A 386,807-nucleotide genomic window follows, 5' to 3' on the forward strand; every position below is an offset into this window, starting at 1 on the left:
TCCGCATCCATGCTTGCGCCATAGGAGCCGTAGCCGTACACCAGCAGTGGACTGGCGCCTTTACGGAAATGTTCATGACGGTAGACCAGCGAGACCGGGACTTCGACGCCGTCGCGGGCTTTAATCCACAAATGCTCGCTGCGATAATGGCTGGCATCAAACCCTTTGACTTCCTGCTGTTTTAGTACCCGCCGCTCGCCGGTATTCATATCCAGTTCAAATAGCGTATCCGGCGTCGTCATGGAGGAGTAGCCGTAGCGCAGACGAGCGGTTTCCGGCTCTGGATTATAGGCAAGCCAGGTCACATAGGCCGGATCGTCAAAGGCAATGCCCTGGGACTCTCTTGTTTTACGATTGATCTGCCGCAGGCTGGTCAGCCCCCGCTGGCGCTCTTCCACAACCAGCCAGTCGGTAAACAGAGTAAATCCTTCCAGCATCACTTCCTGACGCGGCGCGATCAGGGTCTCCCACTGCTGCTCATCGCGCAGGGTAGTGCGATAGAGACCGAAGTTTTTCCCTTCACGGTTGGATCGCAGATAAAAAGCGTGCTGATAGTGATCGAGGCTATATTCATGGTCTTTGCGCCGCGGTAGAAAACAGACCGGCTCGGCGTCGGTCATTTCCGCGTTAAGCAGCAGCACTTCGCTGGTGGTCGCGCTGGCCAGATAAATCACCACAAACTGCTGGGAAGTCGTCTTGTGTACGCTGACGTAAAATGTATCGTCCTGCTCTTCATACACCAGAACATCCGCACTGGCCGGTGTGCCCAGGCGATGGCGCCAGACCTGATACGGCAGCAGCGTGGTGGGATGCTTACGCACGTACCACAGGGTCTGCGAATCATTACTCCAGGCAAAATCAGGCGAGACGTTCTCAAGAACTTCCGCAAATTCATCGCCGTCGTTTAAAGGGTAGAAGCGCAGGCTATATTGCCGGCGGGAGAGATAGTCTTCCGCCACCGCCATCATGTTGTTGTCAGGAGAAACCCCTAACCCCCCGAGGGTGTAAAATTCGCTGCCGGCCGCGCGCTGGTTACCGTCAAGCAGGACCTCCCATTCATCCCACTCTTCTTTTACGACCGGCTGGCGTTGATAAATCGCATACTCGCAGCCAGGCTCATAGACCTGACGGTAACGATAGCCATTTTTGCTATAGGGGGCCGACACTTCGCGCTGCGGAATACGGTCGATAATCTCCTTGAGTACCCTGTCCTGCAGGCTACTTTGCGAAGACATCACTTTTTTACCGTACTCATTTTCCTGGCGCAGATAATCAAGCACTTCCGGCTGTGCGCGATCGTCATCGCGCAGCCAGTAGTAATTATCGATTCGCGTGTCGCCATGTAATGTCATGGCATGGGGGATCCGTTTCGCTTTTGGTGGCATCTGCTTATTCTTCTGCGGCTTGTATTGAGTACTAAAATTTTCAGGCTGCTTCACAGCAGCCTGAAGGGTGACGTGACTACACAATATATAAGGGTGGCAAAAGTCGCCAGCGATGCAAGCGAAACGTGCGGATTTAGAGCGTTACGGCCTGTTTTTGCGCCTGGATATCCCGTTCGATATCTTCACGCACTTCCTGCGGGAGCTTCAGCGCTTCGCCGAGGGCGTTCAGATAGCTGCGTTCCATAAAGTGGTCAATATCAATGACCGCGCAGCTGATATAGTAAACTTCCAGCGCCTCTTGCTCGCTGCTGATACCCTGCGCCAGGCTCTGCGGGTCGAGGGGCTGCGCCAGCGCCTGGTCAATTAACACACGCCCCTGCACGTCAACGTTCGCCGCGCGCAGCTGCGCTTCAATATTTGCCCGCTCGCGTTCGTCAATATGCCCATCGCTTTTAGCAGCGAAAACCAGCGCCATAATCAGCCTTTCGCTGCGGGCATCAAGTTCGGCTGGCGCGGAGGACGCCGCAGGTGCGGGCGTGGGCGCCGCCGATGTCTGCTGCCCGCTGGTACGCAATTTCTGCTGATATTTATTCCACAATACGCTGCCTGCAACCGCGCCGCCGCCGACCAGCAGCGCACCGGTGCCGTATTTGGCTAACAGCTTGCGCGATGATTTGCTGGCAACCAGCAGCCCGGCCAGGCCGCCAAGCGCGCCCGGCAGCAGGAAGTCTTTGCCGTGTGACCGATCGTCAGATGAAGAAGATTGCCCTTGCTGACCCAGCAAAGACTGCAGTTGATTAAGCCAGTTAGCCATACATTTCCTCGTTGCGCGATAAGCGATACCACCAGCCTAAACGACTCGGCGTCAGGAAACGTTATCGTCAGCTAAAGATGAGCAAATGTCGCGCCGGGCGCGCGGCGCGGGAGCCAACCGCCAGAACGAGTGTCGGCGGCAGCATGGCTCAGGCGGCTTTCGCTTTGCGCGGCCTGGCCGGTGCCGAGGCTGCCGATTCGACGACCTCTTCGGGTTTGTCACCCTCTTCTGCTTCTTCTGCGCGCGCGGCTGGCGCATCGGCGCTGCCCTCAGCTTCCGGCAGCTTACCGGAACGCAGAATATGGTTGAGGGTGTCTTTGCGCTCGGCAAGCCACATCGCCATGCTATCGCGCTGCTCTTCATCGAGCGTAAGCGGGCACTCAACCAGCCAGTCGTTCAGTACTTCCGCCAGATCGAGCATTTTGTCGTAAGCATCGGCCTCTTTTTTGCTGGCAAAAGACATTTTTTCCTCACCTTCACGAATCACTACATATTTAATTTCAACCGCCATGATGCAGCCTCTCAGCACTGTGTTTTTATACAGTATATCAAATTTCTTCCGCGAACTCAAATGATGCACATAAAGACATGCGCAAACGTTTTCGTTTATAATGCGGCGCATGTTTTTTTACTGCGGAAGAGAGTTATGACTGTATTAGGTACGGCGCTGCGCCCTGCGGCAACAAAGGTTATGCTGTTAGGTTCCGGCGAGCTGGGTAAAGAAGTGGCCATCGAATGCCAGCGTCTGGGAATTGAGACCATCGCCGTCGATCGTTACCCTGATGCGCCGGCCATGCAGGTCGCGCACCGCTCACACGTCATTAATATGCTGCACGGCGAAGCCTTACAAGCGCTGATTGAACTGGAAAAGCCTGACTTTATCGTGCCGGAAATCGAGGCCATCGCCACCGATACCCTGGTGGCGCTGGAACAGGCCGGGCAAAAAGTCGTCCCTACCGCGCGCGCGGCGAAGCTCACCATGAACCGTGAAGGGATCCGCCGCCTGGCCGCTGAGGAACTGAAGCTGCCGACCTCCGCCTACCGTTTTGCCGACAGCGAATCCACCTTCCGCGAGGCCGTCGCCGAGACAGGACTGCCGTGCATCGTCAAGCCGGTAATGAGCTCCTCGGGAAAGGGCCAGAGCTTTATTCGTACCCACGAACAGCTGGCTGAGGCCTGGCAGTATGCGCAGCAGGGCGGCCGTGCCGGGGCCGGTCGCGTTATCGTTGAAGGCGTGGTGAATTTTGATTTTGAAATTACCCTTCTCACCGTCAGCGCCGTGGACGGCGTGCACTTCTGCGCGCCGGTCGGCCACCGCCAGGAAGATGGCGACTATCGTGAATCCTGGCAGCCGCAGCAGATGAGCGCGCTGGCGCAGGAACGCGCGCAGGACATCGCCCGTCAGGTGGTGCTGGCGCTGGGCGGTTACGGCCTGTTCGGCGTTGAGCTATTCGTCTGCGGCGATGAGGTGATTTTTAGCGAAGTCTCGCCGCGCCCGCACGATACCGGTATGGTCACACTGATTTCGCAGGATTTATCCGAGTTCGCCCTGCACGTCCGCGCCTTTCTCGGCCTGCCGATTGGCGCGATTCGCCAGTACGGCCCGGCGGCCTCTGCGGTCATTCTGCCGCAGATGAGCAGCCAGAACGTCACCTTCAGCAACCTCCAGGCAGCGGTCGGCGCGGGTCTGCAGCTGCGTTTGTTCGGTAAGCCGGAAATTGACGGCTCACGTCGCCTGGGCGTAACGCTGGCGATAGCCGATAACGTCGAAGAAGCGGTTGCGCGGGCTAAAGCGGCGGCTTCAGCGGTCGTCGTCGAAGGATAAAAAAAGCCCGGTCGCATGGACTGCAGACCGGGCCTCGGGTAAGCGCGCGAAGATTACTTCGCGCCTTCTACCGCTTCACGAGCCAGTTTGGTGATACGGTCGTAATCACCGGCTTCCAGCGCATCCGCCGGAACCAGCCAGGAACCGCCGATGCACAGTACGCTGTTCAGCGCCAGATAATCGCGATAGTTTGCCGGAGAGATGCCGCCAGTCGGGCAGAAACGAATGTGCGCGAACGGGCCACCAATCGCCTGCAGCGCTTTCACGCCGCCGTTCGCTTCAGCCGGGAAGAATTTGAACTCTTTCAGGCCATACTGCATACCCAGCATCAGCTCGGATACGGTGCTGATCCCCGGGATCAGCGGAATGGTGCCTTCACCGGTCGCCGCTTTCAGCAGAGATTCGGTCAGGCCCGGGCTGATAGCAAACTGCGCGCCCGCTTCGGTCACTTCTTTCAACTGCTCAACGTTGGTGACGGTCCCGGCACCGACGATCGCTTCCGGGACTTCTTTGGCGATTGCGCGGATAGCGTCCATCGCACACTCGGTACGCAGGGTGACTTCCAGTACGCGTACGCCGCCTGCAACCAGCGCTTTCGCCATTGGCACAGCGTGTTCCAGCTTTTTCACCACGATTACCGGTACAACCGGGCCGGAGGTGAGGATTGCTTCTGCAGTTGTTTTCCAGTTTTTCATCAGATTTTCTCTCGCCAGATCTATAAATCGAATCGTCTTAAAAATTGATGCAGGTTGCGCCCTGTTCAGCTCCGGAGAGTTTCTCACGCAGCGCACCGAACATTTCCCGGCCGGTTCCCACACGCGAACCGCTCAGGTCAGGAATATGGGGCTGACGCGCGGCCAGCTCAGCGTCATCGACCATCAGCGTTAGCTCGCCCGTCTGACCATTGACGCGGATGATATCGCCATCGCGTACCTTCGCCAGCAGGCCACCATCGTACGCCTCAGGCGTCACGTGGATTGCCGATGGTACTTTGCCTGACGCGCCGGAGAGTCGACCATCGGTCACCAGCGCGATTTTGAAACGGCGGTCCAATAATACACCAAGTGGCGGCATAAGTTTATGTAATTCTGGCATGCCGTTCGCTTTTGGTCCCTGATGGCGGACGACAACCACGCAATCTTTGTCGAGCAGGCCCGCTTCAAAGGCAGGCAGCACATCATGCTGGCTCTCGAAGACGACCGCCGGGGCTTCTATAATCTGGTTTTCAACCGGCACGGCGGAGGTTTTCATGACCGCGCGGCCGAGATTGCCGCTCAGGACTTTGGTGCCGCCGTGGCGAGAGAACGGTTTGTCAAAGGTGGCGATAACCTGTTCGTCCAGCGGAGCGGTCGCCCCTTCGCGCCAGTCAAGTTCGCCGTTATTAAGCCAGGGCTCCAGGGTGTAGCGAGAGAGGCCGAAGCCGGCCACGGTGTGAACATCTTCATGCAGCAGTCCGCCTTTCAGCAGTTCGCGAACCAGCACCGGTACCCCGCCAGCCGCCTGGAAGTGGTTAATATCCGCCGGGCCGTTCGGGTAGAGACGCGCCAGCAGCGGCACCACGTCAGAGAGATCGGAGAAATCATCCCAATTGATGATGATCCCCGCCGCCCGCGCCATGGCCACCAGGTGCATGGTGTGGTTGGTGGAGCCGCCGGTTGCCAGCAGCGCGACAATCCCGTTAACCACTACTTTTTCATCAAACATTTTGCCCAGCGGCATCCACTCATTACCGTTGCCGGTCAGACGAGTCACCTGGCGGGCGGCGGCGGCGGTCAGCGCTTCGCGCAGCGGCGCATCGGGATGCACGAATGACGATCCGGGCAGCTGCATCCCCATAAACTCAACCACCATCTGGTTGGTATTGGCGGTGCCGTAGAAGGTGCAGGTGCCAGGCGCATGGTAAGACGCAGCTTCGGACTCCAGCAGCGCCATACGATCCACTTTGCCTTCCGCATACAGCTGGCGAATGCGCACTTTTTCTTTATTTGCCAGGCCACTGGCCATCGGACCGGAAGGAATAAAGATAGACGGCAGATGGCCGAAGGAGAGCGCAGCCATCGCCAGGCCGGGAACAATTTTATCGCAGACCCCGAGATAGAGCGCGCCGTCAAACATGTTGTGCGACAGACCAATCGCCGCGGACATGGCAATCACTTCGCGGCTGAGCAGCGACAGCTCCATTCCGTCCTGTCCCTGCGTAACGCCATCACACATCGCCGGAACGCCCCCTGCGACCTGGCCTACCGCGTTCGCGGAGTGCAGCGCTTTGCGAATAATCTCCGGATAGCGCTCATAGGGCTGGTGGGCGGAAAGCATATCGTTGTAGGAGGTGATGATAGCGATGTTATTGCGCAGCATGCTTTTCAACGAGGCTTTGTCATCCGCCTGGCAGGCGGCGAAACCGTGGGCCAGGTTACCGCATGCCAGCTGGGCGCGATGAACGGTGTCAGTTTTGGCCTGGTTAATCCGCGCGAGGTAGGCTTCGCGGGTAGCGCGCGAACGTTCGATGATGCGATTTGTTACCCGTAACATTTCAGAATTCATAAAGGCTCCTCAAATTTCATCTGTCCGGCCGCAGCGCTTTAGCGGTACTTTTTGGGACTCAAGGCACAAGTACTGGGGCTCAGGGGCAAAATATCTGCAGCCAGTGTAATAAAAAAAGCCCCGGGGGTGAATCCTCCGGGGCTTAAAAGATTAAAAATTACGCGACTTGCTGCGTCAGATCATGTTACCGGTAAAATAACCCTGACGGAGGAGCTGGCGATTACTCAAATTCATTCCACGAACGACCATCGCGGGTGATCATCGCCACGGAGGCAACCGGCCCCCAGGTGCCCGCCTGATAAGGTTTCGGCGAATCGCGATCGGCAGCCCAGGCTTCGGTGATAGAATCGACCCACTTCCACGCCTCTTCCACTTCGTCGCGACGGACGAACAGCGCCTGGATACCGCGCATGGTCTCCAGCAGCAGACGCTCATAGGCATCCGCCAGATGGGTTTGATTAAAGGTTTCTGAGTAGCTCAGATCCAGCTTGGTGATTTGCAGATTGTGCTTGTGGTCAAGGCCAGGAACTTTATTAAGTACCTGAATATCCACCCCTTCATCCGGCTGCAGACGAATGGTCAGCTTATTCTGCGGCAGCTCTTGCCAGGTCTCTTTGAACAGGTTCAGTTCCGGCGTTTTAAAGTACACCACAACTTCAGAACACTTGGTCGGCAGACGTTTACCGGTGCGCAGGTAGAACGGTACGCCCGCCCAGCGCCAGTTGTCGATATCGACGCGGATGGCCACGAAAGTTTCCGTATGGCTGGATTTATTCGCCCCCTCTTCTTCGAGGTAGCCAGGCACTTTTTTGCCCTGCGCGAAGCCGGCGGTGTACTGACCACGCACCGTTTTTTCACGCACGTTGGTGCGGTCGATGCGGCGCAGAGATTTCAGCACCTTCACTTTTTCATCGCGAATGCTGTCGGCGCTCAGATCCGACGGCGGGGACATGGCGATCATGCACAGGATCTGCAGCAGGTGGTTCTGGATCATGTCGCGCATCTGCCCGGCCTGATCGAAGTAGCCCCAGCGACCTTCAATGCCTACCTCTTCCGCTACGGTGATCTCAACGTGATCGATGGTGCGGCTATCCCAGTTATTGACGAACAGCGAGTTAGCAAAGCGCAGCGCCAGCAGGTTCAGCACCGTCTCTTTACCCAGATAATGGTCGATGCGATAGACCTGGCACTCCTCGAAGAACTCGCCCACCCGATCGTTAATCTCGCGGGACGTTTCAAGCGAGGTACCCAGCGGTTTTTCCATCACCACGCGGGCCGGCTTGGCGTTCAGCTTCGCTTCGCCCAGGCCTTTACAAATCGCGCCGAAGGTACTTGGCGGCATGGCGAAATAGTTGATCGTCACCCGCTCTTTCTGATCGAGCATTTTGCCCAGACGAGTAAACGCTTTGGTATCGTTGACATCCAGGTTACAAAAATCCAGACGCCCGCTCAGGGTCTCCCACAAACCTTCATCAATTTTCTCCTTCATGAAGGTTTCCATCGCTTCACGCACTACCTTGGTGTAAGCGTCTTTATCCCAGTCGGCACGCCCGACGCCGATGATGCGGGTGTCAGGGTGGATCTGGCCCGCTTTTTCAAGCTGATACAGGGAAGGCAGCAATTTACGTCGCGCCAGGTCACCCTTCGCGCCGAAAATGACCAGATCGCATGCCTGGGCCGTTTGCGTTACCGCCATGTCATTCTCCTTAGTTGATAGCCCGGTGCTTATGCCAGGCTATAGTTGTATTTGTAATTTTCTTTCACTGCATCGTACTGTGTTTACGAATTTCCCGAAACCCTCCGCTCCCGTTCCCGCGGCTAAATCGCACAGGGAGGAAAATATGGGCTGAGTTTTTGGGCATGCGGCTAGTATTGTTCGTTGTTTCGACCGATTATCAGTTAGTAAAATACGACTCTGATCATGTAATGAAAAAAAACAACATATTTTAAAGTCATTCCTCACCGTTTCCGACTACGGAGGGGTATATTCTTGCTAAAACGCCTGATGATTTCACCCATTAATGAAATCGTTTCCATTGATGAGCGCCTGATTACCCATGAATATGCTGGAAAAAATCCAGTCCCGACTGGAACACCTTAGCAAATCTGAACGCAAAGTGGCGGAAGTCATTCTTGCAACCCCCGCGCAGGCCATTCATTCAAGTATTGCTGCCCTGGCGCTGGAAGCCGGCGTCAGCGAGCCTACGGTCAACCGTTTCTGCCGCAGTCTGGAAACCCGCGGTTTCCCGGATTTCAAACTGCATCTGGCGCAAAGCCTGGCGCACGGTACCCTCTATGTTAACCGCAACGTCGATGAAGACGACAGCGTTGAGTCCTATACGGGTAAGATATTTGAATCGGCTATGGCCAGTTTAGATCAGGTCCATCATTCTCTCGATATGTCGGCGATCAACCGGGCAGTGGACCTTCTCACTCAGGCCAAGAAAATCGCCTTCTTCGGCCTGGGCTCATCGGCAGCCGTCGCCCACGATGCGATGAACAAATTTTTCCGCTTTAATGTGCCGGTGATTTATTCCGACGACATCGTCCTGCAACGCATGAGCTGTATGAACTGTAATGACGATGACGTGGTGGTGATTATTTCGCATACCGGCAGGACCAAAAGCCTGGTAGAGCTGGCGCAGCTGGCGCGCGAAAATGATGCGATGGTGATCGCCATTACTTCGCCGGGCACCCCGCTTTCCCGCGAGTCGACGCTGGCCATTACGCTGGATGTCCCGGAAGATACCGATATCTATATGCCAATGGTTTCCCGCTTAGCGCAGCTGACGGTGATTGACGTACTGGCAACCGGCTTTACCCTTCGTCGGGGAGCGAAATTCAGAGATAACTTGAAGAGGGTCAAGGAAGCGCTGAAGGAATCGCGCTTTGATAAAGAGCTCAGCTTACACAGTAATGACCAATAAAAGTAGAAACAAAGCAGTATCCTATTACAACGTCGGTAATGTTCCGGTATAGCGACTTTGCTCGCTGGCGCTACCGAATCCATGTTCACGCAACACCAAAGTTGTTTCAGTCAACGGAGTATTACATGTCCAGAAGGCTTCGCAGAACCAAAATCGTTACCACCTTAGGCCCGGCTACCGATCGCGATAACAACCTTGAAAAGGTTATCGCCGCAGGCGCTAACGTGGTACGTATGAACTTCTCTCACGGCACCGCGGAAGATCACCAGCTCCGTGCGGATAAAGTCCGTGAGATTGCGGCAAAACTGGGCCGTCATGTCGCTATTCTCGGTGACCTTCAGGGGCCGAAAATTCGCGTCTCTACCTTCAAAGAAGGCAAAATTTTCCTCAATATCGGTGATAAATTCCTGCTCGACGCGAACCTGGGTAAAGGCGAAGGCGATAAAGAAAAAGTCGGCATCGATTATAAAGGCCTGCCGGCTGACGTGGTTCCTGGCGATATCCTGCTGCTGGACGACGGGCGCGTGCAGCTGAAAGTCCTGGAAGTTCAGGGCATGAAAGTGTTCACCGAAGTCACCGTCGGCGGACCATTGTCTAACAACAAAGGTATCAACAAGCTGGGTGGTGGCCTCTCTGCCGAAGCGCTGACTGAAAAAGACAAAGCAGACATCATCACCGCCGCCAAAATCGGCGTCGACTATCTGGCCGTCTCCTTCCCGCGCTGCGGCGAAGACCTGAACTACGCGCGTCGTCTGGCGCGCGATGCGGGCTGCGATGCAAAAATCGTGGCCAAAGTAGAGCGTGCGGAAGCGGTATGCGATCAGGACGCGATGGATGACGTGATCCTGGCTTCCGACGTTGTCATGGTAGCCCGCGGCGACCTCGGCGTAGAAATTGGCGACCCGGAGCTGGTCGGCATCCAGAAAGCATTAATCCGCCGCGCTCGTCAGCTCAACCGCTCGGTCATTACCGCGACGCAGATGATGGAGTCGATGATCACCAACCCGATGCCAACCCGCGCGGAAGTGATGGACGTGGCGAACGCCGTGCTGGATGGTACCGACGCCGTCATGCTGTCTGCAGAAACCGCCGCGGGCCAGTATCCGTCTGAGACCGTTGCCGCGATGGCGCGCGTTTGCCTGGGCGCGGAAAAAATCCCCAGCCTCAACGTCTCCAAACACCGTCTGGACGTTCAGTTCGATAATGTTGAAGAAGCCATTGCGATGTCGGCTATGTACGCGGCGAACCACCTCAAGGGCGTCACCGCTATCATTACCATGACGGAATCCGGGCGTACCGCGCTGATGACTTCCCGTATCAGCTCCGGCCTGCCGATTTTCGCGCTGTCTCGCCACGAGCGTACGCTGAACCTGACTGCGCTGTATCGCGGTGTGACTCCGGTTTATTTCGATAGCGCAAGCGACGGCGTCGCCGCCGCGCACGATGCGGTAACGCTGCTGCGTGATAAAGGCTATCTGGTGACCGGTGACCTGGTTATCGTCACTCAGGGCGACGTAATGAGCACCATCGGCAGCACCAATACCACCCGTATTCTGACCGTCGAGTAATTTGCTGCGCCATAAAAAAACCTGCCGGCAGTTGTCGGCAGGTTTTTTTTTGCCCGCAGCGTCTACGCGGACTATTTCTTTTTCGGATACAGCTCTTTGCGCTTGTACGGTTCGATTTCGCCGGGTTTGCGCGTTTTGAGTAGTTTAAGGATCCACGTATACTGCTCGGTATGCGGCTTAACGAAAATCTCTACCTCTTCATTCATCCGTCGGGCAATGGTATTGTCGTCCGCTTCCAGCAGATCGTCCATCGGCGGGCGCACCAGCACCGTCAGGCGATGCGTTTCGCCATCGTAAACCGGGAACAGCGGGACAACCCGGGCGCGACATACTTTCATTAAACGACCAATTGCCGGGAGCGTCGCCTTGTAGGTGGCAAAGAAATCAACAAATTCACTGTGTTCGGCCCCGTGATCCTGATCCGGCAGATAGTAGCCCCAGTATCCCTGACGTACCGACTGAATGAAGGGTTTGATGCCGTCGTTGCGCGCGTGCATACGACCGCCGAAACGACGACGCACGGTATTCCAGACGTAATCGAATACCGGGTTGCCCTGGTTATGAAACATCGCCGCCATTTTTTGCCCGCCGGACGCCATCAGCATCGCCGGGATGTCCACTCCCCAGGCATGAGGAACCAGGAAGATCACTTTCTCGTTGTTGCGCTGCATCTCATCAATAATTTCTTTGCCCTGCCAGTCGACGCGGGAAAGAATCCGCTGCGGATCGCGTAGGCCTAACTCGGCCATCATCACCATCGCCTGCGGCGCGGAGGCATACATGGCATCAATTATTTCTTCACGTTCCTGCTCGCTTTTTTCCGGAAAGCAGTACAGCAGGTTAATTTGCGCCCGGCGGCGCGAACTCTTTGCCAGACGACCAACAAAACGCCCCAGTTTACCCAGGATCGGATCGCGGAAAGACGCGGGCGTCAGGGCAATGGCGCCGAAGGCAAAAACGCCGAACCACGCGCCCCAGTAGCGCGGCAGTAAAAAGGATTTTTCAAATTTTGGAATAAACTCAATATTATTTTTTTTCGTTTCCATGCCCAATCCGCAGAATTTCCGCTCAGTAAAGATAATGGGTTAGTTTAGCGATACGTGGAGTAACGTACAAAAGAAAAAGCCGGCGCGCAGAAGGCACCGGCTTTAACTGGCGTGAGGTTAATCAAACCGTAGCTGCGGAATCACCTGTTTGGCCTGCGCCAGGAAATCGGTACGGTCAGAACCGCTGAGCCCTTCCGTACGCGGCAGTTTCGCCGTCAGCGGGTTAACCGCTTGCTGGTTGATCCACACTTCATAATGCAGATGCGGACCGGTCGAACGGCCGGTATTGCCCGACAGCGCGATGCGATCGCCGCGTTTCACCTTCTGCCCGGGTTTGACCAGCAGCTTACGCAGGTGCATATAGCGGGTGGTATAGGTACGACCGTGGCGGACGGCAACGTAATAACCTGCCGCACCGCTACGTTTAGCCACTACCACTTCGCCATCGCCAACCGAGAGCACTGGGGTGCCCTGCGGCATCGCAAAATCGACGCCACGATGCGGAGCGACGCGGCCGGTGACCGGGTTCAGACGACGCGGGTTAAAGTTTGATGAGACGCGGAACTGGCGGGCGGTCGGGAAACGCAGGAAGCCCTTCGCAAGCCCTGTACCATTGCGATCGTAGAATTTGCCATCCTCAGCGCGGATCGCGTAATAGTCTTTGCCATCCGAACGCAGGCGTACGCCAAGCAGTTGGCTTTGCTCGCGCTTACCGTCCAGCATTTCACGCGACATCAGTACGGAAAACTCATCGCCTTTTTTCAGCTTACGGAAGTCCATCTGCCACTGCATGGCTTTGATCACCGCGCTAATTTCAGTGCTGGTCAGGCCGGCATCGCGAGCGCTGGCGACAAAGCTTCCGCCCACGGTACCTTTCAGTACGTTATTGACCCAGTCGCCTTTTTGCAGCTCGCTGCTCATTTTGAAACCGTTGGCCACCCGGTCGTAGGTACGGGTTTCGCGGCGCGACATCTCCCAGGTCAGGCTTTGTAAATCACCATCCGCCGTCAGCGTCCAGGAGAGCTGTTGGCCGATTTTCAGATTACGCAGCTCTTTATCCGCCGAGGAGAGCCGGGCGATATCGCCCATATCAATACCGTACTGATTAAGAATGCTGCTGAGCGTATCCCCGGTCGACACCACATATTCATGGCCGCCGGAATCGCTGTCCGCTTTATCATCCAGCTCATCCTGAGGGATGGCTTCTTCTTCCTGAGGCGCCTGATCGATAGGTTCCGAGGCCTCTGGCAGCAGAGAACGAATTTCGCTTTGTTCCAGCTCGATGGTTCTGGAGATGGGAGCCGTTTCGGGATGGTGGTAAATGTAGGGTCGCCAGACGGCGACCGCTAAGGTAAGAACGCTAAGCGACCCCAGCATAACGCGGTGAGGTCGCGGCAGATTGTTAAATGCCTGAGTGACAGCGCGGGCTATCTGTTGCACGTATTCACTTCCTCGTTATTCTCCTTTCAGGCAGCTTGAATACTGATTTGCCATCTGGCTCAGGAATTGCGGATAACTCTCTTTACCCAGCTTAATTCCGATTCCAAGTGGATCCAGGGTTCCCATGCGCACGGACGTCCCCCTGGCAACAGCTTCTATAACCGCTGGCCTGAACTGTGGCTCAGCAAAAACGCAAGTTGCTTTTTGCTCAACCAGCTGTGTTCTGATTTCGTGTAAACGCTGCGCACCAGGCTGGATTTCAGGGTTGACAGTAAAATGACCTAAGGAGGTCAAACCGTAGTGTTTTTCAAAGTAGCCGTAGGCGTCATGAAAAACGAAATACCCCTTCCCTTTCAGCGGTGCCAGCTCGGTCCCAACCTGCTTGTCGGTTGCGGCTAATTTTGCCTCAAAATCCTTCAGGTTGGCGTCAAGTTTGGCTCGACTCTGCGGCATAAGTTCCAATAATTTATCGTGGATTGCAACCGCCGAAAGGCGCGCTATCTCTGGGGAAAGCCATAGATGCATGTTATAGATGCCGTGATGGTGATCGTCGTCACTATTTTCCCCGGCGCCATGATCGTGACCGTGATGGTCATCGTCGTCGTCGACGCCTTTCATGAGTAACGGTTTCACGCCGTCAAGCTCGGCAATCGTCACCTTTTTGTTCGGCGCAATGCTTTGCGTTGACTTATCCATAAACGCCTCCATCTCTGGACCAATCCAGACCACTAAGTCTGCGTTCTGTAAGCGTTTTGCATCCGATGGACGCAGTGAATAATCATGCTCCGATGCCCCGTCAGGCAGCAGTACCTGGGTCTCTGTTACCCCATCAGCAATGGCTGATGCTATAAAGCCCAGCGGTTTAAGCGAGGTGACGACCGCGGCGCTTGCCAGCGGTGCATGAGCGAACAAAAAAGCGGCGCTAAGTCCAGCGCAAAGAAGCGTATTTTTATGTAACATAATGCGTCTAATCATCGTAATGAATGAGAAAGATGTGATATTATAACATTCACTGGCTTGTGCAACCTCTAATTTGATATGACAAATCTTGTAACTCTGGAAAACGTCGCGGTCGTCTATGGCCAAAGGCGCGTGCTGTCTGACATTTCGCTCACGCTTAAGCCGGGCAAAATTTTAACTCTGCTGGGCCCCAACGGCGCCGGTAAATCGACCCTCGTCAGAGTCGTTCTTGGGCTGGTAGCACCTACAGAAGGGGTTATCAAACGCGAGGGACATCTGCGGATAGGCTATGTCCCGCAAAAGCTGCACCTTGATGCCACGATGCCGCTCACCGTCAGCCGCTTTATGCTGTTGCGGCCAGGAACGCACAAGCGCGACATACTGCCGGCGCTGAAGCGCGTGCAGGCCGGTCATCTGATTGACGCGCCTATGCAAAAGCTTTCCGGCGGCGAGACTCAGCGGGTACTTCTGGCGCGCGCGCTGCTCAATCAACCGCAGCTGCTGGTGCTTGACGAGCCAACGCAGGGCGTTGACGTGAATGGTCAGGTGGCGCTGTACGATCTGATTAATCAGCTGCGCCAGGAGCTTGATTGTGCCGTGCTGATGGTTTCCCACGACCTGCACCTGGTGATGGCGAAAACCGATGAAGTACTGTGTCTCAATCAGCATATCTGCTGCTCCGGCGCGCCGGAAGTGGTCTCCATGCATCCGGAATTTATCTCAATGTTCGGCCAGCGCGGCGCGGAACAGCTGGGTATTTATCGCCATCATCATAATCACCGCCACGACCTGCAGGGGCGGATTGTACTGCGTCGGGGAAATGACCGTTAATGATTGAATTACTGCTTCCCGGCTGGCTGGCCGGGATAATGCTCGCCTGTGCGGCGGGTCCGCTGGGATCGTTTGTCGTCTGGCGCCGCATGTCCTACTTTGGCGATACCCTGGCCCATGCCTCTCTGCTCGGCGTCGCTTTTGGTTTGCTGCTGAACGTTAATCCTTTTTATGCGGTCATCGTGGTGACGTTGCTGCTGGCGGGCGGGCTGGTATGGCTGGAAAAACGTCCTCATCTGGCGGTAGATACGCTACTCGGTATCATGGCCCACAGCGCGCTGTCTTTGGGCCTGGTGGTAGTCAGTCTGATGTCGAACGTGCGCGTCGATCTGATGGCCTATCTGTTTGGCGACCTGTTGGCGGTTACGCCGGAGGATTTAATATCCATCGCGATTGGCGTAGCGATCGTACTGGCGATCCTGCTCTGGCAGTGGCGTAATCTGCTATCGATGACCATTAGTCCGGATCTGGCCTTCGTTGACGGCGTTAAGCTACAGAGGGTTACACTGCTGTTGATGCTGGTCACCGCGCTGACCATCGGCGTGGCGATGAAGTTCGTCGGGGCGCTGATCATTACGTCTTTGCTGATTATTCCCGCAGCCACGGCGCGTCGCTTTGCCCGTACGCCTGAACAAATGGCGGGTATTGCGGTAGGAATGGGGATGATTGCCGTCACCGGCGGACTGACCTTTTCAGCGTTTTACGACACGCCCGCCGGGCCTTCCGTGGTGCTGTGCGCTGCGGTGCTGTTTATCATCAGCATGAGCAAGAAGCCGGCCGCCTGACGCTTATGCGCCCGCCTCAACCGCCATCAAAACTCGGCAGATTGCTATAGGGTCACAGCTGTCTGCGGACTTTGTCGCCCGGCTGAGGCGTTCACCCCGCAAGCCGGGTCATCAACCGCAATACCGCTTCAACGATTTCCCCGGCTTGCGCTGCGCTTAGCCGGGCTACCGACCCTTGCGGTCTGTTGTTTTAAACACCGACAAGGATTAAGGCATTTCAGGTGGCGTAATGCCAAAGTGGGTCCAGGCCCGTACCGTCGCCATACGTCCGCGCGGGGTGCGTTGTAGAAAACCTTGCTGAATCAGATACGGTTCCAGCACGTCCTCGATGGTTTCACGCTCTTCACCTATTGCCGCCGCCAGGTTATCCAGCCCAACCGGCCCGCCAAAGAATTTATCGATGACCGCCAGCAGCAGCTTACGGTCCATATAGTCAAATCCTTCGGCATCCACGTTGAGCATATCCAGCGCCTGAGCGGCAATATCCTCTGAGATACGTCCATCGTAGCGGACTTCGGCAAAATCGCGCACCCTGCGCAGCAGGCGGTTAGCGATTCGCGGCGTACCGCGCGCGCGACGCGCAACTTCCAGCGCTCCCTCTTCGCTCATCTCCAGCCCCATATAGCGGGCGCTGCGGCTGACGATATGCTGCAGGTCAGGGATCTGGTAGAACTCCAGGCGCTGGACGATACCGAAGCGGTCGCGCAGCGGCGACGTCAGCGAGCCGGCGCGAGTGGTCGCGCCAATCAGGGTAAACGGCGGAAGATCGATTTTGATTGAACGCGCCGCAGGCCCTTCACCAATCATGATATCCAGCTGGTAATCTTCCATTGCCGGATACAGGACTTCTTCGACAACCGGTGAAAGGCGATGAATCTCGTCGATAAACAGAACGTCGTGTGGTTCAAGGTTGGTCAACATCGCCGCCAGATCGCCCGCTTTCTCCAGCACCGGGCCGGAGGTCGTGCGCAGGTTAACGCCCATTTCGTTAGCGACGATGTTCGCCAGCGTGGTTTTTCCCAGCCCTGGAGGACCAAAAATCAGCAGGTGATCGAGCGCGTCGCCGCGCAGTTTCGCCGCCTGGATAAAGATCTCCATTTGCGAACGGACGTGCGGCTGGCCTACATACTCTTCCAGCAGTTTGGGGCGGATTGCGCGGTCCGCCGCCTCTTCAAAGCCGCTGCTGTCTGCCGATACCAGCCTGTCTGCTTCTATCATCCCTTACCTCACAACGCGGCGCGGAGCGCTTCGCGAATTAGCGTTTCACTGTTGGCATCCGGACGCACGATTTTGCTGACCATCCGGCTGGCTTCCTGAGGTTTATAGCCCAGCGCCACCAGCGCAGCAACCGCTTCCTGTTCAGCATCATCGTCAGACGGCCCGGCCGGCGACGTCAGAACCAGATCGGCTGCCGGAGTGAACAGATCGCCATGCAGTCCTTTGAAGCGGTCTTTCATCTCGACAATCAGTCGTTCCGCGGTTTTCTTACCGATCCCCGGCAGTTTGACCAGCGCCGCCAGCTCTTCACGCTCAACGGCATTGACAAACTGCTGAGCGGACATGCCGGAAAGGATTGCCAGCGCCAGTTTTGGACCGACGCCGTTAGTTTTAATCAGCTCTTTAAACAGCGTGCGCTCCTGCTTGTTGTTAAAGCCATACAGCAGCTGCGCATCTTCACGGACGATAAAGTGGGTGAAAATGATCGCCTCTTTGCCCACGTCCGGCAGCTCATAGAAGCAGGTCATCGGCAGATGAACCTCATAGCCTACGCCTCCCGTTTCGAGTAAAACCAGCGGGGGTTGTTTTTCGAGAATAATGCCTCTGAGTCTGCCTATCACATGGAGCTCCTGGATTAAGGGCCGAAAGTCTAATGCGGTATCATAAAAAAAGGCTGGATAGATATCCAGATGAAAAACACGTAATTCCCGTACATCGGTGGGGCGCGAGCCTGGCTTGCGCTTTTATGCGCTCTTTTTCCCCCGCACAAGGTAGATGATGTAGTGAATGACGCGTCTTTGACGACCCGACCCAACGACTTTCTGATGGTGGAAAGTTTCGCTTATTCGATAACCGCTGTTGATGAACTTTAGCGCTTCTTGTTCATCCGGGGTTTCCAGCATCAGCCTGTGCCTGCGGTGATAAATCCGATAAAGCGTCTGCGCAGGCCACTGACGAGAAATGGCGTAACGCTTACGGTATAAAAATAGCGTCAAAGTAATAAAAGCCACGATAACCCAGATTGCTATCAGACCCGGGAGCCGGCTGACGTTAAAAAAGAGAGCGTCACACGGTTTGGCAATAGCGGGTTTTCCCTGCACGATATTCATACAAAGTCTGTCTGCGGGCGGAGACCAGGCCTTTGCAACGTGATAGAGGTAGGAGTGACCGCCTGACCGCCAGGTAATATCATACTCAAAGAGCGGGGAACAATCTTCGCGTCCGCGAAATGTGGTGCAGGCGTCGGCCAGGCGCCGCTCTGCGCTGCTGACGGTGCGGGTATTGACGACTGTGCCGAAAACCGTCGAACTCTGATGGTAATACTGATATTCGGTCAGTAAATAATATCCACTGACGATAATTAGCAGCATAAAAAAAAGAGATTTCACCACCCGGATTTTCATCATTCAACTGACTATCCAACGCTATGCCGAATAATCTGCATCCTTACTCTTTTTAGTTAACGATGTCAGTGAGGAAAGTAAAACGCCCCGGGCAACAAGCGCCGGGGCGGTGTAGATTAGCGGAGGCGTCCGCGCGCCAGGTTCAGGCGGCTTTCACTGATCTGAGCTGCGTTCTGGCTGACGTGGCAATGAGTGATGGCGATAGCTAAAGCATCCGCCGCATCCGCCTGTGGGTTGGCCGGAAGCTTGAGCAACGTGCGCACCATGTGCTGCACCTGGCTCTTTTCCGCGCTGCCAATCCCGACAACGGTCTGCTTCACCTGCCTGGCGGCGTACTCAAAGACCGGCAGATCCTGATTCGTCGCCGCGACGATGGCCACTCCGCGCGCCTGGCCGAGCTTCAGCGCCGAGTCGGCGTTTTTGGCCATAAAAACTTGTTCGATGGCGAAGTAGTCCGGCTGGAACTGGGTGATAATTTCCGTAACGCCGGCATAGATAAGCTTCAGGCGGGACGGTAAATCATCCACTTTCGTGCGTATACAGCCGCTGCCGAGGTAGCTCAGCTGGCGTCCAACCTGACGGATAACGCCATAACCAGTGACGCGCGACCCCGGGTCAATACCGAGAATAATAGCCATCACGCGCCCCCGGTCATAACTAACTCGTGAGACCCTAACGATTTCAGTTCACAGCCAGGCGGCCACGCAGCGCATCCCCGGGTGCGTAGATTCACTACGTGACCGGGGTAAGCGAGGAGCGCCAACACCGCTGTGGGCTGAAAGTGTACGGGTATCACAGGGTTGCGGCGACCTCATCAGAGATCTCGCCGTTATGATAAACTTCCTGCACGTCGTCGCAATCTTCCAGCATATCGATCAGACGCAGCAGTTTCGGCGCAGTTTCCGCGTCCATATCCGCTTTGGTTGACGGGATCATGGAGACTTCAGCGGCGTCCGCTTTCAGACCGGCAGCTTCCAGCGCATCGCGTACCGCACCCATCTCTTCCCAGGCGGTGTAGACGTCAATTGCGCCGTCGTCATAGGTCACCACGTCTTCCGCGCCCGCTTCCAGCGCCGCTTCCATGATCGCATCTTCATCGCCTTGCTCGAAGGAGATGACGCCTTTTTTGCTGAACAGGTAGGAAACGGAGCCGTCGGTGCCCAGGTTACCGCCGGTTTTGCTGAACGCGTGACGTACTTCAGCAACGGTACGGTTGCGGTTGTCGGACAGACATTCAACCATTACCGCCGTACCGCCAGGACCGTAACCTTCATAAATGATGGTTTCCATGTTCGCATCATCATCGCCGCCGACGCCGCGGGCAATAGCGCGGTTCAGGGTGTCACGGGTCATGTTGTTGCTCAGCGCTTTGTCAATCGCTGCGCGCAGACGCGGGTTTGAGCCCGCATCGCCGCCGCCAAGACGGGCCGCGGTGACCAGCTCGCGAATAATTTTCGTAAAGATCTTACCGCGTTTGGCATCCTGTGCCGCTTTGCGGTGTTTGGTGTTGGCCCATTTACTATGACCTGCCATAAAATAATATCTCCAAAAAAGCCTTTTCCCGGCGCCTTTTAGCCCTCAGGAGCACTGGCTGCGTTGTTTCACACCCATTACCTACGCAAGTAAGCTCCGGGTGATATCCCAACTGGCCGCCTTCCTGATAACTAAAATTCTGGGGGAAATTAGTTGGCGTTAATTACAAATTCTTCAATCGCCTGCCGGTTGCTCCAGGACTTGGTCAACGTGGCGGCTTCCGTCGCATCAACCCAGCGATAGTCCAGATGTTCCGTAAAGACAATCTGGCGTTCATGGGGGAGCGCAAGACGGAACCAAAACTCCGTATTGCGCTCAACGCCCGGCGCATAGCGATGACGTAAATGAGAAAATATCTCGAACTCTACCGTTCGCTGACAATCAACCAAAGCCAGCTGCTCGCAGGCAACGTCAATGGCGACCTCTTCCATTACTTCACGCGCGGCAGCTTGCGGCGCGGTTTCCCCCTCCTCCAGGCTGCCGGTAACCGACTGCCAGAAGGCGGGATCGTCGCGACGCTGCAACATCAGCACCCGCTTCGTATCTTCGGCATAAATCACCACCAGAACGGAAACGGGGAGCTTGAATGACATCTTACTTATTCTCCGGAGACTCTTTTGCCTCTTTCGCCACCACCTGAATACCGAGCTCGCTCAGCGATGCAGGATTCGCAAAGCTCGGGGCTTCGGTCATCAGGCAGGCCGCCGCCGTCGTTTTCGGGAAGGCGATAACGTCACGGATATTATCGGTGCCGGTCAGCAGCATGGTCAAACGGTCAAGGCCAAAAGCCAGACCCGCATGCGGTGGAGTACCGTATTTTAGCGCATCCAGCAGGAAGCCAAACTTCTCGCGCTGCTCCTGCTCGTTAATTCCCAGAATACCGAATACGGTCTGCTGCATCTCACCGCTGTGAATACGCACGGAACCGCCGCCAACTTCATAGCCGTTAATCACCATGTCGTAAGCGTTAGCTACCGCATCTTCCGGCGCGGCTTTTAGCTCTGCGGCGGTCATATCTTTCGGCGAGGTAAACGGATGGTGCATCGCGGTCAGGCCGCCTTCACCGTCGTCTTCAAACATCGGGAAGTCGATCACCCACAGCGGCGCCCATTTCTCTTCATCGGTCAGGTTCAGATCTTTACCCAGCTTCAGACGCAGCGCGCCCAGCGCATCGGCAACCACTTTTTTGTTATCCGCGCCGAAGAAGATCATATCGCCATCCTGCGCGCCGGTGCGCTCAAGGATCGCTTCAACGATGTCGGCGTTGAGGAATTTAGCCACCGGGCTGTTGATACCTTCAAGGCCTTTCGCCCGTTCGTTGACTTTAATGTATGCCAGACCTTTGGCGCCGTAGATTTGGACAAACTTACCGTATTCGTCGATTTGCTTACGGCTCAGCGCAGCGCCGCCAGGCACGCGCAGCGCGGCAACGCGGCCTTTGGCGTCGTTAGCCGGGCCCGCAAAGACGGCGAATTCCACCGCTTTCACCAGATCGGCGACGTCCACCAGCTCCATCGGGTTACGCAGGTCCGGTTTGTCAGAACCATAGCGGCGCTCGGCTTCGGCAAAGGTCATGATCGGAAAATCCCCCAGATCCACGCCCTTCACTTCCTGCCACAGATTACGCACCAGCGCTTCCATCACTTCGCGCACCTGCGGGGCGGTCATAAAGGAAGTCTCGACGTCGATCTGGGTGAATTCCGGCTGGCGGTCAGCGCGCAGATCTTCGTCGCGGAAGCATTTAACAATCTGATAGTAGCGGTCAAAACCGGACATCATCAGCAGCTGTTTAAACAGCTGCGGAGACTGCGGGAGCGCGTAGAATTTGCCTTTATGCACACGAGAAGGCACGAGATAGTCGCGCGCGCCTTCCGGGGTCGCTTTGGTCAGCATCGGGGTTTCGATATCGAGGAAACCGTGGTCGTCCATAAAACGGCGAACGAGGCTGGTAATCTTCGCGCGGGTTTTCAGGCGCTGCGCCATTTCCGGACGACGCAGGTCCAGGTAACGGTATTTCAGACGCGCTTCTTCGGTGTTGACGTGGTTGGAATCCAGCGGCAGCGCTTCAGCACGGTTGATGATCGTCAGGTCGGTTGCCAGCACTTCAATGGCGCCGGTGGCCATATCATTATTGACGTTCTTTTCGTCACGCGCGCGCACGGTACCGGTGACCTGAATGCAGAACTCATTACGCAGTTCGGAGGCCAGCTTTAATGCATCCGCGCGATCCGGATCGAAAAACACCTGCACGATGCCTTCGCGGTCGCGCATATCAATAAAGATAAGGCTACCAAGATCACGACGACGGTTGACCCAACCACACAGAGTCACTTGCTGCCCTACGTGGGACAGACCGAGCTGTCCGCAATATTCTGTACGCATGAGATATCCCTTAACTTAGCCGCAGGCGGATTGTTGCCTGCCTTGCAGGCGACGAGGTCGCAGCTTTAGCTGATGTCACTACTGAATGAAAAAAGGCGGCTATTATACTGGAAATTATGCCGCACGATAAGCCCGGCGCAGCGCGCAGCGTTGCTTTGCTGTGCGCTTAGTGCCTGCACTCACAAAAATTAACAAAAATTGTTACCCTTGGGCAGAATCGGCAACGGTATTGTAGCGACCTGACCACCTGGAGAAGATACGGGGATATTATGTTAGAACTCAATGCAAAAAACACCGCGCTGGTCATTATTGACCTGCAGGAAGGTATTTTACCGTTTGCCGGCGGCCCTCATCGTGCTGATGAAGTGGTTGAGCGGGCCGCGAAGCTGGCGAAAAAGTGTCGCCAGCAGGGCTCCCCCGTAGTGATGGTTCGCGTCGGCTGGTCAGCGGATTTCGCCGAAGCGCTGAAACAGCCGGTCGATGCCGAGGCTGGCGCCCATACGCTACCGGAAAACTGGTGGACCTACCCGCTCGCGCTGGAAAAACAGGAAAGCGATATCGAAGTTACTAAACGTCAGTGGGGCGCTTTTTACGGCACTGACCTCGAGCTGCAGCTTCGCCGTCGCGGCATCGACACCATCATTCTGTGCGGAATATCCACCAACATCGGCGTCGAATCCACGGCGCGCAACGCCTGGGAGCTGGGATTTAATCTGATTCTGGTTGAAGATGCCTGCAGCGCGGCGTCGGCCGAACAGCATCAGGGCAGCATGACGCACATCTTCCCGCGTATTGCTCGCGTGCGCAGTACCGAGGAGGTACTTGCCGCCTTATGATCTATATTGGGCTTCCCCAATGGGCGCACCCGAAGTGGGTGCGCCTGGGTATCACCAGCCTTGAAGAGTATGCCCGCCACTTTAATTGCGTGGAGGGCAACACCACCCTGTACGCGTTACCAAAAGCGGAGATTGTCAGCCGATGGTATGAACAGACCCACGACGATTTTCGCTTCTGCTTCAAGTTTCCGGCCACCATTTCGCACCAGGCGGCGCTGCGCAACTGCGACGACTTAAGCCAGGAGTTTTTTACTCGTCTGGCGCCGCTGTCTTCGCGCATCGGCCAATACTGGCTACAGCTGCCGGCGACGTTTGGCCCCCGAGACCTTCCCGCCCTCTGGCACTTTCTTGATAGTCTGCCGCGTGAATTCACCTACGGCGTCGAAGTAAGGCATGCGGAATTTTTCGCCAAGGGGGAAGCGGAGCAGCAGCTTAATCGCGGCTTGCATCAGCGAAACGTCAACCGCGTTATCCTCGATAGCCGCCCGGTTCACAGCGCCATCGCCCGCAGTCAGGCAATGATCGAAGCACAAAACAAAAAGCCCAAAGTCCCCGTCCATGCGCTGGTGACGGCCCGGCACCCTATGGTGCGCTTTATTGGCAGCGACGATATGGCGCAAAATCGCGAGCTTTTTAGCGTGTGGATAAGGACGCTGCCAAAATGGGCGCAAACCACAACGCCCTACCTGTTCCTCCACACACCGGATATCGCCCAGGCTCCGCAGCTGGTCGACATCCTGTGGAGCGATCTGCGCGCCGCCCTACCGGAAATAGGTGATGCGCCGTCAATTCCGCAGCAAACCTCTCTTTTCTGATATCCTGCTATCCTCAACTGAGCCACCGGATGGAATAAAAGGGAGTTTTGAGTATGGTCAGCGCGCTGTATGCGGTTTTAGGTGCGTTATTGCTAATAAAGTTTTCTTACGATGTCGTACGCCTGAGGACGCAATATCGCGTTGGCTACGGCGACGGTGGTTTTAGCGAGCTGCAGGTTGCTATTCGCGTGCACGGCAACGCGGTGGAATACGTTCCCATTGGCCTGATTCTGCTGCTGTTTATGGAAATGAACGGCGCGCAGACCTGGATGGTTCACGTCTGCGGTATTTTGCTGATTGTCGGGCGCCTGATGCACTCTTATGGTTTCCATCATCGCCTGTATCGCTGGCGCCGCTCTGGCATGAGCGCGACGTGGTGTTCATTGTTGCTGATGGTGCTGGCGAACTTCTGGTATATGCCCTGGGAGTTGGTTTTCTCCGTCCGTTAGCGCACAATACGCCGTTTTCGATTTTTCGGGTTTAACGTTATGTCTCACCGCGATACGCTTTTTTCCGCGCCGATTGCCAGTCTCGGCGACTGGACCTTTGATGAACGGGTTGCTGAAGTCTTCCCGGATATGATCCAGCGCTCTGTTCCCGGCTATTCCAACATTATTTCAATGATCGGCATGCTGGCGGAACGTTTCGTTCAGCCGGATACCCAGGTTTACGATCTCGGCTGCTCGCTTGGCGCAGCCACGCTGTCCGTGCGCCGCAACATTGCCCATGCCGGCTGTAAAATTATCGCCGTTGATAACTCACCGGCGATGGTCGAACGCTGCCGTCGCCATATTGACGCCTATAAAGCGCCGACGCCGGTCGAAGTTATTGAAGGCGATATCCGTCAAGTCACTATCGAAAATGCTTCGATGGTGGTGCTGAATTTCACCATTCAGTTTCTCGAGCCGGGCGAACGCCAGGCCATTCTTGATAAGGTTTATCAGGGGCTGAATCCGGGCGGTGCGTTGGTGCTGTCGGAAAAATTCAGCTTCGAGGATGACAACGTCGGCGAACTTCTGTTCAACATGCATCACGACTTCAAGCGCGCCAACGGCTACAGCGAGCTGGAAATCAGCCAGAAGCGCAGCATGCTGGAAAACGTCATGCTCACCGATTCCGTGGAAACCCACAAAGCCCGCCTGCGCAAGGCCGGTTTCGAACATGCCGAATTGTGGTTCCAGTGCTTTAACTTCGGATCGTTAATCGCCGTAAAATCCGGGGAACCGGCATGATTGATTTCAGCAACTTTTATCAATTGATTGCCAAAAGCCCGCTGTCACACTGGCTGGAGACGCTACCCGCTCAGGTCGCGGCCTGGCAACGTGAAGCGCTGCACGGCAAATACCGGGAGTGGGAACGGGCCGTCGAGTTTCTGCCCGAGTTTGCGCCCTACCGCCTCGACCTGCTGCATAGCGTCACCGCCGAGAGCGAAACGCCGCTCGGTGAAGGCCAGCGCCTGCGCCTTGAAAACCTGCTGAAGAATCTGATGCCCTGGCGTAAAGGGCCCTTCTCCCTTTACGGCGTGAATATCGATACCGAATGGCGTTCCGACTGGAAGTGGGAGCGCGTACTGCCGCACCTTTCCGACCTGACCGGACGGACTATTCTTGATGTCGGCTGCGGCAGCGGATATCACATGTGGCGGATGATTGGCGCCGGCGCTCATCTGGCGGTAGGCATCGATCCCACCCAACTGTTCCTTTGCCAGTTTGAAGCCGTACGTAAACTGCTGGGCAACGACCAGCGGGCGCATCTGCTGCCGCTGGGAATTGAACAGCTTCCGGCGCTGAACGCCTTTGATACCGTTTTTTCGATGGGCGTGCTGTACCATCGTCGTTCCCCGCTCGATCACCTTTGGCAGCTAAAAGATCAGCTGGTTCCCGGCGGCGAGCTGGTGCTGGAGACGCTGGTCGTTGAAGGCGACGAAAATACCGTGCTGGTGCCGGGCGATCGCTATGCGCAGATGCGCAACGTCTACTTTATTCCCTCTGCCGCCGCGCTGAAGCAGTGGCTGGAGAAGTGCGGATTTGTCGATGTACGCATCGTCGATGCGTGCGTGACCTCGACCGAAGAGCAGCGCCGCACCGAGTGGATGACCACCGAGTCGCTGGCCGACTTCCTCGATCCAGAGGACAGTAGCAAAACCCGCGAAGGCTATCCCGCCCCGCTGCGCGCGGTGATTATTGCCACCAAACCGGAAACGGAACAGTCTCTGGCAGCGAAAAAACGTGCCGACAAGCGGGCCGGTTGACGCGTTTTTAGCATAAAAAAAGGCCCCTGTTTAATGGGCAGGGGCCTGGTACGGGCAATCATCATATTGGGCGACATGATGTGCAGCAAAAAACGGTTTATCCCCGTCATACTTCAAGTTGCATGTGCGCTGGCTTTGTTACTCGGCTCATCCATGAGCCTCGCCCTTACGGGCCGCCGGGATACGGCGTTCAAATCTGTTCCAGACAGATTTGTCGCTCACCCCAGTCACTTACTTGAGTAAGCTCCTGGGGTTTCCCTGCGTCGCCGCCTTCTCGCAACTCGAATTATTTAGGGTTTTAATCTCTCTGTGCGGAAATAATCTTCTTCATTTCCGCTACCGCTTCGCCATTGACGGCGTAGCGTAAGTATTCATCAGCATCGGCATCCGTAGACATCGACAACCCGGGATTACGAAAGCGCATCGGGGACGGTAGCCACTGGCCTGCCGAGCTGTGGACCTCTTTTACCCCAGCCTGCAAAAACAGCGGCAGGTTGGCGGCACGCACTCCTGCGCCGGCCATAATAATAGGAGTGTCGCTTTGGGAAATAAGTTCCCTGATTAATGAAATTCCTTTTTCGGCTGATGGCTGCTGGCCCGAAGTCAGGATCCGCTGAACGCCGAGATCAGCCAGCTCAACGCTGGCCTGGCGCGGGTTGGCGCACATATCAAAGGCACGGTGAAAGGTGACGGCCATCATTCCCGCCGCCGCCATTATTTTTTTCATTCGCGCCCTATCTACCTGACCGTCGGCGTCCAGGATGCCGATCACCATGCCGGGAAAGCCGAGATCTCTCACCGCAGCCACATCATCAAGCATTGCGGCAAATTCGCCAGCGGTATAGCAAAAGTCACCGCCGCGCGGACGAATAATTGGATGAACGGGGATGGTCACCGACTCACGCACCGTTTTAAGGACGCCCGAGGAAGGCGTCAGCCCTCCCTCCTGCGGCGCGGCGCATAGCTCGATGCGGTCGGCGCCGCAGCGCTGGGCTTCCAGCGCGCACTCCATGCTGTAACAACAGACTTCCAGTAAGGTCATTCTTCTCTCCGTCGATATGGCAGACACGACAGAATGTCACGATTTCTTCCGACAGACGCCGCGTAGCTTCACACTGTTATCGTTCTGATTGTTCGCTGGCGACAATTTGCTCAATCGACCACGGGTGAAATTTGATCGTCACTTTGCCATCGGTAACCGCCAGAGTTGGATTCGGCAAGCGCTCATGCTCTCCTTTTGGCGCGCTGGTCTTTACAAAAATGCCCGGTTGGCTCAATCCATCATCGGAAAGCAGCGCCAGGGCGCGGGTATTGAGCGTTTCGGGCTCGCCAGGCAGAACGATTTCAATATGCTCCCAGCCTTCATGCGGATAGCGCTTTTCGCCCGGCCACGGCAGTTCAACAATGCTAAAACGCCAGTGCGCCACGACCACCGGCTCATCCAGCCTGAACAGGCAGATGGGGCGGCCGTTAATGACATTTTCCGACAGCAGCGTGCCGCATTGCTCAAAGCCGCGACGCCAGCGCTCCGCCGTGGCGTTCTGGTGACAGCGCAGGGAAATATGGTCGGCATCAAGTGGCGTAATATCGAGACCAAGCCGATGAGCAAGCGCGTTTAGCGCCTCGGTAAAGCGCGGCAGGTCCGCGGAAATATCGTTTAATTCATTAATCTGCTGCCAGTTCGCCATCGTAAGCCTCGGTACGCACTAAAAAGCGCTAATCTATCGCGTTTTCCGCAGCCGACCAACCGGCAATCGTCGGCGACGTCCGGCGAACGGCTATTCGTTGAGCGCGAGGCTAAGCAACCTCCGTGCGGTGCTGACGCGTGGGTGCAAATGCAGTATACTCCTGCCCTAATTTGTCCACATTCCCGCGCCGCCCCATCAGGGTGACGGCGTGTTAACGTAAGGTGTTTCGGTGAATATTCAGGCTCTTCTCTCAGAAAAAGTCAGTCAGGCCCTGATCGCAGCAGGCGCGTCTGCCGATTGCGAACCTCAGGTCCGCCAGTCAGCAAAAGTCCAGTTCGGCGACTATCAGGCCAACGGCGTGATGGCCGTTGCCAAAAAACTGGGCATGGCGCCGCGACAACTTGCAGAGCAGGTACTGTCTCATCTCGATCTGAGCGGGATTGCCAATAAGGTAGAGATCGCCGGCCCTGGCTTTATTAATATTTTCCTCGATCCGGCCTTCCTCGCGGAAAATGTCAGCAGCGCGCTGAAATCGGAACGTCTGGGCGTGGCTCAGCCGCCGGCACAAACCGTGGTGGTCGATTACTCTGCGCCGAACGTGGCGAAAGAGATGCACGTAGGCCACCTGCGCTCCACCATCATTGGCGATGCCGCGGTGCGTACGCTGGAGTTTCTCGGGCATAAAGTGATCCGCGCTAACCACGTGGGCGACTGGGGTACCCAGTTCGGCATGCTTATCGCGTACCTGGAAAAACAGCAGCAGGAGAACGCCGGTGAAATGGCGCTGGCCGACCTCGAAGGTTTCTATCGTGAAGCGAAAAAACACTACGATGAAGATGAAGCCTTCGCCGAGCGCGCGCGCAGCTACGTCGTTAAGCTGCAGGGCGGCGACGAATATTTCCGCGAAATGTGGCGCAAGCTGGTCGACATCACCATGTCGCAAAACCAGTTAACCTATAACCGCCTGAACGTCACCCTGACCCGCGATGATGTTATGGGCGAAAGCCTTTATAACCCGATGCTGCCGGGTATCGTGGCCGACCTGAAGGCCAAAGGGCTGGCGGTAGAAAGCGAAGGCGCGACGGTGGTATTCCTTGATGAGTACAAAAACAAGGAAGGTGAACCGATGGGCGTCATCATCCAGAAGAAGGATGGCGGCTACCTTTACACCACTACCGATATCGCCTGCGCAAAATACCGCTACGAGAATCTGCATGCGGATCGCGTGCTTTACTACATCGACTCTCGCCAGCATCAGCACCTGATGCAGGCGTGGACTATCGTACGTAAAGCCGGCTACGTGCCGGAGTCCGTACCGCTGGAGCACCACATGTTCGGCATGATGCTCGGCAAGGACGGCAAACCGTTCAAAACCCGCGCCGGCGGTACCGTGAAGCTCGCCGACCTGCTGGACGAAGCGCTGGAACGCGCCCGCCGTCTGGTGGCGGAGAAAAACCCGGATATGCCCGCCGATGAACTGGAAAAACTGGCGAACGCGGTCGGGATTGGCGCGGTTAAGTATGCCGACTTGTCAAAAAACCGCACCACTGACTATATCTTCGACTGGGATAACATGCTGGCCTTTGAGGGCAATACCGCGCCTTATATGCAGTATGCCTATACCCGCGTGCTCTCCGTGTTCCGCAAAGCGGATATTGATGAAAGCGCGCTGGTGGCGGCGCCGGTGGTCATCATCGAAGACCGCGAAGCCCAGCTGGCGGCCCGTCTGCTGCAGTTTGAAGAAACCCTTACGGTCGTTGCCCGTGAAGGCACGCCGCACGTTATGTGTTCTTACCTGTACGATCTGGCGGGTCTGTTCTCCGGTTTCTACGAGCACTGCCCGATCCTGAGCGCTGAAAGCGAAGAGACGCGCAACAGCCGCCTGAAACTGGCTCTGCTGACGGCGAAAACGCTGAAGCTGGGTCTTGATACCCTGGGTATCGAAACCGTAGAACGGATGTAATGTGTCGAAAGAACCCGGCTTAACGCCGGGTTTGCCGGGCGGCGGCTGACGCCACACCCGGCTGTTCTCACCTGATTCAAAAATACTTCCGCAGATACTCCGTCAGACACAGGATCGCCATCGCCTGGCCATACGGCATCGACGTCAGCGGGATGTCGCGATAAAAATCGAGATCCGACCCCATCCCGGTACCGAAGGACGTTTGCAGCAGTTCCCCTTGCGCAGAGATATTCGCCACAATGCCGCGAATCGCTTTTTCCGCAACCTCCGTATACGCCTGACTCACGTAGCGCTTGCGCACCGCCTTGAGGATCCCATACGCAAAACCGGCGGTCGCCGACGCTTCCAGATAGGAGTCAGGGTCATCAAGTAGCGTATGCCACAGGCCGCTATCGTCCTGACAGCGGGCCAGCGCAGCAATCTGCGTATCCAACACCTGCACCAGGTAACGTCGCACCGCGCTGTTTTCGGGTAAATCCACCAGCTCCAGGAAATCCGGGATCACGATCGTCAGCCAGCTATTGCCGCGCGCCCAGCGGGCGCGAGCGAAATTATGTCGCCCCTCGTAGTTCCAGCCGTGAAACCACAGACCGGACTCGCGGTCCATCAGATTCTGCACGTGCAGCAGAAACTGATACACCGCCTCCTCTACGTATTCGGGGCGATTAAGCAGCTTACCAATTTTCGCCAGCGGCAGAACGGTCATCATCAGCGTGTCGTCCCACATTTGCTGATGATTTTCTTCCGCCAGCGTGATGTGCTGCATGCCGCCAGACTCCGTGCGCGGCATCTCGTTCATCGCCCACTCGGCCCAGCTATCGAGCCAGGGCAGATACGCGGCGTTGCCCGTCTCTTCATAGCGATAAGCGAGGGTGAGAAACGGCGCCATGGTGTTGACGTTTTTGGTGGTCGCCCCCTCGGCAAAGCGATCGGCAAACCAGCTATCGATAATATCGCGCATTGCGGTATCGCCGGTCTGCTGGTAATACTGCCAGATGCCGTACAGGCCGACGCCGTGAGTCCACTCCCAGCCGTTCCACCCTTTCGTATCAATGATGCGCCCGTCGTCCAGCCGCAGTAAAAATTGCCCGCTTTCATCTTTAATGTTGACCAGATTTTGCGTGACCTTCTGAATCAGCGCCTGCAGTTCATTGCGGGCGATAAAGCGCTCAGGCTGGCGCAGTAGTGGGCTATGTTTGACAGGCCAAACTTTCATATCCTTAACCTCTGTTATATGTCGAATTCATGGCAGAACGCTGCTTCAGCGATGGCGCGGCGGGTTTATTACGATTCAGATAACCAATATTGTTGTTTCCCCACAGGGAGTCGTACGGCATCCCGGCCAGCATCTCGACTACTTCACGATCCTGGGCGCTGGCCAGTTCCGGCTGAGCGCGTCCGGATTCACGCATTTTGAGCGTTTCCGCACGCAGGACGCTGTGGGTTTGCAGATTGAGCTTAAAGCGCAGGGAAACGAGGAAGCCGCAGGCCAGCACCAGCAAAGTGCCGACGCTGAGGATCAGCAGAATGGTATGGCTCACTTCATAAGGCTGCGTTTTCTGCCCGGAGACAAAGCCGGACATCTGCATGATGATCCCTACCAGCATCACCGCCCCGGCCTGGGAAGCCTTACGCGTCAGAGTCATAATCCCGGCAAAGATGCCTTCGCGACGCTGGCCGGTGATCACTTCGTCCACGTCGGCAATATACGTATAGGTGTTCCACGGAACATAGTTGATGCCGCCGCGGCCCAGACCCGCCACTGCGGAAATCAGCAGCAGCAGCGAATAAACATCGCTGAGGCCAGCGTAGTACAGCACCGCGTAAGAGAGCGAACTCAGCCCGAACAGCACTACCACCATGCGGTACGATGGCGCCGGACCGAAGCGAATACACAGCGGGATCATCGCAATAACCGCAATAAACTGGAAGATCGCCATGGTCCCCAGCAGGTTGGAGGCCATTGAGGCTTCCTGCATCAGGACAAACACCACATAGTAAGTAAAGACCGCATTGAAGACATCCTGGGCGATATAGCCCCCCAGATACATCCCCAAATGCTGACGGAAAATTTTAATGCGCAGGGTCGAACTTAATTCAATAAACAGGCGATTAAGACTCTGAGACAAGCTCAGGTTCTGTTTCTCCTCTTCGGCGCGCAGCGCAGCCTCGGTCCACTCTTCACGCGGGCGCTCCCAGGTAAAGAACCAGACAAAAGTTAACATCATTGCGCACAGCACCGAGAACACCAGGCTGGCGTAGAAGAAAGAGACGGCGTTGTCTTTGCCGAAGATGGTCAGCAGAATGCCCGGCAGGAAAGAAGCCAGGATCGCCGACATCTGCGCCATAGAAATACGCGCGCCGGAGAATTTGGTTTTCTGTTTAAAATCGTCGGTCATTTCCGGCACCAGCGTTTCATACGGCACCAGAATCATGGTATAGACGATGTCAAACAGCAGATAGGTCAGCAGGTAGTACCAGAACCCCATATCCCCTACCCACATAATGGAGTAGCTAAACACGCAAGGGATGCCGAGCAGGATAAAAAACTTACGCCTGCCAAAACGTTTTCCCAGCCAGGTCGAGCCAAAGTTATCCGTCAGAAAGCCCATCAGCGGGCTGATTACCGCATCCAGAACTCTGGCAGTGGCAAAAATGAGCGTCGCCTCGATAGGCGAAAGTCCGCAAAAGGTGGTGTAGAAGTAGAGCAGCCAGGCTGCCGTGAGTGCAGTTGTTCCCGCACCAAGAAAATCGCCCGATCCATAGGCAAGGTAGTTAACCAAACCGATTTTACGTGTTTTCATCGCCGTAAATCCTGTGTCTTTTTTTTGAGAACTCCGAACCGCTTTTTGGCTCATTCCGCCAAAAGGGGGTTGATACATGGCTACAGTAAGAACATGGGAACGGCGTTACCTTTTCATTTTTGCCAGCCAAAAGCGTTCAATGGCAAAAACACAAAGAGTCGATGAACACGCTTCACTGATTTATAAAACAGCGTTTCTTTTAATACAAAAGATCGGACCAAAAACTGAGATATGGCCACCGAAACGGCGCGTCGTGGAATGAAATTTGGGCGATGTATTTCGCTGCGGATAAACCTTGCGAATGCTAAGGAATGGGAGTAAAGACAATAAGAAAAGGGTTGTTTCGCGTATATCAAGGAGGCTTGATGCCCTACTCACATCTGCTGGTCGCCGTGGCGCCAACCCCGGAAAGCCGGGTCCTCATTCAAAAAGCCGTCTCCATCGCACGTCCGGTCAATGCAAAAGTCAGCCTGATTACGCTGGCGACGGATCCGGAGCTGTATAATCAGTTTGCGGCGCCCATGATGGAAAACTTACGCGAAGTGATGCAGGAGGAGACGCGCGGATTTCTGGCCGAGCTGGCCCGCCACGCCGACTATCCTATAGAGAAAATGACCATCGCCAGCGGCGGAATTGCTCACCACGTGCAGGATTTTTGCCGACAGCATCGCGTTGACCTGGTGATTTGCGGTAACCACAACCAGAGTCTGTTTTCTCGCGCCACCTGTTCGGCAAAAGATATTGTTGGCAGTAGCGGCGTCGATGTGCTGCTGGTTTGTCTGGAAAAAGGCTAGCGCCGGGGAGGCGCTAACCGTCTTGGCCTCAGGCGAGTTTAGGGAAAGTGGCGACCTTGCGCTCTAAGTGGCTCTCCTCGCTCCCTGGCTCAATCTCCTTTAGATCGGCAATAAACCGCTCCTGCCAGCGATGAATATCGTTTTCCTTAATCACCGCCAGCATGGCCGAATGGCGGGCAATACGCTCGGCCAGAGGCATGGTTAATGCCTTATCCAGCGCCGCAGCGACCTCATCGCGATCGTAAGGATTAACGATTAAGGCCGTCGGGAGCTCGTTGGCCGCGCCGGCAAACTGCGACAGCACCAGCACGCCCGGATTTTGCGGGTCCTGCGCGGCAACATACTCTTTCGCCACCAGGTTCATACCATCGCGCAGCGGGGTAACCAGACCAACGTCGGAGTAGCGGAAGATTTTCATCAGCAGCTTGCGTTCAAAGTGCTGGTTAAGGTAGTAAAGCGGCGTCCAGCCCAGCTGGCCATACTGGCCATTGATACGGCCGGCTGCGTTTTCCAGCTGATGACGAATATCCTGATAGGCCTGAACGTCCCCGCGTGAAGTCGGCGCAATCTGGGTATAGCGAATCTTGCCGTGATGCTGCGGATAGTTCTCCAGCAGGGCTTCATAAGCAAGAAAACGCTCCGGCAGCCCTTTCGAATAGTCCAGCCGTTCAACGGAAAAGATATTTTGGACGCTTTTGAGCTCGCTCTTCAGCTGCGCCAGCTTCGGCGGCAGCGGCCCTTTAGCACTGCGCGCAATCTCTTCCGGATCGATACCGATCGGATAGACTTCGGTCTGGAAAGGTTTTCCCCAGGCCACATGCTTTTTGCCGTCGCGCGTCGTCAGGCGGGTTTGCATCGATACGCAATCCAGAAACGCCAGTCGGTCGCTTTCGGTCTGGAAACCCAATAAATCGTAATCGCAAAGCTGTTCAAGCAGTTCCGCATGCGGCGGTAACGCATTAAACACTTCCGGCGTCGGGAACGGAATATGCAAAAAGAAGCCGATACGATTATTGACGCCGCGCTGGCGCAGTTCGCTGGCCAACGGCAGCAGGTGGTAATCGTGGATCCAGACGATATCGTCAGGTTCAATCAGCGGCAGCAGTTTATCCGCCAGGGTCGCATTAACGCGCTGATAGCCCTCCCAGGCTTCACGCTGAAAATCAACCAGGTCAAGACGATAGTGGAATGCGGGCCATAAAACGGCATTGGAAAAGCGGTTGTAATATTCGTCGTGATCCTGCTCGCTAAGATTGAAAGAGGCCCAGGTGATATTGCCCTGAGTCACTTTTTTTAACGGCTGTTGGTCGTCACCGATTTCCCCACTCCAGCCGAACCACAAACCTCCGGCTGCTTTTAATGCCCCCATAATCCCCACGGCAAGGCCACCGGCGCTGGCCTTTTTGTCATCCGGCGGGGCAATACGATTAGATACTACGACTAAGCGACTCATAGCCATCTCTCCTGTCGGTTAGCGCATCTGGTTGTTGCCCATGATTCGCGATGTTACTAATCCAAAGATGGACGGCGGGCACGTCAGGCAAACGCCAACGCGCTTGCGTTTCGCCGCCGCCCACTTTGACCGATACGCCATTCAATTGATTCACGACGCTAAAACCAGCTTCATCGGTTAAGTCATCACCAACAAACACCGGCTTGCGTCCTTTGAATGGAGCTTCCTGCATAAAAGCGGCTATCGCTTCACCTTTATTCACTCCACGCGGTTTGATCTCCACCACGCACTTACCCGGCTGCAGGGCCAGAATGGGATGGCGCTGGACGATAGATTGCGCCAGCGCCAGCACCGCTTGCTGCTGCTCCGGCGCCTGTCGATAGTGCAAAGCAAAAGCCATCCCCTTACTTTCCAGTTCGCATCCCGGCAAAGCATCCAGTTCCGTCGTCAACTGCGCAGAGAGCGCCTTCAGAAGTGAATCCGGTAAAGAGACAATATGCGTTTTACCATTGATGTCACGGCGTTCAGCCCCGTGGACACCGGCAAGCGGTAGCCGGTAAGGACGGGTAAGCTCATCCAGCTCAACCATTGAGCGCCCTGAAATCAATGCCACCGCGCCGTTTTGCTGCTGCACAAGCTGGCGCAGCGACTGCAGAACATCGGCTGGAATGACCACCTGATCGGGATGGGGTTTGATACCGGCAAGGGTACCATCGAGGTCAAAGAAAAAAGCGTAGTTTCCGGTTAACGCAGGCGGTACATAAATCTGGTCAGCCACCCTGTTTCCTCCTTATCATGGCCAGCAACATGCTGGGTGTTAAATTATTGTAGCCATGTAAGTATAGACAGTGTGACCAGCATCGCCATTTTTGATAGTCATCGCCAGCGCAACGGGCGCTGGCGAGGGTTTAGGATTAAACTGAAAAGTTGGACGAATTAAACCGCACGCTTCGCTTTCTGTTTATAGCGGTCGAAGATCACCGCAGCCAGCAAAATCACGCCGCGCACAACGTACTGCGAGAACGGGGAAATGTTCAGCAGGTTCATCGCATTCTCCACCGTTCCCAGAATCAGGATCCCGGCTACCACGTAGGAGATCTTGCCGATCCCGCCCTTCAGCGATACGCCCCCGAGCACGCAGGCCGAAATGACAATCAGCTCATAGCCAATGGACGTCATCGGCTGACCACTGGTCATACGGGATGCCAGGATAATGCCCGCCGCCGCGGAAACCAGCCCTGAAAGGACGAAAATAATAATTTTTGTCCGCACAACCGGGACGCCGGCCAGACGAGCCGCTTCTTCATTACCCCCTATCGCCAGCGTGTTTCGGCCAAAGGTGGTTTTATTCAGCAGCAGACCGAATACAATCAGGCAGGCAACGGTTAACCAGATAGGCGCAGGCAGACCAAACCAGTTGGCGTAGCCGAGGGTAAAAAAGCGCTCATCTTCAATCCCTACCGCTTTACCGTCGGAGATGATATAGGCAAGACCGCGGACGATCTGCATCGTGGCGAGGGTGGTAATCAGAGCATTAATCTTTAAGCGGGCAATGACAAAACCGTTGACCAGGCCGCTCACTGCGCCAAGCAGCAGACCGGCGCCGATGCCAACCCACATGCTTTCAGTCAGATTAATCACCACCGCCGTGGTCACGCCAGCGCAGGCGATAACCGAGGCGACCGACAGATCGAAATCGCCGGACGCCAGGCAAAACAGCATCCCACAGGCGACCATTCCGGACATAGAAATAGCCAACCCCAGACCTTTCATATTAATAAACGAGGCAAAATTGGGCACAAAAATTACGCAGCCAATAAACAGCACCGCGAAAACAACCAGCATGCCGAACTGATCCCAGATACGGGAGAAACTAAAAGCCGACCGGGAAGTACCTGAAGTGGTAACTGATGACATCATAGACTCCTTACTCAGGCGACTGCCTGGCTCACTTTTGGCATGGCAAGGCTCAATGCCTGCTGTTCATTGGCATGTTCATGCAGCAGCTCTCCGGCAATCTCACCCTCGCGCATCACCACGATGCGATCGGCTACGCCGAGAACTTCCGGTAAATCGCTGGAGGCAAAGACCACCGCGACGCCCGATGCCGCTAATGCGTAAATAACGTTATAGATCTCATGCTTAGCGCCAACATCAATGCCGCGCGTGGGCTCGTCAAGCAGGATGACTTTCATTTCCTCCGACAGCCAGCGGCCGAGAATCGCCTTTTGCTGATTGCCACCGGAGAGATTCATAATCAGCTGCTCTGCGCCGGGCGTTTTGATATTCAACGATTTAATATGCTGGTCGGCGTTCTGCGCTTCCCAGGCATTATTGATGACGCAGCCCGCGAGAATGTGCTTGCGGCGGGCGCTGATATTGATGTTGTCGCGAACCGAGTGAACCGGAATAATCCCCTCTGCTTTGCGGTCTTCCGGGCAGAGCATCATCCCGGCCTGAATCGCCTGAGCCGGCTTGCGGATATCAATGGCCTCGCCGTCGATATAAACCTGACCGGCGGTTATTCTGCTGCCGCCGAACAGGCCTTTCATCAGTTCGCTGCGTCCGGCGCCAACCAGCCCAAACAGGCCGACGATTTCTCCGCTACGCACCGAAAGGCTAACGGGTTGCCGTACGCCAGGCGCCTTCACCCGATCGAGGCGCAAACGCTCTTTGCCATATTCACGGGGCTGCCAGCCGTAGATATCGCCCAGCTCGCGACCGACCATCGCCTGTACCAGAGCGTCGTGGTTAACCTCTTGCATATTGTCAAAGGTGCGCACGTAGCGACCATCTTTGAAGACCGTGATGGCGTCACTTAACGCAAAGATCTCTTCCATCCGGTGGGAAACGTAAATGATCACCCGCCCTTCCTGGCGCAGTTCGCGGATGACCCGAAACAGATTGTCGATTTCCCTGGCCGACAGTGAGCTGGTGGGCTCGTCAAAAGCGATGATTTTGGCGTTCCGCGCCAGCGCCTTGGCGATCTCCACCATCTGCCACTGGCCAATCGACAAATACTTCAACGGCGTTTCCGGGTCGATATCCAGCCCCAGATGCTGCAGCTGCAGGCCAGCTTCATAATTCAGCAGCGACCGATTCACAATCCCGCCCTTGTGCGGCAATTGGCCGAGGTAGATATTTTCCGCCACGGTCATTTCCGGGATCAGATGCAGCTCCTGATAGATAATCGCCACCCCGGCATTCAGCGCCTCGGTGGTGTGGGTAAAGGTCATCTGCTGGCCTTGGATCTGTAGGCTGCCGGCAGTGGGTACGTAGTTGCCGCTGAGGATTTTGAGCAACGTGGATTTCCCGGCGCCGTTTTCTCCCATCAGGGCGTGGACCTGTCCGGCATAGCAGTCAAAGCTAATATCGGACAGCGCTTTAACGCCCGGGAATGTCATGGTGATGCCGTGGAATGAGAGATAAGGGGTAGACTGTTGCATAACGACTCCGCTTTTCTGTACAGGGCCTCTCGCGCAAGGCAAGAGGCCCGCTCAACCGGCCTTACAGCCCTTTTTTAGCCAGCTCTTCTTTAAAATTGTCGCGGGTAATCAGCACCACGTCGGTCACCGCGGTGAATTTTGGCGGTTCGACATCTTTTGTCACCCAGTTATAAAGCATCTCGCTGGTTTTATAGCCGTGAATATCCGGGCTTGGCAGCAGAGAGCCGTAGAAACCGGTGGCCTGCGCTTTAGAGAGTTCGTTCACAGCATCAACACCGTTAATACCGATACCGATAACGTCAGGCGCTTTAAAGCCCTGGCCTTCGGTGGCGCGTACGCCGCCCAGAACGGTATTGTCGTTCATGCCGACGATCAGCCAGTGTTTGACGTTAGGATGCTGAACCAGCATAGAGTTGCCGGCATCAAAGGCGCCGGGAATGTCGTTAGATTTCGTTGGCACACGGTAGATTTGTTGCTCCGGGAAACCGGCTGATTTCAGGGCGTCCATCGATCCGGTAGTGCGACGACGGGCGGTGTCCAGCTCGTCGGAAGTGATGGCCATGACGGCGGTATCCTTCACGTCCCAGCCGCGTTTTTGCATCTCTTTATAGAGCTCCTGCCCCTGACGTGCGCCGATCTCACTGGCCGCCATCATCACCAGCGGTACGCTCTCCATCGGTTTGCCTTTGGCGTTAACGAACTGGTCATCGACGGTAATGACTTTCATATCATAGCCGCGCGCTTTGGCGACTATAGCCGCCCCGAGTTTGGGATCGGGCGTACAGATAACAAAGCCTTTGGCTCCGCTAGCCGCCAGGCTATCAATGGCGTTGAGGGTTTTCTCACCGTCGGGGACGGCAATTTTGATGACGTCGAAACCTAAATCTTTACCGGCCTTATCGGCAAATTTCCACTCTGTTTGAAACCATGGCTCTTCAGGCTGTTTGACCAGAAAACCCAGCTTAAGCGTCTCGGCCATAGCTGATTGTGACATAACTGCGGCGAGACCGATCGCCGCCAGCGCTTTAGTAAATTTGTGCATGGTAAACTCCAGCTTTAATTCGCTTTTATGTAGGGAAAATTAAGAGTTAATTTTTTTATCGGACGCAAAACAAGGCATTAGGAAAGTCTCAATCAAGACCGCCGTTGTTAAAATAGTATTAACCGGAAATTATTTCTCCATACGAGAGCGCAATCACATCGCGGAATTACAGTAATTGCGTACATAAAAACAGCGAAAAAAGACATAAAAAAAGCGCTAATTGTCAGACAATTAGCGCAGGCTGTAGCAATATTCTCTATATCATCAGCAGAGTTATCCTTGTCGATATTACCAGCGGCAATAAATATGCTCCGCATGATTGCGTACCGGCACCTCATCCCCCAATAAACGAGCGGCAACGGTAAAAGAAAAATCAAAAACATGGCCTAACCCTTTACCGCTGATCAAATTACCGTCTTCCACTACGGGTTGATCAACATACTCCCCGTCCGTCACGTTCTGCCATAACTCCCCCGAACAGACGTAGCGTCGCCCCCTGAGCAGCCCATTGCCGCCGAGAACCCTTGCGGCTGCCGAACAGATCGGACAGATCAGCATTCCTGCTTTATCGTGGGCCGTAATAAACGCTACGACGTCCTGGCTGGCGGCGAGGTTGACGCTTCCCTGCGGACCGCCGGGCAGAACCACCGCGTCGTACAGCATCCCTGCGCGTTCGGCTAAAGTGCTATCCGCAACCATTGGGATATCGTGGTAGCTCACCACCGCGCGCGATTCGGCGCAGGAGAGAAGCTCCACATCCAGATGCAGACGGCGGAGGATATCAACCACCACAATCGCCTCTCCCTCTTCAAAACCCGACGCCAGTAGCACCGCAACTTTTTTCATTTCAGTCTCCTTTCGTTAGCGTGGTAGTCATAAGCCTTTTACAAAAAAACATCTTTTTTTAAATTATCATCATCTTTTCAGTTACCCAGGCGAAAAGATGAACCAGTGCAGCCTTCGCTTTGATGACTCACGATATCACAAAAAGGAATTTTGAATCATTATTTTTAAAACGCAATTTCAATAAAAAATATTAGAGATACTACCTTTTAATCAGGAAGCCAATAAAAGAGGTGTTAAATCATAAAGTTAATATAAATAACAATGTACTACAGTAAGCGATTACTATTACATTTCCAGCCTGTATAAAGTTAAATCCAGATGTTGTAACATAATGTAAATAACCACCATTGAGAGTTTTCTTAATTCAGATATAGCGCTATTCTATCTTCGTTGAGACAAGAAATTTAATTCCATGGTTCGGGCTTAAGTTCTGAATAGAATTATTCTGAGCTTTTCATCTGTTGGTTTTAATTTCGCAAACTCTCTTGGTCACAATCGCGTCTGGATATGACGCAGGCGCTTCCCGCACAGTAAATAAGGATATTGTTATGGTCGTTCCAGGAATGGTGCAAAAGCTGAATAACCAATTGAATCTTGAGTTCCATACCTCCAACTTGTATCTGCAGTTAAGCGAGTGGTGTATTCAGCAGCGGTTGAACGGTACCGCCACTTTTCTGCGTAATCGAGCGCAATCCAGCATAACGCAGATGATGCGGGTCTTTGATTTTATGAAAAGTTCCGGCGCCTGGCCCGTGGTTAAAGCAGACGAAGCCTGCAGCGCGGAATGCGCCTCTCTTGAAGACCTGTTTAGCAAAACCGTTGCTGATTATCAGCAGCGCAGCAGCATGCTTTCCGGCCTGACGGCAGAGGCGAAGGCGCAAAGCGACGAATCCACCCTACGCTTCCTCGCGCTGCTGGCGAAAGAACAGCAGCTGGATGGCATGCTGCTGGAGACCATTCTGGATGAAGTCCGCTGCGCGGACCAGGCCGGGACCAGCGAACAGCAAACCGATCGTCACCTGCTTGAACTGGTCAGCCAACAGTACGCCAGCGTCATGTCGGCAAATACCGGAGCGCGCGATAAAGCGTAAAAAGAGGCGTGTTTCTGCCTTTAATGCCCTCATCGCCCCTCAGCGAACCAATCTTTTTCGGCGCTTCGGCGCCGTTTTTATTCCTGAAAAGCATTAAAAACTTTTAACCAGATCTCATTCCCGCTCAATCGGAGGAATTAGCAGGGTATTGGTGATCTGGATCACGTTTAAAACCCTGGGTTGATAATATAAAAACAGCGTTTCAAAAATTTAAAACACGGAGTTTATTTTAATGGCAAGATATACGGCTTCAGCCTCAAACGGGCTGCAGGGAAGACCGATTTTGTTACGCCATCAGTTAGCCTACGGCGGCGGAAATTTGCTGGGAAGCGGCGCACTGGCGATCAGCGGTGCCTGGCTGCTCTATTTTTATACAACCTTCTGTGGGCTGACGCTGATCGAAGCCTCCTTTATTTTCTCCGTCGCCAGCATTATCGACGCGATTAGTAACCCGCTGATGGGCTACCTCACCGATAACTTTGGCAAAACCCGGCTCGGTAAACGCTTTGGCCGCCGTCGCTTCTTTTTATTGATAGGCATTCCGCTAATGATGTTCTACCCGCTGCTGTGGGTAGAAGGTCTCGGTTTCTGGTACTACCTGTGCACCTACGTCGTCTTTGAAATCATTTATACCTCGATTATGGTCCCCTATGAAACATTGGCGACCGAAATGACTGATGATTTCTCACTGCGTTCGAAGCTCACCGGTTATAAAGCGATATTCGGCAAACTGGCTAACTTCCTCGCGGCATTTATCCCCGGGCAGTTCATCCTGCTTTATGGCAAAGAATCCGCCACCCCGTTTTTCCTTACCGGACTGACCTACGGTGTCATTCTTATCGTGGCCATCTCCTGTTTGTGGTACTGCAGCTGGGAACGACCGCGCGAAGAGGAAAAAAGCTCGGGGGATAAAAAGGGGCTACTCAATACGCTGCTTATGCTGGCCAAAGATATGCGCTCAACCTTTTATCTGCGCGTATTCCGTAAACACCTTGGTATGTATCTCTGCGGTTTCGGCGCCGAATGGCTGTTTGCGTCGATCTTCACTTACTTCGTCATCTTCGTGCTGCAACACGATCCGGCGATGGTGGCCGGGCTCAACAGCCTGAACTCAATTCTGCAGCTGGTATCAACGGCCCTGTTTATCGGCCTGTGCGTGAAGAAAGGCTTCAGTAAGCCGTATATTCTGGCGCTGAGCGTGGTCATCTTTGCCGTGCTGCTCTACACCTCGCTGTGGTTCTTCCACCTGCCTTCAAGTCTGGCCACCATCCTGATGTTTGGCATCACGGTGCTGTTCGGTCTCGGCACCGGCGGCGTCTACTACATTCCCTGGACTGTTTACACCTTTTTGGCTGATGTCGATGAAATTTACACCGGCCGCCGTCGCGAGGGGATCTATGCAGGCGCCATGACCTTCTCAGGTAAAATTTTGCGCTCGATTATCGTCTTTACAATGGGAGCTATCCTCAGCTTCTACGGGTTCCAGTCAAAGGCGCACACGCAGCCGGAAAGTGCGGTCACCGCGATTGCGGTGGTATTCTGTGCAGGGGTGATTTTACTGGCGCTGGCAGCCATCGTGTTCAGTAAACAGATGAAGCTCGATCGCAAGGCCCACCTGGTGGTGCTACAGGAAGTCGCGCGCATTAAAGCGGGAGGCAAAATTGCCGACATCGCGCCGGACGTTCGCCTTATCGTGGAAGATTTAGTTGGCCATCGTTATGAAGAGTGCTGGGGCAACAGCAAACTGTTCAAGAATGCGCAGGAGAACGTCATTCAAACCGCCGTGTCCCATTAATCAGCAATAACGCCCCGCTATCGCGTTGATGGCGGGGCTCACGCCGCTAGTGCGCTTCTTCCTGCGGGGTGAATTTCAGCTCAATCAGCGCGATGGCTTTTTGTACCGCCCGCAGCGTCACCGGGTCAGCCGAGGCCGGGTGGCTGGCAAAATCGATGGCTTTCAGCTGGGTAGTCATTTTTTCGCGCACCTCGACAGGGGCGATGATATCGATGACGTCGAGGATCTGCTTGATAACTAACTGGCAGGCAACAACGTCAGAGACCAGTTCGTCGTGTTCGGTAAGATGTTGAGACATTTTTCACTCCTTTTTTCAGGAGCGTAATAGTACCCTAATTCCTCGGATATAAAAAAACCTGCCGCAGCAGGTTTTTTTATCAGAACATAGCGCCAGGCGGTACGTCTTTAAAGGTTTTGCAGTAGTTTTCGAACATGCTCTTCAGAATTTTGCGCAGTTTCATGGTTGGCTCCATTTTTGTTATGCAGGTGTTAATATCTACACAGCTATAATATGACCTGTATCACAAAAATCAATCTCAACGTGCGATAAATCACGTTTTATTTACAAAATAAATTTAAACATTCAACAAAAGTGAGTTATTTCGGATAGTTAAGAGCTGCGGGCTCCAGGTGAATCCGGGATCGCTTAGCAATGGCAGCGATACAACGATGAGTACAAACATCTCTTCCAGGGACGACCGCTCTTTTTCAGCACCTGCTCTGCTGGTGGCTGGCGCGTTTTTTATGGAGTTCCTCGACGGCACAGTCATCGCCACCGCCCTGCCCGACATGGCGAAAGACTTCGGCGTAACGGCAGTGGATCTCAACATTGGAATTAGCGCCTACCTTATTACCCTTGCGGTGCTGATACCCGCCAGCGGCTGGATCGCCGATCGCTTCGGCGCGCGGAAAATCTTTAGCCTGGCGCTGGCGATTTTTACCCTCGCCTCGGTGTTTTGCGGGTTGTCGACCAATGTCGATGTGTTTGTCGCCATGCGTATTCTTCAGGGAATTGGCGGCGCGCTGATGGTGCCCGTGGGCCGCCTGGCGGTGTTGCGCACCACACCGAAGCATCAGCTGATTAAAGCGATTGCCACTCTGACCTGGCCGGCGCTGGTGGCGCCTATTATTGGCCCACCGTTGGGCGGATTTATCACCAGCTACGCCAGCTGGCACTGGATCTTCTTTATTAACGTGCCGCTTGGGCTTGTGGCGATTGCCCTGGCGCTGCGCATCATCCCGGATATTCGGGAAGAAGAGCGCCGCCCGTTCGATCTTTCCGGTTTTCTTGCGACCTCGGTGGCGATGGTTAGCCTGGTTGCCGCCATGGAGCTTCTCGGCGATCGTCAGCCTCTGGGCTGGCAGACCCTGGCGCTGCTGGTGTCAGGCCTGGGCTGCATGCTTTTCTCGTTACGGCACTTCCGCCGCGCTGAATGGCCGATGGTGCGCCTTGATGCGCTGGAGATCCCCACCTTCAGGGTCACCATGTACGGCGGTTCGCTGTTCCGCTCCTCCATCAGCGCCGTTCCGTTTCTGCTGCCGCTGCTTTTTCAGGTCGGCTTCGGCATGGATCCCTTCCACTCGGGGCTGCTGGTGCTGGCGGTGTTCGTCGGCAACTTCACCATCAAGCCCCTTACAACGCCGCTGATTCGCTGGCTGGGTTTTCGCCGTCTGCTGCTGATCAATGGCGCATTAAACGTATTATCGCTGCTGGCCTGCGCTTTTTTAACCCCGCATACGCCGGTTTGGCTCATCTTTGTAATTCTCTATCTCGGCGGGGTCTTCCGATCGATTCAATTTACCGGCATCAGCACCCTCGCTTTTGCCGATGTTCCTTCCGGACAAATGAGCTATGCCAATACGCTGTTCAGCACCGCATCCCAGCTGGCCGTTGGACTTGGGATAACGCTTGGAGCGATAGGTATTCGTATTGGGGAAGAGTTCAGTGAATGGCTTACGCTTTCTCACCTTCCGGGCATCAGCTTCCGCCTGTCGTTTATCTTTATTGCGCTGATTTGCCTGGTCGGCATGATTGATACTCTGCATCTGACAAAAGATGCGGGTAGCAGCGTGTCGAACAAAAAGAAATAGATAACGAAAAGGCCAGCAGCGCTGGCCTTGCATAGGATGTGTTAATCGATTAACCGATGATCTGGCGAACGAACGCTTCGATCTCTTTATCCTGGCAGTTCTCAAAGAAACACTGCTGGAAGCGAGGGCCGGAAACGGCAGTTTTCACCAGCTCCGGATCGATCGCACGCAGCGTATCCAGATAGTTTTCCTTAACCACCGCGGCTTTGACCGCGTTCAGGATGCCGGCGTTACGCACCTGAGGCTCTTTACGCTCCGGCGGATAGCCTTCGCCTTTGCGGCCGGTGAAGGCTTTTTCAAAGATAAAGCGTACGTTCAGCTCTGCACCCCAGCCAAATCCTTTCGCAAACGGCAGAGACAGCGCGTTACCGTTATTGATCTGCGCAAACAGGAAGGCGTCCGCAGGGTCGATGCAGTAGCCACAAACTACGCCCGGATGAATATTTAACGACATTAGCGCGCCCTGACCAGTGCCGCAGCCGGTAACCACAAAGTCGACCGCCTTCGAATTCAGCAGGATGCTGGCCATAATGCCCAGATGGATATAGGTCAGGTGATGGTCGTTTTCATCGCTCATCCCGACGTTGTAAACCGGGAAGCCCTTCTCGTCAGCAACGGCGTTTAATTCATTGAGGATGATGGCGTTTTTGTTCGCCTGGCTGTTTTCCATCATCAGTGCGATTTTCATGCTTTACTCTCCTGAATGCTGTGCGGGTTTTCCCGCGATAGTTCGTTAGCGTTGCTATGACAATACTACCTTACGAACATACTTTCAAATTTTATGAAAAGTTGTTTTATAAATTGCATCTCGCCTCACACTTTTGCCTTCCGTCCTGCCAGGACGCCGCCTCATCCTGAGGCAAGTCGCGTCATCTCAGGCCAGGTCTGTGTGCGGGGGATCGGATTAACACGGCGAAATTTGGCCCAACGGCGAAGTGAACGAAATAAGGAATTAAAACCATTCTCATTATTTTAAAAGTGCCAATGCGTGTTATTCCCATTTGCATTATTAATAAATGAATTTATTAATTTACTTTTTGCAAATAAATTAATAACAAATTATAGTGTGCGCACTAAAACTTATTTCTTTTTTCCCGGAGCAGCCAGATGCTAAAAACTGAAATGATCGATAAGCTTAATGCGCAGATGAATCTTGAACTTTATTCCTCTCTGCTTTATCAGCAAATGAGCGCCTGGTGTAGTTACCACAGCTTTGAAGGCGCGGCGGCGTTTCTTCGTCGCCACGCGCAGGAAGAGATGACCCATATGCAGCGCCTTTTCGATTACCTGACCGATACCGGTAGTCTGCCCTGCATCACGGCTATCGCGTCGCCGTTTGCTGAGTATGCCTCTCTTGACGAGCTATTCCGTGCGACCTACGAACATGAACAGTTAATTACGCAAAAAATTAATGAACTGGCACATGCGGCAATGACCAGTCAGGATTATCCGACGTTTAATTTCCTGCAGTGGTACGTTGCTGAACAGCACGAAGAAGAGAAGCTGTTTAAATCGGTTATTGATAAATTAACCCTCGCAGGTAAAAGCGGCGAAGGTCTGTACTTTATTGATAAAGAGCTGGCAACGCTCGACACGCAAAATTAATTAGGCCGGCAGCGAGGCTCCAGCGCCCGCTGCCGTATTAATGGCGGCAAATTTTACTTTCGTGCGTATTAAACCCTTCTTCAGCGGCAATAAACTTGCCTTTTTTCTGCAAAAACGCCACCAGTTCCGCCGCACTCAGATTTTCCGCCGAGCAGGTGTGAAATCGGGCTTCTTTACCGAAACGCGCGACGATCGCCGCTTCAAGCGTCGCCACGGTGTAAGTTTCGCCTGAGGCGATCATCATTTGCAGCACTTCGTGACCATGAATCGATGGCATATTCTCTCCCGTAAAGCCCGCAGAATATACCAGCCCGGGCGGCGAATTCTTGCGCCAGCGCAGCTTTGAAGCAAACCCTCTGCTACTGTAAAGTTTTTATTACAACGCCTGTAACCTTCATTTGACGAAGCGACTGATTTCACATACTCTGCGCGGCATAATGAATTGTGAATGCCGTAATGGATAGTGAAAAGCGTGAAGAACCGCACTCTGGGTAGTATTTTAATCGTCGCCGGCACCACCATCGGCGCAGGGATGTTAGCCATGCCGTTGGCATCGGCGGGCGTAGGTTTCGGCGTGTCGTTAGCTTTGCTGATAACGCTTTGGGCGCTAATGTGTTATACCGCTTTGCTGCTGCTGGAAGTCTATCAGCACGTGCCGGCCGACATGGGTCTGGGTTCGCTGGCGGCACGTTATCTGGGCCGATACGGGCAATGGGCAACCGGCTTTTGCATGCTGTTTCTGCTTTACGCGCTCACGGCAGCCTATATCAGCGGCGCCGGCGAACTGCTGGCCTCAAGCCTCAATCAGTGGCTGGACTGGACGCTGCCTCCTGCGGCAGGCGTTCTGATCTTTACCGCTATCGGTGGGACGGTCGTCTGCATCGGGACTTCGCTGGTCGATCTTTTTAACCGCTTTTTATTCAGCGCAAAGATTATTTTCCTCGCCATTATGCTTGCGCTTCTGCTGCCGCACATTCACCAGATAAACCTGCTGACTCTGCCGCTACAGCAGGGGCTGGCGCTGTCGGCCATTCCGGTGATTTTTACTTCCTTTGGTTTTCACGGCAGCATACCCAGTATTGTGAGCTACCTGGGCGGCGATATTCGCAAGCTGCGCCGGGTATTTATCATCGGAAGCTTTATTCCTCTGGTCGCCTATATTTTCTGGCAGCTGGCGACGCTGGGCAGCATTGACTCTCCTGCGTTTACCGCGCTGCTGGCGCAGAATGCCGGGCTCAATGGCCTGCTGGAGGCCATCCGTGAAGTGGTGGCATCGTCGCACGTTGAGCTGGCGGTCCATCTGTTCGCCGACCTGGCGCTGGCGACATCATTTCTCGGGGTGGCGCTTGGGTTGTTCGACTATCTGGCCGATCTGTTTCAACGCCAGAACAGCGCCGGTGGACGGCTACAGAGCGGTCTGATTACCTTTTTGCCTCCGCTGGCCTTCGCGCTATTTTATCCGCGTGGCTTCGTGATGGCGTTAGGCTATGCGGGCGTTGCGCTGGCCGTGCTCGCGCTCATGCTGCCTTCGCTGCTGGTAATGAAGAGCCGCCAACAGCACCCTGATGCCCCGTGGCGGGTCGCAGGCGGTTCAGCGGCGCTGTGGCTTGTCCTGCTCTGCGGGATCGCTATCGTAGTGATTCAGTTTGCGATAGTCGCAGGATTACTGCCGGCGGTGGGATAAAAAAGGGGCCAATTCGGCCCCTGATGTTATTTCGTTAAACAGCACTGCTTATATTTCTTACCGCTGCCGCACGGGCAAGGATCGTTGCGCCCAACCTTGCTCTCATTCCTGATGGGCTGCTGAACTTGTGCGGGCTGAGCGTGCTCAGTCCAGTAGTTGTAAAGCGCCAGGGCCGCAGGACGAATTCGCTCAACGCTGGCGATAAACTCTTCCGCGGATAGTTCATCCAGCGCCTCGAAGCGCTCTTCGGTACCGTGCAGAGCGATGGCGTCCAGCTCTGCCTGCAGCTCGGCAGGCAGACCTGACCAGTCGCTTAATCCCACGCCGCGCATATAGCCAAAGCACCACTCCTCAACAATGGTGAGCTCCTGCCCCTCCTCTTCCCGGCTGCCGAACATCGGTTCGAACTGATCGGGATAGTCGCTTAAACGCTCGGCAATATCGCTCATATGCTGCAGCGTCAGGTTGACGAAACGGTCTCGCTCGCGATCGTTGGCCCAGCGCGGCACATTATCCGCTCCGCCCCAGATAGCAATCAGCCACTGCGCGGGCTCAATCTCGGTCGGCCCGGAGAGTATGGCCGTCAGTAGGCCATCCAGTTCAGCAACATCCATGATGGTGCCTTCTACCGCGTATTTCGACAGGATATCATCCAGCCATTCCACTTCGCTTTCGTTCAGGGGTCCAGTTTTCATAAACAGGCTCATCGTCGTAAAAAATGGCGCTTACAGTAGCGGAAATAGCGAAAGAAAACTACCCGGCTACAGGAGCTTCAGCGTGCGAAGTGTTTCCGCAATTTCGCTAAAGGCATCCGACGAAAGCGGGAGCAGCGGTCGCGGTAAGCAATCCTCCCCGCACAGCCCGAGGATACTTGCCGCTGCGGCGGTCACTCGCAGGCTGCCACCATATTTACTGAATAACATCCACAGCGGCGCGAGCCTGGCGCTGATTGCCGTCGCCTGCTCAGCGTCCCCTCGCGCTGCCGCCGCGGTTAACTCTTTGGCGACCTGCGGGAAAAGGCCGCCGCACACCGAATACCAGACTTCGCAGCCGGCATTCAGGCCATCGGCCGCGCAGGCGTCCCCGCTAATGCCAATACTCACCCCTGCCGGTAGCTGGCGCCGCAGGCTCTGAATCCGGCGGACGGTTTCATTTTTCGCGGGGCCGGGGATTTTAATTGAGGCGATCCCGGGTAGCGCGGCGATCGCGCCTTTAAGTTCATCCGAAGTCGTCACATGCGTGGTAACGGGATTGTCGTAAACGCAGACGGGGACGGAGACCTGTTGGGTGACGGTCTGGTAAAAAGTCAAAATCTCCTCGTCTGTCAGGGGTTGATAAGCCATTACTGGCAGAAGCAGCGCGCTGGCGCCTGCCATCTGCGCGTCTTCAGCCAGACGGAGAACCTGATCGGTCCCCAGCGCCCCTATGCCGACCATCAACGGAATGGGTCCGGCATGCGATTTTACCTGGCGCACCACCTGCATTCTCTGCTCACGGCTAAGCCAGGCATAGCTTCCGGTGGAGCCAAGTACGCCGAGGGAATCGACCTCAGATTCGACGAGACGAGTGACAATTCGGGCAAATGCCGTTTCATCAACGCCATGTGGATGTAACGGAGTCAGAGGAAAAGCGCAGAGGCCAGTAAACATTTCATCCCCACTTATTGAGATAATGATTGAGTGCTGGCAGATAATAGCAACAGAAAAGTATTTTGTCCTATGACAAAATGTACCCGACGATCGCGAGGTAGCGCTGAAGCGGTTTTTCATAAGGGACAAAAACAAAAAAACCACCCGTAGGTGGTTTCACGACACTGCTTATTGCTTTGATTATTCTGCTTTATCCCAATGGTACCCGGAGCGGGACTTGAACCCGCACAGCGCGAACGCCGAGGGATTTTAAATCCCTTGTGTCTACCGATTCCACCATCCGGGCTCGGGATAGAAATTGGAGGCGCGTTCCGGAGTCGAACCGGACTAGACGGATTTGCAATCCGCTACATAACCGCTTTGCTAACGCGCCTTAATGCTTTAACACCCGCAACTGCCGATGTCTTAAACTGGAGCGGGAAACGAGACTCGAACTCGCGACCCCGACCTTGGCAAGGTCGTGCTCTACCAACTGAGCTATTCCCGCATCATCAAGCTAATTTGCTAATTAGTTGATTTTGTTATCGTCTGCCAGACTGTGCTGCCGTTCGATGCGATGCATTCTACTTACCTGGCGCAATGAGTCAACGATATTTTTCAAAACCTTGTGTTGTTTGCTGAAAATTGCGCCGAAACGATCACTGATCAAGCAAATCCCCGCGCGCGGCGTTCAGATATTGCAGCATCGACCACAGCGTCAGCACCGCCGCCACGAGGAATAGCCCAATCCCCGCCCATTCAACCCAGATATTTGGCCGCCACAGCATCCACACCAGCGCCGCCATCTGGGCCGTGGTTTTTACTTTACCAATCCATGATACCGCTACGCTGCTGCGCTTACCCAGTTCAGCCATCCACTCGCGCAGCGCGGAGATGATGATTTCGCGCGCGATCATCGTAGCGGCCGGTAACGTTACCCACCAGGTATGATAATGCTCGGCCACCAGCACCATCGCAATCGCCACCATGACTTTGTCCGCAACCGGATCGAGGAAAGCGCCGAAACGAGTGCTCTGATTCCAGCGACGCGCCAGGTAGCCATCAAACCAGTCGGTCACCGCCGCGATGAAGAAAATCAGGGCGCAGGCAAAAGGAGCCCAGCTAAACGGGAGATAAAACGCCAGTACAAAGAATGGAATAAGAATGACGCGAAACAGAGTAAGCAACGTAGGGATATTAAATTGCATGGTAACGGGTAACTATCTGTTGTAAGTAAAAATTAGCCCTATGTTGCTACAGAGCCCCTAATGTTTCAACGAGTAGAAGATCTTTTCTGCCAGACCGTGAGATATACCCGGTACTTTCGCAATCTCTTCGACGCTGGCCTTCTGCAGTCCCTGCAGACCACCCATATATTTCAGCAGCATCTGTCGGCGTTTTGGCCCCACCCCTTCGATGGTTTCCAGCGTGCTGGTGCTTTTTACTTTTGCCCGTTTTTTACGGTGGCCGGTAATGGCGTGATCGTGCGACTCGTCGCGAATATGCTGTATGACATGCAGCGCGGGGGAATCCGGCGGCAGGCTAAAGCCCTCGCCTTCCGGTTCGAAGAACAACGTCTCCAGGCCCGCTTTGCGATCGCTGCCTTTTGCCACGCCTAATAACAGCGGATGACTTTTATCCCACGGCACGTCCAGCTCGGCAAAGACCGTTTTCGCCTGGCCAAGCTGGCCTTTACCGCCGTCGATCAGGATGACATCGGGGATCTTACTCTCTTCTATTGCCTTGCCGTAGCGACGACGAAGTACCTGATTCATCGCCGCATAATCGTCCCCGGGCGTGATGCCAGTGATATTGTAGCGGCGATATTCCGCACGCAGCGGTCCGTTGCTATCGAAAACCACGCACGACGCGACGGTCTGTTCGCCCATCGTATGGCTGATATCAAAACATTCCATCCGATTAACGGCGGGGAGTTTGAGTAGCGTCGCGAGCGCCTGCAGGCGCTGAGTTATCGTTGAATGCTGAGAAAGCCTGGTGGTCAGCGCCGTCGCGGCGTTAGTCCGCGCCAGTTTCAGATAGCGGGCGCGATCGCCGCGAGGTTTGGTCTGTACGTTAACCCGGCGTCCGGCCAGTTCTGAGAGCGAATCCGCCAGCAGGGTTTTATCGCCGAGGTTGAAATCCAGCAGGATCTCGCTCGGCAGCGTCCGCATCTGGCTGCCCTGTAAATAGAACTGCCCGACAAACGTTTCCACCACTTCACCCAGTTCGGTACCATTCGGCACTTTGGGGAAATAGCTGCGGCTGCCAAGGACTTTCCCCTGGCGTATAAACAGCACGTGGACGCATGCCATTCCGGCATCAAACGACACGCCGATAACATCGAGATCGTCCCCGGTATTGGAGACGAACTGCTTCTCCGTTACCCGACGGACGGCTTGAATCTGGTCGCGGATCCGCGCAGCCTCTTCAAACTCCAGCGCCTGGCTGGCTTTTTCCATGCGGGTAATCAGCTGAGTCAGTACCTGATCGTCTTTACCCGCCAGGAACAGGCGTACGTAGTCGACCTGTTGGGCATACTCTTCCTCACTCACCAGCCCGGCAACGCATGGCCCGAGACAACGGCCAATTTGGTACTGCAGGCACGGCCGCGAGCGGTTGCGATAAACGCTGTTTTCGCACTGGCGGACAGGAAAGATCTTTTGCAGCAGCGCTAACGTCTCGCGAACGGCGTAGCCGTTGGGGAACGGACCGAAATATTCGCCTTTCGCATGCTTGGCTCCGCGATGCGTCGCCAGGCGGGGATGCGTATCGCCGCTAAGAAAAATAAAGGGGTAGGATTTATCATCGCGCAGCAGCACGTTATAGCGCGGCTGATAAAGCTTAATATAGTTATGCTCAAGCAGCAGCGCTTCCGTTTCGGTGTGGGTCACGGTAACGTCAATCTGGGCAATAAGCGCCACCAGCGCTTCGGTTTTACGCGAAGCCAGGTTGCTGCGAAAATAGCTGCTAAGCCGCTTTTTCAGATCTTTTGCTTTGCCTACATAGATAACAGTACCGCCAGCATCATACATACGATAGACGCCCGGCTGGCTGGTTACGGTTTTCAGGAAAGCTTTTGCATCAAAAACATCACTCACTGACTTGCTAACGACTCCGCATTGCAAAGGCCATGGCGAATTGCCAGGTGCGTCAGCTCCACATCGCCGTGAATGTTCAATTTACTGAACATGCGATAGCGGTAGCTGTTCACGGTCTTGGGACTCAGATTTAACTGCTCTGAGATCTCGTTGACCTTCTGACCTTTAGTAATCATTAGCATAATCTGCAATTCTCGCTCAGACAAACTGGCAAACGGCGATTCGGCCTTTTCCGGTTCAATCTGGCTGAGCGCCATCTGCTGAGCGATATCGGATGCGATATAACGCTGACCCGAAGCCACGCAGCGAATCGCATTGACTACCTCCTGCGGCGCAGCGCCTTTACTGAGGTAGCCAGCGGCGCCGGCCTGCATGACTTTCGCCGGCAGCGGATTTTCCGTATGCACGGTCAGCATAATCACTTTGGCATCAGCAACGGAACGGGCAATTTTTCGCGTAGCCTCAAGGCCGCCGATTCCCGGCATGTTCATATCCATCAGGACTACATCAACGGGATTTGCGCGGCACCATTTCACGGCATCCTCACCGCAGCAGGCCTCGCCGGCAACTTTAATCCCTTTTATATCTTCCAGAATGCGTCGTATCCCTGCGCGCACTAGTTCGTGGTCATCAACAAGAAGGACGTTGATCAAAGGAATATTCTCCAGAATTAGGGATAACGCCACTGATAGCTTATCTCCTACATATTACCGGGTTTTAGCGTAACTTTAAAAGTCAAAAAATGTCCTGGAAAAGATTTCTTAGGCAATTATGGAAATCTGCCTGCACACCTGCTGGAAAGCCATACTTAACATAGAGTTGCGAAACGGTTGTTTTTTAACATTCATCACACAGATTACGTAAAAACACAACACTCTGCGTAGATGAGAAATACGCGCCTGAATATGTAACAAATATTAACAGTGAAACGGCGTCATGGAAAAAATTAAGCTGCTTACATCTCATGATTACGTATTATTCAGCCAATTAAAACATTCACCATTCAAATGAGAGAACGAAAACCAAGCACTCCTTTTTTTTCCTTTGCTTGTGGTATACTGCGCCGCCTTCACTTTTAGACATGCGCATTTGCGCAGAAAGCAAACGAGGATATCGATGAGCACACCAGATTTTTCCACTGCGGAAAATAATCAAGAACTGGCACAGGAAGTTTCGTGCCTGAAAGCGATGATGACGCTGATGCTGCAGGCCATGGGTCAGGCGGATGCAGGCCGAGTGATTATTAAAATGGAAAAGCAAATTGCGCAGATGGAAGATGTGGCTCAGGCTGCCGTATTCTCCAGCACCGTTAAGCAAATTAAGCAGGCATATCGTCAGTAATGATTCACCGGCTGAAGGTATGACTAACAGCCGGTCTTAAGTCTGGCACGCAGAACAACCTATAAGATCAAATTAATCCCGTCGCTACCGCGTAGCAGGCAATTTGCGTTTTGTTTGGCGCATTGAATTTTCGCTGCATATTCTTCTGATGAAAATTGACGGTATTTTCTGAGATAGACAGAATCATTGCGACCTCAGCCGAGGTTTTGCCTTCCGCTGTCCATTTCAAAATCTCCAGTTCACGTCGACTAAATTTCATTTCCGGCGGCATAACCATTTCGTCCTCCAGCCGCAAGAGCGTCAGCAGACTCAGTTCGGTCAGGGTTCTTAAGCGCATCTCCAGTTCATCTTCCTCAAAGGGCCCCTGGCTGTGGCTGGTTCCTGAGACGGATAAGAATCCGTGTGCATGGTTAGGCAGCGTCAGGCACTGCGTTACCCCCTTGCGTAAGCCATGATCGCGCGCACCGTCCCATAATTCAGGGGTGTCGTGGAATAGCTTATCGTTCCAGGGTAGATGCCCGCGAAGGAAATTCTCCTTGCGCAGTACCGGGTCAATCGCGAAATAATTCTCGGCTTGATAATGCGACATCCAGGCCGGAGGATAGGTCGATTGCAGGGTTACCCTGGGGCGAGTGAAAGGCACGGGATGCCGTACGCAGAGCGCGAAGTAGTCATATTCCAGCGCTTGTGCCTGCTGCTGGAGTAGATGAAAAACTCCTTCGCCTGCAGAAGCTGACTGAAATTGTTGCAGCATTTCCCGCCGCCAGCTGAAAAAATCATTGTCCCTCATAACTGACCAAATAACTCCTGAGTGATAATCATTATTATAAATACATAAAACTAACACATAAACCCTGCTTATATGTATAAAATATGGTAGCCATCGCATTTATTAGATGGCGACTGGCAACAGCGCCTGATGAGTGAAAAGTATGCCCGCAGTTGTGGCACAAAACCTTGACAGATATATCGGCGTTGATTATGTCCTGAGGCTGGACTTTTAACTTTTACCGAAACTCGGTTAAGCGTCGTTTAGCAGGCCGCTCCCCTCAGCCTTAGCGGAAGCGGCCTGGGCACTGAGATTATTGCATCAGAAATTTTTCGAGGAACTGGCGGGTACGCGCCTGCTGAGGATTGGCAAAAAGAGATTTCGCGTCTCCCTGTTCAACGATACGCCCTTGATCCATAAAAATAGCGCGGTCCGCTACGTCGCGGGCAAAGCTCATCTCATGGGTAACGATAACCATCGTACGCTTCTCCTGCGCCAGCTGACGTATGGTGTTCAGCACCTCCCCCACCAGCTCGGGATCCAATGCCGAGGTTGGTTCATCAAACAGGATGACATCGGGGCGCATCGCCAGCGCGCGAGCAATTGCCACGCGCTGCTGCTGCCCGCCGGACAAACGACGCGGGTAGCTGTTTTCTTTACCGGTAAGCCCCACCTTGGCCAGCAGCTCACGCGCCCGGGCGATGGATTCATTTTTATCCTCCCCTTTGACGATCACCGGCCCTTCAATGATGTTCTCCATCACCGTACGGTGGGGAAAAAGATTAAAGTTCTGAAACACGAAGCCCACATGCTGACGCAAACGGCGGATGTCCGCTTTTTGCTGACCGAGGCTGCGCGCGGTATCGATGGTCACGTCGCCGACGCGAATGGTACCGTTTTCCGGCTGTTCCAGCAGATTAATACTGCGCAGCAGCGTGGTTTTCCCTGAACCACTGGGTCCGATAATCGCCACCACTTCGCCCTGTTGAACCTCAAGGTCGATACCGTGAAGCACCGTTTGGCCATGGAATTTTTTCACCAGGTTTTTTACTTCAATCGCACTCATTTTGGATCACGCTCCTGGCGGTTCAGCTGATTTTCAAAATAGTTTTGCAGCGTGGAAAGCACCGTCGCCATTACCCAGTAAATCAGCGAAGCAGCCAGGTACATGGTGAAAACTTCCAGCGTGCGCGAGGTGATTAGCTGAGCCTGGCGGAACAGCTCCGGCACCTGGATAGTCGCGGCCAAAGAAGTATCTTTGACCAGGCTGATAAAGCTGTTGGAAAGCGGCGGCAGCGCCACCCGCGCGGCCTGCGGAAGAATCGCGCGGCGCATCGCCTGCCAGCGCGTCATACCAATACTCGCCGCCGCCTCCCACTGCCCTTTATCAATGGAGGCAATCGCCGCGCGCAGCGTTTCTGCCGCGTAGGCCGCGGTGTTTAAAGACAGGCCAATCATCGCTGCGGGAATAGGATCCAACTCAATACCGAACTGCGGCAAGCCGTAATAGATCATAAACAGCTGCGCAATCAGCGGCGTTCCGCGAAAGATGGAAATATACATCCGCGCCAGCCATTTAATCGGCCAGACGGGTGACATGCGCATCAGCGCCAGGATAAACCCCAGCACCAGGCCAAAAAACATGCCGCCGATGCTGAGCTGTAGCGTAAATACCGCGCCCTTAAGCAAAAAAGGCGCGGAATCGATAACCAGTTGGATACTCTCTTGCATTCTATGTGTTCTGCATCAGATATGAGGATGATAGGCGAACAGCGCAGGCGCGCCGCCGGTATGAACAAACAGGATTGGGCCTTCATCCTTAAAGCGCTTCTGGCTGATACCGTCAATCAGTCCGGCCATTGCCTTTCCGGTATAGACCGGATCCAGCAGGATACCTTCCAGCTGCGCCAGCAGCTTGACCGCCGCCATTCCTTCGTCGTTCGGTATCCCGTAACCCGGCGCAAAGTAATCATCCCATAGCTGGATACCGGCCTTTGCTTCCAGCTCCAGGCTATTTGCCACCGCCTGCTGCAGCGCGGCGACTTTTGGCAGCTGGTCGGCTACTTTGCGCGATACCGTTACGCCGATAAGCTCGACATTTGGCATCAGCTGTTCAAGTCCCACCGCAAGACCGGCATGCGTACCGGCGCTGCCGGATGCGACGACCACGGAGGAAAGCTCAACCGACCCTTCGCACTGCTGGGCAATTTCCAGCGCGCTCTCCACATAGCCCAACGCGCCCAGCGCGTTCGAACCGCCCACCGGGATCACGTAGGGACGATAGCCCTGAGCTTCAATGCGGGTCGCCAGCTCTTCCAGCTGAGCATCAGGATCGGTCAGCGCGTCGCACATTTCGACCTGGGTATTGAACAGATCAAGCAGCAATCGGTTACCGTTAGTCAGATAGTTCTCAGCCCGGGTACCCATTGGGTTTTCCAGCAGCGCCACGCAGTGCAGGCCAAGTTTTGCCGCCACCGCTGCCGTCTGACGGACATGGTTCGACTGGATGGCTCCGGCGGTAATCAGCGTATCCGCACCTTCCCGCAGCGCATCAGCCGCGAGAAACTCAAGCTTGCGCAGCTTATTACCACCCATTGCAAGCGGGGTGACGTCATCACGCTTGATGAAGATTTCACGACCGAGATAATCGGAAAGGCGCGGCAGATATTCAAGCGGCGTCGGCGCGCCGATCAGCTCCAGACGCGGGAAAAGGGTTAAATTTTGCAGTGACATAAAACCTCCTGACTGAATTATCCTTAATTATGCACGCTGTGAGGCGCGAAATAAAAAAAGGCGCTATCAGGAGCGCCTTTTTTCACCGCCGACCGTTACTTCGTGACGTCAGCGCCAAACCATTTTTCCGATAGCGCCTTCAGGCTGCCATCTTTTTGCATCTCTGCAATGGCGCCATCAACCGCTTTCAGCAGGTCTTCGTTACCTTTACGCAGCGCGACGCCGGATTCCTGGCGGGAGAAGGCTTCACCAGTGACGGCAAGGGTATTGCCGGTTTTCTTCACCAGATCCAGCGCCGCCAGGCGGTCAACCAGGATGGCGTCGATACGGCCCACGCGCAGATCCTGATATTTCGTCGGATCATCATCATAAGTACGAATGTCGACGCCCTGGACGTTCTGACGCAGCCACTCTTCATAGTTGGTGCCCAGACCCACGCCGACTTTCTTACCTTTCAGGTCAGCGGCGGTTTTAATCACGCCCTCGTTCCCTTTTTTCACCAGCGCCTGAATCCCTGAAACAGTATAGGGCGTCGAGAAATCATATTTTTTCTTACGTTGATCGGAAATGGTGACCTGGTTTATCACGACATCGATACGTTTAGAATCCAGCGAAGCAAGCATGCCGTCCCACTTGGTGGGTTTAAGGTCAGCCTTTACACCCAGATGTTTCGCCAGTTCGTTGGCAAAATCCACCTCGAAACCGGTCAGCTTACCGTCATCTCCCTGATAGCTGAACGGCGGGTAAGTCCCTTCCAGACCCACGCGTAGAGTGCCACGCTCTTTGACCTGATTAAGCAGGTTTTCAGCCGCAAAGGTTTTTACGCTGACGCCAGCCATTAAAACGACGGCCATTGCGCCCATCAGCGCCTGACGACCCAGAAGTGCTAATTTCATTAGATACCCCTAACAGAGTGATATTTTGCTGCAGTGTAAGGCGTTTAGCCTCAGTCACCAACATCGATATGCTACATCTTATTCCGAATTATTATATATGGTGCCGTTTAGGGCATAGCGAAAACGTATCGAAAACATCTCCGTTTTGCTGGATATCTCTCATACTGCAATGGTCAGCTTGATGACGTCTGGAGCAAGGAAGATGAAAAACCCCACGTTACTGCAGTGCTTTCACTGGTACTACCCAACCGGCGGCGAATTATGGCGTGAAGTCGAAGCCCTCGCGCCAAACCTTAACGAAATCGGCATCAACATGGTTTGGTTGCCTCCTGCCTACAAGGGCGCCTCCGGCGGCTACTCTGTCGGCTATGATTGCTACGACCTGTTTGACCTCGGCGAGTTTGACCAAAAAGGTTCAGTCGCCACCAAATATGGCGATAAAGACCAGCTCCTCGCCGCAATCTCCGCGCTGCGCCAGCACGATATCGCCGTGCTGCTTGACGTTGTGGTTAACCACAAAATGGGGGCCGATGAAAAAGAGCCGGTACGCATTCAGCGCGTTGATCAAAACGATCGTACGCAAATCTCTGATGAGATTATTGAGTGCGAGGCCTGGACGCGTTACACCTTCCCCGCCCGCGCCGGTAAATACTCTGAATTCATCTGGGACTATAAGTGCTTCAGCGGGATCGATCATATAGAGAATCCTGATGAAGATGGCGTGTTTAAACTCGTCAATGACTACACCGGCGACGGATGGAACGATCAGGTCGATGATGAAATGGGCAACTTCGACTATCTGATGGGCGAAAATATCGATTTTCGCAATCGGGCGGTTACCGAGGAGATTAAATACTGGGCGCGCTGGGTAATGGAGCAGACCGGGTGCGATGGCTTCCGCCTTGATGCGGTTAAACATATCCCCGCCTGGTTTTATAAAGAGTGGATCGAACACGTCCAAGAGGTGGCGACAAAACCGCTGTTTATCGTCGCGGAATACTGGTCGCACGAAGTTGATAAGCTTCAGCAGTATATCGCCATGGTTGACGGCAAGACGATGCTGTTCGACGCCCCTCTGCAGATGAAATTTCATGAAGCTTCGCGGCAGGGTCGCGATTACGACATGAGCCAGATTTTCAGCGGCACGCTGGTTGAAGCCGACCCATTCCACGCCGTCACCCTGGTGACCAACCATGATACTCAGCCGCTGCAGGCGCTCGAGGCGCCGGTTGAGGCCTGGTTCAAGCCGCTGGCGTATGCGCTGATTCTGCTGCGTGAAAACGGCGTTCCCTCGGTCTTTTATGCCGATCTCTTCGGCGCCAGCTATGAAGATACCGGTGGCGATGGCGAGAGCTACGCTATTGAGATGCCGGTAATCGAACAACTACACGAACTGATCGACGCCCGCCAGCGTTTTGCCCACGGTGTACAAACGCTCTGGTTCGATCATCCGAACTGTATTGCCTTCAGCCGGAGCGGCACCGAGGATGATCCGGGCTGCGTGGTCGTACTATCCAACGGCGACGATGGGGAAAAAACGCTCCCTCTGGGCGAAAATTACCGCAATAAACGCTGGCGAGATTTTCTCGGCAACCGCGATGAGGTTATTGAAACCGACGATGAAGGAAACGGGACTTTCACCTGTAGTGGCGGCAGCGTAAGCGTGTGGGTGATTGAGGAAGCACTATAAAACTTCGCGGGCTGAGAAGGATTCAGCCCGCATCAAGCTTACCGTCCGCTTTTATCAGCCGACGCTTTTTTCCACGCCAGTTCACACTCCGGAGTGAGGCGATCCACCCGTTTAAGCGTCATACGATCGTAGCGCAGCGTATTGCCTTCACGCTCAAGCGGATAGACATCTAACGCGGAGGTAACGTTATAGATCACATCATCACGCTTCATTAATTTCCCCGGCAGGACGATCACCCGTTGCCACTGTCGACAGTCAAGCGTATCACCCTCTTTGGTCACGATAAGGCTCGCTATCGCGTCAGGACTCATCATTTCACTCTGCGGGCCTGCCGTTTGCCAGTATCCCTCCAGCCCTGCAGGCGCCGGCGCTTTAACAACATCGCTGTAGCTATCAACCTGCACGCACCCGGTCAGGGCTAGCAGCGCGCCAGCCAGTACCATCTTTTTCATCATTCATCCCACAAACCGATAAAAAAAGCATTGTGGCATTAAAGCGGTAAGCCTGCCACTCTTCCGGGATCGAGTACAGGCTAAGCAGAGTGCCCGCCTGCACCGCGTTATATGGCAAAAAATAGCCATGGAATGTTAAGTTATTCTCATCCATCCCATTAATGCCATTAATTCGAAGACGTTATTTTAACCACTCAATATAAGGATAATCCTATTTTAAAAAAGCGTAAAAATGGCAAACTTATATATGACGGGTATTTAATGTTTTTATTTCCTCCACATAGCCTTTTGTAGTCTTTACTTTGAGAATATTCCTGGCAAATTAGGGGCATATTAAGGAATAGTTCAGGCTGCCTAATGGTTCCACGGCAGCGGTCGTTTTAATTGCTAACAAAATGGACTTCATCGCGCTTGTCGGCGAGGGATAAATTATCGTTACGTGTTGATTGAGGATGGGTCATGTCAACGATTATCATGGATTTATGCAGCTTCACCCGGCTGGGATTAACCGGGTACCTGACAAGCAGGGGGGTAAAGAAGCGTGAGATCGCAGAAGTACAGAGTGCGTCAAACCTGAAGGCAATGTGTGAAGCCAGCCGCCCTGCCGTAGTATTTATCAATGAGGATTGTTTTATTCATCATGAAGAGAGCAACCAGCTTGTCCGACAAATCATCAGCCAGTATCCCGCCACGCTATTCATTATCTTTATGTCGCTGGCCAATATTCATTTCGACCATTACCTGCTGGTGCGCAAAAACTTACTCGTGTGCTCGAAATCGCTGACCGAAAAAGACCTTGATGACATTCTCGCCAACCGTCTTAAATATGAGAACTATCGTGCTGCCCGGATTAATATTCCCACGCTGACCTTAAGCCAGACCGAATCAAATATGCTTCAGATGTGGATGGCCGGACACGGAACCTCTCACATATCAGCGCAGATGAACATTAAGGCCAAGACCGTGTCCTCGCACAAGGGCAATATTAAAAAGAAGATTCAAACCCACAATAAACAGGTGATTTATCACATCGTCCGCCTGACCGAAAACATCACATCCGGAATTCACGTCAACCTGCGTTGAAAAACGCTGGCGGCCGCTGCCGCCAGTTCACTCGCGGCGAATCACTCTTCCCGCTCAACGAATATACCGTCAGGATGGCCGTGCTCGTTAAAAAACCAGATCCCCAGCGGATAATCCTCCAGCGAAACCAGATACATGACCCCTTCGCTAAACGACTCTATTGCCAGCACAACGCCCGACCGACGTGGGCCACCATCGGTCTTCACCGTGACACGATCGTTTACCTGCATAACTCATCTCCTCTATTTTTGAGCCAGTGTAGAACAAAACTGCCGATCGCGCAGTGTCCGGCCGGGCAACTGCTGTTTTTGTAGACCGTCTATACTTAAGGAGCCCTGTCTGAGTTAAGCGAGGTAGCCGAAATGAAAATCGCCAAAGAGCACAAAGGCACGGGAAGCGTTGATGTTGACGCCCTGCTGGCGGCGATTAATGAAATCAGCGAAAGTGAAGTCCAGCGAACGCAAGACGATCCTCATCACGTCAGCATTGATGGCCGGGGTTACCATACCTGGCGCGAGCTGGCCGAGGCCTTTGAACTCGATATCCATGACTTTAGCGTTACCGAAGCTAATCGCTGATCGTTGCGCGAAAAAAATCCCGACTCGCAGGAGTCGGGATGAAACTTGCTAATGCAAGAAGCACTTGAAAATTCGTTACACCAGGATATCCGATGCGCTACAAACATTACCCTCAATTATTTTGCATGACAACAAACATTCATGGAGTAAATTATTGAAAAATGGGGTCAAGAAAGCCGCCTGCGCTGGCAACGCTCGCCAGGCAAGGACTCTCGCTATTTATTCTTCCACGAACGTTTGCGCATCGCTCAATGTTTTTAAGAATAATCTCACTAAAATAGCCAAAACGGATGATTTAAATTCATTTTATTCACACGATAAATGATACATCACCCGTCCGCACATACCTGATTGCGCCCGTTTTGCTTGGCAAGATACAAACGATGATCGGCGACCGACTGCAGGTTCTCAAAGCTGTAGTCGCTGGAATCCTCACTGCAGCTCACTCCAAACGACGCGGTGATACGTAAAGAGGCGCTGTTGCCGAGTAAAATTTCACGACTATTGACCCGTATACGGATCCGTTCTGCAATGGCCGTCGCCTCTTTTAGTCTGGTATCAGGCAGGACGATGCAGAATTCTTCTCCACCAACCCTCCCTGCAAAATCGCCTTCGCGAATATGGCTGGCGATAGTACTGGCCACCAGCGTCAGCACGCGATCCCCCGCATGATGCCCGTACCGATCGTTAACGCTTTTAAAGTAATCAAGATCGAGTTGAATCACCGCCACTGGACGCTTCAGGCGTTCGCTCTGGCGAGCAGCTGCCGTGGCGCGTTCAAATAACGCCCCCCGATTTAACAGGCGGGTCAACGCATCATGCCATGCCTGCCATTCGAGGGAGGTCTGCAGCATACTCATATTGCGCACCATTCGCCGAATTACGAACCACGAGATCATCAACATCAGGGTGAACATTAACCACATCAGCATCAGGGCAATAGTGATGCTGCCAAAGTCGCCGCGTACCCCCTCCTGAATAGTGTGAATACGGATTAGCACCCCATCAAAATTGCGGATCTTCTCCCAGCTGATATAACGGGTAACCAGGCGAATCCCCCCCTGATTCTCACCAGCAAAAGCGCGCTTCAGCATCTCCTGTTCATGCGTAGACAGCAGCGTCAGCACGTTGCCCGGCGCAGAAGAAGCTATCAAATTAAGTTGATTATCATAAAGCTGATACTCGCCTTCCTCACCCGTCTTTATCGCATTGACCAGAAACGCCTTCATCTCCTGTACCGAGAAGTCCATCGCCAGGACACCGAGCCAGAAACGCTGGAAATCAAGCGGAATAGACGCCGTTATCACCGGTATTTCACGCGGCGATTCATCGCCGGAAAATGTTTGCCATACGATACCGCGAGCAGGGTTATTACGCTGCGTTTGGCGGGTAAACCAGGCATCGCTCGTAGCCTGGGAATAGAGCGCCAGCGCCTGCGTCGAATTTTTCAGCGGCTCAGTGGTGATAAAAAAGCCGCTGCGCGACACGTACAGCATACGCTTAGCGAAACCCCGGTTGTTATTGGCCAGGCGCAGCATATAACCGAGTTCAAGGGTAGCCATCAGCTCGTTCCCGGAAAAGGGAGTGTCGCGGGAAAGAAGTTCGTCGCCGTCGATAAAGGCATCGGCAACACCGTAGACCGGCAGCGTTCGTCGATTGTGAATCTCAACTGACCAGATCGGATCGTGTCGCTTCGCTAAATAACTCTCTTCGGCCTTGCGCAGCACGGCAAAATCTAACGGCGTCTCCAGCGCGGAATGCATGCCGTTACGAAAAAAAATCATTCTGTCGATATTAAATTGCAGCAGGCTGTCAAATTCATGTGCCACGTTTTCAAGGTTGTTGCGCTGGTTAGCGACGTAGGCTTCTTCCAGAACCTTGATCTCACGCCATATCAACAGCGTAGAGAAGCAGAAGACGATAAAAAAACAGAGGTTAACCACATATCCGGGGCTTAAAATCTGGCGCAGCTTTTTCACCCACATCAGCTTATCCATCGTTTTCTCGCAGCACGGTTAAAGAAGCAAACTTCATCCACGCTCCCTGTTGGTAAAATAATTCACAATATGAAAACGCCCGACGGATGCCGGGCGCTGATGGAGGGTCAGGTGCGGTTCAGCTTCCCTCCTCCTCCACGGATAAGTTCATCCTCACGAAATGCCTCGCGCTTTACGCCGTAACCGTCATACCAACGACATTCCACCATGCCGCTGGCGAATCCGGTAACGACCATGCGGGGGCCGCCGTTTTTGCGTCTCACTTCATCACTGACCAACAAGACCATTTTTGCCTCCGGTATCAGGAAGAAACAGATTTACCTTAGACGAAGGTGAACCACTTTGCATGATAGATAGCACATTTACTCCGTAGAACCGCGAAGAGCGGCTATCGCTTTCACCACGGCCAGCACGATGGCGCCAATAATGAATCCCAGCACCAGATTTGCAGCCGTTGGCAGCAGCGAGGCAATGACGCCATTCTGCCCCTGAGCCAGATTTTCAATGGCATGGTGCAGCGGCGTGAGACCGTGGACCACAATGCCGCCGCCGACCAGGAACATCGCCAGGGTGCCGACGATGGACAGCACCTTCATCAGACGAGGCGCAATCGCCAGCAAAGCTTTCCCCGTCCACTGCGCCAGCGCACTGCTTTTCTCCGCCAGCCAGTAGCCCATATCATCAAGCTTGACGATAACCCCCACCAGACCGTACACCCCCACCGTCACCAGCAGCGCAATGCCGGACAAAATCAGAATCTGATTTAATAACGGCGCTTCAGCTACAATCCCGAGGGTAATCGCGACAATTTCCGCAGACAGAATAAAATCTGTGCGCACCGCGCCTTTTACCTTATCTCGTTCAAACGCCATCGGGTCCTGATTGGCCAGGGCTTCAAGCCGCTGCTGGCGAACCTGCGGATCCTCTTTATGTTTACGCGCCTGCAGAGTGTGCACCACCTTCTCGACGCCTTCAAAGCACAAGAAGGCGCCACCCAGCATCAGCAGTGGCGTAATCGCCCACGGGATAAAAGCGCTAATCAACAGCGCCAGCGGCACCAGAATCACTTTATTGATCAATGAGCCTTTAGCTACGCCCCATACCACCGGCAATTCACGGTTGGCCCGCACGCCGGTTACCTGCTGAGCATTAAGCGATAAATCATCACCCAATACGCCTGCCGTTTTTTTTGCCGCCAGTTTCCCCATGACCGAAATATCATCGAGTAAAGTGGCAATATCATCCAATAAGGTTAATAGACTACTTCCCGCCAAAATTGCATTCCTTCATTTATGATTGTTCCTCATGAAGTATGAAGCAAAAGCGCTTTTTCGCCCACTGGCGTCCTTAGTCAACATAAATTTAACCGCGGCAGGCTAACTAAAGCGCTCGCCAGCACGATAGTTTTCACGTTTACTATACGTCTCCTTTCTATCTCTGCACCGTCGTGAGGAAGTATGTCTACCCGTCAGCTGTTGCCGCTCATCGGGGCGTTGTTTGCGCTGTATATCATCTGGGGTTCCACCTATTTCGCTATCGCCGTTGGCGTCGCCAGCTGGCCTCCGCTGATGATGGCTGGCGTGCGCTTTCTTTCCGCTGGCGCGGTGCTGCTCGCCTGGTTGCTGGCCACGGGCCATAAGCTCCCGTCGCGCAAACCGCTGCTCAACGCGGCGCTGATCGGCGTTTTGCTGCTGGCCGTAGGCAATGGTTTTGTGACGCTTGCCGAACACCAGCACGTCCCCTCAGGTATTGCGGCAGTCATGGTCGCGACGGTACCGTTGTTTACCCTATGTTTTAGCCGTTTTTTTGGTATAGCGACCCGCAAGCTTGAGTGGTTAGGGATCGCGATAGGTCTGGCAGGTATTGTTCTGCTTAATAGCGGCGGCAACCTGAACGGTAACCCCTGGGGAGCGCTGCTGATTCTGATCGGCTCGATGAGCTGGGCCTTTGGTTCGGTCTACGGTTCGCGGATTGAGCTCCCCACCGGTATGATGGCGGGCGCGGTTGAAATGCTGGCGGCAGGGATTGTGCTGATGATTGCCTCCGCGCTGAGCGGTGAAAAGTTAACTCAGATACCCTCATGGTCCGGCATTTTTGCCGTCGCCTATCTGGCTATCTTCGGATCGCTTATCGCCATCAACGCCTATATGTATTTAATTCGTAACGTGACGCCAGCCGTGGCGACCAGCTATGCCTACGTCAACCCGGTAGTCGCCGTCCTGCTGGGCACCGGTTTTGCCGGGGAAAGCTTATCTCCCGTAGAGTGGCTGGCGCTCGGCATCATAATTTTTGCGGTCATTCTGGTGACGCTCGGCAAATACCTGTTCCCGGTTCGTCGCGAAATTACGTCCTGTAAGGCGCAGAAGTAACGTCTATCAGACCTATGCCTTGAGTATCGATCTGCGCGCACCGATCGCCGCCGCAGATCCACTCTTCCAGTCGTTCGCCCAGCGCTTCGTCGTTAAGCTTCTTTCGCCCGCGCAGCGCGCATTCCCAGACCACCAGCACCCGCCATCCCTGCTCCACCAGTCGCCCGATATCCCGGCGATCGCGCGCCACGTTTTTGGCTATCTTGTCGAGCCAGAATTCGGTTCTCGTCGCGGGCACCTTAAACAGATAACAGTCGTGATGGTGCCAGAAGCAGCCGTGAGTAAAGATTACGCACTGATAGTCTGATACCACAAAATCCGGGCGGCCGGGGAGCGCGGCGTCCTGTACGGTAAAGGAAAAACCGGCACGCGCCAGCAGCCCCGCCAGCCGTTTCTCAATTGCCGTATCGCGGGTGCCGATCGCGCGCATGTTTTTACTACGGGTGGCTTTATCGTGAACGTCGGCCATGGTTAATCTCATATTTTAATCAGCGAGTTAGAGACTTATAGGTAAACTCGGTGAAGTAATCGTTGACGTTTTTCGACGCGCTGGCAGCCAGTTCTTCGTCACCATGACAGATATTACGCAGCATGGTGGCATTCAGCTGCGATGCTTTTACCAGCTCTTGCTGGTTGCTGGCGCTAAGCTGCGCAAACCAGAAACGACTAGAAAGCCCCTGTAGCGGAGAAAGGCACGGCTGGAGATATTCGTTCTCGGCGGCCAGGCCAATCAAGGCATAGGTTTGTTTCAACAGCGCGCCGAACTGCCGCATATGCGAAATATCGCTAATCGCCTCAAAAGATTCCGCCAGCAGCAGCATCTCTTTCTTCTGCTGGTGCGTGCCACGCCGGGTCGCAAGACGCACAGCGAACTCGCCTACACAGCGGCGTAGCTCCAGAACCTTGAGCTGTACTTCAACGGAAATCGCCGGAATAAATACGCCCTTATAGGGATAGATTTCCACCAGTCGGTCATTGGCCAGACGCTGTAACGCTTCCCTTACCGGGCTACGACCAAAGCCGGTCAGCTCCATGAGCTGCGCTTCAGACACCATCGAGCCTGGCGCAAGATCCTGAAAAATAATCATGCTTTCAATGGCTTCATAGGCCTGATTCATTTTATTGACGGGTGGATTCATTAGCGTTCTCCCTGCTGAATTGCAGCATTATCCGCGCAATACAGCAAAAATGAAAATCGAAAATTCTCAGTTAATTAAACAGTTACGACAAAACTTGTGATCGACATCGTATTTAGCCCAACAGATGATGGATGTTTTTTTCACGAAGTGCAAATCTAATAACCAACTAATATATCAGTTGTTGATTAAGTGACTAAGATATCGTCAACGCAGGATGCGTTCATCATGTGTTGCACACTAAAAGGAGAAAGTCGTGAATCTACATAACCAGGTCGCACTGGTGACGGGTGCGGGAAATATGAAAGGGATCGGCAAAGGTATTGCCTGCGCCCTTGCCGAAGCTGGCGCTGATATCGTCATCAACTACGTTGTGAATCCAGAAGAAGCAGAACAAGTTGCCGGCATTATCCGCGGACTCGGAAGGCGCGCCCTGCTTGTCCAGGCCGATATATCCAATCCTGAACAAGTACGCCAAATGTTTAATGATATCGATACTCACTTTGGACGCCTCGATATTCTGGTTAACAACGCCGGCGTATGCGTCTGGGAACCGTTCCTCGAAATCAGTAAACCGGCTTTTGACCATGCGGTGAATATCAATATTAAAGGAACCTATGACTGCGCCCGCCACGCAGCCCGCATGATGGTAAAAAAAAGGATCCGCGGGCGCATCATCAACGTTGCCTCAGGCCACGCGCGCCGTCCAATGGCGCTGATGGGAGTCTACGCTGCCACCAAAGCTGCTATCGATCAGATGAGTCAGTCGATGGCCTTCGAGCTGGCACGCTACGGCATCACGGTGAACCAGCTCTGGCCGGGGTTTGTCGATACTAATATCAACGATCCTAAACCTGAACTGGCCACGCGCGAGGGACGCAAGAAACTGCTGGCGACAATTCCTGTTGGTCAACCAGCAACCATCGAAGAGCTTGGCGCGGCTGCAGTGTATTTAGCCGGGGACAAAGGCGCGGTAGTTACCGGTGATTTTATTAAAATTGATGGCGGCCAGCATATCCGCTGTATTTAATCAGGAGAATGACGATGGAACACAAAAATACGATTCTGATTGCTGGCGGCAAGGCCGAACCCGAACTGCTATCCACCCTGGAAAATCTGTATTTACAGCAGGGTTGGGAGGTTTATTTTAGCCAGCAAACCGAATATGAAAAAATAAATCAGGCTATCAATACCATTATTATTGACGGGCGAAAGCTAAACGCTTTCATTTATATTTCTCCGCCGCCGCTTCGTGGCTCAATGCTGGACGACGATGATAATATTATTGCGAACACCATGAACGACGACCTGGAACGCGGACTATGGTGGGTACAAAGCGCCTGTAAAAAGATGGTGCAACAGGGGGTTGAGGGGCGCGTCGTCACGCTGGCGCACATCGCCGCGCTGGTGCCGACGGAGTATTATTCTTACGGTGCCGCCAGCCAGCTAGCGCTGATGAATACCTGCCGCTCCGGCATTCAGGAACTGGTATCCTATGGCATAAAAATCAACACCCTGTTTCGCGGTTTCACCAGAGAGGATCCGCAGCAAAAAACGTTCGTCGAGCAGCTCAGAGAGTTACATAAAGATGATGGTATTCCGCTGCTGGAATATACTGGCGCAATGGAGATAGCCAAAACCTGCGCGCTGTTAACCGATCCGCAAATTCACAGTTTTAATGGCGCGATGTTAACGCTTGACGGTGGTTTTTATGTCACCCGGAAAATACGTTACCTGGATCCCATCAGGGAGTGATAAACCTCAAATAATAATAAAAAATAATTATTACGAAAATTGTGCATTGTTTTTACCGCTAACCCTATATTAGTGAAAGGTATCTCTATGAATACGCAATTCCGTCGTGTCATTTTAGTTATGCTGACGCTGGCGATGGTTATTAACTACCTCGACCGTTCCGCGCTGGCTTACGCAATGCCCTTTATTACCAAAGACTTTCATCTAACGCCTGAGGAAAAAGGGATTATTTTTGGCAGTTTCTCTATTGGCTATGCGTTATTTAATTTTATCGGCGGAGTACTGGCCGATAAATTCGGCCCCAAGCGGGTATTTTGCTGGTCGATGTCCGTCTGGTCAATTATCTGCGGCCTGACAGCGGGCTGCTTTAACTTCTGGACCATGTTTATTGCCCGCGCCTTTTTCGGCGCCGGAGAAGGCCCCATCTCCACAACGGCCAATAAAGTGGTCAACAACTGGTTTCCGCTCAATGAGCGCGCACGCGCGGTCGGCATTAACCAGGCCGGCGGCCCGCTGGGCGGTGCCATTTCCGGCCCCGTAGTGGGCTTTCTGTGCCTGACGTTTAACTGGCGGATCTCATTTATCATTATTGCGTTTATCGGTATTACCTGGGCCATCATCTGGGCGCTGATCGCGACCGATAAGCCGCGTGATAACAAACGCGTTTCTGCGGCAGAAGCGCAGCTTATTGAAGGCGAAGAAGAAGACGTGGCTCCGCAGACCGCACCGGGAACGCCTGCCCCCTCCATGTGGAGCGCAATCCTCCAGCCCTCAATTCTGGCTACCGCCCTGTCGCTATTTTGCTTTAACTATGTCCTGTTTTTCTTTATGAACTGGTTCCCGACGTTTCTTGTTGATACTACCGGGATCAGCCTGAAAGACATGAGTCTGGTCGGCGTATTGCCCTGGGTTGCCGGAACGCTCGGCTACGTATCCGGCGGGTTCATTATCGACTTTATCTACCGTAAAACCGGCAAGCAGCTTTTCTCCCGTAAAGTAGTGCTAGTGACCTGCTTCGGCATCTGTTCTATCTGCGTAGGGCTAATCAGCCAGACGCAGACCGCCATGGGTGCTGTCACATTAATGACTATCGCCTTCGGCTTTATGCAAATCGCCGCCCCGGCCTACTGGACACTCATTCAGGACGCTGCGCCGAAAGAGTACGTTGGCAGCGCTGGCGGTCTGATGCATGGACTGGCCAATATCTCCGGCATCGTCGCACCAACCGTCACCGGCTTTATTGTTGGCTCCGGCTCCTATTCTGCCGCCTTTATTCTTGCGGGCTGCCTCGGCGTACTGGGTGCAACCGTAGTGGCTTTGTTCGTCAAAAAAGCCGCCCAGCGCGATGAGCATAAAGCCCTGGCCTGATCCCGGAGGAGAAGAGCGTGAAAATTATTGATTTTAAATCCGGGCTGTACCGCGTGCCGCTTACCGAAAACTGGGGGTCGTCGAACTACGCGTTCTCCAGTCTGGAATTTGTCGTGCTGTGGTTAAAAAGCGATACCGGGCATACGGGTACCGGCTGGACATTCAGCACGGGCATCGGCGGCAGTGCGTTTAAGAACCTGATTGACCATTATCTTGTCGCCAAAGTGATTGGCGAAGATCCGCTTAACGTCGAGCGACTGTGGAGCCGCATGTGGCTGGAGAGCCACGATATTGGCTCAGCGGGCATCACAACGCACGCTATCGCCGCAGTGGATATCGCGCTGTGGGATCTGATTGGCCAGCAGCTAAATCAGCCGCTCTACCGCCTGCTCGGCGGCTACCGGGAGTCGCTTCCCGGTTACGGCAGCGGTGTCAACCTGCATCTCTCGATTGATGCCCTGCTCGCACAGATGGAAGGGTTTCTGGCCGCGGGCTACCGTACGGTCAAAATGAAAATCGGTAGTGAGAACGTCGAAGACGATCTGGCGCGTCTGCTGGCGGTACGCAAATTTGTGGGACCCGCGATCAACATCGCCGTGGATGCCAACAAGAAGTGGTCTTCCGCCGATGCCGTGCGCCGAATGGCGGTACTCAAAAATGCCGGTGTGTACTGGCTGGAAGAGCCGCTACTCAGCGACGATATCAACGGCCACCGTTTGCTACGCCAGAAATGTCCGGTCCCCATAGCCGTGGGAGAAAGCCTGTACACCAAATACCAGTTCGCCCACTGGATTGGACAAGAAGCTTGCGACTACATCCAACCAGATGTTTATCGCGTGGGCGGGATTACTGAATTCGTGAAGATCGCAAAATTAGCCGAAAGCCACAACGTTCCCGTGATCCCGCATTTTGGTATGGAGCTTATCGCGCATCTGGGCTGCGGCTTGCCCAATATCCAGCTATTTGAGGGGCTAAAAGGCGCGAGCCTGAGCGAAATGGGCATTATCACGACGCCTTGCCCGGTAATGAACGGCACAATTCGCCCTGGTGAAAAGCCAGGACACGGCATTGAGTTCGACAGCCGGACGCTGGCGCGCTATGCCGTAAACGATACGCAGCTTCGGCAGCAAAATATTACTACCCGCACGGATGTCTGAACCAATGAGCCTGATTAAACAGCTGTTTACCCTGCCGGTACTGGAGACGTTAAGTCCCGGTATTACCCGGCGAAAAATGGATGAACTGGAGGTTGTGGTCATTCAGACGCCCTTCTGCAAGGCCGCAATTGCGCTTCAGGGCGCGCATTTATTGACCTGGAAACCATCCCGACAGGCATACCCCGTACTGTGGTTGAGTGACTGCACACCGTTTAAAATCGGCGTGCCCATTCGCGGCGGCGTGCCGGTATGCTGGCCGTGGTTTACCGATCTCGGCGGCGAACCGTTTCACGGCTTTGCCCGCATTTTACCGTGGCGACTGACGGCGCTTGATAACAACAAAACGTCGTTCGCGCTGACGTTGACGCTCAATGACACTCCACAAACACGACAGCTCTGGGATCACGCTTTTCAACTGGAGATGACGCTGACCTTCACCGCAGAGGTTTGCGAATTGCTGCTCACTGCCCACGGGAGTTTCAGCGCCACCGCAGCCCTACATAGCTACCTCTCAACGCCGGATATACGAGCGACGCAGATTTATGGCGTGGGCATGCAAGGCTACGACACGGTCGCCGGGGAACCCGTGCAGAATCTGCCGTCCCCCCTGTCGCTCAGCGGGGAATTTGGCACGATCTTCCCTCAGGCAAAAAAACAAACTGCACTTGTCACGCCCGCCAGAACCTTGACGCTTACCCATGTTAATAACAGCAACGTAGTGGTATGGAATCCCTGGCAGCAGCGGGCAGAACAGATAAGCGACATGTCGGACGATGGCTGGCAGAACTTTGTTTGTCTTGAAACGGCGGCTATCGACAGCCCCCTTGTCAGCACGCCTCAACATCCGGCGTCAATAGGCGTGCAGTTCGCGCTATCACATCATTAAGGACACTTTATGCGTATTACGAACATAGAAAGCTTTCTGGTCCGTTTGCCTTATACGCCAGCACTGACGCGCACTACCAACAAAGAGGGGCGCTTTAACGCCGCGCGGGCGCTGCATCCTACGCTGGATTCGCTGTTAGTGAAAGTCGAAACCGATACGGGCCTGACGGGCTGGGGAGAGGCGTTTGGCCACGCCTGTAACCCGGCCAGCATGGCATTGCTCAGCGGTCTCCTCGCCCCCTTCTTTACGGGGGAGGAATGCGCTGACCCGGCGGCGTTAATGCAGAGAGCGCATTACGCTTTTCACAGCTACGGTCGCGGCGGGGTGATGATGTATGCGCTTTCCGCGCTGGATATCGCCTTGTGGGATCTGCGCGCTAAAGCAGAGAACCTGCCGCTGTGGCAATTGCTCGGCGGTACCCGTGCGCAGGTGGAACTCTATCCCAGCCTGACCAGCTTCGATGGTGATGTCGCTAAATTAATGGATTGTATTAACCCTTTAATTCATAAGGGATACAGACATATAAAACTGCACGAACGAGATCCCCTGGCAATTGCTGAAGTCGCCAGGGCGCTGCCGGATAATATCACCCTGATGGTTGATACCAACTGCGCGTGGGATGTCCCGCAGGCGGAGCACATCCTGCCGCAGCTGCAGGCGGCTGGCGTCGCGTTTGTGGAAGAGCCCACCTTTCCGCCGGAAAATTTAAGCCAGCTCCGCTATCTGCGCCAGACAACGGGTGCGCACATTGCTGCGGGCGAAAATTTCAATAACAGTGAGGAGTTCGCGCTCAGTATGGCCTTAGACGCGGTTGATGTATTGCAACCGAGCGTAGCCAAAATTGGCGGTATTTCCGCCGTACTGGAGATTATCAAACGCGCGCGCGAGCATGAAAACGTCAGCCTGCTGCCGCACTGTTTTTACTACGGCCCTGGCCTGCTCGCCAGCGCTCACCTGCTCAGCGTGATGCCAGAGCCCGTTCCGCTGGAAGTGCCGTGGCTGATGTTCGAACAAACGCTGCATCCGTTTATGCGCTTCCAGCCGGTGATGAATCTGCCGAACGCGCCGGGTCTCGGTTTTAATCCGGATTTCGATGTGCTGGAACGGCATCTGGTTGCACAGGGATAATCAATGGATATCGTTATTTCAGACCGCCTGCTGGTAAAAACACCTGTACTTTGGTTCCGGGCAGATGATGACGCAGCCAGTGACAGGCCGCTTATCATTCTGTTTCATCGCTTCATGGCATCCAGAGAACTGGATGCCAATCTGGGATATATGCTGGCGCAGGCGGGCTACAGCGTGGTGTGTCCGCAGGCGATGATGCATAGCGCCAGGGATGATACTACGCTTCGCGACGCCTCTTTCTGGTCAATTTTACAGCACTCGTTAGAGACATTTCCCGCGCTGCTGGCCGCTTGCCAGCAGGAAAAGCTCGGTGATGTTTCACGACTGGGCGTAATGGGCACTTCGATGGGCGGTTTCGCTGTACTGGGGACGATGGCGCAGTATCCGGAAATTCAGGCCGGAGCAGCCTATATGGCAAGTGGTTATTTTACCGAGGCAATAAGCGAGATCCATCCCCCAACGGCCAGCGCGCTGGCAGCCTGCCTGCATGGGATTGCGCCTTATGACATTGCCGGGAAAGAAGAACGCCTGGCGCAGCGTCCGCTGTTTGTCTGGCACGGTCAGCAGGACACCGTTGTTGATGTTAAATATGCTGAACACCTCAGAGAGGCCATCGGCAGTGGCGACCTCACCTGTCTTATCGATCCGCTGTCGGGGCATAAAATCAACCAGCAATCGGTTGAGGCGGGCATCGATTTTTTCCACCGGGTTCTGCCGGTTTAGCAACATTAGCTCAGTACAGTCATGCCTGGAATCCCCGGGTCGCGGCGTAAAAGCCTTACCCGGGCTCCCCATCTACAGATAGCTGTGGCCCTGTTAAACGCAGCGCGAGCCAGGGAAAAAACCACGCCCGCAGACGAGTGGGAACCTGTAGCCCGGCTAAGCGCAGCGCGAGCCGGGAAAAATCACATATGACGGCCAGCTCAGTCAATCTCTTTATCTACATGCTGCACAATCAGATCCGCCACCCGCTGCGAGTTTTTCGCCGCCAGCGCATCCAGAATGCCTAAGTGTTCTTCATGCAGCACCTGAGTCTGCTCTGGAGTAAAACCATACTGTTTCCACGCCAGTACCCAAAGATGATGGATCTGTTCCTGCATGTTGATCAAAATAGGGTTACCGCCGAGCTGCGCCACTTTTTTCTCGAAGCTCAGATCCAGCGCGCTATCATCGTCATCACAATCCTGACGCGAAAACTTTTCCCGGTTAAACTCGATAAGCTCCCGCAGTTGATTAATCCCCGTTTTATTAGCGCGCCAGGCGTAGTCTTCAAAGATGGCTCGTTCAATAGAGGTCCGCGCCACGATAAGATTGCGCAGAAACTCTTTCGTTACCCCGCCTTCAATCAGCTTCGACAGGCTATGAGTATCGCTAAGCGACACCGCCGGTGGCTCGGTTAAGAAGGTTCCGCTCCCCACACGAGTCTCAATACGCCCGGAGGATTCAAGCACCTTCAGCGCCTGGCGCACCGACGTGCGACTGACGTTGAGCATCTCGGCAAGCTCGCGCTCCGAGGGCAGCCGCTCGCCGGGTTTGATCTGCTTACTGTCGAGCAGATTTGTAATGTGTTGAATGATCGTCTGAAAAACATCCGTGCGCTTAATAGGGATCATCGTAAATTTATTCTTGTCCGGCATACCGTTACCTCTTCCCAACGACGTTTCGCGCTTACAAGCGGTTATTTTCCCTGCGCGGCGTCGCCATCAATCACTGCAATCATAAATTGGATGGACCACTGTACCACTATTGACTGCCAGGTGCGCTATTTTTCCATCTTCATGGGCAAAAACGTCTAAAAATCCTCCGTTATGTGATCTTAATTACATTTCCCTTAAAAATTGGTTGGACAACCAACCCAAACAGAGGATATTTCGGATCGTAAAACCACAACCCGATAAAGGAATTCAAGATGTACAGAAGCAATTTCAAGCCGGGATCCACCCGCTGGGCAGTACGTCGTGCGCAATGGCGCAGCATGGGGATCCGCGAAGAAGACATGTATAAACCGAAGATCGCGATCATTAATACCTCTAACAAACTCTCCTGCTGCTATGTCCATCTGGATGAACTGTGCCGGATCGTCGAGCAGGCAATCCGCGATGCGGGCGGACTACCGTTTGAAGTGCGCACCGTCGCCCCCAGCGACTTCGTCACCAGCGCCGGGAAAAAAGCGCGTTATCTGATGCCGACCCGCGACCTGATGGTCAATGAAGTGGAATGCATGATGGAAGGCGCGGTGCTGGACGGGATGATCTGCCTCTCCTCCTGCGATAAAACCACGCCAGCGCATCTGATGTCGGCGGCGCGGCTGAATGTCCCTTCCCTGCTGCTGACCTGCGGTTATCAGGTGGGCGGCAAGTGTTCAAATGAAAAATTCGACGATCAGTTCTTCGATATTGATGACGTTTACGAGCAGGTTGGCGCGCTGGCAACAGGTGCCATCAGCGAAAAAGAACTGACCGACATGACCGATGTCGCAATCCAGTCGCCGGGCGTCTGCGCCGGTTTGGGTACCGCTAACTCCATGCATATCGTCGCCGAAGCATTAGGCATGACGCTGCCGGGCAACTCACCGATCTGGGCCAACGGTCGTAAGGTAAAAGAGTACGCCCAGGCCGCCGGGAAGCGGATCGTCGAACTCACTCAGCAACAGGTTTTGCCGCGCGACATCCTTACCGAAAAAGCGATTCAGAACGCAGTGATGACCGTGCTGGCGGTCGGCGGTTCAGTCAATACTGTTCGCCACCTTTCTGCGGTTGCCACCGAGGCGGAACTCCCCATCGATGTGGTCAGCCTGTATGAAAAATACGGAAAAGACATCAAGTTGCTGACCTCTGTTCGCCCTAACGGTCCCTTCCGCACTGAAGATCTGGAAGCGGCGGGCGGCACTACGGCGGTGATGAATCAGCTGCGCGACTTCCTCAATCTGGATGCACTAACGGTCACGCAAAAAACCGTCGGTGAAAACATTAAAGACGCGGTAGTAAAAAATCACGAGGTGATCCGCACGCTGGATAACCCGGTCAGCCAGCGCCCTGGCGTCGCCATCCTGCGCGGCAACCTCGCTCCGGACGGCGCGATTGTTAAGCTCTCCGCCGTACCGGGAGAGCTGGAACAATTTACCGGTCCAGCCAATATCTACGAAGGTGAAGACGAAGCCATTGAAGCGTTGAGCGAAGGGAAAATACAGAAAGGCGACGTGATTGTTCTGCGCAATATGGGTCCAGCTGGCGGCCCCGGTACGGTGTTTGCCTGTAGCTTTGTAGCAGCCCTCAACGGCGCGGGAATCGCGGCGCACGTAGCGGTGATCACCGATGGTGAACTCTCGGGCCTGAATCGCGGAATTATCGTTGGCCAACTAATGCCTGAAGCCGCCGCAGGCGGGCCCCTGGCGGTGATAGAACAAGGCGAAACCGTACATATCAACTTCACCGACCTCAGCATCAATATGGATGTTCCGCAGGAAGTGATTGATGCCCGTCTGGCGCAATGGCAGCCCAAACCTCTGCCGCTGGGCGGCGGAAGCGGCACCTATCTGTCGCAATATGCCCAACTGGTCCAGCCGATTGCGCAGGGCGCAGTGCTGGGGAAACGACGCATCCACGCGAAAAATATCGACTAATCATTAAATTATGAGGGTGACTGTCTCACCCTCATGACAGAGGAGGCACGTCATGCAAACCTGGCACGAAGTCGCCAACAAGATCCCCGTCACCTACGACGTTGATGTTCTGGTAGTGGGTGGTGGTCCAACCGGTGTTGCGGCAGCCACCGCCGCTGCGCGAGCTGGGGAAAATACCCTGCTGATTGAACGCTACGGTTTTTGCGGTGGTATGGCGACAGCGGGTATGTCGGGCGCGATTTGCGGCCTGTTTACCTCCGGCAAAGGCCCCCATAAGCAGCTGGTGCACGGTTTTGCCGGTGAATTTTACCAGCATCTGAAACACCGGGGTGCCGTCAGCGAACCGTTCCCGTTTGGCGAAACGCGGCTGGTCGTCCATGAGCCGCACACCTGGAAAGAGGTGGCCGACGATTTACTCTCCGACAGCGGCGCACGGGTGCTGTTCCACACCCTTGCCACTGACGTAGTAATGGATGGCAATCAGCTGCTCGGTGTGATTATTGAGAACAAAAGCGGACGCCAGTTAATAACCGCCCGCCGCTTTATCGATGCCTCCGGCGATGGCGATCTCTGCGTCAAAGCGGGCGTCCCGTACACCTGCGGGCGCAACGGTATGGTCCAGTATCCGACCATGGTGTTTCGTATGAGCAATGTCGATATCGAACGCGGCATTGGCCACCCGGTCGCCCAACTGGAGGCCTGGGTTGAAGCTGCGCAGGCACAGGGATATCACCTGCCGCGCAAGCATATCTATCTGCTGCCCTCACCTCGCCCCGACGAAGTGATGTGCAACGTCACCAGCATTTTGCGCGACGATGGCAGACCGATTGACGCCACCTGCGCAGAGGATCTGACGTTTGCCGAACTGAAGGGACGCAAACAGGTACGCGAATACGAGCGTTTCCTGCGCGCCTGGGTTCCTGGATTCGAGCAGGCGCGCCTGAACGATGTCGCGGCGCAAATTGGCATCCGCCAGAGTCGGACCATTGCAGGTCGCTACCGCCTGACCAACGACGATGTTTTCCAGGCGCGCAAAAGCGAACGCAAAGTTGCCAGCAGCGCCTGGTGCATCGAAGCACACGGCCAGGACGGCATCTTTATGTTCTACCTCGACAATGATTGGTACGACATTCCGTACGACACATTGGTGCCAGAAAACGTTCCCAACCTGATTACAGCAGGCCGTACGCTGAGCGCCGAGCATGAGGCGTTGGCCTCGGCCCGCGTCACCGCGCAATGCTTTTTGACGGGCTTCGCAGCCGGAACGGCCGCCTGGTTAAGCCATCGCGAAGGGTGCGCATTCGCAGATATCGATGTTGCGGAGCTGCGCAGCATTATTGAATACCAAACTTATTAAGGTGATACAGATGAAACCAGTTTTAGGCTTTATTGGTCTGGGCATTATGGGCAAACCGATGGTACGCAATCTGCTGAAAGCAGGTTACAGCGTCCATATTTACAGCATCGTGGCGCAGGATGTGGAAGAGATTGCCCGTGATGGCGCTATCGGTCAGGCATCCGCTCGTGCGGTCGCCGAAGCGGCAGATATCACCATCACCATGGTACCGAATACGCCGCAGGTGGAAGATGTCCTGTTCGGTGAAAATGGCCTGGCACCAGCGCTGCGTGAAGGTAAAGTCGTTATCGATATGAGCACCATCTCTTCGCTGGCGACAAAGCAATTTGCTGACACCATCAAGTCGCTGGGAGCACGAATGCTTGATGCCCCGGTAAGCGGCGGTGATAAAGGCGCGAAAGGCGGTACGCTGTCAATTATGGTGGGCGGCGAAACCGAAGTCTTTGAACGCTGTAAACCGGTACTCGAAGTGCTTGGCTGCCGCGTCACTCATGTCGGCGACAACGGCGCAGGCCAGGTGGTGAAATCCTGTAACCAGGTTCTGGCCGCCGCCACTATGGCTGCGCTGGGGGAATCGCTGGTGATGGGGGCAAAGGCTGGCGTCGATCCGGCCAAAATCGTCGAGGTGCTCTCCGCCGGATACGCCCGCTGTGGCGCGCTGGATATTCGCGGTAGCCTGCTGCTGGAGCGTAACTTCGAGCCCGGATTTATGACTCGTCTGCAGTACAAAGATCTCAATCTGGCAATGGAGCTCAGCCAGGGTATTGACTCCCCCATGCCAATCGCCAGCCTGGTGCGCGAATTATATAAAACCTGCATAGCGCAGGGCGTTGGCAACGAAGATCACTCCAACATCATAAAAGTGTTTGAGCAGCTCTCCGGCATCCAGGTCAAAGCAAGGAGCTAACATGCGTTTTCCCGATTTGAAACAACGGCTCCGCGACGGGCCGTTACACGGCTGCTTTGTTACCTTCCCTTCAGCAGCAATAACTGAATTTACCGCTGCCATCGGATTTGATTTTGTGCTTATCGATAACGAGCACGGCAATATGAACCCGGAAACGGTGGAAGATATGGTGCGCGCCTCTCATTGTCAGCAGGTGCCGTGCCTGGTGCGCGTCCCATACAACCGGGCTGAATATATGCGCAAAGCGCTGGATTTCGGCGCCGATGGCGTACAGGTACCGCTGGTCAATACTGTAGAAGATGCCCGCGCCGCCGCCCTGCCCACGCTGTTTCCCCCGCAGGGCGAACGCGGAGTTGCCTTCCTGCCGCGCGCAGCCAGCTACGGAATGTGCGCTGATAAAGCGCGTTATCTGGCTGAAGCCAACGCCTCGCGGATACTATCGGTACATATTGAAACAATAGAAGCGGTAGAAAACCTGGATGAGATCCTCGCCACCGGGCTGGCCGACGTCTACTTCATCGGGCCGGGGGATTTGGCCGTTTCGATGGGTTATGGACACGATCTCAACCATCCCGATGTGCTGGCAACCATAGAGCGCTGTATTCGCAAAATCGCCGCCAGCGGCAATATTGCCGGAACCTACGTGGGAACTCCGGAGCGCGCGGCTGAGGCGATAAGCTGGGGCGCTCATTATCTGGTGACTGCGCTCACCCCACATCTGGTGAGCGGCGCAAGACACTACTTACAAATAAAAAACCAATAACCACTCTCTACCCTACAAACTTTTCCGGCGTTAGCTGCCGGAACGGGAGAATGCACAATGAGCATTGCAGGCAAGAAAACGCACGCCCGATATTACATCTTATTTATGATAACCCTTGTCTTAACGCTGGCAACCGGGGATCGCGCCACGCTCTCCGTTGCCGGGCCGGAGATGCAAAAAGAGCTCGGTATTACCGCCGTTGAAATTGGTTATCTCTTCTCCGCGTTCAGTTGGGCGTACGTCATCAGTATGACGCCTGCGGGCTGGGTGGCCGATAAAGTTGGCTCCAAACGGGCCATGTTTCTCGGGATCCTGCTGTGGTCAGTGATGACAGTATTTATGGGACTAGTCAGCTACATCACTTTTGTTGTCCCGGCCCTGCTAATCCTGCGCTTCTTGCTCGGCGTATGCGAATCGCCAGTTGGCCCCTCAGCCGGTCGTATCATCGCGGCCTGGTTTCCCTCGCAAGAACGCGGCGTTGCCGGCGCCATCTTTAACAGCGCGCAGTACGCTTCACTGGCGATATTCACTCCGCTGATGGCCTGGCTATGCCACGCCTTCGGCTGGGATCACGTATTTATCGTCATGGGCGTCATCGGCATCATCATCGCTTTCTGCTGGTCTAAATTCTTTTACGTCCCGACCAGGCATCCAGGAATCAATAACGAAGAGATGGAGTACCTGAAGGAAGGCGGCGCACTGGTTGAACTGGACACCGTTGCAAGCGTAAAAGGCGAACGCAAGCGCGCAGGCTGGCAGGAGATCGGCCAGCTGTTCAAAAGCCGGATGCTGATCGGAATTTTCATCGGCCAGTACTGCATCTCCGCGATTACCTGGTTCTTTATGACCTGGTTCCCGATTTATCTGGTGAAAGAGCGCGGGATGTCAATTCTTCAGGCCGGTTTTATGGCCTCTGTCCCGGCAATTTGCGGGCTGGTGGGCGGCATTATGAGCGGTTTTTTCTCCGACTGGCTGCTGCGTAAAACCAACAATCTGAGCCTGGCACGTAAGGTCCCGATCACCATCGGTCTGACCATGAGCGCCAGTATGATCCTTTGCAACTACGTAGGTTCAGAAGCGCTGGTGATGTTCCTGATGAGCGCCGCGTTCTTCGGCAAAGGCTTTGGCTCCCTGGGCTGGGCGGTGGTCGCGGATACCGCGCCGAAAGAGATCATCGGTACCACCGGCGGCCTGTTCAACTCGCTGGGTAACATCGCGGGCATCGTCACGCCGGTGGTGATCGGCTACATCCTGCAAGAAACAGGCTCTTTCGCCAACGCGCTGGTCTTCGTTGGGACCCACGGGATTATCGCCGTCTGCAGCTACTGGTTCATCGTCGGTAAGATTGAGCGCCTGAAAATTGCTCCACGTGATGACGCTGCCTCCATGCAAAAACGTGAAGCCTGAAACCTAAATTCTTTCCGCCGGCAAGCGGGCAGAAACTAAAGAAATAAATAAGGAAGCAATGTTATGACAAAATCTCCGGTTATCCGTCTTGATGAAAAAGACAACGTCGTGGTCGCCCGGGTCGCCATCGCCTCCGGTACCCCGATCGCTGGCGAGAATATAACCACGCTGCAGGATGTTCCGCTGGGGCACAAGGTAGCAACAAGACTTATTAAAAAAGACGAACCGATCCTCAAGTACAACACGGTCATCGGCTTCGCGCCTGAGGACCTCCCGCCAGGCACATGGCTACATAGCCACAACATCGTGTTTGAAGATTTTCAGCGTGACTACGCCTTTAGTCGCGACTATCGCCCGGTACAAACCGTTCCGCCAGATCAGCGACGGACCTTCAACGGCTACGTGCGTGAAGATGGTCGAGTCGGGACGCGTAATATTCTCGGCGTGTTCGTGGTTGGAAACTGCGGCGCGACGGTGGCGCGTAAAATAGCCGCTCACTTTACTGAAGAACGCCTGCAAGCATGGCCAAACGTTGACAACGTCGTGCCCTATGTTCATGAACTGGGCTGCGGCATGGAGATGAGCGGGGAACCCATGGATCTACTGCGCCGCACATTAGCAGGTTATATCAACAACCCTAATACCGCTGGCGCGCTGGTTGTGGCGCTGGGCTGCGAGCGCAACAACATCCACGGTTTCTTTGAACAAATGGGTCTTGAAGAGTCTCCCATGCTGCGCAAACTGGTGATTCAGGATACCGGAGGAACGCGGAAAACCATTGATGAAGGTATCGCTATTATCGAATCCATGCTGCCGCAAGCTAATACAATCAAACGCCAGCCGGTCTCCGTTGAGCATCTGACCATCGGGCTACAGTGCGGTGGCTCCGACGGTTTCTCCGGGCTTTCCGCCAACCCGGCGCTGGGCGTGGCGATGGATCTACTGGTCGAACAAGGCGGAACCGCGATTCTCTCGGAAACCACTGAAATTTTCGGAGTTGAGCACACTCTCACCGCGCGCGCCGTCACCCCCGAAGTGGGACAAAAACTCGTCGACTGCATCAACTGGTGGCTGGAATATAATAAAGGACGCGATTGCCAGATCAACGGCCGGGTTAGCCCTGGCAATAACGCAGGCGGACTGGCAAACGTGCTAGAGAAATCACTGGGCGGGGCTAAAAAAGGCGGTAACTCTCCGCTAATGGAGGTGTACCGCTATGCGTATCCGGTAACGCAAAAAGGATTGGTCTTTATGGACACCCCCGGATATGACCCTGTTTCAGCTACTGGCCAGGTTGCTGGCGGGGCCAACATGATTGCCTTCACCACCGGGCGCGGCTCCTGCTTTGGCTCAATGCCCGCACCGACAGTTAAGCTTGCCAGCAACACTCCGATGTATCAGCGTATGACGGAAGATATGGATCTCAACTGTGGCGCGGTCATCGATGGCGACGCCACGCTGCGTCAGATGGGGGAGACGATCTTCGAAAAAATCATCGCCATTGCCTCCGGTGAGCAAAGTAAGAGTGAAGCGCTGGGATTAGGGGAAAACGAGTTTGTTCCCTGGCCGATTGGGGTACTGGCGTAAGAGTTTAACACTGATATACGGCATGGTTGAACCATGCCGTTCTGCTATCAATGGCTTTCGCTGAACTCAGCCGATTCACGCATGGCTACCGCTTTTTCGATTCGCGGTGCCAGCAGCTTCGCTACCGCAGCAAATACCGGCACCACGACCGAGTTGCCGAACTGGCGATAGGCCTGAGTGTCCGAGACCGGGATACGAAAACGATACCCCTGCGGCGTCTCAAAACCCATCAGACGCGCGCACTCCCGCGGCGTCAGCCTGCGCGGACGACGCAACTGATTCTCCGGGTCATCAAAATATTTTTCGCCTAATGGCCGATCCCAGCCGCGATCGATGAGGATTTCCGCGCCATCTTTGTAATAGCGGGCAGAGAGCGTGCGCGCCACGCTGTGCGGATTCGTTGGATCAACCAGCCCGTAGCCAAAACCGTTCCCTCGCTCCTGATGCTTACGCGCATAGCGATAGAGATACTTCCACAGCACCCTGGTGAGGATAAACTTGTCGTCAACCGTGGGTTCCAGCAGCTCGCCAAAAGTAGGTCTGCTGGCAGGATAGAGGTGGGCAATATCGCGCAGGGTAAAACCCTCATGGAGCTGGAGGTCGCGCCGGAAACCCACCAGCACAATCCGTTCCCGATGCTGAGGTAAAAAATGGCGTCCATCAATCACCTTAGGATCGTCCGCTCCGGTATGCGCCGCATCGGCAACCTCGTAACCCAGCTCATCGAGCGTTTGCATAATGATACGAAAGGTCCGCCCCTTGTCGTGGCTCTTCAGGTTTTTGACGTTCTCCAGCACAAAAATTGGCGGCTGGCGGGCGGTGATGATCCTTACCACGTCAAAGAACAGCGTTCCCTGGGTTTCACAGGCAAAACCATGAGCGCGTCCAAGGGCATTTTTCTTTGAGACGCCGGCCAGTGAAAAAGGCTGGCAGGGGAAGCCGGCCAGCAGTACGTCATGCTGCGGGATTGCCTGGCGTATATGCTGCGCGGCTTCTTCATCGCTCACCTCAGGGAGATGGCTCAGCGTGACGTCGCGGATATCTTCATTAAAGCGATGCTGCTCAGGATCGCAGTACCAGTTGGCTTTATAGGTGCGCACCGCATGTTTATTCCATTCGCTGGTAAACACGCATTGCCCGCCAATCGCCTCAAAACCGTGACGAATACCACCGATGCCGGCGAACAGGTCGACGAAGCGGAATCCATAGTGGGGATGATGCGCTGGAGGCTGCGGCAGGAGCGAACGAAGATGTGCCTGCTCCTGCGCGCTTATGCGCCCTGCCGCGCGCGATACCGTCGCAACGCGTTTGAGGATAGCCGGGCTCCAATGCTGCTCACCGACGGCAACCAGCTGCGCCACCAGCGTTTTAACGTCATAAATTGCCATTAGCTGGCGCAATAACGTCTGCGCGTCTTCTTCGGTATGCTCAACCTTAAAAGACGGGGGATTTTCCTTGGATAAATTTTGCGCCATAACCTCAACCAGCCCGACTATTTTTGCAGAGGTTACCATAAATAGCGCGGGCAGTTTTATGCTAGTGGATCAAAGCGCTGCAAAACCTTGTCATCAAGGGACATCGGGTCTCCGCGAAGTTCGGCGCTGAGCTTAGCCATATACTGAACCAGAAAGCGCGCATTGTGCAGCGCCATCGCCCTACCCTTTTCTGTCTGCATCGTTTCCGGTAAACGCAGCAGCTTGCACTGGAAGTGATCCAGCGCGTATTTTTTATCATCCAGTTCACGCCGATCGGCAAAGGGATCGTCGGCATCAAACAAGATATTGTTCAGCGCACCGGATACCGCGAATACGCGCGCCAGGCCAATCGCCCCCAAAGCCTCCAGCCGATCGGCATCCTGGACAATTTTCGCTTCTTCACTGCGGGGAGCCATCCCCGCGCTAAAACTATGCGCTTCGATGGCGTGCAGAACCGCCGCGTAGCGCTCCGGCGGAAAAGCGGGAAAATCTGACTGCAGGATAGTCAGCGTTTGTTCCGCAGCCATCGCCGAAGAGCGGCTACGCTCAGGATGGTTCTTCGCCAGGCTGACAATATCGTGAAAATAGCAGGCGGTGAGGATCACCAGCCGATCAGCATCACTCTCTTCGGCCAGCCGCTGCGCGGTGGCCCATACCCGGCGGAAGTGTGAAATATCGTGAGCGGCATCCCCTTGCGAGTGATGTTCACTTAGCCAGGCTTCAAATCGTTGCTGCCATTGATAAAGATCCATGCGCGCTCCTTTGAGATCAGGTCAGCAACGAGCATAGCAACTTTATTCGTGATGTTCATACATCTGCGGGTCAGGACGCGTATACCAGGCAATTGCGCCGAGAATAGCGCCGACAATGCCCAATACCAGAAATCCCAGCAGCGCGCCGATCCATTTCCCTGTCGTTGAGCCGAGCTCACCGTCAATCGTCGCGCCGGGTACGCTTTGGATCTGCCCGACAACCCACCAGTAACGCGCCATCGCCCACAGGAAATAGCCGCAAAAAGCGTAAAACGCCCATAGTGCCAGCTTCCCGCCAGGGCTTCTTTTCGCTTTCTCTTCCATTAATCTGTTCTCCATATATTCAACAACCAACATCACGGACTCAGTGAAAAATAGTGATATTCATCACATTATATAATAAAAATTCTTGCAAGGTAGCAGATCTTGCTGACCGGGACGCTCGAGTGCGCGAGTTCTGTTCAATATCAGGGGGCCGCCATATATACTTAATCAATTCGTTGCCGTTTGAAATAATACAAAATAATGATAAAAAATATATTCTCGCGGTCATTTTTGCCGGCATCAGCATTGCATTTACAATATTTAATTTTATTAAACCGCGTACATGAAAACGCCTTCTCGTTGCACGAAATTGCTCCTTGCGAGTCATTTAAATAATACATTAAATATATAAATACAAAAAAAACAATCATAGCCCTCACGCAACTTATTTGTAACAAGAATAATTCAACCAAAACACATAAGCTATTGTTATTGATAAGCATAAAAACAAAATATAAGTCATCACAAAATGATAGAATTTAAATATAATGAATATAACAGAAACATTTTGTAATATTAGATATAATTTACTTACATATTTCACTTAAAGAAAAATGAACTTAATCGCTAGTATCAAATAGTCAACCCGGAGGGAGTGACACAATTCATATTAATTATGATTAAAAGGGAATATATAATGAAAAGAAAAGTACTGGCAATTCTGGTTCCAGCTTTATTAGTCGCTGGCGCGGCTAATGCAGCAGAAATCTATAATAAGAACGGCAACAAACTCGATTTCTACGGCAAAATGGTTGGCGAGCACATCATGACCCATGATGGCGACAACAACAACTCCGACGATACCTCCTATGCGCGTTTCGGCATTAAAGGCGAAACTCAGATCAGCAGCGAACTGACCGGTTACGGCCAGTTTGAATACAATATCAAAGCAGACAAACCAGAAGGCCAGCAGGCTGATGATACCCGTCTGGCGTTTGCTGGTCTGAAATTCAGCGACTACGGCTCATTTGACTATGGTCGTAACTACGGCGTGGTTTATGACGCGGCAGGTTACACCGACATGCTGGTTGAATGGGGTGGCGATGGTCTGGTTTATACCGACAACTTTATGACCGGTCGTACCAACGGCGTAGCAACCTACCGCAACACCGATTTCTTCGGCATGGTAGATGGCCTGAACTTTGCTCTGCAGTATCAGGGTAAAAACAACGACACTGACCGCGCTAAAGCCAACGGCGACGGCTTCGGTTTCTCCGTTAACTATAACATCGACGGCTTCGGTTTCGTTGGCGCATACAGCAACTCTGACCGTACTGATGAACAGGCTGCGGACCGCAGAGGCGAAAACGCTGAAGTCTGGAGCCTCGCCACTAAATATGATGCTAATAACGTCTACGCATCTGTCATGTACGGTGAGTCCCATAACATGACTCACATGGAGTATGGTGGCTTTGCTAACAAGACTCAGAATATTGAAGCCGTTGTTCAGTATCAGTTTGACTTCGGCCTGCGTCCGTCCCTGGGCTACGTCTATGCCAAAGGCAAAGATCTGAACGGTAACCGTGATGCCGATATCATGAACTACGTTGAACTGGGTACCTGGTACTACTTCAACAAGAACTTCAACGTTTACACCGCATACAAATTCAACCTGGTGGATGACGAAGATTCTTATATCACTGGCGCATCAACTGACGATCAGTTCGCTGTAGGTATCACCTACCAGTTCTAAGATTGTTTAGTGCATTTATCTCAAGCCCGCCTCGTGCGGGTTTTTTGTTTTATAACGGCGAACCTCATCTGTAAACCGTTGGCATCGCGACGAGTCAAACACACAATGTTGCGATCTCTAACGATTGCCAGAGCAGTAAACCAGGAAGATGATGATTGTAGCCTTAAAAAGGCACGATACCATTTGTGACGGGAGTCGTTGAAAGGAAATCACGTAAGTGTTTGAATAGTGGCGGAGAGAGGGGGATTTGAACCCCCGGTAGAGTTGCCCCTACTCCGGTTTTCGAGACCGGTCCGTTCAGCCGCTCCGGCATCTCTCCGCTGTTGAGGTTGCTATAATGCCAGGTTCTTTGGCATTTTAATAGTTCCTGTCTCTTTAAATCAGTTCAAGTGACGACTTTGCGAGCAATATGATGTTTAAATGGCCCTGGAAAGTAGATGAAGAGTCCGGCAACGCGGAAATCCCCTGGGAAAAGGCGCTTGCCATCCCTGTGTTAGCCAACCTCTCCGACCATGAGCAGCAGCAGCTGGTGCAAATGGCTTCCCGCTTTTTGCAGCAAAAGCGTCTGGTTGCATTACAGGGGCTTGAGCTCACTCACCTGCAGAGCGCGCGTATTGCGCTACTGTTTTGCCTGCCGGTTCTCGAACTGGGGATCGAGTGGTTAGATGGTTTTCACGAGGTGCTCATCTACCCTGCTCCGTTCGTTGTCGACGACGAATGGGAAGATGATATCGGCCTGGTGCATAGCCAGCGAATCGTACAATCAGGGCAAAGCTGGCAACAAGGGCCGATCGTTCTCAACTGGTTGGATATTCAGGACTCCTTCGACGCTTCTGGCTTCAATCTGATTATCCATGAAGTGGCGCATAAGCTGGATACCCGCAATGGCGATCGCGCAAGCGGCGTCCCCTTCATTCCGCTACGCGAAGTCGCTGGCTGGGAACACGATCTCCATGCAGCAATGAACAATATTCAGGATGAGATCGATCTGGTCGGCGAAAGCGCCGCCAGTATTGACGCTTACGCGGCCAGCGACCCTGCCGAATGTTTTGCGGTGCTCTCTGAATACTTCTTCAGCGCCCCTGAGCTGTTTGCCCCACGCTTTCCCGCGCTTTGGCAGCGTTTCTGCCATTTCTATCGCCAGGATCCGCTGGAGAGATTACGCGAGAATAGCCCGCAGGAGGATGGCGATAGCCCGGCAGTACACTAAAACAACGACCTGCATTAAATTTAGCCAATTGAATCAGCAAGTTAAATTTAGTGTTGACACAAAAATACGAGACCAGTAGTATTCGCCTCGTTCACACGATTCCTCTGTAGTTCAGTCGGTAGAACGGCGGACTGTTAATCCGTATGTCACTGGTTCGAGTCCAGTCAGAGGAGCCAAATTCTAAAAAGCCTGCTTTCAAGCAGGCTTTTTGCTTTTCTGGCAATAACCCCGTCTTACTTCACCCTTTTGCTGCGCAATTTACCCTCTGCGTGCCAGCGCAGGGCGTCAACCACCAGCGTAAACGCCGTCGGAAGATGATTCCGGCCAGGATAATAAAGATAGTACCCCGGGAAAACCGGGCACCAGTCGGCCAGCAGCGGCACCAGTTGTCGGTTAGCGATATATTTCGCCGCCAGGTCGTGAGGAACATAGGCAATCCCTGCCCCGTCCAAAGCGGCCTGAATCATCAAAAAAGTATTATTAAAAACGGTTTGCCCTTCGACGCGAACGCTGGTTTTTTGGCTGCCCTTTGCAAACTCCCAGGCGTAAAGCGCGCCGTGGGTGGGCAAACGCAAATTGATGCAGTTGTGTGCCATCAGATCTTCAGGCCTTGCCACCGCCGCTTTGCCGGAAAGATAGCCGGGCGCGGCAACCACCGCCATCTGCACATCGGGCGTAATGCGCACCGCAATCATATCTTTGTCCACCTGATCGCCCATCCGCACGCCGGCATCGAAGCGCCCGGCGGCAATATCGGTCAGCTCATAGCCAACGCTGAACTCAATATGGATATCCGGATATCGATTTAATAATGGATGCAGGCGGGGCCACAGCACGGTGACAATGGCATGATCGTTGGCGGTGATGCGTACCGTGCCGGCGGGTTTATCCCGTGAAGCGCGCAGCGAAGCCAGTTCATTTTCTATTTCATTCAGCCGCGGCGCCAGTACGGCCAGCAGGCGATTTCCGGCATCGGTGGGCGACACGCTACGCGTGGTGCGGATTAACAACCGCACCCCCAGACGCTCTTCCAGACCCAGCAGCGTATGGCTCAATGCCGAGCGGGAAACCCCCAGCATTGCAGCCGCCCGGGTAAAACTTCGCTCCTGAGCTACGGTGACAAAGGCCTGCAGATCGTTGAGTTTTTCTTTGCTCATCATTGGTGAATTTTTTGCACCAGTGTATTCATATTTGACCATCTTATCATTTAATCAAACCTTCTCTACACTTTGTTCTGCCAGTCCAGATGGGCTGCTTAAACGCCCGAAACTGAAATGTGGAGACACCATGAACGAACAATTTGACGGTAACGGCATTTTTCCCAAAGGGGAGAAAAATGAGGCCTATGCGCAGTATTTTCAGGGCACCAGCTACCTGAATATGCTCTCCACGGAAGGGGTCAATATCGGTAACGTGGTCTTTGAGCCCGGCTGCCGTAACCACTGGCATATTCACCATAAAGGCGGGCAGATCCTGTTGGTGACGGGCGGACGCGGCTGGTATCAGGAGTGGAATCAACCGGCGCGAGAACTAACCGCGGGCGATGTTGTGAATATTCCCGCAGGCGTCAAGCATTGGCACGGCGCGGCCGCCGACAGCTGGTTTGCCCATATTGCCGTTGCCGTCCCTGCCGAAGGCGCATCTAACGAATGGCTGGAGCCGGTGACCGACGAAGCCTACCGCCAACTGCCTTAAGCAACGAAACTGTAGAGTTTGCCTATTCATGACTAAACTCTGCTGGTTCGCTCGGGTAAATTTCCTCCGCTAATTAAATAAAGCCTCAGCGCTATTCCAGGTTGGCGGCGCTACCACCGGCGTGGTAAGCGCGGCCAATAACAGCAGCAGTGGGATGCGCGCAAAGCTGGCGGCCTATCGTCACAACCCGGTAAGCCTAAGTTGGCGATGTGAATCGACAGATGATAGCGAATCTGCAGATTTGCGGGATTGAGCCCATGGTGAAATTGCCGGTTTTCGTAAGCCGGTTAAGTCGCCACCCGGCAGATGTGTGGCCTGAATAGATCAAACAGGTTTATCATCTCTGCTCAACAGCAGGCTGTTTTATCTGCAGTAACGCCTGGTTATTCTCGGTCCCGCTTATCGTCAGCAGCGCGCTTTGCAACGAGGCACTGAACATTGCCCCGTGCGACAGGCCGGGATAAGGCCACCAGCTGACCGCAACGCCATTTTTCCTGAGCCGGGAAACCGTCTGCTGAACTTTACTGCGCGTATCCACTGCCCCGGCGGAAGAACCGCGCTGCGTCGCAACCGCGCCCTCCATCAGGAATAAGGCGTTCCGATTAAACGCCTCACCTTTTGCCCCGGCCATTCTGTCTAACAGCACGGCTTGACCTCTTCCCAGAGAAGGACTGGCAGAGAAATAGAGCTGAAAGCGGGATGACGTCAGCCAGGCATCAATAACAAATAATCCACCGTAGGAGTGCCCCCAGATAGCCCGTCGCTGAGGGTTGATAGCGATCCCACGCTCAACTTTTTCCATAATGGTATCCTCTAAGAGACGGCGAAACGCCCCGCTACCGCCGCTTTTCCGCCGATCCCAGCGGTTATCGGCGGGATTCTCTTCGACTTTCGGCCGATAGTCATAGGCTCGGGCAGTTTGATCGAAGGGCAAATTCGTTTGATAGCCAATGGCCACAATGACGGGCGGCGCTTTTTGCGTCAGTTTTTCGAGCAGCGTGTCGGACAACCGGTCCATCACCGCGTTGCCGTCCAGGGCGTACACAACCGGATACCCCTGCGCGGGCGGCGCCGTATTCGGTATCGCCGTCCAGACCTTATAATGTCGTTCACCATCGGAGGAATCGAAGGTCGTGACGTTGAAATGATAATACGCGGAACCGCGGTCGGCGATATTCGGCCCCAGCGGGCTCATATCGGGTTTGGCGTAAGCGTTAAGTGCATACAAGGTGGTAACCAGCGCGGCGATAAAAATCCGCCCTTTCGGCGGATAAGCGAAACAAGAGTTGCGAAGCGACATCGGTTGATTTTTCCGGCACATTATCGTTATTGATAATGATTGCTAATATCAATCTCAATTGCAAGCTACGCGATTAGCCTCGCAGGCGCAGCGTTGTGCCTGCCCGGGATAGCCAGTCATCACATCATCGGGCCCCCGGACAGTCTTGTCATCCTGCTAAGGCGATAGCCGCCATTCGGGAATATCCCGGCTCGCGCCGCACTGAGCCGGGATACTTAAAGTGCCGCTTTCTGGTCAATATCAGGCCGTACGCCATCTCCGGGTCAGCGGCTTCTCGACTTCCACAATCAGGAACATCACAAAACCGATAATAAAAGTGATAACCCAGTAGCGGAACGGCAGCGCTTCGGTGCCAAACAGCATCTGCATAAATGGCGCATAGATAATCAGCAGCTGCAGCACCAGCAGCACGACGCTGACAATCCAGATCCCCCGGTTCGCCAGCAATCCTTTACTCAGCGAGAAGCCATCCGCCACGCGACAGTTGAGCATATAGAACCACTGAGCAGTAACCAGCGTCTGTAACAGCACCGTACGAATAAACTCAGGCGAATAGCCGCGCGGCTGTAGCCAGGCTTCAAGCACAAAGGCGCTGACGGCAATCATCGACCCGACAAAAATCACCCGCCAGATAGCAAAGCCGTCCATCACGTGCAGCTTAGGGTCGCGCGGCGGCCGGCGCATGATGTTCTTCTCACCTGCCTCAAAAGCGAGACCAAACGACAGCGTGGCGGAGGTCGCCATGTTCATCCACAGGATCAGCACTGGCGTCAGCGGAATTAAATTTCCCGCCAGTAGCGCAATAATAATCAACAGCCCCTGCGCGAGGTTGGTCGGCATAATAAAGAGGATGGTTTTTTTCAGGTTATCGTACACCCGGCGTCCTTCCCTGACGGCGCTGGCAATGGTGGCGAAGTTATCATCGGTCAGCACCATATCTGCGGCCTCTTTGGTCACTTCGGTGCCTTTAATCCCCATCGCAATACCGACATCGGCCTGCTTCAGCGCCGGGGCGTCGTTCACCCCGTCGCCGGTCATCCCGACCACCTCTTTTTTGCTTTGCAGCGCCTGCACCAGGCGGAATTTATCCTCCGGGCTGGTACGCGCAAAGATATCGAATTTCTGCGCGGCTTCGCTGAGCTGAATATCGTCCATCACCTCCAGCTCTCTGCCGGTAATGGCGTTTTCCGCATTGCCAATCCCCAGCATCTTGCCGATACTCATCGCGGTTTGCGGATGGTCGCCGGTGATCATCTTCACGCGGATCCCCGCCTGCAGGCAGTCGCCGATGGCCGTAATCGCCTCCGGCCGCGGCGGATCCATCATCCCGGCAATCCCGAGCAGAATGACGCCCTGCTGCAAATCCTGATGGGTGAGTTCCGTTTGACCGTCGGCGGCGGGTTTCCACGCTGCCGCCACCATCCGCAGCCCTTCCCGCGCATACTCTTCGATTTTGCCTTCCCAGTAAGGCTGGTCGAGCGGCTCCAGGCCATGGTCGGTTTGCTGATGCTGGCACAGGCGGAACAGGACATCGGGCGCGCCGGTAATCAAAATCATCTCTTCATCGCCGATGCGGTACAGCGTCGACATATATTTATACTGTGAATCGAAGGGGATTTTGCTGCGCAGCTCAGTGTTGAGCGCCGGGAGCGGGACTTTCGCCGCCAGCACTTTCAACGCCCCTTCGGTCGGGCCGCCGGTAATTTTCCACAGCCCACTTTCATCTTTAATAAGCTGACTGTCATTACACAGATCGATAGTGCGCAGATAACGTTCCAGCAGCGTGCCCGGCGCAACGGTTACCGGCGCAGGCTCATCGATCGGGTGAATATTCCCTATCGGCTCGTAGCTGTCGCCCTCCACCCGATAAACTTTATCGGCGGTTATCACGGCTTTCACCGTCATCTCGTTCATGGTTAGCGTGCCGGTTTTATCCGAGCAGATCACCGTCATGGCCCCGAGGGTTTCCACCGTAGGCAGCTTGCGGATAATCGCCTTCTGACGGGCCATGGTCTGCACGCCGAGCGAGAGAATAATGGAGATAATTGCCGGTAAACCTTCCGGTACCGACGCCACCGCGAGGCTAATCAACGACAGCATCAGCTCAGAAACCGGCATATCGCGGAACAGCAGGCTAAAGACAAACAGCGCGGCCATCATCACCAGGATGATGATAAAAATGGCTTTACCGAGCTTATCCATCTGCACCAGCAGCGGCGTTCGGTGTTTTTCGATATCCGACATCATCTGGTTGATATGACCCAGCTCGGTATCGCCGCCAGTGGCCACCACCAGGCCTTTTCCGCCGCCCGAACTCACCGTGGTGCCGGAAAACAGCAGATTGGTACGATCGCCAAGCGGCAGCTCGCCGCTAAGCGCCTCGGTGCTTTTCTCCACCACCGTCGATTCGCCGGTCAGAATCGCCTCTTCCACCCGCAGGTTATGCGCTTCGATAACCCGCAGGTCAGCAGGGATGCGATCGCCGGCGCGGATCACGACGATATCGCCGGGTACCAGAGCGGTTGTCGGGATCGTTTCATGGTTGCCCTGACGAACGACCACCGCTTCGCTGGAAAGCATGTTGCGAATGCTCTGAAGCGATTTTTCCGCGTTGCTCTCCTGAATATGGCCGATCAGGGCGTTAATCACCGCCACGCCCAGGATCACCAGGGTATCCACCCAGTGCCCCATGACCGCCGTCAGCAGCGCCGCCGCCAGCAGCACATAGATCAGCACATCGTTAAAATGCGCCAGAAAGCGCAGCCATGCCGGCTTTCCCGCTTTTTGCGGTAGCGCATTCTCGCCGTACTGCTGCAAGCGCGCTGCCGCTTCAGCACCGCTGATGCCGTCCGGGGTACTGTTGGTGCTGGTCAGGGTTTCTTCGACGGAGAGCTGATAGAACGGGCCGCCCGGTTTTTCTGTATTCATAGTTATCTCCTCACTCCTGTATCGGAAATCAGGACAGCCTCAGGCCGTCCTTAGCGCACCACAAAAACCGGAACATGGGCATAGCGAACGATCCCTGCCGCCTCCGACCCCAGCAGATGCGTCTGAATATTCGGGTTACGCGAGCCGATTATCACCACATCCGCCTTCAGCTCATCGGCCAGTTTGGTCACTTCGTCGCGAATGTTGCCGCTGCGAATGTGAATCTGAATATCGTTTTCCGCCAGCGTGAGTTTTTTAACCAGTTCAACCAGCTTTTCCTTAGAAGTATTCATCAGATAATCTTCCATTTTCCGTGCATCGGAAATAAAGCCGCGCGTCAGCACTGGAGAAAAAGCGGGAATCACGTGAAGAAGATGAATCTTTCCGGAGGAGCTTTGTGCTAGGAATTGGGCGTGGGACAAGGCCTTGTCCGCCAGACCGATTTCAAACACATCAACCGGCACGAGGATATTTTTATACATAGAGACAATCCTTTTATTACCTATAAAAAAGGTGGTGAAAACAGCCCAGGCACTGGCGCTGGTACTGAGGAGGAAATCTCAAGAACAAAATTTGCTGGACGTGTAGGTATAATTAAACGTAGCACACCACGGTTAACATGATTAACCCGCCAATTAATATATTGAAAAATATCACAGAGTCAGGCACAGCCAGACAATTCAACTGCCAACCCGGTAAAATCGTCGCCATCACCGTAATTTTTGCTCTTTTTAACATTTCTGTTTTACTGCGACTATCCTCATTATCAGTGGCTTGTTCACTTTCTGCCGCCCCACAATAATTATTATGATAAGAATTTACTTAGCTAAGCATTAGAGCTAAAGGAGGAACAATGTTCGGTTACAGTCTGTTTCGCCTGAGCCTGTTTATTGCCCTGGCAATAATCGCCTGTACGGCTACCGGGTTAATTACTTATTGGGTTGTTTCGGCCCTCGCTGAATAAACACAGCGATTGTGAATAATATGTAAAAGATAGCCTTTTACTTCGAGGGGAATACAGTGAACCGTTATTTTTCTCTCATCCCGCTTGTTATTTTAATAACAACGGCTTGCGATCGGAAAGCGCCAGAAATTACGCCGTTACCGCGGATGGTTAAGGTCGCTGAGGTGGTGGCTATCGGCGAGTCACAGCAGCGCGTATTCCCCGCCCGCATTGAGTCCGGAGACTCCACTGACCTCTCTTTCAAACGCGGCGGCCAGATTGAATCTCTTGATGTGCGCCAGGGAGCTAATGTGACTCAGGGGCAGACACTTGCCCGGCTTAACGCCCGGGAAGCGCAGCAGCGGGTGAATGAGCGGCAAACCGCCGCCACCCTCGCCCAGCGGCAATTCGATCGATTCCAGACCCTGGCCGGTCGTCAGGCGATTTCAAAAGCGGAAATGGATATCCAGCGAGCCAACCGCGACTCCGCTAATGCCGCGCTAAAAATAGCCCGGGAAGAGCTGTCGCAAACGACGCTAACCGCACCGTTCAGCGGCGTAGCCGCCAACGTTCCGGTACGTAACCATCAGGTGGTCGCCGCCGGACAGCCGATTGTCACCCTGACGCGAACCGATCTGCTCGACGTGGTGTTTAGCGTTCCGGAAAACCTCTTTACCGCGCTGGATATTCGCAACGCGCAGTACCGTCCGGTGGTTAAAATTAACGCCATGCCGGATCGCCAGTTTACCGCCGAATACAAAGAACATACCGGCAGCAGCGACATCAGCACGCTCACCTGGCAAATCATACTGACCATGCCGCGACCTGCCGACTTCCCCTCGGTCGGCGGCGTGAGCGGAACGGTGACGGTTAATCTGGCGAACCTGCCCGCCAGCGCCGGCAAAAATGCGGTCGTGGTGCCTGTCGAAGCGGTGTTTAATCCGGATAATCGCCCGCGCAACGAACCCCACGTGTGGGTGGTTCAGGGCAGCGGCGATCGGCTCCATCTGGAAGAGCGCAAAGTTGGCGTGGGTCAGATCACCTCACAGGGCGTGGTGATTACCGAAGGGCTCAGCGTCGGCGAACGCGTGGTGGCGGCGGGCGTCAGCGAATTACATGCGCAACAACCGGTTCGAATCTGGACGCGTGAACGAGGTTTGTAATGGATATCTCCCGCCAGTTTATTAACAATCCAATCCGCGTCTGGCTGACTATTTTACTGCTGGGCATCGGCGGGATCTTCGCTCTGCTGAACATCGGCCGGCTGGAAGATCCGGCGTTTACCATCAAAACCGCGGTGGTGGTTACCCATTATCCCGGCGCTTCAGCGCAGCAGGTGGAAGAAGAAGTCACCCTGCCGCTGGAGAACGCGCTGCAGCAGCTGCCCTATCTCGATAACGTCAGCTCCATTTCCTCTAACGGCCTGTCGCAAATTACCGTCAACATCGCCTCGCACTACCACTCCAGCGAGCTGCCGCAAATCTGGGATGAACTGCGCCGCCGGGTTGGCGACGCCGCTCGCCAGTTCCCGCCCGGCGTCGCTTCTCCGTTCGTGAATGACGATTTTGGCGATGTCTTTGGCTTCTTCTTCGCCCTCTCCGGCGAGAGCTTTACCAACCCTGAGCTGGTTCGCTATGCCGAGCAGCTGCGCCGTGAACTGGTGCTGGTGCCCGGCGTCGGTAAAGTCGCCATCGGCGGGGCGATCCCCCAGCAAATCAACATTGATATCTCATTGGCGAAAATGGCCGCCCGCGGGATTACGCTCAACCAGCTGGCGGCGATCCTCAGCCGGTTGAACGTCGTCTCTAACGCCGGAGAAATTAAATCCGGCAGCGAATCGATCCGCCTGCATCCCACGGGCGAGTTTGCCAACCTTGACGAGCTGGGCGATCTGTTAATCAGCCCGCACGGTTCGGGAACGGCGACGCGGCTGCGCGATATTGCCACGCTCTCGCGCGGGCTGAGCGAAACGCCCTCCAGCATTTACCACGCCAACGGTCGCCAGGCGGTCACCATGGGGGTGTCGTTTATCCCCGGGGTTAACGTGATTGATGTTGGCCGTGCGCTGCAAAACAAACTGGCGCAGATGTCGGCGGAAAAACCGGCCGGGATCAACATTGACCTGTTCTACGATCAGGCGGCGGAAGTCGCCCATTCGGTCAACGGTTTTATCACCAACTTTCTGATGGCGCTGGCGATTGTCGTTGGCGTACTACTGATCTTTATGGGCGTACGCAGCGGTATTATTATCGCCCTGTCGCTGGCGCTCAACGTACTCGGCACGCTGCTGATTATGTATCTGTGGGGGATCGAGCTGCAGCGTATTTCGCTGGGGGCATTGATTATCGCCCTGAGCATGCTGGTCGATAACGCTATCGTTATCGTCGAAGGCGTGCTGATCGCCCGCCAGCAGGGATCGACGCGACTTACGGCAATTAATTATGTGATTCGCCGTTCGGCCCTGCCGCTGCTGGGGGCCACGGTGATTGCGATTCTTGCCTTTGCGCCGATTGGGCTGTCGCAGGACTCGACCGGGGAATATTGTAAATCGCTGTTCCAGGTACTGCTGATTTCGCTCATGCTGAGCTGGTTCTCGGCGCTGACCATTACCCCGGTGCTCATTAAATGGTGGCTGTTTAAGCCTCAATCGCAGCCGGTGGCGCAGGCCGATACCAACCCGTACGGCGGACGTTTTTACCGCCTGTATCAGCTGACTCTGCAGGCCCTTCTGCTGCGCAAAACCGTCACCCTGACCGTCATGGCGGCGCTGCTGGCCGCCGCTATCTGGGGGTTTGGTTCGGTGCGACAAAACTTTTTCCCCTCTTCAAACACGCCCATTTTCTTTGTCGATCTCTGGCTTCCCTACGGTACCGATATTGCGACCACTGAAAAGATGACCAGCGATATTGAGACTGCCATTAACGGCCAGCCCGGAGTCGTCACCACCGTGGCTACCGTCGGCCAGGGCAGTATGCGGTTTATCCTGACCTACAGCGGGCAACGGCAGTACAGCAACTATGCGCAGATCATGGTGAGAATGGACGACCAGCGCAGCATTGCCGCCCTGACGCAGCATGTAGATCGCTATATTGCGCGTAACTATCCGCAGGTGAACGCCAGCACAAAACGCGTGATGTTCGGCCCTTCCGGCGACAGCGCCATCGAGGTGCGGATCAAAGGCCCCGACCCAGACAGACTACGCCTGATCGCCAGCCAGGTTGGCGATATCCTCTCCGCAGACCCGGCCACCGATGGCGTTCGCAACGACTGGCAAAACCGCAGCAAAGTTATCCGTCCCCAGTACTCCACCGCCCTTGGGCGCGAACTGGGCGTTGATAAACAGGATATCGATAACGCGCTGGAGATGAATTTCTCCGGCAGCCGCGCGGGACTGTACCGTGAGGGGGCCGACCTGCTGCCGGTGATAGTCCGCCCACCCGCCGCCGAGCGCCAGGATGCGAATCACTTAAATAACGTGCTGGTCTGGAGCCAAAGCCGCCAGCAGTATATTCCGCTCAGTAACGTGGTCAGCGGCTTTCACCTTGAATGGGAAGATCCGCTGATCCTGCGCCGCGACCGCAGCCGCGTGCTGACGGTGCAGACCGATCCCGACCCGCTCAGCAACCAGACCTCCGGGGATATCCTCTCCCGCGTGAAACCGCAGATCGATGCGCTGGTGCTGCCGCACGGCTACAGCATCGAGTGGGGTGGTGATGCGGAAAACTCCAGCGAGGCGCAGCAGGGACTGTTCACAACCCTGCCGCTGGGTTACCTGGTGATGTTTATCATCACCGTACTGATGTTCAGTTCGCTGAAAAATGCGATTGCCATCTGGCTGACCGTACCGCTGGCGCTGATTGGCGTAACGCCGGGCTTTTTAATCACCGGCATCCCCTTTGGTTTTATGGCGCTGATCGGTCTGCTCAGCCTGAGTGGAATGCTGATCCGTAACGGCATCGTGCTGGTTGAGGAGATTGAACAGCAGAAGCAGGAAAAAGAGCAGCAGGAGGCGATTATTTATGCCGCCACGTCGCGTTTACGCCCTATCCTGCTGACGGCATTTACCACCGTGCTTGGCCTGGCGCCTTTACTACTGGACGTTTTCTTCCAGAGCATGGCGGTTGTTATCATGTTTGGTCTGGGTTTTGCTACTATTCTGACGCTGCTGGTTCTGCCGGTAATTTACGCCTGTTTCCACAATAAGGACATGAAGCGACAACCATGAATAGTACCGGGTTAAATATTATCAAAACGCTGGGATGCATGACGGCGGTGACCTTCTTCACCATCTACAACACCTGGGATAGCTATGATTACGACTATCACTGGATCCTCGGGTTTTTGACGTTTATTTCGACTATCGCCACGCCGCTGTTTTTTGTGGTGGCCGGTTATCTCGACTCGCAGTCCCGCCACGATTCGCAGTGGCAAATGGGCAAAATCAAAAGCGTGGTTATCGTCTTTCTGTTCTGGATGACGGTGTACTATCTGTGGGAGCCTTATCAGCGCGGCTATCTTATCCAGCCGTGGTTTGTCTTTGCGTTTATCGTGATTTACACCTTTCACCCGGTCATCGAGTGGCTCAGCCAGCGGCGTAAACTGTTTTTTGCTGCAGTTTTCTCGCTGCTGCTGCTCTCGTATGGGTACGATCTTCTGTCCGCGCTGTACCCGGATATCCATGCGCTGAGCCTGGCGCCGCAGTATCGGCTATGGACATGGCTGCTGTTTTATCTGACCGGTCAGCTGTTCAGCGATCCGCTCGTCGCCGGCTGGCTCAGGCGCGAAAAAGTGGTTAAAGGGGCGATGATCGCCATCCCGTTTATTTATCTTTTCACCTGGTTTTACGAGCGCCATTTCTTTTTCGCCCTGTTTAAGGCCGACAGAAATGCCTTCATTCTTACCGGTTCACAAATTTATATTCTGGTCGTCGCGCTGGTGATTGCGGCCAACGGCGTTCGGTTTCGTAAAAACAGCGAGTTTAAAGAGGCCGTTCTCGCCACCATCAGCAAAACGATGACCGGCGTCTATATTCTCCACTACTCCGTTTTTCACCTGCTCACCGCCTTTATCCCGATTAACTCACTGGGTACCAAATTAATGCTGATTGTTCTCACGTTTATCACTTCGGTACTGATTTCAATGCTGGCGCTGTCAAATTCGGTGGTGAAAAAAGTGATTACTATTTGACGTTCGCCGATTCAGGCCATGACCGCCAGCGCATTTAAAAACCGTAGCGCAGCCAGGCAAACAGCACGTTGCCGTTATTATAGGTGCCGGGAATATAGGTGAACTGCACGCTCAGACGGCGATAGCTGGCGGAAAAAAGCGGCAAAATAATCGGCAGGGGTACGTAGTTGGCAAAGTCATCGCGGGCGGTGATCCCGGCGGTAACGCCAAGTCCCAGACGAAAATCGCGGCGACTATCAAGATACCACCCCTTCTCCCAGCCGTAGCCGATTATCGGCTGCCACTCGTTATGCGAATCCTTGAACATCATGGCGTAGAGAGAACTCCAGTTGCCCTCTGCGTTATATCTGGAAACGCCAAAACCCCCGCCCCACGGCATTTCATTATAGTTATCCGTTTTCTCTTTATCGTACATAAAGCGGTTATGCCAACTGAGAAACGGAAGATACAGATCGTAGTTTTGCGGCTCATTCCAGGTCTGCGAGACATCGTTTTTTAACCAGCTCCACCAGCCGCTGATGCGCTGCTCGCCATATATCTTCGTTTCAGCCTGTACCGAAAAGGCGAAAATAAACACAATTCCCCACGCTACCCGTAGACAACGTTGCATAGTTTTATCCTTAAAGAAAACCGCCCGGTGTTAATTCAGTTTGAGAACAAAAAACAGGCTTTGCAAATATCGGCCAAGAAATTTTGTGCGCTGGCTGGCGATAATGGCAAGTCCAGTTGCGGCCCCATTTCAGGACAGAGAGAGCCGCTGCGGTGATTTCATTTCCTTGCTGGTGGGATTATGATGACGCTAATTATCCTTTCTGTCCGCAGTGATTGAGAAATAGATGGATTTCATCAGCATTATTATGTCGGCGGGAAAAACCTCCGTCGATGTGGCCCTTTATACGCTGCTGCCAATCATGGTTGTCATGCTCATCGTCATGAAATATCTGGAAGTACGCGGGGTGCTGGATGTCATCGTGCGCTGGCTCGCGCCGCTGCTTAAGCCGTTCGGCTTAACCGGAATGAGCGCATTTGCGCTGATTCAGATGAATTTTGTCAGCTTTGCCGCCCCGCTGGCGACCCTCGCCATTATGGATAAACGCGGCGCCTCGGACCGGCAAATGGCCGCTACGCTGGCAATGCTGTTTGCCATGGGGCAAGGCAACGTATTCTATCCATTAACGCCCTTTGGCCTGCACTGGCTGGCCTCTATCGTTATCTCCATTGTCGGCGGACTGTGCGCCGCCGCGGTGACCTGGCATATCACCGGCCGCAGGCTATCGATGGTTGAAAACGCGCGGGCCGAAGCGCTGCCCGAGGCGGAACAGAACAGCCAGGGGATTATCGCCGTGATTAACAGCGCCGGCTCTGACGCGATTCGCCTGGCGCTCGGCGCGGTGCCCATGCTGATCCTGTCGCTGGCTATCGTCGGGTTTATGCAGGCGGCGGGCCTGATTGAGATGCTCCAGCGTCTGCTCCTGCCGCTGCTGCTGTGGCTGAACATCCCGGTTAACTTCGTGCTCCCGGCGCTGGTCAAATGCGTGGCTGGTGGGACGGCCTATTTCGGCGTGATCTCTGAACTCGTGCAGCAGGGAAAAGTGACCATCAGCCAGATCAACGCCTCGGCAGGTCTGTTAGTACAGACGTTTGACCTCCCGGGTATCGGTATCTTTCTGGGCGTCAGCTCGCGCTTCGTGCGCCTGTTCCGCTTCGCCGCCGCCGGCGCTATCGCCGGGATCGCCATCCGCACCGTGATGCACCTGACGCTAATCTGATGCCACCGGCTCCGGACGGAGGCAGGCAGCGACATCAGCCTGCTCGCTGCAGGCAATATGATGGTCAATTCTCACCATCATCCACGGGAAAAACGGGTTGGAGGTCACACGCATCAGCGTATCCAGCCCGACGCTCAGCGTCGAGGTTTCCCCACGCAAAGAGATCGTGCCGATGCTGATCCCGTAGCGATTTTTCTCCGCCGGTTCCCGGCCATAGAGCGAATCGGTCAGCGGGAACGGCACCGCCACGTGCGACAGCGAATACATATCCTGCGGCCAGGCAAGATGCAGCGGCGTCACGGTTTCGCTTCGCGTTCCGGCAAGCGTGGTGCGGGCCACCGTCTCGTAGGTGTCAGGGGCAGCGTTAGTAATCACCGTGGTGGCATAGGGCCGCGGTGCCGGCGGCAATAACGTATTCACCGCTGAATAGAGCGAGGGACGGAATAGCGCGCGTAGATTCGCCGCCTGGTTAATATCGAAAATCACCAGTTCGCTTCCGTTATCCGGCAGATAGCGATACAGCGACTCTACCACCGCCCGGGTGCTCACCGTGGAGTCCATCACCGACTGAAACGTTAACACCGGCGCCAGTTCGGAAAGCCGATGATTTTGCGCCTCCTGCACGATTTGCTGCTGCAGCGCCTGCGACAACAGCCATGACTGCCTTGCGGCCTTAACCGGGAACGAATTGTATTTATAGGGATTGAATTCCGGGACGATATTCAGCCATGCCGCGCGGGCAAAAGCCGGAAATACCGAGGGTAAACCGGCCAGTCCGGCAAAACGCGCAAAGGCGGTGACGCCAATCATCGGCGACAGCAGGATTATCTGCTGCGGCCGGCGCAGCGCTTTATCCTCCAGGCTATCGAGAGCGTATTTTAGCGCCAGCGCCCCGCCGTTGGAGTAGCCAACCACGTGCAGCGGCACGTTATCCCCGGCCAGGCGCGTCGCTTCGCGCACCGCAAGACGGGTTGTCGCTATCCACGCCTCGCGGTCCACGGCGGTGAGCGCGCCCGGAGCCGTACCGTGCCCGGGCAGCCGCGGGGCGACGGCGACAAATCCCTGCTGCTGATAGCGCTGCGCCAGATAATGCACGCTATAGGGAGAGTCCGTCAGGCCGTGCAGCAGCACCACCGCGCCGCGCGGTTTGCCCTGCGGCAGCAAAATAAAGGAGCGATTCCAGTCCGGATGAAACTTATCCGGATAGACCAGGCTTTGTGCGTAAAAACGGTTAATCGCCGTTTTTTCATCGTCGCTCAGCGCATCGGTAATGTGGCTTTTCATATCGCGGAAAATCGTCGCTTCCCGCGTCTGGTAGTCAGCAAAAGTGGCGTGGTCAATCTCGCTGGCGGTCATTTCATTCGCCGTCCAGGTGTGCCAGCGGTGCAGCGCCGGGCCGCGCTGCGATTCGTAAATGCGGCCAATAAAAAAGACCACCACCACCACCAGTAGACCAATGATGGCTTTTTTCGCCATCGAGACCATTCTTAAGCCCGACTTATTCAGCAGCCGGGTAAAACGCATCATTGCCATATTTCTGTCCGAATTATCTCTTTATCCACCGGGTGGGATTATTACCCGGAGCGCAGCAGATCCTGCGATTCTCTTTTTAAACATAGACTAAACCAACTGCCTGTTCTTATTGTCAGATGAGATGCAAACAGGAATTATCGCCGGGGGTAACCGGTCAGGAATTAACAAATGGAATGGTGGATTAAAAAACTACGCGAGGCCACAACGTCTACACATACCTGGGCGGTTCTGCAAAGCGGCCAGTTAACGATTGTGGCGGAACTGACTCCCTGCGCCCGGCGTCTACAGGAAGGCGATAAGCTGACGCCGTTGGCGGACGCGCTTTACTGCATTAATAACGATAAAACCCTCACCGTAAAGGTGCTCAACGCCACCCATTTTAGCGCCGATCGCTGGGCCGCTATCGTCAATGCCCCCACCGGTTAATGGATAGTATCCAGCTTCAACGGGTTCTAATCTCAGTACTTTCTTAGCTAAGCGGGGTAAATTGTCCGACGCCTGTTTCAGTCTGTGACATACTAAGCACAACGTCAGCAGAGCAGAAATAAGGAGTAGGTCATGAACCAGAAAGCCGCCAGGCTGACCCCAGAAGAAGCGCTCACACAACTCGAAGCGCTCTATGAAAAATCGGTCAATGCGCTGCGTAAAGCTATTGGCGAATATATTCACCATAATACGCTTCCCGATAATAGCGCCCGTGCGGAAGGACTGTTCGTTTACCCGGAGCTGTCGGTATCGTGGGACGGCTCGGAGCATAAAGCCTTAAAAACCCGGGCCTGGGGCCGTTTTACCCATACCGGCTGCTATACCACCACCATTACCAACCCTAAACTGTTTCGCGCCTATTTGCTGGAACAGCTCACCATGCTGTATCAGGATTACGATGCCTGCATTACCGTCGGGCTATCGCAGCATGAGATCCCCTATCCGTACGTGATTGATGGCTCCGAGCTAACGCTCGACCGTTCAATGAGCGCCGGCTTAACGCGTTTTTTCCCCACCACCGAGCTGTCGCAAATTGGCGATGAGACTGCCGATGGCCTGTTCCATTCCACGGAATACTATCCCCTGTCGCACTTCGACGCCCGCCGCGTCGATTTCTCGCTGGCGCGCCTGCGTCATTACACCGGCACGCCGGTTGAGCATTTCCAGCCGTATATGCTATTTACCAACTATACCCGCTACGTCGATGAGTTCGTGCGCTGGGGCTGTAGCCAAATTCTCGATCCCGATAGCCCCTATATCGCCCTCTCCTGCGCGGGCGGTATCTGGATAACGGCGGACACAGAGGCCCCGGAAGAGGCAATTTCCGATCTGGCGTGGAAAAAGCATCAGATGCCGGCCTGGCACCTGATCACTAAAGAGGGTCAGGGGATCACGCTGATTAACATTGGCGTAGGCCCGGCTAACGCTAAAAACATCTGCGACCATCTGGCGGTGCTGCGCCCGGACGTCTGGCTGATGATTGGCCACTGCGGCGGCCTGCGCGAAAGCCAGACGATTGGCGACTACGTGCTGGCTCACGCCTATCTGCGCGATGACCATGTGCTGGATGCGGTGCTACCGCCGGATATCCCTATTCCGAGCATCGCCGAAGTTCAGCGCGCGCTTTACGACGCCACCAAGCAGGTTAGCGGAATGCCCGGCGAAGAGGTTAAACAGCGGCTGCGTACCGGAACGGTGGTTACCACCGACGATCGTAACTGGGAACTGCGCTACTCGGCCTCGGCGCTGCGCTTTAACCTCAGCCGCGCGGTGGCTATCGATATGGAAAGCGCGACCATTGCCGCGCAGGGTTATCGCTTCCGCGTTCCCTACGGTACCCTGCTGTGCGTCTCCGATAAGCCGCTGCACGGTGAGATCAAGCTGCCGGGACAGGCTAACCGCTTCTATGAAGGGGCGATTTCCGAACATTTGCAGATTGGTATTCGGGCGATTGACCTGCTACGCGCCGAAGGCGACCATATGCATTCGCGCAAGCTGAGAACCTTCAACGAACCGCCGTTCCGTTAAGCGCATAGATAACACGAGCAGAATAAACTCAGTCCGGATGGCGTGACATATTTACGCGGCCACCCGCCGGACTGAGCGTTAGAGAAAGAGAGTCATTCGGACCAGGGGTTAATCACCATTACCCTTTCGCTATAAATTAAAACATTTATTTCTTTAGTGCTAACTATTTCTCTGACCGTAGCCACACTGCTTGTCTGAAAATATTATTGTGCTAACTTCCGCAATTAAAAACTGCCTCGCCGATTATAAAAGTAAATATTCCATTAACATATCTATATCAATTGCCGCATGGTCATAAAACGCACAATAGCAGACTGGGTAACACTTGAATTACGTCTCATAACCCCTTAAATTAATTAAAAAAAATTATATGTAACAAAACTGCCATACAGAACTGGCAGCGCTCAAAAGAGATCAAAATAATCAAAGAGTTATCTATAGCCGCTACTCTGCTATCGAATCATCATTTAATAGCGTCAGGTTACTTACAACAAATATCTTGTTACTCAACCACAACAGATAAAATTGCACATGTCGCCAATATGCAATCATGGATAAGCTTATCGGTCGCCATCAGCAATGTACTATTTTCGTAAAAGTATGGAAGACAGTTTTATGAAATTAACCATAGGGAATATCCGCCTGTTTATTTTAATGGCAACTATATTTTTCTGGACGGTCGCGATCGGGCTCGTTTCCCTTGTGGTATCCTGGTTTTAAAACCGTGTTCGAAGGCAAGGCCCCGGCGTTGCCACAATCGTGACTATGCAAGAGAAAGCAAAAAGCCCGCTTAAGTTTCCTTAAGCGGGCTTCTTAAATTTGGCTCCTCTGACTGGACTCGAACCAGTGACATACGGATTAACAGTCCGCCGTTCTACCGACTGAACTACAGAGGAATCGTTTGAACGAGGCGCATATTATCGATGACGCCCGATCTTGTCAAAGGCTGTTTGCACATTTCAAATCGTTTGCCGAAAAATCCTCCACTTTGCGCAAAAAGTAGCGTTTATCCGCTTATCACTCGCCTATTCAGCCTGCGCCTGATTCTCCTCTGCCTGCGCTTTGGTACGCGGATATTTCCACAGCCACCGCCCGCTGACCATTCGACAGTAAAACAAAACGCCGCGCACCGCCCAATCAAGCACCATCCCCAACCAGACGCCAATCACCCCCATACCCAGCACAATCCCCAGCGTGTAGCCTGCCACGACGCGACAGCCCCACATGCCGAGCATGGATACCCACATGGTGTAGCGCACGTCACGTGCGCCTTTAAAGGCGCACGGCAGCGTCCAGGCCATCGCCCAAATCGGCATAAAGAAGGCGTTGAGCCACAGCAGCTCTTTCACCACCACCTTGACATCCTCTTCGCTGGTATAGAACGAAGCGATCAGGCCGGCAAACGGCGCGGTTCCCCAGGCGATCAGCGTCAATACGATCGTCGATAGCCAGAAGACGTGCCACGCCTGACGTTCAGCCTGGCCGATCTGCCCTTTTCCGAGACGCCTGCCGGTAATAATTGTCGATGCGGAACCCAGGGCGTTCCCGGGCAGGTTAATCAGCGCAGCCACGGAGAAGGCGATAAAGTTGCCGGCAATCACGTTAGTCCCCATCCCGGCAACGAACATCTGAGTCAGCAGCTTGCCGCCGTTGAACAAAACCGATTCAATGCTGGCGGGAATACCAATGCCCATCACTTCCCAGATAATGGCGAAGTTGAACGGCTTAAAGTAGCTCTTCAGCGAAATGCGCAGCGCCGGGTTAAAGCCGATCATTAATACCCAGATAGTAGCCACCGCGCCAATATAGCGGGCGATGGTTAATCCCAGACCCGCGCCGACAAACCCCATGCCGGGCCACGAAAAAATGCCGTAAATCAGGATGCTGCTGATAATGATATTCAGAATATTCATCCCGCCGTTGATCAACAGCGGAATTTTAGTGGTTCCGGCTCCGCGCAGCGCACCGCTGCCGATCAGGGCGATTGCCGCTGCCGGATAGCTCAACACCGTTAGCTCAAGATAGGTCAGCGCCAGGCCTTTCACTTCTTCTGTCGCATCTCCGGCGACAAAATTAATAATTTCCGCGCCAAAAGCATGGATAACCGCCGCGAGAATAATCGAGAACAGGGTCATTATCGCCAGCGACTGTCGCGCTGCCGCCCTTGCCCGCCGCCGGTCACGCTTGCCCAGACTGAAGGCTACCACCACGGTCGTACCGAGATCGATGGCGGCAAAAAAAGACATGATCACCATGTTGAAGCTATCGGCCAGGCCAACGCCCGCCATCGCTTCTTTACCGAGCCAGCTGACCAAAAAAGTACTCAGCACGCCCATCAGCAACACGCAGGCGTTTTCCAGCAAAATCGGGACCGCAAGAGGACTGATTTCACGCCAGTAGAGGACGCGATAGGTCTTGCGTTTTTTAAACCAGGACGTGCGTTCGACGGACTGGCGTAATGCGGAGGTGACGTTCAAGGGAGACCTTAGTGAGAAAAGTTGAAACTACATTTCAAATGATGATAGAGAAAAGCTAATCCTGCAAAGCATTTTTCCCGATAGATTGTCGCTAATAACAACAATTTGTTGATGGATGCGCCAGTTGCGCGGCGGAAGGCGAATTGATGTTTGACAAAAGTTTTTTCGCCGCTAAGATACGACTCCACAACGATTCCTCTGTAGTTCAGTCGGTAGAACGGCGGACTGTTAATCCGTATGTCACTGGTTCGAGTCCAGTCAGAGGAGCCAAATTCCTGTTTTCAGCTATCCTTGCGAATCTTTTTCAGATATTGATTCAACAGGCTAGCATGGGAACACATCCCGGTGCATTTCTGGTTTTTTCTCCTCCGTGCCGGGAAATGCGGGCACTATCTTTGTTGCGCATAGCATGTCCCACTTCTCCCTTAACAACACGCCAATTGTCAGCCTGAAGCCTGCGAAGATTTTCACATAGCACGAACGTTATCTTCTGGTTAATCCTGACGGCAGATCTGCATCGAGTGGCCGTTCCGTGCTTGAGCACCTCAGATGCACCCGGTAGCGGGATCATTTCTCTGTACGCAAGAGCTGAATCGATCATTATCAGCAGGGGCAATCATTTACTCGGCTGTCTGTTTTGCGGGGGCAATGATGGAAGAGAACAAAATGCACCAGTTGCATACCTGCTACTTTCACATTTATTCATCGATATATTGAAAGTAAAGAAATATCTGCTACAGGTATTCGTCAAAACTCCTGTCCTCACCAGACGTAGTGCGAGAATACGCTAAACGAGAGGATACGATTGAAGGCTATTATGTGAAAAATAAAAACTGCGGCCATGATCCGAGCAATGGCCTGCTCCCATTATCGCCAGTATGCCAGACAGCTTTGATTTTATATTGACAGAAAACTATCCGCTCAAGCCTGTTTCGGGCACATCAACGCACGTTGCAATGAGACAAGGTTTTAGCAAACAAAATATTAACGATACGACTCAGCATTTTTTTACCATCTGCGGTAAAAATCTTTTCCTAGTATCGGAGTATCGGGTCCACTTTCACCATCGTCGCATAGCAACGTTTTAGCACAATTTCGATGCCATATATTCGATTCCATATTCGGCAAAGAGAATACCACGCCAGCGCTCCGTTTAACGCTTCATCACCATAAACTTTATTAATTTTCACTGGTATCTTCGAGTTTACCTTTAATATTCTCGTGTAATATATTGGCAGCCCTTGTACAAAGCTCAGCGAAAATAGCAATCTCTCCCTGCGACATGCAGGATGCCACCTGCTCAGCCATTATGCGCCTGCTGGACTCTGCAGAATTCAGGAATTCAATACCCTTTTCCGTAATCCTCGTCAGCATTTCTCGCTTGTCGCTTTCTGCCGACTCCTGCTCAACAAAGTGCTTATCTTTCAACATCCGCAGGATCTTGGACATTTTACTACGCGCAAATCCGAGCTTTTCACCAATTGCGCTTGGAGTCATCGGCTGGAACTGACGTAAAATATACAACGTATCGTATTGCGGCCAGTTAATACCATCAGGATTAATCAGCGATCGACGTGCAACAAGTACGCATTGCAAATTCCCTAAGGCATCTTCAAATTGACGATTCAATGATATTTCGCGCTCGGAACCACTAGCCACTTTTTTATTCATTTCCATACATTCTCCTGATGCCGTATACAATAAGTTAAGCTTACCATTTTACCATAACCCTTCAAGGAAGGAAAAGTTATCCTAACCTTCGCCCCCATTGATAACATAAGAATCATCCTGTTAATCCTGAAAGATATATTCTCTGTTCAAAACATCCTCATAATCTATTAATTCAGTTATCTTGCCATCATTCATTTCAATCACATTAACATATAACAAAGAGAACTGTTTCCCATCTGGCAGAGTATTCCCATGTAGTTTATATTCAACAATGACGACATCGGGATTATTCGTATAGTGGAATCGTTCATCCTCTATAGAGGTAAAGCGTAAGGGCGCAACGCCAAAGCCATTAGCATAGTGTAAGCGAATATTTTCACGGCCAACAATCACCTCTCTATTGCGACGGAAAGGCAACGACAAACGTCCATTAACAGAGAAAAGGGATGCCAGCTTATCCGATGACTTCTCCATCACTGCCGAAATATATTTATCAAATAGTGCTGGAACCATTGTATTATCCTCTTGATGAAATTGATAAACGTCTTGCTAGACAATTTCTTTCTGCCGCTGGAAATAAACAATCATACGTTTGAAAGTCTCCTCCGACAGTTCAGGAAAGCGCAAGCCCAGTTGTGTAATACGCTTAGTCGTCTCTGGATTACCATAGGCGTTATCGCCAGTATCCAACAAATTCTCTTTAAAGAGATGAATGACTCGCCGCACAGATGTCGGGGCAGGTACAAGAATATAAAGGTTTCGCCGAACAATGTATGATGGATTATGACCTGGATGGCTGGCTGGATCGCGATTACCACTGGCCTTTAGACGAATAAGATTAACGGGACAATACATCAGTATAATAATGGGCATGCATCACATTATTGCCAGTCTCTACTGGCTGTCCCGACCACCATTTCTCACTCCATCCGGCAATGTTTGCGCAACCACTCTGCGGTTAAAGAATGGCGACAGGCCAGCATCGATCCGGGTGTACCGCTAAACAATAATTCCCCCCCTGCTTGCCCGGCATAAGGTCCAATATCAATAATCCAGTCAGCCTGAGCGATCAACTCCATATTATGTTCAATAATAATGACGGTGTTTCCGCGCGCTACCAGTCGGTTAAATAGTTTCAACAGCGAGGCTACATCACTGGGATGAAGACCCGTGGTTGGCTCATCGAAAATATACATGTCACTATCATGATTTAATTGTGACGCTAACTTCAGCCGCTGGCATTCACCGCCTGAAAGATGATTTAACGATTCACCCAAGCGTAAATATCCCAACCCGACTTCGACCAGGCTACGAAAAATTGGCCTGAGCTGTGGCTCATTCAGGAAAAATTCGCCGGCATCATTAATCGACAGGGATAATACCTCAGCAATATTTTTTCCCTGATAACGATATTTCAGCGCTTGTGGGTTATAGCGCTGCCCCTGGCAGGCCTCACATGGCAACGTAACCGTATCCATAAATGCCAGATCGGTTTGTATTACCCCTAGCCCATTACATTCCGGACAGGCCCCTTTGGCATTAGCGCTAAACCACGACGCTGACACCTGGTTTTTTTCGGCAAACAGCGAACGGATCGTATCATATGCACCGCACCAGGAAGCAATATGCGATCGAATTGAGGTATGTATCGGTTTTTGATCGATAACGATCGCCTCCGGACATTGTGGCGCCAGGGCCCCCATAACGAATGAACTTTTGCCCGATCCGGCAACTCCCGTCACAGCGACCATAACGCTTAAAGGCACGTCTACCGATAAGTTATGCAGATTATGCAATGTGGCGTTTCTTACCGATATATAACCCTTGGCACATCTCGGTTTCTTATTTATCTCTGCCCGTGAAGAGAAATATCGACCCGTCAAGGTTTGGGATTGCTTAAGTGCCGACAGGTCGCCCTCAAAGACAATATTCCCGCCTTGCTTACCCGCTCCTGGCCCTAAATCAATAATATGCTCGGCTATCGCTATCATGTCCGGGTCGTGCTCCACCATCAGAATGGTATTGCCTTTGTCGCGTAGTTTTCCAATTAAAACATTCAATTTCACTATATCTGCTGGATGCAGGCCGGTACTGGGTTCATCAATTATATAAACGATCCCGGTCAGACTACTTCCCAGATGTCGGACCATTTTCAACCGCTGGGACTCACCGCCCGATAAGCTAGGGGTCGTACGGTTCAAATCCAGATATCCCAAGCCTACTGCACACATGGCATCCAACCTTTCCAGCAATGCTTCGATCAGCGGCCTGACTTCAGGATAATCGAGCTTTTCTACAAACAGCTTTAACTCTGTGACAGGCAGCGTTGCGCATTCGCCAATATTTTTCCCTCTAATCCGGCAGGAAAGTATTTCCTCGTTAAGCCTCATACCCTGACAAGAAGGGCAAACCTGCAAACTAACGACTCGCTGAAATTCCTCAGTTTTAGTATCTTTAGTTTCTTGTTTTAAATAACTTCGCGTAAAGCGCGTAATGACGCCTTCAAACTTTGCACTCTTAGGCCAACCGGCTAACGGCGCTTCAGGAGTGAGATTATCCGCATAAAGTAATAATTCTCGCTCCTCTTTTGAATAATCCGCGATTTTTTTATCGGCATCAAAAAGTCCTGAATAAACATAACGTTTCCAGCGCCATGAGCCTGGCGCAAAAGAAGGATAACGAATAGCTCCTTCATTTAACGACAGATTTGAATCAATCAGATGGTTGATATCAATAGTACTGGCAATGCCCAACCCGTCGCATGTCGCACACATCCCCGCAGGATGATTGAATGAAAAAACATTCGAATAACCTACGAAAGGTTCGCCGACACGAGAAAAGAGTAGCCGTAGTAGGGTATAAATATCTGATGCGGTGCCCACCGTCGAACGTGCGTTGCCACCAATACGTTTTTGGTCAATAATAATGGCCACCGACAGGTTTTCAATTTCATCGACTTCAGGATTACCATAATGTGGTAAGCGATGGCGAATAAAAGGTGGAAACGTGTCATTTAACTGTCGCTGAGATTCCGCCGCTATAGTTCCGAATACTAAAGAACTTTTTCCCGATCCGGAAACACCGGTAAAAACTGTTATTTTATTTTTAGGGACCTCTACATCAATATCTTGCAAATTATTTTGCCTTGCACCAATGATTTTTATAGCGTCATGGGTTTTCATCACACTATCCTTTTTTACCTGTCAATAACAATGCCATGATGGCAATTAAACAACATCCCGCGATAATCAGCGACATCGGCAGTAATGACAACGGGTCTCCAAATCCAAGCAGTGACGGGGTTATCGCAGCGATACCAAACTGAAAAGCCCCTAAAATAGCAGAACCCGTTCCCTTTAAGTGAGAGGATGCCGCCATGGCCATACTCGCGGCATTGCCAAATGTCAAAGCCATAGTAAACATCATCATTAACAGTAGTACCGCCGCGATCTCAAACTGGAAATGAGAAATATTGTCAACGATACAAAGCAATATAGATATCACCAGCGTGCTTATCACCCCCATGGTTATGAGGTTATCTTCACCAAATTTCATAACATAGCGAGCGCTGACTATACTACCAAACATCATTGCTCCGGCGTTGATAGAGAATATTACAGCGAACTTTCCTGAGGATAAATCGAACGTCGATTGATAGATAAATGGTGATGCTGATATATAAGCAAATAGCGCCCCAAACTGGATTGAAAAAATTAGAGTATAACCAATATATTTCTTATTGCTTAGCAACTCGATAAACTGACTGATAAACTCATTCAGATTGAAAGGTAATCGCTGATGACGGGGTAAGGTTTCGCTAATAAAATGACTACTGAGCAGAGTGGAAACTAATGATATTGTAGCCATAAAAACAAAAACCACCGGCCAGATAAACCATGCAGCCACTCCTCCAAGTAATGGTGCAATAACAGGGGCGATCCCCTGTATCGCTAGCACCAGATTAAAATATCGAGCGGCTTTAGTCCCCGGGCACAGATCAGAAATAATTGCTCGGGAAAGAACGATACCAGCCGCTCCTCCCAGTCCCTGAAAGAACCGTGTAACAATGAGCAGCTGAATGTTCGTAGATATAGCGCCAGCTAATGAAGCGATGGTTAATAGGGCCATCCCGCCCAGCAATAATTTACGTCTGCCGTAATGATCGGATAATGGTCCAATAAACAGCTGCCCAATACCTAAGCCCACCATAAAAGCGGTGATGCTAAGCTGAACTTTGTCAGGCGTCGTATGCAGATCGCTAGCGATAGCTGGAAATAAAGGCAAGTACATATCAGTGGATAATGCAGCAACGGCGCTAAGTAAACCGAGAACAATAACGACTTTACTGGAAAGCAAACCTCTACTTTCATCTCTGAACATCGTACTGACTGCCGATGCCTGAACTTCTTTCGGTCGCATGATGAGCGTAATCCTTTTACCATCTGTGGTCTGTAATAACTATACCACCAGTAAAAGTAATTGCAAAAAAGAAATCAAAACACATAGCTTAAAAATTTAAATCTAAAGAAAACAGCAAGTTAATAAAATCACTTTTTTCTATTTTAAAATTTAATTACCAATAAGACATATAGTGCGTGTTACACTCACTCAGATGTAAATTGTTGAAAGTCGCGAGATCAATAACTTTTTTCGTTATCAGGAGCGCTTTTGAGCAAGGAACAGATAACCACGACATAGTTCATAATGATCGAGGTCCTGGAGTGTCATACATCCGGAAGGGTAGCGCTGTGCGCAGCTGAAGGTGAAAGCTCACTTACGCGGAATAATGTTGCGGGAGCCGTCAGAAAAACACTCACCTTCACTGTTTACCAAAAAATGTCTCTTATCTCTCTTCTCCCTTTGCCGTTTGCTGACGCCAGGCGACAACCTCCTCACTAAGCCAGTCCTTAAAAAGCACAGCTTCGTTTTTCTTTTCTGCAACTTGCGATGAGACCAGCCAGTAAGGCCACGGATAAGGCGCGGCGAAAGGGGTAAGCTGTTCCAGCTCTCCTCGGGCAATAGCATCCTGGACTAAAGATCGGCGTTCCAGCGCAACACCTTTACCGAGCCGGACGGCCTCCAGCACCAGATTTGAGTCGTTTATGCATAGCCCGCCGGGCACAATCTCTCTTTCAAGCCCTGCCTTGATACACCAGGTTTTCCACGATTCCATGGAAAAGATAATCTTGCTCTGCGCTATCTCTGACGGCGTACGGGGTAGCTCACCGCCGTTATAAGATGGAGCAGCCACAACGATAAGCTCATCGGAGAAAAGATAATGACTCTCCGTGCCTTCCCAGTCCCCTTTTCCCATGCGGATGGCCAAATCTGCCCCTTCCTGCTGCAGATGAGTGACCGCCAGGTTTGCCTGTATTCGCAGCGTGATTTGAGGGTATTTCGCCCGAAACCGCTCAAGACGAGGCAAAAGCCAGTGGCCTCCAAAAGAGGGTACCACCGCTATCGTCAGCTCCTGTCTGCGGGGCTTTACCTGCACCAGTCGGGTGGCGTCCGCGATATGGTTCAGGGCCTCGCGTACCTGCAAGGCGTAGAGTCGTCCCTCTTCATTAATCTGCAGGCCGCGACCGTGACGAATAAACAGCTTTAAGCCGACCCTCTCCTCCAGCACTTTAATCTGCTGACTGATAGCTGAGTGCGTAACGTGTAGTTCTTTCGCCGCCAGCGTAACGCTGCCAAGACGAGCCACGGCTTCAAAACTACGTAAACTCGCAATCGGGGGAAAATCCGCCATGTTACTACTCCCTCACCGTGACGCTTAAAAGGTGACCCATAACCTGCCAGTAATACTAACCTAACCCGTAAGATACTGAAGATATTCGCCTGAATGAATTTACTGTACTGTCTTTTCATCGTCAGTAACGAAGCGTTAACCCCAGCATATTTCACCAGCACAGGAAAACAGGAATCATGAATAAGCTTATTGGCATGATGGACTCTCCTTATGTAAGGCGCGTGGCGATTTCTCTTGAACTTTACGGCGTCGAGTTTGAAAGCCATCCGCTGTCGGTATTCAGCAGCTTTGACGCGTTTTCGCAGATCAACCCTGCGGTCAAAGCGCCGACGTTGGTGCTGGATAACGGAATACGTCTGATGGATTCATCGCTGATACTGGACTATTTCGAAGCACAGGCTGCCAGGGAGCGAAAACTCCTGCCGATCGCTGCGGATGCGCTGGCAAGAGACCTGCAGGTACTGGGCTTTATGCTCGCCGCGGGTGAGAAGGCGGTGCAAAATGTGTATGAACATCATCTTCGCCCGACGGAAAAACAGCATCATCCGTGGATAGAGCGCATTACCCGTCAACTGCTAGCGGCCTGCAGGGAATGGAATACGCTACTGGAAGATCGTCCGATTGCCACGGACCCCGATCAGGTTGCCGTGACGAGTACGGTTATCTGGACCTTTATTCAGGCCAGGATCCCCGATATTGTTGATGCGCAAGAGTTTCGTCACATTCAGTCGCTTGCCGAATTATTTGAAAATCATGCTGCGTTTAAAAAACATCCCTATCGCTGAGATGAGTTAAAGCGGAATAATAAAGAGCGCTATTCACGACAACCGATGGCGCCCGAAAACCACGGGCGCGTTCTGTTGCTGCGAGTTTGCAGGAAAAGGCGACCAGCCGCTGCCGGCTTACAACGCTGAACGGCCAATCTCCACCGGCATACCGGAGCGGCGTTCAAGCGCTTGCCCGGCGCGATTCACATCAACGCCCTCGCCCTTCACAAAAGCCTGCATCGCCGGCGTGACGGGAAGCGGTACCTTGCGGTCCGATTCATACTCCGCGCGGTTTCGCGACAGCGGCTCATGAACTTCAACCCAGCGGCTACCGTCCGGCTCGGCGGTATATTTCACCGGCTGATCGATAATCTGCACCCGCGTGCCTACCGGAACGGTATCAAACAGGTACTTGATGTCGTCATTGCGCAAGCGAATGCAGCCCTGGCTCACCCGCAGGCCAATGCCGAAATTGGCGTTGGTGCCATGAATGGCGTACAGCCTGCCGATATAAATGGCGTACAGTCCCATCGGGTTATCCGGCCCGGCCGGCACAAATGCCGGCAGACTTTCGCCCCGGCTGGCATATTCCCGGCGAGTATTGGCGGTTGGCGTCCAGGTTGGCGCCTCCTGCTTACGCTCAACGGCGGTCACCCAGTTACGCGGGGTTTCGCGCCCTGCCTGGCCAATACCAATCGGCAGAACCTCGACCGTTGTGCCTTCAGGCGGATAGTAGTAAAGGCGCATTTCAGCAACGTTGATCACAATGCCGTTGCGAACCGTGGCGGGCAGGATAAGCTGCTGCGGCACCACCAGCGTGGTGCCCGATTTGGGCAGGAACACATCGACGCCCGGGTTGGCTTCCAGCATATTGCTCAGGCCCTGGCCGTACTGAGCGGCAAAGGCCTCAAGCGGCTGGGTATTGTTCTGCGGAATCGTGATGGTCAACGGGCTGCCTACCAGACGGCTTCCTTCCGGCGGCAGCGGGTAGCTCACCGCCAGAGCGCTCTGGCTGGTGAGAAGCATAATAAAAGAACAAAGCAGTTTCACGCGCCGCACAATTTCCCTTCCTCTGTGGCGATTATCGTGAATGAATTATAGCTTCGTTTGCTATGTCATATCTGATTTATCATCCTGCTAAATTTGATAATCGATCGCCGCCTCTTCCGGCTCCATCGCCTGGCGTTTAATCTCCTCCAGCGACAGGCCTGCATTACAGAGTTCAATAAAACGCCAGACGTAATTTCGCTGCAGCTGTCCGCGCTTCAGGCCCAGCCAGACGGTATTGGCATCGAACAGATGGCGGGTATCAAGACGCGTAAAGGTATCAGACTCCCGCTCATCTCCCGACTGTTCCGCCACCAGCCCCACGCCCAGCCCCAGCTCAACGTAGGTTTTGATGACGTCTGAGTCCTGTGCGCTCAATACGATATCCGGCATCAACCCTTTACGGTTAAAGGCTTCATCGATGCGTGAACGGCCGGTTATGCCCTGGCGATAGGTGATGAGCGGCCAACGGGCAATCGCCTCGAGGGTCAACGGCGTCACCTGGGTCAGCGGATGATCTTTAGGAACCAGCAGACTGTGGTGCCAGCGGAACCAGGGAAAAGCCACCAGCGTCGGATCGTTGCTCAGACGCTCGCTGGCGATACCAATATCCGCGCCGCCGTTGTGCAGCAGCGTTTCAATTTCCTGCGGCGTTCCCTGAACCAGTTCAAGACGGACATCAGAAAAGAGTTCACGGAAGGCTTTAATCACCGGCGGCAGGCTATAGCGCGCCTGGGTATGCGTAGTGGCGATGGTTAAGACGCCGGAGGCATCGTTGGTAAACAGGTCCGCCAGGCGACGAACGTTGCTGGCTTCATTGAGGATACGCTCGGCAATCGACAGCAACGCTTTGCCCGGCTCGGTCATCCCCAGCAGACGTTTGCCGCGGCGGATAAAAATCTCGATCCCCAGCTCTTCTTCCAGTTCACGAATATGGCGGCTAACGCCCGACTGCGATGTATAGAGCATATTGGCGACTTCCGTCAGGTTGTAATCCTGACGGGCCGCTTCACGAATAATTTTGAGCTGCTGGAAGTTCACCCTTTCCTCCGGGCTATCAGACATAACATATGCTCTATTGTTAAAGTCTGTTGTCCTTGCTAACAAATAATAAAAACCAGCAACTTATTCCATTCAGGAATATAGCTCAACTGACTAACTGTAATTCACGATTCTCCAGCGACGGGCGACTCACCAGCGACATCAGGATCTCCTTCACCGCCTGCGCCTGCGGCGACAGACTGCCGCGAGCCGACATATTGAGCGACAGCGACAGGCTCATTGACGGCGTGCTGATGCGCGCCATCCAGCCGTTGGCCGCGCTGCACAACGAACGGGCGGCGGACTCCGGCAGAACGGTGACGCCCATGCCGCTGGCAATGGCTGCCGTCAGGGTGGTAATGGATTCAATTTCACCGATAATTTTGGCCGATAAGCGACGCAGGGTGAAGGCTTCGGTCACCCTTGCGCGAACGGCGCTGTAATCGCGCGGCAAGAACAGATTCATCTCCGCGACCGCCGTCAGATCCACGCTCTGCCCCGGACAATCCCGGGTACCGACCAGGTAGAGATCTTCTTTTAGCAGCGGCTGGCTGATGATCCCGGCAACCGGGGAACGTTCATAAAGTACGGCCATATCCAGCTGACCGTCGATAAGCTTATCGTTGAGGAGGGTTCCGCTACTTTCCTGGAGATAGACCATCACTTCCGGCAGCTCGTTACGCACCGTTTGCAGCAGCGGCATAGTGATGGCCGAAGCCGCCGTGCCAGGCGCCAGGCCAATCGATACCTGGCCACTTAGCGTTTGACCGACATTATTTACCGCCAGCTGCGCCTGCTCGCACTGGCGCAGAATAGTACGGGCGTGGGTATACAAGATCTTGCCCGCTTCGGTCGGCGTGACGCCGCGTTTGGTGCGAATCAACAACTGCTGGTCCAGCTCGCCTTCCAGGGTCGCAACCTGCTGGCTCAGCGCCGGTTGTGCGATGTGCAAGACTTCAGCGGCCTGGGTCAGACTGCCGATATCGACGATTTTTACGAAATACTTCAGTCGTCTTAAGTTCATTTTGCCTCCTGTAAGGAACACCAGTACCAACACTGGCCGTTTAGATGCAGAAGGTTTTGCAATTTGCTTGCCAGCTTTTGGCCGGAGAGCTAAACGCCGCTGTAAGCCGCGTAATAAGGGATAGTGATAGCAAAGCGCGATTTTTTTGCCCGGTCAGCGGATTGCGGTATGCCCCATTAGGGGTATAAATGCACTGCAACGGTGCACGACGCGGCATGACGCAGAAAAAACGGGCACTCTGTTGAAATTGTCAGCAAACAAACGATCTTAGCCGATTCACCCTTTGACAAGGCGGAAGGGCATCGTTAATATGCGCCCCGTTCACACGATTCCTCTGTAGTTCAGTCGGTAGAACGGCGGACTGTTAATCCGTATGTCACTGGTTCGAGTCCAGTCAGAGGAGCCAGATTTAAGAAGCCTGCTTTTGAAGCAGGCTTTTTGCTTTCTGAGATATCTGACAGAGAAACGGCCTTCTTTAATATAAAAGCGCCTTAGCGCGGATCGCATACGAGGAGAGCGTCACTCCCCTGGTCACAACGCCATTATCTAAAAACCTTTATCTTCAATTGGTTACACAGATAAACGAAGGGGAATACAGACTTTGAACGATCCAGGCGTTTTTCATTCTTTGTATCTTGATATAGCGTCCTGAATCCGGATCGGGACTAAAAAAGACTTTTTGCATCATACCCTCGATCATGGTGTCGGCCTTTCTCTTAGAGACTGTGGTATTGGTTAGGTGATAAATATTATTCGCTTTCTTTTCATAGTTGAAATGGTACGCCCTTTCAACGTTGTACTTCACGTCATCGACTAGCACCTTCCCGGATACATCAAAATAGCCGGTATTATTTTCCCGCATAAGCAAGAAGGTTTTAAATTTTGCATCAAAGGCAAATGAAGTCGATTCAATTCTCAGGTTGGCTGAGCAATCAAAGTCGTCTTTGCGATAAAGATGCCCTACCAGCCAGAGAAAAATCAACCCTATCACCAACACCAGAAATAGAATGTAAATGCTTTTGGTCCTGATTTTATCCTGGTATTTCATAATCTGGCCTGTAATAGTTTTCACATGAATACCAATCACCTTTCTTAACTTTTGAGTTAATGCAGTGGGCTAAAAATACTCTTGCTTCAGAGGCTTTTAATACAGACTCTGATACATTAAAGTAAAAAACACTATTGCCTGAGCACAGCATTCCTTGTTTCTTAATAAGATTCTGAGCCAGGGCCATCATCTTTGGCTTCTGCCCTTGAGGTATTACGTTAAAAGTTCTGACCGGGCATGAATCGACGCTCCCCAGAAAATAGATTTCATCCTCGTCTGCGGCAAAGAGTGGGCGATACAGTTCGCCTTGAATGCTCAGAAAAAGCATGACTAACGCGCACAGCGCAAGTAGTGCATAGCGGGCCTTTTTAACCCCCCCGGCAGAATATGTCTCGCTCTCCTCATTTGAACCGATGCCCCGACCGACAACCGCCGCTTCTCCTTCGCTTTCGCCATTTACCGCGAGAGCAGGATAATCCATTCTTTCAATAACAATGGCTGCAGATATCATAAAACCCACCCGCGGAACGGTAACGATAATCTCCTCGGTGCAGCCCAGGTTTCTGAAAACGGCTCTCAGATCTGAAATATACTTATTGAGGCTATGACTGGACGTCCGCAGCCCATGTGCGTCCCACACTTTTTCAAGTATCTCATTCCTGTAAATCACATGCTCTCTGTGGTCTAAAAGGAACTTAAGCAGGCGACCGGTGGTTGCTGTTAGCGTGACGGATGCATCCTCATCCAGCCACATCAGTCCGTCATCACTTCTGAAATAGATCGTCCCTTGAATTTTGTACATCATAAACTAGCCTTACAAATTATCCTCAGCCGCACACCGTCCGCAAAACATCTGCATATATAGCATTTTGTGCTGTATATAACGGTATTTTACTTATAAACCAAATTATAGTTCCTAAAAATCGATAAAACAGAATACATATAACTAAAATAAATCACAATGGTACTATAGCTCTCATCGAAACCAGCGGCGCGCCGGGCTTATCAGTATTAACTGAACGCAGAAATAACCGTATCGAGTGAGTGGGGTTTCGTGAAATCTGAGCTGAAAATGCTCCGGAGGTGTAGAAAAGAGAAATTTAAAGGCTAATGGAATGATAACGTCGCGTAATTAATTTCATGACGTATGAAATTATCTACGATGATATTATCACCCTCATGATTAACGTTCTAAATTTAGCGGGAGAGGTCACTTCCCGAGTCTCTTGTCGGGATATTTTCAGTAATTAAAAAAAACCGGATACGCTAAAGATAAAAATCATCGCGTTTACTCAAGGAATATTCCCTAAGAAAATTCCAATACAAAGAATGTGACTATTGTTCAGGGTTTAACGATAAGTACACCCTATCATTTTTAATTTATAAAAATCTATTTTGTATGCAACACATAAAATTAAACACCAAACAAACAGCAAAAACTCGAATAATAAAACACAACAAACCTATATCTACAGCCGTTATCTCTTTTAGAGCATCGACCGCATGCCTCATTGAGGTGGGCAATGTTAGATTACTCTTAATTCGCTGAATGGTTTTATTAACGTTGAGTTAAAGGTCAACCCAAGGATGAGATCGCGTTCAGATATGACTCTATCAACTAATATTTTATCTAAGGATAAATATTTTACTCTGGGCCTGATTGAACTGCTTGGAGAAGAATTTATTGACAATTTCTTTTTGATTATAGATCTCGACTCTAACGATCTTACGGGTTCGGAGTGGATTTACTTCTCGAATAAGAACATTGTCGCCTTTGCATCCAGCGACCTGGCTTTTTATAAGTCCGAACTATTTGAAAAAATAACCGTACTTGATAAGAAAAGTAATACCCGAAGTATCCTGAATTTCTTTTTAAAGAAAGAGACCTCAGGAAATTACCATACTAAATTCCGGCTAAGTCTGCGTGAAAAGCAGATGTTAAGCATGTTAAGCAGAGGGGAAAGCAACCAGGAGATCGCAGAAGAGTTTGGCGTGAAACTTAAGACTATTTATACGCATCGCCGCAACCTGATGAATAAATTAGGCTGTAAAAACAGGATTACGTTTCAAAAATTATTTTTCAACAATAAATGTCTTTTCAAGTGAAGCATAGCTTCAGGATTATTCATAAACAGGAGTTTTACCATGAACAAATTAGCACTTATCGTTATTTCAGCATTGTCCCTGAGTTCTGCTGCGGCTCTGGCCGATACCGTTACGGTGAACGGCGGTACGGTGCATTTTAAAGGGGAAGTGGTTAATGCGGCCTGCGCAGTTGATGCCGGTTCTCTCGATCAAACCGTGCAGTTAGGCCAGGTGCGCTCAGCGAAACTTGCCACCGCGGGTAGCACCAGCTCTCCTGTTGGCTTCAACATCCAACTGAATGATTGCGATATCACCGTTTCCGAGAAGGCCGCGATCGCTTTTGCTGGCACGGCGATTAACAGTACAAACCCAACGGTACTGGCCCTGCAGGGTTCTGCCGCAGGCGGCGCGACTAACGTCGGCGTACAGATCCTTGACCGTACCGGCACCCCGCTGGCGCTGGATGGCGCGTCTTTCGGTGCACAAACCACGCTTAGCAATGGTACCAACGTCATCCCATTCCAGGCACGCTACTTTGCAACAGGCGTCGCGACTGCCGGTACCGCTAACGCGGACGCCACCTTTAAAGTGCAGTACGAGTAATTTCTTCATCAGGCAGGGAGGCACGTCGGGCCAGGAAGGCCCGTTATCCGAAAAAGACTGAGGGTAATAACGATGCAAAGGATGAAGTCAGGTCTGTTGATATTCCTGCTCCCGCCGCTGGCGCTGGCCGGTAACCAGTGGAACGTTATGCTGCCCGGCGGAAACATGCGCTTTCAGGGGATAGTTATTGCCGAGTCGTGCCGCGTTGAAGCGGGCGACCGCCAGATGACGGTCAACATGGGGCAGATCAGCAGCAATCGGTTTCATTCGGCCGGGGAAGACACTAACCCCGTCCCCTTCGATATCCACCTGCAGGAGTGCAGCACCGCCGTCAGCCAGCGCGTTGGCGTGGCGTTTTACGGCGTTGCCGATGGTAAAAACCCGGACGTGCTCTCGGTGGGCGAAGGACCGGGGATAGCGACCGGCGTGGGCGTTGCTCTGTTTGATAAAACCGGCAGCCAGATCCCGCTCAATGCGCCGCCAGGAAGCTGGTCGCCGCTGCACACCGGCCCGACCACCCTGCATTTTGTCGCTAAATATCGAGCCACCGGGAATCAGGTGACCGGGGGAGCGGCCAACGCTCAGGCATGGTTCTCCCTGACCTACCAGTAAACAGCGCCGGTAACAGGAAATAATTTTGAAAAAGAAAGAGATAAGCATGAAATACACACTGGCTACCCGGCGCGGGATGCGCGGTTTACTGGCGGCTCTATTACTGCTCGCCACCAGCGGTTTTAGCGCTCAGGCCCAGGCCGGCGTGGCGCTGGGAGCGACCCGCGTCATCTATCCTGCCGGGCAAAAGCAGGTTCAGCTGGCGGTCACCAACAACGACGAAAAGAGCACTTATTTGATTCAGTCATGGGTGGAGAATGCCGATGGCGCGAAGGACGGTCGCTTTGTCATCACCCCGCCGCTGTTCGCCATGCAGGGAAAAAAAGAGAATACCCTGCGCATCATTGATGCCACCAGCAACCAGCTGCCGCAGGATCGGGAAACGCTGTTCTGGATGAACGTCAAAGCGATCCCGTCGATGGATAAATCAAAGCTCAGCGAAAACACGCTACAGCTGGCGATCATCAGCCGCATCAAGCTCTATTACCGCCCGGCAAAGCTGGCGCTGCCGCCGGATCAGGCTGCCGAAAAGCTGAAGTTCCGCCGCGGCGCAGGCACGCTTACGCTGATCAACCCCACTCCCTACTACCTGACGGTCACCGAACTCAACGCCGGTACCCGGGTGCTGAAAAATGCGCTGGTTCCGCCGATGGGTGAAGCCAGCGTCAGCTTACCCGCCGATGCGGGTCGCGAGATTACATACCGGACGATTAACGACTACGGCGCGCTGACTCCGCGGATGCAGGGCGCTACCCAATAACTGACGGGAGACCCATTCTCCCGGAAATAAAAATAAGAACTGACAGCCGGGCGACTTTTACCGGAGGGACTATGTCACATCTGAAATATGGACTCGACCACCTGGGCTCCCGGCGTGTTACTCCAGGAGCTGCTCGCGCATTTGCGCAGATCCCCCTTGCCCTTTTGCTGGCCTCACCGGCTTTTTACGCGCAGGCAGAACTCTATTTCAACCCACGTTTTTTAGCGGACGATCCCGCTGCCGTGGCGGATCTGTCCGGTTTTGAAAAAGGCCAGGAGCTGCCGCCGGGTACCTACCGCGCGGATATCTACCTCAATGACGGGTATATGGCCACCCGCGATATTACCTTTAATGTTGATGAAAAAGGCCACGGACTGGCACCCTGCCTGACGCGCGGACAGTTGGCCAGCATGGGCGTCAACACGTCCGCCATTGCCGGTATCGATGTGATGGCGGCAGATGCCTGCGTACCGTTAACCGAAATGATCAAAGACGCCACCACCCGCTTTGATGCCGGGCAGCAGCGGCTGTACCTGACCGTACCCCAGGCGTTTATGGGCAACCGCGCCCGCGGCTATATTCCGCCCGAGCTCTGGGACCACGGGATCAACGCCGGGCTGCTGAACTACAACTTCACCGGCAACAACGTCCATAACGACATCGGCGGCAGCAGCAACTACGCGTACCTGAACCTGCAGAGCGGGCTGAATCTCGGCGCCTGGCGTCTGCGCGATAACACCACCTGGAGCTACAGCAGCAGCGGCAGTTCGTCGGCCAGTGAAAACAAGTGGCAGCACGTCAATACCTGGCTGGAGCGCGACATCACCGCGCTGCGCTCGCGTCTGACCCTGGGCGACAGCTACACCAACGGCGACGTCTTCGACGGCATTAACTTCCGCGGCGCGCAGCTCGCCTCCGATGACAACATGCTGCCGGACAGCCAGAAGGGGTTTGCCCCGGTTATCCACGGCATTGCCCGCGGCACCGCTCAGGTGTCGGTGAAGCAGAACGGCTATGAGATCTACCAGAGCACGGTGCCCCCCGGCCCGTTCACCATCAACGATCTCTACTCCGCCGGCAACGGCGGCGACCTGCAGGTGACCATCAAAGAGGCCGACGGCAGCAGCCAGGTCTTCACCGTCCCTTACTCGTCCGTGCCGGTGCTCCAGCGCGAGGGCCATACCCGCTATGCCGTCACCGCCGGGGAGTACCGCAGCGGCAGCAATCAGCAGGAAAAACCGAAGTTCTTCCAGGGAACTTTGCTGCACGGTCTCCCGGCGGGCTGGACCCTGTACGGCGGTACCCAGCTGGCGGACCGCTACCGCGCCTTTAACCTCGGCGTCGGCAAAAACATGGGGGAGCTGGGGGCGCTGTCGCTGGATATCACCCAGGCCAACGCCACCCTGCCCGATGACAGCGAGCATCAGGGGCAGTCGGTGCGTTTCCTCTATAACAAGTCGCTGACGGATACCGGCACCAACATTCAGCTGGTGGGCTACCGCTACTCGACGCGCGGCTATTTCAGCTTCGCCGACACCACCTACAACCGGATGAGCGGCTACAACGTCGAGACCCAGGACGGCGTGATTGAAGTGAAACCGAGGTTCACCGATTACTACAACCTCGCGTACAACAAGCGCGGCAGGGTACAGCTCAGCGTCACCCAGCAGCTGGGGCGTACCGCCACGCTCTACCTGAGCGGCAGTCACCAGACCTACTGGGGCACCGGTAAGGCCGACCAGCAGCTTCAGGCCGGGCTTAACGCCGCCGTCGACGATATCAACTGGACCCTGAGCTACAGCCTGACCAGAAACGCCTGGCAGCAGGGCCGCGACCAGATGCTGGCGCTTAACGTCAATATTCCGTTCAGCCACTGGATGCGCTCCGACAGCAAATCGGCGTGGCGGCACGCCAGCGCCAGCTACAGCATGTCCAACGATCTGAACGGCAGGACCACCAGCCTTGCCGGCCTGTACGGCACGCTGCTGGAGGACAACAACCTGAGCTACAGCGTACAGACCGGCTACGCCGGCGGCGGCGATGGCAACAGCGGCGGCACCGGATACGCGGCGCTGAACTACCGCGGCGGCTACGGTAACGCCAACGTCGGCTACAGCCGCAGCGACGGTATCAAACAGCTCTACTACGGCCTGAGCGGCGGCGTGCTGGCCCACGCTGACGGCGTCACCCTGAGCCAGCCGATGAACGACACGGTCGTGCTGATCAAAGCCCCGGGCGCCGACAATGTGAGGGTAGAAAACCAGACCGGGGTACAAACCGACTGGCGCGGCTACGCCGTTCTGCCCTACGCCACCGAATACCGGGAAAACCGGGTGGCGCTGGACACCAATAGCCTGGCCGATAACGTCGATTTGGACGATGCGGTAGCCAGCGTAGTACCGACCCACGGCGCAATTGTCCGCGCGGAATTTAAGGCGCACGTCGGGCTCAAGCTGCTGATGTCGCTCATCTATAACGGGAAGCAGGTTCCCTTCGGCGCGCTGGTGACCTCTGACGACAGCCAGGGCAGCAGTATCGTCGCCGATAACGGCCAGGTCTACCTGAGCGGGATGCCGCTGGCGGGCAAGGTGCGGGCGAAATGGGGCGAGGGTCCGAACACCAGCTGTGAGGCCAGCTACAGCCTGCCGCCGGAAAATCAGAACCAGACGCTGAGCCAGCTCTCCACGGAGTGCCGCTAAGGAAACCATGATGAGAAAAACCCTGTATCTGTTGAGCGCCCTCGTCTCGCTGGCGGCCAGCAACGCCGGCGCGGCGGACAGTACCATTACTATCAGCGGCTACGTTCGCGATAACGCCTGCGCCGTGGCGGGTGAATCAAAAGATTTTACCGTCGATCTGATGGATAACGCCGCAAAGCAATTCCATGCGGTTGGGGCAACCACGCCGCTGGTCCCCTTTCGTATTGTGCTGTCGCCCTGCGGTAGCTCGGTTACCGCGGTGAAGGTCGGCTTTGTTGGCGTTGCCGACAGCATCAATAGCGATCTATTAAAGCTCGACGGCGGGGCTTCGGCGGCGGCGGGGATGGGCGTGCAGATCCTTGACGCGCAGCAGACGATGCTGCCGCTCAACGCAGCCTCATCGGCCATTGCCTGGACCACGCTGACGCCCAGCCAGCCCAACACCCTGAACTTTTATGCCCGGCTAATGGCCACCCAGCTACCGGTCACCGCCGGGCACGTTAATGCAACCGCGACCTTCACGCTTGAATTTCAGTAACCGGAGGCTGAAATGAAATGGACTCATGCACCCTGGCTGCTGGCGGTAATGATGGCCTTCGCCAGCACCCCCCGCGCCGCCGACGTGACTATTACCGTTAACGGCAAAGTGGTGGCTAAACCCTGCACGGTCTCCACCGCTAACGCCACCGTCGATCTCGGCGATCTTTATACCTTTAGCCTGGTCTCCGCCGGCTCTTCCTCACCCTGGCACAGCGTGGCGCTTAACCTCAGCAACTGTCCGGTCGGCACCTCGCGGGTCACCGCCAGCTTTAGCGGCACGGCGGACGCCACCGGCTACTACAAAAACCAGGGTACCGCCGGCAACATCCAGCTTGAGCTGCAGGACAATGGCGGCACCACGCTGAACACCGGCGCGAGAAAAGAGGTCCAGGTGGATGACGCCACCCAGTCCGCCAGCTTCCCGCTACAGGTCAGAGCGCTAACGGTCAACGGCGGCGCTACCCAGGGAACGATTCAGGCGGTGATTAACGTCACCTATACCTACGCCTGAGCCAGGAGAACAGAGTAATGAAAAAGATAATCCCCCTGCTGATGACGCTGCTGCTGGCAGGCTGGTCGTTTAACGCCTGGTCTTTCGCCTGTAAAACCGCGGCGGGCGTGACCATTCCCATCGGCGGCGGCTCGGCGAACGTGTACGTAAACCTTGCGCCGGCGGTCAGCGTCGGGCAGAACCTGGTCGTGGATCTTTCGACACAGATTTTTTGTCATAACGATTTTCCGGAAACCATGACCGATTACGTGACGCTCCAGCGCGGATCGGCCTATGGCGGCGTGCTGTCGAGCTTTTCCGGTACCGTCAGGTATAACGGCACCAGCTACCCGTTCCCCACCACCAGCGAAACGGCGCGGATGACCTACAACTCGATAGTCGATAGACCCTGGCCTACCGTTCTCTATCTGACGCCCGTCAGCAGCGCAGGTGGGGTCGCCATTTCCGCCGGTTCGCTAATCGCTGTCCTGATCCTGCGCCAGACCAATAACAAGGATAACGACGACTTCCAGTTCGTGTGGAACATATACGCCAACAACGATGTCGTGGTGCCAACCGGCGGCTGCGACGTTTCTGCTCGCGATGTGACGGTGACGCTGCCGGAATATCCCGCTTCGGCCGCCATTCCGCTAACGGTTTACTGCGCGCAAAACCAGAACCTGGGCTACTACCTCTCCGGTACTACGGAGAACGCGGCCAATTCGATATTTACCAATACCGCATCGGCCTCTCCGGCCCTGGGGGTTGGCGTTCAGCTGACGCGCAACGGCAGCGTCGTTCCCGCGAATACCACTGTGTCGTTAGGCAACGTGGGAACCTCGGCGGTCAGCCTTGGCTTAACCGCCAACTATGCGCGCACCAGCGGACAGGTGACCGCGGGTAATGTGCAGTCAATTATCGGGGTGACTTTTGTTTACGAATAACCTCCCGGAGAGTGACGGCATCCTGTCGCCCTGTTCGCTGGTCACAGAGGGCCTGGTGCGGTTGATGGAAGACGGGGGCGCCCGGCCCGTGGTGTTAACCTCAGCGTCACCGACGCTGCCCCCTGACGTACGCCGTCTGGTGGTGTTTCTCCCTGAATCCCCTGTTCGGCTACTCTCAACCCTGAAGCGTGCCGCTATGCTGCTGGAACAGTCCGCAACGCCGCTACCGATGCTGTTTCTCAGCCGCAGCCCGGCCAGTTGGCTATGGTCCACCCTGCTACACCAGGTCGCAGAGCGGCGTCAGCTTTCCGCGGTGCGGGCGGCCGCCTCCGACCTCCCGGTCCCCTGTCTGGCGGCGCTACTGCGCGACGTCATACCCGAGGGATATCCTTCCCTTGAACAGCTGGCAGATGAAGAAGCGCGGGCATTGGGTAAGCGCCCTGCCGGGCTAACCCGACCGGAGCTGAACGCCATCCTCGGTTTGCTCTGCGGATACCGCGCCAGCGATCAGGCCAAACGCCGCGGCATCAGCCACAAGACGCTCTACAATCAAAGAACCGCAGGATTGAAAAAAATGGTGGAACACCACCCGCAGATGGCCGCCCGCTTTCCCGGCAGTCAGATAAGAGAACAGAAAAGCGAGCCCATCGCCGCCCTTTGCGCTTTCGAGCGTGAATTTGTCCATGCAATCCATAGCCGACAAATTTTCCCGGTTTTCCAGCCCATAACCGATGAACATCGTCAGCTAAGGGGGATGGAGATCCTTGTCCGCTGGCGCCGGAACGGCAGCGTTTTGTTTCCCGCTGATTTTTTACCGCAGCTACGCTCGGAATATGCGTGGCTGGTGCTCACTGCGTTTGTGCTGCAGGAAGCCGTGCAGAATATCAATCTGTACAGTGGTGAATTTTATTTCGCAGTGAATATTCCCGCGGCTGTCGCCAGCAATGAAAACCTGATCCGCATGATGGAAACCGCGCGCCAGCAGCTGCGTCAGCCGCAAATATCGCCGCGGCTGGTGCTGGAGCTTGCCGAAAATGCCGACCTCAGCCGCCACGGAAAAATAGCCGGAAATATGGCCCGGCTACAGCAGCGCGGCTTCCGAATTATGCTTGATGACTGCTTCTCGCAAAGCAGCGTGCTGTTCCCGGTGCGGGCGTTGACGTTCAACGCCTACAAGCTGGATATGGGCATCATCAATGATATGCAGCGCGATGCGCACGCCCTGGCGCTGATTAAAAGCCTCATCTACTACTGCCGGCTGATCGGCAGCCGCTGTATTGCCGAAGGCGTAGATAGCCTGGAGAAATTCAACAAACTGAAAGCGCTGGGAGTCGACCATTTTCAGGGAAACGCCATCTCGGCGCCGGTTGGCAGAGAAAACGTGGCGGAGATCATACAGCAACTCTCCGGCGAAGCGGAGTATCCGTCCGGCATCGCAGTGTAGGTAACCCCCGATGAAATACATCGGGCGTTAGCGGCACTTTAGCTCAGCTCCGGCCAGTAACCACGATTGGCCTCGATCAGTTCATCGAGAATAGCTTTCGCAACCGACGCGCTCGGAACCGTTTTGGACAAGGTCAACGCCTGCCAGAGCTTTTGGTAGCTTCCTTCAACCCAGGCGTCGACAACCAGTTTTTCCACCGCGACCTGCTGCTCCATCAGCCCCTTTTGAAACAGCGGTATTTTCCCCATCGCCAGCGGTTCGGGACCGTTAACGCCGACCAGGCAAGGCACTTCAACCATCGCGGTCTCGTCAAAATTCGCGATAGCGCCGTTGTTCTCTACAATCAACAGCATCCTTTCCTGGGTATTAAAGGCGATGGCGCAGGCGAGATCGACAATAAAGGTGGCATGCGCCCCGGCATGGAAATGCGCCGCTTTGGCGCTCCGCCGGGCGACAATGTCTTTCGCCATATCGAATACCTCTTTCTCTCTTCCGGCCATCACCTCATTCGCGCGCGTAAAGTTCGGGTCCGAGTGGGCTACCTCGTAGTCGGCATAAAAATAGTATTTTAGGTAGGTATTGGGCAACGTGTCGGTATCCAGCGCAAAGACGTCCTTCACCTTTTTGAAGGTCTCAATCCAGCTTGGCGCTTTGTGCTGAAAATCCTCTTTCGGACTGCAATACCCCAGCTCAGACACATGCTTTTTTAACGTCGGCATTAAATCATTACCGGCCTTATCGGTAATGCTGGTCCACCAACCGAAATGGTTGAGGCCGAAATAACGCACGTTCATCTCTTTACGTGATTTCAGACCAAGGATATCGGCGAATAATCCTTCAATTGCCACCGGCATATCGCAGATATTAATAATTTTAGCCGCTGGCCGTAATCGACGAGTGGCCTCGGCAACGATCGCCGCCGGATTGGAATAGTTAAGCATCCACGCGCCGGGGGAGTACGTTTCCATATAGTCAACCAGTTCAAGTACCCCGGCAATGGAACGCATACCATAAGCGATACCGCCAGGGCCACAGGTTTCCTGGCCAATCACGCCATGCTTAAGCGGTATTTTCTCGTCCTTTTCGCGCATCTCATAGAGGCCGACGCGAATATGGGCCATCACAAAATCAACGCCGGTAAAAGCTTCCTGCGGATCGGTGGTGTAGCTAAAAGCCACTTGCGGATAACGTTCAGCCACCAGAATCGCGCAGGCTTCACCGATCACGCGCTGGCGATCGTGATGATTATCATAGAGACGAATTTCGCTCAGCGGAAATCTGTCCATATTTTCCAGCAGCATCATAATAATCCCTGGAGTATAGGTACTGCCGCCGCCAGCTATCGTAACAACAAATTTATTTTGCATCTTCCACCTCATTATTCATGTACATCTAAATAGCGATCCACAGCATTACGGATTTTATTCACCCCTAAACCATAAATAACCTGAACGTGATTACCTTTGATAATGACGCTGGTACCGCCGCTGGTTTTCAGAATATGTTCCTGAATTAATGCCGGGTCCCGCACGTCAACCCGAAGTCGGGTAAAACAATTGCCGACAGAACACACATTGTCTTTCCCGCCAAGCCCCAGAATGACCTTTTCACCGGAAGCCTTAGCTGGGACGCTTGCGCTCGCCGCTCGGCTTAGCGCCTCATCCTGTTGTTCCTGGCCTGGCGTACGCATCCTGAAACGCAGAATCAGGAATTTACCGATAAAATACATCGTCGCTGTTTCCGCTAACCCCAGGGCGACAAAAACAGGCCAGCGCGTCAGATGGGCTCCCGCCGGTATGTTATAAACAATAAAATCGATAATGCCGTTGGTTGCGCAGACCCGAACATCGAGTAGCCACGCCAGCATCTGGAAAAAGCCATCCACTAACGAATAAACCAGCCATAACACCGGTGCGGTGAAGATAAATAAAAACTCAAAAGGTTCGGTTATCCCGACGAGGAAGGAGGTCACAATCAGCGGGATAAGCGTGACTTTCAACTTTTGTTTATTTTCAGGTTTCGCCGTCTTATAAAAGGCCAGGGCCATTCCGGCCGTGCCAAAAATTTTGACCATTCCATAGGTCAGGAATCGCGCCGAGTCGCTTAACGCTCCCCCGGTGTTACCGGCAATTTCAGCGAGAAAAATGGGCTTTGCCCCGACTATCGTCTGTCCATCAATTAACAGCTGTCCGCCAATAGAGGTAAAAACGAAGGGTGACCATATGAGATGATGTAAACCGGTCGGGATAAGAAAACGATTGAGAAAACCATACAGAAAAACGCCGGCGGCGCCGAAAGTTTTCATGACGCCGGTCAGCGCCGATATACCGTGTTCAACAATTGGCCAGAAATAGACCGTGGCGATGGCAAACACGCCGACCAGCGGGATCATTACGATCAGAACCAGCTTGCTGTTGCCATAAATTGAGAATGCGCCGCGAAACTCGATATCGATAAAGCGGTTATGAATGAAAGCCACCGCGCAGCCCAGAATGATGCCAAGAAACACGCCCATATCGATGACCTGGAAACCGAAAATAAAGGTTTGCCCGCTGCCGTAAAGCTGCGCGTTGCTGCTCCCCTCAACAAGCCGCCCGGTCAGAGTAAGCCAGCTATTATTGGCCGCCAGGTACATAAACCAGGTCATTGCGGCGACAAACGCGGCTTCCGCTTTGCGAGTTTTTGCCAGCCCGCTCGCCAGACCGAGGCAAAAGAAGAAGCCAAGATTGTTCATGATTGCCCAGAGCATACTGGAAGCATATTTCCCCAGCAGGAAAAGCGAGCTGTCTTCTGCCACCCATAATTTATTGGTGGTCATACTGAGCAACGCAATCAACAGACCCACAACCGGCAGATATAAAACCGGCCCAATCATCGCCCTGGAAAAATCTTGTAATTTTTTTACCCCGATCATCCTCTTCCCCTCTCCTGCTTATCGACTGCCAGCGCTCAGAACTTGCGAATCAGCCTATGCGCCAGAGGGGATTAATCAGAGGAGATAAAGCGTCATCTGTGATGAAAGTCATATATCTTCGGAAGTAATAGATATATAAATAAAAACAAATAACTAGATGACCAGTTTATGAATACCTTGCGAATAAAAATATTAAATATAAAAATCATATAGTTACATTTATTCCCCAACAATTCACTTCGCCATGAGACATCTATAAGTGATATACAAATCCATTGCCGAACGGCTGAAAAATCGCATCAACAGCGATGAGTTTGAAGTCGGAGATGCGTTACCGAGCGAGAAAGCGTTAGCCAGCGAGCTACAGGTATCAGTGATGACCATCCGCAAAGCGCTAACGCTGCTGGAAAGGGAAAAATTGATCGTCAAACGCCACGGCAGCGGTTCATACGTTGCGCGAAAGAGCAATTATCACGGCGGGGAGCTTGATGGGTTCAACTATCAGATGCATATCGTTGGCGAGACTAACTATCGCAACAAGGTCATCGAGTTCACTATGCTCGATGCGCCTCTGGCCATCGCACAACAGTTAAAAATTGAGCCCGGAGAAAAAGTCTATTATGTCAGGCGCATTCGGATGATTGATGACGTGCCCATTCTGATAGAAAACAGCTATATACCGGTAGCGATTTTCCCATGGCTTAGCATCGGAAATCTGGAAAGGTCAAAATTTAACTACTTTAAGAAGGAGTGCAACATCACCATTCTGGAAAGCCACCGTAGCTATTCCCCGGTTCTGGCCACCCGCGAATAAGCGGAACTCCTGCAGGTTGCGCAAAACAGCCTGCTGCTACGCGTGCAATCGATCAGCTATGCGCAGAATAATCTCATCGTCGATTTATCCGATATTTACCAAAATACCAATAAATACAATGTAAAATATATCACTCGCCGTTGAAGGATAGTTAAGCCCGGAGTTTCGGCTTCTCCAGCGGCGCGTCTCTCAGCCGTGATGCCCGCCAGCAGGTCTGCGGCAAGGTTGCGAAGCGGCAGCTGGCGGTTCGGCTCCGTTACGCTTACCAGCCGCAGACGTTAGTCTCTTCGTCGGACTCGTAGCCGCGCACGATATTAATCAGATCTTTTACCGCATCGGCAGCCGTCTGCGGATCCTGCAATTCAGCCAAAGTTGCAAATTCACTGTCGACCGACACGCCATTATTATTGTTGGTTACCGTTACGATAAATCCCTTATCCCCGGCGTTATCGACTGAGAGATCGGAAATAAGCTCAGCGATGGCCTGCGCTGCGATATCAGGCACGTACAGAGCCATGGGCTTAAGATACACTTTTTCTTTTTTATCTTTATTATTGCCGTTGATTACCGCTAACGCATAACCTTTATTTTCACTGTTCATATTATCCCTCGATAAGAATTTTAGGATCAACGTAAAAGTCGACGTTAAATACGGTGTCTTCCGTTAACGCCTCAATGCAGTGCCATTTTTCGGGTGGGAAAACGCCAAACTCCCCTTCAGCAATGGTCAGGGTTTCGACCGGATCCGGGCTGGTCTCATCAGCGTAGCCCAGATAGCGTATCGCGCCGCGCATCACCGACAGTCGTGGGTAGACGCCCTGCCGGGTGCCCGCGTCCAGATGCCGCTTCCAGATCGACGCTGGCGCCGTCTCTTTTGTCCACAGCGGGGTGCTACGGGTATGCACATAGTGGGTCGGGATGATGATTCGCTGCATGATTCTGCCTCTCTTTACGCCCGCGGCACGGGGCCGAAAACAGGAAAATATGTTGCATATCATATACCCCTTTTAATCACTGAGGGTATTATTTTTTATCAAAATCGTTTCCCCCCTCTATTTCTACCCATTAGGGATTAGACCACTTACTAAAATAAATACGGGCGAATTCAGCTACGCTAAAGTCGCCCGCAAATAAACACAAATGACTTATTTCCCTGCTGAAGTAAGCGGCCCCGGTTTACCGATCAAATAGCCCTGAACCAGATCACAACCTAATTTTCGTAACGACTTCAGCTGTTCTTCCGTTTCGACGCCTTCTGCCACAATTCGCATATGCAGGCTTTTACCCATGCTGATGATCAGGCGCACGATATCCAGATCGTCTTGCTGATGGGGTATATTAATAACAAATGATCGATCGATTTTTATCTTATCAAACGGGAAATAGCTTAAACGCGAGAGCGACGAATAGCCAGTACCAAAGTCGTCAATAGAGATCTGCACGCCAAGCTCACGCAGCTGACTCAGGATCTCTAACGAGCGGGTATTTTCATTAAATACGTCAGACTCGGTAATTTCCAAATCCAGCCGATACGGATCCAGCCCGGTTGTTCTTAAGATAGTTACCACGGTATCGGTCAGTGAACTGTTCATTAACTGAACCGGCGACACGTTAACCGACACCTTGAGCGGCGACGACCAGCTGGCGGCCGCTTCACAGGCGGTTTTCAATACCCACTCGCCTAACGCATTAATCAGGCCGATTTTCTCCGCCACCGGGATAAATTCCGTCGGCGGAACGCTGCCGCGTAGCGGATGAAACCATCGAACCAGCGCTTCATAGCCGTAGATTTCACCATTCATGGCATCGGCAATCGGCTGATAGTAAACCCTGAACTCCCCTCTCTCGAGCGCCTGCATCAGGTCATCTTCGAAAGATTTATTCTCCTGCTGGCGCTGAAGCATACCGGGGCGGAATATCTGGACGTAACCGGAGCCCTCTTTTTTCGCTTCATACAGCGCCAGGTCGGCGCATTTGTATAAATAGTCGGTGCGACTTTCTCCGTCAGAGATGACAATCCCGATACAGGCGCCGATCTGAATCTGCGAGTCGTAAATCTGATACGGCTGGCTAATCTTTTCCCGGATCACCGTTGCCCGCTCCAGCGCCATCTCTTCGCTAAGATCGTGGGTCACCAGAGCAAATTCGTCTCCCCCCAGTCGGTACAGCGTTTCTGACGTTTTACGAAAAAATGAGAGACGGCTGGCCAAATCCTGCAATAGCTTATCTCCGGCGTCATGACCCTGCGTGTCGTTGACGTCCTTGAAATTATCCAGATCGAACAACATAACCACCGCCGAGCCGTGATAGGGCCGCACCTGGTTAACCACCTCCTGCAGGCGTTGCCAGAAAGAGAGCCGGTTGGGCATCCCGGTCAGCGAATCATGATAGGCATCGTACTGCAGCCGACGGTTTTGCACCTGTAGCTTTTCTTTGGAAGCCTGCAGATCGGTAGCCAGTAATTTCATCCGCACGTGAGCGCGACGCAGGGTGTTATTCTGCTTCAGCATCAACATCCCGAGCGTGATACAGAGAATAATCAGCAGAATAGAAATGGCCGAATAGATGTAATAGAGGTTCTGTATTTTATCGTGGGTGAGATTAACCAGATTAAAATCCTGGGCGAGAGAGGTGGACGCGAGCGAGGTCAACGGCCCGTCCAGGGTGCTCATCTCTTGTAACATCAGCTTCAGCTGTGCTGTCGTCATGGTATCCAGCTGCTTATCCAGCCGGTCCAGAAGAGTAATCAGGCTGTCAACTATCGCCTTACGATGAGGATCTTTGCCGATAAACTTTCCCAAATCACCCTGCTGCAGCAGCGCAATCTGGCTCATCATGATTTCCAGACGCAGGCGCACCTCATCGTGGTCGCTTCCCTTTACCTCCAGCCCCATCGCACTCAGTCGCGCCTCAAGACGCATGTACTCGGAGACTATCTGGGAAACGGACCACGAATCAGTATAACGGGTTAATTTTTGCAGCTCACTTTGCCGCTCATGGACCAGATAAGTAATGTAACCGGTCACAATGAAGAGCGACAAAATAATGGCAGTGAGTATTCGATTCAAGATCAAACCCTTACTCAATTATAATCTTCGAAACCTGCCATGCCGAACGGGAATAATAAATCTGATTCTGCAATTCCGGGCTACTGTCGTAGGGATAAACAATAAATAAAGGCCCTTTATCACGAATGCGCATATATTCGCCGTTCATTTTTAAAGCCAAAATTACTGGAAATTTATGAAAGTCATCGATGGGAACAATGGTGGTGTAATCATTCAGCGCCAGCACCCGCGCCGACTTGCCTTTGGCACCGACTAAATCCATGAGTTTACTGAGGGAAACGCCGTCAAAGCGAACCTTTCCCGAATACCACGGGGTGGTTGTTACGATCGTTTCCATGCCCAGTTTTTCCAGTGCCGCCACATCAAAAACGGCGGTATCGCCCTCATTCGTATTAGTAATCAGGCCGGAAATAGTTAAAACGGGTTTACCCACGGGCGCCGGCAGTTTTTCTGCAAAAGCGGAAGGCAAAACCATGACACAAAATAAAGCTGCAAAAATTAAACGCATTTAACTCACCCTTCCGAAATTGGAGACTTGTTAATTATAAACCATTTAAGTCATTTCTTAAAAGGTGTCCTCAGCGGCTACAAAAATTTAAATTAAACACAATAAGCCAAGTCCTAAGCTCGCATTCCGAACGGCCCAGCCGGGCTGCACCCGGCCGGTCAGGCAAACGCTTAATGCCTTTAAACACGCAGAGCAGGTAAAAATCTTTTCACTTGCCCTTCTGCGCGGTAGTCTCAGGACAGGCGCGAATTCGGAAAGCGTCTCATTCCAATAATTAGAAACTTAGCAACAGACAGGACAGGTATGGAATCAACGTTAATTTCTCAGGGCTCCGGCAAGGAGGCATGTTCTCTCAACCGCGCCCGCAGAGCGGCCTGGGGCAGCTTCGCCGGGGCCGTGGTCGACTGGTACGACTTTCTTCTCTATGGCATCACCGCCGCGCTGGTATTTAACCGGGAGTTTTTCCCGCAAATCAGCCCGGCAATGGGTACCCTCGCCGCGTTTGCCACCTTCGGCGTCGGTTTCCTCTTTCGCCCGCTGGGCGGCATTATCTTCGGTCATTTCGGCGATCGCCTCGGGCGCAAACGCATGCTGATGATGACGGTGTGGATGATGGGGATCGCTACCGCCTGCATCGGTCTCCTGCCCTCGTTCAACCAGATAGGCTGGTGGGCGCCAGTTCTGCTGGTTCTGCTGCGCGCCGTACAGGGTTTTGCGGTGGGCGGAGAGTGGGGCGGCGCGGCGCTGCTGGCGGTTGAGAGCGCGCCGAAAAATAAGAAAGCGTTCTACAGCAGTGGCGTGCAGGTGGGTTATGGCGTCGGATTGCTGCTCTCAACGGGGCTGGTGTCGCTGATAAGCGCCTGTACCACCGATGCGCAGTTCCTTAGCTGGGGCTGGCGTCTGCCGTTCTTGTTTAGCGTCGTGCTGGTGCTGGCGGCGCTCTGGATCCGCAACGGCATGGCGGAATCTGCCGAATTTGAACAGCAGCAGCGCGAACAGCAGCAACAGCCGCAGAAAAAGCGTCTGCCGGTAGTAGAAGCGCTGTTCCGCCATCCGGGCGCGTTCTTAATGATTATCGGTCTGCGCCTGTGCGAACTGCTGACAATGTATATCGTCACCGCCTTCGCGCTTAACTACTCCACGCAGAATCTCGGCCTGCCGCGCGAGCTGTTTCTTAACATTGGCCTGCTTGTCGGGGCTATCAGCTGTCTGACGATCCCCTGCTTCGCCTGGCTGGCGGATCGCTTTGGCCGACGCCGCGTCTATATCACCGGAGCGCTGATCGGCACCCTCAGCGGTTTCCCGTTCTTTATGGCGCTCGAAAGCCAGTCATACTTCTGGATCCTGTTTTTCGCGCTCATGCTGGCGAATATTGCGCACGACATGGTGGTTTGCGTCCAGCAGCCGATGTTTACCGAAATGTTCGGCGCCAGCTATCGCTACAGCGGGGCCGGAGTGGGATATCAGGTCGCCAGCGTCGTCGGCGGCGGTTTTACGCCGTTTATTGCCGCCGCTCTGGTCACCCTATCCGGAGGCTCCTGGCATAGCGTTGCGATCTATTTGACCGTGGGTTGCCTGCTATCTGCCCTTACGGCGATGCTGATCAAACCTTGTCGCCACGGCGATGAACCGCTTTAAGGAGTTACCATGATTCAGGAGCCCTGCTGGCCGCAGCGCTTTCATCACCAGCAGCTGCCGCTTCACTACTGCGCCGATCCGACGCTTGCCGAGCAGCCGCTGTTTGACCGGGCACGCGACGGGGAAGCGGTGGCCCAGTTCTGGCAGGCCCCGCAGGGATTTGTGGTGCCGGGAAGCTATCGCAAATTTGCCGAACTCCCGGCGGTAAGCGAGCAGTTTGCCAGCCGGGGATGGCCGGTCTGGCAGCGCCGCTCCGGCGGCGGCCTGGTCCCGCAGGGGCCGGGAATTGTCAATCTCAGCCTGGCCTGGCCGGTTTATCACTCGCTGGGCGAAGCCGCAGAGCCGATTTATCTTTTCCTCTGCGGCCTGTTGCAGAGTACGCTTTCAACCTTTGGCGTAGCCAGCCACTTTCAGGCAGTCAGCGGTTCATTTTGCGATGGACGCTATAATCTGGCCTGCGGCGAAGGCGGGCAGGTGCGAAAAATAGCCGGCACGGCCCAGTACTGGCGCCCCATGCCGGCAGGACGGGGCCATGTGGTCCTCGCGCACGCGGTGATCCTGCTGGACGTCGAGCTGCAGGCTGCCCATCGGGCGGCCAATGATTTCGAAGCCCGGCTCGGCAGCGGACGGGTATACCGAGCCGAGAAAACCGTGACGCTTGCCGAACTTGTGACACAACCAGCCGATTTGCTCCCCCGCTTTCGCGAGGCGCTGGTGCAGGAGTTACAGAATATTAGCTGAAGGTCGTCTTCAGATAGCGGCTAAAGGTCTCTACTGCCCGCGATACGCGCGGCGCATAGGGGCGAATAACGTAGAGACTTTCCGCAAACACATCCACCGGCCGCCATTCCGGCAAGAGCTCCTGTACCAGCCCGCGGCCAATCGCCTCCCTGGCGCTAAAATCCGGCAGTAAGGCAATTCCCAGCCCCGCCAGCACCGCATCGCGCAGGGATTCGCTGTTATTGGTGGCAAATGGCCCCTGCACCTTCACGCTCACCCGCTCGTCGTCGCGCTCAAAGGTCCAGTGCGGGCTTTGCGGCCCGCGCGGGTAGGTCAGGCATTGATGCTGACGCAACGCGTCAGGCGAATCGGGGCGACCAAAGCGACGAATGTAGTCCGCCGAGGCGACCACCAGGGTTGCCGTACGGCATAGCGGCCAGGCTACGTGGGTCTCCGGCAGCAGCTCGCGACGACAGTGGCGAATGGCAATATCAAACCCTTCGCTGGCGAGCGACACCAGCCGATCGGTCACCTCCAGCTGCAGATGAAGCTGCGGGTGCTGATGCAGAAAAGGCGTGATGGCCGGAACCAGTTGCTGTCGAGAGAACGCCACCGGCGCGGTAAGGCGCAGCGTTCCGCGCAGCGGGCCGCCCTCATCATCGCAGGTGCCGGTAAAAATCTCGCGGATCTGCCCAAACGGTTCGTTTAGTTCCGCCACCAGCCGCTGGCCATCTTCGCTTAGGGTCACGCTGCGGGTGGTGCGGTGCACCAGCGTCTTGCCGGTGACTCGCTCCAGTTCGCTTATTTTCTGGCTAATGGCGGACTTGCTGACCGCCAGCTTTTCCGCGGCGCGAGTATAGCTTTTTTGCTCCTCCAGTACCGTCAGCCAGTACAGGTGGGTCCAGTAAATGTCCGGGCGGATTTCGCTCATCATGATTGTTCACAGAGAAAAACAATGAGTTCAAATATAGCGGTTTTTACCGACTTCAGCACGAGGTAGCATCTCTTTCACCGAGGTAAATCCGACAATAAGGACCATCTGCTATGCCATTACTGACGTTTGATATCATTGAAGGACGCAGCGAAAACGAGATCAAAACCCTGCTGGATGCGGCACATCGCGCCGTTGTGCAGGCGTTCAAGGTGCCAGAGCGTGACCGCTACCAGATTGTTCACGAAAACAAAGCTTACCATATGATTATTGAGGATACCGGGCTGGGGCTGACGCGAAGCCGGGACATAGTGGTGGTGAGGGTTTATACCAGCCCGCGCAGCGAAGCGCAGAAGCAGCTTTTTTATGCCACTCTGCAGGCTGAGCTTGAGGAGCACTGCGGTCTGAGCGGCGAGGATCTCATGATCTCGGTAATCAGCAACCACAAAGGGGACTGGAGTTTTGCTCACGGCGTAGCGCAGTATATTACCGGCGACCTTTAGCTCTGCCGACGATGCGACTGGCGCACGATGGGTTCCCCGGTGCGCCACGTCGCCGTCGGCCCTTCAGCAGCATCAATGAGCCGATTCAACGCCTCTTCCACCAGCCGCTCCCGTCGCTGATCGTAGGTCGTTAGCTGCCATTCCGGCGCCGCCGCCTCATCGATATTATCGAAACCGACAATACCCATCGTTAAATCGCGCTCGCGCAGCGCCTGAAGCGCGCCTATCGCCAGAATATCGTTTTCACAAAACAGGGCATCTACTCTTTCGCCTGCGGGCGTCGCGTCCAGATAGTCACTCATCGCCGCATATCCCCGGGTACGTAAATACTGGCCGGCAACCAGCAGAGTATCAAGCCGGCAGCCTGCCTGCTCCAGCGCCGCTTCGTATCCTTCCATCCTCATTAAATGGTGGGAAGCGGTATCCGGACCCTTCATATAGCCAAAAGTGCGATGCCCCTGCGCCAGTAGCAGTTCAGCAAGCTGCTTTCCGGCAAGCCGACCATCGATATTGACCACCTGGATTTCCGGATGATCGGTATTACGGCCAATCTGCACCAGCGGAACGCGATGAATTTCAGTGGCAATCGCGATAAGTTCCGGTGTCAGCACCGTGGCCATAAACAAGATACCGTCAACCTGGAGCTGGTAAGCCAGCGCCATCGCTGTGCGGGTATTTTCTTCGTCGGTGACGTTAATCACCAGCGCCATGTAGCCGCGATTCTGCAGCTGGCGAGTCACTTCGTTAAGCAGCAGCACCATGTTGGGATTGCGTAACTCGTCGACCGCCACGCCAATAATATGCGTTTGCTTTTGCGTCAGGCTACGCGCCAGTAAATTTGGTCGATATCCCAGAATATTAGCGGCTTTCATCACCTCTTCCCGGGTTTTGGGCTGGATGGAGGCCCCGGGGGTAAATGCCCGGGAAACCGTCCATTTGGAGACGCCAGCGAGTAATGCAACGTCGCTGGCGGTCGCTTTTTGTCGTTTTGGGGCGCTCATACTCGGTTTTAACGTTCCTGATAAAAAACATCCAATAGAACGTAAAATACAGCAAGATAGAATCCGCTCAACAAAAAACGCGCCGCGTTCTCCCGCCCCCCGGAGGGAAAACGCGGCCCGTTGTCACTGACTTAATGTGGCGTTGAGGGCATCAATCGACGTCCGTAGCCCTGCTTCAACGCTCATCGTCAGGTCCTCCATCTCCAGCGACACATAACCGTTATATCCGGTCATGCGCAGCACCGAGAAGAACTCTTTCCACCACTTCAAATCCTGTCCACAGCCAACCGCCACGTAGTTCCAGGTGCGGGTTTTGGTCTGCGTGACCGGCTGGTATTCCAGTAAGCCGTCGACATCCGCCAGCCCGCGTTCAATACGCGCGTCTTTACCGTGGACGTGATAAATCACCCCTTCAAGCTTACGGGCTGCGGCAATCGGGTCTGCCCCCATGGCGATCAGATGCGACGGATCGAGATTCATGCCGATTATGTCGCCAACCGCCTCACGCAGGCGCAGCAGCGTGCTCGGGTTGTAAACCAGCTGGCTGGGGAATTCCTCGAGAGCAATCTGTTCGATGCCGTGTTCAGCCGCATGGCGGGTAAAAGCCTGCCACCAGGGAATAGCAACCTCGTTCCACTGGTAATCGATCACGCCTGGCATATAGTCCGGCCAGGAAACCGTCGAGGTGATCCAGTTAGGTATTTTATCGTCCGGCCCGCCGCCCGGCAGGCCGCTCATCATGACAATCTTTTTCACCCCCAGCTTTGCCGCCAGCTCGACGGTACGATAGCTGCTGGCGGTATGCTTCTCGCCCAGCGCGCCGGGGGCCAGCGGGTTACCCGAACAGTTCAGCGCAACGATCTCCATTCCGCGCTTTTCCAGTTCTCCGCGAAACGCCGCCAGCGCTGCCGAAGAAGCCAGCAGTTCTTCAGTTTTAACATGTGGACAGGGCGACCAACCGCCTGCGGTCATCTCCACGCCCGTAATGCCGTACTGCTTGACGCGATCGAGCATTTCCGGGAACGCCAGGCCGGCGAGAACATCGGTACAGAGTGCCAGTTTCATATTCTATCCTTCTTAAATGAGTGTCCTTCGAGGATCTGCATAAACGCGTCTTTGCTGTCGGCGCTGGCCAGCAGCGTGGTTTTCACTTCGTCATCAAGCAGGTCTGCCAGATCCGCTATAACATCAATGTGTTCATTATTTTTTGCCGCCACGGCGACCACAAGGAAAGCCACTTTCCCCTCCCCCCAGCCCACGCCATCCGGGAACTGAAACAGCTGGAAACCGGTTTGCCGCACGAGGTCGATCCCCTCTTTGCTACAGTGGGGCATCGCCACTCCCGCCCCGAGCCAGGTAGAGAGCGCCTTTTCGCGATCCACCATCGATTCAAAAAAACCCTCGCTGACGTAGCCGCTGGCCTGCAGGGAATCCGCGGCAATACGCAGCGCCTTTTTCTTTGAATTCGCCCGACAGCCAATAAAAATATCTTCTGGTTTCAGCGTTAACATGCGCCTCTCCCTTCGTTAATGGGTCAGCGGTAGAGCGCCGGACACTCCGGCAGAGAGACCGCGTGCTTTTCGCCATCCTTCAGCGATGCCAGGCCAGCATCGCATACCATCGCCACGACAAATCCGTCCCACGATGATGGCCCGCTCATCTCCGCCCCCAGGTTTACCCGGTCAACGAAATTCTGCACCTCGCGATCGTAGGCGGTGGCGAAACGTTCCATACAGGTTTTGGGGATAGCACGGCTATAACCCTGTGCCGAACGGACGGTGGTGAGAGCCTGTTCGGTCAATGCGCTAATGGCATTTTCGCCAATCACTTCACAGCGAATGTCGTAACCATAATCGCAGTTAACAAACAGCTCATCATCAATACGTACGCCGGATTCGGTTTCAAAAATCACAATCAACGGATCCTGCAGATGCGCGCAGGCTCTGCGCGTTTTCTTCTGTGGTTTATCGACGCGTACCGAAACGATATTTTCGTTAAGCAGATAGCGGATAATATCGATCTCGTGGGTCGCCGAATCGTTAATCGCCATCTCCAGGGTGTAGCTTTCTGGCACGGAGGCGTTGCGATGTGCGCAATGGATGAGCAATATTTCCCCCAGTTCACCGCTATCCAGAGTCGCTTTAAGCTGGTTGTACCCTGGGTCGAAACGGCGCATAAAACCCAGCTGCAGCATACGTTTGCCGTAGGCCACTTCAGCATCAATAATCGCTTTGGCTTCATCCGCGGTTGGGGTCAGCGGCTTTTCGCAAAACACCGGTTTACCTGCCTTGATGGCCGCCAGAATTTGTTCTTTATGTACCGGACCAATAGAACAAATAAAGATCGCATCCACGTCGTCCGATTGAATCATTTCGACCGCATCGTAATAGGGTTGAGCGCCATATTCGCGGGCAATAGTGTCGGTAACATTACGATTGATATCGCAGACGGCGCTGACCCTGGCGTTCTGAATCACCGTCTGAAAACGCTGGAGATGATCGCGCCCAATCATACCTAAACCAATTAAACCGATATTAACTGTCATATATTCCTCCATGTCGCTAAATCAGAATCTGAATTTTTGTTCAATTTGTTCAAGGGTTAAGCCACGGGTTTCCGGCAGGAACTTCACCAGCAGAATCAGCATTATGACGTTGGTTACCGCGAAGAAACCGAAGGTCATTCCGCCGCCGTAGCTGTTGAGTAAAATCGGGAAAATAGACTGAATGATGAAGTCAAATATCCATAAACCGAATACCGCAAAACCCATACCCAGACCGCGCATCCGCAGCGGGTAAATTTCCGCAAGCATCAGCCAGAACACCGGTGCGATCCAACCCTGCATAAAGGTCAGAAACATCAGCATCAGGGCAAGGATGATGTAGCTGGCGCCGGTAAAGTTGGCGTGCAAGCCACTGACGCCATCAACGGTTTCCATATGGAAGAAGAGCTTGAACGAGAGACCAATCAACACCAGGCTAAGGGTGACGCCGATCTGTCCGGTAAAGAACATTTTCCGTCGGGAATGCCTGCCAATTAACAGCATCCCTAGTAGCGTGGCCAGAATAGACACGACGCCATTAGCCACGGCGCCGGTCACCGCCGCCGCATCGCCAAGTCCGGTGGCTTTCAGCACCGTCGGCGCGTAGTACATAATGGTATTCACGCCGGTTACGCGCGTTGCCAGCACAATCATCAGCCCGATCAAAATCAGCTGCAGCACCCATTTTTTCTTCAGCTCGTCAACAAATCGGCCATGGTTGATGCCAATCTGACTCACCTGCTGGATATCGCGGATCTCCTGCTCCACCTCTTCAGGCCGACGAATCGTTTTCAGCACCGCAACCGCTTTGTCTATTTGCCCCTTACGCACGAAGAAGCGCGGAGACTCCGGCATTACCAGCATTCCAATCCACAGCAGCGCGCCGGGCAGCGCCGGAATAGCCAGCATCAGCCGCCAGTTGTGCGACATGTCGGGATAGAAATTGACGATGGAAGCGTTGACGGAGTAAGCGAGAAATTGCCCGGTGACGATCATCAGTTCGTTGACCGTCACCAGCCGTTCACGCTGCGCGGGCCGCGCCAGCTCTGAAATATAAATCGGCACCGTCACTGACGCACAACCAACCGCCAGGCCGAGGATAAAGCGGGCGATTATCATCGACGACATATCCCACGCGACGGCGGTACCGAGGGCGCCAAAGATAAAAATCACCGCTACCCACAGAATATTTTTCCGCCGCCCCTGGCGGTCGGACAGCCAGCCGCCGCCAACGGAGCCGATTGCCGCGCCGAATAATAAAAACGATGTCACCAGCCCTTCCTGCAGAGGAGTGAGGCCAAGATCGTTCTTCATGAAAATCAGCGCGCCGGAAATAACCCCGGTGTCATAGCCAAAACACAGCCCACCAATGGTTGAGACGAGGGTTATTAATCTGATTTTCTTATCATTATCTGTTTTACGACTTTCAGTTATCACATGATCGGTCATTTTGTTGTCCTGTCAGGGATGAGCGTTCTATCGTTTTGTTTTTATGAATAAAAAGATCACATTGCCGATCCAGATACGGCAGGTTCTGGCATCAGGAATACATTTGCACCTTTTTGCACCCGGGTGCATTATTTAACAACTTGTTATACTCTCACGGATTAAAAAATCCATAACAAGTTATTTTGAAATATTCATTTCGTTAAGGGCGTCAACTTTTTGCTCATTGAATGGCCAATTTTGTCGATCGCAGTCACGATCCGCAGAGCTTGTCGCTTTCGGGGGGAGCAAAATGCGTGGTTCAGGCTAATGGCTGGGGAGGAAGGCTATACGAAGGGGAACCCGTGGATTAATCCGCGTTCCCCAGAGAGCCAGGGTCGTCAGGATCGCTGGGCGCTGGCGATACGCTGTCTGGCTTTTTGTTCAATATTTTCCAGCAGCTCCTGCACGTCGTCTTCATCAATGTCGAGAAACTGACCGTCCAGCAGGGCCACATGAATATCTTCGCGCGTCACGGATATGCCCAGCGGCACCGCCTCCGCTTTCGCCTTCACTTCCTCCGCCGCCAGCGGATGCGGGTAGCGCCGTCCGACCAGGTTATTAAAAACAATGGCCAGCATCGCCAGCATCAATGAGTTGAGTAACACCGGAGTCAGAACAAAGTGATAGCCTTCGCTCTGTATCCCCGCCCCGCCGAGGATCGCCGTTAACGCCACCGCGCCGCCCGGCGGATGCAGGCAGCGCAGGAAATACATGCCGGCGATCGCCAACCCTGCCGCCACGCCGCAGGCCAGGGCCAGGTTAGGGATGGCGATTCCCACGGTCACGCCAATCAGCGCTGAAAGGACATTACCGCCGACTATCGACCACGGTTGGGCCAGTGGACTGCTCGGCACGCCAAACAGCAACACCGCCGACGCGCCCATCGGGGCGATAAACCAGATATTGACCTCGCCTAATAGCCAGTGACTAAACATACTGGTGACCGCCAGCCCCGTCCCGGCGCCTATTGACGCCAGAACGATATGTTTTCTGGCGACCGGTAACGCGTGCGGCTTAAGGCGGCCAAGGAAAATGCGGATCCGTGAAAACAGCGATCCGGGTAAAACGCTTAACATTGTGCAGCTCGCTTACATCATATTAAGAACTTATGTTTCATTTTCTTTTTTTAACCTTGTTTTAACAACCACGCCTTTATCGTGGCTTTTCGTTATTCATTTTGTGAATGTAAAAAAGGCGCGCGCTACGCTAAAATCGCCCTCACGTCTGGGTATCAGTACTCTATGGATTGAAGGTCAAATACGTTGAATAACAAGATAAAATTAGAGAAAGAAATCGCATGGGCCAGCCAGAATATGCCGCGTACGCTGCGCCAGGTCGCCGCCCTGCCCGACCTCAGCCAGGTTCGTCTGGCCTGCTGTATGCACCTGGATATGAAAATGATCCCACTGGTGCAGGGAATTCTGGAAAAAGGGGCGAAGGTTTTCCTGACCACCTGTAACCCAACCACGGTGCAGGATGATGTGGTCGCCTGGCTGGTGGAGCGCGGCGCTGAGGCTTGCGCATGGCGTGATATGAGCGATGCCGACTGGCAGCAATCGTGGGAAAAAGCGATTGCCTGGCAGCCGACGCATCTGTGCGAAATGGGCGCGGATATAACAACCCTACTGCATCAGCGTGGGGAGTTCGGCAATGTTGTCGCCGGGCTTGAAGCGACAGGCTCTGGCGTTAGCCGCCTCGGCGATATTCGGCCCGGCTATCCGATTTTTAACTGGGATGATTTGCCGGTTAAGGAAGGTCTGCATAACCGTCATATGGTCGGCCTGACCGCGTGGCATACCTTCTTCCAGACGACCCACCTGACCCTGCATGAGAAAAAAGTAATGGTCATCGGCTATGGTCTGGTCGGCCAGGGGGTTGCGGCGGCGGCGAAGGCCTTCGGCGGCCAGGTCATGGTGGCGGAAATCGACCCGGCACGAAGATTACAGGCTGCCTACGACGGCTGGCACGTTGTTGAACTACAGGAGGCGATAGCTTCGGCGGACGTGGTGGCCACGGCTACCGGCGGCAAAAAAGTCGTTAACAGCCAGGCGCTTGATAAATGCAAAGATGGAGTGTTTATCCTCAACGTGGGTCACGTGGCGGAAGAGATTGATTGCGAGTACCTGCGCCAGTTCAGCCAGGAAGAGGTCATGCCCTATATCAACGCTTACCGGATGGGCCAGAAAACGATCTATCTGATGGCGAACGGTTCAATGCTCAACCTGACCGCGGGTTTTGGCGATAGCCTGAACGCCTTTGACGTCACCCTGGCGGTGATGGCCAGCGGCATCCAGCATATTGTGACCGACGGCATGACGGCGCCGGCAGACGTTTATCTGCTGCCGCAAAGCGTATGGCAAAAAGCGCTCTAAGCACATGCGCTGAGTAATTTTCCCGGAGGCGGCGCGCTGCGCCTGTCCGGGCTACCGGTCCGCAGACAGCGGTGAACTTGTAGCCCGGCTAAGCGCAGCGCCACCGGGAAGAAGCCACGCCGCTCCCTCACCTAAGCACATCCTCCGCAGGCGGCGCGAGCGCCTTGTCCGGGTTACCGGTCCGCAGACTGCTGTTAACCCGTAGCCCGGTCAGCGCAGCGCCACCGGGAAGAAAGCAAATCTTACAGCAGGGCCAGCAAAAATATGACTTCACCGAGCTCAATCGCCGCGCCTAAGGTGTCGCCGGTTTGCCCGCCCAGAGTACGCTTCAGCGCCTGGCCTAGCGCCCAGACCAGCACCAGCGTGATAAGCGCTGCGCGCAGACCGTTAACGCCGAGCAGCAGCGTCGCCAGCGCCAGAGCGATCCCCATGGCGATCAGCGTCTGTTGCAGCGAGATTTTACCGATAAACAGATTGCCCAGCCCCTCTTCGCGCACGTAGCGCTGACGGTACATCAGCAGCACCGCCATACCGCGGGCCACGGCGCAGGCGGCCGCCAGGGCGGCAACCGCAGACGTACCGCGCAGCGTGACCTCGCTGACCACCAGCACTTTTGCAATCAGCACAAAAATCAGCGCCAGCCCGCCGTGAGTGCCCAACCGACTGTCGCGCATAATCTCCAGCATCCGCTCGCGGCGGCGGGCAGAGAAAATGCCATCACAGGTATCCGCCAGCCCATCCAGATGGAAGCCGCCGGTCAACAGCGCCAGCGCCAGCACGCCGAGCAGCGCGGCAAGCGGGCCGCCGCACCAGGGCTGGAGCAGTATCACGACAACCCCCGCGATCGCCCCCAGCAGCAGGCCAACAAAGGGAAAAGTAACGATACTGCGTTGATATTGTTCAATTTCCAGCCCCTGAGACAAACGCGCCGGGACCGGCAGGCGGCTGATAAACGATAATGCGGCAAAAAATGACTTAATCATGGAAAGATGACTCCTGTCGTTAAACCTTGCGACCAGCGGTTATTCACCGCCGCCGCCGACCGTAACCTGACTTATCTGCGTAGCTGCTGCGTGGACGCTCTTCCAGCCGCCAGTGAGCCAGCCGGGTATCGCGGTGATGTTGAATGCGTGCAGCTATTTGGTTATCGGATATCCGGGAGGTAGCGATATAGATCGCCGAAACGAAAGAGTTGAGTAGAGATTGGGCATCACGGCGTAGGCCGCTAAGCGCGTCGCCGGTCATCAGTATCATCGCGGCGGCACCTGTTGCAGGGACAGCATGAGATAAAACCTTCCGATATCAATATGTTTACGGCGGAAGTATACCAAATTCCTGGGGAAAGGTTCAGCGTTACAGAGGCTGTTTTGCTAAGGAATGCGAGATGACGCAAGAGGAGGAATCACTCCGGCAGCGAGAGCCGCCGGAGCACGCAAACGAGATTACTCGGCAGATTTATCTTCTACTTTCGCTTCGCCCATTGCTTTCAGCTTTTTAGAGATATCGCGACGTTCTTTGGAGATCTCGGCGTTTTTAATGATGTAGTCGTCAACGCGATCTTCGTAATCGCTCTTCATGCTGGCAATGATGCCCTGGATAGCTTCAACGCTCATGCCCGGCTTGATGTAGTCGCTCAGGTTGTCCAGCAGCAGTACGCGCTTCTGGTTATCACGGATCTTTTTCTCAACGTCCTGAATTTCACGCTGCAGTTTATTCTTGCGACGATACAGGCGAACAAACTCCAGTACGTCCTGGAAAGAAGGCTTAGTTGTTTCCATTTTTACACCCCTAATATTTGAGATTCGGATTCGCTAAAGCGACTGCTACATAGGGCTAACATAACTGTTAGCAGCCGCTGATGACAATGTTTTTTCCTTTGCCTTTATCATAACCCTAAACGCTGCTGAATCGAAGCAAGCGATGGGCAAACCGCGCGTATCTGGTCTTTATTTACGCAACGCCCGGCAGATTAAATGCGACAGCAGCTCAAGCTGCCGCGCCAGTTCGATGGTTAGCCAGACATAACCATGGATTGGCGTTTCAGAGAAATTGTCGTCCTGCTGCTCTTTGATGAGCTGGCGCAGCTCGGCCACAATTTCGTTGAGCTTTTCATTGTTAGCAAGAATCGGCTGCGGATTGCCCTCATACAATGCATGGGCGATAGTCAGCAACGTCTGCTGGGTCATTTGCTGCGTTTCGCGCAGCGTATGGGCATTCAGCATAACAAAATGGCCGGGACGCGATGCCCAGTAGGCGTTGATTTGCAGCTCCAGCATGCACACCAGATTACGGCTAACAGTCTGGATCGCTTCAAAGATGGCCTTCTGGATATGCGTCTCTTTGCTGGCGGGCGTAATTAATCCGCGCATTTTGACCACATCGTTAAGCACCTTCTGCATATGCTTTTCCAGACGCGGACGCTCGACGAGGTTCGGCGAGAAACCCGCCTGATACAGACGGTTGAAGGCGGTGACGTAGCTGGCCATCTGGATGCGCCAGTGCAGGAAAGCCCGCTGCGGCCAGATACCGGTAAACAGCATAGCCAGCAGGGAGCCAAAGATAACGTCGCCGCTTCGCCATAGCGCGGTCGTCATATCGCCCGGCGGCGCGCCGACCACCACCGCCAGCGTGATGCCGATCAACAGCGCCTGGTAGGGCTTTTTACCCAACGCCAGCCAGCCGCAGAGGAACATCGCCACCGCGCACCACAGCAGCATAATGGGCAGAGAGATAAGTTCCAGCTTGAGCGCCACCAGCCCGAGCGCCGAGCCGAGGATCGTGCCGCCGATACGCTCAAACGCGCGCGGGACGACGTTTCCCCAGAAGGAGATAGGCCCCATCACCACCACCAGGGTGATGAGAGGCCAGGTACCTTCCGGCACGTTAAGCAGGCGCACCAGCACAAAGGTGAGCACAAAGGCCAATGCTATTCGCACGCCATGGACGATGCGGTAATGGCGATACAGCCGAATTTCAAATGGCTTAAGTGATTTATCCGCGCGCACAACCGACTCCGACACAACGAAAAGGGCAATTGTAACTGCTTTTTCGCCGCAAGCATCACGCGAATGTAAGAAACCTTGTCAATTAAAGGGATAAGTTCACTTCACTACGGGTTCAACCGCGATATACATATCAATGTCCCAGTAGCCGTCCTGGTTACCATCGTTAAGGTAGACTTCAAAACAGGGCTTCATCGCCATCTGATGCTCTGTGCTTTGCATCAGACTTTCGAAGAACTGATACCACGGAGTCGCAAAATCGAAATTCTCGACTCTGGCGCGGGCAACGGCATACTCGCCGCCGGCGATTTCGGTCATCATCACGCCTTCACTTCCTTCAGGGATCTGATAGTCTTCCGCCACCGTGACGGCGGTGTCGCAGCGCAGCTTTTCCGCCGGGACTTCGTCTGGATTGTCGTAGTAAACGGCCACCCACTCCTGCGCAGGAACCTGGCTGTTGTCGACCCACATCATCAGCTGTTCAAACCCCTGTTTAACCGTCTGTTCCCAGGGGCCGACCAGATGAAAACCGGCAATTTTCTTCTTGCCTACGGATTTAACGTTATAGTCCATGTTGCCTCCACTGTTGATAAAATACTGTATGTATATACATGTAATCTAACAGTACAATCACCCATAGTATGTGCGGCAATTCACAAATCCGCGCGGCAAGAAGATTAAAAAAACGCCCCCGGCGGGTTATAAACTGAACGGCAGTTCAATGCCGATGCTGGCCCCAACATCGTCGCTGGCGCTGTGGTTTGCATCGGTGTACCACATGGAGGTATTCAGGCGAACCGTCGGCATGACATCGCCGCTCCAGCCCAGCTGTATGCCCTTCAGCGTGTCGGCGTGCGGGAAGGCTTTATTGATTCGTTGGTTCTTCGGATTGACTTCCGCGTAGACCAGGCGCGCGCTCCAGCGCTGATTTTCTTCGGTGACCAGCTCCACCTTACCGGCATACAGGCGTCCATCGCCGCCCATCGCATCGCCCAGCGGGTAGCCCTGCTGATAGTAGCCATCTTTATAGATAAAGTGGTTATAGATATAGTTGGTGCGTCCCATATTCGAGCGGGTATCGTGGGCTTCCAGATACCAATTAACCGCATTGCTGTTCCACTGATGGTGCCCTTCCACGCCGCCAAGGTAGAGGTGCGCCGAGGGCAAGTATCCGGCTTCATCCTCGCCGATCATCTGGCCGTAAATGCTCACCGGCCAGCCCAAGGTTGGCGCCAGCTTCAGCTTGAAATCAAAACCGGCCAGCTGATTGCCGGGATCGTCGGCCGATTCACCGGTGTTATCATTGCCGGTCAGGCCGTCCCAGAAGCTGCTGAATGATGAAGGTCGCCCTTCGCCGCCCCACTGCATAACGCGCGAAGCGCCCAGTTCCAGCGAGGAGATGGGCGAAAACGTCAGGCGACCGCCGAAGATTTTGGTATGCGGTACGGCGGCGTACTGGTTCATCTGGCTGGCGGAAAGTTGATACTGCCAGGGGCCAATCCAGCTTAGCCATGAGGTTTCCGGCGCCCGCTGTTCTGCACGCTGCAGCAGAAAACCGGTCATGGGACGCGCGGCATCGGAGCGAATCAAACTCCCTTCATAACCCGGTCCCCACCACTGCGGGATTTGCCCGAACGCCAGCCACTGGTTCCACAGTTTTACCGCGCCGTATGCGCCGTTGGCGTTTACGCTGGAGCCGTTGTCGATGCGTTTGTCGCCTTCAACATTGCCCTGTAGATGCAGATCCCACCATTCACCGCTGTTGTTCAGGGCGAGAGAAAGCGACTGGTCAGCAGGATAAGACTGGGCAAACCCCTGCGGAGTTCCCGGCTTATCAGTGGAACTGTAACCGGTAACGCGCACGTCGGCTTTGAGCGCCCTTAAACGCTGATTTACCCGACTCAGAACCACCCGCTCGGCGGATGTTGTCGGATGGGCATTGGCCAGCGCACGATTAATCTCTTCTTCGCTCAACGGCCAGGTGGACAAACTTAAAGAGAGGGTTCCGCGGTCGGATAACCAGGTTAAATCATTGCGGAATTCGTTATCGGCCAGAACGAGGCCAGAGGCAAAACCAGAGGTGCTAAAAACGGCGAAAAGTCCCAGAGAAAGCGCACTACGCGCAAAGTATTTCATCTTCCCAGCTCCATTTTGGGCGCACAAGCGCCAGGGGATTTCCTGAATGGTGACCGGGTAAGGTAAGGGATGGACACTAAACAAAGCGCCAACCGAAGCAGCATAATAATCAAACAGCTACGAGATGCCGCTCCGGGCGGAGCGGCGGAGAAGTTACAGTTTTTGATGCAGATAATCGCTAAAGCGCGACAGCATGCCGCCCTTGCCGACGCTTTCCAGCGTCACCAGCGGCCAGTGGGCGACGACTTTATCGCCATCATAAAGCGAGATTTCACCGACCCGCTGGTGGGCGGCAATCGGCGCTTCCAGCACTTTTTTATCCAGCACATATTTCGCCTTAATGCGTGAGACTTCCGATTTCGGCAGCGCTAACCAGAAGTCCTGATCGGTCCCCAGCCTAATCTGCTCTTTATCGCCATACCAGATACGCTCAACGCCGACCTGCTTGCCGTCCTGCAGGACCTGGACGGTATCGAAGTTTTGCTGGCCCCAGTGCAGCAGCTTCGCCGCCTGCTGTTCACGCCCTTTCGGACTGTCGGCCCCCATGACTACCGCAATCAGCCGGCGCTGGCCGTCCACCGCGGAGGCAATCAGATTGAAGCCAGCGCCGGAGGTATGGCCGGTTTTCAGACCATCAACGTTCATAGTTTTATCCCACAGCAGACCATTGCGGTTCTGCTGGGTAATGCCGTTCCACGTCAGACTCTTCTGGCTGTACATATGATAAACGTCCGGCTCGCCGTGAATAATCGCCCGCGAGAGTACCGCCAGATCGTAGGCTGAGCTATGCTGCCCCGGCGCGTCGAGGCCGTGAACGGTTTCAAAATGGGTATCCTGTAAATGCAGTTTGTCCACATAGCTGTTCATCAGCGCGACAAACTGCGGCTGGCCGCCGGCAACATAATCCGCCAGCGCCACGCAGGCATCGTTGCCGGAGTCAACGATGAGCCCGCGGCTCAAGTCGCGTACGCTAACCCGATCGCCGGGCTTAAGAAACATCAGGGAAGATCCCTTAAAGACCGGATTGCCCTGCGCCCAGGCGTCTTTACCGACGGTGACGATGTCGTCAAAGGTGATGCGGTGGCTGTCGATGGCGCGATCGACCACATAGCCGGTCATCAGTTTGGTCAGGCTGGCGGGATTGCGCTGCTGATGCTCGTTACCGGCGGTAAGGACCTGGCCGGTGGTGTAATCCATCAGCACCCAGGAACCGGCCTGAATGGAAGGCGGCGTCACGTTGACGGGAAAATCATTGGCGGCAAATGCGCAAGAAACGCTCGCAGCGAGCAAAGATACAGCAATAAACAAACGGCCTTTCAACGGCATATCCTCTAAATTGACAGATTCGCCGTCCTTTTTACGGAACTTCTCGTTTCATATCAGGGTTTAATTGCAAGAAAATATGACACTGGCGGTGTCAGGTAAGGCCGATACCCTTCTGATGGCCCGGCAAATCGTTTACCATGATGGCTGCTCGCCACCAGGGATAATGAACAGATTATGCAAGATAGCGCCAACCAGCCCGGATTTTTGTTTCACGATTACGAGACCTTCGGCACCAGCCCTTCGCTCGACCGGCCGTCGCAGTTTGCCGCCATCCGTACCGATGAAGACCTGAATGTCGTCGGCGAACCTGAAGTGTTCTACTGCAGGCTCGCCGACGACTATCTGCCGCAGCCGCAGGCGGTAATGGTCACCGGGATAACGCCGCAGGAGGCCAATGCCAAAGGCGACAACGAAGCCGCGTTTGCCCGCCGCGTTCACGATCTGTTCACGGTGCCGAAAACCTGCATCGTCGGCTACAACAACGTGCGCTTCGATGATGAAGTCACGCGCAATATCTTCTATCGCAATTTTTACGATCCTTACGCCTGGAGCTGGCAGCATGACAACTCCCGCTGGGATCTACTGGACGTGATGCGCGCCTGCTATGCGCTGCGCCCCGAGGGGATCAACTGGCCGGAAAATGATGAGGGCTTACCGAGCTTCCGGCTGGAGCATCTGACCGTCGCTAACGGCATCGAACACAGCAACGCCCACGACGCGATGGCCGACGTTTACGCCACTATCGCGATGGCAAAGCTGGTGAAGACTCAGCAGCCGCGCCTGTTCGACTATCTTTACGCCCACCGCAACAAGCGCAAGCTGGCGACGCTGATTGACGTGCCGCAGATCAAGCCTCTGGTGCATGTTTCCGGTATGTTCGGCGCGGCGCGCGGCAACACCAGCCTGGTCGCCCCGCTGGCGTGGCACCCGGATAACCGTAACGCGGTGATTATGGTCGACCTGGCCGGTGATATCGCCCCTCTGCTGGATCTGGATGCCGATGCCCTGCGCGAACGGCTGTATACGCCGAAAAGCGAGTTGGGCGATCTGGCTGCGGTGCCGATCAAGCTGGTCCACCTCAATAAGTGTCCGGTGCTGGCGCAGCAAAATACCCTGCGCCCGCAGGATGCTGACCGATTGGGCATCAATATCCAGCGCTGTCTGGAGAACGTCCAGCGGCTGCGGGCTAATCCACAGGTGCGCGAGAAAGTGGTGGCGATTTATGCCGAAGCGGAGCCGTTTGTGCCGTCCGATAACGTCGATGCACAGCTGTATAACGGCTTTTTCAGCGATGCCGACCGCGCGGCGATGAAAATCATACTCGAGACGGAGCCGCGCAATCTGCCGGCGCTGGACATTACCTTTGCCGACAAGCGTATTGAGCGTCTACTGTTCAACTATCGCGCGCGCAATTACCCGGGCACGCTGGATGAAGCCGAGCAGCAGCGCTGGTTGGAGCACCGTCGCCAGGTGTTTACGCCAGAGTTTTTGCAGGCCTACGCCGATGAGCTACAGATGCTGTATCAGCAATATGCGGATGATAAAGAGAAGCTGGCGCAGCTGAAGGCGCTGTGGCAGTACGCGCAGGATATTGTTTGACTGGAAGAAATTCCCGGGTTGCGGCTAACGCCTTACCCGGGCTACCAACGGTGGCAGGACTCGTATCCCGGGTAAGACGCCTCGCGTCGCACCCGGGAACGTAGTTTAGCCTTTGGCGCGGCTGGCGATAATCGCCTCAGCCACGTTGCGCGGGGCTTCCGCGTAGTGGTGGAATTCCATGCTGTAGGTCGCCCGGCCCTGGGACATTGAACGCAGCGTGGTGGAATAGCCAAACATCTCGGCCAGCGGCACGTCGGCGCGAATAATCTGGCTGCCGAACCGCTCCTCCATTCCCTGCACCATCCCGCGCCGGGAAGAGAGATCGCCCATAATATTGCCGGCGTACTCTTCCGGGGTCTCCACTTCCACGTGCATCACCGGTTCAAGAATAACCGGGTCGGCCCTGCGCGCCCCTTCCTTGAAGCCGAATATTGCCGCCATCCGGAAAGCCATCTCCGAGGAGTCGACGTCGTGATACGAACCAAACGTCAGGATCGCCTTAATATCCACCACCGGATATCCCGCCAGCACGCCGGTGCCCATCGCTTCGCGCAGCCCTTTTTCGACTGAAGGGATATACTCGCGCGGCACCACGCCGCCTTTGGTCGCGTCCTCAAACACGAAACCGCTTCCCGGCGCCAGTGGTTCAAGGGTCAGCACCACGTGACCGTACTGCCCTTTACCGCCGGACTGGCGAACAAACTTGCCTTCCACCTCTTTGACCGTTTTGCGGATCGTCTCGCGATAGGTCACCTGCGGACGCCCGATGTTCGCCTCGACGCCAAACTCGCGCTTCATGCGGTCAACGATAATCTCCAGATGCAGTTCGCCCATCCCGGAAATGATCGTCTGGCCGGACTCCTCGTCAGTATGCAGACGAAACGACGGATCTTCCGCCGCCAACCGCTGCAGGGCGATACCCATTTTCTCCTGATCGGCTTTGGTTTTCGGTTCAATCGCCAGCGAAATCACCGGCTCCGGGAACTCCATCCGTTCAAGGGTAATCACCGCATCAGGGTCGCACAGCGTGTCGCCGGTGGTGACATCCTTCAGGCCGACGCAGGCGGCAATATCTCCGGCGTGCAGTTCGTCCACTTCATGGCGATCGTTGGCCTGCATCAGCACGATGCGGCCAATGCGCTCTTTCTTGCCTTTCACCGGATTCCACACCGCATCGCCTTTTTTCAGCGTCCCGGAATAGACGCGAATAAAGGTCAATTGGCCGACGTAGGGGTCGGTCATCAGTTTAAATGCCAGCGCCGAGAACGGTTCGTCGTCGCTCGGGTGACGTTCAGCGGGCTGCCCTTTCTCATCCACGCCCTGAATCGCCGGAATATCCAGCGGCGACGGCATCAGCTCAACCACCGCATCAAGCATCCGCTGCACGCCTTTGTTTTTAAACGCGCTGCCGCACAGCACTGCCTGGATTTCCCCCTTCACCGTGCGCTGACGCAGTCCGGCGACGATTTCCGCCTCGCTCAACTCGCCGGTTTCGAGATAGTTATCCATCAGTTCGTCGCTGGCTTCCGCCGCCGCCGAAACCATTTTTTCCCGCCACAACCGGGCGGTTTCCAGCAGTTCGTCGGGCACCGGCGCATAGCTGAAGGTCATTCCCTGGGTGGCGTCATCCCACAAAATGGCGCGCATTTTGATGAGATCCACCACGCCGGTGAAGTGCTCTTCGGCGCCCACCGGGATCACAATCGGTACCGGGTTCGCCTTCAGGCGATCGGTCATCATCTGCACCACGCGGAAAAAATCCGCGCCGGGTCGGTCCATCTTGTTGACGAAGGCCAGCCGCGGGACGTGGTATTTGTTCGCCTGGCGCCAGACGGTTTCCGACTGCGGCTGCACGCCGCCCACGGAGTCGTAAACCATGACCGCACCGTCCAGTACGCGCATAGAGCGCTCGACTTCAATGGTGAAATCCACGTGCCCAGGGGTATCGATGATATTAATCCGGTGTGGCTCAAAGCTGCGGTCCATGCCGGGCCAGAAGCAGCTCACCGCCGCGGACGTAATGGTGATCCCACGCTCCTGCTCCTGCGCCATCCAGTCGGTAGTTGCCGCGCCATCGTGTACTTCCCCCAGCTTGTGGCTCATCCCGGTGTAAAACAGGATGCGCTCGGTGGTGGTGGTTTTGCCGGCATCGATATGCGCGGAGATACCGATGTTGCGATAACGTTCGAGGGGGATGGGTCGGGGCATGATGCGTCCTTAGTCATTTTGACTGTCAGTCAGCGGCCGGAATGAGCCGCCGTTCATTTAACGGCTTTCATCATAGTACAACTGTACGAGTATATTCGAACTATTTTTGCTATCGTTACGATTGGTATGGCTGCGACGACGCGCGTGGCTTTAGAAAAAGAGTTTGGGTATATTACCGGCCAGCCGCCGATAACGGCTGCTGCTCGCGGATCTGCGCCGCCGCCGACACAGGAATATTATGATCGCCAATCACCCCGAACGTGAACAAATTCGCCTCGAAAATGTGCTTTTCGCCCTCGGTAACCCGCTGCGGCTTGAGATTATCCGGATCCTTGCCGACGGCAGCGAGCAGAGCTGTAACGCCCTGCGTCATGAAGATGTGGCGAAGTCGACCATGACTCACCACTGGCGCGTCTTGCGCGACAGCGGGGTGATCTGGCAGCGGCCTCAGGGGCGGGAGAATTTGATTTCGCTGCGCCGGGAAGATTTAGACGCGCGCTTTCCCGGCCTGCTGGATACGCTGCTTAAGGTGATGCAGCAGGAGAAGTAAATCGCCCACATTTCTGCTGAATCTCCCGGAGGCGATGCTGCGCATCTATCCGGGCTACCGCCCCGCAAAACCACACGAACTCGTGCCCGGGAATCCCGGATTGCGGCGTACACGCCTTACCCGGGCTACCAGACCGTGGGCAGCGGTGAATCTGTAGCCCGGCTAAGCGTAGCGCGAGCCGGGAAAATCGATATCCGCCAGAAACAAAAAAGCCGGAGGTTTCCCTCCGGCTTTCTCATCACCAAACGCGATCAGGCAACGTCTTCGTACTGCGGTACCGGGTTGCGGAAGCTTTTGGTCACGCAGGCCAGGTAGACCAGACCAATACCGCCCCAGATCAGGCCGAGAACCATGGAGCTCTCTTCCAGGTTGATCCACAGCGCGCCGACGGTCAGCGCGCCGCACACCGGCAGAACCAGATAGTTGAAGTGGTCTTTCAGCGTCTTGTTGCGTTTTTCACGGATCCAGAACTGTGAGATCACCGACAGGTTAACGAAGGTGAACGCCACCAGCGCACCGAAGTTAATCAGCGCCGTTGCCGTCACGAGGTCGAATTTAATCGCCAGCAGCGCAATCGCGCCAACCAGCAGTACGTTCCACGCCGGAGTCCGCCATTTCGGATGCACGTAACCAAAGAAACGCGTCGGGAACACGCCGTCGCGGCCCATCACGTACATCAGACGGGAAACGCCCGCATGCGCGGCCATGCCGGACGCCAGTACGGTGACGCTGGAGAAAATCAGCACGCCCCACTGGAAGGTTTTGCCCGCAACGTACAGCATGATTTCAGGCTGCGATGCGTCCGGATCCTTAAAGCGCGAGATATCCGGGAAGTACAGCTGCAGGAAGTAGGAAGCCCCGATAAAGATCAGGCCGCCAATCAGCGCCGTCAGGAAGATAGCCTTCGGGATCACGCGCTCTGCGTCTTTGGTTTCTTCAGACAGCGAAGAGATACCGTCGAAGCCGAGAAACGAGAAGCAGAGAATGGTCGCACCGGTAATCATCGGCACCACGTGCGCGCCTTCAGACCAGAACGGACGGGTGCTGGTCAGCGTGCCCGCGCCTTCGCCGTGCATAACGCCGTAGATAATCAGGCCAACAATCACCGCTACGATACCCATCTGCAGGATAACGATCAGGGTGTTGAAGTTCGCCACGGTCTTAATGCTGCGCAGGTTGGAGATGGTCATAAAGGCCACCAGCGCGACAACGAAGATCCACGACGGAATGGAAGGCACCAGCGCTTCAAAGTAAATTTTTGCCAGCAGAATGTTGATCATCGGCATGAACAGATAGTCCAGCAGCGATGACCAGCCAACCATAAAGCCAACGGCCGGGCTAATGGATTTCTGTGCGTAGGTATAAGCGGAACCCGCCGACGGAAAACGGCGAACCAGTTTACCGTAGCTCAGCGCCGTGAAGAGAATGGCGATCAGCGCGAAGGCGTAAGCCGTCGCAACGTGACCATCAGTCAATCCAGAGACGATACCAAACGTATCGAACAGCGTCATTGGCTGCATATAGGCAAGGCCCATCATTACAACCGGAATCAACGTAAGCGTTTTACGTAATTCCACGCGAGAGGTTTTTGGAGTAGCGTTATGCGACATAGTTATCCCCTTTTACGGTGAACGCCAGCGCGTAAGCAAAAAATTGCCCCATTTCTTTGTATTCCTCAGCGACAACCACTGTCGGTTTTTAGTAAATATCTATCCGGTACGAAGCCCGGCCTCTTGGTATTGAATGATGTGTCTTTCAACCAAAAAAATAACCGACACTTTAAAAAAGCGTCGGCCAGTTTCTGATTTTCAGGACGCGTATTTTGCAACAACTACTGGCACGATGACAAGATGTTGCAAGGCTTAATAATTACGGCTAATCTCTAACAGATTAATATTCATACGATTTTAGTATTATAGACCTGATGGATAGCACTATTTGCTAATATCTCTGCTCGCCACCACTCGCCCGCCAGACCACCGCCCTCTTCATGCCAGCCAATCCACGCGCGATTTACCGGCGCAACCATCCTGGTTTGAATTATTCGCAGCTCGCCGCGCGCTAATAAAGGCTGCACCTGAAATAGCGGCAAATAGCCCCATCCCAGCCCGGCGCAAAGCAGCGTCAGCTGGCCGGAAAGATCGAATACCGTCAGGCTGTCCTGATTTTCTGCCTGCGGCAACAAGCCGTAGTTGGCAATCGCGCGATAACGGCGCAAAGTGCGCCAGCTCAGCGGTTCGGTAATTTGCGCCAGCGGATGCTGGGGCGAAACGACAAATACCTGCGTCAGTTCACCGAGAAGCAGACAACCGTAGCCGCTTAGCGCCGGCGGGTCGCTCTGAACCCCGAGCAGCAGATCCGCCCGCCCTTCCGCCAGGGTCTGCCAGCCTGCTGCGAGGGTATCGCGGCGAAATTCCAGACGGGTGGCGTGATGCTGGCGATAAAACGCCGTTATCAGCGGCGCCAACAGGTGAAACGGGAAACCGCTATCAACGTTCAGCACCAGCCTGTCTTCCCAGCCCTGATGCAGCCTGACAGCCTGCTTTTCCAGCTCGCGGGCGGTATGCAGCACGTCGCGCCCTTTTTCCAGCAGCATCTGACCGGTACGGGTAAAGCGCGCCCGGTGGCCGCTGCGATCGAGTAGTTGAATATTGAGGTCGCTTTCCAGCTTATGAATGGTATAGCTCAGCGCGGAGGGTGTTTTATAGAGCTTTGCCGAGGCGGCGGCAAAACTGCCCTCTTTGTCGAGGGCATCAAGAATGACGAGCACATCCAGCAGTGGTTTCATCGCTACCCCCTTACGGTACGCGATTCACCGCTGGCGGATCACTCCATCGGCATCACCAGCGGGTCGGGGTATTGGTATTCAAACCCCAGTTCGTTGCAAATACGGCTGCCATCCACGATCTTGCCGCTACCGTTTTCCGGGTTATCAGAGAAGACGGGAACGGGAAGCCCAAGCTCCCGGGCCATCAGCGGATAAAAGACGCCGCGCGCGGGATGCTTAGGCGCACATATATTATAGATGCGTCCGCCTTTCGGGGACTGCAATAACAGCTCGATCGCGGCGATCGCATCCTGGAGATGCACCAGGTTCACGCCGTGCTGGCCGTCCGGTGCGGATTTTCCGGCAAAGAAGCGCCCCGGGTGACGAGACGGCCCCACCAGCCCGGAAAGGCGCAGAATGTCCACCGAGGTGCCAGGAAGATTGTGCAGCCAGTCCTCCAGCTCTTTCAGCACTTGTCCGCTGGCGGTTTGCGGATTACGGGGCGAGCTCTCTTTCAGCGTGCCGCTGGCGTTGCCGTAGACGGAAGTCGAGCTGGTAAACAGGATGCGCGGCACGTGATGCGCGAGCGCGGTATCAACGATTTCCTGTACCGCCTGACGATAGAAGTCGTCTCCCGGCCCGGTCCGGCGCGCCGGCAGGGTAATCACCAGCGCGTCGACGTTCATTAATGCATCCAGGTCCTCAGCGTCGCAGACCAGCTGCGGCTCCAGACGCAGCGGGTAGCTGTCGATACCGCACATCCGCGCCGCCTCTACGCCATCCTGGGTGGTCTTACTGCCGGTGACCTGCCATCCCCGCGACATCAACGACAGCGCAAGCGGCATACCCAGCCATCCTAATCCTACAATTGCGACCTTCTTCATCCCCTTGCTCCTGAATTTTCGCTGTGCTGACTTAAGGCTACGCCAGCCGGCGGCAACTGACAATTTCTTCGGTCAATATGAAATGAATTAATGATAGAAAAAAGCCCTTGCTTTATGCGAGTGAAGTGGTTTAGGTTAAAAGGCATCAAATGCATAGTCATTCACAGAGAATTTTATGAACAGCGTTCAATTTAAAAACCACCATCATCACCATCATCCTGACTAGTCTTTCAGGCGATGTGTGCTGGAAGACATTTGGTTCTTCCAGTGGTGCATGAACGCAAAGAGAGCCCCCGGAAGATTCACTTCCGGGGGCTTTTTTTTGGACCGCATTCGGACAGATTCAGACAGGGTTACAGAGGAAAATAACAATGTTAGACAATAGTCGTTTACGCATAGCTATTCAGAAATCAGGGCGTTTAAGCGAAGATTCACGCGAATTACTCAGCCGCTGCGGCATCAAAGTGAATCTGCACACCCAGCGCCTGATCGCGATGGCGGAAAATATGCCGATCGATATTCTGCGCGTGCGTGATGACGATATTCCTGGCCTTATCATGGACGGCGTGGTCGATTTGGGGATTATCGGTGAAAACGTGCTGGAAGAAGAGCTGCTGAGCCGCCGCGCCCAGGGCGAAGATCCGCGCTACTTTACCCTGCGCCGCCTCGACTTCGGCGGCTGCCGCCTGTCGCTGGCGACCCCGGCGGATGAACCCTGGGACGGCCCTGCGGCACTGGACGGCAAACGCATCGCGACCTCTTACCCGCACCTGCTGAAGCGCTACCTTGACCAGAAAGGCATCTCCTTTAAATCCTGCCTGCTGAACGGCTCGGTTGAAGTGGCCCCGCGCGCTGGCCTGGCCGACGCGATTTGCGACCTGGTCTCTACCGGCGCGACTCTCGAAGCGAACGGCCTGCGCGAAGTGGAAGTCATGTTCCGCTCCAAAGCCTGCCTGATCCAGCGCGACGGTGAGATGGCGGATAGCAAACAGCAGCTGATCGACCGCCTGCTGACCCGTATTCAGGGGGTGATTCAGGCCCGCGAATCGAAATACATCATGATGCACGCGCCCACCGAGCGCCTGGAAGAGGTTGTCGCCCTGCTGCCCGGCGCCGAGCGTCCGACCATCCTGCCGCTGGCGGGGGACAAGCAGCGCGTCGCCATGCACATGGTCAGCAGCGAAACCCTGTTCTGGGAAACCATGGAAAAACTGAAAGCGCTGGGCGCCAGCTCCATTCTGGTTCTGCCGATTGAGAAGATGATGGAGTAATCCGGCGGGTCGGTCACGGGACAAACAGGGGAAACAATCATGAGCTTCAACACAATTATCGACTGGAACGGCTGTCGCGCAGAACAACAGCAACAACTTTTAATGCGTCCGGCCATTTCCGCCTCCGAGAGCATCAGCAAAACGGTGGCGGAGATCCTGAATAATGTTAAAGACAACGGCGATGCGGCCCTGCGTGAATACGGCGCAAAGTTCGACAAAACCGAGGTCACAGCGCTGAAAGTTAGCGAAGAAGAGATTGCCGCCGCCGGTGCGCGCCTGAGCGACGAGCTCAAGCAGGCGATGGCCGTAGCGGTTAAAAATATCGAAACCTTTCACACCGCGCAGCGGCTGCAGGCCGTAGATGTGGAAACCCTGCCGGGCGTGCGCTGCCAGCAGGTGACCCGCCCTATCGCCTCCGTCGGCTTATATATTCCCGGCGGCTCGGCGCCGCTGTTCTCAACGGTCCTGATGCTCGCCACGCCGGCGCGCATCGCGGGCTGCCAGCAGGTAGTGCTGTGCTCGCCGCCGCCGATTGCCGATGAAATTCTCTATGCCGCCCAGCTATGCGGCGTGCGCAATATCTTTAACGTCGGCGGCGCGCAGGCAATTGCCGCCCTCGCCTTCGGCACGGAGTCGGTGACGAAAGTCGATAAAATCTTTGGCCCGGGCAACGCCTTCGTCACCGAGGCCAAACGTCAGGTGAGCCAGCGTCTTGACGGCGCGGCTATCGATATGCCCGCCGGGCCATCGGAAGTGCTGGTGATCGCCGACAGCGGCGCAACCCCTGATTTCGTCGCCTCTGACCTGCTTTCCCAGGCGGAGCACGGCCCGGATTCGCAGGTGATCCTGCTGACGCCGGATAGCGCGATGGCCACCCGCGTCGCCGAAGCCGTTGAGCGCCAGCTGTCCGCACTGCCGCGTGCGGAAACCGCCCGTGAGGCGCTCTCCGCCAGCCGGATCATCGTGGCCCGCGATATCGCCCAGTGCGTGGAAATATCCAACCAGTACGGCCCTGAACACCTGATTATTCAGACCCGCAACGCCCGCGAACTGGTCGATGGCATCACCAGCGCCGGCTCGGTGTTCCTCGGCGACTGGTCGCCGGAATCCGCCGGGGATTATGCCTCCGGAACCAACCACGTGCTGCCGACCTACGGCTACACCGCGACCTGCTCCAGCCTCGGCCTGGCGGACTTTCAGAAACGCATGACCGTGCAGGAGCTGTCCCGCGACGGGTTCGCCGCTCTCGCTTCCACCATTGAGATACTGGCCGCCGCCGAGCGCCTGGACGCCCACAAAAACGCCGTTACGCTGCGCGTTGCAGCCCTTAAGGAGCAAGCATGAGCATCGAAGATTTAGCCCGCGCCAACGTCCGCGCGCTGACGCCGTATCAGTCTGCTCGCCGTCTGGGCGGTAAGGGCGACGTCTGGCTGAACGCCAATGAATTCCCCACCGCGGTTGCGTTCCAGCTGACCGAACAGACGCTGAACCGCTATCCGGAACCGCAGCCGAAAGCCGTCATTGAACGCTATGCGCAGTATGCTGGCGTTAAGCCGGAGCAGGTGCTGGTCAGCCGCGGCGCCGACGAAGGCATTGAACTACTGATCCGCGCCTTCTGCGAGCCGGGCCAGGACGCGGTGCTCTACTGCCCGCCGACCTACGGCATGTACAGCGTCAGCGCCGAAACCATCGGCGTGACCTGTCGTACGGTGCCGACGCTCGCCGACTGGCAGCTGGATCTGCCGGGCATCGCAGCCAATCTTGACGGCGTGAAAGTGATTTTCGTCTGCAGCCCGAATAACCCGACCGGACAGATTATCAACCCGAAAGATTTCCGCACCCTGCTGGAGATGGCGCGCGGTAAAGCCATCGTGGTCGCGGATGAAGCCTATATTGAGTTCTGTCCGCAGGCGACGCTGGCAACCTGGCTGAACGAGTATCCGCATCTGGTGGTTCTGCGCACGCTGTCCAAGGCGTTTGCCCTGGCTGGACTGCGCTGCGGCTTTACCCTCGCCAACGTCGAGGTCATTAACGTACTGCTGAAAGTTATCGCGCCCTATCCGCTCTCGACGCCGGTCGCCGATATTGCCGCTCAGGCCCTGAGTGCGGAAGGGATTGCCGCCATGCGCGAGCGCGTGGCGCAGATCCTCAACGAACGCGATTATCTGGTCAGCCAGCTGCGCAGCATTGCCTGCGTGGAAGAGGTGTTCGCTTCCGAGACCAACTACGTACTGGCGCGGATCACCGCGTCCAGCGCGGTGTTTAAATCTTTGTGGGATCAGGGCATTATCTTACGTGACCAGAATAAACAACCTTCATTAAGCGGCTGTTTGCGTATCACTATCGGTACCCGTGCAGAGAGCCAGCGCGTCATTGACGCTTTGACTGCGGAGAATGTATGACCCAGAAGTTTCTCTTTATTGACCGTGACGGTACGCTGATTTCCGAACCACCGGTTGATTTTCAGGTAGACCGCTTCGATAAGCTGGCGTTTGAGCCGCAGGTGATCCCGGCCCTGCTCAAGCTGCAGCAGGAAGGGTATAAGCTGGTGATGATCACCAATCAGGACGGACTGGGAACCGCCAGCCTGCCGCAGGACGAGTTCGACGGCCCGCACAACCTGATGATGCAGATCTTCTCCTCACAGGGCGTCAACTTTGACGAGGTGCTGATTTGCCCGCATCTCCCGGCGGATAATTGCGACTGCCGCAAGCCGAAAACCAGACTGGTGCTGCCGTGGCTGGAGCAAGGGGTGATGGACACCGCCAATAGCTACGTGATTGGCGACCGGGCCACCGACATTCAGCTGGCGGATAACATGGGCATTACCGGACTGCGCTACGATCGCGAAACGCTTGACTGGCCGACCATTTGCGAACAGCTGACCCGTCGCGATCGCTACGCCCACGTTGAGCGCATCACTAAAGAGACCCAGGTGGATGTCAAAGTGTGGCTCGATCGCGAAGGCGGCAGCAAAATCTCCACCGGCGTCGGCTTCTTCGATCATATGCTTGACCAAATTGCCACCCACGGCGGCTTCCGTCTGGAGGTCAAGGTCGGCGGCGACCTCTATATTGACGATCACCACACCGTGGAAGACACCGGCCTTGCGCTGGGCGAAGCGCTGAAGCTGGCGCTCGGCGACAAGCGCGGCATCGGCCGTTTCGGCTTTGTGCTGCCAATGGACGAGTGCCTGGCCCGCTGCGCGCTGGATATTTCTGGCCGCCCGCACCTTGAATACAAAGCTGATTTTACCTATCAGCGCGTTGGCGATCTGAGCACCGAGATGGTCGAGCACTTCTTCCGCTCGCTCTCCTATACCATGGCGGTCACTCTGCACCTGAAAACCAAGGGCAAAAACGACCACCACCGCGTTGAGAGCCTGTTTAAGGCCTTCGGTCGCACGCTACGCCAGGCCATCCGCGTCCAGGGCGACACGCTGCCATCTTCGAAAGGGGTACTCTGATGAACGTGGTGATCCTCGATACCGGCTGCGCCAACCTCAATTCGGTGAAATCTGCGGTGAGCCGCCACGGCTACGAGCCGCAGGTCAGCCGTGACCCGGACGTGGTGCTGCGCGCCGATAAGCTGTTTCTGCCGGGTGTAGGGACGGCTCAGGCGGCAATGGACCAGCTGCGCGAACGGGATTTAATCGATCTGATTAAAGCCTGCACCCAACCGGTGCTGGGCATTTGTCTCGGTATGCAGCTGCTGGGAAAACGCAGCGAAGAGAATAACGGCGTCGACCTGCTGGGTATTATCGACCAGGACGTGCCAAAAATGACCGACCACGGCCTGCCGCTGCCGCATATGGGCTGGAACCGGGTATATGCTAAAGCGGGCGATCGTCTGTTTCGCGGCATTGAAGACGGGGCGTATTTTTACTTCGTCCACAGCTACGCGATGCCGGTCAACGTTAACACTATCGCTCAGTGCAGCTACGGCGAGGCCTTCACCGCGGCGGTACAGAAAGATAACTTCTTTGGCGTCCAGTTCCACCCTGAACGCTCCGGCAGCGCCGGGGCGCAGCTGCTGAAAAATTTCCTGGAGATGTGATGATCATTCCTGCTTTAGATTTAATTGACGGTACGGTCGTCCGTCTCCATCAGGGCGATTATGGCCAGCAGCGCGACTACGGCAACGATCCGCTGCCGCGCCTGCAATCCTATGCCGCGCAAGGGGCCGAAGTGCTGCATCTCGTCGATCTGACCGGGGCGAAAGATCCGGCGAAGCGCCAGATCCCGCTGCTGAAAACGCTGGTTGCCGGCGTGAACGTGCCGGTGCAGGTCGGCGGCGGCGTGCGCACGGAAGAAGACGTGGCCGCCCTGCTTGACGCGGGCGTGGCGCGCGTGGTGGTGGGCTCGACGGCGGTGAAGTCGCCGGAGGTGGTGAAAGGCTGGTTTAAGCGTTTTGGCCCGCAGCATCTGGTGCTGGCGCTGGACGTACGGATCGATGCGCAAGGCAGCAAGCAGGTGGCCGTTAGCGGCTGGCAGGAGAATTCCGGCGTAACCCTGGAGGAGCTGGTGGAGAGCTATCAGTCCGTCGGCCTGCAGCACGTGCTATGTACCGATATTTCCCGCGACGGGACGCTGGCCGGGTCTAACGTCTCGCTGTATGAAGAAGTCTGCGCCCGCTATCCGCAGGTGGCGTTTCAGTCCTCCGGCGGCATTGGCGATCTGCATGATATCGCCGCGCTGCGCGGAACAGGGGTGCGCGGGGTGATTGTCGGCCGGGCGCTGCTGGAAGGTAAATTTAACGTAACGGAGGCCATTCAATGCTGGCAAAACGGATAATCCCCTGTCTTGACGTTCGCGACGGCCAGGTAGTGAAAGGCGTGCAGTTCCGTAATCACGAAATCATCGGCGATATTGTCCCGCTGGCAAAACGCTATGCCGACGAAGGCGCGGATGAGCTGGTGTTCTACGATATCACCGCCTCGAGCGACGGTCGCGTGGTGGATAAAAGCTGGGTATCGCGCGTTGCGGAAGTGATCGACATTCCCTTCTGCGTCGCCGGCGGCATTAAGTCGCTGGAAGAGGCGGCGCAAATCCTCTCCTTTGGCGCGGATAAAATCTCCATCAACTCCCCTGCCCTGGCGGACCCGACGCTGATTACTCGCCTGGCCGATCGGTTCGGGGTGCAGTGTATTGTCGTGGGTATCGATACCTGGTTTGACGCCGAAAGCGGGAAGTATCACGTCAATCAATATACCGGCGATGAGAGCCGTACGCGGGTGACGCAGTGGGAAACGCTGGACTGGGTGCAGGAAGTACAAAAGCGCGGGGCCGGCGAGATCGTCCTCAATATGATGAATCAGGACGGCGTGCGTAATGGCTACGATCTGCAGCAGTTAAGCAAGGTACGCGCCGTGTGCCACGTGCCGCTGATTGCATCCGGCGGTGCCGGGACTATGGAGCACTTCCTGGAAGCCTTCCGCGACGCCAACGTCGACGGCGCGCTGGCCGCCTCGGTGTTCCACAAGCAAATTATCAATATTGGTGAACTAAAAACGTACCTGGCAGCACAGGGCGTGGAGATTAGGGTATGTTAAGTGAACAGCTGGATTGGCAAAAAACCGACGGTCTGATGCCGGTCATCGTGCAGCACGCCGTTTCCGGGGAAGTGCTGATGCTGGGCTATATGAATCAGGATGCGCTGGCGAAAACCGAAGAGACCGGTAAAGTGACCTTTTATTCACGGACCAAACAGCGTCTGTGGACCAAGGGGGAAACGTCGGGCAATTTCCTCAACGTGGTGAGCATCACCCCGGATTGCGATAACGACACCCTGCTGGCGCTGGTAAATCCGATTGGCCCAACCTGCCATAAAGGCACATCGAGCTGCTTCGGCGAAACCGGCCACCAGTGGCTGTTTCTCTACCAGCTGGAGCAACTGTTGGCCGAACGCAAGCACGCTGACCCGGAGAGCTCTTACACCGCGAAGCTGTACGCTAGCGGCACCAAGCGCATTGCCCAGAAGGTGGGAGAAGAAGGCGTTGAGACCGCGCTGGCCGCCACGGTGCATGACCAGTTCGAGCTGAAGAATGAAGCGTCGGATTTGATGTATCACCTGCTGGTGCTGCTGCAGGATCAGGGGCTGAATTTAACGGACGTGATTAACAATCTTAAGAGCCGTCACTGATGCCTTGCGCCCCCGCGCTGGCGGGGGCGATTTGCGGCCTATCAGGGTTTCTGCTCCAGCAGTGTGCTGTAGAGATTCACGTAGGCATCAATCATATGTTCGGCGGTAAACATCTCCTCAAAGCGGCGACGTGAATTTGCGCCATAGCGCGCTGCCGTTTCATCACTGTGCCACAGTTCGTTCATCGCTTCGACCAACGCTGCGCTGTTATCCGGCGGGATCACGCAACCATTGACCTTATCCTGGTTGATAAACGAGGTTCCGGTGCCAATTTCACACGAGATCAGCGGCCGGGCGAACCGCGCCCCTTCCAGTAAGGTAATGCCAAACGCCTCTGAGCGCAGGTGCGAGGGAAAGACCACCCCGCGGCACAGATGAAAGAGAATATATTTATCCTCATCATTCAGCATGCCGGTGAATATCACGTTATTCAGGCCGCGCTGTTCAGCCTCACGGCGAACTTCCGCTTCCAGCGGGCCGCCGCCGACAATAACGATCGGCAGTCGACTGCGCTCTGCGGCATCCAGCAGAATATGCAATCCCTTATAGTAACGAAATGCGCCGACAAAAAGGAAAAAGCGCTCGCCGACTTTCTCTCGCCAGTAAGCCAGGCGCTGCGGATTATGCTGCACATCCTTTTGCTCGAGGCCGAAGGGAATGACCACCGTTTTATCGAGGTATTTTTGCAGCGTCTGGCTGGAGGCTACGTAGTTTGGCGATGAGGCCACAATGCAGTCAACGCTGGAGAGAAATTGCTCCTGCAGCGGTTGATATAATTTCATTAGCCGCTTTTGTTTCACAATATCGGAATGATAGGTGACAACGGTTTTCGCTTTAGGATGCGCCATCAGATGTAGCATATCCATAAAGGGAAACGGGAAATGATAGTTAATAATATCGTAGTTATCTTTAATTTTATTAAATCGCTTTAACGCGCCGAGTGAGAATGGCGTCGAGGCGATTTCAATTAATTGCTTATTATAGATAACCTGATGCTGTTCGTAAGCCACTGGCCCGGTATTTTTATCCGGGGAAAAGGTGAAGACGTCGGCCGCGATCCCCCGACGAGCGCAGCCCTGGCACAACTGATAAATGACCTGTTCAATACCACCGTAGGTATTCGGATAATAGGTCTTATAGACGTGTAAAACTCTCAACTTGCACCCTTAGAGTAATTTATAGGCATCGATCGTCTGGGCCGTACAGGTTTCCCACGAAAACTGTTGTGCCTGAATAAAACCGCGCGCTACTGCTATCTCCCGCCAGTATTCATCCTGCAGACTTTGCAATATATGAGCGCTTATCGCGTCTACATCGTTAGGGTCGGATAACAACCCCGCATCCCCTGCCACTTCAGGTAATGATGTGACATTGGAGCATACTACTGGAATACCGCAAGACATTGCTTCAAGAATAGGTAATCCGAATCCTTCATAAAACGAAGGATAAATAAAGGTTCTGGCTGCCGCATATAAATACGGGAGATCGCCATCCGGTACATAGCCCAGATAACGGATCCATCCTTCACGAGTCCCGCGTTCAACGATCTGCCACAGCGCATCATCTTCCCACCCACGGTAACCGCTGAGGATCAGCGGGTAGCGCATGCGCGTCTCCATCGGCAGAAGCTGGTACGCCTGCAACAGGCCACGAATATTTTTCCGCGGCTCCATCGTGCCGATGTAAAGCGCATAGCGCTGCCACTCCAGCTGATATTTCTGCAGAACCGGCAGACATTCATCCGGGCTGCGCGGAATATAGTCGCCGCTGCAGGCAAGATGGGTCGTTACGATCCGATCGGCAGGATAGTTAAACAGCCGGATAATTTCGCTGCGGGAAAAGTCAGATACCGTCAAAATAAGCTTTGCCGTGTCCAGACTTTCGCGCAGTGACTTTTCCATATAACGCACCCGGTCCTTTGGATGAAATTCCGGACAGGTGAATATGGAGATATCATGAAATGTGGTTACGGCACGTTCCAGACGATGCGGCAGATAAAAGTTAGGCCCATGATAGATATAATCTTTATAATCGCGCAGCGCCCACGCCTGGCGACGCGGATGCAACACGCGATAGGCTTCAATCAATAACGGCTGACGGCGTAAAAAAGCCGCCAGCTTACCGTGATTGCTGGCTCGGGTATCCGCTTTATTTTCAATCTGGGGAATGCTGTCAATAAATGAAGAGCCGTGAAATAATTTTAGCTCTTCAATTTCGCTGGCCACCGCCAATCGTTTTACCAGTTCGAGGGAATAACGACCGATACCCGTTAATGGATATTTGATTGGCTCAGTTGCAAATATAATTTTCATAAAAGCTCTTGACCGTGACACAGGAGACTGCCACGGCTAATATTGTTTATTTATTCGCGTCAGATTTAATAACCGGAAGATTCTCCACCAGGAATTCTGCACTTTGCTTCCATGTCAACCAGTTGATTTTTTCAGAGCGAGGATGAGCATTTTTCCGATATAATTCCAACCACTCGTCAATCGCTGTTGAAATATCTCCCGGCTGTTCACCAGAGAAATAGAATGCATGTTCTTGAGCAATCTCTTTAAACACCGGAATATCACGGATGATTACCGGTAATTTTTTCTGCGCAGCTTCAATTAATGGTAGCCCAAATCCTTCGCCGAGAGATGCGAAGATTAACGCACTAGATTGAGCATACAACTTCGCAAGGAACTCATCGCTAATATTTTGTAGCCAAAATAATCTCTTATTTAGCTGTGAGTGGTGACGTAAACGTTCACATAAATCATCAACATGCCACCCCTGTTTACCAATGATAAACAGATTGTAGTTCTTGCCCTGCCGCCACAATTCCTCAAATGCCGCTAGCGTCTGCGCATGGCCTTTGCGAGGTTCCATCGTTCCCACCATAATAAAGGAGGGTTCAGCAGCCATCTTAGTCAGCAAGTCATTCGCGTTATCCGGCATGCCCACAGAAGGAACGCTGGCATCCAGGTCGGCGCCAAGATGGAAATTACTCACCTGCAGCAATGGATTAGGTTTAACCCAGTTGGCATTTTCAGCAATCCACGATTTCACATCCTCTGCTACGCTTGCAGAAACACAAATCAGACGGTCAGCGTGCTGCGCAATGCAGGATAACCAAATAGGGAAAACGCGCTGCATTCCCTCATCGCTCCACTCCGGCCTTCTCAGAGGCAAGATATCATGCACAACAAAACAAACCCTGGCGCCGGATAAACGAATAAAATCCAGCTGGGCAGTAAGTTCAGGAAACAGATGTGCAGTCAGATCGGTAGCAACCAGAATATCATCTTTGGTAAACAGTACCGGTTCATCAGGCCCGAACTGGCCGTTAAAATGGGTATTCAGATATTCGTTGGCATAACGATAGCATTCACCCGGTCGATAATAAACCGCACTGACGGTGTAACCAGCAACGCCTGATTTCAGTAACTCACTAAGTATACTACGGGAAACTCGTTGAATCCCCGTTTTCGCATCATGTTCGACAAGGACAGAAATATCAACCAGCAGCTTGCGCTGATGCGTGGCAAAGCTGTTACGAGTAATAGCCCAGGCTGTTTGTAAGCGTTCAGCTTCACCTAATTCCGCAATATTTTTAATTTGATTAATGGTGTTTGCGGTGAAACTAGTTATATCCAGAGGCTCTGAAGCAGAAGCCGTATCAACAAGCCTTTCAAATCCCTTTAATGCGAGTTGCGCGGTGTGATCCCATGTGAATTTTGCCGCCTGCTTCGGAGCATGAGCTTTCAACGCTGAGTAGAACGCATTATCGGTCAAAGCCCTTTGCATAACACGGCAAATATCGTGAACATCCTGCGGATTAAATAAAGCCTCTTCCATACCGATGACCTCCGGTAAGCTGGTCACATTTGAACCCAGCGTAGCCGCGCCGCAGCGCATAGCTTCTAGTGGAGGCAGGCCAAACCCTTCATGTATAGAGGGGAAAACGAAAATTTTGCACAAATTGTAAAGTGCAATAAGGTCACCGTCGTTTAAGAAACCGGTAAAAACTAGCTGATTGCGGGATAAACCATAGTTCTCTGCAACGCGGTACAGCCTTTCCTTTTCATCAGTGCTAATTTTATAAGCTAAAACTAAGGGATAACTCTGTTGCAGGGTATCCGGTAATAAACTATACGCATGAATCAGCGCCTCAATATTTTTACGCGGCTCTATCATTGCCAAGGAGAGAATAAACTCTTGAGGCAGATGATATTTGTTACGTAAAGCATTGATATCGTCTTGAGTATAATCTGTAATATTAAATGAATCGCTGACTCCAGATGAAATATTAATGATCTTATCTGCAGGAATTGATGTATAATCAATAACTTCCTGCATGGATGATCTGGAAATAGCAAAAATAGCGTCCGACCTTTCATATTCAGCAAGTTTATCAAGATAATACTGACGGAAGTTCGGTTCGCCCAGATAGCGTTCTTTATTAAGTAACGGAATGAGATCGTGGCAAACACAAACTGTCTTCCACGGCACTGTAGTTTGAGGAATTGAGACGGTGTAACTGTCGTCAAAACCTTCGTAGAAATTAATGACGAAAACAATATCGGGGTTGATGTTAGCAATAGCAAGATCGCGAGCTAGTTTAGCGGCAACACTCCGCGGTTGATTTTCACGGTCGCGAAGAGCTGTCGGGCCCGCAGCTGAAAAAATAAACATTTCTTCCTGCGGTAGAATATCACCCCAGCTATTTTTAATTTCATTAATACTGTCAATCGGATACATGCCGTTCATTAAGATGCTGACTCGATGCTGGCCAGCATTTTTTATGATCGCACGACTCATTTCATAAGTGCTGCGACCAACTCCACGGAATTTACTTTCCGACTGATATCCTTGTACATCAATCAAAATATGCAAGTGACTCACCTTATCTCTTGTTTTTAAGCTCGCTAAAAATTGAATTAACTTCCGGAGGCAATAACTCTGGATGTAATATCTGTTTTTCAGTCTGCGACTGATTTTGTGGGTCGTTATGATAAGGGTTATGTGAACCAGGATTCATACGACGATGCAAACGATAAGCAAAGTCATAAATTCCAACTTTATGCAGTAGATTGATAGCTCTCTGCTTTAGCCGTGGATGTGCACGCAGAAAAATGAATATTTTGCCAAGTACTCGTTTCAGTAAATGCTTAAAACGCTGCCTGAAGCCATACTGGCGAAGTAAATAGTACTGCATGCCAGCATAACGATACCACTTCGTCATTTTCCATGAGCGGCTATTATGGATTTTAGCGATTTCATGGCGGAGATTCTCTGCCTCTTGTCGCGCATCATTGAGCTGAGTATGGAGTTGCATAACCTCTTCAGAATCTACAGTTTGACTCGGCTCAACCTCGACACACTGCTGTGCATCGGTGATAACGTCTTGTGGCGGATACTCACGCTTTTCAAGCGTCTGAATACTCTCACCCATCATATTTATCAGGGATGTGAGTTCATTGATTTGCGACTCAAGACGGACAACCCGCGCATCCGTATTGCGTATTTGCGTTTGACCTTCCAACAATACGGGCTCCTGAGCCCGGACCCATAGATCAGAAGCATCCATAGCGGAGCTCGCAGCCGGTAGAGCATCTTTGGTATTAAAGAGTCGTTGGAGTAAAGCAAAATTCCACTCACCAACAGGATGTTTCCAGAATGCTGTCAACCAATTTGAATACGGTTCAGGCAACTGGAAAGGGCTTAATGGTGCGGAACGCCAGAACCCCCCCCAGGATTTATTTTCACCAAACAGTTCATTTACAAAAATAATGAACGACTGGAAAATATTAACTGGCCAGCTGCAGTCTTGTTGCACACTTCCAACCGAACCAAAATCTATTAAACGAGCGCTGTCATTATCGTCAATTAAAACATTCCAGGTTCTGAAATCATCATGATACAGACCATGCTCTTCCAAAATAACCAGCTGATCGAGAAGATCGGAAATAACTTTTTCCCGATTAATATGCCGTCCGCTGGCCAGAACGTCGTTTAACAGCTCTCCGGGTATTTTTTCCATTACCAGCCATCCCGCAACTTCATTCCCCCCGGAAGTAAACAACGCGGGCACTTTTAAGCCAGATGGCGGAGATTTGAGAAAAGCTTCTTCATGGGCGAGTTCTGTACGATTACGCTCGCTTTCCTTATCAGTTAGTAAACCACTTACCGTACTATAACGATAGAACTTACATATGAAATCAGAAGAGAAATAATAGCGACGGCTCTGCTTATGCGCAAAACCTGCCCCGGTATAAGGACTGTCGCGCCATGAAGTAAAAGGCTGATTAAATTCCGGAAGAATAACCCTGTGGTTACTGATAATATACATCGGACGTGAAATATTAGACAAATGAGTGTCAAATCTTCCAATCAATCGATAGAAAGCACACTGTTCAATAAGCTCACGCGGATCTTCTGGCTGGGATTCCCCCCAATACAGCGGTTCCTCTTTAACAGCGAGTTCGAGAATCATCGCCTGCGTCAGGTTTGCCAATCGCTCTAGCAGCGTTCTGACTTCCGCAATCCCATGCAGATGAACTATGTGGTGAAAAACACTTAGCCCAATGGCAAGATCGAACTGGTTTTCTTCCAGCGTGCTGATAATGTCTTCGATGCGCCCGACTTGAAATCTAACATCACAATGTGGGTTTTCTTCAGCAAGCGCCTGGCAAACATCAATGTTCTGCTGTAGAAAGTCGATACCTAATACGCTGGCGCCCTTGCTTGCCAGACTTAAACTGAAGAATCCCTGCGCACAGCCCAGATCGAGAACCCGCAGTGGCCTGCCTAACTCTCTGGACAAGGTGTCATATTCTTCACTAATTAGCGCGAGCCGTTCATTACAGTCGCGTGCAGCATCACCATCCCACTCAGGATGCCCAAAAATAGTCTGATAAATCTCAGGTAATTCGCTAACCAATTTATGTGTATTAGTAGTCATGGAATATTTTTTCTCATCTTCATTGGTAACTATTGAACGTCGACTTCAGGTCAATCACACCCCAGAAATCCATGCTCTTAGTTACATGCAAAATGATGGAGTCATAGCGACGATCGAGCGGTGTCATATCGGTTTGCGGGCTTCCCTCTGAAATGCCAAACGACAGAAGATAGTCACCACTATTTAAATCAACCGGAAAACTGAATTTAAATACCCGAACGTCCCCACGTGATACCGAAATATTTTCCCGACCTTCCGAGGCCAGGAAGGAATTGGTACCATAGAGAAATAAACCATCCAAAGTCTTGATTAACAAACCAGGCACTACGCAGTCAAAATCATATTCAAAGACAACTTTCATCATGAAGTCAGTCTGCTGGTTTCCAGTCAGTGACGGTGGATAATCTATCCCGGAGCTTTGGATATGATAATCAATGATCTTTGCGCCCCCCTGTCCCCAACGATATTCTTCAGGTCGATAGCCTGGGCGGGTATGGAAAACGTCAGCAACCTCATCAAGTGACATATGGACGCCGCTGTCACTATTTTTTGGTTTTTTAGCCACTTGCGCAGCATTTTTGTCCGCTTTACCGAATAACTCATCAAGATAGCGGTTGGTCACTTCACGCGCGGAGCCATCGAGGCAAATATTACCATCTTTCAAGAAGATAGCACGATCGCAATGCTTAACTATATCACCGGCGCTATGAGATACGAGCAGTAAGGTTGTCCCCTGCTTTTTGAAATCAGCAATCCGTGCATAACATTTAGCCTGGAAACGAGAATCACCAACGGACAAGGCTTCATCAACGATCAAAATATCCGGACGGGAAGCAGTGGCGACCGCAAAAGCCAGACGCATCTGCATACCGCTCGAATAGATGCGTACCGGCTGGTTTATATAGTCGCCTATATCAGCAAAGGCCTCGATTTCCGGCATTAAACGCTCGATATCATCGCGATTTAAACCCATCATTAAGCCGGACATATAAACGTTCTGAATACCGGTAAAATCAGGATGAAAACCCATCCCTAACTCCAAAAGAGCAGCCACCCGGCCATGAATTTCAATTGACCCCTCAGTAGGCTGAGTCGTACCGGTTAACAATTTTAGTAAGGTACTCTTCCCGGCGCCATTAACCCCGACGATGCCGATAGACTCGCCAGGTTCAACGTTAAAGTTAATATCCTTGAGTACCCACTTTTTGCTGTGTCGCGACTTATTGCCCGGTAATAACTTCTCAATAACCCGGTTCCATTTCGATGAGTAATATTTATACGCCTTGCCGACGTTCTGAACTTTAATGGTCATGATCAAATCTCGTCCACAATATCAGCTGAGTGTTTCTTAAACAGGCGCCAGGCAAATAAGAACAGAATAAGGGATAGTATGGTTACCGGTAGCAAAGCCATCCAGTTAGGGCTTTGATGGTACAACATCACATTCTGGTAAGACGTTATAATTGTTGCCATTGGGTTATACGCCAGCAGTCCCGAAACCCACTCTGGTAAAGTTTTAGAAACATAAACAATGGGAGTGAACCAGAACCAAAACTGGAGCAGAATGTTAACAAATTGCCCAACGTCACGGACAAAAACATTCAATACCCCGAGGATAATGCCCAGGCCCAAAGTAAACAGCATCTGTATCATCAACACCGGAATAATTTCGAAAAAGATCCAGCCCGGGAAATTACCGGTAATAAGCAGAAACAGCACAAACAGGCCAAATATGATCAAAAAGTTAATAAATGCAGAAGCAGTGATAATAATTGGCAAACAGATGCGCGGAAAGCTGAGTTTTTTGAGAATATTGGCATTCGACAAAAAAACGTTGACGAGATTGTTAAGCGTTTCGGTAAACAATCCCCACGTCAATACTCCCGAACAGAGATAGATGCTGTAAGCAAAGGGGCCATCCATACCGGCCAAACGTGCCCTCATCAGCTCCGAAAAGATCAGCGTATAGACGGAAATCATGGCAACAGGCTGTAAAATCAGCCATGCGGCCCCCAAAAAACTCGTTTGATAACGAGACTGGAAGTCTCGTTTAACGCTGTCAATGATAAAACCACGATAGCGATAGATCGCTGAAAACATCGGACTCAAAGCGATTCCTCTTTTAACATATTGAGCAACTCGGCAGTCTTCTCCTTCATCAACGCGGTATCAGCTTTTGACTCCACGTTGAGACGCACTACCGGCTCGGTGTTCGAGCTGCGCAGGTTAAAACGCCACTCCGGATATTCAATACTGATGCCGTCTGTGGTGTCCACGTTGACGGCATCCGGTTCATAGCGTTCACGGATGCGCGCTATTGCCGCCGCCGCATTCTCCAGCTTGCGGTTTATTTCCCCCGACGCCGGGAACGCCGCCTGCCGGTCCGCCACCAGCGCCTTCAGCGGGCTGTTCTTCAGGCACAGCAGCTCCGCCACCAGCAGCCACGGGATCATCCCGCTGTCGCAGTAGGCGAAATCGCGGAAATAGTGGTGTGCGCTCATCTCCCCGCCGTAAATCGCATCTTCCTGACGCATCCGCTCTTTAATGAACGCGTGCCCGGTCTTCGACATCACCGGCGTCCCGCCGCTGCGGGTCACCATATCCACCGTATTCCACGTCAGACGCGGGTCATGAATAATCCGGGCGCCCGGCTGCTTCTGCAGGAACGCTTCCGCCAGCAGGCCAACAATATAATAGCCTTCGATAAATTCTGCATCGTTATCAAACATAAAGCAGCGGTCGAAGTCACCGTCAAAGGCGATACCCATGTCCGCGCCGTGCTCGCGCACCGCATCCGCGGTGTCCTGCCGGCACTCCGGCAGCAGCGGGTTCGGGATACCGTTCGGGAAGTGGCCGTCCGGCTGGTGATGCACCTTGATAAAGGTCACCGGCACGCCTGCCGCCACAAAACGTTTCTCCACTTCATCAATCACGTGACCGGCTGCGCCGTTGCCGGAGTTCACCACCAGCTTCAGCGGACGGGTGAAGCTGGCCAGGTTCACGTAGCCCATCAGGTGGTCCACGTACTCCTGCAGCACCGATATATGACGCAGGGTGCCGCGACGGGACGCGTCCACCGGCGCAAACTGGTTCTCTTCCGCCAGGCGCTGGATATCGCGCAGCCCGGTGTCGCCGCTGATGGGCTTCGCGTTTTCACGCACCAGCTTCATGCCGTTGTAGTTCATCGGGTTATGGCTGGCCGTCACCTCTATCCCGCCGTCCACGCCCAGGTGGAAGGTGGCGAAGTAAATCTCTTCGGTCCCGCTCAGACCAATATCCAGCACGTCCGTTCCCGCATCCATCAGGCCTCTGGCCAGCGCCAGCTTCAGCGACTCGCTGGTCAGACGCACATCGCCACCCACCACGATCGTTTTCGGCTTCAGAAATTCACCGTAGGCGCGTCCGATACGGTAGGCGATATCTTCGTTTAATTCTTCGCCCAGTTCACCGCGGATATCGTAGGCTTTAAAACAAGTTAGCTGTGTCATTCGGAATCAATGTCCTGCAAAAGTTAGCAACGACCATACTGGTCTTTAATACGGATAATGTCGTCTTCGCCCAGATAGGAGCCGGACTGGATCTCCAGCACTTCCAGCGGGATACGTCCCGGGTTCTCGAGGCAGTGCTCGGCACCAATGGGAATAAAGGTCGACTGATTTTCAGTCAGCAGGAACTGTTTGCCGTTGACCGTTATCTGCCCCGTCCCGGCGAGGATCACCCAGTGCTCGGCGCGGTGGTGGTGCATCTGCATGGAGAACGCCCCGCCCGGCTTGACGGTGATACGGTTAACGTTGAAGCGCGGCGTCTGGACCACCACGTCACAGCGGCCCCACGGACGGTAGATTTCGCGGTGTCGTTTGTATTCGCTGCGCTGGTTGGCCTTCAGGTACTCCACGACCTTTTTCACGTCCTGGGCGCGGTTTTTATTCATCACCAGCACCGCATCCTTGGTGCTGACGATCACCAGGTCCTCAACGCCGATAGCCGCCACCAGCTTTTCGTCGCTGTTGATGTAGCAGTTCTGGCTGTTGTGCACCCAGGCATCGCCGGTCAGCACGTTGCCCAGCTCATCTTTCGGGCTGACGTCCCACAGGGCTGACCATGAGCCGACGTCGCTCCAGTCTGCGTCCAGCCCCACCACCACCGCATCGGCGGTCTTTTCCATCACCGCATAGTCAACGGATTCGTCGGGACAGGTGCTGAACACCTCATACGGGATGCTGATAAAGTCGCTGCCGCTGTCGGCGGCGCGGACCGCAGCCGTGCAGACTTCGAGAATATCCGGGCGGAATTTGGCCAGTTCGGAGAGATACTTTTTCGCCCGGAACATGAACATGCCGCTGTTCCAGTAATATTCTCCGGAGGCCAGATAGGCCTGCGCACGCTCCAGGTCCGGCTTCTCGACAAAGCGGGCGACCTGATAAGGCGTGTGCTCTCCTTCCCCCAGCGCATTGCCGCGCTGGATATAGCCGTAGCCGGTTTCGGGGGTGTTCGGAACGATACCGAAGGTGACCAGATGGTCAGCCTGCGCATACTGCTCCGCGACGCGAATGGCGTCGTGGAAGACCTGCTGATTATTGATGATATGGTCCGCTGCCAGGACAAGCATCAGCGGGTCATCGCCATTCTGCGTGGCCTGCAGCGCCGCGAGGGCGATGGCCGGTGCCGTGTTGCGGCCCACCGGCTCGAGGATGATATTTTTCGACAGTTTACCGAGCTGTCTCAGCTGTTCAGCCACCAGGAAGCGGTGCTCTTCATTGCAGATAACCATAGGCTCATGGGTATCCAGACCGGAGAGACGCGAGATGGTTTCCTGCAACATGGAGTTCTGCCCGTACAGTCGGAGAAACTGTTTTGGATAGAGTTCACGGGACATCGGCCACAGGCGGCTACCGGTGCCACCCGCCATAATCACAGGAAGTAACATGATAAAATCCTTAAATAAATAATCATTTTGTTTACTATCAATCAACGGCACACGTTTGGCTTCAGGCTGGATTTTGCGCACGCTACCGCCCTTGGCTTTCGCTACCAAATTGCGTCGGGCCTTATTGTTGTACCCACTCTCTTACGGCGTTAATGCAGTCGCTGCGTTAGCGCCAGGTGAGTCGTTCCCCAGACCGGCTAAGCACTTCGGCGCTAAACGATCTGCCTGAGAGCTTAATCATTCTAAAAACAGAGATATGTTGGCGAACATATCTCTGTTTTCATCCGTAATCGCACCATCACACGCGCAAAAAACGCAGAGTACTTTCGCCGTTTCCGTAAGGGCTATCCATCAGGACTTTCTCATTTAGTAAGGATAGAACACTGCCGCTGTCGGCAGACGCATTGGCGGAAAGAGATGCTTTGCAGGCGTAGAGAGAAGCGAGAGAAATACGCTGAATGGCGATGTTAACGGCAGCGCTGCGGGAGAATGCCAGAACACTCTGGATACCAGTGGAGGCTGAGCAGAACGGATTGACTCTCTTTTTTAGCATTACGCTCACGATATGTTCCAGAAGATGGGATGGGTGGTTCATATCTCGACAACACATACACCATACAAACGAATTATCTGCGAAGTATACGCGTTGGCCTAAAAGAATAAAAATGAAAAAGCTCAATGAAAAATAAATTCAACAGATGAACTTCAGGCCTGGCTTTTTTCCACCCTCACTCAGATGCTTAAGAAATAAAAATAAAATCAACAACTTAAAAACAAGCTCGGATTTTAGCTTGGTTTTTCCGAATGATCATGCATGAAACGTAAGCAAATTCATAAATCACGACAATATGAATTCAACTTATTTCATCTCGAAAAAAAGATCATATTGTGAACAGAGAAATCATTACCAGCCATAAAGACCACAGAGTTATTATTTGCCAGCTAAGCTAAATACATGATAATCATTATTATTTACGACATTCTCTGGCGGGGAAGGCTCTTATGAAATGCTTCTCTCAAGCTTTTGCTGGCGACAACTTAACCGCTAACGGTAAAGCAGGTGATCCCTACAGCAAGCCAGTGTAAAATCGGCAATTATATATAGCGGGGCAAAGTGAACCCGGAGGATAAATATGAAGTTTTTAGTGACTGGAGCCGCAGGATTCATCGGTTTTCATGCGTGCAAACGCCTTCTGCAGGCGGGTCATGAGGTTGTCGGACTCGACAACATGAACGATTACTATGATGTCAATCTGAAGCAGGCCCGGCTGGATTTGCTGCAATCCCCCCTGTTCAGTTTCCATAAAATCGATCTGGCGGATCGTGAAGGTATTGCCCAACTTTTTGCTCATGAGAAATTTAACCGGGTGATCCACCTTGCTGCCCAGGCTGGCGTTCGCTACTCACTGGAAAATCCGTTCGCTTATGCTGATTCCAATCTGATTGGTTATCTGAACATTCTTGAAGGCTGCCGACATAATCACGTTGAGCATTTGCTGTATGCTTCATCGAGCTCGGTTTATGGTTTAAACCGCAAGATGCCATTCTCAACCGACGATTCGGTTGACCATCCGGTTTCTCTGTATGCCGCTACGAAGAAAGCAAATGAGCTGATGGCGCACACCTACTCTCACCTTTATGGTATTCCGACCACCGGATTGCGATTCTTTACGGTCTATGGCCCGTGGGGCCGTCCGGACATGGCGCTGTTCAAGTTCACAAAAGCCATGCTGGAAGGAAAGAGTATTGATGTCTACAACTACGGCAAGATGAAGCGCGACTTCACCTACATCGATGATATCGTCGAGGCGATTGTACGGATGCAGGACATTATCCCGCAGCCCAATCCTGAATGGACCGTTGAGACAGGTTCTCCGGCTGACAGCTCTGCGCCCTATCGTGTGTATAACATCGGGAACAGCTCACCGGTTGAGCTGATGGATTACATCACTGCGCTGGAAGAAGCGCTGGGTATGGTCGCGGAAAAGAATATGATGCCTATTCAGCCAGGCGATGTGCTTGAGACCAGCGCGGATACAAAGCCGCTGTATGATATGGTGGGATTCAGACCGCAAACAACGGTCAGTCAGGGGGTGAAGAACTTCGTTGACTGGTATAAGGCATATTTTAAGGTGTAATGCCCCCGGGCAATGCGCATGCTATTAAGCCGCAGCGGCACCCCGCTGCGGCTTTTCTGTTTGGTAGGCCATGTTGAGCAATCTTACGATTCTGTCGGTAACAGAGCAGGCTGGGTAAAGTGGCGCGGAACAGCCCATACCGTACATTAACGAAACCTGAATCTGGTAAAAACAAAATATCACCAGAAGCCGAATACAGCCCTTCCCTTACGCTATCTGAAGAGCATTAGCTTAGACAGATTATCATCCCCAGAGGGTCTGGCTGGCATTTGAGTCTGTTACAGATCGTTTATTCATAGCAGAAGCCATAAAAAAGATTTATTCACTTTCCTGTAAAAAGCCACAACCTCCATATAGGAATTTTCTTAATTCCAGGATATGTTAAGCATGTCAGGGCGGACTTTGTCAGAAGTATTAGTTCGCAAGCAAACGGATTTATCACATTCCTTTCATTCTGGTACGAATTATGGCAAACATAATTTTCTTAGCAGTTGCTGCCATCCTGTTGATTGTTTCCGTTTATTTTCTGATTTCTTATATTAAGGACCAGAAAAAAACCAAGCTGACTTTTAACAAGCGAAAGTGGTGAAAAGAAAACTTAATATAATTATAATACTGGCATAGGAAATAATAATATAAAATACTGCCAGCAGTGGAGATACGTTCCGTCTTTACAGCTGGCGCTGGAAGCTATTTTATAAAAGTTATTAGAATCGGAAACAACATCCCAGACATCAGGATGATTTTTTATGCCCACGGCTAACTCATGTATACTATACCTCCCCCCTGAACGATCCCGAAGCGTCGGTTTAAACTGGAATCTGAATCTCATCGCATTCCAGGGCAGGATGCTGTACACCGGCAGGAACTGATAAACAACAAAAGCCTGCAAGCAGGCTCTGTTTTACCTTCCGGCGCTTATCTCCAGCGTCTACATCTCAGTGACGGTAGCTCTTCACAAGGTGAATTTAACATATCCGACCTCAATGATTGCGACAAGATGAACAATTGAAGAATTTAAGCGGGGTCACGTTTTTTAAGGGGATATGGTTTAGGTGAAGGAACGGTGAGACTGGCAGAAAAAATGCGTAATCATTTAGAGGGGGAGGAAAGCGGTGGCCGGCAGCTGCTGCTCCCGGCCAGAAGACAGATTAGTCACTGCCAAATAAATCGCGGGTATATACCTTATCTGCAACATCCGACAGCTCTTCAGCCATACGGTTAGAGACAATCACATCAGCTTCTTGTTTGAACGCTTCAAAATCGCGAACAACGCGGGAATTGAAGAATTCATCTTCCTGCATAACCGGTTCATAGATAATAACCGGAATACCTTTAGCCTTAATACGCTTCATGATGCCCTGAATTGAGGAAGCGCGGAAGTTATCAGAACCACTCTTCATGATCAGGCGATAGATCCCAACGACCTTAGGCTTACGCGCCAGGATAGAGTCAGCAACGAAATCTTTACGCGTGCGGTTAGCATCAACGATGGCGCCAATAATGTTATTCGGTACAGATTCGTAGTTCGCAAGCAGCTGCTTGGTATCTTTCGGCAGGCAGTAACCACCGTAGCCAAAGGACGGGTTGTTATAGTGGTTACCAATACGCGGGTCGAGGCACACGCCTTCGATAATCTGCTTACTGTTCAGGTCCTGGCTCTCAGCGTAGCTATCCAGTTCATTGAAGTAAGCCACGCGCAGCGCCAGATAGGTATTGGCAAATAACTTGATTGCTTCAGCTTCGGTAGAATCAGTAAACAGCGTCGGGATATCCTGCTTGATCGCCCCTTCTTTCAGGAGATTAGCAAAACGTTCCGCGCGTTCTGAACGCTCGCCAATAACGATACGCGACGGGTGCAGGTTGTCATAGAGCGCGCGGCCTTCACGGAGGAACTCTGGAGAGAAAATAACATTATCAATGCCCAGGCGCTCTTTAATATCACGAGTAAAACCAACGGGGATGGTTGATTTAATGATCATGACCGCATCAGGGTTAATCTCGGTAACATCGCGAATAACGGCTTCAACGGTCGACGTATTGAAGTAGTTTGTTTTCGGATCGTAGTCAGTCGGCGTGGCGATAATGACATAATCTGCATTGCGATAAGCATCATGCTTGTCAGTTGTTGCGCGAAAATTCAACGGTTTTTCCGCCAGGTATTCCTGGATCTCCTTATCGACAATCGGAGAAATCTTTTGGTTAATCATATCAACTTTAGATTGAATGATATCCAGCGCCACCACTTCGTGGTTTTGCGCAATCAGGATGCCATTCGATAAACCGACATAACCGGTACCGGAAATAGTAATTTTCATTCGATCACACTTTAATCAGTTAACTGGACGGCGGCGAGTAGCCGCTAATTAATCAAAACTGTTGATGTTTCTACTCTTAGAAAGAATGTAAGTCAAGTAATACATGAAAATGAATAGCTGTCATTAAATATTTTCTGAAATTATGGATAGGCCCTTATAAAGGCCTATCCAGTTTTGAAGAAATATTTAATGATTATTTATATACTTCTGCAGTCGCTAAGGTATGAGCCTGCAAATCTTTATCAGACAAAGAGAGTGAGCAGTCAGCAAGGTCAGGCCATTCGATGTTAATCTGAGGATCATTCCATATAATACTGCGCTCAGATTGAGGTGCGTAGTAATTAGTTGCTTTATATACAAACTGCACCGTTTCGCTCAACGCCATGAAGCCATGGGCAAATCCTTCTGGGATCCACAGTTGACGCTTATTATCCGCGCTCAGTACCGCCCCTACCCATTTACCAAAAGTTGGGGAAGAGCGACGGATATCAACCGCCACGTCAAAAACCTCTCCTTCAATACAGCGAACCAGTTTACCTTGAGCATGCGGGTCAAGCTGGTAATGTAGACCGCGCAGGACGCCCTTCTGCGACTGAGAATGGTTATCCTGGACAAACTCGACTTTCCGTCCAACAACTTCATCAAAGAATTTACTGCTGAAGCTTTCAAAGAAAAAACCGCGCGAATCGCCGAAGACGCGTGGCTCGAAAATTAGAACTTCAGGGATATCTGTCTTAATAATATTCATAATTATCTGCCTGTTTACTTACCCAGAACTTCAGTTACCACTCGTGCGACACCCTGGCGCCAGTCCGGTAACGTCACACTAAATACGCGTTGGAATTTCTCGTTTGACAGGCGCGAATTCAGCGGACGTTTCGCAGGCGTTGGATAGGCAGAGGTCGGAATACCGTTCACCTCTTTAACAGCCAACTCAACTCCCTGTGCACGAGCCACTTCAAAGACATACTTAGCGTAGTCATACCAGCTTGTTTCACCGCTGGCTACCAGATGATATGTTCCAGCTACCGAACGGTTACGCTGCTCTTCACGTATAGCGATTGCCGTACAGTCAGCCAGCATCTCTGCGCCAGTTGGCGCTCCATGCTGATCATTAATTATCGACAATGTCTCTTTCTCGCCAGCCAGACGCAGCATCGTTTTAGCGAAGTTCGCTCCACGAGTGGCATATACCCAGCTGGTACGGAAGATAAGATGTCGTGGATTCGCTTGCTCCAACGCTATTTCGCCGGCCCGCTTAGTTTCACCATATACATTTAGCGGTCCAGTAGCCTCATCCTCAGAACGATAATGAACCCCCTGACCATCAAATACATAATCCGTTGAATAGTGAACCATGAGAGCGCCGAGCTTTGCTGACTCAGTAGCAAGGACAGCTACGCCTCGTTCATTCAGCAAGTCAGACAGTTCGCGCTCGCTTTCTGCCTTATCCACTGCCGTATGCGCTGCCGCATTCACTACCACATCAGGTTTAACCGAGCGGACTGTTTGAGCGATCCCTTCCAGATTAGTCAGATCACCGCACAAATCTGTATCAAAAAAGTCTACAGCAACCACTTCGCCCAATGTTGAAAGCGCGCGCTGCAGTTCCCAGCCTACCTGACCATTTTTACCAATAAGTAAAATCTTCATACATCAGTATCCTAATTATGACCGGCAGTCATTAATGCTCATTAAGCAGACGTTTCAGGTAAGCACCGTACTCTGTTTTCTTCAGGCGTTCGGCCTGAGCCGCCACACCTTCAGCGCTGAGCCACTGTTTGCGATACGCAATTTCTTCCAGACAAGCAACTTTCATTCCCTGACGTTTTTCAATGGTATGAATAAATTGCGAGGCTTCAATCAGGCTGTCGTGTGTACCGGTATCAAGCCAGGCGAAACCACGGCCAAGTAGTTCTACCTGGAGATCACCACGATCAAGATACATCTGGTTCAGCGTGGTGATTTCAAGCTCCCCACGCGCGGATGGCTTAACTTCCTTCGCCATTGCCACTACATCGGTGTCGTAAAAATACAGTCCGGTTACTGCCCAATCGGATTTTGGCTTCAACGGTTTCTCTTCAATCGATAGAGCTTTAAAGTTCTCATCAAACTCCACCACACCAAAACGTTCCGGATCGAGAACCTGGTAGCCGAAGACTGTTGCACCTGATGTTTTGCTGGCGGCGGCATCCAGTTTCCGGCCAAAGCTTTGGCCAAAGTAAATGTTATCGCCGAGTACTAACGCACAGGCATCATTACCGATAAACTTCTCACCGATAATAAAGGCTTGTGCCAAGCCATCTGGAGAAGGCTGAATTGCATATGAGAAATTCACGCCAAATTGAGAACCATCTCCCAGCAGACGCTGGAATGCGGGCATATCCTCCGGCGTGGTGATAATCAGGATATCCCTAATTCCCGCCAGCATCAGAACGGAAACCGGATAATAAATCATCGGTTTGTCATAGATGGGCAGCAGTTGCTTAGAAACACCTTGGGTAATTGGATATAGGCGTGTGCCGGAACCACCGGCGAGTACAATTCCTTTCATTCTCTTTTCCTTGTTAGTTGTTCAGGCCAAGACGCTCACCGGCATAGGAGCCATCGAGCACACGTTGCCACCAGGTCTGGTTATTCAGATACCAATGGACTGTTTTCTCAATCCCACTTTCGAATGTCTCTTCCGGCACCCAACCGAGATCGCGCTGAATTTTCGCCGCATCGATGGCATAGCGGAGATCATGACCCGGGCGGTCTTTCACAAACGTAATTAGATCAGCAAACTGGTTTATATTACCTGGCTTCTGTTCAACGACTTTATCGAGAATGGCGCAGATAGTGCGAACAACATCAATGTTTTTACGCTCGTTGTGTCCGCCGATGTTATATGTCTCGCCACTGTGGCCTTCAGTCGCCACTTTGTACAACGCACGAGCATGATCTTCAACGTACAACCAGTCACGGATTTGCTCGCCATTTCCATAGACAGGAAGCGGTTTACCAGCTAACGCATTGAGTATTGTCAACGGAATGAGTTTTTCCGGGAAGTGGTACGGGCCATAGTTGTTGGAGCAGTTGGTCACCACCACCGGCAAGCCGTAGGTGCGGTTCCAGGCACGAACCAGGTGGTCGCTGCCAGCCTTGGAGGCCGAGTAGGGACTGCTCGGCGCATACGGAGTCTCTTCTGTGAAGAGATCATCAGTACCATGCAGATCGCCATAGACTTCATCAGTAGAAATATGGTGGAAGCGGAAAGCTTGCTTATGTTCCGGGTCCAGAGCTGACCAGTACTGACGGGCAGCCTCCAGCAAAGTGAAGGTCCCAATCAGGTTGGTCTGAATAAAGGCAGCAGGTCCGTCGATGGAACGATCTACATGGCTCTCTGCGGCCAGGTGCATCACAATATCCGGGCGGAAATCGCTGAACTGCTCTGCGACAGATTTAGCATCAGTGATATCTGTCTGGGAAAACGAGTAGCGCTCATTACCAGAGACCGGAGCCAAGGATTCAAGATTACCAGCGTATGTAAGACAATCAATTACCCGAACTTCGTCGGAAGTATTCTCAATAATATGACGGACAACGGCAGAACCAATAAACCCTGCGCCACCAGTGACAAGGATTTTCATATTTTATTTACCTTTAATTACCAACACCAGATAAGAATGATAAACATCCTTTCTAAGAAATACTTTCATATATGTATCTTAGATTGAATGTCTATATATTACGATGAATATAAAAGCAGATGCAAAAACTCAAAATTTGGATAATATCTACTCTATATATTTAAATGCCCGGAATGATTAATCCGGGCTAGTATTACTAAAAAAATTAATCAAGCCATTCAGTATGGAATACACCTTCTTTATCAGTACGCTTATATGTGTGCGCGCCGAAATAGTCACGCTGCGCCTGAATCAGGTTAGCGGGCAGAACAGCGGAACGATAGCTATCGTAGTAGGCAATAGCCGCAGAGAAGGTTGGAACCGGAATACCATTCTGCACTGCATATGCAACCACATCGCGCAACGCTTGTTGATAATCATCGGCGATCTGCTTGAAGTAAGGCGCCAACAGCAGGTTGGCAATACCCGCATTCTGCTCATAGGCATTAGTGATCTTTTGCAGGAACTGAGCACGGATGATGCAGCCTGCACGGAAGATTTTTGCAATCTCGCCGTAGTTCAGATCCCAGTGGTATTCATCAGACGCAGCACGGAGTTGGGAGAAACCTTGAGCGTAAGAGACGATTTTGCCCAGATAGAGAGCGCGACGAACTTTCTCAATGAACTCTGCTTTATCACCAGCAGTCTTCGCTTGCGGCCCGGTAAGAACCTTAGAAGCAGCAACACGCTGGTCTTTCAGGGAGGAGATATAGCGAGCAAAGACTGACTCAGTGATAAGCGATAGCGGTTCGCCCAGATCCAGAGAACTCTGGCTGGTCCATTTACCGGTACCTTTGTTTGCTGCTTCATCAAGGATCACGTCAACCAGGTATTTACCCTCTTCATCCTTTTTGGTGAAGATGTCTTTGGTGATGTCAATCAGATAGCTGCTCAGCTCACTTTCATTCCACTCAGTGAAAGTTTGCGCAAGCTCTTCATTAGAAAGCGCAAGGCCACCTTTCAGTAAAGCGTAGGCCTCAGCGATCAGCTGCATATCGCCGTATTCAATACCGTTGTGAACCATTTTGACATAATGACCAGCACCATCCGCACCGATATAGGTTACACAAGGCTCACCGTCTTCTGCAACAGCGGCAATCTGCTTAAGAATTGGCGCAACCAGTTCATAAGCTTCTTTCTGACCACCAGGCATGATAGAAGGACCTTTAAGCGCGCCCTCTTCACCGCCGGACACACCGGTACCAATGAAGTTAAAGCCTTGTGCAGAAAGTTCGCGATTACGACGAATAGTATCCTGGAAGAAGGTGTTACCACCATCAATGATGATGTCACCCTTATCCAGGTAAGGCTTCAGAGAGTCGATGGCACTGTCAGTGCCTGCACCCGCCTTCACCATTAACAGGATACGGCGCGGAGTCTCGAGTGATTCAACAAACTCTTGCACTGTATAATGTGGGACCAGCTTCTTGCCGGGATTCTCGGCAATAACTTCTTCGGTCTTTTCACGGGAGCGGTTGAAAACGGAGACGGTATAACCACGGCTCTCGATGTTGAGCGCAAGGTTACGCCCCATCACTGCCATACCGACAACCCCGATCTGTTGCTTGGACATTACATACTCCTGTCAGGTGTGGTCACTGTGGCAAATCCACAGTCTAAAATAGCTATATTGTGAACTTAAGCCAAAAAAAGCCAGTTGTAAATATTTCAGCTCATAAATAACACAATATGAATAACTCTTTATTACCATTATCAAGATTCAATTAAAATGATGACAACATTTTTAACTAAATTAAAAAATGGCACAAATGAATAAAAAAGTAGCAACTCTTAGTCAAGTTACCTCAAACTGGAATCATCAACATTTAACACACTTAAAAATAATGTTTTATTTCAGCATACACACAATCTCTAGAAAATAAATTACAATAATAGCTTAAATATAGAGATTATATTAACATTAAGAGCTAGACCTTTGAAGTATTTTATAAACAAATCTTCGCACATCTGAGGATAACAATATGATTGAAGCAGCATAACTAACAATGCCGATTAATATTTGAAGGATAAAGTTAATTAGATCACTATTAGAACCATTATAGCCATGATAAAACAGCCTAAAAGAATCAATAGACAAATACATAATAGCCGTACATATAACCACAATATAGATTTTCTTTAAAAAAAACCAAAAAGAACAATCTATTATGCGTAATACAAAAAACATCACAGGGAAAAGATTGAGTACATTAGAGTAAAAATATAGCTTAACAAAAGTTACAATATCATAATTCACACCAATTAAAAATGCCCCTACCTGAAGGGCAGCACCTAGAATACCAAGCCTAAATAAAATTTTTGTGTCACCCATTGCGGTGAAAATCGTACCTGTGCTGCTTAACAATGACTGAATTATTGCTGTAGGTGCTAACCAAACTAATAAATCAGCAGCCATAAGCCATTTTGTTCCTAGACAAAAATAAATCAATGGCCCACTTAATAAAGCAAGACCAATCATCAAAGGCATAACTAACAAAAGTATAACAAAAACACAGTTTAAATAGATAGTTCTAATTAAAATGACATCATCCTGATACCTGCTAATGATAGGAAGAAGTGAACGATTGACCACAAAAGTTAAACTTTGAAGAGGAAATAGCATAATGCGATATGCCATATTATAAATACCTAGTGTTGTGGCATTCATAAATTTTCCAATTAGAAAGGTATCAGCATTTCTTGAAAAGTAATTAACAAAGTTAAATAATGATAAATTCCCACTAAATGATAATATTTCTCTGAAAACAGCAGCATCTATCGAAAAAAATCGTTTAGGTTTCCATGATGAAAAATAACAAAACAAAATAGTAGTAATTAAACTCAACGATAAAGCCTGTGAAACAAGACTATAAACACCATATCCTAAATAAGCCAACACAAGTGCAATTACCAGTGAAATCAATGCCGCAGTAATTTCAATTTTAGCGATAAGACCAAATTTCGATTCTCTGGAAAATAAAGCTATATGAGTAGAAGAAAATGCAGAAATTGGGAATGTCAACGATAGCAAAAATAACACGGAAAATAATTTTGGCAATGCAAAATAACTAGCCATTAAAGGTGAGACAACAACAATTAGTAGACAAACAATTAAACCAAGAATTATATTCAAACTAAAGACAGTATGAATTATACTATCGTCGATGGCTTTACGTTGAATTAAACTTACATTAGTGCCCAAATCTCTAAATAACATACCAAAGTTAACAACAACTAAGGCTATAGCCATCACACCATACTCACTTGGTAGTATTAGCTTTGCTAAATAAAAGATATTGATTAACTGAGCTAAGATTTTTATAGCCTGCGAAAAGGTATTCCATTTGGCGTTGGTTAATAGATTCATATTTGGATTTAATTTTTACACTGGTAGAATTTTTTTACTCTCGGATGAGTCCCTGTAATTAGTCCCTTGAGAAGGATATGGAAATATTTCCAGCGGAATAATCTCAAGCACTTATAAAAACATTTTATATACAAGTACAACCCAAATAAAGTAGGATATCTCCTTAAAGTGATCGCCCTATCCCACAAAACTTCTTGAAATCTAAAATCACTGAATTTCTTCTCACTACCTGACAAACCATGATTAATTTTACAAGAGGATAAAAAAGTTAGATCTGGGTATTTTCGCGACAGTACTTTAATCCGCTTGAAGAAACTAGAATCGACTCCATATAGAGCATATGAAGTATCAAATGGTGTCACCTTTTCAATGTTGAATAGCTTTAACACTGATATAGGAATGGTTAAGCCAGAGCCTATAGAGTATACTTCAAAATCCTTAACAAGAAATTTGAAATTATCTAAAGCGGTAATACGGTTCACTCTCGGATAATATACAACCCCATCATTATATGATTTAATTTTTGGTAATAGTATTTCCTCATTTAAATTACTTAACGCCTCAAAGAAATCATCTGTAAGTTCAGTATCATCATCAAGAAGAATAAATCCTTCAACCGTATCTTCAAAACGTTCAAAGAAGTCATTATAAAGAATAGAAAGGGGAATGTTTTCAACATGATTTTCAAGGAAAACATTTTCAAAGGATAAAGCAGATAAATAACTGGAATCCTTAATTTCAGTTGGTCCGTTATTTACAATTAATAATGAAGAACTCTTGATATTATGTTGCATCAAGGAGTTAAGCGTTTTAGAATCTTTTAAATCTTTATCATACATAACTACTAAAAAGGCAAAATTTCTTTGTAGTTCCATCCTATCTCATCCCTAAATTTTGAAGAAATACTTATTCATAAAACTCATATAAAAGTTAATCATAAAATTTCGTATTTTTTTCTTATAATTATAAGGCCTAACAGGAGGAAGCTCTTCATCATTATATTTAAAATCACTGCTATTTGTTAAGTCATCATTATTTACTACTCGATATAACTTTAATTCTTCAGAATCAGGAGCAGTAAATTTTCTTTTAGAGTACCACTGTTCAACAGATACCTTTTCATGTGTGAAAGAAGTTCCTGAATCAGGGGCATTTCTCAAAGCAAGTCTTGCATCAATTTGATTAATGCTTCTGTATTGATAGTGTTTCAAACGTATTCTTTTTGAATATGGATATCTTAAATTACAGGGCCACTCAAGTAATTGAGGCCAGCAAATGAGATTGGTATGCTTAACAAACCTTATCTCAGAATGATTGCATTTATACCATTCCAGCCTTTTTAAGACACTGATTTCCGATGATAAACTATTTTTTTCATTTATATAATCATCGTAGGTGAAATAATATTGAAATGAAGCATTATAGACATGATCAAAATTGCCTGGAATAGCGGAGAGAAAATCTCGTGGATCATCAATATAAAACTCATCCCCATCAAGACGACACCACCAATCCCCCTCTTTCGCGATTTCTCTATAATCTTTGAATAAAACCTGACGCAAGCCCAGATAAAAAGCACCACCATATTGCCCCCAAATAATAATCTTTGGATTGACATTTGCATATTCTCTGATAAGGGAAAATGTACTATCCGAACTATTATTGTCTATAACAAAGATCTTATCGGCCCATAAAGATGCATGTTCTAATGCTTCAATAACTATATCTGCTTCATTTTTAACAGTCATCAAAGCATAGATTTTAAATGAATTTTTCATTTCGACTAATCCCTCAATATTATTTTCCAAGATATGGCCCTAATTTCCCAACAAAACCATGATAAAGTCCTAATAACATTAGTTTTAATTTCTTACGTTTGTCTTTTTCATAAAAAATAACACAAACAAACTCATGCACAGTCCTTAGAAAATTTAGGTAAAAATAAGATGGATAATCTTTTAAAAAATCTAAAGATGAGTGTAGACCATTTCGAATAATGTAATATTTACGTAGTGCTGAATGGTGATTCGGCTTAAACGTCACACCTAATAATTTATGTTTCGTTCTCTCGCCAATCGCATGATTTAAACAAATATCTCTATTTATAAAAATGTCAACGCCTTTCCTACATAATTCAAGACAATAATAGGTATCGACATGATCGATAATATAATCTTCTCGCATTCCTTCCATCTCGTTCCAGACTTTTGCAGAAATCCCCATACCAGATGTAATTGCTGTAGATGTTATAACTCCCGACTCAACAATATCATAATTCCATTTATTAAAAGTTACGAACACAGAATAGGTTTCTGAATTGCGGTCGAAAAAAATAGGGCAGACAGCATCGGCTTTATGATCATATATAAAGGATTGCATCTTTTCGAAAAAATCTGAAGGAATGTGAGAATCCTGATCAAATGTAAACACAAAATCAACATTTTGAGAGATCAGGTAATTAATTCCCTTATTCAAAGCCCCCGCAATACCACCAATGTTCTTATTTGAAATAAATGATACTGTATCGTTAAATACTGAAGGATATTCATTGTCATTGTAACTATTATCTACAACGACTATTTTCATAGAAGTGAATTCTTCAGAGTATTTATTGATTTTTTCAATAACTTCTTCATCTGGATTAAAGAGAACGAATACGGAGCCGAATTTCATAAATTTATCCTACAATTTTATTTTTAAAAAAACTCAATATCAAATTTGGTTGTTTTCTTAGGATGCTCCAATATGCCACATCAAAAAAAGAAGCTTTATTTTCAATTAGATTCACCATAAAATCTATATATTTTGATTTTTCACCTTCATATAAATTAGAATTTCGTTCTTTAAGATCCTTTAATGCTAGATTTAAAGGATATTTTTTTGACACACGATTATTAACATCTATATGATCATGATACATGATATAAGTTGCTTTATTGGAGCAGTGAAATTTTCCTTTAGCGTTGGCTAACCGTAGCCATGTATCCCAATCCTGAAATCGCTTAGCCCTAACATCAAACCCACCAATGCTTCTAAGATAATCTGTTCTAGTAAAAACTTGGTTTGAACAGATATTGTCATAAAGAATATCATTAACTGACGCATCAAAGGATTTTTTTCGAGGGTAATGTTTTTTCTTTCTTCCATCAGAAAAGATTTCATAAAAATTGGCACAAATAAATGAATAATCATCATGCCATTCAGAAATAAATTCATTTACTCTATTGCTAAGGAACTCATCATCGTCATCTAAACCTGTTATGTAATATCCACTAGCCTTATCAATAGCTAAATTTCTAGCGAAGCAAGCTCCTTTACTAGTTTCATTTTTTAGATAAATGATTTTATTGTCATTAATCAAATCATTTATACTTTGTTCTGTGCCATCAGTTGAACCATCATCAACAACAATAATTTCAATATCAGGATGCGATTGGTTTAATACAGATAATATAGCTCTTCGCAATTGTGTTTTTCTGTTGTGCGTAGTGATATACACAGTGACTCTGTTTTTATTCAAAGTTTTACTCCATTACAAATATCTACATGTGACAATACTGGAATCATCACCACCATGCCTGTAGAGGTCTGAGCAGCGTTTTATTATTTTATTTTCAATTTCCTGTCTTGAAGAAAAAATTGTCACAGGATTATCTATTGAATCATTATAGATATCATATCGATAAGGCATGTATGAAATTATTAAAACTATTAGGGATAAAAAAACACGTAGCCAACCTGTTTTCTTTCTTGTCGATAAAAAACGATCTATTGAATCTACATATAGTATAAAAAAATAATATTGAAATCTGAGAAGAAAAAAAGCAAGCTTAGTTTCAAATATAAGAAATACACTTATTATAGCTTTGCCGGCTTCATCCTTATAATCCTCTATCTTTCTAGAAATAAACGCAGGAACCAGAAGAAGTAAATATATCAAAGAACTCTTGTTAAAGAGCGTATTATCTAGCGATCCTGACATTCCTCCATAACTTAATACTTTATTCTTTAAATATGGTATAAATATGTATTGTGGATAATTAATCATAATAACGGCACCGTAAACCACAATCAATGATATAACTAAAAAGGATATCAATTTTGCTTTTGATATTTTTCTGTTAAGTAATGGGAAAAATAACGCAGTGAACGATGACGCATGAAAACACATAGCCAGTAACACACCAATATAAAATTTCTTATAGTTTTTATTTTTTAAGTCGTCTAAAAAATATAATAATACTGCAATGGCTAAACCCTGTCTAATCTGTTCCATGAACATAAAAAAACCCATAAAAGAGAATAGACAAAATAATGACAGTGTCTTATTCTCTTTCTTTTTACAATATATTACAACACTAACCCCCACAAAACAGTTAACGGCAGCAGTCAACGCACCGAAGTTCAATCCATAAAAATGAAACAATCTCATTAAATAATAATAACCTGGTTCGAAGGGCATAACATCATAATAATCTATATTATTAAATATCCTATAATAATTTACCCAATCATAACCATATCCGTAAGTTATCGTGTAAAAGCTCAAAAAAATAAGACTGGCAGCATAGAAAATATATTTAGAATTGGAAAAAGAAAGAAAAAATAAAATACCAACCATTAACGGATACATTGTGAACCCTCAATATTAATCATTTAGCCTTTTAACTCCATCGAATACAACTCTTTCAAATTGTACATTTTTAAGTTTGTATGATGACACTGCAAAATCAAGTTCAAAACCTTTTGTGCTAACAATGATTGAAGAAAATATTGAATTAGTCACTTTTTTTAAAATTATCGGAATACAATTCATTATTTTATTTGTTCGCCATATCCCTATTTTTAAATCGTAGAGATTGATATAGTTGGTGTTTTCTATAAATACAGCATTATTCTCTTCAACTACGCCTTTATCATCTAATATAATGAAGACATTGTTAACAGTAGTATATGAATTGTTACTTAGTGTAACAGCATTACGTATTGCGTTAATATGTCCGTTGGTAAGAATTAATTGAAATACTCCACTTTTCTTACCAGCTATCGGTAATTTCAGTCCGCGTCTTGAAAAGAAAACCCCATATACTACGTTAACTAAATTGAAATTAGTAATGAAAATGCCTTCACAGTAATCATTACCGATAATCCCATAAGCAACGTTGTATATTCGTATTTTATCTATGTAATACTCAACTGGCCAACCTTGTCCGGAAATCCATATCCCCGTACCCAAAGGAGTGTGCCCCTCTCTTATTCCAGTGATAACTATATTGTCAAAATTTGTCCACCCAATTGAATTAAGTTGTATCCCACAATTCCACGCTGAATTTGATGCTATTCCTGATATGTTTAGGTCCCTGAAAATACCTTTTAATTGTGTCCTTTTCTTTATTTTACCTGTATTGTCAATTAATGCGCTGCCATTAAGAGTTATCCCAGTCCCACCAATGCCCGACGTCAAAATATTGAATGAGGACATAGATAATATAGGTTTGTCGTCCGTTAAGTTAAAAATGAACCCATTAAGACCTTGCGGAAAAACAAAAGAAGTACATCCTATACCATTCCCTATTAACGTTAACCCACCTTTAACAACAATGGTTCTCTCTAACTTAAATATACCATCGCCCAAATATAGTGCTTTATTATCTTTTACTGCATCATCAAAAGCCAATTGAACTGCATCAGTTATATTAGAATATTTTTCTAAATAATCAGCAAGATATAATCCTCTTTCACATTGTGAAATATTTGATGTTTGAGATATAGAACTAGGAGCAAAAGATACACATCCAGCCGTAACAATTGCATTCGTTAAAAAACTTCTTCTGTCCATATCATTTCCAAAAATTTAACGCGAATTAGTAAAATATCAAAACATGAGATATTTAATAAAGTAATATCGAATATGATATGAAATTTCAACATCGCACCAGTTAATAGAAAATATCATTACAATGATCACATTCCAGCCAACAACCTAAATTTTAAATTGAATATACTTTATTCATAATCTCATGTCCTTCAATTTCCCCAATAACGTTTATGCATACTTAGATATTTAATGAGATATTTAGGGATTTTCTTATAATTTTGTCCTAACTTGTATCCAATCAGCTTCATAAAATTATTAAGAATGGCAACAGGTATCCAAATTGGTCCTTTTTTGAGAAGGAACTTTAATTCTGAAATTATAAACTTGCGACCTTCGCCTCCAGCGCTGCCAAATTTTTCTCTTATCCAAGCTTCATCACTATGGAAAACGCCTATATCAAAATATCGCTTGAATTCTTCTATCGGTTTATAATTATGAGAATGCCGAACCATTGCTTCAGGTACATATGCACATTTATACCCAGAAAGAAGAGCTTTAGCTGTATAAAACATATCCTCGCATAGGATTGTATTCGATGGAAATCCTCCTATTTCTTTAAAAACTGATAATCTATAAGCTGAAAAAGAATTAGACATAAAAACCGACTTTAATCCCATAACGGCAATAGATTCACTACTTGAAATATAACCTTCTTCTGGATAATTAAATTGTCTTGCATGTTGCGCTATTGGATTCGCATTTCTATGGGGTAACTGTCGCCCGTAAGCACATACAACCATATCATCATTAAATGCATTGATAATATTTTGAAGAAATCCGGGTTCTGGTATTGCATCTTGGGTTAAAAAAATCACAATGTCATACTCGTCTATAAACAGATTGACGGCACGATTTCTAGTTCCTCCATGATTGAATTCATTTCCAGGGATGCTTATTACCTCAAACCCAGCCTCTTTCGCCACTTTGGCTGTATTATCAGTACTACTAGAATCAATTACATGAACATATAAATCTGGATCCATATATTTCTTTATATTGGCAACGGTCAGATGCCAAATTTCGCCGCCATTATAAGTCGGTATAGCAACATAATATCTCATTGTAGTTAAATTTTTCTCCTAACATCGTAGTAATAATGGAGGGATCAGTACGCCCCATCTTTTTTTAATACCACACTAATTGTTTTAAAAAGAATGGCTATATCATTCCACATCGACCAATTTTTCACGTACCATGCGTCAAGGTATACGCGAGTTTCATAATCAACATCACTACGACCGCTTACCTGCCACAGCCCAGTCATTCCGGGCTTACTGAGGAGATAATAATCTACCTCGTCATTATATCGTTCAAGCTCGGCAGTAATAATAGGCCTAGGCCCAACAAGGCTCATTTCTCCCTTCAGAACATTAAATAATTGAGGTAACTCATCAAGGCTAGTCCTTCTCAGGAAGCTACCTATCTTAGTAATTCTTGGGTCATTTTTTAATTTAAAAGTTTCATTCCACTCTTGTCTTGCCTCGGCATTATTTAAAAGTAGATTATCAAGCACTTCTTTTGAATTTATAACCATTGACCGAAACTTCAAACATTTGAATGGTTTTCCGCCCTTACCAATGCGCTCATGACCATATATCGCTGGTCCACCATCAACTTTTACCTTCCTACTAATATAAATTAGAACTGGAGATAACATTATTATTATTGCTAATGAGCCAATGATATCGAATATTCTTTTAAGACATCGAGATGATAGTTTAGCTAAGTTTTGTTGAACACGAAAAATCATTACCTCATGGCTAAAAATAAAAGACATATCAGTACTATCCAAGGGCATTCCTCGTAAGGTAGGAATTACTGAGACATAACGAAAACCTTTTATCATGAAGTTTCTGAGCCATGTATTTCTTATTTCGCTTTGATTTGACTCCACAGCAACGATAAATTGTGTTCTACGATCTTTTGTACTTAACCAAGTTGGATCATTTTCAATTACAGGGATATTATCAATTTTTTTCCCAGCGACAGTTCCACCTTCACTAGTAATAAATCCTACTATGTTTAAACCAAGATTCCTTTCACTACTTATGGCCTTATATGCTTCATGAGCATTTTCTCCGCTGCCAATTATCCATGTATCACGCTGCCACAACCCCAATAGTGCTAACACTCTTTTAGCTACCATTCTAGAAAATGGTAACAATATTATAATAAATATCCATGTTAGCACCCATAGATAGCGAGAAAAAGACCAAGTAGTGAAAGCAACCACTGCAATTTCAATTACAGCAAAAATAACAAGAGTTCTTAATATTTCTTTTAACTCAAACCAAAATGTTTTTCGATAAAAATAATGACGAAGCCGAATTGAATACCAACCAACGCAACAGCATGCTAATAACCAATGCAGAGCAACCCAGCCTTCAATTTGATTACGTGGTACAATTTGCTCATAATTATTTAGGGATAATGACATTATCCCCATAGCTAAATAAATTGATATAGTAAAAGTAATAAAATCCGTCACGGCAAGTGACAGACTAACAATAAAATTTCTGCCGAGAAGCGTCATAACTCCCTCTCAATATATAAGTTATTACTCTGGCGATGCTTATCCATTAATTTTTATAGCAAAAAGCCACTAGTAATTTTAATCCTGACCAAAGATTTTTAATCTCGGCCAGGATTTATGATCACTTATCGTTGGTATATGTATATCCATAGTGGTTATAACCGTAGCCATAGTAGCTACTAGCCTTTTTAACCACTCCGTTAAGTATACAACCTTTTACATGTACACCGCTTTGTTCAAATCGTTTGATACTAACTTGGATTTCTTTTGTAGTATTTTGCTCAAATCGAGCTACCAGTAATGTGGTACCCACATAGTTACCTATTATGGCAGCATCCGTTACAGCAAGAATTGGCGGTGTATCCAAAACAACTATATCATAGTGCTGGCTAGCCCACGATAATAAATCTTGAAATCTTCTATGCATTAGCAATTCAGCCGGATTCGGAGGCACCATCCCGCGAGATATAAAGTCAAAACCTACCGTTGAGATTTTTTTCACAGCCTGTAGAACTTCTACTCTGCCAGACAGTACATCGGAAAGTCCATTGTCATTATCAACACTAAATAATTTATGCGTATATCCTTTTCGCATATCAGTATCAATAAATAAAACCTTTTTTCCTGTCTGAGAAATTATCGCAGCGAGATTAGTACTTATAAATGTCTTACCTGCATTTGGGCTTGCACCGGAAATCATCAAAATATTATTTCTAGCCTCCATCATTGCAAAATGAAGACTTGTTCTAAGTCCCCTTATTGACTCAATTGCGAGGTCAGCAGGGTTATCTACAGCAAGAAAGGATTGATATTCTGTTTCATTTTTCTTCTTCCAATGGCCGCGCTGAGTAATTTTTTTGGAAAATGATTCAGAAACCGGTATGCTAGCATAAACATTTATACCTAATTCTTCCAGTTGTTCTGGGCTTTCAATTCCTCTTCGTAAAAAAACGCGCAAGAGAACTAATCCAACAGAAACAAAGGCACCAAAAAACACTCCAAATATAACAACTAATGTTTTCTTAGGCTTCACTGGCTTAGGCTGCGCGACTGCAGTATCTATAATCCTGACATTGCCAATTGCGCTTGACTTCGCAATACTCAATTCCTGCTGTCGATTCAATAGTTGCATGTAGACTGCGCGCCCTGACTCTACATCTCTGCTAAGTCTAAGTATTTCTTGCTGTGTTTCAGGCATTCCCGAAACACGTTTGTTTAATTTAGCTTTTTCATCTTGTAATGTTTTTCGTTTTTCCATCAACGCTTTATATGTTGGATGCTCTTTTGTATAAAGCTGTGATATTTCTGATTCTCTAAAAGTTAATTCATTGAGCTGATTATCGACATTTACAATTTGGTCAAGCACCGATTTAGCTTCTAGGGAGAGATCTACTGAATCATTTTTACGTCTATATTCATTAAGCTTATTTTCAGCAATATCTAGCTCATTTCTTACTTTAGGCAACTGCTGCCCCAAAAAATCCAAACTTTTTGCATCTTGTGCGGCTTGACGAGCTATATTTTGTGCTAAATAATTATTATTTATGCTATCAATTATTTCTTTAATTAAATCAGGATTATCACCTGTGAGTGATAAAGCTAATATCCCTGTATCCTTTCCTTGATCTGTAACAGAAAAAGACTCTTGCAAATCTGAGATGGCTTTTAAACGAGTAACATACGATATGGTAAACTCTGTACCAGGTACGGCATTAATATCATCAACCTTGATCGAAATTCCTTTATCTTCAACTAACTCCCCAATTTTTCCTTTAATAGAGAATTCATCATTTGATAATGTGTATTGGCTATCAGAATTGACAGTAAGATTCAATGTTACAGCATCATCTGCATTTGCACCCGGTATGTAAAGCCTAGATATATGAATAATACCTGGCTTTATTCCTAATAAACGGGCCCAACCTCTACCAAATATTGGGAAATAATTTTCCTTTACTCTTGTCTGCAGATTTAAATCATCTACTGTTTTACCAAGTATCATCCTTGACTGCAATAATGCTATTTCTGGTGCAGACTGAGGTTGGCTATCAGGTAACATTTGCGTTAGATTACTTAATATGGCATTTGCTTGTTTTTGCTCGACTTGGATCATCGCGTCAGCTTGATACACTGGAGTAGCGAATAATGCATATACTAGCGATAGTAGCGTAAATAATGCAGTTACAGAAATTATTAATTTTCTATGATCAATGAGCTCACCGATAATTCTGGCCAAATCGAGTTCATCTGAATCTTTTGTTTTAGAAGCATTCGTAACAGGTGTCATTAGTAATTCCCTAATTATTTTTACCTAATTTTTCAACCCAAAGAGCACCTGCCTGTTGAATCAGCTCATAAACAGAGGCAAAGGCTTCATCACTTTTCCGATAAGGATCTGGAATGTCACGCTGGTTTATCCAATGTCCAAATAGCATAGTCTTGCCTCTGGCTTCAGGCGCAATTTTACCTATTTGCTCAATATGACTTTTTTCCATAACGAGAATTAATTCATATTTTCGAGCAAGGGCTGAGGTAAACTGCTGTCCTTTATGCCCCTCAAGCGAAAGACCATGCTTAATGGCAATCCTTTTGGCTGCTTCATCAGCTTCATTTCCAACAAGTGCTCCGGTACCAGCTGAATCAATTATTTTTTTAGGTAAACTATTACGTAGATAACGCTCACCAATTGGTGAGCGACAAATATTGCCTGTACATACAACTAAAATCGAGTCAAACATATTACTGCCAATTCCTAATATATCGAACTGTTTCTGTCATATCATGCACACCGGTTATAGTTGGTACAAGCTGAGATATGACCCGGTTCCACCGCACAAGTGGCGCTGTTGTCACGTATACAATATCATAGGGATGCAATTGGAAATCTGTTCCCAATACCATAGCAGATGCATCTTGTGCATTCAGCTGATAAATATTAGCAATCTTTCCTTCTTTATCATTTTTCAATTGGCGAATGACGAAAATGCCTGTTGCATCACTAAGGGACTGAGATAAACCATCAGCATTGCCTATAGCTTCAGTTAAAGTCATACCACTACGGTCCATCTTTAACGTACTTTGCTTCCCTACTTCCCCCATGACAAATACCTTCAAATCGTCATTGCGAGGGACAAAGAGAATATCGCCTGGATAGAGCAAATGGTTTTGTGTTAAATCCCCTTTTTGCATTAGCTCGTATAAAGATATTTTTATATCTTTTCCGTTATGCGTCAGAATAACATTTCTCCAATCAGCATCTGCAGCTAATCCACCTGCAGCATTAATTGCATCCATTACAGTCAAAGGGATATTCGTAATTGCCTGCTGCCCTGATTTCGATACTTCACCTGTGACATAAACTTTTTGCGAGCGAAAAGCTGCAATACTCACATCAACCTGTGGGCTTTCAATATATGTTGTAAGACGGTTTGCGATTTCTTGCCTTACTTGAGTTAATGTCTTACCCGCAACCAGCACTTTGCCAATATACGGATAAAATATCGTTCCATCTGAATTCACCCAGTTACCCGTATCACTGGCGCTACGATATTGCCCGGCTGGAGTAGTTAATTCAGGATGATCCCATACAGTTACCATCAGAACATCACCTACCCCTATGCGGTACTCATAGTTTTTTAAGAGGCTATCTAACTGAGGATTTGAACGGGCAATCACAGGTTCAGGCCGAAGTTGATCTATCAAGCCTGGCGTCATGGGATAGACATTCACCAATTTATCCAAATCGTAGTCGCTATCCGGTAACTCAACGACGTTCTTACGCAGACTGTTTAACCCCTGTCCCGGCAAAATGGTACAGCCTGATAAAAAACCAATTGCTATTGCCAATGCCGAAAATCTAACAATTTTTTTCTTCATAATGTCACATCATCAATAAACCAAAAGTTTCTAATCCCCAAACAACAGCCTATTTCCAGAAGCTGTGTTAAGGCTATAAATTGAAGGGAATTTCAATCCCGGCGCTTGCGCCTACATCATCGCTATCATTATGGTTCGCATCGGTATACCAAAGCGAGGTGTTCAGTCGTACCGATTTGTACACATCGCCACTCCAGCCCAGCTGCACACCTTTTAATGTATCCGAGCGAGGAAACGCCTTGTTGATTGACTGACTTTCTGGGTTAACTTTCGCATACGCTAAACGCGCGCTCCAGCGCTGATTATCCTCTGTTACCAGTTCAACTTTACCCGCCAAGAGTTGACCATCGCCTCCCATAGCATCTCCGAGTGAATAACCTTGCTGGTAGTAGCCATCTTTATAGATATGATGCCTATAGCTATAGTTGGTTCTGCTCATATTCGATCGAGTATCGTGGGCTTCCAGATACCAGTTGATGGCATCTTTGCCCCAACCGTGGTGCCCTTCCACTCCGCCAAGGAACATATTCGCTGAAGGTAAAAAGCCGGACTCATCTTCACCAATCATTTGGCCATATAAACTTACTGGTAAACCAAGAGTCGGCTCTAGCTTAAATTTAAAGTCAAACCCGGCTAGCTGATTACCCGGTTCATTTGGGTCGTTTGCAGTAGTGTTATCTTTACCCGTCAAACCATCCCAGAAGCTGCTAAACGACTCGGGTCTGCCCTCCCCTCCCCACTGCATAATGCGCGATGCGCCAAGCTCAAGTGACTGGAAGGGGGAAAAAGTCAGACGACCACCGATAATCTTGGTATGCGGTACGGCGGTATATTGATTCATCTGGCTGGCGGAGATCTGATACTGCCATGGGCCGATCCAGCGCAGCCACCAGGTTTCTGGCGCGGCCTGTTCAGCACGCTGCATCAAAAAGCCGGTCATCGGACGGGCAGCATCACCGCGAATCAGGCTGCCTTCGTAGCCTGGCCCCCACCACTGCGGCATCTGTCCAAAGGAAAGCCACTGGTTCCAGAACTTAACCGCCCCGTAGGCGCCGTTAGCATTAAAACGTGAACCATTGCTGATGCGTTCGTCGCCCTCAACGTTTCCCTGCAGGTGAACATCCCACCACTCGCCGCTGTTATTGAAGGCTAACGATAAAGAGCTGTCAGCAGGCTGATTCTGACCAAATCCCTGCGGGGTGCCGGGCTTATCCGTTGAGGTATAGCCGCTGACCCGAAAATCAGCTTTCAAAGAATCGAGGCGCTGGTTGATTCGCGCCAGAACCACCTGTTCGGATGAATAAGAGGGCTTTGCTTTCTTAAGTGCCCGATTAATCTCTTCCTGACTTAACGGCCAGGTCGACAGGCTGAGATGAATAACGCCGCGGTCGGAGAGCCACGCCAGATCGTTGCGCAGTTCGTTGTCGTTCATTACCAAGCCGGAGGCATAGGCAAGTGAGCTGGCAGAAGTAAGCAGCCCTAGTGCGAGTGCGATTCGCGCGATTTTTATCATTGTACAAGATCCATTTTAAGCCCCGTTTCCGCAAGCTGGCGCGACAAGGGGAACACTGATAGATGCAGCGCCCTCTGACGCCAACCTTTGGTATGTTCGGTCTGCAGATTTTGACCGGAGAAAACGAAAGCATGTGTTATGAATCACATACCAACAGACGTTTTCATCATACGGCTCTATCTGCAGTACTCAATGTATGCGAAATTGTTATTGAAGGCCATTCCATCGCGCATCATACCCGCAGTTTCCTCTTGCCAGCCCTGCAGAACCTTCTCTGAGGTGGCGACAAACACGCAATTATATACAGGTTATGAAGATAATCACCTGGATGAAGGCCACTTTAGGAATTTCGGTCGCATGAAATGAGATGTGATATGCAGAAAATGCCAGCCCGCAGGTACGCTACCGCCCTTGGCTTAACAGCTACCAATGCACTGTACTTCTTTCCATATAATTTCAACCGCCGGATTCAGGTGAATCGGCGATTAATCCATCAAAGCAATCAATTTCGCGGCCATAAGTTTACGAGATTCTGCCCTCAATTGGGAGTCTAATCTCGAATTATTAGCGACGTCGCGAACGGCATGAACCATAACGACGATAACGTTATTGTTTGACACTAAACGTCTAAAACGGCGATCGGCACCAGACAGCAACTTAATCTCAACATTATGATTTCATTAACTTTTTACCACAAAAACAGTGTTGGTTTAGTTTCGAATTAATTATGGTTAGTCAACTACAAAATTTAATAGTAAAAAGAATTATGCCAGTGTGTTGTTATCATTAATAAATTCGATATTTAGCCAGAGAACTTATTTAGGAAACATCCTGGCTGATTATCATTGTGCTAATTATTGCGCAGAATGCCGTATCACCAATTTATTTCATGAATATGAAATAGTGCTTATGAAGGCTTTTTCACCCCATCATTTCACACTGACTATATTGTGAACACATCACGCGCCTGTCTGAATTCATGATCTTTCCCAATCGCCTCTGCGTCAGTAAAAGCGCTTGTGCAGATCGGCCCGGGTAAAAGGTTTATCCAGCGGGCCAAGCTTCACTGCGATCTCACCCAGAAGCGATTGCGTTGGCGCCTTAGCGCCGGTATTCAACAGCAGAGCCGGGATGATGACCACGCTTGCCAGCCCTCCCCATGATAACTGCGCTGTATGAGTGCCGCGGGTGCGCGACTGCAGCAGCAGAAACAATGCGCTGCCTGCGGTTCCCAGCAGTAAACCGGCAATCACTTCAGACGTTGAATGAGCGTGGATCACCAGGCGGGAATAGCCGACCAAACCGGCTAATGCATAACCAAATACGACAGAAGCAATACGAAGAGCTGGTGTAGCACGCGCGCACAGCAGCCATAAGAGAATTGGCCAGAAAGCTGAAGATAATGCGGTGTGCCCGCTAAAGCCGGTGAAGTCCAGCTCGCGAATCCCAATACCCCAACCCATAAATGCCAGTTTTGATGCGCAGACAATGGCGCCTGTGATGCCGAACAGCAGCGCCCAGTGCCAGGCGACCTGCTTTGAATCTTTGCGCAGAAAAAGAACGATAAACAACACGGCCGCACTGGGTAACAGTACGGTGCTATCGCCAAAAAAAGTGACAACCTGCCAGTTCATTTACCTTTCATCCTTTGACGATCTCTCCAGTCCGTAACGTCATTTCCGCGACATTTATGTGGGCATACACAATCAGTCACTTCACATTTATATGCATGCATGACCGTTGTTTAATGCGCAAACATGATCTCAGTCAAGTTTTATTTTTGTCTGACAACTTGACTCAGGGCTATTTACATAAGAAAAATCTTAGTAAGTAATTATCAGCAAAGATGAAATTTTGCTAGTCACACCATTTCACCATGCGACATGTTATTCGACTACCAGAAGTCTCCGAACCTTTACCGCACTTTTCAACGATACAATATAACAAAGCAAAATCTAACCCTTTGTTTTTCTACACAAGCCTTAAAGCGTGACGTATTGTATTAAAAAGAGTAAACGGTCCCGAATCCCAGAGTTCATCATCAGATCATGCGAACCGCTTACCCTCGTACGCTTAGGTTGCTGATGGCAAAATTACGCTAACAGCTTCTTAATGCTCTCGCGGAATTTTGCGCCTTCTTTATGGTTACGCAGACCATAATTAACAAAGGCCTGCATATAGCCCATTTTTTTCCCGCAGTCGTAGCTCTCGCCAGTCATCAACATCGCATCAACCGACTGCTTTTTCGCCAGTTCAGCAATGGCGTCGGTTAACTGAATACGGCCCCATGCGCCGGGTTCAGTACGCTCCAGCTCCGGCCAAATATCAGCAGAAAGCACATAGCGCCCTACTGCCATCAGGTCTGAATCCAGCGTTTGCGGTTCATCAGGTTTTTCGATGAACTCGACGATGCGCGCCACCTGACCCGCCGTTTCTAGCGCGTCTTTGGTCTGAATGACCGAGTACTCGGAAAGATCGCCTTCCATACGTTTTGCCAGAACCTGACTACGACCCGTTTCATTGAAACGCGCGACCATAGCGGCAAGGTTATAACGCAGCGGATCGGCGCTGGCATCATCAAGGATGATATCCGGCAGCACCACCACAAACGGGTTATCGCCAATCAGCGGGCGCGCGCAAAGAATGGAGTGACCTAAACCCAGCTGCTGACCCTGGCGCACGTTCATAATTGTTACGCCTGGCGGGCAAATAGCCTGTACCTCGGCCAGAAGCTGACGTTTGACGCGCTGCTCCAGCAGCGCTTCCAGTTCATAGGAGGTGTCGAAATGGTTTTCTACCGCATTCTTGGATGAATGGGTAACCAGCACAATTTCCTTGATGCCAGCAGCTACAATTTCATCAACAATGTACTGCACCATAGGCTTGTCGACGATCGGCAGCATCTCTTTCGGAATGGCCTTGGTGGCGGGCAACATGTGCATCCCTAGTCCTGCTACCGGTATAACTGCTTTCAAACTCACCATTTTCATATCCACCCGTATGGTTATTAATCTTTAGTTCCTGTCAGATTGTATGTATCACTGGCATTTATCCATGATGATACACGCTTGATACCTGCCATACTGTCCGTCAAATTCTGAAATTACATGCTGAATTTAAGAATACACGTAAAATCTACAGACCAATAGGTCGATTTAAGAAAATTCTCAAACGCAACTTTACAGACATTATTACTCATACTTACAAAGACTTACGCCAGCTATCTATTAGCTATTAACCATAAGACGGCGTAATGACATTCATCGCTGGTCCATCATTTCCCATTTGATACCTTGTTATCTTTCAACAAGAGTTGACACAGAACAAGTGACTGCAAAAAATCATAAAATTAGCCAAAATAATCGCTTATATTGAATATAAAATTATTTCGCACACAAAAACGGCTAAATTTCAGCGAAACAGGCCATATCCTTGACTTCAACCTCAGTGGCGGCCATCCCCATATAGATCCAGCCTATGCTGCAGGCGATTAATAGTCTTCACTATGGCTTTTTTTGTTCTGCATCACATATAACCCTCACAATATCGTCCAGCAAAAATTGATCTGCCGCAAGCCACGACATTAAGTAGTATAAAAATCTAAATTCCAGGAAAGCGCTGTTATATACATCAAATCTATTGATAGAGTTTTCCATTGCCCGTGTGCTCAATCCAGGTTTTCTGCGCCGATATTCTGCGCGGCCGCTTCGCTTACATCCTTAAAACCTGGCTTTTCATCCGGCAGATGCTGGCGGTTGTTATTGATGAAAATTCGCACCAGAGCAAATAAGTAGAACCCTATAAGCTTATGGTTAAATAAGGTTATATTCTGAACAACTGATTATATTAATAGCAGGACTCATCGGCGCGCGGATTTTGACCGCGGGCAAATCGCCGCAGAAAATATTGCATTTTAACTATAGCTTATCCATGATCTGTACATGGCACTCTTAGGTTGTAAAGGTTTTAACTAAATATGGAATGGATTGCCGACCCCTCGATCTGGGCCGGGCTCATAACGCTTGTCGTTATTGAGCTGGTACTTGGTATTGATAATCTGGTCTTTATCGCCATTCTCGCGGAAAAACTTCCCCCCGCTCAGCGAGACCGCGCGCGCGTCACCGGCCTGCTGCTGGCAATGGTAATGCGTCTGCTGCTGCTGGCGTCAATCTCCTGGCTGGTGACGCTCACCAAACCGCTGATTACCTGGCACGATCTGAGCTTTAGCGCTCGCGATCTGATCATGCTGTTTGGCGGTTTATTCCTGCTTTTCAAAGCCACCGTTGAGCTTAATGAACGGCTGGAGGGGAAGGACAGCAATAATCCCACTCAGCGCAAAGGCGCGAAATTCTGGGGAGTGGTCGCGCAAATCGTGGTGCTGGACGCCATCTTCTCCCTCGACTCGGTTATTACCGCGGTCGGCATGGTTGACCATCTGGCGGTGATGATGGCGGCGGTGATCATTGCCATCAGCCTGATGCTGATGGCCAGTAAAGCCCTGACCCGCTTCGTTAACAGTCATCCAACCATCGTCATTCTCTGTCTCAGCTTCCTGTTGATGATTGGTTTTAGCCTGATTGCCGAAGGCTTCGGCTTTCCTATTCCGAAAGGCTACCTGTACGCAGCGATTGGCTTCTCGGTCATGATCGAGTCCTTTAATCAGCTGGCGATTTTTAACCGCCATCGTTTTCTTTCGGCCAACCTGACGCTGCGTCAGAGAACCACTGAAGCGGTGATGAGCCTGTTGAGCGGCCGCAAGGACAATAGCGAGCTGGATAGCGATACCGCCTCGCTGGTTGCCGACCGTGACGATAACCCGCTGTTTAATCCTCAGGAACGGCGGATGATTGAGCGGGTTCTCAATCTCAATCAGCGCACCGTCAGCAGCATAATGACCTCGCGCCATGATATTGAACATATTGACCTCAGCGCTCCGGAAGAAGAGATTCGCGCCTTACTCGACAAAAATCAGCATACCCGCCTGGTGGTAACCGGCGGCAATGATGACGAAGATATGCTCGGCGTCGTGCACGTGATCGATCTTCTGCAACAATCGCTGCGTAATGAACCGCTCGATCTGCAGGCCCTGATCCGTCAGCCGCTGGTGTTCCCGGAAACGCTGCCGCTGCTTCCTGCGCTGGAGCAGTTCCGTAAAGCCCGAACCCATTTTGCCTTTGTGGTCGATGAGTTCGGTTCCGTAGAGGGGATAGTAACGCTCAGCGACGTGATGGAGACCATCGCCGGTAATCTGCCTAATGAAGTGGAAGAGATAGACGCTCGCCACGATATTCACAAAAACAGTGACGATAGCTGGACGGTTAATGGACATATGCCGCTGGAAGATTTGGTCCAGTACGTGCCCCTGCCGCTGGATGACAAGCGGGAATACCATACCGTCGCCGGTCTGCTGATGGAGTATCTGCAGCATGTTCCGCAGGAAGGTGAAGAGGTGAATATTGACGGTTACGTTCTGCGCACGCTGCAGGTAGAGAGCCATCGCGTGCAAAAAGTACTGATTGTGCCGCCGGCGCAGGAAGAAGATGAACTGGACTATGAAGTGTAGCGCCTTCATATGTGAAGTTTAAAAAGCCGGGCGAAAGGTAACGTAACAAAACGGTGGCTGATAGTGCGCTGAAATTAAAGCCGGGTGGCGGCTGACGCTTAACCCGGCCGACAAAGAACCATCAGCTTTCGCAGGCTGGCGCACCGGAGTGTAGCCCGGCAATTTCATAATGCAGATGATGCTTTAATAAGGCGCCCCAGTTTATACCTTATGCCGGGCGGCGGCTGGCGCCTTACCCGGCCGACAAAGAGTGATACCTTCCCCGAACGTGACGCGAATCCTCAATACCCCGTGACCGCTGCCAGACTCATAGTTTGTCGAGCAGCTTTTTCACATCCTTACCATCCTGGGTATCTTTATTGCGTTCGACCCATTCATTAAGCCGCTTTTTAGCTTCATCCTGCAGCTGCTTACGCAGTATCTGATCCACCTGCAGGCTGTAGCTCAGCGTCTGCCAGTTGCCATAAATACGCAGAGGGATCGCGGTCTGTTTGAGACGGTCAATGAGCTTGCTCTCCCCCTTCCAGCCGCCCAGAACCCGAACGTTGAAGCGCATATCACACTCTTCTTTCAGCAGGTTAAGCTCGCCCTGACCGGTCAATGCCATGAGTTCAGACTGCCCCTGCAGACCCTTTAAGGTAACCAGTCCGTTATTCAGCTGCAGCTCGGTACTGACGTCGTCGAGTCGGGTCGCGTTATCGTAATTTTCCTGGGCCTGAACGTTAGTACTGCGCTCGACGGCCTGCTGCACCAGCTGCTGAAAGTTAAGTCCTTCCGTGCGCGTATCCTTCATCTGAATTTGCGCCTGCCCCTGCCAGCTGCGGCGGAATTCATCAGCATCAATCTTGTCGCCGGAAAATTCGCCGGTCAGCGAAAGCTTGCCGGTGAGGTTAATCGAGTAATCAAACGCTTGCAGAATAGTGCCTATCTCAACGTTGTCGAGCTGAGGCTTAAACGAAGCATGCGGCGTCTCGCCGCGCGCGTCCAGCGAGCCGGGAAGCGAAAGCTGTCCGCCGTCCAGGTTCCCCTGCATTTGGCTGATGGTCAGCAGCCCCTGCTGGTTGCTGATATCGCTTTTAACCTGGGTAAAATTCATGCCCCGCCACTGCAGCTGGTCCGCCGCCAGGGTCATCCGCGCGTTAAAACCGCGCAGTGAGCTGTAGTCCCGCTGAAAATCGTTATCGGCAATCACCGGGCGGAGCTGCCGGGTCTGGCTTTGACCTTGCTGATTGACGCCATTATTGCTGGCTGCAGCGCCACGGGAAAGGAGGTTATCGAGATTCAGCGTGCCGGCATGAAGGTTAAGCGTCCAGTCAGGCCGATCGCCCAGCACAACGCTGCCGCTGCCGGTAATCGTGCTGCCGTTTGCTGTTACGTTCAGGTTATCGAAGCTGAGCTTTTTGGCATCTTCCAGCCAGCTCGCCTGCAGGCTGGCCTGGCCGCTCATCCCTTCCGGCGGGAGTTCTGCCCCGCGAAGCTGCCAGTTGAGCTGTGAAAAATCAGCCTTCAAAGAGTGAGGATAGTCGCCGCCCTGCACCCGGGCGGAGAAGGAGAGCGCCAAATCCCGCTGGTCGCGGTTCACCCGACCAGAAAAATCGACCGTCGCGCGATGGCTGTCATCCTGCTCCATCTGCAGACGGATATCGCGCACCGTAACCTGTTCGCCGTCTTCATGCTGGAAGAAGAGCACGCTGTCGGCAATCTGCAGTTTTTCGACATCATACGACCAGCCGCGATCCTCCGGCACCTGAGGCAGCGTGTTGTCGTGCGGGACAACCGGCGCGCTCTGGCTACGTACGGCTTCGGTTTTTGAGGTCAGTTGGATCACCGCGCCTTTCAGCATCACCTGCTTGACCTGCAGCTGATGAGAAAGCAGCGGCAGCAGCCCGACGTCGAGGCGCATATTATCCGCGCGGATAACCGGCTCCTCCGCGCCCGGCGCGGTCAGCTTCATGCGGCCTGAAAGAATGCTGAGCTGCGGCCAGACGTGCCAGCGCAGCGGACCATCGAGTTCGAGCTGATAGCCGCTGCGATCCGCTACCTCTTTCACCATATAGGCGCGAAAATCGTTGGGGTTGACCAGCAATACCAGCGCGGTAAGACCGGCGACAACAACCGCCAGTAAGATCATCAGCGTGGTCAGAATTCGTCTCATGGCATCCTCAGCAAACCGCTAAAATTATCAATCCTTGTCGATTCGACTCGCTACCGCGCCCTGCTGATCGCGATATTTCGCGTCTTCTCGGCGGTTATAAGGACGTAGAGCCGGCCCGGATAAAGGCTCAAAGCTTAACGCCCCGATAAGCATCCCTGGACGCAGCGCCAGCGGCAGCTTACCTGAATTATAGAACTCAAGAACGATACAGCCGGACCAGCCCGGATCGATACGGTGTGCGGTCACGTGCACCATCAAGCCCAGACGCGCCAGCGAAGAGCGCCCGTCAAGCCAGCCGACCAGATCCGGCGGCAGAGTCACTGATTCGTAGGTTACCGCCAGCGCCAGTTCGCCCGGATGCAAAAAGAACGCTTCGCCATCCGGCAGAACAATCTCTTCACTCATCACCCGGTCCAGCGCCGCACTGACTTCCGCCTTAGGGCCGCTCAGGTCAATAAATCCCGCCGTGTGGCCGCGGAAAGTGCGAAACTTATTTCCCAGCCGAACATCGACCGTCGCGCCGTTAATGCGCTCAATGGGCGGGCGCGGATTAATGGCCAGCCGGCCCTCATCCAACCAGGCTTCTATATCTCGATCGCACAGACGCATGAACGTTCTCCTTTAAGGCATTGCGCCCCTACGCCTTCCGGGGATAAGGGCAAATTGGCTTCTCTTTGCACGTTACACAATTCGTTGGTGTTATTCAAAGAACTGACTGATTTTGGCCTTCAGTATATCGATGGCGATACGGTTCTTACCGCCGCGAGGCACAATAATATCGGCATACTGTTTGGAAGGATCGATAAATTGCAGGAACATCGGGCGCACCGTTTTCTGGTACTGCGCCATCACCGAATCCATTGACCGTCCGCGCTCGTTAACATCGCGCTTGATGCGGCGCATCAGGCAGATATCCAGCGGGGTATCGACGAATATGGAGAAGCTGAGTTCGTTGCGCAGGCGGGCATCGGTCAGCAGCAGAATCCCTTCCAGAATGATGACTTTCTTCGGTTCAATGTGAATGGTTTCCGGCATACGGGTATGCTCAACGTAGCTATACACCGGCAGCTCTATCGGCTGGCCGTTTCTTAACATCTGTAAATGCTGAAACAGCAGACTATGATCCATGGAGCTCGGATGGTCATAGTTGGTTTTTACCCGCTCTTCCATCGACAGATGACCTTGATCCTTGTAATAGCTGTCTTCCGGAATAACGCCGATATGTTCATCGCCGACCTGTTCACGTAATTCACGATAAAGCGTACTGGCGATAAGGCTTTTGCCCGAAGCCGATGCGCCGGCGATGCCTATAATGACGCACTGATGAGACGTATCAGTCATAAATTTTTGCGACCTGATTAACCTGGGAATGTAGGAAGGGTGGCGGTTGACCGCCAAACGCCGCAATTATAGGGATTTCAGCGCGTCGATACCAGTGCTAAGCGCCGCTCGGGTCTATTCCGGCTCCGGCGACCAGCCTTCCGTATACCATATATGGAGTAAAGCGTAAGAGCGCCAGGGGTGCCAGCGGCTGGCATAGCGCGCAATACGGGTCGGCGTCATACCTGGGAAACGCTGTTTAATCAGATAATCATCCGGCAGAAAGATATCCGGCGCCTGCCAGCCGCGCAGCGCGAAATAGTTGGCCGTCCAGCGGCCTATGCCGGGCAGCGTCTGCAGCTGCTTCATGCCGGCGTCGATATTATCCGGCGCCACCAGCGGGAGATCGCCGCTGATGGCCGCCCGCGCCAGGTGTACCAGCGCCTCCGCGCGCCGCAGGGGCATGCCCAGCGCCTTTAGCGCCAGCGGGTCGGCCTGCGCCAGCCGCTGCGCGCCGGGAAACAGGTAAAAACCCGGCGCGTCGGCCAGCGGTTCTCCGAAGGCGGCCACCACTTTCCCGGTGAGCTTTGCCGCCATCGCCACGCTGACCAGTTGACCCAGCACCGCGCGTACCGCTTGCTCAAACGGGTCGAGAGAGCCCGGCAAACGCAGCCCCGGCCTCGGCTGCGCGAGCGCCCCCAGCGTCAAGGCAACCTGCTGCGGGTCACAGGATAAGTCCAACAATCTCCCCACCCGCATCAGGCACTCGTCCGCCACCGGCTGCAGTCCGGCGGAAAGCGTAACCCACATGCCCTGCGCGGCCTCATCCGGCATCACCGTAATCAGCCCGGCGCAGCCATTAAGGGCAAAGCTGCGGCGATAGCCATCGTCGCCGAAGGTTTCAATTCCCTGTACCGCACGAGCGCCAAGAAAGCTGAACATCCAATGCCAGTCGTAGGGGGGATTCCAGGGTAGCAGCGTCATCATTTCTCCTTTTTAGCGTTTCAATCATAGCGGCTCCGCGCCGGACGCGCCTTGCTTTTAAATTCCAGTTGTCGCAGTGCCGTCGATCCGCTAAAGTCGCCCCCCTTCTTCACCGGCATGGGGATTTTGCAGGCTATGTATATTGGTTTTGACTACGGTACCGCTAACTGTTCGGTCGCGGTGATGCGCGAAAATACACCGCAGCTGCTGACGCTGGAAAACGGCAGTTCACTGCTGCCGTCCATGCTTTGCGCGCCGACCCGCGAAGCGGTCAGCGAGTGGCTCTACCGCCATCATGACGTCCCGCCCAACGGTGATGAAAACCAGGCGCTGCTGCGCCGCGCGATAAGCTTCAATCGTGAGGAAGATATCGATGTACTCAGCAACAGCGTGCAGTTTGGCCTCGCTTCGCTGCATCAGTACGTTGACGATCCGGAAGAGGTTTACTTCGTGAAGTCGCCGAAATCGTTCCTCGGCGCCAGCGGGCTTAAGCCGCAGCAGGTTGCGCTGTTTGAAGATTTAGTCTGCGCCATGATGCTGCATATCAAACTCCAGGCGCAAACGCAGCTGCCGGACGCCATCGACCAGGCGGTTATCGGACGGCCGATTAACTTCCAGGGGCTGGGCGGCGATGACGCCAACGCCCAGGCGCAGGGAATTCTTGAGCGAGCGGCAAAGCGCGCGGGCTTTCGCGACGTCGTATTTCAGTTTGAGCCGGTCGCCGCCGGTCTGGATTTCGAAGCGACGCTGAGCGAAGAAAAACGCGTGCTGGTCGTCGATATCGGCGGCGGGACCACCGACTGTTCACTGCTGTTGATGGGGCCGCAGTGGCGGGAAAAAGCCGATCGCCAGCAAAGCCTGCTCGGCCATAGCGGCTGCCGCGTCGGCGGTAACGACCTGGATATCGCCCTGGCCTTTAAATGCCTGATGCCGCTGCTGGGGATGGGCGGCGATACGGAAAAAGGTATCGCGCTGCCGATTCTGCCGTGGTGGAATGCGGTGGCGATTAACGACGTTCCGGCGCAGACCGATTTTTACAGCGCCGCCAATGGTCGTCTGCTTAACGATTTGCTGCGCAGCGCCCGCGATAGCGAGAAGGTCGCGCTGCTGCTGAAGGTGTGGCGTCAGCGTCTTAGCTACCGTCTGGTGCGTAGCGCGGAAGAGAGTAAAATCGCCCTTTCCGCGCAGCCGACCGTGACAACCGATCTGCCGTTTATCAGCGATGAGCTGGCCACGGCTATCAGCCAGCAGGGGCTGGAAGCCGCGCTGGATCAGCCGTTAACCCGCATTATGGAGCAGGTTCAGCTGGCGCTGGATAACAGCAATGAGCAGCCGGATGTGATTTACCTGACCGGCGGCAGCGCTCGCTCGCCGTTGATTAAAAAAGCGCTGGCAGCCCATCTGCCGGGTATTCCGGTTGCCGGCGGCGATGATTTTGGCTCGGTCACCGCCGGTCTGGCCCGCTGGGCGCAGGTGGTATTTCGTTAACCATCCGTTCCCGGACTACGGGACGCAGTGAGATTGTTGCCCGGCTTAGCGCAGCGCGAGCCGGGTTCACTTCCCCCGATTGCCGCCCCCTCTCAGCGCCCTTCACGCCGCGAAACGTAATCCCGCCTCTTTTCACCGGTATAAATCTGCCGCGGGCGATAAATATTCAGCGGCGCTTCGTGCATTTCGTTCCAGTGCGCCACCCAGCCGAGCGTTCTGCCAACGGCGGTGATCACCACAAACATGGATGAAGGCAGCCCCATCGCTTTGAGGATCACCGCTGTATAGAAATCAACGCTCGGCGACAGGCCATTTTCCACGAAGTACGGGTCGGTCAGCGCCACCTCTTCGAGGGCCATCGCTACCTGCAATGGCATATCGCACATCCCCAGTTCCTCCAGCACCCGGTGACAGGTTTCGCGCAAAATGGCGGCTCGCGGGTCGAGGTTACGGTAGCGAGAGTTACCGAATCCGAGACGACGTAACGCCTGCGGGTCGCGTTTCGCTTTGCTCAGGAACGCAGGGATTTGATCAACGGTTTTAATCTCCTCCAGCATCCGCATACTGGCTTCATTAGCCCCGCCGTGGGTCGGCCCCCACAGCGAAGCGAGCCCTGCGGCGATACAGGCAAACAGGTTCGCCCCGGAAGAGCCCGCCGCCCGAACGGTGGTGGTTGATGCGCACTGGCCGTGATCGGCGTGCAGCACCAGGATCTGGTTCATCGCCTGTTCAATCACCGGATTCAGCTGGTACGGTTCCGCCGGGATGGCAAACAGCATATGCAGGAAATTGCCCGCATAAGAGAGATCGTTGCGTGGATACTGCGCCGGTTGCTCAATAGAGAACTTGTAGCTCATCGCCGCCAGCGTCGGCATTTTCGACAGCAGGCGGGTGGCGGCCAGAGCCCGGTGCTCCGGGTTTTCAACGTCCAGCACATCATGATAAAACGCCGCCAGCGTGCCGACCAGGGCGCACATTAAGGCCATCGGATGCGAGTCGCGGCGGAAGCTGCCGCACATCCGCGCAATCTGCTCGTGCACCAGGCTATGGCGGGTAATCGTATTTTTGAACACCTGATAGCTGGCTTCATCAGGCGCATCGCCCTGCAGCAGAATCCAGGCCACTTCTAGAAAGTCACACTGGCGAGCCAGCTGATCGACCGGATAGCCGCGGTGCAGCAGAACGCTGTTCTCGGTATCGATCCAGGAGATAGCCGACGTGCAGCCGGCGGTATTAGCAAAGCCGGGGTCGAAACTGCACAGGCCTGAAGACGCCAGCGGACGGATATCCATGCCGAGGTGGCCCAGCGTTCCCGCCACCGTACCCAAAGGAATAGACTGCTGTTCATCCAAAGAAAGCGTTAGCGATTTCGTCGTCATCCTGTAAGGTCCCCTTCCACAACGAGTCAATGATTAACCTGGTCATTTCTCCAGGCGGAATAACCAACATAACCACAGTCGACCGCTGATTCTTTGATATAAATAACCAAAACATTGATAAACGACGGCTATTATTCATACTTAAGGAACGTCAGGGCGATTTTTCAACCGCATAAAATACGCATCTCTTGAAATTAGCTGCATCTAAATTCTGACATTCCGCCAGTGAATAATATTTTTACTTCATCAATGAGCAATATATAACCATATTTGTCTAATTTTTTGCGCCTGCAGGATTCGCGTCTCTAGACTTTGCGGCCCTGATTGCCTGAATGCGTTATTTATCACGGGTGGCCCGGCGGGCGTTGACGCCCCCGTGCGATCGCTGCCCCCTCGGCCCTGGCGACAGGTAGGGTTTATTACCATCATTTTTCCCGACATTCATTAAAGCTTAATATAAGCACCTGCTTTTATATGCGCTGATTAAATAATCTATTGCTAATGGTATATAACTCCATGCACCTTCACGGCAGCACATCATAAATCCCTATGCGCTGTTTGAATTTTCCACTTGCTTATTATGACCCGCCCTCATACGTTAACATTGATTGCGAATCTTCTTACGGCAGGTCTGGCCAGTTACCCGGCTTGCAGATAACGCTGGAATAATATCTGCGGCACCAGCAGAATGCTGCGTTGTCCAGCCCTGTAATTTTATTTCCCGGATTCCGGAGAGTTGTCTGTGCCAGCCGCAGAGCCCCGGCGCGTTTATACCGTACGGATTGATTAGTCCATGCCGCAAGGGGGCGTAATTGAATCGTTTGTGCGCTTTTTTTGATGTTCTTCGCAGGCACCGTGGACCGCATTTCTGGGCATGGTGCAGCATCCTTATGGCCCTGCAGATGTGTACGCCGGCGCGCGCGGAAGTCCGTCAGCTGGGTATCGATATTCCCGTTGACTGGTACGCCGACGCCAGCGGCCAGATGTCCCTCGACGCCTTTCTTGCGCTACCGCAAGAGGCGCTAACAACGGCGTCGCTGATCCCGTCGTTTGGGTATTCAAAAAAAACTTTCTGGCTGCGCACGTCACTCCCGGCGGCTTATTTTTCCGGCGAGCAGCGCTGGCTGCAGCTTGGCCCACCGTTTATCGATCGTTTAACCGTCTATTATCGCCCCTACGGCAGCGATAGCCCGTGGAAACAAAAAGAGTTTGGCGACCATGCCCCAGCCCGCGATAGCGACCTCGACTACCGCGAAAGCGTGCTGATTTTAGCGCCCCCGCCCACGAAGGCAGGCTACGAGATGGTCTTCCGTCTGCAGAGCAGCAGCACCCTGATCCTGCTGGCGACGCTCTCATCGCCGCAGGAATTCGTCCGTTCGGCCACCCTCGATACCGCTTTCTGGAGTTTCTATTTCGGTCTGGCGGTCATTGCCAGCGGCATCGCCCTGTGGCTTGCCGTTGCGCTGCGCCGACGTCTGCTGTGGGGGATCTGCCTGTTTTCGCTGAACTATCCGCTCGTCGCGGCCCTGCATGGCTACCCGGAATGGTTATTCGGCGACGCCCTTCTGCCGGTTCAGGATTACATGATTAGCTGCCTGTCGCTGGTAAGCTATGCCACCGCGCTGTGGCTGCATAGCGAGGTCTTCGATCTGAAGAAGAACATGCCGCGGCTGCATCAACTGCTGCTGGCGGCGATCGGCTTAAACATTGCGCTGCAAATCAGCATCCCGCTGGGATTTTACGGCCGGGCAATGCAAATTGAAGCGGGGATATTTTTTATCGCCTCCCCGGTGCTGTTGATCACCTCATGGATGCTGTGGCGGCGTAAAGCGGTTGATATGAATACGCTGCTGCTCGGGCTGCTGCCGCCGGTTTACGTGGTGTCAGCCGGGCTGGCCCTGCTCTCGGTACACGGCGTGATTCCGTTTCATACCAGGGTTTATTCCACCTGGCAGTATGCGCTGATCATCCATATCGTCACGGTCCTGATCATCGCCGTACTGCGGGTACGGGCGGAAAACCGTACCCTGATGCGCAAGCAGCAGCTGGCGAGAGAGTTGCAAATTGAACGCGAGGCCAGCTTCCACCAGCGCCAGTTTATGGGGATGGTGGCGCATGAGTTCAGAACGCCGCTGGCCATCCTCGAGGCGGCGCTGGAAAATCTGCGCCTGTGCCCCACTGTGTCCACGCAGAGCGCGCGCCTCGATCGCATGCAGCGAGCGACCACCCGCCTGGTGCAGCTCACCGATAATTGCCTCGCCGATGCCCGGCTTTCCTCCAGAGACCTGCACGCCGACCGGCAGAATGCGGAGCTGCTGCCGGTTATCTATATCGCCGCCACGGTAGTGGATCTGTCGCTCAATCATTATTTACATGTCATCTGCGAAGGGCAAACTGTCGGGCCGCAATCGCCTTCGCCGGTGCTGTTTATTGATAGCGGGCTGCTGTGTATTGCGATCGCTAATCTGCTCGATAATTCAGTCAAATATTCGGCATCAGGTGAAATAAGAATCGAGATTTATCGCCTGCAAAAAGGGTTTGAAATACGCATTGGCGATCGTGGCCCCGGCATCGCGCCTGAACAGGTTGAGCATATTTTTGAGCGCTATCGACGCGGCGAAACCCATACGACCACGCCAGCCGGCACCGGCCTGGGTCTGTACGTCGCCCGACAAATTATACAGGCCCACGGGGGGGAGCTGTGCCTGGCGAAAAATACCGCTGACGGGTGCGAATTTGCGCTCACACTGCCGCTGGATGGACAGCAGAAGGACAAATCATGACATTACGCGTCGCTATCGTTGAAGATAGCGCTGATTTACTCGACGAACTGCTGGCCTTTTTACGCCATCGCGGCTTCGATGCATGGGGCGTGCGCAGCGCTGAAGCCTTCTGGCGGCAGCTGCATCGCGATCCGGTTGATATCGTGCTCATCGACATCGGTTTACCGGGAGAAGACGGATTTAGCGTGCTGGATTATCTGCATGAAATTGGCCATTTCGGACTGGTCGTCATCACCGCCAGAGGCCATGAGCAGGATCGCCTGCAGGCGCTGAACGCCGGCGCCGACCTGTATCTCATCAAGCCGGTCAACTTTTCCGACCTCGCGGAGAGCATTCACGCGCTTGGCGCCCGTCTCCGCCAGCAATCCGCGCCCCAGCCCACCGCGCCGACGATATCAGCGGAACGGTCAGCCTCTTCCACCTGGATATTACAAAGCGAACAGTTGATTGCGCCATCGGGGCTGATCCTGCCGCTAACGCAGCAGGAGTACCGTCTGCTGGAACTGTTAATGCGCAACCGCAATGAAGTGTGCAGCAAAGTTGACCTGCACGCCTCTCTGTTCACCGATGAAGGCGAACCGGAACTGCACCGGATCGATGTCGTCGTCAGCCGCTTGCGCCACAAGGCCCGCCTTCAGGGCATGGCCCTGCCGATTCGCGCTATTTTTGGCAAAGGTCTGGCGTTTCTTTCCTGATATTTGCCGACCCGGCCTCACCAGGCATTGCATCTTTGCGGCGGCGTCATGGCGGATAGTTTTTCATTCCTCCGCCTCTTGATCACTTTTTTTCAGTTTTTGAGAGGAATGAGAGAAATGAGACTGACAGCATATTAAGAATTTTCTTACATTGACATGGCATCGGGAGCGTACCGATTCAAAGCATCCTCAGGCTAACCGGCTGTGGCCAGATTCAGCATAGCCTGAACGCTGGCCGCCCGCTGTACGCTGTCCGTTCGCCTGTGCCGGCACGGTTTAAAGAAGAGAATAAAAATATTCTCGTGCCTGGGATGTACATTTTTAACACCTGAAAATTTAATTAAAGGATATCCATCATGGCCATGCAAACATGGTTAGCCTTATTACTGTGCATATTTTGCCTCTGCGTTTCGGTATATAGCCTTATTTCTTATATCCGCGACAGGAGAAAACAGAAATTTCCGTTTTCAGCTAAGCACTCTTCGCGCAGAAAATAACTCAGGCGACACCAATAATAAATTATCTGCACAGTAACAATCACCGCATACGCCCGGAGGATTGATCGCAACATGGCGTTATGTTGATTTACAGGGAACTAGCGCCATGAAAAAAATAAACATCGCAATCAATACCAGCAACACTTTTCTGCGGCAATCGCTGGCTTCCATGGTCAATGAGCTCACCCGCCGCGACGGTCATCTGCACGTCAGCTTTTCGTATAAGAAAAATGATTTTTTTGATAAGGATATTATTATCGCCGAGGTTCTCCCCGGTGAAATCTACCTGTGTAATACCAGTCTAAAAAATCGCAAATCAGATAGCTCAGTTATTATACTGCACAGCTACGACCAGCTCCCGGAGCAGGAACTGATTGTTAACTGCCTGAAAGGGGTTATTTTCGTGTCGATAAAATTAGTTAATATTGACAGGATGTTGGCCATCCTTGCTCAGGAGCTAAGAAAGTGCGAAGGTCTGGTTCTGGCCCGGCGGGCCGACTCGGCGATAGTCTGCAGCAACTGCCCGCACAAAATGCTGTCAAAATCGCAGGTTGCCGTCGCCTCCGGAATTATTCATGGCTTTGATATCAGTAAAATCTCCGCCCTGCACAAAGTCACGCCCAAAACCATCACTTGGCACAAAAGTAAAATCATGGAAAAATATCGCCTCAATAACCATTATGACTTTTTCCAGTTTATTAATTTGTTAAAAGAGCGCTGGTAAATCCGCGAATATGCCGGAACTGAGTAACACTATGCGCGATAAAATTAGGAATTTGACGGCTTGTAAGGGTCGGGAATCCGAAAAATATCAGTGAGATGAAAAATATCTACTCTGGTGTTACGCGCAGCAGTAACATGATCCGGTTCCTTGATATGAAAATACCGTAGCGTGTTTTTAGCCATAAGAAAAACGTCTTTATCGAGGAATCTGTTACTTCGTCACATTGCCCCTTGCGTGCCTGTTAGGGGCCTCTTTTTTATGACGAAGCGCGCCCCCGTCAGAGAGGGCGCACGACGATCAGGCCTCGACCTGCTGAGCCGCGGCTTCTTCTTCCGCGACCTCTTCCTGCAACAGACCTTCATTTTTTGACAGCATCGCCGTCGCGATCCCATTCCCCAGCACGTTAATCGCGGAACGCCCCATATCGAGAAAATGGTCAATACCCATCAGCAGCAAAATACCCGCCACCGGAATATTGAAGCTTGGGATCGTCGCGGCCAGCACTACCAGCGCCGAGCGCGGCACCCCGGCAATTCCCTTTGATGCCAGCATCAGGGTCAGCATCATCACGGTGATCTCGCTAAAGCTCAGATGAATATTGTAGGCCTGAGCGATAAACATCGCGGCAAACGAGCAGTACACCATCGAGCCGACGAGGTTAAAGGAGTAGCCGATGGGCAGCACGAACGACGCGATATTACGCGAGCAGCCGAACTCCACGAGGCGCTCAAGGGTCTTCGGATAGGCAGCTTCTGAGCTGCTGGTGGTAAACGCCACCAGTACCGGATCTTTCAGCATATTAAGCAGGCGAAAAACCTCTTTTTTCAGGACCATATATCCCACCGCCAGCAGCACCATGCTGGTCAGCAGCACTGCAACGTAGTAACCGCCGATGAACGAAGCATAGTTAAGCAGGATCCCCAGCCCCTGCGAGGCGATAACCGAAGAGATGGCGGCAAAAATCGCCAGCGGTGCCACGTACATCACGTACCCGGTGACCTTCAGCATAATATGGGAAACCACGTTCAGGGCCGCCACCAGCGGAGCGTTGAATTTTTCCCCCAGCGACGCTCCGGCAATGCCGAAGAACATTGAGAACACCACGATTTGCAGAATTTCGTTGTTGGCCATCGCTTCGGTAATGCTGGTCGGAATAGTGTGCGTCAGAAAGCCTTTCAGGCTCATCCCGCTCACCGCCAGGCCGGTATCGACCGACTCTTTCGGAATTGCCAGATTCAACCCGGCGCCGGGGTGCTCAAGGGTAACAATCACCAGCCCAACCAGAATGGAGAGAATCGAAGAGGTAACAAACCACACCATGGCTTTACCGCCGACCCGCCCAATGGTAGCCGTTTCGCCAAGCCGCATAATGCCGACGGTGAGCGTACTGAAGACTAATGGCGCAATCACCATTTTAATCAGGCGCAGGAACACGTCGGTCAGCAGCGTAATGTTTTCAGACCATGCGGTTATGGTCGTTTGCGCGGCGTATGCGTGAATGGCCGCGCCGGAGAGGATCCCCAACAGCATAAAGATAACGATGAACAGCGTGAGTTTGTTTGCACTTGCCACAAAAATTAACCCCTGATTTATTTAACGTGTTGTTATCAATGTGCATATATTTTATTTATTGGAGCACACCAAACATTCATCACATAAATTGAATAAAAGCAGACGGGGTTACAACTCTTTTTTTAGTTTTTATAGTAAAAGTTGATGTGCTCGTTGACGTGCATCAAGCAAGTTCATTCCGCCACGGCCAACGGCGGGTAAAAATACGCTCAGGGATGCTGTCCGCTTACATCGCCAGCCCGCCGCCGCCGCTGAACGGCTGCTCGCCGGCGATTTTCATTATTTCCGCCCCCAGCGTGACAAACGGCGCCCGCCGGCTGGCATAAATCAGCCCGCCCGATGTCGGCCGCACCGCTTTGACCATATCGGTCAGCGGGTCGATGATTTCCGCGACGACATCGTCGGCGCTGACCCATTCGCCCGGCTGTTTTAGCGGCACCAGGATGCCGGTCGCCGGCGCGGTGACAATCTCTCCGGCAGCAAACGGCAGCATCACCGTTTCCTGCTGCGGCACCGCAGGCTTGTCGCCCGCCAGCACGCCGCGGTACTGCAGATAACGGTAAATACGTTCGGCGTCGTCGCAGGCGGTAGCGTGATTCACCTCGTGCTGGCCGCGCAGCTCGACGGTCACCGCCATACAGCCGGGCTGCTGCGGGCCCCACGCCGGGTTTAGCGCGCTCAAACGCTGCCACGGCAGGCCGCAGGCCTCATCAAACGAGTTGCCCCCGCTCTCCTGGGACAGCAGCACGACGCCAATACCGAGAAAAGCCGCCAGTACGTTCGCCTCGCGTTGCCAGGCCGGATCGGCGTAAAGGTGCAAAATCGCCTGGTCATCGCAATGGAGATCGAGCACCAGATCGGCATCGCAGGCGAGGCTCAGCAGATGTTGACGCAGGGCCTGAACCTCGCTTGCCACGGGAAGCGCCGCCAGCGCCTTCTGCATGGCATCGCGCACCTGCTGGAGATATTCGGCGCGCGTAGCGGGCGATTCCGCGGGTAGCCAGGGCTGCGCCAGCGCCGCCAGATCGGGAAAGTCGCGGTTGAAATTGCGCCCGCTCGCCAGATCGAAACGGCCAATGCCGCTGTTAAGCAGCAGCTGAGCCAGCCCCGGCGGATTGGCTACCGGCACCATAATAATTTCACCGCGCAGCTCGCCCCGTCGTTCCGCCTGGCTGAGTAATCTTTTAAGATAATGCAGAACCAGCATGCCCGGAATTTCATCGGCGTGCAGCCCCGCCTGCAGATAGACTTTCTCGCCGGCGCCGGGCGCGCCGAAATGAAAATGGCTTAATTGCCGCTGCCCACCGAGCGCATGTTGAGGTAATGTATCGTGTTTAATTTTCATTGGACGTCCCATCTGTGGAAAAGAAAACCCGGCTTGACCGTATCGATCATAAGATCCTTGAAATCCTGCGCCGGGATGGCCGCATTTCTTATCAGAAGCTCTCGGAGCAGGTAAATCTCACCGCGCGTCCATGTCTGGAACGCGTGCGCGGCCTCGAGCGTGACGGCATCATTCGCGGCTACAGCGCCATTATCGAACTGCCCGAGCCGGAGCATGCGTTTGTGGTGCAGGCGCAAATCGCCCTGGCCGACCACGGCCGCTCGCAGCCGGTGTTTGAACAGGAGATGCGCCAGACGCCCGAAGTGCTGGACTGCTGGCTGGTGAGCGGCAGCTTCGACTTTCTGGTACGCATCGGCTGTCGCAGCATGGCGCACTATTGCCAGCTGGCGGATAGCTGGCTGACCAGTAAAAAGTTTCACGTTGATAAAATCGTTACTCTGACCGAACTCCAGGCGATTAAGCGCTCCTGATTAGCCGCGGCGGATAAACGCCAGCCAGCGCCGTTCGGCGCGGGAAAAGGCGAAAATCAGCAGAAAGGTGCACAGGAGATAGAGCGCCGCGGCCATCAGAAACGGAATAAACGGCGACCAGGTCATGGCGTAGAACGCGCGGGCCACGCCGGTAATATCCAGCAGGGTTACCGTGCTGGCCAGCGAGGTGGCGTGGAGCAAAAAGACCATTTCATTATTCAGCGCCGGGATCCCGCGTCTGAGCGTCGCGGGCAGCACCAGACGACGAATAATCTGCCATTTCCCCATCCCATAGGCTTCTCCGGCAACCCACTCCTGACGGGGAAAGGTCAGCATCATCCCCGCCAGCAGCTCCGCAACGTAAGCGGAGGTGTTCAGCACCAGCGCCAGCGTGGCGCAGAAAGTCGCATCGCGAAACAGCAGCCAAAACGGCTGCTCGTTCATCCAACCCGTCTGCACGATATCGAACTGCGACAGGCCGTAGTAAATCAGCATCAGTTGCAGATAGAGCGGCGTGCTGCGGAAAAAATACGTAAAACCACGGATGGGCAGCGCCAGCGCGCGCGGGCCGTACACCTGCCCCACCGCCAACGCAATCGCCAGCGCCATCCCGGGAACGATGGAGAGCAAAAACAGCTCCGCCGTTATCGCCAGCCCGCTGGCGGCACCGTTGCCGTCGCTCCAGATAAAGCTCGGGATCGCATCGAGAAAGGTTTGCAGATTCATAGCGCGGCCCCCGCCGTGGAAGAACGCAGCGCATAACGCTTCGCCAGGCGGCTAAACAACCAGCTGGAGAGCGCGGTAATGACCATATAAATCAGGGAAACCAGGAAATAGAAGAGGAACGGTTTCTGCGTGGCGCGCCCGGCCTGCTCGGCCAGCCATACCATGTCCTCCAGGCCCAGGATCGACACCAGCGCCGACGCTTTCATCAGCCCCAGCCAGTTATTATTGATCCCGGGAATCGCGAAGCTCAGCATCTGCGGCAGCATCACCCGGCGAAATACCGTCCACGGGCGCATTCCGTAGGCCTGCGCGGCTTCGGTTTGCCCGCGATCGACGGTCAGAAATGCGCCGCGAAAGGTCTCGGTGTAATAGGCGCCGAACACAAAGCCAATCGCCAGCACGCCGGAAAAAAAGGTATTGAAGCGCACCGGCCCCAGCCCCACCGCTGCCAGCAGCAGGTTAACCAGCATCTCGCCGCCGAAAAACAGCAGTAGCATAATCACCAGCTCGGGAATACCGCGTACCAGGGTGGTGTAGGCGGTGGAAAACAGGCGCAGCCACGGCGGGCCAAAGAGTTTAACCAGCGAGTTGATCAGGCCCAGCAGCAGCGCGACCAGCAATGAGCAGAGCATCACGCACAGCGAAAGCGCCGCGCCGCGTAACAGTAAGGGTAAATAGTCTGCGACCATGTTCAGCCTTCCACGGGTGCCGTAAAGGGGCGCAAGCCAGCGCCTGCGCCCTCGCCTTCACGGCTTATTTGCCATAAATATCAAAGCTAAAGTATTTTTTCTGGATAGCGTCGTAGGTGCCATCGGCGCGAATAGCCTTGATAGCGCTGTTCAGGGCATCCCGCAGCGCCGGATTATCTTTATTGACCGCAATCCCCACATCGGAAGAGATGCCGCCGTCCTGAATGACCGGACCGGCAAAAGCGAATTTCTGCCCGCGCGGGGTATCAATAAAGCCGGTCGCCGCCTGGATATTATCCTGCAAAGCGGCGTCAATACGTCCGGAGAGCAGGTCGAGGTAGACGTTATCCTGATTCGCGTAGCTGACGATCTTCACGCCGTGGTTGGCCCAGTTAGCCTTCGCAAACGCTTCATGGGTGGAACCGGTCTGGACGCCGACGGTCTTGCCTTTCAGGCTGGCGACCTCAGGCAGCAGCGGGCTACCTTTGCGCGCCACCAGCTGCGCTGCGCTGCGGTAGTAGCGGTCGGTGAAGTCCACTTCCTTTTTACGCGCATCGGTCATATTGAGCGAAGCGATAATGGCATCGAACTTATGCGCATTGAGAGCGGCAATCATGCTTTCGAACGGCTGCTTAACGAAAACGCATTTGGCTTTTAGCTGGGTGCACAGCGCGTTGGCGATATCAATATCAAAACCGGTAATTTCACCGCTGGGGGCCAGTACGTCAAACGGCGGATAGCCGCCATCGACGCCAAAGCTAATGGTATCAAACTGCTGGGCGGCCAGCGGCGCGCTGAGCGCCATGCAGGCCAGTAGTGCGGCAAGGCGTAGTTTCATTTCGATCTCCCCGGTGTCGGCGCAAAAATTAAAAACGCAGTGAGAGGCAGGTCAGGCCGCCATCCATTTTCTTAAATTCGCTGGTGTCGAGCTGCACGACAGGCATTCCCAGCTTGCTGATTTCGCCCAGGGTACAGGGGTAGCCCTGCGGCGTAATTAAGGTATCGTTGATCCACAGCGTATTTCCGGCGTAGGCCTCTTCCTCCGGGATCACGATACGGTTGAAGCCGCTAAACGCCGGATGGTTAACGTAGCCTTCCGTCAGCAGCAGCGTATTGCGGCCCACATAGTTGACGATCGATTTCAGATGCAGACCGGCGCTCACGTCAATCGCCGTCACCGTGTAGCCGTGCGGCTCAACGGCGGCGGCAAATTCGCGGATCCCCTGCTCATCGGTACGCGCCGTCAGGCCGATAAAAAATCGTTTGCCCACCAGCAGCACGTCGCCGCCGTCCATATGTCCGCTTTCGCTCATCTGCACCAGTGGACGAAACCCCGCCAGCACCGGCGCAATGGTATCGACTTCGCCCTGACGGCTCGGCGCGCCCGGATGAGTAATCACCGCCAGTTCCGGCATGACCACCGCGGTATCTTCAACAAAGTGCGCATCGGGATATTCCGCCGCGGCAGGAAGCACGGTGACCTTCAGGCCGAGCTGCAGAAGGGTCTCTACATAGGCGAGAAACTGGCGCGTGGTGGCAGCGATATCCGGCGCGCCCAGTTGGGCGGTAGTTTGTCCTGCGCCGCAGGTGGCGGCCGGTAGACGGGCGATAGCTTGGGTAAAATGCATAAAGAACCCTCTGATAGTGGTCGCATTGCTTAAAGCAAAATCTTGAGTGAATTTGATTATTAAACAGATGCGCCTGCCAATCAGGCTGAATCACGCCCCGGGGCCGCTTATTCACGCTGTATATCAGCCTGGCTGCGACGCATTCCGCTGTGACCCTTAAGAAACAGCGAATGACCGGCGATAATTAACCGGGTTCCTCGCCCGGCTAAGCAAAATCGTTAAGCGAATTTTACGCCTAACTATTCATCGTAACCGGCTCAAGGAAAAGCGTTTTTTCCAGACGTTTCTGGACAGTCTTTTCATAATTCCTCCATTTTTAAGCGGCGTTCGCTGACTAAACTAGTATCATCCCGTGAAACGTTTCAGGATGAGATAGCAAATTAATGAAAGGTAGCAATAAAAGCCGTTGGGCAGCCGTGCTGGTGGTAGCGATCGTCGCGGGCGCCGCGTACTGGTTCTGGCAGGGTCGCGAAGCGGCAAATAGCGGCGCGCCGACGGCGACAGGCGCGCGTCAGCAGAGCCCCGGAGGCGGACGGCCCGGTCGTTTTGGCGCCGCCCTCGCGCCGGTACAGGCGGCAACCGCGACCAGCGAAGCGGTGCCGCGCTACCTTTCCGGCCTCGGCACCGTGACGGCGGCGAATACCGTCACCGTGCGCAGCCGCGTCGACGGCCAGCTTCTGGCGATCCACTTTACCGAAGGCCAGCAGGTCAAAGCGGGCGATCTGCTCGCGGAAATCGATCCCAGCCAGTTTAAAGTCGCCCTCGCCCAGGCCGAGGGGCAACTGGCCAAAGATCGGGCGACCCTCGCCAACGCCCGCCGCGATCTGGCGCGCTACCAGCAGCTGGTGAAAACCAATCTGGTGTCGCGCCAGGAGCTGGATACCCAGCAGTCGCTGGTCAGCGAAACCCAGGGCACGATTAAGGCGGACGAAGCCGCTGTCGCCAGCGCCCAGCTGCAGCTGAACTGGAGCCGCATCACCGCGCCGATTGACGGCCGGGTCGGCTTAAAACAGGTGGATATCGGCAACCAGATCTCCAGCGGCGACACCACCGGCATTGTGGTGCTGACGCAAAACCACCCTATTGATGTGGTCTTTACGCTGCCGGAAAACCAAATCGCCACCGTCGTACAGGCGCAAAAGGCGGGGAAAAAGCTGGCGGTCGAAGCCTGGGACCGCACCAATAAACAGAAAATCAGCGAAGGCTCGCTGCTGAGCCTCGATAACCAGATTGACGCCACCACCGGCACTATCAAGCTGAAAGCGCGCTTTACAAACCTTGATGACGCCCTGTTCCCCAATCAATTCGTCAACGCCCGTATGCTGGTCGATACTGAGCAAAACGCGGTAGTGATCCCAACCGCCGCGCTGCAAATGGGTAACGAAGGTCATTTCGTCTGGGTACTGAACGACGAGAACAAGGTCAGCAAGCACACCGTCACGCCGGGTATTCAGGACAGTCTTAAAGTGGTGATCAACGCCGGTCTTTCCGCCGGCGATCGCGTGGTCACTGACGGGATCGATCGTCTGACCGAAGGCGCAAAAGTTGAGGTCGTCGAAGCCCACGATGCGGCAACCGCCGCCGAGCCGGAAAAAGCCACCAGCCGCGAATACGGTAAAAAAGGAGCGCGCTCCTGATGCAAGTGTTACCGCCGAGCAGTACGGGCGGCCCTTCCCGTCTGTTTATCATGCGCCCGGTCGCCACGACGCTGTTAATGGTGGCCATCATGCTGGCCGGGATTATCGGCTATCGATTCTTACCGGTTTCGGCGCTGCCGGAAGTGGACTACCCGACGATTCAGGTGGTAACCCTCTATCCCGGCGCCAGCCCGGACGTGATGACTTCATCCGTGACGGCCCCGCTGGAGCGCCAGTTTGGCCAGATGTCCGGGCTCAAGCAGATGTCCTCCCAGAGCTCCGGCGGCGCGTCGGTGGTCACGCTCCAGTTCCAGCTCACGCTGCCGCTGGACGTCGCGGAACAGGAAGTACAGGCGGCCATCAACGCCGCCACCAACCTGCTGCCTTCTGACCTGCCTAACCCGCCGGTCTACAGCAAAGTTAACCCCGCCGATCCGCCGATTATGACCCTCGCGGTCACCTCTTCCGCCGTGCCGATGACCCAGGTCGAGGATATGGTCGAGACCCGCGTGGCGCAGAAGATCTCCCAGGTTTCCGGCGTCGGGCTGGTCACCCTCGCGGGCGGCCAGCGCCCGGCGGTACGCGTCAAGCTCAACGCCCAGGCCATCGCCGCGCTCGGGCTGACCAGCGAAACGGTGCGCACCGCGATAACCAGCGCCAACGTCAACTCGGCGAAAGGGAGCCTTGACGGCCCGGCGCGGGCGGTGACCCTCTCCGCCAACGATCAGATGCAGTCGGCAGAAGATTATCGCCGCCTGATTATCGCCTGGCAGAACGGCGCGCCGATTCGCCTCGGCGACGTCGCCACCGTGGAACAGGGCGCGGAAAACAGCTGGCTCGGGGCATGGGCGAACAATCAGCGGGCGATCGTCATGAACGTCCAGCGCCAGCCGGGGGCCAATATTATCTCTACCGCCGACAGCATCCGCCAGATGCTGCCGCAGTTGACCGAAAGCCTGCCGAAATCAGTCAAAGTACAGGTGCTTTCCGACCGCACTACCAACATCCGGGCGTCGGTTAGCGACACTCAGTTCGAGCTGATGCTGGCTATCGCCCTGGTGGTGATGATTATTTACGTCTTTCTGCGCAATGTCCCGGCGACGATTATTCCCGGCATCGCCGTGCCGCTATCGCTGGTCGGCACCTTTGCGGTAATGGTGTTTCTCGATTTCTCGATTAACAACCTGACGCTGATGGCCCTGACCATCGCCACCGGCTTTGTGGTCGATGATGCCATCGTGGTGATCGAAAACATCTCGCGCTATATCGAGAAAGGCGAAAAGCCGCTGGCCGCCGCCCTGAAAGGGGCCGGAGAGATTGGCTTTACCATTATCTCGTTGACCTTCTCGCTGATTGCGGTGCTGATCCCGCTGCTGTTTATGGGCGATATCGTGGGCCGCCTGTTCCGCGAGTTCGCCATTACCCTGGCGGTGGCGATCCTGATCTCCGCGGTGGTGTCGCTGACCCTGACGCCGATGATGTGCGCCCGCATGCTGAGCCACGAGTCGCTGCGCAAGCAGAACCGCTTCTCGCGCGCCAGCGAGCGTTTCTTTGAGCGGGTGATCGCCGTCTATGGCCGCTGGCTGAGCCGGGTATTGAATCATCCCTGGCTGACACTGAGCGTGGCCCTCGGTACCCTGGTGCTGTCGATTATGCTATGGGTGTTTATTCCGAAGGGCTTTTTCCCGATTCAGGACAACGGCATCATTCAGGGTACGCTGCAGGCGCCGCAGTCGGCGTCGTTCGCCAACATGGCCGAGCGCCAGCAGCAGGTGTCGGCGGCGATACTCAAAGATCCGGCGGTGGAAAGCCTGACCTCCTACGTCGGGGTTGACGGCACTAACCCGGCGCTCAACAGCGCCCGCCTGCAAATCAACCTTAAGCCGCTGGACGAGCGCGACGATCGCGTGCAGACGGTGATCGGCCGCCTGCAGAACGCGGTGAGCGGGATTCCCGGCATTGAGCTTTACCTTCAGCCCACGCAGGATCTGACCATTGACACCACCGTCAGCCGCACTCAGTACCAGTTCACCCTGCAGGCGAACTCGCTGGATGCGCTCAGCAACTGGGTGCCACAGCTGCTGACCCGGCTGCAGGCGCTGCCGCAGCTCTCCGACGTCAGCAGCGACTGGCAGGACAAGGGCCTGGCGGCGTATATCAACGTTGACCGCGATAGCGCCAGCCGCCTCGGCATCAGCATGGCGGACGTCGATAATGCGCTGTATAACGCCTTCGGCCAGCGTTTAATCTCCACCATCTATACCCAGGCGAATCAGTACCGCGTGGTGCTGGAGCATGATACCCAGGCCACGCCGGGGCTGGCGGCGCTGGATAATATTCGCCTGACCAGCAGCGACGGCGGGATTGTGCCGCTGAAATCCATCGCCAGCGTCGAGGAGCGTTTTGCCCCGCTATCCATAAACCATCTCGATCAGTTCCCGGTCACCACCATCTCGTTTAACGTGCCGGATAACTATTCGCTGGGCGATGCGGTCGATGCCATCCTTGGCGCCGAACAGGCGCTGGAATTCCCGAGCGATATCCGCACCCAGTTCCAGGGCAGCTCTCTGGCTTTCCAGTCGGCGCTGGGCAGCACCGTCTGGCTGGTGGTCGCTGCGGTAGTGGCGATGTATATCGTCCTCGGAGTACTGTATGAAAGCTTTATTCACCCGATAACGATTCTCTCCACCCTGCCGACGGCGGGCGTGGGCGCGTTGCTGGCGCTGTGGCTGGCGGGGAGCGAACTGGACGTTATCGCGATTATCGGCATCATACTGCTGATCGGCATCGTCAAGAAAAACGCCATCATGATGATCGACTTCGCGCTGGCCGCCGAACGCGAACAGGGCATGCCGCCGCACGAGGCTATCTACCAGGCCTGTCTGCTGCGCTTTCGTCCCATCCTGATGACCACCCTCGCCGCCCTGCTCGGCGCGCTGCCGCTGATGCTCAGCACCGGCGTCGGCGCGGAGCTGCGCCGTCCGCTGGGGATTGGCATGGTCGGCGGTCTGATGCTCAGCCAGGTGCTGACCCTGTTCACTACCCCGGTGATCTATCTGCTGTTCGACCGACTGTCGCTGTATATGAAGAGCCGATTCCCGCGGCGTGAAGAGGAGGCGTAGGTGAAGTTTTTCGCGCTCTTCATTTACCGTCCGGTGGCGACGATTCTGATTTCGCTCGCCATTACTCTCTGCGGCATCCTCGGTTTTCGCCTGCTGCCGGTAGCGCCGCTGCCGCAGGTGGACTTCCCGGTTATCATGGTCAGCGCCTCGCTGCCCGGCGCGTCGCCGGAGACTATGGCCTCTTCGGTGGCGACGCCGCTGGAGCGCTCTTTGGGGCGGATTGCCGGGGTCAATGAGATGACCTCCTCCAGCTCGCTCGGCAGTACGCGCATCATTCTTGAGTTCAACTTTGACCGCGATATCAACGGCGCTGCCCGCGACGTGCAGGCGGCGATTAACGCTGCGCAAAGCCTGCTGCCGAGCGGTATGCCGAGCCGTCCGACCTATCGCAAAGCCAACCCGTCAGACGCGCCGATCATGATCCTCACCCTCACCTCGGATACCTGGTCCCAGGGTGAGCTGTACGACTTCGCCTCAACCCAACTGGCGCAGACCATTGCCCAGATTGACGGCGTCGGCGACGTCGACGTCGGCGGCAGTTCGCTGCCCGCTGTGCGCGTCGACCTCAACCCGCAGGCGCTGTTTAACCAGGGCGTGTCGCTCGACGCGGTGCGCACCGCCATCAGCAACGCCAACGTGCGTAAACCGCAGGGGGCGCTGGAAGATGCCACCCACCGCTGGCAGGTGGCGACCAACGACGAGCTGAAAACTGCTGCCGAATACCAGCCGCTGATCGTGCACTACAACAACGGCGCGGCGGTGCGCCTCGGCGACGTCGCCAACGTCACCGATTCGGTGCAGGACGTGCGCAACGCCGGGATGACTAACGCCAAACCGGCGATTTTGCTGATGATCCGTAAGCTGCCGGAGGCCAATATCATTGAGACGGTGGACAGCATTCGCGCCCGTCTGCCGGAGCTACAGCGCACCATCCCGGCCTCTGTCGATCTGCAAATCGCCCAGGACCGTTCGCCGACCATCCGCGCCTCGCTGGAGGAAGTTGAGCAAACGCTGGTGATCTCGGTGGCGCTGGTGATCCTCGTGGTCTTCCTCTTCCTCCGCTCGGGGCGCGCGACGCTGATCCCGGCGGTGGCGGTTCCGGTTTCGCTGATCGGCACCTTCGCCGCCATGTACCTGTGCGGCTTCAGCCTTAACAACCTGTCGCTGATGGCGCTGACCATCGCTACCGGCTTCGTGGTTGATGACGCCATCGTGGTGCTGGAAAACATTTCCCGCCATCTCGAAGCGGGCATGAAGCCGCTGCAGGCGGCGCTGCAGGGGAGCCGGGAAGTCGGATTTACCGTTCTGTCGATGAGCCTGTCGCTGGTGGCGGTATTCCTGCCGCTGCTGCTGATGGGCGGCCTGCCGGGAAGGCTGCTGCGCGAATTCGCCGTTACTCTGTCGGTGGCGATCGGCATCTCGCTGGCGGTCTCCCTGACCCTGACGCCGATGATGTGCGGCTGGCTGCTGAAAAGCGGCAAGCCGCACGAGCCGACGCGCAAGCGCGGTGTTGGCCGCCTGCTGGTGGCGATTCAGGGCGGATACGGTAAGTCGCTGAAGTGGGTACTGAAGCATAGCCGCTTAACCGGCCTGGTGCTGTCTGGCACCATCGCGCTGAGCGTCTGGCTCTATATTTCGATTCCTAAAACCTTCTTCCCGGAGCAGGACACCGGGGTGCTGATGGGCGGGATCCAGGCCGATCAGAGCATCTCGTTCCAGGCGATGCGCGGCAAGCTGGAGGACTTTATGAAGATCATCCGTGGAGATCCGGCGGTGGACAACGTCACCGGTTTTACCGGCGGCTCGCGGGTCAACAGCGGGATGATGTTTATCACCCTGAAGTCGCGCGATGAGCGCCATGAAACGGCGCAGCAGATTATCGATCGGCTGCGGAAGAAGCTGGCCAAAGAGCCGGGGGCCAACCTGTTCCTGATGGCGGTACAGGATATCCGCGTCGGCGGCCGTCAGGCCAACGCCAGCTACCAGTACACGCTGCTGTCTGACGACCTTGCGGCGCTGCGGGAGTGGGAACCCAAAATCCGCAAAACGCTGGCGGCGCTGCCGGAACTGGCGGACGTCAACTCCGACAGCCAGAATAACGGCGCCGAGATGGACCTGATCTACGACCGCGATACCATGTCGCGACTCGGCATCAGCGTGCAGGATGCCAATAATCTGCTGAATAACGCCTTCGGTCAGCGGCAGATCTCAACCATCTACCAGCCGCTGAACCAGTATAAAGTGGTGATGCAGGTCGACCCGGTCTACACCCAGGACGTCAGCGCCCTCGATAAAATGTTTGTGATCAACAGCGAAGACAAGCCGATCCCGCTATCCTATTTCGCCAAATGGCAGCCGGCCAACGCCCCGCTGTCGGTGAACCATCAGGGGCTGTCGGCGGCATCGACCGTGTCGTTTAACCTGCCTACCGGCAAATCGCTGTCAGAAGCCAGCGACGCCATTAACCGGGCGATGACCCAGCTTGGCGTACCGTCCAGCGTCCGCGGGTCGTTCGCCGGGACCGCGCAGGTGTTCCAGGAGACCATGAACTCGCAGGTGATCCTGATTCTGGCGGCTATCGCCACGGTCTATATCGTGCTGGGGATCCTCTATGAGAGCTACGTTCATCCGCTAACCATTCTGTCGACTATTCCGTCCGCGGGCGTCGGCGCGCTGCTGGCGCTGGAGCTTTTCGATGCCCCGTTCAGCCTAATCGCGCTTATCGGGATTATGCTATTAATTGGCATTGTGAAGAAAAACGCCATCATGATGGTCGACTTTGCCCTGGAAGCGCAGCGCAACGGCAACCTGCCGCCGGAAGAGGCAATCTTCCAGGCCTGTCTACTGCGCTTCCGGCCGATAATGATGACCACCCTGGCGGCGCTGTTCGGCGCGCTGCCGCTGGTTATCTCTGGCGGCGATGGCGCCGAGCTGCGCCAGCCCTTAGGGATTACCATTGTCGGCGGTCTGGTGATGAGTCAGCTGTTGACCCTGTATACCACGCCGGTGGTCTATCTATTCTTCGACCGTCTGCGGCTGCGTTTTTCGCGAAAAGTCCATCAACCGGTAAGCGAATAACATGACAGATCTTCCTTCCAGCGTACGCTGGCAGCTGTGGATAGTGGCCTTTGGCTTTTTTATGCAGGCGCTGGATACTACCATCGTTAACACCGCCCTCCCCTCAATGGCGCAAAGTCTTGGGGAGAGCCCGCTGCATATGCATATGGTTATCGTCTCCTACGTGCTGACGGTGGCGGTGATGCTGCCCGCCAGCGGCTGGCTGGCGGATCGTGTCGGAGTAAGAAATATCTTTTTTAGCGCCATCGTGCTGTTCACCGCCGGCTCCCTGTTCTGCGCGCAGGCCGCCACGCTCGATCAGCTGATTCTGGCCCGGGTGCTGCAGGGCGTCGGCGGCGCAATGATGGTTCCCGTAGGCCGCCTGACGGTAATGAAAATTGTCCCGCGCAGCCAATATATGGCGGCGATGACCTTCGTCACCCTGCCCGGCCAGGTGGGGCCGCTGCTCGGCCCGGCGCTCGGCGGGATGCTGGTGGAGTACGCCTCCTGGCACTGGATCTTTCTGATCAATATTCCGGTTGGCATCGTCGGCGCCATCGCCACGCTGTGGCTGATGCCCAACTACACTCTGCAAACCCGGCGCTTTGATATCCTCGGCTTTATTTTGCTGGCCGCCGGCATGGCGACGCTCACCCTGGCGCTCGACGGCAAAAAGGGGCTCGGAATCTCCCCCCTGTGGCTGACGGCGCTGGTGGCCATCGGCGCGGCGTCAATTCTGTGCTATCTGTGGCACGCGCGCGGCAACCGCAACGCGCTGTTCAGCCTGAAGCTGTTCAACAACCGCACCTTTTCTCTCGGCCTTGGCGGCAGCTTCGCCGGGCGCATCGGCAGCGGCATGCTGCCGTTCATGACCCCGGTGTTTTTACAGATTGGCCTCGGCTTTTCGCCGTTCCACGCCGGGCTGATGATGATCCCGATGGTGCTTGGCAGCATGGGAATGAAGCGCATTGTGGTTCAGGTGGTCAACCGCTTCGGCTATCGTCGGGTGCTGGTGACTTCAACGATCGGCCTCGCGCTGGTCAGCCTGCTATTTATGGGCGTCGCGCTCGCGGGCTGGTACTGGCTGCTGCCGGTGGTCCTGTTTCTGCAGGGAATGATTAACTCCAGCCGCTTCTCCTCAATGAATACCCTGACCCTGAAAGACCTGCCCGACGATCTGGCCAGCAGCGGCAACAGCATGCTATCGATGGTCATGCAGCTGTCGATGAGTATCGGCGTCACTATCGCCGGGATGCTACTCGGTCTCTACGGCCAGCAGCATATCGGCGTCGATGCGGCGACCGCTCATCAGGTGTTTCTTTATACCTACTTAAGCATGGCGGTGGTTATTGCGCTGCCGGCACTCATTTTTTCCCGCGTACCGGACGACACCACGATGAATACCGTGCTTCGTCGCCGTAAAAGGAGTGAGTCTTGAAGTTCTGGCGTCCCGGCATTACCGGCAAGCTGTTTATCGCGATTCTTGCCACCTGCATCGTGCTGCTAATCAGCATGCACTGGGCGGTGCGTATCAGTTTTGAACGCGGCTTTATCGACTATATCAAGCGCGGCAACGAACAGCGCCTGACCATGCTCGGCGATGCCCTGAGCGAACAGTATGCCCAGCACGGCAGCTGGAAGTTCCTGCGCAACAACGACCGCTTTATTTTCCAGCTGCTGAAAACCTTTGAGCGCGACAATGACGATCGCTCGCCGCCGGGTCGCGGTATGGGTCCGATGGACGAACCGCGTCCGGGCCCCGGCCCCGGAGAGATGCCGCCGGATGCCGCGCCGGACCGCCCCCTTGAGGGCCCGCGCGGCGATCGTGGCGATCGCGGTCCCGGTCCTGATATGCCTCCGCACGGCTGGCGCACGATGTTCTGGGTGGTCGATCAGAAAGGGCGCGTACTGGTGGGCCCGCGCGAGCGCGTCCCGACAGACGGCACCCGGCGCAGCATTATGGTTAACGGCGTCGAGGTTGGCGCGGTCATTGCCTCGCCGGTTGAGCGCCTGACGCGCAATACCGATATCAACTTCGACCGTCAGCAGAAACGCACCAGCTGGCTGATTGTCGCCCTCGCTACGCTGCTGGCGGCGCTGGCCACCTTCCCGCTGGCGCGCGGTCTGCTCGCCCCGGTTAAACGGCTGGTTGAGGGGACTCACCGTCTGGCGGCCGGCGATTTCTCCACCCGGGTCACCGCCACCAGCAGCGATGAACTGGGGCGCCTGGCGAAAGATTTCAACCAGCTAGCCAGTACCCTTGAACGCAATCAGCAAATGCGCCGCGACCTGATGGCCGATATTTCTCATGAACTGCGCACGCCGCTGGCGGTGCTGCGCGGCGAGCTGGAGGCGATTCAGGATGGCATCAGGAAATTTACCCCGGATTCCATCGCCTCCCTACAGGCGGAGGTCGCCACCCTCACCAAACTGGTCGAGGATTTGCACCAGCTTTCCATGTCCGATGAAGGCGCCCTCACCTACCAGAAAAGCTCGGTGGATATTATTAATCTGCTGGAGGTCGCCGCCGGCGCGTTTCGCGAGCGCTTCGCCAGCCGTGGACTGTCGATTGGCGTTTCGCTGCCGGAAAGCGCGGCGATTTTCGGCGACCGGGATCGCCTGATGCAGCTGTTCAACAACCTGCTGGAAAACAGCCTGCGCTATACCGATAGCGGCGGCGGCCTGCAGATTAGCGCCAGCCAGAGCGGCCAGATGCTGATTCTCGACTTTGCCGATAGCGCGCCCGGCGTCACCGACGAACAGCTGGAGCGGCTGGTTGAGCGCTTTTATCGTACCGAAGGGTCGCGTAATCGTGCCAGCGGCGGCTCTGGTCTGGGGCTGGCAATTTGCCTTAACATCGTGGCTGCCCACGGCGGCACTTTACGTGCCGGCCATTCGCCTTTGGGCGGGGTTAGCATTAAAGTAGAGTTACCTCTGGAACGTAATTTATCGAGAGACGTATGACTGAATTACCTGTTGATGAAAACACGCCGCGCATTCTTATCGTGGAAGATGAGCCCAAACTGGGCCAATTGCTGATCGATTATCTTCAGGCGGCGGGTTATGCGCCGACGCTGATCAATCACGGCGATCGGGTTCTACCGTACGTTCGCCAGACGCCGCCGCATCTGATCCTGCTGGATCTGATGCTGCCCGGTACCGACGGACTCACTCTGTGCCGGGAAATCCGCCGTTTCTCTGAGGTTCCTGTGGTGATGGTAACCGCCAAAATCGAGGAGATCGACCGCTTGCTGGGGTTAGAAATCGGCGCCGATGACTATATCTGTAAGCCCTACAGCCCGCGTGAAGTGGTGGCCCGCGTGAAGACCATTCTTCGCCGCTGCAAGCCGCAGCGCGATCTGCAGGCGCTGGATGCCGAAAGCCCGCTGATTGTCGACGAGGGCCGCTTCCAGGCTTCCTGGCGCAACAAGCTGCTGGACCTCACGCCCGCCGAGTTCCGGCTGCTGAAGACCCTCTCTCAGGAGCCGGGTAAAGTCTTCTCCCGTGAACAGCTGCTCAATCATCTGTACGATGATTACCGCGTGGTCACCGATCGCACTATTGACAGCCATATCAAAAACCTGCGCCGCAAGCTGGAATCGCTGGACGCCGAGCAGTCATTTATCCGCGCCGTTTACGGCGTTGGATATCGCTGGGAAGCCGACGCCTGCCGCCTGGCGTAACCGCCCAGCTCCGGCTCAGCGCCGGGGCTGGCATTTTCTGTTATCCGCTCCCACAAATAAGCCCCTCAGCGGCGCTTCAGGAAAAAACTGCGCCCTTCGGGTCATAATCTGAGAATACTGGCAAAAATAAGAAATACGTCACCGGCATGATATATTGCAGGCGGATATTCTCTATATATTCAACTGCGCAAGGAATGCCATGAGTAATATTCATAGAAAATATAGTCCACGAAATATAATTAACGCCCCTGATGTAAAATCGGCCATTATTTCTCGCAGCGAACAGCGTGACGACGGTAGTAGTATTCAACGCTGGCTAAGCAACCATTTTTTTCGCTGGGCTATCGGTAATTTTCCCCACGTTTACCCCGTACGCTCCGCCGCCGATTATGCGGTTTACTTTGGCGCGGAGAAGGCGATCCCCGCGTGGTTGATATCCGGGCTGGGCGGCGGCGGCGCCTTTTACTATCTTAATCCACAGCATCCGCAGCTGCTGGCGACGGAAAGGGAGTTACTGGAGTTCCTGTCGCGGCTGGAAGGCACGCGGCTGGAAAGCAAACTTCAGCGCATTAACTGTTTCACCGTCCTGGACATGCGCGAGGCCGAGCACCAGAAAATGCAGCGCCTGCGCGAACGAGGCTGGTACCCCTCCAGCGACGACGCCATTAAGCCGCTGATGAAGGGCACTGCTGGGCAGTGGGTCGCCTTCGATGCCGCCAGCCCGGCCTTGCGTAGTGAAATGGCCTATGAATCCTGGCATATGCAGCACTGCGTCGGCCAGTTCGAGGATAAAGGATCACTCTCCGGCGGCTACGGCGAGTACTACGCCCGGCAAATTGAACAAGGCGCATTTCGCCTTCTGAGCCTGCGCGACGAAAATAATATTCCCCACGTCACCCTGAGCCTGAGGATAAATAATGACAGCATGAGTATCGATCAAATTAAAGGTAAGCAGAACCAGCATCCTGTTAAAAAATATGCCGCCGACGTTTTGGCTTTATTACATTATCTGCAACCACGTCCCGAGCGCCACGCCGATTGTGAAGGTATGGGGATCGTCTATGAAGCGACGCCGCAATTTGCTGGCTGGAAATTTATCACCGATGTGGTTGATTTTGATTTTTTACTCAACGTTCTGCATAACAATTTTCATTTAATGACGCACTTCCCTCACCCACCGGTGGCGCTACAGTGGCTGCTTCTGCACAGCGCTCCGGAGGCATTGCGCTATCTTCGGACGATCGATCCCAACGTGGCGACCGCGGCGGAAATGCTGTTCCCACAGCATGAATGGCACCCTACGCTTGCCGGGAAAAACACCTGCAGCCAGCCTTTTGAAATTGAGAGCCTGACGCTACAAACCACGCGCTACCGACCCCACACCGGAGAGAGTCCTTGATGCTGCTGATAGCCTTGTTTACCACCGCTTATTACCTGCGCTTACGCGCCAAAAAAAAGAATAAACAGCTGGTTGCCGCCCGCATCGCCGAGGAAAAAGAAAAGGACCGTCTTAACGATCTGCGCCGCGATAGCCGAAGACGCCAGTGGGCGCTGGCGTTAGCCGATCTCCTCTCGCACCGCAATGGCCTGCCGACAAAAGGCGTACAGCTGGCGTTGAAACTTGATGATGACCAGCGCCGCCACCTGACGCAGCAGGTAAAAAAAGAACTGGGCTTGCATCAGCACCTCGACGGCGCGGCGTTACGCCAGCAGATCGCCGAGATCCTGCGCTGCTGGCCGGCGGGCATGGGCAACTCGCCGCGCACGTTTTACCACCACCTGGCGGCCCAGGGCCGGGTTCGCGACGCGCTGGCGTTCGACTGCATGCGCACCGCCTTTCTGACGCGCTGTATCGCCGGACTCGGCTGGTGCGACGAAAATCAGGCCTGGCTGGTTCTCCTGTTAAACGCCCAGCGGGCGCAGGATTGTTTTGCTTCGTGGGAAGATTACGCCACCGCCTACGTCCGCGCCCGCCGGGTACGGCTGGCATTAATGGATACGCCAACGGCGGTTGCCGGACGCGATGTGCAGGAGGTGGCCTGTTATCTGAAAGCCTCCTTCAGCCGCTGGAAAACGCTGCCGTGGAATGACTTCAAAATTTTCGACCCGGTTTAAAAGGAGTGTATATGGAAAAGGATGACCCACTGCTCACCGCCATGTTTGAGATGTGCAACCGTAAAAATCCCCTCAATGACGGACAGCGCGAGTGGTCTATCGCGGATCTTCCCGGCCTGTTGCGCGAAGGATGTTATGACGAGCTCGAGGCGCGCTATAGCCGGGCGCTGGCGGAAAGCCTGACCAGCCGCGAGGCGGAAAAACGTTACTTCCTCGCCTGGACGCAGATGTGCAACCATTTTTACGATATGGATGCGCTGGTCGAGGCCGGGCCTGCTGGGTTAGCGCCGATCAAAAACTGGCAGCGCGCCCGCCCGCGCTCCAGCTATGCCTGGCTTGCTGAGGCCCAGTACTGGAACCACCGCGCGTGGCTCTATCGCAGCTACGGCTGGGCGCAGGATACCACCCGCGCCATGTGGATCTGCGCCAGCGCCTGCAATGAGCGGATGGTCATTGCCGTTCTCTACGCCATCGACCTCGAACCACGCCAGTGGATGGCGGCGTCCCTGACCAGCACTAACTCTAAGGTCTTCGGCCAGCCCGACTGGCTGGCTGAGTTCCTTGCCGGCGCTGAGGTTGCAGGACGACCGCTGATGCAGGAACTGGCTGAGTATCACCGCCGCTCACCGCAGGAAGTGGAGGCGCTGATGGCCCATTCCGGTCTGTCGTTTGCCGACGCGGTATGCCCGGATCTGCCTCGTCCGCAGGTACTGCCTGCGTGCGATGGCGACGCCGGGCAACGCTACTGGCTCGCCGTTTGTCTGGCGATTTTCCCGACGGCATTTTACGCGCTGGATGAGTATATTCCGTTTCGTATGCCGCGCTGGGGAGGATCGCATCAGGAGATCCGCGAATTTCTGGCATCAACGGTATGCGATCATCTTACCGCCGCCGAGCGGGAGCATCTGGAACTTTTAATCTGGTGGGATGACCATCGCGATCTGCGTATCAATGAAGTGGATTCACCGACCGAGCGGGAGCATATTATCGCCAAAGCCGAAGAGATTGCCCGGCGGGCGCACATGGCGCAGTCTCGCCACCATGCGCTGGAGTGGCTGTTGCTCTGCTATAGCGATTTAGACGATAAAGACGCGCTCTGGCTCACCCTGCAGCGTTCGGTCATGGAAAAAGTGAAGCTCAACAATTACTACACCGCGTGGGCGTTAAAGTTTGCGCTGCGCGATTTCCCGGACAGCGAGTGGATTTACAATTTCATCTGCCAGAATGCGCAACAAACCGAATACGGCGTGCCGAAAATCTATCGCGGCTACTTCCAGTACGCGGGGTTATTTGGCTTTGAAAAAGATGAAGCGCAGGGCGCCGTCTGGCTCGATAGCGTCGCCGACATTGAATACGACCATAACTGGCGGGCGGCGATAAAAGATTTTCGCTGGCTCGGTTACCCCGAATATCTCCTGCCTCTGGCCCACCTTGGCGCCCGGAGAAACATCCCCAGCGCGCTTAATCAGCTCGGGGTGGAATCTCATGCCAGAGATAACGGAGGCTTGTTGCCGTACGATCCCGCCATCGCCTTCGGTTACTGCCAGCAAGCGGCCGAGATTTTACGCCAGCACGTCGCGCAGCGCGACGCAGATAATAAATATCGCTTGATCGCCAACGGCGGCGATGACGGCTATGAACAGGACCTGCAGGAGATCCATTTCCGTATGGCCAACTGCTGCGAACGTCTGATCAACCAGGCTCCGCCGGCGGAAAAGCGCGCTGCTTACGAAAAAAACCTTCTCGATAATCTCTATCTGGCCTCCCGCTATGGCGATAAGCGGGCCTGGGAACTCTTTCTGCTTAATATCGCCGGCGTAAAAGATTTAGCGCTGGCGCACTCACATTTGCAACAGGTGCAGGAAGCGGCAAATAAAGGTTCGCCGGAGGCCATGGTGGCGCTGTCGCAGCTGTACGGTAACAAACGGGATAAAGCGCTTTATAATATGAAACAGAGCGCGCGCTGGGCGCATTTTTTCATCACCTTGTACCCTGAACATGAATTATTCATGGATCTGGATGCTCTCCATTTCGATTCTTTCTGGAAACGCTGGCGCTTTGCCTGGTACACCTCACGTATCCCGGATTCCGAGCTGCCGGGGCAGGTCAACTCCATGGTGTAAGGTGGTTTACTCCCCTGCCCCACAGCGCTACAATGCCCGCCCTTAATGTGGGGGCACTCCCCAACTCGCCGCACCGGGTGCGGCGAATCTGACCTGTCATCAGAACGAGAAAATCATGTTTAAACCGGAACTCCTTTCCCCGGCGGGAACGCTGAAAAATATGCGTTACGCTTTCGCCTATGGCGCAGATGCCGTTTATGCGGGCCAACCCCGCTACTCCCTGCGCGTGCGTAACAACGAATTCAATCACGAAAATCTGCAGCTCGGCATTAACGAAGCCCACGCGTTGGGTAAAAAATTCTATGTGGTGGTTAACATTGCCCCGCATAACGCCAAGCTGAAAACGTTTATTCGCGATCTGAAGCCGGTGGTGGAAATGGGGCCGGATGCGCTGATCATGTCCGATCCGGGCTTAATTATGCTGGTGCGCGAACATTTTCCCGACATGGATATTCATCTGTCGGTGCAGGCCAACGCCGTGAACTGGGCGACAGTCAAGTTCTGGCAGCAAATGGGGCTGACCCGCGTCATTCTCTCCCGCGAGCTGTCGCTGGATGAAATCGCCGAAATTCGCAGCCAGGTGCCGGAGATGGAAATTGAAATCTTCGTTCACGGCGCGCTGTGCATGGCCTACTCTGGCCGCTGCCTGCTCTCGGGCTATATCAACAAACGCGATCCGAACCAGGGCACCTGCACCAACGCCTGCCGCTGGGAGTACAACGTGCAGGAAGGTAAAGAAGACGACGTCGGTAATATCGTGCATAAGCACGAACCGATCCCGGTGCAGAACGTCGAGCCGACGCTGGGCATCGGCGCGCCGACTGACCAGGTGTTTATGATTGAAGAGGCCAAACGTCCGGGCGAATACATGACCGCGTTTGAAGACGAACACGGCACCTATATCATGAACTCGAAAGATCTGCGCGCTATCGCTCACGTCGAGCGGCTGACCCAGATGGGCGTTCATTCGCTGAAAATCGAAGGCCGCACGAAATCACATTACTATTGTGCCCGTACCGCTCAGGTCTACCGCAAGGCCATTGACGACGCCGCCGCAGGCAAACCGTTCGATACTTCCCTGCTGGATACCCTGGAAAACCTCGCGCATCGCGGCTATACCGAAGGTTTTCTGCGTCGCCATACGCACGATGACTACCAGAACTATGAGCACGGCTACTCTGTTTCCGAACGCCAGCAGTTCGTCGGCGAATTTACCGGCGAGCGCAACGGCCAGCTGGCGGCGGTGGCGGTGAAAAATAAATTTTCCGTCGGCGATAGCCTTGAGCTGATGACCCCGCAGGGCAACGTCAACTTTACTCTCGAACATATGGAAAACGGCAAAGGCGAGCGAGTGTCGGTAGCGCCGGGCGACGGGCACACAGTATGGTTGCCTGTCCCGGAAGATATGGTGCTGCAATATGCTCTGCTGATGCGCAACTTTACTGGTCAGACAACCCGAAACCCGCACAGTAACTAGTTAATTTGGGTTATTTTTTCACGATGTAAAGATATTAGAAACGGATCACATACCGTTTCGTTCAAAGCAGATATCATCCATTTCGCTGAAAAACATAACCCATAAATGCTAGCTGTACCAGGAACCACCTCCTTAGCCTGCGTAATCTCCCTTACGCGGGCTTATTTTTTATCTCTCCCCCCGCCTTCGCTTTCTTCATGCGGTACACTTTATGCATTACTGAGCAATAAAGGTCCCCTGATAATGTCCACGTTTCCAGCCAGCTTACTGATTCTGAATGGCAAAGGCGCCAATGAACCGCAGCTACGCGAGGCGGTTAAACTGTTACGCGACGAAGGAATCGATATTCACGTCCGCGTCACCTGGGAAAAAGGCGATGCCGTTCGCTTTGTCGATGAAGCTCTGCAGCTGAACGTCGAAACGGTGATTGCCGGCGGCGGTGATGGCACCATCAATGAGGTGGCGACGGCGCTGGTCGAGCGCGACGGTAAAATGGCGCTGGGGATTTTGCCGCTGGGCACGGCGAACGACTTCGCCACCAGCGTCGGCATCCCGCAGGATCTGGCCAGCGCGCTGAAGCTGGCCATCGTTGGCCGCGAAGTGGCGATAGATATTGCGCGAGTTAACGATAAGACCGGTTTTATTAATATGGCCACCGGCGGTTTCGGCACCCGCATTACGACCGAAACCCCGGAGAAACTCAAGGCCGCGCTCGGCGGCGTCTCGTATTTGATCCACGGCCTGATGCGCATGGATACGCTCAAGCCGGACCGCTGCGAAATCCGCGGCGAGAACTTTCACTGGCATGGCGATGCACTGGTCATCGGCATCGGCAACGGGCGTCAGGCCGGCGGCGGCCAGCAGCTGTGCCCGGAAGCATTAATCAATGATGGCCTGCTGCATCTGCGCATTTTCACCGGCGAAGAGCTGATCCCTGCGCTGTTCAGCACCCTGGCAAATCCGCAAACCTCGCCGAATATCATCGACGGCGTCTCATCGTGGTTTGAGATAACCGCCCCTCATGAGATGACGTTTAACCTCGACGGCGAACCGCTGACCGGTAAAACCTTCCGCATGGAGCTTTTACCGGCCGCGCTACGCTGCCGACTTCCTCCCGACTGTCCGCTGCTACGTTGATCAGGTTTCGCAAAGCAAAGACGGCGCCCGACTGGTATACAGCAGCCGGGTTCGTTGATTGAGCCGCTGAATATTAAGGTAAAACGGCACCTGCGGCTGCAGGAAAAACTTGGGCAGGATGTTGTTAATATGCTTCTCCTGCTCGGTTTCGCCGATGCTGGCAGAGACGGTTTCCGATCGCAGGAAGTAGTGCTGGCCGTCGCGGGTAAAGCTAAACCAGATGTTCTGGTTGATGGTAAACGATTCACCCTGCGGCGGCGTAATCTCTCCCCGGACAATCACCAGCCCACGGGTGCTATCAAATACGAAGCGTAATGAAATATCGCCCTGATAACCTGAGTTTAATAGCCGCATCTCACCGCTGCACTGGAAATGATTGCGCTGCCAGTATTGCCAGGATTTTATCGTCATACCGCTTAATACTCCGATAAATACGATAGCGATTAACCATTTAATTTCACGCCGGCGCATTGACTACCTCCTTAATGTAATATTTGGTGAGGCATTGATTATCACGCCATTGACTAAATGGCTGACGGCAGCGAATCACCGACACCCGCGCTTGCCCGGGATAAAGCGTCAAATAAATCCATGGATATTCTTCGCATTCAAATTTACTGCGCTTGATAAAATTGACATGACGAACATGGTCAACTACGTCATTATTGGCAAAGAAGTGACATTGTTGCGAAAATTTAGCAATTATGGGCGAATAACTTTGCAAATAAGATTCGAATTCTGTTTGCCACGCAACAAATCCACAAACCAGACAACTCAGCAGCGCCGCAAGCCCCCACAAAAGAGAGCGTCGCGGCCTTAACCGCTTTTTTTCGGGCAAACTCGCAGCTGCGACCTCCTTATGAACAGGCTCGTCAACGGGCGCTTGTGGCTCCTCCGCCGTCGGTGCCTTCTCTACATCGCGCGGCTGAGATTCCGTCACCGTTAATGTTGCATCCAGCCTGACGCCTACCCTCGGCACCGTAATAATAATATCCTCGTCTACCCCCAGCTCCTTAAATGCCCGACGTAACAGGGAAATATTCTGGTAAAAACCGTTGCTGGTTACCTGGGCGCCATGCTTTATCCACACTTCCTCAAAAAAGGTTTCGCGGGCAACAGTATTGCCATCATGCTGAATAAGCAGTAATAAACAGCGGCTGGCCGGCATATTTAAGGAAACCGTTTTCGTCTCGTCAGCAATAAGTATTAGAGCGCTACGCTGAGGAAAAAAGGCAATTCTTCCATTAATCGTATATATTTTTTCCATCCTGTTCTCTGAGAATAGTAATCACGTGGATGAGCGGCAGGGGGTACCCTACTATAAATAGGGTAATCCGCCATGACGTTGATGACATCTTAAGATTATTCGCAGGCGAGTTTACTCTATTACTCAGCAGATCTGGAGGCGTAATACGCAGTTTTTCCTTGTTATTAGCAAGGTTTAAATGAATTTACAGAACGGAATATTTTGTACTTCGAATTGAAATTGGCTATTTATTTCAAAAAAAATAATAAATACAAGTTATAATTCGTAAAAGATGCATTCACACAACAGATACTTTCATTTTAGATCTAAATACCACATTTACATTAATAGACGATATTTATAACTATAACTACATATCGTTTCAAAGTTTTATCTATAAAATGGGCGCATTTCCCGCGTGACAAATGCGCCATAAAGCTTAGTATGCCGCCACCTCGCGCGCCATTTCGCGCGTATATTGCCGACTGGCGTTGACCAGCATCTGCGTATAGGCCGTCCGCGCCTCGCCGCTGACCAGCGCATCGACCGTCAGGGTTTCAAGGATCTTCCCGTACTGCATCACCGCCACGGTCTGGCATAAATGGGCAATAACCCCGAGATCGTGAGTAACCATCAGGTAAGTGAGCTTAGCCTCCTGCTGCAATTCTGCCAGCAGATTGAGGATCTCCGCCTGCACCGACACATCCAGCGCCGACGTCGGCTCATCCAGCAGCAGTACCTGAGGCTCAAGAATCAGCGCTCTGGCTATCGCCACGCGCTGCCGCTGCCCGCCGGAGAGCTGATGCGGATAGCGCTCGCGAAAGGCACGGTTGAGGCCAACTTTGTCCAGCAGCGCATTGATCCGCCGGTCGCGGTCGTTGATACGATGGATCTGCAGCGGCTCTTCGAGGATATCGCCAATGGTGTGACGAGGATGCAGCGATCCGTAGGGGTCCTGAAATACCATTTGCACCTGACGGCAGCGCTTGCGGCTGATTTCATGCCCTAAGCGCTGACCATCGATGGCCAGCTCCCCCTGCCAGTGGGTAAACAGCCCCGCCAGGCACTTGAGCACCGTCGTTTTACCGGAGCCGGACTCGCCTACCAGACCGTAGATCTCGCCGGGCTTAACGTGGAAACTGACGTCATACAGCACCTGGTTACGCTTATCCCCCTCGCCAAACGCGAGGTTGAGATGTTGAACTTCAATCATCATCCGCTCCTTATTCCGTTAACCAGCTGGCCTGACGCTGCAGCACCGGCAGTATCGGGCGACGATGCTGCATATCCGGCAGCGAGTTAATCAATCCCTGAGTATAGGGATGACGGGCGTTATCGAGATCTTTAGCAGCGATGGACTCCACTACCCGCCCGGCGTACATCACCAGTACGCGGTCGCAGAAGCTGCGCACCAGGTTGATATCGTGGCTGATAAAAATCAGCCCCAGCCCGCGCGACTGAACCAGGTCATCCAGCAGGCCCAGCACCTGCAGGCGCACCGACACATCCAGCGCGGAGGTGGGCTCATCGGCAATGATCAGTTCCGGGTCGGTAATCAGCATCATGGCGATCATGATGCGCTGCCCCTGTCCGCCGGATATTTCATGCGGATAAAGCTGATAAACGCGCTCCGGCTGGCGAATACGCACCACCTCCAGCATCTCCAGCGCCCTGGCTTTCGCCTCATCTTTGCGCCCGGGATGATGAGTAAGCCAGGCCTCGGCGATTTGCTTACCCACGCAGACCACCGGATTAAGCGAATATTTCGGGTCCTGCATAATCATAGAGATACGTTTGCCGCGTACGCCGCGCATTTGCGCTTCGCTAAGATGCTGCAGATCGAGGTCGGCAAACTGCATCCGGCTGGCGCTGACGCGGGCCTTTTTCGGATGCAGCTGCAGCAGCGCGCGCCCAACGGTGGACTTACCCGAACCGGACTCGCCGACAATCGCCAGCTTTTCGCGCCCCAGTTGGAAGGAGACGCCGCGCACGGCATGGGTCACCGCGCTGCCGTTAACAAAGTCGACGCACAGATCGCGCACGTCGAGCAGCGGAGCATTATTCACTGCGGGGATCGAGGATGTCACGTAGGCCATCTCCTAAGAAGTTGAACGCTAAGCTGTTGATCAGAATCGCCAGCCCCGGAATTGTTACGACCCACCAGCACTCCATCATATAAGTGCGCCCGCTGGAGATCATCGCTCCCCACTCCGGCTCCGGCGGCTGCGCGCCGAGCCCGAGAAAGCCGAGACCGGCCGCGGTCAGAATGATCCCGGCCATATTCATGGTGATACGGATAATGACCGAGGGCAGACACAGCGGCACGATATGGCGCCAGAGGACGCGGGACGATGAAGCGCCCTGCAGACGCACGGCGGAGATAAAATCGGCCTGGCGCAGAGAGAGCGTTTCGGCGCGCGCCAGACGGGCTATCGGCGGCCAGGCGGTAAGCGTGATGGCGATAACCACATGCTCCAGCCCCGGCCCTAAGGCGGCGACAAACGCCAGCGCCAGAACCAGGCTCGGGAAGGAGATGAAAATATCGGTGACGCGCATCAGCACCATATCGACTTTACCGCCGAAATAGCCGGCGCTGACGCCCAGCAGCAGCCCGAGCGGACCGACGGTCACCGAGACCAGCAGCACGATATAGAGCGTGATGCGCGAGCCGTACACCAGGCGACTAAAGATATCCCGGCCAAACTCATCGGTGCCGAACCAGTGCTGCGCATTCGGCGCGACCAGCGCGCTGTTCAGGTCCTGCACCAGCGGGTTATAAGGCGCAATCAGCGGCGCGAAAATCGCCACCACCAGCAGCAGAAAGATAATTCCTCCGCCGATGGCCGTTAGCGGGTTGCGCGCCATTTTGCCGATAAACCCGACGGCCCGCGCCGCCGCGCGTTGCAGCCGCTGACGGCCTTCGCCCGCACCGCCCGAAAGCGGCGAATCCAGAGAAACGGTCATGATTTTGTCCTCGGGTCAAAGAATTGATACAGCATGTCGGAGAGCAGGTTGAGCATCACGAAGATCACTCCCACCAGCAGCACGCAGCCCATCACCGCATTCATATCGCCCAGCAGCAGGCTACCGGTAAGATAGGAGCCGAAACCCGGCCATGAGAAGACGGTTTCAATCAGCACCGCGCCTTCCAGCAGCGCGCCGTAGGCCAGCGCCACCACCGTCAGCAGCTGCACGAGGATGTTACGAAACGCATGGTTCCAGATGACCTGACGCTCGGTCAGCCCTTTCACCCTCGCGGTAATAATGAACTCCTGCGACAGCTGGGCCAGCATAAAGCTGCGGGTCATACGGCTGATATAAGCCAGCGAGTGAAAACCCAGCAGCGAGGCGGGAAGAATCAGATGATTAATGGCGTTCCAGAACACCTGTCCGTTTCCTGCCAGCAGCGCATCAACGGTCATCAGGCCGGTACGGCGCGGCACAATGCCGTCCAGACCGAGGTCTACCCGCCCGGCGCCGCCCACCCAGCCGAGCCAGGCATAGAACACCAGCAGCCCCATCATTCCGACCCAGAAAATCGGCGTCGAGTAGCCCGCCAGGCTGATAATGCGTACCACATAATCGGAGACGCTATTGCGCCGCGCCGCCGCCAGCACGCCCAGCGGAATTCCGAGACCCGCGCCGACGAGAATCGCCATCGTCGCCAGCTCCATGGTGGCCGGGAAGACGCGGATAATATCGTCCACCACCGGTTTCCCGGTCAGCAGCGCATTGCCCAGATCGCCGTGCAGCAGGTTGACGAAATAGATGCCAAACTGGGTGGCCAGCGATTTATCAAACCCCAGCTGCTGGTAAACCTGCTGATAGGTACTCTGGTCAGCATCCGGACCGACGATCGCCAGCACCGGGTCGATAGGCATGACGCGGCCAATGGTAAAGGTCAGCAGCAGCAGGCCGAACAGCGTAATCACCACCTGCAGCAGCCGTTTGGATAAGCGCCGGCCGCGTGAGCCGGGCGCAAGGATTGCGGTACTCATCCTTTCTCTCCTTCGCGGACTTTATAGACGTCACGCAGAAAAGTGGTGGCGGAGGGGTGCGGCTGATACTCTCGTACCTCGTTGCGCACCACCACGGAATCGACCATCTGCGAAAGCGGAATTAAAGCCGGAACCAGCTGGTCGTAGCGCGCCTGGATGGCCTGGTAGTCAGCCACCTGTTTTTGCGGATCGCGTTCCAGCAGGGCCTGGTCAATCATCGTATTGAGCTGCGGGTCGTAAAAACCGGTACGCCAGCCCTGAAAGTTGGTCAGACGCGCCTCATCGCTGTTATCCGGGTTATAGACCAGCGCGCGCAGGCTGGAGTGCGGATGCGGCTCCATTCCGCTGCCGCCGCGTCCCACCAGCAGGTCAAATTTACGCTCGCGCATCGCGCCGTATATCTGGTTACCGGTGCCGGTGATGATTTTGGCGTTAATACCCGCCTGCATCAGCGTCGACTGCACGGCGATACCGATGTTAAGAAATGGCTGATCGGAGAGGACCCGCAGCGTGGTATCAAAGCCGTTGGGATAACCCGCTTCCGCCAGCAGCTTTTTCGCCCGCGCCACGTCCAGCTTATAGCCAGGGTCAGGCAACGTAGACGGCATGCCCGCCTTAATCGGTCGCTGATGCAGCACGCCGTAGCCCGGCATCAGCGCTTTATTGATACCCTGGTAATCAATCAGATAGCGCACCGCTTCGCGCACTTTCGGTTGGGCGAAGTGCGCCTCTTTCATGCTCATCGCCACGTAGTACATGGTGCCGCGCTGCACCGCATCGACGGTCAGCTGCGGGTCGCTGCGCAGGGCGTTAATGTCGGAAACCGCCATATTGTTGGCAATATCGAGGTCGCCTTTTTCGATCATCAGACGCAGGGTTTGCGACTCCTGGAAATGGCGCAGCACCACGCGGCTCATTTTCGCCTCGCCGCGCCAGTAGTCAGGATTGCGCTTCATGCGCAGCACATCTTTTGCCTGCCAGGTTTCCAGCGTAAACGGCCCGGAACCGGCTTCATGGGTGGTCAGCCAGCGGTTACCCCAGTCGTTATCCTGCTGGTGGCTTTGCACCGTTTTACTGTCCAGCACCCCGAGGTTGCCCAGCGCCGCCAGCGAGTAAATCACCAGCTGCGGATCGTTATCTTTGGGTAACTCGATTTGCACCGTGAAGCGGTCCGGCGCGCTGACCTGGCTGTCGATATTTTTCTTACTGAAGCCATAGGATTTCCATACCGAGGCCTGAGCCAGGTTGAGGTGCAGGATGCGCCGCATTGACCACACCACGTCAGCGGCGGTCAGCGGGTTGCCGGAGTGAAACTTAACGTCGTCGCGCAGATGAAAGGTCAGGGTTTTGCCGTCGGGGCTGATATCCCAGGATTTCGCCAGCGCGGGCTTAACGTTGGTGAGCTGTTCAGGGTCAAGCTCCACCAGCGAGTCGTAGAGGTTGACCACGATACCCACCACTTCGTTACCGGTCATCGCCGCCGGGTCAAGGGTGAGCAAGTTATTCATATTCATGCCGATGATGAGCTGATCGGGCGGCGTTTTCGCCACCGCCGCCCCGCTTCCCATCGACACGGCGAGCGTGAATAAGCACGCTGCCAGTAGGGAGGTTTTTTTCATATCTCTGTTTGCCTGTACTGTAGGGTACATGTTGCCGGATGGCGGCATTTTCGCTTTATCCGGCCTACCGGGCCGCAGACCCGATAAGCGCAGCGCCATCGGGCATTTATTTTTTTGAATCAGTCGTGGCTAACGGTATTGGCTTCGATATACGCAAAATTAATGTCTTCGCCGAGGCCCGGACGTTGTGACAAATGCACAAATCCCTGGTCATCCATCGGGTCAACAATGCTATTGAGATAAGCCGCCGGTTCATCGTAGTCGAGGAACGGATGCAGCAGGCCGCGCTCGTACCAGCGGCAGTTGCGGATCGCGCCGACCACCGCCAGGCTTGCCGCGCCGTTGCCGTGGACTTCGCAATCCATGCCGAAAGATTCCGCCAGCGCCGCGACCTTCATGGTCGGGGTAATACCGCCCACGCCGTTAGCGCCGGCGCGCAGAATGTCGCAGGCTCCGGCTTTCACCCATTCGGCGCGCATGTGGTGCTTGCCGCCGAAGCTCTCCGGCCCGACGATGGGGATCGACAGGTTTTCCGCCAGCCACGCGTAGGAGGACATCGAATCCTCCTCCATCGGCTCTTCAAACCAGGCGAAATTGAGTTTTTCCAGCTCTTTGCCGATCCACAGCGCCTCGGCGCGGCTGTACCAGTGATAGCCGTCAATCATCAGGTCAATATCCGGCCCCACCGCTTCGCGCACCGCCGCGCAGGCTTTAATATCCATTTTGGGATTGGGCGCAAAAGAGATTGGCGGCATCCAGGTGTGCAGCTTGATGGCCTTGTAGCCGCGGGCGACCAGCTTTTCGGCAAAGGCGGCATACTCCTCCGGGGTCGACAGACCACCCGGCAGATCGTCGCCGCACATCGTGCTGCCGTAAGCCGGGACGGTGTCGCGATAGCCGCCGAGCAGCTTGTAAACCGGCATCTTAAGGCTGCGGCCTATCAGGTCCCACAGCGCCTGTTCAATAAACGACAGCGCGCGCTCCGTTAGCTGATGTGCACTACCGCGCTGCCAGTGGTTAAGATCCTGCCAGATACGCTCGCGGTTAAACGGGTCCTGCCCCACCAGCACTTTGCGGAAAAAAGTATTCACCACGAACGGGCGCACGACTTCCGGAGGCGCAAACGAAAAACCCTGCGCCCCATCATCAGCGGTGATGGTCAGCATCGCCATTTTAGCCATGCTTTCAGCCCCCGGATGGGAGTGCCCGGCGCTGTCGGAAACCCGACGTGTGGGATACTGGAAAACGGTGACATTCACAGATTCAATTTTCATGCTCAATCCTTATCACGGCCAAATCCGATCGATAGAAGCAAATCGGCAAAGTGGTTTCACATTATTGAAAATACGTTTCAATATCTAATCTAAGCACAATTACGTAGCAGTGCCTCGGACAAACACCGCTAAGCAAGGCAATAAATTTGGGCATTGGCACAACAAGACGTGACTGTTTTCACAAAAGATGAGTGAAATGTGAGGCGGATCGGCATGGAGAAAAAAGGGCGTGAGCGCAGAAGAGAGAGTGACCGACCGTGTACATCCCGGGATTTTCTGCGCTCACGAAAGCGTGAGTTATGCGACCGCCTCTGGCTCGGCGGTGAGGGCTTCCAGCAGTTCAGGCAGCGCCCGGTAGCGGCCAGCGGCGGCCTGAAAACGCGCGTGCTGGCTATCTTCGGCAATCACTATCGTGGCAATCCCCGCCGCCCGGGCCGCGCTAAAGCCGTTGAAGCTGTCTTCGATCACCAGGCAACGGCTGGCGTCGAGATTAAGCTTATCCAACGTCGTCAGATAAACCGCCGGATGCGGCTTGCCCTGCGCTTCATCATCCGCGCTGCAAATCACATCAAAATAGTGCCAGAGCGAGAGCTTGTTCAGCACGGCGGCGATAACCTGCCGGGACGAGGAGGTCGCGAGCGCAATTTTATAACCGGCATGGCGAAAATAGCGTAACGCCTCATGCACCCCGCGCATCGGCTCGCCTTCGGCGGCGATCAGGCCGGTAATACGCTGCAATATCGCGGCTTCAAGCCGCTGCGGAACAAGCTCAAGCTGGCAATGGCGGCACCAGGTGCGGGCAATTTCGTCGAGGCGTTTGCCTTTGGTCAGCGTTTCGCACTCCTCGACGCTCGCCGTTGCCCCCCACTGCGCGAGGGCGTCGATTTGCGCCTGCCGCCACAGGCTTTCGGAATCAATAATCACGCCATCCATGTCAAAAATCACTGCCTGAATACTCATCATTCACCTCATTAAGGCTGGCATGCCTGGCATGCCAGCCGCATCACCTTAAGAGAACTCCACCTGCTCGCTGGCCGGCGCTTCCTTGTGGGAAAATCCCGGCTGCTCGACGCGGATAAACGCACAGAGGAAAAAGGCCGCCACGTACAGCGCGGTATAGGCGATCACCACTCCGATGGTGCTAAAGAACGGCAGCAAAATCACCGCAATAGCCGGTGCGAGAAAGTTCGACATCCCCGCCGACAGGTTGTAGACCGAAATGGCCGCGCCTTTGTGCTTCGGCTCCAGCGCCGGGAAAACCGCCGCCAGCGGAACAAACGCGGCGACAAAGATCCCCAGGGCGATAGCCGGAAGCAGCGCCATCGCGAAGTTATGTCCGAAGTGCTGCGGAATGTAATAAAACGCCAGGCTGGAGACCGCCATACCGATGCAGCCGAACCAGCGCACCACCTTCATCCAGCCCAGTTTTTCGCCCAGAATGCCCCACAGCACGTTAGAGAAAATGGTGGTAAAGAAGAAGACCGCCCACACCTGCAGCCATTCTGAGGTGGTGAAGCCCAGCTCATCGACGAACATCATCGGCATAATCACCGCAAAGCCGAACAGCGAGAGCGTATTGATAATTCGCACCATGCTCGACAGCAGAATATTGCGGTTGGTATAGAGCAGCGTCGCCGCGCGGCCCAGTTCGGCAAACTTCTCGCGGGTGGTCAGGTTCTGCATATGGTGCGGCGTTTTAATATGGCGCAGGGAAGCCAGCGCAATGATGCCGCCGGTGACGCAGAAAGCGAGCGCCAGCCACAATGTCCCCAGCTCGCCGATATGCGGGATGGTAAAGCTCGGAATATAGCTGCCGAATACGCCGATGCCGATGGAATAGACCGCCCAGAACCAGCCGATCGCCGAGCTGGCGTTATCGCTTTTCACGTTGTGGATAATGGCGACGATAAACGAGTAAAGGAACAGCGGATACGCGAAGCCGCGGATGCCGTAGAAAACCAGGATCAGGGCATAGTTCGCGTGACCAAGGCCGAAAACGAGGAACAGCACGTGGAACACGCACCACAGCACGAAGCCAATCATCATGGTCTTCAGCGGCGTGATGATTTCCGCCACCACGCCGGAGATCCACGCCGACAGCGCGGCGGCCAGGCCGTAGAGGGTAAAGGCGAACGATGCCTGCGCCGGGGAGAACCCGAGCTCTTTGATGTAGTGCGACAGGAATGCCAGTTCAAAACCGTCGCCGGTCATAAATACGGCAATGGCGATGTATCCCCAGAGCAGGTTCAGGGGTAAACCGAGCCACTGTTTATTATTGATGGACATAATGACCTCGTTTTTAGGGTACAGGAGGCCGCTCCGGTCAGTTCACCGGAGCGGTTATGGTGATAAAAATTAATGCTGCCGATAGTTCAGATCGTTTAAATACAGGGCCTTAAACTGCGCATAGCGCCGCATCAGGGTTTGATGGCGTACCGGGTCCGCGCGCCAGGTCTGCCAGATCTCCGGTTTTTCACAGACTTCGGTAATCGGTTTGCCCGCCGCCAGGCAGGCCAGCCGCGCCGCGCCCAGCGCGCCGCCGGTCTCACCGCCTTTGTGGGTCACCACCGGCATATCGAGGATATCGGCCAACAGCTGCGCCCAGAACGGGCTGCGGGCGCCGCCGCCAACCAGCGAACATTGTTCGATCTGCGTACCGCTCTCTTTCAGTACCTGCAGACCGTCGCTGATGCCGAAGCTCACCCCTTCCAGCACCGCGTAGCCGAGCTGGGCGCGCAGGCTGGAGTGGGTCATGCCCCAGAACATGCCGCGCGCGTCAGGATCGTTGTGCGGCGTACGTTCGCCGGAGAGATAGGGTAAGAAGAACGGCGCGTGGGACTTCTCCTCTTCGCTAAGTTCGGCAATCTCCTCCAGCAGCGCCACTTCCGTGGTGCCGGTCAGGCGGCAGAACCACTGCAAACAGCTGGCGGCGCTGAGCATCACGCTCATCTGATGCCACAGATTCGGCAGCACGTGACAAAACGCATGGACCGCCGACTGCGGAGCCGGACGATAGGCGTCGGTTACCACAAACAGCACGCCGGAGGTACCGAGCGAAATAAACGCATCCCCCGGTGAAACCGCCCCGACGCCGATGGCGCTGACCGCGTTATCGCCACCGCCGCCGGCAACCGCTACCGAGGCATTCAGCCCCCAGCGTTCGGCCACCTGCGGGTCAAGGGTCGCGGAAACCTCGCAGCCTTCGACCAGCGTCGGCATCTGGCTGCGCGACAGCCCGCATTTATCCAGCAGCGAGTCGGACCAGTCGCGCTTCGCCACGTCCAGCCACAGCGTCCCGGCGGCGTCGGACATATCGGAGACTTTCTTCCCGGTCATCCGGTAGCGCAGATAATCTTTCGGCAGCAGTACCGTGGCGGTGCGCTGAAAGTGTTCCGGCTCATGACGGCGTACCCACAGCAGCTTCGGTGCGGTAAAGCCGGGCATCGCCAGGTTTCCCGCCACCTGATGCAGCTCCGGCGCCATCTCCTCCAGCTCCGCACACTCCGCGGCGCAGCGGGTGTCGTTCCACAAGATTGCCGGGCGAATGACCTCCCCGCCGGCATCCAGCAGGACCGCGCCGTGCATCTGCCCGGAAAGGCCAATGGCCTTAATGGCTGGCCAGTGCTGTGCGCATTTTTCCCGCAGCGTGGTCATCAGATACTCTGTCGCCTCCCACCATGACTGCGGCGACTGTTCTGACCAGTGCGGGTGAGGCCGCTGAATGCTCAGCGGCGCGCTATGGCTGGCAATAACCTCATTGTTCTCATCAATGACCAGCGCTTTCACTTCCGATGTGCCGAGATCGATACCCAGATACATAGCCACCTCTTAGTTAATCAGCGTATAAACTGCCGCGACTTTTTCGCGCATCAGCGCGAGGAAATCGGCGTTTTCAGCGAGTTCGCCAAATAGCGCTTTATCGCGGGCATACAGCGCCAGCGGATCGCTGGCTTCGAACATCTGATGCACCGCCTGCGCGTCAAGAATGCCGTCCTGGTATTCATACGGCAGACTTCCCTTATGCCACTGTTCCATAAAGACGAAGAACAGCGCGGGCAGCATCGCGGTCGCTTCCGGGCGGGCGCCGCGCTGGTAGCACTCCTGCAGGGTTGGGGCGATCATCGCCGGAATTTTCGAGAAACCGTCGGCGGCAACGCGCTGGTTCGTGTCCTGGATATACGGGTTGGTAAAGCGCTTAAGCACCACATCGCGATAGGTTGGTAAATCAATGCCGTTATCGCCAAGGCAGGGGATCACATCTTCCGTAACGTAGCGGTCGGCAATGGCGTAGATGAAATCCGTTAGCGTACTTTCATGAATATACTGCTGGCCGATTAACGTCCCCGCCCACGCAATGCAGCTATGCGACGAGTTCAGAATGCGAATTTTCGCCTCTTCATAAGGAATAACCGATGCAACCATCTCCACGCCAACCGCTTCCAGATTCGGGCGCTCATCGCGGAAATTGTTTTCCACCACCCACTGGATGAAGGTCTCACCCATCACCGGCGCGCTGTCGTCAATGCCGGTTTGCGCTTTGATGCGCGCGGGCAGGTCTGACGCCGGACGCGGAGTGATACGGTCGACCATGGTGTTCGGGCAGGTCGTGTTGGCGGCCATCCAGTCAATCACCGCCTGCTTGCCGGTTAGCTGCAGGAACTCAACCATGCCGTCGTGGAAGCGCTCGCCATTATGGCGCACGTTATCGCAGTTCAGCAGAGTCAGCGGCCCGGCGTTGTCCGCCATACGCTTTTCCAGGATCCGCGCGATAGTACCGTAAATCGTTTTGCACTCCCCTGCCAGATCGGCCTGCAAGTCGGGGTTGCTGGTTTCCAGCTTATGGCGGGTATTCAGGTAGTAGCCGCCTTCCGTCACGGTGAAAGCGATGACTTTGGTCTGCGGGTTTGCCCCTTCGTTAATCAGCGGCTTGAGCCCGGCCTGCCACGGCAGCAGTTTCTGAATTGAGGTGATCTCTTCATATTCACGTTCCCCTTCAGGGCTGACGGTTTCCAGCACATAGCGCCCACCCTGAGCTGCCAGCGCCTGGACCACCTGCTCGGCGTCGTTGCGGATATTCCCCGCCGCAATGTGCCAGCGCTTATCTCCGGAAGCAATCAAACGATGCAGATACCACGCCTGATGGGCGCGATGAAAAGAACCCAGACCAATGTGAAGCCATGTGAATTGATTGTTCATGTTCTGCTCTCCTTGAGTTGATGGCGTCACTGTAAATGATCATTTGACCAAAATAAGAGCCACGGATCACAAAAGAACAATTACCCATTAAAATTACAATTGACCAGAAAAGAGCAAAAGCTTGCCAGTTTTACCAACCACGGCGAGAATGCGGTTATTCGCCGGGCGAAATTATCGCCGCGGCCAGAAACTTAGGGCAGGAAACCATGAGCAAAGAAGATGATATTCGGCTGGATCAAAAGGTCCGCGCCGCGTGGATGTACTACATTGCCGGGCAGAACCAGAGCGAGATCGCCAGCCAGCTTGGCACGTCGAGGCCGGTGGTACAGCGGCTGATCGCCGCCGCGAAAGAAGAAGGGATTGTGTCGATCGGGCTGCATCATCCGGTGGCCAACTGCCTCGATTATGCGCTGTTACTGCAGGAAAAGTACCGGCTTATCGAGTGCAATATCGTGCCCGCCTTTAGTGAAGAAAGCACCCTGGATAGCGTCTCCTTCGGTTGCTATCAGCTGATGGCCCGCTACCTGCAGGACGATAAAGAGAAAATCATCGGTCTGGGTTCCGGCCTGACCCTGAAAAAAGCGCTGCAGCGTATCGATTTCGACAGTCAGAATACCCGCTGCGTCGCGCTGATCAGCGCCATGGACGCCGACGGCCAGTGCAACTATTACGATGATGTCCCGCTGCTGCTGACCAGCAAAATTAAGGCGAAGTACTATCAGTGGCCCGCGCCGCGCTACGCGCAGACGCAGGAAGAGTACGACATGTGGTGTACCAGCCGGCTGTTCCGCAGCGTCTCCGCCGTCGCCCGCCAGGCGGACGTTATTTTTGTCGGCATTGGGCCATTAGGCACCCAAAGCCCTATTTTTAAAGACGGCTTTATCAATCAGGCCCAGATGGATGAAGTGACGGCGCAAGGCGGTATCGGCGAGATTATGGGGCGCTTTATCGATGCCGAAGGCGGAGTGGTGGATAGCGAAATCAACAGAATGATCACCAGCTACGATATCCGCCAGAATCAGTGTCCGCGCATCGCGGTGGCATGCGGCGAGTACAAACGCCCGGCGATTCTGGCGGCGCTTAAAGGCGGCTGGATCAACGGTCTGGTGACCGACGAGCACACCGCCCGCTGGCTGCTGACGCGCTAAGGTCAAACAGCCAGATAGCGACTCAGCTGCTGCTCATCAGTAGCGGCGGAATTTCAATCCGCTGCTGGCCGGCATCGCCGGAGTCGATAATCGTAAACACCGCTTCCAGCATCGCCGGCACGTCCTGCTGCACCATGTCGATATCGTGCCCCAGCAGATAGACAAACGGGTCCCAGTCGAAGCAGCCCATCGGCGGCTGCTCGCTGCCGGTGAGTCCTGCCTGCGACAGCCAACGTACGACCCCCTCCAGCGATATCGTTGAGTTGACAAATATGCCCTGCAACGGAACCTTCGCGTTGCCAAACCGCTCCTGCAGGCAGGCTTCGACTTTGCCTTTCGAATAGCCGGGAGCCAGAATGTTCGCCTGCGGCACGCTCAGCCCCTGCTCGCGATGCGCGTCGTGGAAGCCGCGTAAACGTTCGCTGGTGTTATGGTCGCTGCTGCGCCCGCCAATGAACGTCAGCGGCGCCATCTCTCCCCGGCGGCGAGCGCTATTCGCCAGGATCTTATGGGTCAGCGCTTTCGCGCCGCCGTAGTTATCCGAAATCACCGACGGTGCGATAGTCCCCGGTAGATCGAGATTGACCGTTGGCACGCCCGCCTGCTGGCATAGAGCGGAAATTTTATCCGGATTGGTCGCCCCGGTCGCCACCACCCAGTCAACCTGCCAGGAGAGCATCGCTTTCACCGCTTCGAGCTCCAGCTCGGGGCTTCGGCGCGTACAGGTGATAATCGGCAGCAGGCCCCGTTCGCGAGCCATCTCCTCAAAGCGTTCGGCGATCGAACCGAAATAGCGGTTATCGTATTTGGGGATAATCATGCCGATGACGCGCGATTTTTTGCTGCGCAGCATGCTGGCCTGGCGGTTAATCGCGTAGCCCTGCTCCTCGGCAATCCGCGTCACCTTTTCGGCAAGCTTTGCGCTGATGCGGCGCTTTTTCCAGTTGCCGTTGAGGATAGCGCTCACCGCGCTCGCCGAAACGCCGGAAAGTTCCGCCAGGTCGTAAATCGTGATTTTCTTCATTTTCCCAACTTGCGTCACAAAATCATTTCGCTGTTAATTTCCCCACTTGCTCAATCGATGAAGCTAGCGCAACATGAGCTTCATCGATTGAGCTTCCATCTTACTTTCCGAAGTATTAACGCATTCAGCATTAATATTCCAGAAAACCTGCAGAAATGACGCTCATATTCAATACCTTAACAAGTTTTCGTCTCTAACGTCGAACGCGATGCCCTCGCGCTCGACAGTGCCAACCAGACTCTGTAAAGGATTATAAAATGAACCACTCTGTCTCCTCTATGAATACTTCCCTTAGCGGTAAAGTCGCCGCCATTACCGGCGCGGCGTCCGGTATTGGCCTCGAATGCGCCAGAACCCTGCTGGGCGCCGGCGCAAAAGTGGTGCTTATCGACCGTGAAGGGGAAAAGCTCAATAAACTTGTTGCCGAACTCGGTGAAAACGCCTTCGCCCTGCAGGTTGACCTGATGCAGGCGGATCAGGTTGATAACCTTCTGCAGGGAATTTTGCAGCTCACCGGGCGTCTTGATATTTTCCACGCCAACGCCGGAGCTTATATCGGCGGACCGGTGGCCGAGGGCGATCCGGACGTCTGGGATCGCGTGCTGCATCTCAATACCAACGCCGCCTTCCGCTGCGTGCGTAGCGTCCTGCCGCATCTTATCGCGCAAAAGTCCGGGGACATTATCTTCACCAGCTCTATCGCGGGCGTGGTGCCGGTGATCTGGGAGCCTATCTATACCGCGTCGAAATTTGCTGTCCAGGCGTTTGTTCATACCACCCGTCGCCAGGTTTCACAGTACGGCGTGCGCGTCGGCGCCGTGCTGCCGGGCCCGGTAGTCACCGCCCTGCTGGATGACTGGCCGAAAGCCAAAATGGACGAAGCGCTGGCCAACGGCAGCCTGATGCAACCGATTGAAGTGGCCGAGTCGGTGCTGTTTATGGTGACGCGGTCGAAAAACGTCACCGTACGCGACATTGTGATCCTGCCGAACAGCGTGGATCTCTGACCGTTCAACCAGACTGTGTGAGAGGATATTATGCAACATATTATTGGCGTCGATGTTGGCTCAGGCAGCGTTCGCGCCGGCGTGTTCGACCTGCGTGGCGAACTTCTCGCCCACGCAACCCGGGAAATTACCCTGTTTCGCAGCGCCGGAAGCGTGGTCGAACAGTCAAGCCGCGAGATCTGGCAGGCGGTGTGCTACTGCATTAAAACGGCGGTGGCCAGCGCCGGAGTCGCTCCATCGTCGATTGCCGGGATCGGCTTCGATGCCACCTGCTCGCTGGTAGTGATTGGCGATAACGACGTGCCGCTGGCGGTCGGGCCTTCGGAAGATGCGGATCGTAACATTATTGTCTGGATGGATCATCGCGCCACCGGCCAGGCGGAAAAGATTAACGCCACGGGCCACGCGGTGCTGCAGTACGTTGGCGGCAAAATCTCGCCGGAGATGGAAACGCCGAAAATTCTCTGGCTGAAGGAGAACCGCCCGCACATTTATCAGCAGGCGCGCCACTTCTTCGACCTCGCCGATTATCTCACCTGGCGCTCGACCGGCGATTTAGCCCGCTCAGTCTGTACTGTGACCTGTAAATGGACCTACCTGGCGCATGAACAACGCTGGGATGCCAGCTACTTCCGCCAGATTGGCCTCGAAGAGCTGGCGGATGAAGATTTTGTCCGCATCGGCCAGCGGATTGTCGATCCGGGAACCCCCTGCGGCGACGGCCTTTGCGCCACGGCGGCAGAGGAGATGGGGCTGCCGATCGGTACGCCGGTAGCGGTCGGTATGATTGACGCCCACGCGGGCGGCATCGGCACCGTCGGCGTGCTTAACGGCGCGGTTAACAATATGGCCTACGTCTTCGGTACCTCCTCCTGCACCATGACCACTACTCAGGAAGCGGTATTCGTGCCCGGCGTCTGGGGGCCGTATTACTCGGCGATGGTGCCAGGGTTCTGGCTGAGTGAAGGTGGTCAGAGCGCGGCCGGAGCGGCCATCGACCAGCTGCTGAGCTTCCACCCCGCCGCCGCAGAAGCTAAGTCGCTGGCCAAAGCGCGCGGCGTCCCGCTACCGGTTTATCTTGCCGATAGCGTGCTGGCGAAGGTAGATAATCCGTCAGCGGCGGTCAAACTTGCCGACGGCCTGCACGTGGTGCCCGAGTTTTTAGGTAACCGGGCGCCGCTGGCCGATCCGCAGGCGAAAGCGATTATCGCCGGCCTGGGGATGGAGCGGGATCTGGACAATCTGATGGCGCTCTACGTCGCCGGATTGTGCGGCATCGGCTACGGTCTGCGGCAGATTATTGACGCCCAGAAGGCGTGCGGCATCCGCAGCGAGAATATCGTCATCAGCGGCGGGGCCGGTCAGCATCCGCTGGTGCGCCAGCTGCTGGCGGACGCCTGCGGAGTGAGCGTGGTGAGTACCGAATCCAGTGAACCAGTGCTATTAGGTTCGGCGATTCTTGGCGCGGTGGCCGGTCATATCGCGCCTTCCCTGCCAGAAGCGATGAAGCAGTTTACCCGGGTGGATAAAACCTACCGCTGCGTAGAACAATTTAGCGCCGATCATCAGCGGCGCTATGAGGCGTATAAAATGCTACAGCACACGGCGCGGCTGATTCGCGAGTAAGCAGGAACCCGGAAGCGGCGCTTGACGCGCCTGTCCGGGCTAGCGGCCCGCAGATAGCTGTGAACCCGCACCCTGCTCTCGATGGGGCCTCCGGGCCGCAGACGGCGGTGAGCCGGTAGCCCGGCCAGGCGCAGCGCCGCCGGGGAAGGCAGACGACGCTGTTGCTTTACAGGGTTATATAGCCTGTTAAGCGATGGTGACTTTGCCGTCCAGATAAACATCCTGCACGGCATTGATCAGCTTCACGCCGTCGGCCATCGATTTTTTAAACGCCTTACGGCCCAGAATCAGCCCCATGCCGCCTGCGCGCTTATTGATAACCGCGGTGCGTACGGCGTCGGACAGATCGGTTTCCCCGCCCGCCGCGCCGCCGGAGTTAATCAGCCCGGCGCGGCCCATATAGCAGTTCGCCAGCTGGTAACGCACCAGGTCAATCGGATTATCGCTGGTGAGCTTGCTATAAACCCGGTCATCGGTATAGCCGAAGTTCACCGCTTTATAGCCGCCGTTGTTTTCCGCCATTTTCTGCTTCACGATATCCGCGCCGATGGTCGCCGCCAGGTGGTTGGCCTGACCGGTTAAGTCAGCGGAAACGTGGTAGTCGACGCCATCTTTCTTAAACGCCGAATTACGCAAATAGGCCCACAGCACGGTCACCAGACCAAGCTCGTGCGCGCGCTCAAAAGCGGCGGAAATCTCTTCGATTTGCCGACGGGACTGTTCGGAACCGAAATAGATCGTCGCCCCGACCGCCACGGCCCCCATATTGAACGCCTGCTCGACGCTGGCATACAGCGTCTGGTCATATTCGGTCGGGTAGCTCAGCGTTTCGTTATGGTTCAGCTTGACCAGGAAGGGGATGCGGTGCGCATAGCGGCGCGATACCGAGGCCAGCACGCCATAGGTGGAGGCCACGCAGTTACAACCGGCCTCAATGGCCAGTTCGACGATATTTTTCGGATCAAAGTACAGCGGGTTGGCGGCAAAAGAGGCGCCAGCAGAATGCTCTACGCCCTGGTCGACCGGCAGGATCGACAGATAGCCGGTTCCCGCCAGGCGGCCGGTGTTATACAGGGTTTGCATATTACGCAGCACCGCCGGCGGACGGTTGTTATCAACCATCACCCGATCGACGTAATCCGCCCCCGGTAAATAGAGCTGGTCGGCTGGAATTGTCATACAGCGGTGCTGTAAAAGCGTGTCGGCATCTTTGCCAAGCAACTGCGTAATATCAGTCATAGCTATCTCCCGTAAGTGCCGGTCGAAACCGGCATGCGTTTTCCCAACCCAATTATTTTGGGCAGGTTAAGCCTGGTACCGACTCAGCAGATTTTCCAGCCGGGAGCCTATTTTTTCAGCATAGTCTGCTGACCCGTTGTCTTGCCGTTTACCACCAGGCGTGAAAATGGTGTACCGGACCGATGCCGTGTCCCACTTCCAGCGAATCCGCCTGCGCCAGCGCCGCCGACAGCCAGCCTTTGGCTTCCGCCACGGTTCGCCCCCAATCCTCGTAACGCGGACGCAGGGCCGCCAGCGCCGCCGATAGCGTACAGCCGGTACCGTGGGTATTTTTAGTCTGGACTCTCGGCGCGGTAAAACGCCGCTCCTCTTCGCGGGTAAACAGCCAGTCCGGGCTTTCCGCATCATCGAGATGGCCGCCTTTCATTAATACCGCTCCACAGCCCATGCCCAGCAGCGCTCTGCCCTGCTCCAGCATCTCCTGTTCCGTTCTGGCATGCGGCGCATCCAGCAGCGCCGCCGCTTCCGGCAGGTTCGGAGTGATCAGCGAGACCTGCGGCAGCAGGCGCTGGCGCAGCGTTTCCACCGCCGACGCCGAGAGCAGCGGATCGCCGCTTTTCGCCAACATGACCGTATCCAGCACCACATTTTTAATCTGATAACGCGCCAGCCGTTCCGCCACCGCTTCAACGATATCAGTTTCCGCCAGCATCCCGATTTTGGTGGTATCGATGCGCACATCGCTGAAGACGGAATCGAGCTGCGCGGCGACAAAATCAGGCTCTATACGATAAACCGACTGGACGCCAAGGGTGTTTTGCGCCACCAGCGCGGTGATGACCGAGCAGCCGTATGCCCCCAGCGCCGAGAAGGTTTTGAGATCCGCCTGGATCCCCGCACCGCCGCTCGGGTCGGTGCCGGCGATGGTTAGCGCATTAATTCGTTTCACAGATCGCCTCCCGCATAGAGCGCATCGAGGAAGGCGGGAGTAAAGCTGCCGGGGCCGCCCTGCTGCGCCGCTTTCCCCCCCGCGAGCTTCATCAGCCCGCAGGCCGCGGCCACGTTCTCCAGCCGATCGCCGGGCATCGCCGCAGCGGCGGCAACCACCGCCGACAGCGCGCAGCCGGTGCCGACCACCCGGGTCATCAGCGGATCGCCGCCGGTGACCATGCGAATGCGCTGGCCGTCGGTGACGTAATCAACCTCCCCGGTCACCGCGACCACGGTATTCAGCTGGCGGGCTAACGCCTGGGCTGCGGGCAGCGCTGCGGCGGCGGTATCGGTCGTATCGACGCCGCGCCCGCCGCCGCTCATTCCGGCCAGCGCCATGATTTCCGACGCATTACCGCGAACGGCGGCAGGCTGCAGCGCTAGCAGCTCCAGACAAAATTCTGTCCGTAAGGTCAGCGCGCCGACCGCTACCGGGTCCAGCGTCCAGGGTTTGCCCGCCTGCGTTGCGCTACGCGCCGCCGCGCGCATCGCCTCCGCACGCTCAACGGTCAGCGTGCCGACATTAATCAGCAGCGCATCGGCAATGGCGGCAAACTGGCTGGCTTCGTCCGGATCGATAACCATCGCCGGCGATGCGCCAATCGCTAACAGGACGTTGGCGGTAAAGGTCTGCACCACGTCGTTGGTCATGCAGTGAACAAGGGGAGAATGGCGGTGAAAAAGGTGCCGCAGATGGGCAATATGCGCGGGGTTCAGCAGGTCAGACATCGTTTGCTCCCGCCAGGCGATGAAGAAGCGACGACCCTGCGGTCTCTGACTTCCCTACGCTGGCATTATCCAGATCAGGTGGTACGGGTTTTTCTCAGCCTTCACAAGGAAGGGCACCCCGAGTCATTGAGAGATAAAAACGTTCTCAGCGGGCAGGTTACGGTAAGTCGCCGGACAACGCAAGCTGGCCCGGCTCGGCAAGATTTGTTCCAACATGCATGGGGAAGGACTATCCCCGCTCGCGCGGGGAACTCTCTGTCTGAGATTTTCCAGGGCCTGGCGCGCCCGGTTTATCCCCGCTCGCGCGGGGAACTCTCTAAATGTATCCTATTGTTTTATATCAACTTTATTCGCACGGAATAATCTACTGACATTTCTGCAACAAATTAATTTTTTAAAGAGGCATAACCCTTTGATTTTAAAGGGTACAAAAACTATTTCGTTACCTCTCTCGCATTTCACCACAAGCCGTAGAGAGAGCAACGCCCGCTATAGATTCACTTCCCGCAGCGAACTCAGTAATAGTGCAAAACATTCCTCGATCAGCGGCGGCAGAGGCTGCGGTCCGCGCATCAGTGCCACGGTTCGCGTCAGCGCGGGCTGCTGAAGCTGCGCCACCTTTAACACCGGATCCTGAAGGTGGGTAGTATAAAGCTCAGGCAGAATCGCCACCGCCAGCCGCGAGCGCACCAGGCCGTAAAGCGTCTCGATATAGTCAACCTGATAACGCGTATTCAGCGTGAGGCGATGGCTCTCGGCCAGCGCGCCGACCAGACGCTGAATATTGCCCTTTGAAAACACCGCGATATCGCGCCCCGCGAGCAGCTTCCACGGCAGATGCGGCTGCCCGGCCAGCGGATCGTCGCCGTGCAGCACCGCCACAAACGGATCTTCGCGCAGAGGATAAACCTGCAGCTCAGGCGGTAACGAACTGTCTATTGCGCCAACGGCAAAATCTATCTTTCCCGACTGCAGCTCGCAGAACAGGGCGTCGTTGGTCTGATCGTGAAACTCCACCCTCAGGCGCGGAAACGCCTGGGCCAGCGTTTGCGGCAGCAGCGGAAACAGCAGCGAACTCACCGAAGGCACTAAGCCAATACGCACCGTTCCGTCGCCGCCGGCTTCGACTATCTGCTGCATATCCTGAAAAGCCAGCTGCGCCACGCTCAACACTCGCCGGGCGTGGGGCAAAATCGCCGCCCCCAGCTCGGTTAAGGTCACCGCCGAAGCGGTACGGTTGACCAGCTTGCCGCCGAGCACCGTCTCGATTTGCCGCAGCGCGCTGCTTAGCGCCGGCTGGCTGATAGCCAGCCGGTTAGCGGTGTCGGTGAAGTGACGCAGCTGGGCCAGGGTCACAAAGTACTGAATCTGCTTGAGAGAGAGCGCGGGCAGCCGCTGCCAGGGTTCGGTCATCATGTTTTCGTCAACGGTGAGCATGCAGAATAACCCGAAGTTATCGGGCGATAAATTTATTCATCTGGGCAAACGTTTGCTCTGCCCCTAGAGTATCCCCATTATCCTTGTGCCGGAGTTGTTATGTCCAGCAGTGCTGAAACCCGCCGCCGCGCCGTCCAGGCCGCGCGCGGAGAATCCCCGTTCGATTTATTATTAACCGACGCGCAGATTGTCGACATGGCCACCGGAGAAATCCGCGAGGCCGACGTCGGGATCGTCGGTGAAACGATCGCCAGCGTGCATCCGCGCGGCAGCCGCTCCGATGCCCTCGAACGCCGCTCGCTGGCGGGATGTTTCCTGTCGCCGGGGCTGATGGATACGCACGTTCACCTTGAAAGCTCTCACCTGCCGCCTGAACGCTATGCCGAAATCGTGCTGGCTCAGGGCACCACGGCAGTATTCTGGGACCCGCACGAGCTGGCCAACGTACTGGGCGTCGAAGGCGTGCGCTACGCCGTCGCTGCCAGCCGCCATCTGCCGCTGCAGGTGATGGTTGCGGCGCCTTCCAGCGTGCCGTCGACGCCGGGACTGGAGATGTCCGGCGCCGATTTCGCCGGCGCGGAGATGGAAACCATGCTGGCCTGGCCGGAAGTCTGCGGCGTTGCTGAAGTGATGGATATGCACGGCGTGCTGCACGGCAGCGAGCGGATGCAGGAGATCGTTCAGGCCGGGTTGAACAGCGGCAAGCTGATCGAAGGCCACGCGCGCGGTTTGAGCGGCGCGGATCTGCAAGCCTATCTTGCCGCCGGGGTCACCTCCGATCATGAGCTCACCTCGGCGGCCGATGCGCTGGAAAAACTGCGCGCCGGGCTGACTATCGAAATTCGCGGCTCGCACCCTTACCTGCTGCCGGATATCGTTAACGCGCTGAAAACGCTGCCGCATCTTTCCTCGCAAATCACCGTCTGCACCGACGATGTGCCGCCGGATATGCTGCTGGAAAAAGGCGGCATTATCGCCCTGCTCAACCTGCTGATTGAGCACGGACTGCCGGCTACCGACGTCCTGCGCTTCGCCACCTTAAACGCGGCGATCCGTCTGCAGCGTAACGATTTGGGGCTGATTGCTGCCGGACGCCGCGCCGATCTGGTGGTTTTCGATTCTTTATCCCGACTCAACGCGCAGGAAGTTTACGTCGCCGGTAAGCTGATTGCCCGCGATGGCGCCCTGCTTCAACCCATTCCGTCGGCGGCGGGCGTTACCCCGCCGCGCGATACCCTGCAGATGCCGCCGCTCAGCCCTGACGATTTTATCCTCCGCGTTGGCGCCATTCGCCACGGCGTCGCCCGTCTGCGGCATATTCGCGGCGCGCGCTTTACCCAGTGGGGAGAAGTTGAGGTGCAGGTCCGCGATGGCCGGGTGCAAATCCCGGAAGGATTTAGCCTGATTTGGGTTAAGCACCGCCACGGTCGTCACCAGGCGACGCCGCAAATTGCGCTGCTGGAAGGCTGGGGCGAACTGCGCGGCGCCATCGCCACCAGCTACTCTCACGATTCTCACAACCTGGTCGTGCTCGGACGCGATGCCGACGAGATGGCGCTGGCGGCGAACCGCCTGATCGAATCCGGCGGCGGCATGGCGCTGTCGCAGCAGGGAAAAATCCTTGCCCACGTGGCGATGCCGATCGCCGGGATGCTTTCTGACTTACCCGCCCCGGAGCTGGCCAGAGAGTTCCGCCAGCTTCGCGACCTGAGCGCAGAAGTCGCCGACTGGGAGCCGCCCTATCGCGTGTTTAAGGCTATCGAGGGTACCTGCCTTGCCTGTAACGCCGGGCCGCATTTAACAGATTTAGGTTTGACCGACGGCAGCACCCGCCAGATAGTCGAGCCGCTGATAGACTGCCGGGAAATCCCGGAACACACAGAACACAACAATAAACATCAGGGAGCCTGAGCATGGCCGACAATACCCTTAACTCACCCGCGCAGGGAAGCTGGCTGGAGCGCCGTTTTGCCTTGTATTCCCGCGGCAGCACGCTGCGCACCGAATGCCTCGCGGGCATCACCGGTTTTCTCGCCGCCGCCTATCTACTGGTGGTTATCCCCGGCCTGCTGGCGGTGGGCGGGATGGATAAAGGCGCGGCAACCACCGGCACGATTCTGGTGTTCGTCGGCGGCACGCTGCTGATGGCGTTTTATGCCAACCTGCCGTTTATCGTCGGGCCGGGCATCGGCGGTTCGGTGCTGGTCGGCGTCACGCTGGCGGGCAGCGAAGGCATTGGCTGGCAGATCGGGCTTGGTATCGCCTGCTGGTCGGGGATTCTGTTTTTCCTGCTGACCAAATTCGGCCTGCGTGAAGTGGTAACCCGTTCGGTGCCGCAGTCGATCAAGCTCGGTCTGACGGCGTCCATTGGGCTGTTCGTCGCGGTATTGGGCTTCCGTAACGCCGGACTGGTGCTGGCTAACGCCAAAACCAACGCCCTGATGCTCGGGGATTTCCTTTCGCCGGGGGCGCTGGTTGCGCTCTGCGGGCTGTTTCTGGCCATTGCCCTGCAGGCAAGAAAAATCCCCGGCTCGATTCTGTGGGCGATTCTCTTTGCAACCCTGGTCGGTATTCCGATGGGCGTTACCAGACTCCCGGGCAGTTTTATCGATATGCCGCATTCGCTGACGCCGGTGCTGGGGCAAATCGATATGCTGGGCGCGCTGAATATCGCCTTTCTGCCGTTCCTGTTCGTCTTTTTCGCCTCAGAGTTCTTTTCCACGATGGGCACCACTCTGGCCGTGGGCGGCGAAGCGGGTCTGCTGGATGAAGAAGGCAATATGCCGCATATCAATCGCCCGTTTATGGTCGACTCGATCGCTGCGGCTATAGGTCCCTGGCTGGGTATTCCGGCGGCGACCGCGCTGATTGAATCCTCGGCGGCAGCGGAAGCCGGCGGTAAAACCGGGTTAACCGCGCTGTCGGCGGCGGTAATGTTTCTCCTGATGCTGCTGTTTACGCCGGTGGCGCTGATGATCCCGAAAGAGGCGACCGCACCTGCGCTGATCCTCATCGGCCTGAATATGTTCAGCGGCCTGCGCAAAGTGGATCTGGCTAACTTCACCGACGGCCTGCCGGTGCTGATGATGGTGATGATTACGCTGATTGCCAATAGCTTCGGTACCGGGATTGCCGGCGGGCTGCTGTTTTATGTCGTGATCAAAACCATCGCCGGCAAATGGCGGGAAATCCCCATCGGCCTGTGGATCCTTGCGATTCCGCTGGTCTACTACTTTGCCACGCTGGTGAAGCATTAAGCTTCGCGCCGATCGTTCTCCCGGAGGCGGCGCTGACGCGCCTTGTCCGGGCTACCTGTCCGCAGATTGCTGTGAACTCGTAGCCCGGTCAGCGCAGCGCCACCGGGGAAAAGCCACGCCGATGCTTCACCCCGACACCGTTCCCGGAGGCGGCGCTGGCACGCCTGTCCGGGCTACCGGCCCGCAGATTGCTGTGAACTCGTAGCCCGGCTAAGCGCAGGGTATGAACCGGAAACATGGGTAGCACTTTAGACCGGAAACATGGGTAACAGTTATAACTGACACCGTTCCCGGAGGCGGCGCTGACGCGCCTTATCCGGGCTACCGGCCCGCAGAGAGCGCGCTGGAATTAACCGCTTCGCACGCCTCTTTCACCGCCTCATACAGCAGCCGTACCGCAGGCGAAAGCTGTTTGCGGTGCGGGCAAATCATATTCAGCGGCACCACGTCGCCCTGGTAGTGCGGCAGCAGCACCTGGAGTCGCCCTGCACGAATATCGTCGCCGACGTCGAGTTCAGATTTGTACGCAATCCCCTCACCGGCAATCGCCAGGCGGCGAATCACCTCCGCATCATCGCTCACGATAGTGCCGGAAACCTGCACGTGGTGTACTTTCCCTTCCCGGCTCAACGGCCAGCGGTCAAACGCCCTGCCGCGCAGCACGTAGGTGAGCGCATTATGTCGCGCCAGCTCTTCCAACGTTTGCGGCTCGCCGTTTTCAGCTATCCAGCCGGGCGAAGCCACCAGCACTCGTCGGTTATCGGGCGCGACGGGCAGGGAGATAAACGAAGCATCGTCGTTATCGCCGTAGCGAAAGGCCACGTCCACCGGATCTTTAAACACGTCGGTCCGATGATCGGAAAACAGGATCCGCAGACGCAGCGCAGGATGACGCTGGCGAAAGCCGCGAAAAACGCGCAGAAGCAGGTTGCGCCCGAGATCGGACGGCACGGCAATTTGTAACGTACCGCGAACTTCGTCATCCGGCGTGCGGATTTTTTGCAGCCCGGCGTGCAGCGTATCGAGCATCTGCGTGGCGTAGGGCAGCCAGGCCTCGCCTTCCGGCGTCAGGCGCAGGCTCCGCGTTGAACGGGCAAAAAGACGAATATTCAACGTCGTTTCCAGACGCTTGATCGCCGCACTAACCTGCGCCGGCTGCAGCCCGGCCTCTCGCGCCGCATCGCTGAAGCTGCTTAGCGCCGCAGCGCGGACAAACAGAGCCAGATCTTCCAGCCTTAACATAGACACTCCCGAACCCGGATTATTCTCAAAACAGGCGCAACCAGGCGAAAAACATCGTTGCCTCACCGTTTGCTTACACTTTTAACGAAACCAACGCTTGCCATTTCCTTGAGGTATCAGGAATCATACGAGGCTGCGATTGAGTGTCCAGGATAATAATGAGGAAACTATGCGTAAAACAAAAATGATGCTTCTGGGCGTACTGTTGGCATGCACCAGCGGAGCGTGGGCGGCGACCGGCGACGGCATTCAGAAATATGAGCTGGACGGAGTGACCGCAGACTTTAAACAATTCCACATCGGCGATACCGTTCCGCCGCTGTACCTGACGCCAGAATACAATATCAAACAGTGGCAGCAGCGCAATCTGCCGGCGCCGGATGCCGGCACGCGTTGGACCTACATGGGCGGGAGCTACGTCCTGATTACCGAAACCGAGGGGAAAATCCTCAAAATCTACGATGGCGAAATTTTCTATCATCGCTAAAAACGAAACGCCAGCGGACAAATTCTGCCGCTGGCATATCTTTTATCGTTGCTAAAGCGCTATTCGTTAAAGCGGTTTTGTTTGTGCATAAACTCCTCGACGGCAATATAGGCAGCGACCTGTTCGTAGAGCATTAAAATACTGAGTATCAGATCCCCGCCGCTGCGCAGTAAATCATCCGGCGCAGTGCGACTTTTATCATCCGATAAAAAAACTATTTGTTCATAAATTTCACAATATTCGCCATAAGCGCCAATCGGAAGGTCAGCCAGCGGGATATTTTCCTGACAATAACGCAGTGCGTCAGCGGCTTTCTCCGGCAGCGTGCGCGAATGCATAAAGATGACCAGAAGTTCCCGCAACTTAACGATTAGAGCAATATTATTCATCATGCACTCCGGAAATGTAGTACGGCGATATTTTCCTTCCATCGTTTTTATTGACGTATGACTGATGACTACCACATTCCGCCAAATAATAAAGCCAAATAAAATTCCTTTCGGCGAATTAAAATAGGTCACTGCTATGCTAATTAAGCTCGCACAAGCGCGGAGGGAAAACAATGTTAAGAGTATGTTTTGTTGATTAATCTCAACATCAGCAAATGTGAATAAAAATAAGTAATATTTAACACCGCTATTATTCGCGCAGTGATTATTTCAGCGAAAGAAAACGGCGATCGGCGGAGGTAAAAAACCGCACGGCGCTTTGCGCCGCACGGTTCAGGATAGTGAGTGGACTATACCGCGCGGAAGGCGATCTCACCGGGGATAACTTCCCCCTGCCAGTACAGCTGCGCCGCGACGCGGTCTGCCAGCTGACGATAGGTCTCGGTAAACTCACTTTCCGGACGCGCCACTACCGTCGGGGTCCCTTTGTCGAGGTCTTCGCGCAGAGTGATGTGCAGCGGCAGCTGGCCCAGCAGCTGGGTGTGGTATTTCTCCGCCAGCTTTTGCGCGCCGCCGGTACCGAAGATAGGCTCGTGGTGCCCGCAGTTGCTGCAAATATGCATGCTCATGTTTTCCACGATACCCAGCACCGGTACCTCGACTTTTTCAAACATCACGATGCCTTTTTTGGCGTCGATTAGAGCGATATCCTGCGGCGTGGTCACCACTACCGCGCCGGTAACCGGAATATTTTGCGCCAGCGTCAGCTGAATATCACCGGTACCCGGCGGCATATCCAGCACCAGATAATCGAGATCCGGCCACAGGGTTTCCTGCAGCATCTGCATCAGCGCCTTGCTGGCCATCGGCCCGCGCCACACCATAGCGTTATCGTCGGTCACCAGATAACCGATGGAGTTGGTGGCAAGACCGAACTTCATAATCGGCGCCATATGGGTCCCATCTGGCGAGGTCGGACGCTGATCTTCCGCGCCGAGCATGGTCGGAATCGACGGGCCGTAAATATCGGCATCCAGAATGCCGACTTTCGCCCCTTCCGCCGCCAGCGCCAGCGCCAGGTTGACCGCGGTCGATGATTTACCCACCCCGCCCTTACCGGAGCTGATAGCGATAATATTTTTCACGCCGTTGATACCGGGCTGATTTTTTACCCGCTGAAGCGTGGCGATGCTGTGCGTCAGCTTCCAGTCGATAGCTTTGGCACCGGTAATGCGCAGCAGCTCGGCGCTGCACTGCTCCTTCAGAGCTTCAAAGGCGCTATTCCAGACGAACGGCATCTGAATTTCAATATGCACGGTTTCGTCCAGCCAGGCGACGTGATGCAGCGCCTTCAGCGTAGTGAGGTTATGTTTCAGGGTTGGGTGCTGGAAATTAGCCAGGGTCCCGGCGACCATCGCGCGTAGACGTTCGGGGGATTTGGCCTGGGATTGCGAACTCATCCCGACTCCTTTGTTATTGTGAGTTGAATCTTGTACGTTAAGTTTACCTTAAAGGGAATAATTCCCCCACCATAAGCTTTGGGCTTACCAAATTATTGCCTTTGCGGTAACATCAAACCCCCTTTTTACAATAGAAGATGTAATGCCCACTATGACTCAAGTCGCGAAGAAAATACTGGTAACGTGCGCACTGCCGTACGCAAACGGCTCAATCCACCTCGGCCACATGCTGGAGCACATCCAGGCTGATGTCTGGGTCCGTTACCAGCGAATGCGCGGCCACGAAGTCAACTTCATCTGCGCCGACGACGCCCACGGAACCCCGATCATGCTGAAAGCGCAGCAGCTCGGTATCACCCCGGAACAGATGATTGGCGAAATGAGTCAGGAGCATCAGACCGATTTTGCTGGCTTCGACATCAGCTACGACAATTATCACTCCACGCACAGCGACGAAAACCGCGAGCTGTCGGAGCTTATCTATACGCGTCTGAAAGAGAACGGTTTTATCAAAAACCGCACCATTTCCCAGCTCTACGATCCGGAAAAAGGCATGTTCCTGCCGGACCGTTTTGTGAAAGGCACCTGTCCGAAGTGTAAATCACCGGATCAATACGGCGATAACTGCGAAGTATGCGGCGCGACCTACAGCCCAACCGAGCTTATTGAACCGAAATCGGTCGTCTCCGGCGCGACGCCGGTGATGCGCGAGTCCGAACACTTCTTCTTCGACCTGCCGTCGTTCAGCGAAATGCTGCAGGCGTGGACCCGCAGCGGAGCGCTGCAGGAGCAGGTAGCGAATAAAATGCAGGAGTGGTTTGAGTCCGGCCTGCAGCAGTGGGATATTTCCCGCGATGCGCCGTACTTCGGCTTTGAAATCCCGAACGCGCCGGGTAAATATTTCTACGTCTGGCTGGACGCGCCGATCGGCTACATGGGTTCCTTTAAGAACCTGTGCGACAAGCGCGGCGACGCCGCCAGCTTCGATGAGTACTGGAAGAAAGACTCCACCGCCGAGCTGTATCATTTTATCGGTAAAGACATCGTTTACTTCCACAGCCTGTTCTGGCCGGCCATGCTGGAGGGCAGCAACTTCCGCAAACCAACCAATCTGTTCGTTCACGGCTACGTGACGGTCAACGGCGCGAAGATGTCCAAGTCGCGCGGAACCTTTATTAAGGCCAGCACCTGGCTGAACCACTTTGACGCCGACAGCCTGCGCTACTACTACACCGCCAAGCTCTCTTCGCGTATCGATGATATCGATCTGAACCTGGAAGATTTCGTGCAGCGCGTTAATGCCGATATCGTCAACAAAGTGGTGAACCTCGCCTCGCGCAACGCCGGTTTTATCAATAAGCGTTTCGACGGCATGCTGTCCGCCGAGCTGGCCGATCCGGCGCTGTACAAAACCTTCACCGATGCCGCAGCAAGCATTGGCGAAGCGTGGGATAGCCGCGAGTTCGGTAAAGCCATCCGTGAAATCATGGCGCTGGCCGACGTGGCGAACCGCTACGTTGACGAGCAGGCGCCGTGGGTGGTTGCCAAACAGGAAGGCCGCGATGCCGATCTGCAGGCCATCTGCACCATGGGCCTGAATATGTTCCGCGTGCTGATGACCTGGCTCAAGCCGGTTCTGCCGCAGCTGGCCGCCCGCGCCGAAGCGTTCCTCAACAGCGAACTGAGCTGGGAGGCCATTCAGCAGCCGCTGCTCGGTCACAAGGTTAACGCCTTTAAAGCGCTGTATAACCGCATCGAAATGAAGCAGGTGGAAGCGCTGGTCGAAGCGTCGAAAGAAGAAGTGAAAGCGCTGTCAGCGCCGGTCACCGGACCGCTGGCGGACGATCCGATTCAGGACACCATCACCTTTGACGATTTCGCCAAAGTCGATATGCGCATCGCGCTGATTGAAAACGCCGAGTTCGTGGACGGTTCCGACAAGCTGCTGCGCCTGACGCTGGATCTCGGCGGCGAGAAGCGCAACGTCTTCTCCGGCATCCGCTCCGCCTACCCGGATCCGCAGGCGCTGATTGGCCGCCTGACGGTTATGGTCGCCAACCTGGCGCCGCGTAAAATGCGCTTCGGCATCTCGGAAGGCATGGTGATGGCCGCAGGCCCTGGCGGGAAAGATATCTTCCTGTTAAGCCCGGACAGCGGCGCCCAGCCAGGCCAGCAGGTCAAGTAATACCGCATAAAGCGCTGCTCCGGCAGCGCTTTTTTTATAAATTCTGAAAATCGCATTCTTGTCGTCCTCCCCCTCTGTGTTCTTAGTAATAACTGCTAGCATAAAATCCAAACTGGATAAAAACACAGGGAAGAAAATGAAATCTTTTATTTATCAGGACGAAAAATCACATAAATTCTGGGCGGTGGAGCAGCAAGATAACGAGCTGCATCTGAGCTGGGGCAAGGTCGGCACCAGCGGCCAGAGCCAGATTAAAACCTTTGCCGATAGCGCCACTGCTGCAAAAGCCAAACAGAAACTGATTGGTGAGAAGACAAGAAAAGGCTACGCAGAAAATACCGCGGCGGAAAAAAGCCCGCCCCAGGCTGTCGCTAGCCAATCTAATAACCGACCCTGGCTCGCTGATGATGCCCATATACCGCTAACAGAGGAGATCGGCTGGTTTGCTTTCCCTCACCGTAACCGTTCCAGACCGTTTAATACCACACCGGACGGCAATCAGATTTGGCAACGCATTACCAGGAATGATAAAGCCGAATTCAGGCCATCCGACTATCATTTCACGTCACCGGCCTGGGAACAGGCCTACGCTGAACTACACCAACGGATTAAGCATAATCAATCCACCGGAAGCCTGCTTTCCGAAGCGGCTCTTCTCGGGCAAATGGGCTATTATTCTGGTGATTTAATCGACCTCTTTGTGACGCAATACGGGCTTGAAACCACGGTTGAGATCGCCTGTCATACCCTACAAGTGGCATGCAAGTACGATGATGATCTTAAGAAAATTGTCGTACGTAGCGACTTTCCTGTTAACGAAACAGAATATCTGCCCGACTGGCTCCCGCGCTTGTGTCATCATCTTTCATTAGCGCCAGAGGAAGAGTGGCTACGCTGTGTCAAAAAACTGATTGCTGCTATTCCTGAGCTTTCTCCCGCTATGCAGCCGTTTGTCGCACTGATGTTGCCAGAGCGTCCGGATATCGCCAATGAGATAGCATTACGTTTCGCCGCAGAAGAGATTCCGGCAATGGCGTGGTTGAAAATGGTTGTCAATGCCCCTTCTGCACTGATTACGCTAGAAAAATATCCGTTGCCTCCACTTTACTCTCACTTTCTCCCCTATGTTGCCACATTGATAGCCAACCAAGGCATGATCGGGGTAAGTCAACTCGTCAACGATTTGGACGAAAAGGAAGCAAGCACCCAATTACCTGAGCTTGAAGCTACTGACTATTTCACTAAGTGGTTAGCTAAAACGAACCATCCGGATGCGCTTAAGATATTAATTCTTGGTGCCGGCAACAAAAATAAGCGCCTGGGATATTTAAGTAAGGCCAGTCAAAAATATCCTCATGCAGCCATTGCCGCTTATGCGTCGCTGCTGACGAGCTATGAAGATCCGATCTGGCGCAAAGCGCTAACGGTACTCATCAGCGCTGAACCAGCTCGGGTAGAGCAAGTTCTGCCATGGATTGACGCACACGCCGCAGAAACGTTAACCGCGACGCGGCCGCATAGCGACTCATCAGCAGAATATGCCAGCCCGGAGACCCTACCAGAAATACTGGTATCCCCGCCGTGGCTAAAGCAAAATCAAAAAAGCGCATCACCAGTATTCAAACTATCCATACTCCCCGTCACTTCTACGCTAAGCCTGACGCCGGCAATAACGGAAGAGCTAACTGGCTACGATTACAGTGATTACCACTGCCAATTCAGGTACGCGGACCTGCCGCCATTTGAAAGCTATCATTGGGAAAAAGTGACGGAGCCTTTCACCCCGGAACAAAACTTTCTGTGGCGTCTGGGGTTTGAAAAGTGGCAACAGTTAACCCCTGGCACATCGCAAAAAGTCCCCATTCCGCAAAGCGCCGTCACAGCCCTGCAATGTGCAGACTATGCCACCTTGATAAATGAGTTCCATCAGTATACGGGTAAGCAGTATTCGCAATGGAAGCTGTATCTGCTGGCCTGGATGCCGCGCGAGCAAGCATTAGCCCTGCTGGATGCTCTGGCTGATGAACCTCACAAAGGCGAAGAGGGGATCTTACCCATTTTTGGCATCGATGCCCTGCCGATATTTGTCCGTTATCTTAAACACGATCGCCAGTCGCTGTGGCCGTTTACCCCCTATTGCGGCACAACCGATTTGGCACTGCCGATGGCACAAAACTTCAGCCGCAAAAAAACGCTGCGCGAAGACGCCCGAAGCTGGTTACTTGAGTATCCCGAACATGCCATTGCCGGGTTATTGCCCGTAGCGCTAGGAAAAGCGTGCAAAGACAGGGACGACGCTCAACAAGCTTTGCGATTACTGGCCGAAAATAATCACCGTTCTCTGATAACCCAAATAGCACAGCGCTATCAACAACCGGAGATTATCGCTGCACTGGGAGCCTTTCTCGACGCAGGAGACTTTCACGATTTCCCGACGAAAATTCAGCCTTTGCCTGAATTTTATCAATTTGCACTGTGGCGCAGACCACAGCTCAAAAGCTCGGGGTTGCCGTTGCCGGATAACGCCATGCGTTACCTCGGCGATATGTTGAATTTCCCACGCGAAGTGAAACTTTACGCCGGACTGAATACCGTAAAAAGCATCTGCACTCCAACATCTCTGGCTAACTTTGCCTGGGATCTTTTTAACGCCTGGATTGAAGCCGGAGGCCCTTCAAAAGCGAACTGGGCCTTCACAACATTAGCCTTTTTCGGTAATGACGATACCGCGCGAGCGCTGACGCCGCTCATCCGTGCCTGGCCTGGAGAATCACAACATCAACGCGCAGCGCTTGGGTTGGACATTCTGGCAGAAATCGGCAGCGACATCGCTTTGATGTTGCTAAACGGCATTGCGAAAAAAATCAAATTTGCGGCGCTACAGGAGAATGCACAGAACAAAATCAAGCAAATTGCCGAACAGCGTGAACTGACCATTGCCGAGCTGGAAGACCGCCTCGCCCCGGATCTCGGACTGGACGACAACGGCACTCTGGTTCTCGACTTCGGCCCCCGCCGCTTTACAGTCAGCTTCGATGAAGCTCTGAAACCCTTTGTGTGCGATGAAAGCGGCCGACGCCTGAAAGATTTGCCGAAGCCCGGCAAAAGCGACGATGAACCGCGGGCTGCGGAGGCCGTCAGTCGTTACAGACAGTTGAAAAAAGATGTCCGTACCATCGCATCCCAGCAAATTCAGCGTCTGGAAACCGCCATGTGCCTGCGCCGCCGCTGGACCGCCGAACAGTTCCGCCTGTTCCTCGTCGACCATCCGCTGGTGCGCCATCTCACCCGCCGCCTGATCTGGGGAGTCTATAGCCAGGAAAACGTCCTGCTGGCCTGCTTCCGCGTCGCCGAAGATAACAGCTACAGCGATGCAGAAGATAACCCGTTCAGCCTGCCTGAAGGGCAAATCGGCCTTCCGCACGTGCTGGAAATCTCCGCGGAAGACGCCGCCGCCTTCGGCCAGCTGTATGCCGACTATGAACTACTGCCGCCGTTCCGCCAGCTCGATCGCAACCACTATCGCCTGACGGAAAGCGAAAACCGGGCCACAGAATTAACGCGCTGGCGCGGACGCCAGTGCCAGGCCGGGCGCATCGTCGGACTGGAGCGCAAAGGCTGGCAGCGAATAGAAGATGGCGGCAGCATCTGCGGCATGTTCAAACCCGCCGCCAGCGGCGACATGGTGCTGGAAGTGGAACCTTTTTCGCTGCTGTATGGAGAAACCACCTACGACGAACTCATCCCGTTCGAGACAGTGAAAATCGTTACCAAAGGCGATATTGACTACGGCAAACCGACCTTTGCTTTCGCAACGCTCGACGCTATCGCCGCCAGCGAACTGATTAACGATATCGAATCGCTATTCGATTAAAAGGACTTAGTCATGAAAACGTTTATTTATCAGGATGAAAAATCACATAAGTTCTGGGCGGTTGAGCAGCAGGATAACGAACTGCATCTGAGCTGGGGGAAGGTGGGTACCAGCGGCCAGAAGCAGATTAAAACCTTTGCCGACGCGGCAGCGGCCAGTAAGGCCGGGCAGAAGCTGATCAATGAAAAAAACCGCAAAGGCTACGTTGAGCAAGGTGAAACCACGCCGTCTGCGGCAGCCAGCCTGCCGGAGGAACCGGCATCTACCCCAGCTGCGCCGCCGCCCGCATGCGCCACCGTGCCTGCAGACATAGCTCGTCCGTGGCTGGCGGACGATGCCGAACTGGCTTTGTCAGATGAGCTGCTGCAAGATGTGCTCCCTTCACGCCGCTTTCCCGGTCCACCGATCGCCGCGCCTGCAGATAGCGAACTGATGAGTCTCGGCAAAGAGATCCACCAGCAGTCCGGGAAAGCCGTGACCTTTGACTATGCCGACTGTTCCGCCTACTGGCAGCAAACCATCAACGAAGCCCTTAGGGATGGCCCGCTCTCCCCTGCTGCGCTGGCGGTGCAGCTCGCCCTCGCCACGCGTCGCGGCTGGCGCAGCAGCGACAATGCCGACCTGATGGACGAAATTGTTTACGTCTACGGACTGGAATACGCCGTCGAGACGTTTATTGCCCTGCAGCACATTACTTTTGATTACAATTACCAGACCCTGCAGGTGACCTTCCTTTCAGAACCCACCAGCGCGCGCGGGCCCGGGATGCTCGACGTGCGCCTGCGCGCGCATCTGGCTCAGGCCGATGAACCGCTCTGGCAGCGCTGCGTGAATAAACTGATCGCCGCGCTGGCGGATATGCCCATCGGGCAGCAGCCGCTGGTGGCGCTATTGCTGCCCGATCGCCCGGATATCGTCCACGAAATCGCCCGCCGAGTACTGGCGCATAAAACTATCAGAACGGCGGAATGGCTGAAGGTGGTGGTTCGCGACCCGCAGCTCGTCAAAGCGCTGGAGCCTTATCGGGCGGAGAACCTGTTTAACGACTACTACCACGGCAGCGTCTGGAACGCGACGGTGATGCGCGAACAGGGCGTTGCCGGCATCGCCCGCTTCGCACCCTACGTTCATGACGATCTGTGCGGTAAGCTGGTCAGCCAAATTAACCATCCGCAGGCGCTGAGCCAGCTAATCCTCGCAAGCGAGCAGGGTAAGCGTTGTCACGAACGGATGACCCAGGCCAGCGCGCGCTTCCCGCACGCCGCGCTGGCGGCGCTGGCTGAACTGCTGACGCAGAAAGAAGAGAAACGCTGGCGCATTATGCTGATGACCCTGCTCAGCGGGCAGCCGGGGCTAGTCGGAGAAATTGTGCCGTGGATCTCTGCACAGGCCGCGACGCTACTGGAAGCCTGCCAGCAGCAGTTAAGCCAGCAGGCCGAGTGCGCCCGCGACGATATGCTCCCGCCGGTGCTGGTCACCCCACCCTGGGCGGCGAAAAAGAAAAAATCCCCCATTGCACAGCTGAATCTGCCGCCGCTCCCATTAGAGCCGGTCTGTATGCTGACGGAAGAGGCAAGCAAACAGCTTCTCGAACAGCGTAGCTGGTATGCCCGCCAGCTCGATAATGGCAAAGAAAAAGATGAAAAGGAGCTCCTGTCCTGCTTAGGTTTCCACAGCTGGAACCGGAGCCAAAATCGCTATGAAGATGTCTCCGATGCCGCTATCGATGCCTGGCAACGACAGGATTATCCGGCGCTGATTGCGGAATTTAAGAATGCCCATACCTATCGCCAGGAAGAGTGGAAGCTGTACATGCTCGCCGCCCTGCCCGCCGGACGGGCGCTACAGGCCTGGAACGCGCTCAGCCAGGAGCCCCACACCGGCGCAGACTTTGTGATGGCGCACCTGCGTCTCGCCGGTTTGCCGGGCTTTATCCACTCCTTCTCACGCTATCCGCAGGAAAACCTGTCGGTTGCGATCTGGTTTGCCGCCAGCAAACTGGCCCCCATCATCGCCCGCGATTTTAACAAACTTAAATCGCTGCGTGAAGGCGCGCGCGAATGGCTGCTGGCCTATCCTGAACATGCGATTACCGGCCTGTTGCCCGCCGCCCTCGGCAAAGCGGGCGAAGCGCAGGACAGCGCGCGCCTGGCGATACGTATGCTGGTGGATAACGGCCATCAGCCGCTGCTTGAAGAGGTCGCCCGGCGCTACAATCAGCCGGCGGTAACGGAGGCCGTTACCGCCCTGCTCGCCCTCGATCCGCTGGATAACCATCCGACCAAAATTCCGCCGCTGCCCGCATTTTACCAGCCTGCGCTGTGGACGCGTCCGCTGCTGCGGGAAAATGGCCTGGCTCTGCCGGATGGCCCCATAAAAGCGCTCGGCGAAATGCTGCGCTTCCCGTCAGAGGAGGGGATTTATCCCGGCCTGCAGCAGGTTAAAGATCTCTGTACTGCCGAATCACTTGCCGCCTTTGCCTGGGATCTGTTCAGCGCCTGGCAAACCGCCGGAGCGCCATCGAAAGAGAGCTGGGCGTTTACCGCGCTCGGGATTTTCGGCAACGATGATACCGCCCGGGCCCTGACGCCGCTGATCCGCGCCTGGCCCGGCGAATCTCAGCATAAGCGCGCCACCGTCGGATTAGATATTCTCGCCGCCATCGGCACGGATATCGCCCTGATGCAGCTTAACGGCATCGCCCAGAAGCTAAAATTCAAAGCCCTGCAGGAACGCGCCAGAGAGAAAATCGGCGATATCGCTGAAAGCCGCGGGCTGACCGTGGAAGAACTGGAAGACCGCCTGGCGCCCGATCTGGGTCTGAATGAGGATGGTAAGCTCACCCTCGATTTTGGCCCACGGCGCTTTATCGTGAGCTTTGATGAAGCGCTCAAGCCGTACGTCAGGGATGAAAACGGCAGCCGTCTGAAAGATCTGCCGAAGCCGAATAAAAGCGACGATAACGCGCTCGCCGCCGAGGCTGTCAATCGCTACAAGGCCCTGAAAAAAGATGCCCGCACGATTGCCGCCCAGCAAATCGCGCGGATGGAGTCGGCCATGTGCCAGCGCCGCCGCTGGACGCCGGAGAACTTCCGCCTGTTCCTGGTCAACCATCCGCTGGTACGCCATCTCACCCGTTGCCTGGTATGGGGCGTATACGGTGAGGACAACCGCCTGCAGGCCTGTTTCCGCGTGGCGGAAGACAACAGCTACAGCAATGCCGATGACGATCTCTTTCCTCTGCCGGACGGCGACATTCGTATCGGCCTTCCGCATCTGCTGGAAATGACGCCGCAGGATGCCGCCACTTTTGGTCAGCTATTTGCCGATTACGAACTGCTGCCGCCGTTCCGTCAGCTCGATCGCAACTGCTACACCCTGACGCCCGCCGAGCTGGCGACTACAGAGCTGACGCGCTGGGCAGGACGCAAGTGCCCGAGCGGCCGGGTCATCGGGCTGGCGAACAAAGGCTGGCTACGCGGCGAGCCGCAGGACGCTGGCTGGATCGGCTGGATGCTAAAACCGCTGGGACAGCGGGCGCTGGTAATGGAAATCGACGAAGGCTTCGCCGTGGGCATGCTGCCGGATGAGCTCAGCGCCGAGCAGCTATTAAGCAAAGTCTGGCTGTACGCCGGAAATGCCCGGCAGTACGGCTGGGGCGGCAACGCTCCGCAGCAGGCCCGATTTTCGGAGCTGGATAAAGTCGCCCTCAGCGAACTGATCAACGATATTGAAGGGCTATTTGAATAGAACAAGGAACGTTTATGCACAACGCACTAACCCCACCCTGGCTGGCGGATGACGCGCAGCTGGAGCTGACCTTTAAAAAAGGCAAGACGCCGTTGAGCCACCGTCGCTGGCCGGGCGAGCCGGTGCCGCTGGTTAAAGTGGAACGACTTCAACGGCTGGCGAACGATATTGCCTCCCGCAGCCAGCCCCTCGCCTGGGATGCTGAACAATGTACTGCTGAGTGGCAACAGGCGATTGCGCAGGCGATGCGCTGCGTGGGCAAGGCCAGCGCGGCAATGCCCGCCCGCGCGCTGGCGGTGCTGACTCGTCTGGCTGAAGAGGATAGCCCGGCGCTTTTGGATGAAATCGTCCAGCTGCACGGCGTCGAGTACGCGACCGAGGTGGTGATTGCCCGGCAGAATATCGCGGCGGGCCATAGTAAATACCCGCCGCGCAAATGGGTGTTCAGTCATCCGGAGAAAGAGAATGTTTACGGCCTCCACTCTGAAACCTATAGCGAGTTCGATCTACGTCTGCGCAAACATCTGTCGCTGGCGGAAGAGGTCGTCTGGCAACGCTGCGCCGAAAAGCTTATTGCCGGCCTGGTCGAAACGCCGTTTTATCGCCAGCCGTTTATCGCCCTGCTGCTGCCGGAAAGGCCGGATATCGCCAATCAAATAGCCGGACGTTGCATTGACAACTCCTGGCGGTCGTCAAAAGAGTGGCTTAAAGCCGTCGCCACCGACCCCGCCGTGCTGGCGAAGCTTGAGGAAACCTGGTCGAGTGATATTTTTACCGATCGCCAGGACAGCGATGGCTATTTTGCAAACCGCTACGGCTATGCCGCTTGCGCCGCGCTTTTGCGTGAACAGGGGCTGGCGGCAGTCGCCAGGCTGGCGATTTACGCGCACAAAGACGATTGCGGTAGCCTGCTGGCGCAAATCAACCATCCGCAGGTTATTCGCCTGCTGCTGCTGGTGGCGGATAAAAACAAGCCCAGCCAGCTGCGCGTGGCAAAATATGCCAGACAATTTCCCGCCTCGACGCTGGCGGCGCTGGCAGAGCTGCTGGCGCTACCGGAGCCGCCCGCGCGTCCGGGCTATCCTGAAATTGAAGACAAAAAGCTCCCGCAGCAGCAGAAGAAACGCGAAGAAAGCTGGCGAATGCTGCTCCGGACGCTGCTGAATACGCATCCGCCGCTGGCCGAACAGGTTAGTCCCTGGCTAAGCGCGCAGGCGCGGGAACTTCTGGCGACGTTCCAACAGGCGCTGCCCGCAGGCGTCACGGTGGCCGTCGATAACCCCGGCCTGCCGGAAATTCTGCTCTCGCCGCCGTGGCGCAGTAAAAAGAAAAAAACCGCCGCGCCGCGTTTTGCGCTATCGCCGCTGAAGCTTGCGCCGCAGGAGTACTGGCAGCCTGGAGAGCGGGAGGCGCTGGCCGCCGGCAAACCGGCCTGCTTCTTTAACGACCTGCCGCTGCATGAGCGCATTAGCCGCAAAGGTGAGGTGGTATTAGAGGAACTGGGCTTTCAGGATATGGATTATCTCTTTCATCAGTATACTTTGAATGGACAGCAAGGGCATTTAGGGTCGCCGTGGCACAGCGCATACAGGACTAAAACAGGCTGGGATAAAGCCGCTATCAGAGCGCTGCACAGCGGTGATAACGAAGCGCTTCTCAAAGCCTGGCGAGACTATCTCGAAGAAAGCTATCACCCCAACGAGTGCTGGAATCTTTATCTGCTTATGCAACTCCCCCGCAAGCAGGCGGTAACCCTCTGGCAGCGCATTAATGAAGAAAATTTCAAATTTGTCGGCGCTGAATACCTGTTGAGCATCCTCGGGACTGACGCCCTGCCCGGCCTGCTGCTGGCGCTCCGGCATCGGCCAAAAGTGATCTTTCCGCTGCTGATGCATCTCGGCGCAACGGAGCTGGCGCTGCCGGTGGCCCGCGTCTGGCGGCGCTTTCAGGCGCAGAGCCATCTCGCCCGCCAGTGGCTACTGCAATGGCCGGAACACGCCGCCGCCGCGTTAATTCCGCTGGCGTTCGATAAAGCAGGCGATAGCCGCGAAGCGGCCATTAACGCCCTGCGTCTGCTGTATCAGGAAGGCCATCACGCGCAGCTGCAAACGGTGGCGCAACGCTGGCACGAACCGAGGCTATGGCCAGCGCTGGAGCAGTTGCTGACGCAAGATCCGCTGGATAATTATCCGACCCGCACGCCGAAAGCGCCGGATTTCTGGCAGCCCGCGCTCTGGCGCAGGCCGCGGCTTCTCAGCAACGATCAGCCGCTGACCGACGATGCGCTGGAAATTCTCGGCGATATGCTGCGCTTCGCCCAGGGCGGCCACTTTTACTGCGGACTGGATTTAGTCAAAGCCGCCTGTCAGCCCCAATCGCTGGCCGCTTTCGCCTGGGATCTCTTCAAAGCCTGGCAGAATGCCGGTGCGCCCGGCAAAGAGAACTGGGCTTTTCAGACGCTGGGGATCTTTGGCGATGAAAGCACGGTGCGTGATTTAACCCAGCTTATTCTCGCCTGGCCGCAGGAAGGGAAATCTGCCCGCGCCGCCAGCGGCCTGCATCTTCTGACCCGCATCGGCAGCGATATGTCGCTGCTGCAGCTGGACCATATTTCGCAACGGGCAAAATCCCGCCCGCTGCGCGACAGCGCGGAACGTTGTCTGCAAGAGATTGCCGAAGCGCGCGATTTGAGCGAAGAGCAGCTGCAGGATCGGCTTACGCCGACGCTGGGGCTGGATAATCCCGGTGCGCTGACCTTTGATTTCGGTACCCGCAGCTTTAGCGTGCGCTTTGATGAAAATCTGCAGCCGGTAATTTATGACCAGCAGGGAGCGCGGCAAAAGAGCCTCCCGCGCCTGCGCGCCGAAGATGACCAGACAAAAGCCGCGGAAGCGCTGCTCCGGCTGAAAGGATTGAAAAAAGATGCCGCTCGCGTGGCGAAACGCCTGCTACCGCATCTGGAAAACGCCCTGCGGCTGGCGCGGCGCTGGACGCGCGCGGAGTTTCAGTCGCTGTTCGTCGACCACCCGCTGACCCACAATGTGACCCGCCGCCTGGTATGGGGAGTGTACGCCGCTAATGAGCCTCGTCGCCTGCTCGCCGCTTTTCGCATCGCGGCCGAGGGAGAGTTCTGCGACGGCCAGGATGAGCCCATCACGCTGCCGGAAGATGCACTATTCGGCATCGTTCATCCGCTGGAAATGGACGACCTGACGCGGGCGGCGTTTGAACAACTCTTTGCCGATTACCAGCTATTGCCGCCGTTCCGTCAGCTGACCCGCCATACTCTCCTGCTGCTGCCGGAAGAAACTTCAGTCAGCAAGCTAACGCGCTGGCAGGGCAAATCAACCACCTGCGGACAGCTGTTGGGGATCCGCCGCCGGGGCTGGTGGCAAGGTAGCGAAAGCTATTTCTGTTACGATGTTGCTCAGCATCGGCTGATACTGGAAATCACGCCGGGATTTGTTCACTACAGCATAGACGCTAAAGCTCCTCAGCAGTTTGGCGCGATAACGCTCTATTACGGCGAACAACCCGTTGCGTTTTCCCGGCTCGATCCTCAGGATCTCAGCGAAGCGCTAAGCACAATAGAGATTATTTCCCGCTAGTGCGACAAACGAGGTGAGTCAATTAGCAACAATATTCGACTCACCGCATGAGTCGAATATTGGCTTTTTAGCCCCACGAACCTAATGTGCCTTTTTAACTACAAGATACGCAGGAAGATGTTGCGTTAAACATAATCCGATATATCAAGCTCAGAAATAAAGCACCTCACGCAATCTGCTGCGCATAAATAAGGTCTAACGATTACCGCTGTCTCTTTAAGGAAGAAACGATGATACAACAGGAAAAACATCTTCAGCGCCCCCCAGCCGCCGTGCTCTACGCCGATGAACTCGCGCGGTTGCAACAGAATGACCCTTTCCCCTGCCCGCCCGGCTGGCAGTTAAGCCTGCCTGCGGCGCGCGCGTTTATCCTCGGCGATAGCGCTCGCGACATCAGCCGTAAAGTGGTTATCAGCCCCGCCGCCGTCGAGCGGATGCTGGTCACGCTGGCGACCGGACGCGGCCTGATGCTGGTCGGTGAGCCGGGCACGGCAAAATCGCTGCTCTCAGAGCTGCTGGCCACCGCCGTCTGTGGCGATGCCGGGCTCACCATTCAGGGCGGCGCGTCGATTACCGAAGATCAAATCAAGTACGCCTGGAACTATGCGCTGTTGATCAACCAGGGACCCTCGACCCAGGCGCTGGTGCCCGCCCCGCTGTATCAAGGCATGCGCGACGGGAAAATCGTCCGCTTCGAAGAGATAACCCGCACGCCGCTGGAGGTTCAGGACTGCCTGCTGGGGATGCTTTCCGACCGGGTAATGGCGATCCCGGAGCTGAGCGGTGAGGATAGCCTGCTCTATGCCCGCGCCGGGTTTAATATCATTGCGACCGCCAATACCCGCGATCGCGGGGTCAACGAAATGAGCGCGGCGCTTAAACGTCGCTTCGACTTCGAAACCGTCTTTCCAATCATGGATTTTCAGCAGGAGCTGGAGCTGGTGGCTAACGCGTCGGCGCGCCTGCTGGCGCATAGCGGCATTCCGCATAAAGTGCCCGATGCCGTACTGGAACTGCTGGTCCAGACCTTCCGCGATCTGCGCGCCGAGGGCGGAAAGAAAACCTCAATGGATACTCTCAACGCAATTATGTCCACCGCCGAAGCGGTTAACGTCGCCCACGCCGTCGGCGTGCGTGCCTGGTTTCTGGCCGCTCGCGCCGGAGAGCCCGCCGACCTGGTAGACTGCATCGCCGGTACAATCGTCAAAGATAACGAGGACGACCGCGCCCGCCTGCGCCGCTATTTTGAGCAGCGCGTCGGTACGCATAAAGAAGCCCACTGGCAGGCCTATTATCAGGCCCGCCACCGCCTGCCGTGAGGGAACACGCATGCCAGAGCAGCCGTTAATTATCGGCGTTCGACACCACAGCCCGGCCTGCGCCAGGCTGGTAAAAGAACGCATCGAACAAACGCGTCCGCGCTACGTTCTGATTGAAGGTCCGGTGGACTTTAATCAGCGCCTGGATGAGCTGTTTTTACCCCATCAATTGCCCATCGCCATCTACAGCTACTGCCAGTCTCAGGAGGGCGGCGCGGCGGGACGCGGTGCCTGGACGCCGTTTGCCGAATTCTCCCCCGAGTGGCAGGCGCTGCTGAGCGCCCGGGCGACGGGCGCGCATATTCGCTTTATCGATTTACCGGTCTGGGCGCAAAGAGAGGATGACAGCGATGCCTCTGACGCTCGCCGCGCCGATGACCAGCAGCGCCTGTTTGCCGCCAGCGGAATGGAGAATACCGACGCGCTGTGGGACCATCTGTTCGAAGATGAAACCCAGCGCGCCGGACTGGAGCAGGCGCTGAAAACGTACTTTATCCAGCTGCGCGGCGATAGCAGCGGCGGGGAAAACAGCCGGCAGCGGGAAGCCTGGATGGCCCGCTGGGTGGCATGGGCCATGCAGCAAAATGACGGCCCGGTCGTGGTGGTCTGCGGCGGCTGGCACGCCCCGGCGCTGGCAGCCCTGTGGCGGAATTGCCGGGCGCCAGCGCAGGAACCTGAATCCCCGCCGCCACCGACGCCCGACGCCGTCACCGGCTGCTACCTCACCCCCTATAGCGAAAAACGACTGGACGTTCTGGCGGGCTATCTTTCCGGGATGCCGGCGCCGGTCTGGCAAAATTGGTGCTGGCAGTTGGGCCTGCGTCAGGCCGGGGAACGGCTGCTGAAAACTATCCTCGCCCGCCTGCGCCAGCATCGCCTTCCCGCCTCAACGGCCGATTTCGCTGCCGCCCACCTGCGCGCAATGGCGCTGGCGCAGATACGCGGCCATACCCAGCCGCTGCGCTGCGACTGGCTTGACGCGCTGGCGGGCTCGTTAATCAAAGAAGCGCTCAATGCCCCGCTACCGTGGAGCTATCGCGGCGTGATTCATCCGCAAACCGATCCGATTCTGCTGACCATCGTGGATGCGCTGGCGGGAGCCGGTTTCGGCAAGCTCGCTCAGGGAACGCCGCTGCCGCCGCTGCCGCAGGACGTCGATCGCGAGCTGGCGCGCGTCGGGATCGCCGTACCGGCAAACCTGAACATCAATCGCTATACGCCCGAGGGATTAGCAAAAAGTCAGGTCTTACACCGGTTGGCCATCCTTGACATTCCCGGTTTCCAGCAGCAAACGGGCAGCGCGGTGACGCTTTCCGGCGATGGCGAAGAGCGCTGGCGACTATTTCCAACCCTGGAGCAGCACGCGGTCCTGATCGAGGCCTCCCGCTACGGTGCTTCCCTGGCGGAGGCCGCGCGCCAGCGGCTGGAAGCGGCTATTCTGGCCTCCGGAGGTATCAAAAGCCTGGCCGCCAGCCTGAATCAGGCCGCGCTGGCGGGGCTCTCCACCTTCAGCCAGCAGATGCTGGAACAGCTGGCGCAGCTGATTGCCGAAGAGAGCCAGTTTGCCGAAATGGGGCCAGCGCTGGAGGTGCTTTACGCCCTCTGGCAGCAAGATGAGAGCAGCGGTATGCAAAACGCCGCGGTGCTGGAAATCACGCTTTGCGCGGCGCTTGACCGGACGCTGTGGCTTTGCGAATCCAGCGGCGTTGCCGACGAGCAGCAGTTTCACGCCCATCTACATAGCTGGCGCACCCTGTGCCACATCCTGCGCGATCTCCACAGCGGCAGCGTTTTACCGGGAGTTTCGCTCAGCGCCGCCCTGGCGCTGCTTGAACGGCGAATTCACGCCGCAGATGCCGCACCGCTCGACCGCGGCGCGGCGCTCGGCGCGCTGATTCGCCTTGAGCATCCCGCGGCAACCGCTGAAGCAGCGCTGACCCTGCTGACGCAGCTCTCTCCGCAGCGTCTGGGAGAAGCGGTCCACGGTATGCTGGCGCTGGCGCGCCATCAGCTCGCCTGTCAGCCCGCTTTTATCGCGGGATTCAGCGCGCTGCTCGCCCGGCTGGCGGACGATGAGTTTATTCTCGCGCTGCCGGATCTGCGGGCGGCGATGGCGTGGCTGCCGCCTCGGGAACGCGGCGAGCTGGCCCGCCAGGTGCTTGATCACTATCACATGTCCATGCTACCGACCTCTGCGCTACAGGCGCCGGTTGCCTGCTCGCCGGAGCAGTTAATCTATCATCAGCAGCTGGAACAGCAGGCGCTGGCCGCGCTACGCCATTGGGGAGTACGCTAATGAACAGGTTATCCGATATTCTGGCAACCCAGGAGCTCCAGCGCTGGCGGCTGATTCTGGGCGAGGCCGCCGAAAACAGCCTCGGCGGCCTCGATGAGCATGCCCGTCAGGTAGACCATGCGCTGGAGTGGCTCTACGGCCGCGATCCGGAGCGACTACGGCGAGGCGAGCGCCAGGGTGGACTGGAGGATTCCAGCCTGACGACGCCGGAATGGATCAACGCTATCCACTCGCTTTTTCCGCAGCCGGTTATCGAGCGGCTGGAGAGCGATGCGGTACTGCGCTACGGCATCGATGAGGTGGTGACCAATCTGGAAGTGCTTGAACGTATCGAGCCTTCCGAAAGCCTGCTGCGAGCGGTACTGCATACTAAACATCTGATGAATCCAGACGTGCTGAACGCCGCCCGCAAGCTGGTGCGCCAGGTGGTAGAGCAAATTATGGCCCGGCTGGCGACAGAGGTGCGCCAGGCTTTTTCCGGCGCGCGCGATCGGCGCCGCCCCTCACGTATCCCGCTGGCGCGCAACTTCGACTTCAAGAATACCCTGCGCGCCAACCTCAAGCACTGGGACCCGCAGCGCAGCAAGCTGTACATTGAATCGCCTAAGTTTATCAGCCGTATTAAACGCCACAGCGAAAAATGGCAGCTGATTTTGCTGGTCGATCAGAGCGGTTCGATGGTGGATTCCGTTATCCATTCGGCGGTTATGGCGGCCTGCTTATGGCAGCTGCCCGGCATTCGTACGCACCTCGTGGCGTTTGATACCAGCGTGGTGGATCTCACGGACGACGTTGCCGACCCGGTAGAGCTGCTGATGAAAGTTCAGCTCGGCGGCGGGACCAATATCGCCCAGGCCGTTGAATATGCGCGACAGCTGATTGAACAACCGCAAAAAAGCGTCATCGTGCTGGTGAGCGACTTTTTCGAAGGCGGGGCGAACTCGCTACTGATTAATCAGGTCAAGCTGAGCGTGCAAAGCGGCGCTAAAGTCCTCGGGCTGGCGGCGTTAGACAGTTCGGCATCCCCCTGTTATGACCACGATATGGCCCAGGCGCTGGTTAACGTCGGGGCGCAAATCGCCGCCATGACGCCCGGCGAGCTGGCCTCCTGGCTGGCGGAGAATTTACAATCATGATGCCTTTACGCCCCGAATTACTGGAACTCACCCCGCAGGCGCTCATGGCGCTAAGCAACGCCGGATTCGTAAAACGCAGCCAGAAAGAGCTGGATAACGGCAATATCCCCGAGCTTGCGCAGGATGAAGACGGCACCCTGACCGCCGTATTTCACGACGGCACCCGCACCCGGCTGGCAAAAGGCCAGGCGCTCAAAGAATCCAGCTGTACCTGCGGCGCCAGCGGCATGTGTCGTCATCGCGTGATGCTGATCCTCAGCTACCAGCGCGCCAATACCGGTGATGAGCATCCCGAAGGGGAACCGGAGAGCGGCGAACGCTGGCATCCGGGACTGTGGCAAGCGGAACTGGCCGCTCTCCCCGAGTCCGTTCTGAAGCGGGCGCAGCAGCTGGCGGATAAAGGCGTCGCGGTGGAGCTATTCTGCCGACCTAACGAAACGCCTTCGGCAAAGCTGCCGATGAGCGATGTGCGTTTTTATTCCCGCAGCAGCATCCGTTTTGCCCGCTGCGACTGCGTCGACGGCTCGCTGTGCGAACACGTGGCGCTGGCGGTTCAGGCTTTTACCGATGCCGAAGCCCAGCAGCCTGGCTTTACGCACCTGGTCTGGCAAACGCGCAGCCGCAAGGCCGCCGCCCGCGGAGGGCCTTTTGATACCCCTGGCGGCGAGGCCTGTCGACAAAGCCTCCGCCAGCTCAGCCAACTGCTGTGGCAAAGCGGCGTCAGCCAGCCGCCTATTGGCTTCGAGGCTGCGTTCACCCGGGCGCAGCGCGCGGCGCAGACGGTAAACTGGCGCTGGGTCGTCGGCGCGCTTGCTCAGCTTCGTGAAGGCGTCGAGGCCCTTCAGCAGCGCGCCAGCCATTACCATCCTGAACAGCTTCTCAGCCAGTTGGCAGGACTTAACGCCCGCCTTGAGAGCGCCGACAGAATGGCGCAGCTTGCCGATGCCGACCAGACGCCGCCCCTGCCGTGGCGCACCGTGGTGGGCCAGGGTATCGCCGGTGAAGCGCTGCTCGATCATTTGCGACTTATCTCCCTGGGAATGCGCAGCTGGCAGGATAATCACCGCTACGGTTTACGCATCTGGTTTAGCGACCCGGATACCGGCAGCATTATGCATCTGTCGCGCAGCTGGCCGCTGGCGGAACGGGCGCAAATCCCGCTGTGGCAGCGCCGCCTGTTTAGCTTCCAGGCCGGCGCGCTGGCGGGCGGGCAGATAATTACTCAATCAGCGAGCCGCAATGCCAGCGGCGAACTGCTGCTGAGCGCGCGCCACCGCCTGAGCAGCAACGTTCCGCTCAGTGAAGAGGCCTGGCTTTTGCTCAGCGCGCCGCTGCGCCAGCCGGGGGTTGCGGCGCTGCGTGAGTATCTGCGCCAGCGCCCTCCGGCGTGGGTGCGTCCGCTTAATCAGGTGGATAATCTGTTTATTTTGCCGGTGGATGCCTGTCTTGCCGTCGGATGGGACGCCGCCCGGCAAACGCTGGATGCGCAGGTTCTCAGCGGCGAAGGGCAAGACAACGTTTTGCAGCTGTCCCTTCCCGCCGCCGCCAGCGCGCCCTATGCCGTTGAGCGAATGGCGGCGCTGCTCAGCCAGGCGGACGATCCGGTAGTGATGGTGTCCGGGATGGTCACCTTTAGCCGCGGGCAGCTTAGCCTGGAACCGCTGGTAATGATGACCCGCACCCGCGGCTGGGCGCTGAACGCGGAACCGCTTCCCGTTGGGCCGCTGCCTGCCGGCGATATCCTGCCGCCGCGGTCGCTGGCCCTGACGCTGTTGCAGCGCACCCGGGCGCTGCTGATCCAGATTATGCGCAACGGCCTGCGCTATCAGCAAAAGGGCCTTTTTCGCGAAGCGATGACGCTGAGCGACGATTTAACCAACGGCGGATTTAATCATCTCGCGCGCCTGCTCCGCCAGTTGGCCGAGCGCGAAACGGCGACTTCCGAGGATACGCTCAGCGCTATCGCCCAACTCTGTATACAATTAGAGATGATGATTGATTAACAAGGAATGATAATGAAATTTAACCGCAGGATTACCGCCGCTCTGGGCGCAACGTTAATGATGGCCGCGCTCGTCGGCTGCGATAACAACAAAGATGAGGTCAAGACGTTTCACAACACGATGAACGGCGTAGACCTGACCTATACCTATCACTACAAAGACGATGTCGTTACCCGCCAGGACGCGGAGAATACTATTCCCTATACATCACTCGGGGTGAGTAACGAAGAGCAGGCGCGCAAGATCATCGATCCTATCGGCGTGGCCTACAGCAAAATCAAAGGCGTCACCCACAGCGTCGACTATAAAGAGAGCGCCGCGCAGGAACACCTCTCCATCGACTTTAATCAGGCTAAAATCAGCGAGCTGTGTCAATTACCCGGGGCCAGCTTTACCGACTGTTCGCAAAAGTTTATTTCGCTGAGCGAGTCGGAAAAAATGTTGAAATCACAGGGTTTTAAAGAAGTGAAATAACCCAGACTGGCGCGGAGAACTCCCGGCTTACGCTACGCTTAGCCGGGCTACCCCGGTCAAGCTACAGGGCCGTACATTCGGGGAGCCCGGCTCTGGCGTTAACGCCGCAAGCCGGGGAGGCATATCAGGATTTCGCGTGTTCGCGCTCGGTCAGCCCGCGCAGGAAGTAGCGCAGAAACTGGTCGCCGCATTCGCGGAAGTTTTTATGCTCTGGGGCGCGCATCATGGCGGTGATTTCCGGCATCGAGACGCGGAATTTCTGCTGAGTGAGGATAGCGAGAATGTCATCCGTCTTCAGGGAAAAGGCAATACGCAGTTTTTTCAGCACGATATTATTATTCACCCGGCGTTCGACCGCCAGCGGCGGCGCCGACGCATCTTTACCGCGTTTGTCGTAAATCAGGCCGTTGAGAAAATTCGACAGCACGACATCCGGGCAGCGCACAAACCCCTCTTCGTCTTCTTTTTTCAGCCAGGGTACCAGCTGTTCGGCGCTGACCGGCGCATCCGCCAGCGCAAAAATACGTACCAGGCCGCTGTTATTGGTTTTCAGGGTGTAGCGCAGGCTACGGAGAATATCGTTACTGATCATATTGCCTTCATGATGAAAAATTCTGCCGCACAGTTTATCACGATTCCGCCGTTTTACAGACCAATCGCCTCTTTCAGGCTTTTCAGATAACGGCGGCTCACCGGCACCGTTTGCCCGGCACGCATCAGCAGTTCCGCCTGGCCGTTTTCCTCAAAGCGGATCTCCTTGAGATGGGACATGTTAACCAGGTACTGGCGATGGCAGCGCAGCAGCGGCGTTCGGCTCTCAAGGGTGCGTAAGGTGAGCTCGGTAAAACCCTCCTTTCCTTCGCGGTCGGTCACGTAAATCCCGCTCATCCGGCTGCTGACGAAGGCCACGTCTTCCATCTGCAGTAGCCAGATGCGGCTGTGGCCGGTGCAGGGAATATACTTTAGCGCCTGCTGGGTATCGTCGAGGGCGGTCATATCCTGCAGGCTGCGCTCCTGGCGCAGTCGAGCCAGCGTTTTTTCCAGCCTGGTGGACTCTATTGGCTTCAGCAAATAATCAAACGCGTGCTCTTCAAAGGCTTTCACCGCGTACTCGTCAAATGCGGTGAGAAAGACGATATAGGGCCGATGCTCCGGGTCAAGCATGCCAACCATCTCAAGACCGCTGATACGCGGCATCTGGATATCCAGAAACAGCACGTCCGGGTGCAGCTTGTGTACCGCGCCAATCGCCTCTACGGCATTTCCGCATTCGCCCACGATCTCGATATCCGGCTGGGTCTCCAGCAAAATACGCAGGTTTTCACGCGCCAGCGGCTCGTCGTCGACAATTAATACTTTTAACATGCGTTTTCCTCCAGAGGCAGTCTCAGCGTGACGCGGGTAAAACATTCCGGCTCGCAGGTGACGGTGATCCCGCAATCGGCGCCGAAGCGCGCCCGCAGACGGCGATCAACCAGATTCATGCCCAGTCCGCTGGCGCTGGGTTTGTCCTGATATAACCCGGCGTTATCTTCAATATCCAGCTGCAGCCAGCGCTGGTACTGGCTGGCGCGAATGGTGATTTCCCCCACCCCAAGGTGCTGCGAAGTCCCGTGCTTAATGGCGTTTTCGACTATCGGCTGTAGGGTAAAAGCCGGCAGTTGATGCTGGGCCAGCGCTTCCGGCACCAGCATGTGGATCTGTAGGTTGGCCTGAAAGCGCGCTTTCTCAATCTGCAAATAGGCGTTTACATGTTCGATCTCATCCGCCAGGGTCACGATCTCCGCTGGCCGTTTCAGGTTTTTGCGGAAAAAGGTCGACAGATACTGCACCAGTTGCCCCGCCTGGTCGCTATCGCGGCGAATCACCGCTTTCAGGGTATTCAGCGCGTTGAACAGGAAGTGCGGATTCACCTGGGCGTGCAGCAGCTTGATTTCCGACTGCGTTAGCAACGCCTTTTGCCGCTCATACTGTCCGGCCAGGATCTGCGCGGATAACAGCTGGGCAATCCCCTCCCCCAGCGTGCGGTTGATGGAGCTGAACAGGCGGTTTTTCGCTTCATAAAGTTTTATCGTGCCAATCACCCGCTGATTCTCGCCGCGCAGCGGAATAACCAGCGTGGAGCCCAGCTTACAGTTAGGATGAATCGAGCAGCGGTAGGGCACCTCGTTACCGTCGGCATAGACCACCTCGCCGGTATCGATCGCCTTTTGGGTATAGAGCGAAGAAATAGGCTTACCGGGCAGATGGTGATCGTCACCGATCCCGGTAAACGCCAGCAGCTTGTCGCGATCGGTGATCGCCACCGCGCCGATATCCAGCTCCTGGATCAGTACCTGCGCGACCTTCATGCTGTTCTCTTCGTTAAACCCCTGGCGCAGGATCCCCTCCGTCGACGCCGCCACCTTCAGCGCGGTGGCCGAGAAAGCCGAGGTATATTTTTCAAACATCGCCCGCTTATCCAGCAGGATACGCATAAACAGCGCCGCCCCGACGGTATTAGTCACCATCATGGGGGCAGCGATGCTTTGTACCAGATGCAGGGCATCTTCGAACGGGCGAGCGATCAGCAAAATGATCAACATCTGCACCATTTCAGCAAAAAAGGTAATCGCACCGGCCGTGAGCGGGCTGAAGACTTTATCCGGTCGCCCGCGTTTAACCAGAATGCTGTGCACCAGCCCGCCGAGCAGTCCTTCAACGATGGTGGAAACCATACAGCTCAGCGCGGTCATGCCGCCCAGCGAGTAGCGATGAAGGCCGCCGGTCAGTCCCACCAGGCCGCCGACCACCGGCCCGCCCAGCAGGCCGCCCATCACCGCGCCGATGGCTCGCGTATTGGCGATCGAATCTTCGATATGCAGGCCAAAGTAGGTGCCGAGGATGCAGAAAATAGAGAAGGTTACGTAGCACAAGAGCTTATGCGGCAAACGGACGGTGACCTGCATTAACGGGATGAACAGACGCGTTTTGCTCATCAGCCACGCGATGACCAAAAACACGCACATCTGCTGAAGCAGCAGCAACACCAGATCAAACTCGTACATACCCGCAGACCACACTTCATTTGAAAGCGCGTAACATACACTGCTTGCTTATAACTTTCTTTGAAGCAATACATGAAAATGATAATTCATGTTCAGGATCACACTTCTTAGCGCCTCGACGATCCGTTTTTGTACAAAAAACAGACAAACCTCCCCGCTTCGGCAAACAGCTTCTACAGTTAATAGAGGAGAACACAGCGGGAGGAGAAAATGGCGCTTTATACAATTGGCGAAGTTGCCCAGCTTTGCGATATCAATCCCGTGACGTTACGCGCCTGGCAGCGGCGCTACGGATTACTGAAACCTCAGCGTACCGACGGCGGCCACCGCCTGTTTAATGAATATGAGATAGACCGTATTCGCGAAATCAAACGCTGGATTGACTCCGGCGTGCAGGTCGGGAAAGTGAAAACGCTGCTGATGGATAATGAGCAGGAGAGGGTCGACGGCTGGCGCGATCGGCAGGAAATGCTGCTCGGCTATCTGCAAAACGGAAGTTATCATCGCCTGCGGATGTGGCTGAAGGAGCGTAACCACACCGACTCTGCGCAAACCCTGGTGAAGCACCTGGTTAACCCCTTACGCCAGCGCCTGCTCAGCCCGCAGCCAACGTTGCTGGCAATGCGGGGCATCCTGGACGGCATTCTGATTAATCATATCGCCCGATGCCTGTCCTCGACGGCAAAATATCCCGGCGACCATGCGCTGATTATGGGCTGGAATGTGAACGATATCACCCGGCTATGGCTGGAGGGCTGGATAGCCAGCGAACAGGGCTGGCGGGTGGATATTCTCGCCCATTCGTTGAACCAGATCCGACCGGAGCTTTTCCCCGACAGTACGCTAATGGTCTGGTGCGGAGAGGCGCCCTGTAGCGCCCAGGTGAATCAAATGCGTCAATGGGGGCAGCAGGGCCAGATTATCTGGCTGAATCACGCGACCGCAACGTCTCCCGGAGGCGGCGCCTGAGGCGCCTGTCCGGGCTACGGGTTACCGGCAATCTGTGGCCCGGTAGCCCGGCTAAGCGCAGCGCAAGCCGGGAAGAAGCCCCAGCAATACCACATCACGGCACATTCCCCGGGTTGCGGCGTAAACGCCTTGCCCGGGCTACCGGCCCGCAGACGGTGATGAACCGTGGCCCGGCTAAGCGCAGCGCAAGCCGGGGGGCTGTCGTAGCTAAACCGCAATTAATGTTTCATTAACACCTGCGCTTCACCGTATAATCCTTGCGTTAACATCAGGAGCCTATTATGAAGCCAGCGAAAATTGCGGTTATTACTCTGTTCTTATTTATGGCCATCAGCGGCATCGGCGGCGTGATGCTGGCCGGCTATTCATTTATTGTTCGCGGCGGTGTCGGCTGATTAGCCGGGTCAGCCGTTCAAAGCCGCGATCGACGATAATTGCTGCCAGCGCCACCAGCAGCGCCCCCTGAATGACATAAGCGGTATTAAATCCGCTCAGGCCGATAACAATCGGCGTGCCGAGCGTATTCGCGCCGACGGTTGACGCAATGGTCGCCGTCCCCATATTCACGATGGTCGAGGTACGAATGCCGGCGAGCATCACCGGCGCCGCCAGCGGCAGCTCCACCTTTATCAATCTCTGCCAGCCGGTCATTCCCATCCCCTGAGCGATAGATAATACGCCGGACGGTACCGCCCCCAATCCCGCCAGCGTACCCTGTAAAACCGGCAATATGCCGTACAGCGCCAGCGCGATCAGCGCGGGCTGCCAGCCGAATCCCATCACCGGAACCGCAATCGCCAGCACCGCAACCGGTGGAAACGTCTGTCCCATCGCGGCGATCGTCTCTACCAGGGGGCGAAACTCATGGCCGGAAGGCCGGGTGACCGCAATCCCTGCCCCGACGCCCACCACCGTAGCCGCGAGGCTGGAGAGTGCCACCAGCCAACAGTGCGCCAGGGTCAGCGAAATAAAACTCTCCTGCTGATAAACCGGGCGCGGCAGCTCGGGAAACAGCGCGCTGAATAGCGGCGCGCTGTAGGGCAACGCCAGCAGCAGCGCGACAAACATTGCGCTCAGCCACAGCAGCGGATCACGTAGCACCTTCACGCCGGGCCTCCTCGCGCAGCAGGTCGGCAAAATGCAACGTCCCGCAGGACTCTCCCCGCTCATCCACTACCGGCAATACCTCGCAGCGATGAGCAATAAACTGCGATAGCGCCTCGCGCAGGGTCATCGCCACGTTTAACGCATCTCCCGCCAGGCGCTCATCGCAGCGCAGATAATCACTCACGCCGCGCAGCGACAGCAGGCGCACGCCCAGTTCGCTGCGGCCAAAGAAAGTCTGCACAAAGGCATTTTTTGGCTCCAGCAGCATCTGCAGCGGCTGGCCCTGCTGCACTACTTCGCCGTCGTCCATCAACACCAGATGATCCGCCAGCCGCAGCGCCTCATCGATATCGTGGGTCACCAGCACAATCGTGCGTCCCAGCAGGCGATGAATGCGGATCATCTCCTGTTGCAGAGCTTCCCGCGTCACCGGATCGAGCGCGCCAAAGGGTTCGTCCATGAGCAACACCTGCGGATTCGCCGCCAGCGCGCGCGCCACGCCGACGCGCTGCTGCTGGCCGCCGGAAAGCTGATGGGGATAACGTTCGCGCAGCACCGGCTCGAGCCCCAGCAAGGCCATCAATTCATCAACCCGCGCCTGCGTTTTTTGCCGCGACCACTTTTGCAGCTGCGGAACGGTGGCAATGTTTTGCGCCACCGTCCAGTGGGGAAACAGGCCGATGGACTGGATGGCGTAGCCCATTCTGCGGCGCAGTTCGAGCACCGGCTGCTGGCGGATATCCTGCCCGGCGAAACGGATCGTCCCGCTATCGTGCTCCACCAGGCGATTGATCATTTTCAGCGTGGTCGATTTCCCCGAACCTGAGGTGCCAATCAGCACCGAAAATGCCCCCTCGCGCAGATGCAGATTGAGGTTTTTCACCGCAGGCTGTCCGGCAAAGGCTTTATTGACGCCGTCGAACTCAATCACGGGCCTCTCCTTTGAGTAATGCGCCCCACAGCGCGAATAGCGCATCCACCACCACCGCCAGCGCGATGGTCGGGATCACCCCAAGCAGCACCAGATCCAGCGCGCTGCTGAGTAGCCCCTGGAAAACCAGCGCGCCAAAGCCGCCTGCGCCAATCAGCGCTGCGACGACCGCCATACCGACGGTTTGTACGCTAACCACCCGCAGGCTGCGCAACAATACGGGCAATGCCAGCGGCAGCTGTATCTGACGAAACCGCTGTCCGCCGCTCATCCCCATCGCCACCGCGCTCTCCAGCGCTTCACGCGGAACCTGCAGCAGGCCGACCGTCACCCCGCGTACCAGCGGCAACAGCGCATACAGCACCAGCGCAATCAGCGCAGGCGTAATGCCGGTTCCGGAAACGCCGAGCTGGGCAAGCGAAGGAAACTGGCGCGCCAGCCCCGCCAGCGGCGCAATAAGCAGGCCGAACAGCGCCACGGAGGGAACGGTCTGAATCACATTGAGAACCGCAAAAACCGGCGATTGCCAGCGTGGGAAGCGCCAGAGCCAAACGCCAATGGGCAGCCCAATCAGCAGCCCCGGCAGCAGGGTACCGAGCAGCAGAGTCACATGCTGCGACAGCGCATCGTCAAACACTTCCCGGCGATTGAAATACTCTTTCAGCAGAGAGAGTTCATCGAGGCTCCCCAGTCCCAGCAGCAGCGCGGGCAGCAGCCAGATTTGCGCATTGAGCAACCAGCGCCACAGGGCACGGGAAGTCAGACGGCGAACGGCATCGCTGGCGATAAGCAGACAGAGCGCCAGCGCCAGCCACAGGCCGCTGCCCGGCGAGGTACGGGCCAGCGACGAACCTTTCTGCGCCAGCTGCACCGCCGCCCCGCCGGCCCCCCAAAGCAGCGCAGGCAGCAGCAGATCCGCCAGCAGGAAGATGACCAGCAGCGGGAAGCGCCCCGGCCGCCAGCACAGCAGCGCGATGAACAGCGCCGCCCCCGCCTGCACGCCCGCCAGCCATGGCCAGACCTGCCATAGCCAGCGTCCCTCGCCGGATAACAGCCGGTTAGGCGCATAATTGATAAACGGCAGCGCCATCGCCAGCAGCAGTAATAATGCCAGCAGCAGCGCAACGCGGTTACAGCAACGAATCGTCACGCGAACTCTACTTCAGCAGCCCTTTTTGTTGCAGATAGTCGGCGGCGACTTTCTTCGCATCCAGGCCCTCTACCGCAATACTGGCGTTCAGCTTTTGCAGGGTCTTTTCATCCAGGCTGGCAAAGACCGGCTGTAGCCAGTCGGCTATCTGCGGGTATTCTTTCAGCACCGCTTCACGCACGACCGGGGCCGGGGCGTAAATTGGCTGCACGCCCTTCGGGTCGCTCAGGGTTTGCAGGCCCAGCGCGGCGACCGGGCCATCGGTGCCGTAGGCCATCGCCGCATTTACGCCGGAGGTCTGCTGCGCCGCCGCTTTAATGGTGACCGCCGTATCGCCGCCCGCCAGCGACAGCAGCTGGTTCTGTTTGAGCGTAAAGTCGTAGGCTTTTTCAAATGCCGGCAGCGCATCCGGCCGTTCAATAAATTCCGCCGAAGCGGCCAGCTTAAAGTCACCGCCCTTTTGCAGATAGCCGGCAAGGTCGCTTAACGAGGCGAGGTTATTTTTTTCCGCCAAATCCTGACGAACGGCGATGGTCCAGGTGTTGTTGGCCGGAGCCGGAGTAAGCCACACGAGCTTATTCTTTTCCGCGTCCAGCTTTTTGACTTTCTCGTAGCCCTGCTGCGCGTTTTTCCACGCCGGGTCGTTCTCCGCTTTAAAGAAGAAGGCGCCGTTACCGGTATATTCCGGATAGATATCCAGTTCACCAGCGGTTATCGCTCCGCGCACCACCGGCGTGGTGCCGAGCTGGATTTTATTGACGGTTTTCACTCCGTGGCTTTCCAGCACCTGCAAAATAATATTGCCGAGCAGCGCCCCTTCGGTATCGATTTTTGAGCCGACTTTAACCGGCTCCGCCGCCTGCAACGGCAGACTTATCAGGGCCGCCAGCGCCAGCGTGCCGGACCACATACTTGCCTTTATCATTCTCGCGTCCCTCTTTAATTTGCGCTCCATTAACAGGAGCTTAAGCAAAAAGCGTAGTTCATTTGGGGCGGAGCGGAAAAAGAAAAGGCCGATAAATCGGCCTTTGGGATAAGGAATGCGTGTTCCCGTGCGGCGGCCACAGCCTTACCCGGGCGACAAAGCGCAATTACAGCAGTTCGAACTCGCCCTGCTTCACGCGGGCGGAATCGACGCCGATAAAGACGTTGAATTTGCCCGGCTCGGCGTCGTACTTCATCTGCTGGTTCCAGAACTTCAGCGCCTCAATGTCAATCGGGAAGCTGACGGTTTGCGTCTCACCCGGCTTGAGGATCACCTTCTTAAAGCCGCGCAGCATTTTCACCGGCCGGCTCAGGGAAGCGGTGACGTCCTGCAGATAAAGCTGAATCACCGTCGCCCCTTCACGCTTGCCGGTATTGGTCACCTGCACGCTGGCGGTTACGCTACCGTCACGCTGCAGGGTCGGCGCCGACATTTTCACATCGGAAACGCTAAAGGTGGTATAGCTCAGGCCGTAGCCAAAGGGATAGAGCGGGCCGTTGGCCTCGTCAAAGTAGCGCGAGGTGTACTTGTTCGGCTTATCTGCATTGTACGGGCGACCGGTATTGAGATGGCTGTAGTAGGTTGGGATCTGCCCGACCGAACGCGGGAAGGACATCGGCAGTTTGCCCGACGGGTTGTAGTCGCCGAACAGCACGTCGGCAATGGCGTTGCCGCCTTCGGTACCGGCGAACCAGGTTTCGAGTATCGCATCGGCCTGCTGATCCTCTTTCACCAGCGCCAGCGGACGGCCGTTCATCAGCACCAGCACCAGCGGTTTACCGGTCGCTTTCAGCGCGCTAATGAGGGCGCGCTGGCTCTGCGGCAGGGTGATGTCGGTGCGACTGGAGGCTTCATGCGCCATACCCTGCGCTTCACCCACCACGGCAACCACCACGTCGGACTGCTTCGCCGCCGCCACCGCTTCATCAATCATCTCCTGCGGCGAGCGTGGATCAACCTGCACCGCTTTCTCGTACAGATTAAGGAAGTCGACGATACCTTTATCATCAGTGACGTTGGCGCCTTTGGCATAGATGATTTTGCCCTGATCGCCCAGCGCCTTTTGCATTCCGGCCAGCACGGTGACCGACTGATCGGCCACGCCCGCCGCTGACCAGCTGCCCATCATGTCGCGCTTGCTGTCGGCCAGCGCGCCGATTACCGCGATAGTGCCCGATTTTTTCAGCGGCAGCGTGTCGAGACGGTTTTTCAGCAGCACCAGGCTTTCGCGCGCCACTTCACGCGCTTCTTTACGATGCAGACGGCTTTCGGCATTGGTATCCTGCGGATCGGAATCTTTCGGCCCCAGGTGGCTATAGGGATCGTTAAACAGCCCCATATCGTATTTGACGTTCAGCACGTGGCGGGTTGCATCATCGAGCTCCGCCATCGTCACCTTGCCGGACTTCACCAGCCCGGGCAGATACTTACTGTAGTATTCATCGCTCATGCTCATGTTGATACCGGACTTCAGCGCCACGCGCACCGCGTCTTCCGGGTCCGCGGCCACGCCGTGTTTGATCAACTCCTTTATGGCCCCATGGTCGGACACGGTGATGCCTTTGAAGCCCCACTGGTCGCGCAGCACGTCCTTCAGCAGCCAGGAATCCGAGGTTGCCGGAGTACCGTTAAGCGAGTTGAGCGCGACCATTACCGCGCCGCTGCCTGCGTCCAGCCCCGCTTTATACGGCGGCATATAGTCGTTAAACAGGCGCTGCGGGCTCATATCGACGGTGTTGTACTCTTTGCCGCCTTCGACCGCGCCGTAGGCGGCAAAGTGCTTAACGCTGGTCATCACCGAGTAGCGGTCCGCCGGGCTTTTGCCCTGCATGGATTTCACCATCTCTTCCCCCATGATGGTGGTGAGATAAGTGTCTTCGCCAAAGCCTTCCGAGGCGCGGCCCCAGCGCGGGTCGCGGGAGACGTCGACCATCGGCGCCCAGGTCATGTTCAGGCCATCGTCGGCCGCTTCGTAAGCTGAAATCCGCCCGACGGTATTCACCGCATCGAGGTTGAAAGAGGAAGCCAGGCCAAGAGATATCGGAAATACCGTGCGCTGGCCGTGCAGCACGTCAAAAGCGAAAAACAGCGGGATTTTCAGGCGGCTGAGCGCCATCACCTGATCCTGCATAGCGCGGATATCATGGCGGGTCACGGTGTTAAAAATCGCCCCTACCTGCCCCTCTTTTATCATTTCGCGGATGGCTTCTTTCGGGTTATCCGGACCTACGCTAATCAAGCGCAGCTGACCGATTTTTTCGTCCACCGTCATTTTCGTCAGCAGTTCGGTCACAAACGCATCCCGCGCCTGCGGCGTTAAGGGATGATTGCCGAACAATTCATCCGCCAGCGCGGGTTGCAACGCCAGGCTCACAGCGACGCCTACAGTACAAAGCCATTTCATTTTTATCCCTCATTGTTCCAGTCGGCCAGATCGGCGAAAAGATAGCAAAAATCGAAGTCTGCCATAAACATAAACGAGACGCCTGAAGAAAGCGCGCGTTGTTCTCTGATTTTTCGAAACATTGATGCATCAAATTGTCATACAAAGGGCTATTCTTATTTTTGATAATTTTGTACCGCCACAAGGAGTGGAACATGTCATCTGCAACAACTCATAACAACGCTTTTCTGGCTGAACTCGCTCGCCTGGTTGGCACCTCCCATCTGTTGACCGACCCGGCCAAAACCCAGCGCTATCGCAAAGGCTTCCGCTCCGGCCAGGGGGAAGCGCTGGCGGTGGTCTTTCCCGGCACGCTGCTGGAGCTGTGGCGCGTGCTGAACGCCTGCGTCAACGCCGATAAAATCATTCTGATGCAGGCGGCAAATACCGGCCTGACCGAAGGCTCAACGCCGAACGGCAATGATTACGATCGCGACATCGTCATTATCAGCACCCTGCGCCTGGATAAACTGCACCTGCTGGATAAAGGCGAACAGGTACTGGCTTATCCCGGCACAACGCTCTATTCGCTGGAAAAAGCGCTGAAGCCGCTGGGTCGCGAACCGCACTCCGTCATAGGCTCATCCTGCATCGGGGCATCGGTGGTCGGCGGGATCTGCAACAACTCCGGCGGCTCGCTGGTACAGCGTGGCCCGGCGTATACCGAAATGTCGCTGTACGCGCAAATTGATGAAAACGGCAAGCTGACGCTGGTGAACCACCTCGGCATCGACCTCGGCACCACGCCGGAGCAGATCCTCAGTCGCCTCGACGACGAGCGGGTTAAAGATGAAGATGTCCGCCACGATGGCCGCCACGCTCACGATCACGATTACGTCACCCGCGTGCGCGACGTGAATGCCGATACCCCGGCACGCTACAACGCCGACCCGGACCGTCTGTTTGAATCCTCGGGTTGCGCCGGCAAGCTGGCGGTGTTCGCCGTGCGCCTCGATACTTTCCCGGCGGAAAAACGCCAGCAGGTGTTCTACATCGGCACCAACCAGCCGGAAGTGCTGACCGAAATTCGCCGCCATATTCTCGCCGAATTCAGCCATCTGCCGGTTGCGGGCGAGTACATGCACCGCGATATTTACGACATCGCCGAGCAGTACGGGAAAGATACCTTCCTGATGATCGACAAGCTCGGCACCGATAAAATGCCGTTCTTCTTTACTATGAAGGGCCGCACCGACGCGATGCTGGAGAAAGTCTCTCTGTTTAAGCCGCACTTCACCGACCGCTTTATGCAGAAGCTGGGTCACGTCTTCCCGGCGCACCTGCCGGAGCGAATGAAAACCTGGCGCGATAAATATGAACACCATCTACTGCTGAAAATGGCGGGCGATGGCATCGAAGAAGCCCAGACATGGCTTGGAGAGTATTTCCAGAATGCCGAAGGGGATTTCTTCGTCTGCACCGCGGAAGAAGGCAGCAAAGCCTTCCTGCACCGCTTTGCCGCTGCGGGTGCGGCGATCCGCTATCAGGCGGTTCACGCCGATGAGGTGGAAGATATTCTGGCGCTGGATATCGCCCTGCGCCGTAACGATACCGAATGGTTTGAGCATCTTCCCGCTGATATTGACAGCCAGCTGGTGCATAAGCTCTATTACGGTCACTTTATGTGTCACGTTTTCCATCAGGATTACATCGTGAAAAAAGGCGTCGATGCCCACGAACTGAAGGAGAAAATGCTGGTGCTGCTGAAGGAGCGCGGCGCTCAGTATCCCGCCGAGCATAACGTCGGCCATCTCTATGAGGCGCCGGAAAGCTTAAAACGTTTCTATCGTGAGAACGATCCAACCAACAGTATGAACCCGGGGATCGGCAAAACCAGCAAGCAAAAATACTGGGGAGAAACGCCGGATAACGCGGCAAGCCCTACCGACCCGCAATAATCCCCACGAGGGGCTGTTCAGCCGCGGGGCTTCTGTATTACGCTGCACGCCGGAGAAATCTCCTCTCCGGCAAACCCGCTTAAGGAACCCAACATGTCCGCAGTGGATAAATTACACGACGCTGACTTAGAGATCCGCGAGGCGCTGCCCGATGACGCCCACGCCATCGCCGCGCTGTACGTCTGGCACGTGCTCAATGGACGCGCCTCTTTTGAAGAGATCCCGCCGACCGTCGACGAGATGCGCAAGCGTATTAAAACCGTGCGCGATAGCGGGCTGCCGTGGCTGGTTGCCCTGTGGCGCGGAACCATCGTCGGCTACTGCTACGCCACGTTTTATCGCCCTCGCCCGGCCTACCGCTACACTCTCGAAGAGTCCATTTACGTGGAGGCGGGAATGGGCGGACGCGGCATCGGCAGCGCGCTGCTCTCCCGGTTAATAGAGAAATGCGAACAGGGACCGTGGCGACAGATGTTGGCCATTATCGGCGACGGCCACAGTAACGCCGCGTCGATTGCAATTCATAAAAAGTTCGGTTTTAGCGTGGCGGGCCAGCTGCGCAGCGTTGGTTATAAGATGGGCGACTGGCGCGACACCTTGATTATGCAGCGCCCGCTCGGCGATGGCGACTGGACGCTGCCGGAGTAACCCCTCGGGGTCGCGGGTAAGCGGTAGCACGGACAGGCGCGCCAGCGCCGCCTCCGGGAAAATCCCCCGGCTCGCACTGCGCTTAGCCAGGCTACGGTTCAGCGCGGTTCTGTAGCCCGGATAAGGCGTTTACGCCGTAATCCGGGGAAATGGGGGTTAATCGTTCTGCGCGGTCTGCGCGCCGCCTTTCAGCATCGCATCGGCCATCTGCGCTTCGCGCTGTTTTTTATAGCTGAGCGCGGAAGCCGGAACCGGCATCACCTTCCCGGTTTCAATCCACGTTCTCAGACGGCTGGCATCGGCAAAGTGGGTATATTTGCCAAAAGCATCCATCACCACCAGCGCTACCGGGCGCTGATTAATCACCGTACGCATAATCAGGCAGTGGCCCGCAGCATTAGTAAAACCGGTTTTGGTCAGCTGAATATTCCAGTTATCACGATAGACCAGATGATTGGTGTTACGGAACGGCAGCGTGTAGGCGGGATGGGCGAAAGTCGCCATATCTTCCTTCGTGGTGCTCAGCTGGCCAATCAGCGGATACTGCTCGCTGGCGATCAGCAGCTTAGTCAGATCGCGCGCGGTGGAAACGTTATGAATCGACAGGCCAGTGGGCTCAACGTAACGGGTGCGGGTCATTCCCAGCGCCTGCGCTTTGGCGTTCATCGCGCGAATAAAGGCGTTATAGCCGCCGGGATAATGGTGCGCCAGGCTGGCAGCGGCGCGGTTTTCCGACGACATGAGCGCCAGCAGCAGCATATTGCGGCGGCTGATTTGGCTGTTCAGGCGAACGCGTGAATAGATCCCTTTCATTTCAGGCGTCTGGCTGATATCAACGGTCAGCATCTCATCAAGCGGCAGATGGGCATCCAGCACCACCATCGCGGTCATCACTTTAGTGATCGACGCCATCGGACGAACCAGATCCGGCTGGCTGGCATAGATGATCTTTTTGCTGGCAAGGTCGACGATCATCGCGCTGCCGGACGCAATATCCGGCTGGGAAGCGGACACCGCCGCGGGGGATTTAGCCATCGCCTGGGGCGCAAAAGGCACAGCCAGCAGCAACGTCAGGCTGAGCAAAGAAACTCGAAATTTGGTCATCGTGAACATTCTGAAAAGTATTTTTGCACGTTATGAACGTACGCCGCGGCGCTGGGGATAACACCGCTGGCAAAAATCATCATACCCTGTCAGAACGCGCGCTGGCTAATAAGAATCGTGAACAAATGCTGCATTGCCGACATAAAAAACTATTTATGCCGGCAATGAGTTAATCAGAAGAGTCGATAGCCGTAGCCCCAGAGGATCACGGTGATGGCGAGCAGCACTTCCAGCACCAGCACGCCAATCGCCAGGGTCGAGCTGGCGAAACTTAGCCCCTCTTCTTTATTGATGCCAAGGAAAGTCGGGATCCCGAGATAAAGCAGATAGCCGGTATAGAGCAGCGCGACGGTTCCCACCAGCGCGCACAGCCACACCAGCGGATAGAGCGCCACGATCCCGCTCAGGAATAGCGGCGTGGCGACATAGCCGGCGAAAACCATACAGCGTTTAAGGGAAGGCCGCTGCGGATAGCTTCGTGCCATCCACCAGATAACCCGCCCCATCACCGCGACCCCGGCGAGCATCACGGCATAAAACAGCACCGCCAGCGCCAGGCCGGTCATCAGCGACAGTTTTATCACCGTGCCGTCGCCGAAGTTCCAGCCCAGCTGCGTGGTGCCGATAAAGGCGCAGATAACCGGAACCGCTGCCATAACCAGCACATGATGCGTGTAGTGATGCGAAACGGTTTCGTTTTCGCTTTTAATAACGCTCATCTCTTGATTAGGATGCGAGAAGAGCCCCCAGACATGGTTCATAGCGTCCCCCTTGTCACGGCGTGGTACAGCACTGATCCAAGTATAATTCACCTTGTAGATTATTTTGTGTACAGCAAGAAAAATGCGCTTCCCCGGCATTTTTATCATCAGGGTGTATGATTAAGGGACTGACGTTTTATGGAGTTTATCTTTATATGGATATCAATAACCTGATTACCCAGTACGGCTACGCGGCGCTGGTCATTGGCAGCATGGCGGAAGGCGAAACCATCACGCTGCTCGGCGGCGTGGCGGCACATCAGGGATTATTGAAGTTCTGGCTGGTGGTTATCTCGGTCGCCCTCGGGGGAATGATTGGCGATCAATTGCTTTATTTGCTCGGCAGACGCTTTGGCGGACGCATCCTGCGCCGGTTTTCCCGGCAGAAGAAGCGGATCCAGAAAGCCCAGCGCATGATCCAGCGTCGCCCCTACCTGTTTGTCATCGGCACCCGCTTTATGTACGGCTTCCGGGTTATCGGCCCGCTGCTGATTGGCGCCAGTCGACTGCCGCCGAAGGTGTTTCTGCCGCTGAATATTCTCGGCGCGATTATCTGGGCGTTAATTTTTACCACGCTCGGCTATCTCGGCGGCGAAGCGATAGGCCCGTGGCTGCACCATCTGGACGCGCATTTGAAACACTGGATCTGGCTGATTCTGGCGGTGGTGCTGGTGGTTGCGGCGCACTGGTGGCTAAAGCGCCGCGAGGCAAAGAAGAAAGAGTGATGAGAGTGCCCGGATGGCGGCATCAACACCTTATCCGGGCGACAGATCCACAAACCATGCGATCTGCAGCCCGGCTAAGCGCAGCGCAAGACGGGGAAACCGAACTACTTCGCCGCCTGATGATACCCGCCGCCCAGCGCGGAGGTTAGCTGGATGCTGGCATCAAGCCACTGGCCGCGCAGACGCAGAGCGGTAATGCGCTCCTGCAAAGCGGGCAGCTTCGCCAGGCTGACGCGCGAACCGGAAATAATCCCGGCATTCATCCGCGCCTGCGCCAGAGCGACCATCCGCTGAGCATCCTTTTCAACCTGCTGCTGCTGCTGATTTTTCGCCATCAGCGTCTCAACCTGGCTGGCGGTTTTCGCCACCTGATTAACCGCATCGACCACCGCTTTGTTGTACTTCGCTATCGACAGGCCATTTTGCGCGCTGGCGATATCCAGATTCGCGTTCAGGCGGCCGCTATCAAAGATCGGCAGGGTCAGCCCGGCAGTGACGCCCATCTGCTGGGCTGAGTGGCGGAACAGATCGCTGAGATGCAGAGCATCCTGTTGCAGGAAGGCCATCAGGTTGATATCCGGATAAAACGCGGCTTTCGCGGCATCAATTTCGCTTAAGGAAGCTTCGATATACCAGTGGGCGACCTGCAGATCAGGACGTCGCGCCAGCAGCTCATAGCCCAGCTCATTGGGCATTTGCGCGCTGACGGCAGGCAAATCCGCCGGATGCAGATTCAGCGCCTGGCTCTGATTGTTGGTCAGCGCCATCAGCCGCGCTTCAATCTCTTTCATACTGCCGGCAACGTCGGCAAGCTGCTGATCGGTTTTACTGACGTTAATGTCGTTCTCCGCCCCTTCGGCCGAGTTGGTGATCCCACGTTGATACAGCGCAGTATCCACGGTAACGACGTTATTCTGTTCGCGCTTCATCTGCGTCAGCACGTTTTTAATGGCCGCCTCGGTCTGCCACTGCCAGTAAAGACGGGCGACGCTGCTGGCCAGCAGTTCACGGGTCTGGGCTTCTTCAGCGACCTGAGCTTTGACTTCACCGATTCGCGCTTGTAACAGCGCGCGGTTTTTACCCCACAGATCCAGGTCCCATCCGGCGGTCAGCCCGAAGGTACCGTTGGTGTACCACGGCCCGGTATTGCCATCGGTATCGGTGGCAAACGGTCCCATCAGCCCCTCGGAAGACATTTTCTGCCGTTCAAGATCGGCGGAAAAATCCAGATTCGGTCCCAGGGTGGATTGCGACATCCGCGCCTGCGCTTCCGCCAGTTTGATGCGCTGCCCGGCAATCTGCATGTCCGGCGCATTGGCTAAGGCACGCTGAATCAGGCTATTGAGCTGAGGGTCATGATAATCCTGCCACCAGTTGCTTTGCGGCCAGCCGTTTTTCACGGCGGCGGGCAGTTCCATTGATACGTGGGATGCCGGGGTTTGCTGCTGGAGCGGATTGCCAATATCGTGCGATGGCGCGCAGCCCGCCAGCGCGATGGCCAGTGGCAGGCCAGCCAACGCGCGTTTGCTCAAAGTCAGGTTCATGAAATCGGTCAGATGATTAAATAAGGTCGGGTATATTAAGCTAATTGCATCATAGCCGTTTAGTAAAGCGTGTGCCGTAACTATTAGCAGGCTAAAAATAAACTTCTCATGGAGTGAAAATGAGTCAGAACATCTATGACGATCCCGCTTTTTTTGCCGGATACGCCACCCTCGACCGTTCAGTTAAGGGACTGGAAGGCGCGCCTGAGTGGCCAACCATACAGCAAATGCTTCCGCCGTTATCCGGTTTACGCGTCGTCGATCTTGGCTGCGGTTACGGTTGGTTTTGCCGCTGGGCCCGCGATCGGGGCGCCGCGCAGGTCGAGGGACTGGATCTCTCCAGCCGGATGCTGGAGCGCGCCCGCGAAATGACCCGCGGCGAAGGTATCCGCTACCGCTGTGAAAACCTGGAGAACCTGACCCTGCCCGCAAATAGCTGCGAGCTGGTCTATAGCTCGCTGGCGCTACACTATCTGCCCGACGTGGCGCCGCTGTTCGCTACCGTTTACCAGGCGCTGACGCCCGGCGGTACGCTGCTGTTCTCCGCCGAGCATCCCATCTATACCGCCCCGCCGCAGCAGGGCTGGCTGGAAGATGAGAACGGACAGAAGCGCTGGCCGGTGAGCCACTACCAGCAGGAGGGCGAACGTATCAGCAACTGGTTTGCCGACGGGGTGAAGAAGCAGCACCGCAAGCTGTCCACCTGGATAAACCTGCTGGTGGCCGCCGGTTTTATCATCGAGCATCTGGATGAATGGGGGCCAACGGCGGAGCAGATTGCCGCCCAGCCAGCGCTGGATGAAGAAAAAGAGCGGCCGATGATTTTTCTGCTGCGCGCGCGCAAGGCGGCGTAATACGCAAAATGGCCCGGAGGTTATCCGGGCCATATGGATGATGTTACTTTCGTGCTCAGGGCATTACTCTTTTAAGCTGCCGCCGTTAGTGGCAATCACCTCTTTATACCACCAGAAGCTCTTCTTGCGGCTGCGCGCCAGGGTGCCGTTGCCTTCATCATCGCGATCGACGTAGATAAAGCCATAGCGTTTGGACATCTCCGCTTTCGAAGCACTCACCAGGTCGATAGGTCCCCAGCTGGTGTAGCCCATCACCTCAACGCCGTCCTCAATTGCCTCACGAACCTGCACCAGATGGTCGTTAAGGTAGCTGATCCGGTAATCGTCGTTGATGCTGCCGTCAGCTTCCACTTTATCTTTCGCGCCGAGACCGTTTTCCACGATAAACAGCGGCTTCTGATAGCGATCCCACAGCACGTTCAGCAGCGTGCGCAGACCGAGCGGGTCAATCTGCCAGCCCCACTCCGAACTTGCCAGATGCGGGTTTGGCACCATGCTGAGAATATTGCCGCGCGATTTTTTGTTCAGCTCTTCGTCGGCGGTCACGCAGCCGGTCATATAGTAGCTAAAAGAGATAAAATCGACGGTCTCTTTCAGGGCTTCGCGATCGGCATCGGTGATCTCAAGGCTAATGCCGTTGTCGCGGAAATAGCGCAGCATATAGCCCGGATAAGCGCCGCGGCACTGGACATCGCCAAAGAACTGCCAGCTGCGGTTCTGCTGCAGCGTTTCAAAAATATCGTCCGGTTTGCAGCTCAGCGGATACATCAGGCCGCCGAGCAGCATATTGCCGATTTTGCCCTCAGGCACGATGTCATGGCAGGCTTTAACCGCCAGCGCGCTCGCCACCAGCTGATGGTGAATGGCCTGGTAGACGTCCGCTTTGCTGCTGTCAGCCGGCAGACCAACGCCGGTCATCGGCGCGTGCAGGGACATATTGATTTCATTGAAGGTCAGCCACAGTTTGACCTTCGTCTTGTAGCGCTCAAACACCGTGCGGGCATAGCGTTCGAAGAAGCCAATCACTTTGCGATTGCCCCAGCCGCCGTAGTTTTTCACCAGCGCCCACGGCATCTCATAGTGCGACAGCGTCACCAGCGGAGTGATATTGTGCTTCGCCATTTCGTCAAACAACTTGTCGTAAAAGGCCAGTCCGGCTTCGTTTGGCTGCGTTTCGTCGCCCTCAGGGAAAATACGCGCCCAGGCAATCGATACGCGCAGGCAGTTAAAACCCATTTCGGCAAAGAGGCTGATATCTTCCGGGTAACGATGATAGAAATCGATGGCGACGTCTTTTATGCCGCTATCGCCAGGTACGCGTTCTACCACATCGCCAAATACGCCGCGCGGTTGGACGTCAGAAGTGGTTAATCCTTTCCCCTCTTCCAGATAAGCGCCTTCGACCTGGTTTGCCGCGGTCGCGCCGCCCCATAAAAACGCCTGTGGGAATGTCTTCATTCATCTCTCTCCTGTGATTAACGGCTTACGGACAACAGCGGCTGACCGGCATCCACCGCGCTGGCGGAAACAATGTCGAGAGCACGGTAATCGTCGCTGTTGCTGATAATAATGGGCGTCGCCAGATCGTAACCGGCGTTCAGAATCGCCTGACGGTCAAACTCCAGCAGCAGATCGCCCGCTTTAATTTTGTCGCCCTCTTTAACATGGGCGGTGAACGGCGCGCCATCGAGCTTGACGGTGTCGATACCCACATGGATAAGCAGTTCAATTCCGCTATCGCTCAGCAGGCCGATAGCATGTTTCGTCTGGAAAATCGAGGCGACTTCCCCCGAGAACGGCGCAATAACTTTGCCTACTGAAGGGATAATCGCCACACCCTGGCCAAGTAAACCGCTGGCGAAGGTGCTATCTGGAACCTGATCGAGCGCCAGCACGCTGCCGGTCATCGGCGCCAGAATATCGTTTTCCGAGGCCGGGGCCACGACAACGGCCGCCTGTTCGGCGGCGCTGCGCGGCAGCCCGGCGACTAACGTGAGCACGCAGGCGATGATTAATGCGCTAATCGTTCCCAGCGCGCCGCCCCACACCGTGGCGTCAATGCCCTGCGGCGGGATCATCTGCGCCAGGGTGAAAATGTTACCGAAACCGAAAGAATAAACGTGGCTGTCGCTGAAGCCGACAATCGCGCCGCCGATAGCGCCAGCGACGCAGCCGAAGATAAAGGGACGGCGGAGCGGCAAATTCAGCCCATAAATCGCCGGCTCGGTCACGCCGAAGATCCCGGCGGATACCGCCGAACCCGCCAGCACTTTTTGCCGGGCATCGCGAGTGCGCAGGAAAATCCCCAGCGCGGCGCCAACCTGACCCATTACCGCCGGCAACAGCATCGGCATCATCGAATCATGGCCAAGCACGGTAAGGTTGTTAATCATCAACGGTATCAGGCCCCAGTGTAAACCGAAGATGACGCACACCTGCCACAGCGCGCCCATCGCCGCCCCGGCAAGCCAGGGCGCAACCTGATAGATAAGCAGATAGCCATTGGCCAGCTGCTGGCTCAGCCAGGTCGCAACCGGGCCGATAATCAGAAACGTGAGCGGGACAACCACGGCCAGGCAAATCGCCGGGGTAAAGAAGTTCTTCATCGACGAGGGCAGTATTGCGTTGCTCCGCCGCTCAATCCAGCAGCTCACCCACGAGGCGAGGATAATCGGGATGACCGACGAGCTGTAATTGATAAAGGTCACCGGAATGCCAAGGAAATATTCCGCCGCGGCGTCAGGCGCCATACTGGCTTCGAAAGATTGAATCATCAGCGGATGAGTTAACGCGCCGCCGATCACCATCGTAATAAAGGCGTTACCGCCAAATTTCTTGCCGGCGGTGTAGCCGAGAAATAACGGGAAAAAGAAGAACAGCGCATCGCTGGCGGCAAACCAGATTTTATAGGTCGCCTGTTGCGTCGTTAACCAGCCGCAAACGACAGCCAGCGCCAGCAGTCCTTTGAGGATCCCCGAGGCCGCCAGGACGCCGATAAACGGGGTAAAAATACCGGAAACCACGTCGATAATCTGGCCGATAATCGACACTTTTTCGCCCTTCACCGCAACCGGCTCACTGTCGTCCGTCAGGCCGGCTTCGCTGCGCACCGCCAGCCAGACATCATGTACGTGGTTACCGATGACCACCTGAAACTGGCCGCCGCTTTCCACCACCATGATGACGCCAGGATTCGCCTTCAGTCCTTCGGCATCCGCCTTCTTGCTATCTTTAAGCTTAAAACGCAGCCGCGTTGCGCAGTGAACCAGACTCACAATATTCTCTTTGCCGCCTACCCGGCTAAGAATATCCTGCGCGAGTGCTTTATATTCCATGCTGTTTTTCCTTACTTCCGCTGCCCGCAGGCATCGTTAACTGAGTATTAAAAATAAAAAAACCCGAGAACAACGCCATGTAAGCGTTGCGCTCAGGTTTTGCCTGCATAATGCAGTAACAATCCAGTTGTAGAGTGGGAGCCTGGCGCCAGGCCCGATCGGCGCTTAGCGTCCCTCTTTTCTCACCCGTTCAATATGAATGGCGAGAAACATAATTTCTTCCGTCGTCAGCGGCCGCTGGTAGCTCTTTTGCAGGTGCCGGGCGACGGTTTCCGCACACTTCCACGCTTTTGGGTAGTTATCCTTTACCGCGCTGTGCAGCGTCACATCATCATCTTCGACCACCGTTCGCGTCAGCATACGCTGGGCGAAAAACTTAAGATGCGTAACGAAACGCTGGTAGCTCAGCGACTCTTCGTCGTAGTTAAGGGTCAGCTGATATTTCACCAGCTGCAGAATCTCCTGCATGACCCGGGTAACGTGCATCACCTCCGGCATTTCGCTGTTGAGCTGCGCCGTCACCAGATGCAGGGCAATAAAACCCGCCTCATCTTCGGCCAGTTCAACGCCAAGCCGTTTGGCGATAATCGCCCGCGCTTCCTGCCCTAACTCAAACTCCTTAGGATACAGCCGTTTTATTTCCCACAGCAGCACATTACGAATGGCGAGGCCCTTCTTCTGCCGCTCGATCGCAAAGTGGCAGTGATCGGTCAGGGTAATGTACAAGCTGTCCTGTAACTTACCGAGACGACCGCGCGCCAGATCGATAATCCGATCGCAGGTGGTCATCACTTCTAACGGTATCTGACTGAGTAATTCGCCTAAACGACCAATCAGTTCATCGCTCTGCAGCGCGAAGACTTTTTCAATTTTACTTTCATCAAGAGAGTCACCAACGCGTTTTTGGAAGGCAAGTCCTCGGCCCATGACCACCTGTTCGCGCTGCTGCTCATCGACAACCACCACTACATTATTATTAAGTACTTTGGCGATTTGCATATGAACCCCAAAAACAAAAAAACCTGACCCCGACAGATGCCAGGAAATCAGGTTTTGCCTGCCGGAGCAGTAACAATCGGTAGTGAGTATTTCACTGTCCGCCGGGTAATCTCAATGGGACAAGCAAAAAAATGTGATGCAGGTCAGATAGTTTAGCTACGCCAGTCGTTAATCGTGCGCGCAATACTGGTTGAATCCTGTAGAGTGCGCACCGCGCTGAACAGATCAGAAGCTTCGAGGTATTCTTTACGCAAATAGCTCAACCACTGTTTGATACGCGCGACGTGATAAAGGCCGGTATCGCCCTGCTTTTCCAGACGGGTATATTTTTGCAGCAGCCCGACGACCTGGGGCCAGGGCATACGCGGTTCGTTATATTTTATTACCCGGCTTAAGTTCGGTACGTTCAGCGCGCCGCGGCCAATCATTACCGAGTCGCAGCCGGTCGCGGCCAGGCAATCCTGAGCGCTTTGCCAGTCCCAGATTTCACCGTTGGCCACCACCGGGATAGTCAGGCGCTGACGGATTTCGCCAATAGCCTGCCAGTCAATGCGCTCCGCTTTATAGCCATCCTCTTTGGTGCGGCCGTGAACCACCAGCTCGCTGGCCCCCGCCTGCTGGACCGCATCGGCTATTTCAAATCGCCGTTCGCCGCTGTCCCAGCCAAGCCGAACTTTTACCGTGACCGGTAGTTCGTCGGGAACCGCTTCGCGCATCGCTTTCGCGCCGCGATAGATAAGCTCGGGATCTTTGAGCAGCGTTGCCCCGCCGCCGCTGCCGTTCACCAGCTTTGACGGGCAGCCGCAGTTCAGGTCAACCCCCCAGGAACCGAGTTCGACCGCGCGAGCGGCGTTTTCCGCCAGCCACTGCGGATACTGCCCGAGCAGCTGCACGCGCACGCGGGTGCCGGAGGGCGTCAGGCTGTTGTTATGCAGTTCCGGGCACAGTTTGTAGAACGATTTTACCGGCAGGAGCTGATCCACCACGCGCAAGAACTCGGTGATGCAGAGATCGTAATCATTGACTTCGGTCAGCAGCTCGCGCACCAGCGAATCGAGCACGCCTTCCATCGGCGCCAGTAGTACACGCATATTGTTTATCATTGCCCGAAAAAAAGAGGCGCTATGGTAGCGCCTCTGGATGCGGGTTGAAAGGGGTGAATCTCGGTTTTACCGGCAGCGCTGCTGCTTCCCGGCTTGCGCTGCGCTTAGCCGGGCGACAAGGTCACCTCTGTCTGCGGGCCGTAGTCCGGGTGAGGCGCCAGCCTCGGCCGGGAAATGCACGGCCGCTTAACGTGGTTGCAGGCAGTTATCCTCTTTCCAGCCGTACAGCCACTCAATGCCGCGATAAAACTCGCTCTGGGTTTTGCCTTTCCACAGCAGATTGCGCACCTGGCGCTCAACCCCGGCAGCGTGATAGACCCGCCCCATTTCACGCGTCGACCAGACGATCCGCGCGGTACGCGGAATACGCACCGATTCATACAGCGCGAAAGCGCGGGCGGCGTCGCCGTCGCACTGGGCCAGCGCTTTACCCAGGGTCACCGCATCTTCCAGCGCCATACAGGCCCCCTGCGCCATATACTGCGCCACCGGATGCGCGGCATCGCCGACCAGCGTAATACGATCGTTGCCCCATTTTTCTACCGGCTCGCGATCGGCGGTGGACCAGCGGCGCCAGGAGGTCGGTCTATCGAGCATCTGCCGGGGACGCGGGTGGATACCTTTAAAGTAGGACAGCACCTCTTCTTTACTGCCGTCGCGCACGCCCCACTCTTCCTGCTGCCGACTATGAAAGGTCACCACCAGGTTGTACTGCTTACCGCCGCGCAGCGGATAATGCACCAGGTGGCAGTGCGGACCCGCCCACAGCACCGGCGCATTGATGCGCAAATCGTCCGGCATATCGGCGGCGTCGACGACCGCGCGATAGACCACGTGGCCGGTCACCCGCGGCGAATCGCCCAGCAGGCTTTGGCGCACCACCGATTTACCGCCGTCGCAGCCGATCAGAATATCCGCCGTCCAGCTATTGCCTTTATCATCAAACACCGTCACGTCATCGGCGGTCTGGCGGATATCCACTACCTGCGTCGAAGTACGATACTCGACGGCCGGATGGGTCAGCGCCGCCTCCCAGACGGTGGCGTGGATATCCACCCGATGGATCACCGCATACGGCCCGCCAAAATGGTCGCGGAACGCCTGTCCTGTCTCAATGTGCACGACCTCTTCGCCGTTTACCGCATCCATCATGGTGATATGGTCGGTAAAGACCGCCCGCTGGCGGGCGACTTCGCCGACGCCGAGGCTGTCCAGCGCCGAGAACGCGTTTGGGCCAAGCTGGATCCCGGCGCCAATTTCGCCGATTTCATGCGCCTTTTCCAGCAGCATCACCTTGATACCCTGGCGCGCCAGCGAAAGCGCCGTGGCTGCCCCGCCAATACCGCCGCCGACAATGATTGCTCGCATCACTTTTGCCATGTTGCCTCCTAAGCCGGGATCTTATCTTGTTGGTTTTCCGGCGCGGCGGCGATAAACGCCGGCAGCCGGGTACAGGCGTCATAAACCGCCTGGCAGCGTGGATAGTGGCTGAGATCGCAGCCCATCCTCAGCGCGTTGGCCCACTGCGGCACCAGACAGCAGTCCGCCAGGGTGGGGGCATCGCCCACGCAAAAATCGCCGGATTTCGCGTGGCGCAATAGCTGTTCAACGGCGCTGAACCCCTGCTGGATCCAGTGCGCATACCAGCGTTTTTTCTCCTCTTCGCTCACCTTAAGCTCGTCGCCAAGGTAGCGTAAAACGCGCATGTTATTAATGGGATGAATATCGCAGGCGATGGCGTATACGATCTCCAGCACCCGCATGCGCGCGCTGTCTTCCTCAGGCAGCAGCAGCGGCTGCGGATAGTGCCGATCCAGCCAGTCCGCTATCGCCAGCGACTGGCCGAGAGATTCACCTTCGTCGGTAATGAGCGTCGGCACCAGGCCGACCGGGTTCAGCCGCCGGTACTCCAGCGCATTCTGCTGGCCGATGCGGATATTGACGCCCACGCTCTGGTAGTCGATGCCTTTCAGCGCCAGCGCGATGCGCACGCGGTAAGAGGCAGAGCTATTAAAAAAACTGTACAGCTTCATCATTCACCTCACACCACGCGCACGGCGATTGGCGTCAGTCCATCTACGTTGCCGGTGATAACATCGCCTTTCACCACCGCGCCAACGCCTTCTGGAGTCCCGGTAAAAATCAGGTCACCGGGCTGCAGCTCAAAGAAGCCGGAAAGATAGCTGATAGTTTCATTAACCGACCAGATCAGGTGGCGAATATCGCTGCGCTGATGATCTTCCCCATTCACCTGCAGCCAAATTCCCGCCTCGTTGACGTCAACCGTATCTGCTTTGTGCAGCGGCGCTATCGGCGCGGAGAGATCGAAGGCTTTGCCGATTTCCCAGGGACGGCCCATCTGGCGCATCTCCATCTGGCGATCGCGGCGGGTCATATCCAGACCGGTGGCATAGCCCCAGATATACTCATGGGCCTGCTCCAGCGGGATATCGCTTCCCCGTTTGCCAATCGCCACCACCAGCTCAATTTCATAGTGATAGTTGTCGGTTTGCGCGGGATACGGCAGGTTCCGCGTCTCTCCCGCAGCGACGGGCACCACCGCATCGGCAGGCTTGCAGAAGAAAAACGGTGGTTCGCGATCCGGATCAAAGCCCATTTCACGCGCGTGAGCGGCGTAGTTGCGGCCCACGCAGTAAACGCGGCGTACCGGAAACTGCTCATCGCTGCCGACAACCGGAACGCTAATTGGGGCCTGGGGAGCAAAAACGTATTGAGTCATGATGGAGTCCTTATTCGTATTTTTTAATAACGCGCTTCGCGGAACAGGCCGAGCGCTTCCTGCACGGGACGGTCCGAAAAGCTGAATAACACGGTATCTTCGGCGGAGATAAAAGAGACGGCGTGCCAGGTGGGCACCACGAAGATATCCTTTGCCTGGAAAGAAAATGTCTGCTCGCCGATAGTCACCTGGCCGCTGCCCTCTACCACGTGATAGATGGTGCTATCGGTGGTTTTTGCCGCTCGCGAGGTAAACCCTTTCGGCAGCAGCTGGAGAAAGGCGCCCATCGATGGCATCGGGTAGCCACCGGTGACCGGGTTGACGTAACGCATCTTATAGCCGTCCCACTCGTCGGCATCCCCCATACGCGTCAGATCGTGCAGCGCTTCGCGGCTGCGGTCGTAGCGATAGTTAAAGATGGGCGAAGAGTTACCGACCTGATGGCGCAGCGGCAGCATATTGGCGGCGTAGCGCGGCAGATAATCCCCCTCTTTGCGGGTCACCGGCTGCTGATCCTCCGGATAGTCTTCCGCGAAACCGCAGCCCAGATAGTTCACCAGCGGCAGATCGAGGCCATCCACCCAGACAACCGGCTCATTGCCCTGGTTGCCGTGGTCGTGCCAGCGCCACTGGGGCGTCAGAATAAAGTCACCGGCCCGCATTTGCGTGCGTTCGCCATCGACGGCGGTAAATGCCCCTTCACCTTCAACCACAAAGCGCAGCGCCGACTGGTTATGACGGTGGCTCGGTGCCACTTCGCCGGGCATGATCAGCTGTAAACCGGCATACAGCGATGAAGTAATCGATGACTGTCCGCGCAGCGCCGGGTTCTCCAGCACCAGTACGCGGCGTATCGCCTCTTTCGCGCCAATCAGCTCGCCGCTTTTCAGCAGCAGCGGACGAATCTCCTGATAGTTCCAATAAGCCGGCGCACAGGTAGGGTTCGGCGTTTTCGGGACCAGATGGTGCAGCGATTCCCAAAGCGGCGTCAGGTTTTGCCCGGAAATATGCTGATAGTAGTTCTGACGATCGTTGTTGATTTCCATGGAAGATTGGGACATGAGCATTCTCCTTATTTATTCACGATGCCCGCAGAAGGCAGCGCGGCAGGTACAGATGTTGGGTTGCGAACGGCAAGCGTCAGCAGGACAAGCATCACGGCGCTAACCACAGCCGGTACTGCGATAACAAAAAACAGGGTGTCAAAAGAGAAATTCATCGCCATCATCACGCCGCCGGAGAGCGAACCAACAATGGCTCCGCAGCGGCCAATCGCGTTTGACCAGCTCACGCCGGTCGCGCGGCTTTGGGTGGGATACAGCGTCGCGGTCAGAGCATTTAGCCCCACCTGCGAGCCGCTGATGCCGATACCGGTGCCGAAAATCGCCAGCGCCATCAGCCACAGACCGTTCTCGCTCAGGCCAATCATGACGATACAGACCGACCCCAGGGCGTAACTCAGCGCCAGCACCCGGAAAGGGTTGAAACGGTCCATCAGCACACCGAGCAGCAGTGCGCCAAAGGTCCCGCCAATCTGGAAGGCCGCGGTCACCCAGGAAGCATGCTGTAAATCAATTCCACGATGGTTAAGCAGCGTCGGCATCCAGCTGGAGAGGAGATAGATAATCAGCAGGCTCATAAAGAACACGACCCACAACATCAAGGTGATGGGCAGCTGACGCCCGGCAAATAGCTGGCGGATGCTGCCTTTCGCGCCGGCGGCAGGCTCATCAAGCCAGAAATGGGTATCGGTATAGCGTTCGCCGGTTATCGCGCCAACGGTTTTGGCAATCATCGCTTGTGGCAGCTGACGACGGATCTGCCAGCGCGGAGATTCGGGAAGCAGCGGGATTAGCGCCGCCGCCAGCATCAGCGGTAGCACGCCCCCCAGCACCAGGATACCGGGCCAGCCAATCAGCGGCACCAGCTGCGCGCTGACCACGCCGCCGAACGCCGAGCCGAGGGTGAATCCACAGAACATCAGGGTCACCAGCGCCCCGCGCCGCCGGGCAGGCAGATATTCCGAAGTCATCGTAATGGTGTTAGGCATCGCGCCGCCCAATCCCAGCCCCGTCAGGAAGCGCAGGATCACCAGCGTCTCCAGGTCAGGGGAAAACGCGGAAAGCAGGCTAAACAGGCCGAATAGCGCGACGCAGAACTCGATGACCCGTTTACGGCCAAAGCGGTCGGAGAGCGGACCGCATAGCAGCGCCCCGGCGGTTAAGCCCAGCAATCCTGCGCCAAATAACGGCGCGAGATCGCCTGCGGTTAATTGCCAGTGGTGACGAATATCCGGGGCGATAAAACCAATTGCCGCAGTATCGAAACCGTCGAGCATGACCACCAGGAAACAGCAGATAATTACGCGCCATTGCCGGGCGCCGACCGGCGCGGCATTAAGCAGTTTCTGTAGTTCGAGTCGTTGAGTCATCGTTATGCCTCAGTGCAGGTAGGGGAAGATGTTGTATTTATTTCTTTTATGTTGCGAGTTTGTAACCCAAGCAATGAAATGTACAATGGTATTTCGGGCATAGACATAACCTGGAGGTTATCGCTGATGGCAGGCTGGACGCAGAAACTGAAGCTGCACCATTTACAGATGCTGGTCGCGCTGGGGGAACAAGGCAACCTCACGCAAGTGGCTAAATTGATGAATATTACTCAGCCGGCGCTCTCCAAATGGCTGAGCCAGTTTGAAGATGAAGTCGGTATGCCCCTGTTTGAACGTCACAGCAAAGGCCTGCGCCCGACAGAAGGCGGAAAGCTGCTGCTTCAACACGCCCAGCGGCTGATTAACGATATGTCGCGTTCGCAGTATGAAATCGAGCGTTTCAAACAGGGCGGACAGGTGGGGAGTCTGATGATCGGCTGTTCACCGGTGGCCACCGACTGCGTTTCGCAGGCGATCCTCGAACTGCTTAAAGAGATGCCGACCCTGCATCTTAATATCGAAGAGAAAGTCATGACGCCGCTGCTTAACGATCTGCTCGCCGGGGTGATTGATGTCGTGGTCGGGCGAGTCGGCGGGCGGGCGCTGGAGCTGCCGCTGAGCTACCGGGTGCTCTACACCGAGCCGGTCTGCTTTGTCGCCCGCCCCGATCATCCTCTGGCGCAAAAATCGCAGTTAAGCTGGGCTGACCTCTCTCCGTGGCGCTGGATTGTCTGGCCCACCGGCACACCGATTCGCCTGAGCATCGACAACGCGCTGGTGGATAACGGCGTCATGCTGCCGGAGAACACCATTGAGTCCGCCTCGATGAACGTCACCAGCAACCTGTTACAGAGTAGCGATATGGTGTCGATACTCTCACTGCGCCTGGCGCAGCGCTATGCGGCCCAGCACCAGCTGGCGATTCTTAATTTGCCGCGCATTGAACAAAAAGGTAGCGTTGGGGTTTTCTGGCGAAAAAGTGAAGCGCCGTCGCTGGCGTTGAGCCGATTTCTGCACTGTCTGTCGCTGCAATCGACACACTGATAGCCGTCCGTTTTGCTGTTCCCCGTCTCTATTGCAGGTATGCGTAGAATTCATGATGTGATCGGTAGCACATTTTTGGCTTTAATTGTATGATGAATGCGGTTCATCAAGGGTTATTACCATGAGTAAATCACTGATTATTGTCTGGCAGTATGTGCGCGCTTTCGTGCTGATCTACGCCTGCTTGTATGCGGGCATTTTTCTCTCTTCACTCCTGCCGATCGCCATTCCCGGCAGTATTATTGGCATGCTGATTTTGTTCTTTCTCCTGGCGCTGCAGATCCTGCCGCCGCAGTGGGTTAACCCCGGCTGCAATATCCTGATTCGCTATATGGCGCTGCTGTTTGTGCCTATCGGCGTGGGCGTTATGCAGTATTGGGATTTACTCCGTGCGCAGTTTGGCCCGGTAGTGGTTTCCTGCGCGATAAGCACGCTGGTGGTTTTTTTAGTAGTCAGCTGGAGCTCACACCTGGTTCACGGCGAGCGCAAAGTGGTTGGTCAAAAAGGAAGTGAAAAATGATCCATGAAATCTGGTGGTCGCTGCCGCTAACCCTTATCGTCTTTTTCCTCGCCCGCATGCTGGCGGCGCGATTCAAGTTTCCGCTGCTTAATCCGTTACTGGTGGCCATGGTGGTGCTGATCCCCTTTTTGTTGATCACCGGCATCTCCTACGAGCGCTATTTTCAGGGCAGCAAAATTCTTAACGATCTGCTGCAGCCGGCGGTGGTTGCGCTGGCCTTTCCTTTATATGAGCAGCTACACCAAATCCGCGCTCGCTGGAAATCAATCATCACTATCTGCTTTATCGGCAGCGTGGTGGCGATGGTCACCGGTACCACCGTTGCCTTACTGATGGGCGCAACGCCGCAGATTGCCGCCTCTATTTTGCCGAAATCGGTCACGACCCCGATTGCGATGGCGGTGAGCAGCAGCATTGGCGGCATTCCGGCGATCAGCGCGGTATGCGTTATTTTTGTCGGCATTCTCGGCGCGGTCTTCGGCCATACGCTGTTGAATGTGATGCGCATTCGTACCAAAGCTTCGCGCGGCTTATCGATGGGTACCGCCTCACACGCACTGGGTACCGCCCGTTGCGCTGAACTCGACTATCAGGAGGGCGCGTTCAGTTCGCTGGCGCTGGTACTTTGCGGGATTATTACCTCGCTGGTTGCCCCGTTTTTGTTTCCGCTGATCCTGGCAATAGCCGGATAGTTGTGATTTGAATCACAATTTAAAATGCAACGAGATAGAATTACATTAACAATGAGATGTTAATCACATATGTCGGCTATAAGCACCCGTACACTAGATTCCCATTACATTGTTATGAGGCAACGCCATGCACCCACGTTTTCAAGCTGTTCTTCCCCAACTGGCGGCGGACCTGCAAGCGGCCATCGCCCCGATGCTGGCCGACCCGCATTTTCCGGCCCTGCTCAATGCAGATCAGGTCGCTGCGCTGCAAAGCGCGACGGGGCTGGACGAAGACGCGCTGGCCTTTGCTCTGCTGCCGCTGGCGGCGGCCTGTGCGCGTACCGACCTCTCCCACTTTAACGTCGGCGCCATTGCCCGCGGCATCAGCGGTACCTGGTACTTCGGCGGCAATATGGAATTCCTCGGCGCCACCATGCAGCAGACCGTGCACGCTGAGCAAAGCGCCATCAGCCATGCCTGGCTGCGCGGCGAAAAATCCCTGCTGGCGATTACCGTGAACTACACCCCCTGCGGCCACTGTCGTCAGTTTATGAACGAACTGAACAGCGGACTGGCGCTGCGCATCCATCTTCCGGGCCGCGAAGCCCATTCGCTGCAACACTATTTACCGGACGCTTTCGGCCCGAAAGATCTGAATATCAAAACCCTGCTGATGGATGAACAGAACCACGGCTTCCCGCTCAGCGGCGATGCGCTGGCCCAGGCGGCGATTCAGGCAGCCAACCGCTGCCATATGCCGTACAGCCATTCGCCCTCCGGCGTCGCGCTGGAGCTGAAAGACGGGACTATTTTCACCGGTAGCTATGCAGAAAACGCCGCCTATAACCCGACGCTGCCGCCGCTGCAGGGCGCGCTGAATCTGCTGAGCCTCAATGGTTACGATTACCCGGATATCCAGCGCGCTGTTCTTGCCGAGAAGGCCGACGCGGCGCTCATCCAGTGGGACGCAACCGCCGCGACGCTGAAGGCGCTGGGCTGTCATAACATCGATCGCGTCCTGTTAGGTTAGTCACATTCTGCGGGCCAAACGGCCCGCATTGTTGAAAATCCCCGCAATTAAACGACGGTTTCTTGCGCTTGCCCGGCGGGTAAAGTAGCCTGAAGCTTCCCTCGTCCACTATTGAGCCCGGTTCATGTTAAAGCGTGCGTTATACAGCCTGTTAGTCCTGTTCGGCTTGCTGCTGTTAACCGTGCTGGGGCTTGACCGCTGGATGAGCTGGAAGACCTCTCCTTATATCTACGATGAGCTACAGGACCTGCCCTATCGTCAGGTCGGCGTGGTACTCGGCACCGCTAAGTACTATCGTACCGGCGTCATCAACCAATATTATCGCTACCGAATTCAGGGCGCGCTGAACGCCTACAACAGCGGTAAGGTGAACTATCTGCTGCTCAGCGGCGATAACGCGCTGCAGAGCTATAACGAACCGATGACCATGCGCCGCGATTTAATTAAAGCTGGCGTCGATCCGGCGGATATCGTGCTGGACTATGCGGGTTTCCGTACCCTTGATTCGATTGTTCGCACCCGTAAAGTCTTCGACACGAATGATTTTATTATCATTACCCAACGCTTCCACTGCGAGCGGGCGCTGTTTATTGCCCTGCATATGGGTATTCAGGCGCAGTGCTACGCGGTGCCGTCGCCGAAGGATATGTGGAGCGTGCGCCTGCGCGAGTTTGGTGCTCGTTTCGGCGCGCTGGCCGATCTCTATATTTTTAAACGCGAACCGCGATTCCTGGGTCCGCTCATCCCGATCCCCGCGCTGCAGGAAGTCCCGGACGGCGCCCAGTCCTACCCGGCGGTCACGCCGCAGCAGCTGATGGATCTGCAGAAAAAAGAGAAGTGAAGCCGCCATAAGCGAACGTGAAAACTGGCGTCTTACCGAGCGGGAATACTTTTCTGATTACGCGAGTGAATATCGGGATACTGAGGATATATACCCTACCTGATTCAGGTTGCAGGAAGGCGGCAAATTATCATTTCGAAAAAGCAAAAGGCAGACGCCTGAACTGACGCCTGCCTTCATTCACTACTCTTATTTCTTACGCGCGTACTTCAGTGAATCCAGCGCCACGGCGAAAATAATAATGGCCCCTTTGATAATGTACTGCCAGTACGGGTTGACGCCGATATAGGTCAGACCGTAGTTAATGACGGTGAAGATAATCACCCCGGTCACCACGCCGAACACGGTGCCGACGCCGCCGCTGAACGAGACTCCGCCGACCACGCACGCGGCAATCGCATCCAGTTCATACATAAAGCCGAGGTTGTTGGTCGCCGACCCGATGCGCCCCGCCTCCAGCAGCCCGCCGAACGCGTAGAACACGCCGGAGAGCGCGTAAATCATCAGCAGGTTCAGCGCGACGTTCACCCCGGAGACCTTCGCTGCTTCCGGGTTGCCGCCGATAGCAAAGATGTTTTTACCAAAGCGGGTCTTGTTCCACAGGATCCACACGAAGAAAACGGCAATCAGCGCGTAGAAAGTGATATACGACAGACGGAACGAGCCCAGCGCTACGAACCCTTGGGCAAATTGCGAAAAGTGACTATCAAAGCCGGAAATCGGCGACGCGCCAACGAAGTCGTAATACAGCGAGTTAATACCGTAAACGATAATCATCGTACCGAGGGTGGTGATAAATGGCGTCACGTTCAGGTAGGCAATAATAATACCGTTGATAAGCCCAATCACCGCGCCGATCGCACAAACCAGCAGGATAACCAGCGGAATCGGCATCGTGGCCATGTCCGGGAACACTTTGTTGGCGTTGTCCACCGCCTGTAGCATCGTGGCGGCGATAACCGCCGCCAGGCCGACCTGACGCCCGGCCGAAAGGTCGGTCCCCTGAGTGACGATAAGCCCGGCAACACCGAGCGCGATGATAATACGCACCGAGGACTGGGTCAGAATATTACTTAAATTCAGCAAACTTAAGAAAGTCGGATCCTGGAAAATAATGATGGCCAGCAATACTAAAAGAACGACGTAAATCCCACCCTCTTTCAACCAGGTGAGAAAACTCTTTTTATTTAACGCACTCATGAGAAGCCCCTGATCTTAAAGGTGCAACGACGCAAGACGGAGAATTTCGTTTTGCGTGGTAGTTTTAGTCTCAACAATTCCGGCAACAAGACCATTGCTCATCACCAGAATACGGTCGGTAATACCCAGCAGCTCCGGCATCTCGGAGGAGATAATAATGATGCCTTTATCTTTTTTGGCCAGTTCGGCGATCAGCTGATAAATTTCGAACTTGGCGCCAACGTCAATGCCGCGCGTCGGTTCATCGAGCATCAGAATTTCCGGCTGAGTTAATAGCCAGCGACCAATAATCACTTTTTGCTGGTTACCACCGGATAACGAACCAATTTGCGTATGCTGCCCCGGAGTTTTCACGCGCATTGAATCGATGACCCATTGGGTATCGCTTTTCATGCGTGAATTATCCAGCAAGCCGACCTTATTTTTGTACTTCTTAATATTGGAGATCAGCGAGTTAAAACCGATATCCAGATACGCATAAATCCCCGTCGAGCGACGCTCTTCGGTCACCAGCGCAAAACCATGGTTGATGGCTTCATTGGCGTTATGGTTATTAATCTTCTTACCGTGCAGCTTGATTGTCCCGCCGGACTTCTCGCGAATACCAAATAACGTCTCGACGATATCGGTACGTTTCGCCCCTACCAGCCCGGCGATACCGAGGATTTCGCCTTTGTGCAGGTCGAACGAGACATCGCGGATTGACGGCTGACGCAGCGAGGTTAAATTACGCACCTCAAGAATTATCTCGCCCGGCTTATTTTCCCGGGTCGGGAAGCGCTGAGTGAGGGAACGGCCCACCATCATCGCGATAATCTTATCCATATCCAGCCCTTCCAGCGGCTGGGTGGCGATCCACTGGCCGTCGCGCAGAACGGTAATTTCATCGCATAGCTGGAAGATCTCTTCCATTTTGTGGGAAATGTAGACAATGCCGCAGCCGCGCTCTTTCAGCTTGCGGATAATGGTAAACAGATGATTGACCTCTTTTTCGGTTAACGAAGACGTCGGCTCATCCATAATCACAATTTTGGCGTTATAGGAAAATGCCTTCGCAATTTCAATCATCTGCATTTGCGATACCGATAGCGTCCCGACGCGAGCGCGTGGGTCGATATCAATATCCAGCTCGTCAAAAATCGCTTTGGTATCACCATACATTTTGTCCTGATCGACAAACATACCTTTGGTGGGATAGCGCCCCAGCCACATGTTGTCCATCACCGAACGTTGCAATACCAGGTTTAATTCCTGATGAACCATTGAAATACCGTTTTCCAGGGCTTCTTTTGCCGAATGGAAATCGATCTCTTGTCCCTGAAAAAGAATACTGCCGGAATCTTTTTGATAGATCCCAAAAAGGCATTTTAATAATGTTGATTTGCCCGCACCGTTCTCCCCCATTAATGCATGAATAGAGTGGGGACGAACCTTGAGGTTCACATTATCGAGAGCCTTGACGCCAGGAAACGATTTGTTGATGTTGGTCATTTCCAACAAATATTCGCCTGACCGTTCGCTATTATTGCTGACCATAGTTATACCTGGCTGCGTGCATGCATACCCCAGCCGTCGAATTAACGACGGGCCGGGACGGATTCGGTATCAGGAATAATCGGGCGTACAGCGCGTACGCCCGCGGCTTATTAAGCTGTTACTTACCGATAAACTCGCTCAGATTATCTTTATCAACGCCCACGTACGGTACGCGGACAATCTTATTATCAATTTTCCAGTTAGTACCGGCAGCCGGTTCTTTACCATCGGCGAGGTTTTTCGCCAGATCGAAGGTCGCTTTCGCCTGGTTGTTAGCATCGTTCAGTACGGTTCCCGCCATGGCGCCGGATTTCACCAGCGCTAAGGCTTCAGGCAGAGCATCGACGCCGAATACCGGGATGCTGCTCTTATTGTGCGCTTTCAGCGCTTCTACCGCGCCCATGGCCATCGCGTCGTTATTGGCGATAACGACTTCAATTTTGTTCGCGTTCGGGCCGGAGAGCCAGGCATCCATCTTATCCTTCGCCTGCGCGGTATCCCACATGGCGGTATCTAACGCCAGCTGCTGGGTTTTCAGCCCTTTATCATTCAGCTCTTTAATCACGTAGGTGGTGCGCGCTTCGGCATCCGGATGGCCCGGCTCGCCTTTCAGCAGGACAAACTGAATCTGGCCATCTTTATTCAGGTCCCAGTTCGGGTTCGCTTTCCAGTGCTTGGCAATCAGATCGCCCTGAATTACGCCGGACTCTTTAGAATCAGTCCCGACGTAGTATGCTTTATCGTAGCTATCCAGCGCCTTGCGGGAAGGTTCTTTGTTAAAGAATACCACCGGCACATTCTGGCCACGGGCTTTATCGATTACCGTACCCGCCGCTGCGGGGTCAACCAGGTTAATCGCCAGCGCCTTCACCCCTTTTGCCAGCAGGACGTCAATCTGATCGTTCTGTTTGGACTGGTCGTTCTGCGAGTCATTCATCAGCAGCTGAACATCCGGCGCTGATTTACCGTCTTTTTCGATTGCCTTACGCACTACCGACATAAAGTTGTCGTCGTATTTATAAATCGTCACGCCGATACGCGTATCTGCGGCGTGAGCGGCGGCGCCGAATAACATGCTAGCCATTACAGCAGACAGGGTTAACACCTTCTTATTCATGGAATCTCCGGTTTTATTATGCAGGGTCTTTGGAGTGAAAACGGCTGGCGAGTGTTACATTGATGTTACCGCACAGCGACATTCACGACTGTAATTCTGTCTTCCGTGTAGGGTAACGCTCCTGAAAAACGGCTTAATTAATCGTTTAACCGCCGATTACTGCTGTAAAAGTGATTAATCACCGTGACATAGTATGTTCAGACTTGTAAACGCAGCAATCATAGTCAGCTTAATGTTAACAAACTGTGAAATCACTCACATATTGAAAGCGGTTACATCAGCCAGATAATTAGTTAGTGATCGGCCCCACAATTTGCCTCTGCGCTACCGAATGTCGACGCACCAGCGTCGGCATAAAGCAGTGGCTGGCTTCGCGATCCAGCTTCCCGGCAGCCCCCTGCAGCGCCAGCTCTGTCGCCAGTTTTGCCATCGACATGATCGGGTAGCGCACCGTGGTCAACTGCGGGTCGGTGTAGCGCGAAATGGGAATATCATCAAAACCAATCAGTGAAAGGTGCTGCGGCACGGCAATACCGTTATCTTTAAGCGTCGTTAGCGCCCCGGCCGCCATGCTGTCGTTATAGGCAAAGATCGCGGTCAGGCCGAGGTTACGCCCCAGCAGCTCTACCATCGCCGCCTCCCCGCCCTGCATATCCGGCGAACCTGAGCCTATCCAGCCGTCGGGAGCGATAATGCCCTGCTCATGTAACGCCCTGCTCCACCCTTCCCGACGTAAATCATCATCTTCAATACCGTGATTAGAAGAGAGGTAGCCGATGCGCTGGTGGCCATGATTGAGCAGCATGCGGGTCGCCATCAGCGCGCCGCTGACGTTATCCAGCCCGACGCAGCGGTGGGCGTATCCCGGCACGATGCGGTTAATCAGCACCATTCCCGGCATGTGCTCCATAAAATCCCCCAGCTCCGCATCGCTCAACGCTTTGGAGTGAACGATCAGCGCCGAACAGCGCTGGCGAATCAGTACTTCAATGGCGTTACGCTCTTTTTCCGCTTCATGATAGCTATTGCCGATAAGCACATATTTTTGATGCTGCTGGGCGACGGTATCTACCGCTTTGACCAGCGCGCCAAAAAAGGCGTCCGACACGTCCATCACGACCACGCCGATGGTATCGCTGACCTGGGTCGCCAGCGCCTGCGCGTTGGCGTTGGGCCGATAGCCCAGCAGCGTTACCGCCTTCATTACCGCTTCTCGCGTATCCGGGCTCACCAGCGCGCTGTTATTCAGCACGCGCGAAACCGTAGCCACGGAAACCCCCGCCTGACGGGCGACATCACGAATGGTGATCATGCTCACCGACCTTTAGGGAATTGCAGTACGTCACACTCACCTCCTGTGTTCAGCAAGGTGGCTATTCTGGCAGCGACGCGCCGCACGCTACGTGAGTGAAGTCACAGGGATGGAAACGGTTACATCCATTTTGTTAATGATTGTGATCCAGATCGTTATCTGGATGTATCTTTTAATGATGTCCCTGACGCACGCAGGGTTAATTGACGCCATAGCCACTCAACGGGACCCTGACGAAAATGACGTAGCCAAAGCCACGAAAAGAGAAGATTAATCGCCCACACGGCCGGTACGAAGGACAGCAGCTGTAGGCGGTCGTACTTCATAAACAGGCCGAAGCGGTAAAACAGAGTGGTGCAAATCAGGGTTTGCAGCAGATAGTTGCTCAACGCCGTGCGCCCGACGCAGGCAATGGCCCCCACCAGACGAAATTTCGCCAGCTGCGGCCAGAAGCCCCAGGCCAGCGCCGCGTAGCCGATAGTCTGCAGCGGCGCGCCCAGCTCGCGCGGCGCCTGTAGCAGAAATGCGCACCAGCGAGGATCCCAACCGAGATGCCACTGGGCGAAAATAGAGGGTAAATTAACCGCCATGCCGCCAGCGATGAGCAGCGCGCCGGTGCGCCGGTAGTGGCGAAGACTGAACTGCCCTTTCAGCCAGCCGCTGCGCATCAGCGCGGCCCCCATCAGCATCATCCCGGCCAGCTGCCAGCCGTATTGCGCGCCCAGCGCCAGCAGGTTATCCGACAGCATATCCGCACGATTACTCACCGCTTCAAAGCCGCCTTTCAGCTTCCAGTACTGTTCGTACTGTAAATTCGCCGCGTCCGGCACCCACGAACGATTAGGCGAATTGCCGGAGATTAATCCCAGCAATAGCAGTACCGCCACGCCGATGACATACAGCACCACGCCGGTATTAAATAGCGATTTAACATCGTGAGCGTCGCGTATCATCCGCCAGCCCACCAGACCTACCAGCGCATAGGCCAGCAAAATATCGCCGTCCCAGAAAAAGAGACCGTGGATAAAGCCCAGCAGCGCCAGTAGCGTCAGGCGCGACTGGATCCAGCGCTTGCCGCGCGGCAGCAAAAGCTGAAGCCCGGCGCCAAACAACAGGGCGAACAGAGTCAGGAATTTGACCTGCGCCAGCAGATCGAGAATCGCCCAGGTCCAGGCGTCGCTATCGGAGATGCTCCCGGACCACGCCGGGTTAAGGTAGGCGGCCTTCGGTAAACCGAAGGCGCTGATATTCAGTAGCAGGATACCGAGGATGGCGACGCCACGGACGAAGTCCAGCGTGACATTTCTCTCCATGTACCCTGCTCCGTTTTAGTTGTGGTGACGTACGGCGCGCAGGAACTCCTGGCGAGTATTCTGGCTGGATTTAAACAGGCCGCCCAGCGATGTGGTGGTGGTGGCGCTGGTTGCATCGCGAATACCGCGCGCTTTTACGCAGTAGTGAACCGCATCGATGGAAACCGCGACGTTGCTGGTTCCCAGCAGGGTCTGCAGCGCGGTAAGGATCTGCTGCGTCAGTCGCTCCTGCACCTGCGGGCGCTGGGAGAAGAACTGCACGATACGGTTGATTTTAGACAGACCAATCACCGAATCTTTCGGGATATAGGCCACCGTCGCTTTACCATCAATCGTAACAAAGTGGTGTTCGCAGGTGCTGGTCAGGGTGATATCACGCACGGTGACCATTTCATCAACCTGCATCTTGTTTTCGATGACGGTGATTTTAGGGAACCGGGCGTAGTCCAGGCCGGAGAAAATCTCATCGACGTACATTTTGGCGATGCGATGCGGAGTCTCCATCAGGCTGTCATCACTTAGATCAAGGTTTAACAGCTGCATAATCTCGGTCATGTGTCCGGCGATCAGACGCTTGCGAGTTTCATTATCAATTTCTTGCACTGGCGGACGCAGCGGCGTCTCCAGCCCACGAGCGACCAGCGCTTCATGAACGAGTATGGCTTCTTTACTCAGTGATGACATTTTTATTCTCCTGCAGGTGTGGCGCTCTTTGCTCTTCTGAGGGCAAAGTTTGTATTCATTGTGCGTGAGGTGACGCACAGAATCCAGTAGCCGCATCGATAATTGTTGAAATTGGCGTCACCTTTCGTTCCACGCTGCCAGACCAGCGCACTACGATGCGTCACGCAACGCCCTGCTCACCTTGCCGCAACCAACTCAATCGCCGCCGATAGCGCGATTCCGGCGCGACGACAACGTCAGCATGTTGGTTAAAAGTTGCATTAATGATGCAATACGTTCCGAAAAGGAGGAAGTGAAAGTTACTCACCAGCGCATGAAATATCTGTATTATGGAAAATTACGCCTGAGACACTTAAGGAGCCCTGCATGGAACTGCTCGAAGAGCACCGCTGTTTTGAAGGTCGGCAGCAACGCTGGCGGCACGACTCCGCCACGCTGAACTGCGCAATGACCTTCAGCATCTTTCTCCCCCCCGAGACCGCAGACGCGCCGCCGCCGGTTGTCTACTGGCTCTCCGGCCTGACCTGCAACGATGAAAACTTCACCACCAAAGCGGGCGCTCAGCGCATCGCCGCCGAGCTCGGCATTGCGCTGGTGATGCCGGACACCAGTCCGCGCGGTGATAACGTTGCCGACGATAGCGCTTACGATCTGGGCAAAGGCGCGGGCTTTTATCTCAATGCCACCCAGGCGCCGTGGTCAGCACATTTCCGCATGTACGATTACCTTCGCGACGAGCTGCCGCAGCTGATTGCCCGCGAGTTTACGCTCAGCGATCGCTGCGCCATCAGCGGGCATTCCATGGGCGGCCACGGTGCGCTGGTGATGGCGCTGAAAAATCCGGGCCGCTTCGTCAGCGTATCCGCCTTTGCGCCTATCGTTAACCCGACCCAGGTTCCCTGGGGCAAAAAAGCCTTTACCGCCTATCTGGGAGCGAATGAAGCAGACTGGCAGGCCTGGGACAGCTGCGCGTTAATGCAGGCCAGCAGCGAGTCAGATGCGATCCCAACCCTGATTGACCAGGGCGATAACGATGCATTCCTCGCCGAACAGCTGCAGCCGGCGGTGCTGGCGGAAACCGCGCGTCAGAAAAGCTGGCCGTTAACGCTACGTATTCAGCCCGGGTACGATCACAGCTACTACTTTATCGCCTCATTTATTGAGGACCACCTGCGTTTCCATGCCCGGCACCTCTTCTCCTGATCCTTCAATGCGTCGTGAAGCCCCTTCCCGGCGCATTGATACGCAAAATGCCTCAGCATCCAATAGTCATAAAAACTAATAAATACAGAGAGATAGTGTATTTTCCGTCGTCGGGGGTATGATTTTTGGCGGCGCTTGAGGCTTTCGCCTCAGGGCAGGATTGAGTTTTACCGTTGTGCTGAGGCAGAAAGAAGAAAGCCCCGAAGGTAATGTAATCACCCATGTACTGCACCCATTTTGTTGGACGATGAAATGGAATAGCCCCTGATATGTCAAAGCCAAAATACCCTTTTGAAAAGCGCCTTGAAGTCGTGAATCACTACTTCACTACTGATGATGGTTACAGGATCATCTCGGCACGTTTTGGTGTCCCCCGAACCCAGGTCAGGACATGGGTTGCCCTCTATGAAAAACATGGAGAAAAAGGTTTAATTCCCAAACCTAAAGGTGTTAGTGCTGATCCTGAGTTGCGTATTAAGGTCGTGAAAGCGGTGATCGAGCAGCACATGTCCCTTAATCAGGCTGCTGCTCACTTTATGCTTGCTGGTAGTGGTTCTGTAGCCAGGTGGCTGAAGGTTTATGAAGAGCGCGGAGAAGCTGGTTTACGCGCGCTCAAGATTGGCACCAAAAGAAACATTGCAATATCAGTTGATCCAGAAAAAGCGGCATCAGCATTGGAGCTGTCAAAAGACCGACGCATTGAGGATCTTGAAAGGCAAGTTCGATTTCTTGAAACGCGGCTTGTGTATCTAAAAAAGCTGAAAGCCTTAGCTCATCCCACGAAAAAGTGAAAGTACTCAACGAGCTAAGGCAGTTTTATCCTCTTGATGAGCTTCTCAGGGCTGCGGAGATACCGCGCAGTACGTTTTATTACCATCTAAAGGCTCTCAGCAAGCCTGACAAGTATGCGGACGTTAAAAAGCGTATTGGTGAGATTTATCATGAGAATAGAGGCCGATACGGATACCGTAGGGTAACGCTGTCTCTTCATCGAGAAGGGAAACAGATTAACCATAAAGCTGTTCAGCGCCTGATGGGAATCCTCTCACTGAAGGCAGCGATTAAGGTCAAGCGATACCGCTCTTACAGAGGAGAGGTAGGGCAAACCGCCCCCAATGTTCTCCAAAGAGATTTCAAGGCTACGCGGCCAAACGAGAAGTGGGTTACCGATGTTACTGAATTTGCAGTCAATGGGCGCAAGCTGTATTTGTCTCCAGTAATAGATCTCTTCAACAACGAAGTTATTTCTTACAGCCTTTCGGAAAGACCAGTGATGAACATGGTCGAGAATATGCTCGATCAGGCATTCAAAAAGCTTAATCCTCACGAGCATCCTGTTCTGCACTCTGACCAGGGATGGCAGTATCGTATGAGAAGATATCAAAATATCCTTAAAGAACATGGTATTAAACAAAGCATGTCCAGAAAAGGCAATTGTCTGGATAATGCTGTGGTGGAGTGTTTCTTTGGAACCTTAAAGTCGGAGTGTTTTTATCTTGATGAGTTCAGTAATATAAGCGAGCTGAAGGATGCTGTTACGGAATATATTGAATACTACAACAGCAGAAGAATTAGCCTGAAATTAAAAGGTCTGACTCCAATTGAATATCGGAATCAGACCTATATGCCTCGTGTTTAACTGTCCAACTTTCTGGGGTCAGTACACCACGAGGCTATCTGCATGCTTAGACAACATCAGGTTAGTCTCTTACCCGCCGAAAGGCAAGGAGAACAAACCATGAAGGTAACGCCCAACGTCCCGATCTGGTGTCTGCTCATCGTGTGTATACCCGTCATACTTCAAGTTGCATGTGCGTTGGCTTTCCTCGCTCACCCCAGTCACTTACTTAAGTAAGCTCCTGGGGACTCCCTGCGTCGCCGCCTTCCTGCAACTCGAATTATTTAGGGTATATTAGAAATAATTGCGGCAGTATTCGTGCCATTATTCGCCCCGGTAAGTAGCCACCTGAGCGCCTTTAACGAGGGCTGGCAGGGAAATCTGCCAGCCCTCTTTTATCGCCCGGTTAGAAGCGGTAATCGACGGCCATAAAGTAGCGGCGACCTTCTTCTGTATAGCTGTAGTCGTCGCGGCTCAGATCCTTATCGCCGACGTTAAGCACCCCGGAGCGCAGCTTGACGTTTTTGGTGACGTTCCAGGCCGCGCCGATATCAAACATGGTGTAGCCGCCGGGCGTTTTGCCCGTCGTGCTGACCGAACGCTGTTCGCCGGTATAGTTGGCGGTGACGTAGAAGGACCAGTCGTCCAGCGGTTTCCAGTCGAGTGTGCCGTTAGCCGTATGGAACGGCAGCGTCTGCAGCGGTTTATCGCCGCCGTTACTCAGGTCGCGACCATCGTTATAGGTGTAGTTCACCGTCAGCTTCCATTCATCGCCAAACGGTACTTTCAATTCCGTTTCTACCCCTTTGATTCGCGCCTTATTGACGTTGAAGTAGCGGAAGACCGGCACGCGTTTCCCGTTCACCGTTTTCCAGCCGACAAAGTTCGGATAGCCCGGCGCTTCGCTGGCGCTGGAGGTACGCAGAATATCGATCATATCGTCAACGTTGTTCTGGAAGGTGGTGACGCTTCCTTCCACGCCTTCAAGCCAGCCCTCTTCGCCGCGATAGTACAAACCCAGCTCGAAGCTTTCGCTGGTTTCCGGCTTCAGATCCGGGTTACCGATAATGCTGCACGAACCGCGGCAGGAGTTGGTGGTCCAGTCCGGGTTCAGCTGCAGCAGCGATGGCGCTTTAAATGCCGTCGCCCAGCCGCCCTTCACGGTCACGGTATCGGTAGCGTTATAGACCAGATAAGCACGCGGGCTCCAGTGATCGCCATAGGTCTGGTGATCGTCCATACGGATGCCGGTGGTTAAGGCCAGAGGTTCGATTATCCGCCATTCATCTTCCAGGAACAGCGCATACTGGCTGGCGGAAGTGGATTTACCGCCGCTGCTCAGGTTGACCGGATCCTTCAACTTATCGTGGCGCCATTCGCCGCCGAAGGTCAGCAGCTGGTTAATCATTCCCAGCGGCAGAACGTATTTGCCATCCACCGCGTTACTCTCAGAAGTGATGGTGCCGGCCTGTCCGGGATTTTTATTATCCACTTTCTCGCCGTAGAATTTCAGCTCGCTATTGCCGACATCCCAGCGACCGTTGTGGCTCAGGGAGTAGTTCTGCCGTTCAAGGCGGTTGCGGTCGAGAGAGTCGGAATCACGATCCTGGCGATCAAAACCGTAGCCTGCGGTAATGTCCTGATTGTCATTGGGCGTCCAGGCGAATTCGACATTGCCGTCGCGGCTGGTGAAGCCTTCAATACGCGGCGTTTCGCCAGCTGCGTTGCTGGAAGCCTGCTGATCGTCCTTGGCGCGCTTTGCCAGGCTGCCGTAGGCCTTCATTCCGAGCACACCGTCAATCAGCGGGCCGCTGGTAAAGAACTGGCCATTGTACGTATCGCCGCGATCGCGGTGTTCCTGAATGGTGGTGTCCGCGCTGAGGGTGCCGGTCCACTGCTGGCCGACTTTTTTAGTGATGATATTCACTACGCCGCCGAGGGCGTCGGAACCATAGAGGGAAGACATCGGCCCGCGCACGACTTCGATACGCTCAATGGCATCAACCGGGATCCAGTTAAGGTCAAAATCATTGTGGCGGAAAACGGCGTTGCGCGAGTTAACGCGTTTGCCATCAACGAGGATCAGCGTATAGCCGCTGCTGAGGCCGCGAATACTCACCCCCTTGCGGTTATCCCCTTCGTTGGTGAGCTGCACGCCCGGCACTTCCCGCAGTACATCCTTCAGGTTTTGTACCGGTCTACGCTGCAGATCCTGTTGGGTGATAACGCTAATACTGGCGGGCGCATCTTTGACGCTCTGTTCAGTTGCCGCAGCGGTGACGACCAGCGTCTCTTCATTAACGTCAGCCAGCGCCGGAAACGCTAAGGATACGACGGACGCACATAATCCGGCCCGGACAAAAGGGTTTAGCCTGAACATTCCATATCTCCATGAGGTGTACAACAAAACAAACAAAAAAGGTGCTGCTCACAGGTACTGTCGGCATACCGCTCTAACGGCGGCGTGCGCGCAATTTTTTACAGTAGATGTGGCTGGTCGCCCCTTGTCAGTTTGAGTGTCTGCAAGATACGGGGATTGGCTTCATCCTGAATTTGGCGAAAATGATAAAGATAATGATTACAATTATCAATACAATTATGGAGATCTGTATCAATTTGTAAGAACTGGAGACATAAAAAAACCCTCTCGTTGAGAGGGTTTTATCTGACCGAGCAAGCTAACCTTAGCCTTTGAAGCGATCCGGGAACTTCATTTCACTGTAGCGCACAAAGCGCGTTCCTTTTGCCAGCTTGTAGCCAAACCAGATGACCAGGAACAGTGGAATGCCGATATAGGTTGCCGCAACGCCGCCCCAGTCGATGGTGTCTTTGAGGAACGCTTCGTAGTTCTGCCCCAGGGTAATGATAAGACACAGGACGAACGCGAAGATCGGCCCCAGCGGGAAGAAGCCTGAACGGTACGGCAGGTTATTCAGATCGTTCCCCTGCATAACGTAGCCGCGACGGAAGCGATAGTGGCTGATGGCAATCCCCAGCCAGGCAATAAAGCCAGTCATCCCCGAGGTGTTCAGCAGCCACAGGTAAACGGTCTGGTTACCGAACATTGAGCTCAGGAAGCACAGCGCAGCAATCACCGTGGTGGCATACAGCGCATTACGCGGCACGCCGCCTTTTGACAGCTTAGAGAAAATACGCGGCGCTTTGCCATCGCAGGCCAGGGTATAGAGCATGCGGGTGGACGCGTACATCCCGGAGTTACCCGCCGACAATACCGCAGTCAGAATAACCGCGTTCATAATCGCCGCCGCCGACAACAGCCCTGCGTGCTGGAATACCAGCGTAAACGGACTGACGGAAATATCTTTCACGTCGTTACGCAGCAGGCTCGGGTCGGTATAAGGAATAATCAGACTGATGATCAGGATGGCGAACACATAGAACAGCAGGATACGCCAGAACACCTGACGCACCGCGCGCGGGATGTTCTTCTCCGGGTTTTCCGATTCGCCGGCCGCGATGCCGATAAGCTCGGTTCCCTGAAATGAGAAGCCGACAATCATCGCCACGCCAATCATCGCCGCAAAGCCGCCCGCGAACGGCGCATCGTCGACAACCCAGTTGCTCCAGCCCGCAGGCTGTGCGCCTTTGAAGATGCCGAAGATCATCATCACGCCGACAATAATGAAGATAATGACGGTGGCGACTTTGATCAGCGAAAACCAGTATTCCGCCTCGCCAAAGCCTTTTACCGAAATCCAGTTCAGCAGGAACATGATCCCGAGGAACAGCGCGCTCCAGATCCAGCCGGGCGCGTCCGGGAACCAGTAGGTCATCACCAGCTGAGCGGCAACGAGGTCAACGGCGATGGTCACCGCCCAGTTGTACCAGTAGTTCCAGCCCAGCGCGAAGCCAAAACCTTCCTCGACGTAATTTTGCCCATAGGTAGCAAAAGAGCCGGAGACCGGCATAAACGCCGCCAGCTCGCCGAGGCTGGTCATCAGGAAATAAACCATCAGGCCGATGAGAATATAGGAGAGCAGCGCCCCGCCTGGGCCTGCCTGAGAAATCGTTGCGCCAGAGGCAACAAAAAGACCTGTACCTATGGAACCGCCAATAGCGATCATGGTCAAGTGGCGCGCCTTCAGTTCACGACGTAAACCGGGCGCTTCTGTGGTTTTAGTATCCGAAACCATGTGAAAATGCTATCCATCCAAAAAACGAGGCGAGATTGTAGCAGAGAGTCTGTGATCCATCCGATACAAATGCAAAGTTATAAGAGAGCTTCATGATCGACTGCCGATTATTAGTAAAGAACAAATCCGCCATTAGCACAAATAAATGCACAAACCAGAGGGATATCGGGCAAACTTCCGCGAAATTCCACGGAAGGAACCGACGATGAAACGCAAGAACAAGCGCAAACGCCGCACCATGTCGCTCGCTGAGGGAGTCTACGCAGCTTGCTTTTGCTTCATTCTTTTTATCATTGGCTTCTATCAAAGCATCAAGATTATTGAAGAGTGGTACTTCCGTCCGGATTATATTGTCGACAGCGCCGACTCGCTCTTCTCCGGCATCCTCTTTCTCGGTCTGGCACTGCTGATGGCGCTGATTGCCGCCTGCACCGCCAACGGTACGCCTGGCGAGCGCTACGCCACGCTCCTGTTTTTGTTCTTTATTGCGATGGGGCCGGTGTGGTCTGTCAGCCTTTATGTCCTGCAATACGTCACTATTGAGCACTATAAAAGCCCACAGTTTGGCGTGTGTATCAGCAAAGGCGGCCATGGGGCCACGTATATGTACGTCAGGAATAGCCGCTGGTGCCAGCATTTTGGCTACACCATTATCAGGCCATCGCCCGATGAGCGAGGGAGCAATTGATGCGCAAAGTGCAATCGCCGCCTCAGTATGACTGGCCGGTCTGGGTCGGCGTTTCGCTGATTTGCCCTCTGCTTGCTTTGTGCTCTCTTTACCTGGCAGGCGACTATTTCACGCTACTCAGGCTGCCACGGGCGCCGGATTTCTGTTCGCAGAATATTTTAAAAGCAAACTTTGTCTGCCTGGGGCCTGCGCTGCTGATATTGAGCATAGAGGGAAATAAAAAACTCTTTTTCCCCCAGGCTGCGCCGCTACCTTTTGCAACCCCTATCGTCAGGTCTTGCCTTTACCTGACGCCGCTATTGCTGCTCACCGCAAATACACTGATTCTGGTTTTACATTTCACCCTTTTTAGCCCTGACCGCTATATTCGCTGCTGGGAACCTTATCCATGGGGAACATGGTATTACGCGAAAACAGCGGATATTTGCGTTCAACACGGGCTGGCGCCGGTGCAAAACCTCGCGTATCAGGTTGCGATCTCGCAATAGCTCAGGAAACGCTGTAATGCCTTGGAAATATGCTTCTGGCGGTGATGAATACGCCACAGGGTGCGGGTTAAGCGCGGCAGCGGAATCTTCAGCGCCACCAGCGATCCCACTTCAAGCTGCTCCGCAACCACGCGTCGCGACAGACAGCTAATGCCCAGACCATGGCGCACCGCGTGCTTGATGGCTTCCGAATTACCCAGTTCCATTCCAAGATGAAATGCCGGTAGATGCGATAATAATAAATAGTCGACAATTTCCCGGGTCCCGGAGCCGTGCTCGCGTAGAATCCACGGCGCCTCCGCCAGCCGTTGCAGCGTCACCTCCCCTTCCAGCAGCGGTGAATCCGGCGCGGCAAAGACCACCAGTTCATCTTCCAGCCAGGGTTCGGCGATAATATCCGCCGCGTGGCAGGGACCTTCAATCAACCCGATATCCACCCGCAGATCGGCCACGGCGTTGATCACGTCCTGGCTATTGCCCACGCTCAGCTCCAGCGGTAAATCCGGCAGGTCGCGTCGATAGCGCGCAATGATCTCCGGCAAGATATAGTTGCCGATGGTGCTGCTGGCGTAGACGCGAATCGCGCCGTTGTCGCCGCGAAACAGCTGCTCTATCTCCAGCGCCCGCTCCAGCAGCGCCAGCGCCCGCGGATAGAGCAGCCTGCCGTGTTCGTTGACCACCAGCCTTTTCCCGACGCGGTCAAACAGCTGCACTCCCAACTGCCCTTCAAGATCGGTCAGCGCGGCGCTGACCGCCGACTGCGACAGCGCCAGCATTTGCGAGGCCTGGGTCGTCGACCCGCTTTTCAGAACTTCAGCAAAAACTTCCAGCTGCCGTAGCGTGATATGCATGATTTTTCCTGCCTTTATAGACGACCCGGCATCCGCGGCTAAGGCTTATGCACATCATGCTCAAACCGCGAAACCGCTCGTTTACCACTTATTACGATTAATTATAAATATATAATCAATTTTATATTTAAACCAGCGCGTCGTATGCTTTTCCCAGACAAAGGAGAAGGTTATGACAGCACTCACTTTACCGACTAAACATCGCCCATTGCGGCACTTTGCACCTGGACTGGCGCTGACCGCCCTGCTCACCGGCGCAGCGCTGTGGGCCGGTAGTTTTCCGGCAATCGCTGGCGCGGGCTTCAGCGCCCTTACGTTGGCCATTTTGTTCGGCATGGTCATCGGTAACACGGTTTACCCGAAAATCTGGCAGCCCTGCGACGGCGGCGTACTCTTTGCCAAACAGCACCTGCTGCGCCTCGGCATCATTCTATACGGCTTTCGCCTGACGTTCGCCCAGATTGCCGACGTTGGCGTCAGCGGTATCGTGATTGATGTACTGACGCTTTCCAGCACCTTTTTTATCGCCTGTTTTCTTGGGCAAAAGGTTTTCGGCCTCGATAAACATACCAGTTGGCTGATTGGCGCCGGTAGCAGCATTTGCGGCGCGGCAGCGGTCCTGGCGACGGAACCGGTCGTCAAAGCGGAAGCCAGCAAAGTGACGGTCGCCGTGGCCACGGTGGTGATTTTCGGTACCATTGCTATCTTTCTGTACCCGGCGGTTTATCCTTTCCTGGCGCACTGGTTTACGCCGGAGGCCTACGGCATCTATATGGGTTCGACGATGCATGAGGTTGCCCAGGTTGTCGCCGCCGGCCACGCCGTAAGTCCGGATGCGGAAAACGCGGCGGTGATTGCAAAAATGCTGCGCGTGATGATGCTGGCTCCGTTCCTGCTGTTCCTTGCCGCTCGCGTGAAGCAATTAGCCCCGGCAAACGGCGGCGAGAAAAGCAAAATCACCATTCCGTGGTTTGCGATCCTGTTTATTCTGGTGGCGGTATTTAACTCCTTCCACCTGCTGCCGAAAGCGGTAGTTGATATGCTGGTGACCCTGGATACCGTGCTGCTGGCGATGGCGATGGCTGCCCTCGGCCTGACCACCCACGTCAGCGCGCTGAAAAAAGCCGGCGCTAAACCGCTGCTGATGGCGCTGATGCTCTTTGTCTGGCTGATTGTCGGCGGCGGCGCGATTAACCTTGCTATCCACAGTCTGATGGCCTGAGCCTCCTCAATACTCAGGTTGTATTAAGGATGATGTAACTCTCCGGCTAAGCCGCTATCATTACCCTCCCCCCAGCGGCTTAACTGGAGTTTTTTTATGAAATACATTGGAGCGCACGTCAGCGCCTCCGGCGGCGTAGCCAATGCCGCCATTCGCGCAGCCGAAATCGGCGCGACCGCATTTGCCCTCTTCACCAAAAACCAGCGCCAGTGGCGCGCCGCGCCTTTGAGCGACGACACCATTGCTGAATTTAAAGCCGCCTGCGAGAAGCATCATTTCGGCCCGGGACAAATTCTGCCGCACGACAGCTATCTGATTAACCTCGGCCATCCGGTTGCGGACGCGCTGGAAAAATCCCGCGATGCCTTTATTGATGAACTCTCCCGCTGCCAGCAGCTCGGCCTGACGCTGCTCAATTTTCATCCGGGTAGTCATCTGCAGCAAATTCCAGAAGACGAATGCCTGGCGCGCATTGCCGAGTCCATTAACATCGCGCTGGCCAAAACCGAAGGCGTGACGGCGGTCATTGAAAACACCGCCGGCCAGGGCAGTAACCTGGGGTTTAAGTTTGAACATCTGGCGGCCATCATCGATGGCGTGGAAGATAAATCGCGCGTCGGCGTGTGCATTGATACCTGCCACGCCTTCGCCGCCGGCTACGACCTGCGTAGCGCCGAAGAGTGTGAAAAAACCTTCGCTGATTTTGAACGGATTGTCGGTTTTCAGTATCTGCGCGGTATGCATCTGAACGATGCGAAAAGTACGTTCGGCAGCCGCGTTGACCGCCACCACAGCCTGGGTGAAGGCAATATCGGCCACGATGCCTTCCGCTGGATAATGCAGGATAGCCGCTTTGACGGTATCCCGCTGATCCTGGAAACGATCAATCCTGATATCTGGGCGGAAGAGATCGCCTGGCTGCGGGCGCAGCAGACGGAAGAGGCCGTGGTCTGATATGAACGATAGGGAAAAGCAGATCCTCAAAATTTTGCGGCGCAATCCGCTGATTCAGCAGCATGAGATTGCCGATATTCTGCAGATTAGCCGCTCCCGCGTAGCCGCGCATATTATGGACCTCACGCGTAAGGGGGCCATCAAGGGCAAAGGCTACATCCTTACCGAGCAGGAGTATTGCGTCTCGCTGGGCGCGGTGAATATGGATATCCGCGGCATTGCCGATATTCATTATCCCCAACCGGTCTCCAACCCGGGCAATATCCAGTGCTCCGCCGGCGGAGTGGCGCGGAACATCGCGCATAATCTGGCGCTGCTGGGCCGCGATGTGCATCTGATTTCCGCCGTCGGCAGCGACTTTTACGGCGAAACGTTGCTTGAGCAGACCCGACAAGCCGGGGTTAACGTGCAAAGCTGTATCCGCCTGCACGGTCACAATACCGCCACCTATCTCTCCATCGCCAATCCGCAGGAAGAGACGGTGCTGGCGATTAACGATACGCATATCTTACAGTCGCTCACCCCGCAGCTGCTGAATCAATATCGGGATCTGCTGACCCATGCCGGCGTCATCCTGGTCGATTGTAATTTAACGGAGCCGTTGCTGGAGTGGGTATTTACGCTGGCCAACGCTATTCCGGTATTTGTTGATACCGTGTCGGAGTTTAAAGCGCACCGCATTCGCCCGTGGCTGGGAAAGATCCATACCCTCAAGCCGACGCTGCGCGAACTGCAGATCCTCTGGGGAGAACCCATTGAAAACGAGGCCGATCGCGATCGCGCGTTAGCCTGGCTGCACGAAAGGGGAACGCGGCGCGTGGTAATTTGCTCGGAAGACGATTCCGTTTTCTGTAGCGAAGCCGGCGGTGAACGTTTTCAGATGAAGCTACCGGGCCATACCACGATAGACAGCTTTGGCGCCGACGATGCGCTGATGGCCGGGCTGCTTTATAGCTATCTTGACGGCAGCGATTTCAAAGAGAGCGTCGCTTTCGCCATGGCCTGCACCGCCATTACCCGCGCCAGCGACAGCATCAACAACCCTTCTTTATCCGTTGATAACGCGCTCAATTTACTTCCCAGCCTATAGCATCGCGCACCGCAGGCGCGGTGCGCGCGCTGTTTTATGCCAGACCGATAAAGAACCCGGCAATGGTGGCGCTCATCAGGTTAGAGAGCGTGGCCGCCGCCAGAGCGCGCAGCCCAAGCTGAGCAATTTCCGGCGCGCGCTGCGGTGAAATAGCCGAAAATGCCCCGACAACCACACCTATTGAGCCAAAGTTGGCGAAACCGCACAGCGCAAACGAGATAATCGCAACGGTTTTCACGTCCAGGGTACCGCCGGTTTGCAGATAAGGCGAAAAGTTGAGGTAGGCGACGAATTCGTTTATCGCCAGCTTTTGGCCAATCAGGCTTCCCGCCAGCGTCGCATCGCTCCAGTCAACGCCCATAATCCACGCCAGAGGCGCGAGCAGGAAACCGAAAATACCCTCCAGCGTGGCGTGACCGTAGCCAAACCAGCCGCCAATGCCGCCGATAATACCGTTCAGCAACGCGATGATCGCCACAAACGCCATCACCACCGTTGCCACCCCGGCGGCAATTTTCAGCCCTGTCATCGCCCCGGATGCTGCCGCCTCGATAATGCTTTTCGGCGGCGTCTCGGTGAAGGAGAGATTATCGAAAGTGACCCGGGAGGCTTCGGTTGCCGGGCTCAGCATACGAGCAAACAGAATCCCGCCTGGAATAGCCATCAGCGAAGCGGCTAACAGATAATCGATCGGTACGCCCATGCCGGCATAGCCGATCATCATCGATCCGGCGATCGACGCCATCCCGCTACAAATGGCGGTAAACAGCTCATTGCGGTTGAGACGGTCGATAAAGGGTTTGACGATCGCCGGGATCTCATTTTGGCCAAGAAAGATGGTGGTCACGGCGACAAAGGACTCAATCTTGCTGATATTCAGCGCTTTCTGGAAGATACCGCCGAGAATCCGGATCAGCAGCCCCATCACGCCGAGGTAGTAAAGCAGGCTTATCAGCGCGGTGACAAAAATGATGGCGGGCAGCACGCGGAAGGCGAAGATAAAACCCGCGCCGTCAAACAGCACATCCATTTTCGGACCGACAAGCGATCCAAAAATAAACGCGCTTCCGGCGTCGCTGTAGGACATGACTTTATGTACCCCGAGCGCCGCCTGTTCCACCAGCCACTTGCCCGGCGGGAAATAGAGCATCACTCCGCCAATCACGATCTGCAGCAGCAGCGCGGCCCCTACGGTTCTGATACTGATGCGTTTTTTATTTACTGACAGCGCAAAGGCGATGGCCAGCAATACCACCATCCCCAAAAGACTTCTCATGATGTCCATAATGATATCCTTACCTGGTGGAAAACCCGGCGTCAGGCCAGGCTTTCGGTATATTTGATATCGGGGCGGGCAACCGCAAACAGCCCGCTACTGTCGTCAGGCGATCTGCTGATACTCTTTGGCAATCTCGCAGGCCAGCACGGCATTATTGAAGACCAGCTGAATATTGGATTTCAGGCTATCCCCGCCGGTCAGCTCCGCAACGCGGGCCAGCAGGAACGGCGTACTCTCCTTACCCACCACACCCTGCTCTTCCGCTTCCTTCACCGCCTGGTCGATGGCGGCGTTGATTTTCGCTTCCGGCATCGCAAACTGTTCCGGTATCGGGTTCGCCACCACCATCCCCCCGTTCAGGCCCGACTGCCATTTCACCGCCATCGCTTTAGCGATTTCTTTAGCGCTATTCAGGCGAATACTGACGTCAAACGGACTGGTTCGACAGAAAAATGCCGGGAGCGCCGAAGTTTGATAGCCAATAAGCGGAACGCCAAACGTTTCTAAATATTCGGTTGTTAATCCAAGGTCGAGAATAGATTTTGCGCCGGCACAAACTACGGTAACATTGGTATTGGCCAGTTCCTGTAAATCGGCGGAAATATCAAAAGTATGCTCTGCTCCGCGGTGCACACCGCCAATACCGCCGGTCGCGAAGACTTTTATCCCGGCCATGGCGGCAATAATCATGGTAGAAGCCACGGTGGTCGCGCCATTTAATCCTGCGGCGACAACGAAAGGTAAATCACGGCGACTGACTTTGGTAACGTTATGTCCTTCACGACCGAGCAATTCAATTTCTTCGCGGCTCAGGCCAACTTTCATAACGCCATGAATAATCGCAATTGTTGCCGGAACCGCTCCCTGACGGCGAATCATTTCTTCGACTTCCAGCGCGGTCTGCGCATTTTCTGGAAACGGCATTCCGTGAGAAATAATAGTCGACTCCAGCGCGACTATGGGTTGGTTATTCTTTAATGCCTGCTGAACTTCCGCAGAAACCTGTAATAATTCAGAGGAAATATTTAATTCAGACATGTTCGTTCTCCACTACCTTTTTTACGTTGGCGTAAGATAATTCAGGGTTATTGGTGAATTCCGATGAGAGCGCCAGAGAAGAGCATCCCTGAGCAAACTTCACCGCTTGCGAAAATGAACAGCCGTCGAGCCAGCAGCAGGCCAGACCGGCCATCATGGCGTCACCGGCGCCGGTGACGTTGACTACCTGGGTTTTTAACGGCGCCGACCAGCCGCGCTCGCCGTCTTTCTCGCTGAAGTAAACCCCGTCGCCCCCCATGCTCAGCACCAGGCGCCGCAGGCCACGCTGGTGAAACCAGTCGGCAACGCGCGTGACGTCATCAGTGCCGGAAAGCGCAATTCCGCTCAGCGTTTCAGCTTCAATTCGGTTCGGTTTTAGAGTGTGGATACGCCCCAGATGCTGGCTGATTTTCACGCACTTCCAGGCAGAGACCGGGTCAACAAAAATGGGCGTCGGGCCGCTATTTTCCATCAACCAGGCCAGCGCCGATTCGCTGATATTACAGTCAACGACGATGACCGCAGCGCTGCGAATAAAATCCCGGTGCTGGCTTAAAAAGGCTGGCGTAATATGCTCGGTGATACTCATATCATTAATCGCCACCAGCATTTCACCGGTATTATCGAGCAGCGATAAATAGCTCGATGTCCCCTCGCCGTGGACGATCTGACATTTATCGACATGAACGCCGGACTGAGCCGTTTGTTTTAATAGGGAGTGGCCATAGAAATCATCTCCGACAACCGACAGTAGCCAGGATGGTTTATTCAATAAAGCAATATTCTGCGCAATATTCCGCCCCACTCCACCGGGAGTGTATTTTATTTTTCCGGGGTTAGAATCAGCATAGTTCAACGATACATGGGAATAACCAGCAACATCCATATTTGCCGATCCAATAATTACAACGTAATCATTTTCAGGCATAAAAATACCCTCCAGCATACAAAAACGCTTTGGCAGTGGAATGTTTGAATATCAGTAAATAATCATACGCCCATTCAGCACCCTCTCATTAAACACATGTTTGAATGTGAACATATGTTTATGTTAAGCAGATTGGTTTTAAAGTAAAGGGGTCCGCCAGAGGGATTTCATATGAACATGAAGAGAATCACAAAATTTGGCTAGTATGGTTTTTAAACAGCTTAAAAATGCGAAGGAGAGCACATATGGCGGGTTAAGCAGAGGGCGGATACGGCATAAAAAAAGGGCAGAGAAGACTCTGCCCTTTTGCGTGTAACACCGTCGATCAGGCGACTTTTTCTTCCACCTGAACTTCAGGACGTTTCAGCACCGCGTAGGAAAGGCCTGCGACCAGCGTACCGACCACAATCGCCATCAGATATCCGAGCACCGGGGTAATCGCGCCAGGGATCAGCAGGACGAACAGACCGCCGTGCGGCGCCATCAGTTTCGCGCCAACCCACATGGACATCGCACCGGTCACCGCGCCGCCAACGATACAGCAAGGCAGGACGCGCATCGGATCGCGAGCGGCAAAAGGAATTGCTCCTTCGGTGATAAAGCACAGGCCGAGAACCAGTGCGGCTTTACCGCCTTCCTGCTGCGCTTTGTCAAACTTTTTACGCGCAATCAGCGTCGCCAGACCCAGCGCCAGCGGTGGAACCATACCTGCCGCCATAATGGCCGCCATCGGGGCATAGGTTTGGGTACTCAGAAGACCAACACCAAAGGCGTAAGCTGCTTTGTTCACCGGGCCGCCCATGTCGGTACACATCATACCGCCGAGAATTGCACCGAGCAGAACCGCGTTCGCCGTCCCCATAGTTTGTAGCCAGTGGGTCAGGCCTTCGAGGATCCCGGCAACGGGTTTACCAATCAGGTAAATCATTGCCAGACCCACGATCAGGCTGGAAACCAGCGGAATGATGAGGATCGGTTTCAGCGCTTCCATACTTTGCGGCAGTTTCAGCCTGGTACTGATCGCTTTCGCCACGTAACCGGCAAGGAAGCCGGCGATAATACCGCCGATAAAGCCAGATCCGGTGCTAACCGCCAGCATACCGCCGATAAGACCTGGCGTCAGGCCAGGGCGGTCAGCGATGGAGAAGGCAATAAAGCCCGCCAGTACCGGTACCATCAGCGCGAAGGCTGATCCCCCGCCGATTTGCATCAGCGCGGCGGCCAGAGTGTCTTTTACTTCAAAGGCTTTGATACCAAAAGCGAAGGAGAGCGCGATACACAGGCCGCCCGCTACCACCATCGGCAGCATATACGATACGCCAGTCAGCAGATGACGATAGGCGCCCGCGGACTCTTTTTTGCCTTCTGCCGCGGCCTGGGATTTACCCGCAGGCTGATATGGTTTCGCTTCAACAACGGCTTTATCCAGCTCCTGAGCGGTTTTCTTCAGCGCCAGACCGGTTGTGGTGCGATACATCGGCTTGCCGGCAAATTTCGCCAGATCCACTTCGATATCAGCCGCGACAACCACCAGATCCGCCTGCTCAACCTCTTCAGGAGTGATGGCATTACCCGCCCCCACGGAGCCGCGAGTTTCAACTTTCACCCACCAGCCGCGTTTTTTGGCTTCGGTTTCAATCGCTTCCGCCGCCATAAAGGTGTGCGCGACGCCGGTCGGGCAGGCAGTGACCGCCACAATGCGTTTCGGACCATGAGTTGCCGCCGGTAAAGCTGTAGCAGCCGGAGCGGCATATGGCGTGGCATGGCTCCTGGCTTCCCCGAGGAATAGTTCCGGGTGAGCAACGGCGCGATTAATATCGCCGAGATAAACCTTTTTGCCGTTCAGCGCGCTATCAGCTGGCAGCGTCGCGCCCAGCACAATCGCCAGCTCAGCGTCGTTTGGGTTATCAATCAGTTCAAGTTGCGCTTTTTGCGCCGCGGTGCTTAACAGGGTCTTCGCCATATAGGCGCGGGCCTGTCCGAGCCCGGCATCAATAATCAGCAGCGTTTTCATTATGCCTCTCCTGCTGTTAATTAAAGGGTTGTAAGTCGACGCGCGCCATCATTGCGGCCAACTGGGTACGATCGGTAATACCGACATTGCTCTGACTCACCGCCAGCGCGGCGACGGCCGTTGCCAGGCGCAGCGTATGCTCGCTGGACTCACGCATCAGCAGTCCGTAAATCAGGCCGCCAACCATTGAATCGCCCGCGCCAACGGTGCTAACCACTTCCACTGAAGGCGGCTTGGCAATCCACTCGCCGGAGGCGTTAACCCACAGGGCGCCTTCTTCGCCAAGGGAGATCACCACGTGGGCAATCCCCTGCTCGCGCAGCGCATGAGCGGCCTCAATCACATCCTTCATTTCAGGTAACTTGCGACCCGCCCAGATTTCCAGCTCACGACGGTTAGGTTTAACCAGCCACGGCGCCGCTTTAAGACCGGCAACCAGCGCTTCGCGGCTGCTGTCAAAAATGATGCACGGGCACTGGCTGCGCAAGCGGGTCATCCAGTCGGTGAACGCTTCCGGACTTACGCCGGAAGGTAAGCTGCCGCTCACGCAGACCATATCGAACTGGCCCAGCCAGCTCAGGGAGTCGTTAACAAAACGCTCCCAGTCACCCGGCGTGACTTCAAAGCCGGAGAAGTTGAAGTCGGTCACTTCGCCATCTTTTTCTGTCAGCTTGACGTTAATACGGGTACGGCCCTGAACGACCTGAAAACGGTTAGCGATGCCCAGCTCACTGAACAGTTGCTGAAAGCCATCCTGATTATCTTTACCGAGAAAACCGCCCACGGTGACGTCGATACCGAGATCTTTCAGCACTTTTGCAACGTTGATCCCCTTCCCTGCGGCGTGCAAGCCGGTCGTGCGAACAAGGTTAACCTCACCGCGTTCAATTTCCGGGGTAAAACCCACCAGGTCATAGGCCGGGTTTAAAGTAATCGTTGCGACACGTCTGCTCATTTATGCGCCCTCCCCAAGGCCTGCGGCGATCGCTTCGCCAATCGCATCCAGCGCCTGCTGCGCATCTTCACCCTGCGCGGTGAAGCGCAAGCGGTGACCTTTTTTCACTCCCAGGGCCACGACTTTCATCAGGCTGCGGCCGTTTGCCGGCTTGCCCGAACCATCGAGGTTAGTGACCGTAATGTCGCTGGAAAATTGTTTAATGGTATTCACCAGCATCGTGCCGGGACGCGCGTGCAGCCCATGCTCGTTGCGGATAACGTATTCAGCGCTGAGAACATCTTCAGCAATCGCATCGTCGCTGGTCAGCAGCGCCAGCAGCGTTGCGCCATCGGACTTCAGCAAACGGTCAGCTTTTTTGTCCAGCAGCAAATTGCTCAGGCGATTAAGGACCGCCGTCGGCTGGTCATCGGCCATCGCCACGGTGATCAGCAGGGAAACCGGCTGCTCATCGCGAATAAAGGCGTTGGCCGCGCGGCTCACGGCAATGGCGCTACGCAGGTTGCCTTCCGGACTGTCGTTCAGCCAGATGCCCTGGCCGAGGTTCAGCGGTTTGTCATTAATCGCATGGCTAACAAAGGAAGCATCGACGGCGCCCGCTTCTTTCAGCCGCGCGGCGTTGAGCGCCTGCAGGGTCAGCAGATCGCTGGCGACCACGTCCAGGGTCAGCGTTTCGTTATCCAGCTTCAGCGCTTCGCTCTGCTTTTCACCCATCAGCAGGGCGCGCAGCTCTTCAGCGGTGGTGGCGGACTTTAGCTGTTCAGCAACCGAGTCGTCGCTCAGCACATGGGTCAGCTGACGCAGCAGCCCAAGGTGTTCATCCGAACTGGCGGCGATACCGATAGCGACGTAGGCGGTCTGCCCTTCGCCCCAGGTCACGCCCTGCGGGAACTGATAAACCTGAACGCCGGTTTTCAGCACCTGATCGCGCGTGTCGGTGGTGCCGTGCGGAATCGCAATACCGTTGCCAAGGAAAGTGGAGGTTTGCTGCTCGCGAGCCAGCATCCCGTTGATGTACCCTTCAGCCACATTGCCCGCGCTAACCAGCGCGGAGGCAACCTGACGAATAGCCTCTTCTTTATTACCGGCCTGCTGACCGGGATGAATATCCTGCACAGATAACTGGAACATGGTTCTCCTCTCCTGCTGAATTGAATCGTTTCAGCTACTTTGAGAAAAAATGCGTCACCTGACTGCCGGAGAATCTCCCGATGACGCTGAAACGTTTCAAGAAGTCTGTACCTTTATTAGTCAGCGCGCAAGAAAAGTTACTCTCCCGATAACAGAAGTTAGAGATACAGCACACTTTTGCTGACGAGGTGATGACAAACCCGCCAGAACTTCAGCATTTTGCTGAAGCAAAATTTTGAAACGTCTTTTTGATTTATTCGTGCCCTGGTACTGTTCATTATCTGACTGACGGCGTAAACTCCGCGACTCCTGAAACCGATGAAAGCCGACATGCAAAACAGTAGCGCCGCCCTGCCACGACGCGGGTTCGATTTAACCTCTTCCGCCTTCCTGATCGTCGCCTTCCTGACGGGCATTGCCGGGGCGCTACAAACGCCTACCCTGAGCCTGTTCCTGACTGACGAAGTTCACGTACGACCGGCGATGGTCGGCTTCTTTTTTACCGGCAGCGCGGTGATCGGCATTCTGGTGAGCCAGTTTCTCGCCGGGCGCTCAGATCGCAAAGGCGACCGCAAGCAGCTGATCGTCTTCTGCTGCCTGATGGGCGTACTGGCCTGCGTGCTCTTCGCGTGGAATCGTAACTACTTTATTTTGCTCTTCGTCGGCGTTTTCCTCAGCAGCTTTGGTTCCACCGCGAACCCGCAGATGTTTGCCCTCGCCCGCGAACATGCGGACAAAACGGGCCGCGAGGCGGTCATGTTCAGCTCGATCCTGCGCGCTCAGGTGTCGCTGGCATGGGTCATCGGTCCGCCGCTGGCCTACGCGCTGGCGATGGGTTTCGGCTTTACGGTGATGTACCTCAGCGCGGCGATTGCCTTCGTGGTCTGCGGCGCGATAGTCTGGTTTTTTCTCCCCAGCATGCGCAAAGAGCCGAAGTTGGTGACGGGACATCTTGAAGCGCCGCGCACCAACCGCCGCGACGCGCTGCTGCTGTTTATCATCTGTACGCTGATGTGGGGAATTAACAGCCTGTACATCATTAACATGCCGCTGTTCATTATTAATGAGCTGCATTTACCTGAAAAACTGGCGGGATTAATGATGGGCACCGCCGCCGGGCTGGAAATCCCGACCATGCTGATTGCGGGTTACTACGCCAAACGTTTCGGTAAGCGTTTCCTGATGCAGATCTCTGCGGTTGCCGGGGTGCTGTTCTATGTCGGCATGCTAACCGTACACACCCCGGGACTGCTGCTGGCCCTGCAGGTGCTGAATGCTATTTTTATCGGCATTCTGGCCGGTATCGGTATGCTCTATTTTCAGGACCTGATGCCAGGCCAGGCTGGTGCGGCCACGACCCTCTATACCAATACTATCCGCGTTGGCTGGATTATTGCCGGTTCGCTGGCGGGGGTCGTTGCGGAAGTCTGGAGCTATCACGCCGTATTCTGGATTGCGCTGGTGATGGGCCTCGCCACTCAGGCCTGCCTGTGGCGCATTAAAGACGTATAAAGGGTGTCCGTGCGGGCTTCCGACGTCACGAAGTGCTCAGCTCAAGATGAAGAAGCCAGATCATGGCTTCTTCGCGATTTGTGGCGCACATCTCCGCTTCCGGCTTCAGGCTGGCGCACACTTTGGGCCTCAACGGCGAGCCAAAAATCGCGCACAGGTTATTGTCCGAAAGCTGTATACAGCGGGTATTTGCCGGTTTGCCCTGCGGCATACCCGGGATAGGGCTGGAGATAGAAGGAGCGATACAGCAAGCTCCGCATTCAGGGCGGCATTCCATAATCGACTCTTCCGATAGGCTTTTGCGGCCCAGCCTAAACGTTTTACCCGAAGATAGCAAAACACACGAATTCCGCTTGCCTGAAAGGCCCGGCGCGAGTAGTTTTACGCGATATTTTCGACCCTTTAAGTGACAGGATTACTGCAATGCCAAGAGCGAATGAAATTAAGAAAGGTATGGTGCTGAATTACAACGGCAAACTGCTGATTGTTAAAAATATTGATATTCAGTCACCGAGCGCCCGCGGCGCAGCGACGCTGTACAAAATGCGTTTCTCCGATGTGCGCACCGGCCTGAAAGTGGAAGAGCGCTTCAAAGGCGACGACATTGTCGATACCGTTACCCTGACCCGCCGCTTCGTTGACTTCTCCTATATCGATGGCAATGAATACGTCTTTATGGATAAAGAAGATTACACCCCGTATATCTTCACCAAAGAGCAAATCGAAGAAGAGCTGCTGTTTATGCCGGAAGGCGGCATGCCTGACATGCAGGTTCTGACCTGGGACGGCCAACTGCTGGCGCTGGAACTGCCGCAGACCGTGGATCTGGAAATTATTGAGACGGCGCCGGGCATCAAAGGCGCATCCGCCAGCGCCCGCAACAAACCGGCTACCCTCAGCACCGGCCTGGTCGTTCAGGTGCCGGAATACCTCAGCGCGGGCGAGCGCATTCGTATTCATATCGAAGAGAGCCGCTACATGGGCCGCGCGGACTAAATCCAGCCTTTAAAGTCAGTGCAAAATGCAAAAGACAGTCAATGGCTGTCTTTTTGCTTCTTAATGCGCGCCATACGGCTGTTGGCCCTTCATCATCGCCAGGCTATCCCCTACAAAGCCTCCCAAAGTTGTCATACCAATAGCGACGAAATTATCGCTAATTTCCCGCTCCTGTTAGCAGGATCTTCGCTAAACAGCGCTCGATTGCTTGATCAAGCTCACACTAAGCGGATAAACAAGGCTCACCAATTTAATTTGCTGTCATATAACTTTACACTAGAGATGTTAATTATCGGTTAATCAGGTGTATTAAGAATGACTACCATTGCGACGGCCACGCTGCCGGAAGGCGTACAGCTCCCTCATTATGACCGCAGCCAGCTGCGCTCACGTATTGTGCATTTCGGCTTTGGCGCTTTTCATCGCGCGCATCAGGCGCTACTCACCGATCGGGTGCTTAACGCCAGCGGCGGAGACTGGGGGATTTGTGAGATTAGCCTGTTCAGCGGCGATCGGCTGATGAGCCAGCTTCGCCAGCAAAACCACCTGTTTACCGTGCTGGAAAAAGGCGCAGAGGGCAGCCAGCCAATTGTTGTCGGCGCCGTGCATGAATGTCTGAACGCTAAACTCGATTCGCTCGCCGCTATTATTGAGAAATTTTGTGAACCGCAGGTGGCGATTGTCTCTCTGACCATTACCGAAAAAGGCTACTGCATCGACCCCGCCAGCGGCCTGCTGGATATGACGCAGCCGCGTATTATTCACGATCTGCAAAACCCGACTTTGCCGCAATCGGTTCCTGGAATACTGGTTGAAGCGCTGGCGCGCCGCCGTCAGCGAGGGCTGTCACCCTTTACCGTGCTCTCCTGCGACAATATCCCTGATAATGGACATGTAGTGAAAAACGCCGTGCTGGGCATGGCTGAAAAACGCGATCCGCAGCTGGCACAGTGGATTGCTGAGCACGTCAGCTTCCCCGGCACCATGGTTGATCGCATCGTACCAGCCGCCACCGAGGAGTCGCTGGCGGAAATTCGCGCCGCGTTGGGCGTAGAAGATCCCTGCGCCATAAGCTGCGAACCCTTTATTCAGTGGGTTATTGAAGATAACTTCGTGGCCGGTCGCCCGGACTGGGAAACGGCGGGCGTTCAGATGACCGACGACGTTTTACCGTGGGAGCAGATGAAGCTGCGGATGCTCAACGGTAGCCACTCGTTCCTCGCCTGGCTTGGCTACCTGGCGGGCCATGCGCATATTAGCGACTGCATGCAGGATCCGATTTTTCACAGCGCCGCATACCGGCTGATGGTTGATGAACAGGCGCCGACGCTATCCATTCAGGGCGTTGACCTGTCGGCATACGCTGACAGCCTGATCGAACGTTTCAGCAACCCGGCGCTGAAGCACCGCACCTGGCAAATCGCCATGGACGGTAGCCAGAAGCTGCCGCAACGTATGCTTGACGGAATTCGCGTCCATCTTGCGCAAGAGAGCCGCTGGCCGCTACTGGCGCTGGGCGTCGCTGGCTGGATGCGCTATGTTAGCGGCGTGGATGACGCCGGAGCCGTCATTGATATTCGCGATCCGCTGGCCGATAAAATACACCACCTCGTTGCCACCAGCGATGAGCGACAGCGCGTAGCGGCGCTGCTTACGCTTGAGGAGATCTTCGGCCGCGACCTGCCGCAGAATCCGCAGTTCGTCGCTGATGTCACCGCCGCGTGGCATCAGCTCGCCGCTTTTGGCGCACGCCAGGCCGTCGCCGCCGCGCTGAATGATTAACAATTTCTGCCTTTAAGCGGACGGAGCGCCTTTCTGTCCGCGTTAACGCTTCTCTTTTCCCCTTTTTTTCGTCAGGATAGCCTCAACTGTTACAACATTACATTTATCCTGGAGAAAAAGTGACCAAAACCAACTTGATCACGGGGTTTCTCGGCAGCGGTAAGACCACTTCCATTCTGCACCTGCTGGCCAATAAGCCCGCAAATGAAAAATGGGCCGTACTGGTCAACGAGTTTGGCGAAGTGGGCATTGACGGCGCGCTGCTGGCGGAAAGCGGCGCGCTGCTGAAAGAGATCCCCGGCGGCTGCATGTGCTGCGTTAACGGCCTGCCGATGCAGGTTGGGCTCAACACCCTGCTGCGCCAGGGCAAACCTGACCGTCTGCTGATAGAACCCACCGGACTAGGCCATCCTAAACAGATCCTCGATATGCTGACCGCCCCGGTCTACGCGCCATGGATCGATCTGCGCGCCACCCTGTGCATATTGGATCCGCGTCAGCTGCTGGACGAAAAAGTCGTGAGCAACGAAAACTTTCGCGACCAGCTGGCTGCCGCTGACGTTATTGTCAGCAATAAAGCCGACCGCTCGACGGAGGAGAGCCAGCGCGCTTTTGTCGCCTGGCGTGAGGCGTACGCCGGTGAGCGTCGCTGCGTCAGCGCTAGCCAAGGTAATATCGACCCGGAGCTGCTTGATTTGCCGCGCCGCAATCTGGCGCCGCTACCCGCAGGGGTCGGGCATGCGCACGACCACGGGCAGAAAAAAGGCCTTGCCGCGCTTAGCCTTCCCGCGCACCAGCGCTGGCGTCGTAGCCTCAATAGCGCTCAGGGCTATCACGCCTGCGGCTGGATTTTTGACGCTGAAACCGTCTTCGATACCGTCGCTCTGCTTGAATGGGCGCGCCTGGCGCCGGTTGGACGAGTTAAAGGCGTCATGCGTATTGCCGAAGGGCTGGTTCGTATCAATCGCCAGCAGCTCGATCTGCATATTGAGACGCAAAACGTTGCCCCGCCCGATAGCCGTATTGAGCTGATAGCCGATACAGAAACGGACTGGAATGCTCTTCAGGCCTCTTTGTTGAAGATTCGTTTAACTTAGGGCGGCTATGGTTGCCGTCGTTTTACACAACACGCGATAGTTATGATTAAAAATCGAATTCCCCTCATCCTGCTGTTAAACGCGGCAGGTATAGCGCTTTTCTGTTCATGGTATCTTCCGGTTAACCATGGTTTCTGGGCTCCGCTGGACGCGGCGATTTTCTATTTCTTTAACCACCTGGTCGGCGTCAACACCGCTTACACCTGGCTGTTGGCGGTTATCAACAACCGCGCGTTTGACGCCTGTTCGCTGCTGGCGATGGGCAGCCTGATGCTGAGCTTCTGGTTTAAAGAACAGAGCGCCGGACGCCGCCGGGTGATTATCATCGGCCTGGTGATGCTGCTGGCTGCCGTCATTATCAATCAGCTGGCCCAGCACCTGATGCCGGTGAAGCGAGCCAGCCCTTCGCTCTCGTTCACCGATATCACTAAAGTCAGCGATGTCATCTCCTTTCCGACTAAAGATGCGTCTAAAGACAGCTTCCCGGGCGATCACGGCATGATGCTGCTGATTTTTGCCTCTTTCATGTGGCGCTATTTTGGCCGTCGCGCCTTCGCTATTGCGCTGGTTATCTTTGTGGTGTTCGCTTTCCCGCGGGTGATGATCGGCGCGCACTGGTTTACCGATATTGCCGTCGGATCATTAACGGCCGTGCTCATTGGCGCTCCCTGGGTGTTGATGACCCCACTGAGCGATAAAGTGATTACTTTATTTGAACGTTACCTCCCCGGCGGAAGAACGAAAATTTAAAGTCATCTTTACAATTAATTAATATCATTCATAAGGGATCGTTCTGGGTCCCTTTTTTTATCATCTCACTCTTTCTCACCCGCTATCATCTTGCTGTCACATTAATCCTGTTAAAAATGAGTAAATTGCATATTTTTTACCCATCCCTGCCGCTATTTTGGCCTTTGCCGATGATTCACTTTTTGTCGCAAAAATACTTATAAGAAAATGCGCAAAACCGCTCGCCATCCCCCGTTTGATCGGGTAACCTCAATCTCGTTTTGCCTCTCCAGCAACATCAATTCAGATAATGAATAAATTTGTGCGTCAGGCCACAATTTTATGCTTACGGAATTGTCTCATTGCGACCAGGTAATTAGGCTCTAACACGTTTGGCATTTTTTATAACGACATTGTCGTTAAGGACAACAAGGGATAACACACAGCATGGTCAAATCTCAGCCGATTTTGAGATATATCTTGCGGGTCGCCCCCGCGATTGCAGTTGCGGTTCTGCTTTCCGCGTGTAGTTCAACAAATAGTACCGCCAGAAATATGCATTCTGAGACGCTTGCTGTGGGTAGTGGCGATTTATCATCACTGCAAGCCTCTCAGGATGAATTTGAAACCATGGTCCGCAACCTGGACGTTAAGTCCCGTTTGATGGATCAATATGCCAGCTGGAAGGGCGTGCGTTACCGCCTCGGCGGCAGTACTCGCAAAGGCATTGATTGTTCCGCCTTTGTGCAGCGTACTTTCCGTGAACAGTTTGGCCTGGAGCTGCCGCGTTCGACTTCTGAGCAGCAGGATTCCGGAAAATCCATCAGCCGTTCACAGCTGCGTACCGGTGATTTAGTACTGTTCCGTGCGGGTTCAACGGGCCGTCATGTAGGCATCTACATCGGCAACAACCAGTTTGTTCATGCTTCCACCAGCAGCGGTGTGACGATTTCCAGCATGGATGAGCCGTACTGGAAAAAGCGCTATAACGAAGCGCGACGCGTTCTGAGCCGCTCGTAATCTCTTCTGCCGTTGGTTATTCCCTTGGCCAACGGAAGAAATAAAACACTGCTGAAGCAGTGTTTTTTTTTGCTCGCCAGCCAATAAACTTCGTAAAATAGGCTATCTCTTGAAGCGACGACAGAAAAAGTATGTTTCTGTTAGCGCATTGCGCGAATCAACCACACGGACTGCCTGGAGCCTATGCCTACCCGTCACCTCTCTCCCCGGCGAAAAATCTGGCTAACCAGCATATGCGTTGGCATAGCCGTCGCCCTGCTGGCCGGTAGCATCCAGTTTATGGTGATCTATCACAACCGCGCGGAGCGTTTCGACGTTATCATCAACAATGTTCATGCTTATCTGACGGGCTATTTTCACGATTTAGACCAGACGATTGCGGGACTACAGCCGCTGGTGAGTCAGCCCTGCGAAAATATCGATTCCGGATTAACCGCCCATGCGGCATTCAGCCCAAACGTACGCGCTTTCCTGCTGGTTAAAAATGGTATTGCGTTTTGCTCCTCCGCCACCGGTGCAATGAACACACCTTTTAACCAGCTCATTCCACAGCTGGATATCACTCAAGCGGTGGATATGGCGATCCTTCCCGGTACGCCCATGATGCCGAAAAGCGCGGCGCTGGCGATGTGGGTTCGTAGCCCGCACGGCGGTAAAGACGGCGTTTTTGTCTCGATCAATGCGAATCTGACACCCTATATACTCTACTCCTCGCGGCAGAATGATTTCAGCGGCCTGGCGCTGTCCATTAAGCACACCGCTATCTCGACCTTCAGCAACAAGCTTATCGACCCGCAGACCCTGCTCTCGCCGCCTATTCGCCAGACGCAGATTGAGGGTTTACCGTTGAAAATCTATCTCTATGCTAACAGCTGGCTGGCGGAGAATACGCAGTTTGCTCTGCTGCTGGGGGTGGTGTGCGGGCTGCTGGCCGGACTGTTAAGCTATTACATTCTCACGATAAAATCAGACCCGCGAAAGGAGCTGCTGCTGGCGATCAAAAACGATCAGTTTTACCTGGTCTATCAGCCGGTGGTGAAATCGGAGACACTGCAGATCAGCGGCGTTGAGGTACTGATGCGCTGGAAACATCCGGTGGCCGGAGAGATCCCCCCTGATGTCTTTATTAATCTTGCGGAAACCCAGCAGATCATCATTCCGCTTACTCGCCACCTCTTAAAACTGATTGCGCACGATGCGCCTGTTTTGCAGACGCTCCTGCCCGCAGGGATCAAGCTTGGGATCAATATTTCCCCCCTTCATCTGCACGCAGAGAGCTTTCAGCAGGACCTTAAGCACTTCGCCGCCGCCATGCCAGCCGACCACTTTAAGCTGGTACTGGAGATCACCGAGCGCGCGATGATCGATAAAAATCGTTCATTAGAGAACTTCGACTGGCTACACGAGCAGGGTTTTGAAATCGCGATTGATGATTTTGGTACCGGCCATAGCGCGCTCATCTATCTGGAGCGCTTTAGCTTTGATTACCTGAAGATTGATCGCGGCTTCGTACAGGCTATCGGGACGGAGACCGTGACCTCGCCGGTGCTCGATGCCGTCATCACTCTAAGCCGCCGCCTGAAGCTCGCTACCGTTGCCGAAGGCGTGGAAACGCAGGAACAGGCGGAATGGCTGCGCGATCATGGCGTAAACTTTTTGCAGGGCTACTGGTTAAGTCGCCCGCTGACGCTGGAAGCGCTGATCGCCGCCCACGCGCAGCCGGCGAAATATTTCCCAACCCGCTAAGTGTCCTTTATTATTTGCTATCAGAGGTCAGGCCACTTCAGGCCTGTCATTGGAGGACGATACCCTGGTTATGTTTGCCCGCATCAGCCTGATACTGCTGACCTTATTTAGCCTGCACAGCCGGGCGCAAACTATTCTGACGAGCGATACGTTCGCGATTATCGGCCAACCGAAGTACGCCGCGGGCTTTGACCACTACGATTATGCGAATCCCGCCGCGCCTAAAGGCGGCGCGATTACCCTTGCGGCTATCGGTACCTTTGATAATTTCAACCGCTACGCCCTGCGCGGTAATCCGGGTATTCGAACCGAAGCGCTATACGATACGCTGTTCACCACCTCTGACGATGAGCCCGGCAGTTACTACCCGCTGATTGCCGAGCATACGCGCTATGCCGATGATTTTTCGTGGATGGAGATTACGCTCAATCCACACGCCCGCTATCACGACGGCAGTCCCATCACCGCCAGCGATGTCGCTTTTACCTTCCAGAAGTTTATGACCGAAGGGGTGCCGCAGTTTCGTCTCTATTATAAAGGCACTACCGTTAAAGCTATCGCCCCGCTAACCGTTCGCATTGAGTTAGCCAAACCGGGCAAAGAGAACATGCTTAGCCTGATGACGCTACCGGTGATGCCGGAAAAATTCTGGAAAAACCATAAACTCAGCGACCCGCTCTCCGCTCCACCGCTGGCCAGCGGCCCCTACCGCATTACCGCCTGGCGCATGGGCCAGTACATCACCTATTCCCGCGTGAAGGACTACTGGGCCGCCGATTTACCGGTCAACCGCGGGCGCTGGAATTTCGATACGCTACGCTACGATTATTACCTTGATGACAATGTCGCCTTCGAAGCCTTTAAGGCCGGCGCCGTCGATCGTCGGGAAGAGAACGTCGCCAAAAACTGGGCGACCCGCTACGTCGGGCGCAACTTTAGCCACGGCTATATCGTTAAAGACGAATACACCAATACCTCAGCGCAAAATACCCAGTGGCTGGCCTTTAACATTCAGCGCCCGATATTTGCCGACCGCCGAATTCGCGAGGCCATCACCCTCGCCTTTGATTTTGAATGGATGAATAAGGCGCTGTTCTATCACTCCTACAGCCGCGCCAACAGCTTCTTTCAGAATACCGAATACGCGGCGCGCGATTATCCTGATGCCGACGAGCTCGCCCTGCTGACGCCGCTGAAAAAAGAGATCCCGGCCGAAGTCTTCACGCAGATTTACCGACCGCCGGTTTCCAGCGGCGATGGTTTTGCACGGGAGAATTTACTCAAAGCGGATGCCATCCTCAACCAGGCGGGATGGATAGTGAAAAACCAGCGGCGGGTAAACGCGCAGAGCGGCAAACCGTTACGCTTTGAGCTGCTGCTCCCCTCCGGCAGCAGCGATCGCTGGGTACTGCCCTTTCAGCACAATCTTCAGCGGCTCGGCATCGTTATGGACATTCGCCAGGTCGATAACTCCCAGTACAGTAACCGCAAGCGCAGCCGGGATTACGACATGATGCCAAACGTCTGGCGCGCGTCGCCCTGGCCCGACACCGGCCTGCAAATCTCCTGGGATTCGGAATATATTAATTCCAGCTATAACGCCTCAGGGGTTCAAAACCCGGCCGTCGACCAGCTTATTGCGCAGATCATTCGCTGGCAGGGCAACAAGGAAAAACTGCTGCCGCTGGGCCGGGCCCTCGACCGCGTGCTGACCTGGAACTATTACATGCTGCCGATGTGGTATATGGCGCAGGATCGCACCGCCTACTGGGATAAATTCTCCTTCCCGAAGACTCGCGCGATTTACTCATCCGGTTTCGAAAACTGGTGGTACGACGCCAACAAAGCGGCCAGACTTCCCGCGGACAGACGTTAAGGAATTAAGATGGGTGCATATCTGCTCCGCCGACTACTGCTCATCGTCCCCACCCTGTGGGCGATTATCACCATTAACTTTTTCATTGTGCAAATCGCTCCCGGCGGCCCGGTCGATCAAGCGATCGCGGCAATAGAGTTCGGCGATCGCGGCGGTCTGCCCGGAGCCGGAGACGGCGGGATGGCTGCCAGCCATGCGCGTACCGGCGTTAGCAACATCAGCGACGGCCACTATCGAGGTGGGCGCGGGCTGGACCCGGAAGTCATCGCCGAGATAACCCACCGCTACGGCTTTGATAAGCCTCTCCACGAGCGCTATTTTAAAATGCTCGGCGACTACCTGCGCTTTGATTTTGGCGACAGCCTGTTTCGCAGCTCATCGGTCGTGCAGCTGATCGGGGACAGCCTGCCGGTCTCTATCTCGCTGGGCTTGTGGAGCACGCTCATCATCTATCTGGTGTCGATCCCGCTGGGGATCCGCAAAGCGGTCAGCAACGGTAGTTATTTTGACGTCTGGAGCAGTACGCTGATTATTATCGGTTATGCGATCCCGGCCTTTCTGTTCGCCATTTTGTTGATCGTTATCTTTGCCGGCGGCAGCTATTTCGATCTCTTTCCGCTGCGCGGGCTGGTGTCAGCCAACTTCGACAGCCTGCCGTGGTATCAAAAAATCCTCGACTATCTCTGGCATATCACCCTACCGGTGCTGGCCACGGTGATCGGCGGTTTTGCCGCCCTCACCATGCTCACCAAAAACAGCTTTCTCGACGAAATTCGCAAGCAGTACGTCGTCACCGCTCGCGCAAAGGGCGTTAGCGAAAAGCAGATCCTGTGGGGCCACGTATTTCGCAACGCGATGCTGCTGGTGATCGCCGGTTTCCCGGCCACCTTTATCAGCATGTTTTTTACCGGCTCGCTGCTGATTGAAGTGATGTTCTCGCTGAACGGACTGGGGCTGCTGGGCTATGAAGCTACGGTATCTCGTGATTACCCGGTCATGTTCGGCACGCTGTATATTTTTACCCTGATTGGCCTGCTGCTGAATATCATCAGCGACATCAGCTATACGCTGGTCGATCCGCGTATCGATTTTGAGGGCCGCTAATGTCATTTTTCAGTCCCGTCAATCAGGCCCGCTGGGCGCGCTTTCGCCACAACCGCCGCGGCTACTGGTCGCTTTGGTTATTCTTAGTCATTTTCGCCTGCAGCCTGTGCGCCGAGCTGATTGCTAACGATAAACCGCTGCTGGTGCAGTACCGCGGCAGTCTCTACGTACCGTTATTAAAAAACTATAGCGAGAGCACCTTCGGCGGCCGCTTTGCTACTGCCGCCGACTATCAGGACCCGTGGCTGCAAAAACGGCTGGACGATAACGGCTGGGCCCTGTGGGCGCCGGTTCGCTTCGGCGCAACGACCATTAATTTCGCCACCGAAACCCCCTTCCCTTCGCCGCCGTCAAGGCTGAACTGGCTGGGCACCGATGCCAACGGCGGCGACGTGCTGGCGCGTATTCTGTACGGCACGCGCATTTCCATTCTCTTTGGCCTGCTGCTGACCTTCTTCTCCAGCGTGCTGGGGGTGATGGCCGGCGCCGTTCAGGGATATTACGGCGGAAAGATTGATCTCTGGGGACAGCGCTTTATCGAGGTCTGGTCGGGGATGCCGACCCTGTTTCTGATTATCCTGCTTTCGAGCGTCGTGCAGGCCAATTTCTGGTGGCTGCTGGCCATTACCGTGCTGTTCGGCTGGATGACGCTGGTCGGGGTCGTCCGCGCCGAGTTTCTGCGCACCCGCAACTATGATTATATCCGCGCCGCGCAGGCGCTCGGCGTTAGCGATCGCGCCATTATTCTGCGCCATATGCTGCCTAACGCTATGGTCGCCACCCTGACCTTCCTGCCGTTTATTCTGTGCAGTTCGATTACGACTCTGACCTCGCTGGACTTCCTCGGCTTCGGCCTGCCGCTGGGCTCTCCTTCGCTGGGCGAGCTGCTGTTGCAGGGTAAAAATAATCTTCAGGCGCCGTGGCTGGGCATCGCCGCCTTTCTGTCGGTAGCGCTCCTGCTGACGTTATTGATTTTTTTCGGTGAAGCGGTTCGCGACGCTTTTGACCCAAGCAAGGCGGTGTAGCATGACGCAACCTCTGTTAGATATCGACAACCTTTCCATCGCCTTTCGCCAGCAGGGGGAAACCACCACCGTGGTCAGCGAGCTGTCGCTACGCATTGCGGTCGGTGAAACCCTGGCGCTGGTGGGCGAATCCGGCTCCGGTAAGAGCGTTTCCGCGCTGTCGATACTGCGGCTGCTGCCCTCGCCGCCGGTCAGCTACCCCACAGGGGATATCCGCTTTCACGGCCAGTCGCTGCTACACGCCGATGAACATACGCTGCGCGGCGTGCGCGGCAACCGCATCGCGATGATTTTTCAGGAGCCGATGGTTTCACTCAATCCGCTGCATACCCTCGAAAAACAGCTCTACGAAGTACTCTCTTTGCATCGCGGGATGCGTAAAGAAGCGGCGCGCGGAGAGATCCTCGACTGTCTGGATCGCGTTGGGATCCGCAATGCGCCGCGGCGTCTGGCCGACTACCCGCACCAGCTCTCCGGCGGCGAACGCCAGCGGGTAATGATCGCCATGGCGCTGTTGACTCGTCCGGAGCTGCTCATCGCCGACGAACCCACGACCGCGCTGGATGTGTCGGTACAGGCGCAAATCCTCGCGCTGCTGCGCGAACTCAAGCAAGAGTTAAATATGGGGCTGCTGTTTATCACCCATAACCTGAGCATCGTTCGTCAGCTTGCCGATCGCGTCGCGGTGATGCAGAACGGCCGCTGCGTGGAGCAAAACGGCTGCCGGGCACTATTCTCCGCTGCCGAACACCCTTACACCCGCCGCCTGCTGGACAGCGAGCCGTCGGGCGATCCCGTGCCCCTCGCGCCGGATGCGCCAGAATTACTGCGGGCGGAAAACTTAAGTATCGCCTTTCCGATCCGCAAAGGGCTTCTGCGGCGGGTGGTCGATCATAATCGCGTGGTTAACGCCCTCAGCTTTCAATTGCGCGCGGGAGAAACGCTGGGTCTGGTCGGCGAATCCGGATCGGGCAAGAGTACTACAGGGCTGGCGCTGCTGCGCCTGATTCATTCTGAAGGCGCAATCGTCTTTGACGGCGAGACGCTTCAGGGGCGCAGCCGTCGGCAGATGCTGCCGCTGCGTCGACGCATGCAGGTAGTCTTTCAGGATCCCAACTCATCGCTAAATCCACGGCTTAACGTTCTGCAAATTATTGAAGAAGGATTGCGCGTCCATCAGCCAACGCTCACGCCGGCCGAGCGAGAGCAGGCGGTGATTCAGGCGATGCAGGAGGTCGGTCTCGATCCGCAATCCCGGCATCGCTACCCTGCCGCTTTCTCCGGCGGACAGCGCCAGCGCATCGCTATCGCCAGGGCGCTGGTCGTCAAACCGCAGCTAATCGTGCTGGATGAGCCCACCTCTTCGCTGGATAAAACCGTGCAGGCGCAAATTCTGGCGCTGCTGAAGGCGCTACAGCAAAAGCATCAGCTGGCCTATATTTTCATCAGCCATGATTTGCGCGTCGTGCGTGCGCTTTGTCATCAGGTAATGGTGCTGCGGCAGGGAGAGGTCGTCGAGCAGGGTGAGTGCGAACGCGTGTTTACCGCTCCGCAACAGGAGTATACCCGTCAGCTGCTGGCGTTAAGCTGACGGTCAGAATGGGTTGTTGCCGGAGAACGGTTCTGCAATCGCCACGCCGAAATTTTTCAGCCGGCAGGTTGCCGCGAATTCGTCCTGACGATTAACAAACAGGCACGGTTCGCCCTCGCATTCAACAACGGAGCTGTCGACTTCGATGTCGCTCAGCGCCTGGCTGAGTTTATGCATAACCGGCCAGGCCTTATCGCCATCGGGGCTAAGTAATTTCAACGCCACAAGGCTATTTTCGCTCTGAGCGCCGTTTTGCGGAATCGGTTCAACTCTTGAACCTGCAAAACCGGCCAGCCAGCGATAGCTCTGCGGCAGACGGTGTACGATAGAGAGTTGCAGTGTATTCACGTGTTTTCCCCGGAAGCAAAATACTTCACAATAATTTTACAACAATACTAACACATTATTGACAATTAGTCCTGTTCCTGCACCGAAAACGCTTACACCAGCGGCATAGCCGTGTTAGTGGTTTGTAATATAAAAGTTTATAATTGTGCAGAGTGAACATCTTCGGGCTATATGTACCCGTTTCTGTGATCTAAAACAACTTTTTTATCGCAATAATGCGACTAATTGAGCGATTTGATTTTACATAAAAGAAACAAATTGCTGAACAGAGAAGCCGGTTTCGGTTGATATGTATCAAAAAAGGGGGCGATATCGCCCCCTGGAAGTCGCTTATCGTGCGGCTTTTCGCCGCCGACTGGCATAGAGGTAGAACAGAATAGAGCTGCTGGCGCAGAAGGCGATGGAAATCAGCATTGGCCAGGCCGTGGTAAAGGTCGCCATCGACAGCAGCGCGCCGACAATAGCGCCAATCCCAAAGCGGAACGTCCCAGCCAGCGAGGAGGCCGTCCCGGCCATATGCGGAAACTCATCGAGAATAACCGCCATCGCGTTGGAGGAGACCATCGAAACGCAGCCGATGAAAGCCGCCACGCCAAACACCAGCGCCCAGAAGCCGACGTCAAACAGCGCGCACACCACCATCCATACCGCCATCGCAAACTGGATCCACAGCCCCGCGCGGAACATATTCAGCGCCCCAACCCGCCGCACAAACCGGCTGTTGATCATGGTCATGACAAACAGGAAAACCACGTTCAGCGCAAAATAGTAGCCAAAGTGCTGCGGTGAAACGTGGTTGATATTGATATAGACAAACGGGCCAGCGCTCAGAAACGAGAACATCCCGGCAAAGCTAAATCCGCTTGCCAGCATATAGCTCAGCACGCGCTTATGGCGAAACAGGGTGGCGAAGTTGCCAAGCGTAGTGCGAATATGAAATTTCTGTCGCCGTTCCGGCGGCAGGGTTTCGCTAATGAAAAATGCGATCATCGCCGACGCTAACAGGGCCGCCAGCGCGAGGATCCAGAAGATCGCATGCCAGCTAAACCATACCAGCACCGCTCCGCCGACCATCGGCGCCACCAGCGGCGCAACGGTGGTGACCAGCATGACGAACGACATCATCCGCGAGAACTCTTCCTTGGGATAGATATCGCGCATCAGGGCGTTAATCACCACGCTTGCCGCTGCGGCTGCCAGGCCGTGGAAAAAGCGCATGGTAATCAGCATATCGATAGTCTGCGACAGCGCGCAGGCCACCGCCGCCGCGGCAAAAATGAGCGTCCCGCCTAGTATCACCGGTTTACGGCCAAGACTATCCGCCATCGGGCCATATAAAAGCTGGCCCAGCGCAAAGCCCAGAATATAGGTACTGAGCGTCATCTGCGCGCTGCCGTCCGGCACATTAAACTGGGCCGCAATCACCGGCAGCGCCGGAAGATACATATCAATCGACAGCGGCATTAACATGGCCAGCAGGCCAAGAATAAACACAATCCCTAATGAAGAATTCTGCTTTGCCGTCACGTTTTACTCCGCGCATGTTGGCCGCCGACGCTGGCGACTTCTTCTGCCGTCAGCGGACGATATTCACCCGGCGCCAGCGAAGCATCCAGCGCAATGTCGCCAATGCGTTCGCGATGCAGGCCAACCACATGATTCCCCACGGCGGCAAACATCCGCTTAACCTGATGGTAACGCCCTTCGCTAATGGTCAGGCGGACTTCGGTCGGTGTCACCACTTCCAGCACCGCAGGCCTGGTCAGCTCTTTCTCATTATGCAGCTGAACGCCTTTAGCAAACTGCCCGGCAGTGGAGTCATCAACCGGATTTTCCAGCGTCACCAGATAGGTTTTTTCGCAATGGTGGCGCGGAGACGTAATGCGGTGCGACCACTGACCATCGTCGGTCATCAGCACCAGACCGGTGGTGTCGATATCCAGACGACCGGCAGCATGCAGCTTGTGCGCCACCGGCTCATCGAGGAAATAGAGTACCGTCGGATGATCCGGATCGTCGGTAGAACAAACGTAACCCTGCGGCTTGTTGAGCATAAAGTAGCGCGGGCCGTTCTGCTGAACCAGCGTATTGCCGTCATACTCGACGTCATGCTCCGGCTGAAGCTTGAAGGAGGAGTCTTTTACAATTTCGCCGTCCACGGTAACGCGGCTGCCGCGGATTTCACGCCCGGCAATAGCCCGACTAACGCCAAGTTGCTGAGCGATAAACTTATCAAGTCGCATGAGATTTTTTTAGCCTGTACAAGTGCTGGAGCGGGCAACGCGCCCGAAAAAGAAGAATTTCATGGGGTAGTATAACGGGCTATTAACACCACTCAAGGGAAAAGATTCGTGGCATACTATTCGCGAGTTAATTAACCGCCATAAATTCATGACATTTACATTACGTCCCTACCAAAAAGAGGCGGTCGACGCCACGCTCGCCTGGTTTCGCCGCCATCATGAACCTGCCGCGATTGTCCTGCCAACAGGCGCAGGTAAAAGCCTGGTCATTGCTGAACTCGCACGCCTGGCGCGCGGTCGCGTGCTGGTGCTGGCGCACGTAAAAGAGCTGGTGGCGCAGAACCACGCCAAGTATTGCGCGCTCGGTCTGGAAGCGGATATTTTCGCCGCGGGCCTTAAACGGAAAGAGAGCCACGGTAAAGTGGTCTTTGGCAGCGTGCAGTCGGTAGCCCGTAACCTTGACCAGTTTCAGGGGGAGTTCTCGCTGCTGATCGTCGACGAGTGTCACCGCATCGGCGACGATAATGACAGCCAGTATCAGCAGATTATCAGCCACCTTCAGCAGGTCAATCCGCATCTGCGCCTGCTGGGGCTGACCGCAACGCCGTTTCGCCTGGGTAAAGGTTGGATTTATCAGTTTCACTATCACGGCATGGTGCGCGGTGATGAAAAAGCGCTGTTTCGCGACTGCATTTATGAACTGCCGCTGCGCTATATGATTAAGAATGGCTACCTGACGCCGCCGGAGCGGCTGGACATGCCGGTGGTTCAATACGACTTCAGCCGTTTACAGGCGCAAAGTAACGGCCTGTTCAGCGAAGCCGATCTGAATCACGAGCTGAAAAAGCAGCAGCGCGTCACGCCGCATATCGTCAGCCAAATCGTTGAATTCGCCGAAACGCGCAAAGGGGTAATGATTTTCGCCGCCACCGTTGAACACGCCCGTGAAGTGACCGGGTTGCTTCCGCAGGGCGAGGCGGCTCTTATCACCGGTGAAACGCCGGGGCCGGAGCGCGATCGCATCATCGAAGCGTTTAAAGCGCAGCAGTACCGCTATCTGGTTAACGTCGCGGTGTTGACGACCGGCTTTGATGCGCCGCATGTCGATCTGATCGCCATCCTGCGCCCGACCGAGTCGGTGAGCCTTTACCAACAGATCGTCGGCCGTGGCCTGCGCCTGGCGCCGGATAAAACTGACTGCCTGATTCTCGATTACGCCGGCAATCCGCACGACCTTTATGCCCCTGAAGTGGGAACGCCGAAAGGAAAAAGCGACAACGTTCCGGTCCAGGTTTTTTGTCCGGCATGCGGTTTCGCCAATACCTTCTGGGGAAAAACTACCGCTGACGGCACGCTGATTGAACACTTTGGCCGCCGCTGCCAGGGCTGGTTTGAGGATGACGAAGGCCATCGTGAACAGTGCGATTTTCGTTTTCGCTTTAAAAACTGCCCGCAGTGTAACGCGGAAAACGATATCGCCGCCCGCCGCTGCCGCGAGTGCGATACCATTCTGGTCGACCCCGATGATATGCTGAAAGCCGCGCTGAAGCTCAAAGATGCGCTGGTGCTGCGCTGTAGCGGTATGGTTCTTCAGCACGGTGCGGATGACAAAGGCGCCTGGTTAAAAATCACCTATTACGATGAAGATGGCGCGGATGTTAGTGAGCGCTTCCGCCTGCATACGCCCGCCCAGCGTACCGCCTTTGAGCAGCTCTTTATCCGACCGCATACCCGAACGCCGGGCGTGCCGCTGCGCTGGATAACGCCTGCCGATATCCTCGCCCAGCAGGCGCTTCTGCGCCACCCGGACTTTGTCGTTGCCCGCATGAAGGGGCAATACTGGCAGGTCCGGGAGAAAGTGTTTGATTATCAGGGGCGATTCCGCCGGGCCAACGAACTGCGCTAATCGTCCTCAGGACTGAGGTTTTGGTTGCTGCAAAAACGCAGGGCGGCTATAATGCCGCCCGCTTTTGCATTCGCGAAGCAGATAATCTGCCTGCTGCTGGGTCGCCTGTAGCAGGATTTATATATAGAGAGACGTCAATGTTTACTATCAACGCAGAAGTACGTAAAGAGCAGGGTAAGGGTGCGAGCCGCCGCCTGCGTGCAGCTAACAAATTCCCGGCCATCATCTATGGCGGCGAAGCTGCGCCAGTAGCAATCGAACTGGATCACGACAAAGTGTGGAACATGCAGACCAATGCAGAGTTCTACAACGAAGTTCTGACCATCGTTGTTGATGGCAAAGAAGAGAAAGTTAAAGCTCAGGCTGTTCAGCGTCACCCGTTCAAGCCGAAGCTGACCCACATCGACTTCGTTCGCGCTTAATCGCTCGCTGAAAGTTGTATGGCAAACGCCCCGCTCCGCAAGGTTCGGGGCGTTTTGTTTATTAGGCGAGTAGCGTTGAGGCATTCAGCGCGAGATGCTGCAACAGCATAATCGTTTTCGCATCGACGATTTCTCCTTCGCGAATAGCCTGCAGCGCTTTTTCCAGCGGCCACTCCAGCACTTCGATATCTTCTCCCTCCGTCGCCAGGCCGCCACCGTCGCTGCGCCGATCGTCGGCAGAGTATTCAGCGATGAAAAAGTAAAGCTTCTCCGTCACCGAACCGGGACTCATGTAAGCGGTAAATACCGGCTCGATCCGGGTGACGCGAAAACCGGTCTCTTCTTCGGCCTCGGCAACGATGCGTTCTTCCGGAGAAGCGTCATCCAGCAGTCCTGCGGCGGCTTCGATCAAAAACCCATCATGACCGTTAATCCATACCGGAAAGCGAAACTGACGGACCAGCACTACCGTTTGCTTTTCACGATTGTAGAGCAGGATCACCGCGCCGTTGCCGCGATCGTAAGCTTCCCGACTCTGCTCCTGCCAGCGCCCGTCACGGCGCAGTAGTTCAAAGGTATATTTCTTGAGCGTGTACCAGTTGTCCGATAATAGCGTTTCGCGGATATGGCGAACGCGCGGTGCGTCAGCGTGCATGTTTTTCCCCTTTTAGGTGACAGCGAGCAACATAACATGCATAATCGTGCACAAACAAGATCACTCATGAAGGTATTTTGATGCTTGCCAGCCAGAGAAAACAGCAGATTTTGCAGATCCTCGCTGAGGAAAAACAGGTGATGTCAGGCGATCTTAGCCAGCGCTTCAGCGTCTCAGAAGACTCTATTCGCCGGGATCTGCGGGAGCTGGCAGCGGAAGGCAAACTGCAGCGCGTGCACGGCGGGGCGCTGCCGGTATCCGAAGCCATCGCGCCTATTGAAACAAGAAAGAACGTGCAGATGGCCTCAAAGCTAACTATTGCCCAGCGCGCGGTTGAGCTTATTCAGCCCGGTCAGGTGGTGATTATCGACGGAGGCACGACTACCGGAGAGATGGTGCGCCTGCTGCCCGATAACCTCGCGTGTACCGTGGTCACCCATAGCCCGGGAATTGCCGTCGCGCTGGTGGAGAAACCGCTTATCGAGGTGATTTTGATCGGCGGCCGGTTGTTTAAGCATTCGGTGGTCAGCGTCGGGGCCGCGGCCCTTGAAAGCATTTCCCGCATCAATGCCGATCTGTTTTTCATGGGCGTTACCGGCGTGCACCCGCGGGCGGGATTAACCACCGGTGATTATGAAGAAGCGGGCATCAAGCGCGCGCTTGCGGCACGGGCAGCCGAAACGGTGGTGATGGCGTCGCAAGAAAAGCTGAACTCCGCTTCGGCCTTTGCTATCGGCGAGCTGGGGGGCGTCAGTACGCTGATCGTGGATACGACTCTCGACGAGGCGCTGCGACAGCAGCTAACCCTGAATGGGGTGGAAATCCTCTACGCGCTGTAGGGCAGGTCTGACGCTAAAAAAATCCCGACTCACGTCGGGATTTTGCATTTTAATTTCCGCCAGAAGTGCGGCGCTGCAGCTGATCGCGCAGATTCGGCGGCGTGCCTTTAATGGTTAAGGTATCCGTAGCCGGATCCCAGAACACCCGCTCGCCCAGCAGCATAGCGTCAAAGTTGATGGTTAACCCGCCGCCGCTGCCGGCAAACTTGGTTAACTGACGCAAAGTGCTGCGATCCGCCGGAAAGCTCTCTTCCAGCTCGTAACCTTGCTCGGCGGTAAATTCCTGGAAGGTCTTCTCGCTGACGCCAGCCAGCTCTTTGGACAGCGATTCCAGTTCGATTTCCTCACCGGCCTGCAGCTGTTCGTTGCAGTAGCTGTATACCTGCTGACGTACGTTCTGACGTTCAGATTTGTCCAGCTGCGCATCGGCGGCGAAATCATCCAGCGCCTGCAGCAGGCCGCGATTTTGCGCTTTCGCATTCAGCCCTTCGCTGGCGCCGAGGAAGTCCATGAAGAAATCCGCCACTTTGCGCCCTACCCGCCCCTTCAGGAAGGTCAAATAGCGCGTTGACTCCGGGTTGGTTTCCCATTCGGTTAAATCAATACGCGCCACGATGTCAGCGTGATTGATATCCAGATAATGGGTAGAGCTGATATCCAGCTCTTCGTTGACGCGCATGCTGCTTAAGTTATTCAGCACCGCCACCATCAGGTATTCCACCGCCAGATAGCGATACTGGCAAAACAGCACGATCCCGCCTTCAGCAAAAGGGTATTTTGCCAGTTCATCACGCAGGCGCCCGGTAGCGGCGCGGCTGAACGGCAGGAACTCTTCTTCGCCTTTACGCTGCCCGCGCAGCGCCTGCGCCAGCTCGCTCTCTTCAGTAAACAGGCCATAGGCTTTATTTTTTGCGCTGTAGACACGATGCAGCTCAGCCATCATCTCAACAACCGTCGCCGTCGGCTCCAGCAACGATTCGCGCAGCACCAGTTCCAGATTTTGTTCATCACGTTTGATTAACTGATGCAGGGCAATCTGGTCGATATCCAGACTCATGTTAAACTCTCCTTTTAGACCGGGCGGTATTCAACCACCGCCGGGGCGACGACGCAACCGCCGCGTGACTCTTTGCGAGCGAAGCCGCGCGCTTTTGCGTCGTGGCGAAAAAATGCGGAAAAAAAGCTTCTGCTACGGTAATATGTTGCCCTTTCACGAACAAACAGATTTTGAGTTTATGCCGCAATTATCCCGCTATAGCGATGAACACGTCGAACAGCTGCTCAGCGAGCTGACGAGCGTTCTGGAAACACATAAAGCGCCCGTTGACCTTTCACTGATGGTACTGGGCAATATGGTGACTAACCTGATCAACAGTAGCGTCGCGCCGGCGCAGCGTCAGGCCATCGCCCGTTCTTTTGCCCAGGCGCTGCAGTCATCTATCAACGACGATCCAGCGCACTAAGGATAACGAACAACAGTATATGGTGACTCTTCGTCAGCCCTACCGAGAAAAAGTCTCCCAGATGGTCAGCTGGGGACACTGGTTCGCCCTTTTCAACATGTTGTTGGCTATGGCGCTCGGCAGTCGCTATCTGTTTGTCGCCGACTGGCCAACGACGCTTGCCGGGCGCCTTTTTTCGTACGTCAGCCTCGTTGGTCACTTCAGCTTCCTGGTCTTTACCAGCTATGTGCTGATTCTTTTCCCGCTAACGTTTATCGTTGTCTCTCAGCGCTTAATGCGCTTTATCTCGGTGGTTCTCGCGACCATCGGCATGACGCTGCTGTTGATCGACAGCGAAGTATTCACCCGTTTCCACCTGCATCTTAATCCCTTTGTCTGGGAACTGGTCATTAACCCCGATCAGAACGAGATGGCGCGCGACTGGCAGCTGATGTTTATCAGCGTCCCGATCATCTTCCTTCTGGAAATGCTCTTTGCGACCTGGAGCTGGCAGAAACTGCGCAGCCTGACGCGCCGCCGCCACTATGCCCGGCCCGTTGCGTGGTTCTTCTTTATTTCTTTTATCAGTAGCCACCTGGTCTATATCTGGGCGGATGCCAATTTCTATCGCCCGATAACCATGCAGCGGGCCAATCTGCCGCTTTCCTATCCAATGACGGCGCGCCGTTTTCTGGAAAAACACGGCCTGCTCGACGCGCAGGACTATCAGCGCCGTCTGGTAGAACAAGGCGCGCCGGAAGCCGTTTCGGTGCAGTACCCGCTTAGCGAACTGCGTTACCGCGATCTCGGTACCGGTTATAACGTGCTGCTGATTACCGTCGATAATCTTAACTACTCGCGCTTTGAGCAAAACATGCCGGCGCTGACCGGGTTCGCGAAAGAAAACGTTAACTTTACCCAGCATATGAGCTCCGGTAACACTGCCGACAGCGGCATGTTTGGCCTGTTCTATGGTATTTCGCCGAGCTATATGGACGGCGTCCTGTCAGCACGTATCCCCGCAGCGCTGATTACGTCGCTGAATCAGCAGGGCTATCAGTTGGGCCTGTTCTCTTCTGACGGTTTTAGCAGCCCGCTGTACCGCCAGGCGCTGCTGTCCGATTTCTCGCTGCCGGCGGCGAAAGCGCAAAGCGACGAGCAGACGGCAAACCAGTGGATAAACTGGCTGGACCGCTACGCCCAGGATGAAAACCGCTGGTTCTCATGGGTTGCGCTCAACGGCACCACTCTTGATAACGGGCAGCAGCAAAACTTTGTCCGGCGCTACGCCAGCGCCGCTGGCGCGGTCGATACGCAAATTGGTCGCGTGCTGAATGCGCTGCGCGAAGCGGGCAAGCTGGACAACACGGTGGTTATTGTGACGGCGGGCCACGGCATGCCGCTGAACCCACAGCATGACGCGTTTGGCTGGTCGCGCGAAGAGCTTCAGGTTCCGTTGGTGATCCATTGGCCTGGCACCCCGGCCCAGGAGATCGCTACGCTGACCGATAATAAAGACGTGATGACGACGCTGATGCAGCGCTTACTTCACGTCTCCACACCGGCGAATGAGTATTCGCAAGGTGAAGACCTGTTTAGCGCCGCCCGCCGCCGCGCCTGGGTTACCGCAGCCAATAGCGATACGCTGGCCATTACCACGCCGAAGGTTACCGTCGTGCTCAATCACAACGGTACCTACAGAACATGGAACAGCGACGGCGAGAAAATTAAAGATCAAAAACCGCAGCTCAGCTTGCTGCTGCAGGTGCTGACCGATGAAAAACGCTTTATCGCTAACTGATTGATTATTTATAAATCAATCAGTCATTTCCCGGCTTGCATTCGCCCGGGGAACGGGTAATATTGTTCCCCACGAATCGGCACGTAGCGCAGCCTGGTAGCGCACCGTCATGGGGTGTCGGGGGTCGGAGGTTCAAATCCTCTCGTGCCGACCAAATAATCCCAGTAAAACCAGCCTCTTAAGGCTGGTTTTTTTATGCCTGTTTTTCGAGCGGGGTGAAATTGGGGTGTTTCGTTCAGCGCAGAGGCTTACAGATACTGCCGCCGTTTCAGATAGCGAACAAGCCTCCTGCTACCGGACATACATTCGTGGCATCGCGCTCCGGGCATCTGCTGAAAGATTTTCGACATATCAAGCCGACCGTTTCCCGTCAGGATGTAAATGCAGTGACGCGCCAGTTGAGAGAATGCGCTGCACGTTGTCCAGTATCGGCAGACCTGGCTGATGACTTCTTCTTTCTTTTTTATTTCTGTCCAGCGTCAGGCGCTACGATCGTGGCCGCCACCGGGTTCATTATTCACTCACCTCCCCCGCGTCATACCCCTCTTCATCCGTGCGGCCGGCTGCCGGGACACCGGCGCTGAATATCTGCGCCGGCAGCCTGAAGTTGCGCAGCTTCAGCAGCGCCAGCGGACCGTCGCCCAGCTCCGTACGCAGCAGCCACTGCAGCTGCCGCCTGTCCGGC

Annotated in this window: 336 protein-coding genes, 9 tRNA genes, 2 pseudogenes, 1 riboswitch and 1 other annotated feature (1 of these 349 running past the window's edge); of the genes and pseudogenes, 144 read left to right on the top strand and 203 right to left on the bottom strand. The window is 54.4% G+C overall.

Annotated elements, in window-relative coordinates; genetic code table 11:
* The 3 genes from ptrB to ACSIPU_RS04855 form a co-directional block, all read right to left on the bottom strand.
* Positions 1 to 1,385 carry the 5' portion of an oligopeptidase B gene (ptrB, locus tag ACSIPU_RS04845; protein WP_016808307.1) on the bottom strand. The gene continues 676 nt to the left of window position 1, outside the view, so only the first 1,385 of its 2,061 coding nucleotides appear in the window; its start codon is at positions 1,383 to 1,385; the stop codon falls past the left edge of the window.
* 133 nt (positions 1,386 to 1,518) lie between these two features.
* The gene (locus ACSIPU_RS04850; RefSeq protein WP_049593000.1) at positions 1,519 to 2,199 is read right to left on the bottom strand and encodes a tellurite resistance TerB family protein; all 681 of its coding nucleotides are present in this window, start codon (positions 2,197 to 2,199) and stop codon (positions 1,519 to 1,521) included.
* Positions 2,200 to 2,347: 148 nt separating this feature from the next.
* Positions 2,348 to 2,710 (bottom strand): YebG family protein, encoded by a 363-nt coding sequence (locus tag ACSIPU_RS04855; protein WP_017145640.1) that lies wholly within the window; start codon positions 2,708 to 2,710, stop codon positions 2,348 to 2,350.
* A gap of 135 nt (positions 2,711 to 2,845) precedes the next feature.
* Between ACSIPU_RS04855 and purT the strand changes: the two genes are divergently transcribed.
* Positions 2,846 to 4,024 carry a formate-dependent phosphoribosylglycinamide formyltransferase gene (purT, locus tag ACSIPU_RS04860; RefSeq protein ID WP_004113777.1) on the top strand — a complete coding sequence of 393 codons (1,179 nt, stop codon included), beginning with the start codon at positions 2,846 to 2,848 and terminating at the stop codon, positions 4,022 to 4,024.
* Between the two features lie 53 nt (positions 4,025 to 4,077).
* Here purT and ACSIPU_RS04865 read toward each other — a convergent pair whose 3' ends face one another.
* From ACSIPU_RS04865 to zwf, 3 genes are all read right to left on the bottom strand, one after another.
* Positions 4,078 to 4,719, bottom strand: coding sequence for a bifunctional 4-hydroxy-2-oxoglutarate aldolase/2-dehydro-3-deoxy-phosphogluconate aldolase (locus ACSIPU_RS04865; RefSeq protein ID WP_004103368.1), 642 nt, complete (start codon positions 4,717 to 4,719; stop codon positions 4,078 to 4,080).
* A 37-nt stretch (positions 4,720 to 4,756) separates the two neighbouring features.
* A complete protein-coding gene (gene edd / locus ACSIPU_RS04870) occupies positions 4,757 to 6,568 on the bottom strand; it encodes a phosphogluconate dehydratase (RefSeq protein ID WP_004103369.1) in 1,812 nt (603 codons plus the stop codon).
* A gap of 220 nt (positions 6,569 to 6,788) precedes the next feature.
* Positions 6,789 to 8,264: a glucose-6-phosphate dehydrogenase gene (zwf, locus tag ACSIPU_RS04875; RefSeq protein ID WP_004103371.1), complete on the bottom strand. Its 1,476-nt coding sequence runs from the start codon at positions 8,262 to 8,264 to the stop codon at positions 6,789 to 6,791.
* Positions 8,265 to 8,625: 361 nt separating this feature from the next.
* Here zwf and ACSIPU_RS04880 point away from each other — a divergent pair, with 361 nt between their 5' ends.
* Together ACSIPU_RS04880 and pyk are read left to right on the top strand one after the other, a co-directional pair.
* Positions 8,626 to 9,495, top strand: coding sequence for a MurR/RpiR family transcriptional regulator (locus ACSIPU_RS04880; RefSeq protein ID WP_004103378.1), 870 nt, complete (start codon positions 8,626 to 8,628; stop codon positions 9,493 to 9,495).
* 125 nt (positions 9,496 to 9,620) lie between these two features.
* A complete protein-coding gene (gene pyk, locus ACSIPU_RS04885) occupies positions 9,621 to 11,063 on the top strand; it encodes a pyruvate kinase (RefSeq protein ID WP_004103379.1) in 1,443 nt (480 codons plus the stop codon).
* A 71-nt stretch (positions 11,064 to 11,134) separates the two neighbouring features.
* On the opposite strand, the gene lpxM is transcribed toward pyk, so the two are convergent.
* From lpxM to znuA, 3 genes are all read right to left on the bottom strand, one after another.
* Entirely contained in the window at positions 11,135 to 12,109 is a 975-nt protein-coding gene (lpxM, locus tag ACSIPU_RS04890) for a lauroyl-Kdo(2)-lipid IV(A) myristoyltransferase (RefSeq protein ID WP_004103380.1), read from the bottom strand.
* Positions 12,110 to 12,226: 117 nt separating this feature from the next.
* On the bottom strand, positions 12,227 to 13,549 hold the full coding sequence (gene mepM / locus ACSIPU_RS04895; protein WP_004113780.1) for a murein DD-endopeptidase MepM: 1,323 nt from the start codon (positions 13,547 to 13,549) through the stop codon (positions 12,227 to 12,229).
* Between the two features lie 15 nt (positions 13,550 to 13,564).
* Entirely contained in the window at positions 13,565 to 14,509 is a 945-nt protein-coding gene (gene znuA / locus ACSIPU_RS04900; RefSeq protein WP_016808309.1) for a zinc ABC transporter substrate-binding protein ZnuA, read from the bottom strand.
* Between the two features lie 78 nt (positions 14,510 to 14,587).
* Here znuA and znuC point away from each other — a divergent pair, with 78 nt between their 5' ends.
* A complete protein-coding gene (znuC, locus tag ACSIPU_RS04905) occupies positions 14,588 to 15,340 on the top strand; it encodes a zinc ABC transporter ATP-binding protein ZnuC (protein ID WP_004103383.1) in 753 nt (250 codons plus the stop codon).
* Positions 15,340 to 16,125 carry a zinc ABC transporter permease subunit ZnuB gene (gene znuB / locus ACSIPU_RS04910; RefSeq protein ID WP_024274402.1) on the top strand — a complete coding sequence of 262 codons (786 nt, stop codon included), beginning with the start codon at positions 15,340 to 15,342 and terminating at the stop codon, positions 16,123 to 16,125. The genes znuC and znuB overlap by 1 nt, the downstream gene beginning before the upstream one ends.
* 207 nt (positions 16,126 to 16,332) lie before the next feature.
* On the opposite strand, the gene ruvB is transcribed toward znuB, so the two are convergent.
* From ruvB to aspS, 7 genes are all read right to left on the bottom strand, one after another.
* A complete protein-coding gene (ruvB, locus tag ACSIPU_RS04915) occupies positions 16,333 to 17,343 on the bottom strand; it encodes a Holliday junction branch migration DNA helicase RuvB (protein ID WP_004103386.1) in 1,011 nt (336 codons plus the stop codon).
* 8 nt (positions 17,344 to 17,351) lie between these two features.
* Entirely contained in the window at positions 17,352 to 17,963 is a 612-nt protein-coding gene (gene ruvA, locus ACSIPU_RS04920) for a Holliday junction branch migration protein RuvA (RefSeq protein ID WP_004103390.1), read from the bottom strand.
* A gap of 123 nt (positions 17,964 to 18,086) precedes the next feature.
* Complete coding sequence (locus tag ACSIPU_RS04925) at positions 18,087 to 18,731, bottom strand: hypothetical protein (protein ID WP_224226650.1); 645 nt, start codon at positions 18,729 to 18,731, stop codon at positions 18,087 to 18,089.
* A 131-nt stretch (positions 18,732 to 18,862) separates the two neighbouring features.
* Positions 18,863 to 19,384, bottom strand: a complete 522-nt coding sequence (gene ruvC / locus ACSIPU_RS04930) for a crossover junction endodeoxyribonuclease RuvC (RefSeq protein WP_004113791.1) — start codon at positions 19,382 to 19,384, stop codon at positions 18,863 to 18,865.
* A 154-nt stretch (positions 19,385 to 19,538) separates the two neighbouring features.
* Entirely contained in the window at positions 19,539 to 20,279 is a 741-nt protein-coding gene (locus ACSIPU_RS04935; protein WP_004103396.1) for a YebC/PmpR family DNA-binding transcriptional regulator, read from the bottom strand.
* A 149-nt stretch (positions 20,280 to 20,428) separates the two neighbouring features.
* The gene (gene nudB / locus ACSIPU_RS04940) at positions 20,429 to 20,872 is read right to left on the bottom strand and encodes a dihydroneopterin triphosphate diphosphatase (RefSeq protein ID WP_004103398.1); all 444 of its coding nucleotides are present in this window, start codon (positions 20,870 to 20,872) and stop codon (positions 20,429 to 20,431) included.
* Position 20,873: 1 nt separating this feature from the next.
* A complete protein-coding gene (gene aspS / locus ACSIPU_RS04945) occupies positions 20,874 to 22,661 on the bottom strand; it encodes an aspartate--tRNA ligase (protein WP_004103400.1) in 1,788 nt (595 codons plus the stop codon).
* 269 nt (positions 22,662 to 22,930) lie between these two features.
* Between aspS and ACSIPU_RS04950 the strand changes: the two genes are divergently transcribed.
* From ACSIPU_RS04950 to cmoB, 5 genes are read left to right on the top strand one after another with little or no spacing between them, the layout of a single operon-like run.
* Positions 22,931 to 23,497, top strand: a complete 567-nt coding sequence (locus ACSIPU_RS04950) for a hydrolase (RefSeq protein WP_004103401.1) — start codon at positions 22,931 to 22,933, stop codon at positions 23,495 to 23,497.
* Positions 23,494 to 24,312 carry a DUF72 domain-containing protein gene (locus ACSIPU_RS04955; protein WP_024274404.1) on the top strand — a complete coding sequence of 273 codons (819 nt, stop codon included), beginning with the start codon at positions 23,494 to 23,496 and terminating at the stop codon, positions 24,310 to 24,312. The genes ACSIPU_RS04950 and ACSIPU_RS04955 overlap by 4 nt, the downstream gene beginning before the upstream one ends.
* 53 nt (positions 24,313 to 24,365) lie before the next feature.
* Complete coding sequence (locus ACSIPU_RS04960; protein WP_004103403.1) at positions 24,366 to 24,761, top strand: MAPEG family protein; 396 nt, start codon at positions 24,366 to 24,368, stop codon at positions 24,759 to 24,761.
* A gap of 39 nt (positions 24,762 to 24,800) precedes the next feature.
* A complete protein-coding gene (gene cmoA / locus ACSIPU_RS04965; RefSeq protein ID WP_024274405.1) occupies positions 24,801 to 25,544 on the top strand; it encodes a carboxy-S-adenosyl-L-methionine synthase CmoA in 744 nt (247 codons plus the stop codon).
* Positions 25,541 to 26,563 carry a tRNA 5-methoxyuridine(34)/uridine 5-oxyacetic acid(34) synthase CmoB gene (gene cmoB, locus ACSIPU_RS04970; RefSeq protein WP_016808312.1) on the top strand — a complete coding sequence of 341 codons (1,023 nt, stop codon included), beginning with the start codon at positions 25,541 to 25,543 and terminating at the stop codon, positions 26,561 to 26,563. The genes cmoA and cmoB overlap by 4 nt, the downstream gene beginning before the upstream one ends.
* Positions 26,564 to 26,861: 298 nt before the next feature.
* Here the strand turns inward: cmoB and cutC are convergent, their stop codons facing one another.
* Together cutC and ACSIPU_RS04980 are read right to left on the bottom strand one after the other, a co-directional pair.
* Positions 26,862 to 27,605 carry a copper homeostasis protein CutC gene (gene cutC, locus ACSIPU_RS04975; RefSeq protein WP_004103408.1) on the bottom strand — a complete coding sequence of 248 codons (744 nt, stop codon included), beginning with the start codon at positions 27,603 to 27,605 and terminating at the stop codon, positions 26,862 to 26,864.
* 76 nt (positions 27,606 to 27,681) lie between these two features.
* Positions 27,682 to 28,251 (bottom strand): VOC family protein, encoded by a 570-nt coding sequence (locus tag ACSIPU_RS04980; RefSeq protein ID WP_023321230.1) that lies wholly within the window; start codon positions 28,249 to 28,251, stop codon positions 27,682 to 27,684.
* Positions 28,252 to 28,480: 229 nt separating this feature from the next.
* Here ACSIPU_RS04980 and argS point away from each other — a divergent pair, with 229 nt between their 5' ends.
* Positions 28,481 to 30,214 carry an arginine--tRNA ligase gene (argS, locus tag ACSIPU_RS04985; protein WP_024274406.1) on the top strand — a complete coding sequence of 578 codons (1,734 nt, stop codon included), beginning with the start codon at positions 28,481 to 28,483 and terminating at the stop codon, positions 30,212 to 30,214.
* A 76-nt stretch (positions 30,215 to 30,290) separates the two neighbouring features.
* Here the strand turns inward: argS and ACSIPU_RS04990 are convergent, their stop codons facing one another.
* Positions 30,291 to 31,430 (bottom strand): beta-galactosidase BglB, encoded by a 1,140-nt coding sequence (locus tag ACSIPU_RS04990; RefSeq protein ID WP_016808314.1) that lies wholly within the window; start codon positions 31,428 to 31,430, stop codon positions 30,291 to 30,293.
* A 4-nt stretch (positions 31,431 to 31,434) separates the two neighbouring features.
* The gene (locus ACSIPU_RS04995; protein ID WP_004103413.1) at positions 31,435 to 33,018 is read right to left on the bottom strand and encodes an MFS transporter; all 1,584 of its coding nucleotides are present in this window, start codon (positions 33,016 to 33,018) and stop codon (positions 31,435 to 31,437) included.
* A 76-nt stretch (positions 33,019 to 33,094) separates the two neighbouring features.
* On the opposite strand from ACSIPU_RS04995, the gene ACSIPU_RS05000 reads away from it, so the two are divergent.
* Complete coding sequence (locus ACSIPU_RS05000; RefSeq protein ID WP_156529725.1) at positions 33,095 to 33,280, top strand: hypothetical protein; 186 nt, start codon at positions 33,095 to 33,097, stop codon at positions 33,278 to 33,280.
* Positions 33,281 to 33,383: 103 nt separating this feature from the next.
* Positions 33,384 to 33,812 carry a universal stress protein UspC gene (gene uspC, locus ACSIPU_RS05005; RefSeq protein WP_004103417.1) on the top strand — a complete coding sequence of 143 codons (429 nt, stop codon included), beginning with the start codon at positions 33,384 to 33,386 and terminating at the stop codon, positions 33,810 to 33,812.
* A 28-nt stretch (positions 33,813 to 33,840) separates the two neighbouring features.
* Here the strand turns inward: uspC and otsA are convergent, their stop codons facing one another.
* The 6 genes from otsA to ACSIPU_RS05035 all read right to left on the bottom strand — a co-directional run bounded on the left by otsA (position 33,841) and on the right by ACSIPU_RS05035 (position 40,599).
* A complete protein-coding gene (gene otsA, locus ACSIPU_RS05010; RefSeq protein ID WP_004103421.1) occupies positions 33,841 to 35,265 on the bottom strand; it encodes an alpha,alpha-trehalose-phosphate synthase in 1,425 nt (474 codons plus the stop codon).
* Positions 35,240 to 36,043, bottom strand: a complete 804-nt coding sequence (gene otsB, locus ACSIPU_RS05015; protein ID WP_016808315.1) for a trehalose-phosphatase — start codon at positions 36,041 to 36,043, stop codon at positions 35,240 to 35,242. The genes otsA and otsB overlap by 26 nt, the downstream gene beginning before the upstream one ends.
* A gap of 158 nt (positions 36,044 to 36,201) precedes the next feature.
* Positions 36,202 to 37,182, bottom strand: a complete 981-nt coding sequence (gene araH / locus ACSIPU_RS05020; protein ID WP_004103425.1) for an L-arabinose ABC transporter permease AraH — start codon at positions 37,180 to 37,182, stop codon at positions 36,202 to 36,204.
* Between the two features lie 14 nt (positions 37,183 to 37,196).
* Positions 37,197 to 38,711, bottom strand: a complete 1,515-nt coding sequence (gene araG / locus ACSIPU_RS05025; protein WP_004103427.1) for an L-arabinose ABC transporter ATP-binding protein AraG — start codon at positions 38,709 to 38,711, stop codon at positions 37,197 to 37,199.
* Positions 38,712 to 38,772: 61 nt separating this feature from the next.
* A complete protein-coding gene (locus tag ACSIPU_RS05030) occupies positions 38,773 to 39,753 on the bottom strand; it encodes an arabinose ABC transporter substrate-binding protein (RefSeq protein ID WP_004113815.1) in 981 nt (326 codons plus the stop codon).
* 288 nt (positions 39,754 to 40,041) lie between these two features.
* The gene (locus ACSIPU_RS05035) at positions 40,042 to 40,599 is read right to left on the bottom strand and encodes a DJ-1/PfpI family protein (protein WP_024274407.1); all 558 of its coding nucleotides are present in this window, start codon (positions 40,597 to 40,599) and stop codon (positions 40,042 to 40,044) included.
* Positions 40,600 to 41,147: 548 nt separating this feature from the next.
* On the opposite strand from ACSIPU_RS05035, the gene ACSIPU_RS05040 reads away from it, so the two are divergent.
* Both ACSIPU_RS05040 and ACSIPU_RS05045 read left to right on the top strand, forming a co-directional pair.
* On the top strand, positions 41,148 to 41,690 hold the full coding sequence (locus ACSIPU_RS05040) for a non-heme ferritin-like protein (RefSeq protein WP_023321233.1): 543 nt from the start codon (positions 41,148 to 41,150) through the stop codon (positions 41,688 to 41,690).
* Positions 41,691 to 41,973: 283 nt separating this feature from the next.
* Positions 41,974 to 43,485, top strand: coding sequence for an MFS transporter (locus ACSIPU_RS05045; RefSeq protein WP_032728708.1), 1,512 nt, complete (start codon positions 41,974 to 41,976; stop codon positions 43,483 to 43,485).
* A 46-nt stretch (positions 43,486 to 43,531) separates the two neighbouring features.
* On the opposite strand, the gene ACSIPU_RS05050 is transcribed toward ACSIPU_RS05045, so the two are convergent.
* Both ACSIPU_RS05050 and azuC read right to left on the bottom strand, forming a co-directional pair.
* On the bottom strand, positions 43,532 to 43,783 hold the full coding sequence (locus ACSIPU_RS05050; protein ID WP_004103438.1) for a DUF2766 family protein: 252 nt from the start codon (positions 43,781 to 43,783) through the stop codon (positions 43,532 to 43,534).
* 79 nt (positions 43,784 to 43,862) lie between these two features.
* The gene (gene azuC / locus ACSIPU_RS05055) at positions 43,863 to 43,946 is read right to left on the bottom strand and encodes a stress response protein AzuC (protein WP_014229869.1); all 84 of its coding nucleotides are present in this window, start codon (positions 43,944 to 43,946) and stop codon (positions 43,863 to 43,865) included.
* Between the two features lie 208 nt (positions 43,947 to 44,154).
* On the opposite strand from azuC, the gene ACSIPU_RS05060 reads away from it, so the two are divergent.
* Positions 44,155 to 45,576: an MFS transporter gene (locus ACSIPU_RS05060; RefSeq protein WP_032728410.1), complete on the top strand. Its 1,422-nt coding sequence runs from the start codon at positions 44,155 to 44,157 to the stop codon at positions 45,574 to 45,576.
* A 49-nt stretch (positions 45,577 to 45,625) separates the two neighbouring features.
* Here ACSIPU_RS05060 and ACSIPU_RS05065 read toward each other — a convergent pair whose 3' ends face one another.
* Complete coding sequence (locus ACSIPU_RS05065) at positions 45,626 to 46,264, bottom strand: RpiB/LacA/LacB family sugar-phosphate isomerase (RefSeq protein ID WP_004103442.1); 639 nt, start codon at positions 46,262 to 46,264, stop codon at positions 45,626 to 45,628.
* 419 nt (positions 46,265 to 46,683) lie between these two features.
* On the opposite strand from ACSIPU_RS05065, the gene ftnA reads away from it, so the two are divergent.
* Positions 46,684 to 47,181: a non-heme ferritin gene (ftnA, locus tag ACSIPU_RS05070; RefSeq protein ID WP_004113821.1), complete on the top strand. Its 498-nt coding sequence runs from the start codon at positions 46,684 to 46,686 to the stop codon at positions 47,179 to 47,181.
* Positions 47,182 to 47,218: 37 nt separating this feature from the next.
* On the opposite strand, the gene ACSIPU_RS05075 is transcribed toward ftnA, so the two are convergent.
* Positions 47,219 to 47,458, bottom strand: coding sequence for a YecH family metal-binding protein (locus ACSIPU_RS05075; RefSeq protein WP_049592994.1), 240 nt, complete (start codon positions 47,456 to 47,458; stop codon positions 47,219 to 47,221).
* A 195-nt stretch (positions 47,459 to 47,653) separates the two neighbouring features.
* On the opposite strand from ACSIPU_RS05075, the gene tyrP reads away from it, so the two are divergent.
* Complete coding sequence (gene tyrP, locus ACSIPU_RS05080; RefSeq protein WP_196557475.1) at positions 47,654 to 48,865, top strand: tyrosine transporter TyrP; 1,212 nt, start codon at positions 47,654 to 47,656, stop codon at positions 48,863 to 48,865.
* A 26-nt stretch (positions 48,866 to 48,891) separates the two neighbouring features.
* On the opposite strand, the gene ACSIPU_RS05085 is transcribed toward tyrP, so the two are convergent.
* The 8 genes from ACSIPU_RS05085 to uvrY all read right to left on the bottom strand — a co-directional run bounded on the left by ACSIPU_RS05085 (position 48,892) and on the right by uvrY (position 54,244).
* Complete coding sequence (locus ACSIPU_RS05085; RefSeq protein WP_380297229.1) at positions 48,892 to 49,572, bottom strand: YecA/YgfB family protein; 681 nt, start codon at positions 49,570 to 49,572, stop codon at positions 48,892 to 48,894.
* Between the two features lie 54 nt (positions 49,573 to 49,626).
* The gene (locus ACSIPU_RS05090; protein WP_049592993.1) at positions 49,627 to 50,514 is read right to left on the bottom strand and encodes a dihydrodipicolinate synthase family protein; all 888 of its coding nucleotides are present in this window, start codon (positions 50,512 to 50,514) and stop codon (positions 49,627 to 49,629) included.
* 199 nt (positions 50,515 to 50,713) lie between these two features.
* Positions 50,714 to 50,800, bottom strand: a tRNA-Leu gene (locus ACSIPU_RS05095).
* A gap of 13 nt (positions 50,801 to 50,813) precedes the next feature.
* Positions 50,814 to 50,887 (bottom strand) — tRNA-Cys (locus tag ACSIPU_RS05100).
* Positions 50,888 to 50,925: 38 nt separating this feature from the next.
* Positions 50,926 to 51,001: transfer RNA gene (locus tag ACSIPU_RS05105), tRNA-Gly, on the bottom strand.
* Between the two features lie 151 nt (positions 51,002 to 51,152).
* A complete protein-coding gene (pgsA, locus tag ACSIPU_RS05110; RefSeq protein WP_004113831.1) occupies positions 51,153 to 51,701 on the bottom strand; it encodes a CDP-diacylglycerol--glycerol-3-phosphate 3-phosphatidyltransferase in 549 nt (182 codons plus the stop codon).
* Positions 51,702 to 51,758: 57 nt separating this feature from the next.
* Positions 51,759 to 53,591, bottom strand: a complete 1,833-nt coding sequence (uvrC, locus tag ACSIPU_RS05115) for an excinuclease ABC subunit UvrC (RefSeq protein WP_004103453.1) — start codon at positions 53,589 to 53,591, stop codon at positions 51,759 to 51,761.
* Positions 53,588 to 54,244, bottom strand: a complete 657-nt coding sequence (gene uvrY, locus ACSIPU_RS05120; protein WP_004122102.1) for a UvrY/SirA/GacA family response regulator transcription factor — start codon at positions 54,242 to 54,244, stop codon at positions 53,588 to 53,590. The genes uvrC and uvrY overlap by 4 nt, the downstream gene beginning before the upstream one ends.
* A 463-nt stretch (positions 54,245 to 54,707) precedes the next feature.
* Between uvrY and ACSIPU_RS05125 the strand changes: the two genes are divergently transcribed.
* The gene (locus ACSIPU_RS05125) at positions 54,708 to 54,932 is read left to right on the top strand and encodes a DUF2594 family protein (RefSeq protein WP_004103455.1); all 225 of its coding nucleotides are present in this window, start codon (positions 54,708 to 54,710) and stop codon (positions 54,930 to 54,932) included.
* A gap of 67 nt (positions 54,933 to 54,999) precedes the next feature.
* On the opposite strand, the gene sdiA is transcribed toward ACSIPU_RS05125, so the two are convergent.
* The 5 genes from sdiA to tcyJ all read right to left on the bottom strand — a co-directional run bounded on the left by sdiA (position 55,000) and on the right by tcyJ (position 59,330).
* Positions 55,000 to 55,722, bottom strand: a complete 723-nt coding sequence (gene sdiA, locus ACSIPU_RS05130) for a transcriptional regulator SdiA (protein WP_004113835.1) — start codon at positions 55,720 to 55,722, stop codon at positions 55,000 to 55,002.
* Between the two features lie 292 nt (positions 55,723 to 56,014).
* The gene (gene tcyN, locus ACSIPU_RS05135; RefSeq protein WP_004113836.1) at positions 56,015 to 56,767 is read right to left on the bottom strand and encodes an L-cystine ABC transporter ATP-binding protein TcyN; all 753 of its coding nucleotides are present in this window, start codon (positions 56,765 to 56,767) and stop codon (positions 56,015 to 56,017) included.
* The gene (tcyL, locus tag ACSIPU_RS05140; RefSeq protein WP_004103458.1) at positions 56,764 to 57,432 is read right to left on the bottom strand and encodes a cystine ABC transporter permease; all 669 of its coding nucleotides are present in this window, start codon (positions 57,430 to 57,432) and stop codon (positions 56,764 to 56,766) included. Before tcyL ends, tcyN begins: the two co-directional genes overlap by 4 nt.
* 15 nt (positions 57,433 to 57,447) lie before the next feature.
* Positions 57,448 to 58,434 (bottom strand): D-cysteine desulfhydrase, encoded by a 987-nt coding sequence (dcyD, locus tag ACSIPU_RS05145; RefSeq protein WP_016808323.1) that lies wholly within the window; start codon positions 58,432 to 58,434, stop codon positions 57,448 to 57,450.
* Positions 58,435 to 58,529: 95 nt separating this feature from the next.
* Positions 58,530 to 59,330, bottom strand: coding sequence for a cystine ABC transporter substrate-binding protein (gene tcyJ, locus ACSIPU_RS05150; protein ID WP_016808324.1), 801 nt, complete (start codon positions 59,328 to 59,330; stop codon positions 58,530 to 58,532).
* A gap of 202 nt (positions 59,331 to 59,532) precedes the next feature.
* Here tcyJ and amyA point away from each other — a divergent pair, with 202 nt between their 5' ends.
* Complete coding sequence (gene amyA, locus ACSIPU_RS05155) at positions 59,533 to 61,020, top strand: alpha-amylase (protein ID WP_004103463.1); 1,488 nt, start codon at positions 59,533 to 59,535, stop codon at positions 61,018 to 61,020.
* A 38-nt stretch (positions 61,021 to 61,058) separates the two neighbouring features.
* On the opposite strand, the gene yedD is transcribed toward amyA, so the two are convergent.
* The gene (gene yedD, locus ACSIPU_RS05160; RefSeq protein ID WP_026055909.1) at positions 61,059 to 61,475 is read right to left on the bottom strand and encodes a lipoprotein YedD; all 417 of its coding nucleotides are present in this window, start codon (positions 61,473 to 61,475) and stop codon (positions 61,059 to 61,061) included.
* 456 nt (positions 61,476 to 61,931) lie between these two features.
* Between yedD and rcsA the strand changes: the two genes are divergently transcribed.
* Positions 61,932 to 62,555: a transcriptional regulator RcsA gene (gene rcsA, locus ACSIPU_RS05165; protein WP_004103465.1), complete on the top strand. Its 624-nt coding sequence runs from the start codon at positions 61,932 to 61,934 to the stop codon at positions 62,553 to 62,555.
* A 41-nt stretch (positions 62,556 to 62,596) separates the two neighbouring features.
* Here rcsA and dsrB read toward each other — a convergent pair whose 3' ends face one another.
* A complete protein-coding gene (gene dsrB / locus ACSIPU_RS05170) occupies positions 62,597 to 62,785 on the bottom strand; it encodes a protein DsrB (RefSeq protein ID WP_004103466.1) in 189 nt (62 codons plus the stop codon).
* 132 nt (positions 62,786 to 62,917) lie between these two features.
* Here dsrB and yodD point away from each other — a divergent pair, with 132 nt between their 5' ends.
* A complete protein-coding gene (gene yodD, locus ACSIPU_RS05175) occupies positions 62,918 to 63,133 on the top strand; it encodes a YodD family peroxide/acid resistance protein (protein WP_004103467.1) in 216 nt (71 codons plus the stop codon).
* A 329-nt stretch (positions 63,134 to 63,462) separates the two neighbouring features.
* On the opposite strand, the gene dgcQ is transcribed toward yodD, so the two are convergent.
* The 3 genes from dgcQ to ACSIPU_RS05190 all read right to left on the bottom strand — a co-directional run bounded on the left by dgcQ (position 63,463) and on the right by ACSIPU_RS05190 (position 66,404).
* A complete protein-coding gene (gene dgcQ, locus ACSIPU_RS05180; RefSeq protein WP_024274410.1) occupies positions 63,463 to 65,130 on the bottom strand; it encodes a cellulose biosynthesis regulator diguanylate cyclase DgcQ in 1,668 nt (555 codons plus the stop codon).
* 107 nt (positions 65,131 to 65,237) lie between these two features.
* Entirely contained in the window at positions 65,238 to 65,417 is a 180-nt protein-coding gene (locus ACSIPU_RS05185) for a YodC family protein (RefSeq protein WP_004113841.1), read from the bottom strand.
* A 75-nt stretch (positions 65,418 to 65,492) separates the two neighbouring features.
* Entirely contained in the window at positions 65,493 to 66,404 is a 912-nt protein-coding gene (locus ACSIPU_RS05190; protein ID WP_016808327.1) for a DUF808 domain-containing protein, read from the bottom strand.
* Positions 66,405 to 66,587: 183 nt separating this feature from the next.
* Here ACSIPU_RS05190 and yedA point away from each other — a divergent pair, with 183 nt between their 5' ends.
* Positions 66,588 to 67,499 (top strand): drug/metabolite exporter YedA, encoded by a 912-nt coding sequence (gene yedA / locus ACSIPU_RS05195; protein ID WP_004103473.1) that lies wholly within the window; start codon positions 66,588 to 66,590, stop codon positions 67,497 to 67,499.
* On the opposite strand, the gene ACSIPU_RS05200 is transcribed toward yedA, so the two are convergent.
* Together ACSIPU_RS05200 and ACSIPU_RS05205 are read right to left on the bottom strand one after the other, a co-directional pair.
* Positions 67,474 to 67,968, bottom strand: coding sequence for a very short patch repair endonuclease (locus ACSIPU_RS05200; protein WP_016808328.1), 495 nt, complete (start codon positions 67,966 to 67,968; stop codon positions 67,474 to 67,476). The genes yedA and ACSIPU_RS05200 overlap by 26 nt on opposite strands.
* Positions 67,969 to 67,987: 19 nt before the next feature.
* On the bottom strand, positions 67,988 to 68,638 hold the full coding sequence (locus tag ACSIPU_RS05205; RefSeq protein ID WP_004103478.1) for a GntR family transcriptional regulator: 651 nt from the start codon (positions 68,636 to 68,638) through the stop codon (positions 67,988 to 67,990).
* A 253-nt stretch (positions 68,639 to 68,891) separates the two neighbouring features.
* Here ACSIPU_RS05205 and ACSIPU_RS05210 point away from each other — a divergent pair, with 253 nt between their 5' ends.
* The 7 genes from ACSIPU_RS05210 (at position 68,892) to ACSIPU_RS05240 (ending at position 75,652) form a co-directional block, all read left to right on the top strand.
* Positions 68,892 to 69,665: an SDR family NAD(P)-dependent oxidoreductase gene (locus ACSIPU_RS05210; protein WP_004103480.1), complete on the top strand. Its 774-nt coding sequence runs from the start codon at positions 68,892 to 68,894 to the stop codon at positions 69,663 to 69,665.
* A 14-nt stretch (positions 69,666 to 69,679) separates the two neighbouring features.
* Positions 69,680 to 70,390 carry an SDR family oxidoreductase gene (locus tag ACSIPU_RS05215; protein ID WP_024274412.1) on the top strand — a complete coding sequence of 237 codons (711 nt, stop codon included), beginning with the start codon at positions 69,680 to 69,682 and terminating at the stop codon, positions 70,388 to 70,390.
* An 87-nt stretch (positions 70,391 to 70,477) separates the two neighbouring features.
* Positions 70,478 to 71,758: an MFS transporter gene (locus tag ACSIPU_RS05220; RefSeq protein WP_004103483.1), complete on the top strand. Its 1,281-nt coding sequence runs from the start codon at positions 70,478 to 70,480 to the stop codon at positions 71,756 to 71,758.
* A 17-nt stretch (positions 71,759 to 71,775) separates the two neighbouring features.
* A complete protein-coding gene (locus tag ACSIPU_RS05225; RefSeq protein WP_024274413.1) occupies positions 71,776 to 72,915 on the top strand; it encodes a mandelate racemase/muconate lactonizing enzyme family protein in 1,140 nt (379 codons plus the stop codon).
* A 4-nt stretch (positions 72,916 to 72,919) separates the two neighbouring features.
* On the top strand, positions 72,920 to 73,801 hold the full coding sequence (locus ACSIPU_RS05230) for a D-hexose-6-phosphate mutarotase (RefSeq protein WP_004103486.1): 882 nt from the start codon (positions 72,920 to 72,922) through the stop codon (positions 73,799 to 73,801).
* A gap of 9 nt (positions 73,802 to 73,810) precedes the next feature.
* On the top strand, positions 73,811 to 74,929 hold the full coding sequence (locus tag ACSIPU_RS05235) for a mandelate racemase/muconate lactonizing enzyme family protein (RefSeq protein WP_029779349.1): 1,119 nt from the start codon (positions 73,811 to 73,813) through the stop codon (positions 74,927 to 74,929).
* 3 nt (positions 74,930 to 74,932) lie between these two features.
* Positions 74,933 to 75,652, top strand: a complete 720-nt coding sequence (locus ACSIPU_RS05240) for a serine aminopeptidase domain-containing protein (protein ID WP_049095666.1) — start codon at positions 74,933 to 74,935, stop codon at positions 75,650 to 75,652.
* A 200-nt stretch (positions 75,653 to 75,852) separates the two neighbouring features.
* On the opposite strand, the gene ACSIPU_RS05245 is transcribed toward ACSIPU_RS05240, so the two are convergent.
* A complete protein-coding gene (locus ACSIPU_RS05245) occupies positions 75,853 to 76,566 on the bottom strand; it encodes a FadR/GntR family transcriptional regulator (protein ID WP_004103492.1) in 714 nt (237 codons plus the stop codon).
* 272 nt (positions 76,567 to 76,838) lie between these two features.
* Between ACSIPU_RS05245 and ACSIPU_RS05250 the strand changes: the two genes are divergently transcribed.
* The 6 genes from ACSIPU_RS05250 (at position 76,839) to ACSIPU_RS05275 (ending at position 84,572) form a co-directional block, all read left to right on the top strand.
* Entirely contained in the window at positions 76,839 to 78,551 is a 1,713-nt protein-coding gene (locus ACSIPU_RS05250) for a dihydroxy-acid dehydratase (protein ID WP_004103495.1), read from the top strand.
* A 52-nt stretch (positions 78,552 to 78,603) separates the two neighbouring features.
* Positions 78,604 to 79,908, top strand: a complete 1,305-nt coding sequence (locus ACSIPU_RS05255; protein ID WP_024274416.1) for an FAD-dependent oxidoreductase — start codon at positions 78,604 to 78,606, stop codon at positions 79,906 to 79,908.
* A 10-nt stretch (positions 79,909 to 79,918) separates the two neighbouring features.
* Positions 79,919 to 80,815: an NAD(P)-dependent oxidoreductase gene (locus tag ACSIPU_RS05260; RefSeq protein WP_004103498.1), complete on the top strand. Its 897-nt coding sequence runs from the start codon at positions 79,919 to 79,921 to the stop codon at positions 80,813 to 80,815.
* A gap of 1 nt (position 80,816) precedes the next feature.
* Positions 80,817 to 81,578, top strand: coding sequence for an HpcH/HpaI aldolase family protein (locus ACSIPU_RS05265; RefSeq protein WP_004103500.1), 762 nt, complete (start codon positions 80,817 to 80,819; stop codon positions 81,576 to 81,578).
* 57 nt (positions 81,579 to 81,635) lie between these two features.
* Positions 81,636 to 82,985 carry an MFS transporter gene (locus ACSIPU_RS05270; protein ID WP_004103504.1) on the top strand — a complete coding sequence of 450 codons (1,350 nt, stop codon included), beginning with the start codon at positions 81,636 to 81,638 and terminating at the stop codon, positions 82,983 to 82,985.
* 63 nt (positions 82,986 to 83,048) lie between these two features.
* A complete protein-coding gene (locus tag ACSIPU_RS05275; protein WP_004103505.1) occupies positions 83,049 to 84,572 on the top strand; it encodes a UxaA family hydrolase in 1,524 nt (507 codons plus the stop codon).
* Between the two features lie 47 nt (positions 84,573 to 84,619).
* On the opposite strand, the gene ACSIPU_RS05280 is transcribed toward ACSIPU_RS05275, so the two are convergent.
* The 3 genes from ACSIPU_RS05280 to drpB are packed head-to-tail and all read right to left on the bottom strand — an operon-like array spanning position 84,620 to position 87,123.
* A complete protein-coding gene (locus ACSIPU_RS05280; RefSeq protein WP_032728415.1) occupies positions 84,620 to 86,047 on the bottom strand; it encodes a DNA cytosine methyltransferase in 1,428 nt (475 codons plus the stop codon).
* Positions 86,048 to 86,103: 56 nt separating this feature from the next.
* Entirely contained in the window at positions 86,104 to 86,799 is a 696-nt protein-coding gene (locus ACSIPU_RS05285) for a phosphohydrolase (protein ID WP_016808330.1), read from the bottom strand.
* Between the two features lie 42 nt (positions 86,800 to 86,841).
* The gene (gene drpB / locus ACSIPU_RS05290) at positions 86,842 to 87,123 is read right to left on the bottom strand and encodes a cell division protein DrpB (RefSeq protein ID WP_017145614.1); all 282 of its coding nucleotides are present in this window, start codon (positions 87,121 to 87,123) and stop codon (positions 86,842 to 86,844) included.
* A 637-nt stretch (positions 87,124 to 87,760) separates the two neighbouring features.
* Here drpB and ACSIPU_RS05295 point away from each other — a divergent pair.
* Positions 87,761 to 88,816, top strand: a complete 1,056-nt coding sequence (locus ACSIPU_RS05295) for a porin (protein WP_024274419.1) — start codon at positions 87,761 to 87,763, stop codon at positions 88,814 to 88,816.
* 229 nt (positions 88,817 to 89,045) lie between these two features.
* Here the strand turns inward: ACSIPU_RS05295 and ACSIPU_RS05300 are convergent.
* Positions 89,046 to 89,135, bottom strand: a tRNA-Ser gene (locus ACSIPU_RS05300).
* 90 nt (positions 89,136 to 89,225) lie between these two features.
* Here ACSIPU_RS05300 and mtfA point away from each other — a divergent pair.
* Both mtfA and ACSIPU_RS05310 read left to right on the top strand, forming a co-directional pair.
* Complete coding sequence (gene mtfA, locus ACSIPU_RS05305; RefSeq protein ID WP_160885917.1) at positions 89,226 to 90,026, top strand: DgsA anti-repressor MtfA; 801 nt, start codon at positions 89,226 to 89,228, stop codon at positions 90,024 to 90,026.
* A 100-nt stretch (positions 90,027 to 90,126) separates the two neighbouring features.
* Positions 90,127 to 90,202: transfer RNA gene (locus ACSIPU_RS05310), tRNA-Asn, on the top strand.
* A gap of 57 nt (positions 90,203 to 90,259) precedes the next feature.
* Here ACSIPU_RS05310 and ACSIPU_RS05315 read toward each other — a convergent pair.
* The gene (locus tag ACSIPU_RS05315) at positions 90,260 to 91,186 is read right to left on the bottom strand and encodes a LysR family transcriptional regulator (RefSeq protein WP_026055910.1); all 927 of its coding nucleotides are present in this window, start codon (positions 91,184 to 91,186) and stop codon (positions 90,260 to 90,262) included.
* Positions 91,187 to 91,313: 127 nt separating this feature from the next.
* On the opposite strand from ACSIPU_RS05315, the gene ACSIPU_RS05320 reads away from it, so the two are divergent.
* Complete coding sequence (locus tag ACSIPU_RS05320) at positions 91,314 to 91,721, top strand: cupin domain-containing protein (RefSeq protein WP_032728417.1); 408 nt, start codon at positions 91,314 to 91,316, stop codon at positions 91,719 to 91,721.
* A 337-nt stretch (positions 91,722 to 92,058) separates the two neighbouring features.
* On the opposite strand, the gene ACSIPU_RS05325 is transcribed toward ACSIPU_RS05320, so the two are convergent.
* The 3 genes from ACSIPU_RS05325 to ACSIPU_RS05335 form a co-directional block, all read right to left on the bottom strand.
* Entirely contained in the window at positions 92,059 to 93,021 is a 963-nt protein-coding gene (locus ACSIPU_RS05325) for an alpha/beta hydrolase (protein ID WP_032728418.1), read from the bottom strand.
* Between the two features lie 240 nt (positions 93,022 to 93,261).
* Positions 93,262 to 95,949 carry a cation-transporting P-type ATPase gene (locus tag ACSIPU_RS05330; RefSeq protein WP_196557474.1) on the bottom strand — a complete coding sequence of 896 codons (2,688 nt, stop codon included), beginning with the start codon at positions 95,947 to 95,949 and terminating at the stop codon, positions 93,262 to 93,264.
* Between the two features lie 50 nt (positions 95,950 to 95,999).
* Positions 96,000 to 96,431 (bottom strand): universal stress protein, encoded by a 432-nt coding sequence (locus tag ACSIPU_RS05335; protein ID WP_032728419.1) that lies wholly within the window; start codon positions 96,429 to 96,431, stop codon positions 96,000 to 96,002.
* A gap of 538 nt (positions 96,432 to 96,969) precedes the next feature.
* On the opposite strand from ACSIPU_RS05335, the gene ACSIPU_RS05340 reads away from it, so the two are divergent.
* From ACSIPU_RS05340 to ACSIPU_RS05350, 3 genes are read left to right on the top strand one after another with little or no spacing between them, the layout of a single operon-like run.
* Positions 96,970 to 98,055, top strand: coding sequence for an efflux RND transporter periplasmic adaptor subunit (locus ACSIPU_RS05340; RefSeq protein ID WP_032728420.1), 1,086 nt, complete (start codon positions 96,970 to 96,972; stop codon positions 98,053 to 98,055).
* The gene (locus ACSIPU_RS05345) at positions 98,055 to 101,117 is read left to right on the top strand and encodes an efflux RND transporter permease subunit (RefSeq protein WP_004103532.1); all 3,063 of its coding nucleotides are present in this window, start codon (positions 98,055 to 98,057) and stop codon (positions 101,115 to 101,117) included. Before ACSIPU_RS05340 ends, ACSIPU_RS05345 begins: the two co-directional genes overlap by 1 nt.
* A gap of 38 nt (positions 101,118 to 101,155) precedes the next feature.
* Positions 101,156 to 102,079 (top strand): acyltransferase, encoded by a 924-nt coding sequence (locus tag ACSIPU_RS05350; protein WP_162680277.1) that lies wholly within the window; start codon positions 101,156 to 101,158, stop codon positions 102,077 to 102,079.
* A gap of 34 nt (positions 102,080 to 102,113) precedes the next feature.
* On the opposite strand, the gene pagP is transcribed toward ACSIPU_RS05350, so the two are convergent.
* Positions 102,114 to 102,689 (bottom strand): lipid IV(A) palmitoyltransferase PagP, encoded by a 576-nt coding sequence (pagP, locus tag ACSIPU_RS05355; protein ID WP_004103536.1) that lies wholly within the window; start codon positions 102,687 to 102,689, stop codon positions 102,114 to 102,116.
* A gap of 226 nt (positions 102,690 to 102,915) precedes the next feature.
* On the opposite strand from pagP, the gene ACSIPU_RS05360 reads away from it, so the two are divergent.
* The gene (locus tag ACSIPU_RS05360; RefSeq protein WP_032728421.1) at positions 102,916 to 103,848 is read left to right on the top strand and encodes a nucleoside recognition domain-containing protein; all 933 of its coding nucleotides are present in this window, start codon (positions 102,916 to 102,918) and stop codon (positions 103,846 to 103,848) included.
* On the opposite strand, the gene ACSIPU_RS05365 is transcribed toward ACSIPU_RS05360, so the two are convergent.
* Complete coding sequence (locus tag ACSIPU_RS05365; protein WP_032728422.1) at positions 103,840 to 105,375, bottom strand: alpha/beta hydrolase; 1,536 nt, start codon at positions 105,373 to 105,375, stop codon at positions 103,840 to 103,842. The genes ACSIPU_RS05360 and ACSIPU_RS05365 overlap by 9 nt on opposite strands.
* A 174-nt stretch (positions 105,376 to 105,549) precedes the next feature.
* On the opposite strand from ACSIPU_RS05365, the gene ACSIPU_RS05370 reads away from it, so the two are divergent.
* Both ACSIPU_RS05370 and ACSIPU_RS05375 read left to right on the top strand, forming a co-directional pair.
* Positions 105,550 to 105,807, top strand: a complete 258-nt coding sequence (locus tag ACSIPU_RS05370; RefSeq protein WP_023321252.1) for a hypothetical protein — start codon at positions 105,550 to 105,552, stop codon at positions 105,805 to 105,807.
* A 132-nt stretch (positions 105,808 to 105,939) separates the two neighbouring features.
* Positions 105,940 to 107,394, top strand: a complete 1,455-nt coding sequence (locus ACSIPU_RS05375; protein WP_004103542.1) for an AMP nucleosidase — start codon at positions 105,940 to 105,942, stop codon at positions 107,392 to 107,394.
* Between the two features lie 820 nt (positions 107,395 to 108,214).
* Here the strand turns inward: ACSIPU_RS05375 and ACSIPU_RS05380 are convergent.
* The 3 genes from ACSIPU_RS05380 to ACSIPU_RS05390 form a co-directional block, all read right to left on the bottom strand.
* Positions 108,215 to 108,290, bottom strand: a tRNA-Asn gene (locus ACSIPU_RS05380).
* Between the two features lie 129 nt (positions 108,291 to 108,419).
* Positions 108,420 to 109,871, bottom strand: a complete 1,452-nt coding sequence (locus tag ACSIPU_RS05385) for an EmmdR/YeeO family multidrug/toxin efflux MATE transporter (RefSeq protein WP_016808344.1) — start codon at positions 109,869 to 109,871, stop codon at positions 108,420 to 108,422.
* Positions 109,872 to 109,879: 8 nt separating this feature from the next.
* Positions 109,880 to 110,059, bottom strand: a complete 180-nt coding sequence (locus ACSIPU_RS05390) for a DUF5951 family protein (protein WP_219620557.1) — start codon at positions 110,057 to 110,059, stop codon at positions 109,880 to 109,882.
* Between the two features lie 6 nt (positions 110,060 to 110,065).
* Between ACSIPU_RS05390 and ACSIPU_RS05395 the strand changes: the two genes are divergently transcribed.
* A tRNA-Asn gene (locus ACSIPU_RS05395) sits at positions 110,066 to 110,141 on the top strand.
* A 909-nt stretch (positions 110,142 to 111,050) separates the two neighbouring features.
* Here the strand turns inward: ACSIPU_RS05395 and ACSIPU_RS05400 are convergent.
* The 5 genes from ACSIPU_RS05400 to ACSIPU_RS05420 form a co-directional block, all read right to left on the bottom strand.
* The gene (locus ACSIPU_RS05400; RefSeq protein ID WP_004103545.1) at positions 111,051 to 111,548 is read right to left on the bottom strand and encodes a MarR family winged helix-turn-helix transcriptional regulator; all 498 of its coding nucleotides are present in this window, start codon (positions 111,546 to 111,548) and stop codon (positions 111,051 to 111,053) included.
* Between the two features lie 114 nt (positions 111,549 to 111,662).
* Positions 111,663 to 112,055 (bottom strand): nuclear transport factor 2 family protein, encoded by a 393-nt coding sequence (locus tag ACSIPU_RS05405; RefSeq protein WP_024274430.1) that lies wholly within the window; start codon positions 112,053 to 112,055, stop codon positions 111,663 to 111,665.
* A 407-nt stretch (positions 112,056 to 112,462) separates the two neighbouring features.
* Complete coding sequence (locus tag ACSIPU_RS05410) at positions 112,463 to 114,724, bottom strand: ATP-binding cassette domain-containing protein (RefSeq protein ID WP_196557473.1); 2,262 nt, start codon at positions 114,722 to 114,724, stop codon at positions 112,463 to 112,465.
* Positions 114,725 to 114,728: 4 nt separating this feature from the next.
* Positions 114,729 to 115,961: a multidrug effflux MFS transporter gene (locus tag ACSIPU_RS05415; protein ID WP_016808352.1), complete on the bottom strand. Its 1,233-nt coding sequence runs from the start codon at positions 115,959 to 115,961 to the stop codon at positions 114,729 to 114,731.
* 424 nt (positions 115,962 to 116,385) lie between these two features.
* Positions 116,386 to 117,291 (bottom strand): LysR substrate-binding domain-containing protein, encoded by a 906-nt coding sequence (locus tag ACSIPU_RS05420; protein ID WP_004113877.1) that lies wholly within the window; start codon positions 117,289 to 117,291, stop codon positions 116,386 to 116,388.
* Between the two features lie 176 nt (positions 117,292 to 117,467).
* Here ACSIPU_RS05420 and ACSIPU_RS05425 point away from each other — a divergent pair, with 176 nt between their 5' ends.
* Positions 117,468 to 118,076 carry a glutathione S-transferase family protein gene (locus ACSIPU_RS05425; RefSeq protein ID WP_004103565.1) on the top strand — a complete coding sequence of 203 codons (609 nt, stop codon included), beginning with the start codon at positions 117,468 to 117,470 and terminating at the stop codon, positions 118,074 to 118,076.
* 117 nt (positions 118,077 to 118,193) lie between these two features.
* On the opposite strand, the gene ldtA is transcribed toward ACSIPU_RS05425, so the two are convergent.
* The 3 genes from ldtA to nac all read right to left on the bottom strand — a co-directional run bounded on the left by ldtA (position 118,194) and on the right by nac (position 121,170).
* Positions 118,194 to 119,117, bottom strand: coding sequence for a L,D-transpeptidase (gene ldtA, locus ACSIPU_RS05430; RefSeq protein WP_004103567.1), 924 nt, complete (start codon positions 119,115 to 119,117; stop codon positions 118,194 to 118,196).
* 78 nt (positions 119,118 to 119,195) lie between these two features.
* Entirely contained in the window at positions 119,196 to 120,146 is a 951-nt protein-coding gene (cbl, locus tag ACSIPU_RS05435) for an HTH-type transcriptional regulator Cbl (protein ID WP_016808354.1), read from the bottom strand.
* A gap of 106 nt (positions 120,147 to 120,252) precedes the next feature.
* Positions 120,253 to 121,170 carry a nitrogen assimilation transcriptional regulator NAC gene (nac, locus tag ACSIPU_RS05440; protein WP_004113879.1) on the bottom strand — a complete coding sequence of 306 codons (918 nt, stop codon included), beginning with the start codon at positions 121,168 to 121,170 and terminating at the stop codon, positions 120,253 to 120,255.
* Between the two features lie 330 nt (positions 121,171 to 121,500).
* Between nac and ACSIPU_RS05445 the strand changes: the two genes are divergently transcribed.
* Positions 121,501 to 121,576, top strand: a tRNA-Asn gene (locus ACSIPU_RS05445).
* 156 nt (positions 121,577 to 121,732) lie between these two features.
* On the opposite strand, the gene ACSIPU_RS05450 is transcribed toward ACSIPU_RS05445, so the two are convergent.
* A complete protein-coding gene (locus ACSIPU_RS05450; protein ID WP_004103572.1) occupies positions 121,733 to 122,218 on the bottom strand; it encodes a hypothetical protein in 486 nt (161 codons plus the stop codon).
* A complete protein-coding gene (locus ACSIPU_RS05455) occupies positions 122,202 to 123,023 on the bottom strand; it encodes a winged helix-turn-helix domain-containing protein (protein ID WP_196557472.1) in 822 nt (273 codons plus the stop codon). Before ACSIPU_RS05455 ends, ACSIPU_RS05450 begins: the two co-directional genes overlap by 17 nt.
* 800 nt (positions 123,024 to 123,823) lie before the next feature.
* Here ACSIPU_RS05455 and ACSIPU_RS05460 point away from each other — a divergent pair.
* From ACSIPU_RS05460 to ACSIPU_RS05500, 9 genes are all read left to right on the top strand, one after another.
* A complete protein-coding gene (locus ACSIPU_RS05460) occupies positions 123,824 to 124,324 on the top strand; it encodes a helix-turn-helix transcriptional regulator (RefSeq protein WP_016808355.1) in 501 nt (166 codons plus the stop codon).
* Between the two features lie 39 nt (positions 124,325 to 124,363).
* Positions 124,364 to 124,906 (top strand): type 1 fimbrial major subunit FimA, encoded by a 543-nt coding sequence (fimA, locus tag ACSIPU_RS05465; RefSeq protein ID WP_004103576.1) that lies wholly within the window; start codon positions 124,364 to 124,366, stop codon positions 124,904 to 124,906.
* Positions 124,907 to 124,978: 72 nt separating this feature from the next.
* Positions 124,979 to 125,518: a fimbrial protein gene (locus ACSIPU_RS05470; RefSeq protein WP_004103578.1), complete on the top strand. Its 540-nt coding sequence runs from the start codon at positions 124,979 to 124,981 to the stop codon at positions 125,516 to 125,518.
* Positions 125,519 to 125,594: 76 nt separating this feature from the next.
* Entirely contained in the window at positions 125,595 to 126,278 is a 684-nt protein-coding gene (locus ACSIPU_RS05475) for a fimbria/pilus periplasmic chaperone (RefSeq protein WP_194308165.1), read from the top strand.
* 71 nt (positions 126,279 to 126,349) lie between these two features.
* Entirely contained in the window at positions 126,350 to 128,977 is a 2,628-nt protein-coding gene (locus ACSIPU_RS05480; protein ID WP_196557471.1) for a fimbrial biogenesis usher protein, read from the top strand.
* A 10-nt stretch (positions 128,978 to 128,987) separates the two neighbouring features.
* The gene (locus ACSIPU_RS05485) at positions 128,988 to 129,515 is read left to right on the top strand and encodes a fimbrial protein (RefSeq protein WP_024274432.1); all 528 of its coding nucleotides are present in this window, start codon (positions 128,988 to 128,990) and stop codon (positions 129,513 to 129,515) included.
* A 12-nt stretch (positions 129,516 to 129,527) separates the two neighbouring features.
* A complete protein-coding gene (locus ACSIPU_RS05490; RefSeq protein WP_064356544.1) occupies positions 129,528 to 130,028 on the top strand; it encodes a fimbrial protein in 501 nt (166 codons plus the stop codon).
* Between the two features lie 17 nt (positions 130,029 to 130,045).
* A complete protein-coding gene (locus ACSIPU_RS05495) occupies positions 130,046 to 130,951 on the top strand; it encodes a fimbrial protein (protein ID WP_004103588.1) in 906 nt (301 codons plus the stop codon).
* Positions 130,938 to 132,395 carry an EAL domain-containing protein gene (locus ACSIPU_RS05500; RefSeq protein ID WP_196557470.1) on the top strand — a complete coding sequence of 486 codons (1,458 nt, stop codon included), beginning with the start codon at positions 130,938 to 130,940 and terminating at the stop codon, positions 132,393 to 132,395. The genes ACSIPU_RS05495 and ACSIPU_RS05500 overlap by 14 nt, the downstream gene beginning before the upstream one ends.
* 38 nt (positions 132,396 to 132,433) lie before the next feature.
* Here ACSIPU_RS05500 and ACSIPU_RS05505 read toward each other — a convergent pair whose 3' ends face one another.
* Both ACSIPU_RS05505 and ACSIPU_RS05510 read right to left on the bottom strand, forming a co-directional pair.
* Positions 132,434 to 133,762, bottom strand: coding sequence for a 6-phospho-alpha-glucosidase (locus ACSIPU_RS05505; protein WP_023321262.1), 1,329 nt, complete (start codon positions 133,760 to 133,762; stop codon positions 132,434 to 132,436).
* Positions 133,763 to 133,773: 11 nt separating this feature from the next.
* Positions 133,774 to 135,309 carry a PTS transporter subunit EIIC gene (locus ACSIPU_RS05510; protein WP_196557469.1) on the bottom strand — a complete coding sequence of 512 codons (1,536 nt, stop codon included), beginning with the start codon at positions 135,307 to 135,309 and terminating at the stop codon, positions 133,774 to 133,776.
* A gap of 259 nt (positions 135,310 to 135,568) precedes the next feature.
* Between ACSIPU_RS05510 and ACSIPU_RS05515 the strand changes: the two are divergent.
* Positions 135,569 to 136,267, top strand: a pseudogene (locus tag ACSIPU_RS05515) (GntR family transcriptional regulator).
* Between the two features lie 118 nt (positions 136,268 to 136,385).
* Here ACSIPU_RS05515 and ACSIPU_RS05520 read toward each other — a convergent pair.
* The 4 genes from ACSIPU_RS05520 to ACSIPU_RS05535 form a co-directional block, all read right to left on the bottom strand.
* The gene (locus ACSIPU_RS05520; RefSeq protein WP_004113900.1) at positions 136,386 to 136,724 is read right to left on the bottom strand and encodes a DUF1869 domain-containing protein; all 339 of its coding nucleotides are present in this window, start codon (positions 136,722 to 136,724) and stop codon (positions 136,386 to 136,388) included.
* 1 nt (position 136,725) lies between these two features.
* The gene (locus ACSIPU_RS05525; protein WP_004103600.1) at positions 136,726 to 137,058 is read right to left on the bottom strand and encodes a DUF1971 domain-containing protein; all 333 of its coding nucleotides are present in this window, start codon (positions 137,056 to 137,058) and stop codon (positions 136,726 to 136,728) included.
* Positions 137,059 to 137,268: 210 nt separating this feature from the next.
* Entirely contained in the window at positions 137,269 to 139,191 is a 1,923-nt protein-coding gene (locus tag ACSIPU_RS05530; RefSeq protein WP_004103601.1) for a putative bifunctional diguanylate cyclase/phosphodiesterase, read from the bottom strand.
* Between the two features lie 10 nt (positions 139,192 to 139,201).
* Positions 139,202 to 139,699 carry a molybdopterin-dependent oxidoreductase gene (locus tag ACSIPU_RS05535; RefSeq protein WP_004103602.1) on the bottom strand — a complete coding sequence of 166 codons (498 nt, stop codon included), beginning with the start codon at positions 139,697 to 139,699 and terminating at the stop codon, positions 139,202 to 139,204.
* A gap of 303 nt (positions 139,700 to 140,002) precedes the next feature.
* On the opposite strand from ACSIPU_RS05535, the gene shiA reads away from it, so the two are divergent.
* Both shiA and ACSIPU_RS05545 read left to right on the top strand, forming a co-directional pair.
* A complete protein-coding gene (gene shiA / locus ACSIPU_RS05540) occupies positions 140,003 to 141,337 on the top strand; it encodes a shikimate transporter (RefSeq protein ID WP_004103603.1) in 1,335 nt (444 codons plus the stop codon).
* A gap of 9 nt (positions 141,338 to 141,346) precedes the next feature.
* Positions 141,347 to 142,078: a lipoyl protein ligase domain-containing protein gene (locus ACSIPU_RS05545; RefSeq protein ID WP_196557468.1), complete on the top strand. Its 732-nt coding sequence runs from the start codon at positions 141,347 to 141,349 to the stop codon at positions 142,076 to 142,078.
* On the opposite strand, the gene ACSIPU_RS05550 is transcribed toward ACSIPU_RS05545, so the two are convergent.
* Complete coding sequence (locus ACSIPU_RS05550; protein ID WP_064344235.1) at positions 142,071 to 142,988, bottom strand: LysR family transcriptional regulator; 918 nt, start codon at positions 142,986 to 142,988, stop codon at positions 142,071 to 142,073. The two genes, ACSIPU_RS05545 and ACSIPU_RS05550, sit on opposite strands and share 8 nt — an antisense overlap.
* A 113-nt stretch (positions 142,989 to 143,101) precedes the next feature.
* On the opposite strand from ACSIPU_RS05550, the gene ACSIPU_RS05555 reads away from it, so the two are divergent.
* Positions 143,102 to 143,491, top strand: a complete 390-nt coding sequence (locus tag ACSIPU_RS05555) for a tautomerase family protein (RefSeq protein ID WP_142477818.1) — start codon at positions 143,102 to 143,104, stop codon at positions 143,489 to 143,491.
* On the opposite strand, the gene ACSIPU_RS05560 is transcribed toward ACSIPU_RS05555, so the two are convergent.
* From ACSIPU_RS05560 to ACSIPU_RS05585, 6 genes are all read right to left on the bottom strand, one after another.
* A complete protein-coding gene (locus tag ACSIPU_RS05560; protein ID WP_004113902.1) occupies positions 143,488 to 144,492 on the bottom strand; it encodes a LacI family DNA-binding transcriptional regulator in 1,005 nt (334 codons plus the stop codon). The genes ACSIPU_RS05555 and ACSIPU_RS05560 overlap by 4 nt on opposite strands.
* 123 nt (positions 144,493 to 144,615) lie before the next feature.
* The gene (locus ACSIPU_RS05565) at positions 144,616 to 145,557 is read right to left on the bottom strand and encodes a sugar phosphate isomerase/epimerase family protein (protein ID WP_004103608.1); all 942 of its coding nucleotides are present in this window, start codon (positions 145,555 to 145,557) and stop codon (positions 144,616 to 144,618) included.
* Positions 145,554 to 146,003 carry a PTS sugar transporter subunit IIA gene (locus ACSIPU_RS05570; RefSeq protein WP_004103610.1) on the bottom strand — a complete coding sequence of 150 codons (450 nt, stop codon included), beginning with the start codon at positions 146,001 to 146,003 and terminating at the stop codon, positions 145,554 to 145,556. The genes ACSIPU_RS05565 and ACSIPU_RS05570 overlap by 4 nt, the downstream gene beginning before the upstream one ends.
* A 23-nt stretch (positions 146,004 to 146,026) precedes the next feature.
* Positions 146,027 to 147,037, bottom strand: a complete 1,011-nt coding sequence (locus tag ACSIPU_RS05575; RefSeq protein ID WP_004113905.1) for a Gfo/Idh/MocA family protein — start codon at positions 147,035 to 147,037, stop codon at positions 146,027 to 146,029.
* A gap of 21 nt (positions 147,038 to 147,058) precedes the next feature.
* Positions 147,059 to 148,483 carry a sugar porter family MFS transporter gene (locus tag ACSIPU_RS05580; protein ID WP_016809178.1) on the bottom strand — a complete coding sequence of 475 codons (1,425 nt, stop codon included), beginning with the start codon at positions 148,481 to 148,483 and terminating at the stop codon, positions 147,059 to 147,061.
* Between the two features lie 377 nt (positions 148,484 to 148,860).
* Positions 148,861 to 149,598: an HPP family protein gene (locus ACSIPU_RS05585; protein WP_064406809.1), complete on the bottom strand. Its 738-nt coding sequence runs from the start codon at positions 149,596 to 149,598 to the stop codon at positions 148,861 to 148,863.
* Between the two features lie 186 nt (positions 149,599 to 149,784).
* Between ACSIPU_RS05585 and ACSIPU_RS05590 the strand changes: the two genes are divergently transcribed.
* Complete coding sequence (locus ACSIPU_RS05590) at positions 149,785 to 150,894, top strand: adenosylhomocysteinase (RefSeq protein WP_194308098.1); 1,110 nt, start codon at positions 149,785 to 149,787, stop codon at positions 150,892 to 150,894.
* A gap of 242 nt (positions 150,895 to 151,136) precedes the next feature.
* On the opposite strand, the gene cobS is transcribed toward ACSIPU_RS05590, so the two are convergent.
* The 7 genes from cobS to dacD all read right to left on the bottom strand — a co-directional run bounded on the left by cobS (position 151,137) and on the right by dacD (position 157,352).
* Positions 151,137 to 151,877 (bottom strand): adenosylcobinamide-GDP ribazoletransferase, encoded by a 741-nt coding sequence (gene cobS, locus ACSIPU_RS05595; RefSeq protein WP_196557467.1) that lies wholly within the window; start codon positions 151,875 to 151,877, stop codon positions 151,137 to 151,139.
* 43 nt (positions 151,878 to 151,920) lie between these two features.
* Positions 151,921 to 152,148 (bottom strand): bifunctional adenosylcobinamide kinase/adenosylcobinamide-phosphate guanylyltransferase, encoded by a 228-nt coding sequence (locus ACSIPU_RS05600; RefSeq protein WP_071530297.1) that lies wholly within the window; start codon positions 152,146 to 152,148, stop codon positions 151,921 to 151,923.
* A gap of 188 nt (positions 152,149 to 152,336) precedes the next feature.
* On the bottom strand, positions 152,337 to 152,672 hold the full coding sequence (locus ACSIPU_RS05605; RefSeq protein WP_004103624.1) for a DUF496 family protein: 336 nt from the start codon (positions 152,670 to 152,672) through the stop codon (positions 152,337 to 152,339).
* 168 nt (positions 152,673 to 152,840) lie between these two features.
* Positions 152,841 to 153,899: an FUSC family protein gene (locus ACSIPU_RS05610; RefSeq protein ID WP_004103626.1), complete on the bottom strand. Its 1,059-nt coding sequence runs from the start codon at positions 153,897 to 153,899 to the stop codon at positions 152,841 to 152,843.
* Positions 153,900 to 153,995: 96 nt separating this feature from the next.
* Positions 153,996 to 154,469, bottom strand: a complete 474-nt coding sequence (sbmC, locus tag ACSIPU_RS05615) for a DNA gyrase inhibitor SbmC (protein ID WP_023321266.1) — start codon at positions 154,467 to 154,469, stop codon at positions 153,996 to 153,998.
* 126 nt (positions 154,470 to 154,595) lie between these two features.
* Positions 154,596 to 156,032, bottom strand: coding sequence for a capsule assembly Wzi family protein (locus ACSIPU_RS05620; protein WP_049094900.1), 1,437 nt, complete (start codon positions 156,030 to 156,032; stop codon positions 154,596 to 154,598).
* 153 nt (positions 156,033 to 156,185) lie between these two features.
* The gene (dacD, locus tag ACSIPU_RS05625; RefSeq protein WP_032745156.1) at positions 156,186 to 157,352 is read right to left on the bottom strand and encodes a serine-type D-Ala-D-Ala carboxypeptidase DacD; all 1,167 of its coding nucleotides are present in this window, start codon (positions 157,350 to 157,352) and stop codon (positions 156,186 to 156,188) included.
* 180 nt (positions 157,353 to 157,532) lie between these two features.
* Between dacD and sbcB the strand changes: the two genes are divergently transcribed.
* On the top strand, positions 157,533 to 158,957 hold the full coding sequence (gene sbcB, locus ACSIPU_RS05630) for an exodeoxyribonuclease I (protein WP_064370726.1): 1,425 nt from the start codon (positions 157,533 to 157,535) through the stop codon (positions 158,955 to 158,957).
* 105 nt (positions 158,958 to 159,062) lie between these two features.
* On the opposite strand, the gene fusA is transcribed toward sbcB, so the two are convergent.
* Complete coding sequence (fusA, locus tag ACSIPU_RS05635; protein ID WP_004103632.1) at positions 159,063 to 161,165, bottom strand: elongation factor G; 2,103 nt, start codon at positions 161,163 to 161,165, stop codon at positions 159,063 to 159,065.
* 238 nt (positions 161,166 to 161,403) lie between these two features.
* Between fusA and ACSIPU_RS05640 the strand changes: the two genes are divergently transcribed.
* Complete coding sequence (locus ACSIPU_RS05640) at positions 161,404 to 161,715, top strand: ArsR/SmtB family transcription factor (protein ID WP_004103633.1); 312 nt, start codon at positions 161,404 to 161,406, stop codon at positions 161,713 to 161,715.
* Positions 161,716 to 161,966: 251 nt separating this feature from the next.
* Here the strand turns inward: ACSIPU_RS05640 and ACSIPU_RS05645 are convergent, their stop codons facing one another.
* From ACSIPU_RS05645 to ACSIPU_RS05660, 4 genes are all read right to left on the bottom strand, one after another.
* A complete protein-coding gene (locus tag ACSIPU_RS05645; protein ID WP_004103635.1) occupies positions 161,967 to 163,325 on the bottom strand; it encodes an APC family permease in 1,359 nt (452 codons plus the stop codon).
* Positions 163,315 to 163,377: a membrane protein YoeI gene (yoeI, locus tag ACSIPU_RS05650; protein ID WP_096335043.1), complete on the bottom strand. Its 63-nt coding sequence runs from the start codon at positions 163,375 to 163,377 to the stop codon at positions 163,315 to 163,317. Before yoeI ends, ACSIPU_RS05645 begins: the two co-directional genes overlap by 11 nt.
* Positions 163,378 to 163,612: 235 nt before the next feature.
* Complete coding sequence (locus ACSIPU_RS05655) at positions 163,613 to 164,503, bottom strand: LysR family transcriptional regulator (protein ID WP_047720884.1); 891 nt, start codon at positions 164,501 to 164,503, stop codon at positions 163,613 to 163,615.
* A 38-nt stretch (positions 164,504 to 164,541) separates the two neighbouring features.
* Positions 164,542 to 165,366: an SDR family oxidoreductase gene (locus tag ACSIPU_RS05660; protein WP_004103637.1), complete on the bottom strand. Its 825-nt coding sequence runs from the start codon at positions 165,364 to 165,366 to the stop codon at positions 164,542 to 164,544.
* Between the two features lie 175 nt (positions 165,367 to 165,541).
* Here ACSIPU_RS05660 and hisL point away from each other — a divergent pair, with 175 nt between their 5' ends.
* The 9 genes from hisL to hisIE all read left to right on the top strand — a co-directional run bounded on the left by hisL (position 165,542) and on the right by hisIE (position 172,778).
* Positions 165,542 to 165,592 (top strand): his operon leader peptide, encoded by a 51-nt coding sequence (hisL, locus tag ACSIPU_RS05665; RefSeq protein WP_009654477.1) that lies wholly within the window; start codon positions 165,542 to 165,544, stop codon positions 165,590 to 165,592.
* Positions 165,568 to 165,690 (top strand) — a sequence feature (His leader region). (Overlaps the previous gene by 25 nt.)
* Before the next feature lie 47 nt (positions 165,691 to 165,737).
* Positions 165,738 to 166,637, top strand: coding sequence for an ATP phosphoribosyltransferase (gene hisG, locus ACSIPU_RS05670; RefSeq protein ID WP_004113925.1), 900 nt, complete (start codon positions 165,738 to 165,740; stop codon positions 166,635 to 166,637).
* A 39-nt stretch (positions 166,638 to 166,676) separates the two neighbouring features.
* On the top strand, positions 166,677 to 167,981 hold the full coding sequence (hisD, locus tag ACSIPU_RS05675) for a histidinol dehydrogenase (RefSeq protein ID WP_196557466.1): 1,305 nt from the start codon (positions 166,677 to 166,679) through the stop codon (positions 167,979 to 167,981).
* Positions 167,978 to 169,039, top strand: coding sequence for a histidinol-phosphate transaminase (gene hisC / locus ACSIPU_RS05680; protein ID WP_004103642.1), 1,062 nt, complete (start codon positions 167,978 to 167,980; stop codon positions 169,037 to 169,039). The genes hisD and hisC overlap by 4 nt, the downstream gene beginning before the upstream one ends.
* Entirely contained in the window at positions 169,036 to 170,103 is a 1,068-nt protein-coding gene (hisB, locus tag ACSIPU_RS05685; RefSeq protein ID WP_024274442.1) for a bifunctional histidinol-phosphatase/imidazoleglycerol-phosphate dehydratase HisB, read from the top strand. The genes hisC and hisB overlap by 4 nt, the downstream gene beginning before the upstream one ends.
* A complete protein-coding gene (hisH, locus tag ACSIPU_RS05690) occupies positions 170,103 to 170,693 on the top strand; it encodes an imidazole glycerol phosphate synthase subunit HisH (protein WP_004103646.1) in 591 nt (196 codons plus the stop codon). The genes hisB and hisH overlap by 1 nt, the downstream gene beginning before the upstream one ends.
* Positions 170,693 to 171,430 (top strand): 1-(5-phosphoribosyl)-5-[(5-phosphoribosylamino)methylideneamino]imidazole-4-carboxamide isomerase, encoded by a 738-nt coding sequence (gene hisA, locus ACSIPU_RS05695; RefSeq protein WP_016809191.1) that lies wholly within the window; start codon positions 170,693 to 170,695, stop codon positions 171,428 to 171,430. The genes hisH and hisA overlap by 1 nt, the downstream gene beginning before the upstream one ends.
* A complete protein-coding gene (gene hisF, locus ACSIPU_RS05700) occupies positions 171,412 to 172,188 on the top strand; it encodes an imidazole glycerol phosphate synthase subunit HisF (protein WP_004113932.1) in 777 nt (258 codons plus the stop codon). Before hisA ends, hisF begins: the two co-directional genes overlap by 19 nt.
* The gene (hisIE, locus tag ACSIPU_RS05705) at positions 172,182 to 172,778 is read left to right on the top strand and encodes a bifunctional phosphoribosyl-AMP cyclohydrolase/phosphoribosyl-ATP diphosphatase HisIE (protein ID WP_004103655.1); all 597 of its coding nucleotides are present in this window, start codon (positions 172,182 to 172,184) and stop codon (positions 172,776 to 172,778) included. The genes hisF and hisIE overlap by 7 nt, the downstream gene beginning before the upstream one ends.
* A 41-nt stretch (positions 172,779 to 172,819) precedes the next feature.
* On the opposite strand, the gene ACSIPU_RS05710 is transcribed toward hisIE, so the two are convergent.
* The 9 genes from ACSIPU_RS05710 to ACSIPU_RS05750 all read right to left on the bottom strand — a co-directional run bounded on the left by ACSIPU_RS05710 (position 172,820) and on the right by ACSIPU_RS05750 (position 185,216).
* Positions 172,820 to 173,935, bottom strand: a complete 1,116-nt coding sequence (locus tag ACSIPU_RS05710) for a glycosyltransferase family 4 protein (RefSeq protein WP_004103657.1) — start codon at positions 173,933 to 173,935, stop codon at positions 172,820 to 172,822.
* Between the two features lie 9 nt (positions 173,936 to 173,944).
* Positions 173,945 to 175,090 carry a glycosyltransferase family 4 protein gene (locus tag ACSIPU_RS05715; RefSeq protein WP_016809192.1) on the bottom strand — a complete coding sequence of 382 codons (1,146 nt, stop codon included), beginning with the start codon at positions 175,088 to 175,090 and terminating at the stop codon, positions 173,945 to 173,947.
* Between the two features lie 46 nt (positions 175,091 to 175,136).
* Positions 175,137 to 177,659 carry a glycosyltransferase family 4 protein gene (locus ACSIPU_RS05720; RefSeq protein WP_123829772.1) on the bottom strand — a complete coding sequence of 841 codons (2,523 nt, stop codon included), beginning with the start codon at positions 177,657 to 177,659 and terminating at the stop codon, positions 175,137 to 175,139.
* A gap of 10 nt (positions 177,660 to 177,669) precedes the next feature.
* Positions 177,670 to 179,727, bottom strand: a complete 2,058-nt coding sequence (locus tag ACSIPU_RS05725) for a methyltransferase domain-containing protein (protein WP_133497832.1) — start codon at positions 179,725 to 179,727, stop codon at positions 177,670 to 177,672.
* A gap of 19 nt (positions 179,728 to 179,746) precedes the next feature.
* Positions 179,747 to 181,039: an ABC transporter ATP-binding protein gene (locus ACSIPU_RS05730; protein WP_032728450.1), complete on the bottom strand. Its 1,293-nt coding sequence runs from the start codon at positions 181,037 to 181,039 to the stop codon at positions 179,747 to 179,749.
* A gap of 2 nt (positions 181,040 to 181,041) precedes the next feature.
* Positions 181,042 to 181,827: an O9 family O-antigen export ABC transporter permease subunit gene (wzm, locus tag ACSIPU_RS05735; protein WP_023321275.1), complete on the bottom strand. Its 786-nt coding sequence runs from the start codon at positions 181,825 to 181,827 to the stop codon at positions 181,042 to 181,044.
* Between the two features lie 5 nt (positions 181,828 to 181,832).
* The gene (gene rfbK / locus ACSIPU_RS05740) at positions 181,833 to 183,215 is read right to left on the bottom strand and encodes an O9 family phosphomannomutase RfbK (RefSeq protein ID WP_123829774.1); all 1,383 of its coding nucleotides are present in this window, start codon (positions 183,213 to 183,215) and stop codon (positions 181,833 to 181,835) included.
* Between the two features lie 23 nt (positions 183,216 to 183,238).
* Complete coding sequence (locus ACSIPU_RS05745; RefSeq protein ID WP_196557464.1) at positions 183,239 to 184,654, bottom strand: mannose-1-phosphate guanylyltransferase/mannose-6-phosphate isomerase; 1,416 nt, start codon at positions 184,652 to 184,654, stop codon at positions 183,239 to 183,241.
* Positions 184,655 to 184,952: 298 nt separating this feature from the next.
* Positions 184,953 to 185,216 carry a hypothetical protein gene (locus ACSIPU_RS05750; RefSeq protein WP_156529680.1) on the bottom strand — a complete coding sequence of 88 codons (264 nt, stop codon included), beginning with the start codon at positions 185,214 to 185,216 and terminating at the stop codon, positions 184,953 to 184,955.
* A gap of 571 nt (positions 185,217 to 185,787) precedes the next feature.
* Between ACSIPU_RS05750 and ACSIPU_RS05755 the strand changes: the two genes are divergently transcribed.
* Complete coding sequence (locus tag ACSIPU_RS05755; protein ID WP_196557463.1) at positions 185,788 to 186,792, top strand: NAD-dependent epimerase; 1,005 nt, start codon at positions 185,788 to 185,790, stop codon at positions 186,790 to 186,792.
* Positions 186,793 to 187,258: 466 nt separating this feature from the next.
* On the top strand, positions 187,259 to 187,381 hold the full coding sequence (locus ACSIPU_RS05760; protein WP_004138729.1) for a small membrane protein: 123 nt from the start codon (positions 187,259 to 187,261) through the stop codon (positions 187,379 to 187,381).
* A 562-nt stretch (positions 187,382 to 187,943) separates the two neighbouring features.
* On the opposite strand, the gene ugd is transcribed toward ACSIPU_RS05760, so the two are convergent.
* The 21 genes from ugd to galF form a co-directional block, all read right to left on the bottom strand.
* A complete protein-coding gene (ugd, locus tag ACSIPU_RS05765; RefSeq protein ID WP_064372561.1) occupies positions 187,944 to 189,110 on the bottom strand; it encodes a UDP-glucose 6-dehydrogenase in 1,167 nt (388 codons plus the stop codon).
* A gap of 193 nt (positions 189,111 to 189,303) precedes the next feature.
* Positions 189,304 to 189,858 carry a dTDP-4-dehydrorhamnose 3,5-epimerase gene (gene rfbC / locus ACSIPU_RS05770; protein WP_102100373.1) on the bottom strand — a complete coding sequence of 185 codons (555 nt, stop codon included), beginning with the start codon at positions 189,856 to 189,858 and terminating at the stop codon, positions 189,304 to 189,306.
* Between the two features lie 14 nt (positions 189,859 to 189,872).
* The gene (gene rfbD, locus ACSIPU_RS05775; protein WP_087805403.1) at positions 189,873 to 190,763 is read right to left on the bottom strand and encodes a dTDP-4-dehydrorhamnose reductase; all 891 of its coding nucleotides are present in this window, start codon (positions 190,761 to 190,763) and stop codon (positions 189,873 to 189,875) included.
* Positions 190,764 to 190,794: 31 nt separating this feature from the next.
* On the bottom strand, positions 190,795 to 191,664 hold the full coding sequence (gene rfbA, locus ACSIPU_RS05780; RefSeq protein WP_004113948.1) for a glucose-1-phosphate thymidylyltransferase RfbA: 870 nt from the start codon (positions 191,662 to 191,664) through the stop codon (positions 190,795 to 190,797).
* A gap of 13 nt (positions 191,665 to 191,677) precedes the next feature.
* Positions 191,678 to 192,742, bottom strand: coding sequence for a dTDP-glucose 4,6-dehydratase (gene rfbB / locus ACSIPU_RS05785; RefSeq protein WP_135800835.1), 1,065 nt, complete (start codon positions 192,740 to 192,742; stop codon positions 191,678 to 191,680).
* A gap of 205 nt (positions 192,743 to 192,947) precedes the next feature.
* Positions 192,948 to 194,354 (bottom strand): NADP-dependent phosphogluconate dehydrogenase, encoded by a 1,407-nt coding sequence (gndA, locus tag ACSIPU_RS05790; RefSeq protein ID WP_196557462.1) that lies wholly within the window; start codon positions 194,352 to 194,354, stop codon positions 192,948 to 192,950.
* Positions 194,355 to 194,702: 348 nt separating this feature from the next.
* The gene (locus ACSIPU_RS05795; protein ID WP_196557461.1) at positions 194,703 to 196,148 is read right to left on the bottom strand and encodes a lipopolysaccharide biosynthesis protein; all 1,446 of its coding nucleotides are present in this window, start codon (positions 196,146 to 196,148) and stop codon (positions 194,703 to 194,705) included.
* Positions 196,149 to 196,156: 8 nt separating this feature from the next.
* Positions 196,157 to 197,023 (bottom strand): glycosyl transferase, encoded by an 867-nt coding sequence (locus tag ACSIPU_RS05800; protein WP_196557460.1) that lies wholly within the window; start codon positions 197,021 to 197,023, stop codon positions 196,157 to 196,159.
* Positions 197,024 to 197,035: 12 nt separating this feature from the next.
* Complete coding sequence (locus tag ACSIPU_RS05805; protein ID WP_102100383.1) at positions 197,036 to 197,926, bottom strand: glycosyltransferase family 2 protein; 891 nt, start codon at positions 197,924 to 197,926, stop codon at positions 197,036 to 197,038.
* A gap of 19 nt (positions 197,927 to 197,945) precedes the next feature.
* Positions 197,946 to 198,821 carry a glycosyltransferase gene (locus ACSIPU_RS05810; protein ID WP_082236978.1) on the bottom strand — a complete coding sequence of 292 codons (876 nt, stop codon included), beginning with the start codon at positions 198,819 to 198,821 and terminating at the stop codon, positions 197,946 to 197,948.
* Between the two features lie 4 nt (positions 198,822 to 198,825).
* Positions 198,826 to 199,668, bottom strand: coding sequence for a glycosyltransferase (locus tag ACSIPU_RS05815; RefSeq protein ID WP_102100385.1), 843 nt, complete (start codon positions 199,666 to 199,668; stop codon positions 198,826 to 198,828).
* Positions 199,669 to 199,680: 12 nt separating this feature from the next.
* Entirely contained in the window at positions 199,681 to 200,781 is a 1,101-nt protein-coding gene (locus ACSIPU_RS05820; RefSeq protein WP_196557459.1) for an EpsG family protein, read from the bottom strand.
* 15 nt (positions 200,782 to 200,796) lie between these two features.
* The gene (locus ACSIPU_RS05825; RefSeq protein ID WP_196557458.1) at positions 200,797 to 201,987 is read right to left on the bottom strand and encodes a hypothetical protein; all 1,191 of its coding nucleotides are present in this window, start codon (positions 201,985 to 201,987) and stop codon (positions 200,797 to 200,799) included.
* A 188-nt stretch (positions 201,988 to 202,175) separates the two neighbouring features.
* Positions 202,176 to 203,087 carry a glycosyltransferase family 2 protein gene (locus tag ACSIPU_RS05830; protein WP_102100527.1) on the bottom strand — a complete coding sequence of 304 codons (912 nt, stop codon included), beginning with the start codon at positions 203,085 to 203,087 and terminating at the stop codon, positions 202,176 to 202,178.
* A gap of 44 nt (positions 203,088 to 203,131) precedes the next feature.
* Positions 203,132 to 204,559: an undecaprenyl-phosphate galactose phosphotransferase WbaP gene (gene wbaP / locus ACSIPU_RS05835; protein ID WP_154022227.1), complete on the bottom strand. Its 1,428-nt coding sequence runs from the start codon at positions 204,557 to 204,559 to the stop codon at positions 203,132 to 203,134.
* Positions 204,560 to 204,680: 121 nt separating this feature from the next.
* Entirely contained in the window at positions 204,681 to 206,846 is a 2,166-nt protein-coding gene (locus tag ACSIPU_RS05840) for a polysaccharide biosynthesis tyrosine autokinase (RefSeq protein ID WP_196557457.1), read from the bottom strand.
* Positions 206,847 to 206,856: 10 nt separating this feature from the next.
* Positions 206,857 to 207,297, bottom strand: a complete 441-nt coding sequence (locus tag ACSIPU_RS05845; protein WP_082236971.1) for an arsenate reductase/protein-tyrosine-phosphatase family protein — start codon at positions 207,295 to 207,297, stop codon at positions 206,857 to 206,859.
* A 1-nt stretch (position 207,298) separates the two neighbouring features.
* A complete protein-coding gene (locus tag ACSIPU_RS05850; protein WP_435321688.1) occupies positions 207,299 to 208,435 on the bottom strand; it encodes a polysaccharide export protein in 1,137 nt (378 codons plus the stop codon).
* 73 nt (positions 208,436 to 208,508) lie between these two features.
* Positions 208,509 to 209,948: a capsule assembly Wzi family protein gene (locus tag ACSIPU_RS05855; RefSeq protein WP_196557456.1), complete on the bottom strand. Its 1,440-nt coding sequence runs from the start codon at positions 209,946 to 209,948 to the stop codon at positions 208,509 to 208,511.
* 1,004 nt (positions 209,949 to 210,952) lie between these two features.
* Positions 210,953 to 211,582 (bottom strand): phosphatase PAP2 family protein, encoded by a 630-nt coding sequence (locus ACSIPU_RS05860; protein ID WP_024274461.1) that lies wholly within the window; start codon positions 211,580 to 211,582, stop codon positions 210,953 to 210,955.
* Positions 211,583 to 212,041: 459 nt separating this feature from the next.
* Positions 212,042 to 212,938: a UTP--glucose-1-phosphate uridylyltransferase GalF gene (galF, locus tag ACSIPU_RS05865; protein WP_016809217.1), complete on the bottom strand. Its 897-nt coding sequence runs from the start codon at positions 212,936 to 212,938 to the stop codon at positions 212,042 to 212,044.
* A 986-nt stretch (positions 212,939 to 213,924) separates the two neighbouring features.
* Here galF and ACSIPU_RS05870 point away from each other — a divergent pair.
* Positions 213,925 to 215,511, top strand: a complete 1,587-nt coding sequence (locus ACSIPU_RS05870; protein WP_004103710.1) for a TerC family protein — start codon at positions 213,925 to 213,927, stop codon at positions 215,509 to 215,511.
* Positions 215,512 to 215,818: 307 nt separating this feature from the next.
* On the opposite strand, the gene asmA is transcribed toward ACSIPU_RS05870, so the two are convergent.
* The 4 genes from asmA to alkA form a co-directional block, all read right to left on the bottom strand.
* Positions 215,819 to 217,666: an outer membrane assembly protein AsmA gene (gene asmA, locus ACSIPU_RS05875; protein ID WP_115239405.1), complete on the bottom strand. Its 1,848-nt coding sequence runs from the start codon at positions 217,664 to 217,666 to the stop codon at positions 215,819 to 215,821.
* A gap of 27 nt (positions 217,667 to 217,693) precedes the next feature.
* Entirely contained in the window at positions 217,694 to 218,275 is a 582-nt protein-coding gene (dcd, locus tag ACSIPU_RS05880; protein WP_004103714.1) for a dCTP deaminase, read from the bottom strand.
* Positions 218,276 to 218,365: 90 nt separating this feature from the next.
* Complete coding sequence (udk, locus tag ACSIPU_RS05885) at positions 218,366 to 219,007, bottom strand: uridine kinase (RefSeq protein WP_004103715.1); 642 nt, start codon at positions 219,005 to 219,007, stop codon at positions 218,366 to 218,368.
* A gap of 114 nt (positions 219,008 to 219,121) precedes the next feature.
* Positions 219,122 to 219,970: a DNA-3-methyladenine glycosylase 2 gene (alkA, locus tag ACSIPU_RS05890; protein ID WP_196557602.1), complete on the bottom strand. Its 849-nt coding sequence runs from the start codon at positions 219,968 to 219,970 to the stop codon at positions 219,122 to 219,124.
* Positions 219,971 to 220,105: 135 nt separating this feature from the next.
* Between alkA and yegD the strand changes: the two genes are divergently transcribed.
* Positions 220,106 to 221,458 carry a molecular chaperone gene (yegD, locus tag ACSIPU_RS05895; RefSeq protein ID WP_024274463.1) on the top strand — a complete coding sequence of 451 codons (1,353 nt, stop codon included), beginning with the start codon at positions 220,106 to 220,108 and terminating at the stop codon, positions 221,456 to 221,458.
* Positions 221,459 to 221,550: 92 nt separating this feature from the next.
* Here the strand turns inward: yegD and ACSIPU_RS05900 are convergent, their stop codons facing one another.
* On the bottom strand, positions 221,551 to 222,837 hold the full coding sequence (locus ACSIPU_RS05900) for a citrate synthase (RefSeq protein WP_004113987.1): 1,287 nt from the start codon (positions 222,835 to 222,837) through the stop codon (positions 221,551 to 221,553).
* Positions 222,838 to 223,649: 812 nt separating this feature from the next.
* Between ACSIPU_RS05900 and ACSIPU_RS05905 the strand changes: the two genes are divergently transcribed.
* The 4 genes from ACSIPU_RS05905 (at position 223,650) to ACSIPU_RS05920 (ending at position 227,536) form a co-directional block, all read left to right on the top strand.
* Entirely contained in the window at positions 223,650 to 225,620 is a 1,971-nt protein-coding gene (locus ACSIPU_RS05905; RefSeq protein WP_196557455.1) for a sensor histidine kinase, read from the top strand.
* Complete coding sequence (locus ACSIPU_RS05910) at positions 225,617 to 226,315, top strand: response regulator transcription factor (RefSeq protein ID WP_004103720.1); 699 nt, start codon at positions 225,617 to 225,619, stop codon at positions 226,313 to 226,315. The genes ACSIPU_RS05905 and ACSIPU_RS05910 overlap by 4 nt, the downstream gene beginning before the upstream one ends.
* A 356-nt stretch (positions 226,316 to 226,671) precedes the next feature.
* Positions 226,672 to 226,812 carry a small membrane protein gene (locus ACSIPU_RS05915; RefSeq protein WP_004200439.1) on the top strand — a complete coding sequence of 47 codons (141 nt, stop codon included), beginning with the start codon at positions 226,672 to 226,674 and terminating at the stop codon, positions 226,810 to 226,812.
* A 106-nt stretch (positions 226,813 to 226,918) separates the two neighbouring features.
* The gene (locus ACSIPU_RS05920; protein ID WP_004103721.1) at positions 226,919 to 227,536 is read left to right on the top strand and encodes a helix-turn-helix transcriptional regulator; all 618 of its coding nucleotides are present in this window, start codon (positions 226,919 to 226,921) and stop codon (positions 227,534 to 227,536) included.
* Between the two features lie 297 nt (positions 227,537 to 227,833).
* Here the strand turns inward: ACSIPU_RS05920 and ACSIPU_RS05925 are convergent, their stop codons facing one another.
* Positions 227,834 to 229,108 carry a dicarboxylate/amino acid:cation symporter gene (locus ACSIPU_RS05925; protein ID WP_004113990.1) on the bottom strand — a complete coding sequence of 425 codons (1,275 nt, stop codon included), beginning with the start codon at positions 229,106 to 229,108 and terminating at the stop codon, positions 227,834 to 227,836.
* Positions 229,109 to 229,334: 226 nt separating this feature from the next.
* Positions 229,335 to 230,453, bottom strand: a complete 1,119-nt coding sequence (locus tag ACSIPU_RS05930) for a succinylglutamate desuccinylase/aspartoacylase family protein (RefSeq protein ID WP_196551255.1) — start codon at positions 230,451 to 230,453, stop codon at positions 229,335 to 229,337.
* 14 nt (positions 230,454 to 230,467) lie between these two features.
* On the opposite strand from ACSIPU_RS05930, the gene ACSIPU_RS05935 reads away from it, so the two are divergent.
* Positions 230,468 to 230,923: an Lrp/AsnC family transcriptional regulator gene (locus ACSIPU_RS05935; RefSeq protein ID WP_004103726.1), complete on the top strand. Its 456-nt coding sequence runs from the start codon at positions 230,468 to 230,470 to the stop codon at positions 230,921 to 230,923.
* Here ACSIPU_RS05935 and ACSIPU_RS05940 read toward each other — a convergent pair whose 3' ends face one another.
* From ACSIPU_RS05940 to ACSIPU_RS05955, 4 genes are all read right to left on the bottom strand, one after another.
* Positions 230,924 to 231,649, bottom strand: a complete 726-nt coding sequence (locus ACSIPU_RS05940; protein ID WP_004103727.1) for an ABC transporter permease — start codon at positions 231,647 to 231,649, stop codon at positions 230,924 to 230,926.
* The gene (locus ACSIPU_RS05945) at positions 231,646 to 232,338 is read right to left on the bottom strand and encodes an ABC transporter permease (RefSeq protein ID WP_004103729.1); all 693 of its coding nucleotides are present in this window, start codon (positions 232,336 to 232,338) and stop codon (positions 231,646 to 231,648) included. Before ACSIPU_RS05945 ends, ACSIPU_RS05940 begins: the two co-directional genes overlap by 4 nt.
* A 64-nt stretch (positions 232,339 to 232,402) precedes the next feature.
* Entirely contained in the window at positions 232,403 to 233,176 is a 774-nt protein-coding gene (locus ACSIPU_RS05950; RefSeq protein ID WP_064372572.1) for an ABC transporter substrate-binding protein, read from the bottom strand.
* A gap of 28 nt (positions 233,177 to 233,204) precedes the next feature.
* Positions 233,205 to 233,966 carry a dimethylarginine dimethylaminohydrolase family protein gene (locus tag ACSIPU_RS05955; protein ID WP_004113999.1) on the bottom strand — a complete coding sequence of 254 codons (762 nt, stop codon included), beginning with the start codon at positions 233,964 to 233,966 and terminating at the stop codon, positions 233,205 to 233,207.
* A gap of 383 nt (positions 233,967 to 234,349) precedes the next feature.
* On the opposite strand from ACSIPU_RS05955, the gene ACSIPU_RS05960 reads away from it, so the two are divergent.
* The 11 genes from ACSIPU_RS05960 to yegS all read left to right on the top strand — a co-directional run bounded on the left by ACSIPU_RS05960 (position 234,350) and on the right by yegS (position 252,317).
* Positions 234,350 to 235,603 (top strand): MdtA/MuxA family multidrug efflux RND transporter periplasmic adaptor subunit, encoded by a 1,254-nt coding sequence (locus ACSIPU_RS05960; protein ID WP_105890518.1) that lies wholly within the window; start codon positions 234,350 to 234,352, stop codon positions 235,601 to 235,603.
* The gene (locus ACSIPU_RS05965) at positions 235,603 to 238,725 is read left to right on the top strand and encodes an MdtB/MuxB family multidrug efflux RND transporter permease subunit (RefSeq protein WP_004114003.1); all 3,123 of its coding nucleotides are present in this window, start codon (positions 235,603 to 235,605) and stop codon (positions 238,723 to 238,725) included. The genes ACSIPU_RS05960 and ACSIPU_RS05965 overlap by 1 nt, the downstream gene beginning before the upstream one ends.
* On the top strand, positions 238,726 to 241,803 hold the full coding sequence (gene mdtC, locus ACSIPU_RS05970) for a multidrug efflux RND transporter permease subunit MdtC (protein ID WP_196557453.1): 3,078 nt from the start codon (positions 238,726 to 238,728) through the stop codon (positions 241,801 to 241,803).
* A gap of 1 nt (position 241,804) precedes the next feature.
* Positions 241,805 to 243,220, top strand: a complete 1,416-nt coding sequence (locus tag ACSIPU_RS05975; RefSeq protein ID WP_135800479.1) for an MFS transporter — start codon at positions 241,805 to 241,807, stop codon at positions 243,218 to 243,220.
* Positions 243,217 to 244,746, top strand: coding sequence for a two-component system sensor histidine kinase BaeS (baeS, locus tag ACSIPU_RS05980; protein WP_032728501.1), 1,530 nt, complete (start codon positions 243,217 to 243,219; stop codon positions 244,744 to 244,746). The genes ACSIPU_RS05975 and baeS overlap by 4 nt, the downstream gene beginning before the upstream one ends.
* A complete protein-coding gene (baeR, locus tag ACSIPU_RS05985) occupies positions 244,743 to 245,465 on the top strand; it encodes a two-component system response regulator BaeR (protein WP_004103744.1) in 723 nt (240 codons plus the stop codon). The genes baeS and baeR overlap by 4 nt, the downstream gene beginning before the upstream one ends.
* A gap of 199 nt (positions 245,466 to 245,664) precedes the next feature.
* On the top strand, positions 245,665 to 246,864 hold the full coding sequence (locus ACSIPU_RS05990) for a PcfJ domain-containing protein (protein ID WP_135800478.1): 1,200 nt from the start codon (positions 245,665 to 245,667) through the stop codon (positions 246,862 to 246,864).
* Entirely contained in the window at positions 246,864 to 247,580 is a 717-nt protein-coding gene (locus tag ACSIPU_RS05995) for a DUF1266 domain-containing protein (RefSeq protein WP_004103748.1), read from the top strand. The genes ACSIPU_RS05990 and ACSIPU_RS05995 overlap by 1 nt, the downstream gene beginning before the upstream one ends.
* A gap of 11 nt (positions 247,581 to 247,591) precedes the next feature.
* The gene (locus ACSIPU_RS06000) at positions 247,592 to 249,703 is read left to right on the top strand and encodes a DUF4034 domain-containing protein (protein ID WP_196557452.1); all 2,112 of its coding nucleotides are present in this window, start codon (positions 247,592 to 247,594) and stop codon (positions 249,701 to 249,703) included.
* 115 nt (positions 249,704 to 249,818) lie between these two features.
* On the top strand, positions 249,819 to 251,180 hold the full coding sequence (yegQ, locus tag ACSIPU_RS06005) for a prephenate-dependent tRNA uridine(34) hydroxylase TrhP (protein ID WP_004114016.1): 1,362 nt from the start codon (positions 249,819 to 249,821) through the stop codon (positions 251,178 to 251,180).
* Positions 251,181 to 251,423: 243 nt separating this feature from the next.
* Positions 251,424 to 252,317 carry a lipid kinase YegS gene (gene yegS / locus ACSIPU_RS06010; protein ID WP_004103756.1) on the top strand — a complete coding sequence of 298 codons (894 nt, stop codon included), beginning with the start codon at positions 251,424 to 251,426 and terminating at the stop codon, positions 252,315 to 252,317.
* On the opposite strand, the gene ACSIPU_RS06015 is transcribed toward yegS, so the two are convergent.
* The 12 genes from ACSIPU_RS06015 to dalD form a co-directional block, all read right to left on the bottom strand.
* Positions 252,318 to 252,788: a hypothetical protein gene (locus ACSIPU_RS06015; protein ID WP_004103758.1), complete on the bottom strand. Its 471-nt coding sequence runs from the start codon at positions 252,786 to 252,788 to the stop codon at positions 252,318 to 252,320. It lies immediately after the preceding gene.
* Entirely contained in the window at positions 252,775 to 253,584 is an 810-nt protein-coding gene (locus ACSIPU_RS06020) for a winged helix-turn-helix domain-containing protein (protein ID WP_004103760.1), read from the bottom strand. The genes ACSIPU_RS06015 and ACSIPU_RS06020 overlap by 14 nt, the downstream gene beginning before the upstream one ends.
* 418 nt (positions 253,585 to 254,002) lie before the next feature.
* Positions 254,003 to 254,776, bottom strand: coding sequence for an ABC transporter ATP-binding protein (locus ACSIPU_RS06025; protein WP_049095833.1), 774 nt, complete (start codon positions 254,774 to 254,776; stop codon positions 254,003 to 254,005).
* Between the two features lie 10 nt (positions 254,777 to 254,786).
* On the bottom strand, positions 254,787 to 255,650 hold the full coding sequence (locus ACSIPU_RS06030) for an ABC transporter ATP-binding protein (protein ID WP_004103764.1): 864 nt from the start codon (positions 255,648 to 255,650) through the stop codon (positions 254,787 to 254,789).
* Complete coding sequence (locus ACSIPU_RS06035; protein ID WP_004103766.1) at positions 255,622 to 256,527, bottom strand: ABC transporter permease; 906 nt, start codon at positions 256,525 to 256,527, stop codon at positions 255,622 to 255,624. The genes ACSIPU_RS06030 and ACSIPU_RS06035 overlap by 29 nt, the downstream gene beginning before the upstream one ends.
* A complete protein-coding gene (locus ACSIPU_RS06040) occupies positions 256,524 to 257,561 on the bottom strand; it encodes an ABC transporter permease (RefSeq protein ID WP_004114020.1) in 1,038 nt (345 codons plus the stop codon). The genes ACSIPU_RS06035 and ACSIPU_RS06040 overlap by 4 nt, the downstream gene beginning before the upstream one ends.
* Complete coding sequence (locus ACSIPU_RS06045; RefSeq protein WP_142472501.1) at positions 257,558 to 259,180, bottom strand: ABC transporter substrate-binding protein; 1,623 nt, start codon at positions 259,178 to 259,180, stop codon at positions 257,558 to 257,560. Before ACSIPU_RS06045 ends, ACSIPU_RS06040 begins: the two co-directional genes overlap by 4 nt.
* 119 nt (positions 259,181 to 259,299) lie before the next feature.
* Positions 259,300 to 260,454, bottom strand: coding sequence for a mandelate racemase family protein (locus ACSIPU_RS06050; protein ID WP_032728516.1), 1,155 nt, complete (start codon positions 260,452 to 260,454; stop codon positions 259,300 to 259,302).
* 297 nt (positions 260,455 to 260,751) lie between these two features.
* Entirely contained in the window at positions 260,752 to 261,414 is a 663-nt protein-coding gene (gene hxpB / locus ACSIPU_RS06055) for a hexitol phosphatase HxpB (RefSeq protein ID WP_032728518.1), read from the bottom strand.
* 48 nt (positions 261,415 to 261,462) lie between these two features.
* On the bottom strand, positions 261,463 to 262,740 hold the full coding sequence (gene dalT / locus ACSIPU_RS06060) for a D-arabinitol transporter (protein WP_142472500.1): 1,278 nt from the start codon (positions 262,738 to 262,740) through the stop codon (positions 261,463 to 261,465).
* Between the two features lie 69 nt (positions 262,741 to 262,809).
* Positions 262,810 to 264,273 carry a xylulokinase gene (gene xylB, locus ACSIPU_RS06065; RefSeq protein ID WP_142472499.1) on the bottom strand — a complete coding sequence of 488 codons (1,464 nt, stop codon included), beginning with the start codon at positions 264,271 to 264,273 and terminating at the stop codon, positions 262,810 to 262,812.
* Positions 264,274 to 264,282: 9 nt separating this feature from the next.
* Positions 264,283 to 265,650, bottom strand: coding sequence for a D-arabinitol 4-dehydrogenase (gene dalD, locus ACSIPU_RS06070; protein WP_004114033.1), 1,368 nt, complete (start codon positions 265,648 to 265,650; stop codon positions 264,283 to 264,285).
* Between the two features lie 206 nt (positions 265,651 to 265,856).
* Between dalD and ACSIPU_RS06075 the strand changes: the two genes are divergently transcribed.
* Complete coding sequence (locus tag ACSIPU_RS06075; RefSeq protein ID WP_004103788.1) at positions 265,857 to 266,798, top strand: sugar-binding transcriptional regulator; 942 nt, start codon at positions 265,857 to 265,859, stop codon at positions 266,796 to 266,798.
* A 22-nt stretch (positions 266,799 to 266,820) separates the two neighbouring features.
* Here ACSIPU_RS06075 and ACSIPU_RS06080 read toward each other — a convergent pair whose 3' ends face one another.
* Positions 266,821 to 267,822 carry a LacI family DNA-binding transcriptional regulator gene (locus ACSIPU_RS06080; RefSeq protein WP_142472498.1) on the bottom strand — a complete coding sequence of 334 codons (1,002 nt, stop codon included), beginning with the start codon at positions 267,820 to 267,822 and terminating at the stop codon, positions 266,821 to 266,823.
* Between the two features lie 257 nt (positions 267,823 to 268,079).
* On the opposite strand from ACSIPU_RS06080, the gene ACSIPU_RS06085 reads away from it, so the two are divergent.
* Together ACSIPU_RS06085 and ACSIPU_RS06090 are read left to right on the top strand one after the other, a co-directional pair.
* On the top strand, positions 268,080 to 268,829 hold the full coding sequence (locus ACSIPU_RS06085) for an SDR family oxidoreductase (protein WP_004114038.1): 750 nt from the start codon (positions 268,080 to 268,082) through the stop codon (positions 268,827 to 268,829).
* 30 nt (positions 268,830 to 268,859) lie between these two features.
* The gene (locus tag ACSIPU_RS06090; protein WP_142472497.1) at positions 268,860 to 270,455 is read left to right on the top strand and encodes an FGGY-family carbohydrate kinase; all 1,596 of its coding nucleotides are present in this window, start codon (positions 268,860 to 268,862) and stop codon (positions 270,453 to 270,455) included.
* A gap of 186 nt (positions 270,456 to 270,641) precedes the next feature.
* On the opposite strand, the gene fbaB is transcribed toward ACSIPU_RS06090, so the two are convergent.
* From fbaB to ACSIPU_RS06110, 4 genes are all read right to left on the bottom strand, one after another.
* On the bottom strand, positions 270,642 to 271,694 hold the full coding sequence (fbaB, locus tag ACSIPU_RS06095) for a class I fructose-bisphosphate aldolase (protein ID WP_004103793.1): 1,053 nt from the start codon (positions 271,692 to 271,694) through the stop codon (positions 270,642 to 270,644).
* A gap of 148 nt (positions 271,695 to 271,842) precedes the next feature.
* The gene (thiD, locus tag ACSIPU_RS06100; RefSeq protein ID WP_016809241.1) at positions 271,843 to 272,643 is read right to left on the bottom strand and encodes a bifunctional hydroxymethylpyrimidine kinase/phosphomethylpyrimidine kinase; all 801 of its coding nucleotides are present in this window, start codon (positions 272,641 to 272,643) and stop codon (positions 271,843 to 271,845) included.
* Entirely contained in the window at positions 272,640 to 273,413 is a 774-nt protein-coding gene (gene thiM, locus ACSIPU_RS06105; protein ID WP_024274477.1) for a hydroxyethylthiazole kinase, read from the bottom strand. The genes thiD and thiM overlap by 4 nt, the downstream gene beginning before the upstream one ends.
* Positions 273,414 to 273,447: 34 nt before the next feature.
* A riboswitch (TPP riboswitch) is annotated at positions 273,448 to 273,544 on the bottom strand.
* A gap of 358 nt (positions 273,545 to 273,902) precedes the next feature.
* The gene (locus tag ACSIPU_RS06110; protein ID WP_168217130.1) at positions 273,903 to 274,829 is read right to left on the bottom strand and encodes a LysR family transcriptional regulator; all 927 of its coding nucleotides are present in this window, start codon (positions 274,827 to 274,829) and stop codon (positions 273,903 to 273,905) included.
* 120 nt (positions 274,830 to 274,949) lie between these two features.
* On the opposite strand from ACSIPU_RS06110, the gene ACSIPU_RS06115 reads away from it, so the two are divergent.
* Both ACSIPU_RS06115 and ACSIPU_RS06120 read left to right on the top strand, forming a co-directional pair.
* Entirely contained in the window at positions 274,950 to 276,761 is a 1,812-nt protein-coding gene (locus ACSIPU_RS06115) for an adenine deaminase (RefSeq protein WP_024274478.1), read from the top strand.
* Between the two features lie 2 nt (positions 276,762 to 276,763).
* The gene (locus ACSIPU_RS06120; RefSeq protein WP_023321315.1) at positions 276,764 to 278,107 is read left to right on the top strand and encodes an NCS2 family permease; all 1,344 of its coding nucleotides are present in this window, start codon (positions 276,764 to 276,766) and stop codon (positions 278,105 to 278,107) included.
* Between the two features lie 88 nt (positions 278,108 to 278,195).
* Here ACSIPU_RS06120 and ACSIPU_RS06125 read toward each other — a convergent pair whose 3' ends face one another.
* Positions 278,196 to 278,345 (bottom strand): hypothetical protein, encoded by a 150-nt coding sequence (locus ACSIPU_RS06125; protein WP_158414353.1) that lies wholly within the window; start codon positions 278,343 to 278,345, stop codon positions 278,196 to 278,198.
* A gap of 83 nt (positions 278,346 to 278,428) precedes the next feature.
* A complete protein-coding gene (locus ACSIPU_RS06130; protein ID WP_004103805.1) occupies positions 278,429 to 279,349 on the bottom strand; it encodes a LysR family transcriptional regulator in 921 nt (306 codons plus the stop codon).
* 169 nt (positions 279,350 to 279,518) lie between these two features.
* Here ACSIPU_RS06130 and ACSIPU_RS06135 point away from each other — a divergent pair, with 169 nt between their 5' ends.
* A complete protein-coding gene (locus ACSIPU_RS06135) occupies positions 279,519 to 279,836 on the top strand; it encodes an RcnB family protein (RefSeq protein WP_004103807.1) in 318 nt (105 codons plus the stop codon).
* 59 nt (positions 279,837 to 279,895) lie between these two features.
* Here the strand turns inward: ACSIPU_RS06135 and ACSIPU_RS06140 are convergent, their stop codons facing one another.
* Both ACSIPU_RS06140 and apbC read right to left on the bottom strand, forming a co-directional pair.
* Positions 279,896 to 280,225 (bottom strand): hypothetical protein, encoded by a 330-nt coding sequence (locus tag ACSIPU_RS06140; protein ID WP_004114049.1) that lies wholly within the window; start codon positions 280,223 to 280,225, stop codon positions 279,896 to 279,898.
* Between the two features lie 350 nt (positions 280,226 to 280,575).
* The gene (gene apbC / locus ACSIPU_RS06145) at positions 280,576 to 281,685 is read right to left on the bottom strand and encodes an iron-sulfur cluster carrier protein ApbC (protein ID WP_004103811.1); all 1,110 of its coding nucleotides are present in this window, start codon (positions 281,683 to 281,685) and stop codon (positions 280,576 to 280,578) included.
* A gap of 151 nt (positions 281,686 to 281,836) precedes the next feature.
* On the opposite strand from apbC, the gene metG reads away from it, so the two are divergent.
* The 9 genes from metG (at position 281,837) to ACSIPU_RS06190 (ending at position 302,330) form a co-directional block, all read left to right on the top strand.
* A complete protein-coding gene (gene metG / locus ACSIPU_RS06150; protein ID WP_016809243.1) occupies positions 281,837 to 283,870 on the top strand; it encodes a methionine--tRNA ligase in 2,034 nt (677 codons plus the stop codon).
* A 136-nt stretch (positions 283,871 to 284,006) separates the two neighbouring features.
* Positions 284,007 to 287,744 (top strand): WGR and DUF4132 domain-containing protein, encoded by a 3,738-nt coding sequence (locus ACSIPU_RS06155; protein ID WP_032728535.1) that lies wholly within the window; start codon positions 284,007 to 284,009, stop codon positions 287,742 to 287,744.
* Positions 287,745 to 287,756: 12 nt separating this feature from the next.
* On the top strand, positions 287,757 to 291,494 hold the full coding sequence (locus ACSIPU_RS06160; RefSeq protein WP_032728538.1) for a WGR and DUF4132 domain-containing protein: 3,738 nt from the start codon (positions 287,757 to 287,759) through the stop codon (positions 291,492 to 291,494).
* A gap of 14 nt (positions 291,495 to 291,508) precedes the next feature.
* A complete protein-coding gene (locus ACSIPU_RS06165) occupies positions 291,509 to 295,102 on the top strand; it encodes a DUF4132 domain-containing protein (protein WP_196557451.1) in 3,594 nt (1,197 codons plus the stop codon).
* Between the two features lie 230 nt (positions 295,103 to 295,332).
* Positions 295,333 to 296,421 (top strand): ATP-binding protein, encoded by a 1,089-nt coding sequence (locus ACSIPU_RS06170; RefSeq protein ID WP_004103818.1) that lies wholly within the window; start codon positions 295,333 to 295,335, stop codon positions 296,419 to 296,421.
* Between the two features lie 10 nt (positions 296,422 to 296,431).
* Positions 296,432 to 298,717: a DUF5682 family protein gene (locus ACSIPU_RS06175; RefSeq protein ID WP_032728542.1), complete on the top strand. Its 2,286-nt coding sequence runs from the start codon at positions 296,432 to 296,434 to the stop codon at positions 298,715 to 298,717.
* Entirely contained in the window at positions 298,717 to 299,853 is a 1,137-nt protein-coding gene (locus tag ACSIPU_RS06180; protein WP_016809247.1) for a vWA domain-containing protein, read from the top strand. Before ACSIPU_RS06175 ends, ACSIPU_RS06180 begins: the two co-directional genes overlap by 1 nt.
* Positions 299,850 to 301,856 carry an SWIM zinc finger family protein gene (locus ACSIPU_RS06185; RefSeq protein ID WP_032728545.1) on the top strand — a complete coding sequence of 669 codons (2,007 nt, stop codon included), beginning with the start codon at positions 299,850 to 299,852 and terminating at the stop codon, positions 301,854 to 301,856. Before ACSIPU_RS06180 ends, ACSIPU_RS06185 begins: the two co-directional genes overlap by 4 nt.
* 12 nt (positions 301,857 to 301,868) lie before the next feature.
* Positions 301,869 to 302,330, top strand: a complete 462-nt coding sequence (locus ACSIPU_RS06190; protein WP_004103825.1) for a YehR family lipoprotein — start codon at positions 301,869 to 301,871, stop codon at positions 302,328 to 302,330.
* Between the two features lie 124 nt (positions 302,331 to 302,454).
* Here the strand turns inward: ACSIPU_RS06190 and ACSIPU_RS06195 are convergent, their stop codons facing one another.
* The 3 genes from ACSIPU_RS06195 to ACSIPU_RS06205 are packed head-to-tail and all read right to left on the bottom strand — an operon-like array spanning position 302,455 to position 305,377.
* A complete protein-coding gene (locus ACSIPU_RS06195) occupies positions 302,455 to 302,922 on the bottom strand; it encodes a YehS family protein (RefSeq protein WP_004103827.1) in 468 nt (155 codons plus the stop codon).
* Positions 302,923 to 302,975: 53 nt separating this feature from the next.
* Positions 302,976 to 303,695 carry a two-component system response regulator BtsR gene (gene btsR, locus ACSIPU_RS06200; protein WP_004114063.1) on the bottom strand — a complete coding sequence of 240 codons (720 nt, stop codon included), beginning with the start codon at positions 303,693 to 303,695 and terminating at the stop codon, positions 302,976 to 302,978.
* The gene (locus ACSIPU_RS06205) at positions 303,689 to 305,377 is read right to left on the bottom strand and encodes a sensor histidine kinase (protein ID WP_004103831.1); all 1,689 of its coding nucleotides are present in this window, start codon (positions 305,375 to 305,377) and stop codon (positions 303,689 to 303,691) included. The genes btsR and ACSIPU_RS06205 overlap by 7 nt, the downstream gene beginning before the upstream one ends.
* Before the next feature lie 210 nt (positions 305,378 to 305,587).
* On the opposite strand from ACSIPU_RS06205, the gene ACSIPU_RS06210 reads away from it, so the two are divergent.
* Positions 305,588 to 306,346: a MerR family transcriptional regulator gene (locus tag ACSIPU_RS06210; protein WP_196557450.1), complete on the top strand. Its 759-nt coding sequence runs from the start codon at positions 305,588 to 305,590 to the stop codon at positions 306,344 to 306,346.
* A 281-nt stretch (positions 306,347 to 306,627) separates the two neighbouring features.
* On the top strand, positions 306,628 to 306,741 hold the full coding sequence (locus ACSIPU_RS06215; RefSeq protein ID WP_004103838.1) for a protein YohO: 114 nt from the start codon (positions 306,628 to 306,630) through the stop codon (positions 306,739 to 306,741).
* Here the strand turns inward: ACSIPU_RS06215 and ACSIPU_RS06220 are convergent.
* From ACSIPU_RS06220 to bglX, 5 genes are all read right to left on the bottom strand, one after another.
* Positions 306,716 to 307,453 carry an ABC transporter permease gene (locus ACSIPU_RS06220; protein ID WP_004103840.1) on the bottom strand — a complete coding sequence of 246 codons (738 nt, stop codon included), beginning with the start codon at positions 307,451 to 307,453 and terminating at the stop codon, positions 306,716 to 306,718. The two genes, ACSIPU_RS06215 and ACSIPU_RS06220, sit on opposite strands and share 26 nt — an antisense overlap.
* A complete protein-coding gene (locus tag ACSIPU_RS06225; protein WP_196557449.1) occupies positions 307,437 to 308,384 on the bottom strand; it encodes an ABC transporter ATP-binding protein in 948 nt (315 codons plus the stop codon). The genes ACSIPU_RS06220 and ACSIPU_RS06225 overlap by 17 nt, the downstream gene beginning before the upstream one ends.
* A complete protein-coding gene (locus tag ACSIPU_RS06230; RefSeq protein WP_070556015.1) occupies positions 308,377 to 309,534 on the bottom strand; it encodes an ABC transporter permease in 1,158 nt (385 codons plus the stop codon). The genes ACSIPU_RS06225 and ACSIPU_RS06230 overlap by 8 nt, the downstream gene beginning before the upstream one ends.
* Positions 309,535 to 309,541: 7 nt before the next feature.
* Entirely contained in the window at positions 309,542 to 310,459 is a 918-nt protein-coding gene (gene osmF / locus ACSIPU_RS06235) for a glycine betaine ABC transporter substrate-binding protein OsmF (RefSeq protein ID WP_004114076.1), read from the bottom strand.
* A gap of 166 nt (positions 310,460 to 310,625) precedes the next feature.
* Positions 310,626 to 312,923, bottom strand: coding sequence for a beta-glucosidase BglX (gene bglX / locus ACSIPU_RS06240; protein WP_135800465.1), 2,298 nt, complete (start codon positions 312,921 to 312,923; stop codon positions 310,626 to 310,628).
* A 194-nt stretch (positions 312,924 to 313,117) separates the two neighbouring features.
* On the opposite strand from bglX, the gene dld reads away from it, so the two are divergent.
* Together dld and ACSIPU_RS06250 are read left to right on the top strand one after the other, a co-directional pair.
* Positions 313,118 to 314,860 (top strand): D-lactate dehydrogenase, encoded by a 1,743-nt coding sequence (dld, locus tag ACSIPU_RS06245; protein WP_196557447.1) that lies wholly within the window; start codon positions 313,118 to 313,120, stop codon positions 314,858 to 314,860.
* A 93-nt stretch (positions 314,861 to 314,953) separates the two neighbouring features.
* Complete coding sequence (locus tag ACSIPU_RS06250; protein ID WP_004103848.1) at positions 314,954 to 315,508, top strand: GNAT family N-acetyltransferase; 555 nt, start codon at positions 314,954 to 314,956, stop codon at positions 315,506 to 315,508.
* A 156-nt stretch (positions 315,509 to 315,664) separates the two neighbouring features.
* Here the strand turns inward: ACSIPU_RS06250 and pbpG are convergent, their stop codons facing one another.
* Together pbpG and ACSIPU_RS06260 are read right to left on the bottom strand one after the other, a co-directional pair.
* Complete coding sequence (gene pbpG / locus ACSIPU_RS06255) at positions 315,665 to 316,612, bottom strand: D-alanyl-D-alanine endopeptidase (protein WP_004103849.1); 948 nt, start codon at positions 316,610 to 316,612, stop codon at positions 315,665 to 315,667.
* A gap of 173 nt (positions 316,613 to 316,785) precedes the next feature.
* Positions 316,786 to 317,373, bottom strand: a complete 588-nt coding sequence (locus tag ACSIPU_RS06260) for a Yip1 family protein (protein ID WP_004103850.1) — start codon at positions 317,371 to 317,373, stop codon at positions 316,786 to 316,788.
* Between the two features lie 155 nt (positions 317,374 to 317,528).
* On the opposite strand from ACSIPU_RS06260, the gene ACSIPU_RS06265 reads away from it, so the two are divergent.
* Positions 317,529 to 318,098, top strand: a complete 570-nt coding sequence (locus ACSIPU_RS06265; protein ID WP_004103851.1) for a DedA family protein — start codon at positions 317,529 to 317,531, stop codon at positions 318,096 to 318,098.
* Positions 318,099 to 318,202: 104 nt separating this feature from the next.
* Here the strand turns inward: ACSIPU_RS06265 and mdtQ are convergent, their stop codons facing one another.
* Positions 318,203 to 319,642: a multidrug resistance outer membrane protein MdtQ gene (gene mdtQ, locus ACSIPU_RS06270; RefSeq protein WP_196557446.1), complete on the bottom strand. Its 1,440-nt coding sequence runs from the start codon at positions 319,640 to 319,642 to the stop codon at positions 318,203 to 318,205.
* Between the two features lie 119 nt (positions 319,643 to 319,761).
* Between mdtQ and ACSIPU_RS06275 the strand changes: the two genes are divergently transcribed.
* Positions 319,762 to 320,496: a class I SAM-dependent methyltransferase gene (locus tag ACSIPU_RS06275; RefSeq protein ID WP_196557445.1), complete on the top strand. Its 735-nt coding sequence runs from the start codon at positions 319,762 to 319,764 to the stop codon at positions 320,494 to 320,496.
* A 63-nt stretch (positions 320,497 to 320,559) separates the two neighbouring features.
* Here ACSIPU_RS06275 and ACSIPU_RS06280 read toward each other — a convergent pair whose 3' ends face one another.
* The 9 genes and pseudogenes from ACSIPU_RS06280 to mhbT all read right to left on the bottom strand — a co-directional run bounded on the left by ACSIPU_RS06280 (position 320,560) and on the right by mhbT (position 331,104).
* Entirely contained in the window at positions 320,560 to 321,954 is a 1,395-nt protein-coding gene (locus ACSIPU_RS06280; RefSeq protein WP_004103857.1) for a glycoside hydrolase family 1 protein, read from the bottom strand.
* Positions 321,955 to 321,971: 17 nt separating this feature from the next.
* A pseudogene (bglF, locus tag ACSIPU_RS06285) lies at positions 321,972 to 323,943 on the bottom strand (PTS beta-glucoside transporter subunit IIABC).
* Positions 323,944 to 323,996: 53 nt separating this feature from the next.
* The gene (gene bglG, locus ACSIPU_RS06290) at positions 323,997 to 324,830 is read right to left on the bottom strand and encodes a transcriptional antiterminator BglG (RefSeq protein WP_004103859.1); all 834 of its coding nucleotides are present in this window, start codon (positions 324,828 to 324,830) and stop codon (positions 323,997 to 323,999) included.
* 152 nt (positions 324,831 to 324,982) lie between these two features.
* Positions 324,983 to 325,921, bottom strand: a complete 939-nt coding sequence (gene dusC / locus ACSIPU_RS06295; RefSeq protein WP_004114085.1) for a tRNA dihydrouridine(16) synthase DusC — start codon at positions 325,919 to 325,921, stop codon at positions 324,983 to 324,985.
* Positions 325,922 to 326,119: 198 nt separating this feature from the next.
* Positions 326,120 to 327,313 (bottom strand): 3-hydroxybenzoate 6-monooxygenase, encoded by a 1,194-nt coding sequence (locus tag ACSIPU_RS06300; RefSeq protein ID WP_115239387.1) that lies wholly within the window; start codon positions 327,311 to 327,313, stop codon positions 326,120 to 326,122.
* An 8-nt stretch (positions 327,314 to 327,321) separates the two neighbouring features.
* Complete coding sequence (gene maiA, locus ACSIPU_RS06305; RefSeq protein ID WP_016809257.1) at positions 327,322 to 327,966, bottom strand: maleylacetoacetate isomerase; 645 nt, start codon at positions 327,964 to 327,966, stop codon at positions 327,322 to 327,324.
* 8 nt (positions 327,967 to 327,974) lie between these two features.
* A complete protein-coding gene (locus ACSIPU_RS06310; RefSeq protein WP_064344297.1) occupies positions 327,975 to 328,673 on the bottom strand; it encodes a fumarylacetoacetate hydrolase family protein in 699 nt (232 codons plus the stop codon).
* 23 nt (positions 328,674 to 328,696) lie between these two features.
* On the bottom strand, positions 328,697 to 329,734 hold the full coding sequence (gene gtdA, locus ACSIPU_RS06315) for a gentisate 1,2-dioxygenase (protein ID WP_004103869.1): 1,038 nt from the start codon (positions 329,732 to 329,734) through the stop codon (positions 328,697 to 328,699).
* Between the two features lie 11 nt (positions 329,735 to 329,745).
* The gene (gene mhbT / locus ACSIPU_RS06320; protein ID WP_004103871.1) at positions 329,746 to 331,104 is read right to left on the bottom strand and encodes a 3-hydroxybenzoate transporter MhbT; all 1,359 of its coding nucleotides are present in this window, start codon (positions 331,102 to 331,104) and stop codon (positions 329,746 to 329,748) included.
* 126 nt (positions 331,105 to 331,230) lie between these two features.
* On the opposite strand from mhbT, the gene ACSIPU_RS06325 reads away from it, so the two are divergent.
* The 5 genes from ACSIPU_RS06325 (at position 331,231) to sanA (ending at position 335,213) form a co-directional block, all read left to right on the top strand.
* Positions 331,231 to 332,148 (top strand): LysR substrate-binding domain-containing protein, encoded by a 918-nt coding sequence (locus tag ACSIPU_RS06325; protein ID WP_016809260.1) that lies wholly within the window; start codon positions 331,231 to 331,233, stop codon positions 332,146 to 332,148.
* 121 nt (positions 332,149 to 332,269) lie between these two features.
* Positions 332,270 to 332,668, top strand: coding sequence for a CidA/LrgA family protein (locus ACSIPU_RS06330; RefSeq protein WP_004103875.1), 399 nt, complete (start codon positions 332,270 to 332,272; stop codon positions 332,666 to 332,668).
* Positions 332,665 to 333,360: a CidB/LrgB family autolysis modulator gene (locus ACSIPU_RS06335; protein WP_004103877.1), complete on the top strand. Its 696-nt coding sequence runs from the start codon at positions 332,665 to 332,667 to the stop codon at positions 333,358 to 333,360. The genes ACSIPU_RS06330 and ACSIPU_RS06335 overlap by 4 nt, the downstream gene beginning before the upstream one ends.
* A gap of 127 nt (positions 333,361 to 333,487) precedes the next feature.
* A complete protein-coding gene (cdd, locus tag ACSIPU_RS06340) occupies positions 333,488 to 334,372 on the top strand; it encodes a cytidine deaminase (RefSeq protein ID WP_004103882.1) in 885 nt (294 codons plus the stop codon).
* Positions 334,373 to 334,496: 124 nt separating this feature from the next.
* Complete coding sequence (sanA, locus tag ACSIPU_RS06345; protein ID WP_004103884.1) at positions 334,497 to 335,213, top strand: outer membrane permeability protein SanA; 717 nt, start codon at positions 334,497 to 334,499, stop codon at positions 335,211 to 335,213.
* A 189-nt stretch (positions 335,214 to 335,402) separates the two neighbouring features.
* Here sanA and mglC read toward each other — a convergent pair whose 3' ends face one another.
* The 6 genes from mglC to folE all read right to left on the bottom strand — a co-directional run bounded on the left by mglC (position 335,403) and on the right by folE (position 342,375).
* Positions 335,403 to 336,413 (bottom strand): galactose/methyl galactoside ABC transporter permease MglC, encoded by a 1,011-nt coding sequence (mglC, locus tag ACSIPU_RS06350; protein ID WP_004114089.1) that lies wholly within the window; start codon positions 336,411 to 336,413, stop codon positions 335,403 to 335,405.
* Between the two features lie 15 nt (positions 336,414 to 336,428).
* Positions 336,429 to 337,949: a galactose/methyl galactoside ABC transporter ATP-binding protein MglA gene (gene mglA / locus ACSIPU_RS06355; protein ID WP_004103886.1), complete on the bottom strand. Its 1,521-nt coding sequence runs from the start codon at positions 337,947 to 337,949 to the stop codon at positions 336,429 to 336,431.
* Between the two features lie 118 nt (positions 337,950 to 338,067).
* Entirely contained in the window at positions 338,068 to 339,066 is a 999-nt protein-coding gene (gene mglB / locus ACSIPU_RS06360) for a galactose/glucose ABC transporter substrate-binding protein MglB (RefSeq protein WP_004103888.1), read from the bottom strand.
* Positions 339,067 to 339,355: 289 nt separating this feature from the next.
* Positions 339,356 to 340,378: an HTH-type transcriptional regulator GalS gene (gene galS, locus ACSIPU_RS06365; RefSeq protein ID WP_004103891.1), complete on the bottom strand. Its 1,023-nt coding sequence runs from the start codon at positions 340,376 to 340,378 to the stop codon at positions 339,356 to 339,358.
* A gap of 155 nt (positions 340,379 to 340,533) precedes the next feature.
* Positions 340,534 to 341,691, bottom strand: a complete 1,158-nt coding sequence (gene yeiB, locus ACSIPU_RS06370) for a DUF418 domain-containing protein YeiB (RefSeq protein ID WP_004103893.1) — start codon at positions 341,689 to 341,691, stop codon at positions 340,534 to 340,536.
* 15 nt (positions 341,692 to 341,706) lie between these two features.
* On the bottom strand, positions 341,707 to 342,375 hold the full coding sequence (gene folE, locus ACSIPU_RS06375) for a GTP cyclohydrolase I FolE (RefSeq protein ID WP_004103895.1): 669 nt from the start codon (positions 342,373 to 342,375) through the stop codon (positions 341,707 to 341,709).
* A gap of 366 nt (positions 342,376 to 342,741) precedes the next feature.
* Between folE and fghA the strand changes: the two genes are divergently transcribed.
* Positions 342,742 to 343,578: an S-formylglutathione hydrolase gene (fghA, locus tag ACSIPU_RS06380; RefSeq protein ID WP_004103897.1), complete on the top strand. Its 837-nt coding sequence runs from the start codon at positions 342,742 to 342,744 to the stop codon at positions 343,576 to 343,578.
* A 269-nt stretch (positions 343,579 to 343,847) separates the two neighbouring features.
* Positions 343,848 to 345,217, top strand: a protein-coding gene (locus tag ACSIPU_RS06385) for an IS3-like element IS150 family transposase (protein WP_087522250.1) whose coding sequence is annotated in 2 segments (ribosomal slippage) — positions 343,848 to 344,328 and positions 344,328 to 345,217 — 1,371 coding nt in all. Because the reading frame shifts where the segments join, the coding sequence is not laid out codon by codon here.
* 385 nt (positions 345,218 to 345,602) lie between these two features.
* On the opposite strand, the gene cirA is transcribed toward ACSIPU_RS06385, so the two are convergent.
* Both cirA and ACSIPU_RS06395 read right to left on the bottom strand, forming a co-directional pair.
* The gene (cirA, locus tag ACSIPU_RS06390; RefSeq protein WP_004114107.1) at positions 345,603 to 347,576 is read right to left on the bottom strand and encodes a catecholate siderophore receptor CirA; all 1,974 of its coding nucleotides are present in this window, start codon (positions 347,574 to 347,576) and stop codon (positions 345,603 to 345,605) included.
* 304 nt (positions 347,577 to 347,880) lie between these two features.
* Entirely contained in the window at positions 347,881 to 349,350 is a 1,470-nt protein-coding gene (locus ACSIPU_RS06395; RefSeq protein WP_004103903.1) for an amino acid permease, read from the bottom strand.
* Positions 349,351 to 349,555: 205 nt separating this feature from the next.
* On the opposite strand from ACSIPU_RS06395, the gene ACSIPU_RS06400 reads away from it, so the two are divergent.
* Together ACSIPU_RS06400 and ACSIPU_RS06405 are read left to right on the top strand one after the other, a co-directional pair.
* Positions 349,556 to 350,038, top strand: coding sequence for a hypothetical protein (locus ACSIPU_RS06400; RefSeq protein WP_024274493.1), 483 nt, complete (start codon positions 349,556 to 349,558; stop codon positions 350,036 to 350,038).
* Positions 350,038 to 350,526, top strand: a complete 489-nt coding sequence (locus ACSIPU_RS06405) for a hypothetical protein (protein WP_049592922.1) — start codon at positions 350,038 to 350,040, stop codon at positions 350,524 to 350,526. Before ACSIPU_RS06400 ends, ACSIPU_RS06405 begins: the two co-directional genes overlap by 1 nt.
* Here ACSIPU_RS06405 and yieE read toward each other — a convergent pair.
* Complete coding sequence (yieE, locus tag ACSIPU_RS06410; protein WP_004103910.1) at positions 350,505 to 351,377, bottom strand: DNA-binding transcriptional regulator YeiE; 873 nt, start codon at positions 351,375 to 351,377, stop codon at positions 350,505 to 350,507. The two genes, ACSIPU_RS06405 and yieE, sit on opposite strands and share 22 nt — an antisense overlap.
* A 172-nt stretch (positions 351,378 to 351,549) precedes the next feature.
* On the opposite strand from yieE, the gene ACSIPU_RS06415 reads away from it, so the two are divergent.
* From ACSIPU_RS06415 to ACSIPU_RS06425, 3 genes are all read left to right on the top strand, one after another.
* Complete coding sequence (locus ACSIPU_RS06415) at positions 351,550 to 352,599, top strand: YeiH family protein (protein WP_004103912.1); 1,050 nt, start codon at positions 351,550 to 351,552, stop codon at positions 352,597 to 352,599.
* A gap of 96 nt (positions 352,600 to 352,695) precedes the next feature.
* The gene (gene nfo / locus ACSIPU_RS06420; RefSeq protein ID WP_004103914.1) at positions 352,696 to 353,553 is read left to right on the top strand and encodes a deoxyribonuclease IV; all 858 of its coding nucleotides are present in this window, start codon (positions 352,696 to 352,698) and stop codon (positions 353,551 to 353,553) included.
* 1 nt (position 353,554) lies between these two features.
* Positions 353,555 to 354,643 carry a sugar kinase gene (locus tag ACSIPU_RS06425; RefSeq protein ID WP_004103916.1) on the top strand — a complete coding sequence of 363 codons (1,089 nt, stop codon included), beginning with the start codon at positions 353,555 to 353,557 and terminating at the stop codon, positions 354,641 to 354,643.
* 34 nt (positions 354,644 to 354,677) lie between these two features.
* Here the strand turns inward: ACSIPU_RS06425 and ACSIPU_RS06430 are convergent, their stop codons facing one another.
* The 6 genes from ACSIPU_RS06430 to fruB form a co-directional block, all read right to left on the bottom strand.
* On the bottom strand, positions 354,678 to 355,928 hold the full coding sequence (locus ACSIPU_RS06430; protein ID WP_004103919.1) for a NupC/NupG family nucleoside CNT transporter: 1,251 nt from the start codon (positions 355,926 to 355,928) through the stop codon (positions 354,678 to 354,680).
* Positions 355,929 to 356,024: 96 nt separating this feature from the next.
* Positions 356,025 to 356,960: a pseudouridine-5'-phosphate glycosidase gene (locus ACSIPU_RS06435; RefSeq protein WP_004114116.1), complete on the bottom strand. Its 936-nt coding sequence runs from the start codon at positions 356,958 to 356,960 to the stop codon at positions 356,025 to 356,027.
* Complete coding sequence (locus tag ACSIPU_RS06440) at positions 356,953 to 357,888, bottom strand: pseudouridine kinase (protein ID WP_053065084.1); 936 nt, start codon at positions 357,886 to 357,888, stop codon at positions 356,953 to 356,955. Before ACSIPU_RS06440 ends, ACSIPU_RS06435 begins: the two co-directional genes overlap by 8 nt.
* A gap of 325 nt (positions 357,889 to 358,213) precedes the next feature.
* Entirely contained in the window at positions 358,214 to 359,902 is a 1,689-nt protein-coding gene (gene fruA, locus ACSIPU_RS06445; RefSeq protein ID WP_004114117.1) for a PTS fructose transporter subunit IIBC, read from the bottom strand.
* A gap of 16 nt (positions 359,903 to 359,918) precedes the next feature.
* A complete protein-coding gene (gene fruK / locus ACSIPU_RS06450; RefSeq protein WP_004103928.1) occupies positions 359,919 to 360,857 on the bottom strand; it encodes a 1-phosphofructokinase in 939 nt (312 codons plus the stop codon).
* Positions 360,858 to 361,988: a fused PTS fructose transporter subunit IIA/HPr protein gene (fruB, locus tag ACSIPU_RS06455; protein WP_032728557.1), complete on the bottom strand. Its 1,131-nt coding sequence runs from the start codon at positions 361,986 to 361,988 to the stop codon at positions 360,858 to 360,860. It abuts the gene before it with no gap.
* Between the two features lie 330 nt (positions 361,989 to 362,318).
* On the opposite strand from fruB, the gene setB reads away from it, so the two are divergent.
* Positions 362,319 to 363,500: a sugar efflux transporter SetB gene (setB, locus tag ACSIPU_RS06460; RefSeq protein WP_024274496.1), complete on the top strand. Its 1,182-nt coding sequence runs from the start codon at positions 362,319 to 362,321 to the stop codon at positions 363,498 to 363,500.
* 25 nt (positions 363,501 to 363,525) lie between these two features.
* Here setB and ACSIPU_RS06465 read toward each other — a convergent pair whose 3' ends face one another.
* A complete protein-coding gene (locus tag ACSIPU_RS06465; RefSeq protein ID WP_004103933.1) occupies positions 363,526 to 363,777 on the bottom strand; it encodes a YkgJ family cysteine cluster protein in 252 nt (83 codons plus the stop codon).
* 146 nt (positions 363,778 to 363,923) lie between these two features.
* Here ACSIPU_RS06465 and yeiP point away from each other — a divergent pair, with 146 nt between their 5' ends.
* The 10 genes from yeiP to yejF all read left to right on the top strand — a co-directional run bounded on the left by yeiP (position 363,924) and on the right by yejF (position 376,466).
* Positions 363,924 to 364,496: an elongation factor P-like protein YeiP gene (yeiP, locus tag ACSIPU_RS06470; RefSeq protein WP_004103935.1), complete on the top strand. Its 573-nt coding sequence runs from the start codon at positions 363,924 to 363,926 to the stop codon at positions 364,494 to 364,496.
* A gap of 315 nt (positions 364,497 to 364,811) precedes the next feature.
* Positions 364,812 to 366,278 carry a mannitol dehydrogenase family protein gene (locus ACSIPU_RS06475; protein WP_004103940.1) on the top strand — a complete coding sequence of 489 codons (1,467 nt, stop codon included), beginning with the start codon at positions 364,812 to 364,814 and terminating at the stop codon, positions 366,276 to 366,278.
* Positions 366,279 to 366,397: 119 nt separating this feature from the next.
* Positions 366,398 to 367,375 carry a CobW family GTP-binding protein gene (locus tag ACSIPU_RS06480; RefSeq protein WP_004114121.1) on the top strand — a complete coding sequence of 326 codons (978 nt, stop codon included), beginning with the start codon at positions 366,398 to 366,400 and terminating at the stop codon, positions 367,373 to 367,375.
* A 36-nt stretch (positions 367,376 to 367,411) separates the two neighbouring features.
* Positions 367,412 to 368,125: a phosphatase PAP2 family protein gene (locus tag ACSIPU_RS06485; RefSeq protein ID WP_024274498.1), complete on the top strand. Its 714-nt coding sequence runs from the start codon at positions 367,412 to 367,414 to the stop codon at positions 368,123 to 368,125.
* 426 nt (positions 368,126 to 368,551) lie between these two features.
* Positions 368,552 to 369,124: a bifunctional murein DD-endopeptidase/murein LD-carboxypeptidase gene (gene mepS / locus ACSIPU_RS06490; protein WP_024274499.1), complete on the top strand. Its 573-nt coding sequence runs from the start codon at positions 368,552 to 368,554 to the stop codon at positions 369,122 to 369,124.
* Between the two features lie 183 nt (positions 369,125 to 369,307).
* On the top strand, positions 369,308 to 370,870 hold the full coding sequence (locus tag ACSIPU_RS06495; protein ID WP_004103944.1) for a cyclic di-GMP phosphodiesterase: 1,563 nt from the start codon (positions 369,308 to 369,310) through the stop codon (positions 370,868 to 370,870).
* A gap of 70 nt (positions 370,871 to 370,940) precedes the next feature.
* A complete protein-coding gene (locus tag ACSIPU_RS06500) occupies positions 370,941 to 372,746 on the top strand; it encodes an extracellular solute-binding protein (protein ID WP_049127650.1) in 1,806 nt (601 codons plus the stop codon).
* Positions 372,747 to 372,755: 9 nt separating this feature from the next.
* A complete protein-coding gene (locus ACSIPU_RS06505; protein WP_196557442.1) occupies positions 372,756 to 373,850 on the top strand; it encodes a microcin C ABC transporter permease YejB in 1,095 nt (364 codons plus the stop codon).
* Positions 373,850 to 374,875, top strand: coding sequence for a microcin C ABC transporter permease (locus ACSIPU_RS06510; RefSeq protein WP_049127647.1), 1,026 nt, complete (start codon positions 373,850 to 373,852; stop codon positions 374,873 to 374,875). Before ACSIPU_RS06505 ends, ACSIPU_RS06510 begins: the two co-directional genes overlap by 1 nt.
* 1 nt (position 374,876) lies before the next feature.
* Positions 374,877 to 376,466, top strand: a complete 1,590-nt coding sequence (gene yejF / locus ACSIPU_RS06515; RefSeq protein WP_049591761.1) for a microcin C ABC transporter ATP-binding protein YejF — start codon at positions 374,877 to 374,879, stop codon at positions 376,464 to 376,466.
* A 3-nt stretch (positions 376,467 to 376,469) separates the two neighbouring features.
* On the opposite strand, the gene ACSIPU_RS06520 is transcribed toward yejF, so the two are convergent.
* The 3 genes from ACSIPU_RS06520 to rsuA form a co-directional block, all read right to left on the bottom strand.
* Complete coding sequence (locus ACSIPU_RS06520; protein ID WP_004103951.1) at positions 376,470 to 376,814, bottom strand: YejG family protein; 345 nt, start codon at positions 376,812 to 376,814, stop codon at positions 376,470 to 376,472.
* A 330-nt stretch (positions 376,815 to 377,144) separates the two neighbouring features.
* Positions 377,145 to 378,341: a Bcr/CflA family multidrug efflux MFS transporter gene (locus ACSIPU_RS06525; RefSeq protein WP_004103952.1), complete on the bottom strand. Its 1,197-nt coding sequence runs from the start codon at positions 378,339 to 378,341 to the stop codon at positions 377,145 to 377,147.
* On the bottom strand, positions 378,338 to 379,057 hold the full coding sequence (gene rsuA, locus ACSIPU_RS06530) for a 16S rRNA pseudouridine(516) synthase RsuA (protein ID WP_004103953.1): 720 nt from the start codon (positions 379,055 to 379,057) through the stop codon (positions 378,338 to 378,340). Before rsuA ends, ACSIPU_RS06525 begins: the two co-directional genes overlap by 4 nt.
* A 148-nt stretch (positions 379,058 to 379,205) precedes the next feature.
* Here rsuA and ACSIPU_RS06535 point away from each other — a divergent pair, with 148 nt between their 5' ends.
* Both ACSIPU_RS06535 and rplY read left to right on the top strand, forming a co-directional pair.
* On the top strand, positions 379,206 to 380,963 hold the full coding sequence (locus ACSIPU_RS06535) for a DEAD/DEAH box helicase (protein WP_064383239.1): 1,758 nt from the start codon (positions 379,206 to 379,208) through the stop codon (positions 380,961 to 380,963).
* 137 nt (positions 380,964 to 381,100) lie between these two features.
* Positions 381,101 to 381,385, top strand: a complete 285-nt coding sequence (gene rplY / locus ACSIPU_RS06540) for a 50S ribosomal protein L25 (protein WP_004114143.1) — start codon at positions 381,101 to 381,103, stop codon at positions 381,383 to 381,385.
* 61 nt (positions 381,386 to 381,446) lie between these two features.
* Here rplY and ACSIPU_RS06545 read toward each other — a convergent pair whose 3' ends face one another.
* Positions 381,447 to 382,040, bottom strand: a complete 594-nt coding sequence (locus ACSIPU_RS06545; RefSeq protein WP_016809562.1) for an NUDIX domain-containing protein — start codon at positions 382,038 to 382,040, stop codon at positions 381,447 to 381,449.
* An 80-nt stretch (positions 382,041 to 382,120) separates the two neighbouring features.
* Between ACSIPU_RS06545 and ACSIPU_RS06550 the strand changes: the two genes are divergently transcribed.
* The gene (locus ACSIPU_RS06550) at positions 382,121 to 382,879 is read left to right on the top strand and encodes a DeoR/GlpR family DNA-binding transcription regulator (RefSeq protein WP_004103958.1); all 759 of its coding nucleotides are present in this window, start codon (positions 382,121 to 382,123) and stop codon (positions 382,877 to 382,879) included.
* A gap of 49 nt (positions 382,880 to 382,928) precedes the next feature.
* Here ACSIPU_RS06550 and yejK read toward each other — a convergent pair whose 3' ends face one another.
* Positions 382,929 to 383,936: a nucleoid-associated protein YejK gene (gene yejK / locus ACSIPU_RS06555; RefSeq protein WP_004114145.1), complete on the bottom strand. Its 1,008-nt coding sequence runs from the start codon at positions 383,934 to 383,936 to the stop codon at positions 382,929 to 382,931.
* A gap of 178 nt (positions 383,937 to 384,114) precedes the next feature.
* Between yejK and ACSIPU_RS06560 the strand changes: the two genes are divergently transcribed.
* The 3 genes from ACSIPU_RS06560 (at position 384,115) to ACSIPU_RS06570 (ending at position 386,276) form a co-directional block, all read left to right on the top strand.
* A complete protein-coding gene (locus tag ACSIPU_RS06560) occupies positions 384,115 to 384,342 on the top strand; it encodes a YejL family protein (RefSeq protein WP_004133900.1) in 228 nt (75 codons plus the stop codon).
* Between the two features lie 19 nt (positions 384,343 to 384,361).
* The gene (yejM, locus tag ACSIPU_RS06565; protein WP_004103964.1) at positions 384,362 to 386,122 is read left to right on the top strand and encodes an LPS biosynthesis-modulating metalloenzyme YejM; all 1,761 of its coding nucleotides are present in this window, start codon (positions 384,362 to 384,364) and stop codon (positions 386,120 to 386,122) included.
* Between the two features lie 77 nt (positions 386,123 to 386,199).
* Positions 386,200 to 386,276: transfer RNA gene (locus tag ACSIPU_RS06570), tRNA-Pro, on the top strand.
* Positions 386,277 to 386,635: 359 nt separating this feature from the next.
* Here ACSIPU_RS06570 and ACSIPU_RS06575 read toward each other — a convergent pair.
* Positions 386,636 to 386,807 (bottom strand): hypothetical protein (locus ACSIPU_RS06575; RefSeq protein ID WP_196557441.1); only part of this gene is annotated, 172 nt, incomplete at its 5' end.

It is taken from the genome of Klebsiella sp. HN106, from assembly GCF_051209435.1.
Classification (GTDB): Bacteria; Pseudomonadota; Gammaproteobacteria; order Enterobacterales; family Enterobacteriaceae; genus Klebsiella; species Klebsiella oxytoca.

What these genes read in the sequence shown, in the direction of transcription:
- ACSIPU_RS04850 (WP_049593000.1), bottom strand. Translation starts at nt 2,199, where the DNA reads ATGGCTAACTGGCTTAATCAACTGCAGTCTTTGCTGGGTCAGCAAGGG.
- ACSIPU_RS04855 (WP_017145640.1), bottom strand. Translation starts at nt 2,710, where the DNA reads ATGGCGGTTGAAATTAAATATGTAGTGATTCGTGAAGGTGAGGAAAAA.
- purT (WP_004113777.1), top strand. Translation starts at nt 2,846, where the DNA reads ATGACTGTATTAGGTACGGCGCTGCGCCCTGCGGCAACAAAGGTTATG.
- ACSIPU_RS04865 (WP_004103368.1), bottom strand. Translation starts at nt 4,719, where the DNA reads ATGAAAAACTGGAAAACAACTGCAGAAGCAATCCTCACCTCCGGCCCG.
- edd (WP_004103369.1), bottom strand. Translation starts at nt 6,568, where the DNA reads ATGAATTCTGAAATGTTACGGGTAACAAATCGCATCATCGAACGTTCG.
- zwf (WP_004103371.1), bottom strand. Translation starts at nt 8,264, where the DNA reads ATGGCGGTAACGCAAACGGCCCAGGCATGCGATCTGGTCATTTTCGGC.
- ACSIPU_RS04880 (WP_004103378.1), top strand. Translation starts at nt 8,626, where the DNA reads ATGAATATGCTGGAAAAAATCCAGTCCCGACTGGAACACCTTAGCAAA.
- pyk (WP_004103379.1), top strand. Translation starts at nt 9,621, where the DNA reads ATGTCCAGAAGGCTTCGCAGAACCAAAATCGTTACCACCTTAGGCCCG.
- lpxM (WP_004103380.1), bottom strand. Translation starts at nt 12,109, where the DNA reads ATGGAAACGAAAAAAAATAATATTGAGTTTATTCCAAAATTTGAAAAA.
- znuA (WP_016808309.1), bottom strand. Translation starts at nt 14,509, where the DNA reads ATGTTACATAAAAATACGCTTCTTTGCGCTGGACTTAGCGCCGCTTTT.
- znuC (WP_004103383.1), top strand. Translation starts at nt 14,588, where the DNA reads ATGACAAATCTTGTAACTCTGGAAAACGTCGCGGTCGTCTATGGCCAA.
- znuB (WP_024274402.1), top strand. Translation starts at nt 15,340, where the DNA reads ATGATTGAATTACTGCTTCCCGGCTGGCTGGCCGGGATAATGCTCGCC.
- ruvB (WP_004103386.1), bottom strand. Translation starts at nt 17,343, where the DNA reads ATGATAGAAGCAGACAGGCTGGTATCGGCAGACAGCAGCGGCTTTGAA.
- ruvC (WP_004113791.1), bottom strand. Translation starts at nt 19,384, where the DNA reads ATGGCTATTATTCTCGGTATTGACCCGGGGTCGCGCGTCACTGGTTAT.
- ACSIPU_RS04935 (WP_004103396.1), bottom strand. Translation starts at nt 20,279, where the DNA reads ATGGCAGGTCATAGTAAATGGGCCAACACCAAACACCGCAAAGCGGCA.
- nudB (WP_004103398.1), bottom strand. Translation starts at nt 20,872, where the DNA reads ATGTCATTCAAGCTCCCCGTTTCCGTTCTGGTGGTGATTTATGCCGAA.
- aspS (WP_004103400.1), bottom strand. Translation starts at nt 22,661, where the DNA reads ATGCGTACAGAATATTGCGGACAGCTCGGTCTGTCCCACGTAGGGCAG.
- ACSIPU_RS04950 (WP_004103401.1), top strand. Translation starts at nt 22,931, where the DNA reads ATGTTAGAACTCAATGCAAAAAACACCGCGCTGGTCATTATTGACCTG.
- ACSIPU_RS04955 (WP_024274404.1), top strand. Translation starts at nt 23,494, where the DNA reads ATGATCTATATTGGGCTTCCCCAATGGGCGCACCCGAAGTGGGTGCGC.
- ACSIPU_RS04960 (WP_004103403.1), top strand. Translation starts at nt 24,366, where the DNA reads ATGGTCAGCGCGCTGTATGCGGTTTTAGGTGCGTTATTGCTAATAAAG.
- cmoA (WP_024274405.1), top strand. Translation starts at nt 24,801, where the DNA reads ATGTCTCACCGCGATACGCTTTTTTCCGCGCCGATTGCCAGTCTCGGC.
- cmoB (WP_016808312.1), top strand. Translation starts at nt 25,541, where the DNA reads ATGATTGATTTCAGCAACTTTTATCAATTGATTGCCAAAAGCCCGCTG.
- cutC (WP_004103408.1), bottom strand. Translation starts at nt 27,605, where the DNA reads ATGACCTTACTGGAAGTCTGTTGTTACAGCATGGAGTGCGCGCTGGAA.
- ACSIPU_RS04980 (WP_023321230.1), bottom strand. Translation starts at nt 28,251, where the DNA reads ATGGCGAACTGGCAGCAGATTAATGAATTAAACGATATTTCCGCGGAC.
- ACSIPU_RS04990 (WP_016808314.1), bottom strand. Translation starts at nt 31,430, where the DNA reads ATGAAAGTTTGGCCTGTCAAACATAGCCCACTACTGCGCCAGCCTGAG.
- ACSIPU_RS04995 (WP_004103413.1), bottom strand. Translation starts at nt 33,018, where the DNA reads ATGAAAACACGTAAAATCGGTTTGGTTAACTACCTTGCCTATGGATCG.
- ACSIPU_RS05000 (WP_156529725.1), top strand. Translation starts at nt 33,095, where the DNA reads ATGGCTACAGTAAGAACATGGGAACGGCGTTACCTTTTCATTTTTGCC.
- uspC (WP_004103417.1), top strand. Translation starts at nt 33,384, where the DNA reads ATGCCCTACTCACATCTGCTGGTCGCCGTGGCGCCAACCCCGGAAAGC.
- otsA (WP_004103421.1), bottom strand. Translation starts at nt 35,265, where the DNA reads ATGAGTCGCTTAGTCGTAGTATCTAATCGTATTGCCCCGCCGGATGAC.
- araH (WP_004103425.1), bottom strand. Translation starts at nt 37,182, where the DNA reads ATGTCATCAGTTACCACTTCAGGTACTTCCCGGTCGGCTTTTAGTTTC.
- araG (WP_004103427.1), bottom strand. Translation starts at nt 38,711, where the DNA reads ATGCAACAGTCTACCCCTTATCTCTCATTCCACGGCATCACCATGACA.
- ACSIPU_RS05030 (WP_004113815.1), bottom strand. Translation starts at nt 39,753, where the DNA reads ATGCACAAATTTACTAAAGCGCTGGCGGCGATCGGTCTCGCCGCAGTT.
- ACSIPU_RS05035 (WP_024274407.1), bottom strand. Translation starts at nt 40,599, where the DNA reads ATGAAAAAAGTTGCGGTGCTACTGGCGTCGGGTTTTGAAGAGGGAGAG.
- ACSIPU_RS05040 (WP_023321233.1), top strand. Translation starts at nt 41,148, where the DNA reads ATGGTCGTTCCAGGAATGGTGCAAAAGCTGAATAACCAATTGAATCTT.
- ACSIPU_RS05050 (WP_004103438.1), bottom strand. Translation starts at nt 43,783, where the DNA reads ATGTCTCAACATCTTACCGAACACGACGAACTGGTCTCTGACGTTGTT.
- azuC (WP_014229869.1), bottom strand. Translation starts at nt 43,946, where the DNA reads ATGAAACTGCGCAAAATTCTGAAGAGCATGTTCGAAAACTACTGCAAA.
- ACSIPU_RS05060 (WP_032728410.1), top strand. Translation starts at nt 44,155, where the DNA reads ATGAGTACAAACATCTCTTCCAGGGACGACCGCTCTTTTTCAGCACCT.
- ACSIPU_RS05065 (WP_004103442.1), bottom strand. Translation starts at nt 46,264, where the DNA reads ATGAAAATCGCACTGATGATGGAAAACAGCCAGGCGAACAAAAACGCC.
- ftnA (WP_004113821.1), top strand. Translation starts at nt 46,684, where the DNA reads ATGCTAAAAACTGAAATGATCGATAAGCTTAATGCGCAGATGAATCTT.
- ACSIPU_RS05075 (WP_049592994.1), bottom strand. Translation starts at nt 47,458, where the DNA reads ATGCCATCGATTCATGGTCACGAAGTGCTGCAAATGATGATCGCCTCA.
- ACSIPU_RS05085 (WP_380297229.1), bottom strand. Translation starts at nt 49,572, where the DNA reads ATGAGCCTGTTTATGAAAACTGGACCCCTGAACGAAAGCGAAGTGGAA.
- ACSIPU_RS05090 (WP_049592993.1), bottom strand. Translation starts at nt 50,514, where the DNA reads ATGTTTACTGGCCTCTGCGCTTTTCCTCTGACTCCGTTACATCCACAT.
- pgsA (WP_004113831.1), bottom strand. Translation starts at nt 51,701, where the DNA reads ATGCAATTTAATATCCCTACGTTGCTTACTCTGTTTCGCGTCATTCTT.
- ACSIPU_RS05125 (WP_004103455.1), top strand. Translation starts at nt 54,708, where the DNA reads ATGAGCACACCAGATTTTTCCACTGCGGAAAATAATCAAGAACTGGCA.
- sdiA (WP_004113835.1), bottom strand. Translation starts at nt 55,722, where the DNA reads ATGAGGGACAATGATTTTTTCAGCTGGCGGCGGGAAATGCTGCAACAA.
- tcyN (WP_004113836.1), bottom strand. Translation starts at nt 56,767, where the DNA reads ATGAGTGCGATTGAAGTAAAAAACCTGGTGAAAAAATTCCATGGCCAA.
- tcyL (WP_004103458.1), bottom strand. Translation starts at nt 57,432, where the DNA reads ATGCAAGAGAGTATCCAACTGGTTATCGATTCCGCGCCTTTTTTGCTT.
- dcyD (WP_016808323.1), bottom strand. Translation starts at nt 58,434, where the DNA reads ATGTCACTGCAAAATTTAACCCTTTTCCCGCGTCTGGAGCTGATCGGC.
- tcyJ (WP_016808324.1), bottom strand. Translation starts at nt 59,330, where the DNA reads ATGAAATTAGCACTTCTGGGTCGTCAGGCGCTGATGGGCGCAATGGCC.
- amyA (WP_004103463.1), top strand. Translation starts at nt 59,533, where the DNA reads ATGAAAAACCCCACGTTACTGCAGTGCTTTCACTGGTACTACCCAACC.
- yedD (WP_026055909.1), bottom strand. Translation starts at nt 61,475, where the DNA reads ATGATGAAAAAGATGGTACTGGCTGGCGCGCTGCTAGCCCTGACCGGG.
- rcsA (WP_004103465.1), top strand. Translation starts at nt 61,932, where the DNA reads ATGTCAACGATTATCATGGATTTATGCAGCTTCACCCGGCTGGGATTA.
- dsrB (WP_004103466.1), bottom strand. Translation starts at nt 62,785, where the DNA reads ATGCAGGTAAACGATCGTGTCACGGTGAAGACCGATGGTGGCCCACGT.
- yodD (WP_004103467.1), top strand. Translation starts at nt 62,918, where the DNA reads ATGAAAATCGCCAAAGAGCACAAAGGCACGGGAAGCGTTGATGTTGAC.
- dgcQ (WP_024274410.1), bottom strand. Translation starts at nt 65,130, where the DNA reads ATGGATAAGCTGATGTGGGTGAAAAAGCTGCGCCAGATTTTAAGCCCC.
- ACSIPU_RS05185 (WP_004113841.1), bottom strand. Translation starts at nt 65,417, where the DNA reads ATGGTCTTGTTGGTCAGTGATGAAGTGAGACGCAAAAACGGCGGCCCC.
- yedA (WP_004103473.1), top strand. Translation starts at nt 66,588, where the DNA reads ATGTCTACCCGTCAGCTGTTGCCGCTCATCGGGGCGTTGTTTGCGCTG.
- ACSIPU_RS05200 (WP_016808328.1), bottom strand. Translation starts at nt 67,968, where the DNA reads ATGGCCGACGTTCACGATAAAGCCACCCGTAGTAAAAACATGCGCGCG.
- ACSIPU_RS05205 (WP_004103478.1), bottom strand. Translation starts at nt 68,638, where the DNA reads ATGAATCCACCCGTCAATAAAATGAATCAGGCCTATGAAGCCATTGAA.
- ACSIPU_RS05215 (WP_024274412.1), top strand. Translation starts at nt 69,680, where the DNA reads ATGGAACACAAAAATACGATTCTGATTGCTGGCGGCAAGGCCGAACCC.
- ACSIPU_RS05220 (WP_004103483.1), top strand. Translation starts at nt 70,478, where the DNA reads ATGAATACGCAATTCCGTCGTGTCATTTTAGTTATGCTGACGCTGGCG.
- ACSIPU_RS05230 (WP_004103486.1), top strand. Translation starts at nt 72,920, where the DNA reads ATGAGCCTGATTAAACAGCTGTTTACCCTGCCGGTACTGGAGACGTTA.
- ACSIPU_RS05235 (WP_029779349.1), top strand. Translation starts at nt 73,811, where the DNA reads ATGCGTATTACGAACATAGAAAGCTTTCTGGTCCGTTTGCCTTATACG.
- ACSIPU_RS05240 (WP_049095666.1), top strand. Translation starts at nt 74,933, where the DNA reads ATGGATATCGTTATTTCAGACCGCCTGCTGGTAAAAACACCTGTACTT.
- ACSIPU_RS05245 (WP_004103492.1), bottom strand. Translation starts at nt 76,566, where the DNA reads ATGCCGGACAAGAATAAATTTACGATGATCCCTATTAAGCGCACGGAT.
- ACSIPU_RS05250 (WP_004103495.1), top strand. Translation starts at nt 76,839, where the DNA reads ATGTACAGAAGCAATTTCAAGCCGGGATCCACCCGCTGGGCAGTACGT.
- ACSIPU_RS05255 (WP_024274416.1), top strand. Translation starts at nt 78,604, where the DNA reads ATGCAAACCTGGCACGAAGTCGCCAACAAGATCCCCGTCACCTACGAC.
- ACSIPU_RS05260 (WP_004103498.1), top strand. Translation starts at nt 79,919, where the DNA reads ATGAAACCAGTTTTAGGCTTTATTGGTCTGGGCATTATGGGCAAACCG.
- ACSIPU_RS05265 (WP_004103500.1), top strand. Translation starts at nt 80,817, where the DNA reads ATGCGTTTTCCCGATTTGAAACAACGGCTCCGCGACGGGCCGTTACAC.
- ACSIPU_RS05270 (WP_004103504.1), top strand. Translation starts at nt 81,636, where the DNA reads ATGAGCATTGCAGGCAAGAAAACGCACGCCCGATATTACATCTTATTT.
- ACSIPU_RS05275 (WP_004103505.1), top strand. Translation starts at nt 83,049, where the DNA reads ATGACAAAATCTCCGGTTATCCGTCTTGATGAAAAAGACAACGTCGTG.
- ACSIPU_RS05280 (WP_032728415.1), bottom strand. Translation starts at nt 86,047, where the DNA reads ATGGCGCAAAATTTATCCAAGGAAAATCCCCCGTCTTTTAAGGTTGAG.
- ACSIPU_RS05285 (WP_016808330.1), bottom strand. Translation starts at nt 86,799, where the DNA reads ATGGATCTTTATCAATGGCAGCAACGATTTGAAGCCTGGCTAAGTGAA.
- drpB (WP_017145614.1), bottom strand. Translation starts at nt 87,123, where the DNA reads ATGGAAGAGAAAGCGAAAAGAAGCCCTGGCGGGAAGCTGGCACTATGG.
- ACSIPU_RS05295 (WP_024274419.1), top strand. Translation starts at nt 87,761, where the DNA reads ATGAAAAGAAAAGTACTGGCAATTCTGGTTCCAGCTTTATTAGTCGCT.
- mtfA (WP_160885917.1), top strand. Translation starts at nt 89,226, where the DNA reads ATGATGTTTAAATGGCCCTGGAAAGTAGATGAAGAGTCCGGCAACGCG.
- ACSIPU_RS05315 (WP_026055910.1), bottom strand. Translation starts at nt 91,186, where the DNA reads ATGATGAGCAAAGAAAAACTCAACGATCTGCAGGCCTTTGTCACCGTA.
- ACSIPU_RS05320 (WP_032728417.1), top strand. Translation starts at nt 91,314, where the DNA reads ATGAACGAACAATTTGACGGTAACGGCATTTTTCCCAAAGGGGAGAAA.
- ACSIPU_RS05325 (WP_032728418.1), bottom strand. Translation starts at nt 93,021, where the DNA reads ATGTCGCTTCGCAACTCTTGTTTCGCTTATCCGCCGAAAGGGCGGATT.
- ACSIPU_RS05330 (WP_196557474.1), bottom strand. Translation starts at nt 95,949, where the DNA reads ATGAATACAGAAAAACCGGGCGGCCCGTTCTATCAGCTCTCCGTCGAA.
- ACSIPU_RS05335 (WP_032728419.1), bottom strand. Translation starts at nt 96,431, where the DNA reads ATGTATAAAAATATCCTCGTGCCGGTTGATGTGTTTGAAATCGGTCTG.
- ACSIPU_RS05345 (WP_004103532.1), top strand. Translation starts at nt 98,055, where the DNA reads ATGGATATCTCCCGCCAGTTTATTAACAATCCAATCCGCGTCTGGCTG.
- ACSIPU_RS05350 (WP_162680277.1), top strand. Translation starts at nt 101,156, where the DNA reads ATGACGGCGGTGACCTTCTTCACCATCTACAACACCTGGGATAGCTAT.
- pagP (WP_004103536.1), bottom strand. Translation starts at nt 102,689, where the DNA reads ATGCAACGTTGTCTACGGGTAGCGTGGGGAATTGTGTTTATTTTCGCC.
- ACSIPU_RS05360 (WP_032728421.1), top strand. Translation starts at nt 102,916, where the DNA reads ATGGATTTCATCAGCATTATTATGTCGGCGGGAAAAACCTCCGTCGAT.
- ACSIPU_RS05365 (WP_032728422.1), bottom strand. Translation starts at nt 105,375, where the DNA reads ATGATGCGTTTTACCCGGCTGCTGAATAAGTCGGGCTTAAGAATGGTC.
- ACSIPU_RS05370 (WP_023321252.1), top strand. Translation starts at nt 105,550, where the DNA reads ATGGAATGGTGGATTAAAAAACTACGCGAGGCCACAACGTCTACACAT.
- ACSIPU_RS05375 (WP_004103542.1), top strand. Translation starts at nt 105,940, where the DNA reads ATGAACCAGAAAGCCGCCAGGCTGACCCCAGAAGAAGCGCTCACACAA.
- ACSIPU_RS05400 (WP_004103545.1), bottom strand. Translation starts at nt 111,548, where the DNA reads ATGGAAATGAATAAAAAAGTGGCTAGTGGTTCCGAGCGCGAAATATCA.
- ACSIPU_RS05405 (WP_024274430.1), bottom strand. Translation starts at nt 112,055, where the DNA reads ATGGTTCCAGCACTATTTGATAAATATATTTCGGCAGTGATGGAGAAG.
- ACSIPU_RS05410 (WP_196557473.1), bottom strand. Translation starts at nt 114,724, where the DNA reads ATGAAAACCCATGACGCTATAAAAATCATTGGTGCAAGGCAAAATAAT.
- ACSIPU_RS05415 (WP_016808352.1), bottom strand. Translation starts at nt 115,961, where the DNA reads ATGCGACCGAAAGAAGTTCAGGCATCGGCAGTCAGTACGATGTTCAGA.
- ACSIPU_RS05420 (WP_004113877.1), bottom strand. Translation starts at nt 117,291, where the DNA reads ATGGCGGATTTTCCCCCGATTGCGAGTTTACGTAGTTTTGAAGCCGTG.
- ACSIPU_RS05425 (WP_004103565.1), top strand. Translation starts at nt 117,468, where the DNA reads ATGAATAAGCTTATTGGCATGATGGACTCTCCTTATGTAAGGCGCGTG.
- nac (WP_004113879.1), bottom strand. Translation starts at nt 121,170, where the DNA reads ATGAACTTAAGACGACTGAAGTATTTCGTAAAAATCGTCGATATCGGC.
- ACSIPU_RS05450 (WP_004103572.1), bottom strand. Translation starts at nt 122,218, where the DNA reads ATGAAATACCAGGATAAAATCAGGACCAAAAGCATTTACATTCTATTT.
- ACSIPU_RS05455 (WP_196557472.1), bottom strand. Translation starts at nt 123,023, where the DNA reads ATGATGTACAAAATTCAAGGGACGATCTATTTCAGAAGTGATGACGGA.
- ACSIPU_RS05460 (WP_016808355.1), top strand. Translation starts at nt 123,824, where the DNA reads ATGACTCTATCAACTAATATTTTATCTAAGGATAAATATTTTACTCTG.
- fimA (WP_004103576.1), top strand. Translation starts at nt 124,364, where the DNA reads ATGAACAAATTAGCACTTATCGTTATTTCAGCATTGTCCCTGAGTTCT.
- ACSIPU_RS05470 (WP_004103578.1), top strand. Translation starts at nt 124,979, where the DNA reads ATGCAAAGGATGAAGTCAGGTCTGTTGATATTCCTGCTCCCGCCGCTG.
- ACSIPU_RS05475 (WP_194308165.1), top strand. Translation starts at nt 125,595, where the DNA reads ATGCGCGGTTTACTGGCGGCTCTATTACTGCTCGCCACCAGCGGTTTT.
- ACSIPU_RS05480 (WP_196557471.1), top strand. Translation starts at nt 126,350, where the DNA reads ATGTCACATCTGAAATATGGACTCGACCACCTGGGCTCCCGGCGTGTT.
- ACSIPU_RS05485 (WP_024274432.1), top strand. Translation starts at nt 128,988, where the DNA reads ATGAGAAAAACCCTGTATCTGTTGAGCGCCCTCGTCTCGCTGGCGGCC.
- ACSIPU_RS05490 (WP_064356544.1), top strand. Translation starts at nt 129,528, where the DNA reads ATGAAATGGACTCATGCACCCTGGCTGCTGGCGGTAATGATGGCCTTC.
- ACSIPU_RS05495 (WP_004103588.1), top strand. Translation starts at nt 130,046, where the DNA reads ATGAAAAAGATAATCCCCCTGCTGATGACGCTGCTGCTGGCAGGCTGG.
- ACSIPU_RS05505 (WP_023321262.1), bottom strand. Translation starts at nt 133,762, where the DNA reads ATGCAAAATAAATTTGTTGTTACGATAGCTGGCGGCGGCAGTACCTAT.
- ACSIPU_RS05510 (WP_196557469.1), bottom strand. Translation starts at nt 135,309, where the DNA reads ATGATCGGGGTAAAAAAATTACAAGATTTTTCCAGGGCGATGATTGGG.
- ACSIPU_RS05520 (WP_004113900.1), bottom strand. Translation starts at nt 136,724, where the DNA reads ATGAACAGTGAAAATAAAGGTTATGCGTTAGCGGTAATCAACGGCAAT.
- ACSIPU_RS05525 (WP_004103600.1), bottom strand. Translation starts at nt 137,058, where the DNA reads ATGCAGCGAATCATCATCCCGACCCACTATGTGCATACCCGTAGCACC.
- ACSIPU_RS05535 (WP_004103602.1), bottom strand. Translation starts at nt 139,699, where the DNA reads ATGCGTTTAATTTTTGCAGCTTTATTTTGTGTCATGGTTTTGCCTTCC.
- shiA (WP_004103603.1), top strand. Translation starts at nt 140,003, where the DNA reads ATGGAATCAACGTTAATTTCTCAGGGCTCCGGCAAGGAGGCATGTTCT.
- ACSIPU_RS05545 (WP_196557468.1), top strand. Translation starts at nt 141,347, where the DNA reads ATGATTCAGGAGCCCTGCTGGCCGCAGCGCTTTCATCACCAGCAGCTG.
- ACSIPU_RS05550 (WP_064344235.1), bottom strand. Translation starts at nt 142,988, where the DNA reads ATGAGCGAAATCCGCCCGGACATTTACTGGACCCACCTGTACTGGCTG.
- ACSIPU_RS05555 (WP_142477818.1), top strand. Translation starts at nt 143,102, where the DNA reads ATGCCATTACTGACGTTTGATATCATTGAAGGACGCAGCGAAAACGAG.
- ACSIPU_RS05560 (WP_004113902.1), bottom strand. Translation starts at nt 144,492, where the DNA reads ATGAGCGCCCCAAAACGACAAAAAGCGACCGCCAGCGACGTTGCATTA.
- ACSIPU_RS05565 (WP_004103608.1), bottom strand. Translation starts at nt 145,557, where the DNA reads ATGAAACTGGCACTCTGTACCGATGTTCTCGCCGGCCTGGCGTTCCCG.
- ACSIPU_RS05570 (WP_004103610.1), bottom strand. Translation starts at nt 146,003, where the DNA reads ATGTTAACGCTGAAACCAGAAGATATTTTTATTGGCTGTCGGGCGAAT.
- ACSIPU_RS05575 (WP_004113905.1), bottom strand. Translation starts at nt 147,037, where the DNA reads ATGACAGTTAATATCGGTTTAATTGGTTTAGGTATGATTGGGCGCGAT.
- ACSIPU_RS05580 (WP_016809178.1), bottom strand. Translation starts at nt 148,483, where the DNA reads ATGACCGATCATGTGATAACTGAAAGTCGTAAAACAGATAATGATAAG.
- ACSIPU_RS05585 (WP_064406809.1), bottom strand. Translation starts at nt 149,598, where the DNA reads ATGTTAAGCGTTTTACCCGGATCGCTGTTTTCACGGATCCGCATTTTC.
- cobS (WP_196557467.1), bottom strand. Translation starts at nt 151,877, where the DNA reads ATGATTAAGTCATTTTTTGCCGCATTATCGTTTATCAGCCGCCTGCCG.
- ACSIPU_RS05600 (WP_071530297.1), bottom strand. Translation starts at nt 152,148, where the DNA reads ATGATACTGATGACCGGCGACGCGCTTAGCGGCCTACGCCGTGATGCC.
- ACSIPU_RS05605 (WP_004103624.1), bottom strand. Translation starts at nt 152,672, where the DNA reads ATGGAAACAACTAAGCCTTCTTTCCAGGACGTACTGGAGTTTGTTCGC.
- sbmC (WP_023321266.1), bottom strand. Translation starts at nt 154,469, where the DNA reads ATGGACTATAACGTTAAATCCGTAGGCAAGAAGAAAATTGCCGGTTTT.
- ACSIPU_RS05620 (WP_049094900.1), bottom strand. Translation starts at nt 156,032, where the DNA reads ATGAAATACTTTGCGCGTAGTGCGCTTTCTCTGGGACTTTTCGCCGTT.
- sbcB (WP_064370726.1), top strand. Translation starts at nt 157,533, where the DNA reads ATGCAAGATAGCGCCAACCAGCCCGGATTTTTGTTTCACGATTACGAG.
- fusA (WP_004103632.1), bottom strand. Translation starts at nt 161,165, where the DNA reads ATGCCCCGACCCATCCCCCTCGAACGTTATCGCAACATCGGTATCTCC.
- ACSIPU_RS05640 (WP_004103633.1), top strand. Translation starts at nt 161,404, where the DNA reads ATGATCGCCAATCACCCCGAACGTGAACAAATTCGCCTCGAAAATGTG.
- ACSIPU_RS05645 (WP_004103635.1), bottom strand. Translation starts at nt 163,325, where the DNA reads ATGTCGCATAACGCTACTCCAAAAACCTCTCGCGTGGAATTACGTAAA.
- ACSIPU_RS05655 (WP_047720884.1), bottom strand. Translation starts at nt 164,503, where the DNA reads ATGAAACCACTGCTGGATGTGCTCGTCATTCTTGATGCCCTCGACAAA.
- ACSIPU_RS05660 (WP_004103637.1), bottom strand. Translation starts at nt 165,366, where the DNA reads ATGAAGAAGGTCGCAATTGTAGGATTAGGATGGCTGGGTATGCCGCTT.
- hisG (WP_004113925.1), top strand. Translation starts at nt 165,738, where the DNA reads ATGTTAGACAATAGTCGTTTACGCATAGCTATTCAGAAATCAGGGCGT.
- hisD (WP_196557466.1), top strand. Translation starts at nt 166,677, where the DNA reads ATGAGCTTCAACACAATTATCGACTGGAACGGCTGTCGCGCAGAACAA.
- hisC (WP_004103642.1), top strand. Translation starts at nt 167,978, where the DNA reads ATGAGCATCGAAGATTTAGCCCGCGCCAACGTCCGCGCGCTGACGCCG.
- hisB (WP_024274442.1), top strand. Translation starts at nt 169,036, where the DNA reads ATGACCCAGAAGTTTCTCTTTATTGACCGTGACGGTACGCTGATTTCC.
- hisH (WP_004103646.1), top strand. Translation starts at nt 170,103, where the DNA reads ATGAACGTGGTGATCCTCGATACCGGCTGCGCCAACCTCAATTCGGTG.
- hisA (WP_016809191.1), top strand. Translation starts at nt 170,693, where the DNA reads ATGATCATTCCTGCTTTAGATTTAATTGACGGTACGGTCGTCCGTCTC.
- hisF (WP_004113932.1), top strand. Translation starts at nt 171,412, where the DNA reads ATGCTGGCAAAACGGATAATCCCCTGTCTTGACGTTCGCGACGGCCAG.
- hisIE (WP_004103655.1), top strand. Translation starts at nt 172,182, where the DNA reads ATGTTAAGTGAACAGCTGGATTGGCAAAAAACCGACGGTCTGATGCCG.
- ACSIPU_RS05715 (WP_016809192.1), bottom strand. Translation starts at nt 175,090, where the DNA reads ATGAAAATTATATTTGCAACTGAGCCAATCAAATATCCATTAACGGGT.
- ACSIPU_RS05725 (WP_133497832.1), bottom strand. Translation starts at nt 179,727, where the DNA reads ATGACTACTAATACACATAAATTGGTTAGCGAATTACCTGAGATTTAT.
- ACSIPU_RS05730 (WP_032728450.1), bottom strand. Translation starts at nt 181,039, where the DNA reads ATGACCATTAAAGTTCAGAACGTCGGCAAGGCGTATAAATATTACTCA.
- wzm (WP_023321275.1), bottom strand. Translation starts at nt 181,827, where the DNA reads ATGTTTTCAGCGATCTATCGCTATCGTGGTTTTATCATTGACAGCGTT.
- rfbK (WP_123829774.1), bottom strand. Translation starts at nt 183,215, where the DNA reads ATGACACAGCTAACTTGTTTTAAAGCCTACGATATCCGCGGTGAACTG.
- ACSIPU_RS05745 (WP_196557464.1), bottom strand. Translation starts at nt 184,654, where the DNA reads ATGTTACTTCCTGTGATTATGGCGGGTGGCACCGGTAGCCGCCTGTGG.
- ACSIPU_RS05755 (WP_196557463.1), top strand. Translation starts at nt 185,788, where the DNA reads ATGAAGTTTTTAGTGACTGGAGCCGCAGGATTCATCGGTTTTCATGCG.
- ACSIPU_RS05760 (WP_004138729.1), top strand. Translation starts at nt 187,259, where the DNA reads ATGGCAAACATAATTTTCTTAGCAGTTGCTGCCATCCTGTTGATTGTT.
- ugd (WP_064372561.1), bottom strand. Translation starts at nt 189,110, where the DNA reads ATGAAAATTACTATTTCCGGTACCGGTTATGTCGGTTTATCGAATGGC.
- rfbC (WP_102100373.1), bottom strand. Translation starts at nt 189,858, where the DNA reads ATGAATATTATTAAGACAGATATCCCTGAAGTTCTAATTTTCGAGCCA.
- rfbD (WP_087805403.1), bottom strand. Translation starts at nt 190,763, where the DNA reads ATGAAGATTTTACTTATTGGTAAAAATGGTCAGGTAGGCTGGGAACTG.
- rfbA (WP_004113948.1), bottom strand. Translation starts at nt 191,664, where the DNA reads ATGAAAGGAATTGTACTCGCCGGTGGTTCCGGCACACGCCTATATCCA.
- rfbB (WP_135800835.1), bottom strand. Translation starts at nt 192,742, where the DNA reads ATGAAAATCCTTGTCACTGGTGGCGCAGGGTTTATTGGTTCTGCCGTT.
- gndA (WP_196557462.1), bottom strand. Translation starts at nt 194,354, where the DNA reads ATGTCCAAGCAACAGATCGGGGTTGTCGGTATGGCAGTGATGGGGCGT.
- ACSIPU_RS05795 (WP_196557461.1), bottom strand. Translation starts at nt 196,148, where the DNA reads ATGAATCTATTAACCAACGCCAAATGGAATACCTTTTCGCAGGCTATA.
- ACSIPU_RS05800 (WP_196557460.1), bottom strand. Translation starts at nt 197,023, where the DNA reads ATGGAACTACAAAGAAATTTTGCCTTTTTAGTAGTTATGTATGATAAA.
- ACSIPU_RS05805 (WP_102100383.1), bottom strand. Translation starts at nt 197,926, where the DNA reads ATGAAAAATTCATTTAAAATCTATGCTTTGATGACTGTTAAAAATGAA.
- ACSIPU_RS05810 (WP_082236978.1), bottom strand. Translation starts at nt 198,821, where the DNA reads ATGAAATTCGGCTCCGTATTCGTTCTCTTTAATCCAGATGAAGAAGTT.
- ACSIPU_RS05820 (WP_196557459.1), bottom strand. Translation starts at nt 200,781, where the DNA reads ATGTATCCGTTAATGGTTGGTATTTTATTTTTTCTTTCTTTTTCCAAT.
- ACSIPU_RS05825 (WP_196557458.1), bottom strand. Translation starts at nt 201,987, where the DNA reads ATGGACAGAAGAAGTTTTTTAACGAATGCAATTGTTACGGCTGGATGT.
- ACSIPU_RS05830 (WP_102100527.1), bottom strand. Translation starts at nt 203,087, where the DNA reads ATGAGATATTATGTTGCTATACCGACTTATAATGGCGGCGAAATTTGG.
- wbaP (WP_154022227.1), bottom strand. Translation starts at nt 204,559, where the DNA reads ATGACGCTTCTCGGCAGAAATTTTATTGTTAGTCTGTCACTTGCCGTG.
- ACSIPU_RS05840 (WP_196557457.1), bottom strand. Translation starts at nt 206,846, where the DNA reads ATGACACCTGTTACGAATGCTTCTAAAACAAAAGATTCAGATGAACTC.
- ACSIPU_RS05845 (WP_082236971.1), bottom strand. Translation starts at nt 207,297, where the DNA reads ATGTTTGACTCGATTTTAGTTGTATGTACAGGCAATATTTGTCGCTCA.
- ACSIPU_RS05850 (WP_435321688.1), bottom strand. Translation starts at nt 208,435, where the DNA reads ATGAAGAAAAAAATTGTTAGATTTTCGGCATTGGCAATAGCAATTGGT.
- ACSIPU_RS05855 (WP_196557456.1), bottom strand. Translation starts at nt 209,948, where the DNA reads ATGATAAAAATCGCGCGAATCGCACTCGCACTAGGGCTGCTTACTTCT.
- ACSIPU_RS05860 (WP_024274461.1), bottom strand. Translation starts at nt 211,582, where the DNA reads ATGAACTGGCAGGTTGTCACTTTTTTTGGCGATAGCACCGTACTGTTA.
- galF (WP_016809217.1), bottom strand. Translation starts at nt 212,938, where the DNA reads ATGAAAATGGTGAGTTTGAAAGCAGTTATACCGGTAGCAGGACTAGGG.
- ACSIPU_RS05870 (WP_004103710.1), top strand. Translation starts at nt 213,925, where the DNA reads ATGGAATGGATTGCCGACCCCTCGATCTGGGCCGGGCTCATAACGCTT.
- asmA (WP_115239405.1), bottom strand. Translation starts at nt 217,666, where the DNA reads ATGAGACGAATTCTGACCACGCTGATGATCTTACTGGCGGTTGTTGTC.
- dcd (WP_004103714.1), bottom strand. Translation starts at nt 218,275, where the DNA reads ATGCGTCTGTGCGATCGAGATATAGAAGCCTGGTTGGATGAGGGCCGG.
- udk (WP_004103715.1), bottom strand. Translation starts at nt 219,007, where the DNA reads ATGACTGATACGTCTCATCAGTGCGTCATTATAGGCATCGCCGGCGCA.
- alkA (WP_196557602.1), bottom strand. Translation starts at nt 219,970, where the DNA reads ATGACGCTGCTACCCTGGAATCCCCCCTACGACTGGCATTGGATGTTC.
- yegD (WP_024274463.1), top strand. Translation starts at nt 220,106, where the DNA reads ATGTATATTGGTTTTGACTACGGTACCGCTAACTGTTCGGTCGCGGTG.
- ACSIPU_RS05900 (WP_004113987.1), bottom strand. Translation starts at nt 222,837, where the DNA reads ATGACGACGAAATCGCTAACGCTTTCTTTGGATGAACAGCAGTCTATT.
- ACSIPU_RS05910 (WP_004103720.1), top strand. Translation starts at nt 225,617, where the DNA reads ATGACATTACGCGTCGCTATCGTTGAAGATAGCGCTGATTTACTCGAC.
- ACSIPU_RS05915 (WP_004200439.1), top strand. Translation starts at nt 226,672, where the DNA reads ATGGCCATGCAAACATGGTTAGCCTTATTACTGTGCATATTTTGCCTC.
- ACSIPU_RS05920 (WP_004103721.1), top strand. Translation starts at nt 226,919, where the DNA reads ATGAAAAAAATAAACATCGCAATCAATACCAGCAACACTTTTCTGCGG.
- ACSIPU_RS05930 (WP_196551255.1), bottom strand. Translation starts at nt 230,453, where the DNA reads ATGAAAATTAAACACGATACATTACCTCAACATGCGCTCGGTGGGCAG.
- ACSIPU_RS05940 (WP_004103727.1), bottom strand. Translation starts at nt 231,649, where the DNA reads ATGAATCTGCAAACCTTTCTCGATGCGATCCCGAGCTTTATCTGGAGC.
- ACSIPU_RS05945 (WP_004103729.1), bottom strand. Translation starts at nt 232,338, where the DNA reads ATGGTCGCAGACTATTTACCCTTACTGTTACGCGGCGCGGCGCTTTCG.
- ACSIPU_RS05950 (WP_064372572.1), bottom strand. Translation starts at nt 233,176, where the DNA reads ATGAAACTACGCCTTGCCGCACTACTGGCCTGCATGGCGCTCAGCGCG.
- ACSIPU_RS05955 (WP_004113999.1), bottom strand. Translation starts at nt 233,966, where the DNA reads ATGCATTTTACCCAAGCTATCGCCCGTCTACCGGCCGCCACCTGCGGC.
- ACSIPU_RS05960 (WP_105890518.1), top strand. Translation starts at nt 234,350, where the DNA reads ATGAAAGGTAGCAATAAAAGCCGTTGGGCAGCCGTGCTGGTGGTAGCG.
- ACSIPU_RS05965 (WP_004114003.1), top strand. Translation starts at nt 235,603, where the DNA reads ATGCAAGTGTTACCGCCGAGCAGTACGGGCGGCCCTTCCCGTCTGTTT.
- ACSIPU_RS05975 (WP_135800479.1), top strand. Translation starts at nt 241,805, where the DNA reads ATGACAGATCTTCCTTCCAGCGTACGCTGGCAGCTGTGGATAGTGGCC.
- baeR (WP_004103744.1), top strand. Translation starts at nt 244,743, where the DNA reads ATGACTGAATTACCTGTTGATGAAAACACGCCGCGCATTCTTATCGTG.
- ACSIPU_RS05990 (WP_135800478.1), top strand. Translation starts at nt 245,665, where the DNA reads ATGAGTAATATTCATAGAAAATATAGTCCACGAAATATAATTAACGCC.
- ACSIPU_RS05995 (WP_004103748.1), top strand. Translation starts at nt 246,864, where the DNA reads ATGCTGCTGATAGCCTTGTTTACCACCGCTTATTACCTGCGCTTACGC.
- ACSIPU_RS06000 (WP_196557452.1), top strand. Translation starts at nt 247,592, where the DNA reads ATGGAAAAGGATGACCCACTGCTCACCGCCATGTTTGAGATGTGCAAC.
- yegQ (WP_004114016.1), top strand. Translation starts at nt 249,819, where the DNA reads ATGTTTAAACCGGAACTCCTTTCCCCGGCGGGAACGCTGAAAAATATG.
- yegS (WP_004103756.1), top strand. Translation starts at nt 251,424, where the DNA reads ATGTCCACGTTTCCAGCCAGCTTACTGATTCTGAATGGCAAAGGCGCC.
- ACSIPU_RS06015 (WP_004103758.1), bottom strand. Translation starts at nt 252,788, where the DNA reads ATGCGCCGGCGTGAAATTAAATGGTTAATCGCTATCGTATTTATCGGA.
- ACSIPU_RS06020 (WP_004103760.1), bottom strand. Translation starts at nt 253,584, where the DNA reads ATGGAAAAAATATATACGATTAATGGAAGAATTGCCTTTTTTCCTCAG.
- ACSIPU_RS06025 (WP_049095833.1), bottom strand. Translation starts at nt 254,776, where the DNA reads ATGATTGAAGTTCAACATCTCAACCTCGCGTTTGGCGAGGGGGATAAG.
- ACSIPU_RS06035 (WP_004103766.1), bottom strand. Translation starts at nt 256,527, where the DNA reads ATGACCGTTTCTCTGGATTCGCCGCTTTCGGGCGGTGCGGGCGAAGGC.
- ACSIPU_RS06040 (WP_004114020.1), bottom strand. Translation starts at nt 257,561, where the DNA reads ATGAGTACCGCAATCCTTGCGCCCGGCTCACGCGGCCGGCGCTTATCC.
- ACSIPU_RS06045 (WP_142472501.1), bottom strand. Translation starts at nt 259,180, where the DNA reads ATGAAAAAAACCTCCCTACTGGCAGCGTGCTTATTCACGCTCGCCGTG.
- ACSIPU_RS06050 (WP_032728516.1), bottom strand. Translation starts at nt 260,454, where the DNA reads ATGAAAATTGAATCTGTGAATGTCACCGTTTTCCAGTATCCCACACGT.
- hxpB (WP_032728518.1), bottom strand. Translation starts at nt 261,414, where the DNA reads ATGAGTATTCAGGCAGTGATTTTTGACATGGATGGCGTGATTATTGAT.
- dalT (WP_142472500.1), bottom strand. Translation starts at nt 262,740, where the DNA reads ATGTCCATCAATAATAAACAGTGGCTCGGTTTACCCCTGAACCTGCTC.
- xylB (WP_142472499.1), bottom strand. Translation starts at nt 264,273, where the DNA reads ATGTATCTGGGTATCGATCTCGGCACATCGGAAGTGAAAGCGCTGGTC.
- dalD (WP_004114033.1), bottom strand. Translation starts at nt 265,650, where the DNA reads ATGAACAATCAATTCACATGGCTTCACATTGGTCTGGGTTCTTTTCAT.
- ACSIPU_RS06075 (WP_004103788.1), top strand. Translation starts at nt 265,857, where the DNA reads ATGAGCAAAGAAGATGATATTCGGCTGGATCAAAAGGTCCGCGCCGCG.
- ACSIPU_RS06080 (WP_142472498.1), bottom strand. Translation starts at nt 267,822, where the DNA reads ATGAAGAAAATCACGATTTACGACCTGGCGGAACTTTCCGGCGTTTCG.
- ACSIPU_RS06085 (WP_004114038.1), top strand. Translation starts at nt 268,080, where the DNA reads ATGAACCACTCTGTCTCCTCTATGAATACTTCCCTTAGCGGTAAAGTC.
- ACSIPU_RS06090 (WP_142472497.1), top strand. Translation starts at nt 268,860, where the DNA reads ATGCAACATATTATTGGCGTCGATGTTGGCTCAGGCAGCGTTCGCGCC.
- fbaB (WP_004103793.1), bottom strand. Translation starts at nt 271,694, where the DNA reads ATGACTGATATTACGCAGTTGCTTGGCAAAGATGCCGACACGCTTTTA.
- thiM (WP_024274477.1), bottom strand. Translation starts at nt 273,413, where the DNA reads ATGTCTGACCTGCTGAACCCCGCGCATATTGCCCATCTGCGGCACCTT.
- ACSIPU_RS06110 (WP_168217130.1), bottom strand. Translation starts at nt 274,829, where the DNA reads ATGATGACCGAACCCTGGCAGCGGCTGCCCGCGCTCTCTCTCAAGCAG.
- ACSIPU_RS06115 (WP_024274478.1), top strand. Translation starts at nt 274,950, where the DNA reads ATGTCCAGCAGTGCTGAAACCCGCCGCCGCGCCGTCCAGGCCGCGCGC.
- ACSIPU_RS06120 (WP_023321315.1), top strand. Translation starts at nt 276,764, where the DNA reads ATGGCCGACAATACCCTTAACTCACCCGCGCAGGGAAGCTGGCTGGAG.
- ACSIPU_RS06125 (WP_158414353.1), bottom strand. Translation starts at nt 278,345, where the DNA reads ATGTTTCCGGTTCATACCCTGCGCTTAGCCGGGCTACGAGTTCACAGC.
- ACSIPU_RS06130 (WP_004103805.1), bottom strand. Translation starts at nt 279,349, where the DNA reads ATGTTAAGGCTGGAAGATCTGGCTCTGTTTGTCCGCGCTGCGGCGCTA.
- ACSIPU_RS06135 (WP_004103807.1), top strand. Translation starts at nt 279,519, where the DNA reads ATGCGTAAAACAAAAATGATGCTTCTGGGCGTACTGTTGGCATGCACC.
- ACSIPU_RS06140 (WP_004114049.1), bottom strand. Translation starts at nt 280,225, where the DNA reads ATGAATAATATTGCTCTAATCGTTAAGTTGCGGGAACTTCTGGTCATC.
- apbC (WP_004103811.1), bottom strand. Translation starts at nt 281,685, where the DNA reads ATGAGTTCGCAATCCCAGGCCAAATCCCCCGAACGTCTACGCGCGATG.
- metG (WP_016809243.1), top strand. Translation starts at nt 281,837, where the DNA reads ATGACTCAAGTCGCGAAGAAAATACTGGTAACGTGCGCACTGCCGTAC.
- ACSIPU_RS06155 (WP_032728535.1), top strand. Translation starts at nt 284,007, where the DNA reads ATGAAATCTTTTATTTATCAGGACGAAAAATCACATAAATTCTGGGCG.
- ACSIPU_RS06160 (WP_032728538.1), top strand. Translation starts at nt 287,757, where the DNA reads ATGAAAACGTTTATTTATCAGGATGAAAAATCACATAAGTTCTGGGCG.
- ACSIPU_RS06165 (WP_196557451.1), top strand. Translation starts at nt 291,509, where the DNA reads ATGCACAACGCACTAACCCCACCCTGGCTGGCGGATGACGCGCAGCTG.
- ACSIPU_RS06170 (WP_004103818.1), top strand. Translation starts at nt 295,333, where the DNA reads ATGATACAACAGGAAAAACATCTTCAGCGCCCCCCAGCCGCCGTGCTC.
- ACSIPU_RS06175 (WP_032728542.1), top strand. Translation starts at nt 296,432, where the DNA reads ATGCCAGAGCAGCCGTTAATTATCGGCGTTCGACACCACAGCCCGGCC.
- ACSIPU_RS06180 (WP_016809247.1), top strand. Translation starts at nt 298,717, where the DNA reads ATGAACAGGTTATCCGATATTCTGGCAACCCAGGAGCTCCAGCGCTGG.
- ACSIPU_RS06185 (WP_032728545.1), top strand. Translation starts at nt 299,850, where the DNA reads ATGATGCCTTTACGCCCCGAATTACTGGAACTCACCCCGCAGGCGCTC.
- ACSIPU_RS06190 (WP_004103825.1), top strand. Translation starts at nt 301,869, where the DNA reads ATGAAATTTAACCGCAGGATTACCGCCGCTCTGGGCGCAACGTTAATG.
- ACSIPU_RS06195 (WP_004103827.1), bottom strand. Translation starts at nt 302,922, where the DNA reads ATGATCAGTAACGATATTCTCCGTAGCCTGCGCTACACCCTGAAAACC.
- btsR (WP_004114063.1), bottom strand. Translation starts at nt 303,695, where the DNA reads ATGTTAAAAGTATTAATTGTCGACGACGAGCCGCTGGCGCGTGAAAAC.
- ACSIPU_RS06205 (WP_004103831.1), bottom strand. Translation starts at nt 305,377, where the DNA reads ATGTACGAGTTTGATCTGGTGTTGCTGCTGCTTCAGCAGATGTGCGTG.
- ACSIPU_RS06210 (WP_196557450.1), top strand. Translation starts at nt 305,588, where the DNA reads ATGGCGCTTTATACAATTGGCGAAGTTGCCCAGCTTTGCGATATCAAT.
- ACSIPU_RS06215 (WP_004103838.1), top strand. Translation starts at nt 306,628, where the DNA reads ATGAAGCCAGCGAAAATTGCGGTTATTACTCTGTTCTTATTTATGGCC.
- osmF (WP_004114076.1), bottom strand. Translation starts at nt 310,459, where the DNA reads ATGATAAAGGCAAGTATGTGGTCCGGCACGCTGGCGCTGGCGGCCCTG.
- bglX (WP_135800465.1), bottom strand. Translation starts at nt 312,923, where the DNA reads ATGAAATGGCTTTGTACTGTAGGCGTCGCTGTGAGCCTGGCGTTGCAA.
- dld (WP_196557447.1), top strand. Translation starts at nt 313,118, where the DNA reads ATGTCATCTGCAACAACTCATAACAACGCTTTTCTGGCTGAACTCGCT.
- ACSIPU_RS06250 (WP_004103848.1), top strand. Translation starts at nt 314,954, where the DNA reads ATGTCCGCAGTGGATAAATTACACGACGCTGACTTAGAGATCCGCGAG.
- pbpG (WP_004103849.1), bottom strand. Translation starts at nt 316,612, where the DNA reads ATGACCAAATTTCGAGTTTCTTTGCTCAGCCTGACGTTGCTGCTGGCT.
- ACSIPU_RS06260 (WP_004103850.1), bottom strand. Translation starts at nt 317,373, where the DNA reads ATGAACCATGTCTGGGGGCTCTTCTCGCATCCTAATCAAGAGATGAGC.
- ACSIPU_RS06265 (WP_004103851.1), top strand. Translation starts at nt 317,529, where the DNA reads ATGGATATCAATAACCTGATTACCCAGTACGGCTACGCGGCGCTGGTC.
- mdtQ (WP_196557446.1), bottom strand. Translation starts at nt 319,642, where the DNA reads ATGAACCTGACTTTGAGCAAACGCGCGTTGGCTGGCCTGCCACTGGCC.
- ACSIPU_RS06275 (WP_196557445.1), top strand. Translation starts at nt 319,762, where the DNA reads ATGAGTCAGAACATCTATGACGATCCCGCTTTTTTTGCCGGATACGCC.
- ACSIPU_RS06280 (WP_004103857.1), bottom strand. Translation starts at nt 321,954, where the DNA reads ATGAAGACATTCCCACAGGCGTTTTTATGGGGCGGCGCGACCGCGGCA.
- bglG (WP_004103859.1), bottom strand. Translation starts at nt 324,830, where the DNA reads ATGCAAATCGCCAAAGTACTTAATAATAATGTAGTGGTGGTTGTCGAT.
- dusC (WP_004114085.1), bottom strand. Translation starts at nt 325,921, where the DNA reads ATGCGTGTACTACTGGCGCCGATGGAAGGCGTGCTCGATTCGCTGGTG.
- ACSIPU_RS06300 (WP_115239387.1), bottom strand. Translation starts at nt 327,313, where the DNA reads ATGGCAAAAGTGATGCGAGCAATCATTGTCGGCGGCGGTATTGGCGGG.
- maiA (WP_016809257.1), bottom strand. Translation starts at nt 327,966, where the DNA reads ATGAAGCTGTACAGTTTTTTTAATAGCTCTGCCTCTTACCGCGTGCGC.
- ACSIPU_RS06310 (WP_064344297.1), bottom strand. Translation starts at nt 328,673, where the DNA reads ATGACTCAATACGTTTTTGCTCCCCAGGCCCCAATTAGCGTTCCGGTT.
- gtdA (WP_004103869.1), bottom strand. Translation starts at nt 329,734, where the DNA reads ATGTCCCAATCTTCCATGGAAATCAACAACGATCGTCAGAACTACTAT.
- mhbT (WP_004103871.1), bottom strand. Translation starts at nt 331,104, where the DNA reads ATGACTCAACGACTCGAACTACAGAAACTGCTTAATGCCGCGCCGGTC.
- ACSIPU_RS06325 (WP_016809260.1), top strand. Translation starts at nt 331,231, where the DNA reads ATGGCAGGCTGGACGCAGAAACTGAAGCTGCACCATTTACAGATGCTG.
- ACSIPU_RS06330 (WP_004103875.1), top strand. Translation starts at nt 332,270, where the DNA reads ATGAGTAAATCACTGATTATTGTCTGGCAGTATGTGCGCGCTTTCGTG.
- ACSIPU_RS06335 (WP_004103877.1), top strand. Translation starts at nt 332,665, where the DNA reads ATGATCCATGAAATCTGGTGGTCGCTGCCGCTAACCCTTATCGTCTTT.
- cdd (WP_004103882.1), top strand. Translation starts at nt 333,488, where the DNA reads ATGCACCCACGTTTTCAAGCTGTTCTTCCCCAACTGGCGGCGGACCTG.
- sanA (WP_004103884.1), top strand. Translation starts at nt 334,497, where the DNA reads ATGTTAAAGCGTGCGTTATACAGCCTGTTAGTCCTGTTCGGCTTGCTG.
- mglC (WP_004114089.1), bottom strand. Translation starts at nt 336,413, where the DNA reads ATGAGTGCGTTAAATAAAAAGAGTTTTCTCACCTGGTTGAAAGAGGGT.
- mglA (WP_004103886.1), bottom strand. Translation starts at nt 337,949, where the DNA reads ATGGTCAGCAATAATAGCGAACGGTCAGGCGAATATTTGTTGGAAATG.
- mglB (WP_004103888.1), bottom strand. Translation starts at nt 339,066, where the DNA reads ATGAATAAGAAGGTGTTAACCCTGTCTGCTGTAATGGCTAGCATGTTA.
- galS (WP_004103891.1), bottom strand. Translation starts at nt 340,378, where the DNA reads ATGATCACCATTCGTGATGTCGCCCGTCAGGCGGGGGTTTCCGTGGCT.
- yeiB (WP_004103893.1), bottom strand. Translation starts at nt 341,691, where the DNA reads ATGGAGAGAAATGTCACGCTGGACTTCGTCCGTGGCGTCGCCATCCTC.
- folE (WP_004103895.1), bottom strand. Translation starts at nt 342,375, where the DNA reads ATGTCATCACTGAGTAAAGAAGCCATACTCGTTCATGAAGCGCTGGTC.
- fghA (WP_004103897.1), top strand. Translation starts at nt 342,742, where the DNA reads ATGGAACTGCTCGAAGAGCACCGCTGTTTTGAAGGTCGGCAGCAACGC.
- cirA (WP_004114107.1), bottom strand. Translation starts at nt 347,576, where the DNA reads ATGTTCAGGCTAAACCCTTTTGTCCGGGCCGGATTATGTGCGTCCGTC.
- ACSIPU_RS06395 (WP_004103903.1), bottom strand. Translation starts at nt 349,350, where the DNA reads ATGGTTTCGGATACTAAAACCACAGAAGCGCCCGGTTTACGTCGTGAA.
- ACSIPU_RS06400 (WP_024274493.1), top strand. Translation starts at nt 349,556, where the DNA reads ATGAAACGCAAGAACAAGCGCAAACGCCGCACCATGTCGCTCGCTGAG.
- ACSIPU_RS06405 (WP_049592922.1), top strand. Translation starts at nt 350,038, where the DNA reads ATGCGCAAAGTGCAATCGCCGCCTCAGTATGACTGGCCGGTCTGGGTC.
- yieE (WP_004103910.1), bottom strand. Translation starts at nt 351,377, where the DNA reads ATGCATATCACGCTACGGCAGCTGGAAGTTTTTGCTGAAGTTCTGAAA.
- ACSIPU_RS06415 (WP_004103912.1), top strand. Translation starts at nt 351,550, where the DNA reads ATGACAGCACTCACTTTACCGACTAAACATCGCCCATTGCGGCACTTT.
- nfo (WP_004103914.1), top strand. Translation starts at nt 352,696, where the DNA reads ATGAAATACATTGGAGCGCACGTCAGCGCCTCCGGCGGCGTAGCCAAT.
- ACSIPU_RS06425 (WP_004103916.1), top strand. Translation starts at nt 353,555, where the DNA reads ATGAACGATAGGGAAAAGCAGATCCTCAAAATTTTGCGGCGCAATCCG.
- ACSIPU_RS06430 (WP_004103919.1), bottom strand. Translation starts at nt 355,928, where the DNA reads ATGGACATCATGAGAAGTCTTTTGGGGATGGTGGTATTGCTGGCCATC.
- ACSIPU_RS06435 (WP_004114116.1), bottom strand. Translation starts at nt 356,960, where the DNA reads ATGTCTGAATTAAATATTTCCTCTGAATTATTACAGGTTTCTGCGGAA.
- ACSIPU_RS06440 (WP_053065084.1), bottom strand. Translation starts at nt 357,888, where the DNA reads ATGCCTGAAAATGATTACGTTGTAATTATTGGATCGGCAAATATGGAT.
- fruA (WP_004114117.1), bottom strand. Translation starts at nt 359,902, where the DNA reads ATGAAAACGCTGCTGATTATTGATGCCGGGCTCGGACAGGCCCGCGCC.
- fruK (WP_004103928.1), bottom strand. Translation starts at nt 360,857, where the DNA reads ATGAGCAGACGTGTCGCAACGATTACTTTAAACCCGGCCTATGACCTG.
- fruB (WP_032728557.1), bottom strand. Translation starts at nt 361,988, where the DNA reads ATGTTCCAGTTATCTGTGCAGGATATTCATCCCGGTCAGCAGGCCGGT.
- setB (WP_024274496.1), top strand. Translation starts at nt 362,319, where the DNA reads ATGCAAAACAGTAGCGCCGCCCTGCCACGACGCGGGTTCGATTTAACC.
- ACSIPU_RS06465 (WP_004103933.1), bottom strand. Translation starts at nt 363,777, where the DNA reads ATGGAATGCCGCCCTGAATGCGGAGCTTGCTGTATCGCTCCTTCTATC.
- yeiP (WP_004103935.1), top strand. Translation starts at nt 363,924, where the DNA reads ATGCCAAGAGCGAATGAAATTAAGAAAGGTATGGTGCTGAATTACAAC.
- ACSIPU_RS06475 (WP_004103940.1), top strand. Translation starts at nt 364,812, where the DNA reads ATGACTACCATTGCGACGGCCACGCTGCCGGAAGGCGTACAGCTCCCT.
- mepS (WP_024274499.1), top strand. Translation starts at nt 368,552, where the DNA reads ATGGTCAAATCTCAGCCGATTTTGAGATATATCTTGCGGGTCGCCCCC.
- ACSIPU_RS06495 (WP_004103944.1), top strand. Translation starts at nt 369,308, where the DNA reads ATGCCTACCCGTCACCTCTCTCCCCGGCGAAAAATCTGGCTAACCAGC.
- ACSIPU_RS06500 (WP_049127650.1), top strand. Translation starts at nt 370,941, where the DNA reads ATGTTTGCCCGCATCAGCCTGATACTGCTGACCTTATTTAGCCTGCAC.
- ACSIPU_RS06505 (WP_196557442.1), top strand. Translation starts at nt 372,756, where the DNA reads ATGGGTGCATATCTGCTCCGCCGACTACTGCTCATCGTCCCCACCCTG.
- ACSIPU_RS06510 (WP_049127647.1), top strand. Translation starts at nt 373,850, where the DNA reads ATGTCATTTTTCAGTCCCGTCAATCAGGCCCGCTGGGCGCGCTTTCGC.
- yejF (WP_049591761.1), top strand. Translation starts at nt 374,877, where the DNA reads ATGACGCAACCTCTGTTAGATATCGACAACCTTTCCATCGCCTTTCGC.
- rsuA (WP_004103953.1), bottom strand. Translation starts at nt 379,057, where the DNA reads ATGCGACTTGATAAGTTTATCGCTCAGCAACTTGGCGTTAGTCGGGCT.
- ACSIPU_RS06535 (WP_064383239.1), top strand. Translation starts at nt 379,206, where the DNA reads ATGACATTTACATTACGTCCCTACCAAAAAGAGGCGGTCGACGCCACG.
- rplY (WP_004114143.1), top strand. Translation starts at nt 381,101, where the DNA reads ATGTTTACTATCAACGCAGAAGTACGTAAAGAGCAGGGTAAGGGTGCG.
- ACSIPU_RS06545 (WP_016809562.1), bottom strand. Translation starts at nt 382,040, where the DNA reads ATGCACGCTGACGCACCGCGCGTTCGCCATATCCGCGAAACGCTATTA.
- ACSIPU_RS06550 (WP_004103958.1), top strand. Translation starts at nt 382,121, where the DNA reads ATGCTTGCCAGCCAGAGAAAACAGCAGATTTTGCAGATCCTCGCTGAG.
- yejK (WP_004114145.1), bottom strand. Translation starts at nt 383,936, where the DNA reads ATGAGTCTGGATATCGACCAGATTGCCCTGCATCAGTTAATCAAACGT.
- ACSIPU_RS06560 (WP_004133900.1), top strand. Translation starts at nt 384,115, where the DNA reads ATGCCGCAATTATCCCGCTATAGCGATGAACACGTCGAACAGCTGCTC.
- yejM (WP_004103964.1), top strand. Translation starts at nt 384,362, where the DNA reads ATGGTGACTCTTCGTCAGCCCTACCGAGAAAAAGTCTCCCAGATGGTC.